Here is a 447,523-nt window from a genome sequence, read left to right on the forward strand (position 1 = left end):
GTTCGTGGTGTAGCCGCCGTACGAGTAGACCAGGGCGTGGTCGGCGGCCGACTCGACGTTCTCGAAGAGCACGTCCAGCGACACGCCTTGCCACTCGGTGTCCAGCTTCGACCACCGGGTGACGCAGTGGATGTCCACGGTGGGCGTCTCCTGGGGGAGCGCCATGAACTCGTCCCAGGTCCAGCGGTGGGTCTGCCCGTCTTCGGTGTCGATGGCGAACTCCCACCGGTCGAGCGGGATCCGCGGCGTCGGGCCCGCCGACAGCACCGGGAAATCGTGAACCAGGTACTGGCCCGGCGGCAGCCGATCGCTGTCGCTCCTGCGTTTGCCGGTGAAACCACGCGAAATGATGGCCACGTCGCCTCCTTCGGCCATTTCACCACGAACTACCCCGATGACCACAGGTGACTCGCCCGTCCACTGAGGGAGGGAGGCGGGGCGGGCCGATCGGGTGGCGGCCAGAGGTGCGGGATGTCGTCCGGGGCGGTCCGGAGTGCGGTCCGAAGGTGCGGGATGTCGTCTGGGGCGGTCCGGAGTGCGGTCCGAAGGTGCGGGATGTCGTCCTCGCCCGTCCGGTCAGGGAGGTGGGTCGGGGAGGCGGTCGGAGCGCGGCCAGACGTAGGGGAGGTCGTCCGGCTCGTCGTCGCCGAAGACCGGACGGTAGAAGCCGGGGTCCTTGCGCAGCAGCGCCGAGCGGTGGCTGAGGTGCAGCGCCTCGTCGCCGAGCCAGGGCGGCAGCTCCCCGGCCGCCGCGAGCTCGCTCTGGTCGCGTACGCCCGTCCTGCCCAGGTGCGCGGCCAGCTCGGCCGTCATCGTGCCCGCGCACGTGTCGGGGCGGTCCATGGCGCACCAGCGCAGGCACACCTCCAGGCCGTAGCGGACGAGGGCCTCCTCGTAGCCGGCCCACATCTTGACGACGGGGTGGTGCCGCCAGCCGTACCCGGGGACGGTGAGGGCGCGCAGCACCTGGAGCGCCTCGACGCGCTGCTTGCCGAGGCGGAGCGGGTCGAGGACCGCCGCGGATGCCGCGAAATCCGGATAAGGCAGAAATGTTTGCATCGATCCGTCCCCCCCCGCTGACGTGCCCCTCCTCGCGGATCGTATAGACCGGCCGCCGCCCGGCGCTCACAATCAGGCCATGGGAGACGCCTATGTCGGCGCTCGGACGCCGCGACGGGAAGACGCCAGGCTACTGACAGGAAAGGGACGATACGTCGGCGCGGTGCGCCTGCCCGGCACGCTCCACGCGTACGTGCTGCGCAGCCCCATCGCCCACGGCCGCTTCCTCGGCTGCGACGCCAAGGCGATCAGGGCCGTCGAGGGGGTGATCGACGTCATCACCCCGGAAGAGGCCGCCGGCCTGCGCCTGCCCTGCGTCAGCGTGTCGCCGGGGCAGCGGCTCACCTCCTATCCGGTGCTCGACGACACGATCAGGTACGCGGGCCAGCCGCTCGCCGTCGTCGTCGCCCGCACCCCCGAGGCCGCGAGGGACGCGGCCGACCTGCTTGATCCCCACCTCGACGAGCTGCCCGCCGTCGTCGGCGTCGAACGCGCCATCGCCGAGGACGCACCCGCGATCTATCCGGAGCTGGGCGGGAACGTGGCCGCCGACTTCACCGTGGGCGACGAGGACTGCGCGGCCGTCATCGACGGGGCCGAGCACGTGATCGAGATGACGTTCAGGATCGGCAGGGTCTCGCCGCACCCGATGGAGCCGCGCGGCGTGGTGGCCTCCTACGACGGCGAGGAGCTGAGCTGCCCTGCACCACGCGTGCCCTGCGCACGCTCAAGGACATGGTCCGCCCGATCAGCAAGGACGACGGGCGCAGGCGCGGCATCGGCTACTCCTGCCACGTCGAGTCCACCGGCATGGGGCCGTCGATGGACATGAAGGCGATCGGCATGCTGGCCGGCGGCTACGAGAGCGCCGTGCTGCGCATGGAGCAGGACGCCTCCGTGGTCGTCTCCTCGGGCGTCGTCTCGATCGGCCAGGGCATCGAGACGACGCTGGCCCAGCTCGCCGCCGACCGGATGGGCGTGCCCATCGAGTCCGTACGCGTGGTGCTCGGCGACACGGCGTCGACGCCGTACTCGTCGATCGGGTCGATCGCCAGCCGCTCGCTGACGGTCGGCGGCGGCGCGCTCACGCAGGCGGCGGACCGGTTGCGCGGCAAGCTGCTCGCCATCGCCGCGCACCGGCTGGAGGCGGCGGCGGAGGACCTGGAGATCGCGGACGGCTCGGTGCGGGTGAAGGGCGACCCGCGGGCGTCGGTGACGCTGAAGGAGCTCGCCACCTCGGCCTGGCGCGGCTGGGACCTGCCCGGCGGCATGCAGCCCGGCCTGGAGGAGCGGGTCGGCTACGACCCGCCCGGCTACACGTTCGCGTACGGGGCGCACGCGGCGGCCGTGGCCGTCGATCCGGAGACCGGGGCCGTCGAGGTCGAGGGCTACTGGGTGGTCAACGACTCCGGCGTGCTGGTCAACCCCACCGTCGTCGAAGGGCAGCTGCGCGGCGCCGTGGCGCAGGGCATCGGGCAGGCGCTCACCGAGGAGATCGTCTACACCGCCGAGGGCCAGCCGATCACCGAGTACCTGCTGCCGACCACGCGCGAGGTGCCCGACATCGAGATCGCGATGCTGCAGACGCCGTCACCGGTGACGCCGGGCGGCATGAAGGGCGCGGGCGAGGCGGGGACGATCGGGCCGCCCGCGGCCATCGCCAACGCGGTCGCCGACGCGCTCCCCGAGATCGCCGGGTCGATCGCGCAGGTGCCGCTCACCCCGCAGACCGTCTGGTCGCTGCTGCAGGACGCCCGGCGAACGTCCGGCTAGTGGGCGCGCGCCCGGGGAATGCGCTGCCGGCCCCGGGCGCGGCCTGGAATGTTAGCCGGGTCCTGGCGCGGATGTCAGATCGGGGCCCGCCTTTCGGACGTCAGGCCTGGTCTTGGAGCCGGATGCCGGGCCGGTCGGGGATCGTGTCCGGTCTCCGGCCGGGATCGTGTCCGGTCCGGCGGGGGCGGGCGTCAGGCCGGGGACGGGCCGCCGGTGAGGTCCTCCAGGGCCTTGCCCGACTCCGACAGCGCCCGCTCGAGCGCCTGCCGGCCGGCGGGCTTGTGCTCGGCCTCCGGCCGCCTGCGGCGCTTGGCGGCGTCGTTCTCGGGTGCGTTGCGATCTGCACTGCTCATGCGGGGGTCCGTACCCGGCCGGGTACGGCGGCGCGCGCCGACGGGCGAAACCCTGCCGATTTCTCCCCGAATCTTTGACCCGTTCGGGCCTTTCGTGCGTACAGGTTTCGACGGCCGTGTACGCCGACCCCTAGGCAGGTCCTCTTGTTGAGCGAACGCCGCCCTGCACCGGAAAGACCGGAACCGGAAAGAGACGCCATGACCAGGCTGCGATCGACTCGCCGGAGCCGTAAGCAGTACGCCTGGCCGCTGCCCGAGGACGCGCGGACGGCAGGCCACGCACGGGCTCTCATGCGAGAACGGCTGACGGAACTCGCCCTCCCACCCGACCTGGTCGACGACGCCGTGCTCATGGTGAGCGAGCTGGTCACCAACGCCCTCATGTACGGCGACGACCCGTACGAGCTGCTGCTGCACGTGGACGCCAAGGAGATCATGTGCGCGGTCGTGGACGGCAGCCCGGTGCTGCCCGCCCAGGCCCCGCACGACCTCGCCGCCGAGCACGGCCGCGGCCTGCGCATCGTGGCCCGCCTGTCCGACGGCTGCTACGGCTGCCACCCCCAGCGTTACGCCACCCGGCCCGACCTGGTCGGCAAGGCCACCTGGTTCGCGATTCCGCGCGAGGGCACGGCGGGCAACGTCGTGCCGCTCAGAGCGGGCCTTTGACGCGCTGCGTGGTCATCGGGGCGTGTCGCGGCCTTCGAGGCGTTCGCGACGGGCATCGCCCACTACCGCCGCCACGTCTACGCCGCGGGCGCCGACCCGGCCGGCAACTGGTGACACTGGCAGATCGGCGTGCCGAAGGCGCTGCCCGCCTGCCGGAGCGGTGGCCATGGTCAAGGGGTGGGCGGTGCGCGGGACGTACCGGCCGATGCTGCAGCACACCGAGCCCGCCCTGCACCTCCCGCAGGATGAGAACCGGCCGATCGGGAGTTGACCCTGGTAACGGGCGCAGGACGACGGAGGTGCGCGATGAGCGTGAACGGGCGTGCATTGGTACTGGGCGGCGGCGGGGTCGCCGGGATCGCGTGGGAGACCGGCGTGCTCGCCGGGCTGGCCGAGCAGGGCGTGGACGTCCTCGCCGCCGACCGCATCGTGGGCACCTCCGCGGGCTCCACGGTGGCCGCGCAGATCACCGCCGGGCTGCCGCTGACCGACCTGCTCGCCCGCCAGATCGACCCGGCACGGCACACCCCCGAGCTGGACCCCGGCGTGGCGGTCGAGGAGCTGCGGGCCCGCTTCGAGCAGATCTACGCGAACACCCCCGACCCTGCGGCCCGGCTGCGCGAGATCGGCGCGCTGGCGCTCGCGGCCCGCACCGTCTCCGAGGCGGAACGGCGGGCCGTCATCGAGGCCAGGCTGCCGGCGCACGACTGGCCCGAGCGCGACCTCGTCATCGTGGCCGTGGACGCGGAGACCGGCGAGACCCGCCTGTTCGGGCCCGACGACGGGGTGCCGCTGGTGGACGCGGTGGCGGCGAGCTGCGCGGTCCCCGGTGTGTGGCCGTGCGTGACCATCGGCGGGGCCCGCTACATGGACGGCGGCGCCCGTACGAGCACCAACGCCGACCTCGCGGACGGCTTCGAGCGCGTCCTCGTGCTGGCCCCGAGCCCCGACATGGGCGAACCCGCCTGGAGCGGGCTCAAGGGCGCGGTCGAGGTGATCGAACCCGACGAGGCGTCGCTGGCCGCCTTCGGCACGAACGTCCTCGCCCCCCGGTCGCGCACGCCGAGCGCCGAGGCCGGCCTCGCCCAGGGACGCACCGCCGCCGCCCGCGTGGCCGCGCTGTGGGGGTGACGGCCGGGGCACACAGGACCGCTGGGGCGCGGGTTCGTGACGCGAACCCGCATGATCCATGACCGGGACGCGCCTTACCATCGCGGGAGAGGCTGACGAGCGGAGCGTCCGATGGAGCCGTTGACCTTCGAGAGCCGTGATCTCGGCCAGACCGAGGAGTTCCTCAGCAGGGCGTACGCCAGGATGCGCATCGGTTCCGACGTGGCCAGCCCGCGCACCCGCGTCTCGCGCCGCGTCATGGGGGCGGTCATCGCCGACCGGCTGGAGTTCGACTACGACATGAGCTACGCGGTGAACCCGCTCGGCAGGGTCTGCCTGCTCCTCGTCGAGTCCGGCACCATCGCCAACCGGGTCGCGGGCGAGGACGAGGAGGTCTTCGTGCCGGGCGACGCGGTGCTGCTCAGCCCGCCCGACCGGCCCTACAGCGGGCGCCTGCGCCGCGCCGGCTACAGCATCCTCATGTTCGACACCGGCCTGCTCCAGCAGGTGGCGGCCACGCTGCCGGGCCGCCGTGCGGAGCCGGTCCGGCTGCTCGGGAACCGCCCCGTCTCGGCCGCGGCCGCGCGGCACCTGCGCCGCACGATCACGTACGTACGCGACGACGTCCTGTCGGACCCCGAGCTGGCCGCGGCGCCGCTCGTCGCCGCGGGCGCCGGGCAGTTACTCGCGGCCACCGTGCTCTCCGCCCTGCCCAGCAACGCCGCGCTGCCCGGCGACGAGGCCGCCGCCGACCGCCGCGACGCCCACACCCAGACGCTCCGCCGCGCCGTCGCGTTCATCGACGAGCACGCCGACGCGCCGCTCGGCATCGCGGAGATCGCCGCCGCCGCCCGCGTCACCCCGCGCGCGCTCCAGTACGCCTTCCGCCGCCACCTGAACACCACACCGCTCGGCTACCTGCGCCGGGTGCGCCTCGCCAGGGCCCACGACGAGCTGCGCGCCGGCGACCCCGCCACCCTCACCGTCGCCGCGGTGGCCGCCCGATGGGGGTTCTTCCACCCCGGCCGCTTCGCCTCCATGTACCGGGCCGCGTACGGCTGCGCCCCCAGCGAGACGCTTTTCGCTTCGTGTCCAGCTCCGCTTCGCTCCACGTGCTGACCGGCCCCGTGACCGGGGTGAGAGTGGATCGGAGATGCCCACCACGGAGCCACCGCCATGCCGTCGCCCCTGACCTACACCCGCCGCGACCTGCCCGGCGGCCTCCTCATCACCGTGCGAGGCGAGCTCGACACCACCAACGAGCGCGGCCTCGAGTCGTACGTCCGCGAGCACCTGCGCCCCGGCGACGACCTGATCCTGGACCTTGGCGGCGTCACCTTCATCGACAGCCATGGGCTCTACCTGCTGCTCCGGCTGGACGCCGCCGTCCGCGACCTGGGCGGCGCGCTGCGGGTCGCCTCCGTCCAGGCCGCGCCCGCGCGGGTGCTGCGCATCAGCGGCATCTGGCGGCTGCTCGACATCCGCCCCGACGTCGCGGCGGCCGTGGCGGCCATGCGCGGCGAGCACGCGAACGGCCCCTGTCGCCCGTGCTGACCGCCGCGCCAGGGATGCCCTCATAGCAGGTAATTTCTCGGGAAGGCCGCCCTGTCCCGGCAGGGGGTGCGGGCGGCGGGCGGCCTAGCGTCGGCGGCATGAAGATCGACGTGGTGCTGCCGTGCCTGAACGAGGCGGCGGCCCTCTCGTGGGTGCTCGGGCGCATGCCGGACGGCTTCCACCCGATCGTGGTGGACAACGGCTCGACCGACGGATCCGCGCGGATCGCGGCCGAGCTGGGCGCGACGGTGGTGACCGAGCCCAGGCGCGGGTTCGGGGCCGCCTGCCACGCCGGGCTCGAGGCGGCGGCGTCCGACGTCGTGTGCTTCATGGACGCCGACGCCTCGCTCGACCCGGCCCAGCTCCCCCGCGTCGCCGATCCGGTCACGGCGGGGGAGCGCGACCTGATGCTGGGCCGCCGCGTCCTGGCGTCCGGCGCCTCCTGGCCGCTGCACGCCCGGCTCGGCAACGCCGTGCTCGCCGGCGTGCTGCGCCGCCGCACGGGGGTTCCGCTGCGCGACCTGGGGCCGATGCGGGCGGCGCGGCGCGTGCCGCTGCTCGACCTCGGACTGATCGACCGGCGCTTCGGCTACCCGCTGGAGATGGTGCTGCGCGCCGGGGCGGCGGGCTGGCGCATCGGCGAGACCGGCGTCGACTACCTGCCGCGCCGGGGCAGGTCCAAGGTGACCGGCACGGTACGCGGCACGCTGCGCGCGGTCGGCGACATGCGCCGCGTCATGACCCGTCAGGGCCGGGCCGCGTGACCGCCCCGCCCGCTCCCGGCGCGCCCGCCGAGCCGGGCGGTCAGGTGGTCGCGCCGCCGCTCACCGCCGGACCGGCCGGACCGGGCGGTCAGGTGATCGTGATCGCCAAGGAGCCCGTTCCCGGCAGGGTGAAGACCCGCCTGGTGCCGCCGCTCACTCCCGAGGAGGCCGCGGCGCTGGCGGGCGCCGCGCTGGAGGACACGTTGCGGACCGTCGCCGAGGTGCCCGCCGCGGGCAGGGTGCTGGCGCTCGACGGCGCGCCGGGGCCGTGGCTGCCCGCCGGGTTCACCGTGCTGCCGCAGCGCGGGGACGGCCTGGACGAGCGGCTGGCGGCGGCGTTCGAGGACGCCCACCGGCTGCGCCCCGGCCCCATGGTGCTCATCGGCATGGACACCCCGCAGGTCGCCCCCGGCATGCTCGCCGACGCGCTGGCCCTGCTCGGCAGGTACGACGCGGTGTTCGGCCCCGCGACCGACGGTGGCTTCTGGCTGCTCGGGCTGCGCATCCCCGCGACCGCGCTGCTGCTCGGCGTGCCGATGTCGGAGCCCGTCACAGGCGAGATCCAGCTGCGCAGGCTGAGGGAGGCCGGGATGAGCGTCGCGCTGATGCCGCGCCTGACCGATGTGGACACCATGGCGGACGCGATCGAGGTGGCGAGGCTGGCCCCGGGCTCCCGGTACGCCGCCGCCCTCGCGGAAACGGGAGCACGGCGATGACGGCGATCCTGGTGACCGGCTCGGCCGGGTTCATCGGCGGTCACGTGGTGACGGCGCTGGAGGCGCGCGGCCACGAGGTGATCGGCTTCGACCTGCGTACGGGCGACGACGTGCGCGACGCCGCCCGGCTCGACCGGGTGCTGCCCGGCGTCGGCTCGGTCGTCCACCAGGCGGCCAAGGTGGGGCTCGGCGTGGACGTCGCCGACCTGCCCGACTACGCCTCGGCCAACGTGTACGGCACGGCGGTCCTGCTCGCCGCGATGGCCAGGCACGGCGTGGAGCGGCTGGTGCTGGCCTCGTCGATGGTGGTCTACGGGGAGGGCGCGTACGACTGCGCGCGGCACGGCCGCGTACGCCCCGGTCCGCGCGCGGCCGCCGACCTGGCGCGGGGGCTCTTCGAGCCGCGCTGCCCCGAGTGCGGCGAACAGGTGGTGCTCGCCGAGATCACCGAGGACGCCCCGCCGGACCCGCGCAACGCGTACGCGACGACCAAGCTCGCCCAGGAGCACCTGGCCGCCAACTGGGCCCGCGAGACCGGCGGCACGGCGGTGGCCCTGCGCTACCACAACGTCTACGGGCCCGGGATGCCGCGCGACACGCCGTACTCGGGGGTGGCGGCGATCTTCCGGTCGGCGCTCGAAGCCGGTCGCGCGCCGCGCGTCTTCGAGGACGGCGGGCAGACGCGCGACTTCGTCCACGTACGCGACGTCGCCGACGCCAACGCCCTCGCGCTGGCCGCGGGGACGCCTGGCGCGCTGACCGCGTACAACGTCGCGAGCGGCACCCCGCACACCGTCGGCGACCTGGCCGAGGCGCTCGCCGCCGAACGCGGCGGGCCCGCCCCGGTCGTCACCGGCGAGTACCGGCTGGGCGACGTCCGCCACATCGTGGCCAGCCCCCGCCGGGCGGCGGCCGAGCTGGGCTTTCAGGCGCGGGTCGGCTTCGCGGAAGGCATCAAGGAATTCGCCACCGCCCCCTTGGCCTGACCCGCCCACCGTGCCGACCCACCGAGCCGCCCGGCGGAACCCCCCGAAGTCCCGGCCTCACCGGCCGGGCCGGCCCGGGTTGCCCGGCACGCCCGGCTCGCCGGTCGGGGCGGCCTGTGCTGCCCGGCTCGCCGGTCGGGGGCGCCCGGCTCGCCGGTCGGGCTGCGGGGGCGGAGCGTCGTGAGCGGGGCCCGGCCGCATGCGTCACTGGGAGCGAGGTCCGTACGTGGAGGAGCAGGCGACCCGGCCCGGCGATCCGGTCGTGGAGCGGGGCGGGGCGGCGCGAAGGGGACATCTCGGCCGCATCGCCGGCGCGTGGGTGCTGCTGGCCGGGCTGGTCGGGGCGCTGGTGCCGGCGGTCACGGCGGGGTCGCTCACCGGGGACTTCTCGGCGCTGATCCGCTGGTACGCGCTGTCGTGGGTGCTGTTCGGCGCCGCCGTGCGGGCGCTGCGGCGGGTGCCGTACAGGCAGGCGGTGTTCCTGCTGCTCGCGGGGGCGGTCGCGGTGCCGGCGACCGGGCTGCTCGCGCCTCCGGCGACCAGCACCGACTCCTACCGGTACGTCTGGGACGGCCGGGTGCAGGCGGCGGGGATCTCCCCGTACGCTCACGCCCCCGGAGATCCCGCGCTGGCCGGGCTGCGCGACCCGTGGCTGTTCCCGACGGGCAGGGCCTGCCACCACCCGTACCGGTATCCCGTCCACGACCCCGACGGGTGCACGCGCATCAACCGCCCGGCGGTGCACACGATCTACCCGCCGCTGGCGGAGGCGTACTTCCTGGTCGTGCACCTGCTCTCGCCCGAGGGAAGCCGGCACAAGCCGCCCCAGGCGGGCGGCGCGCTGCTGGCGCTGGCGACGTCGCTGGCGCTGCTGTGGGCGCTGCGCCGCAGCGGGCGCGCCCCGGTCCTGGCGGCCTGCTGGGCGTGGTGTCCCGCGGTGCCGCTGGAAGCGGTCAACAACGCCCACGCCGACGTCCTCGCCGTGCTGCTCGCCGTCCTCGCGCTGGCGGTCGTCGCCCGGCACAGGGCGGGCGGCGGCGCACTGCTCGGCGCGGCGATCGCCGTCAAGTTCCTGCCCGCGCTCGCGGTACCGGGCGCCCTGTCCGGTCTGCTCGCCCGCCGAGCGCGGAGTGCGGCCCGCAGCTCCTCGCGCGGCCCGGCCTCCGGCCCCGCGCGGGAGGCGGCCTCGCGCGCCGGTGCGGTGCCCGTGCGGCGCCGGGTGCGGGATGCGGTGGCGGTGGTCGGGGCCGCCGCGCTGGTCGTCGGGCTGGCCTACCTGCCGTACGTGCTCGCGACCGGCGGCGGCTCCGTGCTCGGCTACCTGTCCGGCTATCTCGACGAGGAGGGGTACGCCGGGTCAGGCGGCGGCCGGTACGCGCTGCTGCGCCTGGTCGTGCCGGACGCGGCGGCCGGGCCGGCGGCGCTGGCGGTCGTCGCGATCATGGCGCTGCTCGTGCTCCGCCGCGGCGATCCCGGGCGGCCGTGGCGCGGGGCGCTGACGGTGACGGGGGTGGCGTTCCTCGCGTTCACGCCCGGCTACCCCTGGTACGCCCTGCTGCTGGTGGCGCTGGTCGCGCTCGACGGGCGGCGGGAGTGGCTGGGCGTCCCGGTCGCGAGCACGGCCGCGTACCTGGGGGTCGATGACGGTACGGCGGCGTACGCGGTGGCGGCGGCCGTGGTGCTGGCGGGAGCCGCCCTGCGGGCGGCGGGCGGCCGGTCGCAGATCAGAAGCCGGTCATGACAGCGCCGCGAACCAGCGGCCGGCCACGCTCCACTGCTCGACGTGCGGGAACCCGCACCGCGCGGCGAGCGGCTCGATGTCGCCGGCCGAGACGGTGGCCCAGGAGAACCACTCGCCGGTGCGGCCGTCGTGACGCAGCCGCACCCGGTCGATGGAGCTCTTGGTGCCGGGCGGGCACAGCTCGGTCAGCACGGTCCCGCCGGGCTTGACGAGCTGCCGCAGCCGGCGCAGCAGCGCGACGGGGTCGCCGCCGATGCCGATGTTGCCGTCGGTCAGCAGAGCCTCGGCCCAGCGTCCGGCGCCGGGGATCGGGCCGAAGACGCAGCGCTGCAGGGCCAGCCCGCCGGCGCGCAGGGTGAGCTCGACGGCGAGTGGTGTGACGTCGATGCCGAGCGCGAAGACGCCGCGCCGGGTGAGCGCCACGGTCAGCCGGCCGGGCCCCGAGCCGACGTCGAGCGTGGGGCCGCCGCAGCGGGCCAGGACGCACTCGTCGCCCTCGATGGGCCGCAGCCACCGCTGGGCGGCGAGCGGCGTGACACGGCCGTCGGCGTACTCGACCTCGACGTATGCGCCGCGCAGGCCGTGCTCGTAGAGGGCGCCGATCATGCCGGTACGCCGTTCCCACCCGTGGTCACGGCTCGCCCGGCGGCCGGTGGCAGCCGACCGCTCAACGATCCCGCCGTTTCGCGGCCCGCCGCCGCGCCGCGTACAGGAGCCCGGAGCCGGCGAAGAGCGCCAGGGTGACGAGCAGCCACCGCGTCAGGTAGGGGGCGGTGCTCAGCCCGGCGGCCGAGCGGTAGTTCGCCTCGGCGCTGCCCAGGATGAGCGGGAACCACACCAGCAGGAGCAGCAGCGACAGCGCGGCGGGCACCCGTACGTGGTTGGTCCAGCGGCGGCCGCGCAGCACGCCGTCGGCGGCCGTGTAGAGCGGCCACATCACGAGGTCGTGCGAGACGATGGCGCCGACGAACCAGACGGCGAACCCGAGCAGGATGCCGGCCCCCACCACCCGCGTCAGCGCGTAGCCGGCCACGGCGAAGCAGGCCGCGAGCCCCGCGAGGTGCCACGGGCTCGCGCCGTACGCGCGCCGCCACAGGCCCGGCCCGCTCACCGCGGCTCCTGGAAGAAGCCGAGCCTGTGCACCCACTTGGTGGTGTGCACGCCGGGCAGGTTCGGCGCCATGATCCGGGCGGGGTAGCCGTGGTCGAGCGACAGGTCGGCGCCGTTGACGCGCAGCGCGAGCAGCGAGCGCGGGTCGGCCACCTGCCGGGCGCTGAGCGAGGCCGCGCCGAAGTAGCCCACCCGCTGCACCGACACGGCGGTGACCCCGGCGGTGCCCGGCGCGCAGCCGGTCAGCGCGGCGAGGTCGGCCAGCCGTACGCCCGTCCACTCCTGCTCGGTGGACCAGCCCTCCACGCAGGCGATGGGCAGCGCGTACGTGTGCAGCGGCATGGCCAGCAGCTCGGCCCTGGTGAGCACCACCGTCCGCGGCCCTGCGAGGGTCAGCCGCCATGCCTCGCCGGTGTCGGCCGCGGTCACACCGAGACCGGCCGCCGTCTTGTTGATCTGGAAGTCGTTCGGCCCTGGCCCGTAGTCGCGGCCGTGCGGGGCGAGCAGCGCCGTGCGGCGCAGCGGGCCGTCCAGCGTCTGGCCCACCGACAGCCCGAACATCAGCGCCGAGCCGCCGCCGACGAAGGCGAGCAGGCCGCGCCGCGAGATCGTGGGTGCGGCCGGGCTCTGCGCGACCAGGCCGTCGGGGTCGGGCGGCTCGGGCCGCGTGCCGGCCAGGTCGGTGCGCAGCTCGCGCGGGAAGTCTCTGGAGCGCAGCGCCCGCACGGCCTTGGGCAGTTTCAGCGCGACGTGTACGGCGAGCGCCGCCAGGAGAATCCACGCGCCGTAGAAGTGCGCCGGATAGAACGAGAACGGGAAGACGTAGAAGAGCTGGATGTTCAGGATGCCGGTGACGAACTGGAAGACGGCCCCGCCCACCAGCAGCACCAGGCTGAGGCGCTCCACGGCCTGCGCGGCCGACCGGGCGGGCGGCCAGTCGAACAGCTTCGGGATCACCGACCAGAGCTTGGCGAGCAGCACCGGCACCAGCGTCAGGCCCAGGATGACATGGGCGCCCTGGGTGACCCGGTAGAGCCAGGCGGGCTCCGTCGGCCATGCGAAGAGGTAGAGGCCCAGCAGCCCCTTGCCCGGCGTGGTGTCGTTGCCCGGCAGGCGGGGCTCGTACGCGGCGTACGACAGCAACCCGGTGATCGCGACGATGGTCAGCCCGGCCAGCAGCACCATGCCGAAGACCGCGGTGAGCCACGGGCCGCGCAGCGGGCTGCGCCAGAAACCTGGACGGAACGGCCCGGGAGGCCCCGACCGCCGCCACCGCGCGAGCGTCCTTCTCCTGGCGGCTGGTCCAGGTGGCTTGTCAGGCACGGGCACTCTCCGGATAGCGTCGGCGCATCGTGCTGGTGTCCTTACCGCGAGTAGCGTCCGTGATGCGGGGCTCTGGTAAACATTGCGGCAGATCGTCCCCTTTGTGTCCTCCCTAGTGACGCGCTTGCTGACACAGCGCAAAGCTGCGATCGCGCATCGTAGACAGGCTAGGTAGAACGTTCGGTCTTGACGCCTCTGTGCCCGCGGATGCATGATGAGGGAGATAGAACGTTCGGTCTACCACTGGGGAAACGTCATGAGCGAGACTCTGTACACCGGCATCGCCACCTCCACCGGCGACGGCAGGGCGGGAGGGCAGGCGAGGACCAGCGACGGCCTGCTCGACGTCTCCCTGGCCATCCCGAAGGAGATGGGCGGCCCCGGCGGCGCCACCAACCCCGAGCAACTGTTCGCGGCCGGCTGGGCATCGTGCTTCCACTCGGCGCTCAAGGCCGTCGCCGCCCAGCGCAAGACGCCGGTCACCGACTCGGCCGTCATCGCCGAGGTGCAGGTGCACCCCATCCCGGAGGGCGGGTTCACCCTCAGCGCCGCCCTGCACGCCGAGCTGTCCGGCCTCACACAGGAGACGGCCGACGAGCTCGTCGAGGCCGCCCACGCCATCTGCCCCTACTCCAACGCCACGCGCGGCAACATCCCGGTCACGGTGGACGCGACCGTCGCATGAACCCGGCGGCCGGGCCGCCCATGGACCCGCGGCCCGGCCGCCTCCCGCGCTGAACCACCCTTGAAAGGACACGCCGTGACCACCGTTGACACCCTCACCACCCGGGGCATCGCGCAGGCGCTGCGCAGGCTCTACTTCGTGCGGTTCGCCTTCCAGCTCATCTGGGCGGGCCTGGTCTTCGCCACCGCGTCACAGCTCGGGCCGCTCGGCATCGCGCTCGTCGTCATCTACCCGCTGTTCGACGTCGCGGCGGCCATCGTGGACGCCCGCTCGTCGAAGGCCGGGGGCACCCCTTACGGCCTGTACGCCAACATCGCCATCAGCACCTTGGCCGCCATCGGCCTGGCCGTGGCGAGCGGGAACGGCGTGCCCGGCATCCTCGTCGTGTGGGGCGCCTGGGCCATCGTCGCCGGGCTCGTCCAGCTCGTCGTGGCCGTCGTGCGCCGCAGGATGGGCGGCCAGTGGGCCATGATCCTCAGCGGCGGCATCTCCGTCCTGGCCGGCGGCTCGTTCATCATGGGCGCATCCGCCCCGAACCCGATGCTCACCAACATCGCCGGCTACGCCGTGCTCGGCGGCATCTTCTTCCTCATCTCCGCCCTGCGGCTCGGCCGCGCCGCCAAGGGGGCCTGACGTGGACGCGTACGACGTCGTCGTCATCGGCGCGGGACCGGTCGGAGAGAACGTCGCCGACCGGGTCGTCCAGGGCGGCCTGACCGCCGCCGTCGTCGAGCGCGAGCTGGTCGGCGGCGAGTGCTCCTACTGGGCGTGCATGCCGACCAAGGCCCTGCTGCGCAGCGGCGCGGCGCTCCGGGCGGCCCGCCGGGTGCCGGGGGCGCGCGAGGCGGTGACCGGCGGCCTCGACGTGGCCGCCGTCCTGCGCCGCCGCGACGCCTTCGCCTCGAACTGGACCGACGGCGGGCAGGTCGCCTGGCTCGACCAGGCCGGCATCCGGCTCTATCGCGGGCAGGGCAGGATCGCCTCCGCCGAGACCGTCGAGGTGGTGAGGGACGGCTCCGTCACGACGTTGCGGGCGCGGCACGCCGTCGTCATCGCGGCCGGCAGCGGCGCGCTCGTTCCCGCCATCCCGGGGCTGCGCGAGGCCGAGCCGTGGACGAGCCGCGAGGCCGTCGCCGCGACCGCGGTGCCGGGCACGCTCGCCATCCTCGGCGGCGGCGTGGTGGCGGCGGAGATGGCGACCGCGTTCGCCGCGTTCGGCTCGTCGGTGACGCTGCTGGCCCGCGACGGCCTGCTGCCCCGAGCCGAGCCCTTCGCCGGCGAACGGGTCGCGCAGGCGCTCGGCGAGTCCGGCGTCTCCGTGCGGATCGGCGCGGCGGCGGCGTCGGTCAAGCGGGACGGCTCCGGCAGGGTGCACATCACGCTGGCGGACGGCGGCGCGGTCGAGGCGGACGAGCTGCTGGTCGCGACCGGGCGCGTCCCGAACACCCAGGACATCGGGCTGGAGAACGTCGGGCTGGCGCCGGGCTCCTGGCCGGAGGTGGACGGCGCGCTGCGCGTGCTCGGCGGCGGGGCGCCGGTGGCGGACGGCCGGCTGTACGCGGCGGGCGATGTGAACCGGCGCGTCCTGCTCACCCACCAGGGCAAGTACCAGGCCCGCGCTCTGGGCGAGGCCATCGTGGCCCGCGCGAAGGGCGAGCCGGTCGACGACGGCCCCTGGGGCAGGCACGCGGTCACCGCCGACGAGCGTGCGGTGCCGCAGGTCGTCTTCACCGAGCCGGAAGTGGCGTCCGTGGGTCTCACCGCGGCCGCCGCGGGCGCGGCCGGCATCAGGACCCGCGTCGTCGACTACGACCTCGGCGCCGTCGCGGGCGCCGCGCTGCAGGCCGACGGCTACCAGGGGCAGGCCCGCATGGTCGTGGACGAGGACAGGAAGGTGCTCGTCGGGTTCACGCTCGTCGGACCCGACGTCGCGGAGCTGCTGCACGCCGCCACGATCGCGATCGCCGGCGAGGTGCCGATCGACCGGCTGTGGCACGCGGTGCCGTCGTACCCCACGGTCAGCGAGGTGTGGCTGCGGCTGCTCGAAGCCTATGGCCGCTGAACGGCCTCGCCCCGGCTCGGTGGGAGGAGCCGGGGCGAGGGACGGACGGGACCGTGTTCCGGGGCCGGGACCGGCCCGGGGACGCGCGTCAGGAGGCGGGCTGGGGCGGGACGCCGACCTCCCAGAGCCGGGCGAAGTTCGCCGCGTACGCCGCGACCACGCCCTTCTCGGACAGCTCGACCATCGCCTCGTCGTTACGCCGCAGCGAGGTGGCGTTGAAGTTGTGGCTGCCGGTCATCACCCAGCCCTTGCCCGAGCCGGGCCCGGTCGAGTCGGTGACCACCATGTACTTCGAGTGGATCCGCCCGGCCGGCGTCGAGCCGTCCAGCGCCCGCCGCTCGATGCCGGCGGCGTCCAGCGCGGCCGTCACCTCGTCGTCGGCGAGCCCGTGCACCACGCGCACCTGGCAGCCCGCGGCCTTCAGCTTCGCCAGCTCGTCGACGATGGCCAGGCGGGTGCCGTCCCACTCGGACTGGCCGATCTCGACCCGGGTGCGTCCCTTGTTCTTGCAGCCGACCTCGGCGAGCCGCTGCGCGATCGGGTCGCGGTCGGCCACCGGGTAGAACTGCGCGGTGACCTTGCCCGCGGGCCCGCCGGCGACGACCGTGGTGTCGTAGTCGGGGTTCTGCACCTCGGCGGCGAGGTCGTCGAAGTACTTCGCGTAGCCCTGGAACAGCTCGCCGTTGCCGGGCAGCACGACCAGGTTGTTCCAGTAGCTGGTGGAGTTGACGTCGGTGATGTTGTTGGACGCCTGGACGACGACGTTGCGCTTGCCGCCGGTCTCCGAGAACAGCGTGAACTTGTTGTGCATGCCCTTGGTGCCCTGGCAGGAGGAGGTGTTGCCCTCCGGGCTCAGGTGGCTGCACACGTGCACCCACGACGTGGCCGACTTGTCGGTGCCGAGTTCGCCGATGAGCTGCTGGGCGGCGGGGTTGTCGATCTGGTAGCCGTCGATGACCATGCGCACCTCGACGCCGCGGCGGTAGGCGTCGAGCAGCACGGCCACGTAGTCGGCCCCGGCGTCGCCCGAGATGACGAACTCGGCGATCTCGATCGACGATCCGGCGGGGGCCTGCTTGATCAGCGAGCAGAGGCGCTCGACGACCGCGGTGGGGGTGCCCGCGACGGGGTCGTTGAAGGCGGCGCCGGTCTCGACCGGCACGGTCTCGGCGTTGCGGCAGGCGCTGCGGGCCGGCTCGGGCAGCGCGGCCTGCGCGGCCGGGCTGAGCAGCAACTGCCCGGACAGGGTCAGCGCGGCGGCGAGACCGGCGACCACGACGGGGCGCGGGGAACGGTTACGAGGCATGGAGTCTCTCCAAAGCGGGGGGTGGCTGGACAGGTGCGGGCGGGGTCGGCCCGCGAACCTGGGAGGATTCCGCCGGCAGTCGACCGGCGGACGTCTGGGAGAAGACCGGCCGGAGTCAGCCGGCGGACATCTAGGAGAAATCCGTGAGGTCAGCCCACGGACACCTTCGAAAAGTCCGGACGCCCGCTGGCCGGCATCTCCAGCCCCTTCACGTCGTCGCGGATCGCGTAGTTGTTCTTGAGGTCCACCGGGTAGAGGCCGACCGCGTCATCCCAAATGATCTTGGAGGCCTGGGCGTACAGGTCCTTGCGCTCGTTCTGGTCGAGCGACTCGCGGGCCTTGACGAGGATCTTGTCGAGGTCCTTGTTGCAGTAGCCCATGCGCTTGGCGTCGCAGTTGTAGAGGCGGTTGATCGTGAAGTCCGCGTCGCCGGTGCCGGTGGAGTTGGTCTGCAGGTTCAGGTCCCAGTTGAGGGCGTTGAGGTCCTTGACCCAGGTCGCGCGCTCCTTCTCCAGCGGCTCCACCTTGATGCCGACCTTCTCCCAGGCCGAGATGAACGCCTGCGCCATCGGCCGGATGTTCGGCCCGCCCTCCAGCGGCCACTGCATCGTGGCGGTCACGCCCTTGTCGTAGCCGGCCTCGGCCAGCAGCTTCTTGGCCAGCTCGGGGTCGTACGAGTACGGTTCAAGCTGCGCCGCCCCGAAGACCTCCTGCGTGACCGGCGCCTGGCCGACCGTGCCGAGGTCGCCGAACAGGTCGCCGACGATGCTCTTGACGTCGACGGCGTGCAGCATGGCCTGGCGCACCTTGACGTTGTCGAACGGCTTGTTGTTCTGGTTGAACCACAGGAAGTAGTAGTTGTAGCCGGGGGCGCTGCCGTAGACGATGCCCGGCACGTCCTTCACCTCGTCCACCTGGTCCGGCGGGATCGAGGCCAGCACGTCCACCTCGTCGTTGTTCAGCGCGGTGATGCGGGCGGAGATCTCCGGCATGTTGAGGATCTCCAGCTTGTCCACCTTGGCCTTGTCGCCCCAGTACTGGTCGTTGCGGGTCAGCACCACCTTGTCGTCGGGGCTGAACGACTCGAACATGAACGGCCCGGTGCCGATCGGCTTCTGCCAGTAGGCGTCGTCGGTGACCTTGTCGCCCTGGCCGATGAAGACCAGCGACAGCGTGCTCGGCAGCGTGCCGAGCGGCGAGGAGGTGTGGAAGGTCACCGTGTGGTCATCGGTGGCCTCGATCTTCTCGATGGCGCTGAGCAGCGGGGTGAGCGAGCCGTTCAGGCCGATCAGCCGCTCGACCGAGCCCTTGACGTCCTTGGCGGTGAACGGCGTCCCGTCGCTGAACGTCACCCCTTCGCGCAGGTGGAAGACCCACGTCTTGTCGTCGGGGTTCTCCCATGAGGTGGCCAGCTTCGGCTGCGGCTGGCCGTCCTGCATGACGGTGAGCGTCTCGAGGCTCTGCTGGACCGTGGTCTGCACGGCCTCTTCGGCCGGGTACAGCTGCACGTCCAGCGACACGGGGAAGAGCTGCGGCGCGTAACGCAGCACCTTCTCCCCGCCGCCGGAGTCACCGGATCCGCCGGAGCCGCCGCAGGCCGTGAGGCCCAGCACCAGAGCGGCTGTGACGAGACAGCCCATGGCCCGGGATCGTGAGATCATGCCTCTCTCCTTCATTCGTTCTTGCTGGTGCCGCGGCTGCTCACGCCGTCGCGGGGGGTGTCAAAGTGAAGGTGGCCGCCACGGGCCGGTGATCGGACGGCGCGTTCCCGGCCGAGAAGAAGTCGACGACCTCGCTGGCCCGGGTGGCGATGGGGCCCCGGGAGAAGATCCAGTCGATGGCCTTCGACGGCGACATGAGCGGGGAGAGCCGCGTTCCGCGTTCGGCGGTGAACGGCAGCGGCGACACCGGGTGGGTGACCGGCGAGGTCCGCCCGAGCGCGGTGAACGAGTCGAGGAAGCCGCCGTTGCCGAGCGCCCACAGCGGCTGCCCGATGTCGTTGATGTCCACCGTGAACAGGCAGGCCTGCTCGCCGGCGATCTCGTTCAGCGCCTCCACCACCCGCTCGGCCTGCCCGGCGCGCAGGTTGCGGCGGTCGGCCCGCTCCTGCGGGTGGCCCGGCCAGGTCAGGTGCGCGGTGGAGAACACCAGCGGCTGGGCGCCGTCGATCCTCGGGCGCAGCCGCACCCAGAACAGGCCGGCGTGCTCGGAGAGGATGCCGACGTCGCGGAAGCCGTACTCGACGAGCTCGAACAGCTCCTCGCGCCACCACAGGTTGCTCTGCACGCCCCAGCCGGGGAAGTCGTCGTGCACGCGCGCGTGTCCCGGCAGCGTCTCGTCCACCACGGCCCGCGAGCGGGGGCGCAGCTCCTGCGTGGCCAGCAGGTCGGGCGGCCGGGTGGCGAACAGGTCGCGGATCGCCGGCTCCCGCTGCTCCAGGTGCGCGTCGCCCCACAGGTTGTAGGTCATCGCGACAAAGGTGAACGATCCGGTCAGCATGCTGAGAGGTCCTTCCGATTCAGTCGGTACGCGTGGCGTCCGCCGCCCACGCGGTCGGCGCGTTGTACTCGACGACCGCGTTGCCCCGCTCGCGCCCGTAGTCGATCACCGTGACGGAGGTGTTCACCGGCGGGGCGAAGGCCAGGTGGCCCGGCTCGGGGATGCCGAGCGCGGCGGCCGCGGCCACCCGGATGGGACCGCCGTGGCAGAACACCATGACGCTCCTTCCGGGGCCCGCCTGCTCGGCGATGTCGACGAGCGCGGCCCACACGCGCTGGCGCAGCTCGGTGAACGTCTCGCCGCCGCCGCGCCGCGGGTCGCCGCCCCGCGCGGCCTCGGCGAGCACGTCGGGGTACTCGGCGGCGATCTCCGTGAACGTGCGTCCCGCCCAGTCGCCGACGTCGGACTCGCGCAGCCGGGGGTCGCGCTCGGCCGCGCCGCCGGCCAGGCGCAGGAACGCCTGCGCGGTGTCCCACGCGCGCGGCAGGTCGCTGGAGACGACCAGGTCGGGCCGGCCGAAGCGGGCCTTGAGCACCTTCGCCGCCGCCTCCGCCTGCTCGATGCCGACGGCGGTGAGCCCCGAGTCGGCGTGCCCCTGGTAGCGCTCCTCGACGTTCCACCGCGACTCGCCGTGCCGGACGAGGATCAGTCTGGTCGCGCCGCTCATCGGGCACCTGCCGGGGTCGCGGGCAGCTCGGGGAAGTGGCAGGCGGAGACGTGCTCGCCCAGCCGGTTCGTGAGCGCCGGCTCCTCCGTGGCGCACCGGTCCTGCGCCTTCCAGCAGCGGGTACGGAAGCGGCAGCCGGAGGGCGGCGACACCGGCGACGGGATGTCGCCCTTGAGGATGATCTGCTCGCGCGGCGGCCCCGCCCACGGCCGGGTCACCGGCACCGCCGACAGCAGCGCCTGCGTGTACGGGTGCTCGGGCGCCTCGAAGATCTGCTCCGTGGTGCCCCGCTCCACCACCTTGCCGAGGTACATCACCGCCACCTCGTCGCTGATGTGCCGCACCACCGACAGGTCGTGGGCGATGAACAGGTAGCTGAGCCCCATCTCCTCCTGCAGGTCGACGAGGAGGTTGAGCACCTGCGCCTGCACCGAGACGTCCAGCGCCGAGACCGCCTCGTCGCAGATCACCAGCCGGGGCCGCAGCGCGAGCGCCCGCGCGATGCCGACCCGCTGGCGCTGGCCGCCGGAGAACTGGTGCGGGTAGCGGTCGGCGTGGTCGGGGTTCAGCCCGACCCTGGCCAGCAGCTCGCGCGCCTGCGACGCCCACTTCTCGCGGGGCACCACGCCGGGGTTGACCTGCCACGCCTCGCTGATGATCTGCTCGACCGTGAGCCGCGGGTTCAGCGACGCGTACGGGTCCTGGAAGATCATCTGGATCTGCCTGCGTACCTGCCGCAGCTCCTCGCCCGGCAGCTTCAGCAGGTCCTGGCCGTCGAAGAGCACCTGGCCGGACTCCGCGGGCGCGAGCCCGATGATCGTGCGCGCCAGCGTCGTCTTGCCCGAGCCGGACTCGCCGACCAGGCCGAGCGTGCGGCCCTTGGGCAGGTCGAACGAGACCCCCGACACCGCGTGCACGGCGCCGATCTTGCGGCGCAGCAGCGCGGAGCGTACGGGGAAGCTGGTGTTCAGGTCTTTGACCGACAGCAGAGGCTCAGCCGGTGACGACATCGGTGACGACCTCCTTCGAGTGGTGGCAGGCGGCCCGATGCGAGGCGGGGCGGTCGGGCAGGGGCAGCAGCTCGGGACGCTCGGCGGCGCAGACGTCGGTGGCGTACCGGCAGCGGGGGCGGAACGGGCAGCCCGACGGCAGCCGGGTGAGGTCGGGCGGCGACCCCTTGATGGGCGTCAGGCGCTCGCGCGGGCCGTTCAGCTCGGGGATCGAGGCCATCAGGCCCTGCGTGTACGGGTGCCCGGTCCGCTCGTAGACCTCGCGCAGGTCGCCGGTCTCCATCACCCGGCCGGCGTACATGAGCTGCACCCGGTCGGCGACGCCGGCCACCACGCCGAGGTCGTGGCTGATGAGGATCATCGCCATCCCGTGCTCGGCCTTCAGCTCGGCGAGCAGTGCCATGACCTGCGCCTGGACGGTGACGTCGAGCGCGGTGGTGGGTTCGTCGGCGATGAGCACGCGCGGCTTCAGCGCGATCGCCATCGCGATCATCACGCGCTGGCGCATGCCGCCGGAGAACTGGTGCGGGTAGTCGTCCACCCTGCGGTCGGCGGCCGGGATTCCCACGCGGTCCATCAGCTCGATCGCCTTGCGCCGCGCCTCGGCGCGCGACAGGCCCTGGCGGCGCCGGAACAGCTCGCCGATCTGCGTGCCGACGCGGAAGACCGGGTTGAGCGAGCTCAGCGGGTCCTGGAAGACCATGGCCAGGTCGGTGCCGTTGAGCTTGCGGGTCTCCGAGCGCGGCAGCGCCAGCAGGTCGCGGCCCTTGTACAGGATGCGGCCTCCGGCGATCTGGCCGGCGGGGCGCGGCACGAGACCCATCAACGCCTGGGCGGTGACGCTCTTGCCGCTGCCGGTCTCGCCCAGGATGGCCAGCGTCTCGCCCTCGGCGAGGTCGAAGCTCACCTTGTCGACGGCGGTGATCGTGCCCGCCCGGGTGCGGAAGCGTACGGTCAGATCCTGTACCGACAGCAATGGGTCGGCCATCACATGCTCCTCAACCGCGGGTCGAACCGGTCGCGCAGGGCGTCGCCGAGTACACCGAAGCTGATCACCAGGGTGGCCAGGGCGATGCCGGGGATCGTGGAGATCCACCACGCGTTGGACAGGTAGTCCCGGCCGTTGGCGATGGTCATGCCCCAGCTCGGCGTGCTGGCCGGGGTGCCGAGGCCGAGGAAGCTCAGTGACGCCTCGGCCAGGATCACGTGGCCGAGCTCCACGGTCGCGACGACCAGGATCGGCGCGATCATGGACGGCAGGATGCTGCGCGTCAGCAGGTGCCAGGTGCGCGCGCCGAGCGTGCGGGTGGCGTCGACGAAGTCCCTGTTCTTCAGCCCGAGCACCTGGCTTCTGGTCACCCGGGCGAACGTCACCCAGTTGGAGATGGACAAGACGATGACGACGTTCACCACGCTCGGCCCGAGGATCGCCGCGATGAAGATGGCGAGCAGGATCGACGGGAACGTGAGCTGGATGTCGGCCAGCCGCATGAGCACCATGTCCAGCCAGCCGCCGAAGTAGCCCGCCGCGATGCCGGCGGCCACGCCGATGAGCCCGGCCAGCACCAGCGTCGCCACGCCGACCGTGATCGACACCCGGGCGCCCTGCATCATCTGGGCGAGGATGTCCTGGCCGACCTGGTCGGTGCCGAAGACGGCGACCTGGCCGTTCGCCAGCGTGGTGCCCGGCGGCTTCAGCCGGGAGCCGAGGTCGGTGGCCACCGCGTCGTACTTCAGCAGGATCGGCCCGAAGATGGCGGCGAGCACGTAGAGGCCGATCACCGACAGCGAGACGATGATGCGCAGCCGCCCGATCTTCACCCGGGTCTTGCTCTGTTTCTTGGTGTCGCCGGCCGGCTCGGCCGGTTCCGTCACGGTCGCCGCCTCGCCTTGCAGCACCTGGTCCATTGGCCTGTCCATGGTCACCGTCCCAGCCGGATGCGCGGGTCGAGGTAGCCGTACAGGACGTCCACGATCAGGTTGATCAGGACGAACCCGCCGGCGATCAGCATGATCGCGGCCTGCACGACGTTGTAGTCGCGGGCCGAGATGGAGTCGATGAGCAGCCGCCCGACGCCGGGCCAGGAGAACACGGTCTCGACGATGACCGCGCCGCCGAGCAGCTTGCCGAACTCCAGGCCGGCCACGGTCACGATCGGGATGATCGCGTTGCGGATGGCGTGCAGGAAGATGACCACCCGCTCCGGCAGGCCCTTGGCCCGCGCGGTCTGGATGTAGTTCTCGTGCACGACGTCGAGCAGGCCGCTACGGGTCAGCCTGATCTGGATCGCGATGAGCGGCAGCGCGAGCGTGACGCCCGGCATGATCAGCCGGTCGAACCCGCCGTGGCCGCCGCTTGCGAAGATGTGCAGCTGCCGCGCGAAGACCAGGATGAACATGATGCCGATCCAGAACGACGGCATCGACTGCGCGAGCAGCGCGAACACCGAGACGATGCGGTCGGCCAGGCGGTTGACCCGCAGTGCGCCGACCACGCCGAGCGCGATGCCCAGCACCAGGCCGATCACCAACGCGACGACGGCGAGCTGCAGCGTGAGCGGGAACCGGTCGAGCACCAGGCCCATCGCGTCGGCGTGGTAGCGGTAGGAGTCGCCGAAGTCGAACCGCACCACGTCGGCCAGATAGATCCCGTACTGCACGAGCAGCGGCTGGTTGAGACCCATCTGATCGCGCAGCCGCTCGACCTCGTCGGGGGTGGCGTCAGAGCCGAGGATGAGCAGCGCCGGGTCGCCGGGAACCATCCGCAGCACCAGGAACACGATGGTCACGGCGCCCCACAGCACGAACGCGGCGAACAGCGTGCGCCGGATGAGGTACGCGGTCATGGCCGACCCGCTCGCCGCCGGTGGGCTTGCCGTTTCAGCATCGACAGGCAACTCCAGATAGAGCCATGACGCCATCGGCGCATGGCGAGGATTTTCGAGGGGCTTGAGGGGATCGGCCGGCGGGTGACCGGCCGATCTTGAGAGGGGACGAATACGGGGGAGGGACGGCGGAGCCGCCGGCCGCCGATGTGGCGGCCGGGTTTCCTGCCGGGAACATTAACGTTAATGCGATTGGTGGCTGATGCTAGGGTGACCGGCCCTGAGCGTCAAGGGTGAGTCCGCCGTCGGCCGCCACCACAAGCCTTCCCCGGGGCCGTTCTCGGCGCTTCTGACCTGCGAAAACGTGCGCCGGTAACAGTTCGTCACCGCTCAGCTGTGAGGGTTCCCCGCCGGGTGGACGGGCCACCCCAGGGTTGACCGCCGCGCAACATTAACGTTAACGTCCGTCTGCGACCGCATGACTCACTCCGGTCGATCGGTCGGGCGTAGGCATTCGCGACTCTTTTGTGCCAAGACATTTTCAGGAGCATTCTGCGATGACCACGACGGAGCGGCCCGACCTGGCCGCAGAACTTCGTACTGCCATTTTGTCGGCAGACCCGAGACTGTCGAAGTTTTCCCCGCTTCGACGCATTCTCGCGTACGACGATTTCAATTCGGGGACCCACGGCTGGACGGAACTGCTGGGCAATTACAACGGCAATGGCGACCTGTCCACCGTGGACGACCACATGCGGGACTTCCGGCCCCCGCAGCTGTCCAACTGCACGTTCTTCGACATCGGCAGCCACGGCGCGATGACCGGCTCGTACGCGCTGAAGCTCGCCACCCGGCCGTACAAGGGGCACACCGCCACCGCCATCAGGCGGCTCACCATGAGCGGGCGCGGCCTGCTCCAGATCGAGGCGTACTTCACGTACAAGGCCGAGGCCACCATCGACGGCAGCGCGAGCGACGAGTTCGGCGACATCACCTGGGACGGCAACCTGCACCCCTCGGAGGCGCAGTTCGGCTGCTTCACCGTGGCCACCGACCTCTGCGGCGACGGCGGGCTGCGTTACCACACGGTGGCCCGCTACATGAACACCTCGCTCGACAACAAGCTCAAGCGGCAGTGGATGTATCCGATCGTGCCCGAGCCGACGCCGCGCGAGCACCTCGAAGGGAAAATCAAGCTGGAGTACGGCGCCGACTTCACCGCGCCCAATCCGGACGACTGGCACCCCTTCGGCGAACCGCAGGAACTCTGCTACAACGAGGTGCCGACGAAGGTCAACTGGCATTACCTGCGCTGGGTCATCGACACCGAGACCCGACGTAACGTCGAGTTGCAGGTCAACGATCGCGTCATGGACATGTCGCACGTTCCGGTGCCGCCGTACAAGGAGCGCTACGACTCCCTGGAGAACCTGCTGAATTTCTACTTCTCAGTACGGACCCACTCGACGGTCCGCAACTTCCTCTTCCTTGACTCGGTACTCATTTCCACGGAGTGGTGACGTAATGCGGCAGGTGCAGACGGCGGTCCTGGAACGGGACACGACGTTCGATTCCGACTTCGCCACGGAGCCGTACGAAGTGGCGTGGGCCGGCGAGGCCCGGTTCTTCATCCACACGCTCGCCACCTCGGGCCAGGACACCCAGGTGCGGCTGGTCACCCAGATCTCGCCGGACGGCCTGACCTGGTGCGACCTCGACGGCAAGGAACATGTCATCGACGGACCCGGTTTGGTGACATGGCCGGTAGATCATTTCGGACAATGGTTGCGGTTGCGCGGCACGGTGACGGGCACCGACCCGTCCGCCAAACTGCGCATCTATCTCACGGTCAAGAGCTGAGAGAGACCGCGGATCGACCAGAGGGGGCATGCGAATGGCCGGGGCTCGACGTCATACCTTGCGGGACATCGCCGCGACGTTGAACCTTTCCGTCAACACCGTCTCGCGTGCCCTCTCCGGTAAAGACGGGATAGGAGAGGAGACCAGGGCCCGCGTGCGGGCCGAGGCCGAGCGGGTCGGCTACGTCCCCAACTCCATGGCGCGCTCGCTCGTCCTGGGCTCGGCGATGACGTTCGGCCTGTCCATCACCAACCCGTCCAACCCCTTCTACGCGCAGCTCATCTCCACCATCGAGACCCGCGCGCGCTCCCATGGCTACTCGCTGCTCCTCACGGTCACCGAGGAGTCGGAAGAGCACGAGATGCGCGCCGCCGAGTCACTGCTGCGCTCGTCGGTGAGCGGCTCGATCGTCGTGCCCGTCCAGTCGGGGACCGAGGCGTGGCGGCGCCTCGGCTCCGTGGGCGTGCCGACCGTGCTGATCAACCGCGATTTACCCGACCTCGGTTACCGCTTCGTCGGCACCGACAACGAGCTCGGCGGCTACCGCGCCACCTGCCATGCGATCGAACGCGGCGCCCGCTCGATCGTGGTGCTCGAAGAAGACCTGCCGATCACCACGATCGACCACCGCATCGCCGGCTTCCGCCGCGCCATGGCCGAGGCCGGGCTGCCCGTGCCGCGCGGCAGCATCATGCGGGTCCCCACCCGCCGCCACGATCAGGCCGCGCTGCCCTGGCAGCCGCAGCAGGCGTACCAGGTGGCCCGCCGCATGCTGCGCAGGACCCGGCTGCCCGATGCGGTCGTGGCCGGCAACGACTACTTCGCGCTCGGTCTCTACCGGGCGCTGGAGGAGCACGGGCTGAAAGTGCCCGACGACATGATGGTGATCGGGTTCGGCGACCACCCGTTCTCCGCCTTCCTGTCGCCGCCGCTGACCTCGGTGCGGCTGCCCGCGGAGGAGATCGGCACCATCGCCGTGGATCTCCTCCTCGAGGAGATCTCGGGCGCGCGCAGCGCCCGCCCGCTCAAGCAGCTCATCGCCCCCACGCTGATCGAACGCGGCTCCACCCAGCGCGGCTGACCGCCGTTTCGGCCCTGCGCGCCGCCGGCCCACGTCGCCCGCGAGCTCACCCGAGTCCAAGACCTGTGCCCATAACCGACGGCTATGGCTCAGACCGCCACCTCGACGAGCGACCGCTTCTCGGTGGCGCTGATCCCCGTCCACGCTCGCCGGGACGACGCCAGGCCGGGCCACGTCATCCCGATCGCGTCCGGGCCGGGCCTGCCGCGGTCTGTGAGGCAAGGCGGTGGCCAAATCCTGTTGGGGCGGAGTGGGCGTTCGGAACGCAAGCCCCGATTCCCGCCCGGATGGATGACCAAGAACCGCTAAGTGAGCAGCGCACCTAGGGGAGTGGCTCACCTACTTGTCGCAGGTCGGCGTGGTTATACCGAGAAGAGTCACGTACGACCAGGGGCAGCAAGGGGGCCACTGCCGTGGAGGCGAACGACATCGACGCCGTGCCCGGTTTCCGGGCCGCGCTGGCGGTGGCGGACTCCGTCCTGTACGAGGGCTACCTGCTCTACCCCTATCGCCGATCGTCGCCGAAGAACCAGGTCAGATGGCAGTTCGGCGTGCTGCTGCCGCAGCCGTGGGCGCGGACGCACGGCCTGCAGGGCGGCGGTGTGGCGGGTTCTGCGGAGTCGTGGTGGCAGCAGACGGAGTGCCTGCTGGTGGCGCCCGCCGGCGCCTCACTGCGGGGCCGGCTCCGGTTCCTCCGGCTGCGCCGCCGCACGCCCGAGGAGCGGCTGCCGGACGGCGGCCACCGGGCGGCCGACCGGGTGGGCGACGTGCTGGGCTTCGACGAAGGGGTGCCGCAGGAGCTGGACGTCGCGGCGTCCGTGGCGGAGCTGCTGGCCGGGGAGAAGCTGCGCACCCTCAAGATTCCGGGCTCGGAGACGGTCAGCCCGCTGCCGGGGGGCGAGGGGCGTACGCGGTGGCGCGAGTGGCCGCTGAGCGCCAGGGTGACGCTCTCCCTGACGCCGTGCAAGGTGAGCGCGGACGCCCCGCTGCGGGCGGGGGAGGGCCTGTTCAAGCTCCGTGTGCGCACCGAGAACGCCACTCAGGGGCCGCCGCCGGACGCGCCCAGGGACGAGGCGCTGCAGCACGCCCTGATCGCCTGCCACACGCTGCTGACCGTGCCGGGCGGCCGGTTCGTCTCGCTGCTCGACCCGCCGGACTGGGCGCGGGAGGCGGCCGCGGGCTGCGTCAACGCGCAGACGTACCCGGTGCTGAGCGGCGAGCAGGTGGTGCTGTCGTCGCCGATCCTGCTCTACGACAACCCGCGCGTCGCCCCGGAGAGCCCCGGCGACCTGCACGACGCGACGGAGATCGACGAGATCCTGTCGCTGCGCACGCTGACGCTCACCGACGCCGAGAAGCGGGAGGCGCGCGCCACCGACCCGCGCGCCGCCGCGATCATCGACCGGGTCGAGGCGATGACCCCGGAGGACCTGGCCCGCCTGCACGGCACCATCAGGGACCCGGGCGGCCCCGCGCCCTCGTGGCACCCGGAGGTGACCACCGACACCGTCGAGGTGGCGGGCAGGATCGTGCGCAGGGGCAGCAGGGTGCGGCTGCGGCCCAGGCTGCGCGGCTCGGACCCGCAGGACATGTTCCTCGACGGCAGGACCGCGCTGGTGGAGGCGGTGCTGCAGGACGTCGACGGTGCCCGCCACCTCGCGGTGACGCTGGAGGACGACCCGGCGGCCGAGCTGAACCAGTGGTACGGCCGCTACCGCTACTTCTCGCCCGACGAGACCGAGCCGCTGGACGGTGATCCCGCATGAACCGGGTGCTGGTGGCCGGGATCGGCAACGTCTTCCTGGGCGACGACGGGTTCGGTGTCGAGGTGGTCAGGCGCATGGATCCCATGGCCGTGCCGGCGTCGGTACGGGTGGCCGATTACGGCATCCGCGGCGTCCACCTGGCCTACGAGCTGCTCGGCGGCGCGTACGACACGCTGATCATGGTGGACGCGGTCGAGATCGACGGGCCGCCGGGCACGGTGGCCGTGCTGGAGATCGACGACGAGCCCATCCCCGAGGCGTCGCCGCCCGTGAACGGGCACGGCATGCATCCCCAGGCGGTGCTCGACCTGCTGGCCAGGCTGGGCGGGCGGGTGCCCAGGGTGCTGCTGGTGGGCTGCCGCCCGCAGACGATCGACGAGGTCATGGGGCTGTCGGAGCCCGTCGCCGCCGCCGTCGACGGCGCGGTCGCGGCGGTGACGGCGCTGGCGCGTGACGAGGCGTACAGACGAGCCGACCCGCAAGCCGACGATCCGCAAGCCGACGATCCGCAAGCCGACGATCCGCAAGCCGACGATCCGCAAGCCGACGATCCGCAAGCCGACGATCCGCAAGCCGACAGGGAGCGCGCCGATGCATGAGACGGGAATGTGCGACGAGATCGTCCAGGCGCTGCTGCGCCGGGCGGAGGGACGGCGGGTGGCCGCGGCGCGGGTGCGCGTCTCGTTCGCCGGGCACCGCGCCGATCCCGAGGTGGTCGAGCAGGGCTTCCGGGTGGCCGCGGCGGGCACGCCGGCCGAGGACGCGCGGATCGAGCTGATCACCGAGCCGCCCGCGGTGAGCTGCGGCGGCTGCGGCGCGCGCACGCCCGCGACCGACGCGCTCGCGCTCGTCGCCTGCCCGCGCTGCGGCGGCGTGGACGTCGAGCTCGCGGCCGATACCGGGGTCGTCGTCGAGTCGATCACCTATCAGCAGGACGCCAGCGAGGTGCGCGCATGACACAGACGCAGCAGCGGGACGGTACGGCCGCCGGCTACGACGAGATGCACATCCTGTGGATATCCGAGGGCATGAGCTGCGACGGCGACACCGTCTCGATCACCGCGGCGACGCAGCCCGCGATCGAGGACGTCGTCAACGGCACGATTCCCGGCCTGCCCAAGGTCCACCTGCACAACAAGGTGCTGTCGCCGAGCCTCGGCGGCGAGGACTACCTGGCGCCGTTCAGGGCCGCCGCGCGCGGCGAGCTGGAGCCGTTCATCCTCGTCATCGAGGGCTCGGTGCCCAACGAGAAGATCAACGGCGACGGCTACTGGACGTCGTTCGGCAACGACCCGGAGACCGGCCAGCCGCTCACCCTGAACACGTGGATCGACCGGCTCGCCCCGCGCGCGTGGGCGGTGGTCGCCATCGGCACCTGCGCCACGTACGGCGGCATCCACGCGATGGCCGGCAACCCGACGGGCTGCATGGGCCTGGCCGACTACCTCGGCTGGGACTTCCGCTCGACCGGCGGCCTGCCGATCGTGAACGTCCCCGGCTGCCCGGTCCAGCCGGACAACTTCATGGAGACCCTGACCTGGGTGCTCTACCACGCCGCGGGCAGCGCGCCGCCGCCTCCGCTCGACGAGATGCTGCGGCCCCAGTGGCTGTTCGGCAAGACCGTCCACGAGGGCTGCGACCGGGCCGCCTACTACGAGCAGGCCGACTTCGCCCGCGACTACAACTCGCCGAAGTGCCAGGTGAAGATCGGCTGCTGGGGCCCGGTGGTGAACTGCAACGTGCCCAAGCGCGGGTGGATGCGGGGGATCGGCGGCTGCCCGAACGTGGGCGGCGTCTGCATCGCCTGCACGATGCCCGGCTTCCCGGACAAGTTCATGCCGTTCATGGACGAGCCGCCCGGCGGCCACCTGTCGTCGGTCCTGATCAAGCCGTACGGGGCGTTCGTCCGCAGGATGCGCGGCCTCACCAACCACACCGTCAACAGAGAGCCCCGGTGGCGGCACAACCGTGAGGCGCTGACCAGCGGATACAACCCGCGCTGGCGCCCGTAGAGCCGCCGGCGAGCACGAGGAAGGAAAGCACGGCCGATGGCCATCGAGCAGCAGGAGAAAGTGGCCCACAAGCCGGGGACGCTCGTCGACATGTCCTGGGACCCGATCACCAGGATCATCGGCAATCTCGGCATCTACACCAAGATCGACTTCGAGAACCAGCGCGTGGTGGAGTGCCACAGCACGTCCTCGCTGTTCCGCGGCTACTCGGTGTTCATGAAGGGCAAGGACCCGCGGGACGCCGGGTTCATCACCAGCCGCATCTGCGGCATCTGCGGCGACAACCACACGACGTGCTCGGTCTACGCGCAGAACATGGCGTACGGCATCAAGACTCCGAAGCTCGCCGAGTGGATCATCAACCTCGGCGAGGCCGCCGAGTACATGTTCGACCACACGCTCTTCCAGGACAACCTGGTGTTCGTCGACTTCTGCGAGGCGATGGTCAAGGGCACCAACCCGAGCGTCCTGCAGCGGGCCGCCACCACCGACGCCCCGAACGCGAACATCCACGGCAAGCGCACGATCGCCGACATCATGCAGGCGTTCAACCCGTTCGAGGGCGAGGCGTACAAGGAGGCGCTGACCGTCAGCCGCGTCACGCGCGAGATGTTCTGCCTGATGGAGGGCAGGCACGTGCACCCGTCGACGGTCTATCCGGGCGGCGTCGGCACGATGCCGTCGCCGTCGGTCTTCACCGACTACCTGTCGCGGCTGATGAACATCATCGACTTCATCAAGAAGGCCGTCGCGCTCAACGACGACGTCTTCGACTTCTTCTACCAGGCGCTGCCCGGCTACGAGGAGGTCGGCCGGCGCCGGGTGCTGCTCGGCTGCTGGGGCGCGTTCCAGGACCCCGACGTCGTCGACTACCGCTACGAGACGATGAACGAGTGGGGCAAGGCGATGTACGTCACCCCCGGCATCGTCGTGGACGGCGAGCTCGTCACGACCAACCTCGTCGACATCAACCTCGGCATCCGCATCCTGCTCGGCAGCTCCTACTACGAGGACTGGGTGAACGAGGAACCGTTCGTCACCCACGACCCGCTCGGCAACCCGGTGGACATGCGCCACCCGTGGAACCAGACCACGCTGCCCGCCCCGCAGAAGCGGGACTTCGACGGCAAGTACAGCTGGGTGATGAGCCCGCGCTGGTTCGACCAGCGCACCGGCGATCACCTGGCGCTGGACACCGGCGGCGGGCCGTTCGCGCGGCTCTACACCACCGCGCTGGCCGGCCTCGTGGACACGCCGTACGTGAAGTCCACCGGCTCCAGCGTGCAGATCAACCTGCCCAAGGGGCCCGAGCTGCCCGAGGTCACGCTGGAATGGCGGATCCCGCAGTGGTCCAACGCCATCGAGCGCAACCGCGCCCGCGTCTACTTCGTCGCCTACGCCGCCGCCATGGCCGTCTACTTCATCGAACGCGCGATGCAGCGGGTGCGCAGCGGCGACACCAAGGTGTTCCAGGACTTCGACGTGCCGGACCAGGCCATCGGGGTGGGCTTCCACGAGGCGGTGCGCGGCGTGCTCTCCCACCACCTGGTGATCGAGAAGGGCAAGATCGCCAACTATCACCCGTACCCGCCGACCCCGTGGAACGGCAGCCCGCGCGACCACTACGGCACCCCCGGGCCGTACGAGGACGCCGTCCAGGACATGCCGATCTTCGAGGAGAACGGGCCCGAGAACTTCAAGGGCGTCGACATCATGCGGGCGGTGCGCAGCTTCGACCCGTGCCTGCCCTGCGGTGTCCACATGTACCTCGGCAAGGGGCGTACGGTGCGCAAGCTGCACTCGCCGATGTTCGGCGGCGGGCATGACTGAGTCCCGGCCGTCCAGGCTGGACGAGCGGGACGTCGCCGGGCGGCTGGAACTGCTCGACGAGCTGCTGAGCGAGCTGGAGTCCGCCTCGGGGCCCACCGCCGAGCTGGCGCTCGACGCGATCGCCACGCTCGCCGCGGTGTACGGCGAGGCGCTCGCCCGTGTCGCCGACCGGGTCACCGCGGCCGCGCCCGAGCTGGGCGCCTCGCTGGCCGACGACATGCTGCTCGCGCACCTGTTCGTGCTGCACGGGGTGACCGCCGGCCCGGCGCCGTCCGGTGCGCGGGAGACGGCGTTCATCCCGCTCGACGCGCTCGCCCGCCGCCCCGCCGCGGCTTCCGGAACGGGCCCGCTCGGCCCCGCGGCTTCCGGGACGGGTCCGCTCGCCGGCCGCCCCGCCGCCTCTCCCGGGACGGCCTCATGAGCGGTCCCGCTCCCGGCCTCACCCCCGGTCCGGCGCCCGGCCTCAGGTCCGGCTGCACGTCCGGTCCCGCTCCCGGCCTCGGGTCCGGTCGCGCGCCGGACTCCGCGTCCGGCCCGCCGGCCGGCGGCGCTTCCACCTCCGAGCCCGCCTCCGCGCTGGGGCGGGTGCTGGGGCGGCCGGTCGCTCAGCGGAGGGCCGCCGAGCCGTGCGAGCTGTGCGGCGAGCCGCTGCCGGGCGCGCACGCCCACCTGCTGGAGGAGCGCAAGGACCTGCTGCTGTGCGCCTGCCGCGCCTGCGCGCTGCTGTTCGAGCACGGGGAGGGCGCGCCGGGCAGGTTCCTGCTCGTGCCCGACCGGCGGCTGCGCCTGTCCGGGCCGTCGCCGTCCGAGCTGGGCGTGCCCGTGGGCCTGGCGTTCTTCGTCCGCGGGTCCGACGGGGCGGTGGTCGCGCACTACCCGAGCCCGGCCGGGGCAACCCGCTGGGAGGTGGACGCCGCCGCCTGGGACCGGCTGGCGAGCCGCCACGAGGAGCTGGCGTCGATGCGTCCCGCGGTGGAGGCGTTCCTGGTCGCGATGGTGCGCGGCATGGACGAGCGCTGGCTGGTGCCGATCGACGACTGCCACCGGCTCGTCGCGCTGGTCCGCCGCGAGTGGACGGGCATGTCCGGCGGGCAGCGCCTCTGGGACCGCATCGCAACCTTCTTCGCCGACCTCGGTGGCGCCGCACCCGACCGCACCAACCGCGGTGGCGCCGCACCCGACCGCACCGGCTTCGAGGGGGCCGTACCCGACCGATGAGGAGGACGACATGGCACGCATTCGCGTAGGCGAGCCCGACGTGCAGCCCGACACGCCGTCGCACGTCAAAGGCGTGCGGCAGGGCAACGCGAGGGGCAACTACCGCCGCCAGCGCGGCCACCGCAGGGACGGCACCGCCGACGCGCGGCGCTCGACGGGCATTCGCCCCCGCAAGGAGAACCCGATCGTGCCCGGCATGCCGAACCTCTCACCCAGCTAGCGCGAGAGGAGGTGAAAGGCCGACATGCGGCACGTAGGCAAGTGGCTGGCGCTGTTCGCCGGGGCCACGATCATCACGATGGTCTGGCGGGAACTGCCCGCCATCAAGCGCTACATCACCATGCGACGGATGTGAAAGGAAACGAGGCGGCCGATGTGCCTGGGCATTCCCGGCGAAATCGTCGAACTCATCCCCGGACAGCCCGAACTCGCCAAGGTCGAGGTCGCGGGCGTCCGCCGGGTCATCAACGTCGGGCTGGTCGACCAGGACGGCATACGTCCCGGCGAATGGGTGCTCGTGCACGTCGGCTTCGCCATGTCCAAGATCGACGAACGGGAGGCGGCGGCGACGCTGGAGCTCCTGCGCGGTCTCGGGCAGGCGTACACCGATGAGCTCGAAGCGCTCGCGGAATCCGACATCACCTGAGAGGCGGGACAGTGCGGTTCGTCGATGAGTACCGCGACGCCGGCGAGGCCAGGAGGCTGGCCGCGCGCATCCGGGACCTGTGCGAGCCCGGACGGCGCTACACCTTCATGGAGGTGTGCGGCGGTCACACGCACACGATCTACAAGCACGGGCTCGAGGACTACCTGCCGGAGTCGGTGTCGCTGGTGCACGGCCCCGGCTGCCCGGTCTGCGTCATCCCGATGGGGCGGGTGGACGACGCGATCGCGATCGCCCGGGAACCCGGCGTGATCATGACGTCGTTCGGCGACATGATGCGGGTGCCCGGCGGGCAGGGCTCGTTCTTCGACGCCAAGGCCCAGGGCGCGGACATCCGCATGGTGTACTCGCCGCTGGACGCCCTCAAGATCGCCCGGCAGAACCCGGACCGCACGGTCGTCTTCATGGCCATCGGGTTCGAGACGACCGCACCGTCCACGGCGATGACCGTGCTGCGCGCCGAGGCCGAGGGCATCGGCAACTTCGCGGTCTTCTGCAACCACGTGACCATCATTCCGGCGATCAAGGCCATCCTGGACTCGCCCGACCTGCGGCTGGACGGCTTCATCGGCCCCGGCCACGTCTCCACGGTCATCGGCTGCCGGCCGTACGAGTTCATCGCCCGCGACTACGGCAGGCCGCTGGTGTGCGCGGGGTTCGAGCCGCTGGACGTGCTGCAGTCGGTGTACATGCTGCTGCGGCAGCTCGCCGAGGGCCGGTCGGAGGTGGAGAACCAGTACACGCGGGTGGTGCCGTGGGACGGCAACCGCCGGGCGCTCGCGGCCATCTCCCGCGTGATGGAGCTGCGGCCGCATTTCGAGTGGCGGGGCCTGGGCTTCATCGCCAACTCCGCGCTGCGGATGCGGGAGGCGTACGCGCACTACGACGCCGAGAGGCGTTTCCCGGTGCCGGGCGTACGGGTGGCCGACCCCAAGGCGTGCCAGTGCGGCGAGGTGCTGAAGGGCGTGCTGAAGCCGTGGGAGTGCAAGGTGTTCGGCACCGCCTGCACGCCGGAGACGCCCATCGGCACCTGCATGGTGTCGTCGGAGGGCGCCTGCGCCGCGTACTACAACTTCGGCCGCTTCACCCGCAGGCGCGAGCCCGTGCCGGTGACCCTGGGGGGCCGGTCATGAGCGACGGGGCCGCGCGGACGGCGGAGTGGGCCGAGCGGGCGCTCGCGGAGGCGGCCCATCACGGACCTGCCTCCCGCGAGGAGCAGGTGCTCGAACGGATCGAACGCGCGCGCAACCGCAGGCCGAAGATCACCGATGAGCGGGTGACGCTGGCGCACGGCGCGGGCGGCAAGGCGTCGCGGACGCTGATCGAGGCCGTGTTCGTCGACGCGTTCGGCAACCCGGCGCTGGCGCCGCTCGACGACGGCGCGACGCTCGACCTCGGCACCGGCCGGGTGGTGTTCACGACCGACGCGTACGTGGTCTCGCCGCTGTTCTTCCCCGGCGGCGACATCGGCGACCTCGCGGTCAACGGCACCGTCAACGACCTCGCGGTCTGCGGGGCCAGGCCGGTGGCGCTGTCGGCGGCGTTCGTCCTGGAAGAGGGCTTTCCGATCGCCGACCTGCGCAGGATCGCCGCATCGATGGCCGCCGCGGCCGAGCGGGCCGGGGTGCGGGTGGTCACCGGCGACACCAAGGTGGTGCAGCGCGGCAAGGCCGACGGCTGCTACGTCACCACGGCCGGCGTCGGCGTGCTCGACCGGCCGGTCACGCTGGGCGAGTCGCAGGTCAGGCCGGGCGACGCGGTGATCGTGTCGGGGCCGATCGGCGAGCACGGCATCACCGTCATGATCGCCAGGGGCGACCTGGACATCGAGGCGGACCTGACCTCCGACACCGCGCCCGTCCACGAGGCCGTGGCCGCGCTGCTCGACGCGGTGCCGGTGCGGATGGTGCGCGACGCCACCAGGGGCGGGGTCGCGACCGTGCTGAACGAGGTGGCGCGCGGCGCGGGCGTGGCCGTGACGGTGGACGAGCGCGCCGTTCCCGTCCGGCCGATCGTGAGCGGCGCCTGCGAGCTGCTCGGCCTTGACCCGCTGTACGTGGCGTGCGAGGGCAGGTTCGTGGCCGTGGTGGACGGCGAGCACGCCGAGGCCGCCGTGGCGGCGCTGCGGGCCCACCCGGTGTGCGCGGGCGCGGCGGTCGTGGGCTCGATCGAGCCGGGACCGGCCGGGATGGTGCTGCTCAACACCGCGTTCGGCGGCACGAGGATCGTCGACATGCTGGTCGGCGACCCGCTGCCGCGCATCTGCTGACGCCGTACGGGAAGGGTCACCGGCGGTCGGCCGCCGCGGCGACGACCGCCTGGCCGAGCGCGATGCCGCCGTCGCCCGGCGGCACCCGCGAGTGCGTCAGCACCCGGAACCGCGCGCGTTCCAGGCCCGACACCACGGCCTCGAGCAGCACCATGTTCTGGAAGACGCCGCCGGACAGCGCCACCGTGCGCAGCCCGGTCCGCTCGCCCAGCACCTCGGCCGCGCGCACCACCGCATCGGCGAGCCCGCGGTGGAAGCGCGCGGCGATCCGCCCCGCCTCCACCCCCGCCGCGGCGTCCTCGGCCGCCGCCGCGACCAGGTCGCCCGCCGCGATGACCAGGGGGTCGCCCGCCCGCAGCCGGACGGGGTAGGCGCCCCGCTCCCCGGCGTCCACGCCGGCCTCCAGCTCGGCCGCCGCCTGCCCCTCGTACCCGATCACGTCGCAGACGCCGGCGATCGCCGCGACCGCGTCGAACAGCCGCCCGGCGCTGGAGGTGAGCGGCGCGTTCAGCCCGGTCCGCGCCATCCGGACGACCGCCGGCCACAGCTCCCGATGCCGCTCGGCAAGCACCGGGACCTCCACCTGCACGCGGTCCAGCCAGGCCGCCGCCATCCGCCACGGCTGCCGCACCGCCGCCGCCCCGCCCGGCATCGGCACCGGCTCCAGGTGCCCCGCCCGCCGGAAGGAGGCCAGGTCGGCGACCAGCAGCTCGCCGCCCCACAGCGTGCCGTCGGTCCCCATGCCGAGCCCGTCGAACGCCACCCCGATGACCGGCCCGGCGTGGCCGTGCTCGGCCAGGCAGGAGGCGATGTGCGCGTGATGGTGCTGCACGCCCACCAGGTCCACGCCCTCGAGGTCGCGGGCGTACGCGGTGGACAGGTACTCGGGGTGCAGGTCGTGGGCGACCACGGCGGGACGCACCCCGAAGAGCCGGCAGAAACGCTCGACGCCCTCGGTGAACGCGCGCAGCGTCTCGTAGCTCTCCAGGTCGCCGATGTGCTGCGACAGGAACGCCTGATCCCCCTTGGCCACGCAGAAGGTGTTCTTGAGCTGGGCGCCGCAGGCCAGCACGTGGCGGGGGAAGCGCCAGGGCACGGCGATGGGGGCGGGCGCGTACCCTCTCGACCTGCGCAGCATGAGCGGGCGTCCGCGAAAGGCGCGCACCAGGGAGTCGTCCGCGGGGGCCTCGATGCGCCGGTCGTGCACGAGGAAGCCGTCGGCGATCCCCGAAAGCCGCCGCAGCGCCTCCTCGTCGCGGTAGGCGATCGGCTCGTCGGTGAGGTTTCCGCTGGTCAGCACGTACGGCGCGGCCAGCCGGTCGCAGAGCAGGTGGTGCAGCGGCGTGTACGGCAGCATCACCCCGAGATCGCGCGCCCCCGGCGCCACCGCGTCCGCCACCGGCGCGTCCCGGCGGCGCGGTGCCAGCACGATCGGGCGGCTGGTACCGGTGAGCAGCCGTTCGGCCGCCTCGTCCAGGTGGACCAGCCTCCCCGCCGCCGCGACGTCCGCCGCCATCACCGCGAACGGCCGGCGCTCGCGGCGCTTGCGCGCCCGCAGCACGGCCACGGCGGCTGCGTCGGCGGCGAGCACGGCGAGGTGGTGGCCGCCCAGCCCCTTGACCGCCACCACCCGCCCCGACTCCAGCCACCGGGCCGCCACCTCGACCGGGTCGCCGTCCACCGGCCGTCCGTCTCCGTCGAGGGCGCGCAGTGCGGGGCCGCACGCGGGGCAGCACACCGGCTGGGCGTGAAAGCGCCGGTCGGCGGGGTCGGCGTACTCGCGCGCGCAGGCGGCGCACATCGCGAAGTCCGCCATCGTCGTCGCGCACCGGTCGTACGGCACCCCGGTGACGATGGTGAAGCGCGGCCCGCAGTCGGTGCAGTTCGCGAACGCGTACCGGTGGCGGCGGTCTGCCGGGTCGCGCAGCTCGCGCAGGCAGGCGGCGCACGTCCCCGCGTCCGGCGGCACCAGCGCCACCCCCGCTGCCGGCTCGGCGTGCCGGCTGGGCACGATGCGGAACCCCGGCTCGCCGACCGGCTCGGCGGGCTCCACCCGTACGCGCTCGACCCGGGCGAGCGGCGGCGCCTTGGCGGCCAGCCCCGCCGTGAACGCCTCCAGCGCGCCCGGCTCGCCCTCGGCCTCGATGAACACCCCGCCCGGGTCGTTGCCGACGAACCCCGACACCCCGTACGCACCGGCCAGGCCGCACACGAACGGCCGGAACCCCACGCCCTGCACCAGCCCCTCGACCCGCACCCGGATGCGGCGCGCCGCCCTCGCCTCGGACATCGGCCGTCACGTCTCGCCGGTCAGCACCCGCTGGGTCAGCTCCCACAGCACGTGGCAGAGGGTGATCTGCGCCTCCTGGATGCGGTGCACGGACGCCGACGGCACCACGAACAGGTACGACAGGCGGCCGTCCTGCGCCATCGGCCCGCCGTCGTACCCGGCCAGGCCGACGGTGAGCATGCCGAGCCTGGACGCCTGCGCCATCGCGTTGAGCACGTTGGCCGAGCCGCCGCTGGTTGACAGCCCCATGGCCACGTCGCCGCGGCGGCCGAGCGCGGCGAGCTGCCTGGCGAAGACCAGCTCGTAGCCGACGTCGTTCGACAGCGCCGTGAGCAGTGCGACGTCCTGAGCGAGCGGGATCGCGGCCACCGCGCGCCTCCGCTCCGGCGGCGCGGCGGTCGCCTGCGGTGGTGCGGCGGAGTGCTGTCCGGCCGCCTGGGGTGGTGCGGCGGAGTGCTGTCCGGCCGCCTGCGGTGGTGCGGCGAAGAGCTGCGCGATCGCCTGGGCGTCGGTGCTGCTGCCGCCGTTGCCGAACGCGAACAGCCGGCCGCCCGCCTCGAACGCCGCCGCCATCGCCCGCGCGCACGCCACCAGCCGCTCGCCGTGCAGATCGACGAGCGACCTGCGCAGCTCGACGATCTCGGCCGCCTTCCTCCGCGTGGACGCGCACAGATCCGCGACGACGGCCTCCCGATCGGCGGGCGCGGGCGCGAGGAACGGATACAGCGCCTCGATCCCGCCGGGGTCCGCCCCGATCTCGCCGGGCCCGCCGACCGCGCTCACGGCTCCCTCCTCGCGATGGCCTCCTTGGCGTGCACGAGCACGACGTCGCCGGGCCGCGCGTCCACCAGCGCCACGCTGACCTCCTCCTCGGTCCCCGCCTCCGTCTCGACCAGGGCCAGATCGTCGCCGAGCAGCCGCAGCACCCGCACCGGCACGGCCACGTCGGAGCAGGTGACGCAGACGTCCTCGCCGCAGTGCTCCGTCATCGGGCCGCCTCCAGCTCGTAGAACACGTGCACCAGCTCCCACAGCACGTGGTAGAGCGTCATGTGCACCTCTTTGACGATCAGCGGGTCGCCGGAGCGTACGGCGAGCACGTGGTCCGCCTCCGCCACCGCCCGCCCGCCGGTGAGCGCCACCGTGAGCAGCCCCAGCTCGCGCGCCGCCGCCAGCCCTTCGCGTACCGCCGCGCAGTCGCCGCCCGCCGAGAGCCCGAGCGCGATGTCGCGCGGCCCGGCCAGCAGCCGGAGCTGGGCGGCGAAGATCTCCTCCAGACCCCGGGAGCGGGCGATCTCCGTGGTGACGGCCGTGTCGGTGGCCAGCGAGACGGCGGGCAGCGCGGGCTTGCCCACGACGACCGGATGCGCGAACTCCACGGCGACGTGCTGCGCGTCCGCCACCGAGCCGCCGGTGCCGAACACCAGCAGCGTGCCGCCGTCGCGGAACCGCTCCGCCATCTCCCGGCAGGCGCGGACGATCAGCTCGGCGTCCTCGCCGGCGGCGGCGGCCGGTGCGCTCCGCCGCTCGATCGCGGCTGCGACGGCGGTCAGCTCAGGGGCCGTGCCCACGACGCCTCCTCCCGCTCCCCGGGCTCGGCGGGCTCGTGACCGCCCGCTTCGCCGCTGATCCGCGTCCACCGGTCCAGGCAGGTCTCCAGCAGCCCGCGTACCTCGGTCAGCCGCCGCATCCACGCCTGCAGCTCGGCCATGCCGCCGGTGGTCAGCTCGTAGCGCCTGCGCGCGGGGCCGGCCTCGGACGCGACCCAGGCGGAGGCCAGATGGCCGGCGCGTTCGAGCGAGCGCAGCGCGCGATAGACCTGGCCGGGCTCGGCGTCGGACGCCCCCAGCCGGGCCAGCCGTTCGATCAGGTCGTACCCGTGACCCGGCCGCTCGCAGATGAGCAGCAGCAGGAACGGGGCGAGCAGACCGCGGACGTCACTGCCCGACATCGTCCCCCTCCTTCGCCACGGCCGTCAGCACAGGACGCTAGGCCGCCGCGCGCCACGGGCAGGGGCGGCGCGTCCGGCGTTTGCCCGGATCTTCGCCGTACGCAGGACGAGAATTGCCCGGCGGCTCACGAACCGGCGCAGCCCGAGGGGCAGAACCGCACCTCGGGGAAGCGCGGCGCGTCAGGTCAGCCTTCGGAGGCCGTGCGCTCGTAGGCGGCCTCGCGGGTCTGCGCGGCGCGCACGCGCGAGACGTCGAGCTTCGTCGACCGGTCGAACCGGTAGATGCCGTTCTCCTCTTGGAACACGTCGGTGAGCTGCGTGTAGCAGTAGCCGAACATGTCCGGGTCGTCGAGCAGCACCCCGGTCAGCCCGGCGAAGCGCTCGTGGAACTCCTCTTCGGTCCGCACCCGCTGGCCATAGCCCCAGGAGGTCGAGCGGTCGGCGTCCTGCTCGGTGCCGGCGAGCTCGGGGTTCCACCAGATGCCGCCGTACTCGCTGACGAAGTACGGCTGCCCCCGGTACGGCACCGAGATCGGCAGGCCCTCCCGGTCGTTGACGTACGGCCGGTCCTTGCTCAGGCCGCTGAGCTGCCCGGCGAACGCCTCGGGCTCCTGCTCGTAGTTGTGGGAGTCGTACACGTCGGTCTCGGGCACCCGGTGGCTGTAGCCGGAGGCGTCGATGACCGGGCGGGTGGGGTCGGCGAGCTTGGTCGCGAGGAACATGCCGCGGGTGACGTCGTCGAGCTGGGTGAGGTGGTCGTGGATCACCTGGCCGGTCTCGTTGAGCGGGCACCAGCCGACGATCGACGGGTGCGACACGTCGCGCTCCAGCACTTCGAGCCACTGGGTGATGAACGAGGCGGTGGGCTTCTGCTCGCCGTCGGCGTGGGCGCCCCAGTCGCCGAACTCGCCCCACACCAGGTAGCCGAGCCGGTCGGCGTGGTAGAGGAAGCGCTCTTCGAACACCTTCTGGTGCAGCCGCGCGCCGTTGAACCCGGCGGCCAGGCTCAGCTCGATGTCGCGCAGCAGGGCCTCGTCGCTGGGCGCGGTCATGAGGCCGTCGGGGTAGTAACCCTGGTCGAGCACGAGCCGCTGGAAGACGGGCTTGCCGTTGATGAGCAGCCGCTTGCCGTCGATCGACACCGAGCGCAGGCCCGCGTAGCTGTCCACGGCGTCGACGACCGCGCCGGCGGCGTCCAGCAGCTCGATCTTCACGTCGTAGAGGAACCCGTCGCCCGGCTCCCACAGCCGCACCCGGCCGGCGGGCAGCTCCAGCCGCACGGCGGGGGAGAGGTCGACGTCGGCGCGCACGCTGCCGGTGGCGACCACGCCGTCGGCGTCGGAGACGGTGACGCGCACGCAGTGGCCAGGCCGGTTGGCCGACAGCGGGGTCACGACGGTGAACGCCGAGCCGGCGACGTCCGGCGTGATGCGGGGGCGGCGCAGGTGCACGTCGGGCACCGGCTCCAGCCACACGGTCTGCCAGATCCCGGTCGTGCGGGTGTAGAGGCACTCGTAGTTGCGGTAGCGGGTGGACTGCTTGCCGCGCGCCTGCGGGCCGTGGCGGGGGTCGCGGGCCCGCACGACGATCGTGGCCTCCTCGCCCGGCCGCGTCACGTCCGACAGGTCGGCGGTGAAGGGGGAGAAGCCGCCGCGGTGGCGCACCACCTCCGCGCCGTTCACCCACACCGTGGCGTCGTGGTCGACCGCGCCGAAGTGCAGCAGCGTGCGGCGTCCCGCCCATTCGGCGGGGATCGTCACCGTCCGGCGGTACCACACGGCGGGCATGAAGTCGGTGTTGCCGATGCCGGACAGCACCGACTCGGGCGCGAACGGCACGGTGATCGTCCCGGCGAGGTCGCGCTCGCGCAGTCCGCGCTCCAGCCCGCTGTCGCCGGCGTCGATCTCGAACTGCCAGGGACCGTTCAGGTTGAGCCAGTCCGGGCGGACCATCTGGGGGCGCGGGTACTCCGCGCGGGGGACGTCGGGGGCAACGGAAATCGGCATGCGGCAACCTCGGCAATCCCGGCGCGCGGGCGGCGGATCAGGGCTTTTGCTACGTAGCAAAGTGTGCCACACTCCCTCCAACCGGAGTCAACATCCGGTCACCCCCCGCTGTGAGGGCGGCCGGATTTCTGCGAGGAACCACGTATGAACGAGTGGACCCATTCCCGCCTCTCCCGGCGCAGATTTCTGCAAGCCGCGGGGCTGACCGCACTTCTGACCGGCTGTGGGACGGGGATCGCCGGCCGGGATCCCCGGGAGATCGTCTTCTGGCACCTGCTCGGCGGCGGCGACGGCGAGCGCATGGCCGAGATCCTGTCCGGCATCGACGACAGCTGGGACGCCGCCCGCATCAAACCGGTCGTCCTCGCCTGGGGGCCTCCGTACTACACCAAACTCTCCATGTCCGCGGCCGGCGGGCGCGCCCCCGACCTCGCGATCATGCACATGTCGCGGCTCGCCGGCTTCGCACCGGGCGGCCTGCTCGACCCGTGGGACCCCGCCCGGCTGGCCCGCTACGGGATCACCGAGCAGTCGTTCACCGCCTCGGCCTGGCAGAGCTCCATCGTCAACGGCAAGGTCTACGCGATCGCGCTGGACTCGCACGCGTTCGTCTCGTTCTACAACGCCACCCTGGCGAAGAAGGCCGGCGTGCTGGACTCGCAGGGCAAGCTGCCCGAGATCAAGAGCCTGGACGACCTGAAGCAGCTCGGCAGGGAGTTCAAGCGGGTCACCGGCAAGCCGTACGGCATCGCCTACGGATATCTCGGCGACGGCGCCCAGCTCTGGCGGCTCTTCTGGACTTTCTACACGATGCACGGCGCCACGTTCGACCTCCAGGGCGACCGCTTCCAGTACGACGCCGACGCGTTCGGCGACTCCATCGAGACCATGCGCAAGCTCGTGGACGGCGAGGTCGCCTCCAGGAGCGCCGACGGCGGGACCGCCAACTCCTCCTTCATCAACGGCGAGTCCGGTTTCATCTTCTCCGGCGTGTGGGACTCGCCGCAGTTCCAGAAGGCGGACTTCGAGCTCGGCGCGATGCCGATCCCGAACCTGTTCGGCACCGGGATCAAGGCGGCCTGGGGCGACTCGCACACGTTCGTGCTGCCGCACCAGTCGCAGCCCGACGAGGCCAAGCGCGAGCTGGCCTACGAGGCGGTGTCCAGAATCCTCAAGGCCTCGCTGCCATGGGGCGGCGCCGGGCACACGCCCGCCTACCTGCCCGTCGTCAACAGCCCCGAGTTCAAGGCGCTGCGGCCCAACAGCGACTACGCCGAGACCGCGGCGTACCTGAAGTACGACCCGCCGTCGTCGTTCACCGGAGGCGGCTCCAACTTCCAGAACCAGTTCGGCAGCTCGTTCCAGAACGTGATGCTCGGCCAGACCTCCGTCAAGGACGCCATCGCCGACTTCGCCGAGCGCGTCAATGTCCTCATGTCCAAGGCGGTGCAGCGATGACGTCGATCACTTTGCCCAAGGGTGCCGTCGCCGACACCCCCAAAACCGCCACGAAGGTCGCGCAGAGCAAGGCCGGGCTGCTCTGGGTGGCTCCGTTCTTCGTGTTCTTCGTGCTCTTCCTGGTCTGGCCCACCATCTACGGCTTCTGGATGAGCTTCACGAACCGGGACCTCGCCGCGGGCGGGCAGCCGGACATGGTCGGGCTCTCCAACTACGCCGAAGCGCTCACCGACCCGATGGTGTGGAAGACGTTCGGCAACACGGTGCTGTTCACCGTGCTCACCACGATCCCGCTGGTCGTGCTGGCGCTCGGCGCCGCGCTGCTGGTCAACATGGGGCTGCCGGGGCAGTGGGTGTGGCGGATGTCGTTCTTCCTGCCGTACCTGCTGGCCTCGACCGTGGTCAGCAAGTTCTGGGGCTGGCTCTACAACCCCGAGCTCGGGCTGATCAACACCGTGCTCGGCTGGCTGGGCTTCGAGAGCCAGGCGTGGCTTCAGAATCCGGACACCGCCATGCTGGCGATCGCGGCCACCACGACCTGGTGGACGCTGGGCTTCAACTTCCTGCTCTACCTGGCCGCGCTGCAGAACATCCCCGCCACCGTCTACGAGGCCGCCGCGATCGACGGGGCGGGCAAGTGGCGGCAGCTGTTCTCCATCACGCTGCCGCTGCTGCGCAACACCACCGGGCTGATCCTGGTGCTGCAGGTGCTGGCCTCGCTCAAGGTCTTCGACCAGATCTTCCAGATGACCGGCGGCGGGCCCGACGACTCGACCCGCTCGATCCTGATGTACATCTTCGACTCCGGCTTCACCGGCTACCGGCTCGGCTACGCCTCGGCGATCTCGTACGTCTTCTTCGCCATCATCCTCGTCCTGTCGCTGCTCCAGCTGCGGTTCGCCCGGAGGTCCGACTCATGAAAAGCATCAACGCCGGGCGCATCGTGGCCTTCGCGACCCTCGCCCTGTTCAGCCTCCTGATGCTGACGCCGTTCCTGTGGGCGGTGAACACCTCGTTCAAGTCGGAGGCCGACGCGAGCGCCGCGCCCGTGACGATCCTGCCCGAGCACGGCTACACCTTCGAGATCTACTCCTACATCTTCCGGCTCGGCGAGATCCCCACCTGGATGATCAACAGCCTCATCGTGGCGACCGGCGTCACGCTCATCACGCTGGTGATCTCCACGATGGCCGGCTACGCCTTCTCCCGGCTGGACTTCACCGGGCGGAGGTTCCTGCTCGGCGTCACCGTCGCGTCGATCATGATCCCGGGCACGATCTTCATCGTGCCGCTGTTCGACGAGATGCTGGCCTTCAACATGGTGGACACGTTCTGGGGGATCATCCTGCCGCAGGTGGTCGCGCCGGTCATGGTGTTCGTGCTCAAGCGCTTCTTCGACGGCATCCCGCGGGAGCTGGAGGACGCCGCCCGGGTGGACGGGGCCGGGTCGGTCCGCATCTTCGTCAGCATCGTGCTGCCGCTGTCGCGGCCGATCATCGCGGCGGTGTCGATCTTCACGTTCGTCGGCGCGTGGAACAACTTCCTCTGGCCGTACATGGTCGCGAACGACCCCGACCTCATGACTCTGCCGGTCGGCCTGCAGACCGTCACCACCGGCTACGGCGTCGTCTTCGCGCAGAACATGGCCGGCGCGGTCATGGCCGCGCTGCCGCTCATCGTGGTGTTCCTGTTCTTCCAGCGGCAGATCATCAGGGGCATCGCCACCACCGGCCTCGGCGGCCAGTAGACCGGCTCACCGGCTGGACTCGCGCACCTGGAGGCTGAAGCCGACCATGGCATGCGAGTCCAGCCCGCTGGGCTTGCCGGTGATCTGCTCGTGCAGCATGGCCACCGCGGTGGAGGCCAGCGCCTCCACGTCGGGGGCCACGGACGTCAGCGACGGCGTCGAGTAGCGGGCCTCCTCGACGTCGTCGAAGCCGACCACCGCGACATCCTCCGGCACCCGCACGCCGCGCTCGGCGAGCGCGCGGAGCGCGCCGAGCGCCAGCGAGTCGTTCATCGCGAAGATCGCATCCGGCATGGGACGGCCCGCGCTCAGGTGCTCCTCCACCGCCTGCCGGCCCACCTTGCGGCTCCAGTCGCCGCCCACCAGCAGCTCGTCCGGCACTTTCAGGCCCGCCTCGGCGAGCCCGTCGAGGAAGCCCTCGGCGCGCATCCGGGCCGTGATGTGCACATGGGGCCGGTAGCCGAGCACCATCGGCCGCCGCCGCCCGCCGGCCACCAGATGCCGGGCCACCGCGAGCGCGGCCTCCCGGTTGGGGATCCCGACGTGGTGGATCGGGCCCTCCAGCACCTCGTCGCCCACCAGCACGATCGGGTAGCCGGGGCGGCGCCGGCGGCCGTCGCCCGGCCGCAGCGCCACGGCCGACATGATCGCGCCGTCGGTGAGCTGGTTGAGCTCGCCGCTCAGCACCTTCAGCTCGCGCTCGCGGTCGGACTCGGTCAGCTCGATCAGCACCGTGTAGCCGAGCGGCTCGGCCGCGCGCACGACCTGCTCGGCCAGCTCGGCGAAATAGCGCGCGCGGAACTCGGGCACGACGAGCGCGATCAGCCCTGTGCGGGCCGCGCGGAGGCTGCGCGCCGCCGCGTTGGGCACGTAGCCCAGCGCCTCCATGGCGGCCAGGACGCGCTGGCGCGTCTCCGGGCGGACGTAAGGGTAATCGTTGACCACGTTGGAGACCGTGCGCTGGGAGACCCCCGCGGCGCGAGCCACGTCGTGCATGCTTACGGCCATCTGCGCCGTGCTCTGCCCGAAGTGGTAATCACGCCACTCATCGTAGTGTCGGCGAAGGCGCGTTCCCATCGGTTATCGACCGGCCGCTTTACCGATACACCTTCAGCTCGGCCGCTGAGATCCCCGATCCCGCGCCGGCGCTCGCCCGCCCGCCGACGGCGCCCCGGCCAGGGACGCCAGGATCTGCAGCTTCTCCGCTGTCTCGCTGCCCTCTTCCGCGTAGTAGAGGACGAGGAGCAGCTCATCGGCCACCGGCAGCTTCTCGCGATGCAGATGAAGCGTGCCGACCATCGGATGGTGCACCACGGCCGTGCCGCCTTCGAGACGCCGCACGTCGTGGCGGGCCCACAGCGTACGGAACCGGGCGCTGGCCAGCGAGAGCTCGCCGACCAGCTCCACCACGCGCGCGTCGCCGGTGTCGTCCCCGATCGACTGGCGGAACGCCCCCACGAACTCCTCGGTGGCCCGCTCCCAGTCGGCGTGGAACTCGCGTTCCTCGGGATCGAGCAGCAGGGACCGCAGCCGGTTCTCGCCCGGCCGCAGCCGCGGCGACAGGGCGCGCGCGAGCTCGTTGGATGCGAGGACGTCGTACGCCCGGCCCTCGACGAACGCCGGGACCCCGATGGTGGCGAGCAGGTGATGCAGCCGGGCCGGAACCCGCTCGGCCCGCCGGCGCCGCGGCGCCGCCTGCCGCGGCGGCGCGGCCAGGTCGAGCAGGTACTGCTGCTCCACCTCGTCGAGATGAAGGACGCGCGCCAGCGCCGTGAGCACCTGAACGGACGGATGCCTGTCACGCCCGCGCTCCAGCCGCATGTAGTAGTCGGAGCTGATCCCGGCCAGCATCGCGACCTCCTCGCGCCGCAGCCCGGGAACCCGGCGGTTGGGCCCGGCCGGAATGCCGGCCTGCTCCGGCGTCACCAGGGCCCGCCGGGCGCGCAGGTACTCGCCGAGCCGGTTGGCTTTGTCCCCGTCCATGACCTTCAGGCTAGCGAGCCGGGCGACGCCGAGAGGGGGTCCTGTCAGGCCCCAGGAACGACAGGGTCTCCCGCGCCCGCGCACCCGCGTACGACCGTGGAAAGCAGAACGGACACGCTCAACGAGGAAGTGAGTGCCATGGACATCAGCGGCCGTACCGTTTTCATCGCAGGAGGCACGTCCGGGATCGGGCGCGGGCTGGCCCAGCGGTTCGTCGACGCCGGCAGCACCGTCGTCGTCGGCGGGCGCGACATCGACCGGGTCGAGGGCGTCGAGGCCGTACGGATCGACGTCACCGACCCCGCCTCCATCGCCGCCGCCCGCGACGAGGTGCTCGCCAAGCACCCCGACCTCGACGTGCTCGTCACCATGGCGGGCGTCATGCTCGCCGAGGACCTTCGCGACCCGGCCCACATCGCTCAGGCCGAGACCACGATCGCGGTCAACCTCCTCGGCACCATCCGGGTGATCGACGCCTTCACCCCGCACCTCCTCGCCCGCGGCGCCGGCGACATCATCACGGTCAGCTCCGGCATCGGGTTCATGCCGTTCCCGCTGATGCCGACGTACGGCGCCACCAAGGCCGGCGTGCACTCCTACACCGAGTCCCTGCGCGCCCAGCTCGCCGGGACCGGCGTCAACGTCACCGAGCTCATCCCGCCCGCCGTCGCCACCTCCGACCAGCAGGCCAAGCTCAACCCCGCCGCCCTGCCCCTCGACGGCTACCTCGCCGAGGCGCTCAGCCTGCTCGCCCAGGACCCGACCCCGAACGAGATCATCGTCGAGCGCGCCCTGCCCCTGCGCTGGGCCGAACGAGACGGCACCTACGCCCAGCTCCTCGCCCGCCGCTCGGAGTCCCTCAAGACCCTCCCCGGCCGCTGACCCGCGCCCGGGGCGCGCCGGTCACGGCGGACTGCCGTGCCGTCCAGCCCGCCGATCAAGGCCGCAACGTCTCCGACGTCACCTCCGATGCCGGAGCCGGGACCGGGACCGTCGGGACGCGGTCATACGATGGTCGGACCAAGCCGATCATCCGGCATCTCTCCGGCGGCATGCGCGGCGCGGTCGCCATCGCCACGCCGTGCCCGCCGCGAGCCCGGCCACGCCTCGGCATGAGGTCACGCGGAGGTGAGTGCGTCATGACGTGGTGGACGGTGGTGCGGTTTCTGCATGTGCTCGGGGCCGCTCTGTGGGTCGGCGGCCAGCTCGCGGTGTCGCTGGTCGTGCTGCCGCTGGCGCGCCGCATGCTGGACGGTGAGCGGCGCGGGCAGGTGCTGACCGCGATCGGGCGGCGGTTCGGGCTGCTCACCGCCGCGGTGTTCCTGCCCGTTCAGCTTGCCACCGGTGTGGCGATCGCCTGGCATCACGGCGTCACCTGGGCTTCGCTGGCCGAGCCCGGTTACGGGCGGATTCTCGCGGCCAAGCTGCTGCTGTTCTGCGCCGTCATGGCGGCGGCGGGGGCGCACGGGTGGGCGTCCGGGGCGGGGCGGCCCAAGCTGGCGCGGGTCATGGCGGTGGGTTCGCTGGTGGGGTCGCTCGGCGTCGTGCTGCTGGCCACCGCGCTGCCCGGCACATGATCTCGCTGTAGGGACTGCTGTCCGGCCCGCTTGATCCCGCTTTAGGGACTTTCGTCCCTGCGACGACCGACGTTCGGCCTGGTGAGCGCGCCCGGCCTCGTCCGTAGCTTGGACTCCGGCCCGCCGGGCCCTCTGAGTCCATCTGCGTTGGGGGTTTCATGCTGTCCGCGGAATCAGCGGCGATCGTCCGTGCCACGCTGCCCGTCGTCGGAGCCTCGCTCGACGCCATCACCGCGCGTTTCTACGAGACGATGTTCGCCGAACGGCCGGAGCTGCTCGACGGCCTGTTCAACCGGGGCAACCAGGCGAACGGTGAGCAGCGCAGGGCCCTGGCGGGGTCCATCGCCGCGTTCGCGACACACCTGCTCGAGCATCCGGACGAGCGCCCCGACGTGCTGCTGTCGCGCATCGCCCACAAGCACGCCGCCGTGGGCGTCACTGACGACCAGTACGTGATCGTGCACAAGTACCTGTTCGCCGCGATCGCCCACGTCCTGGGAGATGCCGTCACCCCGGAGGTCGCGGCGGCGTGGGACGAGGTGTACTGGCTGATGGCCGGAGCGCTGATCGCGCAGGAGGCCAGGATCTACGCGGCGGCGGGCGCGCGTCACGGCGACACGTGGCGGCAGTGGCGGGTCGTCGCCCGCCGGGAGGAGACGCCGCACGTGGTCTCCTTCCTGCTGCGCCCGGTCGGCGACGCGCCCGTTCCGCCCGCGCGGCCCGGCCAGTACGTCAGCGTCCGGGTACGCATGCCCGACGGCGTCCACCAGCTCCGCCAGTACACCCTGTCCAGTGTGGGCGAGCTGCGCAGGATCACCGTCAAGCGGGTGACCGGCGACCCCGCGGGCGAGGTGTCGACGCTGCTGCACGAGACCGTACGCCCGGGCGATGAGCTGACCCTGTCCGCGCCGTTCGGCGACGTCACCCTGGACGACGGCGACCGGCCGCTCGTGCTGGTCTCGGCGGGCATCGGCGCCACGCCGATCGTGGCGATGCTCCAGCACCTGGCCGCCACCGGCTCGGACCGCCGCGTCCTGCTGCTGCACGCCGACCGCTCACCGGAGGAGCACGCGCTCCGCGAGGACATGGCGAACCTCGCCGGCGACCGGATCTTCTGGTACGAACGAGGCGCCACCGCCCCCGACCGCGACGGCCTGATGGACCTGTCGGACGTCGAGATCCCCGCCGGCGCGATCGTGTACCTGTGCGGGCCGCTGCCGTTCATGCGCGACGTGCGCGGCCGGCTGCTGAAGGCGGGGGTGGCCGCTCGCGACATCAAGTACGAGGTCTTCGGCCCCGATCTCTGGCTGCCGGCCGCCTGACACCCGACCTGTGCGGCCGGTCGCGCTCGAGGAGCGCGGCATCCTCGGCGATCGCCGATGTGGCGGCGGTGAAGTCGCCGGCGTGCACCGCGCTCGCCGCCTCCATGCCGGGACCGAGGCGGAGCATGAGCGGCGAACCGGTCTCGCGGGCGGTGGCCGGCACCCAGGCGGTGATCACGCCGTGGGCGTCGATGTTCCAGAGCTCGACGGCGAGCATGCCGGCCGGCGCGGGACGCTCGGTCCACAGCGGGCTCGCCGCGACGGTCTCGCGCGCCGGGCGGGCGGCCGTCCTGTGCCCCTCCGTCGCGAGGCGTACCAGCACGGTCGAGGAGGTCGGGCGGCCCGGGGACGGGCGGTGCCGAGCACGCCGCCTCGACCACCATGTCCATGACGCCGCTCGCCCTGCCGACGACCAGGGCCATCTCCACGGCGTCGAGGTAGCAATCCCAGCAGTCCCGCGACCGCCGCGCGCGAGCGCGCGGGCGGCCGAGCGGTCCAGCTCGGCGGCGACGTCCTCGTCCGGGCCCGAGTACGACCAGGCCGGACGCCTCCGCGTGCGCGCCGGCCTGCGGTTCGACCCCAAGGCGTTCCGCGGCGGCCCACAGCAGGCCGGGGATCCCCGGTCGGGTCGGCGCTCGCCACCGTGAGCAGCAGCCGTACGTCCTGCGGCAGCCCGGCCAGCCGGTCGGCGAAGCTGCGTTCGATGCGGCTCGTCTCCGACCTCCCCTCCTGCACGGGCAGCAGCGCCCCGGCCCCCGCGGCAACTGACCCTCCCGAGGAGGTCCTGGTCGCACCCCCTCGTGACCAGGACTTTCTCGGTGCCGGCCAGGCCGGCGCGCACCGCGGGTGCGACCGGGCAGGCGCGGCCGCACGGAGCCGCGATGTGATCAGGCGGCCGGCTTGACCGCCTGCATCTTGCTCAACCGCCGTACGTAGAGAGCGGCGACGACCGCCGTCGCCACTCCCAGCAGGCGTAGGGCGACGCTCACCCAGCCGAGCGGTTCCACGGTGTAGTGGTAGTACGTCAGCCGCTCATCGAGGAACTCCGACCACGGCACCCAGAACAGCGGCCACGTCACGAAAGTGGTCAGCCACAAAGCCCACCACGCGTTCAGCAGACCGGCCGGCGCCATCGGCCCCGCGGCCTGCTCGGGCGGACTCGACGCATGCCAGACGTCATCGGCGATCTGCTTGGGCAGGAAGAGGTTGGCCAGCGGGATGAACCAGCCGAACACGGCCATCGAGCGGCTGTAACGCAACCTGCCAGGTGCGAACGTCTCCGCCTTGGCCCGCGCCCGCGAGAACCACAGCACCCAGCACACCACCAGCGCCGCCCCTACGACGGCCTGGACCACCATCATCACGGCGTCCATGTCCTTGATCTCGTACCTGAGACCGCTGTAGACCTCCCGAAGCGGGGTCTTTCCCGTGAGGACGATGAGCTGCTGCACCAGCGTGTTCACCGACAGCAAGGTGAAGAAGGCCAGGAGCACATAGACCGCGATCTCGCGCCCGGAGGCGGGGTACACCGGCTTGTTCCCGCGCCGGCGACGACGTTCATTGACCAACAGGGACTGCGACCCGCCCGGTCGTTCCACGTGACCGGCGGACGGCATCGCAGCCGTCGCCCCGTGCACGCGACCGGGCGGCACCGGCTCCACCCGCGGCGTACTCTCCGGACCGTCGAGAACGGTCAGCGCCTTGGTCCGTTGCCGCGTGACCACCTCGGTGAGCGCCTCCGGCAACCACCCGGGGCGCACTCCATCCACCATGGGCGAGGCAAGCTGCGTCAGTCGGTCCAGCACCTGCCGCACACTCGGCCGTGCGGCCGGATCCTTGGCCAGGTATTCCGCCACCAGGCCGGCCAGCGGACCGGGCACGCCTGCCAGGTCCGGCTGGGCGTGAACGACCCGGAACAAGATCGCATTGGCCGGCCCTTCCCCGAAGGGGCTGCGGCCGGTCGCCGCGAAAGCCAGTACGCACCCGAGGGAGAACACATCCGACGCCGGCCCCACCGACCGGCCCAACGCCTGCTCAGGCGACATGAACGCGGCGGTCCCCATCACCGTCGACGTCTGCGTATGGCTGGTCGCATCCAGCGCACGTGCGATTCCGAAGTCGATCAAACGGGGACCGTCCTCGGCCAGGATCACGTTCGCGGGCTTGAGGTCACGATGGACCACCTCACAGGCGTGCACCGCCGTCAGCCCTTCGGCCAGCCCCGCACCCAGCACCGCGACCGACTCCAGCGGCAACGGCCCGTGCTCGTCTACCGCCTGCTGCAAGGAGGGGCCGGGGATGTAAGCCGTGGCCAGCCACGGCGGATCGCCGTCCGTGTCGGCGTCCACCACCTGAGCCGTGTAGAACCCGCCGACCTTGCGAGCCGCCTCGACCTCGGAAGCGAAGCGCCGCCGGAAATGCGCATTATCGGCCAGCTCCGGGCGTACCACCTTCACCGCCACCAACCGGCCCCCAGGGGAACGACCGAGATAGACCTGGCCCATCCCGCCTCCGCCAAGCCGCGCTCGCAGCCGGTAGGGGCCAAGGGTGGTGGGATCGCCTTCGCGCAGGGGGCCGGCCATGACACGCTGCTTTCCGTGAGAGATCTTTTTGCAAGCCGTGAGGATCGTCTCAAAACTCGCGCCTCCACGGGCAGGAAGCCGGCAACGGCAACTCGTGTTGCTCACAGGCGCAAGCAACCGACGGGGCTGGAGAGGGAACGCCGAGCAGCGCGACCGGCAGAACGCACCGGGCGAGCGATCCAGTGGTTACCTGGTGTTTCAGTTGCATGGGGACAGGGCGGTCGTCAGGTCGTGGCCGCAACAGCGTGCCAGGCGTACTCACCTGTGCCGGCCTGATCCGCAAGGCTCTGGCAGCGGCTCTTTCGGGCCTGGACGGCATCGTGGGCGTGCTGAACGCAGCCGGCACGACCCGTAAGCCCAAGGCCTGCCATCCCGGAAAACACGAAGTCCTGGCCACCACCACCGGTGACCAGGACCCTACGGGTATCGATCTGTGTCCGAGGTCGGTCTTGAACCGATCGACTATCTTTTGGGCAGTTGTGACAGCCCGTGGCTGGACATCTCGTGACTGGGGCGGATGTCCAGTCCGGTGCGCAAGCTTTGCGGCCGAGCCGAGCCGTTAACCGCACAGCGCCCGTGGGAGGCGCACGCGGTCAGGCCGTCGCAGTATCGCCACGAAGGTCGTGCCCACGCCGGACAAGATCCAGTGCCACGCGGCTGGCCCGTGTTGAGATCCGCCCCGACGCCTGAGCGATCGTCCGGACGCGTCTCCAGTACCACGTCGTTGGCCCCAAACCCATGCCAGTAAGGCGGCCGGGAGCCGGTGACTGTAACACCGACCCCGGCCTGCGACCCAGCAACCTGACTGAACCAGGAGCCAGGCCATGAGGCCCAACCTTTCCACACCCACCGTCACGACGGAAACGCAACCCATCGACGAGGTTCCGCCGCCCCTCCTTCGACGCTTCGTCTCCAACCTCTTGCTCTCACGCCGTACGCGCCTCGCGCCGGACACTGAAATGCCCATCGACCCTGGCACAGGCCGGCTCGGAGATCGGGTCATCCTCGGCTTCGCGGTGGCCGTCCTGCTGGCGGTCGCCGGCGCGGCGGCGTACGTCTCGTACCACCACTTCTACGCCCTGGCCATCGCCCTGGGGGAGCGGCACGACATGGCCGTCCTCTACCCGGCGATGTCCGACGGCGTGATCGTCATGGCCTCGATCGTGATGGTCTACTGCTCGCGTCGCCGGATGCGTGTGCCAGTCCTGGCGTGGGTCACTCTCGCCCTGGGAGGCGCGGTGACGCTGGCGGCGAACGTGGCGCACGGCTGGTCGGGCGGGCTGGGGTCGCGCCTGGTCAGCGCCCTGGCGCCGCTCGCGTTCGGGGCCGCGTACGAACTGCTGATGTGGATCGTCCGCAACAACCGCCGCCCCTCTCAGGAGACCTCCCCGGACACGCACGTGTGCCAGCCCACCGAGACTGTGATCGAGGTGGAACGTCAGGTGCCAGTGGTGCCTGCCGACCGGTTCGAGGCGGCGCGGCTGGCCTACCTCGACAGCCTCGGTGAAGGCAGGCAGCGCCTCGGCCGTCGCCCGCTGATGAACCGGTGGGGGCTGGAGCAGCGCGAAGCGGAGGAGATCATCGCGGAGGTGGAGCGGGAACGAGCACAGGCCGCCGAAGCGAAAGGGCCGCAGAGGTCGGACGCTCAGGGTGCGGTGCCACCGAGCGACACGTATGAGGAGGACGCGGCGTGAAGGGCATCCTCATCTTCCAGGACCTGTGCCGTCTCGCTGCGTACAGGACCCAGGCCGTAGAGATCGTCACCGAACCGCGCGCCATGTATGCCGAGATTCCTGGATCGCTGGTCACCGGACCGGAGGTGAAGGCGTTCCCGTGATGGAGGACATGCACGACGGCATCACCACCGCCCTCCAGGACGAGACCTCGCCACTCACCTCCATCACCGAACCGAAGCAGACCCCGGACGAGAACGACGTTCTTGAGGGCACCGTCGTCCTGGTCGATCAGCCACATCGGTCTGGCCCTGCCGATCTGCTCGCCGAGCTGGCTGCGCGCCGGCAGGAGCGGTCGGCGCTGGTGCCGGTGTGGCTGAGGTCGCGGGCGGACGCCTTGCAGGTGCTGAGGTGGCAGGCCGAGGACACCGGCTACGTGTTCACCTATCACCTGCTGCGCACACCGAAGTACGCGGCCAAGCTCCTGGCCCGGTCCCCGGCAGGCGTCTGGCGGGCGCTCGCCGGGCTGGTGCGCTGGTTGTTCGATCTGGAAGGCCACCCGGTCCGCCGGGCGGCCGTGGCGAAGGAGCAGGCCGCGGAATACCTGGCGCTCTCCAAGCAGCGCGACAGCCGGGTCAAGGCGCGGCTGCGGACGCTCCTCACCGGCGCCATCGCGCTGCTGCTCGTGGGCACCGTGGTGACGTTGGTAGCACCGGCCTGGGTCCACTGGGCCACCGTCGGTCTCCTCATCGCAGTCCTCGGCGCGGTCGGGTCTCCCGCCGACAAGCCGCTCTTGGACCGGGCAATCGTGCCCACTCACGTGCGCAAGCTCACCAGTGACCAGGTGCTGGACGCGCTCGGCTCACTCGGCATCTCGGCCATCAACCAGGCGCTGGGCAAGAAGGGACGCGGGATCACCTTCCCGGCCCCGATCATGCGTGACGGGCCGGGCTGGCGGGCCGAGGTCGATCTCCCGCTCGGCGTGACGGTGGCGGAGGTACTGGAGAAGCGCGACAAGCTCGCCTCTGGCCTGCGCCGCGCCCTCGGGTGCGTGTGGCCCGAACCGGTGTCCGAGGAGCACCCTGGTCGGCTGGTGCTGTGGGTGGGAGACGTCGAGATGCGCAAGGCCAGGCAGCCGGCCTGGCCGCTGTTGAAGTCTGGGCAGGTCAGCCTGTTCGAGCCGGTCCCGTACGGCAACGACCAGCGCGGCCGGCCGATCTCGATCCTGCTCATGTTCGCCAACGTGCTCATCGGCTCCATGCCGCGCTACGGCAAGACGTTCGCGCTGCGGGTGCTGCTGCTGGCCTGCGCCCTGGACCCGCTGGCCGAGCTGCGGCTGTTCGAGTTGAAGGGCACCGGCGACCTATCGGCGCTGGAGAAGGTGGCCCACCACTACGCCAAGGGCGCCACCGACTCCGCCAAGGCCGCCTGCGTCGCCTCGCTCGCCGAGGTGTACGCCGAGCTGGACCGGCGCGCCGAGGTCATCGACGGCCTGCCCCGCCACCAAGCACCCGAGTTCAAGGTCACACCCGAACTGGCGGCCCGGCGCGATCTCGGCCTGCATCCGATGGTGGTGGCGATCGACGAGTGCCAGGAGCTGTTCACCGACGACGAGTACGGCGAGGAGGCCGCCAAGTACGCCACCGCGATCATCAAGCGCGGCCCGGCCCTCGGCATCATCTTCGATCCTGACCACCCAACGGCCGGACAAGGACAGCCTGCCCAAGGCCATCTCGGCGAACGCGGGCATCCGGATCTGCCTGCGGGTGATGGGCTGGCAGGAGAACGACATGATCCTTGGCACCGGCATGCACCAGGCCGGGGTCAAGGCCACCATGTTCACCCTCAACGACAAGGGCATCTCCTGGGCCGTCGGCATCGCCGAGGACCCGCTCATCGTCCGCTCCGCCTACCTGGACGGCCCCACCTCCGAGCTGATCGCCGAGCGAGCCCTTCACCTCCGCCAGGCGGCCGGAACACTGTCCGGGCAGGCGATCGGCCAGGAAGGGCCGCAGCGGGTCTCCTACGACCTGCTTCCCGACATCCTGACCGTGACTACAGCCAAGGAAGAAAAGATCTGGAACAGCATCGTCGTGGACCGGCTGGCCGACTTCCGGCCGGACGCCTACGGCCAGTGGGCTGACCTGGAGGACGACGCCAAGACCGCCACACTGACCGCCCGCTTGAAGGAGTACGGGGTTCGCACGGAGGACACGTGGGGCCGCGACTCCGCCGGTAAGGGCCGCAACCGCAAGGGTTTTATTCGCACCGACGTGGTCGGGGCACTAGGCAGGCGAAAATCTAGCCAAGCTTGAGCCTCATCATGATGAACGCCCTTGGAGTCGCTTCCGAGGGCGTTCGCAGGAGGCCGCTAGAACGCTAGGTACCAGGTCACTGTGGGCGTGATCCGCGAGCGGACCCGCTAGGCCTAGTACTCCAGCCGCATTTAGTGATCGATGATTCGTCGCTGTCGCTGGTAATGGCAGCGGCGGGCGCGGGCTTGATGCCGACGTCGCCACTGTGACCAGCGGATTCGATGACTGGCAGGGTGCCGGGGCTGGGCAAGATGAGCATGCAGACGCCGGATCTCGTTGACGGTAAGCGGGATCAGCTCGCCGGAATCGTCACCGTTCGCACCCTCAAGCTGTGATCGTCCCTGTCGGCAGGGCCCCCTGTGTGGCCAGGCCCGAGAAAGCCTCGCCCTGCTGAGCGCCCGTTGCGCCGGGTGGGCCGGCGGCGAGGAAAGCCAGGTGAGCGTGAGCGACCATGGCCAACGTGACGTGCCGATACCAGGCCAGGTGCTTGCGGACCTGGTAATGGTCCAGGCCGACCTCGTTCTTGGTGGCCTGGAAGCATTCCTCCACGCTCCACCGCGATCCCGCCACTCGCACCAGCTCCGGCAGCGCGACCGGGCCGGTGGCCCAGCAGGTGTAGAACGCCAGCTCGCCGGAATCAGTGATGGAGCGGCGGGCCAGCAGCCACTCGGCCGGGCCGAGCGGGATCCACGCCCAGTCGTAGTAGCGGTGGCCCTTGGCACCCTGGCCGCAGGAGTAACGCTGCCACGCCTGCTCCTCCAGCGCGGCGAAGACCTCATCGGCACGCATCTTCCGGCCGGCCAGCACGATCGGGTGGTCACAGGAGACAGCGAACACGTAGCTCAAACCCCGGCTGCGGCACCGCTCACGCAACACGGGGTTGTCGCCGTAGCCCTCATCCGCGGTGAGCCAGGCGAAGGTGAGCAGCGGATCGTCGGCGGCCCGCTCGATCATCCTCCAGGCCAGCTCCGGTTTGGTCGCGAACTCCACCTGCTCCGGGATGCCGGCGTCGGTGCGCCGCTCGGGTGCGGTGAACCAGGAAGCGGGCAGATACAGTTCCCGGTCGATCAGCACCCGTTGCCGGCCGGGGTGCAGGTAGGAGGCGAACACTCCGACCTGACAGTTGGTGATCTTTCCGGCCGTGCCGGTGTACTGGCGCTGCACCCCGGCCGAGCGGCGGCCCTTCTTCTCGAACCCGGTGTCGTCGACCACCAGCACCCCGTCCAGGCACCCGAGCCGCTCGGCGACCTGGGCCCGCAGTGCATCCCGGACCGCATCGACGTCCCAGCGGGCGTGGTTGAGCAGTCGTTGCATCCCGTCGGGTGTCGCGTCTCCGGCGAACTCGGCCAGGGACCAGCCGTTCTTGCGTTCCAGCGAACTCAGCAGGCCCAGCAGGTAACCACGCGCTCTGATCCGCGGCTCACGCCGGCCGAAGAACGGTGCCACTACCTGCGCGAACAGGTCATCGAACGCATCGGCCCATACACGCGGGTCGATTTCGGCTACCGTGGCTGCCACGGCCACCGCCGATCATCTGGATTCCACACACCCACATGATCACTGCGGTGGCCGTCTCACGTCTCAGCCTCGACCAGATCGAGATCTCGAAGTGCGGCTGGAGTACTAGCGGCATATCCGCTAGCAGACCATTCGCCGTCGAATCCTCATTCGGCAGAACGACATTCAGTGGTTTGCGTTCCGGCGCTCTGGAACGTGCGCCTCCATGCATCTGACAAGAACGGGTGTGGCGATCGTCACGACTGCAAACTCGCCACTTCATCACAGGTTCAGTGAAACAGCATGGTCACTGCTAGATACAAGCCAAGCCGCATTTCAAGCGGGTGGCCTGTTGCCGATACTCCAAGCAACTATTGAACTCAGCTTAACTTTCCAGGGCATGGGCCCCTGTTCGCCAGCGCCAGCGGTGAAATATCCATCTTTTATATACAAATAATGTTCGGTATGATCAATCATTTCTCCTTCTGATGTGAGGTGGCCTGTGGTGCCGAACAGTCCCTTAAGAATTGCGTGCGCGGACGCGCCTGCCTCGCCAGCCTCTGCAATGCTGGCAAACCACTCACTGTGCCACTGGGCGGAGCTGACGAGGAGGCCGCGAAGCAGACCTCCCGGCATCACCAACAGAACACCTATCGACCCCTGCGTGACATTAACTACCGCTTCCAGGCTTATTAGGGTAGAATCGCCCCCGCTCCTGCCTCGCGGCATCGGGAAGTCCTGGCTTTCGTTGCTCCACAGGTCCTTTTCTGGCTGGTCTGTCATGGAATCTCCTCTTCCCTAGAGGCGTAGCATACGGCAAAGGATGATTGAGATGAAACCGTCAATAGTCGGCTTGGTGGATGCCGGCTTCCTCGTCAAATCGGCATCCATGGCTCAAGGTTTCCGTGGGTGAAGTGCACATCGAGGGCGAGGAATTGGTGTCATGGTTTTCGATGTCCGCCGCCCGTATGGGCTGTGGCCTCTTGCGCTGCTATTGGTACGACGGCGTGTACCCAGAGGGCGCGCCGCTTCGACACCGTCAGCGTGCCGAGCTAGATAAGCTTGAGGAGTGCCCGGGAATACAGCTCAGGCTCGGCCACTTGCAGGCCGTGCCCTTTGAACATAAAGAGCAACTGAGATCCGCCGCGCGCGCGGCCGAGGTCGACTATAGCCATCTCATGAGCCATTTCAAGCTTGAGACTCGGTACGCTCAAAAAGGCGTAGATACGCTAATGGTCCTCGACATGCTTCGTTTCGTTCAGCAAGGAATGACCAAAAGAATTATCCTTGTCGCTGGAGATCGAGACCTTGCGGAGGTGGTGCGAGAAGTGCAAAACATGGGTGCAACTGTACTTCTTGCCTACCCAAAAGGCGCGCCAGTGGCCGGGGAGCTCGCTAGCTTGGCGGATGAGAGGATTGTCTGGAGCGCAGATGTTTTAGGCCGCCTTACTACGCGTCGCAACGATCGACTGGCAGAGCTAATTGCTAAGGTCCACAATGAAACTAAATTGCTTGCCGATGGAGCTCAAACTCCCGAGCTCTAGGATGATCCCCGGTTGGCCAGTCTACGTACGGTAGTGGCATCTGGACGCCGCCTCGGCTCACACGATGTGTGCATGGCGTCAGATGGGTCGGTGAGCGCCGCCATCCCAGTAGAGCCGCACCAGTGGGATCGATCATGCATGGAGGGTTGACGGACGCACCCCAGCAGTGTCTTCTCATGGAGAAACTTCCCGAAAGCTTCTCGAAGGAGTGGCACGATGAGGGTCAAGTATCTGGGATCAGGGTCTGGAGAGGGCGGCTCCCCGACGCTCTTCGCCACCGATCGGGGCACCATCCTCGTCCAGGGCTACATCGTCACCGACCCTCAGGCCCTCTCCGACATCGGTGAGATCCCGGACGGCGAGACGGTGGTGGAGATCACGCGGGACATCCTCCGGTTCGCGGATGAGCCGCTGACCACCGACCCTCGGAACAACCGTCAGCGCGCCACCTCCACAGAAGGCCAGGAGGCGCTTTGACCCTGATCAGCGGGCCGGCGTTCGTGGATCTCTTCCGTACGTTTGCTCACACCGCCCGCAGGCTGGAGACCCGAGAGCGGTACGACTCGCCCAGTGAACGCGAACCGTTGCGCCGCTTCCTGGAGGGTGAGCCGGAAGACCTGGCCTGGTTCCAGAACTGGCTGGGCATCGTCGGCAAGGCAACCGAGGAAGGCAAGATCTTCCAGCGCGTCCGGGTCGTCTCGCTCCCGCTCAGCGACTACAGCAGGTTCGGGCTCGACCTCTCACGCCACACCGTGGCGGCCGGCGAGGACATCCGGTACCTCGACCGCAGTCAGGCCGCCGGCCTTCCTGAGCGGGACTTCTGGGTGTTCGACTCGTCCCGGGTCGCGCTGCTGCACTTCACGGACGACGACCAGCTGCTCGGCGCGGAGATCATCACCGATCCCGCAGTGGTCGTGGAGTGCGCCGCCGCGCTGGACGACGCCGTTCACCGTTCCCTCTCACGCGAAGAGTTCGTGGCACGACTGCCGGATGACTACAAGATCAGGTAAGAATCGGGGCGTGACCAGCGTCCATCAGGCCCGGCAAGCACTTGGGGCCAGGCTCCGCGAGCTGCGGAACGCCGCCGGCTTGACCGGCCGTCAGCTCGCGGAGCTACTCGCATGGCCGCACTCGAAGGTGTCGAAGCTGGAGACCGGCAGGCAGACGCCCAGCGACGCCGACATCGGTTCGTGGGCCGAGGCGACCGGCGCTACCGAGGAAGAGCGGCTCGCCTTACTGGCCTCGCTCCATACCCTCGAATCGCGTCACGCCGAGTGGCAGCGTGTCCTGCGGGGAGGCATGAGCCACCACCAGAACGAGTGGGGCGATGCCGAACGGCGTGCCGGCCTGCTGCGTGTCTTCGAGCCGGTCTACGTCCCCGGGCTGCTGCAGACGGCGGAGTATGCCCGTGCGCGCATGGCCGAAGCGATCGCCATGCACAATCTGCCGAACGACATCGAGGAAGCCATGCAGGCGCGCATGACGCGCCAGCAGATCCTTTACGACCCGGGCAAACGCTTCCAGTTCGTGGTCACGGAGGCCGCTCTGAGGTATCGGCTGTGCGCGCCCGAAGTGATGGTGCCGCAGCTCGACCGGCTGGTGGCCGCTTCGACCCTGCCGAACGTCCGGCTCGGCGTCATCGGCTTCGGCACCACCTATGTGACGGCCCCCAAGCATGGGTTCTGGATCTTCGACAACGACCTCGTCATGGTCGAGACGTTCACCGCCGAGCTCCATCTCGCCCAGCCGCCGGAGATCGAGCAGTACGCCCGGGTGTTCCGCTCTCTGGCCGGGATGGCGTCCTACGGACAAGCCGCCAGGGCCCTGATCACGAACGTCATGGAGGACCTGTCGCGGTTGTTGCTGGCCGACGAAACCGAGCCCGAGGAGTAGCGCCAAGTTTCTCGGCTTCTTGGATTCGGAGGGAGTTGCTGAAACTCCGAGAAACTTGCTAGGCCCTCTCGTCAGCCTCATGCCACGCTCACGGCGACACCTCAGCCCGTACCCGTGGGAGGCAGCTCATGAGCGCACGTTACGTCCCTCTGCTGCCTGCCGAGGCCGTGGCGGCGCTGCCCGAGCGCGCCCGTGACGTCGTCGAATACCGCAAGTCCGGGTTGTCCCTCAACCACATCCAGGGCTGCCCGCTCGGCTGCGCGTACTGCATCCGCCACACCTACGGGCTCTGGGACGCCCGTCTGCCGCAGGCCCTCATGAGCGACGCCGAGGCGGTCGAACAGCTCGTCAGCCATCGGTACTTCCGGCCGCACGACACCCCGCTGCAGGTCTTCAACCGGGCCACCGACCCGTTCCTGCCGGGCGTCCGCGAGCATCTGTTCGCCGTCCTGGAGGACCTCGACAGCCGCGAACTCACCAACCACGTGCTCGTGATCACCCGTGCTCGCATGAACGTCGGCGATTGCGAGCGGCTGAACGCGCTACGGCACCTGAAGGTGACGCTGCTGTTCACGTACTCGGGGATCGGCGACAAGAGGATCGAGCCGCACCCCGCGCAGACCGTCGTGAACTCCATGCGGCTCGCCACGACCCACGCCGCGCGCCGGTACCGGACGATCTTCTACTGGCGGCCCTTGGTGCCCGGACTGAACGACACCACCGCTCATCTGGCGCGGGCCGCGGTTCTGTCCGGATGGGCCGATGCCACGGTGTTCACCGGCCTGTTCTACCGGGACGAGATCGCGGACTACTACCGCGCCAACGGCCTGCCCGAGCCCTACCAGGAGACCGCCCGCCGCAAGATCGTCCCTGAGACGCTGGAAAGACGCATCCTCGCGCGCTTCGAGCGCCGGCCGTCCGGCGCGCCGCCGTTGTTCAGGAAGACCTCGTGCGCTGTCTCGTACGTCCACGGCCTGCCGGACTACAACGGCCACTACGGCATCAACGAGCTCTGCGACATCTGTCCGGCCGCGCAACTGGACAAGTGTGCCCGAGCGCACCAGGTCCCCACCGCGCCCCAGCTCCACGAGGCCGCCGCCTGCCTGCCCGAAGCGGCCCACATGCACGTCACCGAAGTCACAGAACGGGCGGCCCACGTGGAGGGCCTCCCGTCCGAGCAGCCGCGGTACTACCTCCAGCACCGGCTCGCCTTCCAGATCCATGACGCCGCCCACCCGCATCACCAGCGGCGACACGGCCGAGCCGACCTCGGATGGGAGAGCGCGAATGGCTGACCAGAACGCCCCATGGACAGCGTTCCGCTACGCCGTCGCGGACATCGAGGGTAACGGGCAGCGCCCTCCCGACCTGGTGGAGCTGGCCATCGTGCTGATCGACGACGGCGTCATCGGAGCTCCACTGACCTGGCTGGTCAAGCCACCCAGCCCCATCACTCCGCTGGCCCGCCGCATTCACGGCATCTCCAACGAGCAGGTGGCCTCCGCTCCGCCGGCCGCCGAATATGCCGCGGAGATCGGCGCCATCCTGGAGGACACCATCTTCGTGGCGCACAACGCCCACGTGGACCTCGGCGTGCTGACGCGGGAACTGCGCGGCTTCCAGCCCGCCATCGTCATCGACACGCTGAAGCTGGCCCGGCACAGGTTGCCCGGCCGGTCCTCGTACAAGCTGAGCTTGCTCGCCGAGGAGCTCAAGCTCGCCACGGACATGCCCGCCGGCTCGAAGCCGCACCGCGCGGCCTACGACGCTCTCGCCTGTGCCCGCCTGCTCGCTCATCTCGCTGACGGTGCGGAGCTGACCGACCTCCTGAACGACGCGAAGACGACCTCTTGCGAAGGACCGACCGATGACGCAGCTCCGACCCTTTTCTGACCATCGACGCGGCTTGTTCGTGAGCATCGACGGGCCCTCGGGCGCCGGTAAGTCGACCATCGTCGCCCACCTCTCCCAGCTTCTGGTGGCCGACGGCGAGCACGTTCACACCACCGCCGAACCGTCCAACGGCGTGCTCGGGAAGATCGCCCGCGAGATGACCGAGACCATCACCGGCCCCGCGCTGGCCTGTCTCTACGCCGCCGACCGCTACCACCACCTCGAAACCGAGATCCAGCCCCACCTGGACGCCGGCGAGGTCGTCCTCTGCGACAGGTACGTGCCTTCGGCCCTGGTCATGCAGCGGTTCGACGGAGTGGACCCGGTCTTCCTGTGGAGCCTGAACTCCCTTGCCGAACGCCCGGACTTAGCGGTGGTCCTGGAAGGCCCGCCCGAGCTGATCGCCGCACGGCTGGCGGAGCGAGGAGCGCACAACCGGTTCCAACTGACTCCCCGATCCAGCCATGCTGAGGCGCACTTCTACCGGCAGGCGTGTGACCGGCTCATCCAGGCCGGATACGACGTCCTACGCGTCGATGTCGGCACGGATGCCCACCAGATCGCCGTCACGATCAGGAACAGGCTCAGGGCGTTCTTCGCCGTATCGGACGATCAACCGCCGAAGACGGCCGCATGGTGACCATCTCCCCCTCTTCCCCGGAAACAGGCGAGATCCTCATGACCGACACCCCTCTCACGCCGCCACCCGGTGACAGCTTCAACCCGGCCGAGGCCGTGCCCGCCCGTACCTACGCCGCGCTGCGCGGAGCGGGCAAGGAGGCGTTCGCCCGTGACCGCGAAGCCGTGGACGAGCTCCGAAGGACGATCCACGAGAAGGTCGACGAGGTGGCCCAGGAGAACGCCGCCGCGTTGGTCCGGGTTGTCCGCCATCTCGCGGGCCGGGGCTACACCCAGTTCGCCGACTTGGGATGCGGCAAGCCCGTTCAAGGCATGGACGCTCTCGGCTTGCCGGACCTGTACGACGTCGCCGCCGGCGTGAATCCTGACGTGCGCTGGCTCGCCCTGGACTCCGACCAACTGGTTGTCACCACCTGCCGGGCACTACTGCGCGGACCCGGTATCAGCGTGGTGCAGCAGGACCTGCGTCAGAGCGCCAAGGTGCTCGACGCCATGGGCTCGCATCTCTGGCTGAGCAAGCCCGTCGTGGTCATCCTGGGCGCGGTGCTGCACTTCCTGACCGACGAAGAGTGCACCGACCTCAGGTTCGCCTTGCGCGCCCGTCTCGCGCCCCGGAGCCTGGTCGTCCTGACGCACGTGACCGGGGACGGCTTGGATCCGGCCAACGTCGAGCGAGGCCGAGCGGCCTACGAGAAGCTGCACGGCGGCGTCCCGATCTACGTTCGCAGCGAGTCCCAGGTCATGGGTCTCGTGCGGGACTTCTCCGTTCGGGACCCAGGCGTGGTCCGGACGATCGACTTCATGCCGGAGGAGGGCGGACGTGCTCCTCTGCGCGATGCCCCGCACTTCCTCATGGTGATGGCGGAACGCAAGGACAAATGACGGCAATATCCGGCACCACCCTGTACGGCAGGAGGATTCCATGTTGACCGGCAAGGCCGAACCCGCCGCGGAAGCAGCGAGGAGGCAGGTGGCGGAACTGCAGCGCCGTGCCCGGGGCTGGTTCTACCTCATGTACTCCCCTTACTGGCGCCGCCACATCGCCATTTACATGGGCGAATGCGATCACGGCATCATCCTCCAAGCGAACAGTCCGGACGAGCTCTGGCACCTCATGAACGGCGTGGCGCCGCCTGGCTGGCAGACAGAAGGGCTACCACACCTTTCTAGGAGAAGCGTGCTTCCCAGCCCTCAGAGGGGGCGCGGGTGATGAAACGAGACGTGGCCGAGCAGGCCGTCGGGGGTGTTAGGCCGCGTCTTGGCGCGGCCGGTCCAGGGCTACTCACGCCTGACCGACCGCGCACTCCGGCGCGGGTTTCGATAGAGCACGGTTGGAACCCGCGCCGCCTACAACTCGCAGTCCCACGGTGGAGCCCCTGGCCGCCGGGGGCTGCGAGCCCCAACTCTCAACCGCCATCGTTACTGCCCCTCCACGGTCCAAGACAGTCAGGCCAGGGCGGAGAGAGCAGACGATGGCGAATGCCGACCGACGGGAGTTGGTTGAAGACGACCCCGCGTTCACGTGGGAGCCGTACAGGCCGAGCGGGGTGCTCCGGGTCACGCACACCTCGTGTTGCGGCATGTACGAGTTCGCCTCCGGGGGCGGCACCTTCTTCGTCCTGCGCCACGTCGGTGGTGCCCGCTACGAGGAGACCGGCAGAGGCCGCTACCCCATCGCCCTCGCCGCCTACATCGCCCTGGTCAAACAGCATCATGCCGACCATCGCGGCCGAGGGGAACGCCCGGAGCCGGACACCTACCTCGCGCGAGAGGGACGGCGCGGCTAATCCCGCGGCGATCCCACAACCACCACGATCGACCAGTTGCCCATCACGACCACGAAGAGGGGATTAACCCGTGACCACCGACAACGACGCCCAGAAGGCCGCCACGCTGCGCAACGACATGGCGACCGCCGTGGCCGCCACCTGCGCCGAATGGGGCTTCCCGCTCCCGGTGCGGGTCGAGGCCGCGCTCCGTACGGCTCCCCGCCACCTCTTCGCCCCCGAAGTGTCGCTGGAGGCCGCCTACGCGGTGGAGCCCGTGGAGGTGAAGCGCGACGAGCACGGCGTGCTCATCTCCACCATGTCTTCGCCCGACATCCAGGCCATGCAGCTCGTCCAGGCCGACATCCAGCCGGGGATGCGCGTGCTGGAGGTCGGATCAGGGGGATACTTCGCGTCGCTGCTGGCGGAACTGGTGGGACCCACCGGCCACGTCACGACCATGGACATCGATCCCGTGGTGACCAGCCGGGCCGCCACCTGCCTGATCGCCGCCAGGTACCCAGGCGTGCAGGTCGTGACCGGCGACGCCGAGTACGGCTGGAAGGCCAATGCCCCGTACGACCGCATCATGATCACGGTGGGGGCGTGGGACGTGCCACCGGCGTGGCGCGACCAACTCGCCGACGGCGGCAGGATCGTGCTCCCGTTGCGGATGAAGGGCGTCAGCCGCTCGCTGGCCCTCCAGCGCACGAACGACCACCTCGCCGCCCTCTCGGCGGGAATCTGCGGCTTCGTCCCCATGCAGGGCGCCAGCCGGCACGACGAGCACCTGTGGCTGCTCAACGGCGAGAAGGTCGGCCTGAGGTTCGACGACGGCAACCTGTCCGACCCGAGCAGGCTCGACGGCGTGCTGGCCGGCGAACCAACTGCGGACTGGTCCGGGGTGACCGTGGCCCGGTCCGAGCCACTCGGCGACCTGCCCCTTTGGCTGGCCACAACGCTGCCCGGCTTCTGCAACCTCACCGTGGCGGCATCCGGCGACGAGGAGCCCGGCATCGCGGTCGAGCGGGGCGGGCGATGGTTCCCCTACGCGACGGTCGAGGACGACTCCTTCGCCTACCTGTCCGTGCGGCCGGCGGGCAAGAGCCACGTCGAGCTGGGCGCGCACGGCTACGGACCCCACGGCGGTGAAGTCGCCCAGGCCATCGTCGAGCAGGTCCGCGTCTGGAACCGCGACCACCGCGGCCATCCCGGCCCGGAGTTCTCGGTCTGGCCGAACGGCCGCCCCGCCGGGATGCCGCCCACGACCTTGGTCATCCCCAAGCAGCACACGCACGTCGCGATCTCCTGGCCGGAGGCGTAACACCGCACCTCTGCCCAGGTGGGTAACCGAACCCGACACAGATGAAGGAGGAGGCTCATGCCCCCCATCGCCACAGCGACCGCTCCGACGCCCGTCGTCGAGGACCCCTGGGACCTCGACATGCGAGTGGTCGAGGCCAGCATCCCCATCCCCAAGATGTTGTGCTCCACCGGCGACGGCTGCGGCTCCAGCTGCTCGACGAGCGCCTGCACCACCAACGTCGCCGACCCTTCCTGACCGCGTGAACTGCTGCCGGCGCCACACCCGAGGGCGCCGGCGGCACCCACCATCCCCCTCTCGATCTGACGGCGGAGAGCCCGATGGGATCATCCCTGCTGTTCCGGCCCACTGGCCTGGCGCTGGCCCGGGTGACCACCTACCCCGGCGACCTGGAACTGCCCGAACTGCTCGACTCAGGAGAACCGGCCGATTCCACGTGGCTGACCCGCATCTGGGCCCGGCCCGACGTGCGCGCCGCCATCACGGTGGCCACCCCTCAGCTGGCCGAGCAGACCAGCCAGGCACTCACCAGCGGCGACCCAGCGCGCCAGACGCGCATCAGCATGGCGGTCGCGTCCTACCTGCTGCGCTGGCAGCGGCGTGCCGTCCCCTTCGGCCTGTTCGCCGGCGTCGCACCGGTGGAAGTCGGCCGCACGGTCACCGCGGCGATCGGGACACAGCATCAGGTCGTGCTGCGTGCCGACGCGCAGTGGCTGAACGCCCTCGTCGATCACCTGGAGGCGCACCCCGCTGCGCTGCCGCGCCTGCGGGTGACCACCAACAGCATGATCATGGTTCGCGGGGGTCGGGCCGTCATCCCCGCCCGCCCCGGTGACGGCACAGATCCAGGCCCCTCCCGGGAGGTGTCCATCCGGCACCTGCCACCCATCCGGAAGGCACTGGCCGCGGCCACTACGCCCATCGCGTTCCGCGAGCTGGCCGATCAGCTCACGGCCGAGTTCCCAGGCACACCACCCGGCACCGTCGCCGCCACCCTGACCGCCTTGGTCCACCAAGGCTTCCTGCTGACCAGCCTGCGCCCGCCCTCAACCATCCAGGACGGCCTGCTCTTCGTCCTCGACCAGCTCCGCGCCGCCGCCGGCGACGCGCCCGATCTGGCACCCACGCTGACGGCTCTCGTCGACCTCCACCGCGACCTGTCCGCCCGCCGTGCCATCGTGGACCTGGCCGACATCGCGCCCCTCACCACTCGCATGCGCGCTCTGTGCACCGGCGGCGATCGCATGCTCGCCGCCGACACGGCAGCCGATGCCACGATCGCCCTGCCCCGGGCCGTGCTCGACGAGGCCGCCAAGGCCGCCTCAGTGCTGTTGCGGCTGACCAGCCGCCCGTTCGGTGCGGAGGTGTGGCGCGACTACCACCTGCGCTTCCGCCGCCACTACGGCCCAGGGGCGGCGGTCCCAGTACGGGAGCTGCTCGCCGACTCCGGGCTCGGCATGCCGGCGGGATTCCTCGGCTCCTCCTACGGGCGGCCAGCTCGTGCCATGCCCGACCGTGACGCCAAGCTCCTGGCTCTGGTGCAGGAGGCCACCGTGGACGGCCGCGACGAGATCGTGCTGAGCGAGCAGGACATCTCGTCGCTGACGGTCGCCGACGACCCGGCTGAGATGGTCATCCCGCGCCGCGTCGAGCTGGGATTCGAGCTGCACGCCGAGACCGCCCATCTGCTGGAGCGCGGCCGGTTCCGGCTGTGGGTGTACGCCACGCCCCGGCCGCAGAGCAGCATGGCCGGCCGGTTCGCTCACCTGCTTCCGCAACCGGCTGTGGAGCAGCTCATCGCCTCCTACGAACCCCCGGACGAAGAGGTCGCGACCGCGCAGCTGTCATTCTCGCCGCGACTGCGCAGCACCGAGAACGTCGTCCGCGTACCGCAACTCCTGCCCGCCGTGATCCCCCTGACCGAACATCCCGCGCCCGGCACGCCGGTGATCGGCCTCGACGACCTGGCCGTGACCGCCGACTCCACCCAGATGTACCTGGTGCGGCTCTCCACCGGCCAGCGCGTCGTACCCCAGGCGCTGCACGCCTTGGAGGCATCCGCCCACACCCCCGCACTGGCGCGGTTCCTGACCGGGGTGGCGACGGCTCGCCACGCGATCTACGGGCCCATCGACTTCGGCGTGGCGAGGCTGCTGCCGTACCTGCCCAGGATCCGCTACGGCCGCACCGTGCTGGCAGCGGCCCGCTGGATCCTGCCCGCCTCCGCGCTGGCCGGACCGCGCGAGCCGCTGCCGTTGTGGGAGAAGGCCCTGAGCGACTGGCGGGATCGCTGGCGGGTGCCGTCCGCGGTCGTCCTGCACCAGAACGGGCAGCGGCTTCCCCTCGACCTGGACAGCCGCCTCGACTGCGTGCTGCTGCGCCGCAGCCTCAACCGAGCGGACCGGGTGGAGCTGCACGAGGCGTCCCGCGCGCCAGAGGCGTGGGTCGGCCGCCCCTGCGAGTTCCTGGTCGTCCTGACCGCCAATGAGTCAGCCGGTCGGCTGCCGCGGGCCCCCGCAGTCGTGCAGCGTCCCACCGCGACGGTGATGCCGGGTGCCGGCGACCTCATCCACGCCCGGTTGCTCGGCCACCCCGACCGCTACAACGAGATCCTCACCCATCACGTGGGCTATCTCCTGGAGTCCCTCGGCCCGCTGCGATGGTGGTTCCGCCGCTACCGCGACACCCCCCGGCCCGACAGCATCCAGGAACTCTGGCTCTACCTTCAGCTCACCGACGCCGGCCAGTACAGCACGGCGGCCTCGCATCTGGCCGACTTCGCGTCCGACCTGCAATCGCAGGACCTGCTCGCCACCTTGTCTCTGCACGCCTATCAGCCGCAGACCGGCCGATACGGCCCCGGCAAGGCGATGGCCGCCGCGCACCGAGTAGCCGCCGCGGACTCCGTCGTGGCGCTGGCTCAGATCACGATGGCAGGCTTCGCCAAGCTTCCCGGCCAGGCCATCGCTGCGGCGTCGATGGCCGACCTCGCCGCCAGCCTGGCCACGTCGAATGAGGGGTACGGGTGGTTGGTCAACCAGTTGCCCCGGCAGTACGGCGAGCTCGACCGGACGCTGCAGGACACGACGCTGCGCCTGGCCGACGCCCTCAACGACGACCAAGCCCTACGCGCCCACCCGGGCGGCACCGCCGTAGCCGACGCGTGGGCTCTGCGGCGGGCTGCGCTGCACGACTACCACGTCCAACTCGGCCGCCACGACTACCTGCCGATCACCGTGCTGCGATCCCTGCTGCACGACCACCACGTCCGCGCCCTCGGCGTCGATCCCACCACCGAGGCCGTCACCAACCGGCTGGCCCGCGCCGCCGCCCTACGCCTCCTGACCATGAACAAGGAGGCAATGTCGTGACCGGGCCCGGGGCGCAATCCCTGGCGAACGGCACGGCCGGGATGGCGTTGCTGCACATCGAGCGAGCCCATGTCGGCACGGAGAGCTGGCACTCCGCACACGCCTGGATCAAGCAGGCCACCAGCGGAGAGATCACTTCCGCCGATCACGCCGGCCTCTACTACGGGGCCCCCGCCGTCAGCTTCCTTCTACACGCCGCCCAGGCCGACGGCAGTGAGCGTTACCACCGTCCGATCAAGACAATCGACAGCTACGTGACCCGGCTCGCCGAACGGCGCCTCGCTCAGGCGACCGCCCGAGCCGACCGGGGCGATCCGGCGACGTTCCATGAGTACGACCTGTTCTACGGGCTGACCGGGATCGCCGCACTGCTGCTGCGCCATTCACCCGACGCCGACATCTTGCCGCCGATCCTGCGCCACCTGATCAGGCTTACCCATCCCACCAGCGACGGGCTGCCCGGCTGGTGGGTCGCCCATGACCCCGACCGCATCAAGCCCACCCCTGGCGGTCACGCCAATCTCGGCATGGCCCATGGTGCTGCCGGCCTGCTCGCCCTGCTGTCCATCACGACGCGCCAAGGGGTGGCCGTTGACGGGCAGTCCGAGGCGATCGACCGCCTCTGCGCGTGGTTCGACCGATGGCGCCAAGACGGCCGGACCGGACCGTGGTGGCCCCAATGGATCACACTCCCCGAGCTGGCCGACGGCCGCCTCCGCCAGCCCGGCCCGCCACGCCCGTCCTGGTGTTACGGCACGCCGGGAATCGCCCGCGCCCTCCAACTGGCCGGCCTCGCCCTTGACGACGTCGCCCGCCAGCAGCAGGCGGAGCACGCCCTGGCCGCTTGCCTCAACGACCCCGCCCAGCTTCGGCACCTCACCGGTCCCGGGCTCTGCCACGGCGTCGCCGGCGTCTACCAAACCGCGTGGCGAGCCGCCCGCGACGCCCGCACCCCTTCGATCAACGCACGCCTGCCCTTCCTGGCCGGCCTGCTCAACCAGCACGCCGTCACCACGAAGAACGACGGCAGCCTGCTCAACGGCGCCGCCGGACTCGCCTTGGCCCTGCACACCTCCGCCCACCAAACGCCCCCGCACTCCGGATGGGACTCATGCCTGCTCCTCACGTGACACCCACGCGCCCGTTCTCACCACGCAGGATGGCCGAGGCCGTGCAAGCGGTCCTGTCCGGCACCGCTGTCGAGGTCGCCGCAGCCGCCATCAGCGCCAGGCCCGAAACCATCAACGACGCCGTCGAGACTTACAAGATTGCCGGATACCAGGCGTTGGAGGCCGGCGTCGCCGACCACGGCTGGTATAGCGTCCGCACCGAGTGGTCCGACTGGGAAAGTGCCGAGCAGGCCGCCGTGACGGAGCTCGGCCCGCGCTTGGACCGCTTCCAGGACCGCAAACTGATCAGCGGATGGTGGTTCATCCGCAAGCACCCGTGCTGGCGAATCCGGCTACGCCCGCTCGACGGGGTCGCCGACGACGCGAAGAGCGCCATCAACACCGCGCTCAACGAGCTGACCAGATTCAGCGTGCTCTCCCGATGGTGGCCGGTCGTCTACGAGCCCGAAGACGCCTCGTTCGGCGGACCAGTCGGCACCGAGATCGCCCACGCTCTGTTCTGTGCTGACAGCCGCCACACCCTCGCCTACCTCAGGCAACCGCCGCCAGGTGTCGGCCGCAAGGAAGTGACGATGCTGCTGTCCACCACACTGCTGAGCGCGGCCGGCCTGGACCAGTTCGAGCGCGGCAACCTGTGGAACAGCGTCGCCGAACTACGCCCCCTCCCCACCGACACACCCCCGGGTCGGCTGAAGGCCATGGCCGACCGCATCCGCCCGCTGATCGCCTCCGACATCGCCTCCACCACCCCCGCCGGGGCATGCGCGTTCGCTACGCCCTGGGCGGCCGTCTACCGTGAAGCCGGCAAGCAGCTCGGCGAGGCCTCGGGGGCCGGTCACCTGGACCGGGGCATCCGCCACGTCCTCACCCATATGGTCATCTTCAACTGGAACCGTCTCGGCCTGCCCGCCTCCGCGCAAGCCGTCCTCAGCCGCGCCGCACGTGAGGCCGTCCTGCCCACCCAGGACTCGGCATGACGGCGAACGAGATCGCCCAGCTCGTCCGCTGGTTCCCGCTGGTCGATCGCCCCCGCCCCACGTACCCGCCCCTCGCCGCGCGGGCGGCTGAAGTACGTACTCTCGCTGGCAACATCGAGCACACCACCGACCCGCTCCTCGGCGCCGCCCGAACACTCAACCGAGCCGCCCTGATCGCCAGCGACTGCGGCCTACCGGAACTGGCGCGAGAGCTGTGCTGGCGGCAGATCAACCCCTACCGAAATGCCGGCCGCCTCACCGTCCCGCAGGCCATGCACATGCTCGAACCCGTCGTGAACCTGGCTCGACTACGCCTACGAGCGCGCGACGCAGAGGCGGCATGGGCCTCGCTCAGCACCCTCCATCACGCCCTCAAGACCAACACTCATGCCGTCATCGAAGGCTGGCCGCTGCCCACCCGAGATCTGATCGGCAGCTCGGAGGAGTACCAAGAGCTACGCATCTGGACGTGGCGCATCTACCTCTCCGAAGGCACCCGCGCCCTCGTACGTCTCGGCCGCTGGCGCGCAGCGCTCACCCACATCGAACAGAACAAGGGCATCGGCCTGCATCTGATGGACGGCCGCCAGGTACAAATCGTCAACGCCTGCCTCGCCGGAAACTCGAACGCCGCCCAAACCGTGCTGGACCACAGCACCATCACCCAGGCTTGGGAAGCCCAGGTCTCCGCGTGCCTGGCGGTGCTGTGCCGCCTCGCCGGAGACCAGAACACAGACTGGGAGACCGGCCGGATGATCGAACGGTACCTCGCCGGCGTGCCAGAGCCAGGACACGGCGTCTACCGCACCCGCCTGGGCCTGGCCGTCATCGATCTCGCTGCCTGCGCCGCTCCCGCTCGAGTGCGTCCGGCGTACGCTCGCCTCGTCAATGAAGCCCTGGGCTCCGCAGATGGCTACGTGGCTCGGGAGGTGGTCGCCCACCACTGGTGCAGAACGCACCTCAGCCACACCGAAGAGAAGTCGCTCACCTCCATGGTGGAGACCACCGGGCTCGGACTCGGCACCATCCCGGTCCCACTCATGGCCGACCTTCACAAGGCTGCACAAACGAGCGAGATAGCGATAGAGCGCGCCTTGAACAACACGTCGGCTTTGGCCGACCAGCGCGTGTCTGGGTCGTAGGGTGAGGCCAGCCGGTGTCTGCCGGGCGGCAGCCCCACGCCGCCGTCGCGCAGGGGCCGCCGCCGTTCGACCACCTCCCGTCCGCGGGCGTCAACAGTCCGGACGAAGTTTTGGATCAACATCACGCGCAACGCCTACACCGCAGGCAGTTCCCGCAGCCAGGCGGGGGAGAACGGCGCGTAGAGAGCCGTGCAGAGCGCGTACCCGTCAGCGCCGTAGGCCCGTGCGAGCTGCTCCTGCGCGGTCTTGGAGACCGGCAGCCGCCAGGAGTCGACTCGTGACTGATACCGACCCGCCTAGTCCGGCACCTCCAGCACCTGTTCCACCCAGCCGGGCGCGGCTGCGGCGAGGGCTTCCAGAGCGGCCCGCACGCATTCGCCGGCCAGCTCCACCCGGTTCAGGTCCCGCACCGCCGAGATCACGTGTGTGGTATCAGGGCGCTGTTTCCCGCCCGCTTTCACCAATACCCTGGCCTGCAGCGTCCCCAGCAACAGGTCCAGGACTTGCTCCTCAAGCCCATGGGCGATCACCCGGGACCGGAACTCACTCAGCACACTCGCATCGAACCCCGGATCGTCCAGCTTCAGCCCCAGCGCGTACTTCCACGACAGATCTGTCCGGACCGCTTCAGCAGCCCGCTGATCGGTCAGGTTCTCCACCCCGTTGCAGCACCGTGATCAACGCCAGGCGGCCCGGAGACCAGCCCGGCCTCCTCCGTCCCGAACGCGGCTACGAACTGCTCGGCGAACAACTCACCCAGCTCATCTCGCACCCGAACCGGTAACGGCATCTCCCGCCGGCTTATACATCGCTCGGATGGCCTCAGTCACCAATGGCGACTTGAGTCACAAAAAGCAGGCCAACCGCTCCCACGTCAGGATTTGCGGCCCCGGCGAACGCCGAATGCCCAGCCGAAGAGCTGGAGGAAGTTACGCTGCAGCCCGTCCTAGACTAGGCCAGCCACCTCTGCAAGGCCAACGCTGTCCTTCAGAACCACCGCGTCGCGCAGGCCGCATAGAGATGAGAAGAGTTCACTGCGCACCTGGGTCCGCCAGGCCCAGATCGACGAGGAGAGCCAGGCCCATGGCAAGCAGGGGTTCCTCCCTTACTTGCGCCAGAATCTTCTTAGGAAGAGTCGCACAATAATCACGATGGCCAAAACCGCCATGGCTAGAACCAGAAGCTCGTTCCATCCCATTCCTAGCATTGGCACCTCCAGTGGCATACGCGACAAGAGTGGGAAGAGAATCTCTTCCCACTCTCAATCCACGCTAGATTCTATTGCCTAGATCGGGAATGACATGCATACGCGCCCGATCCGGACGCCTTCCTCGTACCAGCCTAGGCAGACCGTGCGAGCGCTGTTCGGGTACTGCTTCCTGACGGTGAAGTTGAACTCCATCACTGGCCCTGCGTGGCAGTTGATGGAGTGTTGCTCCTGATAGTCGATCAGCGAGCCGCTGGTGTCGTAGACATAATACCTGCCGCTCGGCTGGCACATTGCGCCCAGCGCCGTGCGTCGAACATACGCGCCCTGTACATAGCGAGCGGTGCCGATAGCTGCGCCGCACACGGTACCGCCGGATGCGCCCGTGCAGCCGCTGGCGTCGAGCGTTCCGTTGAGGGGTGGTGGCTCTGTCTCGCAGGGATCCCCGATTCGGCAGATGGGCTCTGAGGCCGACGACGGGGAGCTCAGCACGCTTGCCCCAGCGGGGCTTACGCTCATAATGAGCATGAGGCCGGCGCCGAGGAAGGCGGTAAGTAAGTTGAGCCATGTGCGGCGTGCGCCTGAATTCTTTCTTTCCATAGAGCTGATCCTCCTTGAAACTAAGGCGATCTCCAGTGTGGGCAGCTCTAAGGAGCGCTCGGGGTGTCGTAGGTCAAGTAGAAGCACACACGAGCCAGGCGCGTGCCGCTCTCGAACCATGACACACAGGCGGTGTCACCAGTCGGGAAGTTGCGCTGGGTCCACACAGGGTCGAACCACGCTCTGAGGGAACAGCCTGAATGGCGCGAAGTGTATTGGCCGTAGATGGACGACCCGCTGGAATTGTAAACCGCGAGATGTCCTTGGTAGTCACAGACTTGGATGGCCGGTGCCGGCTGACGCGTTGCGAAGAAGTAGTCGATGTACTTGTCGTACCCGAAAATTCCACCGCAGAAGTAGCCGTTGCCGGTGGAGACGACCACACATGCCTGAGCATCCTGGGTCGTTATGCTCGGCGCGGGCGGTGGTGTGGTGACACACGACTCGCCGACTTTGCAGCCATCGCCGGGCTCCATACTGCGAAGGCGGAGTAGGTGAGAATCAGGCCGGGAACCGACTGCTGGTGTAGTGGGGGATGAGGCTGGGGCGTCCGCCGCGGCTGCTGGGCTAACCAGCAACCCGCCGATTCCGGCCACCAGCGCTAGCAGGATGGCCACCTGCACTGCTAAGCGATTGCGGGACATGCGGAGTACACTCTCCTTACGCGGTTGCGTGCCGCACGGACGGTGATTACCCCGCCAAGGATTCCCCGTTCGTGCGGCTTATCCTGTCTTACGGATGGTCGAAGACCGAACCTGGGGATTCAAGTCTTGACTTGCCTGAATGTCTCTTGTAAACGGCAACTGGCATTTCCTGTTGTGGTGGAGCCATGTAGAAGGAATCTAGTTTGAGCCACTCATGTGCGGCAATCTCGGGTAGCTACATGATGTTGTGATCCTTCAACGAAGAGTCATGCATGGCCGTCTGATGTGAGCGTTGTGTGGAAGGCGGGTTGTGTGGCCTGGACTATTCAGCCGGTATTTACTGGCTCTTCGAAGTTGAGCGGGGTTGAGGTGTCCGCGGCCCGCGGTCGATGAACGAATGAGTGACCACCCGCCCATGGGATCTGCCCATGGGCGGGCCGGTGGTGTGTGTTGCGGTGGTATAGGCGGCGCTGGTGCTGCGACCAGGCGTCCTGTCCGCGTCAGACGTTCACCGAGCAGGTGCCGCAGATCCCCGCACGGTCCCGGCTGACGCGGCGATTACGCCAGGCCGCCGGTGACGGTGGGCGGACGGTGATGCAAGCGGCGCGAGACCATAGGCTGTCGTGGTCTCTCGTGGCCTGTCGTGTCGGCGACGTTCACCGAGCACGCTCTGCGGGTGCTGCCCGCCCAGCCCGGATCGATCGTCGTGCTGGGCATTGACGAGGTGCGCCGCGGTCGGCCCCGCTGGGTACCGGAGGAGGCCGCCGGCACCTGGACGACCGCAGGCGACCGGTGACTTGTCGGCTTCGTGGACCTGCCCGGGGATCAAGGGCTGCTCGGCCAGGTCGAAGGCCGTACCATCGCCGCCGTCACCGGCCGGCTCGCCCAGCGTGAGGCACCCTGACGGCGACAGGTGCTCTTCGTCGCGATCAACATGTGCACCATCTTCAAGGCCGCCGTGGGACAGGCACTGCTCCATGCCACGCTGGTAATCGACCACTTTTACGTCGTGCAGTTGGCCAACCAGGCCCTGACCGAGGTCCGCGCCGCGTCACCGTCCAGGTCCGCGGGCGGCGCGGTCGATAGGGCAACCGCGAATGGGAGCTGCGCAACCGGCTGACCCGCTCCGCGGCCCGGATGCACGGCCGCCAACTCGATCCGATGGTCGATGACCTGCAAGCCCTGCCCGCTCGACCCGGCCGGTTGATCCTGGCCGCCCGGAACGCCAAGGAAGACCTACTGGACCTGCTCTCCCTGGCCCGCACCCACCCCGATCGCCATGTGATCGCCGACCGGCTGTTCCGCTTCTACGACCGCTGCGCCGCCTCCGGCCTGCCCGAACTCCACCGCCTGGCCACCACCATCGAGACCTGGTGGCCCGAGATCCTGGCCTTTCTCCGCACCGCCATCACCAACGCCGGAGCCGAAGGCACCAACCGCGTCATCAAACCACCGCCCGCGATGCCTACGGCTTCCGCAACCCCGGAAACCAACGGCTACGCACCGATGCGGGCCGCACCACACCGGGGGCAGCACCGGGCGCGTTCATCGGTGGTGGCCAGGTGCACCACCGGCCCATCCTGCGCCCCGTTTACCTGCGGCGACGACCCCCGTGACGGCCACCCCGCCCAGGCCGAGCAGTAGCGTCGTATCGTTGACCATGCTCGTGGCTTGTCTGACGTGATCTTCTTGCCTCGACAACAAGAAGAACCACCGACAGCCACGAGCTCTCTCCCAAGCCCCCCCTCGCCCGCCCAGAGCTCAAACCCTGATCAAGTTCGAAGAGTCCTGATGCCGCACGCTGCAATATGCCCTGTGTGTAGGAAGATTCTTCTTCCTACACACAGGGCCCTTTTATAGGCGTCTGAGGCCGCAGCGCACGCCACCGCGGCCACGCCCAACACGATCTGGAGCCACGTCGTTGGAACCGCAACGTAGAGCCGACGCTGAACAGCACCGCCGTGCCCGCGAGGAGCACCAACAAACGACGGTCGCAACCCGGATCGGTTTTCTCGCCGTCGCCGAGCCCTACCTCCCATGCGACGAAGCGTACGCCGCGTCCTTGGCAGTCCGGAGGCGTGTTCTCCGCTACCACTCGTATGAGCCGCCGGCCCTACTCGCCGAAGCCCAGCCCCCGACAACCCCGGCGGATACTGCCGAGAATGATGACCGTGGATGCGCTGCCGCACAGCGCCGCGGTGAGCCCACGGGGGCGATACGAGACCCTGAGCGCGATCCCATGGCCCTCAATGAGGCTGCCACGCTGGCGGCGATCGGTGGTTATGCGACCGCAACCGCAGCCCCACTCAGCAGCCGTCTTGAACACCATAGTTCCTGATGAGAGCGCAACCAGCTCAACATGGCTCCTACTTTAAATCCTGCAAACTCTCTATTAGTATCTGACAGGCTGCATTTACTATGAAATATCTATCCAGTCAGGAAGTGGACCGAAGGTATCTGCGATACTTCTGGGACTCACCTGCGCCACGGATCCCAGATCGTTGTCCCGTCCGGATGAACCTTGCACCGTCCGGACTTACCTTGCCATCGGCCATGCGACGTCCGGAGTAACCCTGCACACGAAGGGATGATGAGGCCACATCATGGGACGAACCGCCACCCGGCCAAAGGGCTCGCAACTTCGTGTGCACGCTGCTGCCGTTCGAGAACGCGGGACGGGTCTGACCAAGGGATATGTCTCCGACAGCCGAAGGAGCGGGCATGCGAACAAGACGCAGGATGAGCACAACCGCGCAGATCGCAGCAGGGGGCAGCCTCCTGATGTTCTGGCTCAACGGCATACTGGCCGCTCTACTCGCCCTGATCGGGCTAGTTCTCGCGCTCATCGAGATGAGAAGGAACGCCGACCACTCCACCCACCTGCGGTGGGTGGTAGCGATCTGCCTGATCACCCTCGCAGTCGTGGCGATTCGATGGCACCTCTCCACTCCAATGGAATTCGTCATCGACCCGACGCCACGACCAGGCGATCCCATTCCCGAGCCTGCGGACTAGGCGAACCTCCAGGGCCCCATGGCCCGCAGAGGGAGGAGGGCGCACCGAGAATGCAGAGTTACTCCGGACCGAGGTGGCGACCATCGTTTGGAATCACCTGACATCTCGCAAGTCGGAAGCTAGCCAGGACGACAAGTAGGCCGGGACGAGACAATCGTCGCCGCTGCCTCCCATGTTCAGACGGGGGATCAGATGGCTTGGGTCAGCGCGTTGGGCCCCTGCATGGAGCAGGTGGAATACCGATTACAGGAAGGTGCTGGCTGCGGCTTACCCCATACCGGTGAGCGCGGCGGGGAAGCCCAGGAGGAGCCGGATGGACAGCTGGGCTACCGGCTGGACGGCGAGTGCAATTTGGTGTGGATCGGTGAGGGCCTGCGAGAGTTCGGCATCGTCCCGGGTACGCCGCTGACGGCTGATCAGCACGACAAGGCGCGGGCGTTGATGGACGGCAGGGATCCGAACACCGGCAAGCAGCTGATGGCGGCCAAGCACGTGGTGGACCGGCGCGGCAAGCTGCCCGCGGCGCCACTCCGGGTGGCGTTGGAAGAAGCTGCAACCGAACGAGGCACCACTGTCGAAGGTCTACTTGCAGCTCGCCCGGCGATGGTCAAGCGTGCGGCACAGATGGCATGCGGTATCGCCCGGGAAGGGGAGGCACACCTCGTACGCATGGACGATCTCGACCGGCTGGCCTTCGCCGCAGGCATCGATCTGGCCGACGTGTATGAGCCGGAGGAGTTGGCGTACGCGCGCAAGTGGCGTGATGCACGGGTCCGTATCGGCAACCGCGGCTATGACCTGACCCTGGACCTGCCCAAGAGCGTCTCGGTGCTGCACGGGCTGGCCGGCCCGCGTTTCGCGGCGGAGCTGGAGGCCGTCTTCGCCAAGGTGGTCTTCGAGACCGCAGCCGCGGTTGAGCAGTGGGCCGGGTACGGCCAGCGGGGCCATCAAGGCGACGGCCGTCTGGCCGAACAGATGGCCACGTCAGGGCTGATCGGCTGGGTGATGGTGCACCGTACCGCGCGCCCGGTCGGCTCGGCGTCGCCCGACCCGCATCTGCACGTGCACTTCGTCATCGCCAACCTGGTGCGCGGGCTGGATGGGAAATGGTCAGCGGTCGCAGCCGGTGGACGGGACCTGTACCGCCATGCGCATGCCGCGGACGCTTATCTCAAGGCCCGCATGCGCCGGACGCTGATCGAAGACTACGGAATCTCCTGCACTCGAAACCCGGAGACGAGCGCGTGGGAGATCGCGGCTCTCCCGGCCGAGGTGCGGACGCTGTTCTCCAAACGTGACGGTCAGATCAAGCAGGTGCTGGCTAAGCTCGGCATCTCCGTCGGCGACGCCTCCCGCGCGACGCGCAAGGTGGCCTCGACGCAAAGCCGCCAGCGCAAGACCGACGCCACCGAGGCCGAGCTGCGCGCCGACTGGCGCACCCAGGCCGCGGCAGCCGGATACGACGCTCCCACGCTCGTCTCCGCCTGCCGTAGTGGTGCGCGGTTACCCGTGCGCCCTTCTCCGGAGGAGATCGCGGCGTGGATCTGGCGGCCGGAAGGCGGACTGACCGCGCGTCGCAAGGAGGTCACCCGGGCCGATGTGCTAGCCGCGGTCCTCGATGCACTTCCCGATGGCGTGGCGGACCTGGCCGAAGTCGAGGCCCTCACCGATCACGTGCTGGGACTGAGTCCGGCAGTACGCCTGTCCGATGCCGGCGCCCGGCACATGTCCAACGCCGCCCGCTACACGTCCACCGACATCCTGCAGGCCGAGCAGGCGCTGCTGTCCACAGTGCGCCGCCGCTACGACCGGGGCGTGGCCGCGCTCGACGCCGACACCGTCCGCCTGTCGCTGGACACCTTCCAAGTGGGTCACCACCTGACCTTCACCGACGAGCAGCGCGCCGTGCTGGAACGCATCCTGCGTGCCGGACACGGGGTTGAGGCGGTCATCGGTGTTCCCGGGGCGGGCAAGACGACGCTGATGGCCGCGGCACGCGTGGCGTACGAGAGTCGCGGCCTGGTCGTGCGGGGCGCGGCCACCGCGGCGGTGGCAGCCGCCACGTTGCGTGCGGAAGCGGGCATCGACACCGACACGGTCGCCACCTGGTTGCTGCGCATCCGCACCGGGGCGGGGCTGGCCGGGGTGGACGTGCTGGTGGTCGACGAGGCGGCCATGGTCGATGACCGCCAGCTCGCCACGCTGCTCGCCGACGCCGAACGGCACGGCACCAAGGTGGTGCTCCTCGGGGATCCCAAGCAGCTGCGCGCGATCGGCGTGGGCGGTGGCTTCGCCGCCATCCACCGCCAGGTGGACGGGCTGGTGCTGCGGCACAACCGCCGCCAGCGCGATCCCCTGGAACGTCGGGCGCTGGAGCTGTTCCGCGCCGGTCAACACCGACAGGCCCTGCACACCTGGGCGGCCGGCGGACGCGTATGCGCCGAGGCCGGCGCCGATGACACGATGGCGCGTCTGATCGCCGACTGGGCGACTGCCCGGCAGCCGTACCGGAGCGCCGAAGGACCGGCCGTACATGACGAGCTGGCCGACCTGCTGGTGCTCGCAGGAACCAACGACGCCGTCAACCGGCTCAACCTGGCCGCCCGAGCGATCCGCCGCGAACTGGGCGAGTTGTCCGGCCCCGAGCGCATCTACCACCTGGCCGGTGGAGCCACCATCGCCTTGGCGGTCGGGGACCACGTACGGGTGCGCAAGAACGACTACCGCGCACGGCGCGGCGAAGGCCCCGTGGATGTACTCAACGGCTACCGCGGCTGCGTCACCGCCATCGACCCGCGCCGCGGCGTACAGGTCGAATGGCGCCGGACCGGTGCGGACGGACCGACCCTGTCACGGGAATGGGTGAGCCCTGCCTACATCGCGGCCGGCGGCCTGTCGTACGGCACCGCGATGACCGTGGCCTCCGCCCAGGGCCTGACCAGCCAGTACAGCCTCGTCTACGGGCTGGGCGCGGACGTGCACACCCTCTATACGGGCATGAGCCGAGACCGGCACAACGCCCGCCTGTACCTACCTCGCGAACTCCTGGAAAGCGAAGCCGACCAGCTCCGCCATGGCCCTGTACGCGGCCCGGCCGACGAACTACAGCGGGCCCTGGCCGCCTACGCCCTCACCCTCTACGGCGACCGCGCCGACCGCCTCCTGACCCCCGAGCCCGATCCCATCGCGCACACGGTCCGGCCCCAAGATGCCGAGCTTGCTCGCGCCCGCGCCGAGCTCCGGGCCGCCGAGCGCGAGGCTGATCTCGCCGTACAGCGTGCCCGTACCCAGCAGTTGCTTCTCGGCTCCCCGTCCGGCCTCGAGCTGGTCAGTGATGCCGAGCTGCAGCAGCGCATGAGCCGGCTCGGTGAACGGTTCACCACTCTGGCAGCTGATGCCGAAGGGATCGAACAGAACGTTCACCGCCTGGCTGCCGAGGGCGGAGGGCGCTGCGAAAGCCGCCTGCTCTCCCAGCGAGACACCTTGGAGAAGCAAGTCCGTCAGATCGAGACGGCGGAAACCGCGGCCCTGAGGCTCCGGCAGGCCCGCCAGGCCGTCACCGAGGCCCGCCAGCGCCAGGCTGAGCTACGCCGACGACAGCGCGCCGCCGAGCGCGAGCTGGACAGCCTGCGCCCGTGGCACCGAACTCGCCGCCACGACCTGAAAGCCACCCTCGCCGATCTCCACGCCGCCCACGAGCGCATCACCCATGAGTTGACGTCACTCCGCGCCCAAGGCCCGGCGCTGGACGAGGCAGCCCGCCAGACCGCCGCACAGGCCCCACCCGCCGGCACCTGGCAACAGGTACGACGCCGCCACGCTGAGCTGACACGCACCCTTGACAGAGAACTACACGCCGCGAGACAACGCGACGTCTCTCTTGCCGAGATGCGCGCCCGTGAACACCGGCAAGCCCGAGCCGCCGCCCAGCGCGAACTCACCGCCATCCAAAACGAGATCATGCGCCGATTCGATCTCCCTCCCGACCAGCGCGACCTCGAACAGCTGATCCGAGCCGAACACACGGACGTCCGGGAAAGAACAGACCAGCGCATCCCGAACGGCCCGGACCGGCGACCTCCTGGGCAGGCATACCAGCCGCCCCGCCACCACTCCAGCAACGAATCCACTCACAGACGTGGCCTGAGCAGGTAGAGAGAAGAAGCTGACTCGGCCCGGTGACACCTCGGCCCTCCTCGCAGCCCGATTATGACCGTCGCTCGCCGCGCCTCCAGGTAGTCGGCCCTCGCTGCGCTCGGTCCGCTCCACCTGGACCCGCGGCTTCTCGACGGCTGCGGGCAACTGCCGAGGAGGACCGCAGGTGAGGTACGAGAGCGGCACCCAAGTTGGCCTTCAGCACCGTTGAGCAGAGGGCGTGAAGGTAGTCAGCGGCCTTCAAGGTCCTTCACCCGGGCCTCCAGCGTTTTCATGCGCTCGGTCAGCTGTCGCACATCGCTGATGAGCTGCTGCAGATCGGGAGAGGGCTCAGGCTCGCCGGGAGTCTTGACCACATATGTGCCGCGGGTCGATTGGGTGCTGATCACGCCTTCGCGCGCAAGTTCGTCCAACGCCCGGCGGATGGTCTCCACGGCGACGCTGTAGCGCTGGGCGAGTTGCCGCCGCGCGGGCAGCCGCTCGCCCACTTTGAGGCGGCCTGCTGCTACCTCTTGTCGCAGGTCATCCGCGATCTGGAGGTAGGCAGGTCGAGGATTGCTGAAGTCAGGCACCGGCACGACACCAAGGCTAGGTGTTCTGCGTGTACCAGGAAAGAGGTGTTGAGCTAGATCTAGACTGAACTAGTACAGTGATGGTTAGCTAGCTTTCGTCCGCTCAGATCCGGGAGGTGGTGTCGTCTTACGCCTGCTGCATGCCGCGAGGTGCCGCCCAGATTTTGGCGAGACGGATCCATTGCCGTCCAAGGCGGTCTGAATCCGGAAAAGAATGCGCTGACGTGCGGAAAGTCGCGGCCGAGGCAAGCTTTGTCACGGTCCCGCGAAGGTCTTGCAGAGCGTCGGAGTAGTAGCCTCAAATCCTTGACAGGCCAGTCAACATTCCGTAAAGCGCTGTTGTTTCCTATAGTTGGTACACCTGGTCTTGATGTGACCCAAATAACACGCGGGGGGACGTTGGAAGCGATCGAGGCCGGAGACGCGGGGAGACGCGATCTCGGGCACGCACCTGGTCGACGGACGCGAGGTCCATGATGTCGACCTTGTTCTGATCCACTGACAGGGGAGAGCCCGGCGCCGCAAAGCTTGCAGGCGCTGAGGCACCGGGCCTCCCGCCAGACCCACTCGAAAGGAGTCGGTCGTGTTCAGCATGCCATCGAACGCAAGCGCAGACACCTTGGGGGTGCCTTGGTCGCTTGTGCATCGGCTGCTGACTCTGATCACCACTCTGACGGCCAGAGCGCAACTTGACAAGTTCTTCGCGACTGGAGTCAGGGAGTGAAAGAGACGGTTCGGCTGTCAGCAGACGGCCCTCACGACGACGAATACACGTGCGAGGTCGCCGCGGCCTTGTCCGAGGCGGTCCGCGTACTCAACCATGCCACGCTCTCTCACGCGGGCGTCTCCTATCCGGCCACGGTCAACGACGTGCTCGGCAAGGTCAGCGTTGCCGCTGCTCGGCTGGATCAACTGCTGAGGCAGCTCGGTGAGGCGTTGCAGCGCATGCAGGCATCAGGACAACTGGGCGACGACTGTGGAGACCCTGCTGGGCGTCTTGACAAGGCTTTGTCAGAACTGACTCTGGCTCAGGAGATGGCACGCGATCTTGCGATGCACATCGACTGCGCTTTCAACACCACCGCCACCCTGCACCTCACAGGGGCCGGTGAGAGTTAGCGGTCGCTTCCGGGCTTTCCGGAACCGGCTGGACGCTTCGTCTGCAGCGACAGGTCAACGACGGCCTCCCGAGCCTGCAGCAGCAATCCGACGTTCGGATCTTGCTCCGAACCCTACAGATGAACACAAGAGACGAGAGATGAGTCACGAAGCAGTTAAGTGGGCGCACAACCTTGCGCCCATTCCGATGGATTCCAACGGTAAGCCCAACGCCTCGTGCGCCGCTGTCTTGGTCGGGCTGGCCATTCATGCCGGCCCCGACGGGAAGGGCGCATTCCCCAGCACCAGGACGCTTGTGCGCTACACCCGCCGGTGCGAGCGCACCGTACGTACGGCACTCGACCGCCTGGAGGCCGACCAGATCATCCGAAAAGGTGACCCGGCCATCGTGGCCGCCCACATCAAGCGGGGTGATCGACGCCCGCAAGTCTGGGACCTTGCGATGGAGCGCGTGCGTACCGATCTGGATGCTGAAGACCTCAAGGCCCTGGAGACCATGTTCCCCGGCGTCACCGCTCGCGTTGAGGCGGCGAAGGCCGCCGCCGCCGAAGCACCTGTGGACAACGCCGACGCACAGGCTGTGGACAACCAGGAAGGCGGGGCGCAGCTCTCGCACCCCGTCGCCTCCACGGGGTGCAACCGACGTGGCGACGAGGTGCAACCGGTGCAGCTACGGGGTGCAGCCGCTGCACCGGAACTCTCCACTGAACCAAGCGATGAACCACCACCGCCCGCACGGGCCAGCATCGACGCCGGCACACCTGTGGACAACCGAGGGGCGGGCGGTGCGGATCTCGGCAGCCATCAGCAAGCCACCGCCACGCCGGTCGAGTTGTTCTTGGCCAAGCTCGGCCCCGACTGGCCGCTGTCCAAGGGGCAGCTTCGCCGCCTCCTCCCCGTCGTCACCAGGGCAATCGCAGCCGGCTGGGATCCCACCGTTCTCGCCGAGTACGTAGGAGCCAACACCACTGGAGTGCGCAGCCCGTACGCCGTTCTGACATCTCGCCTGGGCGACCTCCCTGATCCGCCCAGTAGGTCCCGCCGGACATATCCGAATGAGCGAACTGTGGCCGAGGCGACGACGAGTGCGGTGTGCATCCACGGCGACCCACGGCCCCGTGCGTGCGCTCTGTGCCGCCATGGCATCGCGCTGGAGGAAACCGCATGAGGATGCACAGAGCTGCTCTTCCAGAGCGCCCAGTGGTTTCAAGCGACCCCGACGCCAGTACCGCCAAGCACGTCGCCGGGGCCGCACTCCTGCCGTCAGCAACGAACGTATAGGAGCACCCCCATCATGAAGGCATCCACCCGTCGTACCCAACCGACTCCCCACGTTGTCTTGCCGAGCGGACCTCCCCGCCTCACGCCTGGCGCCGCTTCGGAACTGCTCGCCATCCTGTTAGAGGCCCATCATCACCTCCAGACCAGCCACCCGGACGCGGCCTGAGGAACCCATGAACACGATCCCCTTCGCCTTCTACGGCCGGGTCTCCACTGAGGACAACCAGGACCCCCAGTCCTCACGGGCCTGGCAGATCACCCGCTCCCGCGCGCTCATCGAGCCGCGCGGGGGCGTGATCGTCGCCGAGTTCTTCGACATCGACAAGTCCCGTTCGATTCCTTGGCAGCGCCGCCCGCACGCGGCGGCGCTGCTCGCCGAGCTGCGTAACCCCGATCGAGGCTTCGGCGCGGTGGTGATCGGCGAGCCACACCGAGCCTTCTACGGCAACCAGTACAGCCTCACCTACCCAGTCTTCGAGCACTTCGGAGTCCAGCTCTGGGTGCCCGAGGTGGGCGGCCCCATCGACCCGGCCAACGAGGCCCATGACCTGGTCATGAGCGTGTTCGGCGGCATGAGCAAGGGCGAGCGCAATCGCATCAAGATCCGCGTGCGCAGTGCCATGTCCGCCCAAGCTCAGATGGAAGGCCGCTTCCTCGGTGGCCGGCCACCCTACGGCTACCGGCTGGCCGATGCCGGGCCCCACCCCAACCCCGCCAAGGCCGCCGACGGCAAGCGTGCTCACCGACTGGAACTCGATCCCGCCGCCGCGCCCGTGGTGGAAGAGATCTTCGCCGCCTTCCTCGACGGCTACGGCCTGTTCGCCATAGCCGAGAGGCTTACCCGCAACGGGGTCCCGAGCCCGTCGGCGCACGACCCGGCCCGGAACCGTCACCGCTCCGGCATCGCCTGGTCCAAGAGCGCGGTGCGTGCCATCTTGACCAATCCTCGTTACGTGGGCCATCAGGTGTGGAACCGGCAGGGTAAGCACGAGGTCCTCATGAACGTGGATGACGTGAGCCTGGGCCACACCACGAGACTCAGGTGGAACGACAAGGAGGACTGGGTCTGGTCGGAACAGGTCGTTCATCCGCCGATCGTGTCCAAGGAGGACTTCGACGCCGTTCAGACGACGCTGGCCGGGCGGGGCAACCGCCACACGGACAAGACCCGCAAGCGCACCCCGAAGCCGTACCAGCTTCGAGGGCTGCTGTACTGCGGCATCTGCGACCGCAGGATGCAGGGCCAATGGGTCAACGACGCGCCCTACTACCGCTGCGCCTTCCCGGAGGAGTACGCCCTGGCCAACCGCGTCATGCATCCCCGCAACGTCTATCTACGGGAAGACCGTGTGGTCCCGCGACTCGACCGCTGGCTCGGCCGGCTGTTCGCGCCGCACCGAGTCGATCAGACTCTCGACCTTCTGGTTGCCGCGCAGGATCTGGCCCCGCCCGAGGCCCAAGCCCTCGTCGTGGCACGCCGTCAGATCGCCGAGTGCGATCGCAAGCTCGCCCAGCATCGCGCGGCCCTTGAGTCGGGCGCAGACCCGGCTCTGGTCACCGGCTGGATTCAGGAGGAGCTCGCTCGTAAGAAAGCGGCCCAGCAACGGCTGAGCAACGCGCACGTGCGGCCTCAGAAGCGGCTGGGACGCGATGAGCTGGCGGAGATCACACACAGACTCGGAGACATGGTGCGAGTGCTCTCGAACGCCGACCCGCTCCGCAAGGCGAAAATCTACGCGGAGATCGGCCTGCGGCTGACCTACCATCCCTCAAAACAGAAAGTCCTGGTCACGTCTGCTCGTGACCAGGACCCCATAGTGCACCGGTACGTGTCCGAGGGGGGACTTGAACCCCCATGCCCATCACTGGGCACTAGCACCTCAAGCTAGCGCGTCTGCCTATTCCGCCACCCGGACTTGGTGCCTGCACGCGGGACCGTCATCTCGCGTCGGCTCCGTAAGGTTAGCAAACTCTGAGCACTGCGTCATACCGAGAACCCGCGGACGCGTCGTCCTTGGGCGGGCGGGGGCTCCGGAGGGGGTTCCGCACGGAGTGCACGGAGCGCACGGAGCGCAGGAACGGCAGTTCATTTCCCCAGGGTTCCGGAATGCGTCGGCGGACCTATGAGCCGCCGGTAGCTCGTTCTGCCCAACGTCGGCCATCCGGTCTTCCTCTGCGGTGTGGACAGCCGCGCCGGGCAGGAGGGGGCAGCCGGGCATCTGAGCGGGACTTCGCGGGGGCGTGCGGATTCAGGCGAGCCGGGTGGGTCTGGGGGCTCGGCGGGATGGGGTGGGGGAGGGCTTGGGATGGGGGGTTCGTGGGGTGTGGGGGAGGAGGTTGTGGGGGTTCGGGCGGGTCTGCGTGCGGGGGCGTTGGGGATTTTCTGGCTGTCGGCTGAAAAGCGCTTGCGGCAACCTTGGGTACTGCTACGGTTACGGACCGTTGAGGGGTGAGTCCACGGACCGGCCTCACGATGTGGGGCCGGTTCTGGAGCTTGGAGGGCACTATGACGCGCGTGGCGGAAAGGCCGGCGGGGGCTGCGGCCCCGGCTGCCCGCCGCCCGCGTGTCGCCGCACCGACGCAGGGCGTGACCATCGACCGGGCGGACCGGATGGCGCGGTTCGCGGCCGGCGCCCGGCGTATCGCCCTTCGGGCGGCCGCCACCGGGGCCCTTGTGGCCGCCGGCTGGCTGTTCGCCGTTCTGTTCGGCATGCTCACCGCCGCTCCGGCGGCCGCGGACTCCACCGCGGTGACAGGAGCGGCAGCTCAAGCTTCGGAGACCGGCTCAGTCGATGAGACCGCGTCCCACGCTCATCACTCGCTCATCAGCCCCGATGGCGTGGCGGCGTCCGACAACGCCGAGGCCATGGCGGGGCGCACGGTCGACGGGCTCAACAGCCAGCGGGATCCTGGCCTGCCGTCACCGTCCGACGCCAACAAGATCCTGGACACCGATGGTCTGGTGCCCAACGGCGGTGGTAACGGGCCGTTCGGCCCGGTTGCAGGGGACGTCGCGAGGTCCGTTTTCGACCCGCGGCTCGAGGGCGGTCGCGCACCTTCGGCGCGCCTGCTTCCCCCCGTCGTCCGCACAGCGGCGGACGACCCTTCCTTCTCACCTGACTGATCCCGCGTAGGTCCGGGGCGCGGACCGGCATCGAGCCCGGCCGCCCCGGACGGCGAAGCGCGCGGTCTCCCGGATCCGGAGCCGGTGCCGCTTCCAGTACGGAGAACGCGGCGGACAAGCGTGGCGCCTCGATCGACAAGCGCCATGACGCACGGCCACGACGTGGGTCCATCACGTCCCGACATGCCGAGCGCCGCACGCGGGTGACAGCAACGTCAGTTCACACCGGTTCGCGAAGCCCTGGGGCTCTCCCGCTGCACGCGGTCACAACGCGTGAAACGTACGGCACAGAGACAAACCAGAACGCTGTGCCAGGTCCCGGGCGAGGCCGCGAGACCGATCAAGTACATCCCCCCAAAATCACTAGGAGCATTCTCATGCGTACGTGGGCGAAGGCATCGAGCCCTGCGGCTCTGCTGGCCGTGGCCGTCATGTCGTTCGGCGGCGGCACCGCGCTCGCCGACACCTCCGGCAACGGGTCCGTCGGCGGCGGCAACCAGGTCGATCTGCCGATCTCGCTGCCGATCGACATCAGCGGCAACTCGATCGCGGCCATCGGTAAGTCGGAGGCCGCCTCGCGGGGCGGCGCCGAGGTCATCGACACCCGCGGCGGCGGCATCCCCAACAAGACGTCGGGCAACGGCAGCGTGCTGGGCGGCAACCAGGTCAACGCGCCGATCAGCGTCCCGATCAACGCCTGCGGCAACGCCGTCTCGCTGATCGGCAAGTCCGACGCCGGCTGCCAGGGCGGCGCCACGGTCCGCACCTCCGGCAAGGGCGGGGCCGGCGGCAACCGTACGTCCGGTGACGGCAGCGTGCTGGGCGGCAACCAGATCACCGCGCCCATCTCGGCCCCGATCAACGCCTGTGGCAACGCGGTGGCGATCTTCGGTGACGCGACCGCCGGCTGCAAGGGCGGCGCGACCGTGCGCAACACCGGCAAGGGGGTGGGCGGCAACCGCACGTCCGGCAACGGCAGCGTCCTCGGCGGCAACCAGGTGGTGGCGCCCATCAGCGTGCCGATCACGATCTGCGGCAACTCGGTCGCGGCGGTGGGCCGGGCGTTCGCCGGCTGCCAGGGCGGCTCGTCCGTCACCACCGGCGGGCCCGGCAAGCGCTACCAGGCGGGGCACCGCAAGCCCGGCTCGACGGGCAACGACACCGACGGGCGTTTCGGGGTCGGCAGCGGCAACCAGGTCATCGCGCCGATCACGCTGCCGGTCGACGTCTGCGGCAACGCCGTGGGCAACGCGGCGGCCGGGTGCCGCGGCGGTGCCACGGTCCACCAGTCGGGCTCCGGCGGCAACCGTACGTCCGGCAGGGGCGGCGTGCTGAGCGGCAACCAGGTCGTGGCGCCGGTCACCGCGCCCATCAACGTCTGCGGCAACGCGGTGGCGGTGCTCGGGCACGCGTTCGCCGGGTGCAAGGGCGGCGCGACGGCGAAGACCCCGGCGAAGGGCGCGGGCGGCAACCGTACGTCCGGCGCGGGCGGCGTGCTGTCCGGCAACCAGGTCGTGGCGCCGATCACGGCCCCGATCAACGCCTGCGGCAACGCGGCCGCCGTGCTCGGCCTGTCGCGTGCGGGCTGCCAGGGCGGCGCGTCGGTGCACCAGTCCGGCAAGGGGGCGGGCGGCAACCGTACTTCGGGCAGGGGCGGCGTGCTGAGCGGCAACCAGGTGGTCGCGCCGATCACCGCGCCGGTCAACGTCTGCGGCAACGCCGCCGCGGTCCTCGGTGACGCGGCCGCCGGGTGCCTCGGCGGCTCCCGGGTCGGCAAGCCCGTCCAGCACGGGCCCAGCAAGTACGACCACTTCGCGCGCACCACCACGAAGGTCGCGGCCACCAAGGGCGGCGGGATGCTGCCGGTCGCTCCCGCCCTGCCGGTGCTGGGCGACGCCCAGAACGTCGGCGCCGCGGCGGCCGGGCTGACCAGGCACCTGCCCGCCACCGAAGTCACCAAGCACCTTCCCGGCGGGGGCGACCTGAGCGGGTTCACGCGGCACGTCCAGGGCGTCGGCAACGTCAAGGAGGCGACCGGGCCCGCCAAGGGCGTCGCCACGCAGCTCCCCGTCGTCGACGACATCTCCAAGACCCTCGGCCTGCCCGCGCTCCCCGAGCTGCCCGGCCTGACCCAGGCCCCGGCCACCCCGGCGAAGCGGGTCGCCACGCCGCCGAAGCGCAGGGCACACCACGCCGCCGTCGCCGGCGGCAAGCGTTCCGCTTCGACCGCCGACCGCAAGCGCGGCACCGCTTCGTCGAGCCCGGTCTCGGCGCTCGCCCCGGCGACGGACCTCGTCGCCTCCACCCCGGCAGGCAGCGCCGTCGCGTCGGCCACCCGCAGCCTGCCGATCGGTGACATCGGCCTCATGAGCGCCGAGCAGCCGGCCGGCGTCACCGGAATGAACAGCGGCTCCCTGCTCGCCCTCGCGTTCGGCGGCATGCTGGCCGCCGCCGCGACGCTGTTCGCTTCGGCCCGCCGGTTCCGGTTCGGCCGTAAGTAACAGAAAGGCGGCTGTCATCGGAGGTAGTTCGAGGTTCACCGGCTACCTGGCGTGAAGCACTTTGCCCGTTCCGGGGGCGCGGCCCGGGACGGGCAAAGTCATGCCCGCGGGGTGGCCGGCCAGAGCGGGCGAAGTCGCACCCGCGGCGGGCAATGGCGGGTCCGCGGTTGTGGCCTGGAGGTAGGCCGGTGGCGGGTCTGTGGTTGTGGCCTGGAGGTGGGCAATGGCAGGCCCGCGGTGGGCACCCGCGGGCGAAGGCGGGCCCGCGGCGTGCCGCCTGAGGCCGTCCGTAAAGGGGCCGGCCGGACGGGCGAAAACGTCCGTGCGAGCAGTGACGCCCGTCACGTGTCAGCCGCCTGCGGCGGCCGGGTCAGGCGCGCAGCGTGCTCCGGACGCGCATGACCTTCCTGCGCAGGCGTACGTGCCGGCTGCCGTCGGGGTGCACTCGGACGCGGGCGAGCTCCCACTGCCCGTACTCGGCGTGTTCGGTCAGCAGCTGACGTGCTGCTTCGCGAGTGAGATCGCGCGGAATGAAGATATCCATGTAGGAGTAGTCGAGCACAACGATTAGTCTCCATGTGAGTCAGGGCGCCATGCCGCTCGATGGGCCTTATTCTGCGTGCTTGTGGGTGGACCCGGAAGGTAGTGGGTAGCCCCGGGGGAAGGAAAATTCCGCGAGTCGGGTTACCTTTCAGTCTGTGCCGACTCCCGGCAGGGGGATTTTGCAAGCGAACAGCGAGGTAGGAAGCAGCGTGCCAGCCAAGAACGGCAGCGCCGGCGGAACACGCCTGGTGATCGTCGAGTCGCCCGCCAAGGCGAAGACGATCGCCGGGTACCTGGGGCGCGGCTACATCGTCGAATCGAGCATCGGTCACATCCGCGACCTGCCGGAGAAGGCCGATGACATCCCCGACAAGTACAAGGGGGCGCCCTGGGCACGCCTCGGCGTGAACGTCGAGCAGGGGTTCGAGCCGCTGTACGTCGTCAACCCCGACAAGCGTTCTCAGGTGGCCAAGCTGCGTCAGCTGCTCAAGGACGCCGACGAGCTCTACCTCGCCACTGACGAGGACCGCGAGGGCGAGGCCATCGCCTGGCACCTGCGCGAGGTGCTCAAGCCGAAGGTCCCCGTCCACCGCATGGTCTTCCACGAGATCACCCCCCAGGCCATCCGCGAGGCCGTGGCCAACCCGCGCGATCTCAACCTCCGCCTGGTCGACGCCCAGGAGACGCGCCGCATCCTCGACCGGCTGTACGGCTACGAGGTCAGCCCCGTGCTGTGGAAGAAGGTCAAGCCGAAGCTGTCGGCGGGCCGGGTGCAGTCGGTGGCGACGCGGCTCGTGGTCGAGCGCGAGCGCGAGCGCATCGCGTTCACCCCTGCCCACTATTGGGACCTGCAGGCGCTGTTCGACACCGGCAAGGCCGAGGAGCGGCCGCGCGACTTCACCGCCACGCTGACCACGGTCGACGGCAAGCGGGTGGCCCAGGGCCGCGACTTCGCGAGCACCGGGCAGCTCAAGGGCGGCGCCGACGTGCTGCACCTGTCGGAGCAGGCCGCGGGCGAGCTGGCCGGGCGGCTGTCGGGCGCCTCGTTCACGGTGAGGACGGTCGAGCGCAAGCCGTACACGCGCAAGCCGTACGCACCTTTCCGCACGACCACGCTGCAGCAGGAGGCCAGCAGGAAGCTGGGCTTCTCGGCGAAGTACACGATGCAGGTGGCGCAGCGGCTGTACGAGAACGGCTTCATCACCTACATGCGTACCGACAGCATCACGCTGTCGGAGACGGCGGTGGCCGCCGCACGGTCGCAGGCGATCAAGCTGTACGGCCCCGACTACGTGCCCGCCAAGCCGCGCGTCTACTCCAGCAAGGTCAAGAGCGCCCAGGAGGCGCACGAGGCGATCAGACCGGCGGGTGAGGAGTTCCGCACGCCGGGCGAGACCGGTCTTTCCGGCGACATGTTCCGGCTGTACGAGCTGATCTGGCAGCGTACGGTCTCGTCGCAGATGAAGGACGCGGTCGGCGAGTCGATCAGCGTGAAGGTGGGCGGCAGGTCGTCGTCCGGTGAGGACGTCGAGTTCAGCGCGTCCGGCAGGACCATCACGTTCTACGGGTTCCTCAAGGCGTACGTCGAGGGCGCCGACGACCCGTCGACCGACCGCGACGACTCCGAGAAGCGGCTGCCCAACCTGGAGGAGGGCGACCCGCTCAGCGTGAGCCGCCTCGACGTGGCCGGCCACTCCACCAAGCCGCCCGCGCGCTACACCGAGGCGTCGCTGGTCAAGGAGCTGGAGGACCGCGAGATCGGGCGGCCGTCCACGTACGCCTCGATCATCGGCACCATCCTCGACCGGGGCTATGTGTTCAAGAAGGGCACGGCGCTGGTGCCGTCGTTCCTGGCGTTCGCCGTGGTCAATCTGCTGGAGCGGCATTTCGGCAACCTCGTCGACTACGACTTCACCGCCGAAATGGAGAAGGTGCTCGACGACATCGCCAACGACCGGGCCGAGCGGGTGCCGGAGCTGCGGCGTTTCTATTACGGCTCCGACGGCGACGAGGGCCTGAAGGAGATGGTGACCGATCTCGGCGAGATCGACGCCAAGGAGATCAGCTCGTTCCCGATCAAGGGCACCGACATCGTGCTGCGGGTCGGCCGGTACGGCCCCTATCTCGAACGCGACGGCGCCAGGGTCAACGTCCCGGAGGACATGACGCCCGACGAGCTGACGGCGGAGAAGGCCGAGGAGCTGTTCTCGCGGCCGACCGGCGACCGGGAGCTGGGGCATGACCCGGTGACCGGTCACCTGATCGTGGCCAAGGACGGGCGTTACGGGCCTTACGTGACGGAGGTGCTGCCGGAGCCGGCGGCCGACGAGGACGCGCCCAAGAAGCGGACGAAGAAGGCCGATGCGCCCAAGCCCCGTACGGCGTCGCTGTTCAAGTCGATGTCCCTGGACACGATCACTCTGGAGGACGCGCTCAAGCTGCTGTCGATCCCGCGGGTCGTCGGCGAGCTGGAGGGCGAGGAGGTCGTGGCGCACAACGGGAAGTTCGGCCCGTACCTGAAGAAGGGCAGCGACTCCCGCTCGCTCGCCTCCGAGGAAGAGCTGCTGACGGTCACGATCGAGCAGGCCAAGGAGCTGTTCGCGCAGCCGAAGCAGCGCGGCAGGGGGCGGGCGGCGGCCGCGGCGCCGCTGCGCGAGCTGGGCGACGACCCCAACTCGAAGAAGCCCGTGGTGGTCAAGGAGGGGCGTTTCGGTCCGTACGTGACCGACGGCGAGACCAACGCGTCCCTCCGCAAGGGCGACACGGTCGAGGACATCACGATCGAGCGTGCCGCCGAGCTGCTGGCCGAGCGGCGTGAAAAGGCGCCCGCGCCGAAGAAGACCACGCGCAAGACGGCCGCGAAGAAGACGACGGCGAAGAGCGCGACGGCGAAGAAGACGGCGACCAAGTCATAACGTCGCATTCCCGGCGGTCATCGCGCGGTGGCCGCCGGACGTAGCATCGTCAGTGTGTTCGTCCTGATCTTCGTGGGCGGCGTGCTGCTCGCGCACTTCTACCTCTGGCACCGGCTGGTCCGCGGCACCACCGGGCCGGGCCGGCTGCGCAAGGCGCTGACCTTGGTCTTGGCGCTGCTGCTCGCCGTCCTCGTGGCGACGTTCCTGGGCTCCCGCGTGGGGCTTGACGGCTGGTTCGCCTGGGGCGGCTATGTCTGGCTCGCGGTGATGTTCTACCTGGTGATCATCCTGGCGGTGCTGGAGATCCCGCGGGCCGTCGTGGGGGCGGTGCTGCGCAGGCGGGCGCGCTCTGAGGCGAGGCCGCGCGCGGCCGTCGCCGAGACGGTTCCCGCCGCCGCGCCGGTGACGGTGCCCGAGCAGGCCGGCGGCGGGCTGTCCGAGAACGGCGCGCGTTCGGATGAGGGCGGGCTGTCCGAGAACGGCGCGCGGCCGGATGGCGGCGGGTCGCCCGGGAACGGCGCGCGTTCGGATGACGGCGGGCCGCCCGAGGGCGGCGCGCGGCCGGCGGCGGGCGAGATGAGCAGGCGGCTCTTCCTCGGGCGGGCCACCGCCGCGATCGCCGGGGTCAGCGCGGTCGGCACGGTCGCGTACGGCATGACGAGCGCGCTCGGCGACCCCGTGATCGAACCGGTCGAGATCACTCTGCCGAAGCTCGACCCGCGGCTGAACGGCCTGCGCTTCGCCGTCGTCAGCGACATCCATCTCGGGCCGCTGACCGGGATCGGGCACACCGAGCGCATCGTCCGCATGATCAACGGACTTGAGGCCGACGTGGTGGCGATCGTGGGCGACCTGGTGGACGGCTCGGTCGCCAGGCTCGGCCGGCTGGCGCGGCCCCTGAAGGACCTGGAGTCCCGGTACGGGGCCTTCTTCGTGACCGGCAACCACGAGTACTTCACGCCCGAGGGCCCGCAGGAGTGGATCGAGGAGCTGGACGAGCTGGGCGTCCGCTCGCTGCGTAACGAGCGGGTGGAGATCAGGCACCAGGGGGCCGTGCTCGACCTGGCCGGGGTCAACGACATCGGCGGCGCCTCCATCGGCGACGGCCCCGACTTCGACAAGGCGCTCGGCGGGCGCGAGGAGGGGCGCTCCACGGTGCTGCTCGCGCACCAGCCGATCCAGGTGGCCGAGGCCGCCCGGCACGGCGTCGACCTGCAGCTCTCAGGCCACACCCACGGCGGGCAGATCGCGCCGTTCAACCTGGTCGTGGGGCTGCAGCAGCCGATCGTCTCGGGCCTTGCCACGGTGGACGGCGTGCAGGTGTACGTCACGCGCGGCGCCGGGTTCTGGGGGCCGCCGGTACGCGTGGGAGCGCCGCCGGAGATCACTTTGCTGGAGTTGCGGAGCTGACTTCGGGTAATGAAGTGGTCACGTGACGCTCTGATGGCGTAGAGTATCCGCGCGGATACTCACGGAGGGCGGTCATGGCATCTTCCCCGGTGGAGCGGGCGTTCCGGCAGGAGGTCGCCTCCTGGGCGCGGCGCGGCGGGCAGCTGTTCAAGCAGGCCAGGCGGGCCGCGAGCCTCAATCAGGCGGCGCTGGCCAGCGTGAGCGGCACCTCGCGCACCACGCTGTCGGCCTATGAGCACGGCAGGAAGTCGCCGACGCTGGAGACCGCGGGGCGCATACTCGACGCCGCCGGGTTCGAGCTGGTGCTGCAGGCGAAGGTCGAGTGCACGGCCCGCACGACGAGCGACGGGCGCACGTTCCACGTGCCCAGCCGGTTGCGCCGGCTGCCCGTCGCGGCGGCGCTGGGCGTGGTGCGCGTCGGCGGGCGGTCCTACGATCTGGCCGACCGCGGCGAGCGGCGGGCCGCCTACACCGCGCTGCTGTGCGAGGGCGGGCCCGACGAGCTGCTCGGCCACATCGACGCGGTGCTGCTGATCGACCTGTGGGACGAGCTGGTCCTGCCCGAGGAGATCGCCGCGGCGTGGCGGCCGGTGGTGGCGGCGGCGCGGCAAGAGGCCGGAGTGTCACACCAATGACGCTTTCTGGCACCTATTCGAGGTGGGTCACCTGCGCCCGGCCATGCCGACGTATTACCCTCAGCCACGGACGACCGGGAAGATCCGGGCCGTTCCTTGACCACACCCTTCCGGTCGACACCTGGATACGCTGAAATCATGATTGCCCCTGGCCGGAGCCGCCCGGCCCACGTGCTGGCCAACGCGCCGTTTCGACGGCTCTGGACGGCCATGTCGGTGTGCAGCCTGGGCGACTGGCTCAACCTGCTGGCGCTGACCGCCCTCGCGGGCAACCTCACCCAGGGTGACTACCGTGTGCAGTCGTTGGCCGTCGGCGGCGTCTTCGTCGCCAAGATGCTGCCCGCGGTGCTGCTCGGGCCGCTCGCCGGGGTTTTCGCCGACCGGTTCGACCGGCGGCTGACGATGTTCACGGCCGACCTGCTGAGGTTCGCGGTCGTGCTGTCGATCCCGTTCGTCAACGCCTACCAGTGGGTCATCGTCGCGACCATCCTGGTCGAGTGCGTCAACCTGTTCTGGGTCCCGGCCAAGGACGCGACGGTGCCCAACCTCGTGCCCAAGGCGCAGCTCGAGTCGGCCAACCGGCTCAACCTGCTGGTCACGTACGGCACCGCGCCGGTCGCCGCCATGCTCTTCGCGGCGCTGTCGGTGGCGGGCGACCTCATCGGCGGCCTGCTGCCGTTCCTGCCCGGCCACGGCGCGACCAGCATGGCGCTCATCGTCAACGCCTGCGCCTACCTCGTCTCGGCCGTCCTCATCTTCACCCTGCGCGACATCCCCAAGCGTGACGGGGCGATCTCCACGCCGTCCGTGCTCAAGCAGATCGTCGAGGGCTGGCGGTTCGTGGGCGGCAACCGCGTGGTGCGCGGGCTGATCATCGGCATGCTGGGCGCGTTCGCGGCGGGCGGGGCCGTGGTCGGCGTGGCCAAGATCTACGTCGAGACGCTGGGCGGCGGCGACGCCGCCTACGGCGTGGTGTTCGGCGCCGTCTTCACCGGCATGGCGCTGGGCATGTTCTTCGGGCTCAGGCTGCTGCGCGAGCTGTCGCGGCGGCGGCTGTTCGGGCTGGCCATCACGGTCGCGGGCCTGGTGCTGGTGGCGATCGCGCTGGTGCACAACCTCGCCATCGTGGTCATGCTGACCGTGCTGCTCGGGGCGTGCGCGGGCATCGCCTGGATCATCGGCTACACGCTGATCGGCCTCGAGGTCGAAGACGCGCTGCGCGGGCGCACGTTCGCGTTCCTGCAGTCCACGGCCAGGGTGACGCTGCTGTTCGTGGTGGCCGTGGCCAACCCGCTGGCGGCGCTGTTCGGGGTCCACGTCCTCGGCCTGGGGCAGTTCAGCTACCGCTTCGACGGCACCAACCTCGTGCTGGTGATCGCCGGCGCGCTGGCGATGGTGGTCGGCGTGCTGGCGCTGCGCCACATGGACGACAGGAAGGGCGTCCCGCTCGCCGCCGACCTGATCGCGGCGCTGCGCGGCCAGCGCTACCCCACCCAGGCGGCCGAGCAGGTGCCGGGGCTGTTCATCGCCTTCGAGGGCGGCGAGGGATCGGGCAAGACCACCCAGGCGCGGGTGATCGCCATCTGGCTGCGCGACCAGGGCTACGACGTCGTGCAGACGCGCGAGCCCGGCGCCACCAAGATCGGCATGCGGCTGCGCGCCATCCTGCTCGACGCCGCAGAGCGCGGCCTGTCGGCGCGGGCCGAGGCGCTGCTGTACGCCGCCGACCGGGCCGAGCACGTCGAGAAGGTGATCAGGCCGGCGCTGTACCGGGGCTCGCTCGTGGTGACCGACCGCTACGTCGACTCCTCGCTGGCCTACCAGGGGGCCGGGCGGACCCTCGACCCCGAGGACGTCTCCAAGATCAACGCCTGGGCGACCGGCGGGCTGGTGCCCCACCTGACCGTGCTCATCGACACCCCGCCCGAGGTGGGCCTGGCCCGGCTGGGCGGCGCCGCCGACCGCATCGAGTCCGAGCCGCTCGAGTTCCACGAGCGCGTACGCAAGGAGTTCCGCGCGCTGGCGGCGGCGTCCCCCGACCGCTATCTCGTGGTCGACGGCACGCTGCCGCAGGAGACGATCACCCGGCAGATCCAGGACCGGATCAGGGAGATCCTGCCCGACCCGGTTCCTCGCGAGGCCGAGGACGCCACGGGCACCATGCCCGCCATCCGCGACTGGTGAGCCAGGCCCTGACCCGCCGCCCGTGGGCGCGCCACCAGGTGCGCAGCCACAGCAGTTCGGGCGCTACGACGAGGACCAGCACGACGAGCGCCTCGGCCATGGCCAGGGGATCGTCCGCGTGCAGCAGGTGTTGCGCCGCCTGCGCGATCAGCGTGCCCAGCAAGGGCAGCATCACCAGCGCGGCCAGCGCCAGGCAGGCGAGGGTGCCGGCGGCCTGGAGCAGCGCGTAGCAGCGCACGGCGGCCCGTTCGCGGGGCGGCAGGCCGTTCAGCGTGCCGCGCCTGCCGCGCGCCAGGGCGAGCACGTACGCGCGGCCGTCGCCGTAGAGGTTGCGGCACCGGGTGAGGTCCTGCAGCAGGAAGTACAGGTCGGTACGCGTGAAAACCAGCAGCTGGTAGGCCACGCGGGCGAGCTGGATGAGGATGATCCACGCGGCGAGCGGATGCGGCCCGGCGACGTACGACCAGGTCAGAGCCGCGCCGCAGACGGCGAGGTCGAGGGCGATGCCGGAGAGGTAGACGGTGACGCGGACCCGGGCGGGAGCCGCCCACACGCCCGAGACGTCGGTCTGGGCGACCAGGAACTGCAGGCGCGTCCCGAGGCTCATCCGCGCGGGCACGCCGGCGGCGCGCGCGGTGACCAGGTGCGCCAGCTCGTGCAGCCCGGTCGTCAGCCAGGCGAGGGCCGTCCACGACAGCAGCACCACGGCGCCGTGCTCGGTCCACAGCGCCGTCCGCAGGTCGGGGAAGACGGCAGGACGGGCGATGAGGCAGGCGATGCCCGCGCAGATCGGCACGAGCAGGGCCAGGTGGAGCGCGGGGTGCAGAGCCCAGCGCAGGTACCGGGGCTCCAGCCGGGGGAAGGTCGGCTGGAGCGGCGGCGGGCTCGCGACCGGGCGTCCGTCGATCTCCGCGACCAGGCCCGCATCCGACAGGTCGGCGACGAACTCCGCCACATCGAGATCGGCGCCGGACTCCGCGAGCAGGCGGGCCCGTACCTCATCGACGTCAAGCCCGTCCTGCAGCAGCCGGATCGCCCGCATGCCCTCATCGGGCACGACGACGAAGTCACCGGAGTCGACGCGCCCGACGATCCACTCCTCGCCGTCCCGGCGGACGCCGAGGGGGTGGAAGGCGACGATCAAGCGCGCCTCGTGCGGGCGCAATAGGCGCGCAGGTCCTCGCCCGCGTCGAACAGGGAGGCGAGGACCGGAACGCAGGGCTCGATGACCTCAGGGTCGGTGATCTTGCGGGCGCCGGTGTGCCGCCCGGCCTCGTCGTACAGCACCTCGTACAGCACGGTCGGGCCGAACAGCACGAGCTCGGGCACCGGGCCGGCGGCCTCGTACGGGCGCACCGCGGAAACCGGCACCACCCGGTTGTTCTCGCCCTCCTCGGCGCGTATCGCCAGCACCTCCAGCTCCCAGCGGAGGTACTGGCTGAGCGGCTCCTCCACCACGCGGATCCGCCGGAAGTCCATCCGGTCGGGATTGTCGGCGCGAAAACCGGGGCGCATCTGGGCCGCCAGTTTCATCGAGCGTTCCCAGTCGCCCTCCAGCATCGCCTGATAGCTGGGGAGATCGCCTTCGTCGAAATGCTGGGCGCGTTCGAGCTTCCACACGATTCCGGCGGCGGCTTCGAACTCCTTGCCGAAGTCGGTTCCGTACTCGGCCGCGTCCATGACGGTCGCGGGTGCGGTTCGCACGCGGCTCAGCACATCACTCATCAAAGCCTCCGAAAGTGCGGGCAGGTCGCCCTGCCCGCAGGTGGATCTAGTTGGAGTTGCCGTGGCTCGGCGTCCACGTGGTCGGCTCGATCTTCTCCAGCCGGCGGACGACGATCTTCTTCTTGCGCGGCTTCTGCTCGTGCTGCGGTTCCTGTGCGGATGTGTTGCTCATGACACTCCTTGTCGAATCGCAGTGAAGAAGGGCAGTTATGAGATTCCCCTCTTTTTCGCTTTAGATCAAGAACAGATTTCGCAGTCGGGTAATGACGGATTGTGCGCGTACACATGTCCGTTCGGATCCAGGAGCGCCACACCGTGGAAATAGCCGGGCGGCGCGGGCATGGTTTCGGTGATGAGCGACAGCACGTCATGGGCGACCAGTTGCCCGGAAAGCCCGGCCGACGCGCCCGTCACACCGGGCCAGGCGTAGTCGGCGCCAGGCTGCGGCGGGATGCCGGCGCGGACGCACTCGAAACAGGGGCCGCCGGGACCGAAGACCCCCACGCTGACGAGGGGGCCGTTGTATCCGCCGGTGACCCAGGGGATGCCCCTGCGGGCGCAGACCCGGTTCGCCCACGTCCGGATGCCGCCCGGCTCGCGCGGATGATCCGCGCACAGCACGAGGACGCCGAACCCGTCGAGGAGCCGGTCCAGATCATCGGGGCCGGTCACCGCGGCCCGCTCCCCGGTGATCTCGATGTCGGAGTTGACCCGGCGCAGCCTGTCCAGCGCCACCTCGACCTTGGGCCGCCCGATGTCCGCCTCGGTGTAGAGCAGCTGCCGGTTGAGGTTGGACAGCTCCACCACGTCCGGATCGACCAGGTGCAGCCGGCCCACCCCCGAGGCGGCCAGCGACCAGGCCGCGTGGCCGCCCGTACCGCCGAGGCCGATGACCAGCACCCGCGCGGCCCTGATCCGCAACTGCGGCTCCCAGCCGTGGTCGCGCGGGGTCAGGTCGATCCAGCGGTAGAAGTCCCTGCTGCGGCTGTAGCGTTCCTTCTCCCGTTCGCTCAGCTCCGGGCAGGGGCCCGGGTCGGCCTCCTCCACATGGCCGGAGGACAGCAGCGTGGCGACGATGTCGCCGGCCTCGTCGACAGTCAGCTCGGGGAAACGCGCGGCGAGCTCGGCGGTGATCTCCTCGGTACGGCGCGTGCCGTCCATGAGCGTCAGCGCGGCCCAGGCCCAGCCGTCGGGGTCCTCGATCTCCGAGGCGATGCCGTACATGACGCCGCCGAGGCGGATGGTGCCGCCGGATGAGCGGCTCGGCGCGTGCTCGGGTTTGACGCGGGGGAAGCGCACTGTTCCGATGGTCGGCAACCGGCCGCCTGAGGTCAAGATCCGGCCGGGCGTACGCACGTGGCGGGCGGCGGCGACTAGCCTTGGGCCGTGACGGTTTTCGATGACCTCGTGGGGCAGGACCAGGCGATCGCCGTGCTGTCGCGGGCCGCGGCCGCGGCCGGAGAGGTCGTCGCGGGCGGGCGCGGCGCGGGCATGACGCACGCCTGGCTGTTCACCGGCCCGCCGGGCGCCGGGCGCGAGGACGCCGCGCGCGCCTTCGCCGCCGCCCTGCTCTGCCCCGACGGCGGCTGCGGCCACTGCGAGCAGTGCCACCAGGTGCTCATCGGCTCGCACCCCGACCTGGAGTCCGTACGCCCCGAGGGGCTGTCGTACAGCGTCAAGCAGACCCGCGAGCTGATCCTGCGCGCGGCCGGCGCGCCCACGCAGGGGCGGTGGCGGGTCATCCTGTTCGAGGACGCCGACCGGGCCACGGAGTCGGCCGCGAACGCCCTGCTCAAGGCCATCGAGGAGCCGCCGCCGCGTACGGTGTGGCTGCTCTGCGCGCCCGCCCCCGACGACCTGATGATCACCATCAGGTCCCGCTGCCGGCTGGTGAACCTCGTCACGCCCACCACCGAGGCCGTCGCCCACGTGCTGGCCACCCGCGACAACGTGCCCTGGGAGACCGCCAGATTCGCCGCCAGGGCCGCGCAGGGCCACATCAGCCGCGCCCGTGCGCTGGCGCTGGACGAGGGCGTCAGGAAGCGGCGTGAGGCCGTACTCGGGATCCCGCGCACGCTCACCGGCGTCGGCGAGTGCATCGCCGCGGCCGAGCGCCTGGTGAAGACCGCCGAGGAGGAGGCCGCCGCCGCCACGGCCGCGCTCAACGAGAGCGAGACGGCCGAGCTGCGCAAGCTGTACGGCGAGGGATCATCAGGCAAGGGGCTCAACCGCGGGCTGGTCCGCGGCGGGGCCGGGGCGCTGAAGGAGCTGGAGGACCGGCAGAAGTCGCGCGCCACCCGCATCAAGCGCGACTCGCTCGACGCCGCCCTGCTGGAGCTCGTGTCGTTCTACCGGGACGTGCTGGCCATGCAGCTCGGGGCGACCCAGGTCGAGCTGGCCAACGACGACCTGCGCTTCGACCTCGACCAGCTCGCCAAGTCGTCCACGCCGGAGGAGACGCTGCGGCGGATCGACGCGATCATGCAGTGCCGCGAACGGCTGGCGGCCAGCGTCAACCCGCAGATGGCCGTCGAGGCGATGATGCTCGCCCTGCGCTGAAAACGCTCGCCCAAGGACGCCTCGGGTCGGCCGAGGGACGGGGGCTTGGGCGGGGGCGGGGTCGCCTTGCCGGGATGCGCACGTAGTGTGGCGGGGAAGGCCATAAGTGATGACCGACCCCGAGGCCGTCAGGAGGCGAGCTCTAGCCCATGGGAATAATCATGGCCGTGAGCTTCACCCGCTACGGGAGGCTCTACTACCTCGACCCCGGCGATCGCACGTACAAGGTGGGCGACAAAGTCCTCGTACCGACCAACGCGGGCCCCGAGGTGGCGGAGTGCGTCTGGGCGCCGCAGTACACGAGCGAGGACATCGAGGGCCTGCCGGTGTGCGCCGGACCGGCCGGCGAAGAGCACCTGTCACGCGACGAGTCGAACAAGCGGCGCCGAGCCGAGGCCCGCAGCGTGTCCAAGCGGCTCATCAAACGGCACTCGCTGCCGATGAAGGTCGTCGGCGTCGACTACCTCGACAAGGACAACGTCTACACCGTCTACTTCTCGGCGCCGCACCGGGTCGACTTCCGCGCCCTCGTACGCGACCTGGCCCGCAACCTCAGGGCCCGGGTCGAGCTGCGCCAGATCGGCCCCCGCGACGAGGCCCGCCTCCAGGGCGGCATCGGCCCCTGCGGCCGCGACCTGTGCTGCGCGACCTTCCTCAAGGACTTCGAGCCGGTCTCCGTACGCATGGCCAAAGACCAGGACCTTCCGGTCAACCCGCTGCGCATCGCCGGCGCCTGCGGCCGCCTCATGTGCTGCCTCAAGTACGAACACCCCCTCTACCAGGAGTTCCGCGCCACGGCCCCCCGCACGGGCACGACGGTCGAGACCCCGGAGGGCCCCGGCACGGTGGTGGGCCACAACGTGCCGTCGGACTCGGTCGTGGTCCGCCTCAACGACGGCGGGCGACGGTGCTCGTGCTCGCGGGCGAGCGTGTGCGGGCCGCGGAAGGCGTACGACTCGACGTACGGGAATGGCGGGGAGCCGGGCTGAAGGCCCGCGGGGCGGGTCCTGGGGCGCGGACGGGCCTTGAGGGCGGCCGCGCGAACTACGGTGCTTTGCGGGGATCGAGCCCGATGGGAGCGAGAACCCCTCAGCCTCCTGTAGACTCTTTCACGCTGCACGGCAGATGCCGCCTTAGCTCAGTCGGCCAGAGCACTTCACTCGTAATGAAGGGGTCTGGGGTTCGAATCCCCAAGGCGGCTCCCAGGTCAGGGGCCCTCCGCGAGGATCGCGGAGGGCCCCTGAGTGTCTAAGTGAGTGACTATCGCTGCCGGATGCCTGTGATCAGTCCACCTGACGCTCCGCCACTGCGTCGTCCAGGACCAGGTGTGTGTGCTGGTTCTTCGCCGTAGCAGCTCCTCACGCGGGTACCGCAGAAGTTCGCCATCCAGCTTTTGATGGCTGGTCTTGCGGAGGCGGCCCCTACCACCCCCGCAAGACCTAGTGGTCAGAGGCTCCAGGAGAACCTCAGTTCCCGGCGTCGCGGCGGGCGAGCATGGCGACGCCGGGAACTGCATCGCCATGCGATTCGAATGTATCCACTCACGTGCACTACCTCCCTCTACGGGGGAACCGTAGCAGTGCATGAACGCATTCGGTGGCGATTTCGCGCATTTCCCGGATGTCATTGAGTGGCGCCCTAGCAGCGACGTGTTGACCTGCGAAAACGTATTAATAGATTGGTAGTTCTACTGAAGCAGGTTGGTAGTTCTGCTGAAGTGTGTTGGCAGTTCTGTGGCCTCGTTTCGCATTCCATGATTGCGATCCGCATTTGCGGTCCGCGTCACGCTTTTTGGCTCCAGGTCTGTCAGGAGATTATGGTGTCGAATGACTGTCTGAATGGCTCGTTCTCGACTTGTATGCATGGTGTGCATAGTGGACTACCGACTAGCGGCTGTCTGATGTTCCGAAGAGTCGATCCATCAACACCGCACCCCCCTGCAGGACGGGGCGGATCTGCTTGCGATAGACCAGCTCGGTGACGCTTGTACTGCTGTGCCCGACCAGCCGAGAGATCTCCTCCAAAAGAGTGCCCTGGTCAGAGAGCAGAGATACGAAGCTGTGCCGCAGCTCTCGGGGCGTCCACTGCTCCGGGTCGAGGTCGGTCTTAGCGACGACCGCGCGGAAGGCACGGCGGACATTATGAGAATCCAGTGGAGTGCCAACGGTCGAGGCGAACACGAGCCCGTGTTCCATCCATCGATCGCCTGCCGCTTTCTTGTCCGCCTCCTGCTGAGCCCTCTGAGCTTTGAGCGCCTCCACGCAGCGCTGTGGAAGCGCCAAAGTGCGCCGGGACTTACGCGTCTTGGTGTCTCCGCTTGCACGGACGGAACGCCACACAGCTACGTATGGCGGCACGGGCGGGTCAGCATCGGGAGCGCCTTCCAAGTCCACGTGATCCCACGTCAGTGCTCGGAGTTCCTCGGTACGTGCGCCGGTCAGCAGGGCCATGACGAGGTATCCATGCATCCGGGTCCCTTCGGCGGCCTTGAGCAGGGCTTCTGCCTGCGCCAAAGTGAGAGCCTTGGATGGTCGGCCCTTCTGACCGCTCGGAACCGAGCAGAGGTCAACGACGTTGCGCTTGACCAGATCTCGGGCCATCGCGCGCTTGACGGACCGGTTCAGGTAGGACCTGATCAGGCGGAGTGTGCTCGTGCTCAGCGTTTGAGCCTTATTGGCCAACCACTCGTCCACATCTTGTGCGCTCAGTTCGCGAAGCTTCCGCTTGCCCAGGGCAGGGATGACGTGGATGCGGCACATGATCTGCCCCGCTTCGTAGGTGGCTTTATCGCGGCGGCTCAGCTCGTACTTGAGCCAATCCTTGACGGCTTGCTCCACCGTGACGTCTTCCTTGGCGAGGGTCAGGCCGTCTTCGTAGTCTCTGAGGACTTGCTTCAGCTTCTCCTTGGCCTCCGTCTTGGTCCGGCCGCTTCCCTTCTTGACGATGCGCTTCCCAGCGGGCGTGTAGCCCACCGTCACGGTGGCGATCCAGCGTTGGCGTTTGGCGTCCCAGTGGAGGCCGCCGTCTCCTCTGCTGCGTCGCTTGGGCATCAGGCTGCCTCCTCTGCTTCCTTCTCCAGGAGTGCGATGTAGTCGCGGATGGCTTGGGCGGTGATGAGGCGGGCGCGGCCTTGCTTGACGGAGCGGAGCCGGCCGGTGCGGATCTGCTCGTAGATGACAGTGCGGCTCATGCGGAGCAGGGACATGACGTCGGTGACGCGGTAGAGCTGGGTGTCGGCGAGCCGGACACTGTCCGGCGCTGAGGTGGTCAAAGGTGGTGCTCCTCGTCGGCGGGGACAGTGGTGACGGGCAGGAGGGTCGGTTGTCCCTCCTGGGTGTGGGCGTTGGTGCTGGTCGTGGGCTGTGCTGGGACGTTCGGGACGGCCGGGACGTCCCCACGCGTGCCGGGTAGGCGGTAGTGGCCGGTGGCGTTCACGCAGAGCTGGCCGTCGGCGTTCATGCGCTGGCAGGTCTTGCGGACGTTCTCGTACGACAGGCCGGTGGCCTCGGCGATGGCCTTGGGCGTGCTTCCGGGGTGCCGGCGGACGTGGCGGATGATGGTGGCCCTGGTGTCGGACAGGGCGTGGTCTTCCGGTGGGCCGTCCAGCAGGTGCCAGGTGCCGGTGGCGGGCTGGAAGGCCATGGCGTACTCGGCCTCTTCGACGTCGCGTCCGGTGACGTGCAGGACGCCGTCAGCGGTGCCTCTGGCGCGTTTGAGGACGAGGGTGGCGTCCGCTGCCCCGGCCAGGCCGTTGGTGCCGGAGACTTCGCTCAGGAAGTCTTCTGAGGCCATCTTGCGGACGTGGTGGATCAGGACGACGGCCACGCCGTAGGTGTCGGCCAGGCGCTTGGTGCGGCCCATGGCGGCGTAGTCGGCGTCGTACGCGGACAGGCCGGGCGGTGCGGTGCCCCGGATCTTGGCGAAGACGTCGATGACGACCAGGCGGGCGTTGTCGTTGCGCTCCAGCCAGCGGGCGATGGCCTCCTCCCCGCCCGCGGGCATGGTCGGGCATGTGGTGGCCAGGGTCAGGTCCTTCGGCGCGGGACGGCCGCTCAGGATCTTGCCCATGCGGTTCTGGAGACGGCGGGCGGTGTCCTCCAGGGCGAGGTAGAGGACCGGGCCGGGCTCCACCTCGATGGACTCCAGGGCCTTGGCGCCGCTGGCGACGGCGATGCCCAGGCCGAGGCTGAGCCAGGACTTGCCGACCTTCGGCGGGCCTGCCAGGAGGCTGAGCCCTTCGGCGATGATGCCGGGGACGGCCCAGCGGGGCTCCGGGAAGGTCATGGCCATGAGTTCGTCGGCGGTCCAGGACGTGCGGAACGGCACAGGTCGGCCCGGCGCGTTGACGGCATCACCGTGGACCAGGCGCAGGTGGGTGCTGCGGTCGTTGGTCATGCGGCCACCGTCCGGGGCCGGCGGGCTCCGGCGCGCAGGCCGGAGGCGATGGTGCGCTGGGCCTCGCGCCAGGGCTGGCCGACCTGCGTGGCTGCCTCCGTAAGCCACGAAGTGACGGCGGCGGCGTCCAGCTCGCCTCCGGCGACGAGACGTCTGGCGCACCAACCATGGCCTACAGCGCTACTACCGGGAGCGCGGGTTCGAGCACGTACGGACCGTCGTGGTCGACGGGCGGGACTCGGGGGCGTGCTTCCAGCGGCGGGCGGTGCCCGTGTCGGTGCCGAACATCGTGCAGGAGCAGCGCTCCGTGACCTGAGGGGACGGTGTCATGGCACTCGTTCGTGCTGGTGAGCCTTCACCAGGGTGTTCCACACCTGGCGGGCTTGGAGGTAGCGGCCTCGGCCGGTCTCCTCGTAGCCGTTGTCGTCGGTATGGCGGAGGACGAAGAACTGGCCGGCCTCGCAGCACCATTCGTACTCGCCGCAGCACGAGGTCTCGGTCACACGGACCGGCCGGTTGCTGCACGGGATGTGCGGTTCCCAGTGGTACATGCGGCGTGCTTCCGGTGGCTCAGACGGCGAGGGCGACGCATGTGCGCGCCGCCCCCGGTGGTGCGTGCTGGTGTGGCGTGGCCGGCGTCAGTCGCACGCGGAGGTCTTCTCCGAGCGGAGGCGCAGCAGGGTCGCGCCGTAGATGTAGGCGGGGTCGGATGCGTAGCGGTCGAGGCGTACGTGCTGGACCACGCCGGTGGCGCCGGGCGCCAGCGACTCCAGGGCCTCGCGCAGGAGCGTCGCGGCACGCTCCAGTTCACCGGTGATGCCGCACGATCCCCGGCCTTGGCCGTCAGCAGCCGTCCACGAGTAGAAGCCATCGCTGTCGAAACGCACGACTACATGACAGCCACCAGCGGTACCACCCCTGTAGAGGACACCCAGAGGCGACCGTGTTGTCCGCCCCTCGCGTCCTCCCGTCCCCGCAGGAGCACCAGATGACCGGCACCACTGAGACCCCCGCCTGGGCCGCCCGTCTGCTCGCCGCCCGCAACGCCCGCGGCTGGTCCCAGCGCGACCTGGCCCGCGAGCTGATCAAAGCCTCCGACAAGCCGCTGACCGAGCTGCCCAACCTCATCCGCCGCATCCGGGGCCACGAGACCGGCGAACACCGCCCCGACGCCTTCTACACCCAGCTCTACTGCAAGGCGTTCGGCCTCACCGAAGACCAGCTTTTCGGCACCGTCACCAAGCCCGTCCCCGCCATCGCCCTGCCCACCCTGGCCCCCGACGCCGACCTGTACGAGCGCATCACCCGCGCCATCGATCAACCCTCCCGCGTGGACGCGGCCACCGTGCAATGGCTGGAACACTGCCTGGCCGAACACCGCCGCGTCGAAGACACCATCGGCAGCCGCCCCCTCCTCCCGCTCATCCACGCCCAGCTGTCCACCGTGGCCGACCTCGCCCGGGGAGCCCGAGGGCCGCTCGCCGACCGGGCCGTGGCCGTGCTGGCGCAGTACGCCCAGTTCATCGCCTGGATGTGCCACGACTCCCACCGCCACGCCGCCGCTTTGGCCTGGTACGACCGCTCCCACGCCTGGGCTCTGGAGGCCGGCGACGCCGCCCTGGCCGCCACCACGCTCAACATGCGCGCCCATCAAGCCTGGAGCCTCGGCGACGCACCCCGCTGCGTCCGCCTGGCCGAAGCCTCCCGCTGGCACGACGGCCGCACCACCCCCGGCGTCCAGGGCATGGCCGCTCAGATGGCCGGCCGAGGCCACGCCCAGATGGGTGAGGCGAACCTTGCCCGCACCCGCCTCGCCGAAGCCGAAGAACTCATCCGCACCGCCGCCGAACACCCCGAAGACGAACCACCCTGGATGTACTTCTACGACGAGGGCTGGTTCCTCATGCAACGCGGCATGGCCGAACTCGAACTGGGCGACGGCCGCCGCGCCGCCGACTACCTCGAACGCGGCCTGTCCACCCTCCCGGAGGCATACCGCCGCGACCGCGCCTGGTACGGAGCCTGCCTCGCCCGCGCCCACCTCATGCAAGGCGACGCCGAAGCCGCCATCGCCACCGCCCTGGCCGTCGCCCCGGACGCCAAGGAAGTCAACGCCTACGCCGTGACCGAACTTCACCGCACCGCTCGTGACCTGGCAGCGGCGGGTGCACCAGGTGCTCAGGTGCTCGAGAGTCACCTGACAGCTCCCGAGCCGTAATCAGTGTCCCTGCTGTCCCGACAGTCCCTGATCCCCTTCTGTAGTGCGAGAGCGGCCTATGTGACCGAAGAGGATTGGGGACAGTGATATTTATGCTGTCCCAAAGCACTGTCGAAACACGGCTCCCAGCCCCCGGTGTTTCAGCCACTTTCGGATGAGGTGTTCGCGCTATAGGACCAGTGGACATCGTGAGCGCTGACTATGAGATTCAGACGCTCATTGGCTCGCATAGAGGGCGCGCTCTAACACCTTCTCAGGGAACTGAAAAGTGAGATATATATCTCTTCATCGAGATATCTAGCTTACCCTCGTCAGATTCTTGAAGAGAGTGTCGAGGACGCCGTTTAGCCTCGCTTCATGGTGCTGGTCAAGGGCTACTGGCGGCGTCACAAGAGCGGCCAGAGAGTGTGGGTCAGGTCTCATAGGCGGCGTGCGCCCAGTACGAACGCCGCTGATAGATCAGAAGCCGACTTCGGCATAGGAAGCTGGCTTCTGACCGTGGTCGCAATGATCATTGTTATCGGACTGGTGTTGAGCTGGGTGATGGAGTTGAACACCACACCGGTTGCTTCCGAGACGCATCGAGTCTCGCGGTCGGCTCCGGCTAAGCCAGTGAAGCTGCCGGAGAGCCCGGAGGGGGAGTTCGCCGCTCAGCTTCGCGACGCACGGAAAAGCATCGGCCTGTCACAAAAGGAGGTGAGTGAGCGAACGGGTATCGCGCAATCCACGATCAATGACTTTGAGAACGCGAAAGCCATCCCTAGCGCTGAGACTCTCAAAGTGCTCTCAGGCGTCTATCGGCTTTCGCTCGATGAGTGGTCCCGACTTGAGATCGCTCGCTCCGGAACGCGTTGAGCGGATCACTAGCTGCTGGGTCGACGGATCGCCCTAAGGGGCCATGGCGAACCTGACTCCGGGCTGGTCGGCTGTCCTCCTTGTCGAGGGTGCATGCCTCCTCTTGGGATGATCCCGCGTCGCCCAAGGTAAGTCCAACAGTGTGGGATGGAGCGGTGGCTCGATGGGGCTAGCTTCAGGAGGCCAGGCTGATCGCCGCAGGGGCTCTGGGTGACAAACTGGGTGACAACCGCTACGCACACCTTCGAACGTCAGCGGATCTTCGCGGATGTGTAGCCCCCGGTCGGAGGACGTGTCGAGCTACAGGAACGCACATTCGGTTTTCCTCGTAATGAAGGGGTCTGGGGTTCGAATCCCCAAGGCGGCTCTCAGGTCAAAGGCCCTCCCGGAGGATCCGGGAGGGCCTTTTGCGTGGGCGTACGGCAGCCGGAGTACAGCTACGGGGTCTCACCGTCGAGGCTGGCGTTGAGCTGATCGGGTGCCTTACGGGCCAGTGGGTTGGCGATCTCGATGCGGACGCTCGTGGTCACGGATCCGCGTGTGCCGCGGGATGCGCATGGCGGCGCGCGGGTGGATGCTGCGGGCCGGCGCGCCGGCTGAAGTCGGAGGTGCCCGTCGCGGCGCGCGGCACGTGTACCTCCACTGGGGCAAGGCCGGTCACCACAGTGTCGGGTTATTCGCCGCGTGTTTCGCCCGAATGTGGCCGTTGTTAACAACGCTTACCGCGATAACAGAGTGAATGTCAATAGATTATGGGGTTTTTGTTACAAATGTTGTTTTGTGGGCGCTGCGGTCCTACGGTCGAAAAAGATCTTGCTGAGAGCGGGAGGAGGTGTACAGGTGATCAGGACGATCAAGGCGTACGCGCGCTACGCGACCAGCGCCCTTTCCATGGTGATGTTCGGCGGTGCGAACGGTACCTGATTCTCGACCAGTCGAGGAGCTGACGTAACGTCCCGCTCCTGGAGACGGCGGCGGCGCCGTCTCCAGGAGCACCACTGGCGGCCAAGGAGAGGCGTGGGCGAGTGTTCGCGACCGGTCTGAACCAGCTCGGATTCGCCGCGTCGATGTTGTCTGGCCGGCGGTTCCGCATCAAGGATGTGTACGCGCTGGTCCACGAGACCCGGGCGACCATCGAAGAGTTCGGCGAGCCCGGTGAGGCGGCCACCGACATGCTGAACGAGCAGGACCCGGAGCTGCAACGCGATCTGACCGAGCGGCGGCTGCGGCGCACCGTCCGCGCAGCGGCGCGCGAGACGCCGTACTACCGCCGGTGGTTCGAGACGAATCGCGTCGACCTCGACACGCTGACGCCCGAGACGCTGCGCGCGATCGCGCCGACGCCGAAGGAGGCGCTGCGCGCGGCACCCACCGCCTTCGTCGCCGACAACGCGCAGCCGGCGATGGCCATGCACACGACCGGAACGACCGGTGTGCCGACCCAGGTGTGGTTCTCCCACTATGAGCTGGAGCTGCTCTCGGGGATCGGCGCGCTCGCCCTCATGCTCAGGGACCGGGTGCGGTCGAACCACGTCATCGCCAACTGCGTCACCTCCCGGTCGCTCGCCCCCTACCTTCAGGCACGCTCGGTCCCGCTGACCGGCGCCGCGTACCTGCCGATGGGCATCATCGAGCCCGCGATCTCGCTCGACCGCCTCGCCGCCCCTGTGCACCTGCCGGGCAAGGAGCCCCGCATCACGCACCTCACCACCCCGCCTTCGTTCCTCGCGGCCCTCCTGCAAGAGGCCGAACGCGGCGGGTGGAAGGCAACGGATTTCGGCCTGCGGCAGATCCTGTGCGGCGGTGAGATCCTGACCGAAGCCCTGCGGCAGCGTGCCGAGGAGGTCTTCGGCGCGCCGGTCGCCGACGGCTACGCGATGACGGAGACCGTTCCGGTGATGGGCAGCGTCTGCGGTCACAGGCACCTGCACATCCCGCACGATCAGGGCGTCGTGGAGATCCTGGATCCTGACACGTACGAACCCGCCCTGCCCGGCTCGGTCGGCGTCCTGACGGTGACGCCGTTCAGCCTCTTCCGGGACACGACGCTCCTTCTCCGGTACGTCACGGGTGACCTGGTCCGTGTCCTGCCCGCGGAGGAGAAGCTGGAGTGCGAGATGGCCGGCGTTCCCGCCATGTCGCAGATCCTGGGCCGGATGGCGGGGCCGGCGCTGGCGACGCGGGACGTGCTGGAGCTGCTGCAGGCGGAGCGGGCGCTGCCGCTGCCGACTCGCTACGCGTTGGAGGAGACGCCCGCCGGGCCGCGTTTGCACGTGCTGGCCGACCGGATCTCCCGGCCGCTGCTCGCCCGGCTGGAGGAGCGGGCCGCGGACCTTGAGCTGCCCATCGCCGGGATCGTGCTGGTCGACGATCCGGCGGATCTGCCCGCACCGTGCCTCGTCCGTGCCGATCTGAGGGAGCACAGCTTCGAGCGGGTCGCCTCCCCGGCTGTGGGGGTGTCATGAGCAACGTGCCGGTCCTGGTGCTCTACGCGATGGTGCTCGCCATTGTGGCGCTGGCCGTCGGCTATCTGGGGCGGTTCGAGGTTCCGCGTCCGCCGGTGGGCAGGTTCGTCGGATCGGACATCCTCATCATGGCGGTCGTCTTGGTGGTGATGCCGTTCGCGTATCTCGCCCTCCCGAACGGTGTTCTGATCGCGGTGTTCGGCATCGTCGTGTTCAGCGCGACGCAGCTCACCCTGTCGCCGCTCCTCGGCGGCCGATACGCCGCCCTGGCGGGCCTGGTCCTGTGCGGGCTGCCCCTCGCGGCGCACGCCGCCGGCTGGGACGTCACGATGCTCGTCGCCAACGACCTGGCGGTGGCCGTCTTGACGGTCGGGTTCTCGAACATGTGGGTGCAGGCGGCGATGAAGGCCGGCCACGTGGCGTGGCTCGCCGCCGCGCTCACCGTCTACGACACGCTGGCCACCGGTGTCTTCCCGGTCACGAGCGACTTCGTGAACCGCGTCGTCGGGATCCCCTTTGCTCCGTTGCTGGCCACCCGGTACGGCGACGCCCCGGTCTTCATCGGACTCGGCGACTGCCTCATGCTCGCACTGTGGCCGTTGGTCGCGGCGAAGACGTACGGGCGCGCCGCACGATGGGGGGCCATCGCCGTCGACGTTCTGGTGCTCGCGGCGATGTTCGCCGGCGGCGTCACCGGTGTCATCGACGGGGTGTTCCCCGTGCTCACCCTGCTGGGCCCGTTGATCGTGGCGCAGTACCTGTTCTGGCGTCGGCGCCGCACCGCCGTCAGGCCCGGTCGCGCGTCGCTCACGGCGAACCTGCGGACCGTCCAGGAGAGCCTGTCCGACCGGTACGCACCGGGAACCTGGGTGGCGCTCCATGAGGGAGAGGTCGTCGGCACCGGGCCGACCGCCGGCACGGCGTGCCGTGCCGCGCTGCGCGCCGGGGTCACCGAGACTCCCGTCACCATCTTGATCACCGGGTGAGAGCCGCACCGGGACGGGATCCCGCGGCATTCCCGGGAGAGCCCGGACGGGCGGAGGTCGCGCCCCGGCTCAGGCGCTGATCGACAGCCCTTCACTGAGTGATCTGTGACGAATTGATATCCCTCATAGACGCAGCACCCGACAAGTGATTAGATCACTTGATATGTCCGAGGTTACGCGGCCCTCGCTTTCCGACGCTCTCACCGAGCGCATGCTGGAGCTCATCCGTACGGGCGGGCACCGGCCCGGCGACAGGCTGCCCTCGACCAGGGAGCTCTCCCAGCGCTTCGCCGTCACGACCCCGACGTTGCGCGAGGCGCTGCGCAGGCTCGAGGCCACCGGGGCCATCGAGATGCGGCACGGCTCCGGCATCTACGTCGGAGCCGCCATAGAGCGACTGGTGCTGCCCAATCCGAACATGCGTGAGATCCACGCCCCCCAGCTCCTCGACCTGCTCGGCGCGCGGATCGTCATCGAGCCGCCGCTGGCGGCGATGGCCGCCGAGCAGGCCGGCGAGGAGGAGATCGCGGCGCTCAGGCAGGTGCTCGACGAGGCGGGCAGGCATCTGCGCGGCGAGGACGCCGAGTTGCACGAGGCGAACATGACCTTCCACCGGGCGACCGCTCGGATGGCGGGCAACAGCGTCCTGCACGAGGTGGTCGACTCGCTGCTGACCGTGCACGGCCCGGAGCAGCGGGAGATCCTGCATCTCTTCGACGACCGGCGCCGCGACTACGAGGAGCACCTGGCGATCCTGGGGGCCATCGAAGCGCGTGATGCGGCGCAGGCCGAGGAGCGGATGCGGGCCCACCTGCTCGATGTGAAGACCGTTATCGAGCACAGGTTGCAATCCCCCCGATAAGAACCAAGGAGGCCGGCCCATGTTCCGGTCACGTGTGGCCACGCTCGGCGTGGCGGCGCTCGTCCTGGCCGCCTGCGGTGGCAACGGCGCCGGCGAGCAGCAGAAGAAGACGGAGCTGACCCTCTACAACGACAAGGGCGCGTGGTCGAAGTACTTCGACGAGATGGGCGCGCTGTCCAAGCAGAAGATCGGCCTGGGCATGAAGCCGACGGGCTACACGGACTCGGCGCAGTACCAGGCCTTCATCAAGGCGTCGTTCCGCACGAACGTCAAGCCCGACCTGTTCACCTGGCAGACCGGGGGGATGCTGGAGGAGATCGTCAAGCAGAAGCAGGTGGCCGAGACCTCGGCCATCTGGCAGGAGGCGATCAAGGCGGGTGACCTGTCGGAGGACCTGCTGCCGTACTACACGGTCGGCGGCAAGCAGTACTGCGTGCCGATGAACGTGGCCTACTGGGGGATGTTCTACAACAAGAAGATCTTCGACACGTACGACCTGAAGCCGCCGCAGACGTGGGACGAGCTGGTCCAGATCGCCGAGACCTTGAAGAAGAACGGGGTCACGGCGTTCTACCACACCAGCGTGCTGTTCTCGTTCGTCTGGTTCGAGCAGTTGCTGGCCGGCACGGACCCCGACCTGTACGACCGGCTCTCCACCGGCAAGGCGAAGTACACCGATCCCGGCGTGGTGCAGGTGATGGAGCGGTGGAAGCAGCTCATCGACGCCGGATATTTCATTAATCCGGGGGATAAGACGGACCCGGGGGACGTGCTGAAGAACGGCAAGGCCGCCATGGTCACGTTCGGCACCTGGTTCAACACCAGCATGACCAGCCGCGACATGAAGGCCGGCACGGACTACGACTTCTTCGTCATCCCGAACGTCGACCCGTCGCTGCCGAAGACCTCGATGATCTTTGAGAGCGGCCCGCTCTGCTCGCTCGCCAAGGCGGCCGACCCCGAGGCCAGCATGAGGTACCTCGCGTGGTGGACCACCGCGGAGGCGCAGGAGAAGTGGGCCACGAGCCGCGGTGACGTCAGCGCCAACCCGAAGGTGACGATCGACGACAAGGCGCTCGGCGCGGTCACCAAGGACGCGGGCAGCGGTAAGTACCGCCTGGTCAACCGCTACTTCGAGGCCACGCCGCCGCCCATACTGAACGCCGCGCTCGACGGGTTCGGCAAGTTCGTCACCGAGCCGGACTCGTACATGGAGGTCCTGCAGACCATCCAGAAGGCCGCCGACGAGTACTGGAGCACGCACCAGTGAGTGCGGCCCCGACCCAGGTGAAGGCCCCGCTGCTCGGCCGATTCCGGCACGGGTACGTGGCGCCCGCCGCCCTCCTGGTCGCGGTCCTGCTGTACGCGCCGTTCCTGTGGACCGCGTACCTGAGCCTGACCCGCTATGACGGCCTCGAGCCGCCCGCCTGGATCGGCCTGGCCAACTTCGGCAAGCTCTTCGGGGACGCCGCGCTGCTGACCTCGACCCGCAACACGCTGATCTGGGTGATCGGCACGATGGTGCTGCCGGTCGGGCTGGGGCTGCTGGTCGCGGTGCTGTCGTACGACATCAGGGGCGGCGCCTGGTTCCGGGTGCCGTTCATGCTGCCGTACGCCCTCAGCGGCGCCGGCCTGGCCATGGTGTGGAGCCCGATCCTGTCCCATGGCGGCATCGCGAACATGCTGCTCGGCGTGGACACGGCGTTCCTGCAGGACGCGCCGGTGAACACGCTGGCGATGCTCGCGGTCTGGACCTGGCAGCAGCTCGGCGTGAACACGCTGCTGTTCGTCGTGGGCCTGCAGTCGATCCCGAAGGAGCCGATCGAGGCGGCGCGGCTGGACGGCGCGTCCGGCTGGCGGCTGTTCCGCCACGTGATCTGGCCGCTGATGCGGCCGCTGACGGCGGTCGTGGTGGGCCTCGCGCTGGTGGCGAGCCTGAAGACGTTCGACATCGTCTGGGTGCTGACGCAGGGCGGTCCCGGACGGAACTCCGAGACGCTCGCGGTGACCATGTACAAGGAGACGTTCGTGGCCGGCGACTACGGCTACGGCTCGGCGGTGGCGGTGATGCTGACCGTCGTGACGGGACTGGCCTCCTACCTGTATCTGCGCAGGCAGGTGACGGCCACGTGATCCGCCGCGCCGTGCTCGTCGTGCTCGGGCTGATCTGGCTCGGGCCGACGTACCTGCTGCTCGTCAACGCCGCGCGCCCCTCCGACTCCTACGATCCGGCCGGCGCGTGGCTGCCCTCGGGCGACTTCGCCCTGTTCGACAACGTCGCCACCGCGCTGGAGAGCGCGAACCTGACGCCGAGCCTGGCCAGCACCGCGCTGTACAGCATCGTCTCGCCGCTGCTCGGCGTGCTGATCGGCGCGCTGGCCGGCTACACGATCGTGGTGCTGCGGCTGCGGCACGGGTTCTGGTGGTTCCTGCTGATCTTCGGCGGCACCGTGTTCCCCTCGCAGATGCTACTGGTGCCGCTCTTCGTCGGCTTCAGCGACGCCGGCCTGTACGACAGCCGCCTCGGCATGATCTGCATCTACACCGCGATCAACGTGCCGCTGGCCGCGTTCGTGCTGCGCAACTTCTACAGCGGGGTGGCGTTCTCGATCTTCGAGGCGGCCCGGATGGACGGCGCCTCGACGTGGCGCATCTTCTGGCGCATCTACCTGCCGATCTCGTTCACGGCGCTGACGGCGGTGTTCATCCTCGAGTTCACCTTCATCTGGAACGACCTCATCTTCGGCCTGACCCTCACCCAGACCGAGGAGGTCCGTCCGGTCATGACCGCGGTCGCGGGCCTCATGACCGACGTGTACGCCGGCACCCCGGTCCCGGTCGGCCTGGCCGCCGGGCTGGTGGTCTCGCTGCCGACCGTGGTGTTGTTCCTGGCAACCCAGCGCCTCTTCGCCAGGGGCCTGTCTCTAGGGAGTGTGCAATGACCAGCCGGTTGCTCCAGCGCAGCCTGGGGAGTCCCGACTACGACGGGATCAGGCAGGCGCTGCGAGACGACACCTCGACGCCCGTGATCAGCGTGCGCGGGCTGGAGGTCAGGGTCGCGGTGCTGCCGCTGTTCACCCACGACGGACGCCAGGCGGTCCGGGTCTCCAGCACCGCGCCGCTGACCCACGTGCTGGTGGGCGCGGACAGCGCGACGGGCCGCGACGTGACGCTGCTGGTGCCGGAGGTGGACGCGCCGCGCGAGTTCACGCTGGAGTGCCGCGACGGCGCGGGTGTGGTGGGCAGCGCGCGGATCACGGTGACGCCGCAGCGCAAGTGGAACGTGTTCGTGGTGCATCACTCGCACCTCGACATCGGCTACACCGATCCGCAGGGCACGGTGCTGCGCCACCACCTGGACTACCTGGACGCGGCCGTGCGGCTGGCGCAGGAGACCGCGTCCTGGCCGGACGACGCGCGCTTTCGCTGGACGGTCGAGTCGTCGATGCCGGCGCTGCGCTGGCTGGAGGCAAGGCCGAAGGAGATGGTGGACGCCTTCGCCGAGCTGGCCAGGTCGGGGCGGATCGAGGTGACGGCGCTGCCGTTCCAGCTGCACACCGAGGCGTGCTCGACCGAGGAGCTGCACCGGCAGCTCCGCTTCACCGCCCAGTTGGAGCGCCGCTACGGCTTCGCCACGAAGTCGGCGATGCACACCGACGTGCCGGGCGCGGTCGTGGGCCTGGTGGACGCGCTGAGCCAGGCCGGGGTTCGCTACCTCGCCGCCGCGCACAACTGGGCCGGGCGCTCGGTGCCGTACCTGCACGGCGGCGACAAGCTGACCAGGCCGTTCCGCTGGCGGGCGCCGAGCGGCAACGAGATCCTCGTGTGGTTCACCGACACGCCGCACGGCATGGCGTACATGGAGGGCAACACGGTCGGGCTGACCGACTCCTACGAGCTGGCCGACGACCTGCTGCCGCGTTACCTGTCGGCGCTGGCGACGCGCGGCTACCCGTACGGGCCCGGCACGTTCGGCTGGCAGGGGCCGGACGCGCCGAAGGAGCCGTACGAGCTGGACGTGCTGCACCTGCGGGTGCAGGGCGCGCACGCCGACAACGCGGGCCCGTCGATCGTGCCGGCGACGATCGCGCGGCGGTGGAACGAGCAGTGGGCCTATCCGCGGCTGCGCAGCGCGGTCAACAGCGACTTCTTCGAGTTCGTCGAGGAGCGCTACCGCGACCGGCTGGCGGTGCACGAGGGCGACTGGACCGACTGGTGGGCCGACGGCCTGGGCTCGGGGGCGCGGCCGCTGGGGTACGTGCGCAGGGCGCAGTCGGCGCTGCGCACGGCCGAGACGCTGCACACGCTGGCCGGGGTGGACGCGACGGAGCAGGTCGACGCGGCCTACGACAAGGTCGCGCTGTTCAACGAGCACACCTGGGGCGCGGCGAACCCCTGGGAGGACGCCGAGGAGGGCGGCGACTCGGGCGGCCTGCAGTGGACGCGCAAGTCGTCCGGCGCGTACGCCGCCCAGGACGACGCCTCCGATCTGCTGCACGCGGCGACCAGGCGGTTCGGCGCGGCGCTCTCGGACGCGGGCGCGGAGGATGACGCACGCGGCGCGCTGGCCTCGTTCGCCGTCTTCAACCCGGCGACGTGGACGCGGACCGACATGGTGCGGGCGTTCCTGCCCCGGGACGTGGTGGACCCGGAGGCGCCGATCTCGATCGTGGACGCCAGGACGGGCGAGCGGCTGCCGCACCACGAAGAGCTCGTGGACCCGGCGGAGTGGCCGACCCGGCCGATCGGGCGGCACGTGCACGCGGTGGTCAAGGACGTGCCCGGCCACGGCTACGTACGGCTCGACGTCGTCCCCGGCGAGACGCGGGCCCCCGAGCCGGTCGAGCCGGCCGAGAGCGGCGTGATCGAGAACGAGTTCTACCGCGTGACGTACGACGTGCGCGAGGGCTACATCGGCTCGATCGTCGACAAGCGGGCCGGCCGGGAGCTGGTCAACGGCGACGCGGCGGCCGGCTTCGGCCAGTACGTCTACGACCAGTACGCCACCGCACCGCACTTCAACCACCTGTCGGGCCACGTCGGCGCGCACGATCGCACGCTGCTCGGCAACAGGTCGATCGGCGAGCACGCGCGGATCACCGAGGCGAAGCGCACGGCGGTGGGCGAGCGGCTGGTGGTGGAGCTGCGCGGCAAGGGCGTGGACTGGATCCGCACCACGATCGAGCTGCACGACGGCGTGCCCAGGCTGGACCTGACCTACCGGCTCGCCAAGCAGGGCACCCCGGCCAAGGAGGCGGTGTTCCTCGCGTTCCCGTTCGCCGCGGGCAAGGCCACGGCCTGGGAGCTGACCGGTGGCGTCGGCGGCCCCGACGTGCCGAGGGTGCCGGGCTCGGCCGAGTACATGCTGCCGATCCGGCACTGGATCGCCTTCGAGGACCCCGGGCTGACCATCGCCTGGGCCACACTGGAGGCGCCGCTGGTGCAGCTCGGCACCATCCACATGCCGTACGCGCCGTTCCCGCCGACGCTGGAGCAGGAGGACGGCACGGTCTACTCGTGGGCGCTCAACAACATCTGGGACACCAACTTCCCCGCGCAGCAGCAGGGCGAGACGACGTTCCGGTACGCGGTCATGTCCGAGGGCGGCGCGAACGGGCGTCGGCTCGGCGCGGCGGCGGCCGCGGGCCTGTGCGAGCCGTTCGTGGCCGCGCTCATCACCGGCAGCCTGCGGGCGTCGGAGACGTACGTGACGGTCGATCATCCCGACGTGCTGGTCACGTCGGTGGGCTGGGACGGCGTGCGGCTGCAGTCGCTGGCCGCCGAGCCGGTCGAGACGAAGGTGACGATGCCGGGACAGGACCCGGTCGAGGTGCGGCTGCCCGCCTGCGGGGTGGCCGTGGTCAGGGGGACGCGTCAGTGAAGATCGTCGACATCCGGGCCACGACGGTGGCCGTGCCTCTGGAGGCGCCGCTGCGGCACAGCAACGGCGCGCACTGGGGGCGCTTCGTCCGGACGATCGTCGAGGTCGAGGCCGACAACGGGCTGGTCGGGCTGGGCGAGATGGGCGGCGGCGGGGAGAGCGCGGAGTCGGCCTTCCGCGCGCTGGTGCCGTACCTGAAGGGGCACGACCCGTTCCAGCTCGAAGCGCTGCGCTTCAAGATCGCCAACCCGACGGCCTCGCTCTACAACAACCGCACGCAGCTCCTCGCCGCGCTCGAGTTCGCCTGCCTCGACCTGGTCGGGCAGCGCCTCGGGGTGCCGGTCTGCGACCTGCTCGGCGGGCGCATCAGAGACCGGGTGCCGTTCGCGTCGTACCTGTTCTTCCGGTACGCATCCGACGCGCACGGCGAGATCCGCACGCCCGGCCAGCTCGTGGAGCACACCAGGCGGCTGAAGGAGCGGCACGGGTTCACCGTGCACAAGCTCAAGGGCGGCGTGTTCCCGCCGGACTACGAGCTGGAGTGCTACCGCGCGCTGGCCGAGGCCTTCCCCGGCGACCGGCTCAGGTACGACCCCAACGCGGTGCTGTCGGTGGCCGAGGGCCTGCGCTTCGGCAAGGCCATCGAGGGCTTGAACAACGACTACCTGGAGGACCCGGTCTGGGGGCTGGAAGGGCTGCGGGCGGTGCGCGAGCGGGTGAGCGTGCCGCTGGCGACGAACACGGTCGTGGTGAACTTCGAGCAGCTCGCCTCCAACGTGCTGCGCAGGAGCGCCGACGTGGTGCTGCTGGACACGACGTTCTGGGGCGGCATCAGGCCGTGCGTCAAGGCGGCGGGGGTGTGCGAGACGTTCCAGATCGGGGTGGCCGTGCACTCCTCGGGCGAGCTGGGCATCCAGCTCGCGACGATGCTGCACCTGGGCGCGGTGCTGCCGAACCTGACGTACGCCGCCGACGCGCACTACCACCAGCTCAGGGACGACGTGATCGAGGGCGGCAGGATGGCGTACTCGGAGGGCGCCATCGCCGTGCCGGACGGCCCCGGCCTGGGGGTGAGGCTCGACAGGGACAAGGTGGAGCGCTACGCCGAGCTCTACCGCGAGCTGGGCGGCTACCCCTACGACCGCGACCCGGGGCGTCCCGGCTGGTACGCGACGGTGCCCAACGAGAGGTTCGCGGACCCGACGGTGGAAATCGCACCATAATGGGGCGATATGTCTGAAGAGTCGAAGCCCGCCGCCCCTGCCGACAACCTCGTCACCTCCTCCCACACGCTGCCGACCGGCGAGTCGTACACCGCCACCGCCGGAACCCTGGTGCTGCGCGAGGAGGTGACCACCGACGGCACGTTCGAGGGCCTGCGCCCCAAGGCCGAGGTGTTCGTCACCGCCTACACCCTCGACGGCGCCGACCCCGGCAGCAGGCCGGTGACCTTCGCCTTCAACGGCGGGCCCGGCTCGTCCAGCGTGTGGCTGCACCTGGGCGTGCTCGGGCCGCGCAGGGTCGTCATGGGCGACGCCGGTGCGCTGCTGCCGCCCCCGTACGGGCTCGTGGACAACGAGGAGAGCCTGCTACGGGTGAGCGACCTGGTCTTCATCGACCCCGTCTCCACCGGCTACTCGCGGGCCGCCCAGGGGGAGAAGGCCGAGCCGTACCACGGCTTCACCGGCGACCTGGAGTCGGTCGGCGAGGTGATCAGGCTCTGGACCACCAGGAACGCGCGATGGATGTCGCCGAAGTTCCTGGCCGGCGAGTCGTACGGCACCGTGCGGGCCGCAGGCCTCGCCGAGCACCTGCAGTCGCGCTACGGCATGTACCTCAACGGCGTCATCCTGATCTCCTCGGTGCTCGACTTCATCACCGGCGAGTTCAACGACGGCAACGACCTGGCCTACGCGCTCTACCTGCCGACGTACGCGGCCATCGCCCACTACCACGGCCTGCACGGCGACCGGCCGCTCGCCGACGTGCTGCGCGAGGCCGAGGAGTACGCCGACCGCGACTACCTGTGGGTGCTGGCCCGCGGCAACCGGCTCACCCCGGAGGAGCGCGCCGCCGCGGTCGCCAAGATCGCCCGGCTGACCGGGCTCAGCGAGGACTACGTCGACCGGGTCAACCTGCGCATCGAGCACATCAGGTTCTTCACCGAGGTGCTGCGCCACCGGCGGCAGGTCGTCGGCAGGCTCGACGGCCGCTTCACCGGCTGGGACCCCGACGCGGGACGCGAGCACTTCGCCGCCGACCCCAGCATGGACGCGATCATGGGTCCGTACAGCGCGGCGCTCAACCACTACCTGCGCACCGAGCTCGGCTACGCCAGCGACCTGCCGTATGAGGTGCTCACCTCGCGGGTGCGGCCGTGGTCGTACAAGGAGTTCGAGAACGCGCACGTGCAGGTGGTCTCCCGGCTCGGGGCGGCCATGCGGGCCAACCCGCACCTGCGCGTCCACGTGGCCTGCGGCTACCACGACGGCGCCACCCCGTACTACGCCGCCGAGCACACCTTCGCCCACCTGCCCGTGCCGCCCGAGCTGACCGGCAACATCGAGTTCAAGTACTACGAGGCCGGCCACATGATGTACGTGCACGAGCCCAGCAGGCTCGCCCAGTCAGCCGACCTCGCGGCGTTCGTCCTCGGCGAGCAGGCGTGAGGCCTTCACCAGGCGCTGCTCCAGGTTCTGGCGGAGCGCGGCGAACCTGTCGGGATTGTCGCGGATGATGGCCCGCTGCAGCTCGGCGTCGGCCGCGTACCAGGCCGCGACCAGGCCCGATGCCCACTTGCACCGGGTGTCGGCGGTCGCGGTGCGCCGCTCCTCGTCCGTCACCGCCGTGGGCTCGTCGAGGTTCCAGCGGCTGTCGCCGATGGCCGCCTCGGGCGACGGATAGGAGTGGCCGGCCTGCTTCATGCACGACTGCCAGCGCTTGATCGCCGCCGTCACCGACGGGTGCTTGGCGGCCTGTTCCAGCGTCAGCGAGTCCTGTAGCGCGAGCCACGGCCAGTCCGCCTTGCGCGCGCCCTCCTCCAGGGCGAGCGTGGCGCGGTCGAGGCAGCCGCGGTCGGCCGCGGTGCCGTACAGGCGGTGCCGGGCGCGTTTGGGCAGCTTGCCGGCCCAGGCGCCGGTCGTGTCGGGAGACGGCGGCCTGGCCAGGTGATAGCCGTGCGTCTTGGCCGCGTCCGGGTCGGCGACGCCGTAGCGGCGGGAGTTGCCGGGATCGATCGCGGCGATCTGCGCCGCGCTCTCGGCGGGTGGGTCGATGGTGATGCCCTGCTTGCGCATGCACCTGACGACGAGACGGTTGTGGGCGTTGCCCAGCGTGGCCCGCTGCTCGGGAGTGGTCTTGTACGCGTCGAACGGGAGCACCAGGTGCGACACCGAGGTGACGCCCCTGGTGGGCGCGGGCGGTGCCGCCGGCTTCTCGACGCCGCAGGCCGCGGCGGCCGTCGCCAGCACCAGCGTGCTCGCGAGGAGTCCGCGGCAGCCGGTTTCCGAGGGCCAAGCCCGGAAACCGGCACTCCCTGTCTTACTCAGCGGCACCAGATGTCGATCGCGCTGGCGCGGTCGTTGCCGATGGCGTTGTTCGCCAGGTAACCGTCGTTCGAGTTGTGGGTGAACGTGCTGTGCGCGCCGGTGTAGCCGGGGTGCTGCCACAGCGTGGCGCTGCAGCCGATGCGGTTGCGAATCGAGCTGGTGTCGTTGTCCATGCTCTTCCAGGAGTTGCTGAAGTCCCAGTTGAGCCAGTTGTTGTCGGCGAAGTTGGAGTCGTCGGAGACGAAGTCCCGCCAGAGGTCGACCTGGCCGCGGTTGTAGTCGTAGCCCGCGTACAGGCAGACGCGACCGCCGTAGCAGGTACCGCGGGGGCTGGCCGCCGCCGCGGCGGCCGGGGCGACCACGGTGAACAGCGTGGCCGCGGCGATGAGGCCGGCGGCCTTCTTGGTGAGCCTCACAGGTTTCTCTCCGATCAGTGAGTCGTTTTCGGCCTGAACCCGACAGGCGGCGAATCGCCCGCGGGCCGCGTTGACCCCGCGCGATCGCTTTGAAGGCTCCGCGCCCGTGCAAGGGTCGCGGGCCTGGCCCGCCGCACTCACTGCTATCAAGGGCCCGTACGGCGCTTTCGCGGCGTTGGCAGAAGACTTGGCCCTCGTGGAGGAACCCGTGGCCTGCGCTCGACCTATTCGGGAAGCGCCGCCGGGTTCTGCGCGAGCAGCCCGCCGTCCACCCGGTACTCGGCGCCGGTCACGAACGACGAGCGCGGCCCCGCCAGGAACGCCACCACCTCGGCCACCTCCTCAGGACGGCCCACCCGCCCCAGCGGGTGGCTCTTGCCCCACTGCGCGACCTGCTCCTCCTGCGACAGCTCGCCCCGCCACAGGTCGGCCGCCCAGCGCAGCATCGGCGTGTCCACCGAGCCGGGGCAGACCGCGTTGACCCGGACGCCGTCGCGTGCGTGGTCCAGCGCCATGGCCTTGACCAGCCCGTTCAGCGCGGCCTTGCTCGCCGTGTACGCCGCCACCTGCGCCTGCGAGGCGAACGCCTGCACCGACGACACCACCACGATCGACCCGCCGCCCCTGGCCCGCAGCCGCGGCATCGCGGCCTTACAGGTCAGGTAGACGCCCTTGAGGTTGATGTCGAGCACCTCGTCCCAGACCTCCTCGGGGGTGTCCTCGACCGTGCCGTAGCGCTGCACGCCCGCACAGGTGACCACGATGTCGAGGCCGCCGTACCGGGAGACCGCGAGGTCCACCAGGGCGCGCATGTCATCGGCGCTGCGCACGTCGGCGACCCGGCCGGTGACGCGCTCGCCGTCGCGCTCGGCCTCCTTGTCCACGCCGCAGTACACCACCGAGGCGCCGCCGGCCGCGAGCCGCTCGACCACCGCCCGCCCGATGCCCAGCGAACCACCGGTGACCAGGGCCACCTTGCCGTCGAACTCGCTCATGCCACGACCTCCGCGCGCAACCTCAGCACCTTCGTCTCGTACGGCTCAAGCACCAGGGCCGTGCCGTTCTCCACGGCGGTGGCCAGGCCGTTGGTCGGCATGCCGGCGAACGGCTCGAGCCCGACCGTGTACGCCTCACCCCACCAGGGGTACCCCGTGGTGGCCCCGAACTCCTGCCACATCCACAGGTACGGCAGGAGCGCGGCGTCCCACTCCACCCGGAAACCGATCGCGCTCGTGATCTCGTACCAGCCTTCGGAGAAGCCGGTCAGGTAGACGATGTCGCTCGGTGTGCCGGGCTCGGGCACCACGCTCAGGTCCAGCTCGCCGCCGTCCGCGGCGGGCACGACCGGCCACTGCCAGGGACCGCCCGGCTCGACCCGGCGCCCGCCGGGCGCGATCGGGACGTCGTGCGGGATCACGGTGACGCCGTCGGGCAGCCGGATCCGCGCGCCCGGGTGCAGGAACGGCCGGCCGAACACGATGTGCTGGCCCCACATGGCGTGCAGCCGCCGCCCCGACTCGTTGGTGGCGGACGCCTCGATCTCCAGCGCGGCCGCGCCGTACCGCAGCCGCAGCACCTTCTCCATCCGGTACGGCAGCCGCCGCGTCCGCACGCTGAGCCGTACCGCGACCTCCTCGGGCGTGTCGGCCACCACCTCGCACGCCCACGGCAGCGCGGCCACCTCGCCGTGCTGGGCCAGCCGCGCGCCGCGGTACTCGCTGGGCGCGCCGCCGTTGGGGAAGATGTCCTGCCAGCCGCCCTCGTAGTAGTCGGCGAACGGCGCGACGTCGTCGGGTGCGCCCTGGAAGTGCTCGCGCGGGTCGCGCAGGCCGCGCGGGGTGAGCCAGACGAGGTCGGTGTCGGTGGGTTTGTGCAGGAACTCGATGACGTCGCCGCCCTTGCCGGGCAGCACGGTCACGCGCAGCCGCTCGTTCTCCAGCGTGACCGCGCGCATTCCCTCGATCGTGCCCTGTCGCAGGCGGGCCGCCCAGTTGCGCCTCACGTGAACGTCACATCCAGGAATCGGGGCCGGTAGATGGAGACGTCGTCGTAGTGGTCGGTGTTGACGAAGCTGTTGACGTTGTACGACATCACGAGCCCCGGCCCGTCGATCTCCGGGTGGGCGTGGGCGTTGTAGGTGAAGATGTTCCCGCCGGTCTCGGGGGTCGTGTAGACGTGCTGCTTGCCGGTGAAGGGGCCGGCGGGGGAGCAGGCGGAGTACGCGACGATGGTCGGGTTGAGCGGCTCGGTCGTGTCATGTGTGATCAGGACATATCCGGATCCGACCTTGCTGACGCTGTACTCGTTCGCTACGCCCTCCATGATCCGCGCGGAGTCGGCCTCGTTCGTCGACCAGCCGCCGCCCGCCGTGCGGTACTCCCACGTCCCGAGGAGGCTGTCGCCCTTGACCCTGGCGATGTGCATGTACTTCGGCGAGCCGTGGTCCTCGACCCCGTAGACGTAGGTGTAGCCGCCGTCCCTGAGGATGCCCGACGCCCAGGAGACGCCGTTGCCGCTGGGCAGCTCGTGCACGCTCAGCGGGCGCTCGAGCCGGCCCGGGGAGAAGCGCGCGACCACGTTGCGGTGCCAGCGCCAGTCCCACGCGCCGGGGCCGAAGCGCTCGTACTCCTGGTAGGTGACCTCCACGATGCCGCCGGCCGGCGTCGCGTCGCCGGCCCAGTACCAGTGATCCTCATCGCGCGGCGGCATCACGGCCTCGGGCGCGTCGGGGGTGCCGCCGTGGATGGTGGACAGGCGGCCGTCGCGCTCGACGGCGAAGGTGTTGTTGAGGAACACGGTCGTGCCGCCCTCCTCGACCACCGGCGGCCGGCCGCCGTCCGGTTCGACCTTGCCGAGGAACGTGTCGGAGAAGATCCACAGCTCGCGGCCGCCCGGCAGCTTCAGCGAGTAGGTGCCGTCGGCGCCCGTCCAGTCGTCGAGGCGGTTGTTGTCGTTGCCGTAGTCGGTGAACAGGCCGGTCAACCGGGCGTTGGGGGTGGCGCCCGCGACCGTGGGCGCACAGCCCGGGCTCGTCCGCGCCGTCCGCGCGGGCGACTGGCTCTGTGCGGTGGGTACGGGTTTCGGCGGGGCGGCCCGGGCGGGCTGGGGTACGGCGGTGAAGCCGAGCAACGCGATGGCGAGGGGTGCGAGGGCTGAGCGGAATCGCGCCATGACCGGTCCTAGGGGGAGGGGAGTTCCCTACAGTTCTAGTCATCAGATCACTTTGTGTCCAGGGGCGACGTGAGGTCTTCGCCCTGGGTGTTCCGGGCGGTTTCGGGGCCGGAAATCCGAATGACCGCCCGGCCGCCCGGCCGCTACCCTGCCGAGGTGGGCCACGTGGAAGCAGGACATCTGACGTACGTGCTGCCGGACGGGCGGCCGCTGCTCAACGACGTCTCCTTCCGGGTCGGCGAGGGCGTCAAGGCGGCGCTGGTCGGCCCCAACGGGGCCGGCAAGACCACGCTCTTGCGCCTCATCGCCGGTGACCTGCAGCCGGTCGAGGGCAGCGTCACGAGCTCCGGCGGGCTGGGCGTGATGCGGCAGTTCATCGGCAGTGTGCGCGACGGCAGCACCGTACGTGACCTGCTGCTCGGCGTCGCGCCGCCGGCCGTTCGCAAGGCCGCCGAGCGGCTCGACGAGGCCGAGCTCGCCATGATGGAGCGCGACGACGAGAAGACCCAGCTCCGCTACGCCCAGGCCATCAGCGACTACACCGACGCGGGCGGCTACGACATCGAGGTGCTCTGGGACACCTGCACGGTCGCCGCGCTCGGCCTGCCGTACGAGCGGGTCAAACACCGCGATGTGGCCACGCTGTCGGGCGGCGAGCAAAAGCGCCTGGTCCTGGAGGCGCTGCTGCGCGGCCCCGACCAGACCCTGCTGCTCGACGAGCCCGACAACTACCTCGACGTGCCCGGCAAGGAGTGGCTGGAGCGGCAGCTCCAGGAGACGCCCAAGACCGTGCTGCTGGTCAGCCACGACCGGCAGCTCCTGGCCCATGCGGCCGAGCGCATCATCACCGTCGAGTCGGGCAACGTCTGGATCCACGGCGGCGGCTTCGCCACGTACGCCGAGGCGCGCAGGGCCCGCAACGAGCGCCTCGACGAGCTGCGCAGGCGCTGGGACGAAGAGCACGCGAAGCTCAAGTCCCTGGTCAACATGCTCAAGAACAAGGCCCGCTACAACGACGGCATGGCGCCCGCGTACCACGCCGCCCAGACCAGGCTGCGCAAGTTCGAGGAGGCGGGGCCGCCCGAGGTCGCGCCGAGCGAGCAGCACATCTCGATGCGGCTGCGCGGCGGGCGCACCGGCAAGCGCGCGGTGATCTGCGAGCGGCTGGAGCTGACCGGCCTGATGCGCCCGTTCGACCTGGAGGTCTGGTACGGCGAGCGGGTCGCCGTGCTCGGCTCCAACGGCTCGGGCAAGTCCCACTTCCTGCGCCTGCTGGCCGGCGAGCCGGTCGCGCACGAGGGCGTGGCCAGGCTGGGCGCGCGCGTGGTGCCCGGCCACTTCGCCCAGACTCACACCCGCCCTGACCTGCTCGGCCGTACGCCGGTCGAGATCGTCATGACCGAGCACGGCAAGCTCAAGAACGAGGCGATGAGGGCGCTGGCCCGCTACGAGCTGGCGGGCCGCGTCGCCGAACAGCGCTTCGAGACGCTCTCCGGCGGCCAGCAGGCCCGGCTGCAGATCCTGCTGCTGGAGCTGTCCGGCGCCACGCTGCTGCTGCTCGACGAGCCGACCGACAACCTCGACCTGGCCAGCGCCGAGGCGCTGCAGGCGGGACTCGACGCGTTCGAGGGCACGGTGCTCGCGGTCACCCACGACCGGTGGTTCGCCGCCGACTTCGACCGCTACCTCGTCTTCGGCTCCGACGGCACGGTCTACGACTCGCCCGAGCCGGTCTGGGACGAGACCAGGGTGGTGCGCCCGCGCTGACCGCGCCGGACCAGAGGGCGGCAAAGAGTTGGTACGCCTGGCGCGTGTCCGGTGACGGGCGTGCCCATGGCCGGGTTATCACGGCAAAGTGATCCCGCGTAGCCGAACCGTCAGCCTCCTCGCACTCGGGGCGATCTGCCTCGCCGGGTGCGCGAGCGAGGAACGTCCCGTCAAGCCGCAGCTCAAGCCGCTCGCGCTCAAAGAGCAGGTCTCGAACATCGTCAAGTCCGCCGACGGCTACGCCGTCAACTGGGCGGGCGTGCTGACCAACGCCAACCCGTGGCACTTCGGCGAGCACGTGGTGGCCACCATCGTCGGCCAGGATGCCAAGGGCGCCGAGGTGCTGAAGCTGGACCAGCCGCTCGACGCGGTGCCGCCGGGCGGATCGCTGGCGTTCACCGGGCAGGCGCCCACTTCGGTGAAGCCGGCGAAGGTGACGATCCAGTACCGTCCGGCGCAGTGGCGGCAGGCGGCGCGAATTCCGTCGGCGTTCCGGCCGTTTCCGATCAGCCGGGTGCAGACATTGCCGCAAAAAGACGGAACTTACCTGATTACCGGATATGTCGATAATCCGTATCAAATGCCGGTGAGCAGCCTGGTCGTGACCGCGATGCTGCGCGACAAATCCGGCAAGCTGCTTGGTGGCGGCGACACGTTCGTGGACGACGTGAAGCCTGGCAGCCCGCCGCGTTTCGTGCTGTCGGTGCTCGGGCTGCCCAAGAACGCCAAGGTCGCCAAGACCGAGGTCACCGCCAGGACCTGGGGGTCCACCGGGCGCCCGTACGAGGAGCTGGCGCTGGCCGGGACGGTGCCGATGCACACCGTCAAGCCGACGACCGAGCCGTTCGCGGTGGACAGGAGCACTGCGGTCGTATCCGAACTCAAGCAGTGATTTCCGCAAATTTCGGGCGTAAATGGTTTGCGGTGGGATATTTCCGTACGGGATTCCGCCCGCTCTCCGACAAGAACCCGCGATAAGCCCGGAAGTGGTGGAACTACTAGTTACGGATCCATTACCTTCGGTCACATGACTGACCGCGTCCTGGTGGAAGCACTCCGCGCCCGCGATCCAGGGGCGATCGCCGCGCTCTACGACGCGTACGCGGAGAGCGTCTACCGCTACTGCTGGTCCCTGCTGCTGAGCGCCGAGAGCGCCCAAGTGGCGCTCCGCGACACGCTGATCGCCGCCGAGGCGCACGCCGGCGCCCTCGCCGAGCCCGACAGGCTGCGCACCTGGCTGTTCGCGCTGGCCAGGGCCGAGTGCCTGCGCCGCAGGGCCGCCGAATCACCCGGCACCGACCAGGGCCTCGCCGAGGCGCCGCAGCCCGACGACCCCGCCGACGCCGACCTGCGCGTCATGGCGTGGCACGCCGTACACGGCCTGCCCGCGCCCGAACGCGAGGTGCTCGAGCTCGTCCACCGCCACCGGCTGCCCGCGCCCGAGCTCGCGCAGGTGCTCTCGCTGCCCGTACGCCAGGTCGAGCTGCTGCACGAGCAGGCGCGCGAGAGCCTGGGCGACGCGATCACCGCCGAGGTGCTGGCCAGGAAGGGGCCCTACGACTGCCCCCGCCGCGCCCGCATCCTGTCCGGCTTCACCGGCGAGCTCACCGCCGAGATGCGCGAGCACCTCGTCCGCCACCTGCCGCGCTGCGAGGTCTGCTCGCCCCACCGGGGCCGCCAGGTCTCCGTCGCCAAGGTCTACGAGCTGCTGCCCGAGCCCGCACTGCCCGAGACGCTGCGCGTACGCGTGCTGAGCTGCTTCGCCGACCCCGAACTCCTGCCCTACCGCCGCTACGTCGCCCGCCGCACCGCCGCGCTCGGCGCCGCCGGGTTTCCCCTTCCCGCCGCGCACCACGTTCGGCGGTGGCCTCAGGCGGTGGCGGGCGCGCTGGCGGCGGTCGCGACCGTGGTGGCGATAGCGGTCATCTTCCAGCACATCGGACGCGAGAACGGCGGCGTGACCGGCGTCGCCACGGCCGCCTTCCCCGCCACCGGCGAGCCGCCCGGCATCCGCCTGCCCTGGCAGGCCGATCCCGAGGACGTACCGCTCACCGTCATGCCCATCCTCGACGCCACCGCCACCCGCCCCCTGGGCGTCACCGGTTCCCCCGCCCAGCCCCCACCGGCGGACCCGATGACCACGACCCCGGCCACGTCGTTCCCGAGCACCATCTCGGCCCCGCCGACGGAACACCCGGCCCCGCCGACGGAACACCCGGCCCCGCTGGCGACGACCCACCCCGCCTCGCCGCCGCCCCCGCCTCAGTCCCCGCCCCCGAGCAACCTCACCCCACCCGCAAGCTCCCCGTCTCCACCCCCCTCGCAGACCGCCCCCACAAGACCACCCCACACGAAGCACCCCCACCACACCAAACACCCGCACCCGCAGCACCCGCCCCGCCCCCACCCATGGCCACCCCACACCCGCACCCCCACCCCCACGACACCCCCCACAGAACACACACCCACCCAAACCCCCACACCCCCTCCGACCACCGCCACCCCACCCCCGACAACCCCGATCCCAGACAACCGCAGCTGACCGAGTACCTCCCCTCGCCCCTCCACACCCCCCAAAGCCTTTAGCCTCCCGCGCCCCACGCCTCGCGCCGCACGCTGTGCGCCCGCGCCGCAGGCTGTGCGTCCGCGCCGCAGGCTGTGTGTCCGCGCCGCAGGCTGTGTGTCCGCGCCGCATGCCGCGCGCCCCGCGCCGGGCGTCCGTCTTGTGTGACGCGTTCGCGTAGCTGCCCCTGCCGCGTGTCCGCCGTGCTTCCGGGCGTTGCGCCTTGACCGTGTGCTCGCTCCACGTCCTACGCTCGCGGCTTCGCCCCGCGTCTCGCGTTCACGTGCTTGCCCGCGCCGCGCCCCCGCCGCACGCCGCGCGGTCGCGCTTCGGGTTGCCGCCTTCGCGGGTGGTCTGAGCACGTTCCCTGCCTCTCTTCAGCCGGTCCTGAACTCTGGCGAAAAGCCGCGGGCGAGGGGCGTCGCCCTCGCCGGCGTCGGTTCCAAGGGCCTCGGCCGGGCGTGGCCTGGTCCCTGGGCGGCCCGGACCGTGGAGAAAGATCACCGTTTGGCCAGTGGTTCGGAAAGGGGCAGGTGAGGCTCGGTACAGTCACGTTACGTGTGTTATCTCACGGGAATCGTGCGCATAGAGTAACCAACGGTTTCAGGGGGACCTATGCGCGCATTCCGGGCCGGGCTCCTCGCTGTCTGCCTGCTCGCCACCTGTTCGCCGTGCCCGCCGGCCGAGGCCAAGCCCCGGGGGCCGTCCGCCCGGGACGTCAAGAAGGCCCGCCAGCTCGTACGCCACCGCTCCCACCAGCTCAGCAAGACCACGGCGGCCCTGGTCACCGCCCAGTCGCGGCTGGACCGGCTGGCGGCCGAGGTGGAGCGCCTGGTGGAGGCGTACAACGGGGAGATGGTCCGGCTGCGCCGGGCCGAGCAGGCGCACGAGCAGGCCACGGCCCGGCTGGCGGCCGCCGACGCGGAGGTGGAGCGGGCCCGCCAGGACGTCGCGCTGCTCGCCGCCGAGAGCTACGGCGGCCTGGGAACGGTCAAGCCGTACATGGCCATGCTGGCGGACCGGGGCGGTACGGAGGGGTTCCTGCACCGGGCGAGCGTGCTCGGCTACCTGGAGGAGGAGCAGGCGGCGGTCATGCGGCGGCTGCGCGACGCCCAGGAGGTGGCCGCGATTCTCCGGACGCAGGCCGCCCGCGCCCACGCCGAGCGGCTGAGGGCGGCGGAGAGCGTACGCAAGGCGAAGGTCGCCGCCGAGGCGGCGGTGGCGCGGCAGCGGCGCGAGACGAAAGAGCTGATGGCCCGCAAGACGACCCTGCAGCGCAAGGTGAACGCCGCCCGCGCCCGCGCCCGGCTGCTGGCCAGGCGGCGGAACGCGGCGCTGTCAGGGCTCGTGAGGGGTGGTTCGAGGCTGGGGGACGTGGCCGCGAACTGGGCGCTCACCCAGCTCGGCAAGCCGTACGTGTGGGCGGCGGCCGGCCCCGACACCTATGACTGCTCGGGGCTGACGATGCGGGCCTGGGAGAAGGCCGGCGTGCGGCTGGACCACTGGACGGGCACCCAGTGGACGTCGGGCCCGCACGTGCCGCTCAACCGGCTTCGCCGGGGCGACCTGGTGTTCTTCGCCCACGTCAGCGGCGACCCCTCGACGATCCACCACGTCGGCATCTACGTCGGGCGCGGCCAGATGGTGCACGCGCCGCAGACCGGAGACGTCGTACGGGTGGCCTCGATCTACCGCGGGGACCTGGTGGGCGCCACCAGGCCCCGCTGACGAGGGTCAGTGGTGGCCGTGCTCCTTGGCCCGGCGGAACGAGCGCTCGATCTCGGCCTCGGCCTCGATGCGGCCCACCCAGTTGGCGCCTTCGACGGACTTGCCCGGCTCGAGGTCCTTGTAGACCTCGAAGAAGTGCTGGATCTCCAGCCGGTCGAACTCCGAGACGTGGTGAATGTCCTGGATGTGGTGCATGCGGGGGTCGGTGGACGGCACGCACAGCACCTTGTCGTCACCGCCCTTCTCGTCGGTCATCCGGAACATCCCCACCGCCCGGCACGTGATGTAGCACCCCGGGAACGTCGGCTCCTGAAGCAGCACCAGCGCGTCGAGCGGGTCGCCGTCCTCGCCGAGGGTGTTCTCGATGAAGCCGTAGTCGGCGGGGTACTGCGTGGAGGTGAACAGCAGCCGGTCAAGCCTGATCTTGCCGGTCTCGTGGTCCACTTCGTACTTGTTCCGTTGTCCCTTGGGAATCTCAACGACAACGTCGAACTCCACCGCGGTTCCTCCGCTCAGGCCCCCGGGCACCCCCGGCTGGGCATTAATGTCTCGTAAGCGAACACAGGAGAGAGGGCAGGCGACGTGGCGCGGCGTGACCGGTTGGTGATGCTGACCACCCTCGCCGTGCTCCAGGTCCTGACGATCGTCATCGGCGTCTACGCGATAGCGACCGACTTCAACCTGAGCGCGCTGACGAGCGGGTCCGCTTCGACCGATCCGACGGCGTCGCCGGCGGAAGGCTCTCCACCCGTCCCCGTGGTCACCGCGGGGCCTGTGCTGGCCCAGCTTTCGGCGAAGTCAGGAGACGGACCTCTCCCGACTAAGGGTACTTTGACGAAGCAGTTGGCCAGTGCGCTGGGTGACGGTGCGCTCGGCGAACGTGTGGGCGCGGCCGTCATCGACACCGCCACGGGCGAGCAGCTCTTCGCCTCCGGCGCCGACACTCCCATCACCCCCGCGTCCACCACCAAGGTCATCACCACGACGGCGGCCCTGGCCTCGCTCGGCCCCGACGCCCGGCTGTCCACCCGCGTCGTCCAGGGGCCGAAGCCCGCGACCATCGTCCTGGTCGGCGGCGGCGACCCCATGCTCGCCGGTCCCCGCGCCAAGCAATCCGGCTACCCCAAGCAGGCGAGCCTGAACACCCTCGCCGCCCGTACCGCCGCCGCGCTCAAGGCGCAGGGTGTGCGCAAGGTCACGCTCTTCTACGACGACACCCTGTTCACCGGCAGCCCTGAGGCGCCCGGCTGGAAGCCCAACTACATCCCCGACGGCGAGGTCGCCCCCGTGCACGCCCTCATGATCGACGAGGGCCGGCAGAACCCGGGCATGCGCGCTCCCCGGGTGCAGAACCCGCCCCAGCACGCCGCCGACGCCTTCCGCGGGCTCCTCGCCAAGCAGGGCATCTCGGTCGCCAAGTCCGTACGTCCGGCGAAGGCCCCCGCCGGCGCCGCCGAGCTGGGCCGGGTCGACTCCGCGCCCCTCTACGCGCTCGTCGAGCACACCCTCACCCGCAGCGACAACGACCTCGCCGAAGCCCTCATGCGGCACGTCGCGATCAAGGAGGGGCAGGAGGCGTCGTTCGCCGGCGGCGCCAAGGCCGTGCTCGCCGTGCTCCAGCGCCTCGGGATCGCCCAGAACGTCGCGCTCTCCGACGGCAGCGGCCTGTCCATCCGCAACCGCATCAGCCCCAACGCCCTCGCCAAGGCCATCGCCCTGGCCGGCTCGCCCCAGCACCCCGAGCTGCGCGCCGTCGCCACCGGCATGCCCATCGCCGGCTTCTCCGGCACGCTCGGCAACGGACGGCGCTTCGTCGACAGCCGCAGCAAGGACCAGGTCGGGCTCGTACGCGCCAAGACCGGCACGCTCAACCACGTCAACACCCTGGCCGGGTTCGCCACCACCAAGGACGGGCGGCTGGTCACGTACGCGTTCATGGCCGACCGGGTGCCGGTCAACGCCGAGCCCGTGCTCGACCGGCTGGCGGCCATCGTCGCGCGCTCCTGAGCCCGGTCCCTCGCGGGTTCCCGAGCCCGGCCTGTCGCAGGTTCCTGGGCCGGTCCTTCGCGGGGCGGACGAGAAACACGTACCGTGGACGTTATGCAGGTGATCGACTGGGATCTGGCCGTCACGACCGGCACGCGCCTCGTGCGCCCCGGCCCTCAAGTGAGCCGGGAGGAGGCCAGGCAGGCCGTCACCGAGCTCCGCACCCTGTCGCGCGAGGCCGAAGGGCACGTCCGGCAGTTCACCAAAATCCACACGGAGGCCGCGCCGCGACCGGCGACCATCGTCGACCGGCCCGGCTGGATCAGGGCCAACGTCGAAGGCTTCCGCGTGGTGCTCGAGCCACTGACCCAGCGCATGGGCAACTCCGAGAACCAGCCGCCGGCCATCGTCAGCGCCGTCGGCTCCCGCATCACGGGCGTCGAGGTCGGGGCGGTCCTCGCCTTCCTCGCCTCCCGCGTGCTCGGGCAGTACGAGCTGTTCCTGCCGCCCGATCCCACCGGGCAGGAGCCCGCCGGTCGGCTCACCCTCGTCGCCCCCAACATCGTCCACGCCGAGCGCGAGATGGGCGTCAACCCCCACGACTTCCGCCTCTGGGTGTGCCTGCACGAAGAGACCCACCGCGTGCAGTTCACCGGCGTTCCCTGGCTGCGCGAGTACGTGCGCTCGCAGATGACGGAGTTCCTGCTCGCCTCCGACCTCGACCTGCCCACGCTGCTCGAACGCCTGCGCAGCGCCGCCGACACCGTGGCCGACGTCGTACGCGGCGGCGAGGGCAACCTCATCGACGCCATCCAGTCGCCGGGGCAGAAGGAGATCCTCGACCGGCTCACGGCCGTGATGACCCTCGTGGAGGGGCACGGCGACTACGTCATGGACGCGGTCGGGCCGTCCGTGGTCCCGTCGGTGGCCGAGATCCGCTCGAAGTTCGCCCAGCGCCGCGAGGGCGGCTCCCGTCTCGACCGCACGGTCCGGCGGCTGCTGGGGATCGAGGTCAAGATGAAGCAGTACGCGGAGGGCTCCGCCTTCGTCCGTACCGTCGTGGACCGGGTGGGGATGGACGGCTTCAACAAGGTCTGGACCTCCCCTGAAACCCTCCCCACCACCCCGGAGATCGCCGACCCCACGGCCTGGATCAGCCGCGTCATCGGCACCCCCGCCCTCCCCGCCTGACGCGGTCGTGGGCGCCGGACGCGGTTGCGAGGGGATGCCGGGTGGGCGCGCGGGCGCCGGACGACGACGTTGCACGTTGCGGCCGGATGCCGCGCCGGAGGCACGCTGAGTGGCGACCGCAGCCGGCGCGGCGGGTGACGCTCTCGCGCTCCGGCCGGCCGCCCTCACCCTGAGCCCCCGGTCTCGACGCTCACCCCGCGAGATCTCCCGACCGCCGGGCCACGCCCCCACCGGGTTCCGAGCGCCAGGCCGCGTTCGAGCTTCTCGCAAGTACCGGGCCGCATCCCGAGGGCTTCTTGCGGGTGCCGGGCCGCATCCCGAGGGCTTCTTGCGGGTGCCGGGCCGCGTCCCCGAGGGCTTCTCCCGAGCGCCGGGCGGCGCGTCCGCGGGCTTCTCCCGAGCGCCGGGTCGGCGGGGTGTGGTGCGGCGGAGTCCGGCGCTCGTGGTCGGCGGGGAGGCGGCTGCCGGCGTCGACGGTGACTGGCGCGCCCCGGGGACTGTCTTCGGGCTCGTCGAGTGCCGCGCGCGGTGGCGGGAGAATGGGGGCGTGGGTCCGCATCCGGCTGTTGCCGACGTTCGCCGGGCCGTGCGGGAGGCGCTGGCCGATCTGCCGCACGGCGCGCTCGTTCTCGTGGCATGCAGCGGCGGGGCCGATTCGGTGGCGCTGGCGGCGGCGGCGGGGTTCGTGGCGCCGCGCGTGAAGCTGCGTGCCGGGCTGGTGACGGTCGATCACCGGCTGCAGGAGGGGTCGGGGGAGCGGGCCGCAGAGGTGGTGTCGCTCGGCGCGAAGCTGGGGCTGGAGCCGGCGGAGGCGATCGCCGTGACGGTCGGTACGAACGGCGGCCCGGAGGCGGCGGCCAGGGAGGCGAGGTACGCCGCGCTGGCGGAGGCGGCCGACCGGCTGGGCGCGGAGGCGGTGCTGCTCGGTCACACCCGCGACGATCAGGCGGAGACGGTGCTGCTGGGCCTGGCCAGGGGCAGCGGTACGCGCAGCCTGTCGGGGATGGCGGCCGTGGCGGGACGGTATCGCCGCCCGTTCCTGGGCATCCCGAGGAGGACGACGAGGGCGGCCTGCGAGGCGCTGGGCCTGACCCCGTGGGACGACCCGCACAACGAGGATCCCAGGTTCACGAGGGTCAGGGTCCGCAGGAGGGTGCTGCCGGTCCTGGAGGAGGAGCTGGGCCCGGGGGTGGCGGAGGCGCTGGCGCGGACGGCCGCGCTGGCCCGTGAGGACGCGGACGCGCTCGACGAGTGGGCGGACGCTGCGTACGAAAATTGCGCTCTTAGCGATATCGGCGGGTCGGTACGGCTGGCGGTGGCGGAGCTGGAGAAGCTGCCGGACGCCGTCAGGCGGCGGGTGCTGCGCAGGGCGGCGATCACGGCGGGAGCGCCGTCCGGCGCGCTTTCGGCCACGCACGTGCTGGCCGTGGACCGGCTGGTCACGCACTGGCGGGGGCAGAAAGCGGTGGACCTGCCCGGGGGTCTGTCGGCCGTCCGGCGGTATGGCACCCTGATATTCGCCATCAGTCCCATCCCGTAAGGAACCACAGGTGGACGCTGCCGACATGGGCAATGACCTGGAAAAGGTGCTCATTCCCGAGGACGAGCTCCAGGCGAAGATCAAAGAACTCGCGGCCCGCATAGACGAGGATTACGCGGGCAAGGAAGTGCTTCTGGTTGGGGTGCTCAAGGGCGCGGTCATGGTGATGGCCGACCTGGCCAGAGCGCTGCACGTGCCGGTGCAGATGGACTGGATGGCGGTGTCGTCGTACGGGGCGGGCACCAAGTCGTCCGGCGTCGTACGCGTGCTGAAAGACCTCGACACCGACATCATGAACCGCCATGTGCTGATCGTCGAGGACATCATCGACTCGGGCCTGACCCTGCACTGGCTGCTGGAAAACCTGAAGTCGCGCAATCCGGCGTCGCTGGAGATCTGCGCCGCGCTGCGGAAACCCGACGCGGTCAAGGTGCCGATCGACGTCAAATACGTGGGCTTCGACATTCCCAGCGAGTTCGTCATCGGTTATGGGCTCGACTACGCGGAGCGATACCGCAACCTGCCGTTCATCGGCACCCTCGCTCCGCACGTATATCGATAACGGATAGGGCCCTCCGTTTCGGCAATGGCCGGGAACATGGCGCAACCTGACGTACGTTGATAGGGCAAGGCCGGTGCAGCGGGCGGGTCCCTCCGTGCGCTTCGCCGGTGTACCTTCAGACTCCGGGAGGGTGACCCCGTGTCCCCTTCGGGTAGTCAGAAGTCGCGGTGTCGGATGCCGCGGCCCCGGGCGTGCCCGGGGTTCCAGGCCATGGTCAGGAAGGGACGGGCCCGCAAGGGGTTCCGCATCGGATGGATCTCAAGCGATTTACACGTGGGCCACTGCTGTGGATCCTGGGCATCGTCGTGCTGCTCCTCCTCGTCACTCAGCTCTGGAGTGGCGGTGGCAATTACAAGACGGCCGACACGTCCTTGGTTCTTCAGCAGATTCGCGCCGGAAACGTCAGCAACGCCAAGATCGTCGACAAGGACAACCGGATCGAGGTGAAGCTCATCAACCCGGTCGCGGTTGAGCCGGGCGGCACTCCGACCAACCTCATCCAGTCCGACTGGGTCACCGGCTACGGCAGCAAGCTGACCGACGAGCTGCAGGCCCAGGTCGACGCCGGCAAGACCAAGAGCTTCACGACCGAGGTGCCGCAGGAGAACGTCCTGCTGAGCCTGCTGGTCAGCTTCCTGCCGATCGTCATCATCGTGCTGATCTTCCTGTTCATCATGAACCAGATGCAGGGCGGCGGCTCGCGGGTGATGAACTTCGGCAAGTCGAAGGCGAAGCTCATCACGAAAGACACCCCCAAGACCACGTTCGCCGATGTCGCGGGTGCGGATGAGGCCATCGAGGAGCTGCAGGAGATCAAGGAGTTCCTGCAGGCCCCGGCGAAGTTCCAGGCGATCGGCGCCAAGATCCCCAAGGGCGTGCTGCTCTACGGCCCGCCCGGCACCGGTAAGACCCTGCTGGCCCGCGCGGTCGCCGGCGAGGCCGGGGTGCCGTTCTACTCGATCTCGGGTTCCGACTTCGTCGAGATGTTCGTCGGTGTCGGAGCCTCCCGCGTGCGCGATCTGTTCGAGCAGGCGAAGGCGAACGCCCCCGCGATCATCTTCATCGACGAGATCGACGCCGTCGGCCGCCATCGCGGCGCCGGCCTGGGCGGCGGTCACGACGAGCGCGAGCAGACGCTCAACCAGCTCCTCGTCGAGATGGACGGCTTCGACGTCAAGGGCGGCGTGATCCTCATCGCCGCGACCAACAGGCCCGACATCCTCGACCCGGCGCTGCTGCGTCCCGGCCGTTTCGACCGGCAGGTCACGGTCGACCGTCCCGACCTGGAGGGCCGCAAGGGCATCCTCAAGGTCCACGGCCGCGGCAAGCCGTTCGCGCCCGACGTCGACCTCGACGTCATCGCGCGCCGCACCCCAGGGTTCACCGGCGCCGACCTGGCCAACGTGATCAACGAGGCGGCCCTGCTCACCGCGCGGGCCGACAAGAAGCTGATCACGATGGACGTCCTCGAGGAGTCGATCGACCGCGTCATGGCAGGGCCCGAGCGCAAGAGCCGGGTCATGTCCGACAAGGAAAAGAAGATGATCGCCTACCACGAGGGCGGTCACGCGCTGGTGGCGCACGCGCTGCCCAACTCCGACCCGGTCCACAAGATCACGATCCTGTCCCGCGGCCGCGCCCTCGGTTACACGATGACGCTGCCGATGGAGGACAAGTTCCTGGCCACCAGGTCGGAGATGATGGATCAGCTCGCGATGCTGCTGGGCGGCCGCGCGGCGGAGGAGCTCGTCTTCCACGAGCCCACCACCGGCGCCTCCAACGACATCGAGAAGGCCACGGCCGTCGCCCGCCGCATGGTGACCGAGTACGGCATGAGCGAGCAGCTCGGCGCCCGTAAGTTCGGCACCGGCCAGGCGGAGGTGTTCCTGGGCCGCGAGATGGGCCACGAGCGCGACTACTCCGAGAAGATCGCCTCCACGATCGACGAGGAGGTCCGCCGGATGATCGAGACGGCGCACGACCAGGCGTGGGACATCCTGGTCGAGTACCGCGACGTGCTCGACAACCTGGTGCTGGAGCTCATGGAGAAGGAGACCCTCTCCCGCGAGCAGGTGCTGGAGATCTTCGCTCCCGTGGTGGTCAAGGAGCACCGCCCGTCCTACGCCGGTTACGGCAAGCGGCTGCCCTCCGACCGCCCGCCCATCCTGACCCCGAAGGAGCAGTCGGCCAACGGCGCGCTCACCAACGGCGGTCAGAAGGACGCGCTGCCCTCTGGGGACAGCACGTCGTGACCCAGCACGACGTCGACCTCGGGCGGATCGAAAAGGCCGTTCGCGAGATCCTCTACGCCATCGGCGAGGATCCCGACCGCGACGGCCTGATCGAGACGCCCGCCAGGGTCGCCCGCGCCATGGCCGAGCAGTTCTCCGGGCTCGGCCAGACGCCGGAGGACGTGCTCAACAAGGTGTTCGACGTCGATCACGACGAGATGGTGCTCGTACGCGACATCGAGGTCTACTCGACCTGCGAGCACCACCTCGTCCCGTTCCACGGCCTGGCCCACGTCGGCTACATCCCCAACGAGAAGGGCCAGGTCACGGGGCTGTCCAAGCTGGCCAGGCTGGTCGACGTGTTCGCCCGCAGGCCGCAGGTGCAGGAGCGGATGACCTCGCAGATCGCCGACGCGCTCATGCGGGTGCTGGAGCCGCGCGGGGTCATCGTCGTGGTGGAGTGCGAGCACCTGTGCATGACGATGCGCGGCGTGCGCAAGCCGGGCGCGAAGACCGTCACGTCGGCGGTGCGCGGCGACTTCCGTACGAGTGACAAGACCCGGTCCGAGGCCATGGCGCTCATCCTCGGGCGCTGATCTGCTCGCACGCGGCGAACGGGGTACCCACGATGTCAGCAGGTGCGAAGAAGCGCCTAGGCTTGGCCCATGACTAGCGTGCCCATCAGCGTGCCGGGAGGTGCGGAGCGGTGCCTCGTCATGGGTGTGGTCAACGTGACGCCCGACTCCTTCTCCGACGGCGGTAAGTGGTTCGACCCCGAGGCCGCCGTCCGGCATGGCTTCGACCTGGTGCGCGAGGGCGCCGACATCGTCGACGTGGGCGGCGAGTCCACCCGTCCGGGCGCGGCCAGGGTCTCGCAGGAGGAGGAGCTGGCCCGGGTGGTCCCGGTGATCCGGGAGCTGGCCGCCGGCGGGGTGGTGGTCAGCGTCGACACGATGCGCGCCGAGGTCGCGCAGGCGGCCGTGGAGGCGGGGGCGCGGCTGGTCAACGACGTGAGCGGCGGTCTCGCCGACCCGGAGATGCCGCGCGTGGTGGCCGCGACCGGCGTCGCCTACGTGGTCATGCACTGGCGTGGCCACAGCCATGACATGGACAGCCGCGCCATCTACACCGACGTGGTGACGGAGGTGCGCGAAGAGCTGAGCAAGCGGGTCGATCTGGTGCTGGCCGAGGGCGTCACGGAGGAGCAGATCGTGCTCGATCCGGGCCTCGGTTTCGCCAAGAACGCCGAGCACAACTGGGCGCTGCTGGCCGGCATCCCCCGCCTGGCCGAGCTGGGCTTCCCGCTGCTGATCGGGGCTTCACGCAAACGGTTCCTGGGGCGCCTGCTGGCCGATCCCGACGGCACGCCCAGGCCGTTCAGCCGCTGCGACGACGCCACGCTGGCGGTGACCGCGCTGGCCGCCCAGGCCGGAGCCTGGTGCGTGCGCGTGCACGAGGTACGTCCCAACGCCGATGCCGTGCGCGTGGCCGCCGCATGGAAGAGAGCCGGAGCAGGCACATGAGCAGCGTCGACACCGCCGCCGTCGAGACGGTGAACCAGGAGTTCTACGCCGCCATCGAAAGCGGCGACCTGGACAAGATGACCGAGATCTGGGCCGAGGACACCGCCGACGACCAGGTGAGCTGCGTCCACCCGGGCTGGACCCTGCTGACGGGCCGCTCCGAGGTGCTGCGGTCGTGGGCCCTGATCATGGCCAACACCACCTACATCCAGTTCGTGCTGACCGACGTCAACACCACCGTGCTGGGTGACGTGGCCGTCCTGACCTGCGTGGAGAACATCCTGACCGCGGGGGAGGAGGGCGAGGCGAGCTTCGCCGCGGGCAAGGTGGTGGCGAGCAACGTCTACATCCGCACCCCGCAGGGCTGGCGGCTGTGGATGCATCACGGGTCGCCGGTGCTGCAGGCCGACGACGACGATGAGGAGGAAGGCGAGCTTGAGCGCTGACCGCATCACCCTGAAGGGCCTGCGCGTCAGGGGGAGGCACGGCGTGCTCGCTGCGGAGCGCGATTTGGGGCAGGAGTTCGTCGTGGACGCCACTCTGTACCTCGACACCGCGCCCGCGGCGGCCGGCGACGACCTCACCAAGACCGTGCACTACGGGGAGCTCGCGCAGGACCTGGCCGCGGTGGTGGAGGGTGAGCCGGTCGCGCTGATCGAGACGCTCGCCCAGCGGCTGGCCGACGTGTGCCTGGCGCGCGAGCCGGTGCGCAAGGTCGAGGTGAGCGTGCACAAACCGGCGGCGCCGATTCCGCTGCCGTTCGACGACGTGATCGTGACCATCGAGCGGAGCCGCGCATGAAGGTGGTGCTCTCACTCGGCAGCAACCTGGGGCGCAGGTTCACGACCCTCCAGGGGGCGGTGGACACCCTGTTCGACGCCCCCGGGCTGGAGTTCGTCAAGGCGTCCCCGGTCTACGAGACCGACCCCGTGGGCGGCCCCGGCGGGCAGCGGCCGTACCTCAACGCGATCGTCATCGCGGAGACCACGCTGGAGCCGCGCACGCTCCTGGAGCGGGCGCTGAGCGTGGAGAACGCGTTCGGCCGCGAGCGCCTTGAGCGCTGGGGCCCGCGTACCCTCGACATCGACCTGATCGTGGTGGGCGACGTCGTCTCCGACGACCCCGAGCTGACGCTGCCGCACCCGCGGGCGCACGAACGCGCGTTCGTGCTGGTGCCGTGGGCGGCCGCCGACCCCGAGGGGGAGCTGCCCGGCAAGGGCGCGGTGGCCGGGTTGCTCGAAGGGCTCGATCGGCGGGGCGTGCGCCTGCGTGAGGATCTCAAGCTGCAGAGGCCCGATTGAAGCCAACGTCTCCTGGTCCCCTCGTCGGCATCCTGATCATCGTCTCCCTGGCGACCTGGGCGGCGATCATGATGGGCGACTACGGCGGCTGGCCGGTGCTGCCGTGGACCGCGATCCCCACGCTGCTGCTGCTGGCGCTGGGCGAGGGCTACAGCGGCTGGGCCACCAAGGCGAGGATCGCGCGCAAGCCCGGCACCAAGCCGGTCGAGCCGCTCGCGGTGGCCCGCCTCGCCGCGCTGGCCAAGGCGTCGGCGTACGCGGGCGCGGTCTTCGGCGGCATCTTCGCCGGCTTCGCGCTGCACACCTCGCAACTGCTCGACCGCGAGACGCCGCGCGGCGAGTTCTTCATCGCGACGGGCTCGTTCGTGTCGTGCGTGCTGCTCGTCTGCGCCGCGCTCTACCTGGAGCACTGCTGCAAGGTGCCGAAGAAGCCCGAGGACGAGCAGCCGCGCGACTAGCGCTCGTCCGGCTGGCCCTCCTCGACGGCCCGCCGCGCGGCGGCGAGGCGGTCGTGCCACATCTCGCGCTGCAGCAGGCGCAGCGCGCGGCGCAGCACGTCGCTCGGCCGCTCACCTTCCCGCAACGCGGTACGGATGATCCGCTCGTCCTCGGCGTTGGCCCGGAAGGCGATCTCAGCCATGTCTTGAGCTTATGGACCCGCCGACGGCCTTGTCCTGCGTTTGGCCGACCGGGGCGCGGCGGCGGCCGAACAGGTAGATGACGGGGGCGGTGCAGATCAGCGGCCCGACGATCGCGAGCGGGCGTTCGAGCCACCACACGAGGTCGGGCGGGATCGTGTCGCCGAGCGTGCCGAACAGCCACCACGACAGGCCGAGCGAGATGGCCATGCCGGTGGTGTGGAAGAGGAACAGCGGCAGCGAGTAGCGGTTGATGAACGCGTTGAGCCGCCGCCACCGCGGCCGTTCGAGCACCTGCTCCATGGCCGGGCGCAGCACCTCGACCAGCCCGATCTGGAACAGCAGCAGCGCGACGATGACGAACGTGGGCGGCGCCATGTTCGACCACTTGTCGCCCGGCACGCCCACCATCGAGCCCGGGTAGATGCCGGAGTACACGAGGCCGAAGAGGGCGAAGAACCCGGTCCACAGCAGCGCGGCATCGTACCGCCTGGGCAGCTCCACGACCCGGTCGTAGAAGAAGCCCGCCTGGTGCGCGAGACCCCACACGACGATCATGTTGAGCCAGCCGACCCAGTCGAGGCCGTAGCGGAAGCGCAGCACGTCCACCACGAGGGCGGCGCCGCCGAGCCAGATCAGCGCGAGCACGTCGTAGCGGCGGTGCAGCCACAGCGCGACCGGCAGCAGCGCGATGAGCACGAGATAGACGGCGAGGAACCACAGCGGGCTGAGCACCAGCAGCACCACCCGCCACATCCAGTCCACGCCGAAGGCGTACGTCACCATCGCCCCGATGACGACCCACACCCCGGACAGGAACAGCGCGGGTAAGGCGAGCGCGCGGATGCGCCGCAGCACGAACGCGCCGATGCCGACGCCCCGATCCTTGGCCCGGTGCCAGGACAGCAGGTGCACGTGGCCGCCGACGTAGAAGAACAGCGGCAGCACCTGCAGCAGCCAGGTGAGGATCCACAGGCCGGAGGTGAAGCCGAGCGGGCTGGTGGGTTCGGGGCCCTGCGGCTTCCATTCCAGGATGGTGAACGCCCAGTGCCACACCACCACGACGATCAGGCTGATCGCGCGGAGCCAGTCGATGTACTTGTCGCGTTGTTGTGCGGTCACTTGTCGATGTCACCCACGACGAAGAACATCGAGCCGAGGATGGCGACCATGTCGGCGACCACGTGTCCCGGCAGCATCTCCCGCAGCACCTGGATGTTGTTGTAGGAGGCCGAGCGCAGCTTGAGCCGCCACGGCGTCTTGTCGCCCCTGGAGACCAGGTAGTAGCCGTTGATGCCGAGCGGGTTCTCCGTCCACGCGTACGTGTGGCCCTCCGGCACCTTCAGCACCTTCGGCAGCCGCTGGTTGATCGGGCCCGGCGGCAGCTCGCGCAGCCGTTCGACGCACGCGTCGGCCAGGTCGAGCGAGACCTTGAGCTGGTCGAGCAGCACCTCGAAGCGCGCGTGGCAGTCGCCCGCGCCGCGCGTGACGACCTTCACCGGCAGCTCGCCATAGGCCAGGTACGGATCGTCGCGCCGCAGGTCGAAGTCCACCCCGGAGGCGCGGGCGATGGGGCCGCTGACGCCGTACTGCATGATCTGCTCGCGGGTCAGCACCCCCACGCCCTTGGTGCGGGCGATGAAGATCTCGTTGTGCAGGATGAGGTTCTCGATGTCCGGCACCCGGCGGCGGGTCTCCGCGACGGCCGCCGACACCCGGTCGAGCCAGCCCAGCGGCAGGTCCTCCTTCAGGCCGCCGACGCGGTTGAACATGTAGTGCATGCGCCCGCCGGAGATCTCCTCCATGACGGCCTGGATGCGCTCGCGCTCGTTGAACGCGTAGAACAGCGGCGTCATCGCGCCCAGCTCCAGCGGGTAGGAGCCGAGGAACATCAGGTGGTTGAGCACGCGGTTGAGCTCGGCCAGCAGCGTACGGGCCCAGACGGCGCGCACGGGCGGCTCCATGCCGAGCATGCGTTCCGCGGCGATGACCACGCCCAGCTCGTTGGCGAATCCCGACAGCCAGTCGTGCCGGTTGGCGAGCATGATGATCTGACGGTAGTCGCGCACCTCGAACAGCTTCTCCGCGCCGCGGTGCATGTAGCCGACGATCGGCTCGGCGGCGGTGATGCGCTCGCCGTCGAGCGTCAGCCGCAGCCGCAGCACGCCATGGGTGGACGGGTGCTGCGGGCCGATGTTGAGGATCATGTCCTCGGTGGCCAGCTCTTTGGCTCCCGCGCCGATTCCGACCACGCGTTCCGTCATACGGCCATGCTCCCACCGTCGTCACCGGTGATCCAGCAGGGGGTTTGGTCAAGAGATGGTATGCGATGGCATCCCATAGCGGCACACGGGGAGGAGTAGCTGGAACGGGGGGAGAAGGAGCATGAAGAGAGTTCTCTTCGACATCGCGGCCCTGATCGCGCGCATCGTGCTCGGCGTCATCTTCGTCGCGCACGGATGGCAGAAGTGGCAGGGCGGGCACGCCGCGACCGCGGGGATGTTCAGCGAGATGGGCATCCCGATGCCCGAGCTGGCCGCGGGCTACGCCATGGTCGTCGAGCTCATCGGCGGGGTGCTGCTCATCCTCGGGGCGCTGGTCCGGCCGGTGGCGCTGCTGCTGCTGATCAACATGATCGGCGCGGTCGTCTTCGCACACTGGGACAAGGGCGTCTTCGTGGACCAGGGCGGCTGGGAGCTCGCGGCGGCGCTCGGCGCGCTCTGCCTGCTGTTCGTGGCGCTGGGCGGCGGGCGCTTCGGCATCGACGGCATCTTCCGCCGCAAGTGGCGCAAGCGGCACGAACGCGCAAACGAGGGCATGGTGTCCGAGCGGCCGGGCCGTACCGGCACGGGTGCCACGACGGGTGCCACGACGGGAGCCGGCGCGGGCGGGCCGAACACGCCCGCCAGGTCCGCCACCACCGAGCAGCCGGAGGTGCCGCGGCAGCAGACCGCGCCCCGGCACGAGCCCGGGGGCTCCCGGCAGGAGCGGGCGAGCCGGCTCAGCGACGACGACATGCGGGAGATCGACTCCCTGGTCGCCGACGAGCCGCCCCAGCACCGCAAGCCGCCGAACCGCTGACCTTCCGGGGCGCGGACCGGGACGACCCGCGCTCGCGCTGACGCGCTGCGGCTCAGGGCTCAGCGGGAGACCAGGTCGCGCAGGGCCGACACCAGCCGGTCCACGTGCTCCTGCGTGGTGCCGATGCCGATCGAGGCCCGCACGGCGGAGGCGGTGCCGTCCTCGCAGCCCCCGTCGGCGGTCCCCAGCAGGTGCCGGACGAACGGGTGCGCGCAGAACTTCCCGTCGCGCACCCCGATGCCGTACTCGCTGGACAGCACCTCGGCCACCTCCCGTGCCGAGTAGCCGTCCACGGTGAACGACACGATGCCCACCCGGGGGTGGTCGGGGCCCCACAGCGACAGCTCGCGCACCCCGTCGATCGAGGCCAGCCCGGCGCGCAGCCGGGCGAGCAGCCGCTCCTCCTCGCGCACCAGCTCGGTCCAGCCGGTCGCGGTCAGCGCGTCGCAGGCCGCGGCCAGGGCGATGGCGCCCAGCACGTTGGGGGTGCCGGCCTCGTGGCGCGGCTCGGGGTCGTCGTGCCACTCGACGCTCTCGCCGACCGAGCGCACCGCGCCGCCGCCCTTGAGGTACGGCTCGCCCTCGGCCAGCCAGTCCCGCCGCCCGACCAGCGCGCCCGCGCCGAACGGCGCGTACAGCTTGTGGCCGGAGAAGGCGATGTAGTCGAGGTCGAGCGCGGTGAGGTTGAGCTTCCTGTGCGGTACGTACTGCGCCGCGTCCACGAAGATCCGCGCGCCGTGCCGGTGCGCGATGTGGGCCAGGGCCGCGATGGGCCACAGCTCGCCGGTGACGTTGGACGCGGCGGTGACGACGAGCAGCTTGGGGCCGTCGATGGCGGCCAGCGTCTCGTCGGCGGCGCGTACGGCCTCGCCGGGGAAGGCGGGCGGCGCCAGCCGGATCGCGTTGGGCCAGGGCAGGAGCGAGGCGTGGTGCTCGGTGTCGAAGACGACCGTGGTGCAGCCCTCGGGCAGGCAGCTGGCCAGCAGGTTCGTGGCGTCGGTGGTGTTGCGGGTGAAGATCACCGCGTCGTCGGGGCGGGCGCCGACGAAGGCGCGTACGGTGTGGCGCGCCTGCTCGTAGCGGGCGGTGGTGAGCTGCGAGGCGTAGCCCGCGCCGCGGTGGACGCTGGAGTAGGCCGGAAGCGCGGCGGTGACGGCGGCGCTGACCGGCTCGAGACAGGGGGCGCTGGCGGCGTAGTCGAGGTTGGCGTATCCGATCAGGCGGCCGCCCTTGACCGGCACCTCCAGGTCGGAGCCCAACACGGCGGGGATCGGCCGGCGCTGCTGCGCGGTGGGGGTGGTGCTCTCGCCGGCGGTGTTCTCGCCGGCGGTGTTCTCGGTGGCGGCGCGGCCGGAGCTGAAGATCGTCAGAGTGGACACGGCAAACCTCCTTCGGGACCATCGGGCCCCTGGAAGCAGCCACGGAGCCCGCGCTTGCCCGCCACACCTCGTGACGGACCAGGTCTTCACCCGGGGCACCCCGCCGCGGACGCGAGGGTTGCCGGCCAGCTAGCCGGGGCTTGACGCTGGCGCTCATGACCTACGGGCTGAACTATAACCGACGGCCCGGCGGAAAACGCAACAGCGAACTTATGTGACCTCCGACTCGTTGCTACCCGGGTAGCCGTAAGCACCCGAAGTCACGGAGGTTCCCGATGCTCGACTGGGTGGCCGATCCGCAGATCTGGATCGGCTTCTTAACCCTGGTCGCCCTGGAGATCGTGCTGGGGATCGACAACATCATCTTCATCTCCATCCTCGCCGGGAAGCTGCCGCCCGAGCGGCGCGACCGCGCCCGGGTGCTCGGCCTCGGCGCCGCCCTGGTGAGCCGGCTGCTCCTCCTGCTCGGCCTGTCATGGGTGGTGCGGCTGACCGATCCGCTGTTCGCCGTCTTCGGCCACGAGATCTCTGGACGCGACCTGATCCTGCTGCTCGGCGGCCTGTTCCTGCTGGGCAAGAGCGTCACCGAGATCCACCACAACATGGAGGCGCCGTACGATGAGGAGGAGAGCGGCGAGAGGGCCGCGGCCACCTCCTTCGTCTCCGTGATCCTGCAGATCATGGTGCTGGACATCGTCTTCTCGCTCGACTCGGTGATCACCGCGGTCGGCATGGTGGACGAGCTGGGCGTGATGATCGCGGCCGTCATCGTCGCGGTGGGCGTGATGCTCTTCGCGTCCGGGCCGATCAGCCGGTTCGTCGACGGTCACCCCACGATCAAGATGCTGGCGCTGGCGTTCCTCGTGCTCATCGGCGTGATGCTCGTCGCCGAGGGCTTCGACCAGCACATCCCGAAGGGCTACATCTACTTCGCGATGGCGTTCTCCGTCGTGGTGGAGCTGCTCAACATCCGGGTACGCAGCAGGCACGCGAAGAAGCAGCAGGTCACTCCTAAGATGAAATAGTGGGCTTTGATCCTTGGAATCCGGATTTCGTAGCGCACCCGTACGGGGTCTACGACGAGTTGCGGCGCGAGTCGCCCGTGACCTACTTCGAGCCGACCGACCAGTGGCTCATCGCGCGGCACGCCGACGTGAACGCGCTGCTCAGAGACCGCCGGCTGGGCCGCTCGTACCTGCACGTGGCGACCCACGAGGAGTTCGGCAGGCCGCCGGAGCCGGAGTTCCAGGAGCCCTTCTGGCGCGTGATCAGGGCGGGCATGCTCGACGTGGAACCGCCGGTGCACACGAGGCTGCGCCGGCTGGTCTCCAAGGCGTTCACGCCGCGCATGGTCGAGTCGCTGCGGCCCCGCGTCAGGTCCATCGCCGGCGAGCTGGTGGACGCGTACGTGGAGAAGGGCGGCGGCGACCTCATCGCCGAGGTCGCCGAGCCGCTGCCGGTCACCGTCATCGCAGAGATGCTCGGCATCCCCGAAAGCGACCGGCACCTGCTGCGGCCCTGGTCGGCCGACATCTGCGGCATGTACGAGCTGAACCCCACCCTGGAGGCCCAGCACACCGCCGTACGCGCGGCGTCGGAGTTCGCCGACTACCTCAAGGCCCTGGCCGCCGAGCGGCGCGCCGCGCCCGGCGACGACCTCATCAGCGCGCTCACCCGGATCGATGAGCTGACCGAGGACGAGCTGGTCGGCACCTGCGTGCTGCTGCTCAACGCCGGCCACGAGGCCACCGTGAACGTCACGGGCAACGGCTGGTGGTCGCTGTTCCGCAACCCCGGCGAGCTGGCCAGGCTGCGGGCCGACCGCTCGCTGCTGCCCACCGCCGTCGAGGAGCTGCTGCGCTTCGACACGCCGCTGCAGATGTTCGAGCGGTGGGTGCTCGAGGACATCGAGGTGCACGGCGTGCGGATCCCGCGCGGCTCCGAGGTGGCCCTGCTGTTCGGTTCGGCCAACAGGGACCCCGAGGTGTTCGACGACCCCGACCGGCTCGACATCGGGCGCGCCGACAACCCGCACATCTCGTTCGGGGCCGGCATCCACTTCTGCCTCGGTGCGCCGCTGGCGAGGATCGAGCTGGCCGAGTCGTTCGGGGCGCTGCTCGACCGTACGGCCGAGCTGGAGCTGCGTGAAGAGCCCGAGTGGAAGCCCGGCTACGTCATCCGCGGCCTGCGCGCCCTCGACCTCACCGCCACCCCCGCCTGAGCACTCCGCCGGCCGCCGCCCGCCGTCGGGCCGGCGCCGGTGGCCGCCTGGGGCGCTCCGCGTCGCGGGCCGGTGGGCCTACTTGGTCTGGCTGAGCCAGCCGAAGCCGCCGAGACCGGTCGGCTCCAGCAGCTCGCCCTCCTCGGAGGCGCGCGCCAGGGCGCGCAGGTAGCCGCGCGGATCGGTGCGGGCCAGCTCAAGGGGCGGGCGCGCGCCGGTCAGCCCCAGCTCGCGCAGCGCCTCGCGCTGTGTGGACAAGGTTGTGGATATCGCGCCGGCCCGCCGCCCGGCCTCGGCGCACGCGTCGAGCGCGACGTGTGCGGTGATGTCGCAGCTCCCGTCGGGTACGGGGGTCACGACCGACCCGTCCCGGTATCCGGTCAGCGTTCCACAGGGCGGACGGTTATCCACAGGATGTGCATAATCGACGGCGATCGCCCGGCCCCTGGTGAGGCGTACGAGAACGGACGCCCACGCCTCGTCGCGCGGTCTGCCGATCTCCGCGCGGGCGCCCACCCGGGTCAGCGGCCACCACCGGTCGAGCCATTCGCGGTCGGCGGGGTGCGGCGGGCCGCCCAGGCGCTCCTCGCCCGTGTGGACGTTCACCATCACCACCCGCGGCCCTTCCGAGGTCTGCTCGATCACGTCGAGCGGCACGTTGTCGAGCCATTCGTTGGCGATGGCCAGCCCGGTGATGGTGTCGGGCAGGCTCCTGGACCAGGTGATCTCGTCGGGCAGGTCGCCGGGCCGCGGCGACAGGTCCACGGCCGTGACCCGCAGCCGGTCGCGCAGCCCCGGCTCGGCGCGTTCGAGCACGCGGGCCACCAGCGCGCCCTCGCCCGCCCCGATGTCGACCAGGTCGAGCACGTCAGGCTTGCCCAGCTCGGCGTCCACCTCCGCCAGCAGGGTGAGCACCGCCTCCGCGAAGGCCGCGGACGCGCTGACGGAGGTGCGGAAATGGCCTGATGGGCGTTCGCGGAGGTAGAAGCCCTCCTCGCCGTACAGCGCGCGTTCGGTCGCGGCGCGCCAGGTCAGCCACATGTCTGGACTATCTCATGACTTTCCGCGGCGACGCACTGTCATGGAATGACTACTGCACGTCCTGGAGTTGCGGTAGCGTTTACCCGTTGTCACCGAGTGATTGCGCTTTGCCAACCCCCAAGTGGCATGGCCTTTCACTCCCCGAACCAGCCCCCGCGGTGTGATGCCGCGAAGAGAGGAGCCCTCGTGCTGAAGAAGATCTTGGTCGCGACCGGTGCCGTCGCCATGCTCTCGCTGGCCGCCCCGGCACACGCCGACATCACCAGCGGCAACGGCGGCGTTATCTCCGGCAACCAGGTCCACGTCCCGATCGTCGCCCCGATCAACGTCTGCGGCAACGCGATCGCCGTCATCGGCTTCGCGAGCGCGGGCTGCCAGGGTGGCGCCAAGGCCTACGCCCCCAGCCACCACTGAGCGACGAAAGAGATGATCCCGGGCCGGCGCGGGCCGGCCCGGGATCGTATCCCGGCGGATCAGTCGGCGGTCGATCCGCCGGTGCACTCCCAAGGGGTCATGCACAGATCGCGGGCGTCGGGTCCTCAGGGACTCGGCGCCCGCTGCCATTGCGATGGCCCCTCTCCTCATCTCTTCCGACAGGGGGTGCACCAATTTGTCTGCCCTTGCCCTTTTTGTCGGTAACTCAACGCGCGGCAAAACACCGGTCACACTCGCCACTCCGCGAGACGGTTACGCTGGTCGGCAGTGCCATCGCGTTGGTCAGGGGTGAGACGTCATGGACGCAGGGGACCGCCCGGCACGGCTGACCGTCGGTGTGCTGGGCGCCGGCAAGGTGGGCTCCGCCCTCGGCGCGGCGCTCGCGCAGGCGGGCCACCGGGTGGTGGCCGCCAGCGGCGTGTCCGACCGCTCCCAGCGGTGGGCCGCCGAGCGGCTCGGCGTCTCGCCGTCCAGGCCCGACGAAGTGGTGGCCGCCGCCCAGCTCGTCCTGCTGACGGTGCCCGACGACGCGCTGCCTGACCTGGTCTGCGGGCTCGCCGGCACGGGCGCCGACCTGCGGGGCAAGATGCTCGTCCACACCAGCGGCGCGTACGGGCTGTCGGTGCTCGACCCGGCCGCCGAGGCCGGCGCGCTGCCGCTCGCGCTGCACCCGGTGATGACGTTCACCGGCCGCGACGACGACCTCAACAAGCTCACCGGCATCTCCTACGGTGTCACCGCGCCCGACGTGCTGCGGCCCGTCGCCGAGGCGCTGGTGATCGAGATGGGCGGCGAGCCGGTCTGGATCGCCGACAGTGACCGCCCGCTCTACCACGCGGCCCTGGCCGGGGCCGCCAACCACATGGTCACGCTCATCGCCGAGTCGTCCGACCTGCTGCGCCGCATCGGGGTCGAGCATCCCGGCAGGATGCTGGGGCCGCTGCTCGGCGCCGCACTCGACAACGTGCTGCGGCTCGGTATCGCGGGGCTGACGGGTCCGGTCGTCCGCGGCGACGCCGGCACCGTGCGCAAACACGTCGACGCGCTCATCCTGGCCGCGCCCGAGGCGGCGGACGCCTACATCGCGCTGGCCAGGCTCACCGCGGACAGGGCGCTGGCCGCGGGGCTGCTCAAGCCGGAGGAGGCGGAGCGGCTGCTCGACGCGCTCGGGGGCAATATATGGACCTGACCGTAGCGTTCGGAGGGCACTTATGGAGCTGATCGTCGCCAGGAACCGGGAAGACCTGGTCAAGGCACGGCGTAGTGGCACGGTGGCGCTGGTGCCCACGATGGGCGCGCTCCACGAGGGGCACAGGTCGCTGATCAGGCTGGCCCGGGTGCGCGCCGATCAGGTTGTGGTCAGCATTTTCGTCAATCCCCTGCAATTCGGCCCTAACGAGGATTTTTCGCGTTATCCCCGTACATTTGATGCCGATCTGGACGTCTGCCGGGCCGAGGGCGTCGACGTCGTCTTCCATCCCTCCGCCGAGGAGATGTACGCCCCCGACCGCCAGGTCAGCGTCTCCGCCGGCGAGATGGGCCGCATCGTCGAGGGCGCCGCGCGTCCAGGACACTTCGACGGCGTGCTCACGGTCGTGCTCAAGCTGTTCAACCTCGTCCAGCCCGACCTCGCGGTCTTCGGGCAGAAGGACGCCCAGCAGCTCGCGCTCATCCGGCGCATGGTCGCCGACCTCGACCTGCCGATCGAGATCCTCGGCGCCCCCACCGTACGCGAGCCCGACGGCCTGGCGATGTCCAGCCGCAACCGCTACCTGTCCGAGGAGGACCGGCGGGTGGCGCTGACGCTGTCGCGGGCGCTGCGGGCCGGCGCCGCCCGGCTCACCCCCGCCGAGATCCGGGCCGAGGCGCGCAAGGTGCTCGACGAGGCCGGGCCCGCGCTCGACGTCGACTACCTCGTGCTGGTCGATCCGGCCACGTTCGTCGAGGTCGGCGACGACTACGAGGGCCTGGCCGTGCTCGCGGTCGCCGCCAGGGTCGGCACCACCCGGCTCATCGACAACGTCACGATCACCCTCAACCCCGCGGACCGGCACCCCGCCTGACGCGCCGCACACCCCGGGGCGGGGGCACGCCGGCGCAGGCGTTATCGTCATAGTGACGAAATCGCCTCAGTGAGGAGACCCCCATGAGTGCACCGGCGATTCCCCTGCGCCTGACCGCGCCCAGTCCCGGCTGGACCGTGGACGCGGACGTGGTCGTCGTGGGCTCCGGCATCGCGGGCCTGACCGTGGCCCTGCACTATGCCGAGCTGGAGCCGGAGGCCAAGGTGCTGGTCGTCACCAAGGACCAGCTGTCGTCCGGCTCGACCCGCTGGGCGCAGGGCGGCATCGCGGCCGTGCTCGACCCGCGCGACACCCCCGACGAGCACCTGAACGACACGCTGCTCGCCGGTGTGGGGCTGTGCGACGTACGGGCGGTGCGCACGCTCGTCACCGAGGGCCCGGGAGCGCTGCGGCGGCTGATGGAGCGCGGCGCCCGCTTCGACCGCACACCGGACGGCGAGCTGCAGCTCACCAGGGAGGGCGGGCACCGCAGGCGCAGGATCGTGCACGCGGGCGGCGACGCCACGGGCGCCGAGGTGCAGCGGGCGCTGGTCGAGGCGGTGCGCGCGGCCTCGATCGAGGTGATCGAGCACGCCCTGGTGCTCGACCTGCTCAAGGACGCCCAGGGCCGGGCCAGGGGAGTGACCCTGCACGTCATGGGCGAGGGCGCGCGCGACGGCGTCGGCGCGGTGCACGCCAGGGCGGTGGTGCTGGCCACCGGCGGCATGGGCCAGGTCTACGCGGTCACCACGAACCCGGTCGTCTCCACCGGCGACGGCGTGGCGCTCGCGCTGCGGGCGGGGGCGGTGGTGCGCGACATCGAGTTCGTGCAGTTCCACCCGACGGTGCTGTGGCTGGGGGAGGGCTCGACCGGGCAGCAGCCGCTGATCTCGGAGGCGGTCAGGGGCGAGGGCGCGTTCCTCATCGACCACGAGGGCCAACGGTTCATGACGGGCGTCCACGAGCTGGCCGACCTCGCGCCGCGCGACGTCGTGGCCAAGGCCATCATGCGCAGGATGCGCGAGAGCGGGCGCGAGCACGTCTACCTCGACGGCCGCCACCTGGGCCGCGAGACGTGGGAGTCGCGCTTCCCGACCATCTACGCGGTCTGCCGCGAGCACGGCATCGACCCGGCGAGCGAGCCCATCCCGGTCGCGCCCGCCGCGCACTACGCGAGCGGCGGCGTCCGTACGGACCTGCGCGGCCGTACCTCCATCGAGGGCCTGTACGCCTGCGGCGAGGTCGCCTGCACGGGCGTGCACGGCGCGAACCGGCTGGCCTCCAACTCGCTGCTCGAAGGGCTGGTCTTCGCCGAGCGCATCGCGGAGGACATCCACGCGTCGAGGCCGTCGCCCGGCGACCCGGTGCCGGGCACGGCCCATGAGGGCCTGGTGGACCCGCGGGTCAGGCCCAGGATCCAGGCCCACATGAGCAACGGCGCGGGCGTGCTGCGCAGCCGCGACTCGCTGCTGCAGACCGCGCGGGCGCTGCGCGACGCCCGCTGGACGCCGGTCGCGGTGCCGCCGTGCACCGAGTCGTGGGAGGCCACGAACCTGCTCACGGTGGCCACCGTGCTCACCGGAGCGGCGGCGGCCAGGCTGGAGACGCGCGGCTCGCACTGGCGCGAGGACCACGAGGCGCGCGATGACAACGAGTGGCTGGGCCACCTGGATGTGACCCTGACCGAGGAGGGGCTTCGCATGACGTACACGCCGCATGGGGACGCGATGCCGGCGCGCCTGGCGCAGGAGCTGGCTGCGGCCGGGCTGGATCCGGCGGAGGTGGACGCCCTGATCGGCCGCGCGCTGGAGGAGGACCTGCAGGAGGCGGGCGACGTGACGAGCCTGGCCACGATCCCGGCGGAGCAGCGGGCGGTGGCCGACGTGGTGGCGCGCAAGGACGGCGTGGTGGCGGGGCTCGCGGTGGCGGAGGCGGTGTTCGCCCGGCTGGGCGCGGTGCGGGCCGAGCGGGCGGCCAAGGACGGCGAGCGGGTCAGGGCCGGCGACGTGCTGATGACGCTGGAGGGTCCGGTACGCGGGCTGCTGACGGCCGAGCGCACCGCGCTCAATCTGCTCACCCACCTGTCCGGCGTGGCCACGCTGACCGCCCGCTGGGTCGAGGCGATCCGCGGTACGGGCGCGCGGGTGCGCGACAGCCGCAAGACGCTGCCGGGGCTGCGGGCGCTGGAGAAGTACGCGGTGCGCTGCGGCGGCGGTGTCAACCACCGCATGTCGCTGTCGGACGCGGCGCTCATCAAGGACAACCACGTGGTGGCGGCGGGCGGCGTGGCCGAGGCGTTCAGGGCGGTCAGGGAGCGGTACCCGGACCTGCCGATCGAGGTGGAGATCGACCGGCTCGACCAGCTCGAACCGGTGCTCGACGAGGGGGCGGAGCTGATCCTGCTCGACAACTTCACGGTCGAGGACACGGCGCGTGCCGTACAAGTCGTGAAAAATCGGGCGGAAAATAGGGTTGCTCTTGAAGCGAGCGGGGGATTGACCTTGGAATCGGCCCGTGATGTGGCGGACACTGGCGTCGACTACCTTGCGGTGGGAGCGCTAACGCACTCAGCGCCGGCCCTGGACATCGCACTTGATCTGCGGGGGTAATTGATGCTGCTCACGATCGACGTCGGCAACACGCACACGGTGTTGGGGCTGTTCGAGGGCGAGGACGTCATCGAGCATTGGCGGCTCGCCACCGACGCCCGGCGCACCGCCGACGAGATCGCGGTCGTACTCCAAGGCTTGCTGGCACAGTCGCCGCTGCTGAAAGGGGCCGACGTCGACGGCATCGCCATCTGTTCCACCGTGCCGAGCGTGCTGAACGAGATGCGCGAGATGTGCCGCCGCTACTACGGCGACGTGACCGCGGTGATCGTGGAGCCGGGCATCCGCACCGGGGTGCCCGTACGCATGGACAACCCCAAAGAGGTCGGCAGCGACCGCATCGTGAACGCGCTGGCCGCCATCGACCAGTACGGCGGCCCCTGCATCATCGTCGACTTCGGCACCGCCACCTCGTTCGACGCGGTCTCCGCCAAGGGCGAGTACGTCGGCGCGGTCACCGCGCCCGGCATCGAGATCTCCGTCGACGCCCTGGCGGCCGCCGGAGCGCAGCTCCACAAGGTCGAGCTGGTCAGGCCGCGCTCGGTCATCGCCAAGAACACGGTGGAGGCGCTGCAGGCCGGCATCATCTACGGTTTCGCCGGCCAGGTGGACGGCATCGTCGAGCGCATGGCCGCCGAGCTCGCCGACGACCCCGACGACGTCACCGTGGTGGCCACCGGCGGCCACGCGGCGCTCGTGGTGGGCGAGGCGCGCTCGATCGACGTGCACGAGCCGTGGCTCACCCTCATCGGGCTGCGGCTGATCTACCACAGGAACGCCGGCTGACCGCGTACGCAAGGAAAGCGGCCCTCCGCCGGGTGCGGAGGGCCGCTCGCCTGCCGGGGGATGTCAGCCCCTGGCGCTGAAGATGTAGTCCCAGTTGCCGCACCGCGTCGGCCACGCGCGGCGCTCGGGCCCCGCCTGGCAGACCTTCACCCGCACGCCCGAGACGTCGGAGACGCGGAAGCGGATGAGCTTGGAGTTCGGGAAGCCGCAGAACTTGTCGGTGTAGACCGTGTCCCAGCCGCCGCGGAACTTGCGGGCCTGGAAGCTCACCCACGCGCACTTGCCGCCCTGGCGGTAGCTGCGGGCGTCGCGGTCGTACAGGCGGCCGCGGACGACGGCCGTGTTGTCGCGCCGGCCGTCCCAGTTGACGCGGATCGTGCCCTCGGCCTTGGCCAGCCTGTTGCTCGAGTAGGTGCTGAACGACTCGACGCTGTCGCGAGGGCCGAACGAGGACGCCTGGGCGGCGGTGGGAAGTGACAGGGCCAGCGTGGTCGTCGCAGCCGCGGCGAGAAGCCCTGTGGCGATCTTCTTGAACATCTTCTCTCCTTGAGCTCCCCTTGGGCCGGCTCCCTGCCGGCTCCCCCCTGAGCTCGTAAGAAAGATGTAAAGCAGGACTCTTGCAGAGGATCTACAGCGCGCTGACCAGCGCTTGCACTGGATCTACATGAGGCCGACGAGCCTTTCAGTTCGCCATATCCCCTACCCTTTGATGGTGTGAGCGACGAACTTCCCGAGCAGATGCGCATCCGGAGGGAGAAGCTCGACCGCCTTCGCAGCGAGGGCGTCGACCCTTACCCGGTGAACTTCCCACGTACGGCGACCAACGCCGAGGTCAGGGAGAAATACCAGGGCCTGGAGCCCGACACCTCGACCGGTGACAAGGTCGCGGTCGCGGGGCGCGTCATGCTCAGCCGCGTGGGCGGCAAGCTCTGCTTCGCCACCCTGCGCGACGGAAGCGGTGACCTGCAGGTGATGATCTCGCTCGACAAGGTGGGCGAGGAGTCGCTGGCCAGGTGGAAGCGCGACGTCGACCTCGGCGACCATGTCGGCGTGATCGGTGAGGTCATCACCTCGCGCAGGGGCGAGCTGTCCATCCTCGCCGACAGCTGGCAGATCACCGCCAAGTGCCTGCGCCCGCTGCCGGAGAAGCACATCGGTCTCACCGACCCCGAGGCGCGGGTCCGCCAGCGTTACGTCGATCTCATCGTCAACGACGAGGCCAGGAAGATGGCCCGCATCCGCAGCGCCACCGTGCGCGCGGTGCGCGACTTCTGGCACGAGGAGGGCTACCTCGAGGTCGAGACGCCGATGCTGCAGCCGATCCACGGCGGCGCCGCGGCCCGGCCGTTCAAGACCCACATCAACGCCTACAACATGGAGCTCTACCTTCGCATCGCGATAGAGCTCTACCTCAAGCGTCTTGTGGTGGGCGGCATCGAGAAGGTCTTCGAGATCAACCGCAACTTCCGCAACGAGGGCGCCGACTCGACGCACAACCCCGAGTTCACGATGCTCGAGGCGTACGGCACCTACCTCGACTACAACGACATGGCGGACCTGACCCAGCGCATGTACCAGAAGGCCGTCGTGGCCGCGCTGGGCACCACGGTGGTCGTGCACGACGGCGTCGAGATCGACCTCGGCCTCAAGGAGTGGCCGCGCATCACCCTGTACGGCGCGGTGTCGGAGGCCGTGGGCGAGGAGATCACCACCTCGACCTCCCTCGAGGAGCTGCGCAAGATCGCCGACCGCCGCGAGGTCCACTGGGACCCGAAGTGGGGGCCGGGCAAGCTCGTGCAGGAGCTGTTCGAGGCGCTCGTCGAGCACACGCTGGTGCAGCCGACGTTCGTCATGGACTACCCGCTGGAGACCTCGCCGCTGACCCGCCAGCACCGCGACAACCCGCTGCTGACGGAGAAGTGGGACCTCATCGGCTTCGGCACCGAGCTCGGCACGGCCTACTCCGAGCTGATCGACCCCATCGAGCAGCGCCGCCGCCTGGTCGAGCAGTCGCTGCTGGCCGCCGGCGGCGACCCCGAGGCCATGCAGCTCGACGAGGACTTCCTCCAGGCGCTCGAGTACGCGATGCCGCCGACGGGTGGCATGGGCGCGGGCATCGACCGGATGATCATGGCGTTCACCGGCAAGAACATTCGCGAGACCATCCTGTTCCCGCTGGTCAAGCCCACCCACTGAGCATGGTGCGGGACGGCGGCCCGCCCGATGCGGCCGCCCCGCGCGCTTTCTACGGGACCTGTGCTTTTGCGCGGGTCCCGTGCTTTTTGCGGCGGGTGCCCTTGCTCCTTGCGGCGGGGTGCCGCTGCCGCCCGCGCGTCGTGCGCAGTCGCCGGAGCGCTTGTGCCCGTGCGGCGCTGCTTGTGCCGCGCGTTCCGGGCAGAGGCGCTGTGCGTTTCGTGCGGGGACGCCGCGTGTTTTGGGCGGGGACGCTGCGCGTTTCGTGCGGGGACGCCGCGTGTCTTGGGACGGGGGCGCTGCGCGTTTTGGGCGGGGCACCGCGCGCCTCATGCGGGGGGCGCTGCGCGTCTCGTGCCGGGGGCGCGTCTTGGGCGGCATCTTTCCGGATTTTCTCCGGCCTTCCGGATCTTCTCCGGCCGAAGCCCCCTGCCTGGGGCACTCTCAAACAGGCGTCAGAGCGCTCGGGAGCGCGTGTCCGGGGCGCGCGGCACAGCGCCCCCGCCAGTGGCCCGCCGAGCGCCATTCTGGTCCGTCCGGTTTCCGACGACCGATCGTCTGTAAGCACCGGGTCAAGTCGGCGGGCCGGTGCCGCACTCCACGAGGCGGCCCCGTGCGGGTACGCCGGGCGGCCGGCCGATCACCTTGACGGGCGGCGAGCGGGCCGGCTCCGCCAGGCGGTCACGCTCCTCGGCGGCGTCCCGATCGGCGTCCCGATCGGCGTCTCGCCGAGCGGCCGGAGGCGTGCCGGCGTTGCGCCGGCTCGCCGGCACGGGCGACTCGTGACGGCGGGGAGGGTTTGGCCGGAGAGCCGGTCCTGGGCGCTGACCTGGTGGGCCTTCGCTTCGGCGGTGCACGGCGTCAGAGCGGCCGGCGCTCGACGGGCCGTACCGGACGCGTACGGAAGATCGGAGCGCACGCTCCCGGCTCGCGGTAACGCGCGTACGGATCCCGCTGATATTCACCATCGAACGGATCGCGTCCCGAAAGATCGACGGCCCTTGAGCCGCCGGATTCCGAGGGAGGTGAGGCGCGCGGGAGATCGTGAATGAGACGCCGATCCGTAGCGCTTCATCGTCAGGGCGTCACATATTTCGGATCATGTCAATAGTGCTGGTCAAGTATGGAAGACGTAATTGCTTGACGACCTTTCCAGGATCCGTTTACGGTCTGCGAGGAGCAACCTGGGTCCGGTCGAGAGGCCCACGTTCTGCGCTGTTGGGGGGGAGGGCTCCCGATGGAAGTGCTCACTGAGGATGTTCAACTCAGCCACGCCGATCTCGCTTTACTGGCGGAGCTGGCCAAAGGGGTCACGGTCGATCGGGTCGGCAGGCGGCTGGACATCAGCGGCCGCACCGTACGGCGGCGGCTGCGGGTCATCTGCGACCGCATCGGCGTCGCCACGGCGATCGAGGCCGTGGCCTGGGCGGCCCGCCGCCAGCTGATCTAGCGGCCCGGTCAAGCCCGGCGGTCAGGGCCGGGCGACGGGCGTTCACACGGGGCGGCCGGCACGGGCCGGCGGCGGGCCGGCGTGAGAGAAGGACGAAGCGCCCTCCGGGGTACACGTGAGGCGCCCCGCAATTCGCGTGAGGCCTTCGCAGGGGTGAGGCCTTCGCAGGGTTTGCGTGAGACCCCGCAGGGTTTGGCGTGAGGCCCCGGCAGCGTTCGGGTGAGGCCCCCCGGGGAGTTTGCGTGAGGCCCCGGCAGCGTTCGGGTGAGGCCCCCGCGGAGTTAGCGTGAGGCGCCCCGCAGGGTTTGTGTGAGGCCTCCGCACGGTTTTGACGTGAGGCGCCCCGGTCGGGTTCGCGTGAGAGCCCCGTCGGGAGGGCGGGGCGAAGGGGCCGCCCGGGGCCCGCGCGAGGCGGGACCCGCGGGCCGCTCCGGGAGGCTCAGTCGGCGATGCGGACCGCGCCCGCGTAGGGCCTGTTCGCGATGGAGGCGATGCGGACGACGTCGCCGGTGCGCGGGGCGTGGATCATCATCCCGCCGCCGAGGTAGATGCCCACGTGGTGCAGGTCGCTGTAGAAGAACACGAGGTCGCCGGCGCGCAGCTCGGAGCGGTCGATGTGCCGCCCGGCCGTCCACTGGCTGCCGGTGTAGTGCGGCAGCGAGATGCCGACCTGCTGGTAGGCCGCCATGACCAGGCCGCTGCAGTCGTAGGAGTTGGGGCCGTCGGCGCCCCAGACGTACGGCTTGAGCTGCTGCGTCAGCGCCCACCTCGCGGCCTGGGCGGCCTTGCCGCTGCCCGGGATGGGCAGGTCGACGCGCTGGGCGCGGGTGCCGGGCCGGCCCGCCTCGCCGAGGGCGCGGCGGAACAGGTTGCTCTCGACCTTGGCCACCAGCTTGGTGATCTTGTCGCGCTTGGCGCCGAGGTCGGCGATCAGCTTCTCGACCTCGGCGATGCGGGTCTTGGCGCTCGCCCTGGCGCGCTCCGCGGCCTGCCTGGCCTTGGTGACCTGGTTGACGGCCTCGCCCTGCTGCTGCTCCAGCACGTACGTGGTGGCGGCGCGGTCGAGGAACGTGTCGGGGTCGTCGGAGGTGGTGAAGGCCAGGATGCGGCTGAGCCCGCCGGTGATGTAGGCGTTCTCGGCCAGGGCGGCCGCCTTGGCGCGCTTGGCGGCGAGATCGGCCTCGCTGGCGGCCAGGGTCTTCTTCGCGGCCTCAGCGGCCCTCTTGGCGCTCTTGAGCTTCTCCCGCTGGCCGTTGTACTGCTCGGACAGCTGCTCGATCTCGGTGTGCATCTTCTCGACCTGCTTGGCCAGGTCTTGAAGCGAGGGCTTGGGGTCGGCGGATGCCGAGCCGACGGGAGTCGCGACCATCAACGCCGCGAGTGTGACACTTATTACACCGAGCAGGCGGGATCGCCGTGCGGCGCGTTTCGGAGGGCGGGCGTGCTTGCCCGCCGTCGTCCTCTCACGCTCGCGCGTACGCTTCACCAACCAGCTCCTTCCATCGGCGCCTGCCGGGTTAGCTGACGGGTTCGGGCCGGAGCAGCCCTACCGGACGGTGCGGATTCACCCCGGGCGGCGTTGGGGGCGCCGCCGGCGGTTCCCCGGCTCCTCCTTGTGGAGGATTAGGCGTGTCGCCCGCGCGCGACACGCGGGGAACATCGTCGCTGGACACTAATGCACTCCGGGTTCGTGCTCAACCAGAACTACAGACTCTGTTGAGGTTTCACAACCGAAGGGTCACAAGGTGATCTCGTGGCGGGCCGTACAGAAGTGGTTTTATGCCGGATTTGGCGTGACTTCAGATGGGCTGCACGCCTGCTCGGAGCGCGTGCTCGGATGAGCACGAGTTGTTACAGCATGGGGCGAGACGTGGGAGTTAGGGCCGAGCCGTAATGACATCTGTACCCTGGAGGGCCATGGAGCAGGTGGCCGAACTGACAGCAGCCGAGACCGCGGTCGTGGTCCGGCGCGCCCGCACACCCGACGTGCGGGCCATCAGGAGGCTTGTGGACACCTACGCGGGAGCGGGCCCGCGGCTCCTGAAGAAGGCCACCGTCACCCTGTACGAGGACGTGCAGGAGTTCTGGGTGGCCGAACGGGGCGGGCAGGTCGTCGGCTGCGGCGCGCTCCACGTGCTCTGGGAGGATCTCGCCGAGGTCCGGACCGTGGCCGTGGATCCGGAGTGTCAGGGCATGGGCGTCGGCCGCCGGATCGTCTCGGCGCTCATACAGCAGGCGAAAGATCTGGGTCTGCAGCGTGTATTCTGTCTGACTTTTGAGGTCGACTTCTTCGCACGGCTCGGCTTTCGCCGGATTCAGGGCACGCCGGTCTCACCCGAGGTGTACGCCGAACTGCTGGCCTCGTACGACGAGGGTGTGGCGGAGTTTCTCGATCTCGAACACGTCAAACCGAACACCCTGGGCAACACCCGCATGCTGCTCCATCTGACATCGGGTGACGCGGACCCTGACCAGACGGAAAGGTGATTGTTGATACCTATGTCGATACGTTGGGCAGCACAGGCATGTGTCCTGACACGTGCCACATGCGCACTTGAAGCGAGGTGACACGGTGAGCACCGGACAGCCGCCGTATCCACAGGACGAATCCGGCGAGAATTCTGCACCCGGCACCCCTTACGGGCCGCAGAACGCGGGCCGCCACCCCGGCGCGCCCGACCCGGACGCGACTGTGGTCGGCTACCGGGCGGACGACGCCTACGGGCAGCAGCCCCAGTACGGACAGCAACAGCAGTACGGCTATGGGCAGCAGCAGCCGTCCCAGCCGGGATACGGCCAGCAGCAGCCCCCCTATGGCCAGCAGCAACTCCCTTACGGGCAGCAGGGCTACGGGCAGCAGCCGCAGCAGGGCTACGGACAGCAGGGCTACCCCCAGCAGGGCTACGACCCCCAGCAGCAGGCTTACGGCCAGCAGCCGCAGTCCCAGCCCGGCTACGGGCAGCAGCCTCCCTCCGGCCAGCAGGGCTACGACCAGCAGGCGCCGTACGGGCAGCAGCCCCAGTCACAGCCGGGCTACGGTCAGGGCTACGACGCCCAGCAGCAGTACGGCCAGCAGCAGGGCTACGGCCAGCAGCCGCAGTCCCAGCCCGGCTATGGACAGCAGCCCCCGTCTCAGCCCGGGTACGGTCAGCAGCCGCAGTCCCAGCCGGGTTACGGTCAGGGCTACGACGCCCAGCAGCAGTACGGCCAGCAGCAGGGCTACGGGCAGCAGGGCTATGACGCCCAGCAGCAGTACGGCCAGCCCGGCTACGGCCAGCAGCAGCCGCAGTCCCAGCCCGGCTACGCCCAGCCCGGGTACGGCCAGCAGGGCTACGACGCCCAGCAGCAGTACGGCCAGCCCGGCTACGGCCAGCCGCAGCCCTACGGTCAGCAGGGCTACGGGCAGCCCGGCTACGGCCAGCCCTACGGCCAGCCGATCGGGGTGCAGCCTCCGGGCGCGCCGGCGCCGCTCGCGGAGTGGTGGCAGCGGCTGCTCGCCAGGATGCTCGACGGTGTGATCTTCGGCGTCGTGATGTTCGTGGTGTCGCTGGTGCTGACGCCGCTGCTGTACCCGACGTACGACTCGCTCACGGGCGCCACGAGCGGGCTCACGTCCGCGCTGCTGTACTACGTGGTGTTCGCCATCGTCTTCAGTGCGATCATCGTCGTCTACGACTTCGTTCTGACGAAGTCGAAGGGCCAGACGGTCGGCAAGATGGCGTTGGGCATCAAGATCGTCCAGGTCGGCGGGCAGATGCAGCCCGGCGGCCTGCCGACCGACGCCGCGCTCAAGCGCTCCCTGCTGACGTTGGGCGTCTTCATCCTCTACGCAGTGCCCATCGTCGGGCCGCTGCTCGCGGTGCTCGCGTACGTGCTCAACGGCACGTCGCAGCTCTGGGACAAGCCCCTGCACCAGACCTTCGCCGACAAGTTCGGCAAGACCGTGGTCGTCAAGGTCAGGTAGTCCCCCTCAGAAGTCCTTCACGGGCGTCACAAGGGCCGGCTTCGCGCCGGCCCTTGTGTTATGTCCGCGGGTCCCCGGAGAAAATGATGAGGGCCCCCGTGCTCCGCGAAGACGTGAGGTGGGAGATATGGCCGGGACACCGCAGGTACCGGACGCACCTCCCGCTGAATGGTGGGAACGCCTGGCCGCCCGGCTCATTGAAGCGCTCGTCTTCGGGGTCTTCTATTACATTCTGTTCATTGCGCTGTGGGCCATCTTGCGGACTGTCGGGATGTCGGAGATGTTCGGCGGCCGGCTGCCCGGAGTGGCAGGCTGGGCGGTGGCCGGGCTGGGTTATGCGGCTTACGACTGGCGGGCTCATTCACGGCGCGGGCGTACGTTCGGCAAGGCGATCATGCGCATTCGCCTGGAGCCGGCCCACCGGCCGGCCCGTAAGCTGCTGAAACGGTCGCTGATCTATCCCGCCCCGCTGATGCTCATGGGCATTCCCGTGGTCAATCTGGTGGTCGGAATGCTGCTCTTCGGCGTGGGGCTGCTCATCCTCATGGACAAGCCGCTGGAGCGGGGTCCGCACGACAGAGCTGCGGGAACGCGGGTAGTAAAAGATCTTCGCTGAGCCTTGTGCACCAGGGGCGATGTCTTTTCGTAAAATTTTCGCTTGATCCGGTAAGGAGCCTGGAGAGACTGGCATTAGGCTATGGGGCGTCCGGGTTGCCGGATGTTGGCGCCCCTGCGACGCGCAGGGCATCTGTGTGCCGCTATGGTCGGGTGCGGGTGGCAACGCACCGTTGCGTCATGAGGAGCCGGGCTCTCGAGGTGACGCTCCGGACGCTTTAAGCGCCCCCGAAACCCCGCTAGCCGTGGAGGCGAAGGACGAATGGAAGCCGTAACAGAGGTATTGTCAGCGCTCATCCCCCCGGCGGTGGTGGCGGGCGCCTTCATCTTTGGCGTAGTGAAGTTGGTCCGGTCCGAGGCTCTGGGGGGCCGCCGAAACCGCGAGGATCAGCCCGAGGGGCAGAACTGATCGGCCAGTCAGCCGAATCCCCGTAGCGCTGAATTGTCTCCACGCCTTTCCGGGTATATGTTTGGGCAGGCGAATGAAACAATGCTCCGCGAAAGGATTGCGTACATGGCCAAGCAGATCCAGGAGATTCTCATCGATGACCTCGATGGGGGCGAGGCCAATGAGACGGTCAGCTTCGCTATTGACGGCTCGTCCTATGAGATTGACCTCAGCGACCTTAACGCGAAGAAGCTGAGGGACGCTCTGTCGCCTTTCGTGCAGCACGCGCGCAGGGCGGGCTCGGCCACCACGCGTCGTCGCGGGCGCAGCGGCAGCCGGGCCATGAGCCGGGAGAAGAGCTCGGAGATCCGTCAGTGGGCCAAGGCCCACGGCCTGCCCGTCAGCGAGCGCGGCCGCATCGCCTCCACCGTCGTGGAGAAGTACGAGGCCGCGCACTGACGCCGCTCTCTAAGAGAGCGACAGCCGACCATGCGCTTATGATGTTCGCCTTGGACCCCGGCGGCCGCCATAAGCGCATGATCGTATCCCCGAAGTCCGCGAATCCGGACTCCGGCGGATGATGATCGCGTAAGGCGCCCATATCCGGGCGTAATGGGCACGCGTTCCTGGCCATCCCCGGCGGCGTTTCCACGCCGGGGCCGCGATATGCGGGCGAGCGCGCGCCGAAAGCCGTGCAGGGCGGCCGTGCCGCATTCAGCGTACGCTCCGTGTACGCCGCGGGACGGCCGCCCACATTGCCGTTCGCCGGCCGTCCCAGGCCCGGTGCAGCGGAAATCCCGCGCCGCCCGTTAACGCCGGTCGGCGAACTCTTCACGCGCTGTAGTGTAAAAGCGTGATCCACGGTTACCGTACGCGGCCGTAAACACCGGGCGTACGGATGCGCGGGCATCCCGATATCCCGCTCCCGCGCCTCTCCCGGGCATATGACGCGACTATGAGCAAGGCTCGCGCAATGCCGGTTCCCCTGCATCCTCCCGCAATGCGGCCATCTCGCGAGCAGTTCGTTTCCGATTGCCGTGCACGTGTGAGTGCAAGGATCACCAGAGAATGCATCGCATCAACCGCTCGGTGCGTCTCATCATGCGGGATGGCTTCGGTAACCGTCCTGACCGGATGGCGGAATACCGATTACCGGCGGTGCGGGCCTTCCGGGAACGCGGTGCGCGTACCGTGGCCGATCGTGTTCGATGCGTGACGGGCTCGCTTGGCCAAGCCTCCCATCACGACATACGATTGATTCCGTAACAGATACGGACGTTGCATCAGTGCTGATGCGCGGGCGGAGCGGCGTCCCCAACGCCGCGTCGTACGAGGCGTCCGGCGGCCAGATGCGTGTGTGGTCCGCATGCGCCGCGAGTGGCAATTCCAGTCGTTCCTGAGAGACGGCTTAAACATCGTTCGCTTGCGGCGTAGCGGGAACACGTCACCCCCGATCAGTAGTTGGATGGAGGGTGAACGCCCTGCTCTCGGGGAACGTGTCTGCTATAGAGCGTGTCAGCGGCAGAGGGCACGGTTCGCCGAGCCAGGGCTAGCATGCGGGAGGACGGGACCGGATTTACCGGCCTGACTGACCGCTCTGTGAGGAGCGACGAGATGTTCGAGAGGTTCACCGACCGAGCGAGGCGTGTTGTCGTCTTGGCCCAGGAAGAGGCCAGGATGCTCAACCACAACTACATCGGCACTGAGCACATTCTTCTTGGTTTGATCCATGAAGGTGAGGGCGTGGCCGCCAAGGCTCTCGAGAGCCTGGGCATCAGCCTTGAGGGTGTGCGCCAGCAGGTCGAGGAGATCATCGGCCAGGGCCAGTCGGCTCCGTCGGGGCACATTCCGTTCACCCCGCGGGCCAAGAAGGTCCTCGAGCTGTCGCTCCGTGAGGCTTTGCAGCTGGGTCACAACTACATCGGCACCGAGCACATCCTGCTCGGGCTCATCCGCGAGGGTGAGGGTGTGGCCGCCCAGGTGCTGGTCAAGCTTGGAGCTGATCTCAACCGTGTCCGGCAGCAGGTCATCCAGTTGCTCCACGGTTACCAGGGCAAGGAGCCGGCCGCGGCGGGCGGCCCCCAGGAGTCGGCCCCGTCCACGTCCCTGGTGCTCGACCAGTTCGGCCGTAACCTGACCCAGGCCGCCCGCGAGGGCAAGCTGGATCCGGTCATCGGCCGTGAGAAGGAGATCGAGCGGGTCATGCAGGTCCTCTCCCGGAGGACCAAGAACAACCCCGTTCTCATCGGCGAGCCCGGCGTCGGCAAGACCGCCGTCGTCGAGGGCCTGTCGCAGAAGATCGTCAGGGGCGAGGTGCCCGAGACGCTGAAGGACAAGCAGCTCTACACGCTTGACCTCGGTGCCCTGGTCGCCGGCTCCCGCTACCGCGGTGACTTCGAAGAGCGCCTGAAGAAGGTGCTCAAGGAGATCCGCACCCGCGGCGACATCATCCTGTTCATCGACGAGCTGCACACGCTCGTGGGTGCGGGCGCCGCCGAGGGCGCGATCGACGCCGCCAGCATCCTCAAGCCGATGCTGGCCCGCGGCGAGCTGCAGACGATCGGCGCGACCACGCTCGATGAGTACCGCAAGTACTTGGAGAAGGACGCGGCACTCGAGCGGCGCTTCCAGCCGATCCAGGTGGCCGAGCCGTCGCTCAGCCACACGATCGAGATCCTCAAGGGTCTGCGCGACCGCTACGAGGCACACCACCGCGTGTCCATCACCGACGACGCGCTGGTGGCCGCCGCCCAGCTGGCCGACCGCTACATCAGCGACCGCTACCTGCCCGACAAGGCGATCGACCTCATCGACGAGGCCGGCTCCCGCATGCGCATCCGCAGGATGACCGCGCCGCCGGACCTGCGCGAGTACGACGAGAAGATCGCCAACGTCCGCCGCGACAAGGAGTCCGCGATCGACGCGCAGGACTTCGAGAAGGCCGCTGCGCTCCGCGACCAGGAAAAGCAGCTCCAGCTCAAGCGCGAGCGGCGGGAGAAGGAGTGGAAGGCCGGCGACATGGACGTCGTCGCCGAGGTCACCCAGGAGCTCATCGCCGAGGTCCTGGCGACCGCCACCGGCATCCCGGTCTTCAAGCTGACCGAGGAGGAGTCGCAGCGCCTGCTCCGCATGGAGGACGAGCTCCACAAGCGGATCATCGGCCAGGACGACGCCATCAAGGGCCTGTCGCGCTCCATCCGGCGCACCCGCGCCGGGCTGAAGGACCCGCGCCGTCCCGGCGGTTCGTTCATCTTCGCCGGCCCGTCCGGCGTCGGTAAGACCGAGCTGTCCAAGGCGCTCGCGGAGTTCCTCTTCGGCGACGAGGACGCGCTGATCAGCCTGGACATGTCGGAGTTCATGGAGAAGCACACCGTCTCCCGGCTGTTCGGCTCGCCTCCCGGCTACGTCGGCTACGAGGAGGGCGGTCAGCTCACCGAGAAGGTGCGGCGCAAGCCGTTCTCCGTGGTCCTGTTCGACGAGATCGAAAAGGCCCACCCCGACATCTTCAACTCGCTGCTGCAGATCCTGGAAGACGGTCGCCTGACCGACGCCCAGGGCCGGGTGGTCGACTTCAAGAACACGGTCATCATCATGACCACCAACCTCGGTACCCGCGACATCTCCAAGGGCATCGGGGTCGGGTTCGCGAAGTCCAACGACACCGAGTCCAATTACGAGCGGATGAAGGCGAAGGTCCAGGAAGAGCTCAAGCAGCACTTCCGGCCCGAGTTCCTCAACCGTGTCGACGACATCGTGGTCTTCCACCAGCTCACGCCGGTCGAGATCATCCAGATCGTGGATCTGATGCTCGCCCAGGTCGACGCCAGGCTGAAGGACCGCGACATGGGGCTCGAGGTCTCGCCCGAGGCCAAGCAGCTGCTCGCCGACCGCGGTTACGACCCGGTCATGGGCGCCCGGCCGCTGCGCCGGACGATCCAGCGCGAGCTGGAGGACGCGCTGTCGGAGAAGATCCTGTACGGCGAGCTCCGGCCCGGCCAGGTCGTGAAGGTGACGGTGGAGGGCGAGGGCGACGACGCCAAGTTCGTCTTCAAGGGCGAGACCGCCTCGAAGATCCCGGACTCGGCCGCCGCGATCGCCGCTCCGATCCAGAACTGACGTCCCGCCTTCAGAGGCTGAACCGGAAGCCCCCGTGTGAGTCGCTCGCACGGGGGCTTCCGCGTGCCTGGGGTCTTTTCGCGGGTGGCCGTGCGGGGGCGTCCGGTTCTTCGACAGGGACGGCGTCGGCCCGCCGCTGGGGCGCTTCTTGAGGGCGCCCTGCGGGCCGCCGCCGCCCGGGGGCTCGCCGCTGGGCACGAGCGTGCTTGAGCAGCCTTGTGGCGTGCACGGGACCGGGACTGCGGGACGCTCCGCGGGGCCAGCCTTCCGGGGACGAGCTCGCCAGACGCGCTTTCCAGGGGAGCGCTGGCCCGCCTGCTGGGCGGCCGGGTGTCACGGGTGGTGTGGGGGCGCGGGTCCGCCTGCCCGCGCCCTTGTGGCGTCCCTGCCGGGTGCCCGCGTCACGTCACGGGCGGATCAGTGTGCCGTAGGCGGCGCGGATGTCCGACTTCGAGGACTTGACGTACATCTCGCTGGGCGGGCCGTAGTCGGTGATGTAGTAGGTGTAGTGGATGCGGCGCGGGCAGGCGGAGCCGCCGATCTGCACGCTGTGAGGGCCGACGCGCTTGCCGGTCCGCAGCTCGTACACGCGCACGGGGATCTTGCGCTTCTTGAACGTCACGTTCACGGTGTAGGGGTAGCTGCCGGTGAGGGACCGGTACGGGCAGGTTCTGACGGGGGTGCCGTGCTTGCTCTTGCCGGCGCAGATCACCAGCACGGCCTTGGCGGGGTCCTTGGTCAGCCACGAGGAGGGCAGCTTCGTCCTGTGGCCGCCCTGGCCGATGAGGATCGCGCGGTGCGGCCCCTTGCCCCGGTAGGGCTTGGCACCGTGGTAGGGCGCGGGGTCCTTGCAGTACTTGGGCTCGCCGCCCTTGAGGAGCTTGCGGACGTTCGCCAGCTCGATCTGCAGGACTGCCTTCTCCTTGCCCTCCTTCGCCCTGCCGGCCAGATCGTTCTTGGGGTACTGGTCGAGGAACTGCTCGTACTGGGCCTTGGCCTTCTTCCACTCCTTGTCCTTGGCGAGGGCGTCGCCGCAGCCGACGATCGCGGCGGGCGCGACCTTCGGGACGATCTCGGCGGCGCGGTCCAGCACGGGGTCGCCGGACGGCCGCTTGGCGAGCCAGTCGGTGATCGTCCTGGTCTCGCAGGCGTCCTTGGTCGGCAGGGCGTTCAAGAAGTCGTCCAGGACCTTGCCCGCCTTCGCCTCTTGGCCGGCGGCCTCGTTGAGCGCCTGCGCCAGGTGGCCGAAGCCCGACTCCAGGGCCTTGGTGTCGCCGGGTCAGGCCGGCGGTGAGGTCGCTGGTCGCCTGTGCGAGGAAGAGGTCGGCCCGGCGCCCGTCCACGCCCTGCCACAGCGCGCCGGGGTGCGCGTGGTAGGTCTCGAGCGTACGGGCGGCCAGCAGCCGGTCGGCCGCAGCCTGCCGCTCGGCCGTCACCAGCAGCCGGCAGGCCGCGCTCTCGTCCTCGGCTCTGGCGGTCAGCGGGGAGTCGGCCACCCGGTGCCCGGCCCAGAGCCCGTCCAGGGTGGCCAAGGCGCGCGTGCAGTCGCCGGCGCGGTGGGCCGCCGCGGCCTCCTGGTGGATGCGGTAGGCGTCCAGCCGCAGGTAGCCGACGGCCGACAGGACGACGAGGGCCGCGGCCAGCCCGGTGAGCCGCTGCCGCCGCTTCTGCGCGGAGTTCTCGTGTCTTAAGCCCCTGCCCGCCAGCCACCAGCCGTGGACGACGACGAGGGCCCACCACAGGAGCACCACGTACTCGAACCAGGTGAACCGCGCGACCAGCGCCAGCGCGACGGCGAGCGCGATCGTGACCGCCAGGGCGCCGAACGCGAGCCCGCGCCGCCGCATCATCAGGTAGCCGATGCCCAGCAGCGAGGCGTTGCCGAGCGCCACGGCCAAGGGGTCGGCGGCCGGTCCAGGTGGAAGGTTGCGGGTACTCGCCGGTCTCGGATCCATCGTGGCGCCTTCCTCGTGCGAAACGGCTCACGGCCCTGCTCGGATCACCGCCATTGTCGGCGCGGAGGTCGGGGAGGGGTCCCGGACCGTGCGCCCTTGATCACACGATGCGACGTTCATGTGCCGGAGCGCAATACCTTGAGGATCTCCGCCCGGGGGACGGCGAAGTTGGGGGCTTGTGAGGCGCTGAGGGGGCGTTTGGGGGCTTTTAGAAGTTTGTCCGGATGTCGGGGCTACTGGGAGGTTTCCAGGCGCTCCGAGGCGGCCACAGGCGATCCTTGCGGTGCCTGAATTCGGTTTGTGAGGACCGTTGCGTAATTGTTGGGTGGCCGGGTATGCCACCACCGCAAGTAGTACTACACTGCGTAGAGCATCGCCAAGTCTCACCAAGTGAGCCGCAAGAGCGTCATCCCGAGCTGAGGCTGCTCCCGTGGGAGTAGCGGACGATCAACTCAGGGTGGACGCGCATACGACCCGCCGACAGGCAACATGCTCACCTGGCTCGCACGCAACGAGGCGGGCGACGGGACACAACAAGCAAGCCGTGGAGGAAACCGATGCGCCTGCGTCACGATGACGGAACGCTCGTTCACCTCGCCTACAACGCAGGCGTCCACCCTGCTGAGGACCTGGAGAACCTCATCGCGCACCTCACCCGATACGCGGTCCCGGTGCGCAAGCGGCTGGGCGTTGAGCGCATGGGCATCGGGTTGTGGCTGTCCCCGAGCGTCGCCGACCACCTCATCGCCGACCGGATCGAGCTCGTACGGCTGCGCCGCTCCCTGGAGGAGCGCGGCCTCGAGGTGGTGAGCCTCAACGGCACCGGCGGCCGCAACCAGGAGGTGCCCGGCCCCGACTGGGCCAAGCCCGAGCGCTACCGCTACACGATGGCGCTGGCCAGGATTCTCGCGTTCCTGCTGCCGGAGGACGTGCAGTTCGGCAGCATCTCCACTATCCCCATCGGATGGCGCCGCGACTGGCCCGCCGACCTGCACGCCATCGCCACCCGCCGTCTTGAGCGGCTGGCCCGCGAGCTGCGCGGCATCTACAGCACCACCGGCAAGACGATCAGGGTCGGCTTCGAGCCCTGGCCGGGGTGCGTGCTGGAGACCACCGAGCAGGCGCTCGAACGGGTCGGCGGCATCGACTCCGAGCACCTGGGCGTCTGCCTGGACGCCTGCCACCTCGCCTGCGGGGCCGAGGAGCCGGGCCAGGCGCTCAAGGGGCTGGCCGAGGCGGGCGCGCCCGTGGTGAAGCTCGGCCACGTCCACAACCACACGGGCGAGACGCCCAGCACCGGGGCCGTGCTGCACGACACGCTGACCGCCATGCTGTCGGGGGCGGTGAGCGGCAGCGCTCACATCGAGGTGGAGACCCACAACCTCACCGTGCCGGGCCGCGCCAAGGGGCCTGGTGCGCTGGTGTCGCTGCTGGCCGAGGAGCTGGACTGGGCGCGGACGAACCTGACCGCCCTGGGGCTGCAGCTCGCCGCCTGAGCGGCCCTATTCACTCGGAGACGTACACCGTCGCCGCTGGGGACACGGTCGCCATGCCGCCGCATGCCGTGCGGCGGGTGCCGGCCGACCCCGAGACGGGCTAGAGCGCCGTCGTGACGGCGCCCCCAGAGGCGCGGGCGCTCGCGGGCGACGGCGGCGACGAGTACGGCGTTCCGCCGTGGATCGCGTGAGAGGAGGAGCGCGGTCGCCGACGCCGAGCGCGGGTTCGTGCCGATCGTGGCCGTGAAGGTCTACACCCCAGGTGGTACGTCGGACCCGCACGCCTGCGACCTCGCACCGGAGGACGACGAACGCATCGTTTCCCCGCGGGTCAGGTGAGGGCCTTTCACGTGGGGAGCCGGTAGGTGCCGTCGTCCAGCACCTCGGCCAGGCCGTCGGCGACGAGGCCGTCGAGCGCGCGCTCGCGCTGGACGGCGTCGTCCCAGACCGCGTCGAGCGCCGCCTTGGGCACCGGGCCGTGGGCCTCGCGCAGCACCGCGAGGAGGCGGCCACGGCACTGGCGGTCGGTGCCGGCGTAGGTCTGGCCCTTGCGCGCCGGGCCCTCGTGCGGCGGCTTGCCCGCAAGGCGCCAGGCGCACAGCGCGGTGATCGGGCAGTCGGCGCAGCGAGGGGAGCGGGCCGTGCACACCAGCGCGCCCAGCTCCATCACGGCCACACCCCACCGGGGCGCGCCCAGCTCGGGCAGCAGGCTCTCGGCGAGGCGGCGCTCGGCGGCGGAGGTGGCGGCCGGCGGGTACTCCTCGCCGCGGATCGCCCGCGCGAACACCCGCCGCACGTTCGTGTCGAGCACCGCGTGGCGGCCGCCGAAGGCGAAGCTGGCGACGGCCGCGGCGGTGTACTCGCCGATGCCGGGCAGCGACAGCAGCGTGTCGTGGTCCGAGGGCACCTCGCCGCCGTGCTCCTCGGTGATGGCGCGGGCGCAGGCGTGCAGGCGCAGCGCCCTGCGCGGGTAGCCGAGCCGGCCCCAGTGCCGCACGGCCTCGCCCGGCTGCTCGGCGGCCAGCGCCTTGGGGGTGGGCCAGCGTTCCATCCACTCGTGCCAGACCGGCAGGACGCGGACGACCGGAGTCTGCTGAAGCATGATCTCGCTGACCAGCACGCCCCACGGGGTCGCATCGGGGGCGCGCCACGGGAGGTCCCGGGCGTTGTCCTCGTACCAGTCCAGAACGGGGGCGTGCAGGAGGTTCGGCTCAACCACGCGGTCAAGCGTATTCGGAGATTAAGGCCTTCGGCGTGTCGTCACCGAACGTGGTCACTCTCTCACCATCCTTGGCGTATGGACCCGGATACTCTGCGTGGCGACGGCGGTGACATCTACTGGCGGCGCCGGATGAGCGTGCTGATCGCGGTGCTCGTCGTGGTGGCCGTGGTGGCGTGGGCGTGCTCAAGCGGCGGCAGCGGGCCGGAACGCGAGTCCAGCGCCCAGTCGTCACCGAGCGTCAGTGCCACGCCCAGCATCGACCCGCTGCTCGCGGGCCTGCGCACGCTCGCCATGGGCACCGCCGGCCCGACGCCCACGCCGACCCCCAAGCCGTCGCCGTCCGAACGGCGGCGACCGGGCGAGCCGTGCTCGGACAAGGACCTGGTGCTCAGCCTCCAGGGCAGCGGCAAGGAGCCGATCTACTCCGGTGACGCCCGCCCGTCCTTCCTGGTCACGCTGGTGAACACGGGGCCGGTCATGTGCACGGCCGACGTCGGCCCGCGCTCCATGGAGATCCGGATCACCTCCGGGACGGACCGCATCTGGTCGACGGCCGACTGCGTGAGCGGCGAGGGTACGGAGATCAAGCAGCTGCGGCGCGGGGTGCCGTACGTGCGCATGCTGGAGTGGAACCGGCGGCGGTCCAGCTCCGACTGCCGGGCCGAGCCGCCCGCCGCGCTGCCCGGCACGTACGTGGCCATCGCGCGGCTGGGCAAGCTGCGCAGCCACAAGGGCGTCTTCCACCTGCGCTGAGCCCGCCGGGGCGGCGGCGTTTCACGGGCGGTCGTAGCGGGTCACCACCACGCCCTCGTCGCAGACCCGCGACTCCACCAGCCGCAGGCCCAGCCGGTCAGTGCCGTTCTGGAACAGCGGGCGGCCGCCGCCCAGCACCACGGGGTGCACGGCGATGTGGTACTCGTCGATGAGCCCGTGCCGGGTCAGCGTGCCCGCGAGGCCCGAGCCGCCCGTCAGCAGGATGTCGGCGCCGGCCTGCCGCTTGAGCTCGGCGATGCGCTCGGCGGGGTCGGTGCGGATCACTTCGGCGGCCCATGCGTCGCTCTCCAGGGTCGTCGAGACGACGATCTTGGGGGTTCGGCGCCAGACGGGGGCGAACTTCAGGTCGTGCGGGTGGTCGGAGATCGTCTCCGCCGCCGGCCAGTAGGAGACCATCATGTCCCAGACGTTCCGGCCGTACAGGAAGGCACCGGCCCGCGCGCAGAGCGCCTCGGAGTAGGCCGACAGCTCCTCGCCCATCACCGGCCAGTCGAACTCGCCCTTCGGGCCCTCGATGTGGCCGTCGATGGAAGTGTGCACCCAGTAGATGAGCTTGTGCATGGTCGTCCGTCCCTTTCGCGGTCGTTGTTTCGCCAAGGGGTCGGAGCGGGCCGGGCGACTTCGACATGAAGCGCGGAAAATCCGCCATGTGAGCCATGTCACCAGGCGCGGAGAGGCGGCGGACCGTGACGCGAGAGACGACGGAAGGGCGAGCCGGGAGGGCGGGCGGTGGGGAGACGCCGCCAGGAGGGCGGGAGCCGACGGGGGTCAGACGTAGCGTTCGAGGATGGAGGATTCGGCGAGGCGGGACAGGCCCTCGCGGACGCTGCGGGCGCGGGATTCGCCGACGCCGCCGACCTCCTGGAGGTCGTCGATGCTGGCCGCCAGCAGCTTCTGCAGGCTGCCGAAATGGTTGACCAGGCGGTCGACGACGGTGGCGGGCAGCCGGGGGACCTTGGCGAGCAGGCGGAAACCGCGCGGGCTGACCGGGCTTTCGAGCTGGTCGCTGCCGCTGTGGCCGAGCACGCGCGCCACCGCCGACAGGTCGAGCAGCTCCGAGCCCGACAGGTGGTCGAGGTCGTGCATGGCCTCCTGGAGGCGGCGCTGGCGGCGGCCGGCCGGGGCGGGCAGGTAGTCGCGGATGACCAGCTCGCGCTCGGAGTCGACGCCGGCCACCAGCTCGTCGAGCTGGAGCGAGAGGAGGCGGCCGTCGGTGCCGAGCTCGACGACGTAGCCCTTGATCTCGTCGGAGATGCGGCGGACCATCTCCAGCCGCTGCGCCACGGCGGCGACGTCGCGCACCGTCACCAGGTCTTCGATCTCCAGGGCCGACAGCGTGCCGGAGACCTCGTCGAGCCGGTGCTTGTAGCGCTCGAGCGTGGCCAGCGCCTGGTTGGCCTTGGACAGGATCGCGGCCGACTCTTCGAGGACGTAGCGGATGCCGTCGAGGTAGAGGGCGATGATCCGCATCGACTTGCTGATCGCGATGATCGGCAGGCCGGTCTGCCTGGCGACGCGCTGGGCGGTGCGGTGGCGGGTGCCGGACTCGTCGGTGGGGATGGACGGATCGGGAACGAGGTGGACGGCGGCGCGGACGATCTTCTGGTCGTCGCTCACCACGATGGCGCCGTCCATCTTGGCGAGCTCGCGCAGCCGGGTGGCCGAGAATTCGACGTCGAGCTCGAAACCGCCGCTGCAGAGCTGTTCGACGGTGCGGTTGTAGCCGAGGACGATCAGCCCGCCGGTCTGCCCGCGCAGGATGCGTTCGAGGCCGTCGCGCAGAGGAGTGCCCGGCGCTACAGCGGCCAGCGCTTCGCGACGGCGGTCGTCAAGACTCCTATCCACCTGACCCCCGTGTCGATCGGTCACCTCAGCTTAGCCGTGCTCAGGTGACGTGTGTGAGTGCGTCCCAAACGTTCTCCGCCTGCACCACCTCGAACCCGGGAGCGAACGCGACCGGCCCGACCGGCACCAATGCGCGCTGGCCGCCGCGCTTTCGCCCGCCCTCGTCGAGCGACCCGGCGGGAACGAGAGCCCTCTTGAATCCCAGTCTGGCCGCTTCGCTCAGCCGCCTGCGAACGTCTTTCACCGGACGCAGCTCGCCCGCGAGCCCGACCTCGCCGAGCGCCACCAGGCCGGAGGGCAGCGGCTTGTCGCCTGCCGCGCTGGCGACGGCCAGCATGACCGCCAGATCGACGGCGGGGTCGGCCAGCTTGATGCCGCCGACGGTGGCGGTGAAGACGTCGCAGCCGCCGAGCCGGGCGTTGAGCCGGCGCTCCAGCACCGCCAGGATCATCTGCACGCGGTAGGGGTCGAGGCCGGAGGAGGTGCGGCGGGGCTGCTGGGCCTCGGTGCGCGCGACCAGCGCCTGCACCTCGGCGGGCAGCGGGCGGGTGCCCTCGACGGTGACGGTGACGCAGGTGCCGGGCACCGGCTCGCTGCGCCGGGAGACGAACAGCCCGCTCGGGTCGGTGATGCCCTCGATGCCGCGCTCGTGGAGGTCGAAGCAGCCGACCTCGTCGGTGGGGCCGAAGCGGTTTTTGATCGCACGGACCATGCGCAGCCGGGAGTAGCGATCGCCCTCGAAGTTGAGCACGACGTCGACGAGGTGCTCGAGGGTGCGCGGACCGGCGATGGAGCCCTCTTTGGTGACGTGGCCGACGATGAGCGTCGCCATGTTGCGCTCCTTGGCCAGGCGTACGAGGTTGGCCGCCACCTCGCGCACCTGCGTGACCCCGCCGGGCACGCCCGTGGCCTGGCTGGTGCCGATGGTCTGGACGGAGTCGACGACCAGCAGCCGCGGCTGCACCTTCTCCACATGGGTGACCAGGGCCGACAGCTCGGTCTCCGCCGCGAGGTAGAGGTTTTCCTGGATCGCGCCGATGCGGTCGGCCCGCAGCCGCACCTGGGCCGCGGACTCCTCGCCCGTGACGTAGAGGACGGTGGTGCGCTCGGCGATGCGGGCGGCGGCCTCCAGCAGCAGCGTGGACTTGCCGATGCCGGGCTCGCCGGCCAGCAGCACGACGGCGCCGGGCACCAGGCCGCCGCCGAGCACCCGGTCGAGCTCGCCCACGCCGGTGGTGCGGGCCGTGGCCACCTCGGCCTTGACCTGGCCGATGGGCAGGGCGGGGGCGGTGGTGGCACCGGCCTGCACGACGGTGGCGCCGGCGCGGGCGCCCTCCTCGTCGACCGTGCCCCACGCCTGGCACTCGCCGCACCTGCCCACCCACTTGGGGGTGCGCCAGCCGCACTCCGTGCAGCGGTATCCGGGCTTCTGGGCAGTCTTGGCCATGAGGAGCAGGCTAGCGTCAGGCGCCGACAATCCCACCCGTCCCACGCGTAACCGCGACCGGCGGCGCGGCGTCGCGGATCAGCCCAGGCCGGGCCCCCTGGCGACCGCTTCGGTTCCCGGGGCGGTCAGCCCGTGCTCGGCCTCGATCTGCTCCGGCACGGGACCCACCATCCGGCACGGCCCGCACCACTCGGCCCAGAACTCGACCGGCCCCGGCTCCTCGTAGCTGCCGGTGGTCAGCGTGATCATCTTCATCCCCTTACGAAGCAACCCGGACAGGACCGGGCGAGCTGGGCGGCCACCTCGGCGCGCCGCGCGAGCAGCACGCGGATCTCCTGGTCGATCTCGTGGAGCCTGCGCTCGTAGACCGCGACGGACTCGGCGCACGAGCCGCCGGTGCTGTGACCACGGCGCAGGCAGTCGACGAACGGCCGCGTCTCTTCCAGGGTGCAGCCGATCTGGAGCAGGGCGCGGATCTCCGAGACGAGCCTGACGTTGACACCCGCGTCAAGGTCAAGCCTCAGAAATAGCGCCAGCGCAGCACGTTGGGGTAGTCGAGCTCCAGTCCGGGCGTCTCGGCGATGGCCTGCTCGGCCACCTCGGGGGCGAACTCGATGCGCAGCACCGCCTCAAGGTCGGCCCTGCGCTGGAAGACCATCCTGAGGTCGAGCTCCCTGCGCTGCCAGCCGTGCCGGTCCCAGAACGCCTCGACCTCGCGCGCCGAGTAGGTGGGCACCGTACGCGAGAACCACCGCCCGAACGCGCCCCGCGTCGCGTCGAGGTCCACCACGAACGCGGCGCCGCCCCTGCGCATGACCCGCGACAGCTCGCGCAGCCCGGGCTCGCATCCGGGGCCGAAGAAGTACGCCCACCGCGCGATGGCGACGTCCACCCCGGCGTCCGGCAGCGGCAGGTCCTGGGCGGCGGCGGTGTGGACGGTCACGTTGGGCAGCGCGGCGCAGCGGCGGCGGGCCAGTGCGGCGAGGTCGCCGTGCGGCTCGACGCCGATCACCCGCGCCGCCTCTGCGGCCAGGATCGGCAGGTGGTAGCCGGTGCCGCAGCCGATGTCCAGCACCGTGGCGCCGGACCAGGGGCGCAGCGCGCGCATGGCCGCGTCGGCGGCGCCGTCGGGATCGACGGCGCGGTTCTCCAGCTCGTAGATCTGCGGGGTGTTCCAGATGTTCGGGCTGGGGATGGCGCCTTTCACGATCCGTGGCATGCATCCCACGCTAGGGCCTTTCACGCACCCGGCGTACGGGCACGTCTGTACAGGGCAGAAGGCACATACGGACAGGGCAGATGGGCGTGACGCGCCAGATCGGCTTCTCCGGCTTAGGCTGGCTACGTGGCTGATGTCATCCGCGTGCCCAATGCGAAGATCGCATTGTCCACCGCCTCGGTATATCCGGAACGCACTCCCGACGCGTTCGAGCTGGCCGCCCGCCTGGGCTACGACGGCGTCGAGATCATGGTCGGCGCCGACCCCGTGAGCCAGGACATCGACGTGATCGAGCGGCTCTCCGATCACTACGAGGTCCCCGTCCTGGCCATCCACGCGCCCTGCCTGCTGGTGACGCAGCGGGTGTGGGGGCGCGACCCGTGGGCCAAGCTGCTGCGGGCCCAGAAGGCGGCAGAGCGGCTCGGCGCGTCCACGGTCGTGGTCCACCCGCCCTTCCGCTGGCAGCGCGAGTACGCGCGCGAGTTCGAGACCGGCCTGGCCAGGATGCGCGACGAGACGGACGTCACGTTCGCGGTGGAGAACATGTTCCCGCTGCGCGCGAGGGGCAACGACGTGGTGCCGTACGCACCCGACTGGAACCCGATCGACCACGACTTCCCCCAGGTCACGCTCGACCTGTCGCACACGGCGGTGTCGGGCTCCGACGCCATGGAGATGGCGACCAAGCTCGGCGACCGGCTGGCGCACCTCCACCTGGCCGACGGCATCGGCGTGACCAACAAGGACGAGCACCTCGTGCCCGGCAGGGGCAACCAGCCGTGCGCGCAGATCCTGGAGCGGCTGGCCGGCAACGGCTACTCCGGGCTCGTGGTCCTCGAGATCAACACGAGGAAGGCGGCCAGCCGCACCCAGCGCATCGACGACCTCGCCGAGGGGCTGGCCTTCGCCCGGCTGCACCTGGCGGCCTCCGCATGAGCGGGCCGCTCAAGGACCTGGCGCGGACGTTCGACCGGGTGGCCGACGCCTACGACGAGGGGCGGCCCGGCTACCCCGACGAGGTCTACCGCGCGATGACGGAGGTGTCGGGGGTCGAGCTCGACGGCGCGACGGCGGTCGACGTGGGAGCGGGCACCGGCATCATGACGCGGGCGCTGCGGGCGCGCGGCTCGCGGGTGATCGCGGTGGACCCCGGCGAGCCGATGCTGGCGCATCTGGTCGCCAAGTCGGGCGCACGAGGACAGAAGCCTGCGGGCGGGGAGGAACGTGCCGCGCCGGTGGCGGCCGTGATGGGCGACGGCAACGCGCTGCCGCTGACCGACGGCGTGGCCGACCTGGTGATGTACGCCCAGTCGTGGCACTGGCTCGACCCCGCCGCCTCCATCGCCGAGGCGCGCCGGGTGCTGCGGCCGGGCGGCGCGATCGTGGGCTGCTGGAACTTCAACCACGCCGCCCAGGCCGACTGGCTGGCCGCGTACGAGACGAGGCTGGCCGAGGAGGTGCCGACCTACTACGGCCCCGCCGTGGAGGAGTGGTCGGTGCCGCCGATCGCGTCGGCCTTCGAGGTGGTGGGTGAGCGCTGGATCCCGTGGACCCGGCTGGTCGGCATCGAGCACTTCCTGCTCGACCTGCGCTCTCACTCGTACATGGCGGCGCTGTCGCCGGAGCGGGCCGACGAGGTGGTGGCGCGGCGGCGGGCGGAGCTGCGCGCGGCCTTCCCCGAGGGCGTGCTGTCGGTGCCGATGCGGGTCTACCTGGCGGTGGGCCGGTGATGCGCTGCCTGGAAACGGGCGGGCACCCCTCGGCGGCGGGCGCGAGAGGAGGGGCGGTGCGCCGTCCGGCGGGCGCGATGAGCGGGGCGCGGCGCCTTCTGGCGGCGGGCGCGGGAAGCGGGGCGGGGCGATGACCGCGCAGCAGCGGCGCCGGCCGGGGCGCCGGCCGGGCGCGGTGGACACGCGCGGCGAGATCCTGGCGGCGGCGCGCAAGGTGTTCGCGGAGAAGGGCTTCGACAAGGCGACCGTACGCGGCATCGCGCGCGAGGCCGGTGTCGATCCCGCGCTCGTGCACCACTACTTCGCCACGAAAGAGGGCATGTTCGTCGCGGCGATGCAGCTGCCGATCACGCCGGAGCAGGTCATCCCGCTGCTGATCGACGGGCCGCGCGAGGAGATCGGCGAGCGGCTGGTCCGCATGCTGCTCCAGGTGACGGCCGAGCCGGAGACGCGCGAGCCGATGGTGGCGCTGCTGCGCTCGGCGATGACCAACGAGCAGGCCGCCACGATGTTCCGCGAGTTCATCCTGCACGCGCTGCTCTACCAGGTGGCCGACCGCCTGGGGGTGCCGCACCTGCGGGTGGAGGCGGCCTTCGCGCAGATGTTCGGCACGATCATGGGTAGGTACGTGCTGAAGCTGGAGCCCCTGGCGAGCGCGAGCGTGGAAGAGCTGGTCGAGCTGCTCGCGCCGACCATTCAGCGCTACTTCTGCGGATAGAGCATTGTTCTAGAATGGGCGGCGACCTTAGGGTATGTCGCGTGAGCCAGTAAAGTTACTCGTGGGTAGGATCGGCCTATGCCTGCGCAGCGGGTGACCGTACGCTGACAGCCAACGTCGTCTGTGGGAGGACCCGTGCTCTGGGTTGCCATCATCGGGCTCGTCATGACCGTCCTGGCGGTGGCCGTGGCCGGTCGGAGGGTGCTGTTCCTGTACAAGCTCGCCACCGTGGGCCCGCCCGCGCCCGAGCGGATCGAGTACGCCAAGACTCATGTGGGCGACGAGATCAAGGCGCAGCTCGTCGAGGTGTTCGGCCAGAAGAAGCTGCTGAAGTGGACGCCCTCGGGCGTCGCGCACTTCTTCGTCATGTGGGCGTTCTTCATCCTGCTGACCGTCTACATCGAGGCGTACGGCGCGATCATCCAGGGTGCGATCACCGGGCGGCCGAACTTCCACATTCCGCTCATCGGCACCTGGGGTGTGCTCGGCTTCCTGCAGGACTTCATCGCGGTCGCCTGCCTGCTCGGCCTCGTCGCGTTCGCGGTCATCCGGGTCAAGAACTCGCCCAAGCAGCTCGGCCGGCGCTCCCGCTTCTCCGGCTCGCACCTGGGCGGCGCCTGGCTGGTCCTGTTCATGATCTTCAACATCATCTGGACCCTCTTCCTGGCCAGGGGCGCCGCGGCGGCCAACGGCAACTTCCCCTACTCCTCGGGCGCGTTCGTCTCGCTGGCGCTCGGCGACGTGCTTCCGCAGAGCGCGCTGCTGGAAGAGATCGGGCTGCTGCTGCACATCGGCTTCATGCTGGTGTTCCTCATCATCGTGGTGAACTCCAAGCACCTGCACATCTTCACCGCGCCGCTCAACGTGCTCTTCTCCCGCCGTCCCGACGGGCTCGGCGGCGCGCCGGAGCTGCGGGTGGACGGCAAGCCCGTCGACTTCGAAGACGAGGACCTCGACCCCGAGCGGCTCGGCCGGGGCAAGATCTCCGACACCACGTGGAAGGGCTTCCTCGACTTCTACTCCTGCACCGAGTGCGGCCGCTGCCAGTCGCAGTGCCCGGCGTGGAACACCGACAAGCCGCTGTCGCCGAAGATGCTCATCCTCGACCAGCGCGACCACGCCTTCGCCGTGGCGCCGTACCTCATGGCCGCGCAGAACGGCGTCGAGCATAAGGACACCGACGTGCTCGCGCTGCTGGAGAAGCCGCTGGTCGGCGAGGACGGCGTGATACACCCCGACGTGCTGTGGTCGTGCACCAACTGCGGCGCCTGCGTCGAGCAGTGCCCGGTGGACATCGAGCACATCGACCACATCCTCGACATGCGCCGCTACCAGGTCATGGTGGAGTCGTCGTTCCCGTCCGAGGCGGGAGTGATGGTCAAGAACCTGGAGAACAAGGGCAACCCGTGGGGCATGTCCGAGATGAAGCGCGCCGACTGGATCGAGGAGCTCGACTTCGAGGTCGAGGTCGTCGAGGACAAGATGCCCGAGGACGCCGAATACCTGTTCTGGGTGGGCTGCGCGGGCGCGCTCGAAGACCGGGCGAAGAAGACCACCAAGGCCGTGGCGGAGCTGCTGCACATCGCGGGCGTCAAGTTCGCGGTGCTCGGCCCGATGGAGGCGTGCACCGGCGACCCGGCGCGGCGGCTGGGCATGGAGTACCTGTTCAACATGCTCGCCCAGCAGAACATCGAGACGCTCAACGAGGCCGGCGTAAAGAAGATCGTGGCCACCTGCCCCCACTGCTTCAACACGCTCGCCAACGAGTACCCGCAGCTCGGCGGCACGTACGAGGTCGTGCACCACACGCAGCTGCTGGCCAAGCTGGTCGATGAGGGCAAGCTCACCCCGATCACCCCGATCGAGGAGAAGATCACCTACCACGACCCGTGCTTCCTCGGCCGCCACAACAAGGTCTACTCCCAGCCGCGCGACATCATGGCGAAGGTGCCCGGCGTGCAGACCCAGGAGATGCACCGCCACAAGGACCGCGGCTTCTGCTGCGGCGCCGGCGGCGCGCGCATGTGGATGGAGGAGCGCATCGGCAAGCGCATCAACACCGAGCGCGTGGACGAGGCGCTGACCACGAATCCTGACACGGTCTCGACCGCCTGCCCCTTCTGCATGGTCATGCTCGGCGACGCGATCAACGAAAAGAAGAACAACGGCGAGGCCAAGGAATCGCTGGAGGTCGTGGACGTCGCGCAGCTTCTGATCAAGTCCGTCAAGAGCCCGTCCTGACAGTGACATGTCCGACTCCTCCATAGCTGATGTGGAGGAGTCGCATGTCAACGGACGTGACAGGTAGAAATCCGGCATCCACATAACGGGAAAATCACGGTAACCTCAACGTCGCATGGCTCTATTCGTACGGGGAGGGGGCTCGTGATGGGCGTCGTCGTCACAGACGCCGAAGTCACCCTTGCCGACGTGCTCTCCCTGCGCCTCGCCATCGACGAACCCCTGGAGGAAGGCACCGAGCTCGTCCTGCGCAACCGCGCCACCGGCGTGGAGCGCAACGTGCGGCTCGGCACGCCGGGCGCCCGCGCGCGCGAGGCCTCGCTCGCGGTGTCGCTGGAGCCGCTCGGCCTCACCACCGGCCGGTGGGACGCCTACCTGCGCCGCCGCGGCAAGCGCACCAGGCTGCGCAGCATCGACCCGGGCTTCTCGCTCGACCACCTCGACGCGTACGCGCTGTGCCGCCGCACCCTCGCCTACCGCTCCTACCGCACCCGCAACGGCTACCTCGCGCTGAAGATCTCCGAGGCCGAGCCGGTGGCCGAGGTGCGCTCGGTCTGGTTCAGGGAGGGCCGCTTCGAGGTGATGGGCCTGCTCGCCTACACCGGCCTGGAGGACGACGACTCGCGCCACGAGGCCGTGCTGACGCTCAGCCGCAGGCAGACCGGCGCCCGGCTGAAGGGCAACGCCACCGTGCAGGGGGTGCGCTTCCACGCGGCCGTGTCGCTGGTGGACGTGCTGGCCGCCGACCCCGAGGGCGCCGCGGGCTCCGGCACGTGGGAACCGGTCCTCGAAGTGGAGGACGTGCCCACGGCGCTGCGGCTCGGCTCGCGCCTCGACGACGTCGACGGCAAGCGGCGCCGCCTGCACTACCCCTCGGCCCGGGTGGACGGCGTGCTGATCAAGCCCTGCTACACCGCCGACGACGAGCTGCGAATCGAGGTCGGCGGATGAGGATCAGCCTGGTGCTCGCCTCCGCGTACGGGATGCGCGGTGACGTGCGCGCCATGCTGAACCTGGCCACGGCCCTGGCCGAACGCCACGACGTCGAGGTGATCAGCGTCAGGCGGCAGAAGGAGAAGCCGTTCTTCCCCGTCAGCTCCAAGGTCTCGCTGCGCAGCGTGGTGGACGCCAGGCCCGGCGTGCGCCACCTGCTGCCGCGCGGCCAGGTGCGTACGGAGGTCGCGCTCTGGCGGGTGCTGCGCAACCTCAAATCCGACGTGGTGATCACCACCAGGCCGGGCATCGGCGTGCAGGTGGCCAGGCACGCGCCGCGCGAGACGCTCAAGATCGCGCGTGAGTGGGGCAGGCCGGCCGTGCCCGGCCCGGTCAAGCGCCACTACCCGCGCCTGCACGCCGTCGTGACGGCCACGGAGTCGGCGCAGGAGGAGTGGACCAGGCTGCTCGACGACGGCGGGCCGCCCGTCCACTGCGTGCTCGACGCGCTGCCCGGCGGGCTGTGGCCGCGCTCGCGCATGGACAACAGGATCGTGGCCGCCGGAGGCCGGTGGGTGCCGGTCAAGGCGTACGACCGGCTGATCCGGGCGTTCGCGATCGTGGCCGACAAGCGGCCCGACTGGCGGTTGCGGCTGTACGGCGGCGGCCCCGAGGAGCGGCTGCTGCGCTCGCTGGTGCGGGAGCTGAACCTGCACAACCACGTCTACTTCATGGGCACCACGCCCGACCTCGCGGGCGAGTTCGCCAAGGCGTCCATCGTGGCCAGCACCTCGCGCAGCGAGGACCTCGGCATGGCGGTGCTGGAGGCGATGGGCTGCGGGGTGCCGGTGGTGGCGTACGAGGGGGCGAGAGGGCCCAGGGAGTTCGTCGCGACCGGCTATAACGGTGTGCTGGTGCCCGAGGACGACCCGGAGGTGTTCGCGGCGGCGCTGCTCGCGCTGATCGACGACGAGCGCCGCCGGCGGTCGCTGGCGGCCGGGGCGCGTGACACGGCGCTGCGGCACTCGGCCGACGAGATCGCCGAGCAGTGGGAGAAGCTCATCTGCGGCCTTCGCTAGATCGCCGGGACCATACCTCTTACGGGTACCGTAGAGGCATGCATGGGTACAGCGGAGACAAGCAGGCGTATCTCACGCGCCTGCGGCGAATCGAGGGGCAGATTCGGGGCCTGCAGCGCATGGTCGACGACGACGCCTACTGCATCGACGTGCTGACCCAGGTCTCCGCGGCGACGAGGGCCCTGCAGGCGGTGGCGCTGGGGCTGCTCGAAGAGCACATCTCCCACTGCGTGGCCGACGCCATCGCCTCCGGCGGGCCCGAGGCCGACGCGAAGGTCAAGGAGGCCTCCGCGGCCATCGCCCGTCTCGTCCGCTCCTGACGCCCTCGTTCCCCCGGCTCTGCGCGCGCTCGTGGCACGAACGCGCCCGCATCCGGTTCCGCCTTCGAGGGGAGGGTTCGAGTGGTGGTCTCCGTCTCCGTGTCCGTCTCCGCGGCCTGCGGGAGGATCGCCGCCGGGGAGAGGGGCTCATCCCTGAGGGGGATAGTCCGAGTGGTGGAATGACTAGTTATGGGAAACCCCGGAAACCGGTGTCCCCGGCCCCTTTGGGCCAGGAACTAGGTCCCCGGGGCTAGTAATCGTGTCGGTTCTTCAGCGACTCGCCGAAGTCCGCAATCCGAGCGCGTCGTCGAGTTCGTCCAAGGTCAGCCGTCGCTCGCTGCCTGCCACGGCCGTGAGCACCTCGGCGTAGAGTGCAATCTCGTCCAACGCGACACGGTCGTGGACCCGAGAGTCCAGGTCATCGTGCCCCACCGCGTCGTCCTTCCTTCCGCAGCCCACACCCTCTACGAGGTTACGGCGCGGGCCCTTCCGGCGACATGGCCCATCGGAGTCATTCCTTTCGTCGCCTCGGGGGCCCCAGGGGGATCATTTCCCGTTTCCGAGATCACAATTCAGCTAATCGGGTGTTATCGGAAGTGTTGAAACGATAGTGGGGAGGTAAGCTGGAAATAGCGGTATTAGTGGTTTACATGTGGCCTGTGTGGTGATCGTCACGTTCGTGGGCGATCTTGCGCACCAGGGCCGTCTGGCCCGCCAGCCCGCGCTCGGGCATCTTGGCCCCCGTCAGCCGCTCCCACGCCAGCCCCGTCGCGTACGCGGCTCCCAGCACCGCCGCCGCGCTCGCCCGGTCGGGCGGCGCCACCTCGACGACGGGAGCGGGCGCCACGGATACGCCGCCCCCGCGTACGGGAAAACCCTCGGGCTCGGTCCGCTCGGCCGCCGAGGTGCTCGTCAGGCCCGCGCGGCGCAGCTCCTCGTACGCCATCCGCAGCCGGTGGTCCAGCCGCCCCGGCAGCGCGCCGCGCGAGTCCGACAGGTCGGCGAGGAACGTGGCCGCCGCCTCGCGCGGGTCGGGCATGAAGGACAGGGCGTCCACGAGGTCGTACACGGCGTGGGAGAAGTGCGCCTCGGGGTCGTTCTCGACGAGCAGTGCCCGGCACAGCCGGGGCGGGCAGCGCTCGAGCCACGTCCGCCGCAGCGCCGCGTCGTCCTCGTACGGGTCGTCGATCTCGGCCTTGCGCAGCATCGGCTCGACCATCGTGAGCAGCGCCAGCGCGCGCGGCCGGAAACGGGTGTCGAGCAGCAGGATCTGCGCGGTGTCCGCCATGACGGCGGCCAGCCTGAGCGCCGCGCGCGGCCGCCCGGCCCGCAGCCGCTCGGCGACGAGCGCGGCGAGGTCGAGCAGCGGTGGCGCGTGCAGCCAGCGCACCCATTCGTCGCCGGGCAGCGAGCGGCGCAGGTACTCGCCGAAGATGGTGATCAGCCGCTCGTTGCCGTCGAAGGCGGGCGCGTACGCGCACCACATGACCGTGCCCCACACGGCGGCGACCGTGCTGGGCACGTCGGAGGCGAAGATCTCGCCGAAGGCCGTCAGCGGGTAGTCCAGCTCCGACTTGCGGCCGCAGGCGCGGACGAGCTGCCTGACCTGCTCGGTGAGGCTCTCGGGCACGTCGGGGCCGATGAACGACTGCGTCGAGCCGGGCTCGGCGTGGAAGTCGTAGCCCTGGGGGACCACCTCGTCGGGCAGCGCCGCGGCGGGGTGCGCGTCGCGCCGGGCGCGCAGCCTGCGGGGCGGCGGCGCGAGGTGCCAGCGGCCGTCGGCGGGGTCGTACAGGTGCCAGCGCGCGTGCGCGCCGAACAGCCATCGGTCGCCGTCGGGGGTCACCAGGATGCGGGCCGCCAGGACGTGGGCGCGGTCGGGCACGGACAGCCCCTGCCAGCGCGGGTCGGCGACCATCGTGCGGACCTCGGCCTCGGTGGCGGTGAAGGCATCCCAGGGTCGCACGGCGGTCATCGTACTGGGCGGGGGTGGATCATCCATCGGCATTTCACGGCAGAATGGCCGCTATGAGGGCGAAGGTTGCAGGAATTGTGGCGGTCGTCAGCGTGCTCTCCAGCTGCGGTGCGGATGCGCCGGCACAACCGACGCTCTCAGGGCCCGGGATCCTCACGCTACAGAACGCCACCGCTCCGGCGCCTGGCGGGGAGGTGGGCGAGGCGTCCACGGAGTTCGACGACGAGGCCGACCTGGCCATGTGGACCAAGCTCAGCGACACCGAGAAGGACATCGACAGGATCGCCAAGCTCGATGTGAACAAGACCGTGAAGGGGTCGATGTACCTGGAGCCGAAGACCTCGGCCTGGTTCGACGCCTTCCGCGGGCCCTTCGTCTACCAGGAGCTGGCCGGCGACATCGTCATGTACGCCAAGGTCAAGGTCACCGGCAAGAAGGGCGGCCAGCCCAAGCGGCTGTTCTCGCTCGGCGGCCTGATGGCCCGCGAGCCCGGCTCGTACGCCAACCCCAACTGGGTCTCGATCACCACCGGCACCGCCGAGAAGAGCGGCCAGGTCGAGGTGAAGTACACCCAGGACGGCAGCTCCAAGCCGGAGGAGCTGGCGGTCAAGGACGGCTGGGTGGAGCTGGTGCTCGGCCGGGTCGGCCGGGTGTTCGTCGCCCTCTACAAGGAGGAGGGCGGCACGTGGAAGGTCGGCAGGCGCTGGCCCTCGACGCTGCCCGACGTGCTGCAGTGGGGGGTGACGGCCTACACCGACTGGGACAGCTACAGCACGCTGAAGAAGGACCCTGCCAAGGGCAACGCCAAGCAGGTCAAGGGCACGCCCGACCTCAAGCTCACGGTCGACTTCGTCCGGTTCCTGCGGCCGGAGCTGCCCGACTACGCCGATCCGCTGAACGAGGCCTCGGTCTCGGACGAGGTGCTGATCAAAGTGATGACGCCTGCCGGTGCCTGATCGCCTTGGCCTGATAATTGTCCGGCGTGCGGGCGAAGGAGGCGCGGTCGTCGTCGGTCAGCTCGCGCACGATCTTCCCCGGCACGCCCGCGACGAGCACTCCGGACGGGATCTTCTTGCCCGGCCCGACCAGCGCGCCGGCCGCCACGAGCGTGCCCGCGCCGATCCTGGCGCCGCCCAGCACGATGGCGCCGATGCCGATCAGCGCGCCGCGCTCCACGTACGCGCCGTGCACCATGGCCTTATGACCCAGGCTCACGCGGTCTTCGAGTATCGCGGGCTCTCCGGGATCGGCGTGCAGGCACGACAGGTCCTGGACGTTGCACTCCTCACCGATCTCGATCCGCTCGTCGTCCCCCCGGAGAACGGAGCCGTACCAGATGCTGGACGCCCGTCCGATGCGGACGCGGCCGACCACCACGGCGCCGGGCGCGATGTACGCATCGGGGTGTATGTCCGGGGTTGCTCCGCCATCCAACGCTGCTATGTACATTCGAGGCATCTTATTTCCAGGTCGGGGTATGGCGTTCGGGTTGCGGCTGTGGGCCGATGGCAGGAAAGTCGTTTCCTGACGTCTCGTCGCCAGACCCTCACAACCCGCAGTTTTCCCCCGCCTCACGCGAACCCTTAGGTAACCCCCATGATGAACCAGCACGAGAACTTTCCCGATCTGATGCAAGAGGAGACCTTCGAGGTCGTCATGCGCGGCTACAACCGCCGCCAGGTCCACGACTACATGATGCGCACCCGTAACCAGATACGGGATCTCGAGGAACGGCTGGCGCGTGCCATAGAGCAGGCGGAGCAAGGCCGCATCGAGCTGGCCGAGGCCAGGCGGCGGATGGTCGAGACGCCCCAGAGCTACGAGGACCTGAGCCCGCGGCTCGCGCAGATCCTCCGGCTCGGGGAGGAGGAGGCCCAGGCCAAGCGGGAGGACGCCGAGGCCGAGGCCGCCAGGGTGCGCGAGGAGGCCCAGGCCGAGGCCGACCGGCTCGTCACGTCGGCGCGCGAGACCTCCGACAAGATCCTCACCTCCGCCCAGGCCGAGGCCGAGCGCCGGGTGAGCGAGGCGACCCAGGCCGCCGAGCGCATGCTGGCCCAGGCGGGCAGCGACGCAGAGGAGCAGCTCACCGCCGCCCGTACGGAGTCGGAGGAGACGCTGGCCAACGCGCGGGCCGAGGCCGAGCGGCTGGTCACCACCGCGCGCGAGGAGTCCGAGCAGCTCCTGGCCTCCGCCCAGGCGCAGGCCGAGCAGATCGTCTCGGGTGCGCGGGCCGAGGCCGACGCGCTGCTGACCGGCGCCCAGCAGCGGGCGGCGGCGATCGACGAGCAGGCGGGCCGCCGGGTCGACTACCTCACCAACACGCACACGGAGGTGGTGCGGCGGCTGACGGAGATCAGCACGGTGCTCGGCGACCTCATGGTGGCCGAGTCGAACGCCGGGCCGCTGGTGCCCGAGTCGGCGCTGCCCACCTCCCCGGCGCTCCCGCGGCCGCAGGCGTCGCAGGACGACGTGCGGGTCATCATCGAGGACGGCGAGAGCTCCGCAGAGCCGGCCCGGACGTCGGACGCCGCACCGGACGCTTCATCGGAGGCCGCATCGGACGCCGCGTCGGACGTCGCTTCGGACGCCGCGCCGGACGCCGCTCCGAACGCTGTGTCGGACCCCGTGCCGGCCCCCGATCCGGCCGGCACGGAGATCTCTGACGACACGGACGTGCACATCGTGCGTCTGCCGGAGACTCCCGCTCACAAGTGACCGCGATGCGAGCGGAAGCCTCCGCCCCCGATAGGGTCGGAGGCTTCCGCGTTCGTGGCCCCTCCTGAGTTGGGGGCCCGGTACCGGGGCCGCCGAGACGCTGGACCCGGCACCGGGCTGCTCGCGTGCGGGTGGCGTGACGCTCCGCCGCCCGCGTCATGGAGGTGCGGGGCCGGCCGTCTCCTGCTCGCCGGCGGCCCGCCTCTCCTGGTCCCGGAGCCGGTCGCGCAATCCCTCCGGGTCGTCCGCGTCGATGGTCATCGCGCACCCCGCCTCGCGCTGCGCCGCGCTCAGCGGATGGTGTCTCGTGGCCCACCAGCGGCCCGCGTCGCTCCGCCAGATGGTCCACTGGGGATGCTCCCGGGCGATCTCGGCGAGGTGCCGATCAAAGGACATCGCTGTCCACCTTCCCGGGACCCGAGCGAGGTTCCATCTCCTTTGAGGATGAGCCACCTCTCTAGAGAATTCAATGATCGCCAGGGTCAGGTCAACCTTGCCTTGACAAATGGTGTTGAATCATGCGTCGAAGTCGTATTGAAGTACATACGCGGCCGAGTCCAGGATCATCTCGTTCAGCTCGACCGGTTGCCCGCCCGAGGCGTACGCGGTCCGCGCGATGACGATCACCGGCGTGCCGCCCGGCAGGTCGAGCAGGTTGCTCTCGCGGGGGTTCGGCATGCGGGCGCGCACCTCCTCGGTGAAGTGGGCGGGGGCCGCGCCCACCTCGGCGAGCCTGGCGTACACGCCGCCCGGCCCGGTCTCGGTGAGGGTGATCGCGGTGCCCTCGACCAGGTGGGCGGGGAAGTAGGAGGTGGCGAGCTGCACGGGCCGCGCGTCCACCAGATAGCGCCGCCTGCGCACCCACACCTGCTCGCTCTCCAGCACCCGCGCCACGTCCTCGGCGGCTCGCTCCAACGCCACCTCCACCCGGTCGACGGTGAACGGGCGCCCGCGCGCGTCGGCGTCCCAGATGGCCCTGCCCTGCCCCCACTGCTCCCGCGACAGGCGTCGTGAGCCGTGCCTGCGGATCGGTTTGAACTGCCGCACGTAAACCCCCGAACCTCGTTTGGGCACCGCCAGCCCTTCGTTGATCAGTACGGCAAGCGCCTGCCTGGCGGTGGCTCGAGCGATTGCGTATTCGGCCATCAGCGCGTTCTCGCCCGGTAGTCGGTCCCCGTCGCGCAACTCGCCGGCATGAATCCGGGCGCGGAGACCGTCGGCGATGCGTCGATAGATAGGGGGCTCGTGGGGTACCGGGGATTCAGACAACTTTGATCACCCTCTGTCACCAACCAGGTTGTGGCGTCTCCAGAGAACTTGCCCCGTCTTGTCCACGATCGCACAGATGCAGGCGATGGTCGCGGGCAGATTTTGGACGGATCGTGCCTGAGTGGTGAATTTCGCGAGGTTTTAGCGGACCGTTACCGTGGAACGGTCCCGCCCGGTATTCGATCGGCCCACCAGCGGCGAGTAACCAAAGAGAAGATCGCGGCGCCCGCCGCATTGAGGATCACATCGTCGACGGACGAGAAACGGCCCAGGCGCAGGACGTACTGAAGCGTCTCGACGATGACCGAAAACCCCGCGGCGAGTGCCGCGACCTTCGCCGTCGAGCACATCGCGCGGCTGCGCACCGGCAGCAGCGCGCCCAGTGCGGCGAAGACCAGCAGATTGCCTCCGACCTGCACCAACACCTGGTCCCACGGAGCTGCGATCAGGTCGGCGAGGTCGCTGAACGGCACCAGCGAGACTCCGTCGGCGCCGCCCGCGGGGGTGAGGATCATCCAGATCCATGGAGCGGTCCCGACCACGATGCCCACATCCGCGATGGAGGTGCGCAGCGGCATGGGATGGCCGGAACGGGTGCGATGGCGGGCGAGAAGCGCGATTGCGAGCAAGGCGAGGGGGAGTGCAATCGTCCCAGCAATTATGACGTTTCCCCACAATTCCCACGTCCGTGCCATCCGACCATGATGGCGATGATCTAGGGATACCGGAAGATGTCCATTCGGACAGGTCTTGCGGAACGGCCGCGCCGGGAGAGCGGCGTCAAGGAGCGGAGCCTGGCGATGCGGGCCTCAAGCGGCGCGCTTTGAGCGGCGGGCCTTTGAGCGGCGGGGCTTTGAGCGGCGGGGCTTTGAGCGGCGGTGCTTAAGCGGCGCGCCTCAAGCGGCGGGGGTTAAGCGGGGCGTCTCAGGCGGCGGGCCTTAAGAGACCGGCCGCAAGAACCTGCTTGAGCGGCGCGCCTCAAGCGCGGGCCTTAAGAGACGGGCTCAAGAGACGGGCAGGTGACGGGCGAGGAAATCCAGCGCCACGCGCCAGGCGCGCTCCGCCGCCTCCGGGTGGTGGAACATCGGCGCCTCGCTGTTGTGGAAGGCGTGCCCGGCCTCCTCCTCGACGTGCATCACCACGTTCGGACGGCTGCGCGCCGCCTCCTCCACCACCGCCACCCGATCGCGCGAGATGAACGGGTCGTTGCCGCCGAACACCAGCAGCAGCGGCGCGTCGATGCGTTCGAGCAGCCCGGTCGACTCGGGCACCGCCGAGCCGTAGAAGGACAGCACCGCGCCCAGCTCGATCTGCGTGGCCAGCATGTACGCGACCGTGCCGCCCAGGCAGAAGCCCAGCGCGCCCACCCCGCCGCGCACCTCCGGCATCCCGCGCAGGTGGGACACCGTCAGCGCGCAGTCGGCCACCCCCTGGGCCAGGTCGAAGTCGCGGGCCAGCTCGATGGCCGTCGCGGTGCCCTCCGACGTGTGCTCGCCCCGCCAGTGCGGCCTGAAGCGCCAGAACAGGTCGGGCGCGGCCACCACGTAGCCCCTGGAGGCCAGCTCGGCGGCGACCTTCTCGATGTACGGGCCGACGCCGTAGATCTCCTGGATCAACAGGATCCCGGGCCCGCGGCCCGACTCGGGCAGCCAGGTCCGTACGTCGAAGGTGCCGTCGTGGGCGCTTATCCGATCGGTGCGGGTCTGCATGTCCACCAGCATCGCGCATGGCGCCCGCCGCGTTCCGGCGAGACGATGCGAACGGCGGGTCCGTGTCGCCCGGCGCAGACGAGACGTCCGTCTTGTCCTCCGGGTCCCGCGAGGCGCGTCGCCGTCCGCGAACCGCTCGACACCGATCGACGCCGATCGACGCCGATCGACGCCGGGAAGTGGAGGAGAGATGAGGAGAACGCGGTGCTGACCCATTTCATCGGCGGCGGGCCGGTCGCCGCGGGGCCGGGCTTCCCCGTCCACGATCCCGTCACGGGCCTCGTGGTCAGGCACGTTCACGAGGCCGATCCCGAGGTGGCCGACCGGGCGGTGCGCGCGGCCAGGGAGGCGGCGCGCGACTGGGCGGCGCTGCCCGCCGGCGAGCGCGCGGGCTGGATGCGCCGCCTGGCCGAGGGCATCGAGGAGCGCTTCGACGACCTGGTGGCCGCCGAGATCGCCGACACGGGCAACCCGCTCGACCGAACCCGCGCGCTCGACGTGCCGCGCGGCATCGCCAACTTCCGCGCCTTCGCCGAGCTGGCCGCCCAGCGTCCCGATGACGCCTTCCACCTGCCGGGCACGCTCGGCTACACCGTGCGCAGGCCGCTCGGCGTGGTCGCGGTGATCGTCCCGTGGAACCTGCCGTTCCTGCTGATGACGTGGAAGCTCGCGCCCGCCCTCGTCTGCGGCAACACCGTGGTCGTCAAGCCATCGGAGCACACGCCGGGCTCGGCGGCGGTGTTCGCGGAGATCTGCGCCGACGCGGGCCTGCCGCCCGGCGTGGTGAACATCATCTTCGGGCACGGCTCCGCCGGCCAGCTCCTCGTCGAGCACCCCGACGTGGACGCGGTGACGTTCACCGGCACCACCAGGACCGCCGCGGCGATCATGCGGACGGCGGCCCAGCGGGTCAAGCCGATCTCGTTCGAGCTGGGCGGCAAGAACGCCGGGCTGGTCTTCGAGGACTGCGACCTCGACAAGGCCGTGGAGGGCACGGTCCGGTCGGCCTTCACCAACGGCGGCCAGGTCTGCCTGTGCACCGAGCGCATGTACGTGCAGCGCCCGATCTTCGAGGAGTTCTGTGCCCGCCTGGCCGCCCGCGCCCAGGAGGTGGAGCCGCAGCCCATGATCTCCGCCGCGCACCGCGACAAGGTGCTGTCCTACTACGCCCTGGCCCGCTCGGAGGGAGCCAAGGTGCTGACGGGCGGCGGCGTCCCGGTGTTCGGCGACCACCGTGACGGCGGTTATTACGTCGAACCGACGGTAGTGGCAGGCTTGTCGGAATGGTCGAGGTTCAACCGGGAGGAGATCTTCGGTCCCGTGTGCCATGTCGCGCCGTTCGACAGCGAGGCCGAAGCGCTCGACCTCGCCAACTCCAGCGAGTACGGTCTGGCCGCCACCGTCTGGACCACCAGCCTGGACCGCGCCCACCGGGTCGCCCAGCGCCTGGAGGCGGGGCTGGTCTGGGTCAACACCTGGGACGTGCGCGACCTGCGGGCGCCGTTCGGCGGCGTGAAGCTCTCGGGCATCGGCAGGGAAGGCGGCACCCGGTCGCTCGACTTCTACTCAGAACCCACCACGATCACCATCGAACTGGAGCAGCCCGATGCATGACGAATGGTCCCAGGCAGTGGACGTGCACGCCCAGGCGGCCGACAGACTGGCCGAGGCGGCGCGTACGGGCAAGCCCTGCGAACCGATCAGGGACCTGGTCAGCACGGCGGCCGACGGGTACGCCGTACAGGAGATCCACACCAGGCGGGCGCTCGGCGAGGGGCGGCGGCTGGTCGGCAGGAAGGTCGGCGTCACGAACGCGCTGCTCCAGCAGCGATTCGGCATCGACCAGCCCGACTACGGCATGCTGTTCGCCGACATGTCCTACTGCGACGGCCTGCCCATCCCGTACGGGCGGTTCCTGCAGCCGCGTGCCGAGGCCGAGGTGGCGCTGGTGCTCGGCTCCGACCTCGCCGGCGGTCCTTTCACGGTGGCCGACGTGATCAGGGCGGTGGACTTCGCGCTGCCCGCGATCGAGATCGCCGACTCGCGGATCGCCGACTGGGACATCACGCTGGCCGACACCATCGCCGACAACGCGTCGGCGGGGGCGTTCGTGCTCGGCAGCACCCCCGTGCCGCTGACCGGGCTCGACCTGCGGGCGGCGGGGATGACGATGACCCGCAACGGCGCGCAGGCCTCGACCGGCTCCGGCGAGGACTGCCTCGGTCACCCGCTCAACGCCGCCGTCTGGCTCGCCACCCGGCTCGGCCGCACGGACTACGCGCTGCGGGCCGGAGACGTGGTGCTGACCGGCGCGCTCGGCCCGATCGTCCCGGTCGAGCCCGGCGACGTGGTCGAGGCCCGCATCGAGGGCCTCGGCTCGGTACGGGCGGTGTTCGGCACGTGAGACCCCGCCCAGGGCCTCCCCATGCGGCCGCCCGGCCGGTGGTGGCCGACGACGCAAGCGACGCGGGCAGTACCGAGCCGGTGAGGAAGGAGGCCGGGCGGCTGACCGGCGAGGGCGCCGACGTGCTCACCGGGCTGGTCTCCGCGCCGGTCGCGGTGGCGGTGGCGGACGAGCCGGGCGGGCCGCACGTCTTCCGCGTCGCGTCCACCGACCTCGAGCACGGCCGGGCGAGCCGGTGCGGAACCGGTACGCGGGGCAGTACCACAATGGTGTGAAAAGCGTTGTAGCCCCATTCCGCCATGAACAGGAGCGAATCCCTTGGATCGGGACCAGTGCCTCGCCCTCGACGCCCAGGACCCGCTACGGGCGTTCAAGGACGAGTTCGTCCTCCCAGAAGGCGTGATCTACCTCGTCGGCAACTCGCTCGGCGCGCCGCCGAAGCGTACGGCGGAGCGCATGCGGCGCGCGGTCGAGGACGAATGGGGTGGCCTGCTCGTCGGCGGCTGGAACCACGCCGGATGGTACGACCTGCCGCTCACCCTCGGTGACCGCCTGGCCCCGCTCATCGGCGCCGGACCCGGCCAGGTCGTGGTGGGCAACACCACCTCGATCGCGATCTTCCAGGCGGTGGCGGCCGCGCTGCGGCTGCGGCCCGGCCGCAAGGTGATCGTCTCCGACGCCCAGAACTTCCCCACCGACCACTACATGGTGCAGGGCCTGGCCGGGCTCGTCGGCGGCTACGAGATCCGCGACCTCGCCGAGGGGAGCTTCGACGGCGCGGCCGTGGTGCTGCTGTCGGAGGTGGACTACCGGACCGGGGCCCGCAGGGACATGGCCGAGGTGACCACCGCCGCGCACGCCGCCGGCGCCCTCATCGTGTGGGACCTGTGCCACAGCGTGGGCGCCATGGAGGTGGACGTCTCCGACGCGGACTTCGCGGTCGGATGCACGTACAAGTATCTGAGTGCAGGGCCCGGCGCGCCCGCCTTCCTCTACGTCAACCCGCGCCACCACGGCACGGCCGAGAACGTGCTGACCGGCTGGCACGGGCACGCCGCGCCGTTCGCGTTCGAGACCGATTTCCGGCCCGCCGACGGCATGCGCAGGTTCGTGATCAGCACCCCGCACGTGCTGTCGCTCGCCGCCCTGGACGCGGCGCTCGACCTGTTCGAACGCGTGCCCATGGCGCAGGTCAGGGCCAAGAGCAAGGCGCTCACCTCGCTCTTCGCCGAGCTCGTCGGCGATCGGCTCGAGCTGCTGTCGCCCGCCGACCCGGACGCGCGGGGCAGCCAGATCAGCCTGCGCCACCCCGACGGCTACCCGGTCATGCGGGCGCTGATCGACCGCGGTGTGCACGGCGACTTCCGCGCGCCCGACACGCTCAGGTTCGGCTTCGCCCCGCTCTACCTCGGCTACACCGACGTCTACGACGCCGCCGCGACCCTGCTCGAGGTGCTGGACAAGGAGCTGTGGCGGGACGAGAAGTACACCGTCCGCCTCGCCGTCACCTGACACCCCGCCGCCTCCCGGCATCCCGGCCGCCTGGCCGGCTCCGGGCCTTCTGACCGCCTGGCCCGGCGGTTTGACCGTCCGCCTGGCCTTCCGCCTCCCGGCCGTCCGCCCCGCCTCCCGGTCGTCCGCCCCGCCTCCCGGCCGTCCGCCCCGTCGCCCGGTCGTCCGTCCGGCCGCCGACCGGCCGTGCGGCGGCGCGCGTACGGGGCGTGAAGGTGCGAAGGGCGGGTGGGAGGTGTGGCCGGATCAGCGCGTCGAGGGGTGGGCGGGCGTGTGGCCGGGGCAGAGCGTGTCGAAGGACGGGCAGAGGCGTCACCGGTCAGAGCGTGCCGACGTGCGGCGGGAGCGTGGCCGGGGCGGAGTGCGGCGGGTGTGGCCGGGGCAGGGCGCGTCGAAGGACGGGCGGGAGCGTGGCGGGTCAGAGTGCGTCGAGGGCTTTGATGGCGCGTTTGGGTGCGACCGCGCGGTAGCTCTCCTCCACCCAGTCGAGCAGCACCTCGGTCTCGGGCAGCTCCGCCATGAGCGGCACCGTCACCCAGCCGGCCTTGCCCAGCCCGTGGCTGCTCGGCTTCGCGCCGGGGACGGTCAGCGCGTGGCCGCGGGCCTCGGAGAGCAGCTTGACGGTGAACGCCGGCTGCCACTTGTCGGTGGGTTCGTCGATGCCGAGGAAGACGAAGACCTTCTTGTTGACCTTGACGACGGTCTCGCCCCAGGGGTGATCTTCGTGCGCCTCGGGCAGCCCGAGCGCGAACGCCAGCAGCTCTTCCCGCACATCATGCCAGTCGCTCATGCCTCACCCTAACCCGGCCGGCGGAATTCTTCGAGCTTGCGTTCGATAACGTCTCTGACTCGGTCGCGGGCCTCCATGCGCGGCACGCCCGCCATCAGCAGCCGGTCGTAGTCGGTGTCGAGATGCCGGATGGAGGCGATCACCGCGAGCGTGATCGCGTTCTCGTCGAGCGCCTTCGCGGCGGCCGACCTGCCCACCCTGCCGCTGCCGCGCTTGCCCGCGTGCTCGGCGATCTCGCGGGCGCGCGGCTCGGGGCAGCCGGGGAAGAGCCTGGCGATCTCGGCCGCCATCTTCGCCTGGAACTCGACGTCCTGCTCGGCCCTGCGGATGCGGTCGCGCTCGCGGCGGCGCAGGCGCACCTCCTCGTCGGCCAGGCAGCGCTCCTCGGCGGCGGCCAGCGCGGCCTCCTCCACCAGCAGGCCCTTGCGCTGGTAGACCTTGCGCCGCCGGTTGTACTGCACGACGACCGCCGACAGGCCGCTCTCCTGCTTGGCCCGGCGGCTGAGCGCCGCGTTGCCGGACGGCAGGAACACCAGGTGGTCGAGGTCCGCGCAGGTCAGGCAGTGGGGCTCGTCGTCCTCCATGATCAGGTAGGGGCCGGTGTCGCCGCAGGATGCGCAGGTGAACGGCTCGAGCGGGGCCACCACGATCAGGTCGGGCGCCTTGCTCTGCGCCTCGGTGAGCCGCCGCACCCGGGCCTCGCTCAGGTCGGGCGACAGCCAGTGCACCCGGAACGGCGCCTGGTCGCCGCCCTTGACGAAGCGCAGCTCGCGGCGGTCGCGGGTGCCCGCGACGTACGGGGTCTCCATCGGCCGCAGCCCCTTGGCCTGCGCCCACTCGCGCAGCAGCCCCGCCGTGACGAGCAGGCGGTCCTCGTCCACGGCGGCCAGCTCCGCGAGCGTGCCGGCGCGGCCCTGCCGCCAGAGGTCCACGTGCCGCGTGTGCAGCCAGCGCAGCCCTGTCACCACGTCGATGAACGTCACGTACTTGCGGGTGGCCAGCGCGATCTCGGCGGCCTGCGCGACCCTGCGGGAGAGGTTGGGCTTGGACACCCTCCAAGTTTGTCGTGAGATGGCGCGGCGCGAAGCTTTCCTTGCACCGCCCGCGGCAAGTAACTCCTTCGGACCTGGGCCATGGAGGAGAGAACGTTGCGTCTGTTCTGGCCTGCCCTGCTCCTGCTCGCCACCTCGTGCGGCCTGGCGGAGGAGGGCACGCAACCCGTCGTCACGGGACGTTTCGGCAGCAGGCCGGTCATCACCATCCCGAAAGGCAAGCCGGGGCGGACGCCGCGCATCACGGTGCTGTCCACGGGCAGCGGGCGGCGGACGGTGCCGGGCGACGTGGTGCTCGCCGATGTGGACATCCGGCGCTGGGCGGACAACCGGCCCTTCGTGAGCACGTACGACGGCGACCGGCCCACGACGGTCGTCTTCGACGGCCGGAAGGTGCCGGAGACCTGGCGGCGCTCGCTCATCGGGCATCCGGCGGGCAGCCGGGTCATGCTGATCAGCCCGGCCGGTCAGGCGCTCGGCCCGGACATGCCGTCGGCCGGCCTCGACCCCGACGACACACTGGTGCTCGTGTTCGACATCATCGGCGGCTACCCGCCGGACGCGCGCCTGGTCGGGCGGACGCTGCCGGTCGTGCCCGCCGACCTCGCACCCGCCGACCCGCCCCGCGTGCTCATCGACGGCTCGGGCGGCGAGGTCGCCGCGGGCTCGAAGGTGGTCGTCCAGTACGTGGCCGCGTCCTGGCCGTCGCGCCGGGTGGTGGACTCCTCCTACCGGCGCGGCGGGCCGAGCGCGTTCACGCTGGAGCCGGGCGCGGTGCCGGCCTCCTGGGTGGGCGCGCTGGCCGGGCGGCGGGTCGGCACGAGGATCGCGGTGCCGTCGCCGGGCGAGCGGCCCAGGCTGTACGTGATCGACATCCTCGACAGCGTCGCGCACGCGTAGGCCGGGCGGCCCTCGCGCCGCCCGGCCTGGTCGGTTGAGGATCTGGGATCAGCTCACGCGCAGTGCTCCCACGGGCTGTCGTACGTGGACGAGCCCGCCTTGCCGCCCCACTTGACGCAGGTGCTGGGCGCGGCCGCCTTGACCGGGCCGGCGTAGTAGCTGAAGTTGCCCGAGTCGGTCTTGCGCGACTTGCCCTGCACTTCGAGGTAGGCGCTGACGGCGGTGGCCTTACCGATGTTCTTCGCCTTCAGCGTCACCACGCAGTTGTTGGCGTTGCTGGAGTTGTAGAGCAGGTAGACCGTGCCGTCGCTGCCCAGCTTGGCCGAGTCGATGACCTTGAACCCGGAGCCGCACACCTGCTCGGGCGTGTACGGGTTCGTCGATCCGCCGCAGCTGTTCTGCGAGGTCAGGGTCTGCTGGGGGTAGCCGAAGGTGACTCCGTTGAAGACGGCCCGCTGGATGTTGGACGGATAGTTGTCGCCCAGCCGTACCTCGTAGTGGAGGTGCGGCGAGATGTTGTTGCCCGGCTTGCTGGTGTTGCCGACGGTGCCGATCTTCTGGCCCTGGGAGACGGACTGCCCGACGCTGACCGTACGGGTGTCCAGGTGCGCGTAGTACGTCGCCCAGCCGCCACCGTGGTCGATCTTGACCAGGTTGCCGAAGCCGTTGGTCGAGCCTTGGTGCGACGAGATCACCACCGTCCCGGCGGCAGCGGCGACCACGGTGTCGCCCTTGTCGGCGTCCGCGGTGCTGCCCCGGTTGAAGTCGATCTCGTACGAGCGGTGCGCGCTGCTCGCGCTGGAGTTGCCCGTCCACGTCTGGCCACAGGGGAAGGGGAGCTGGAAGTTCGTCGCGAGGATCTGGGCCTCTTCCGATTCCGGTACGGGATCGGCCGCCGCCGGGCTCGCCGCGCCGAGGCCTGCGGCGAGCAGCACCAGGGCCGCGGCCATTGCTCCGTAGAGCTTCATGGGGTGATCCTTTCCGTGGGATCTCTGAGACCCAGGGTCCGTACGAGCCGCACAGAAAACGTCCAAAAGCGATACAAACGGGCTGTCAGCCTCTGTAAGGGAGCTGATGCGGATGACGGTCACCTTCCACGTGCTCGGCCCGCTGGAGGTCCGCCGCGACGGGCAACCCGTCCGGATCTCCGGCAGGAAGCCCCGGCTGCTGCTCGCCACGCTGCTGCTCGACCCGGGCCGGGTGGTGGCCGCCGACCTGCTGGCCGAGGTGCTCTGGGCGCAGCGGCCGCCGCGCTCGGCGCAGGCCAACCTGCGCACGTACGCAAGCTCGCTCCGCGCCGACCTCGGCGACGTGCTGCGTTCCGACGGCGGCGGCTACGCCATCGACGTGACCGCGTCCGAGCTGGACCTGCTGGCCTTCGAGGAACTGGTCGACCAGGGCGAGTACGACGCCGCGCTCGCCTTATGGCGCGGCGCGCCGTTATGCGACCTGCCCGGCAGCCCCGTCTGGGACCGCCGCATCGAAGCGCTGCGCGACCTGCGCGCGCGTGCCGCCGAGGCGCTGATCGAGCGGCGCATCGTGGCGGGCGACCACGACGGCGCGGTCTCGGAGCTGCGCGGCCTGCTGGCCGAGCAGCCCTACCGGGAGGACCTGTGGGGGCGGCTGCTGCTCACCCTGCACCGCGGCGGCAGGAAGGCCGAGGCGCTGCGGGCCTACGCCGCCGTGCGCGCCCGGCTGGTGGACGAGCTGGGCGTCGAGCCGGGGATCGAGCTGCGCAGCGCGTACGAGCTGATTCTCGCCGACGAGAGCGCGTCCGTCGTGCCCCGGCAGCTCCCGCCCGACCTGCCCGACTTCACCGGCAGGGCCGAGGAGGTGGCGGCACTCAGCCGGCCGCATCCCGTCGCGGTCGTCTCGGGGCCGCCCGGCTGCGGCAAGTCGGCACTGGCCGTGCACGCAGGGCACAGATTGCGCGCGGCGTACCCGGCCGGGCAGCTCTACCTGGAGCTCGGCGACCGCGAGCCGGGCGACCTGCTGGCCGAGGCGCTGCGGGCGCTGGGCGTCGCCGCGCCGCCGCCGACGCCGGCCGAGCGGTCGGCGCTGCTGCGCTCGCTGCTGGCCGAGCGTCCCATGCTGGTGCTGCTCGACGACGCCCGCGACGCCGCCCAGGTGCGCCCGCTGCTGCCCGGCAACGGCAGCGCCGTCATCGTCACCAGCCGGCGCCGGATCACCGAGCTGCCGGGGACCGCGTTCGTCCAGCTCGGGCCGCTCGCGCCCGAGGAGGCGCTGGCGCTGCTCGCGAAGGTCGCCGGCGCGGACCGGGTCGCCAGGGAACGCGAGGCGGCGCTCGCCATCGTCGCCGCCTGCGGCCACCTGCCGCTCGCCGTCAGGAACGCGGGCGCCCGCCTGGCCGCCCGCCCCGGCTGGCCGCTGTCGGTGCTGCGGCAGCGCCTGGAGGACGACCGGCTGGCCGAGCTGCGCGACGTACGCGAAGACCTCGACCGCGGGTACGCGCGCCTGCCCGGCGAGGCCGCCCGCACGCTCGCCACCCTCGGTCTGCTCGGCCCCGCCGCACAGCCCGGCTGGGTGATCGACGCCGCGCTCGGCCGCCACGGCTCGGGCGAGGTCACCGACCTGCTGGTGGAGGTCAACCTGCTGGACCCGGTCGGCACCGACGAGACCGGCCAGCCGCGCTACCGGGTGCCCGACCTGATCGCCGAGCACGCCAGGCGGCAGCCCGCCGACCGGGCGGCCGTGGGACGGGTGCTCGCCGCGTGGACCGCGACCGCCGAGCACGCCATGGCCCGCCTGCCGACCACGGTGTTCAGCCTCACCGCCGCAGGGGCGCCGCGCTGGCGGCTGCCCGGCGCCGTGCTCGACCGGCTCACCGCCGACCCGGTGACGTGGTTCGAAGCCGAGCACGAGACGCTGGCCGCGGCCGTGGAGACGGCGGCGGGCAACGGGCCCGCCGAGTCGGCGTGGGGGCTGGCCGCCGCGATGGTGCCGTACCTGGATCTGCGCTGCCATCTCGGCACCTGGCGGCGCACGCACACCGTCGCGCTGGCCGCCGCCCGCGCCGCCGGCGACCGCTACGGCGAGGCCGCCATGCTCAGGGGCCTCGCCCAGGTGGCGCTCTACCAGGACCGTTACGACGAGGCCGCCGACGCCTTCACCCGCTCCCGCCAGATCTTCCGCGACATGGGGGACCGCAGGGCCGAGGCCACCTCGATCTGCGGCCTCGGCGCGGTCAGCCAGTTCCGCGGCCGGCACGCGCAGGCCCTCGGCCACTTCCGGCAGGCCCTCGCGATCTTCGAAGCGACGGGGGACAAGCCCGGCGAGGCGTACGCCCGCCAGGCCATCGGCCGGGTGTGCCTGAAGTCGGGGGACCTCGCGCAGGCGTCCGAGTCGCTGGGCCTGGCCATGCGGCTCGCCCAGGAGCTGGGCGACTCCCACAGGGAGGGCTGCGTGTGCGTGCAGATGGGCCACCTGCACCGGGCCATCTCGTTCCACCGGCACGCGCTGGAGATCTTCGAATCGCTGGGCGACCGGCACTGTGGGGCGTACGCGCTGCAGAGCCTGGCCGGGCTGCAGGCGGCCAACGGCGACCTGGCCCGCGCCTCCTCCGGGCTCGAACGCGCGCTGCAGATCTTCCAGGAGCTGGGCGACCGCAGCGGGGAGGCGTCGAGCACGCAGCTCCTCGGCGAGCTGCACCGCTCGGCGGGGCGTACCGGGCTGGCGCGCGACTACCTCAGGCAGGCCGACGCCCTGCGCGCCACCCTGTGAGCCCCGCGGCCGGGACGCCGCGCGGCGGCGACCCCGATGCGCCCTACGCGCCTTGCGCTCTACGCGCCCTGCGCTCTACGAGCCTTGCGCGCTTTACGGCCGGGAGACGATGCGGCGGACGAACCTGGTGAGCCGCGACTTGTGCCGCCGGCCGGGCGGCGGCGGGGCGTCGCGCAGCGCCTGGAGCGCCTGTGCCGCCGTGGGCCGCTTGGCCGGGGAGTGGTCGAGCATCATGCGCACCACCTCGGGCACGTCCGGCCCCTGCGCGTCGGAGCTGGTCGGGAGCTGGCCGGTGAGCAGCTGGTAGGCGATGGCGCCGGCCGCGTAGACGTCGGACGCGGTGGTCATGAGGTCGGGCCGCTCCTGGCACTCGGGCGCCACATAGTGGGCGTCGAGCACGTTGCCCAGCTCGTGGGCCACCGTGTAGTTGCGCGGGCCCGGCTTGGCGTAGTCGAAGCCGGTCAGCACCGCGTGGCCGTCGTCGGTCACCAGCACCGACGCGGGCGTGAGCGCCCGGTGCACCACGCCGTGGAGGTGGGCGTGCGCCAGGCCGCGCAGCAGGTCGGTGATGACGCCCATCGGGGCGGCCTTGCCCATCGCCAGGTGCAGCGCCTCGCCGTGCACGTCGTCGAGCACCAGCACGAACCGGCTCTCGTCGTCGATCGCGAAGAAGTCGCGCGAGCGCACCACGCACGGATGCGGCGGGATGCGCGCCAGCGTCTGGTACGCGTTCGCGATGCGCTGCCGCTCGGCCGCCCGCGACTCCTGGTCGGCCAGCGGGTCGGCCTGGTAGACGCGCAGCAGCACGGTCTCGCTGCCCGGCAGCGTGGCGTTGAACGCCCGGTATTCGGTCACCTTGGAGTCGCCGCCGAGCTGCTCCTCCACCTCCCAGTTGCCGAACCTGGGCGGCGCGGTGCTGCGGCGCACGGTCTGGTTGAGCGCGTCGAGGACGGCCGTCATGTACGGCCGGATGTCGGGACTGCAGCCGCGCCGCACCCGCGACACGTCGCTCAGCGTCGCCACCAGGTGGGGCAGGTCGGTGACGTTGACCGCGTCGCGCCCGGCGGGATCGACCAGCTGGGCGTCCGGTGAGGTGAGCACGACCAGGCTGTCGACGTAGACCCGCTCAAGCTGGGTGGCGCGGGAGACCAGCAGGCCCTTGAGCGCCTTGGCGGTGCCCCGCAGCTTCGTCACCGGCGAGCCGAACGCCTCCCTGCGCGGCGGGAACCAGCGCGTGCCCGACACCTCGATGCGGCCCCTGGTGCCCTTGACGTCGACCACCACCAGCGAGTGGCCGGTCAGGACGAGCAGGTCCACCTCGAACACGTCGTGACCGCGCGGGACCTCGATGTTGTGCAGCAGCAGCCAGTCGGCGGGCGCGTGGTCGCGCAGATACGCGATCACGCGCCGCTCGGCGTCGTTGACCGGACGTCCCCCGCCGACGATCTCTGCCATGAACACTATCCTCGCACGGGATCGGGCCCGGATCTTCGCCGGGCGGCGAACCGCTCCCTTCGGCAATCGTGCACGTCATGCCCGGTGCCCCAGATCCTCGTACGAGGTCGCGGCGGTCCTTTCAAAAGCGTTTTCCTGCTGCCGGATACCAGCGCCAAGCGGCGGTCGATCGTTGTCCAAAGACCGGTGATCCTCCACCCCATACGCGGCGCGGCCCGGCGGCGGCACCGGTTCAATAGCGGATCCCGCGGAGTGCCGATCGCGCACCGCCTCCGCAGCGCCGGAAAAGCGACTCAAAAAATCCAGGCGGCTCCTTGACCTTGCCGAGAGATTTTCCAGTTGCGCTTTTCGAGGGTTCCCGTGATGGTTATTCGCGGCACCTAGCAGCCCTGCAACGAACGACCACGGCGTTCGTAAATTCACGCCGTTCCATGGAGGAAACAAAACATGATCCGTCGCATTCTGGCCGGTGCCGCTGTCGCGGCCGCGGCCTTCGGCTTCGCCGCGTCCGCCGCATCCGCGGACGTCGGGCCCAACGCGCACAACCGGGGGGCGAGCCTCGCCAGCCAGTTCCAGGTCGTGGACGATCTGCTCAACAATGTCGGGAACCACTCGCTGAACAACCTCGAGCTCCGCGTCCTCAGCGCCCTCGACGAGGTCAACGTCTCGCTGCTGAACAACAACCAGCCGCAGGTGAATGACCGGAACTTCAACACCCGCATCGACAACGGCGGCTCGCGCGCCCAGTAGCCCCGCCGGGCGCGCGGGCGACGACCCATCGCCCCCGCCGACCGGTGCACAGTAAAAGGTGCAGGCCCGCGAGGGCAATGACGTCGTCGAGACATCGGGCGTGCCCGCCGATATGCGGGCGCGGGTTTCCACCATCGTGACCGGCGAAACCTGATGTCAAAGAATCGAGGCGTCTTCTTGACCTCCATAAGGTCTTTCCGGGTTGCGGGCCCAGCCACCTACCGCGATTGTTATTCGCGGCACCTCGAAGCCCTGCACGAACGACTATGGCGCCGGAAATTCCGGGCCGTTCCATGGAGGAAAGCAAACATGATCCGTCGCATTCTGGCCGGTGCCGCTGTCGCGGCCGCTGCTCTTGGTTTCTCCGCGGCCGGCGCGTCCGCGGACGTCGGGCCCAACCCGTACAACGGGGGCCAGGCCGTCCTCAGCCAGTTCCAGATCCTGGACGACGTCCTCAACAACGTCGCCAACCACTCGCTCAACGACCTCGAGGTCAACATCCTCACGCTGCTCGACGAGGTGAACGTGAGCGCGCTGAACAACAACCAGCCGCAGGTCGGCAGCCACAACAAGGACACGAAGATCAAGAACGGCCAGGCGCAGGCCAGGTAAGACCGGTCGCGAGGCAGGGCAGGCGCGCCGGTCGCGCGACCGCGCGGCCGGCCGCCCCTCCCGCCTCATCCCGGTACGTCAGAGAACCGAACCGATCGTGGAGACTCGTGAGGCCACGGAGCGGTTCCCGGAGCGCCGCGCCGCAGCGGCAGGCGAAGTGAATCGCCCAGGACCGTACGACCGGCGCCGATGCCCCCGCCATCCGGAAATCGGCCGGAAAATATGCCGAACTGGAAATAGGCGTTCTCGGCGGAGGGCCGGAATCAACGCGGCCGGCCGGGAAACAGCACCATAGAAATCGCGCGCTCCTTGACCTCCATAACGAGTCGCATCTCCCATGTCGCCACGATCACCGTCAGCGGCGCCGCACAGCCCTGAACGAAAAAATCCGGCGTGGTCCTGCCGCGCCGCTTCATGGAGGAAAGCAACAATGATCCGTCGCATTCTGGCCGGTGCCGCCGTCGCGGCCGCCGCCTTCGGCTTCGCCGCGTCCGCCGCTTCCGCCGACGTCGGCCCCAACCCGCACAACAAGGGTCAGGCCCTGCTGACGCAGTGGCAGATAGCCGACGACGTCCTGAACAACCTGCTGAACCACTCGGCCAACGACCTCGAGATCGGCATCGTCCAGATCGTGGACGAGCTCAACGTGTCGCTGCTGAACAACAACCAGCCGCAGGTCGGTGACGGCAACGTCAACACCGACATCGACAACGGCCGCTCGCAGGCCCGGTAAGACCCTGGGCGAGCAGGCGGGGAGGGCGCGGCGGCCCCGCACCGGACGGGCCGCACGGCCAACCGCCCTCTTCTGACCTGGGTGACCCGGCAAGGCCGGCCGTGGAGACTCGCGAGGCCACGGTCCGGCCCTGCCGGTGGACCGAACGTTCGGTGATCCGTACGCCTCCGGCGCGATCCCACCCAAGGATCGCCCGGAGGCGTTCTGCGTTCTCCTGCCGTCTTCTCCTGCCGCCTTCTCTGGCCGCCTTCTCTGGCCGCCCTTTCCGGTGCCGGCAGGGTCACCGCTTGGTAGCGGCCACCTTTGAACGGGGTGCTCCGCCATGCCGGGCCGGCCCCTGAGGGGCGCACGGCCGGCTCTCCAGGAGGCGGACCGCTCTCCGCAGGTTGCGGCGGGTCAAAGACCGCGGGACACGTGGTCGCCGGAGTATCGGTGGCCGGTGACAGGCCGGGTGGCCGCGACCGTTCAGAGGCCGAAGGGCGTGGCCGGTCAGAGGCCGGGGTCGCCGCGGCCGACCTCCACGCGGACGAAGCCGAGCAGATCGGCGCGATCCAGCGGGTCGATGCGCACGTACGCGCCGGTGTGCGGCGCGTGCACGATGCGCTGATCGTCCACCGCCAGCGCCACGTGCTCGGGTCCCGGCGTCTTCTTGTCGCTGTCGTAGAAGACCAGGTCGCCTGGTTCCAGCAGGTCACGTGTGATCCTGACGCCCGCGCGCCACTGCTCGTACGTGGTGGTGCCGATGAGGGCGCCCGCACGCGCGTAGGCGTACTCGGTCAGGCCCGAGCAGTCGAAACCCTTGGTGGTGGCGCCGTGCCCGATGCCGTAGCCGGGGCCGTTCACCCCGCCGCCGCCCCACGAGTACGGCGTCCCGATCATCTCCAGCGCCGCCCGCAACGCGATCCCGCCCGCCACCGACCGGGCACCGGCGCTTGCAGGAGCGAGCACGCAGGCCGCCAGCACCGCCGCCACCAGCATGAGCACCGCCCCAGCCCGCCCCCGCCGCTCCGCCCGCACGCGCATCCATCGGCCCGGCGGCTTCCGCTGCTGCGTTCGCGCCCATCGGCCCTGTAGCGTTCGCGTCCGTCGGCCCGCTGGCTTCGGCTGCTGCGTTCGCATCCATCGGCCCGGTAGCGTCCGCTGCTCCGCTCGCGCCGAGCGCCCCTGGTGTTGCCGCTGCTCAGGCGGTATCCACTCGTCCGGCCGTGTCCGTCGCTCCGGCCGTGGGCGTCGGTCTGGCCGGCCCTGCCGTTCTTGTTGTCTCCGTTCCTGGTCCATGGCACATCCGCGCTCCCGATCCGAGCCGCGCCAGGGGCCGAGGTGGCCGCCCTGCCCGCAGTTGTCTCCTCTGTGGCTTTTCTCGTCTTCTATGCCGACAAAACGCCATGAGGCTACGTCTCCAATAAGGTGAAATTTCGCCTGAAAAAGGGCAGATCGCCATGCCTCAGAACCGCTTCATAGATCCTCGGTAAAGCCCGGACGCCCCGCCGGCGCGGCACCTCACAACACCGGACAGCCCCCGCGAGACCGCCAACTTCAGGTTTATCCGATAAAACGGTCATAATCCGACGAAAAATCCGATGCCCGGCATGTTTGGTGTAGCCTGGTTGCGGATTAAACGCCGGAAAGCGCGTGCGGGGGATCCACAGGTGCATACCGGCGACAACCCCCAGGAGAGAGCGTGTTGGGGGGTGCGGGGGAGCGTGAGCGTCCAGGAACGGCTGCTGTACCAGGACCGGCAGCTGACCATCACCACGGCCGCGCCGACGGGGCTGCCGCCCGTACCGGCGGTCGCGCTGGTCGGCGAGATCGACGCGACCAACAGCCGCGCGGTGGCCGGTGCCCTGGAGAGCATCCGCCAGGGCACCTACATCGTGGTGGACACCGGAAAGCTGACCTTCGTCGACGTGTCGGGCCTGCGCATGCTGGCGATGCCGACGGTGCCGCCGTCGGAGCGCTGGATCCGCCTCTACAACGTGACGCCCTACCAGCGCCGCCTGCTGCGGATGATGGGCTGGTTCTACCAGCCCAGGATCCACGCCCCTACGCCACAGGGCGGACGGCACCCGGCGGTCTGATCACCGCGGCCGACGTGCCGAGCCCGGTGGGCCCGTGGAAGCGCGATCGCGGTGCCTGGTGGTGCCGCAGCAGCGCGGGCTCGTCGTAGCGGTGGCACTTGTGGTGCCAGTTGAGTATCGCGGCCAGCCAGTCGCGCAGCTCGCCGAGGAAGCCGTCGAGGTCGCGCCGTGCCTCCTCGTCCAGGCCGAAGTCGTCGCAGACGATGGGCAGCTCGTTGGCCACGATGTGCTCGAACTGCCGCACCCGCGCGGCCATCAGGTCGTCCACGATGTTCAGCGCGGTCGGGTAGTCGCAGTCGAAGAAGTTCTGCACGACGAGGATCGCGTTGTGCACCTCGCCCTCGAACTCGATCTCCTTCTGGTACGAGAACACGTCGTTGATCAGCGTGCCCGCGTCCATCATGGCGTCGACCAGCGCGACCATCGGCCCGCTCGCGTAGAACTCCTCGGGGATGACCTTGGAGTGCCGCAGCCGGCTGAGGCTCATCGTGAGCTGCGAGCCGAACGTCGAGCGCCGCATCTCGACGTAGTCGACCGGGTCGGGGATGTGGTGGGCGATCTCGCCGGCCAGCTCCCACAGCCAGCTCTCGCCCATCGCCTCCACGGCCTCCCGCAGCTTCCGCCTGTCCTCCTGCGGCATCGGCCCCGCCGTACGCGCCCAGATGTCGGCGAGCGACCGCTCGAGCGCGTTGGCCGGCGGCGGCGCGGGCGTGCCGTCGAGCGGCATGAACGCCCCGAACCGTGCGACCGCGACCTTGGCGGCGGCCAGGTTGCGGGTGCGGCCGAAGACGACGGGGAAGTAGTCGTCGCCGTACGTCCCCCACGCCAGCCAGGCCGAGGCCAGGTCGAGCTCCTCGGGCGTGGCGTCGGGGTGGATGCCGGCGGCGCACAGCGGCAGGTCGTAGTCGACGAGCTTGGCCTCGTCCCAGACGGCGGGCCCGGCGACCCCGTACGGCGGCTCCAGGATGCCCATCTCGTGGCACCAGGTCACGAGGTTGCGCCGCGCCCGGTCGAGGTGGGGCGACAGGCGCAGCGGGAACGGCACGTACAGGTCGGGGATGCGCGACGGCCCGACCCGGCGGTACGGCACGTGCGTGAAGGAGCGCACCCGCTTGGCGCCCAGCAGGTCGATCATCGACGACATGCCGAGCGGCTTGCCCGCCCCGGCCCGCTCGTTCATGTAGCGGCTCGAGCGCATGTGCCACTCGTGCCCGCCGGCCTGCCAGTCCTGCAGCCCCTTCACGTACGCCGCGACCCCGGCGGCGCTGAGCGGATCGATGCCGTGCTCGATGAACAGCGGCCCCAGCTCGAAGAGCGCGGTGTGCTCGAACTGCTGCAGGCGCGAGGTCAGCAGGTCGTTGACCGCGTTCGCGGCCTCCTGCGTGGAGCAGCCGAGGAACCGCTCCAGCACCAGCACCCCGTTGCTCAGCTCGCCTTCCTCGGTGACCTCGCGCTGGTAGGAGAACAGGTCGTTGCGCAGGTGCACGGCGTCGGAGAAGGCGTCCTTGAGCACCCGCAGCGGCCGGCTCTCCGCGATCCGCGCCGGGATCTCCGCGCCGACCGCGTGCTCCACGAGCCCGGCCGACCAGGGCGCGCCGCCGACCTTGCGCCGCATCTCGATGTACTCGACGGGGTTGGCGACCCGGCCCCTGTTGATGTTGGCCAGCTCCCACAGCGACTCGTTCAGCAGGTTGCGGGTGCTCTCGGCGAAGCGGGCCCGCCAGGCGAGCGACATGCTCGGCACCGTACGCGGCCACAGGTCGGCCAGGCCCGCCTCCACCGGGTTCTGCGGCTCGGGCACGCTCAGGTCCGCACCCATCGGCATGAATCGGGCCAGCCGCGCCAGGTACTCCTTGCCGCCCGCCAGGTCGCCGGTGCGCTTGAAGAACTCGAGGAAGTGGTCGTCGAAGAAGAACACCCACACGTACCAGTCGGTGATCAGGCTCAGCTCGGTGGCGTCGCAGTCGGGGTGGGTGTAGGCGCACATCAGCGGATAGTCGTGGGCGTCGAGGTCGGCCTGCTCCCAGACGCCCGAGCCTTCGAGCATGCCCATGTCGCGCGCCCACTGTTCGGAGTGCACGCGCGCCTCGTCCAGGTGCCGGTTGAGCCGGGCGGGATACGGCAGGTAGAAGTCCGGCAGTTCGAACGGCTGCGTCATGGTCGACTCCTTCGCGTCATCACGGGGTCCGGGCGGCAAGCGGCCCCGCCCGCCGGGGCGGCGGACGGGGCCGTGGAACGTTCTAACCGATGCGGCCGAGCTCGACGTCCTCCAGCACGCCCAGCGCGTCGGGCACCAGGACGGCGGCCGAGTAGTAGACGCTGACCAGGTACGAGATGACGGCCTTCTCGTTGATCCCCATGAAACGCACCGACAGGCTCGGCTGGTACTCGTCGGGGATGCCGGTCTGGTGCAGGCCGACGACGCCCTGGTTCTCCTGGCCGGTGCGCATCAGCAGGAACGACGTGGTCCGCGCGTTGCTGATCGGGATCTTGTTGCACGGGAAGATCGGGATGCCCCGCCAGGCCGGCACGCGGTGGCCGTTCACCTCGGTCGACTGCGGGTAGACGCCGCGCTTGCTGCACTCGCGGCCGAACGCGGCGATGGCCTGCGGGTGCGCGAGGAAGAACGAGGGCTCCTTCCACACCGTGGACAGCAGGTCGTCGAGGTCGTCCGGGGTGGGAGGGCCGGAGCGGGTGCGGATGCGCTGGCTGAAGTCGGCGTTGTGGAGCAGGCCGAAGTCGCGGTTGTTGATCAGCTCGTCCTCCTGGCGTTCGCGCAGGGCCTCGATGGTGAGGCGGAGCTGCTGATCGAGCTGGCTCATCGGCTGGTTGTACAGGTCGGAGACGCGGCTGTGCACGCGCAGGACGGTCTGGGCGACGCTCAGCTCGTACTCGCGGGGGCTTGTCTCGTAGTCCACGAACGTGCCGGGCAGCTCGGCCTCGCCGACGTGGCCCGCCGACAGCTTGATCGCGGCCTCGCCGTAGTCGTTCTGGGCGCGCGAGCCGCTGGTGCGCCAGCGTTCGACGTGCTCGCGCAGCGCGGGCGAGCGCTCGGCGATCTGCTCGTAGTCCTGCTTCGAGAGCGTCAGGATGGTGGTGGTGGTCTTGGCGCGGGCGCTGAAGTCGTACCTGCCGCCCTCGGCGAGCGTCTGCTCGCCGAGGTAGTCGCCGTCGGCCAGCACGCCGAGGCTCTGCTCGTCGCCGTACGCGCCGCGCCCGACCTTCGCCACCCGCCCGTGGGCGATGAGCACCAGCCGGTCCACCTCGCCGCCCTCGGCGACGATCTCCTCGTCGGGTGCGACCTCGTGCTGGGTGAAGCGGTCGGCCAGCGCCTGCAGCACCTCCATGTCGTCGAAGCCGCGCAACATCGGCAGCTCCGTCAGCTCGGCCGGGATCACCCGCACGTCGGCGCCGGTGGCGCTGAAGGTGATGCGGCCATCGCCCAGTGTGTACGTCAGCCGCCGGTTCACCCGGAACACGCCGCCGGAGCACTGGACCCACGGCAGCAGCCGCAGCAGCCAGCGCGTGGTGATCTCCTGCATCTGCGGCGGCGTCTTGGTCGTCGTCGCGAGCTGTTTCGCCGCGTCGGTACTGAGGCTGAGCTGCCCGTTGCCGTTGACGCCGTTGCCGTTGCTCGGCGCGGTGGAGTGGGTCGTTTCTGTCATCTCGTGCACCACCAATCTCTATGTGCGGACTAGCCGGGGTTGCGGGATGAACGGAGTTCGAGCGGCAGGGAGAACGTGAGCGTCTCCTCGGTCAGGGTCACCGGCTCGACGTCGGCGAACCCGCGGGCCGAGAGCCAGTCGAGTAATCCGGCGACCAGCGGCTCGGGCACGGACGCGCCGGAGCTGACGCCGACCGTGCGCACGCCGTCGAGCCAGCGCTCGTCGGCGTCGGCGGCCCGGTCGATCAGGTGGGCGGCGTCCGCGCCCGCGTTCAGCGCCACCTCGACCAGCCGCCGCGAGTTGGAGGAGTTGGCCGAGCCGACCACGATGACCAGCTCGCACTCGGGCGCGATCATGGCGACCGCCTCCTGGCGGTTCTGGCTGGCGTAGCAGATGTCGTCGCTGGGCGGATCGACCAGGCCGGGGAAGCGGTCGCGCAGCCCGGCGACCGCCCGCATCGTCTCGTCCACGGCCAGCGTGGTCTGCGATATCCAGCTCACCGGCGCGGAGCCGTCGAGCGTCAGCTCCTCCGGCCTGGCCGGGTCCATGACGTGGATGCGTTCCGGGGCCTCGCCGACCGTGCCCTCGACCTCTTCGTGCTCGGCGTGGCCGATGAGCACGATCTGGTGCCCGGCCTCGGCCATCCTGGCCGCCTCCTTGTGCACCTTGGTGACGAGCGGGCAGGTGGCGTCGACGGTGCGCAGGCCGCGCAGGCCCGCCGCCTCCTTGACCGCGGGGGAGACGCCGTGCGCGGAGAACACGACGAGCGCGCCGTCGGGCACCTCGTCCAGCTCCTCCACGAACACCACGCCCCGCCGGGTCAGGTCGTCCACCACGAACGTGTTGTGCACGATCTGCTTGCGCACGTAGACCGGCGGGCCGAAGCGCCGCAGCGCCTCCTCGACGGTGACGATCGCGCGTTCGACGCCCGCGCAGTAGCCGCGCGGGGCCGCGAGCAGCACCCGTCCCATGGGGGATCCCCTCACTTGCTGCGGTGTGCGAGCTGGTCGGCCATCTCGGCGAGCACGCCGGCCGCCTCGGGCTTGATCTGCGCCTCGTTCAGCGCCGCCACGGCCTGGCGGACGCGGTCTTCGATCATGCTCTCGACCCTGGCCAGCGCGCCGGTGTCGATGAGGATGCGGCGCACCTCCTCGGCGCGCTCCTCGGTCAGCTCGGGGTTGCCGTGCCAGGTCCGCAGGTGGGCGAGCTGGGCGGGGGAGGCGTGCTGCACGGCGTGGGCGTACATCACGGTCTGCTTGCCCTCGCGCAGGTCGTCGAGCGCCGACTTGCCGGTCTCGTCGGCCGAGCCGAACGTGCCGAGCACGTCGTCGCGAAGCTGGAACGCCTCGCCGAGCGGCACCCCGAACCTGGAGTAGGAGTCGAGCAGGTCGGGCGGGGCGCCGGCCAGCGCGCCGCCTATCTGCAGCGGCCGCTCGACGGTGTACTTCGCGCTCTTGTAGCGGATCACGGTCAGCGCCTGCGCCTCGGTCGCGCCCGCGCGGAGCTGGGCGAGCACGTCGAGGTACTGGCCGCTGATGACCTCGGTGCGCATGGCGTCGAACAGGTGGTGCGCGGCGCGCAGCCGGGCCGGCTCGATGCCGCAGGACGACAGCAGGGTGTCGGACCAGGCCAGGCTCAGCGTGCCGAGCAGGATCCCCCCGGCCCTGCCGAACGCCTCCGCACCCGGCCCTTTGTGCAGGGCCGACAGGCTGCGGTGCACGGTGGCCTGCCCGCGGCGCAGCTCGCTGCCGTCCATGATGTCGTCGTGGATCAGCAGGCCCGCGTGGCACAGCTCGAGAGCGGCGGCCGCGGTGATGATCTCCTCGCAGTCGTCGCCGCCCGCGCCGCGCCAGCCCCAGTAGCACAGCTGCGGCCGCACCCGCTTGCCGCCGCCGAGGATGAAGTCCGCGAGCAGCCCGTACGCCGCCTCGACGGAGGGATCGGAGACCGGGTCGCCCCAGGCGTCGAGGAACTCGCCGAGCCGTTTGTCGATGCGGGAACCGAGGGAGTGCTGCGGGAAGCTCACCGGCATGCGCGCGGCCCTTCTGTCGTCCGTCACTACCCCTAGTTACTCACCCGATACGCAGTGTGTAAAGTATCTTTTGTTGCCTGAGTTTTCTTTTGCCACCGCAGTCACACGGCCAGGGGGTGTCATGGCGACGCTGCTGCCCCAGGTGTCCACCCCCGATGACCTGCGGGCCATGCCCACAGGGCTGCTGCCGTCGCTGGCCCGCGAGATCCGTGACTTCCTCATCGAGAAGGTGAGCGCGAGGGGCGGCCACCTGGGCTCCAATCTCGGCGTCGTCGAGCTGACGATCGCGCTGCACCGGGTCTTCGACTCGCCTGACGACGTCATCCTCTTCGACACCGGCCATCAGGCGTACGTCCACAAGATCCTCACCGGGCGCCGCGACGCCTTCGACGAGCTGCGCGTGCGCGGCGGGCTGAGCGGCTACCCGAGCAGGGCCGAGTCGCCGCACGACCACGTCGACGGCTCTCACTCCTCCACCGCGCTCGCCTACGCCGACGGCATGGCCAAGGCGCGCAGGCTGGCCGGCGAGGGCGGCAGGTCGGTGGTCGCGGTGGTCGGCGACGGCGCGCTCACCGGTGGCGTGGCCTGGGAGGCGCTCAACAACCTCGGCGCCGACCCGGGCCTGCCGGTCGTCGTCGTGCTCAACGACAACGGCCGCTCCTACGCGCCCACCGTGGGCGGCTGCGCCGAGCACCTGACCCGGCTGCGTACCGAGCCGGGCGTCTCGGTGTTCGAAAGCCTCGGGCTGCGCTATCTCGGCCCCGTCGACGGCCACGACATCGCCGCACTGGAGCAGGCGCTGCGCACGGCCCGCGAGCTGCGCGGTCCCGTCGTCGTCCACTGCGTCACCCGCAAGGGGCGCGGCTACGGCCCCGCCGTGCAGGACCTCGACCAGCACCTGCACGCCATCCCCGTCTCCGACCCGGCGACGGGACGGCCGCTGTCACCGGTGGGCGGCACGTGGACGCACGCGTTCTCCGAATTTCTGTGCGCGCTGGGCGAGCGCCGCCGCGACCTGGTCGCGGTCACCGCGGCCATGCCGGGGCCGACCGGGCTCGCGGCGTTCGGGCGGCGCTTTCCCGGGCGCATGTTCGATGTCGGCGTCGCCGAGCAGCACGCCATGGCCTCGGCGGCCGGCATGGCGATGAGCGGGCTGCATCCGGTGGTCGCGATCCACGCGGCGTTCCTCGGCCGGGCGGTCGACCAGGTGCTGATGGACGTCGCGCGGCACCGGCTTCCGGTGACGATCGTGCTCGACAGGGCCGGGATCACCGGGCCCGACGGGCCGGGCCACCACGGCATGTGGGACCTCGCGACGCTCGCGGTCGTCCCCGGGCTGCGGGTGGCCGCGCCGCGCGACACCGTACGCCTGGGCGAGCTGCTGGAGGAGGCGGTCGCCTGCGAGGGGCCCACCGCGCTGCGCTTCCCCAAGGCGACCGCCGGTGTGGAGATCCCGCCGGTCGGCAGCGTCGGCGAGGTGGACGTGCTGGTCTCCGGCGGGAAAGACGTGCTGCTGGTGGCCGTGGGCCCGATGGCCGGGCCGTGCCTGAGCGCGGCGGCGCTGCTCGCGGAGTCGGGCGTCGGCGCGAGCGTGGTCGATCCGCGGTGGGTCATGCCGGTCTCCGATGGACTGCGCAGGGCGCTCGGCGGTAGCCGGCTGGTGGTGACCGTCGAGGACGGCGTCGCCTCCTCGGGGGTCGGCGCGCTGGTGCGCCAGGCGTGCGGGCCCGGCCAGGGCGTGCTCAACCTCGGGCTGCCGTGCGCGTTCATCGGCCAGGGCGGGCGCTCGGAGCTGCTGGCCGAGGCCGGGCTGACCGGTGAGGGCATCGCACGCGCCGCCGGCGACGCCCTGCGCGCCCTCGGCCGGGCCTGACGCGGGTCGGCGGCCGCCCGGCGCGCGCCGCTGTTTGGCGTTCTATGTGGGGGTATGCGGCCTTTGTGCCCCCGGCTTCGAGGAGACGAGCATGAAGGCAGTCACCTGGCACGGCAAGCGCGACGTACGGGTCGAGCAGGTGCCCGACCCGGCCATCAAGGAGCCCAACGACGCGATCATCAGGGTCACCAGCACCGGGATCTGCGGCTCCGACCTGCACCTGTACGAGGTGCTCGGCCCCTTCATGACCGAGGGCGACATCCTCGGGCACGAGCCCATGGGCGTGGTCGAAGAGGTCGGCTCCGCCATCACCACGCTCAAGCCCGGCGACCGCGTCGTCATCCCGTTCAACATCTCCTGCGGACACTGCCACATGTGCGGCCTCGAGCTGTACGCGCAGTGCGAGACGACCCAGGTGCGCGACCAGGGCATGGGCGCCGCGCTGTACGGCTACACCAGGCTGTACGGCCAGGTCCCCGGCGGGCAGGCCGAGTACCTGCGGGTGCCCGAGGCCCAGTTCGGCCCCATCAAGGTCCCGGAGGGGCCGCCCGACGAGCGCTTCGTCTACCTGTCGGACGTGCTGCCCACCGCCTGGCAGGCCGTCGCGTGGGCCGACATCCCCGAGGGCGGCAGCGTCACCGTGTACGGCCTCGGCCCGATCGGCCAGATGTGCGCCCGCATCGCCCGCCACCTCGGCCACCGCGTGATCGGGGTGGACGGCGTCATCGCCCGGCTGGAGATGGCCCGCCGCCACGGCATCGAGGTCATCGACGCGAGCGAGGTCGCCGACGTCCCCGGCGAGGTCAGGGAGCGCACGTCGGGGCGCGGCACCGACTCCGTCATCGACGCGGTCGGCATGGAGGCGCACGGCTCGCCCGGTGCCAAGCTCGCCCAGACCCTCACGGGGCTGCTGCCCGACGCGGTGGCCGCGCCGCTCATGGCCAACGCCGGCGTCGACCGGCTGCACGCGCTCCACCAGGCCATCGACACCGTCAGGCGCGGCGGCGTCATCTCCATCACCGGCGTCTACGGCGGCATGACCGACCCGCTGCCGATGCTGCGCATGTTCGACAAGGGCATCACGCTGCGCATGGGGCAGGCGCACGTCAAGCGCTGGATCAGCCCGCTGATGCCGCTGCTCACCGGCGACGGCGACCCGCTCGGCGTGATGGACCTCGCCACCCACCGGCTCTCGCTCGACCAGGCGCCGCAGGCGTACGAGATGTTCCAGAAGAAGGCGAACGGCGCGGTGAAGATCCTGCTACAGCCCTGAGCTCGGGTTTCGCCGCCCATGGCCAGGGCAGCGGTGCTGCCATGAGAGTCGTAGTGGTGGGAGCCACGGGAAACGTGGGCACCAGCGTGGTGCGTGCGCTGAGCACGGACGACGACGTGACCTCCATCGTCGGGGTCGCCCGCAGGCTGCCCGGCTGGCAGGCCGGGCGCACCGAATGGCGGCAGGCCGACGTGGCCACCGCCGACCTGACCAGGATCTTCGACGGCGCCGACGCGGTGGTCCACCTGGCCTGGCTGTTCCAGCCGACCAGGGACCCCGCCGTCACCTGGCGGGCGAACGTGCTGGGCAGCATGCGCGTCTTCCGCGCCGCCGCCGAGGCCGGGGTGCGGGCGCTGGTGCACGCCTCGTCGGTGGGCGCGTACTCGCCGGGGCCCAAGGACCGTCCCGTGGACGAGAGCTGGCCCACGCACGGCTGGCCGGGTGCGGCGTACGGGCGGGAGAAGGCGTACGTGGAGCGGGTGCTCGACGTCTTCGAGCACGACCACCCGAACATCCGCGTCGTGCGCATGCGGCCCGGCTTCATCTTCCAGCGGGCGGCCGCCACCGAGCAGCGCCGGCTGTTCGCGGGGCCTCTGGTGCCCCGGCGGCTCATCAGAGCGGGGCGGGTGCCGTTCGTGCCGGACATCCCCGGCCTGCGGCTGCAGGTGCTGCACGCCGAGGACGCGGCCCAGGCGTACCGGCTGGCCGTGACCAAGCCCGTGCGCGGGGCGTTCAACCTCGCCGCGGAGCCCGTGCTCGACCCGCAGGACCTGGCGGACATGCTGGGCACGCGCACGCTGAAGGTGCCGCCGCGGCTGGCCATGGCGGCGGTGAGCGCGGGCTGGACCCTGCGGCTCTTCCCGGCCTCGCCCGGCCTGCTCGAACTCGCGCTGCGCATCCCGCTGATGAAGACCGACCGGGCCCGCGACGTGCTCGGCTGGACGCCGCGGTACTCCTCGCACGAGGCGATGCGTGAGCTCTTCGAAGGGCTGCGCGAGGGCGCGGGCATGGACACCGCGCCGCTGGCCCCCGACAAGGGACCCGCGGGACGGGTACGCGAAATGGCGTCCGGCATGGGCAAACGCCCGTAGATCTCTAACTTTGTGTAAATCCCCGCGGTCCGGGAAATGAAGGACACGCGAGGTCCTGAAGCGCGGCCTGTGTCGGAATTGGCACGGAGGAGCGCATGCGCGTGTTGTTCAGCCAGACCTTCACCACCGACGACATCAGCGGGCTGCGCCACGAGGTCGCCGGACACGCCAGGAGCTGCGGGCTGCACGGCGTCCGGCTCGACGACTTCGTCCTCGCCGTCCACGAGAGCGTGGTCAACGCCGTCGAGCACGCGGGCGGCATCGGCCACCTGCGGCTGTGGACGGCCGACGGCGTGCTCAGGGCCGAGACGAGCGACCACGGCGCGGGCATCCCCCAGCCGTACGTGGACGGCGACAAGCAGGCATCCGACCAGGACAGCAGCGGACGCGGCCTGTACCTGATGCGCCGCCTGTGCGACGCGGCCGACCTGCGCACCGGGCCCGAAGGCACCAGCGTGCTGCTCACCATGCGGTTACCGCCCGCCGCCGGGCACCCCGTACGCAGGGGCATGCGGTGGATCAGGGTGGCCGCCCCCGGGGACGGGTACTCCGGCTGCTTCACCGCCTGATCGCGAAACCGTCCCGCGCGGCTCACCGGCACGGCCGCCGGGTAGGCTCGAAGGGACGGAGAGGATCACCACGTGAGCGCCGACATGCCAGCATCCGGCATCATCGCTCCCGTCCGGCGTCTCGGCCGGCGGGAGTTCGATTTCGAGCGCCAAGTCGCGATCATGGCCATCGTCAACAGGACGCCCAACTCCTTCCACGACCGGGGCCGCACCTTCGCGCTCGACCAGGCGGTCGCGGCGGCCACCAAGGCCGTCGACGAAGGGGCCGACTGGGTCGACATCGGCGGCTTCGCCTTCAGCGCCGCCCAGGCCCCGATCAGCGCGGCCGAGGAGATCGACCGGGTGGTGCCCGTCATCGCCGAGGTCAGAGCCGCCACCGACGCCGTGATCTCGGTCGACACCCACCGCCCCGAGGTCGCCGAGGCGGCCGTCGCGGCCGGCGCCGACGTCATCAACGACACCAACGGCCTGCGCGAACCGGGCATCGCCGAGGTCGCCGCGGCCACCGGCGCCGCCGTGGTCGTCACCCACAGCCTGGGCGGGCCCGGCCGGCGGGTGCTGCGGCCCAGCTACGGCGACGTCGTCACCGAGGTGGCCGGCTTCCTGCGCGAACGGGTCGAGTACGCGCTCAAGGCCGGCATCGCGCCCGAGAAGATCATCATCGACCCCGGCCACGACCTCAACAAGAACACCTTCCACTCGCTCGAGCTGACCCGCCGCCTGGAGGAGATCACCGCCATCGGCTACCCCACGCTGGTGGCGCTGTCCAACAAGGACTTCATCGGCGAGACGCTCGACCGGCCCCAGGGCGAGCGCAAGGAGGGCACCATCGCCGCCAATGTGATCGCCGTACTCAAGGGCGCGCGCATCCTGCGCGTGCACGACGTCGCCGCCACCGTCGCCTCCGTGCGCATGACCGAGGCCGTGCTCGGCTGGCGCGCCCCGCTGGCCCCCCGCCACAACCTTGCATGAGGAGGACCCGTACGTGACGCAGCGCAAGCCCATCGGGATGCCGTTCGAAAGCTGGATAGACCGGCAGATCCGCGAGGCTGAGGAGCGCGGCGAGTTCGACGATCTGCCCGGCAAGGGCAAACCGCTGTCCGACCAGGGCAAGCCGCTCGACGAGAACTGGTGGGTCAAGCAGAAGATCGCAAGCGAAGGGCTGGCGATGCCGCTGCCCCCGTCGCTGCAGCTGCGCAAGGACGCCGAGATCGCGCTCGCCGAGGCGCGTGGCGCCCGCAGCGAGGCCGAGGCGCGGCGCATCATCGAGGAGATCAACCAGCGGATCCGCGAGGCGATCAGGACCGGGCTCTCGGGGCCGCCGCTCAACATGATGCCGTTCGACGTGGACGCGGTCGCCGCCGAATGGCGCCGCACCCACTCCTGACCCGGCCCGCGCCTTTCCGCCGGAGCCGGCCCGTGTCGCCCGCTGTGTCGCCCGCCGTGTCGCCCGCTGTGTCGCCCGCTGGGGCAGAGCGGACCCGCCGCACTGGTGCGGGCGTGCGGAAGCGGGGCCCGGTGTGGGGACCGGACCCCGCTTCGGGAGTCGAGGGACCCGGGTCAGGCGAGTCCCTCAGGCCGGCCGTCGCCTCGGGTCAGGCGGGGTTCGGGCCGGCCGGGCCTGTCAGTCGATGGGCGGGTAGGCGTTGGCGAGCAGCTCGCGGAACTGAGCCGAGAACCACTGGCCGGAGATCGGCGCGTCGGGCAGCGCACCCGTGTAGTTGTAGCCGTTGAGCTCGTTGCCCTGGTACGTCGGGTCGCACATGCGGTCGAACCGCTTGCCCTCGTCGTTGTCGATCTCCTGGCTGGAGCCGTCGGACTCGCCCGGCGGCTTGATCCACACGTAGGCGTCGAAGCCGGGAGCGGGCGAGGCGGTCGGGCGCTCACCCATGCCGGCACCGCTCTGGTTGCACCAGTTGCCGGCGTGGATGCGGCGGTCGATGCGCGACTGGTCGACGAACTCGTCCACCTGGGTCGACGAGCTCGGGCCGGTGGGCCGGTCGGAGCCGCCCCAGCCGTTGCGCGAGGTGTCGATCAGCATGCCGAGCCCGGAGCGGAAGCCCTTGGCGATCAGGGCGCTGCGCAGGTCGGAGGCGAAGGACTGCTCGTCCACGTAGTAGTTCCAGTCCACCCACTTGGACTGGCGGACCGACTGGCCGTTCACCGTGGTGTTGATGGTGAAGTGCGGCTCGACCGTGGCCGAGTAGTTGGCGGTGTTGACGATGAAGCCGTCCACGCTGTCCACGCCGTCGGCGGTGCCGGCCACGGTCTCGTAGAACAGGTTCACGGCGGGCTGGAAGTTCGAGTCCCAGCCGAGCCAGGCGTGGTGGGCGGCGTCGAGGTAGGTGTAGACGTTGGGGATCGCGTGGAGCTGGTCGAGCGCGTACCGGATGCCGTCCCGGTAGCCGCCGGTGCCGTTGGCCTCGCGGCAGTCGGCGAACCTGTCGAGGTTGGTGACGAGGTTCGGCAGCGAGTCGGGCTCGATGATGGTGACGATGCGCAGGTTGGAGTAGGCGGAGTCGCTGAGGATCTCGGCGATCGGGTCGATGTACTCCGACTTGTAGCGGTTGAAGCCGTTCTCCGAGATGCGCAGCTCACCGTTGGAGGCCAGCGCCGAGCAGTCGCGGTTGGGCAGGTTGTAGACGACGATCTGGATGGTCAGCGGCGCGGAGCCGTTGGCGGCGTCCTGCCTGACGGCCTCGTCCAGGTGCGCGCGCAGGCCCATGGCGCCGCCCGCGCCCTCGATGGCGGCGATGCGGTCGAGCCACACGGCGGTGGAGATGTTCGCGACGGCGCTGCCGCCGGGCTCGTTCGCGGCCTTGCTGCTCCAGTCGGGGTTGACGTAGCCGGTGGCGCCCTCGTACGGGTTGTCGACGTGGGTGGGCGTGGAGACGCCGTCGTCGTCGGCCTCGGTGGCGGTGACCGTGCGCGGGGTCAGGCCGTCGGCGGCCACGGTGAAGGTGCGCGAGCCGTTCACCGAGTCATCGTCCTGCGCGGCCGCCAGGGTGACCGTCTGCGGGGTGTCCCAGTTGCTCGGCGTGAAGGTGAGCGAGTCGCCGTCGCTGACGGTGAGGTCGGAGTCGCCGCTGCCGGCCGTCGTGGTGACGGTCACGTCGGAGGACGGCTCGGCGGCGAGGCGCACGGTGAACGTGGCGGTCGAGCCCTCGGGGACGGTCACCGAGGTCGGCGTCACGATGATCGCCTGCTCCACCGTGGCGTCGTCGTCCACCTCGGTCGCGGTGAACGTGGCGCCGGTGACGCCGTTGCCCGTGACGCTGAAGGTGGCGGTGCCCGCTTCGTCGTCGTCGTCCTGGGCGGCGGCCAGCGTGATGGTCTGCGGGGTGTCCCAGTTGCTCGGCGTGAAGGTGAGCGTGGCGCCGGTCTCGACCGTCAGGTCCTCGTCGCCGCTGACGCGGGCGGTGGTGAGGGTGATGGTCGAGGTGGGCTCCTCCGACAGGCGGGCGGTGAGCGAGGCCGTGCCGCCCTCCTCGACGGCCACGGAGCTGGCCGAGAGGATCACCGCGGGCTCGGCGGGGGTCTGCGTGTCACCGCAGGGGGTGCCGTTGACGGTGAAGGACGTGGGCTCGGGGTTGCTGCCGGTCCAGGTGCCGTTGAAGCCGATCGAGACGGAGTCGCCGGTGGCCAGGTCGCCGTTGTACGGCATGCTGGTGGCGGTGACGTGGGCGCCCGACTGGCTCCAGTTCGCACCCCAGCCGCTCGGGGTGTACTGCTGGCCCGTGGTCGGGAAGTCGAACTCCAGCGACCACGACGACAGCGGATCACCGGTGTTCTTGAGCGTGATGTTCGCGGTGAAACCGCCCTGATCCTGGCCGCTCGTCCACGAGTTGGCTGTGTAGGTGACGTCGCAGGCGACGGCGGCGTTCGCCGCGGTACTCTGGCCGGCGACGAGTCCTAAGGCCGCGACGCTCGCGGCTGTCATGGTCACGGCCCATTTGCGGAGGCCGCGGTGGAGTCTCACTTGCGATCATCTCCAGTGGCTAGGTGGCTGGGAGCGCTCCCATGGTCTGCCGCACTCGCCACGGTGTACAGCGGCCGCTTCTCCGCGAGCCCTCAGCCGCGCCACATGCTCGTCTAATGCCCCGGAATGCAGATGAAACTTTCATCCCGGGCAACCAGGTGAGAGGAAACGCGGGGGTTACCGCGATGCCATTCCGTTGACATACGGGCAGCGTCACCCACAATCCCGTTTGGGAGCGCTCCCACAATTCCTACTCCCCTGGAGACCCCGTGAAGCACAGACCTCCGAACCTCCTGACACGCTTATCAAGACGGCTCGCCGTGGCCACCACCCTGATCCTCGCGGCGGGGTTGACCACGACCCTCGCGGCGACACCGGCCCAGGCGGCCGTGGCGTGCGACGTCACGTACGCGGCCAACGAGTGGACCAGCGGCCAGAACCAGGGCGGCTTCACCGCCAACATCACGCTCAAGAACACCGGCGACCCCATCAGCTCGTGGACCCTGGAATTCGACTTCCCGACCACGGGCCAGCAGTACACCCCGAGCGGCTGGGGTGCGAACTGGAGCCAGTCGGGCACCCACGTCACCGCCACCAGCATGCCGTACAACGGCGACCTGGCCACCGGCGACTCCGTCTCGATCGGCTTCAACGGCACCTGGACCGGCAGCAACCCGAGCCCGACCACGTTCAGCGTGAACGGCGTCACCTGCGGTGAGACCGGCTCCGCACCCACCGTCACGCTCACCTCGCCCACCGCGGGCCAGACGTTCACCGCCCCGGCCACCGTGCCGATCGCGGCCACCGCGTCCGACTCCGACGGCACCATCAGCAAGGTCGAGTTCTACCAGGGCACCACCCTGCTCGGCACCGACACCACCGCCCCCTACACCTACGACTGGACGAACGTCGAGGCCGGCAGTTACTCCATCACCGCCCGCGCCACCGACGACAGCGGCCTGGTCACCACCTCCGCGCCCGTCGGCATCACGGTCTCGCCGAACACCGGCCCGGCGCTCGTCGTCAGCCCGACGACGATCTCCGTGCCCGAGGGCGGCGAAGCCACCTTCAGCGTCCGCCTCTCGGAGGAGCCCTCATCGGACGTGACCGTCGGCGTCACCCGCGTCAGCGGTGACACCGACCTCACCGTCTCGCCCGAGTCCGCGACGTTCACCCCGAGCGACTACGACGAGGCGCAGACCTTCACGATCAGCGCGGCCGACGACGAGGACACGACCGCCGGCTCGGCCGTCTTCCGCGTCAGCGCGGACGGCTACACCGCCGTGGACGTGACCGCCAACGAGGCCGACGACGACGTCGGCGGCGACAACGAGTACGTACAGCGCTTCGTCGAGCTGTACAACGAGATCCACGACCCGGCCAACGGCTACTTCTCGCCCGAGGGCGTGCCGTACCACTCGATCGAGACGTTCATGGTCGAGGCGCCGGACCACGGCCACGAGACCACGTCCGAGGCCTACAGCTACTACCTGTGGCTGGAGGCCACCTACGGCCGGGTGACCGGCGACTGGTCGAAGTTCAACGCCGCGTGGGCGTCGATGGAGCAGTACATCATCCCGTCCACCGCCGACCAGCCGACGAACTCGTTCTACGACCCGTCGAAGCCGGCGACGTACGCCGCCGAGCACACCGACATCAGCGAGTACCCGACGCAGCTCGACAGCAGCGTGTCGGTCGGCTCCGACCCGATCGCGAACGAACTGGAGAGCGCGTACGGCACCCGCGACATCTACGGCATGCACTGGCTGCTGGACGTCGACAACACCTACGGCTTCGGCCGCTGCGGCGACGGCACCACCAAGCCCGCCTACATCAACACCTACCAGCGCGGGGCCGAGGAGTCGGTCTTCGAGACGATCCCGCAGCCGTCCTGCGACACGTTCGCGCACGGCGGCCCGAACGGCTACCTGGACCTGTTCACCAAGGACGACTCGTACGCCAAGCAGTGGAAGTACACCAACGCCCCCGACGCCGACGCCCGCGCGGTCCAGGTCGCTTACTGGGCGCTGACCTGGGCGAAGGAGCAGAACAAGGAGTCGGAGATCTCCGACACCGTGGCGAAGGCCGCCAAGATGGGCGACTACCTCCGCTACGCGATGTACGACAAGTACTTCAAGCAGCCCGGCTGCACGAGCCCCTCGTGCCCGGCCGGCACCGGCAAGAACGCCTCGCACTACCTGCTGAGCTGGTACTACGCGTGGGGCGGCGCGACCGACTCGAGCGCCGGCTGGGCCTGGCGCATCGGTTCGAGCCACAGCCACTCGGGCTACCAGAACCCGTTCGCCGCCTGGGCGCTGTCGAACGTGGACGAGCTCAAGCCGAAGAGCGCCACCGGCGCCAGCGACTGGAGCACCAGCCTCACCCGGCAGCTGCAGTTCTACACGTGGCTGCAGTCGGCCGAGGGCGGGATCGCCGGCGGCGCGACCAACAGCTGGGAGGGCCACTACGGCACGCCGCCGTCGGACCTGCCGAAGTTCCACGGCATGACCTACGACTGGCAGCCGGTCTACCACGACCCGCCGTCCAACCAGTGGTTCGGCTTCCAGGCGTGGACGATGGAGCGCGTGGCGGAGCTCTACTACGCCACCGGCAACTCCGACGCCAAGGCGCTGCTCGACAAGTGGGTGGAGTGGGCGCTCGACCACACCACGATCAACTCCGACGGCAGCTACGAGATCCCCTCCACGCTGGAGTGGACCGGCGCTCCCGCCGGTGACTTCGACTCCGACACCGGCATGCCGCCGGCCAACCCGGACCTGCACGTGACCGTCAAGGACTACACGCAGGACGTCGGCGTGGCCGGTGCGTACGCCAAGGCGCTGATGTACTACGCGGCCAAGGCGGACCACACCGAGGCCAGGGACACCGCCAAGGCGCTGCTCGACGGCGTCTGGGCCAACCGCGACGACAAGGGCGTCTCGGTGCCGGAGACCAAGTCCGACTACCAGCGCGTGGACGACCCGGTCTACGTGCCGGAGGGCTGGAGCGGCACGATGCCGAACGGCGACCCGATCAACTCGGACTCCACGTTCCTGTCGATCAGGTCGTTCTACGAGGACGACCCTGACTGGCCGAAGGTCAAGGACTTCCTCGACGGCAACGGGCCCGCCCCGGTCTTCAACTACCACCGGTTCTGGGCGCAGGTGGACGTCGCCGTCGCCCTCGCCGAGTACGGGCGGTTGTTCCCGTGAGAAAAGCGGTGATGATCGCCGCGGCGTCGCTGGTCCTGCCCCTTCTGGGGGCGGGGCCGGCGGCCCACGCCGCGAAGGACGCGCACGCCGCCGCAGCGCAGGCCGCGCCCGCCTTCGCCTACGGTGAGGCGCTGCAGAAGTCGCTGTGGTTCTACGAGGCCCAGCAGTCGGGCCGGCTGCCCGACTGGAACCGCGTCTCCTGGCGCGGCGACTCGGGCCTCGACGACGGCAAGGACGTCGGAGTCGACCTGACGGGCGGCTGGTACGACGCGGGCGACCACGTCAAGTTCGGCTTCCCGATGGCCTTCTCCGCCACCATGCTGGCCTGGGGCGCGGTCGAGTACCGCGACGCCTACGTCTCATCCGGCCAGCTCACCCACCTGCTCAACAACCTCAAGTGGGTCAACGACTACTTCATCAAGGCCCACCCGTCGCCGAACGTGCTCTACGGGCAGGTCGGCAACGGCGGCACCGACCACGCCTGGTGGGGCCCCGCCGAGGCGATGTCGATGGACCGGCCCGCGTACAAGATCGACGCCTCGTGCGGCGGGTCGGACCTGGCGGGCGAGACGGCGGCGGCCATGGCGGCCTCGTCGATCGTCTTCCGCCCGACGGACCCGTCCTACGCCGACACGCTGGTCACGCACGCCGAACAGCTCTACGACTTCGCCGACACCGTCCGGCAGAAGTACACCGACTGCATCACCGACGCCTCCAGCTACTACAACTCCTGGAGCGGCTACAACGACGAGCTGGTGTGGGGCGCGATCTGGCTCTATCGGGCCACGAACGACGAGTCCTACCTGGCCAAGGCCGAAGCCGAATACGCGAACCTCGGCACCGAGCCGCAGACCGACATCAAGTCGTACAAGTGGACGATCGCCTGGGACGACAAGTCGTACGGCGCGTACGTGCTGCTGTACAAGCTCACCGGCAAGCAGCAGTACCTGGACGACGCCAACCGCTGGCTCGACTGGTGGACGGTCGGCGTGGACGGCTCGAAGGTGGCGTACTCGCCGGGCGGGCAGGCCGTGCTCGACCGGTGGGGCTCGCTGCGCTACGCGGCCAACACCGCGTTCGCCGCGCTGGTGCACAGCGACACGATCACCGACGCCACGCGCAAGGCCCGCTACCACGACTTCGCGGTCCAGCAGATCAACTACGCGCTCGGCGACAACCCGCGCAACTCCTCGTACGTGATCGGCTTCGGCGACAACCCGCCGAAGAACCCGCACCACCGCACGGCGCACGGCTCGTGGACGGACCAGATCACCAACCCCGAGCAGACCCGTCACACGCTGTACGGCGCGCTCGTCGGCGGACCGCCCGACCCCAACGACGCCTACACCGACGAGCGCGACGACTACGTGATGAACGAGGTCGCCACCGACTACAACGCCGGCTTCACCAGCGCCGTCGCCCGGCTCTACCAGGAGTACGGCGGCGAGCCCGCGGCCGACTTTCCCGTCGAGGAGACCCCGGACGGTCCCGAGATCTTCGTCGAGGCGGGCGTGAACGCATCCGGCTCGACGTTCACCGAGATCAAGGCCATCGTGCGCAACCAGTCGGCCTGGCCGGCGCGGGTGCTGTCCGACGGCAAGTTCCGGTACTACTTCACGCTCGACGGCGACACCACCGCCTCGCAGATCAGCGTCTCCTCCGCCTACACCCAGTGCGAGGCGCCGACGCTGCACCAGGCGAGCGGCAGGACGTACTACGCGGAGATCGACTGCTCCGGCCAGGCCATCGCGCCCGCCGGCCAGTCGCAGCACCGCAGGGAGGTGCAGTTCCGGATCGCCAGCTCGGGGACGTGGGACCCGTCCAACGACTGGTCGTACCAGGACATCCCGACCACGCCGGGCGCCACCCCGGTGCGGACGGACCGCATCACCCTCTACAGCGGCGACACCAAGATCTGGGGTGAGCCGCCGGAGCAGGACGAAGAGGACACGACGCCGCCCAGCCGGCCGGGCACGCCCGAGATCTCCGCGATCACGGGCTCATCCGCCCGGCTCACCTGGACGGCCTCGACCGACGACGTGGGCGTGGTCGGCTACGACGTCTACCTGGGGTCCACCAAGGCAGGCACCGCCACCACCACGTCCTTCGACCTGACCGGGCTCACCCCTGCCACGTCCTACACCGTCCACGTGGTCGCAAGGGACGCGGCAGGCAACACCTCGGAGCCTTCCGAGACCGCGGAGTTCACCACCGAGGACTCCGCCGACGAGACGCCGCCCAGCCGGCCGGGCAAGCCGGAGGTGTCCGGGATCACCGCCACCGGCGCCCTCGTGAGCTGGGAGGCGTCAACGGACGACGTGGGCGTGGCCGGGTACGACGTCTACCTGGGGTCCACCAAGGCGGGCACGGCCACGACCACGTCGTTCGAGCTCACCGGGCTCAGCCCCGACACCGAGTACACGGTGAGCGTCGTGGCGCGGGACGCGGCCGGCAACAGCTCGCCCGCCTCCGAGAGCACGACCTTCACCACCTCGGGCTCGTCGCCGTCCGGCGGATGCTCCGCGACGTACACGCTGGTCAGCTCGTGGGACGGCGGCTACCAGGCCGACGTGACCGTCACCAACGAGGGCACCTCCGCGATCACCGGCTGGACCGTCTCCTGGAGCACCCAGAGCACGATCACCCAGCTCTGGGGCGGCAAGCACACCGCCTCCGGCGGCACGCTGACCGTCACCAACGAGGCGTGGAACGGCGGGCTCGCGCCCGGCGCGTCCGCCACGTTCGGCTTCATCGCCGACGGCACCTCCACGACCCCCGAGATCACCTGCACCACCGCGTGACAGACCCCGCCCCCGCCGCAGGAGCGGCGGGGGCGGTTCCACCGAACCCGTCGGCCCACAGGTGCGTATGAGGAGGTGAGGCGAACCCTAGAATCCCTGCCCGAACACCATCCCCGCCCGGATGGGACGGACGCGGCCGAACCTCCACTCGGCCGCGTCCGTGTTCTCCCGCCCTCTTCGTTCTCCCGCCCTCTTCACCCGCCTCTTCCTCGCTCCCCACCCGCTCTTCACGGCCCTTCGCCCACCTCCCCGCGCGCCTTCTCCCGGCCTCCCCATCGCGGAACTCGCCGCCTTCGCCCCCGGTCCTTCCCCACCGTTTCCAGCGCCCCTCTCCGTCGGCTTGCCCGTCGTCGCGAGCCGCACCCCCGAGCGACGAGGGGGACGGGAACGTCGCGCGAACCGGGGTCTCGCAGGAGCGTGACCGCCGCACCGATGCACCCGCTCAGGCGGTTAGGGCGGGGCGGTAGGTCGGCAGGACGGCGGGGGCGGGTGGGGTGGTCACGCGACGGGGCGTGTCGCTCACCGGCGAAGGTCCGCGCGGCGGGACGTGTTGCTCGTCGGTGAAGGTCTGTGCGGCGGGGCGTGTTGCTCGTCGGTGAAGGTCTGTGCGGCGGGCGTCGTCCGGGCGGGGCCGCCGCTCGCCGCCCTGCCCGCGCTGCCGTCCTGCCCGCACCGCCGTGCCTGCGCCGGCGCCGTGCCTGCGCCGGCGCCGCGCCTGCGCCGCCGCGTGTCCGCGCTGGCGCCCGTCCTGGGGCGGCGGTAGATCGCCTCGGGGGCGCCTGCCAGGGCGGGTTGGGGCGCCGGTCGGGGCGGTGGCGCGTGTGGCTCGTACGGCTTTTCCGCTCGGGCGCGCGTGGCCGGTGTCGGTGGTGGGCGGGGGTGTGACGTCCCCGCGCAGGCGGCTACTTGGCCGTCGACGTGGCCTGGGCGAAGCGTCGGCGGGCGGCTTCGATCGCGGTGTCGTCCTGGAAGTCCTCGAACGCCGCCTGATGGTAGCGCTCCGGGATGAGCCGCTTGACCCGCTCGGGGTAGCCGGGGCCGGGTTCGGGGATCTTGATCTGTGGCGGGATGCCGAGCTTCACGGCGATCGGCCCGGAGGCGCGGACGGACGCGGCCCACTCGGGGCTCTCGCCGGTGACGGCGCACATGTGGCGGGCGTAGACCCAGCGTACTTCGACCAGCGAGGTCGCGTTCGGCGGCTCGGTGCCGAAGGGTTCGACCGCGCAGACGACGCCGGATTCGAAGTTGTGCCCGTGGGCGTGGTGCTCGTCGGGCGACGCCTGTTCGAGTATCAGGGTCACCTGGGCGGCGAGCTCCTCGTTCAGCGCGGAGGAGGGCTGCCTGCTCGCGAAGAGCATCACCCCGGCCAGGGCGATCCCGGCCAGGGTGATGGTCGCCGCGATGAGCCCGCGACGCGAAGCGATCACGTGCTGCTGCAGGTCAGGCTCGGTGCGGGGTCCGGGATGGAGCCGGTTGCGTTGAACCCGAACGTGGTGGAGGCACCGGGCGCGAGCTGCCCGTTGTGCGTGGCGTTCGTGACCGACACGTTGGGCGCTTGGGCCGCGAGCACACCGTTCCACGGCGAGCCTTCGAAGTCCTGCCCGCCGGTGTAGGTCCACTTGACGGTCCAGCCGTTGATGGCGTTGGTGCCGGTGTTCGTGACCGTCACCTCACCCTGGAAGTGGCCGGCCCAGCCGGTGTCGGTGGCCTTCCAGGTGGCGGTGCAGTCGCCGTTGGGCTCCGGCTCCTCCGTCGGGTCGGGGTCGGGCGACGGGCCGGGGGAGCTGCCGTCGGGGCCGACGCCCGTGACCTCACCGTTGCCGCCGTCGAAGACGACGTCGGAGCAGCTGTAGAAGTTCTCGGCGCTGTCGGAACGGATCCAGTGCGTGAAGATGATGTGTCGGCCGCTCTTGCCGGACGGGAGCTGGGCGTCCCAGTAGTAGTAGTTCAGGCCGCCCGGTCCGCCGGATGCGGGCGGGTCGGTGACGCTGCCGAAGAGCTCCAGGTCGGACCACTTCAGCGGGCTGGTGGGGTCCCAGCCGTCCTTGGTGATGTAGTAGTCGAACCTGCCGGGGTGCTCGGCCCAGTTGCTGTGCCGCATCTGGATGGTGGCGCCCGAGGTCAGGTGGGTGGTCGGCCAGTCGGTACGCGCGGCGTTGTAGGCGGTGAAGTCGTACGGGCCGCCGGTGCCGCCGCTGCAGATCTGGCCGTCGGGGATGAAGCCGCTGGTCCGGCCGGCGCCGTCGGAGCGCAGGACGGCGAACCAGTTGTACAGGGGAGTGGTGCCGCTCTGGGCGACGGCATCGGCGCACGCGGGGTTGTACGGCTGGATCTGCCCGTTCTCCCGCAGGCCGTCCTGCCAGCACAGGAACGTGCGGCTGCCGGGGAACATGGCCACGCCGTGCGCCTGAGCCTGTGTGGGCACCATTAACACAGAGGTGATGAGGACCAGGACGGCGGTGATTCCCGCCGACTTGAACAACTTCATGTGGAGATTCCCTTGCGCTGACGACAGAGGAAACCTGCCCACGACCTGCCCGCCCGGCCAGCGCATTGAATCACGACTTTTCGGGATTCGACAATCTTCCGTGAAACTTTCATGCGATCTTGGTGCCGCTCGGCGCTGGTGACCGCCCGCCCCGGCCCTTGAAGTGCGCGAGGAAATGTTCGCCGGACGTTTCCCCGCCGGGATGCTGACGTTTGGGAGCGCTCCCACTACACTCCCCTCTCAGAGAGGCGGGAGCAGCACGCCATGAGGAACGCGCACATCCTTTCGTTCATCGGGGCGTTGTTCAGGCTCGGCAGGGTCGCGCCGCCGGCCCAGGGTGCACCGGTGATCTGGGAGAAGGGCGGTTCCACCGGCGCCGGGCCGATGATGTGGCTCGACCGGCAGGGCTCGATCCGGCCCAGCGGATCGCGGGCCGGCACCGCGAACCCGGCCGGCGCGACCTGGGAGGCGCGGTTCGGCGACACCGGCTGGAACGCCATCTCCTACGTGCGCACCTCGCCGGACGGGAGCTCGCAGGTGCCGAACGGTCACACCTGCGCCTGAGGCTCGCGCGGGCACGCTTTGCGAGGGGCCCGGCCCGCGCGAAACGAGGGGTACGGCTGGTGCTGCCGTACCCCTCACTCTTTACGGGACGAGGCGGTCGCGTCCTCGCACTCGGTTCAGGGACGGGACGGCCGCGCCCTCGTACTCGTTTGGCGGGACGGGATGGTCGCGTCCTCGTGCTCGGTTCACGGGGCGAGGCGGTCGCGTCCTCGCACTCGGTTCGCGGGGCGCGGCGGCCGCGCCCTCGTGCTGGAGTGGGGTGATCCTCCAGCACGGGGGCGCGGCCGTCAGTCGCGTTCCAGCGCGGCCTCGATGTCGTCCAGCCGGGCCTGCAGCTCGCTCAGGCAGGCGGGCCCCAGGCGGCCTTCGCGCAGCCGGTCGGAGAGCTTCTGCCGCAGCTCGCCCGTACGGGGTCCCTGCGCGGACGGCCCGTGCGCGGGGCCCTGGGCGGGGGCGACCACGGCGGCGAGCACCTGTTTGAGGTCGAGCACCACGTCGTCGTCCGTCGCGCCGCAGGGCGTCCTGGCCTCCAGCGTGGTCGTGAACTCGGCGGCGGCCTGCTCGAGCGTCCGCGCGGACGCGGGCGAGCGCTCCATCAGCCTGGCCGAGGGCGACGGCGGCACCGCCACCGGGTCGGGCGGCGCATCATGCTGCGGCGCCGACTGCTGGAACCACAGCAGCGCCGACAGCGCGAGCGCCGCCGAGCCGGCCACCGTGAGCCCACGCCGCACGTTGCGGCCGAGCGAGGCGGTGCCGAGCGCGCCGGTCAGCGCGGCGACGATCTGCGCGGCCGTCGGGCGGTCCTCGGGCCGGGGCGCCAGGCAGCGCTGGCAGAGCGTGGCGACGGCGTTCGGCACGCCGGTCACGCGGGGCGGCGGCTCGGTCCTGCGCGCCGCCTCGATCTCCTCCCACGTCGTCTCCGGGTACGGGGTGCGCCCGGTCAGCATGAGGTGCAGCAGCACGCCGAAGGCGTACACGTCCACGGCGGGATGCGTGGGCACGCCGAGCAGCCGCTCGGGGGCGACGTAAGGAGGCGTGCCGCGGTCGTCGTCGGGGTCGCCGGCCCAGGCCGCGATGCCGAAGTCGAGCAGCTTGGGCCCTGTGGGGGTGAGCAGCACGTTCTCGGCCGTGACGTCCCTGTGCACCAGGCCGCGGGCGTGCCCGGCCATCAGCACCCTGGCCAGGCGCAGCCCGATGGCGGCCGCCTCCTGCCAGGGCAGCGGGCCGTTCTGCTCGATGCGCTCGGCCAGCGGGGTGCCGTCGAGCAGCGGCATCACCACGTACGCGGCCACGCTGCCGCTGGTGGTGACGGTCTCGCCGTAGTCGTAGATCTCGATCGAGTCGGGGTGGATGAAGCGGGCGGCGGCGCGGGCCTCGCTGCGTACGCTGACCCGTTCGAGCGGGTCGTGCAGCGAGGCCGTGAGCACCTTGACCGCGACCATCCGGTGCAGAGATTGGTCGAAGGCGCGCCAGATGACCGACATGCCTCCGCGGGCCAGCGGATCCAGCAGCAGATACCGCCGGGCCAGGACGTCCCCAGGCTCAAGCCGACTCACGGATGACCAGTTCCGTGGGGAGTACCGGGTCGACGCCCGTCGCCCCGGTGAGGAGCAGCCGGGTGGCGACCGTGGCGAGCTCCTCGACGGGCTGGCGGATGGTGGTCAGGGCGGGGACGGTGTGCCGGGCCACCGGCGCGTCGTCGAACCCGATCACCGCGACGTCGGCGGGCACCTTGCGTCCGGCTCTGCGCAGTGCCTGGATGGCGCCTGCCGCCATGAGGTCGGAGGCCACGAACACGGCGTCGAGCCCGGGTGCGTGGCGCAGCAGCCACTGCATGGCGTGGGTGCCTGAGGCCGCGGTGAAGTCGCCGTACGCGACGGGGACGTCGGGCGCCCCGGCCGCCTGGAGGGTGCGGACGAGGCCCTCCAGCCGGTCGCGGGCGCCGGGTAAGGAGGGCGGGCCGCCGATGGCGGCGACGTTGCGGCGGCCGGTGAGCAGGAAGTGCTCGGCCGCCTGGCGGCCTCCGTCGAGGTTGTCGACGTCGGCGAACGGAAGCTTGAGGTCGTGGGGCGGCCGGCCGATGTTGCGTACCGGGATGCCCGACGTGGATAACTTGATGGCCAGGGGGTGGCGCTCTCGGGCGCCGATGATGAGCACCGAGCCGGATAAGGAGGGCAGCGTGGACGAGGTCGGGGTGACGGTGGTCACCATGAGGTGGGTGCCGTGTTCGCTGATCACGGCACCTGCGGCGGACAGGAGCCGGGCGTAGTAGGGCTCGGAGAAAAGCCGGGGCAGGTGGTCGCAGATCACTGCCGTCACGCCGTCGGTGCTGGTCTTGGCGGCGCTTCCCCGGGGTGCGCGTTGTCGGACATATCCCATTCGGGATACGGCGTCGTAGACTTGGCGGCGGGTCGAGGTACTGACCCGCACCGAGCCCGTGAGGACTCTTGATGCGGTCGCGGGGGAAACCCCTGCAGCGGCCGCCACTTGTGCCAGTGTGGGCTGCTCGGTCATGGAGCACCTCGCGGAAAGATCCTGGGAGCGCTCCCACGTTACCAATGTTTCGCCGTTGTTAATAGGGCCTTTGCTGAGAGTGCGTCCGCGTGTGCGGACGCACCGTGAATTTGCTCAGCTAGAGGCGGTGGTAACCCGGAGAGGTTTCCGCGAGGTCAACTGATCACAGCGGTATTTCCGTGCCCGATTTGTCTTATCCGACAATGAGGAAACCGCTCCTATCGATGATCGTCAGAAGTCGGTGTCGGCCTCCTCGAGACGGTCGACGCCGTCGTCGTTGGTGGCGTCGTCCGACGAGGTCTTGCGGGGTGCGCAGCCCGAGCCGCAGCCGCCGAAGCGGGCGGTGTTCACCGGGTGGAAGTCGGTGGGCGGCACGCCCTTCAGCGCGGCCATCATCGTGTCCTTCCAGATCGGCCCGGGGATCGAGGAGCCGAAGACGGAGGGGTAGTAGCGCCCGCCGATGGTGATGTTGTTCAGCTTGTGGTCCTGCGCGCCGCGCGGGTCGCCGATGCTGACCGCGCCCGCGAGGTCGGGCGTGAACCCGGCGAACCAGGCGGTGGCCTGGTTGTCCGTCGTGCCCGTCTTGCCGGCGGCGGGCCGGCCGATGCCGCCCACGCCCCGCATGGTGCCCTTGGTGAACACGCCCGACAGGATGTTCGCCGCCGCGTCGGCGACCTCGGGGTCGAGCACCTGCTTGCACTGCGGGCGGTAGGTGGTCACCTTGCCGTTGCGGTCGGTGATCTTGGTGATGGCCATCGGCTTGCAGTACTTGCCGCGCGCGCCCAGCGAGGCGTAGGCGTTGGCCACCGTCACCGGGTCCATCTCGTTGGTGCCGAGCGTGAACGTCTCATACTCGGTCAGCGGCAGTCCGTCGGAGCGGTGGATGCCCAGCGACTTGGCGGTCTTGATCGTCTCGCACAGGCCCACCTTCTGCTCCAGCATGACGAAGAAGGTGTTCACCGACTGCCAGGTGCCGGTGGCCAGCGTCTTGAAGCCGCCGCCGCCCTCGTCGTTGGTGACGGTGTGGGTGGGGTCGCCGATGTTCTCCTTCTTGCAGTTCTTGAACGACGAGTAGTACGGCGCGCGGTAACCGCTGCCCACGGAGAACCCGTCGTTGATCTTCCAGCCCTGCTTCAGCGCGGTGACCAGCGTGAACGTCTTGAACGTCGAGCCCGCCTGGAAGCCGGTGCCGCCGCCGTGCTGCGCGTCGGCGACGACGTTGTACGACATCTCCTTCTTGCGCTTGTTGTTGCCGTACTTGCGGCTGGCCGCCATCGCCTTGATCTGGCCGGTGCCCGGCTGGATCAGCGCCTCGGCGGCCACCGGGTCGTCAGAGGCGAAGACGTGCTTCTTGATCGCCCGCTCGGCGGCCGCCTGCATCTTCGGGTCGAGCGTGGTCTGGATGGTCAGGCCGCCCCGGTTGAGGAACTGCGCCCGCGCTCTGGCCGTCTTGCCGAAGGCCGGGTTGCTCAGCACCTCGTTGCGCACGTACATGCAGAAGTACGGGTACTTGCTGGCGGTGCAGCCACCGGGCAGCGGGGTGCCCTTGTAGCCGAGCGGCTTGGCCTTGGCCGCCGCGGCCTCCTCGGGGGTGATCTTCTTCAGCTCGGCCATCCGGTCGAGCACCACGTTGCGCCGGGCGAGCAGGCGCTTGCGCTGCGCCCTGCCGAGGTTGGGGTCGGTCGCGTTCGGGTCCTGCACGGCGCCGGCCAGGGTCGCGGCCTGCGCGAGGTTGAGCTCGGAGGCGTGGACGCCGAAGAAGCGCTTGGCGGCGGCCTCGATGCCGTTGGCGTGAGCGCCGAAGTAGGCGATGTTGAGGTACTTCTCCAGGATCTCGTCCTTGGTGTACTTCTCCTCGACCGCCATCGCGTAGCGCAGCTCCTTGAGCTTGCGCGCGTAGCTGGCCTCAAGGGCGGCGTTGCGCTCCTTTTCAGTGGTGGCCGAGTTGAGCAGCACCTGCTTGACGTACTGCTGGGTGATGGACGAGCCGCCCTGGGCGATGCCACCGGAGGAGAGGTTCTTGGCCAGGGCGCGCAGGGTGCCCTCGATGTCGATGGCGCCGTGCTCGTAGAAGCGGAAGTCCTCGATGGAGATGATGGCCGTCTTCATGATGGGCGCGACCTGGTCGAGGGTGACCGACTCGCGGTACTGCTCCCAGAACTGCGCGATCACGTTGCCCCTGGCGTCGACGACCGTGGTCTTCTCCGCGAGCGGGGGCTCTTTGAGCTCTTCGGGTTTGATCCCGAGTTCCTCGGATGCCGAGACGAATATCGCTCCTGTGCCGCCGACCGCGGGCAACGCGACGGCGGCGGCCAGCACGCCGGCCGCCGCAGCGGCCGCCGTCAGGCGCGCGACACTCGACAAACGGGAACCCATGGTGGTAAACCCCTCCCACTTGTGGCAATAGGGTGCATCCTAAACCCGGGCATCACATGCTCCGCGTAAAAGCTTGGACGTCACTCGGGCCCCGAAAGTTGTGCGGGATCGGCGTTTTTCGCGGGGATCCTGGGTATAACCGTTGTTTGCCCAGCTTGTGACTGCCATGGTCCGCGCGGTCTCCTGCGGCGGCTGAGATTCCCTCAAGCCGCGGGCAAGGATGCGTGTCGCCTGCCGTGTCCCCCGGCCCCAACTGGCAACGTCTACCAGGCCATTTCTTCCTGCGCCTTGGTGGAGGGGCTTATGCGTCACGTCGGGGAAGGTGAGCACGTCGACCGGCTGCTCGCCGCCGCCAGGACCTGCTGGGGAGACGGCCCGGGCGGCGACGGATACGTCGCGGTCGAGGCGTACGACGCGGACCTGCGGGCCGTGGCGAGGACGCTGCTGCTGGCGCGGGCGCTCTGCGCGCACCTCGGGACGCGGCTGGTCGCGCGCACCCGCCCGGAATGGGCCCGGCTCGCCGTGGCCTTCGGCGCCACCGACACCACACCAGACCAGCCGCCCGCCGCCGTGGTCACCACGGTGGCCGACCGCTCGGTGCCCAGGGAGATCCCCGTCCTCCACGTCCACGGCACGGGCTCGCTCCAGGCGTACGCGCTCTTCCCCGACCACGGGGCCTGCTCGATCGACGAGGAGCTGCCCGCCAGGGTCGGCGCGTTCTTCGAGCGGCACGTCTGGCCACGGCGCCACGAGATCAGGCCGGGCGCCGAACGGGCCACCCGGCGGGCGCGGCGCGGCTACCAGGTCCGTACGGATACCGAGCGCCGCCAGCTCCGCCACTACGGCTGCTCCAGGCTCGGCCTCGACCCCGACCGCCCCACCATCACCGTCCACGCCCACGCACCCGGGCGCGACGACCGGATGTTCGGCGCGCTCACCCGGTTCGCCTCCAGCGACGAGTCCGCCAACTGGCTCTTCCACGACCCCGTCACCGGCCACTCCCGCGTCCGCCGGGTGGACGGCCGGCTCTCCACGAATCTGCTGTGGAGCATGACCGACGCGGCGGTCACGTTCGGCGAGAGCGACCTGCCGGCGTTCGGCATCCCCGTCATCCAGGCCGGCTGGTCGGAGGGCCGCGCGTGCGGCGCCGTCCACGCCCCGGCCACCCCGTCGGAGCTGCGCGCCCTGCTCGGCGAGGCCATCGCCAAGCACGCCAAGGGCGAGAGCATCCTCGGCCCCGAGCAGCGCGAGCGCGCCAGGCTCTGGCTCTGGCTGCGCCGCTGCGGCGCGGACGTGCCGAGCCAGCTTCTGCCCCACTGGGAGCAGGGCGACGACTACGCGCGCGTGCTCGCCGTCAACCTGCGGCACGCCGAGCCCGACGGAGATCCCCTCTTCAGCGCCGTGGCCCGGCTGTGGGAGCGGCGCGACCCCATGCTCACCCGCTTCGACTTCCACGATCAGGACATCACGTGCACCCCCTGGAGGAACATCCGATGAGCAGCACAGGATCGGTCACCGACGTCGACCCGGTGATCCTTCCCGCCATCCCGCCCGTCCACCTGAACAGCGGCAAGGTCGCCGCGCTGCAGGTGACCGACCGGCTGCGCCGAGGCACGCAGATCGTGGGCAGGTTCGAGACCTCGGGGCTGGCCGGGTTCAAGGTCTCGGCGCAGGGAAGGCCGCTGCGGGTGCACGTCTCGCTGTCCACCGACGAGCGGTCGGTCAGCGGCTGGCACGAGGGACGCGCCGAGCCGGTCGGGCCCGTGCCGCGCTTCGTCCAGATCAGGTCCCAGGGGCGGATGCGGCAGTGCGTGCTGCTGCGCGGCCGCAGGGCGCACGCCAAGGTCGCCTTCGACCTCACGCCCGAGGAGATCCCCGACGACGGCCTCATCTGCATCGAGGTGCTGGACATCACCGAGGGCGACGGCGTGCACCCCGACGTGCGCGACGCCGTCTCCGGGCGGATCGCCGCCGACGGCGCGGCCGGGGTGCGGCTGGACAAGGTCGTCTTCGAGGAGCCGCCACCGGTGGACTACGACCCCGATACGCTCGACGGGGCGCGCTGCGAGCTGTACGGGCTGATCAGCGCGGGCGGCCTGGCGAACGCCCACCGGCAGGGCTCGCGGGCGCTGCGCTCCGGCATGCTCGTCATGAACCCCGTGCTCAAAGACCGGTTCGGCGCCAAGAAGAAGATCACCCTGCGGCTCGGCACCCGCGCGGAGGCGGTCAGCATGATCCCCGCGACCTGGCGGCGGTTCAACAGCGAGCTGCGCTGGCTGCGGCACGCCACCAGGAAACTGCTGCACTCGGCCGCGCCCAGGGTGGAGCGGGTGCTCAGCATCAGGGACGGCGATCTGGGGGAGCCGGACCAGAGCGAGCAGGGGAACGTGACCGAGCTGGTGCTGCCGGGCCTGACCGGGGCGCCGCTGCTGGTGCTGCTCGGGCCGACGCCCGACTGCGTGCCGACGCTGGAATCGGGCACGCAGTCCGACTGAGGCGCGCGCGTTTCGCAAAGCCGGAGCTTCGCGTCGTGTCGCCGGGAGCCTCGTGCCGATGACACCCGGAACTTCGCGTCGCCGGGAACTTCGCGTCGTGACGGCCGGATTTCGCGTGTGGCCTGGCGCCGGGACACGCGTCACCCGCGGCCCCTCGAATCAGCGATCACCTGTGAGAACGCCGCTGCGTGGGCAGTGTCTATCTGTGAACAGGAGCGGATTGCTGATCGAGACGACCCGGCACTTCCACTGCACGGTCGTCCGGGCCGCCGGCGTGCTCGATCACGCCGGCCGCGAGCGCTTCAGCTCCTGCGTCAACACCGTATGGAACTGGTCGGTCGGCCCCGTCCTCGTCTTCGACCTGGCCGACCTCGACTTCTACGACGCCTCGATCATCGGCGTGCTCGGCATGGTCATGCAGCGCATGGAGGAAGAGGGAGGCGGCGGCCGGATCATCCTGGTCCGGCCCAACGCCCACCTGCTCACCGTGCTGCGGCTGACCGGCCTGCTGCCGCACGTGGAGCTGCGCGACAGCGTGGCCGAGACGCTGGCCGAGCTGGCCCTTCATCCAGCAGAGCACCCGTCCGAGCCGCCGCCGGTCGCGGACGAGCGGCCCCGCGCCACCGGGTGAGCCGTCACAGCCCGTACGTCTCCAGCAGCCGCAGCCAGATCTCGCTCACCGTCGGGAACGACGGCACCGCGTGCCAGAGCCGGTCGAGCGGCACCTCGGCCGTCACCGCGATCGTCGCCGCGTGCAGCAGCTCGGCCGCGCCGGGACCGGCGAACGTGACGCCGAGCAGCACCTTCCTGTCCTCGTCCACCACGGCCTTGGCCTTGCCGCGGTAGCCGTCGCCCAGCAGGTACGCCCCGGTGACCGCGCCCATGTCGTACTCGACCGCCCGCACGCGGAAGCCGTCGGCGCGGGCCTGCTCCTCCGTGCGGCCCACCGCGCACACCTGCGGGTCAGTGAAGACGACCTGGGGCGAGCCGTAGCCGTAGGCGAGGTCGCGCATCGCGGGCAGCTCGTCGCCGCGCGCCCTCGCGGCGATCACGTCGCCGCAGATCCGCGCCTGGTACTTGCCCATGTGCGTGAGCAGCGCCCGGCCGTTGACGTCGCCCACGGCGTACAGCCAGCCATCGGGCACGCCGGTGGCCCGCATGCTGTCGTCCACCTCGACGGGGACGTCGTCCGGCAGGCCGACCGTGTCGAGGCCGAGCCCGCGCGTGGCGACATGGCGGCCCGTCGCGACCAGCAGCTCGTCGGCCTCGATCGGCGGGCCGTCGCTCAGGTGCACGGTGACCTTGCCGCCCGGCTCCGGCCGCTCGACGCGCTCCATGGTCGTGGTGAAGCGCACGTCGATGCCGGATTCGGCGAACGACTGCGCGACCAGCTCGCCGGCGAACGGCTCCATGCGGCCGAGCAGGCGGCTCCCGCGTACCAGGACGGTCGTCTGGCGGGCGCCAAGCCCGTGCATGGCCTGCGCCATCTCGCAGGCGACCACGCCGCCGCCCAGCACCACCAGCCGCTCCGGGATCGAGGTCGCCGCCGTCACCTCGTGGCTCGTCCACGGCTTCGCCTCCGCCAGACCCGGCACCGGCGGCACGGCGGCGGTGCTGCCGGTGGCGAGCACGACGGCCTGGCGGGCGGTCAGCACGCGCTCGCCGCCGTCCTCCGTGGTGACCCGCACCCGCTTGGGGCCGTCGAGCCTGCCGCGGCCCCGTACGAACTCGGCGGGGACGCTCTCGATCCAGCGCACCTGCCCGCCGTCGTCGTAGCCGGACACCGCCTCGTCCCGCCTGGCCAGCACCTTCCGCACGTCGATCTCGCCCAGCGTCATCCCGGGCACCCTGGACACCTCCGCCGCGAGATCGACCGGCCGCAGCAGCGTCTTGCTGGGAACGCACGCCCAGTAGGAGCACTCGCCACCGGCCAGGCGCTCCTCGACGATGGCGGCGGTCAGCCCGCCGCGCACGGCGCGGTCCACCACGTTCTCTCCTGCGGGCCCGGCGCCGATCACGATCACATCGAACTCATCCGCCACCGCTGCCTCCCCGAACACTCGTCCCGGTCTTTCAGCCGATGCTTTCACGCCCGGCCGCCTGACGCAGCGACCGGCCTGCGGTACGGGCTCGTCGGGGTGAGGTGAAGGAGGCCCGCGGCCAGGGGGTGGCAGGGCGTCTGCGGTGGTCGGAGCGCTCGGGACGGTGGCCGGCGAGGGCTGGGCGCTTGCCGACGGTGGCCGGTGAGGGGCGGGACGTTCGGGACGGTGGCCGGCGAGGGGCGGGGCGCTCAGGGCGGCGCTCAGCGGAGGCGGCGGGGGGACGGTTGCACGGTGCGGAGGCGGGGGAGATGGCGGCGGGCGGGGCCGGCCGGGCGGTACGCGGTCACGCCGGCCGCCGCCAGGGCCTCCGCCATGGAGGCGAACACCGGGATCGCCGCGTCCGCCTGCTCGCCCATCAGCGCGATGAGGCGGCGCAGCGGCGGGCGGGCCTCGGCGACGGCCAGGTGCCCGCCCTTGGCCCGCAGCGCGCGGTGGGTGAGCGCGAGCCGTTCGACGCCGTTGAGATCGCAGAACCACAGCTCCCCGGCCGCGATGAGCACGTGCGTGAGCGGCGATTTGGGCACGGGGTCGAGGAACGAGGCCAGCAGGGGCCGGGTGGTGTGGTCCAGCTCGCCGGTCAGGGTGATCACCAGGGTCGTGTGATCGATGGGAACGAGCCGGACGGACAGTTGCATCATCGCGAGCCCCCCTCTCAGAACATGGGGCGCGTGAGCCGGTGCCCATCTTCCTTCCCCGGCCGGCCCGGCGATAGGCGCGTCGCGTCAAAGAGTTCCGGCGAGCGGGTTCGGCAGCGTGATCCAGCGGTCGCCCGCGCCCTCCATGCGGGCGAGCAGGTGGGCCTTGGCCGGGAGCCGTTCACCGAACAGCGCGGCCCGGTCGGCGGCCGGCAGCGACCCGGCCGCGTCGCGGGCGGCTGCGGCCACGACCTGCCACAGCTTCGCCTCCGCGGCCCTGTCGCCCTGCCCGAAGGCGGAGATCAGGCTGCCGAACGTGGTGCCGATCAGCGAGCCGAACAGCTTCGCGTGCAGGACGGCGGGGTCGTCGTTGAGCAGCCGCGCGCTCACCGGCGGGGTCTTGATGCCGTGCCGGGCGAGCCTTTCGGGACTGATCCTGATGTCGGCGAGATCGCGGTAGATCAGCCGGTACGGCCGGCCGCCGCCGTCCAGCGCCACCAGCAGGTTCTGGCCGTGCGCCTCCATGGCGATCCCGCAGGCCAGCATGCCGAGGGCCGACTCCCAGGCCAGCCGCGCGAACGCGGCCAGCCACGCGACGGGCTCTCGCGCGACCGCACAGAGCGCGGGCGACAGGTCGCCGGATGATGCGGGGCCGGATGATGCGGGGCCGGTCGGTGCGGGGCCGGAGAACGCGGCGATCGGCGGGGTGGGGCCGGGCGATGCCGGTTCCCCGCGTTCGGCGAGAGACCGCGCGGCGAGGGAGCGGACGGCGAGCGCGAGTGCGGCGACCGGGAGGACGGCACCCGCGCCGGTCCCCGGTTCGGGCGCGGGCGTGGGGTCGCGGAGCATGATCGACACGTCGGCGCTGGGCCGCCCGCCGGCCGGGCCGGCCGCGCCCGCCAGGTAGCGCGCGATGCGCAGCCCGCCGCCGCAGCGCGCGGCCACCGTGGTGAGCAGGCCGGACAGGGGCACGCAGTCGCGCACGGAGCCGGGGGAGATGTCCCTGACATCCGAGGTCATGCGGGTCGAGAAGGCCGTCTTGAGGTGCGGGCCGCCGTCGAGCGGGGCGAGCGTGCGTACGGACATGAGAGGACGCGCGGGAATCACCCCGGTCGCCTGCGGCCGCAGCCCCAGCCCGGCGAGGACATGCTCGCTCTGCCACGGATGCACGGGCAGCAGCAGCCGGTCGCCGTCCCTGAGAAAGTCCGGCCACGGACCGGTGACGAGGCAGTCGCGGGCGGGCACCGCCAGCAGGTCGAGGCGGACGATGGGGCGGTGCTCGGGCATGTACGCGAGCTGCTCGGCCACCGACACCCCCGGCCGGTTGCGGCAGCCCGGATGGTAGGGATGCCCGTCGATCACGGCCTGCTCGTGCTCCTCGGGCGTCGCGGCGGGCCGGTCCGGGGCTCCGGCTCTGGAGAGCGCGAGCGAGGCGACGCTGTTGTCCAGGTCCGCGATCAGGGCGGCGGTGCCGGGCAGGGCGAGCGCTTCGAGCAGCGCCGCCGGGTGGGTGTGCGGGTGCCCGTCGAGGTGCAGTACGGGCTCGTCCCGCACGTCGTACGGCCGCCGCTCTGGCCCCGTGAGCTTGCGCCCGCCGGCGAGCACCACGCACCCGTGCCCGGCCGCCGACAGGCCCGGCAGCGGCTCGTACAGCAGGCTCCGCCACAGCCGCCCCATGACGGCGGCCCGCGCGCCGGGCAGCGCGGCGGCGTACCGGCCGGACAGCTCGGGCCGTACGCGGGCCAGCTCCCCGGCGAACTCCGCTTCCACCGCCCTCATCACGGCCCCCATGGTCTCCGCCCTTCCCCGTCCCCAACCCGCTGGCTACCCCGTGGGCTCCAACGGGACCAAAAGGGTAGGAGTACGGTCGCCATGGCGACTACCGACGACCTCCCTCCACCCGCCGGCCCGCCGAACGACCTCGCGGGCCCGGCCGACGTCCCCGCACGCCCCCGGGCCCACCCCACCACCCCACGACCCCAGCCTGAAGACCGGCGGGACGGGCGCGCCGGTCCGCCGCATGGGGGTGTGGGGGCGGGGGTCGCGTCTGCCGGTGGGGCGTTCGAGTCCGCGGGGGTGCGGGGCGAGCCTGAAGGGCGGCGGGACGGGCGCGCCGGTCCGCTGGACGGGGGCGCAGGGGTGCGGGCCGGGTCCGTTGGCATATCCGGTGAGCGTGCCGGTCCGCAGGGTGGGGACGTGGCTGAGCGGGCTGAGGGGATGGCGGTTACGGCGTTGCTGAGCTGCCTGATCCGGGAGGTGGCCGAGCCCGCGGGGCCGCAGGCGTACCGGTTGCCGGCCACCGGGCGGGTGCTGCGGGCCGGGGGCGGGCGGCGGCCGCGGGCGCCGATGCTGCGCGACGGCGGCGGATGGCGGGCGCTCGGGCTGGCCGAGCTGGTCGAGGTGGCCGCGGACGAGCTGCGGGCGAGCACGGGCGCGGGCAACGACGTGCTGCCCGCCGAGATCCTGCACAGCCGCGACGTCACGGCGGCCCTGCTGGCGGCCAGGCGGGACACGGCGCCGCCCGCCGACCTGTACCTGCGTTCGGAGCAGGCGCTGATGGCGGGCCACCCGTACCATCCCGCGCCCAAGGCGAGGGGCGGCGGAGGGGCGCAGGCGTGGCTGCCGTACTCGCCGGAGGCGCGGGCGAGCTTCCCGCTGACGCTGCTGGGCGTCCCGGAGGACGAGCTGATCGAGGTGGGGGAGGCGAGCGCGCTCGACCGGCTCGGTGGGACGCGGGAGGCCGGTCTGGTGCCGCTGCCCGCGCATCCCTGGCAGGTGGAGCTGCTGGGCGGCCTGCCGGAGCTGCCCGTGGTGGGCCGTACGACCGAGCATGCGGTGGCCACGGCCTCGATCCGCACCGTCTACCTGCCGGAGCCGGACCTGTTCTGCAAGTTCAGCCTGGACGTGCGGATCACGAACGACATCCGCCGTCTGTGGCTGCACGACCTGCGTCACCTCCCGGTGGTCGCGGCCCTGCTCGAGGCGGCCTTCGACGACATGCCCGCGCATCTGCCCAGGCCGGCGCTGCTGCGCGACCGCGGCTACCGCAGCGTGGAGCTGGGCGGCGACGGCGGCGAGGCGCTGGCGGTGATCGTCCGCGACGGGCTGCGCGAGCACGTACGCCCGGGGCTGACGCCGCTGCTCGCGGCCGGGATCGCGGAGGGTTTCCCCGGCAATCCGCTGGACGGTCTGGACGCCGGAGGGGCGCTGCTGTGGTGGCAGCGTTACCTGGAGCACGTCGTGCCGCCGGTGCTGCACGCCTACCTGCGGCACGGGGTGGTGCTCGAATGCCATCTGCAGAACGTGCTGGTCGCGGTGGACGCGGCCGGGCTGCCGGGGCAGGCGCTGTTCCGTGACTACGAGGGCGTCAAGCTGGTCGCGGGGCGGCACGCGGGCAGCGGAGGGCCGCTGCTGGGCGAGCGGCGGGCGTGGGAGCGGCTGGTCTACTGCCTGGTGACGAACAACCTGTGCGAGATCGCGGGTGCGCTGGCCGAGCGGCATCCGGGGCTGCGGGCGGAGCTGTGGTCGCGGGCGAGGGCGGTGTTCGCGGTGGCGGCGAAGGAGTACGGCGATCCGCCGGAGCTGCGCGAGCTGTCGGCCGCGGCGTACGTGCCGGCCAAGGCCAACCTGCTGCTGCGCTGGCTGGGCGACGACGGCGCGGCCATGCGCTGGGTGAACGTCCCCAATCCGTTGCGACTCTTTACAGCATAAGCTATTGTCGCCGGACAATCCTTTACGGCGTAACGAGTCAGGGGAGGGGCGCCATGGCGAGGGCGACGCTGCACGACGGCCGGACGATCGAGGTGGAGGTGCACGGATCGGGGCCTGCCGTGCTGCTGCCCGTCGATCCACATCCTGTGGAGGGCGAGCAGGCAGAGGAGATGCGCAAATGGGGCAACGACCCGGCACTCGGGCGCAACCTCATCGACGGGCTCGCCGGAGACTTCCAGGTGGTGGCCTTCGACTACCAGGGTCACGTGATGGAGCACCCCAAGCCGGACACCCTCACCCCCGAGAACGTCGCCCGCGACTTCCTGGCCGTGGCCGACGCGGCGGGGGCCGAGCGGTTCGCGTACTACGGGTACTCGTGGCTGGCGCTCAGCGGGCTCCAGCTCGCCGTGCGCACCGACCGGCTCTCCGCGCTGGCCATGGGCGGGTTCCCGCCGTACGGGGGGCCGTACGCGGAGATGCTGAAGGTGACGACGGCGACGTACGAGCTGGCCACCGCCCCCAAGGCCGAGCCGGCCGCGGCGGACGACGACGACCCCTGGTCCTCGGCCGCCGGTCTGCCGAGCGAGGAGCAGGCCCGGCAGTTCGTCACCCTCTACGAGAACCTGCAGGACTTCGACGACACGAAGGTCCGGCTCGCGTGCCCGCGCCTGTGCTTCGCAGGCTCGTCCGATCAGATTCGGTACGACCAGAAGTGGGGCGGCGTGACCGTGGACATCGGCGGCCCGCTGGTCCGGCACCGCGCCGAGCTGGCCGAGCGGGGCTGGGACGTCGAGGTGCTCGACGGGCACGATCACATGACCGCGATGCAGCCCGCCGCCGTGCTCCCGGTCCTGCGCCCCTGGCTGTCCAGGGTGCTCACCGGCTGAGACTCAGGGCAGCAGGCGCATGCGGCCGATGATGGCGGTCGTGGAGTGGTCGGGCAGGTAGCCGAGCACCCGCACCTCGCCGCCCAGCGCCCGCACGAGCGGCGCCTCCGGCAGCATCTCGGCGGTGTAGTCGCCGCCCTTCACATACAGCTCGGGGCGGATCATCCGCAGCAGCCGCTCCGGGGTGTCCTCGTCGAACTCGGTCACGTAGTCCACGAAGGTGAGCGCGGCCAGCACCGACATGCGGTCCTCGCACGGGTTGACCGGCCGCCCCGGCCCCTTGAGCCGGGCCACGCCGGCGTCGCTGTTCACCGCCACCACCAGCACGTCGCCGAGCCGGCTCGCCTGCTCCAGATACGACACGTGCCCCCGGTGCAGCACGTCGAAGCAGCCGTTGGTGAACACCACCCGCTCGCCCCTGCGCCGGTGCTCGTCCAGCAGCTCGGCAAGCCGCTCGGCGGGCTGCACGCTGCCCTCGTGGCCCTCCTGGCGGCGCAGGGCGCGCAGCAGCTCGTACCGGGTGCAGACGGCGGTGCCCTGGCGGCGCACGACGACACCGGCCGCGGCCTGCCCGGCCCGCGCGGCCTCCTCGGGCGGCGCGCCGCCGGCCAGCCAGAGCGCGAACGCCGCCGTGAACGTGTCGCCCGCGCCCGTCGCCATGTGCTGCGGCGCGGGCTGGGCGTAGGTCCGGTAGGGCGGCCGCCCGGCCCGGTGCAGCAGCGTGCCCTCGCCGTCCAGGGTGGTGACGACCATGCGCGCGCCGGTCAGCTCGAGGAGCTGCTGGGATCTGGCCGTCAGGTACGCGGGCCGGTCGCCGGTCTCGTCCTCGTCGTCGAGCAGCCTGACGACCTCGGCGAAGTTCGGCAGTACCGCGTACGGGCCGCACTCCCGCCACGGGGCCACCGCGTGCGCGTCCACCACGAGCAGCGGCAGCCCGGCCAGGGCCTTGCGCACGGCGGGGGTGCAGACGCCGCCCCCGTAGTCGCAGGCCACGACCACGTCGGCGGCCGGCAGGGCGTCGCCGAGCCGGCGCAGCAGCTCGCGCTCGGCCGCCTCGGGCAGCTCGGCGTGGTCCTCCTCGTCGTAGCGCGCGGTGAGCTGGCCGCTGGTGACCAGCCGCCGCTTGTGCGCGGTCCGCCGGCCGGGCACGGTCACCAGATCGACGCCGACGCGGTGCAGGCGCAGCGCCTCGACGAGCTTCGCGCCGCACTCGTCGTCGCCCACGACGCCGACGAGCCGGACGTCCGCCCCGAGCGCGGCCAGGTTGGCGGCGGTGTTGGCGGCGCCGCCGGGGGCGTCCTCGGTGGATTCCAGGCTCATGACGGGCACCGGCGCTTCCTGGGCGAGGCGCTTGGCAGAGCCGTGGAGCCACGAGTCGAGCATCGCGTCACCGACGACCACGGCGCTGACGATCTTGTCTGTGCCCATGAGTGGCGAGTACCAGCACAAGCGCCGTTCAAACCCGGCATAAGGGAAGTTAGGCGCGATAGGGGGCGGGTAGCCAGGCCGCTATGCAGGGCCCAGGAGACCTCGATGTGCTCGAGGACGCCGGTCGGGGTGCACCGTCCGGCTCCGCGGCCGGCGCGGGTCCGGGTGCGTCACCCGGTCTCGCGATGGACGCGGGGACGGTCGAGGGCGTGCGGCGGATCGCGGTGCTGCGGGCCAACGCGCTCGGCGACTACCTCATGGCGGTGCCGGCGCTGGAGGCGCTCAAACGCGCCTACCCGGACGCGGAGCTGACCCTGCTCGCCACGCCGTGGCACGCGACGTTTCTCAAGGGGCGTCCCGGGCCGGTGGACGACGTGGTGGCGCTGCCGCCGATCACCGGCGTGTCCACGTACGACAAGGGCCACACCGCCCCCGACGGGCTCTACGACGAGCTGCGCGACCGGCGCTTCGACCTGGCGGTGCAGATCCACGGCGGCGGCCGCTACTCCAACCCGTTCGTCAGGCGGCTGGGCGCCAGGGTGACCGCGGGGCTGCGCGCGCCGGGGGCCGAGAGCCTCGACCGGTGGCTGCCGTACATCCACTACCACCACGACACGTTGCGCTTCCTCCAGGTCGCGGCGCTGGTGGGCGGGGTGGGCGGCGGACTGGAGCCGCGCATCGAGGTCACCGCGGCCGACCGCGCCGAGCTGGCCCGCACGCTCGGCCTGCCGCCCGCCGGGCTGGTCGCCGTGCATCCCGGCGCGCGGGACCCGCGGCGGCGCTGGCCGGTCGAGCGGTTCGCCGAGGTCGCCGACCGTACCGGCAGGCCCGTCGTGGTGACCGGCACCCGCGCCGAGGAGGACCTGGTGGCGGGCGTCATCGCGGCCATGCGGCGGCCCGCGATCCCCGTCGTCGGCGTGCTCGGCATCGGCGGTCTGGCCGCCCTGTACGAGCGCTGCGACCTGCTGATCTCCAACGACACCGGCCCGCGCCACCTGGCGGCGGCCGTCGGCACCCCCACGGTGGGCGTCTACTGGTGCGGCAACCTCATCAACGCGGGCCCGCTCAGCCGGGCCGCGCACCGGCCGCTGATCTCGTGGACCACGGCCTGCCCGGCCTGCGGCGCCGGCGGCGTGGACCCCGCGGCCGAGCGCTGCCCGCACGAGGAGTCATGGGTGCGCGACGTGACGGTGGACATGGTGGCGGAGCAGGTCTACGACCTGCTCCACGGAACTCCGGGGGAGAGCGGATGACGGACCACGTGGTGCTCGACGAGCTGCGCAAGGCCATCGACGAGGCGTTCCAGGGGCGCGAGCGGGTCGCGCTGAGAGAGGTGTACGCGCAGGCGTCCCGGCACGTCGGCCTGCCCGCCGACCTGCTCGGGCACCTCAACGAAGTGCCGGAAGGCGCCTACGACAGGCGGGAGCTGACCGAGGCCATCAACGCGGTGATCAGGCGCAGGGGCGAGCAGGACACGCTCGGCCTGCTGGAGGTGCCGAGGCAGCGGGCCGCGGAGGACCAGCCCGTACGGGACCACCTCGGCTCCACGGACGATGACGATCCGGACATCATGCGATAACCGGACATCATGCGATAGGTCGCATAGCAGCGCGGCCGCACGGCGTCTGCAAGGGTGACTGTCGATTCCCTTGGAGGTGACCGTGGACGCCGCGGACGAGCCACTGTTCCGCGAGTTCGTCGCCGAGCGTTCGCCTGCCCTCATGCGGCTCGCGTTCCTGCTGACCGGCGGGGACCAGCATGCGGCCGAAGACCTGGTGCAGACGGCGCTGGCGAAGCTGGCGGGCAGGTGGCGTCAGGTGGCGGCACCGGAGGCGTACGTCAGGCAGACCATGTACCGCCAGCAGGTGAGCTGGTGGCGGGCGCGCGGGCGCAGGCCCGAGGTGGTCCAGCCGACCCTGCCCGAACGCGCGGCCCGTGACGCCCACCATCAGAGCGAGCTGCGCATGATGCTGCGCTCCGCCCTGGCCAGGCTCACCGCCCGGCAGCGGGCGGTGCTGGTGTTGCGCTACTTCGAAGACCTGCCGGAGCAGGAGGTGGCGCGGGTGCTGGGCTGCTCCGTCGGCAACGTCCGCAGCACCGCGCACCGGTCGCTGGCCCGGCTGCGCGAGATCGCCCCCGAGCTGGCCCAGGAGATGAAGGAGGTGGCCAGGTGAGCAGGTTGCTGAGCGACACGTTCGACGAGTGGGCCGACGAGGTCAGGGTGCCGCACGACCTCGCCGACCGGGCGCTGCGCGGCAGGCGTTCCCGCTGGCTGCCGCTGGGCGCCGCGCTGCTGGTCGGCGCGATGATCGCGGCCGTCGCCCTGTTCGTCGCCGTACGGCAGCAGCCCGACGTCCGTCCCGCCCAGGGCGTGGAGCTTCCCGTCCGGCCCTCGCCCGCGCCCACGGACGTGCGCACCGACACCGAGAACGTCCCGCCGGCCAGGCTCATCACCGCCGGGAACCTGGCCGTGTCGGCGTACTACGAGACCACCAGGGAGAACATCGAGGACGGCACGCAGGACGGCATGGTGCGCGAGCGGCGGACCTGGTCGGTGTACGACCCGGCGAGCGGCGGTTACGTGCGGACCCCGTACGCGTGGGTGGACGTCGCCCCCGGCCTCCAGGTCGCGGCCGTCATCGACGGCGACCTCATGGGCAACCGGGTGGGCGTGCTCGACCTGAACACCCGGAGCATCCTCGCCTGGTACGAGCTCGACCACGACGTGGCCGCGGTCGCCTGGTCGCCGGACGGCACCAAGATCCTCGCCACCGCGTACTCGGCCTATCCGGACGTCTTCGAGCCCGAGAAGGGGCAGCCCGGCCGGCTCAAGCCGCAGACGCGCAGCCCGCGCACCGGCTATTACGTCATCGACGTGCCGGCGGGCACGTACGAGTACCGCGAGCTGGCGCCGCTGCCGGCCTCCGGCCAGTCCACCATCACCCGGCCGCGGACCGCGGGCCGCACCTACCTTGCGCCGCCCGAGGCGAACGCCCGCCAGGACCTCTACTGGAGCCTCGACGGCGAGCTGATCTGGACCTCCACGATCAGCAGGGGCGACCGCGTCTGGTACACGATCGACGGCCGCGAGGCGGACGCGCCGGAAGGACAGCGCTACGTCAGCCGCTCGCGCCATTCGGCGCTCTCGCCGGACGGCCGCCTGCTGCTCGGCCCCGACGGGCTGCCCACGAAGATCACCGACGTCGAGACGGGCAAGGTGGCGGGACGGCAGCGGGTGCTGCGGCTGCTCGCCTGGGCCGACGACGACCACGTGATCGCGCTCGGCTGCGCGGGCAGGTGCGAGAACGAGTTCGACAACGGGTTGGTGCTGGTCAGCGTGGACGGCTCCGAGGTGACCCGGCTCGCCGCCTACACCGACAACCAGCAGAGCCGCCCTTGGGAGTGGGTCCTCACCCCCAGATAGCATTTTTGACCGGTCGGTCTCGATACTGCTAGCGTCACGTCCGTGGCAAGGACCAAGGAGTTCGACCCGGACGTGGCGCTGCAGCGCGCCCTGGAGCTGTTCTGGGAGCGCGGCTACGAGTCGACGTCGGTGAACGACCTCGTCGAACGGCTCGGCGTCGCCAAGGCGAGCATCTACGCCACGTTCGGCGGCAAGCGCGAGCTCTACATCAAGGCGCTCGACCGCTACCTGCGCCGGCGCGACGTGATCGGCCCGCTCGCCCAGCCGGGGCCCGCGGTGCCCGCCGTCCGCGCCTTCCTCGACTCGTACGTGGCCACCTGCCTGGCCGACGAGCTGCGGCGGGGCTGCATGGTGGTCAACTCGGCCGTCGAGTTCGCCTCCCGGGACCCCGGCGTGCTCGCGAAGGTGGCGGCGAGCTGGACGGAGCTGGAGACCGCGCTGGCCGGCGCGCTCACCAGGGCCCGCGCCCAGGGCGAGATCCCCGAGAGCAAGGACCCGCAGGCGCTGGCCAGGTTCCTGCTCGTGCTGCTGCAGGGGCTCCAGGTGCTCGCCAGGGCCGACCCCGACCCGCGCCGGCTGCGCGACGCGGTCGATCAGGCCATGGCGGCGGTGCAGATCTGAGAGGCCCCCGCCCTGTGGAGGCCGGCCCACGCGGTGGCGGTGCAAGCGAATTCGAGAAGACCGCGGCCCCCGGCCCGCGCGTCAGGGCGACGCGGTCGATCGGGCCATGGTGACAGTGCAAGCGATTTTAGAACGATTGGTATGGAATAGTGGTGCGACGGTTCGAGGGGAAGGTCGCGCTCGTCACGGGCGCGAGCGGAGTCGTGGGGCGGGCTTCGGCCCTCGCGTACGCCGGGGAGGGCGCGGCGGTCCTGGCCGCGGGCCGCGACGAGGCCGGTCTCGCCGAGCTGGTGAAGGAGATCGAGGGAAGCGGCGGCCGGGCGAGCGCGTACGCCGTGGACATCACCGACTCGGCCTCGGTCGCCGGTATGGTCGAGGCCGCCGCCACCCGTTACGGCCGCCTCGACGTCGCGCTCAACGCGGCCGGCGTCTTCGGCGCGGTCGCGCCGCTCGCCGACTACGACGAGGACACCTGGGACGACGTCATCGCGGTCAACCTCAAGGGCGTGTTCCTGTCGATGAAGCACGAGATCGCCTACATGCGGGCCCACGGCGGCGGCGCCATCGTGAACGTCGCCTCCAACCTCGGCGCGCACTACCGGCGGCCAGGCGCGGGCGCCTACGTCGCGTCCAAGGCCGCCGTCAGCCACCTGACCAGGACCGCCGCCCGCGACCACATCGCCGACGGCGTCCGTATCAACGCGCTCAGCCCCGGCCCGATCGACTCGCCCATGTCCCTGCGGCCCGGTGAGACGCCCGAGGAGCGCGCCGCCCGCATGAAGACGGCGCTGCCGATCGGCCGGGTCGCCACGCCCGAGGAGATCGCCGCCGCCGCGCTCTGGCTCTCGTCGGACGAGTCGAGCTTCGTGGTCGGCACCGACCACGTCATCGACGGCGGCGCCACCGCCTGACCCGCTCAGTCCGCTGACGGCGGGTTGCGCGGGATCGTGACGACCAGGCTGTAGCGGTTCTCGAGCACGCCCATCCAGGCGATCACCGGGCGCCGCTGCCCGTCCCAGGCCATGGCCAGGCCGTAGCCGAGTCCGTGCTCCATCCGGGCCACGGGTGTGCGCGTGCAGCGGGTGGCCCGGCAGACGGCGAGGACCAGGTGCTCGCGGTCGACGTCCTGGTAGGCGACGACGGCGCGGCCGGACTCGTCCAGGAGCAGGGCGGGAGGCAGGTTCCCCGGGTCGGGGCCGGACAGGATCGTCATGTCGGACTGCGAGCACCACGGGTTACGGCAGTCCAGCAGCCGGATCGAGCCGTCCGCCGGGTCGCGGTAGGCGATGACCGGGCGGCCGTCTTCCCGGACCGCCAAGGCCGCTCCGGCCCGGGACTCGATGGGGGCGGGCCGGTCGCCGTCGACGAGACGCTCGATGCGGGTCCGGTCGCATGAGTCGTCGGTGCAGGTGATGAGGGACATGGCTCCGCCGCGCTCGTCCAGGCGGAGCAGGACCGGGTTGCCGCCGCGGGTCATGGAGAGCAGAAGGCCCCGTCCGCGGTCGTCGAAGGGGCGGGTGGGGAAGCGGGCGAGTTCCTTCGTGGTGCGCTCGGTGCAGGCGAGGTCAGCGCAGCGGATCAGCCGGATGATCTCACCGTCGGCGGAGGCGGGTGCCGGGCTCACGTGGGCGACGGCGAGGCGGCCGTCGGGGTGGGCCGCGACGGCGGCGAGTGCCGTCCGCTCGACGTCCGCGATCGGTCCGCCGGTGGGAGCGCACCCGTACGCGTCGCAGAGCAGCAGCCTGAGCCGGTATCGCTCGATGCCGGTGCTGCTCCAGGAGGTCAGGACCAGCCGGCCGCCCACCAGGCGGGCGGCGGAGACCAGCGCCCGATCGTGCACGCCCCATGGCTCCGCCCGTGTGTGATCGGTGTGGGTGCAGTCCGCGTCCCGGCAGGTCAGCAGGGCGGCCCGGTGGTCGGAGTCCATGAGCATGACCATGTTCCCGTCCTGGCCCGCGTGGATGGAGCGCAGGTCGCCCATGTACACCTCCGATGCGTGGCCGCCGTCGCCATCCTGCTGATCGTCGGTGACGGCGGTCTGGGTGACTTCCAGCCAGCCGAGCGGGTTCGTCGCGTGGACGGCGCCGTAGACGAGGCCGGGGGCGAGCAGGGCCGCGAGCACCGCGACGGGACGGGCGCGGCCCGCGGGCGCGTCCGGGAGGGCGGCGGCGACCTGCGCGAACTCGGCGGGCGTGCTGCGGATCGCGAGGCGGTGCAGGTAAAGGCGGGCGATCACGGTCGCCTGGACGGCCGGAACGAGCAGTCCCAGGGCGGTGGCCAGCCCCGTTCGGAGCAGCGGCGTCCCGGACAGCGCCCACTGCGCGCCCTGCTGCACCGCGCCCGGCACGACCAGCACGCCGAACGCCAGCGTGAAGCCGCACCACCAGTAGCCGCCGTTGTACGGCCCGACCGTCCTGGCGAGCCCGGCGGAACGCCGGATCGCGGCGCCCGCGGAGCGACCCTCGAACAGCACGACCGGTAGGGCGAGCAGCAGCGGCAGCGACAGCAGCGCGAGCGGGACCATCACCGCGAAGGCCCCGAAAAGCTGCTCGGTCGCCACCAGCATGCCGAACCCGGCCGCCACGATCGCCGCGAAGACGAGCGCGCCGATCAGGGCGAGCGCCAGGAGCGCGGGCAGCCGCCGCAGCGCCGCGAGCATCGCGGCCTCGGCCGTGACGGGACGGCCGAGCAGCAGGCCCGTGGCGAGCACCGCCGTCGCGGGCACCACCACCAGCGCCTGACCGGCGGCCGAGAGCGTCAGCGTCACCGCCGACACCGCGAGCAGGCCCGTCGTGGGCGTGCCGAACAGCACGAACTCGCCGTTCACCAACGCCGCCGTATCGTGCACGACGAACGCGAGCGCCGCCGAGGTGAGCGCGAGGATCGGCAGGAACACCACCAGCGCGGGCAGCACCAGCCGGAACAGGTGCCGGGCCGCCGTCCGCAGGCTGTGCCAGAGCACCCAGTTGTCCCGCATCGCGGTCAAGGCGGTGGCGGCCGCGTCGTGTTCGGCGTCCGTGTGCGGTGTGGTCTGCGGCATGGCGGGCCTTCAGGGGTGGGGGATGTCGCCTGACGGCCGTGAGCGTAAGCCGGGGGAGATGTCTGGAACGAGGCGATCGTCCGGGTCGGTATCGGTTCGAACCGGCCCGGCGGGCAGGACCGTACACGGCAGACGGCCCGCACGCGGAAGGTACGGCCCGCACGCGAAAGGCCCCACCTGCGAAAAGGCCCCGCGCGCGAAAAGGTGCGGCCCGCACGCGAGAGACCCGCATGCGAAAAGGTACGGCCCGCGCCCGGGAGGTAGCGGGCGCGGGCCGTGGTCTGCGGGTGGTCTAGCGGGGGTCAGCGGCTGATGCGGACGGCGTCGGCGATGACGAGCCCGGTGCCGCCGGTCCAGCGGCTCACGGCGACCACGGGGTACGTGCCCGCGTTCAAGGAGAAGGTGCCGATGGAGCGCCAGGCTCCGCCGCCTGATCGCTGGTCGACGTACACGGTCTGGTTGCCGCTCGATGTCGCCACGATGTACGGCGCCGAGCTGTTGTATCCGGGATCGGCCGGATACCAGACCTCGATCTGGTAGGTGCCGGCGCTGGGGATGGTCGCGGAGTACCAGGCCGGGTCGCTGGCGAGGACCGGCTCGGCGAAGCGGTAGTCGGCCCCGTAGCGCTGGCTGGAGTAGGAGGAGGTGCCCCAGTTCTCGCTGGCGGTGAACTGGCCGGCGGTGGTGTTGTCGACCGTGGTCTGCCAGGTCGGGGTGCCGCCACCGGTCACGTAGTTCATGTACGTGGTCCAGTTCCAGTTCGAACCGGGGTCGGTGTGGGTCGCGCCGGGCACCTCGTTGTGGCCGATGATGCCGGTCCGGTTCTTCGGGATGCCGTACTTGTCGCAGAGGTAGCGGACGAGCGCGGCGGAGGACCGGTACATGGCGTCGGTGAACCACGAGGGGTCGTCGACCCAGCCCTCGTGCTCGATGCCGATCGAGCGGTTGTTGTAGCTGGAGTTGCCCGCATGCCAGGCGACGTCCTTGTCACGGACCATCTGGGTGATGGCGCCGTCGGAGGACCTGACCACGTAGTGGGCGGAGACCTGCGCGGCGGGGTTCTGGAACCAGGAGATGGTGCCCGCGTAGGAGCCCTGCGTCACGTGGATGACGACGCGGTCGATGTTGTAGCTGGTCTCGCGGTTGGAGACGCGGTAGTTGCTGGAGCTGGCGGGGACCCAGGCGGCGGGCGGGTAGTCGGTGCTGGCGATGCCGACGGGGCCGTCGGCGGCCTGGCCGGACTTGTCGCTCGCACGCGCGTTCAGGTCGCGGGCCTTGGCGTACTCGCCGCGGTCGGCGGTGACCTCCTGGGGCGCGACGCGCACGCCGCGGGCGTCGATGCCGAGGCCGAGCTGCTCGTAGACGGCGTCGGCGTACAGGCGGGCCAGCTCGGGGGAGCCGGCGTTGCCGTACTTGGCGACGGCCTTGTACCAGCGGCCCGGGTCCTTCCTCGCGGTCTCGTCGAGGCCGAGCGCGTCGGCGTGGGCGCGCAGGACGGCCGCGCCGCCGAGGATGTTGGCCGCGTCGTCGGTCTTGAGCTCGCCGGCGGGGATGCCGGTGAGCTTCTCCGCCTGTTCCAGCGAGTGGTTGGTGGGGTTGCTGACCAGGTGCATGACACCGTAGCCGTTGCTGGCGCTCGGCTCGCCGTTGTGCCCGTCGAGGTGGGTCTCGGCGTAGGCGAGCGCGACCAGCAGGTCACGCGGTACGTCGTGGGTCTGTGCCGCCTTGGTGAAGGCGGCGGCCAACGGGGACTCCGGGGCGCTCTGAGACCAGGCCGGGCGGCCTGCGCCGACGAGGATGAGGGTGAGGATCGCGGTGGCGAGGGCTGCTAATCGCGTGCGGGCGAGAGTCATGGGGGGCTCCTCGTTCACAGACGTGACGCCAGCACGCTACGGCAATATCCTGACTAATGTCGATAATTGACATTACTTCTGAGTTAAGTGAAAATTCTCGCCTTCTAGCCTGGCCCCGGTGCGGCGAACTTTCTGAAAACTATTGCGCTCGCCGTCAATTGCGCTGAAACTTCCCTTCGTGACCGCGCTTCCGCGTATCGTCCTGGCGGCGCTCACCGCCGCGCTCCTCAGCCTCGTGAACCCCGTCTCCGCCGCGGCAGCGGCCTGCACCCCCGACCCCGCGACCCCCAAGCGCCAGCTCCGCGCCATGTGGATCTCCTCCGTGGCCAACATCGACTGGCCGAGCCGCACCGGGCTCAGCGTCTCCGCACAGCAGGCGGAGTTCCGCGCCTGGCTCGACCTCGCCGTCTCCAAGCGCATGAACGCCGTGATCGTGCAGGTCAGGCCGACCGCCGACGCGTTCTGGCCGTCGCCGTACGAGCCGTGGTCCCAGTGGTTGACCGGCACCCAGGGCCGCGACCCCGGTTACGACCCGCTGGCCTTCATGGTCGCCGAGGCCCACGCCAGGAACCTGGAGTTCCACGCCTGGTTCAACCCGTACCGGATCGCCAACCACGCCGACCCGTCCAGGCTGGTCTCCACGCACCCGGCCCGGCAGCACCCGGACTGGCGCTTCGCCTACGGCGGCAAGCTTTACTACAACCCGGGCATCCCGGAGGTCCGCGACTTCATCGAGGACGCGATCATGGACGCCGTCAGCAGGTACGACGTGGACGGCGTGCACCTCGACGACTACTTCTACCCCTATCCGGTCAGCGGCGAGAGCATCCCCGACGCCGACACCTACGCCCGCTACGGCGGCTCGTTCAGCGACATCGGCGACTGGCGGCGCGACAACGTCAACCTCCTGGTCCGCGAGCTCGACCAGCGCATCCACGCCGCCAAGCCGCACGTCGCGTTCGGCATCAGCCCGTTCGGCATCTGGCGCAACGCCTCCACCGACCCGCTCGGCTCGCGCACCTCGGGCCTGCAGTCGTACGACGCGATCTACGCCGACAGCCGCACCTGGGTCAAGCAGGGCTGGGTCGACTACCTCGCGCCGCAGATCTACTGGCACATCGGCTTCGGCACCGCCGCCTACGAGGTGCTCACCGCCTGGTGGTCCGACGTGGTCAGCGGCACCGGCGTCCAGCTCGTCGTCGGCCAGGCCGCCTACCGCGCGGGCGCGTCCGGGCAGGACGCCGCCTGGCAGGACCCGGCCGAGCTGAGCGACCACCTCACCGACAACCGCGAGCACCCCGAGATCACCGGCGACGTCTTCTTCAGCGCCAAGGACGTCAAGGCCGACAGGATCGGCGCGTTCACCAGGGTCGTCCGCGACCACTACAGCAGGCCCGCGCTGGTGCCCGCGCGCGGCTCCGCCGCCGCGCCCGCCGCGCCGACGATCACCTCGGCCACCCGCACGGGCGGCACCGTGCAGCTCGCGTGGAACGGCTCCGGCACCGCGTACGCGGTCTACCGGGTGGACGGCACCGCGGACGAGTGCTCGTTCGCCGACGCCGGGAACCTCATCGGCACGACCAGACAGCAGACGTTCACCGACCCCGCGCCGACGTCCTCGCCCACCTACTACGTGACCGCGCTCGGCCGCACCCACCAGGAGAGCGCGCCCAGCCAGGGCCGCGCGCCCGAGGGCGACGGCGGCAGCGGGTTCAGCGTCGTGGTGGACAACGCCGACTCCGGGTTCACGGCGAGCTCGTCCTGGGGCACCTCCGCGTACTCGGGGCAGCGTCACGGGGCCGACTACCGCTTCGCCGAGCCGGTCGCGGCCAGCGACCCCGCGTGGTTCCGCGCCGCGATCCCGAGCGCGGGCAGCTACCGGGTCGAGGTGTGGTATCCGGCGGATGCGGGCTACAACAGCGCGACGCCGTACATCGTGGCCACCTCGGGCGGGAACCAGACGGTCACCGTGGACCAGCGCAGCGGCGGCGGCGCCTGGCGGTCCTTGGGGACCTTCACCCTCAACGCCGGCACCTACAACGTCGTCGGGGTGAGCCGCTGGACGTCCGCCACCGGTTACGTCATCGCCGACGCCGTCCGGATCACCCGGGTCTGACCGGCTACTGGAACGGGGGTGGGCAGGCACGGCGGGTGATCGTACGATGAAGCGGTGGACGGTGCCCGCCCGCGACCGATCGACGCCCTCGCGGTCCTGGTCGCGGCCGGCTTGACCCTCGCGACCGGCCACCGGGGCGCGGTCCTCGCGATCCTGCTCGCGGCGGCGGTGCCGGTGCTGTGGCTGCGCCGCGCGCCGCTCGTCGTGGCCTGGATCTGCGCGGGCACGGCGGTCGCGCTGCCCGTCCTGTCGGCGCTCTTCCCCTCGGCCGTGCCGCCCCCCGTTCCCGGCGCCCCGATCTGGCCGCCCGCTGGCCCGTTCGCCGCGTACGGCGTGATGGCCTTCGCGTCCGGCGCCCGCACGCCCGTCCGCTGGCTGCCGCTGGCCGTGCTGGCGCTCAGCGCGTTCGCGCTGCCCGACCGGCTCCCGCTGGCCGGCCGCACCGAGGCCGCGCTGGCCCTGTCCGTCATGTACGGCCGCTACGTCCGCGTCAGAGAGCGCCTGCGCGCCGAGCTGGCCGAGCGCGAGCAGCGCATCGAACGCGAACGGCTGGCCGGCGAGCTGCACGACGTCGTCACCCACCGGGTCAGCCGCATGGTGCTCCAGGCCGGCGTGCTCGCGATGAGCACCGGTGACGAGCGGGCCAGGGCGGCGGCCGAGGAGATCAGGGCGACCGGTACGGAGACGCTGGACGAGCTGCGCCACATGGTCGCGCTGTTACGGCGCGGCACCGGCGAGGGCTTCGACCTCGGGCTGCCGCTGCCCGACCTGCGGCCCCTGGTCATCGACGCGGCGAGGGACGGCCTGCCGGTCGAGCTGTCGGTGGACGGCGAGCCCGCGCCGGTGCCCGGCCAGGTGGGGCGGACGGCGTACGTGGTGGTGGAGACCGCGCTGGCGCACGCGCGCAAGCACGCGCCGGGGTCGGGCGCACGGGTGCTCGTCCGGTGGCTGCCCGGCACCGTACGCGTGTGCGTCCGCCACACCTGCGGCCGCCCCGGCGCGGGACCGCCGTACTTCACCGGCGCCTCCGCCATGGACCTGCTCGACCTGCGGCGCCAGGTGGAGCTGGCGGGCGGCACGCTGGAGTCCGGCCCGCTGCCCGACGGCGGCCGGTGCGTCGAGGCGAGCTTCCCCATCTGACGGCGGCCGCCCGCAGACACGCACGCCCTGACCTGCGACGCCTGCGGCTCAGGGCCGGTAACCAGGGTTGAGGATGTACTCGCCGAACTCGCCGGTCTCCGGGTCGTACGGCTTCGCGCCTTTGATGAAGCGGGCCTCGACGCCCCCAGGGAAGGCCACCTCGCGCTGGTGCCCGGTGCGCAGGGCGCTGCCCATCGTCTCGGGAATGTCGATGCCGCCGGGCGCGTCCACGTCGTAGAGATAGCGGGTGGGGAAGATGTCCATCGGGTTGTCCAGGCGCGTCGTGCTGACGAACGCCGACGGTTCGAAGCGCAGGTGCGACTCCAGGTCCGTGTTGGTGACGTCGCGCGGATGGAAGCCGTCCCTGAAGATCTCATCGGGGTGACGGTCGTCGGCCCGGCGGAGGATGAGCCGGTCGGTACGCCACACCGGCTTCGGGGTGATCGAGCGGACGTCGACGTTCCTGTCGGCCGCGGCGCGCAACGGGTCGGGACGCCCGTGCAGCCGCGCTCCGAGCCCCAGAGAGGTGTGACCGGGGGTGCCCGCCCTTCTGAACAGGTGCAGCGCCATCCTGGCGAAGAGTCCGCCGCCGTTCGCCTTGCTCAAAGGAGGATGCTCACCGCCATGTTGATGATCATGCCGATCAGCCGTGCGGTGATCTCCTTGAAGACCGGGATCTCCAGAAGGGAGCCCCCGAGGGTCACACCGGCGGTCGCCGCCGCCTGATAGATGGCGGTGGCCAGCGCCGCGAGCTGGATCAGCACGTTCACCTTGAGGAAGAGCACGAGCGCGGCCGAGACGAACAGCCCGCCGCCGACGGCGAGCATGCCGCTGGTGGCGTCCGACAGCACCGCCTGCGGCCCGTCACCGTGCTGCCATGACTCGCGGAACGCCTCGATGCTCTGGCCCGCGTTGTTCATCCAGACCGGGGTGGCGCCTTCGCCGGCCAGGTCGCGTACGGCGTCGAGCAGCGGCTCGGCGGCGGCCACGATGTCGCCGGCCCGGGCGAGCAGGTCCTCGTCCGCCTGCGTCCACCAGTAGCCGAGATCCTCAAGGAGCGAGGCGGCCCATCCGGGCAGTTCCACGCTCATGACAGCATCTCGCGGAGTGCCGCGGCGCGCTCCTCACCGGCCTTCTCCACGTCGGCGATGTTGCCGTCGATCCGGAGCGCGGCCGCCCCGTGGCCGGAGTAGCCGTCCAGCACCGTCTGGATGGTCTCCTGGGCGGCCTCTCTGATGCCCTGGAGCGAGCCGCCGATGAGCTGGCTGATGACGTCCTCACCGACCATCGGGCCCAGCCCGTCGATCGCCTTCGTCAGCGCCGTCCAGTGCTCGAACAGCTGCTCCGTGGCCTCCTGCAGCCGGGAGGCGGCGGACTGCAGACTGGGGGAGTGACGCTCCACCCCGTCGCCGAGCGTCATGTCCGCCTCTCGAAGCGCGCGACCACGTCGTTGAGCGATTGGGTGAAGCGCTCCATCTGGCGTACCGACTCCTGCTGCAGCCCCAGCAGTGTCGCCGAGATCTCCTCGCTGCCGGCGGTGACCGCCGCGGCGCGCTCCTCCGCCTTCGCGCGCAGCTCGTCCACGGCGGCGTTGACCGCGGTGATGATCTCAGCGCACATGGCCTCGGAGCCTTCGCGCATCACGCGCGGGTCGACGGACAGGGCCGTGAGCCGCCCGCCGGCCGAGACCGTGGCGCTCACCTTCCCCCCGGCGGCCCGTCCCTCGCCCTGGAGGGGCGGTCCGTCGGTGGTGACGCCCGTGGAGCGTACGGTGGCGAGCGTGCGCAGAGCCTGCGAGATCATCTGATCGAGGCTCTCCGCCCCCGCTGCCTCTGGCATGTCCTCACGCTCCCCCGTCTCTCGTGCAACTCTATATATCAGGAACTAACAGGACATATAGCGTTTATTCATGTAGAGCCCGGGGCGCGCGCAGAGTCAGCCGCCGTAGATGACCGACAGGAAGCGCACCAGCACCGCCTCCCTCGACGCGGGCGGCAGCGCGTCCAGCACGGCGTTCACCATGGCCATCTCCGGCTGCCCTGAGCCCGGCCGCAGGTCCACGCCGACGGAGGCGCTCAGCTCGGCGAACGCGGCGTCGTCGATGGCCTCCAGATCCAGCCCGGCGACCAGCTCCACCAGCCCGTCGGGCAGCACGACGGGTCCGCGCTCGCGGGCGGCCCGCGCCGACTCGGCGATCACCTTCAGCATGGCGTCCACCCCGGCCAGCGTCACGCCGGTGACCGTGACGTGCAGGTTCGCGGGGATGCCCGCGTACGACAGCTGCGGCTGCAGGAACCAGCCGCGCGAGCGCGCCTCGTCGGCGAGCACGAACACGTCCACGTCCTCGCCCGTGAAGGCCACCAGCGACGACTCCGGCTCGCCCAGCACCCGCAGCCCGGGGATCTCGGCCAGGCCGTCGCGCAGCCTGCGGGTCGCCTCCCACGTGGCCCGGCCCAGCTCCAGGTAGCCCTCGCGGCCCAGCGCCTGCAGCGTGGCCCACGCGCCGCCGAGCGGCCCGGCCGAGCGCGAGCTCTGCACGGTCGCGTTGATGATCGTGTATCCGGGCCAGTCCGCGGACGCGAAGTACGCCTTGCGGCGCATCGCCGGATCGGCGAACAGCAGCACCGACGCGCCCTTCGGTGCGTAGCCGAACTTGTGCAGGTCGCAGGAGAGCGACGTCACGCCCGGCACCGACAGGTCGAACGGCGGCACCGGCGCGCCCGCCTCGCGTAACCAGGGCAGCAGCCACCCGCCCACGCACGCGTCCACGTGGCACGGCACCCCGGCGCGCGCGGCCAGCGCCGCGACCTCCTCGACCGGGTCGATCACGCCCTGCGGGTAGGACGGGGCGGAGACGACGACCAGGATCGTGCGCTCGTCGATCGCGGCCGCCACGTCGCCGGGCCGCACCTTGTACGTCTCCAGGTCCACCGGCACCGGCTTCACCTCGACGCCCAGGTAGTGGGCGGCCTTGTGGAAAGCGGGGTGCGCGGTGACGGGCAGCACCAGGTTCGGCCGCTCGCCCGGGGCGAGGCGCCGCGCGGCCCCGTCCGCGGTGGCCCCGTCTGCGGTGGCCCTGTCCATGGCGGTGCTGTCCATGGTGGCCCTGTCCATGGCGGCCCTGTCCATGGCGGCCCTGTCCATGGTGGTGCTGTCCATGGTGGTGCTGTCCGCGGTGGCGCGGTCTTGGGCGGCGGCGAAGTCGCGGGCGGCTTTGACGGCCAGCATGATCGACTCGGTGCCGCCGCTGGTGAAGATCCCGTGACCGCCGCCGAGCAGGTCGGAGACCGCGCCGACGACCTGCCGCTCCATCGCGATCACGCTGGGGAACGCGGTCGGGTCGAGGCAGTTGACCTCCAGCATCTCCAGGTAGGCCCGGGTCGCGGCGTCGTGCACGGCGGCCCGCCCGGTGTCGTAGACGTAGGCGGTCACCTGGCCGCCGCGTACCGGCAGGTCGTGCTCCTTGAGCCGGGCGATCTCCGCCAGCAGGTCCTCGGTCGATCGTCCGGCCGGGGGCAGGTTCACGCGGCCTCCTTCCTCGTGAGTGCGAGCGTGCCGTATCGGAGGATGAACGGCAGGCTGATCAGCATGAGCAGGGCGGGCAGCGCGGTGAAGCCGAGCAGCAGCCCGGTCAGCGCGCCCGCCGGTTGCGCGACCGGCGACTCCGTCGCGGACGAGACGAACCCGGAGGCGGCCAGCACCAGCGCGTACAGGCCGGGGCCGAGCGCCAGGCCCGCCGTCTCGCCGGCCGTCCACAGCCCGGTGAACGCCCCCGCCTGCGCCTGCCCGGTGCGCGCCGCGTCGGCGTGCACGGTGTCGGGCAGCAGCGACAGCGGCAGGAGCTGCAGCGCCGCGTAGCAGGCGCCGGCCAGCGCGGTCAGCGCCAGCGTGGGGATCAGGCCGCCCGCCGCGATGGCCGGGATCAGCGCCACTGCGATCGCGCAGAAACCGGCGGACGCGGCGAGGTAGCAGCGCACCGGCCCGTGGTCGCGCGCCAGCCTGGCCCAGACGGGTACGGCGAGCATGCTCGGCCCGACGAGGCAGACGAACATCACCGAGGTCAGCCCGTCGTCGCCGAGCCGGTACGCCGCCACGTACGGCGCGCCCGCCAGCATCACCGCCACCGCCAGCGCCTGCGTCACGAAAGCGGCCAGCAGCACGAAGAACGGCCGGTTGCCCCTGGCCAGCCGGAAGGCGGCCACGGGTCCGAGCTGGTGCTGCCCCGGCAGGGACGGCACCCACCGGGTGGCGAGCGCCGCGGCGATCAGCGCAGCGGCCATGATCGCGCCGATCGTCACGCCCATCACCGCGTAGCCGGGCCTGCCGCCGCCCGCCGCGTCCACCAGGGCAGGGGCCAGGCCGCCCGCGACCAGGATGCCGACCGTCAGGCAGACCACCCGCCAGGACATGATCCTGGTCCGCTCGCCCTGGTCGGGCGACATCTCGGCGGGCAGGGCGACATACGGGACCTGGAAGCAGGCGAACGCGGTGGCCGCGAGCAGGAACGCCGCCCCCGACCAGGCCGCACCCGGCACGTCGCCGGGCACGCTGAACATCAGCGCGAACGCCACCGGCAGCGTCACCGCACCGGCCATCAGCAGCCGCGTCCTGCGGCCGGTCCGCACGGCCTCGCGGTCGCTCGCGGCGCCGACCAGCGGGTTCAGCAGCACGTCCCAGATCTTGGGCGCGACCAGCACGGCCCCGGCCACGGCCGCCGGGACGCCCAGCATGTCGGTCAGGTAGTAGAGCAGCAGCAGCCCGGGGACGGCGGAGAACACGCCGGTGCCGACCGAGCCGATGCCGTAGCCGAGCAACCGGCCGCGCCCGAGCGCGACCGCACCGCGGGCGGTCACCGGGGATCGCCGGGCAGGCCGAGCGTGCGGTGCACGACGCGGTGCAGGTGCGCGCGGAAGCGGCGCAACGCCGCCCGGTCGCCCGCCGCCCTGCGGCGGCCGTCCGCGTCGAGCACGCCGCCCTTGGCGAAGCCGTGCACGGCCCAGATGACGGTCCAGACGGTGTACTCCACGTCGGCCTCTGGGGAGATCAGCCCCGACTCGACGGCGGGCCGCAGCGCCGCGGTCACCGCTTCCATGAGCGGCTTGACGTATTGGCGTTCGAGCTGGGTGATGTCGCCCGCGTCGGAGAGCCAGCGGTGCATCCACAGGGCGGGCACCTCGGGGTGGTCGACGCAGAAGTCGAGGTAGTCGTCGGCGACCCGGTGCAGCGCGGCCACCGGGTCGTCGCCGGGCAGGCGGTCGAGCGCGCGTTCCAGCGCCGCCTTCTCCGCCTGGTGGGCCCGCTCCATGACCGCGAGATACAGCTCCCGTTTGCCGCCCACGTGGTAGTTGACGGTGGCGATGTTCAGCCCGGCGGCCTCGGCGATCTGGCGGGTTGAGGTGCCGTCGTAGCCGAGCGCCGCGAAGAGCTGGGTGGCGACCTTGAGTATGAGGTCGGCCTGGGTGCTCTCGGCGGGAGTCATAGGGCGACGCTAGTTGCGCCGCCACCTGCCGGTCAATCACTTGATGGAGAGCTTTACAGCGACTTTGGATGCTTTACCGGCTCTGGGAGATTCATCCGCGCGCGAAGCTCACCGGGCCGTCCGGCTCCCAGCGGGTGAGCACCGTGCGGTGGCCGATCTGCATGCCGGTGCCGGGGTCGAGGGCGAACGCCCCGTACAAGGTGGTGGTGCGCAGCCCGGCGGCGGCCTGCCAGAGCTCCTCGCGCCCGGTGCCGCCCGCCAGCTCGGCGCAGTGCACCGCGATGATCGCCGCCGCGGCGGCCTGGACGGCGGGGTAATCGGGCGGCGCGCCGTACGCGGCGATGAACTCCCGCTCGCCGCAGCCGATCGCCGGATCGGGCCCGTTGCCCGGGAACCACTGGGCGACGCCGTAGACGCCGCGCGGATCCGGCACGGCGCCGCCGAACGCCCGCACCCCCGCCGCCACCGCGCACACCGCGCCCGGCACCTCGATCCCCGTCACCGCGGCGACGTCCTCTTCGAACGAGCCTGCGCTGAACAGGTGCCACGACGGCTCGCGCGGCCGCCGCGCGGTCACCGCCAGCCCCGACACCTGCGCCTGCAACTGCGCGCCGAGCGCCACCTCCCGGGCGAAGCGGCCCTTGCCGTGGACGATCCACAGCGGCCGGAGGTCGCCGCTGCGCACCAGGTGCCGGACGAACGGCTCGGCGTACCGGTACGCCGGGGTGAGCACCGGCACCACGTGGCCGGGAAAGGCCGGGCCGCCGGAACCGCCGTGGTTCCACAGCAGCAGCCCCTCGTCCACGGCCACCCGCCCGGCCCGGCGTGCCAGGCCCGCCGAGTACGGCCCGAGCAGCAGGTCGCAGCGGCCCGCCAGGTCGCGCAGCACCCGCTCCAGCGTGTCCGGGTCGCTGCGGTCGTCCTCGACCACCAGCTCGGCGCCGTCCGCGAGCGAGCGCCAGGCGGCGAGCCCGCGCGCGGCCTGCTCGCCGAACCGGGCGTACCGGCCGGACAGCGAGAGCGGCGCCCCGATCCTCAGCACGCCGTCCCCCTGCCCGCGACCGCCCGCCTCAGACCCGCTCACCTGGGCTTCCCGTACTTCTCCAGCGCCCGCTCCAGGTCGGTCACGACCGGCCGCCACGTCGGCGTGAGCGTGTAGCGGCTGACCCGCCGGCCCTCGTACGCCAGCGTGTACGTGATGAAATCGAACCCCTGCGGCTTCGGCTCAGGCGCGCCGAGGCGCAGCGCGCGCAGGTGGGTCCGCAGCCGGCGCAGCTCACCGGCGGTCAGGCAGGCGCTCGCCGCCCGCCCCGAGCGCCGGTCGAAACGCGCGCACCCGTCGGCGTGCACGGTCACGCGATCCCGCAGGCCCGCGAAGCCCCCCTCCTTGCGCAGCTCCACCAGCACCCGCTTGCCCGGCGGTGTCGCCTGGGCGGGTGGCAGGGACGTGCTGGGGAGCAGGGAGAGCAGGGAAAGGAACACGATTCGCCACAACGTCATGCCCTCCTCCACGTATCCGGACCGGAAACGGCTCACGGCCTCTCGGCGAGAATGCGGCGGTCCAGGGGCGGTTTGCGGCGTTGGGGTGTGATGGTGTGGATCGGCTCGTGGCCGGTCGGGGAGGCGGCGCGGCGGTCGCGGGGTGGTCTGCGGGGCTGGTGGTGTGGGTCGGCTCGTGGCCGGTCGGGGAGGGGTGCGGCGGTTCGCGGGGGTTGTGGTGGCGTGGGCCGGCTCGTGGCCGGTCGGGGAGGCGGCGCGGGCCGCGTCCGGCCGGGAGAGGAGGAGAGGGCCCTGGCGATGGCCGTGCACCGGGGCCTCGCCCCCGGACGGCCGGTCGGGTGCCGGGGCACCCGTCCCGGTGACCGGGGCCGAGACGTTCCGGCGCCGCCAGGGCCCGTTCCCGTCTCCTCCGCGGCGCCACCGCCCGCTGGACGGCGGGCGCGGCGCCTCCGCGCCCTGCGCGGGCGCGGGTGGAAGGGCGGGACGACGAAGCCGGTCCGGTCGTGGGGCGGCCGGTTCCGGCTCCGTCCGGCAGCGTAGTGGTCTTCCTGCCGTTCCAGGACGTAACTACCAGAATCCGGGCGATTCGGCAGCGAGTTTCGGTCTCATCGGCAGCGGGCGCCGTTCAGGTGGAAGACTTCGGGCGCCGGGTTGGGCTCCGACGGGTTGGTGCCGTTGAAGCCGAACGTCGCCACGTCGCCCGGCTTGAGCCGGCCGTTCCAGTCCGTGCTCCTGGCCGTCACCACCGACCCGGACTGCGAGATCGCCGCGCCCCAGGCGTGCCCGACCCGCTGCCCCGCCAGGAACGACCAGCGCAGCTCCCAGCCGTCCACTGCCTTCTTGCCGGCGTTCTCGATCACGATCTGCGCGGTGAACCCGCCCGGCCAGGCGCCGTGCGCCGAGTAGCGCACCCGGCAGTCCGAGCGCTCGCCCCTGTCGGCCAGGAACGCCGAGACCCAGGCGAGCGGCGAGTTCCAGTTGATGGTCAGCTCGTTCGTCGACCACGACTCGATGTCGTCGATGTAGCAGAACTGCGGCTTGCAGCCCTTCAGCAGGCGCTGCGCGATCGGGTCCTGGATGGAGGAATTGGGCCCGCCCGCGAGCGTGCCGCGCGGCGGATGGGGCAGGTCGGGGTTGAGCTGGCGGGCGTACCAGCGGCTGTGCTGGTTCTTGGAGGCCACCTCGCCGTAGCCGGTCACGTACGACTGGTTGAGCGCGTTGCGGCCGAGGATGTAGTCCATGCCCTCGCGCACCGCGGCCCGGTACTTCTCCTCGCCCGTCAGGTCGTACGCGGTGGCCAGCACGACCAGGTTGTTCAGGATCAGGTTGTTGGAGCCCCAGTCGTAGTCGGGCACGTCGTACGGGATGCCGTACGGGTGCGCCCGCTGGATCGCCAGGTACTTCTCCGCGCCTTCGACCACCGACTGCCGCACCCGCTCGCGGTCGGGCAGCGCGTTCGGCACGGTCGCCAGCTCCAGGCGGCCGAGCTGGGCGGTGTTGCCCCAGTCGAAGCCCCGGTCGCGCCAGATGTCGCCGGTGTGGTGCGGCGAGGCGAGCACGAAGTCCTGGAACTCCTTCTCGCCGGTCGTGATGAACAGCTCCGCCGCCGCCCAGTAGAACTCGTCGGTCACGTCGTCGTCGTTGTACGCGCCGCCGCCGACGCCGTCGTCGGGGTCGGCGTACGTGTCCGGGTTCGCCTTGGCGGCCGCCCACGCCTTGCGCGCCGCCGTCAGGCTTTTCTCTGCGAACTCCGCGTCGTACGGCGCGAACAGCCGGGCCGCCTGCGCCGCCGTCGCGGCCAGGTTGAGCGTGGCCGCGGTGGACGGCGGGTGCAGCTCGCGCGGCTGCGGGTCGAGGTGCGGCAGCAGCGGCAGGCCCGTCCACTCCCGGTCGTGGATCTTGTGGTGCGCCATGCCCGCGAACGGCTTACCGTCCGGCACCTGCATGCTCAGCAGGAACTCCAGCTCCCAGCGGGCCTCGTCGAGGATGTCCGGGCGGCCGTTGCCGCTCTCCGGGATCTCGAGCTGGCCGTCGGTGAAGGCGGCCTTGTTCCGCTCGTACGCGGACATGAGCTGGTGCACCGAGATGCCGCCGTTGACGACGTACTTGCCGTGGTCGCCGGCGTCGTACCAGCCGCCCTTGACGTTCAGCGTGTAGTCGCAGACGCCGGGCTGGCACGGCACCTCCATGTCACCCTGGTTCGGGGCGACGCCCACGTGACCGGCCGGGCGGCCGTAGCCGGGCCTGAGGCTGTCGAGGATCTCGATGCCGCTGCGCTGCGGGTAGTAGAACTTCAGCGCGTCCGTCCGCAGCTCGTCGTACAGGTCCTTCTTGATGTCGAACGGGCGGCTGGTCTCGCCGTCCGCGCTCAGCGTGTAGCCGGTGCCCTCTTTGCGGTAGGCGCCGAAGTCGAGGGTGTGCACGTTCTGGCCCGAGCTTGCGTCCTCACCCCTGGGGACGGTCCTGCCGCGGGCCACGGTCCTGCCGTCGTCGTTCTTCAGCTCCCACTCCAGGGGCTGGGTCTCGGACGTGACCAGCGTCGCCTTCTTCGGGCCGTCGGGCAGATAGCCGACCATGTTGACGCGGACCCGTGGGCCGGTGTCCGGCACGTACTCCTCGGGCTCCGCGCCGCCGCGCAGCGACACGTCGTCCATGCAGAACCTCCAGGGCTCGGCGCTGCCGCCCAGCTGGAAGACGACCTGGGCGTCCGGCAGCGACACGGGGGCGGTGAACGTGTAGGAGTATTCGTTGCCCGAGACGCCGAACTCGGGGTTGGCCGCGAAGTACTGCGTCCAGGGGTCCACCGGGAGCTGGATGAGCGCCTTGCCGACCTTGGCGGGGGTGCCGGAGCCGGAGAAGCGGAAGGCGTAGGTCTCGCCGGCCACGAGCGGGATGTCGTTCTGGCCGATGATGACGTCCCAGGGGTTCGCGGTGCCGCCGGGGATGTCGGCGCACAGCCGGCCGTCGTCCACGGCGAGCGTGACGTTCTCGGTGCCCCACCAGGGGGCGGTGCCGTCGTCGAAGGTGCCGTTCACGATCTGCTCGGGCCCCTCGTCGGCCGCGTGGGCGGTGGCGGGGACGGCGGATAACGCGAAGGTGGTGAGGAGGGCCAGTAAGGCTGCTCGGCGTCGGGTCATGGAGGTCCTTCTGCTTGATTTGGGAGCGCTCCCAACGGAACGCCCCGATCCTCCTCAACCCCCGATGCGCCGTCAACGGCCCGGTGTCCGGCCGGGCGGCGCGCCACGGCCGGGCCCACGCTGCGCCGGTGGCAAGACGATGAAACTTTCATCGCCGCGCGTCCGGCCCAGCGGCCCCCGGCCTCACGCCGGTCCGGGTCCGCCGCCTTCCGCGTCACTCCCGGCGCCGTCCGTGTCGCCGGCCCGCCGGCCCCGCAGCCGAGACGGGTGCAGGGCCGGCGGGTGGCGTCACAGGTCCGAGGTGACGGCGTCGGTGACGATGGTGGCGAAGTTCCGCATGCCGCGTGCGTTCGGGTGGAAGGGCGCGGCGGGGGAGGCCGGCACGTACGGCTCGATCCACCGCCGGCTCGACGAGGCGCACGGCGAGTGGTCGGCGCTCGGGGTCTGCAGGTCGATGAAGCCGGCGCCGGCCGCGGCGGCCTGCTCGGCGAGCATCCGGTTGAAATACATCAGCGTGGCCCGGATGTAGTCGGCGTCGGCGGGGATGATGGGGACGCGCGGGTAGCAGCCGTTCGGCGGCGCGTACGTGGCGTACCCGACCACGAAAATCCGCGCCTGCGGAGCGCGGGAGCGGATGTCGGAGATGACGCTGAGCAGCCGCGGGCGTAACGCGTCGGTCTCCACACGCCACTTGTCCTGGCCGTTCACCTGGTAGTCGTCGTTGCAGGCGTCGCCGACGGGCGGGGGCAGCAGGTTGAGGCAGTCCTCGATGAAGTCGGTCAGTCCGAGGTCGTTGGCGCCGATCTGCAGCGTGACCAGCGTCGTGTCCTGGCCGAGCGCGTCGAACTGGGGCGGCACGTCACCGAGGTCGGTGCTCTGGGACTCGTACAGGTCGCCGGTCTTGGCGCCCGAGCAGGTCGCGTCGCGCAGCTCGCGCGCGCCGATGGCCTGGGCGGTCAGGTGGGCGTAGTTGTGGTCGGAGCGCCAGCAGCCGTAGTGAGGGCCGATCTGGTTCGGGATGAGCGGGCCTGCGGCGGCCGAGTCGCCGAGCGCGACGTACACCTCTCCCTGGGCGGCCTGCGCGGGCGGTGCGAGGCCGAGCACGAGTAAGGCCGCGCCTAACACGACGAGCATCCGTCGGACCATGAAGACTCCCTCCGGCAGGTGTTGGGGGGCGGGCGGCCACGACCGGCCGGGGTGTCGGCCGGTGGCGTGGGCGATCACCCACACGATGAGCCATGGCCGCCGGTCTGTGAACCGCGCGGAGGAAGCGATGCTGAGGCGGTATGGGTCAGTGCGTGCCGGGGCGCCACATCGGCCAGAACAGCGCGCCGTCCGGCAGCGCGAACGGCTCGCGCACCTGGTAGCCGTGGCGCGCGTACAGGTCGCGGTTGCGCGGGTCGGTGGCCGGTCAGCACCCGGCGCCGCTGCCTGCGTTCGGGCACCTGGACGCCCTGAGCATCACCGTCCGTGACCGGGCCGGCCGGGCAGAGCGTCGGACGCCGAGAGCTGACGTGCCCCTTACGTGCTTGGGAGATCCACTTGTTCTGGCCTGGGGTATCGGTGCCCGAGATCACGATCAGGAGGCAGCGAGATGGCGGATTTCCCCATTGTTGTCGGGATAAATCGCACCCAGGATGGTTCCATCGCCGTCGCCCTCGGCGAGTCGGGCATGTACAGCCTGCAAAAGGAACGGATCAGCCGCAGGAAGCACCACTGGGGCCGGCTCGGCGACCTGTCCGACCGCTACCTGCCCGCCATGCCCCTGCTCAAGGAGCCGGTGGACCTCGTGGTCGAGGGCTACTCGTCGGACACCGAGATCGAGCACGCGGTCGCGTACCAGCAGGAGGTGCGCGAGACGCTCGGACTCAAGGACGGCGGCCAGGTCGTGCTGGTCTCGCACCACCTGTCGCACATCTACAGCGCGTTCCACCCCTCGCCGTTCGAGGAGGCGGCCGGGCTGGTGATCAGCACGCAGGGCAGCCACGTCAAAGACCTCACCGAACAGGTCGAGCTGCCGCCCGGCACCGGCGGCGAGCCGATGGAGGTCGCCTCCTTCTACCGGTGCGCGCGCGGACGCGTGGAGTGCCTGGCCAAGCAGCTCTGGGACGGCGACTGGGAGCGACCGGCCGGGCTCGGGAGCTTCTACGCGCTGCTGACCGCGATGATCTGGCCTGAGAGATGGGGCGAGGAGGGCGATAGGGACAAGGTCGCCGGGCTTGCCGCGTTCGGCGACCCCGACGCGCTCGGCCTGCCCGACCTCGACGTACGCGGCCACGAGGTGCACATCCCGCCCGCCTGGATCGAGCTGTTCGCCCAGCGCGACGCCTACGTCTACGAGCCGGGCGGCGAGGAGTTCCGCCGCGCCGCGAACCTGGCCGCCGCCGGCCAGCGCGCCTTCGAGCGGGCGCTGCTCCGCCTGGCCGCCTGGCTGCACGACAGGACCGGCCTGGACGCCCTGGCCTACGCGGGCGGCACGGCGCTCAACTGCGCGGCCAACGCCAGAATCCTCCGCGAGTCGCCGTTCCGCGAGGTGTTCATCCCGCCGAGCCCGCACACCGGCGGCACCGCGATCGGCTGCGCCCTGTACGGGCTGATCGAGCACCTGGGCGTCGAGAGCGGGTTCCGCTGGGAAGACGACTTCCTCGGCCCCGACCAGGACGACAGCGCGATCGAGGCGGCCGTACGCGGCCTGCCCGCAGACCTGTACGCCGAGCGCCCCGCCGACCTGGCCGCCGAGGTGGCCGGGCTGCTCGCCAGCGGCCGGGTGGTCGGCCTGCACCAGGGACGCAGCGAGTCAGGACCGCGAGCGCTCGGCCACCGCAGCGTCCTCGCCGACCCGCGCAACCCGCTCATGCAGGACTACATCAACTTCGAGGTCAAGGGCCGCGAATGGTTCCGCCCGCTGGCCTCGCTGGTGCCGGCCGAGCACGCCGGGCGCGTCTTCGAGGTGGACCGCCCGTCGCCGTTCGGCCAGTACGTCGTCCCCGTACGCCCCGGCTACCGCGACCGGCTGCCCGGCATCACCCACGTGGACGGCACCGCGCGCCCGCAGACGGTGGAGCGGCGGACCACCCCTTTCCTGCACGCCCTGCTGACCGAGTGGAACGCGCTCACCGGCGTACCGGTGCTGATCAACACGTCGCTGCACGGCCGGGGAGAGCCGCTGACCGAGACGCCGGAGCACTCGATCGAGGCGCTGCGGACGACCGGGCTGCACGCGCTCGCGCTGCCGCCGTACGTCATCCGCAGGCACGACGAGCCGAAGCTGCCGGGCGGTGAGCGATGAACGCGCGCGTCGCGAAGTGCCCCGGTACGGTCCTCGGCATGCGCGCCCGCACCGCCCTGCTGGTCACGCTGGTGGCGCCGGCTGGCCTGGTCGCCGGATGCGGCGGCGACGAGGCGGCGCCCGCCGTACGCGAGGCCCCTGTGGCCGCCTCGCCCACCGCCACGGGAACGCCCGGCCCGCTGGCCGGCAAGGTCGTGGTGATCGACCCCGGACACAACGGCGGCAACGCCTCGCACCCCGAGGAGATCAACCGGCAGGTCGACATCATCACCGGGCGCAAGCCCTGCAACACCACCGGCACCCAGACCGCCGCCGGCTACCAGGAACACGCCTTCACCTGGGACGTCGCCACCCGGCTCCGGCCGATCCTGGAGCGCAAGGGCGCCAAGGTCGTGCTCACCCGGCCGAACGACAAGGGCGTCGGCCCCTGCGTCACCGAGCGGGCCGCCATCGGCAACAAGGCCAAGGCCGACGCGGTGCTGTCCATCCACGGCGACGGCGCCGCGCCGAGCGGCCACGGCTTCCACGTGATCATGCCGGGGCTCCTCAAGGGCCACAACGACGCCATCGTCAAGCCGTCCCGCAGGCTCGGCCGCGACGTCCGCGACGCCTACCGCGAGGGCACCGGCATGCCGTACGCCGACTACACCGCGCGCGACGGCCTGCAGACCCGCACCGACCTCGGCGGGCTCAACCTGTCGAAGCGGCCGGCGATCTTCATCGAATGCGGCAACATGCGCAACAAGGGCGACGCCGCCAAGATGTCCGATCCCGCGTTCCGCCAGCGCATGGCCACCGCGATGGCGGACGGCATCGAACGCTTCCTGAAGGGCTGACCGGGCCGGGCGGCGTCACCTGCGGGTGCTCAGCCGTCGCGGCACAGCGGGTCGCCGCCCAGCACGCAGGCGATGTCCTCCAGCCGGCAGCTCAGCAAGGTGCCGTCCATGGCGAGCACGAGCACGAGGTCGCGCTGCGACGGATGCGTCAGCACCACCCTGCCGACGACGCCGTTGTCCAAGATCACGGTCGGGCGGCCTGTCGCGTTGTCCATGCCCTCGCGACTCCTCTCAGGTCCGGAACGAGCCCTCGCACCGGACCCGTCCCCACCAGGATGCACAGGCTCATGCCCGCAGCGCATCGGCCATGAGGTGGTAATTGTGTACGCCGAGGACAGTACCTTCACGCCTGAGGTCGGCACACGCCGGGTATGAAAGCCGACTGCCGAGTAATATGACGGCCAAGCTGCCCGTGGCGAAGGAGACGGCCCCGTGACCGAGCTTGAGCGGGTACCCCCCGGCGTCGATCCCAACGTCCCCAGCTCCGCGCGCGTCTACGATTACCTGCTCGGCGGCAAGGACAACCTCGCGGTGGACCGCGCGATGGCCGAACGCCTCCTCAAGGTCGCACCCGACAGCCGCCTGGTCGCCAGGGCCAACAGGCAGTTCCAGGTCGAGGTGGTCAGGCACCTCGCCGAGCAGGGCATCCGCCAGTACATCGACCTCGGCACCGGCATCCCGACCTCGCCCAGCATCCACGAGACCGCACGCTCGGTGCACCCCGCCTGCCGGGTGATCTACGTCGACTACGACCCCGTCGTGCGCCTGCACGCGCAGGTGCTGCTCGCCGACTCGCCCGGCGTCGCCGGCATCCAGGCCGACCTGCGCCGCCCCGGCGACATCCTCGGCGACCCCCACGTCACCGGCCTCATCGACTTCGACCAGCCGGTGTGCGTGCTCATGGTCGGCGTGCTGCACTTCGTCATGGACGAGGAGGACCCGGCCGGCATCGTGGCCGCGTTCAGGAAGCGCATGGCGCCGGGCAGCCACCTGGTGATCTCCCACGCCATGGCCGAGAGCGACCCCGCGGCCATCGCCCAGCTTCAGGCCGGTGCGGCGGGATCGCCCGTGCAGTCCAGGTTCCGCAGCCGCGAGGAGGTGCTGGCGCTGTTCGAGGGGTTCGAGCTGATCGGTCCCGGGCTCGTGCCCGTGCAGGACTGGCACATCGGCCCCGACGACACCCGCATCCCGCTGCTCGACGCGCCGCCCCGCCTCCGCATCGACGGCGCGGTAGGCCGCGTCCCCGCCTGACCCGCGGGTCTCGCACCGGCTTCCCGCGGACGTCCGCCTACGGCCCCCGCCACCCGCCTCGCCGGTCTCCGCCTACGCCCCGTGCGCCCGCCTTCGCGTTTCGCCCGCGGCCGCTTCACCCCGCCCCGCAGGGCTCTCCGCCCGAAGAGCCCTCACACATCTCGCGGGTCTATCGCCCGGGGGTCTCCACCCGCCATCTGGGGTTTTCGCCCCTGAAACCCTCGCCCGTCTCCCGGGGTTCCTCTCCCGGAGGGACCCTCGCCCGCGCTCCGCCTTCCGGGGTTTCTCCCCAGGGGCCCTCGCCCCGCCTCTCGGGAGGTTCTCCCGAGAGGTCCTTACGCGGCGGTCGGGGGGTAGGTCTTCAGTTCGATGTCGGTGGCGAACTTGTCGGTCAGCTTCAGCATCAGGCCGAGCAGGAAGCCGTACTTGAAGGTCCAGTTGCGCATGCGCATCCTGGCCCGGCTGCCGGGCGCGAGGAACGCCCCGGCATTGCCGTTCTTCGCGATCTTGGCGTAGGGGCGGAACTGCCGCTCGTACTCCGCGAAGGCCACCCGGTGATCGCCGCCCGCCGCGGCCAGCTCGCCCGCCAGCACGTACGCCCCCACCACGGCCAGCCCGGTGCCGAAGCCGCCCAGGGTGTTGCCGTAGGCCGCGTCGCCCAGCAGCACCACCCGGCCCTGGCTGTAGCGGTCGATCCTGACCTGGCTGATCGAGTCGAAGTAGACCTCGCGCGCGCCGCGCACCGCGTCCATGATCTCGGGAACCCGCCAGCCCATCCCGGCGTACGCGCGGTCCAGCAGCTTCTTCTGCTGCTCCACGTCGTAACGGTCGTACTGCAGCGGCTCCGAGGCGAAGACGAAGAACGCCGGCGCCTTCGTCCCGCCCACCGCCACCATGCGGCCCGGCTCGTTGTACATCTTGCCCGGCTCGCCGAAGTCCAGGCCGGCCTCCACCAGCGCGTAGTAGTGACCGAGGAAGCGGACGAACCGCTCCTCCGGCCCGAACACCAGCCTGCGCACGTTCGAGTGGATGCCGTCCGCGCCCACCACCAGGTCGAAGGTGCGGGGCGCGGAGCGTTCGAAGGTGACGTGCACGCCTTCCTTGGTCTCGGTGAGCGAGGTGATCGAGTCGCCGAAGACGTACTCGCAGGCGGGGGCGGTGCGCTCGTACAGCAGGCGGGACAGCTCGCCACGGGCGATCTCGATGTCGCCGCCGCTGAACTCGCCGGGGATGACCGCGAGCGTGCGGCCCGCCGCGTCCACGATCTCCTGGTCGCTGCCGCCGGTCTGGTGGCGGCGCACGTCGTCCAGGATGCCCATGCGGCTCAGCACCGTACGGTGGGTCTCGCCCTTGAAGTCGACGGCCTGGCCGCCCAGGCGGAGCGACGGGGCGCGCTCGACGACGGTGACGGCGAAGCCGTAGCGGATGAGCCAGTGTGCGAGTGCGGGTCCGGCGATGCTCGCGCCGGAGATGAGGACGGTGGTGTTCTTCATGTCCGTCAGCGTCGGGGACGCCGCTGACAGCCGGGCGACGATCGCCTGACAGCCGCTTCCCGGGCTGTCAGCGCTCGTGCTCGTGCGTGGACGGCCGTTCTCCTGGCCGCGTCAGCGCCCGTCCCCGAGCACGGACGGCCTGAGTGCGGACAGGGCGTCGTCCTTGCTCATGGCGGCGCCTCTGGCGTACGCGGCGGCGAACCCCTCGGCGCCCAGGATCGCGGTGGCCGCCGCCGCGGTACGCGCCACGTCCCGATCGCCGGCCACCGCCGTGCCCCGCAGCGCCACCGCCATCCCGAGCAGCCACGCCGCCTCCTCAGCGCCGTCCTTGCCGCCGGAGCCGTCCCGCACCGAGCCGACGCCGGGTGAGCCGGTGATCCTGAGCCCGGCCAGGCCCTCGGCGGCGTCGGCCAGGTCGGCGGCCATGGGAGAGCCGAGCGCGGCGGCCAGGGCCTCGGCGTGCAGGCCGGCCGCTCGTTCGGCGTCGCCGCGCGCTTCGGCCAGCCGGCCGAGCGCCGTGAGCGCGTGCGAGCGCGTGCCCGCCGAGGTGAACGCCCCGCTCTCCGACCCGGCCAGCGCCTCCGCCAGCAGCCGCTCCGCCTCGTCCAGGTCGCCTTCGTGCCGGGCGATCTCCCCGAGCTGGAGCCGCGACGAGGCGGTCAGCTCGGGACGTCCGAGCCGGCGTTCCAGCTCGGCGACCCGCGCGCAGTCGGCGCGGGCGGCCGCGGCGTCACCGGCCCGCCACAGCGCGGCGGCCCGCCGGATCAGCACGTCGGCCAGCTCGTCGAGCGCGCCCAGCTCCTCCAGCAGCTCCAGCGCCTCCCGCCACAGCCGCCGGGCCCGCGCCCAGTCGCCGCGCCAGCTCGCGATCACGGCGAGCCAGTCGAGCGCCTGCGCCGTGCCCCAGCGCTCGCCGAGCCGGGCGAAGGCGGCGCGTACGCGGTCCAGCTCGGGTTCGGCCTCCGCGGGCGCGCCGTCGAGCACCTTCAGCAGCGCGGTGCCGAGGTCGCCGAGGGCCCGGCTCCACGGGTCCCGGCTGAGCGTCTCGCGCCGTCCGCGCTCATCCTCGGCCTCGCCGGGCGGTCCCGCGATCATGCTCCACAGCGCCACGCCGAACCGGTGGCGCATCGGCCGTCCCAGCGACGTGACGATCTCCCTGGCCTGCCGCCAGTGCGGCGAGCCCGGCTCGGGCACGGCGTGCAGCACGGTCATCACGTACTCCTCCGCCAGCCCGGCGGGCGGCTCGGTGCCGACGCGGTCGAGCAGGCGGGCGGCGTACGGTGCCGCCTGGCCCCGCCGCCCGCTCAGCCACCAGTACATGGCCAGCGCCGCCGTCAGCCGCAGTCCCGTCGCCGGGTCGTGTTCGGCGCTCCACCGCAGGGCCGCCCGCAGGTTGGCGTCGTCGGCCGACAGCCGGGCCAGCCAGTCGAGCTGCTCCTTCCGGTAGAGGTGGTCGTCGGCCCGCGCCGCGAACTCCAGGAACCAGGCCGCGTGCGCCCGCCGTGTCGCCGCCTCCTCTCCGGCCGCCGCCAGGCGTTCGAGGCAGAACAGGCGGATGGTGTCGAGCATCTGGTACCGCTCGCCGTCGGTCTCCACCAGCGACTTGTCCACCAGCCCCGCCAGCACTTCCGCCCCTTCGTCCGGCCGGTCGGGGGCGCAGACGCGCTCGACCGCCTCCAGCGTCGCGCCTCCGGTGAAGACGGCCAGGCGGCGGGCCAGGGCCTGCTCGTCCGGGTCGAGCAGGCTCCAGCTCCACTCCACGACCGCGCGCAACGTCCGGTGCCGGGCCGCCGCCGTACGGTCGCCGCGCGACAGCAGGCTGAACCTGCCGTGCTCGGCCAGCCGCTCGGCGATCTCCGCCACCCGGAACGTCCGCACCCGCGCCGCCGCCAGCTCGATCGCCAGCGGCAACCCGTCGAGGTCGGCGCAGATCCGCGAGATGTCGGCGAGGGTGCCGGCGTCCAGCTCCAGCGTGGCGGGGTTCCCGGGCGTGCGGGTGCGGGGCATCGAGGTGCCGGCGAAGCCGGGCCGCACCGCAGCTGCTCGCTCGGCGAACAGGCGGACGGCCGGGTACGCCAGCGGGTCCTGCGGCGGTTCCGCGCCGGGCGGCGGGACGGGGAGCGGGGTGAGCGGGACGAGGTGCTCGCCGGTGAGCCCGAGCGGTTCCCGGCTGGTGGCGAGGATCCGCAGGCCGGGGCAGGCGGAGAGCAGGCGGCGTACGAGGGTCGCGGTCTCGTCGATGACGTGTTCGCAGTTGTCCAGGATGAGCAGGAGTTCCTGCTCGGCCAGCGCGGAGACGAGCCGCCGCACGGGGTCGGTCGCGCCGGGGCCCGGCGGGCGGAGCGCCGGTTCCCGCAGGCCGAGCGCCTGCCACACCACCCGCGCCACCGCGCCCTCGCCGCTTCGGTCGGCGGGCGGGGTGGGGTCGACGAGGGTCAGGTCGGTGAAGGCGGTGGGGGTGTCGGTGTCGGTGCGGAGGGCGTGTTCGATGGCCAGGCGGGTCTTGCCGGTGCCGCCGGGGCCGACGATGGTGATCAGGCGGGCGTCGCGGAGTGACGCGAGGTGGGCGAGCTCGTCCTCGCGGCCGACGAAGCTGGTGAGCTGGGCCGGCGGGCCGGTCAGGGAGGTGCGTTCCTGGGGGCCGCGCAGGATCTCCAGGTGGAGGGCGGCGAGCTCGGGGGACGGGTCGGCGCCCAGCTCGTCGGCGAGCAGGCGGCGGCCCTCGTCGTACACGGCCAGTGCCTCCGCCTGCCGGCCGGCCGCGTGCAGGGCGCGCATGAGGAGGCCGCGCGTGCGCTCGCGGAACGGGTGGGCGGACAGCAGGTCGCGCAGCCCGGCCACGGGCGGGGCGGTGCCGGGGAGCGACAGCTCGGCCTCGTACAGGTCCTCGGTGGCGGCCAGGCGCAGCTCGTCGAGCCGGAGCGCCTGCGGGGCGGCGAAGGGCGCGTCGGCGACGTCGGCGAACGCCGGTCCGCGCCACAGGTCGAGCGCCTCGCGGAGCACGGTCGCGGCGGCGGCGTGCCGTCCGGCGGCGAGCAGGGCGCGGCCGTCGCGGGCGAGGCGTTCGAAGCGGTGGAGGTCCACGTCGTCCCGGTCGACGGCGAGGCGGTAGCCGGACCCGTGGGACTCGATCAGCCCGCTCGGCAGGTGCCGCCGCAGCCGGGACACCTGCGCCTGTACGGCGTTGGCCGCCTCGGACGGTGGCCGGTCGCCGTACTGGCCGTCGATGAGGCGGTCGAGGCTGACCAGGTGTCCGGCGTCGAGCAGCAGCATCGCGAGCAGCGCACGCGGGCGGGGGCCGCCGACGGAGACGGGCTCGCCGGCGTCGGTCCGCACGTCCAGCGGACCAAGAACGCGAAACTGCACTCTCCCGATTGTTCCTCAGCTTTTGCCGTCAAGGGCCCGCTCTTCGCTTCCCGCGCCTCGGATCTTGGAGGTCGCGGGAGCGGGGTCGTGTGTCCCGTACCTCTCGGTCCGGGTCCGTGTGGGCGGGGGCGGTGTGCGGTACAAGATCCTTTTGGGGCAGAATGATCTTGTGCGAGCCCTGTCCGCAGCCGGGGCTCGCACGCCCCCCGGTAGGCTGACCACACTATGGACGCCACGCCCGGGCTGCGCGAACGCAAGAAGGCCGAGACCCGCCAGGCCGTGCACGAGGCGGCGCTGCGGCTGGTGGTCGAGCATGGTCTCGACGCGGTCACCGTCGAGTCCATCGCCGACGCCGCCAACATCTCGCGGCGCACGTTCTCCAACTACTTCTCCAGCAAGGAGGACGCGCTGCTCTACGGCGAGGAGCAGCGGATCAGAGCGCTGGTCGAGCGGGTGCGCGCGCAGCCGCCCGAGCTGAGCGCCTGGGAGGCGTTGCGCGTCTCGGTCGATGAGCTGCAGGACGAGATGGGCGAGCCGCAGCGCGAGTGGGCGGTGCGCACCCGGCTCGCCAAGAGGCATCCGTCGCTGCTGGCCCGGCAGCTCGCCAACCACGCCGAGCTTGAACGGGACCTCGTCGAGGCCGTTTCGGACAGGAAGGCCGGCGTGCCGCCTCGGGTGCTGGCCGCGGCGTTCCTGGTGGCGCTGCGGCTTGCGTCCCACCAGTGGACGGAAGAGGACGAGACCCGCACGTTGCGCGAGATCATCGGCGAGACGCTCGACCAGATGGCCCGTCCCTTCGAGTGAGCCCCGCCCCTGTGAACAAGCGGGGCCCCGCCGGGAGAGGACGGGCCCGGCGAGGTCACGGGGTCAGTAGAGCACCTGGCCGGCCGGTGCCGCCGAGGCGGGGCCGCTGAGCAGGAACGGCTTGGCCTCGATCCACGGCCCGGCCGCGCCTGGATCGGCGGGCGTCGGCGTCGTCTCAGAAGCCGCCGTCGGGCACGTCGGTGCCGCTGACCGCCGGGGGCGGCGCAGGCGGCCGGCGAGCCGGCGGCGGCGAGGGCCCCGATGCCCAGGGCTCCTTTGAGAAGACCGCGGCGACCTATGGGGGATGGGCGCATCTTCGACTCCTAGCCGGACGGGGAAGGGGGGTGTGAGGGCTCTGCATCGTTGCAGACGTAATGCATATGCGTCTGCAACGATGCAAGGCCGGAGCTAGGATCTACCCAGAGCAGGAGCGCTGGAGGTATAGGAGACGCATGGCCGGGCCAACACTGCGCGACGTCGCCAAGCTGGCGAACGTCTCCATTCGCACCGTCTCCAACGTGGTGAACGGCTACGCGCCGGTCTCCGACGAGCTGCGGGCACGCGTACAAGCCGCACTCGACGAGCTCGGCTACCGGCCCAACCTCATCGCCCGCAACCTCAAACAGGGCCGCACCGGGATGATCGCGCTCGTCGTGCCCGAGCTCGACGCGCCGTACTTCGCGGAGCTGGCCCGCGAGGTCATCACCGCCGCCCGCGCCCGCGGCTACGTCGTCATGATCGACCAGACCGACGGCGACGCCGACAGGGAGCGCGAGCTGCTCGGCCGCGACTCGCGCGCCACGCTCTTCGACGGCCTGCTGCTCAGCCCCATCTCCATCACCGCCGAAGAGCTGCGCGGACGGCCCAACAAGGTGCCGATCGTGCTGCTCGGCGAGCACATCTTCAACGGCAGCCTGCCCCACGTCGCCATCGACAACGTCGCCGCCGCCCGCGAGGCCACCGCCCACCTCATCGACATCGGCCGCCGCCGCATCGCCGCCATCGGCGACCAGCCGTACGCGACCGGCGAGACCGCCCAGCTCCGCACCGCCGGCTACCGTCAGGCGCTCACCCGCGCCGGCATGGAGATCGACGAGAGCCTGATCATCTCGACGCCCCACTTCCACCGCCGGCTCGGCGCCGAGGCCATGGAGCGGCTGCTCGCCCTGCCCGAGCCGCCCGACGCCGTCTTCTGCTACAACGACCTGCTCGCCCTGGGCGCCATCCGCGCGCTGACCAGGGCGGGCCGCCGGGTGCCCGACGACGTGGCCGTGGCCGGCATCGACGACATCGAGGAGGGCCAGTACAGCACGCCCAGCCTCACCACCGTCGCCCCCGACAAGGCCGAGCTGGCCAGGAAGGCCGTGGACACGCTGCTCGACACCATCACCGCCACCGACACGACCGCCACCCCATCCGAGATCGTGGTCCCCCACCGCCTGATCGTCCGCGAGAGCACGGCCGGCGAGCAGCCCGCCTGAGCGAGGTTCCCCCCTTGCGGTGATCGGTTTTCACCGGGTGCTCGGCGTATGGTGAGGTGGTGCCCGTCGCTCGCCAAGGTCTGCTGCTCGGCGCCGCGGCGTACGTGCTCTGGGGACTGTCGGTGCTCTACTGGCCGCTGGCCGAGCCCACGGGCGCCATCGAGATCCTCGCCCTCCGGGTGCTCTTCTCGCCTGTCGCGATCGGAGTGCTGCTGCTGGCCATGGGCCGGGCCCACCGCGTGGCCGTGATCCTGCGCAACCCCCGCGAGCTGGGCCTGCTCACCCTCGCCGGGATCCTCACCGCGGTCAACTGGGCGCTGTTCATCTGGGCGAGCACCAACGGCCACGTGGTCGACGCCTCGCTCGGCTACTTCATCACCCCGCTGGTCAGCGTCGCGCTCGGCGTGGCCGTCCTGCGCGAACGCCTGCGCGCCGGTCAGTGGGCCGCCATCGGGCTCGGTGCGGCGGCGGTCGCCGTGCTCACCGCCGCCTACGGCGGCCTGCCCTGGATCGCGCTCGGCCTGGCCGCCACCTTCGGCCTGTACGGACTGATCAAGAAGCATGTCGACGTGGGCGCCGTCGAAGGGCTCATGGTCGAGACCGCGGTGCTGTTCCCGTTCGCCGCCGCCTACACGGTCGTGCTCCAGGTTTCCGGCGAGGCCACCTTCGGCCACGTCTCGCTCGCCAACGCGCTGCTCGGCGCCGGCTCCGGCTTCGTCATGACGGTGCCGATGCTGCTGTTCAACGCGGCGGCCACGCGCGTTCCGCTCAGCGTGGTCGGCATGCTGCAGTTCATCGAGCCGATCGTGCAGTTCCTCCTCGGTGTGCTGGTGTTCCGAGAGGTGATGCCGGCCGTCAGATGGGCGGCGTTCGCCCTGCTGTGGGCCGCGCTCGCGGTGCTGACCGCCGAGGGCGTCAGGAGACGGAGTCGGGCTGCCGATGGGGCTCGTCGAGCTCCACCGCGCTCCGCTCGATCATTTCGAACTGCGTCTTCAGCCGTTCGAGATCAGGGGGAGACACCGTGAATGTGTCCCACACCGCCTCGCCCGCCGCCGTGTAGCTCAGCTCGTGACCGCACGTGCCGTCCCACACCCCCGTGATCACCCGCATCGCCGGCGGGAGCCGGTCCACGTGCACCCTGCGCACCCGGACGCCGGCGGCCATCTGCTCGCGGGCCAGGGCGTCCAGCTCGTCGGTCCACTCGTGGTAGATGAACACCCGGCGGATCGTGACGCCCCGCGCCAGCGCGTCCAGCTGGGCCTGCCAGTACTGCCGCCCGACCGGCTCCCGCCACCACGTGAGGTCCACCGCGGGCACGCTGGTCGCGCAGATGGTGTGCTTGGTCTGGTCGATCAGCCGCTGGAAGACCGCGTTGTCGCCGTAGGGCGTGCGGAAGTGGCCGCGTTCGAGGTCGGCCAGCGTGCGCAGGCACTCCTCGAACGCCACCCGGCAGGCGTCGGCCGCCGGGGTGTCCGCGTACTCGCGCTCGACGTGCTTGGCCGCCCGCAGGATCGGCGCCATCAGGTCGGGCAGCCACGGGATCTTCTCGATGGTCGCCACCATCTGCCCGACCCGCGTCTCCTGGTCGACCCGGCGCTTCTCCCTGAGCAGCGTCTGCACCTGTAACGTGATCACGCCGCCGATGAGTCCGGCCACCATGCCGAGCCCCTGAGCGGTCTCCTCCCGGAGGTAGAAGATCACTCCGAGCAGCACCGACAGCGCGGTGCCGATGATCAGGACGGGGTCGAGGAGGAGCGACGGCTGCTTCTGGGGTCTCGACATGGGCAGCTCCCGGGAGGATGAGCGCGCTGGAATCGGTACGTACGTACCCCGTTTGCCGTCGGCGCTTGTGCCGCGCTCCTTGAGGGAACCGGTTAACCTCGCTATGCCAGCCGTTGACGGCCCTATGGCTCCCACGTAGAGTCGCGTGGGCTTACTCGGTTTAGTGAGACCGGTATGGGAGAGACACGTGTTCCGTGCGCTGCACGACGGCTGGACCCTCCGCGCGGCCGGCGACGACAGGCGTGACCTCGCGGGCATTCCGGCCGCCGTGCCGGGCAGCGTTCACACCGACCTGCTCGCCGCCGGCCTCATCGACGACCCCTACCGCGACGACAACGAGCGGCGGCTGACCTGGATCGGGCGTACGGACTGGATCTACGAGACCGCGTTCGACTGGCACGACGACGGCTCCGAGCGAACCGACCTCGTGTGCGAGGGGCTCGACACGGTGGCCACCGTGCTGCTCAACGGACACGAGCTGGGCGCCACCGCCAACATGCACCGCACCTACCGCTTCGCCGTGCGCGACCTGCTCCAGGAGGGCCGCAACACGCTCCAGGTGCGCTTCCGCGCCCCCTACGCCTACGCCGAGGAGCAGCGGGAACGGCTCGGCGACCGGCCCGCCGCCTACGACGAGCCGTACGCGTTCATCAGGAAGATGGCCTGCAACTTCGGCTGGGACTGGGGCCCCACGCTGGTGACCAGCGGCATCTGGCGGCCCATCGGGCTGCACTCCTGGTCGGGCGCCCGGCTGGCCGAGGTGCGGCCGCTGGTGCGCGGCGACGGCGTGGACGTCCACGTCCGCGTCGAGCGCACGGGCGATGCACCCGTCACCGTGACCGCCGAGGCGGCGGGCGTGAGCGTGGAGGCCAAGCTGGAGCAGGGCCGCAGCGAGGCCGTGCTGCGCCTGGACGTGCCGCACGCCGAGCGGTGGTGGCCGCGCGGCCACGGCGCGCAGCCGCTCTACCCGCTGACCGTGCGCGCGGGATCCGACCGGTGGCGGCGCGAGATCGGCTTCCGCACGGTCGAGCTGGACACCGACGCGTTCCGGCTGATCGTCAACGGCCGGCCGGTGTTCGTGCGCGGCTTCAACTGGATCCCCGACGACTGCTTTCCCGCCCGCGTCACCGAGGAGCGCCTGGCCGAGCGCTTCGCGCAGGCGATCGCCGCCGGGGCCAACACGCTGCGGGTGTGGGGCGGCGGCGTGTACGAGTCCGACGCCTTCTACGGCCTGGCCGACCGGCTCGGCCTGCTGGTGTGGCAGGACTTCCCGTTCGCCTGCTCGGCCTACCCGGAGGAGGAGCCGTTCCGCTCGGAGGTCGAGGCGGAGGCGCGCGAGAACGTGGCCAGGCTGTCGGCACACCCGAGCCTGGTGCTGTGGTGCGGCAACAACGAGAACATCGAGGGACACCAGCACTGGGACTGGCGCGGCCGGCTCGGCGACAGGAGCTGGGGCGCCGGGTTCTACTACGACGTGCTGCCGTCGGTGGTGTCGGAGCTGGACCCGACCAGGCCCTACTGGCCGGGCAGCCCGTACTCGGGCAGCCCGGACCGGGACGTGCGCGACCCCTCCACCGGCACCGTGCACATCTGGACGGTCTGGGGCGGCGGCCAGGATTACCTCCACTACGCCGGCTACACGCCGCGCTTCGTCGCCGAGTTCGGCTACCAGGGGCCGCCGACGTACGCCACGCTGCGCGCCGCCTCATCGGATGAGCCGCTGACCCCGGACTCCTCGCACCAGAAGGCACCGGGCGGGCAGGAGAAGCTGATCGCCGGGCTGGGCGGGCACCTGCCGCGCCCCGAGACGTTCGACGACTGGCACTACTACACGCAGCTCAACCAGGCCCGCGCGATGGCGTTCGGCGTCGAGCGGTTCCGCGCGCTGATGCCGTACTGCATGGGCACGATCGTCTGGCAGCTCAACGACTGCTGGCCCGTCACCTCCTGGGCGGCCGTGGACGGCGCGGGCCGCAGGAAGCCCCTGTGGTACGCGCTGCGCCGCGCCTTCGCCGACCGCCTGATCACCCGGCTCGGCGACGAGGTGGTCCTGGTCAACGACACCGGCGAGGCGTGGGCGGGCACGCTCACGCTGGCCTGGCGCGACCTGTCGGGCCGGGCGCTGGCCGCGCAGAGCGAGCAGGTCACGGTGCCGGCCCGCGCCACGCTGCGCGTCGCCCCGCCGCAGGGCCAGACGGCCGCGCTGCTGACCGCCGAGCTGGACGGGCACCGGGCGCTGTTCCCCACGGCCGAGGACCCGGCCATGGGCTACCCGCCTGCCGAGCTCACCGCCACCGTGGAGCGCGAGCCCGGCGGGTACGCGGTCACCGTCACGGCCGCGACGATCGTGCGCGAGCTGGCGCTCTTCCCCGACCGGCTCGACCCGGCGGCGAGCGTGGACGAGCAGCTCGTCACGCTGCTTCCCGGCGAGAGCGTCACCTTCCACGTGACCTCGGAGGCCGAGCTGGACCCGGCGGCGCTCACGTCGTACCCGGTACTGCGCTGCGTCAACGAGCTCAGGGCACCAGCGCGCGCTTGAGGATCTTGCCGGTGGGGGACATCGGCAGCTCGTCCACGAACGTCAGGCGGCGCGGATACTTGTAGGCCGCCACCCGCTCACGGACGAAGTCGCGCAGCTCGCCGTCGCTCACCGGGGCGCGCAGCGCCACCACGGCCGCGATCTCCTCGCCCAGCTCCGGGTGCGGCACCCCGACCACGGCGGCCTGGCGCACGGCCGGGTGCTCGTAGAGCACCTCCTCGATCTCGCGCGGATAGACCGTGTAGCCGCCGCGGATGATGACGTCGCGGCGGCGGTCCACCAGGAAGAAGTAGCCGTCGTCATCGACCTTGCCGAGGTCGCCGGTGTGGAACCAGCCGTCGCGGACGGCCTCGGCGGTGGCGGCGGGGTCGTTCCAGTAGCCCTTCATCACGTTGGGGCCGCGTACGACGATCTCGCCGATCTCGCCGCGCGGCACCTCGCGGCCCTCCTCGTCGACGACCTTCATCTCGACGTCCCTGATGGGCCAGCCGATCGAGCCGGGCCTGCGGTGCCGGCCGCCGCGGTTGGCGGCGGCGACGGGCGAGGTCTCGCTGAGCCCGTACCCCTCGATGATCTCGCAGCCGAAGCGGGTCTCGTAGGCGCGCAGCACGTCGAGCGGCAGCGCCGCCCCGCCGGATGCGCAGACCCGCAGCATCGACATGTCGGAGGCGCCGGGATGGTCGAGCAGCGCGATGAACATGGTCGGCACGCCCTGGAACACCGTCACCCCGTCGCGCCTGATCACCTCGAGGGCGCGGCCCGGGTCGAAGCGGGGGAGCAGCGTCAGCCGGGCCCCGGCGTGCACGGTGGCGTTGAGCGCGCAGGTCTGGCCGAAGGTGTGGTAGAGCGGCAGCGCGCCGAGCACCACGTCGTCCACGCCCAGCGCGTGCATGCGGGCCACGGTGGCGGCGTTGCCGCCCAGGTTGCCGTGGGTCAGCTCGATGCCCTTGGGCCGGCCGGTGGTGCCGGAGGTGTAGTGGATGACGGCGGTGTCCTCCGCGGCCGTGGGGGCGATCTCCCGTTCGGGGGCGACGCGGCGCAGCAGCCTGCGGAACTCGCCGGGCACCACGAAGAAGCAGTCGGCCTTGGTGCCGGCCGAGCCCGCCTCGGCCGTCTCGGCGAAGGCGTGCCAGGCGATGAGCAGCCGGGCGCCGCAGTCCCCCAGGTACGCGGCGATCTCCCGCCGCTTCAGCAGCGGATCGAGCGGCACCACCACCGCGCCGGTCCGCAGCACCCCGTAGTAGACGACGCCGAACTCCGGCACGTTCGGCAGCATGATCGCGACCCGGTCGCCGGGGCCGATCCCGCGGCACCGCAGCAGGCCCGCAAGGCGGGCGCTCAGCTCCTCCAGCGCCCCGTACGTCAGCTCCGCCTCGTCCAGCGTGAGAACCGCCCGCCCGCCGAGCCGGTCGGCGGCGGCGAGGAGCCGGTCAGCGAGGTTCATGGAACGACCGTACGTCCGCTCTCCCACGCCCCTCATTGGTCACGGCGCCCAGTCTTTCCCGCCCGGCATTGGTGGGCAGCGCATCGTGCAGTGCGATCGCGACCAGCAGCTCCAGGAGATCGTTGATCGAGCGCAGGCTCCGCCCGGTGCGCTCCTGGATGCGGCGCAGCCGGTACTGGGCGGTGTTGGGGTGGATCTGCAGGCGTTCCGCGGCGGCCCGCAGGTTGAGGTCGGCTCCGGCGAAGGCTCTGATCGTGGCCGTGAGCACGCCGCCGCGCGCCCGGTCCTCCGACAGCAGCGCGGTGATGCGGCGGTCGATGAGGTGGCGCGCGGTGTCGTCGGCCTTCAGCGCGAGGTACTGGAACGCGGTGATCCTGGGCAGCGCCGCCACGCCGCCCTCCTCGGGCACGAAGTCCAGGACCGCCCTGGCCTCCTGGTACGCCTGCGGGATCCGCTCGGTGCCGGTGACGACGGTGCTGATGCCCATGGCCAGCCTGATGCCCTCGGCGGCCAGGCTGTCGCGCACGCTCTGCAGCCGGTCGCACAGCTCCTCGGCGTCCGCTCCGGGGCCGAGTACGGGGATCGCGACGATCTCCGACTGGCGCACCACCGACAGCGTGCGGGTGCCGTTGCCGCCGGTGCGGGCGATCGCGGCGCAGGCGGCGTGGCGCGCGTCGGCCCCCTGGTCGGGGCCGGAGGTCACCGAGGAGGGACCGGCCAGTACGGCGATCACCACGAGCAGCGGCGTGCGCGCGTCGGGGGCCAGGCCGTGCGCCTGCGCGGCGGCCAGCTCCCTGCCGCGCGTCGGCACCGAGCCGGCGAGCAGCGTCTCCAGCAGGTCGCGGCTCTCGCGCACCGCCTCGGCCGCCGCGTACTGCTGGAACTCCATGTACGCGTTGGCCGCGTGCGTGCTCGCGAAGTCGCAGTAGCGCATCAAGGGCGCGGCCAGCGTCAGCGCCGCCTCGCGCCCGGCGAACGCGCTGCCCGCCCGCTCGACCACGGCCTCCCAGAAGACCTGCTGGCCCACTCTGAACGCGTTGATGTAGTCGGCCAGCGCCACCCCGGCCCTGGCCCGGCGCATGGCCGCCCGCCTGGTGAAGGAGATGTCGTCCAGCGTGACCGTGCGGTCCTCCAGCAGCACGCCCAGCTTGGCGCGGTAGTGCCTGACCACCTGGTCGCGTACGTCGGCGTGAAAGTCCGGTCCTTGAGCGTCGTAGGAGGGGATCTCCGCGCGCATCGTCGCCACGGCGACGTCGGCGAGGTGGGGCAGGTCGTCGAGCAGCTCGGAGAGTATGCGTGTGCGTTCCGCGCGTACGGCGGCTTCCACGGTGTGCGAACCGGTGGACATGCCGGGATGATCCATGGCCTGCGCCGGGCGGTCAACGGGTCGTAACCGTGATGAGACCCTCGCTGTGCTCAGAAGACAACTCGCCCGAAACATCTTGGGTCACCGTGCCCAATGCGGCTCGCGACGGGCGGCTCCTACGCTGAGGCCAACTTCAGAACATTGTTCTCCAGGAGGCCGGATGCTGGAGGTACACGATCTTACCGTCCGCTTCGGCGGGATCACCGCGCTGGACGGCGTGGGGTTCGGCGTCGCGGGCGGGGAGATGGTGGGGCTCATCGGGCCGAACGGCGCCGGCAAGACCACCCTGTTCAACTGCCTGACCCGGCGGTACGACCCGGACGCGGGCAGTGTCACGTACGAGGGGACCGACCTGACCAGGCTGCCCCCGCACGCCATCGCCGGGCTCGGCATCGCCCGCACGTTCCAGAACCTCGGCCTGTTCCCGCGCCTGTCGGTCCGCGACAACGTGCTGGTCGGCGCGCACCACCGGGGCCGCGCCGGCTTCCTGTCCGCCGGGCTCCGGCTGCCCGGCGTGCGGCGCGAGGAGCGGGAGCTGCGCGCCGACGCCGACGCGGTGCTGGAGCGGCTGGACCTCGCCGGCGTGGCCGGGCATCCGGCGACCGGGCTGCCGTTCGGCACCCTGAAGCGGGTCGAGCTGGCCCGCGCGCTCATCGGCAGGCCCCGGCTGCTGCTGCTCGACGAGCCGGTCAACGGCCTGAACGCGGCCGAGGTCGAGGAGTTCGCCGGCACGCTCGGGGCGATCCGCGACGAGTACGACCTCACGGTGATCGTGGTCGAGCACCACATGGGCTTCGTCATGGGCACCTGCGACCGCATCGTCTGCCTCGACTTCGGCCGCAAGATCGCCGAAGGGCCGCCGGAGCAGGTGCAGCGCGACCCCGCCGTCATCGAGGCCTATCTGGGGACCGCCGGTGAGGAGGCGGGCGCATGAGCGATCTCGTGGTGGACGGCCTGGACGCCGGTTACGGCGACGCCCAGGTGCTGCACGGCGTGCGCTTCACCGTACGGCAGGGCGAGGTCTGCGCGATTCTCGGGCCGAACGGCGCCGGCAAGACCACCCTGCTCAGAGCCCTGTCGGGGATGGTCAAGGCGCGCGGCACGATCACGCTCGGCGGCACCGACCTGACCGGGCGGCCGCCTGACGCGGTGGCCAGGCTCGGCGTCGCCCACGTGCCCGAGGGGCGCGGCACGTTCATGCCGCTGACCGTTGAGGAGAACCTGCGGCTCGGCGCGTTCGTCCGCCGCGACCGCGCCGCCGTGGCACGCGACCTCGACCGCATCTACACCTACTTCCCGGTGCTGAAGAAGCGGCTCAAGCAGGCCGCCGGCAGCCTGAGCGGCGGCGAGCAGCAGATGCTGGCCATCGGCAGGGCGCTCATGCTGCGCCCCAAGGTGCTGCTGCTCGACGAGCCGTCGCTGGGCCTGGCCCCGCTGGTCACCCGGGAGCTGTTCCGCATCGTGCAGGCCATCAACGCAGAGGAGCAGACCACCGTGGTCGTCGTCGAGCAGAACGCCCACCTCGCTCTCGGCATAGCCCAGCAGGCCCACGTCCTGGAGACCGGGCGGATCGTGCTGTCCGGCACGGCCGCGGAGATTCAGGCGGACGAGCAGGTCGCGCAGTCGTACCTCGGATACCGGGTGTAGGCGATGGCCGGATTCCTGCAGCAGATCGTCGAAGGGCTCGGCGCGGGCGCCATCTACGCCAGCCTGGCCCTCGCCCTGGTGCTGATCTACCAGTTCACCGGCATCGTGAACTTCGCCCAGGGCGAGCTGGCCATGTTCTCCACGTACGTCGCCTGGCAGTGCATGGCCGCCGGGCTGCCGTTCTGGGTCGCGCTGCCGCTGACGCTGGTGGTGTCGTTCGCCGGCGGCATGCTCATCGAACGGGTCATCATCAGGCCGGTCGAGGGCGCGCCCGAGCTGACCATCGTCATCGTCACCGTCGGGCTGTTCATCTTCGTCAACGCCGCGGCCGGGTGGATCTGGACGTTCCTCATCAAGGACTTCCCCAACCCGTTCCCCGGCGGCGCGCTGGAGGCGGCCGGGATCAGCGTCTCCTTCTCCACCCTCGGCGTGCTCGGCGTGGTGGCGCTGGTCATGGGCCTGCTCTACCTGCTCTTCCGGCACACCAAGATCGGGCTCGGCATGCGCGCGGTGGCGGCCAACCCGGCCTCGGCCCGGCTGGTCGGCATCAGGGTCGGCTGGACGCTCGCGCTCGGCTGGGGCCTGGCCGCCACCGTCGGCGCGGTGTCCGGGGTGCTGGTCGCGCCGCTGCTGTTCCTGGAGCCGAACATGATGGGCGGCGTCCTCATCTACGCGTTCGCCGCGGCCACGCTCGGCGGCTTCGACAGCCCGCTCGGCGCGGTGATCGGCGGGCTGATCGTGGGCGTCGCGGAGACCCTCGCCGGCGCGTACGTCGGCTTCATCGGATCCGACCTCAAGGTGGGGGTGCCGCTGGTGATCATCCTCGGCGTCCTGCTGCTGCGGCCCCAGGGCCTGCTCGGACGAGCGGCGGTGGAACGCGCATGATCCACGTGAAACATGCGGAAAAGGCCACGCGGGCGCCCTCGCGGGCGCGGCGCGCATCCGGCCCGCGCTGGCGGTGGGCCGCCCTGGCGCTGCTGCTGGCCGCCGCCGTCTACGCGCCCTTCCAGCTCGCGCCGTTCCACGTCTTCCAGCTCACGATGGTGCTGATCTACAGCGTGGTGCTGCTCGGGCTCGACCTGCTGGTCGGGCACGCCGGGCAGATCTCGCTCGGGCACGGCGCCTTCTTCGCCGTCGGCGCGTACACGGGGGCCATCCTGCTCGACCGGTACGACCTGCCGTACCCGCTGACGCTGCCCGCCGCCGCGGCCGTGGCGTTCGTGCTGGGTCTCGCGCTCGGCGTGCCGGCGATGCGGCTGCGCGGCCTGTACCTGGCGCTCGTCACGCTCGCCATCGCGATCTTCCTGGTTCCGCTGCTCAAGCGGTTCGAGGAGCTGACCGGCGGCTCCATGGGTCTCACCCTGGCCAAGCCCGCGCCACCCGCCTGGAGCGGCCTGGCCGAGGACCAGTGGCTGTACTTCATCACCCTCGCCTTCGCCGTCGTCGCCTTCCTCGTGGCCGCGGGGCTGCTGCGCTCGCGGGTCGGCCGGGCGCTGCACGCCGTCCGCGACAACGAGACGGCGGCCGAGGTCATGGGGGTGCGGCTGTCGTCGTACAAGACGCTCGCCTTCGCCTGGAGCGCCATGTACGCCGGGGCCGCCGGATGCGTCTACACCTGGGTGATCGGCTTCGTCTCGCCCGACTCGTTCACCGTGAACCTGTCGATCACCCTGCTGGCCGGCCTGGTCGTCGGGGGGCTCGGCGCGCTGCCAGGACCCGTGCTCGGCGCTTTGTTCGTGATGTTCGTGCCGAGCATCTCGCAGGACGTCAACGACGCCGCGCCCGGCGTCATCTTCGGCCTGCTGATCATCGCCGTCATGTACGTGGCCCCGACGGGGCTCGCGGGTCTGGCCGGGCGGCTGCTTCAGAAGATTCCCCGGAAGGAGTAAGAGGGATGCGACGAGTATGTGCGATCGGCGGTGCGGCGCTGCTCCTGCTCGCCGTCGCCGCCTGCGGGGGGCGTGACAGCGGCGGCGGCACCACCGGCACGGCGGCCTCCGGCCAGTGCCAGGGACAGCAGACCACCGGCATCACCGACAGCAGCATCAAGCTGGGCGGCATCTACCCGCTGTCCGGCCCCGCCTCCGCCTACGGCGACATCCCCAAGGGCATCAAGGCGTACTTCGACTACATCAACGCCGAGAAGAACGGCATCGGCGGGCGCAAGGTCGAGTTCATCGTCCGCGACGACGGCTACCAGCCGCCCAAGGCCGTGGAGGAGGCCCGCAGGCTGGTCGAGCAGGAGCAGGTGTTCGCCCTGTTCCAGACCCTCGGCACCCCCTCCACCGCGGCCACCTGGGACTACGCCAACCAGCGCAAGGTCCCGCAGGTCTTCGTCGCCACCGGCGCCTCCCAGTGGGGCACCGACACCGCGCACCCGTGGACGATCGGCTGGCAGCCCAACTACATCTCCGAGGCCCGCGTCTACGCCGCGTACCTGAAGAAGGAGAAGCCGCAGGCCAAGGTCGCCGTGCTCTACCAGAACGACGACTTCGGCAAGGACCTGCTCGATGGGTTCAAGCGGGCCATCGAGGGCACGCAGGTGCAGGTCGTCGCCGAGCAGAGCTACGAGGTTTCCGACCCCAGCGTCGACCCGCAGATGCGCAACCTGGCCGAGTCGAAGGCCGATGTGTTCCTCAACGTCACCACGCCCAAGTTCGGCTCGCAGGCGCTGGCCGCCGACGCCAAGAACACCAAGTGGAACCCGCTGCACATCGTCAACAACGTCGCCGCCTCGATCACCGTGCTCAAGCCGGTCGGCTTCGACAACGTGCAGGGCGTAGTGTCGTCCGCCTACTACAAGGACCCGAACGACCCCACCTGGGCCGACGACCCCGAGATGCGGCTCTACAAGGAGAAGATGGAGCAGTACGCGCCGGACGCCGACCCGAACGTGCCGTACCACACGTTCGGCTGGGCCGTGGCGGCCAGCTTCCACAAGGCGATGGAGGCCGCCGCCTGCCCCACCCGTGAAGGGCTGCGCGACTCCGTGCACAACCTCAAGGGCGTCACGATCGACATGCTGCTGCCCGGCATCACGCTCGACACCGGGCCCGACGACGCGTTCCCCATCGAGTCGATGCAGCTCATGCGGTTCAAGGGCGAGCGGTGGGAGCTGTTCGGCGACGTGATCGACACGCGTGCCGAGTTCGGCCCGCTGACCGGCTGAGCCCTCCGCACGGCCCGGCCGTCATCAGGGGCTTGATCGCCCCTACGGCTTGATCGTCCCCGCGCGCACCAGCCAGTCGACCGCCTCGGCGATCGCCTCCAGCGAGGTGTAGCGGGGACGGTGGCCGAGCAGCCGCTCGGCCTTGGCCATGCTGCAGTGGGGGCTGTGGGCGATGTGGTCGTACGTCAGCGCGGCGTCCTCCTCCGAGACCGTCTTGCGCCACTGCTCCCACGGCAGGAACGACAGCCGGGCCTCCTTGCCGAACCAGCCGGCCACCGCCTCGGCGTAGCCGCGCAGGGTCAGGGCGGTGGTCGCGACCGAGTGGAAGCTCTCGCCGATCGCCGCCGCCCGGTTGTTGATGGCGTCGACGAACAGGCGGGCCACGTCGTCGGCGTGCACGTGCTGGACGGTCTCCAGGCCGAGGTTCGGCAGCGTCAGCTCCGAGCCCTCGGCCAGCTTCTGGAACACCTCCGGGTTGACGTTGCCCGCCGGGTTGACCGGCACCCATCCCGGCCCGGTGATGTGGCCGGGATGGATGATCGTGGCCGGGAAACCGTCGCGCTGGGCCCGCTCCAGCAGCATCGCCTCGATGGCCGCCTTGCGCACGCCGTACTCGCCGAAGGGCGTGCGTCTGGCGTCCTCCGTCGTCGGCACCTGCGCGCTCGGCCCGTGCACCCAGATCGTGCCGCAGTGCAGGAAGTGCCGCACCTTGCCGGCCAGCGCGTCGGCCAGCAGGGCCGCGCTGCTCTCGGTGAAGCAGATCAGGTCGATGACGACGTCGGGCTCCAGCTTCGCGATGCGCCGCCCGAACGTGTGATCGGCCTCGTCCACCTTCCTGTCGGCGGTGACCGTGGTCACCTTCCGCCACGCACCGTGCGGGGTGTAGGGCTCGCGGGTGCCCCTGCTCACGTTGATCACCTCGTGTCCGGCGCTCACCAGACGCGGGATGAGGTACGTACCGATGTGCCCACTACCGCCGATCACCACAACGCGCATGCGAACAGCGTAGACCCGCCCGCTACCAGGCCACCTCCAGAGAGGCGAGGCCGTAGACGATGCTGAACGTGCGGAACTGCGGCTCGTTGTCCGTCAGGCGCAGCCCCGGGAAACGGTCGAGCAGGGCGGGGAAGGCGATGCGCAGCTCCATGCGGGCCAGCGGGGCGCCCAGGCAGTGGTGCACGCCGTGCCCGAACGCGAGGTGGCCGGGAGCGCCGCGGCGCAGGTCGAAGGTGTCGGCGTCGGGCAGGAACGACGGGTCCCTGTTGGCGGTGGGCAGCGAGCACAGCACCAGGTCGCCCTCCGCGATCCGCTGCCCGCCCACCTCGGTGTCCCTGGTGGCGACCTTCGTGGTGCCGGAGTTGACGATGCTGAGGTAGCGCAGCAGCTCCTCCACCGTCGCGTCGATGCGCTCGGGCTCGCGGCGCAGCAGGTCGAGCTGCTCGGGGTGGCGCAGCAGCGCGAGCGTGCCGAGCGAAAGCATGTTGGAGGTGGTCTCGTGCCCGGCGAACAGCAGCAGCCCGCCGATGCCGATCAGCTCGTCGGTGGTCAGGTCGTCGCCGTGCTCGCGGACGAGCATGCCGAGCAGCTCCTCGCCCGGGTCGGCCTGGATGCGCGCGACCAGGCTCTCCATGTAGGCGCGCTGCTCGAACTGCAGCCTCATGCGCTCCTCGCCCGGCACGGTCATGTCGAGCATCCGGTTCGTCCGCTGCTGGAACTCGTCGCGGTCCTCGTACGGGACGCCGAGCAGCTCGCAGATCACCAGCGACGGGATCGGTAACGCGAACGACGGCACCAGGTCGGCGGGGGAGCCGGCGGCCTCGATCGCGTCGAGATGCTCCTCGACGATGCGCTTGATCCGGGGTTCGAGCCGCTGCATGCGCCGGATGGTGAACTCGGGCGTCAGCATCCTGCGCAGCCGCGTGTGCTCGGGCGGGTCCACACCGAGCAGGTTGCCCGCGCGGACCTTGGCGAGCTGCTCCTCGGTCATCGGCGGCGCTCCGGGCAGGCGGGCGATCGTCTGCGGCGCCACCTTGAACGTCTCCGCGTCGCCCAGCACCTCGCGGACGTCCGCGTGCCTGGTCACGAGCCACGCCTCGGAACCGAACGCGGTCGTGATCTTCTTGATACCTTCCTTGTCCCTAAGCGCCGCCAGCTCCGGCGCGGGATCGAACGCCACCCGCCGCATGTGCAGCGGCATCGCCGAGGTCTCGCTCATGCAATCCCCTGAGATGGTTCCGTTACTTGCACAGCACCGTACTGATCCCGGTGATCGCTTCACTAGAAGCGATCATCAATCGTTGCGGGGTCGTACCAAAACCTCGGCCGCATCGCGGCCGCGGCCGGCCGGCGGGTTGACGCGCGCTCGGCGGCGCAGGAAACATACCCCCGCTCATCATGATGAAGAGGACGGCCCATGGATTTGGTACGGCAAGTTCCCGGCTCTGTGCCCGTGCTGGTGGCCGGAGGCGGGCCGGTCGGCCTGGCGACCGCGGTCGAGCTGGCCTACCACGGCATCGAATGCCTGGTGGTCGAGCCGCGCGAGACGGTGTCCTGGCTGCGCCCGCGGGCGAAGACCACCTCGGCCCGCTCGATGGAGATCCTGCGCAGATGGGGTCTGGCCGACACCTTACGCGCGCGTGCGCCGCTCGCGGTGTCCTGGTCGGACGAGGCGGTGTTCGTGAGCAGCCTGCTCGGCCGGGAGATCGCGCGTATCGACCGCTGTTTCGGCCTCGACCTCGTCGGCTCCGACCTGGCCGCCGAGCCGGGCCAGCAGGTGCCGCAGCCGCTGGTGGAGGAGGTGCTGCGCGAGGCCGTCGGCGACGCGCTGCTCACCGGCTGGAAGGTGACCGGCCTGGAGGAGGACGCGGACGGCGTGACCGTGCGCATCGCCGACGCCGGGGGCGCCGAGCGCGAGGTCCGCGCCCAGTACGTCGTGGGCTGTGACGGCTCCCGCAGCGTCACCAGGGACGCCATCGGCGCCCGCTACGAGGGCCGCCAGGACGCCCGGCCCAACTTCAACATCACCTTCCGTGCCCCCGACCTCGCCGACCGGGTGCCGCACGGCCCCGCCGTCCACTACTGGGTGCTCAACCCGGCCCAGCCCGGCATCGTCGGCCGCCTCGACCTCAAGGACACCTGGTGGTGCATCGCCCAGGGGGTGCGCGCCGAGGACGCCGACCCCGTACGGCTGGTGCGCAACCTCGCCGGCGCCGACATCGACGTGGAGATCCTCGCCACCGACCCGTGGACGGCGCGGATGCTGCTCGCCGACAAGTACGCGGGCGGGCGCGTCTTCCTGGCCGGCGACGCCGCGCACCAGAACCCGCCCTACGGCGGTCACGGCTTCAACACCGGGGTCGGCGACGCCGTCAACATCGGCTGGAAGCTCGCCGCCGTGCTGCGCGGGTGGGCGCCGCCGGCGCTGCTGCAGACGTACGAGAGCGAGCGCAGGCCCATCGCCGCCGACACCATCGAGGCCGCCGCGGCGAACATGGCGACGCTCGCACCCGAGCTCGCCGACCCGGCGCTGATGGGCGGCGACGAGGAGTTCGCGCGGGTCCGCCCGGCCGTGGCCGAGGCGATCTTCCGTACCAAGGACAGCGAGTTCCACAGCCTCGACCTGGTGCTCGGCTACACCTACACCGGCTCGCCGATCGTCGCGCCCGGCACCGGCGAGCGCCTGCCGCACCGCTGGCTCGCGCCCGGCGAGTCGCTCTACGACCGGCTCGGCCGCGGCTTCAGTCTCGTCGGCGACCTCGGCTCGCCGCAGGCCGCCTCGCTGATCGACCAGGCGCGCGAGATGGGCGTGCCCCTTGAGGAGGTGCACCTGCCCGGCGAGCCGCTGGCGCTGGTGCGCCCCGACCAGCACGTGGCCTGGCGCGGCGGCGACCCCGCGGGCGCGCTCCGCATGGCTTTGGGACACCTGAGGTAGCGGGTCGCCGGTTGTCCCCATGGGCGCCGATCCGTGGGGACAACGGGTTGAGCGCCCGGGGTTGCGGCGAGTTTACCGGGACCAAGGCAGTCATAGAGTAAGCAAAACGCTACTCCTGGTTACGATGGCGCAGTTCGCACCTATCACTCCAGGGGGCTGGATATGACTGACGAGACCCGGGCCGGCAAGGCGACGATCGACGCGGAAGACGGCGTGCTCGGCGGCGAGACCGCCCTGCTGCACGCCCAGGACGACCCCGCGGCCTCCGCCGCCGTGGACGCGGCCGTCGAGGCCGAGCTGCTGGAGGACGCGCCGGCCCGCGAGGCGGTCGAAGCCAGGCGCGAGAGCGAACGCCAGATCGCCGATCTCGCCGCCCAGGACCAGCAGCGCATGCGCGACATCCAGCGCGAGCTGCGCACGATGGGCGCCGACATCTGGCCGATCTCCCGCTGGTGGGGTTTCGAGATCCACCTCAACGAGTCGGCAGCGCTGCTCGCCGCCGACATCCCGCACCTCATCGGGCAGGCCACGGCGATCGTCGCCGGCTCCTCGCTCGCCCCGCTCATCGAGCGCGCCGTACGCGGCAAAGCCGGCTGGATCGCCTCCATCGCCCGCCCGTACGGGGTCAAGCTGGTCTCGCCGTGGACCGCGCCCGGCATGCTCGTCCCCGCCAGGCAGGACGGCAGGCCCGCCGGCGGCGCCGGGCTCTACTGGGCGGTCCACGAGCCCGGCGAGGGATGGAGCACGGACCAGCGCTTCATCGACCACTTCAGCGTGACCGGACCGGCGCTCGGCCAGTTCCAGGACCGGTTGTTCCTGGCGCACCGGGGCCGCGACGGCGACCAGAGCCTGTGGTGGGCGGTCTACGACGCCGAGGAGGGCTGGAGCGAGGACCAGCGCTTCCCGCAGCACCTCAGCCAGGCCGCGCCCGCGCTCGCGGCCTGGGACGGGCGGCTCTACTGCGTGCACAGGGGCGCGGGCGGTGACGCGGCCCTGTGGTGGACGCGCTGGGACGGCTCGGCCTGGAGCCCCGACGAGCGGCTGCCCCGGCACTTCAGCGAGACCGCGCCGGCACTGGCGGCGTACGACGGGCAGCTGTACTGCGTGCACAGGGGCGCGGGCGGTGACGCGGCCCTGTGGTGGACGCGCTGGGACGGCTCGGCCTGGAGCCCCGACGAGCGGCTGCCCGCCCACGCCACCGGCGCGAACCCGGCGCTCGCCGTCTACCGCGGCCACCTCTACTGCGTGCACCGCGGCGCGGGCGACGACACCGCCCTGTGGTGGACCCGCTGGGACGGCTCGGCCTGGAGCCCTGACCAGCGGCTGCCCGGCCACCACGCCGCCGAGGGCCCCGCGCTGGCCGTCTACAAGGACCGCCTCTTCTGCGTGCACCGCGGCGCCGCCGACCAGAGCCTGTGGTGGAGCAGCTTCAACGGCACCTCCTGGAGCCCCGCCGAGCGGCTGCCCGGCCACTTCAGCGACGAGGCTCCCGCCGCCATCGCCTACCGGGACAGGAACGCCACCCGCGACCAGCTCCTGTGCGTGCACAGGGGAGTCCGCTGATCCGCACACGGATGAGGACGGGCGCCGGGCTACCGCCCCGGCGCCCGTTCCCCCTGGTAAACGGGGCGGCCACGGGGCAGGGGGCGCGGAGGAGCGTTCTTCGCGACGCGACCGACCGCGCGAGGTGAGGCACGATGCCCGAACGACGTGAGGATGACGAGTTCTTCGCCCCCGTGCTGAGGCAGCCGCCGCCCGGCGAGGACGCCAGCGACACCGGCGTGCCGCACGTCCACGGAGCCGGGCACGGTGACTGGGCGCGCAGGCCCGCGCCGTCCAACGCGGTCAGCCTGCGCCTGCTCGCGGCCGCCCTGCTGGTGCTCGGCGGCGTGGTGCTGGCCGTACTCGCCGTGCTCGCGGGCAACCCGCCGCTCGCCGTGCCGCCCGCGCTGGCCGCCCTGGCCGCCGCCGTCTACCTGGTCCTGTTCGGGGTGCGCAGAGCCCGCCAGAACGGCGGCCCGCCCACCTTCGGCTGACCCCGCGCCGGGTTTCACCGCTTCTCACCGGGTACTCGGCCTGCTGGGAGGGCCTGACCGGAGGAGTGATGCGATGTCCATGACGTCACTGATCGACAGGGAGTGCGTGCGCAAGCTGCTGGACTCCCGGCACCCGGACGCCACGCTGGTGTTCATCCGCGGGGGCTGCGAGGTCCTGCCCGCCTCGGAGATCGACGACGCGCACAAAGGCCTGGTGATCGCCCGCCGCGACGAGCTCATGGCCAGGTTCCCCAGCGGCACGCCGTCGGACCGCGAGCTCGACGAGCTGGCGCACCGCCTGGACAACATCGCCCACGACCTGGGCTCCTAGAGCCCGTCACGCACGCCGGTGGCCGCTCTCCAGATACTGCAGGACGGCGGCCACCCGCCGGTCGGTCCGGTCGGTGGGTGCGAGGTCGAGCTTGGCGAAGATGTTGCGGATGTGCTTGTGCACCGCACCGTCGGTGACGACCAGCCGCTCGGCGATCGCCGCGTTCCCGAGCCCCTCCGCCATCAGCGCCAGCACATCGCGCTCGCGCGGGCTGAGCCGGTCGAGCCGGTTGTCCGGCCTGGTACGGGTGAGCAGCTGGGCGACCACCTCGGGGTCGATGGCGGTACCGCCCTCGGCCACCCGATGCAGCGCCGTCAGGAACTCCTGCACCCGGCCCACCCGCTCCTTGAGCAGGTAGCCCAGCCTGGCGCTGCCGTGCGACAGCAGCTCGGTGGCGAACGCCTGCTCCACGTACGCCGACAGCACCAGCACCGCCAGCCCCGGCAGCCGGTGCCTGGCCTCGACCGCGGCCCTGATGCCCTCGTCGGTGTGGGTGGGTGGCATGCGCACGTCCACGATGGCCACGTCCGGCTCGTACTCGTCGATCGCCTTCAGGAAGCCGTCCGGCTCCGAAGCGGTGGCGACCACGTCGAGCCCTTCGGCGCGCAGCAGCAGCGCGAGACCCTCGCGCAGCAACGGGTCGTCCTCGGCGATCACAATCCGCATGGAAGGCTCACAATCATGGTGGTCGGTCCGCCGACGGGGCTGGTCAGCTCGAACGTGCCGTCGTGCGCCTCGGTCCTGCGGCGGATGCCGCTCAGGCCGGACCCGCCGGACTCGGCCGCGCCGCCGCGCCCGTCGTCGGTTATCTCGATGCGCAGCCAGGAGTCGGTACGCCGGACCGTGACCCGGGCCCGCGTCGCCTGGCTGTGCTTGGCGATGTTCGTCAGCGCCTCGGCCACCACGAAGTAGGCGGTGGCCTCGACGGAGGCGGGGCACCGTCCCGGCACGTCGGCATCGATCTGGCACGGCACCGGGCTGCCCGCGGCCAGGCCGGTCAGCGCGTCCGGCAGGCTGCGGTCGGCCAGCACCGGCGGCAGGATGCTCCGTACGACGCCGCGCAGCTCGGCCAGCGCCTGCTCGGCCGCGTTCTGCGCGCTTTCGAGCACCGCGTCCGCGGTGGCCGGGTCGCGCTCCAGCGCCCGCCTGGCCGCGCCCAGCAGCATGGTCACGGCCACGATGCGGTTCTGCGTGCCGTCGTGCAGCGAACGCTCGATCCTGCGCAGCTCGGCGGCGTGCGCGTCGAGCGCGGCCGCACGCGTGGCGGTCAGCTGGGCGACGCGCAGCGCCAGGTCCGTGGTGGGGTCGGCGGACAGCAGCTTGCGCCCCGGCCACGCCTGGAACCTCGCCATCGGCGGTACCAGGAGCAAAGTGAGCGCCAGCCACAGCAGGCTCAGCGCGCTCACCGCGAGCGCGCTGCCGGCGGTGTCGCCGTCCCAGATGAACAGCCCGGCTCCGGCCCTCTCGCCCGGCGGCAGCAGCCGCCAGTAAAGCGGGTAGAGCAGGTCGCGTACCGCGCTGAACGGCAGCGTCAGCCCCACGAAGCCGGTGAGCAGGCCGATCGTCGCGTGCGGCACCACCCAGGCCAGCTCCCTGCGGCTCGCGGGCCGCGCGATCGCCTCCCGCCACCCGTCCGGCACCGGATCCGGGCTGATCAGCTCGTCCGGGCCCCAGCGGGACAGCCGCGCCCGCTCCCTGTCGGCCACCGCCCGCAGCGCGCGCAATGCCGCCGGCAGCAGCGGCAGGCCCACGCCCACAAGGCAGGCGACCCCCACGAGGATGAGGCCGACCAGCGCCAGCAGCGCCAGCGCGCCGGTCCCGATGCCGCCGACGAGATGCTCGATCCCGTCGAGCGTCGCCCTGGCCCGCGCGGACAGGTCCCGCGCACGGGCGCGCCTTCGCCCGTCCGCCATGTCCTGACCTGTCATCGCACCTCCTCGCCACCCGAATGTAGGTCACGGGCAGGTGCCGACGTCAGGGCCGGGCCGGAAGAGTACAGCAGGCTGTACCACCCGTCCGGCCTCCGAGCCGCGAGCGTGGCGGCGCGGTCACGGAGCGCGGGTGCGCGGCGCCTGATCTGCCAGCTCACGGGCGGTGCGGTGCCGCCAGGGGGCCGCCGGCGAGTACAGCAGCCTGTACGGCAGGTGTCGCGTTGGCGGGATCGATGGGGCGCCGGGGTGATCCGTAGCGTTCCGGGTGTCAGCGAGTCGAGCACCGCAACGGCAAAGGAGCTACGCCATGACCCAGCACACCACCGAGATCCGTCCCGCCGCCGCCCGCCACCGTGTCAGCCGTCCCGTGCTGTGGGCGCTGCTCGCGGTCTTCGCGGTCTGCAACGCCGTGACGTCGGCGTCCACCCTGCCGGTCTACGTCGGCATCGGCTTCGGACTGGCCACCCTCGCCTGTGCCGCCACCCTGATCCACCAGCACTACACCACCCGCCGCCGCTGACCCCACCGGCCGCAGCCGCCCAGGCTCGCCCATCACCGCCGACCCCGCCCGCACCCCCGCGAGCGGCCCCCGCCCGGGACCGGTACCCGGCCGCGCGTCACGCGCCTCCGCCTGGGACCGGTGTCCGCCTGCGTGTTGTGCGCTTCCGTCGGGGGCTGGTGTCCGGCTGCGTGTTGTGCGCTTCCGTCGGGGGCTGGTGTCCGGCTGCGTGTTGTGCGCTTCCGTCGGGGGTGGTGTCCGGCCGCGCGTCGCGTTCCTCCGCCTGGGACCGGTGTCCGGCCGCGCGTCACGCGCGTCCGTCCGGGACCGGTGGTCCGTCCGCAGCCGCGTCGCGAGCTCACACCCGCGCCTGCGCCGCTGCCAGGCCCCGCCGCCTGCCCTCCGTCCGCCACCACCGGCGGCGGCCGCCGCGCAGGCCGCCGCCGGCTGAGCGCGGGTGCGCTGACCTGCGATCCCCTGAGGCCGGCACCGCCGCTGCGGTGAGGGCGGGGGAGACAGGCGCAGCACCCGGGCGGGCGCGCTCGCGCGCGCCGGTCCCGTGGGGCGGAGTGGGTCGGATGCGCCGCCTTTGGAGGCGGTGGGCACGGCGAGATGCGCCGTCCTGCGGGCGCGGTGGCACGGCGAGATGCGCCGTCCTCGGAGGTGGTAACACGGTGAGGTGCACCGTCCTGGGAGGTGGTGGTACGGCGGGGTGCGCCGTCCTCCGGGCGTGGTGGCACGGTGAGGTGCGCGGCCCTGCGGGCGTGGTGGCACGGTGGGCGCGCGCTCGTTCGTGTCGCCGCTGGGCTTCCCCCGGGCGCTTGGTGGGTACGGTGGCCAGGCCCTTGTGCGGCCACGCTCGGAATGCCGGGGTGACGGGCGGGATGCCGGGGTGACGGGCGGGCTTTTCGCTTTCCCGGCCGGCAGCTGCGGAGGCGGGCGCGGCCGGCTGAGCGGAGGGGAATTGTCGCCGGTTAGCGATGTCGCTCGCGCGTCGGCGGTGGGTAGCATTTCGGCTGGCAGAAGTGTCGCCGGTGGCGGTCAGGCGACGGGTAGGATTTCCCCTTCCAGGGATGAAAGGGGATATTTGTGGAAAAAGCCTCGGAAAATCGTCCTGATCAGGAAGCGTACGTACGCAAGGAGCTGCAGCGGCTCCGCGACAGCATCGACAACCTCGACGCCGCCCTCGTCCACCTGCTGGCCGAGCGGTTCAAATGCACGCAGGAGGTCGGCCGCCTCAAGGCGGAGTACGAGCTCCCCCCGGCGGACCCCGAGCGGGAGGCCGCGCAGATCCGCCGCCTGCGCGCCCTGGCGGAGGAGTCGAAGCTGGACCCCGTTTTCGCCGAGCGTTTCCTGAATTTCATCATCGCCGAGGTCGTCAGGCACCACGAGCTCATCGCCAGCAACCGGGCGGCCGCCCGCGCTACGTGAGCCTGCCGAGGAACGCGAGCACCCGCTCGGTGAGCAGCCCGGCGGCGGCCCGGTCGTAGGAAGCCAGACCCGGGTCGGCGAAGTTGTGCCGGTCGCCGGGATAGAGGAACAGCTCCGCGTCCGCGGTCGACCCCACAAGGGCCCGCGCCGCGTCGAGGTCGCCCTCACCGGCGAAGATCTCGTCGGCCTCCATCCCGTGCACCTGCACCGGCACCCCCTGCGGCCACGCGTCGCCGAACTCCGTGACCGGCACGCACGCCTCGATCAGCACCGCCCCCTTCGCGCCCGCGCGCGTCTGCGCGAGGCTCTGGGCCGGCAGCACCCCCAGCGAGAACCCCACGTAGACCAGCTCGGCAGGCAGGTCGAGCGCGGCGGCCCTGCCACGCTCGACGATCGTGCCGAAGCCTGCCTTCTGCGCGTACGCCACGCCGTCTTCCAGTGCGCCGAAGACCTGCCCTTCGAACAGGTCGGGCGTGTGAACGGTGTGACCCGCCGCCCGCAGTGTGCCGGCGAACCCGCGTACGCCGTCCGTCAGCCCGTGTGCGTGGTGGAACAGCAGCACCTCGGCCACGCCAGACCCCCAATCATCGATAAGGTTTTCGAGTATCGCAGGTCTCGCGCGGCGATGCCACCCCGATCAGACCAGTGCCACCTTGACTTGACGGGGGTCGTCGACGCCCAGCGGGATGGCGAAGACGGCCGTGCGGTCGCGCGCCCCGTACACCACGAAGCGGATGCCGTCCTCGTCCCACGTCTCCTGGACGTCCGAGGTGAGCTGAGCGGACGCCGAGCAGAACGCGGGACTGCGGCGCAGCAGGTGCAGGGACGCCTCGAGCGGCACCCCGTCCGGCGGCGGCGCGGCCGCCAGGCGCACCAGGCGGCGGCGCAGCGGCGTGAGCCAGTAGCCGTCGAGCTCCGACGACAACGCCAGCAGCGCCAGCACCTCCACGGCGACGACCACGGCGACCACGGCGGTCGGGAGCGTGCCCGAAGGGGCGAGCGCCGCGAGCACGGCGGCGGCCAGCAGCAGCGCGGCGCGGGCGAAGGAGCGCACGTCCACCGGGCGCGAGTGCGTGCCGAGGCAGCCGCAGGACGCGGTGGGCGCGGCGGTGTGCGCGTATCCGAGGTAGGCCAGGAACCCGGCCGAGAGCAGCGCCGCCGCGCCCGCGTTCCACGGGTGCGCGGACGGCACCAGCAGCCCGGCCGCCACCGCCAGCTCGACCGTACCGACCAGCCGCAGCGCGGGGACCGCGCGCGCCGGGCCGGTGAGCCGGGCCAGGGCCGTGCGCCCGGCCTGTGCCCGCATCCGCCGGCTGAGCAGCTTCAGCAGACCTGCCCAGAGGAGGAAGGTAGCGATCACGTACGGCTGCGACGCGGCGATCCCGTTCACGAACTGCCTCCTAGTGCGGGGAGAAGACCGTGGCGATGTCCACTTCGTTGGTGTCCGGGCGCCATGCGCCCAGGATCTGCACGTGCTGGCTGACGCGCAGCAGTGACAGGTCCGTGGTCGGCGGCCCGTCGGAGCGGATGGCGACGGACGTGCCGGCCACGACGTGGCAGAGCACTTCCTGCCCGTTGTGATCGAGGTGGAGCGTCTGGTCCTTGATGTTCGTGATGTGGCCCTTGATGTTGACGATGTTCAGCCACACCGACTCGGCGGCCAGCACGCCGTCCGGCATGAGGACGCCTCTGGCGTACAGGCCGTCGCCCGGCTTGGCCGCGTCGAACCCGACCGGGCCGAGCTTCCACAGGCTGGTGCCGTTCACCACCCTGATCGTGTGCAGGACCATGTTCGAGCCCAGGACGAGCATGGTGTCGTCCTTGATCGAACGGATCCTGCCCTCGGCGAAGTCGGGGTCGGGCGCGCCCGGCTCGACCTTCTGCTTGGTGGGCGCGGTGGCGGCGAAGGCCGCCTCGGGGCCGAGCGAGCCCATCGCGGTCGCGGCGATGACGCTCGCGCCGCCACCGAGCACGGCCGACTTGAGCAGGTCTCTTCTGCTGCGCATGGACATCCCGCCCTTCAGGCCGTCGAGATCTCGACCGGCCGCAGGCCGGACGACAGGCTGGCGATCTGGCTGAAGGCGGCGGGCGTGAGGTCGATGAGCCGGTTGCTCGCGCAGGTCGAGCCGCAGCAGCTCCGCTCGCCGCAGAACAGGTCGGTCTGCGGGCCGCAGTCGGCGATCGCGGTGACGACGCTGCCGCCGCCGCACAGCGAGGTGATGCGGTGGCGGAAGCCGCACGTCCTGCGCGACAGGCTGACGCCGCAGCTGTCGGGACGGGTGATGGACCAGCACGCGTCGGAGGCGTTCGGCCAGGCGTGCTGCAGGTTTCCTGAGTTGCAGGTGCCGCAGGCCCCCTTGCCGGTGCTGCTGCACGGGCCCCAGGCGGTGCCGCAGCAGAACCAGGAGACCTCTCCTTGGACGGGTCCGAGTAAGTCGGCGGGCGGGTCGGTGGCCTTGCTTCGCGCCATGCGCGTCCTCCTTGGGTGCGCTCGTTGACGGTTTCTGCGAGGGGTTGAAGGTTTCCGACTCGATCTATGAGTACCATGTAAGGATTTTTCGTCAATGCCTTGTTTTTCGGTGATTTTCGAGGTTTGCGGGATTTAAGTGACTTAAGTGATTACGTACCGGTCCGGCGCAGCAACGCACCCCGGCGGAAGCCGGCCCGAGGGTGACGCACATCGGCTGGGTGCGGCCGCGGGGGTGGCGCGCTTGGGCGGGTGCGCTCTCGGGGCGACGCCTGGTGGAGGTCGACTCCGCGGGTGATGTGCTTCGGTGGGGTGCGGTCTCGGGGCGGCTGTGGTGGTCGGTTTCGCGGGTGGCGTGCTTTGGCTGGGAGCGGCTGTGGGGGCGGTGGGGCGCAGCAGGGGCGGCCCGGCGGCGTGTCGCGGCTGGGGCCGGTTCGGGCGCGTGCCGCAGGAGCGCGCAGGAGCGGGGTTTGGCTCTGGGGTGGCGAGTCGCGGCAGAGGAGCTGCGCTGTGACGCGGCCCGGGGCGGGGTCGGCCCGTCGGCGTGGCGCATCGGGGGCCCGGGGCGTGCTGCGCCGGGATGGCTTGGGGCGGTGGTGCGCCATCGCACCCCGGACGCAGGGCGCGACGGTGACGGCGGCGCCCGCCCCGAGCGCGCGCGTCGCCGTCACCGTCGCAGGAGCAGGACCGCCGTCCTCGTGGGCGGGCGCAGTCCCGGTCCGAGGGCGAGGTTCCCGTCCGAAGGCGTGGTCCCTGTCCGAGAGCCGCTGTCCCCGGTGCAAGGGGTGTCCTCGTCCGAGGGCCGTTGCCCCGGTGTGAGGGGTGTTCTCGTCCGACGGTGTCGTTCCTGTCCGAGGGTGTGTCGTTGCTGGCCGAGGGTCTCTGGCCCGGCCCAGGGGCATCGGCCGCATGTGAAGGTCGTTTGCCCCGGCTGAGGGGCGCAGGCTTTGTCCGCTTTCGGTCAGGGGTCAGGCCGCGTCGGCGCGTTCGGCGGCGCGGTAGACGGCCATCGCCTCGTCGCCGAAGAAGGGCCCGAACATGAAGCCCGGCGCGAAGTTATAGGTGAAGCTGTTCACGGAGTTCAGCGAGCCGAGCCCGGTGGCGGGGTCGAAGTTCACAAACCACGGCCCGCCGCTGGAGCCGCCGGTCATGTTGCAGCGCAAGCCTTGGTCCTGCGTCATGACCGTGTCGTCGAACGCCCGCCCGCTGCAGTAGATCAGCCGCGACCCGTCGAACGGTTCCGCCGCCGGGTAGCCGAAGGAGAACATCTGCTGCCTCCTGGCCTGGTTGAACGCCACGCCCTGCCCGCCGACGACGTCGGTCAGCGTCTGCCCGTTGAGCGGCGCCACCACGACGGCGGCCATGTCGAAGTTGATGTCCTCGCGGGCGTTCCACTGCTGGGTGGTGAACATCCTGGTGCCGACCCAGGTGCCGAACGGCCGCCGGCCGTTGTCGAAGGCGGGCACGAAGACCCAGTTGCGGTGGGCGGCGCCGTTGAGCTTGACGCAGTGGCCGGCGGTGATGACGACGCTCTCGTTCGCGCTGGTCACGGCGGTGCCGGAGCAGGAGGCGTTGCGTCCGTCGGCGGTGGTGAAGAAGACCCGGCCGGTGGTGCGCACGACGGCCCCGCCATCGGTCCACCGCAGGCCGGGGCTGTTGTTGACGGCGCTGCCTTGCCGGTTGCCGTTGCCCTGGCCGCCGTTCCCCTGGCCGCTGTTGCCCTGGTTGCCGCTGCCTGGGTTGCCGTTGCCCTGGCCGCTGTTGCCCTGGTTGCCGGTGCCGCGGTTGCCGTTGCCCTGGCCGCCGTTTCCGTAATGGCCCTGGCCGCCGTGGAACGACCAGGTCGTGCTGCGGCTCCCGGCGGAGCCGCTCGTGGGCCGCGCGGACCATGGGTTGCCCCGCGACGGCCCGCGCCACTGGTTGCGCCGGGGGGCGGGGGCGTTGAGCGGCTTGGCCGCGAGCATGCGGTCGGCGGTCCAGTACTGCGAGACGGTCCTGCGCTCCGACGAGGAATCCGTGGCGGTCCACGTGGCGGGCCGCCGGAAGTCCGGCCCGCCGGCGGCGTTCGCGGTGCCCATGGGGGCCAGGGCGCCCGCGAGGGCGAGCGCGGCGGCGGCGAGCAGGGCGACTCTGCGGTGCATTACGTACCTCCCGAAACCCGGTAACTGCCGTAGGGAGGTACGTACGGTGCGAACGATGTTCCTCAACGCCTGCCCAAATGGATATACCGACATAACGGGACGAAGGTGACGCTTCGCGCAGGGTGTCATATGGCACGCATAGGCCGAGCCACTAATTTCTTTTTACGGAAAAGCCATTCGCGCTTGGCGCTTTTCACCGATTCTTTCCTGGTACGGGATATTCGGCTGCGGCGTGGCGTTGTCATTCGGCTCGCGGCAACTGTAAGCATCGTACCGGTCTGGCGACCATGGGTCGTATTCCGAAAGGAACGGTAAATGCTCACCCCAATGAGAAAAATGGCGAGACCGGCGGTGCACGGGCTGCTCGCGATGGCGCTTGCGGTCACCATGGCACCTGCGGCGAGCGCGGATAACCGCGGCGACCGCCACCTGCGCAAGCTCAAGGGCATCCACAGCGACAAGGGCTTCCACACCGGCAGGACCGACGAGGACGGCGGCCGTAACTGCCGGCCGCGCACGTTCTGGCGGATCCACAAGCTCTCGCCGCGCAACTTCTTCGTGCCCCGCACCCGCTTCATCGACGGCCCCGGCGGCTCGATGACGGTGTCGGTCACCCGCGAGCACGAGGTCCTCGCCTTCCTCGAGGCCGAGAACGAGAAGACCAAGACGCTGGAGAAGACCTTTACGCACGACAACGACTCCACTCCCGACACCAAGTCGGTGGTGGAGAGCCTGCGCCGGCTCGGCCTGCCGCACCTGGAAGAGCGGCACATGGTCTTCACCGGGCACGAGTACACGCGGGAGATCACGCCGGGCAAGTACGGCAACATGTGGTACCGCGTCTTCGGTTACCGCATCGGCTGGTCGGCCTGGAACGTGCTCGGCTCCTGCGAGCGCCACAGGGTCGCCACCGGCATCGCGAACGTGCCGTCCCGCGTGGAGGGCTGGCGCTACTGGGAGACCAAGCACCCGACGTTCAAGGGCCGCAAGCTCTCCAACAAGTAGCCGGATTTCGCAGGTCAGGGTACTGGCCACGTCTGGCGGGTATGAGGGCTTCAGTCCGGCACCGCCGGACGCAGAGTCGTCCGGTGTGCCGAACCCCGCGGTTTCACAAGGGGGAACGATGGCCACACAGCCTTATCTCGGATTCAGAGCCTTCCTACTGCCGTTCGCGCCCAAGCCCATGCCCGACGGGGCGGACACGTACGAACGGGCCCGGCGACGCCGGCGGCGCCGCCGCTGAACCGCCGGAGGACCGTCAGGAGATGTGAGGGTGTGTGAAACCCTCACATCTCATCTTTTTTCCAGGCGCATTCGTCCGGGCCCGAGCCTCGCCACCAGCGGCGATAAGGCCCTTATCAGGGGCTGCGAACGGCCGCGATCTCCTGCTTAGCCGGTGTTTACGGAGGAACGCGCACGCTTGTGTCATCGGGACCTGAGGAGATGACATGAGCGCGAACGAGCCGAGCGAGCCCCGCACCGACGGCTGGAGCCAGTTCGGTGCGACCCCACCGTCGGCCGGAGGGTTCACCCGGCCGCTCCCCTCGATGCCGCCGCCGCCACCGCCCGCGCCCAAGCACGCGTTCACGTTGACCCGCAAGGCGATCGCCGGGCTGGCGCTGGCCGCCGTCGCGGCGCTGGGGGCCGCCGCGGTGGGCGGCGGGGCCGTGGGGGCGGCCCTGGCCGGAGGCGGCGCCCCGGCCTCGGCGGCGACCGCCACGCCGAGCTCGCCGAGCCCGGTCTTCCGCACCGCCTCGGACAAGTACACGGTGGCCGAGGTGGCGGCGAAGGTACAGCCGTCGGTGGTCATGATCCAGGGCCGTACGAGCGAGGGCTCCGGCGTGATCCTGTCGGCCGACGGGCTGATCCTCACCAACAACCACGTGGTGTCCGGGCAGGACAGCGGGCTGACGGTGAAGTTCAACGACGGCAAGACGGCCAAGGCCACGGTCGTCGGCACCGACCCGGCCACCGACCTCGCCGTGATCAGGGCGCAGGACGTCTCCGGCCTCGCCGCGATCGCCCTGGGCGACAGCGACCAGCTCAAGGTGGGCGACGACGTGCTGGCCATCGGCAGCCCGCTGGGCCTGGACGGCACCGTGACCTCGGGGATCGTCAGCGCGCTCGACCGCACGGTGACGGCCGGCAGCGGCCCGCGCGACCAGCAGCTCCCGCCGGGCTGGGGCGGGCGGGGGCAGGCCGAGGAGGTCACCACGCTCGGCGGCATGATCCAGACCGACGCCGCCATCAACCCCGGCAACTCCGGCGGCGCCCTGGTCAACGCGGCCGGCGAGCTGGTCGGCATCAACAGCGCGATCGCCCCTGACGGCGTCAACCTGGGCTTCGCGATCCCGGTGAACACCGCCAAGTACGTCTCCGAGCAGCTCGTCAAGAACGGCAAGGTGACCCACGTCTACCTGGGCGTGAGCGTTACCGATGCGACCGGCGACGTGCCGGGAGCGCTCATCCGCGACGTGACGGAGGGCAGCCCGGCCGACAAGGCGGGGCTGAAGGAGGGCGACCTCATCACCAAGATCGGCGACACTCCGGTGCAGGGCGGCGACACGGTGGTCGGTCAGGTGCGCGGGTTCAAGGTCGGCCAGCAGGTGCAGATCACCTACCAGCGCGACGGCAAGGAGTCCACGGTGACCGTCACCATGGAGGAGCAGAAGAACTGACGTTATAGAGAATTCCGATCGCCCTTTGCTTCGGCAGGGGGCGATCGCGTTTGGTGCGTCTTTCTCCACTTAGTGCGATCGGGGGCGGGAGATACGCGGGCGGGCGTGAATTAGGCCCTCCTCGATCGGCGTAACTCGGGTTACATTCACGTTAATTTGCCCTCTCTTATCCACCCGAGTAGACCGAAGGAGAGAGGCGTGAGAGCGAGAACCATGATCGCGGTGCTGTCCGCCGCGGCGATGATCGTGCCGTTCGGCGCGCACTCGGCGGCGCAGGCCGGCGCGGCGGCCCCACCGCCGGACGACCAGTTCCAGAAGGTGACGCTCAACGACCATCCGGGCGAGCCCATGGACCTCGCGGTCTTACCCGACAACCGGGTGCTGCACACGACCAGGCGGGGCGAGGTCTGGTTACACGACCCGAAGACCGGGCTCAACACCCTCGCCGCCAAGCTCGACGTGTACCAGCACGACGAGGAGGGGTTGCAGAGCATCGCACTCAGCCCGGGCTTCGGGAAAGGCTCCAAGAAGGACGACTGGGTCTATCTCTACTACTCGCCTCCGCTCGACACCCCCGTCGACGACCCCGCCACTCCCGACGTCAACGAGGGCGACGCGCCCATCACCGGCACCCCCGACGACTTCGCCCCGTTCAAGGGCCTGATCCGGCTGTCCCGCTTCCGCTTCACCGGATCCACCATCGACCTGCGCACCGAGCAGCGCATCCTGGACGTGCCGGTGGACCGCGGCATCTGCTGCCACGTCGGCGGCGACATCGTCTTCGACGCCGCGGGCAACCTCTACCTGTCCACCGGCGACGACACCAACCCGTTCTCCTCCGACGGCTTCACGCCCATCGACGAGCGGCCGGACCGCAACCCCGCGTTCGACGCCCAGCGCAGCGCGGGCAACACCAACGACCTGCGCGGCAAGATCCTGCGCATCAAGCCCAAGGAGAACGGCGGCGGCTACACCATCCCCAAGGGCAACCTGTTCCGGCCCGGCACGAAGGGCACCAGGCCCGAGATCTACGCGATGGGGCTGCGCAACCCGTTCAGAATCGAGCTGAACAAGCGGACCGGCGAGCTGTACGTCGGCGACTACTCGCCCGACCAGCAGCAGGCGGACCCGAAGCGCGGCCCGGCGGGCACCGGTAAGTGGACGATCGTCCGCAAGCCCGGCAACTACGGCTGGCCGTACTGCGCCACGGCCGAGCTGCCGTACGTGGACTACGACTTCGCCACCGGCGAGTCGGGCGAGCCGTTCGACTGCAAGGCGCCGATCAACGACTCGCCGAACAACACCGGCCTGCGCGAGCTGCCCCCGGTCGTCCAGCCCGACGTGTGGTACTCGTACGGGCTGTCGCCGGAGTTCCCCGAGCTGGGCACCGGCGGTATCGGGCCGATGGGCGGGCCGGCGTACGACATCCGCACCGCCGACACCAAGGGCCGCGACTCGGTGGCCTGGCCGAAGTATTACGACGGCGTGCCGCTGCTGTACGAGTGGACCCGCGACTACGTCAAGGCGATGCACCCGGACGGCCGCATCGAGGACGTGCTGCCGTCGTTCGTCTTCGACAACCCGATGGACATGGAGTTCGGCCCGGACGGCGCGCTGTACGTGCTGGAGTACGGCGACGGCTACTTCAACGAGAACCCGGAGGCGCAACTCGCCCGCATCGACTACATCGGCCGCACCGGCAACCACACGCCGATCCCCGTGGCCGCCGCGTCGGTGACGGACGGGCTCGCGCCGCTCACCGTCGACTTCACCAGCACGGGCACCAGCGACCCCGACGGCGACCGGCTCAGTTACGCCTGGGACTTCGACGCCGACGGCAAGGTGGACTCGCGCAGCCCGTCGGCGTCGTACACGTTCACGGAGAACGGCCTGTACAACGCCACGCTCAAGGTCACCGACGCCAAGGGACGGTCGGCCTCGACGTCCGTGCGGATCGTGGTGGGCAACGCGGCCCCGGTGGTCGAGCTGGTCAAGCCGGTGGACGGCGATGAGTTCAGCTTCGGCGACGTGGTCGAGTTCGAGGTGCGCGTCACCGACGACCAGCCGGTCGACTGCGCCAACGTCACCGTGGACTACATCCTCGGCCACGACGACCACGGCCACCCGCAGACCACGGCCCGCGGCTGCACGGGGTCGATCCAGACCACCGAGCCGAGCGGGCACGACCCGGAGAACGACAACCTCTCCGGCGTCTTCGTCGCCACCTACACCGACCCGGGCACCGGCGGGCTCCCGCCGCTGACCGGCAGCGACCAGGTCGTGCTCCAGCCCACGAAGTAGGCGGACTCAGGAGGACCACTATGTGTTACGGCTACAGCCCCAGCAGACGTGCGCTGCTGGCCGCCGGGTTGGGACTGGGCGCGGCGGCGGTGGCCGCCGGGTCGCCCGCCGCCGCGGCGGCCGTCCACCCGCCCCACCCGCCCGGGCAGCCGGTGCCGCCCGGCAAGATCAGCATCCAGCTCTACACGCTCCGCGACGACCTGAGCAAGGACTACGACGCCACCCTCCGCTACGTGGCCAAGGCCGGATATCCGAGGGTGGAGCTGGCGCTCGGCTACTTCGGCCGCACCGCGCGGGAGCTGCGCCGCTTCCTCGACGGGCTCGGCCTGCGCGCCACGTCCAGCCACGAGGACATCAGCCCCGACGACGCCGCGCTCCAGACGAAGATCGAGAACGCGCTGACGCTCGGCCACAAGTACATCGTCGTGCCCTACCTCGCCTCCGACAGCCTCGACCAGTGGAAGGCGTGGGCCGAGCGGATGAACGTCGAGGCCGAGGCCGCCCGCAAGGCCGGGCTGCGCTACGGCTACCACAACCACGCCCACGAGTTCACCACCGACCTCGGCAACGGGGTCACCCCGTGGGACGTGCTCACCTCCGAGCTGGACCCGCGCCTGGTGCACCTGGAGATCGACATCTACTGGGCGGTCACCGGCGGCGTCGGGCGCGGGGTGAGCGACCCGGTGCAGTTCGCGATCGACGTGATCCGCAGGGCGCCACAGCGCGTGCTGCAGTACCACGTCAAGGACCGGCATCTCGACGGCGACATGGCCGACCTGGGGACGGGGACGATCGACTTCCGCCGGGTGTTCCGCGCGCACCGGGTCGAGGAGTACATCGTGGAGAACGACACCCCGGACGTGACGCCGCAGCATACGGCGGAGGTCGGCTACCGGTACCTGCGCAAGCTGCGGTACTGACCTCGCGCGACCGCGGCGGGCGCCTGCGGCGTGCGGGGCGCCCGTCCGCGGGGGCGGTGCGCGGTCAAAAGTTCGTACGGATCTTTGCGACACGCGCGGATGAAACGGTCATTACCGTCTTAGTGGGCACTTCTCTGGCACAGCAGTACCAGGGGGGTGACCATGTATCGCATTCTCGCCGTGTCGGCTCTGGCGGGCCTGGCCGTCGTGCCCGGCCCCGCCGCCCTCGCCGCGCCCGCCGTGCCGCCCGCCGTGCCGCCCCACGTGGACACCATCGCCCACCGGGGCGGCATGGCGAAGGCTCCGGAGAACACGATCGCGGCCTGCGCCCTGGCCAGGAGGCAGGGCGCGGACGTGTGCGAGTTCGACGTCCAGCAGACCAAGGACGGCAAGCTCGTGCTGATGCACGACGAGACGCTCGACCGGACCACCAACGTCGAGAAGCTCTTCCCGGAGCGGGCGCCGTGGCGGGTGTCGGACTTCACGCTCGAGGAGATCCAGCGGCTCGACGCCGGCTCCTGGTTCTCCCCGCGCTTCAGGGGCGAGGGCGTGCCGACGCTCGCGCAGGCCCTGCGTGCGATGAGCGGCACCGGCACCCGGCTGCTGCTGGAGATCAAGCACCCACCGGACCGGCCGGACATCGACCGCAGGGTGGCCGCCGAACTGCTGGAGATGCGCGACCTGTGGGGCGGCCGGCTCGCCGTGCAGGCGTTCGGCTGGCAGTCGATGCGAGTGCTGCACGCCATGGTGCCGGGACTGCCGATCGCGCTGCTCGGCCGGCCGCACGAGGCCCGCCTGGGCGAGCTGGCCCGCTACGCCGACGCGCTCACGCTGGCGCACAAGCGGCTCACCCCTCGATACGTCGAGAAGGTCCACGAACGCGGCATGCGGGTCTACACCTGGACCGCCGACAAGCCCGCCGTGCTGCGCAAACTGATCTCGTACGGGGTGGACGGCATCATGACCAACCGCCCCAAACGGCTCACCACCGTCAAGCGCGCGCTGCACTGACCCCGCCATCGTCCGGCCGGCGGCACCCCCCGAAGCGGGCGCTACACCGTGCTCGCCGCCCCCGCCTCGCCCGCCGGCGCCGCGAGCGTCCACGGGTGGCCGGGCGCGGCGTGCGCAGGCTGGTGGCGCCGCCGGCACGCGACCTCGACGGCTTCCCCGGCTGTTTCCAGGGCATGGCCGCACTGGAACGCGCCGTGCGCGAGTCCGGGGTGGAGTGGACGATCCTGCGCCCGAACAACTTCAACCAGAACTTCTCCGACCCGCAGGTCTGGCTGGGCGCGCTGCTCAAGGGGCGGCTCGCGCTGGCGCTCGGGGACATGCCGGAGCCGTTCATCGACGCGGAGGACATCGCCGAGGTGTCGGGGCGGTCCATCGCGTACGAGACGGTGACGTCTGAGCGGTACCGCGAGGAGCTGCCGGCGGAGGGAGCGCCGGAAGAGGCGGCGGAAGAGCTGAATGCGCTGGCCGGGATGCGCGCGGGCCCGTACACCGAGCCGCGCGACGGGGTGCGGCGGGCGCTCGGCCGCGATCCGATCGATTTCGGCGACTACGTCGCGCGTACGGTATCAGCCTGGCGCTGAGAGGCCGGTCGACCCGGACGTCGTTGGCCGGGTCCAGCCGGAGGGAAGCGGCTCGTCAGATCAAGCCGAGGGCGAGCATGGCGTCGGCGACGCGGCGGAAGCCGTCGATGTTCGCGCCCGCGACGTAGTTGCCCGGCAGGCCGTACTCGTCGGCGGTGGCCAGGCAGCGGTCGTGGATGTCGCGCATGATCTCCTGCAGCCGCTGCTCGGAGAACTCGAACGTCCAGGAGTCGCGGCTGGCGTTCTGCTGCATCTCCAGGGCGCTGGTCGCGACGCCGCCCGCGTTGGCGGCCTTGCCGGGCCCGTACGCGATGCCCGCCTCCTGGAACACCTTGATGCCTTCGGGCGTGGTCGGCATGTTGGCGCCCTCGCCGACCGCGATGAGGCCGTTGGCGACCATCGTGGCGGCGTCCTGGCCGGTGATCTCGTTTTGGGTGGCGGACGGCATCGCCACCTGGCCGGGCACCTCCCAGACGGTGCGGCCGGGCACGAACGTGGCGTGGGGACGGCGCTGGGCGTACACGTCGAGCCTGGCCCGCTCCACCTGCTTGATCTGCTTGAGCAGGGCGAGGTCGATGCCCTTCTCGTCGAGCACGTAACCGGAGGAGTCGGAGCAGGCCACGACGACGCCGCCGAGCTGCTCGACCTTCTCGATGGTGTAGATGGCGACGTTGCCCGAGCCGGACACCACGACCCGCTTGCCGTCGAACGAGGTGCCGCGCGCCTTCAGCATCTCCTGGACGAAGAAGGCGCAGCCGTAGCCGGTGGCCTCGGTGCGGACCTGCGCGCCGCCGTACGCCAGGCCCTTGCCGGTGATGACGCCGGACTCGTAGCGGTTGGTGATGCGCTTGTACTGGCCGAACAGGTAGCCGATCTCCCGGCCGCCGACGCCGGTGTCGCCGGCGGGCACGTCGGTGTACTCGCCGATGTGCCGGTAGAGCTCGGTCATGAAGCTCTGGCAGAACCGCATGACCTCGCCGTCGGAGCGGCCCTTGGGGTCGAAGTCGGAGCCGCCCTTGCCGCCCCCGATGGGCAGGCCGGTGAGGCTGTTTTTGAAGATCTGCTCGAAGCCGAGGAACTTGACGATCCCGAGGTAGACCGACGGGTGGAAGCGCAGGCCGCCCTTGTACGGGCCGAGCGCGCTGTTGAACTCCACCCGGAAGCCCCGGTTGATGTGCACCTCGCCCTTGTCGTCCGTCCACGGGACGCGGAAGATGATCTGCCGCTCGGGCTCGCAGATACGCTCGATGATCTTCGATTCGGCGTACTCGGGGTGCTTGCCGAGCACCGGGCCGATGCTGTCGAGGACTTCGCGCACCGCCTGGTGGAACTCGATCTCGCCGGGGTTGCGGCGCAGCACGTTGTCATAGATCGACGACAACTTCTCGTGCAACACGTACTCCAAGCTCAGAGGGGTAGTGGCGGAACCTCACTGTACGTGGATCCGGGTTGTGAGGATTACGCGGGGCCTCCGGGCTCGGGCCGCGGCGGACGGGCAGGGCGAGCCGCCGGTCCGGTGCGTACGACGATCGAAGGGACGAGGTGCGACGCCCCCCAGCACCCCTCACCGCGCCCGCGGGAAGACGGGGTGCCGGGTGGGCTCACAGGCTGACCTGGTAGCGGTACATCCAGGCCAGCGACTCCTGGCCGGCGCTCTTCTTGATGAAGATCGGCATCAGCAGGTCGCGGAAGACCCTGGCGATCGGCCCGGCGGCCTTGCTGTTGCTGATCGTCCTGGAGTACGCCACCACGCGCTCCGCCCGCGGCCGGCGTTCCGACTCGAAGCGCGTGAACGCCTCCTCGTGGTCGCGGCTCTCGCGCAGGCAGCGGGCCAGCACGATCGCGTCCTCGATGGCCAGCGAGGCGCCCTGGCCGGAGCTGGGCGAGGTGGCGTGCGCGGCGTCGCCGGTCAGCAGCACCCGGCCGCGGTGCCAGGTCGGCAGCTCGGGCAGGTCGTAGATGGGCAGCCCCTGGCCGATGTCGCTGCGCCTGATGAGGTCGGCGGAGGCGTTCGCGTCGCGCTTGAAGGCGTCGACCAGCACCGGCTTCCAGTCGGCCGGCACGTCGCCGAGCTTGCGCGGCAGGTTCGCGAACCACCAGGTCTCGCCGGACGCCGCCACCGTGTAGCCGAAGAAGGCGCGCTTGCCGAACACCATGTGGTACGTGCCGGGCTCCCCGGTGAGGCCGGACTCGGCGACGATGCCGCCGAAGCCGTACAGGCCGCTGTAGCGCGGGGGCGGGGCCTGCGGGTCGAGCACCGTGCGGGTGCGCGAGTGCACGCCGTCGCAGGCGATGAGCAGGTCGCCGGTGGCGCTCGTGCCGTCCGCGAACACCGCCGTCACCGAGTCCGGCTTCTCGTCGTAGAACGTCAGGCGCTTGCCGTACGTGATGGGGATGCCGCGCCGCTCGGCCTCGTCGCGCACGATCCGGTAGAGGTCGGAGCGCAAGATCGTGTGACTGACGGTGCCGTCGTCCAGCTCGAGCCCGTTGGCCACCTCGCCGAGCCGCTTGCCGGTGCCGCTCCACATCACCATGCGCGGCGTGGGGATGCCGGCCTTGAGCACGTCCCCGTGGGCGTCGAGCACGCGCAGCGCGGCCAGGCCGTTGGAGGCCACGTTGAGGAAGGAGCCGACGTCGTCGGCGCCGCGCGCGTACGCCTCGTAGATCTCGGCCTCGATGCCCACCTCGCGCAGCGCCATCGCGGTCACGGGTCCTGCGATGCCACAACCTATGATCAAAGCCTTCATGGTGATAACCTTTCGTTCGACCGAACGAAATAATAGGCAAGGGCGGCGAACGGTGTCGAGAGATATTTCGGAGCGGCGAAAGAACCTGCTGGAGGCGCTCACCACGGCCGGACGCGAGCAGAGCAACGCGGCGGTGATGTACCACAGCGCGCTCGGCGAGCGGCTCGGGCTCGGCATGACCGAGGAGAAGACGCTCGACCTGCTGCAGCGCCTCGGACCGCTCACCGCGGGGGAGATCGGCCAGCACACCGGCCTCGCGCCCGCCACCGTCAGCGGGCTCATCGACCGGCTTGAGGCCAAGCAGCTCGCCCGGCGCGTACGCGACACCAAGGACCGCCGCCGGGTCATCGTGGAGATCGACCACGCCCGGCTGGCCGGCTTCGCCGAGCTGTTCGAACCGTTCGTGAGCCGGCTCGCCGAGGTCTACGACCGGTACACCGACGACGAGCTCGAGCTCATCCTCGACTGGGTCACCCGCGCCACCGCCGCCCAGCGCGCCGCCATCCAGGAGCTGACGGGGGAGTGACGCCCGCCGCGCCCTCTACGCCCCCGCCACGCCCGAATCGCCCTCCGCGCTCGCCTGCGCCCGCCGCCGATCGTGCAGCGGGCGATCCGCGTCTTGCCGGGTGCGAGCCGGCGGACGGCTCCGCCGCTTCCGCGAGATCGTCGCCCATCCGCTCAGGGGCGAGGCGCAGCAGGTCGAGCCCGTACAGGCAGGGATCGGAGTGGAGCACCCAGCGTCACCTCGCTCATCCGCTCGGGACCGGACAGGCGTGACGGGTCGTCCGCGCCGCTCTCGCCGACCGGCGCCCGCCAGGAGCCCTGCCAGCGCACCACGGGCAGCGCTTCGACGCTCCCGGCCAATTCCTTCGCCTTGGGCGGCCGCTCGGGTGGCGGCTCGGCCGCGCACGCGCCGGTGGCGGTCAGCACCCCCGGCAGCGCGGCGACCGCCGGCGCACGTACGAGCCTGTGCCGCGTCCCCGAGACCGCGGCAGTCAGCCTAGGCGGTCACGCCACGCGAACCCCACGGGCCGCGTACCGGCAGAAGGAGGCGCGTGCCCCGCCGCAAGCCCCTGAGAGCGGCGGGGCACGCGCCCCGGTCCGGCGGCGCGCCCGAATCGGTGGGCGCGCCCTGGTCTGTGGCCCGGCCTGCGCAGGCCGGGCGGATCGGCCGGCCGGAAGACGGCCGGTGGCTGGGCCGGCTGGTCAGTGCCGGTCGGTAGTCAGGGCCGGCCGGTAGTCAGGGCCGGCCGGTAGTCAGGGCCGGCCGGTAATCAGGACCGGCCGGTGGTCGGAACCGGCCGGCCAGGGCCGGCCGCCGGTCAGGACTGGCCGCCGGCGGCCTGACCGGCGACCCGCTTGATCGACTCGACGGCGAGCTCGGGCTGGTCGACGTAGATGTAGTGCTCGCTCTTGTCGGCCACGATCAGCTTGCTGTTGCTGGACAGGCCGAGCCACTTGCGCTGGCCGGCGGTCCAGGCCTGCTCCAGCTTCTGCCCGTACGTGGGGATCGCCGCGAGGTACTCCTTGCCGTGCTTGAGGACCTCGACCGGGATGTCACCGGCGGAGCCGACCGGGCCGTCGGGCATGCTCAGCAGCTCCGGGTTCTGCCCCTTGAAGATCGCGAGGTTCTGGGCGCGCAGCTCGCCGGCCGGGCCCTTGGCGTTCGCGGGGATCGACTTCTCCATGTCGCTGAGCATGGTGGACGGGGTGGCGTCCATGAGGACGACGCCCTTGACCCGGTCGGTGTGCTCGGGGGCGTAGCGGGCGGCGAGCAGGCCGCCGAGCGAGTGGCCGGCCAGCACCACCGGGTGGTCGCCCGCGGCCTTGTCGAGCACCGCGGTCAGCACCTCGCCCGCGCTGTCGAAGGTCTGCGGGCCCTTGGGTTTGTCGCTGGCGCCCTCGCCGGGGCGGTCGTACGAGCAGACCCGGTACTCGGCGCTCAGCGTCTTCTGCAGGGAGGCCAGCTTGTCCAGGCCGTCACCCGCGCCGGCCATCAGCATGATCACCGGCTGGTCCTTGCCTGCCTCGCCGGAGCAGGACACGTTCACCTTCACACCCGCCACGTCGATCTTCTGCGTCCCGGTGATCAGCTGCTCCTCGGGCTTCGGGGACGTGGTCACCAACGAGTCGAGCTTGTCCAGCTTGTCGAGTTCGTCAAGCTTGTCGAGCTCGTCGGGGTTGCAACCGGCGGCCGCCATGCCGAGCAGGGCCACGGCGACGGCGGTCACGGCGGTCTTCTTGAAGGTGCGGAACATGGTGTCCTCCAGGGGCTTAAAGGAACGTCCTCGGCGTTACGTCCGTTACGCTACGGAATCGAGCACCCCTGAAGCGTCACCACACAGTGGACAATCGCCAGTAGCTCGCTAGGGGGACAAGTCACCACGACTTCGCTCCGAGTTGGGCATGCCACCCCCCGCAACCGCTAGGCTCGCCGGGTGATGGATCTTCGACGCATCGGGGAGGTCTGGCGGCGGAGCGACGTCACAGTACGGGACCTCCCCCTCGCGCTCCTGCTGGTCGTCCTCTCGCTGGTGCCCGAGTTCCAGAACAGCGGTACCTCGCTCGGCCTGCTGCCCGACCGCCCCTTCGACGCCTTGGCGCTGCTGGTGATCGCGCTGGAGGCCCTGCCGCTCATCGTGCGGCGGCGCTACCCGGGCCTGTGCGTCACGCTGGTGGTGATCGGCTTCTCGCTCGACCAGGTCTTCGGTTACCACGCGGTGAGCAGCATGGCCCTGCCGCTCGCGCTCATCAACACCGGCGCCCACCTCGAACGCCGCAGGAAGCTCACCGCCGTCCTGCTCACGCTGGCGTACCTGGTGCTGATCTCCTGGCTCGAGGTGCTGGGCTCGAAGGAGACGCCGTCGGACCTGGTGGTGTTCTACGTGGCGCTCGTGGTCCTGTGGGGGGTCGGCTCCTGGGTGCGCTCCACCCGCGCCGCCGAGGCCGAACGCCGCCGCCGCATCGCCGAGGCCACCCGTACCGCCGAGCGCACCCGCATCGCCCGCGAGCTGCACGACGTCGTGACCCACCACGTCACCGCCATGGTCGTGCAGGCCGAGGCGGCGCGCTACCTCACCGCGGCCCCCGAGCGCCTCGACAGCGCGCTCGCCTCCGTCACCGAGACGGGCCGGCGCGCCATCTCCGACCTGCGCCACCTGCTCGACGTGCTCAACCCCGAGCACGAGGCGGACTTCACCGTGCCGTCGGCGAGCGACATCGGCGACCTGATCGAGCAGACCCGGCAGGCCGGGCAGCCGGTGGAGTTCGACGAAGAGGGCAAACCGTCCGAATCGGCGGGCAGTGCCGAGTTCGTCACCTATAGAGTCGTCCAGGAAGCTCTGACGAACGCCCTCAAGTACGCGCACGGCAGTAACACCGTTGTCCAGGTGCGCTATGGCGAGGAGGAGATCAGCGTGGCGGTCACCACCGACGGCTCCGGCTCCCGTGCCGCGGCCGTGGGAGGCAGCGGGCGCGGCCTGACCGGGCTCCGCGAACGCGTCGAAGCCCTCGGCGGCACGTTCACCGCCGAACCGCAGGCCGGCGGCGGCTTCGCCGTACGCGCCGTCATCCCCACAGGGAGCGGGTCGTGACCGCGCCGATCCGGGTCCTGGTCTGCGACGACCAGGCCCTCATCCGCACCGGGTTCGCCACCATCATCGACGCGCAGCCCGACATGGAGGTCGTCGGCGAGTGCGGCGACGGCCGCACCGCGGTCGAGATGGCCCGCAAGCTCCGCCCCGACCTCGTCGTCATGGACATCCGCATGCCGGTGCTCGACGGCATCGAGGCCACCCGCCTGCTCGCCGGAGCCGGCGTCGAAGACCCCATCAAGGTGCTCGTCGTCACCACCTTCAACCTCGACGAGTACGTCTACGAGGCGCTGCGCGCCGGCGCCAGCGGCTTCCTGCTCAAGGACGCCCCGCCGCCCCAGCTCCTGCACGGCATCCGTACGGTCGCCACCGGCGCCGCGCTGATCGACCCCGAGGTGACCCGGCAGCTCGTCGGCAAGTTCGCCGCCCGCATCCGGCCCGCCGGCGTCCAGCCCACCGAGCCCGCCCTGACGCCGCGCGAGCTGGAGGTGCTGCGCCTCATCGCCGACGGCCAGTCCAACAGCGAGATCGCCGCCACCCTGGTGATCAGCCAGGAGACCGTCAAGACCTACGTCTCCCGCATCCTCACCAAGCTCGACCTGCGCGACCGCGTCCAGGCCGTCGTCTACGCCTACCGCCACGGCCTCGCCACCTGACGCCCGCCCGCCCGCCGGTGACCGAGCCGGGTGATGAGCTAGGAAAGCGCATGTTTATAGTGCTTCCTGCCCTTTTTTCGACTCCTGCTGGGAGCGGCACTGGAAGGTCGTCACCGCATGCTCGTCTACCGGAACGCCGCGATCCGCACCGGTGTCGCCGGCGCGCCCGCCGCTCAGGCCATGGCCGTGGACGGCGAGCGGATCGTGGCCGTGGGCACCGAGGACGAGGTGCGCGCGGTGGCGGGCCCGGCGGCCGAGCCGGTGGACCTCGACGGTGCCGCCGTCCTGCCCGGGTTCTACGACGCCCACATCCACACCGCCCAGTACGCCAACAGCCGCACCGGCGTGGACCTGCGCGACGCGCGTTCCCTGGACGAGGCGCTGGCCAGGATCGCCGAGCACGCGGCCAGGCTGCGTCCCGGCGGGTGGCTGTTCGGCGGCCGGTGGGACAGCAACACGTGGGACCCGCCGGTCCAGCCCCACCGCCGCGCGCTCGACTCGATCTGCCCCGACCTGCCGGTGGCGCTGCCGAACGCGGACACCCACACCGTCTGGGCCAACACCGCCGCCCTGCGGCTGGCCGGCATCGACGCGAGCACCCCCGACCCGCCGGGCGGCGAAATCGTCAGGGACGCGGACGGCGAGCCCACCGGCATCCTGCGGGAGGCGGCGGCGGACCCGCTGCGCGCCCTGATGGTCTCCGGCGACCTGCGCGACCGCCTGCGCGCCGGCCAGGAGGAGCTGCTGGCGCTGGGCGTGACCAGCGTGCACGACATCGACGGCGAGGACTGCCGCGCCGCCTACCTGGAGCTGCGCGAGGCGGGTGAGCTGAAGATCCGGGTGCACAAGGCGATCCCGCTCGGCCACCTGGAGGCGGCCATCGCCGAGGGACGCAGGACCGGAGACGGCGACGACTGGATCCGTACGGGGCCGGTCAAGGTGTTCAGCGACGGCGCGCTCGGCTCGCACACCTGCCACATGCACCGGCCGTTCGCCGGCGACGAGGGCAACACCGGCATCGCGGTCACCCCGTACGAGGAGCTCGTCCGCATCTTCCGCACCGCGGCGGCGGCCGGGATCGCGGTGGCCACACACGCCATCGGCGACCGGGCGAACCGGCTGGTGCTGGACGCGTACGAGGAGATCGGACCGACCCCGGGCCTGCGGCATCGCATCGAGCACGCCCAGCATCTGCGCCCGCAGGACCTGGCGCGCATGGCCCGGCTGGGTGTCGTCGCCTCGATGCAGCCGGTGCACTGCACCAGCGACATCTCCCTGGTGGACGCGCTGCTCGGCGGGCACGACCTCGCCTCGTACGCCTGGCGCGGCATGCTGGACGCCGGCGTCGCGCTCGCGTTCGGCTCCGACGCGCCCGTGGAGAGCCCCGACCCGTTCGCCGCCCTGTACGCCGCGGTCACCCGCACCAGGCGGGACGGCACCCCCGAGGGCGGCTGGCAGCCCGAGCAGCGCCTCACGATGGCCGAGGCGATCACCGCCCACACGCTGGGCGCCGCGTACGCGGCCGGCGAGCAGGACCGCAAGGGCGTGCTCGCGCCCGGCATGCTGGCCGACTTCATCGCGGTCGACACCGACCCCTACCTGGAGGCGCCGGATGCGGTGCTGCGCGCCCAGGTGCTCACCACCGTCGTCGGCGGCGAGATCCGCTGGCGGCGTTCCTAAGGAGTGCTCTCAACCGTTGTCGCGTATCCCCCAAGGCGGAGCCTGGCTGCTCGCCTACTTCCTGCTCAGCAGCGTCGCCGAGGCGCTGCAGGCGGTCGCCGTCCTCTGGGCGTCGTACGAGCTGACCCACAACGCCACCGTCACCGGCGTGGTCAACGCCGCCGCGTACGTGCCGGGCATCGTGCTCGGGCTCGTGCTGCGCAAACGGGTGGACGGCGGGCACGCCTCCCGGCAGCTCGCCCTCACCAACTGGGCGCTGGCCGGCGGCTCGGCCGCCCTCGCGCTGGTGTACGCCGCCGGGTCGTCGCATGACGTGGTGCTGGGCGCGTTCATCGTCGCCCAGTGCGTGCTGAGCGTGGTCAAGGCGCTGAACAAGGCGTACGTCGGACGGGTGATCAGGCAGCGGTTCCCGTCGCCCGCGGGCATCAGGCTGCGCGAGCAGGTGACCTCGCTGGGGCTCGTCGGCGGGCTGGTCGGCGGTGGCGCGGCCGGTCTGGTGCTGGAGACGGGCGCCGCCGGGTGGTGCTTCGGCGGTGCGGCGCTGCTGTACGTGCTGAGCCTGGCCTCGGCCTGGCGGGTCGGTTCCCGGCCTGCCGCCGAGGAGCGCCCATCCGGCGAGGAGAGCCCCGCCGAGGGGCGATCCGCCGTTGAGGCCACCGCCGGCGCCGACGTGAAGGCCGATCCCGCGCCGGAGCCGGAGCAGGCGCGCGGATCGGGTCCCGAGGCGGAGCCGGGGCGCGGATCCGATCCCGCGCCGGACGCGGGCGCGGCGGGGCGGCTGCGGCTGATCCTGCTGTACTCGGTGCCGAGCAGCGGCTCGCTGCCGTTCATCTCGACGCTCACCGTCCCGCTGGCGCAGGCCGTCGCGCCCGGTTCGAGCACGCTGTACTCGATCCTCACCGTGGCGAGCACCTGCGGCGGCTTCCTGGCCGGGGCCGCGCTGTCCAGCGGCCGCATGTCCTCGCGCACGTTCCTGAACGCCGCGCTCGTCGCGGGCGGCGTGCTGTCGGCGGCGGTGGCCGCGACGCTGTGGCCGCCCGCCGTCGTGCTGGTCATGCTGGTGCTGAACATGGTGATGACCGGCCACGTCATGGCGATGCAGGTGCTGACCAACCAGGCGCCGCCCGAGGACCAGGTGGGCAGGTTCGCGGTGGTGCGCAACGCGGTCGCGGGCACGGCCAAGGCGGGCTTCTCGCTGCTCGCGGGCTGGCTGGTCGAGGCGGCGGGACTCACCGTGGCCTGGCTCTTCCTCGCGGTGGTGCTCGGCGTGTTCGGCGCGGCCTGGTGGACCGTACGGCAGCGCGCGGCGATCCTCCGCCTGGTCACCGTCACCTAGCCGGCCCAACCGGCGGGCTCGGTAGCATGCCCGCATGGGGGGAGGCACCGCGTCGGAGCGCGTCACGCTCGACGACGAGTCGGCCGGATGGGTGCGCGCGCTGCGCGGCCCCGCGCCGGAGCGGCGGCAGGCCGTCGACCGGCTCCACGCGCTGCTGCTGCGCATCGCCAGGAAAGAGGTGGGCAGGCGCGCGGCCCGGCTCGGCGTGACCGGGCCCGAGCTCGACGACCTCGCCCAGCAGGCCACCTCCGACGCGCTGCTCGCCATCACCCGCAAGATCGGCGACTTCCGCGGCGAGAGCCGGTTCACGACCTGGGCGTACAAGTTCGTCGTGCTGGAGGTGGCGGGGAAGGTCGCGCGGCACTTCTGGCGCGACCCGGGCGTGCCGATGGAGGGCGAGCAGTGGGAACGCCTGCCCGACCGGTTCGGCCTCGACCCGGCCAGGGAGTCGGAGTGGCGCGACCTGCTCGCCGCGCTGCGCCAGGCCGTACAGGACACGCTGACCGAGCATCAGCGCCGCGTCTTCGTCGCGCTGGTGCTCACCGGTGTGCCACTGGACGTCCTGGCCGCCGAGCTGTGCACCAACCGCAACGCCATCTACAAGACGATGTTCGACGCCAGGCGTAAGCTCAGGGCCGCGCTCGCCGCTCAGGGTTACGTGGACGACACGATGGTGAGGCGCCCGTGAACGACCCCGTGAACGACCCCGTGAGCGGCTGGGCCGAGCTCGACCGCTTCCTGCGGACCGACCCGCGCGACGTGGGCTGCGAGGAGGCGATCGCCATGCTGCACGTGTACGCGGAGCTGGCGGCCGAGGACCCCGCGGAGGCGGAGCGGCGCCATCCGGGCATCGCCGCGCACCTGCGCGCCTGCGGCCCGTGCGAGGACGACTTCGAGGGCCTGCTCGCCGCCATCACCGAGTGACCTGCGTCACATCGAGGTAAGGGCTCGGCCCCGGCCGTTGCGAACGGGGCATGACCGATTCGTTCACAGGCAGGACCGCCCCGGTCACCGGGGCGGCCGGGGGATCGGCCGCGCCATCGCCGCCGGACCGGCCGCGGGAGGCGCGAAGGCCGCGCTCGAGATGCACACCGTCGGCCCCGCGCTCGAGCTGGACGGCACCGGCGTCACCGCCGACGTTCACCGCCCCGGAGTGGTCGAACGCGGCGATGCCGGCGTACATCCGCGCCCGGGACCCCGCCGAGATCGGCGAGGCGCCGCACGAGCGGTTCGTCCGCACGCACGCGGAAGGACGCCTGATCACGCCGGGGCAGCCGGCGAAGGTCCTGCTCGGTCACCTGGCCTTCGACGGCGGCACCGCCCAGATCCGGGACGCCGCCGCCTGACCACGCACCGCACACCAGAGAGATGAGAGATGAGCCTGCTCAACCTCGGAGACACCTTCCCCGCCCTCACCCTGACCCTGCCCGGCGGGCGGACCCTCGACCTGCCGGACGCGCTCGCCGGCCACTACGGCGTGGTGCTCTTCTACCGAGGCGCCTGGTGCCCGTACTGCAACGCCCAGCTCCGCGCGTTCCAGCGGTCGCTGGACAAGCCTGCCGACCTGGACGTCAAGGTGGTCGCGGCCTCCGTGGACGACGAGGCCACCACCAAGGAGACGATCGCCAAGCACGGCCTCGACTTCCCGGTCGGGTACGGCGCGGACGCCCGCGCGGTCGCCGCCGCCACGGGCGCGTTCGTCAACGAGGACCCGCTCTACCTGCAGTCCACCGGCTTCGTGCTGGACCCGGACGGCCGGGTCCTCGTCAGCGTCTACTCCAGCGGCGCCATCGGCCGCCTCGTGCCCGAGGACGTCGCCGGTCTCGTCCGCTACATCCGCGAGCACGGGTGACCGGGGCGAGACGATGAGCAGCCGACTGAGACGAGCCGAGGACCTGGCGAAGTCGCTGGCCGGCCGGTTCACCAGCACGCTGCACTCGGAGCAGGTGGCGGCCAAGCTGGGCGTGTGGCTGGGCGCAAGCTTCACCGTCGCGTTCGCGACCGGGCTGTTCAGCCACTTCGTCCAGCACCCGCCCGCCTGGCTGCTGTGGCCGTCGCGGCCGGTCAACCTCTACCGGGTGACGCAGGGGTTGCACGTCATCGGCGGCATCGCCACCGTCCCGCTGCTGCTCGCCAAGCTGTGGACGGTCTATCCCAAGCTGTGGCAGTGGCCGCCGCTGCGCTCGGCCGGGCACGCGGCCGAGCGGCTGTCGGTGCTGCTGCTCGTCGCGGGCGCGCTGTTCCAGCTCGTCACGGGGCTGATGAACATCGCCTACACGTACCTGTGGCCGTTCGGGTTCGTGCAGGCGCACTACTGGACCGCGTTCATCGTCTACGGCGCGCTCGTCATCCACGTCGCCAACGAGTGGGCCAAGGTCAGGCGGCACGCCTGGACGCGCGTCGAGAACCCCGACCGCCGCCGCTTCCTCGCCACGGTGGCCGCCGCGTGCGGCGTGGCTGCGCTGGTCACCGCGGGCGAGACCGTCACGCCGCTCAAGCGGCTCGCGGTCCTCGCGCCGCGCGACCCGGACACCGGGCCGCAGGGCGTGCCGGTCAACAGGTCCGCCGCGGCGGCCGGAGTCACGGGGCTCGCGGGGGACCCGTCGTACCGGCTGGTCGTGACCGGCGCGGTCCGTACGGAGCTGTCGATCGGCTACGCCGAGCTGGCCCGCATGCCGCAGCACACGGTGCGGCTGCCGATCGCCTGCGTGGAAGGGTGGAGCGTGGAGTGCGAGTGGACGGGCGTGCGCCTGCGCGACCTGATCGCCGCGGCCGGCGGCGCGCCCGACGCGGTCCTGACCGTCGAGTCGCTGGAGCGCAACGGCTACTACCGCAGCAGCGAGGTGCGCCCGCCGCACTGGCAGGACCCGCTGACCCTGCTCGCGCTCAAGCTCAACGGCGAAACGCTCGACCCCGACCACGGCTATCCGGTGCGCCTCATCGCCCCGAACCGGCCGGGCGTCATGCAGACCAAGTGGGTGGGGACGGTGCGGGTCTCATGAGATGGATCCTGTACGCGGCCGGCGCCGGCTTGGTGCTGCTCGGCGTCACCGGGCTCATCAAGGAGAGCGATCCGATCGGCTGGGCCGTGTGGTTCGGCGGCGCGGCGGTGGCGCACGACGCGATCCTCGTGCCGCTGGTGCTGCTGGCCGGGCCGGCGCTGCGCCGTACGCGCCGGGCGGTGCGCGCCGCCGCGATCGTGGCCGGCACGGTGACGCTCGCGACCCTGCCGACCGTGCTCGCCCTGGGCCGCCGCGCCGACAACCCGTCCATCCTGCCGCTCGACTACGGCCGCAACCTCCTCCTCGTCCTCGCCGCCTGCGCCGTCGCCGCCCTGCTGCCCAGGCTGTGGACGGCGGTGGTCCGCCTGCGCGCCCGCCGGCGACGGCGCAAGCCGCCCCGGCAGGGCGTCTCAGCCGGTGGCTCCGAGCCGTTCTGAGCTGCGGCTCGGGTTCGGAGCGGGCCGCCCACGGACGGGAGACCCGCGCCGCGCGTCCCGGTCAGCCGGCCGGAGCCGGTTCTTGTAGCGCTCCAATCGACTGCCGCCATTCAAGGGCCTCTGCTGTGTCGCGGTACTCCAGGAGGTGCTGTCCCGCGATTTTCTGCAGCAGGTCGCGTACCTCGGCGGGCGTCGCTCGGAAGAACTCTCGGCGCAAGTTCACCTTGTTGAGCCGCCGATCGCTCAGTTCCGCGTGCAGCCGCGCTTCGAGCCCGACCGCGTCCTCACTGAAGATCAATGCGTGCGTGTCGAACTTGAAGGGCACAGAGGCGTCGCCCAGCTCGCGCACGCGTTCTTCCGGCTCCAGCCGACGCGTCATACCGATCTTCACAACGTTCTCACCGAACGCCCCGATGTTCGAGATGACGTACACATAGCCCGCGCGGATGTTGGCCTCCCTGGCTTCGACGTCGGCGACCGCGGCTCCGATCTCCTCCAGCTTGGCCTTCAGTTCGTTCACGCTCTCGGCGGATGCGGCGCCGTTCTGCAACAGCTTGGCCAGCGCCGACCGGTAATGGGCCTCCTCCTTGCGCAGGCGGGCCCGCTCGCGCTCGAACTCGCGGCGCGCCGCCTCCTCCTCACGCCGCCGCTCACGCTGAGCCCGAATTAGCTCCTTCTCCTCCTCCTGCTTCGCCAGATAGTCGGCGGTCAGCTCCAGCTCGTGGATGCGGGCGCGGTGATAGTCGGGGTGCACATGGATGTGCATCGTCCGTCCCAGCTTGACGATCATGTCCACGGCCTTCTCCAGGCGGTCGATCGCCGATTGCAGCTTGTACGGCCGCATTGTCCGCACGCAGTTGTCTGCCTCGGCGTTGTAGGCCCGCAGCATCAGCTTGGAGAAGTCACGCACCATCTTGCGTCCCTCCGCGGCTGATCCGTTGACCTGCCAGTTGGTGGCGCCGACGACCGCCCGCCCCTCTCTGGCCATCGTCTTGATGCTCGCCTTGACCTCCGAAAGCCGATCCTTGTACGCGACGGCGTCGCTCAACGGGTGCCGGTACTCGTAAACCCCCACCTCCTGAAGCAGGGCCGTCTCCTCCGTCTGGACGATCCGCGCCTCCACATTCCGCAGGCGGCGGTCGGCATCGTCGACGGCGGCCTGCAGCCTCGCATGTTCCTGATGCAGGGCCTCGGTCATCGCGGCTATGTGCATCGCGTCCATCCCGCCCAGGCGCTCCACCCACTGACGAAGCCGTGCGTTCTCCTCCTCCAGCCGCTTCTTGCCGCCGAACAGGCCGCCGGTCCTGCGCTGCGGGGGCTGCGCGGCGACCGGTGACGGTGCTTCCTCGAGCGTCCAGAACTCCCATCCAGGCGGTGCCGGTGGCCATGACGGGTCCGGCCGCCATCCCTCCGGCGGCTTCCACCCGTGTGGGGGGACGGGCCAGCCGGGAGGCGGGTTGAACCGGTATTCGGGCATGAGCGCTCCTCACCTGCAGGAATGGCCGTACACAGGTGAGATAGCGGTGAGTGCGACGAGAGTTACATCCGCCGGAGGAGCGGTCTCAACACGATCTCAACAAATCCTCAACACGCGCCTGCCGATACTCCTGGTCGAGAAAGTCACTTCGAGGGATGGGAGAGACAGATGCGGTTAGTGAGCAAGGCTGCGGTGGCGCTGGTGGTCGCCGGGGCGGCCCTGACCGGGGTGCCGGCCGCTCAGGCGTCGGCGGCGGCCATGCCGGGCTGCTCGGCGAAGCCCGGGCCGAACCTGGACAACGGCTACGGCATCCTCAAGGGCTCGTACAACCTCAAGGGGACGTACTACCGGGACAGCTGCAACGTCGCCCGGATGCGCAAGGGGACCAAGCTCTACTTCCACTGCTGGAAGCGGAACCGCCACGGCAACCTCTGGGTCTACGGCAGGATCGCGGGCACCAGGACCTACGGCTGGACGTCTGGGGCCAACTTCCGCTCGGTGAGGGGCGCCAACTACTTCAGGTGCGACTCGAACAAGGACAGGGACCACACGTAAGAGCGCATCCACCGATCGGTTGATTCGCGGCTCAGCCGTATCGGCGCCGGTTCGTGGCCGGGCGGGCGATTCGGGCGCGGGGCCTTCACCGCCACAGTAGGGGCATGGCGGTTATCGAGGTGGACGCGCTCGTCAAACGGTACGGCGGGCTGCCGGTGGTGAACGAGGTCTCGTTCTCCGTGGCGGAGGGTGAGATCTTCGGCATCCTCGGCCCGAACGGGGCGGGCAAGACGACGACGGTGGAGTGCATCGAGGGGCTGCGCCGGCCGGACGGCGGCTCGGTCAGGGTGCTCGGGCTCGATCCGGTCAAGGATCGGCGGGAGCTGAGCCACCAGGTCGGCGTGCAGCTCCAGCAGTCGCTGCTGCCGGAGAACATCAAGGTGGAGGAGGCGCTGCGGCTCTTCGCCTCCTTCTACCGCTCCCCTAGGGACTGGCGGGGGCTCCTGGAGGAGTGGGGACTGGCCGATCGGCGCAAGGCCAGGTTCGGTGCGCTGTCGGGCGGGCAGAAGCAGCGGCTGTTCATCGCGCTGGCGCTGGTGGGCGACCCGAAGGTGGCCTTTCTCGACGAGCTGACGACGGGCCTGGACCCGGGCGCGCGCCGCGCCACCTGGGAGCTGATCAAGCGGGTACGCGCGGCGGGCGTCACGGTCGTGCTGGTGAGCCACTTCATGGACGAGGTGGAGGAGCTGTGCGACCGGGTCGCGGTGTTCGACCGGGGCAGGATCGTCGCGCTCGACACCCCGGCGAACCTCATCTCCGCCGTGGACGCCGATCAGCATCTGCGGTTCACGCCGCTCGCGCCGTTCGACGACGCGCTGCTGACGGGGCTGCCCGGGGTGGTGTCGGTGACCCGCCGGGGTGAGCAGGTGATCGTGGCGGGGCGGGGGGAGTTCGCGGTCGCGGTGACGTCCGCGCTGGCGCGCGAGCGCGTGCCGGTGGCCGGGCTGCGCGTCGATCAGCACACGCTGGACGACGCGTTCACCGCCCTGACGGGGCGTCCGTTCGACGGCGGGGAAGGGCACGTGACCGGCTCGGAGATCGGGGGCGGGGAGCGGCACGTGACCGGCTCTGAAAGCGACGGCGAAGAGCGGCGCGTGACCGGTTCGGGAATCGGCGGCGGTGAGGGCGCGTGACCGGCTTCGGAAGTCTCGCCCGCGTCGAGTCCAAGCTGCTGCTGCGCGACCCCGGCGCGATCTTCAGCATGGTGATCCCGCTGTTCATCCTGGCGGTCTTCGGCAGCGGAGCCGCTCCCGGCGACGTCGCGCTGCCCACGATGTCGATGACCGTCGCGGTGGGCCTGGTGGGTCTCTACATGGTGCCGACGACGCTGGCCACGTACCGGGAGCGGGGCATCCTGCGCCGGCTGTCCACGACGCCGGTCAGCCCGGTCGCGCTGCTCGGCGTGCAGCTGGCGCTGCAGCTCGTCTTCGCGGTGCTCGCCTCGGCGCTGCTCGTCGGGGTCTCGGTGGCGGCCTTCTCGGCGGCCGTGCCTGCGCGGGTCGCGGCCATGGCGGTGGCGTTCCTGCTCGGCACCTCGGCGGTCTTCGCGGTCGGCCTGCTCATCGCCGCGACCGCGCCCAGCGGGCGGGCCGCGAACGGCATCGGCGTGCTGCTCTACTTCCCGCTCGCCTTCCTCGGCGGTCTGATGCAGCCGAAGGAGGCCATGCCGGAGGCGCTGGCCGCGATCGGGGAGTGGACCCCGCTGGGGCTGTTCCGCCAGGCCGTGTTCGACGCCTGGAGCGGGGCGGCGACACAGCCCCTCGTTCTTGCCATAATGGCGGCATATGCGCTGGTAATCGGTGGGATCGCGGCGCGCATCTTCCGCTGGGAGTGAGGACCGGGTGAGCGAGCAGCCCGAGACCGCGCACACGCGGGTGACCGCCGGCCTCGCCGCCGCGCCGTACGTGCTGCTCGCCGTCTCCGCCGGGCTCGCGCTGCTCACCGAGGACCTGACGGCGGGACAGCGCGGCGCCGTGCTCGTGCTGAGCGCGCTCGCCGCCGCCTGGACGGCGTGGCTGGTCACGCTGCGCCCGGCCCGTACGGCGAGCGCCAGGGGCGCGGCCGTCTACATCGCCGGCCTGGTCGCGTTCATCGCCGCGCTCGGCCTGCTCAGCCCGTGGTTCGCCGGCTTCTACGCCTTCATCGGCTACCTGCACGCCTGGCAGCTGCTGCGCGGCCGCTGGCGGATCGCGGGCGTCGCGGCCACGGCGGCGGCCGCCGTCACCGGCTTCTTCGGCGGGCTGCCCGGACCCGACCCGGCCGTCATCTCCTCGTACGTGCTGGTCATCGCCGCCATCGTGGTCATGGTGGTGCTGTTCAGCCTCTTCGGCGACATGATCAACGATCAGAGCGTGCGCAGGCAGCGGATGGTCGAGCAGCTGGCCGCCGCCAACGCCAGGCTCGAGGAGGCCATGCGGGAGAACGCCGGGCTGCAGGCCCAGCTCCTGCTGCAGGCCCGCGAGGCCGGCGTCAACGACGAGCGGCAGCGCATGGCCAGGGAGATCCACGACACGCTGGCCCAGGGACTGACCGGGATCATCACGCAGATCCAGGCCGCGGTGAAGGCAGGGGACGACCGCGACGCCTGGCACCGCCACCTCGACAACGCCGCCCGCCTGGCCAGGGAGAGCCTGGCCGAGGCGCGCAGGTCCGTGCACGCCATGGGCCCGGCCGAGCTGGAGTCCGCCCGGCTGCCCGAGGCGCTGGCCGACGTGGTGCGGCGGTGGGAGTCCGTGCACGGCGTCCCGGCCGCGTACACGACGACGGGGACGGCCAGGCCGCTGCACCCCGAGGTGGAGGTGACCTTGCTGCGGGTCTGCCAGGAGGCGCTGGCGAACGTGGCCAAGCACGCCCGCGCCTCCCGCGTCGGCGTCACCGTGTCGTACATGGACGACGTGGTCACCTTGGACGTGCGGGACGACGGGCGCGGGTTCGTCCCCGGCAGCGGCGGCGGCTTCGGCATGACGTCCATGCGGCAGCGGGTCTCCGCGCTCGACGGCACGCTGGAGATCGAGTCCGAGCCCGGTACGGGCACCGCCGTCTCCGCCACCGTCCCCGCCAGGGAGCCCCGATGAGCGATGCCACCATCCGGCTGATCGTCGCCGACGATCACCCCATCGTCCGCGACGGGCTGTGCGGCATGTTCGCCGGGGAGCCCGGCATCGAGGTGGTCGGTGTCGCGGGCGACGGCGCGCAGGCGGTCGCGCTCGCCGAGGAGCTGCGGCCCGACGTGATCCTCATGGACCTGCGCATGCCGGGCACCGACGGCGTCACCGCGATCAGGCGGCTGGCCGAGCGGGGGAGCACGGCCAGGGTGCTCGTGCTCACCACGTACGACACCGACCGGGACGTGCTGCCCGCCATCGAGGCCGGCGCCACCGGCTACCTGCTCAAGGACGCGATGCCCGACGAGCTGGTCCGCGCCGTCCGCGCCGCCGCCCGCGGCGAGTCGGTGCTCTCGCCGTCGGTGGCCACCCGCCTGCTCGGCCGGGTACGCGCGCCGTCCGACCCGCTCAGCGCCCGCGAGCTGGAGGTGCTCGGCCTCATCGCCCGGGGCTGCACCAACAGGGAGGCCGCCGCGCGCCTGTTCATCAGCGAGGCCACGGTCAAGAGCCACCTGCTGCACATCTACGCCAAGCTCGGCGTCAACGACCGCGCCGCCGCCGTCGCCGCCGCCTTCGAGCGCGGCCTTTTCGACCGCCCCTGACGGCGCCCGGCGGCGCGTGAAAGCCTCTCGTACGGCGGGAAGGCGCTTGCGAGGGGGAGGGTCGTCGTACGGCTGAGTGGCGCTCGCGTGGCGGAAGGGTCGTCGTACGGCGGAAAGGCGCTCGCGCGGCGAAAGGATTGTCGTACGAGTCAATGGCGCTTGTGTCGCGGAAAAGCGCTTGCGCGGCCCTTCATGATCCATTTAGCATGACCGCGCATTCAGGCGTGGAAAATCAGGTCATGTAACGGCGCCCGGCGGTTTCCGGCGCCGGCCGATGCCGCTGGGGATCCGATGCCGAATTCACCGGAACCGCCATCGCGGGCGTGGCACGCGCGGCTGCTCGAATCCGTTGAGATGCAGACGGGGCCGCGCCGGGTCCTCGCCGTCTCGACGTTGGTCAACACCGCGGGCAACGGGCTGTTCGTCACCGCGGGAGCGCTGTACTTCACCCGGGTCGCCGGCCTGTCCGCCGTGGAGGTCGGCGCGGGGCTCACCATCGCCGGGTTCGTCGCGCTCACCGCGGGCATCCCGGTGGGCCGCATGGCCGACCGGTGGGGGCCGCGCCGCCTGTGGGCCTGGTCCCTGGTGGTCGAGGCCCTGGCCATGGCCGCTTTCCTGCTGGTCGACTCGCTCCCGCTCTTCGTGCTCGTCGCGTGCGTCAGTCAGTTCGCCGCGGCGGCCAGCCAGACCGCGCGCATGCCGGTCTTCCGCCGTATCGGCGGCGCCGGCGCGACCCGGCTGCGCGCCGTGCTGCGCTCGCTCGTCAACATCGGATCCAGCGCCGGCGCGCTCGCGGCCGGAGCCGTCATCACCGTCGACACCCGCGCGGCATATACGGTGCTGATTCTCGCGAACGCCGCCACGTTCGCGGTGAACGTGCTGCTGGTGATGATGTTGCCGAAACTCGAACCGCTGCGCGCGAAATCCGCGGCGAAAAGCGGGGTGGCGCTGCGGGACTGGCCATTTCTGGCGGTCACCGTATTGTGCGGCGTGCTTTCCCTGCAGGGGCCGGTGCTGACATTCGCGATACCGCTCTGGATCGTGCAGCACACCGAGGCGCCGCGTACGCTCGTCGCCGTTCTCGTCACGATCAACACGGTCATGGTCGCGCTGCTGCAGCTGCCCGCGACGAAAGGCATCGACGGTGTGCTGCTCGCCGGGCGCGCGGCCCGCGTCGCGAGCTTCGGGCTGCTGGCCGCGTTCGTGCTCTACGGCCTGACGTCCGGGCTCGGCGCCGTGCCCGCGACGGCGCTCCTCGTCGCGGGCACGATCGTGATGACGCTGGCCGAGCTGCGCTATGCCGCCGCCGAGTTCGAGCTGAGCTTCGGGCTCGCGCCGGAGCGGCTCCAGGGCGAGTACAGCGGCGTCTTCGGGCTCGGTCAGGGCCTGGCCGCGGCGGCGGGGCCGTACCTGCTGGCGGTGCTCGTGCTCGGCGCCGGCATCCCCGGCTGGATCGCGCTCGGCGCCCTGATGGTCGCCGCCGGTCTCCTGCTGCCTCCGGCCGTGGCCTGGGCCGGGCGCGTGTCCCGTACGGCCGGACACGAGAGCGCCGAGCAGGAGCTCCAAGGCTGAGGCACGGCCGTTTCGCCGCCGTTCCGACGCGGGTCCCCCGCCGGACGCAGGTCCGCCGCCGGCAGCCGGACGGAGGGTCACCCGCCCCCCTCCACAGCGAAGCGGAATTTGACCGGTTTGCGCATCTTGTGAAAGATCGCATAGGTGATTCAGGAGGCGGGATGACATCACCGACGGATCCGTTCACCACCACAGGCGACGAGGAACTGGGCCGGCTGCTCCGCGACTACCAGCGGGAACTCGCCGAGATCGAGGGCCTGCGCGACCGGATCGCCTCGGTCGAGGGCCGCGGCGAGGCGGCCGACGGCCGGGTCGTGGTGAACGTGACGCAGTCCGGGGCGCTCGCCGGAGTCACCATCGATCCGCGCGCCATGCGGCTCGGGTCGGAACGGCTCGCCGAGGCCATCATGGAGGCCGCCTCCGCCGCGACGCGCGACGCGGAACGGGAGGCGCGCGACGTGGTGGCCCCGTTCATCTCCGGCACCATGCTGGACGACCGCAGGGACGGGACGCGAGGCCGTTGACGACGCCAGGCACCGGCCGCATCGCCACCTACGGGCTGGGCTCGCTCGGCCTGGTCGCGTTCGTCTACGAGATGCTGGCGGTCGACTACCCCGAAGGCGACCCGTACAAGGCACGCCAGGCCGCCGCCGTCTGGGCCCGCCTGGCCGACCGCATCGATGGCAGCCCCGGCAACACCTACCCGGACGCCTCCTCGGTGTGGCGGGCCAACCAGGGCGCCGGAGTCGAGCAGTTCAAGACCGCCATGACGGCCGGGCTGTACCCCGAGCCCGAGGAGAACGGCTACGCCGCCAGGCTCGCCCGCCGCTGCCGCGACGCCGCCGCCGCCTGCGAAGAGTTCGCCCAGGCGGTCGAGGAGGCCAGGAACGCCTACTACACCCTCGCCCTGGCCAACCTCGCCAGCTTCATCTTCCTCACCACCTTCCCCTGGCAGGCCGGGGCGGCGTACCAGATCACCCAGATCCTCATCCGCCGCGCGCAGGCCGGCCTGCTGGCCAAGCTGCTCCAGCACGGCATGGCGAAGCTGGTGCTGAGCAAGCTCACCGAGTACACGATCGGCAGCGTCTTCTTCGCCGCCGGCGACGTGGCGGTGGTGGCGGGGGTCAAGGCGGGGCGCGGCGAGGACCCCGGCACCCTCGGGGAGAACGCCACGCAGGCGCTGAAGGAGTTCGCAGCCTCGGTCGCCTTCTACGGCGTGTACGACGCCGCCGCGCCGCTGACCAGGAAGGTGACGAAGAACCTGGACGTGCAGGCGTTCCTCAACCGCCTGGCCGGCGGGTCCGCCGCGTACGGGCCGACGTACGACGCGCTCAACGGGCAGTCCGGCGAGGAGCTGATCCCCACCTGGAAGGAGACGCTCGGCCGCATGCTCCTGTACTTCACCATGGCGCACAAACCCGCTGGAGGCTGAGCCCCGATGGACATCGGCAAGTCGCACATCAGGTCGGCCGCGCACGCGTTCGACCACGAAGGCGAGGAGCTGGCGGCGTTCGTGGCCGCGGCCGCCGCGGAGCTGGACGCCATCGGCGACTTCTGGGGCGGCACCGCCGAGGGCGTCACGTTCTTCAAAGGCCAGGGCGGCGGCACCGGGTACGAGGCGGTCGCCGGCCAGCTCGCCGCGGGCGTCCAGACGCTCATCGACGCCCACCACGAGATCGCCGAACGGCTCCGCCTCATGGTGGACAACGTCGAGGTGGCCGACTGGGACAACGTGGCCGCCATCCTGTCGCGCCTCCCGCCCGCGGACCCCGACCAGCCGATCTGGGGCGAGCGCTGACCGCCCGCTTCAGCCGCCGCTCAGCGAGAAGGGGTGGAAGGCCGGTCCTGCGGCGCGCTCGACGGCGCCGTGGGCCTGATCGGCTCCTGAGCCGGGCGCGCCGATCAGCGGTCGTCCGGCGGTCTGGGGCGTGTGCGTCGGTGGCCGGTCAGCCGGCGGCCCGGGTGAACCTGGCCAGCAGGGCCTTGAGCCGTTCCTCGTGGCCCTCGCGGGGGATGCGGCCGCCGCGCACCAGCGTGACCAGGCCGTGCAGGGCGGCCCAGAGGATCTCAGCGAGCAGGTCGGGCGCGGTGTCCCCGGCGTACGGGCGTACGGCCTCGACGAGCTCGCCGAAGGCGGCCTTCAGCGCGGGCGGCGCCTCGGGGGTGGCGAAGGGCAGATCGACCCGGCGGCTGAACATCGCCTCGTAGAGCGCGGGCCGCCGTTCGGCGAAGGCGACGTACGCGGAGGCGAGCCCGGTCAGGGCGTCCTGGGGCGAGTGCGCGGCGGTGCGGGCGGCGCGGAGCTCGTCGGCCATGTCGGCGATGCCTTCGTGCGCGACGGCCGTGACGATCGCGTCCTTGCTCTTGAAGTGGCTGTAGAGCACGGGCTGGCTGTATTCGACCTCGTCGGCCAGCCGACGCGTGGTGACCGCCTCCCAGCCTTCCGACTCGGCCAGCTCGCGCGCGGCGGCGATGATCAGTTTCTCCCGCTGGGCGCGTTCGCGTTCCTTACGGCTCTGGATCGACATGGATTGAATCTAGCACTGCTAGAACTATTGCCAATGCTCTGCTAGCGTCAGCAGCGTCCCTAGCACTGCTAGCACTTCTTGGAGCCCCCGCCATGCTGACCGCTGTCGCCTACGGCCTCGCCATCGCCATCAACCTGCTGTGCCTGCTCATCGGCATACGCTTCCTCTTCACGCCGTACGCCGCCGCCACGGCTTACGGCGTGTCCGCCACGACCGACCGCGCGTACCTGACGATCAAGGGGGTGCGCGACGGCACGTACGGGGTGATCGGCCTGGCCCTGCTGGCCTTCGCGGGAGCGCAGGCGGAGGCGTGGTTCCTGCTGGGCGCCACCCTGGCACCGCTGAGCGACACGTTCATCGTGCTGCGCAACGGCGGCACCAAGGCCACCGCGTACGGCATCCACTTCGCCACCGCGATCGTGCTCCTGATCGACTCCGCGCTGCTCTTCGCCGTCTGACTCTCGCGGCCGGACGGAGGAGCGTGCGGCGGGCCCGGGGCTCCGGGTGAGCAACGCCGCCGCGACGAGCGCGCCGACCAGCCCCGAGCAGGTGATCAGGGTGTCACTCGCAACGTAGCCGGGCAGCAGCGACGGCATCACGTTCAGCATCGCGTGCAGGACGACGGCCGGCGGCACGCCCCCGCCGCTGCCGGCGTACAGCCAGACCATGATCGCTCGCGCGGCCACCGTGCCCAGGAACCACCAGGCGATCCAGGAGGGGGAGCGGCCCGCCTGGAGCAGCGGCACGACGTGCCAGGCTCCCCACACCACGCCGATGATCAGGCTCGCGCCGAGCACGCCCCGCCGGTCCAGCAGCGGGCCCGTGGCGTACCCCGTCCAGCCCGCCTCCTCGCAGGCCGCCGCGACGAAGAACACGGCGAGCAGCAGCGGCGCGGCCAGGAGCGGGGAGTGCTCGCCGCCGAGCGGACCGCCCACCAGCACCGCGAGCGCGTACGCCGCCAGGTCGATGACCGGCGCCATCAGGAACGCGGTGACGAGCCAGGGTCCTCGGCGCATGCCTGCCGCGGCGAACGTCGTGCGCAGCAGGCGGCGTACCGCGCCCGCCCCCTCGCTCCGGCGCAGCAGGATCGCCGCGGCGATGAGGGGGCACGGGAACTGCAGCGCCCCCACCGGCAGGTCCATGGGGCTGCCGGGGAGGTCGCCGAGTAACGCCCCCGCCACCCAGAACGGGACCGAGAGCACGAACACCAGGAAGAAGAACGGGATCACACCGCTCGTCCTCAACATGAGATATGAAATACAGTGTCTCAAACGAGAGGATAGCCATGCCGACCCCCACTTCGCGCACCCCCTCCGGCCTCACCGGCCGCCGGCCACGACTGTCGGACGAGGAGACCGCGCGGCGCATGCTGCGGGCCGCGATCACCGCGGTCAACCGCACCGGCCTGACCGTGAGCCTGGAGCACATCAGCTTCGAGGAGGTGATCCGCGAGGCCGGGGTCTCGCGCAGCGCCGCCTACCGCCGCTGGCCGTACAAGGACCTGTTCTTCAGCGACCTCTTGAAAGAGATCGCGGCGGCGGCGACACCCGCCGCGATCTCGCGTGAGGGCACCGACGAGATGATCCGCCGCATCGTCCGCGGCCGCCTCGACCGGCTGCGGACGCCGGAGCAGCGCCACGGCCTGATCATGGAGCTGGTCCGCGAGGGGGCGCGGCACGACTTCCAGCGCATCCACGGCTCCACGGAGTGGCGGACGTACCTGGCGCTGCACGCCACGTTCCAGAGCCTGCCGGACGGTGAGCTGCGGGAGGAGATCAGGAGCGTGCTCGCCCGCTCGGAGCACGGGTTCATCAGCGCCATCGCGGCCACGTACGAGCACATGGCGACACTGCTCGGCTACCGGATCAGGCCCGAGACGGGAGCCACGTACGAGACGGTCGCGCTGCTGGCGAGCGCCACCCTGCGCGGGCTGGTCACCACGGCGCTCAGCACCCCCGACGTGGCCGACCGCCGCGTGACGGCCGCGCCTTTCGGCGACCCCGGCCCGGCCGACTGGTCACTGCCCGCCCTCGGCGTCGCCGCCACCGTCACCGCTTTCCTCGAACCCGACCCCGGCGTCGAGTGGACCGAGGAGCGCATCGCCGAGGTGACCCGCGCCCTGAGCTGACGGCCACGCTCCTTCCGCCCCCGGTGAAGGAGACCGCCGTCAGGCCCGCGCGTGCGCGTCGAGGAGGCGCGCCACCGCCTCGGTGACCTGCTTGGCGAACGGAATGTGCAGCCACTCGTCCGGTACGTGGGCGTTCGAGTCGTTGCCGAGCGCCCCCGTGACGACGAACTGCGCCCGCGGATACCGCCTGCCGAGCATCTCCATGAACGGGATCCCGCCGCCGATCCCCATGCTCTGGCACGGCCTGCCGAACACGTCGTCGCCGACCTGCCGCAGCGCCGCCTCCAGCCAGGGAGCCGCCGCGGGCGCGTGCCAGCCGTTCAGGACCATGAACTCGCCGACCTCGACGTGCGCCCCGTACGGCACGTCGGTCGTGAGCACCCGCTCCAGCGCCGCCCGCGCCGCCTCGGCGTCGGCGGTGGGAGGCAGGCGGAAGCTCAGCCGTACGGAGGTCCACGGCCGCAGCACCGCGCCCGCCACCGCCGGGTCGGGAAGGCCGCCTGCGCCGGTGATGGACAGGGTCGTCCGCCAGGTGTTGTTGAGCACCAGCTCGACCTCGTCCTCGGTGACCCGCCGCACGCCCGGCAGCGCGGGGAGCTTCGGCACGGCCACATCGGGATGGTTCGCGACCAGCTCAGCCGCCTCCGCGCGCCGCTCCTCGGGGATCGGCACCACCATCTCGGGCACCTTGATCTCGCCGGTCTCCGGGTCCTCCAGGCGGTCGAGCAGCTGCCGCACGACACGGAACGAGCTCGGCACGATGCCGCTGCCGAGCCCGGAGTGCACGCCCGTCTCCAGCAGGCGCACCGTCAGCGTCGCCTGCACCGCGCCGCGCAGGCTGGAGGTCAGCCACAGCCGCTCGTAGTCGCCGCCGCCACCGTCCAGACAGACCACCAGCGACACCTCGCCGAGCCGGTCGCCGAGGTGTTCCAGGTACGCGGGCAGGTCGGGGCTGCCCGACTCCTCGCCGGTCTCCAGCAGCAGCACCGCACGGGCGTGCTCGCCCCCGGCCTCCTGTACGGCCTCCAGCGCCGTCGTGGCCGCGTAACCCGCGTACCCGTCGTCGGCCGCGCCCCGGCCGTAGAGCCGGTCGCCGCGGATCACCGGCTGCCACGGCCCGAGGCCCTCCGACCAGTCGCCGAGCGGCGGCTGCTTGTCGAGGTGCCCGTACAGCAGCACGGTCCCGGCGGTCGCCGCCGCGCCCGGCGTCGCGGGCACGTCCACGAACAGCAGCGGCGCCCGCCCGTCCAGCCGCACGACCTCGCACCGCGCCCCGGGCAGCCCTCGCGCGGCGATCCACTCGCGTACGTGCTCGACGGCGGCTCGCAGGTGCCCGTTCTCCTCCCAGGCGGCGTCGTACGCTGCCGACACGGCGGGGATCTCGACCAGTCCGGAGAGGCTGGGCAGCACGTCCGCCGCCCACACGTTGCCGATGGATTCGCGAAGTTTCTGGTGGTCCATTCCGCAATCCTCTCGCAGCCGTGCCGTTCCCGGGGCTCGGGAATGATGCCTGCCGTGCCTGATCTGCTGGGGGAGGACCGTGCAGCCCTTCCTCGGCCCCGCGCTCAACGGAACCTGCCGGATGTGGTCGTCGGCGCGTCGTCACAAGGAGCGGCCCCGGTGGACTGGCGCCACCGGGGAGGCTCCGCGCGGGCGGTCAGGAGCGGCAGTACAGGTCGCGGGCCGGGAGCTCGCCCTTGGCCAGGAAGGCGACGGTGGCGCGGTCGGCGCAGGACGAGCCGGTGCCGTACACGTAGTGGCCGCCCTGGTCGGCGCCGACGAGGACGGCGCGGTGGCCGAACGCCTTGCGCATGCCCTTCCCCGCCGCCCAGGGGGTGGCGTTGTCGCGGCGGTTCTGCAGGACCAGGACGTTACGCGGGCCCTGCGAGGTGACCTTGACCGTCGGCTCGATCGGCTTCTCCGGCCAGAACGCGCACGCCCGGATGTTGCCCGGCATCCCCGCGCTCAGGGGGTACTTCGCGCGGGCGGCCTTGACGGCCTTGGCGTACGAGCCGACGTCCCGCGACCACGAGGTGTCCCCGCACAGCATGGCCAGAGCCATCGTGACCTGGTTGTCCTCCGGGACGCCCGGCGTGGCCGGCGTCCCGGCGAGCGCCTGCTGGAGCGCGGCGGCGCCCTCCTTCGACGGCGCCTTGCCCGCCGACAGGTCGGACACCGCCTTCCAGATCCTGGTGAGCGGCGCGAGCGTCTCGTCGTGCAGCAGCATCTGGTACGTCACCGCGCGCAGCAGCCCCCCGTTGATGGCCACCTGCGTGCCCGGCACCGTGACCGGCTTGGCGTCGAGGCGGTCGGCGAGCGCGATGAAGGTCTTGGTGACCTTGCCGGCGGTGCGGCCCAGGCCCAGCGTGGCGTGGTCGGCGGCGGCGATGCGGGCGGCGTCGGGGAAGCGGTCGTTCATGCCCTGGTTCCAGGTGTCGAGCATGCCCGACCAGATCTTGCGCGGGTCGACGTTGCCCTCAAGCACGATCCGGTCGGTGTGGCCGGGGTACAGCGAGGCGTAGACCGCGCCGAGGTAGGTGCCGAAGGACTGCCCCCAGTACGAGATCTTCCGCACGCCGAGCGCCTGGCGGATGCGCTCGATGTCGCGGGCGGTGTTGGCGCTGGTGAAGTACCGGAGCTTGGGGGCGTTCGCGGCGCACTGCTCGGCCACCTTGCGGGCGGCGGCCACGCTCGGCTCGATCGCGCCGCCGGGGCCGGGATAGGGGAACAGGGTGGACAGGCTCTCGGCGCCGCTCAGCCCGCAGCTCATCGGGTTGCTGTGGCCGATCCCGCGCGGGTCGAACCCGATCAGGTCGTACGCGTCGAGCACCGACTTCGGCAGCGTGCGAGCCATCTGGCCCGGCATGTCCAGGCCGGGCAGTCCGGGGCCGCCCGGGTTGAGCAGCAGGACGCCGCGCTTCCTGCCCGGCTTGGCGGTGGCGATCCTGGAGACCGCGATCTTGATCGTCTCACCGCCGGGGCGCCGGTAGTCCAGCGGCACCTCGACCGTGCCGCAGGTCTGCCTCGGGTCGCGTTCCGCGCCCTGCGCGAGCGGCGGGCACTTCCCCCAGGTGATCGGCGTCGCGGCCTTGGTCGGCTGCGCGCCGACCAGCGCGCCCGCCGTGGCGATCGCGGCCAGGGCGCCGGCGATGGCGGTCCGTACGCGGATGGTGTCTCCCATGATCGTGCCTCCTGTGCTGCTCTGCGTTGTGCGGCTGACAGGAAAGTACGAGGTCAAAGGCCTGCGCCGAATCACTGCGCTGCGGACAATCCGTGTAGCTCACATGAGGGACGAACGCGGACGATCAGGATCGATAGGCTCTGAGCCATGTCGTGGGCCGGGGTCGCCGACCGCATACGAAGATCGCGTGACGCGTGGCGCTTATCCGGCGCCGGGTTCTGGGACCGGGTGCTGGCCGCCGTGTTCACCGGCCTGGCGTTCGTGCCGCTGCTGGCGAACATGAGCGTCGACTTCGGCGATCTGCCGGAGCGCCCCGAGGACGCGTTCGCGATCGTCCTGGCGCTGGCGCAGACGCTGCCGCTCGCCGTGCGCACCCGGTGGCCCGCCGCCTGCCTGGCGATCATCGGCACGTCCTTCGCCCTGCACGAGGCGCTCGGCTACCCCATGCGGTTCAGCACCGTGACGGTGTATCTCGCGCTGTACTCGGCGGGCGCGCACCTGGAGCGGTTCCGGGGCGCCGTCGCCGTCGCGGCGTCGGCCGCGTACGTCCTGCTGGTCGTGACGATGCTGCTGCTCGGCTCGCCCGCCGGGCCGAGCCAGTTCGTGGTGTTCTACGTTCTCTTCGCCGCCTGCTGGCTGGTCGGCGCCTTCGTCCGCGGGCAGCGCCGCCAGGAGGCCGAACGCCGCAGGCACGCCGCCGAGGCCGCGACCGCCGCGGAACGCGCGCGCATCGCCCGCGAGCTGCACGACGTGGTGACCCACCACGTCACCGGCATCGTCATCCAGGCCGACGCCACCCAGTTCGTGGCCGGCGAGCCGGACCGCGTGCGCGCGGCGCTGACGACCATCGGCGGCACCGGCCGCCGCGCCCTGGCCGAGCTGCGCTACCTGCTCGACGTGCTGGAGGCCACCGGGGAGTCGGCGAGGCCCGTCGCGGGCAGCCTGCGCGACCTGGTCGAGCAGGTGCGCGGCGGCGGCCAGCCCGTCGCGCTCGTGGAGGACGGCGAGCTGCCGCCGCTCCCGGTCGCGGTGGGCCTGGCCGTGTACCGGGTGGTCCAGGAGGGCCTGACGAACGCCGTCAAATACGCAGAAGGCCGGCCGACCACCGTACGGGTCGGCCGCCGGGACGATCGTGTGGAGGTCGAGGTGACGAACGCCCCCGCCGCGCAGCCCGCCGGCGCGAGGAGCGACCTGTCCGGCGGGCGCGGCCTGTCCGGGCTGCGCGCCAGAGTGAGCGCGCTGGGCGGCGAGCTGGCCGCGGGAAAGCAGCCGGACGGCGGGTTCCGCCTGCACGCCTCGATCCCCATGGACGGTGCCGCATGACCATCCGCGTCATGATCTGCGAGGACCAGGAGATCGTCCGCGCCGGCTACCAGATGGCCTTCGACGCCCAGCCGGACATGACGGTGGTCGGCGTGGCCGCCGACGGCCCGGCCGCGCTCGAGGCGATCCCCGAGCTGAAGCCCGACGTGGTCGTCATGGACATCCAGATGCCGCTGATGGACGGCATCGAGGTGACGCGGCGCATCGCCGGACCCGGCGCGGAGTCGCCGCCGAAGGTGCTGGTCGTGACCACGTTCAACGTCGACAAGTACGTCTACGACGCCCTGCGCGCCGGCGCCAGCGGCTTCCTGCTCAAGGACGCGCCCCTGACGGAGCTGGTGAACGGCGTCCGCACCGTCGCCCGCGGCGAGGCCCTGCTCTCGCCCGCCGTCACCCGCAACCTCATCGGCCGCTACGCCGACCGCCTCCGCCCCGCCTCCCCGCGGCCCGCCGACGACCCGCTCGCCGTCCTCACGCCCCGGGAACGCGAGGTGCTGCGCCTGATCGCCCGCGGCCTGTCCAACCAGGAGATCGCCGAGGAGCTGGTCATCAGCTTCGAGACCGTCCGCACGTACGTCTCCCGCATCCTCACCAAACTGAACCTCCGCGACCGCGTCCAGGCCGTCGTCCTCGCCTACCGCACCGGCTTCGCCGACGACCGCTGAGAACCGTCGGCGACCGGAACCGGACACATGCGCCCTGACCTGCGGATGTAACCCTTTCCGCCGGTTCTCACCAAGCAGGGACGAACCGATGAAGGGAGCATGACCGGTGCGTCGTAAACAGGCGAAGATCGCCACAGATCCTGTGGCCTTCGAGGCCTTCTACCGGCGGCACGTCGATGCGGTCACCAGTTTCCTCGCGCGCCGCGTCGACGATCCGCACGACGTCGCCGACCTGGTCGCCGAGGTGTTCATGGCGGTGCTCGACTCGGCGCATACCTACCGGCCCGAGCTCGGCTCGGAGATCGCCTGGCTGTACGGAGTGGCCCGCAAGACGATCTCCGCCGAACGGCGCCGGCGGTACAAGCAGTACCAGCTGGCGGATCGGGAGGGCGGGCGGCGCCCGCTGGCCTGCGACGACGTCGCCAGGCTGGTCGAGCGCATCGACGCCGAACGGGAGGCCCGGCAGGCGATCGAGGCGATGTCCGAGCTGCCGGAGGGGGAGCGCGCGGTACTGGAGCTGGTCGTCATGGACCAGCTCACGGTCACGGAGGCCGCGCTCGCCCTCGGCATCAGGCAGAGCGCCGCCAAGGTACGTCTGCATCGCGCCCGCCGGACACTGCGGAACCTGCCTTTGGTCATGAACGGAGTCCCAGGATGAGATTCGAGGAGCGCGTACTGATGGACCTCAAGGCCGAGATCGAAAGGCGCGCCGCCCGGCGGCGCCGCCACCGCCGGCTGTACACGGGCGGAGCGGTGGCCGCCGTCGCCGCGGCCGTGACGCTCGCGGTCCCCTCGCTGACCGTGGCGCCTGCGTACGCGGTGAGCACGAACGCCGACGGCACCGTCAGGGTGGAGATCAACGAATTCAAGGACGCGGACAAGCTCGAACGCGACCTGATGGCGAACAACGTCAGGGCCGACATCACGTACCTGCCGCCGGGGAAGCTGTGCCAGAGCGACAGGGGGAAGAAGAGGCCGGACGGCGGCCCGCCCCCCATGAGCGTTGCATCCAATGCGGTGGCCCGCATTCGCCGCGGCGGCGGGCTGGACATCAATCCCCGGCTCCTCGGCAAGGACGAGACGTTGCTGCTGGTGTTCTCCGGGCAATCCGAGTACCCCGCCGACTGGCCGAAGGACAAGCCGCGGTGGGTCATGAAAGCGGACATCGTCGTCGGCCCGGTGGCGCCGTGCGTCCCGGTCGACAACCCGAGCTACTACCGCGTGCATGTCCCCCCGACGGACCTCCCCACGCATTAACCGGCGCCATTCGAGAGATCCAACGTGTCGATACTCAGAAAATCGTGTGTCATCACCCTGGCCGTGCTCCTGGGGGCGGTCCCCGCATACGCTGAACCCCGGTCCACCCCCGAGCCCACCCCCGGCCACCAGCCCAAGAGCGTCACCCTGATCACCGGCGACCGTGTCGTGGTCACCGGTGCCGCCCAGCACATCGAGCCCGGCCAAGACAGACAGGTGAGCTTCACCCGGCAGGTGATCGGCGGGCACGTGTTCGTGATCCCGTCCGACGCCCAGCCCCTGCTCGACCAGGGTCTGCTGGACAGGCGGCTGTTCGACGTCACGCAACTTCTCGCCTGGCGGTACGACGACGCCGCCACGCCGGACATCCCCTTGATCATCCAGTCGGAGCAGGAGCCCGCCGGCGCCCGCGTCACCAAAGGCCTGCCCGGTCTCGGCATGAACGCGCTCAGCGTGCCGAAGGCGAGCGCCACTCGTACCTGGAAGGACCTGACCGGCGGCCCCCGCGCGCTCCGCGCCACGAAGACCAGGTTGTGGCTGGACGGCCACCGCACGTTCGACCTCGATCGCAGCGTCAAGCAGATCCGTGCGACGCAGGCGTGGGAAGGCGGGCTGACGGGCAAGGGCGTCACGGTTGCCGTGCTCGACAGCGGCTACGACGCCGGCCACCCGGACCTGAAGGACGTCGTCGTCCAGGAGCGCAACTTCAGCGACGAGCCGGACATGCGCGACAACGTCGGCCACGGCACCCACGTCTCCTCCATCATCGCCGGGCGCGGCGAGAAGTACCGGGGCGTGGCTCCCGGAGTGAAGCTCGCGGTCGGCAAGGTCGGCGGCAGCTTCATCCGCGAGTCCGCCCTCCTCGCCGGCGCCGAGTGGGCCGCCACGGAGGTCAAGGCGAAAATCATCAACATGAGCCTGGGCAGCCCCGACGCCCCTGAGCTCGACCCGATCGAACAGGCGGTGAACACGCTGTCGGAGCAGACGGGGGCCTTGTTCGTGGTGTCCGCGGGCAACCGCAATGACATGCCCGTCTCCAGCCCGGGCAGCGCCGACGCGGCGCTCACCGTCGGCGCCGTCGATCGGGACGACCAGCTGGCCGGCTTCTCCAGCAGGGGGCCGCGCGAGGGAGACCACGCCATCAAGCCCGACATCACCGCGCCCGGTGTGGGCATCATGGCCGCCGCCGCCGAGGGCACCGCCGACGGGCAGTACGTCGCCTACAACGGCACCTCGATGGCTGCCCCGCACGTCGCGGGAGCCGCGGCCATCCTCGCCGAGCAGCACCCCGACTGGACCGGCGAGCGCCTCAAGTCCGCGCTGATCGGCAGCGCGCATCCCCTGGAGGGCACGACCCCGCACGAGGTGGGCGCCGGGCGCGTGGACGTGGCACAGGCGATCGACCAGCAGGTCGTGGCCGATCAGCCGAACGTGTGGGCCGCCTTCCCCTGGACGGAATCCGAACGTACCCGCACCACGACCCTCACCTACGCCAACACCGGCGACACCGCCGTCACCCTCGACCTCGCCGCCGACGGCGACGTCCTGAAGCTGTCCACGCGCCGGCTGGACGTCCCGGCCAAGGGGACGGCGTCGGTCACGCTGACCATCGACGCCGCCGGTAAGGCGCCAGGCGACTACCCGGGGACCATCACCGCCACCTACGGCGACAAGGCGGTCCGCACGCTGGCGGGCGCGTACGTCGAGCCCGAGTCGTACGACGTCCGGTTCAGCGCGCACGGCAGGGAGGGCGACGTCAAGAACTTCCTCGTCGAGATCTACAACCCCGATACCGGAGAGATCCGGCAGCGGACCTTCGACAGCGCCACCGGCACGATCCGGGTGCCGAAGGGCCACTGGAAGCTGTACGCCGACATCTCCGACTCCACCGGCAAACTCACCCTCGCGCACCGCGATCTCCAGGTGGAGGCCGACCAGCAGGTGACCCTGGACGGCCGCCAGGCCGTGCAGGTCCGCTTCTCCATCGACGACCCGGCCGCCGCGCCCACCGACATGGTCGCCATCAACCTCAGTGACGGTAAGTGGTGGAGGCTCTACAGGGTCAGGCTGGACGCCCGTACCGACCTCTTCGCCATCCCCGCCGAGGGGACCGGCCTGCACTACATGATCAGGAGTGTCTGGTACGGCACGGACTCCTCAGGGCAGCCGCACGTGTACGACCTGGTCGACCACCGTACGGGCGGGATCCCCGACGACCCCGGCCTCCAGGCGAGCCGCGACGACCTCGCCGAGGTGACCGCCGTCTACCGGGCTCCCGGCGTCGCGGCCAAGGGCCTGCCGTCCTTCGCGTCACGGGCCGATGACGGGACCCAGACCATACAACAGCCGCTCCCGGCCGAGCTGAGCCTGCCGGGCAAGGCCACCTACCATCTCACGCCTGGCCTCGTCTGGGACGGCAGGCTGCAGATCGGCGGCACGGTGGTGTCCGACGGCGGCAGGCTCATCGAGCGCGGGCACACCACGGAGACGTGGAACCCGGCGGTCACCGGGCCGTCCCTCGTCACCGCGACCCGTACCGGTGACGACCTCCACCTCAACGCCGCCTCGTTCTTCGCCGACGGCGTCGCCGGCCACACCGGCGCGGACCGTGCGGCCACCGGCACCGCCACGCTGAGCAGCGGGGGACAGGTGCTCGGCAAGGCCGAGCTGTCCGGCTGCGAGATCGATGAACGCCCGACCTGCGTCCTCGACACCGTCCTGCCGCAGGACGCGGCCCGGTACACGCTGGCCGTGTCGATGGCCCGGCCGGACGCGGCGCTGTCCACGGCGGTGGAGGCCGTATGGGAGTTCGACTCGGCCCGCACCTCGGAGCGGCAGCCCCTGCCCCTGCCCGTGGTCCGGTACGCCCCGACCGGCCTCGACGACTTCAACCACGCCAAGACCGGCACCGCGACCGAGGTGCCCCTGTGGGTGGAGCGCGCCACCGGGCCGGAGGTCAAGAGCGTGCGGCTGGAGGTGTCCTTCGACGACGGGAAGACCTGGCAGCAGACTCCGGTGACGGCTTCCGGCACCGGCTGGACGGCCACCGTCCAGAACCCGTCCGCCCAGGGCTTCGCCTCCCTCCGCGCCACGGTCACCGACGCGGACGGCGTTTCCCTCACCCAGACCATCACCCGCGCCTACGGCATCTCGTGACGCCGTCCGGGGCCTCCGGCTCGGGCCGTCCCGAGCCGGAGGCCCCGCGGCGCTCCCCGCCCGCGATGGGGCCGGCTCATGTGACCCCCCGGACATGACCTGCGCGTTCGTGGGCACATGAGTACGTCAGGAGATCGGCGTTGCCTGCAAGGGGGGGACAGCGGACATGGCTTCGTCGCAGGCAGGTGCGTTCCATCGGGGGCGGGCGGGCGCGGCGCCGCTCATCGGCGGCCGTAAACCGGTCGCGGCGGTGGTCGCGCTGTGGGTGTTCGTGGTGGTGCCGTTCGCGGCGCTGGTCGCCGCCGTGCCGGTGGCCTGGGGCTGGGGCCTGAGCTGGACCGACGTGGTGATCGCCGGCGCGGCGTACGTCCTGACCGGGCTCGGCGTCACGGTGGGCTTCCACCGTTACCTCACCCACGGCGCGTTCAAAGCACGGGAGTGGCTGCGGATCGCCCTGGCCGTGATCGGGTCGCTCGCGGTGCAGGGCTCGGTCATCCAGTGGGTGGCCGACCACCGGCGCCATCACGCCTTCTCCGACCGTGACGGCGACCCGCACTCGCCCTGGCGCTACGGCCACAGCGTGCGCGGCCTGGCCAAGGGGCTGGTGTTCGCGCACGTCGGCTGGATGTTCGGGCGCGACCTCACCAACCGGGAGCGGTTCGCCAAGGACCTGCTGAACGACCCCGGCATCGTCCGGATCGACCGGCTGTTCGGTCCGCTCGTGGCGGTCTCGGTGCTGCTGCCGCCCGCCGTCGGCCTGCTGGCCACCGGCACCTGGGCGGGGGCGCTGACCGCGTTCTTCTGGGGCTCGCTCGTACGGATCGGACTGCTGCACCACGTGACCTGGTCGATCAACTCCGTCTGCCACGTCTTCGGCGAGCGGCCGCTGAAGACCCGCGACGGGGACCGCGCGGCGAACTTCTGGCCGCTCGCGATCCTTTCGTTCGGCGAGAGCTGGCACAACGGCCACCACTCCGACCCCACCTGCGCCCGTCACGGCATGCTGCCCGGCCAGATCGACATCTCCGCCCGGCTGATCAGGTGGCTGGAGCGGCTGGGCTGGGTGCGCGACGTCCGCTGGCCGACCCCGTCCCGCCTGGCCGCCCGCCGCCGCGACCCCTCCCCGTGACGTCGCACGGCGTCCCCGTCGAGAAAGGCCCGGTCGAACGCACCGGCGCGACCGGCCCCATCCGCGGCGTCGCCGGCGGGCGTGATCATACGATGCGCGTGCAGAGCGTGCGGTCGCGCACATGCCATTCGATCCTCCGGCCGCCCCGCGGGCAGGAGCCTTTGGTGAACGCGGTGATACGGAGGACGACATTCCGGCCCTTGGGAGCGGAGCCGGTGCAGGGGATCACCATCAGGAGGTCGCTGTTGGTGATGGTGAACAGGTTCCGCTTCTTGTCCTTCTTGGCCGGGAGACACTGACCCGGGCGGAACTGCCTCTGCACGCAGAGGGAGATCTCGTCGCCGGTGTTCGATCTATAGGACCACCACGTTCTCCCATCCGGTGCGAGATAGTTCACCGCGCACTTGACCAGGTGGTCGTCGACCACCCGGACAACTTTCATGTAGGCGTCGGAGCGGCTGCAGCGGACCGCGCGCGGCATGCTTCTGCTCCAGGTGAGCGGCGGACGCTCGAAGGCGTCCAGGCAGTCGCCCGCCGAGATCATCTCGAACGCCTTGCGGGTGGGATCGGGCTCGGGGGTGGGGGTGGGGCTGTAGGTCGCATCATCGACCTCGAACGACAGAGGCGCCTCGGGAGCCGGAGTCCGGGGAGAAGCGTCGGTGGCGGTCTTGGAGGTGACCGCTGTGCCGAGCCCGTTTCCGATGGCCACGGCGGCGACGGAGGCCAGCACGGCGAGCACGATCGTGGCCACCACGACCGCCATCCGCGCGGGCGGCGCAAGCCGCCGACGGTTCCCCGGCACGTCCTGCGCAGGGGAGGCCAGCAGCTCGCTCTCGGCCACCCGTTCGCCGATCATCGTGGTGACGGGCTCCGGCAGCGCGGCCTTCCCATCCTCGGCGAGCGCGGAGCAGCGTTCGAGGAACACCTCCAGGCCGGGACGGTCGTCCGGATTCTTCGCGAGCCCCGCCGCGATCAGCGGGAGCAGCGGCTCGGGCACGCCGGTCAGGTCGGGCTGCTCGTTGACGATGCGGTAACCGAGGACCTCGACCGGGCCCTGGCCGAAGGGCCCCCGTCCGGTGGCGGCGAAGGCCAGGACGGCGGCAAGGCAGAACACGTCTCCGGCCGGCCCGGCATCGCGGCCCTGAAGCTGCTCGGGTGCCATGAACCCGGGCGTGCCGACCACGCTGCGGGTGGTCTGCGAGGTGGCATCGAGCGCGCGGGCGATGCCGAAGTCGATGATGCGGGGCCCGTCCTGCCCCAGCAGCACATTGCCGGGTTTGAGGTCCCGGTGGATGATGCCTCGCGCGTGAATCGCCATGAGCCCTTCGGCCAGGCCCGCGCCGAGCCCCGCGACCGCCGCCGCCGTGGAGAACGCGCCGTGCTCGCTCACGGCCTCGCGCAGCGACGGTCCCGCGACGTACTCGGTGACCAGCCAGGGCGGGTCGGCGTCGGGACTGGCGTCCACCACCTGCACGGTGTGGATGCCTCCGACCCGCCGCACCGCGGCGACCTCCGCCTCGAACCGCCGCCGGAACTGCGTGTCCTCCGCCAGGTACGGATGGATCACTTTGACCGCGACCGGCCGGCCCCCCTTGGAGCGACCCAAGTAAACGCGCCCCATTCCGCCCGTCCCCAGCCGCGCCAGGAGCCGGTATCCCCCGACCTCCCGCGGGTCGCTGGCCTCAAGCGGTTTCAGCTTCTCGTCGGACACTCGCGGGGCCTCTCACACACTGGTGGTCGGGACGTATCCACCTCTCACGCCGGCTCGACGATCACCGCGCCGGGCGCACGGACACGGCGCGCGCCTGCCCCGACCTGGTACAGGCGGACGTTGCCGGGCTCGGCCATCACCTTCGGCTCGCAACGCCACACCTCGGCCCTTCTCCCGCCCGCGCACTTCAGCCGCGCTCTCCGCAAGGCGTTCGGTACCTCACCCCAGGATCGTCGGCCCGGCGCGCTCCTCACCGCGCACGTGTGAACGTGGTGTCAAGAGGTGGTGGACTCCCTGCCGACCAGGAATTCCTGCCGTACGACGCTTGAAGATCTCGCGAGGGTCACAACATGCAGGCGTCGTTGGTGCGTGAGACGTGGCCGGCCGTGATCCAGAAGGTGGCGCCGCCCCCGCCGGGGATGGAAATCGTGGTCTTCAGGCGGCCGTTCGACTGGGAGCCGGAGTAGGCGCCGATGATCGACCCCTTTGCGTAGGTTCCGTCACTGGCGGTGCCGGTCGCGTTCTTCCAGCGGGGAGAGCCTGAGGCGTTCACCTTGTAGCGGCAGATCAGCACGGCGGACGTGGCTTGCGAGGTGGGTGCCGCCGAGGCCGGCGGGGCCACGAAGGCGGTGCCGGTGGCCGTGATGAGCGCGGCCGCGGAGATGGACATCGCGCAACTGCTGAGCTTGTTCATTCATGTCTCCCGATGGGTGGTCTCATCTTCGGCGACCGGTGGGGCGCCTGGGGAAGGTCCGTGCACATTTGTCGATACTTGCGGTTCCGGTTACATGCTTGCCGGAACTGTCGGTATCGTCAAGGGCGGGAGGATCTCCCGCCATCCGAACACGGCCGCCACCTGCCGCGACCGCCCGTTCGTGGTGTGCGCCATCGCGCCTGCGGTGCCAGGCGTGCCTCCTCCCGAAGAAGCGGTGACGGCTGACGGAGGCGACGCTGCGGCCGGGCCGTCGTTCCGGTCCCCTCATGGCCGGGTGGCCGCTCCTTCGCGCAGCTTGGCCATGGCCCGCCGGCGGGCGACGTGATCACGCCGATTCGGAGCCCATGACGTCTCTCGCGGCCGACGAGCCGGATTTCATTTTCCCGACACCATGTTGGTATCTTGTCGACGGCGCGTCGGTAACTAAGGCGTCGGTTCCGTGAAATCCCCTTCCCGTCAAGGAGTGCCATGTTCCTGGCCTGGCGCGAGCTGATCTTCGCCCGCGCACGTTTCGGCCTGATGGGCGGAGTCGTCGCCCTCATCGCAGTCCTCGTCGTCCTGCTGTCCGGCCTCTCCTCCGGGCTCGTCAACGACGGCGTCTCCGGGCTCCAACGGCTGCCCGTCACCGCGTTCGCCTTCGCCGAGGGCACCAAGACCGACTCCGCCTTCTCCCGCAGCACCGTCAGCGTGAGCCAGGCCGAGACATGGAAGGGCCGCGACGACGTCGGCGACGCCGCGCCGTTCGGCGTCGCGCTGGTCAACGCCAAGGCCACGACGCAGGCCGGCACCGAGGTGCCGATCGACCTGGCCCTGTTCGGCGTCGAGCCCGGTTCGTTCCTCAAGCCCTCCGTCTCGGACGGCGCCGGGCTGGGCGACCCCGACGGGATCGTGGTCAGTAAGACCGTCCTGGACGAGGGCCTGGCGATCGGCGACACCGTCGTCATCGACCGCCTGGGCACACAGCTGAAGATCGTCGGCACCACCGGCGACCAGCGCACCTTCGGGCACGTCGACGTGGCGTACCTGCCGTTGCGCTCCTGGCAGCAGGTGCACGCCGGCGCCGGCCCGGATGACGAGGTGCGCGCGGAAGCGTACGAAGAGGCCACGGCCATCGCCCTGCGCGCGCGGGACGGCGACCAGATCGACCTGGCCGGCGGCGACGCCGCGGCGGGCACCGCGAGCATGACGCTCGAAGAGTCCTTCGGAGCCTCGCCCGGCTACACCGCGGAGACCTCCACGCTCACGCTCATCCAGGTCTTCCTGTACGCCATCTCCGCGCTCGTCGTCGGGACGTTCTTCACCGTGTGGACGATCCAGCGCAAGCACGAACTCGCCGTCATACGGGCCATGGGCGCCTCCACCGGCTACCTCATGCGGGACACGATGATCCAGGCGACCGTCATCCTGACCGTGTCCACCGCTGTGGGCTTCCTGATCGGGGTCGGCGGCGGCGCGATGCTCACCACCACGCCCATGCCGTTCGACCTGGAGGCGGGCCCGCTCGTCCTCGCCGCCCTGCTCCTCGTCGGCCTCGGCCTCGCCGGTGCCGCGGCGGCCGTGGGCCGCATCGTCCGCGTCGACCCGCTCGTAGCCCTGGGAGGGCAGCGATGACCACTCGTTCCAGGTCCCAGCGTCCGGACTCCCGCCTGGCCGGCGCGCAAGAGCGCGGCGGCCTGCTGATGGAGGGCGTCACCCTGACACTCGGCGACGGCGACGCCACGGTCACCGCGCTCGATGACGTCGACCTCGACGTGGCGGCCGGCGAGTTCGTCGCCATCGTGGGGCCGTCAGGGGCCGGCAAGTCGAGCCTGCTCGCCGTCGCCGGCGCGCTCACCACCCCCGACACCGGCCGGGTGCTGATCGGCGGCGTGGACGTCACCAAGGCGAGCTCGCGTGAGAAGGCGCGCCACCGGCGCGAACGGATCGGGTTCGTCTTCCAGTCGGGCAACCTCATTCCGGCGCTCACCGCGCTCGACCAGCTCCGCTTCGCGCTCGACATAGCGGGCAAGCGCGCGGGCGGCGGTCACGATCCGCGAGAGCTGCTCGACCGGGTCGGGATGGGGCACCGCGCCGGGCACCGCCCTCACCAGCTGTCCGGTGGCGAGCGGCAGCGCGTGGGAATCGCCCGCGCGCTGGTCACCCGCCCGGCCGTGCTGCTGGTGGACGAGCCGACCGCCGCGCTCGACCGCGCCCGCAGCGACGATATCGTGAAGCTGCTGGCGCATGAGGCGCACGAGTTCGCCGTCGCGACGATCATGGTCACCCACGACCACGAGGTGCTGGGCCACTGCGATCGCGTCCTGTCGATGGTGGATGGGAGACTGTCGGAATAGGCCGACCATGGGGGAGGGCAGGTGCCGCGCATTCAAGCCCCTACTGTCGCCGAGCATCGGGCGGCCCAGCGCAGGGCGCTGCTCGACGCGGCCAGGAAGATCCTCGCCGAGACCGGCCGGCCACCGACGCTGGCCAGGGTCGCCGAGCGCGCCGGGCTTGCCAGGTCCAGCCTCTACCAGTACTTCCGGTCGTCGGAAGACCTGCTCAACGCGGTCGTGGAGGACGTCTTCCCCCGCTGGTCGGCCAGGGTGGCCGAGGCGATGGACGCCGCGGCCACGCCTGCCGGCCGCGTCCTCGCCTACGTGCTGACCAACTTCGAGCTCATCGCCGAGGGCGAGCACGCGCTGGCCACCGTCCTCGCCGAGGTCGTGCCGGGCGAGACCATCGCCGAGCGGACCCGTGCCATGCACGCGCAGCTCTTGGAGCCCCTCGTGGAAACGCTGCGCCTCCTCGGGGTTCCCGCGGTGCCGGAGACGGCGGAGATGATCAACGCCATCGTGTTCGCCGGGTCGCGGCTGATCGAGTCCGGCACCGACCTGCAGACCGTCTGGGAGTCCGCGCGGGGCCTGCTGGAGCCGTTCGCCCGCGCCTCGGAGCAGGCGACGTCCTGAACGCCGGAGAGTTTTACCGACGCCATGTCGGTAAACTGGCGGCACTGGCACGCTCATCCTCCGGAGGAACACCATGTACGTCGTTCACAACCGCATCGAAGTCGCTCCAGAACAGGCCGCCGCCTTCGAGGAGACCTTCAGCGCCAGCATGCGCGCGACCCTCGCCGGGGTGCCCGGCCTGCGGCGCAGCCTGCTGATGCGCCCGGCCAAGCCCGGAGACCCGTACGTGTCGACCATGGAGTTCGACTCGGCCGACGATTTCCGCGCCTGGATGAAGTCCGACTCCTTCAAGGCCGCCCACGCCAACGCCGACGCACCCGGCATGCAGGCCCCCTCGGCGATCGAGCTCTTCGACGTCCTGGAAGACTTCTCCGCCTGACCAGGCGCGTCTCAGCCTGCCGGCGCAGGCGAGGGCTCGGGGTGCACCCGGAAAGGGGCACCCGCGCGTCTCACAGCGGGAAGTGGCAGGCCACGCGGTGTCCCGTGCGGCGCTCCTCGTGCGCGGGCGGCTCGGTCTCGCACCGCCGCCTGTCCGTGGCGGGCAGCTCCGCGTAGACCGGGCAGCGGCCGCGGAACGGGCAGCCCTCGTGGCGCTGGAAGGGGCTCGGCGGGTCGCCCGGGAGGAGCAGGTGCTCGCGGGCGCGCTCGACGGCCGGGTCGGGGATCGGCACGGCGGAGATGAGCGCCTTGGTGTAGGGGTGGAGGGGGTCGCCCAGCACGGTCGCGGTGTCGCCGGTCTCGACGGTCCTGCCGAGGTACATCACGCTCACCCGGTCGGCGATCTGCCGGACGACGGCCAGGTCGTGCGAGACGAACAGGTAGGCCAGGTTCAGCTCGTCGCGGAGCCGGACGAGCAGGTCGAGGATGTCCGCCTGCACGGTCACGTCAAGCGCGGAGACCGGCTCGTCGAGCACCACCAGCTTGGGCCGCACCGACAGCGCGCGGGCGATGCCGATGCGCTGGCGCTGCCCGCCGGAGAACTCGTGCGGGAACCGGCTCGCGTGCTCGGGCTTGAGCCCGACCTGTTCGAGCAGGTGCGGCACGTCGTCGGCGGGCAGCCCCTTGGCGCGCAGCGGCTCGGCGATGATCTCGCCCACGGTCATCCGCGGATCGAGGCTCGACATCGGGTCCTGAAAGACGATCTGCGCGTTCTCTCTGACCTCGGGCATCCGCAGCAGCTCGAACAACGTGGTGGTCTTGCCGGATCCCGACTCGCCCACGAGCCCGAGCGTCTCACCCGGCCTGATGGTGAGGTCCACGCCGTCCACCGCGTACACGGTGCCGATCCTGCGCTTGAACGCCGACCCGCGCGTCAGCGGGAACGTCTTGCGCAGGCCGCTCACCTCGACCAGCGGCGCCCCGTGCGCGGGCCCGCGCGGCTCGATGGCCGCGTCCAGCCGGGGCACCGCCGCCAGCAGATCCTTGGTGTACGACTCCCGCGGCCGGGCGAACACCTGCTCGGCCGGGCCCTCCTCCACCACCTTCCCCCCGTTCATCACCGCGACTCTGTCGGCGATGCCGGCGATCACACCGAGGTCGTGGCTGATCAGCACCAGGGCGGCGCCCGTCTCCCGCTGTGCCTTGCGGAGCAGGTCGAGCACCTGGGCCTGGACCGTGACGTCCAGCGCGGTGGTGGGTTCGTCGGCGAGGATCACGTCGGGGTCGTTGGCGATGGCCATGGCGATCATGGCGCGCTGGCGCATGCCGCCGGAGAACTCGTGCGGGTAGGACTCGGCCCGCCGTTCCGGCTCGGGGATGCCGACGGATCTGAGCAGTTCGACGGCTCTGGCGTGGGCCTCCTCCTTGCTCAGCCGCGTGTGGGCGCGCAGCGCCTCGGCGATCTGGACGCCGATGCGGTAGACGGGGGTGAAGGCGGACAGCGGGTCCTGGAAGACCATGGCGACCCTGGCACCGCGAACCTGCATGAGGGTGCGGACGTCGGCGCCGATCAGCTCGGTGCCGCCGAGCCGTACCGAACCCGTGACCGTGGCCGTGGCGGGCAGCAGGCCCATGGCGGCCAGGGCGGTCACGGACTTGCCCGAGCCCGACTCGCCGACGATGCCCAGCACCTCGCCACGGCGCAGGTCCCAGCTCACCGAGTCGGCGGCGACGGTATCGCCGAAGCGGACCGTGAGGTCGCGGACGCTGAGCACCACGTCGTCGGGCGGCTCGGCCGCGCGTGGCAGCGCTGTCACCGTGCCCCGCTTGGGGCGGGCGGCCTCGCTGGTGGGGTCGAGCGCGTCCCGCAGGCCGTCGCCGACGAGGCTGACCGCCAGTACGAAGACGATGAGCAGGCCGGCGGCGAACCAGAACATCCACGGATAGCCGATGGCGGCCTCGGTGCCGTCGGCGATCAGCGTGCCCAGGGAGACGTCGGGGGGCTGGATGCCGAAGCCGAAGTAGGACAGCGCGGTCTCGCTCATCACCGCGCCGCCGACCGCGATCGTGGTGTCGATGATGAGAAAGGACGCGACGTTGGGCAGGATATGCCGGGCGATGATGCGAAATTTCGGGACGCCCATCAGCTCGGCGGCCCGGACGAAGTCGCGTTCCTTCAGCGAGAGCGTCATCGACCTGACGATCCTGGCGCTGATCATCCACCCCAGGAACCCGAGGAGCAGGGCGAAGACCAGCCAGCCCGCTCCCTTCAGCCGCGGCGCCACCATGGAGATGATCAGGAAGCCGGGAAAGATCAGCAGGAGATCGAGGCAGAAACGCAGCACCCGGTCCGTCCAGCCGCCGAGATACCCGGCCGCGGCTCCGGCCAGCGAGGCGAGCACGGTCGAGAACAGCGCCACGATCAGGCCGATGACGAGCGACTTGCGCAGCCCGTACGTGGTCTGGGCGAAGATGTCCTGGCCGATCCTGTTGGTCCCCCACCAGTGCGCCGCCGAGGGAGCCGAGCGGATCGACAGGTAGTCGACCTGGGTGGGCGTCCACGGGCTGAGCACCGGCCCGAGGAACCCCAGCAGGAACAGCACCACGATGACCAGGGCGCCCGCCACGACCCCCTTCGAGCCGACGAAGCGGCGAAGCGTGATCATGCGTGCCGCACCCGGGGGTCGAGGACGGCGAGCAGGATGTCGGCAAGGAAGCCCGACAGCAGGACGACGACGGCGGCGAAGAGGTTGACGGCGACCACGGAGTTCAGGTCGTTGCGGCCGACGGCGTTCATGAACCAGTCGCCCATGCCGTGCCAGCCGAAGATGCGCTCGGTGAAGGCCGCTCCGGTGAAGATGCCGAGGAAACCGAAGGCGAAGAAGGTGGTCATCGGTACCAGCGCGGTGCGCAGCCCGTGTTTCAGCATGGCCACCCGCGGATGGATGCCCTTGGCCAGAGCGGTGCGCAGGTAATCGGATGCCAGCACGTCGAGCATGGTCGCGCGCTGGTAGCGGCTGTAGGCGGCGATGGTGCCCAGCGCGATCGACAGCGTGGGCAGCAGCAGGTGCCCGGCCCGGTCGCCGAGCTGGACGAGGAACCCGCCCTGCAGGCCGGGTGTCTTCTCGCCGGTGAAGTCGATCAGGTGGCCGACGTTGTCGTTCAACCAGGTGGTGCCGATCTTCAGCAGTGTCGCCAGGAGGAACACCGGGGTCGACAGCAGGATGAACGAGATCACCGTGACCGCCCGGTCGGAGAAGCGGTACTGCCTGATCGCGCCCCACGCGCCGGCCAGCACGCCCACCACGGTCCCGACCAGCGTGCCGATGAGCAGCAGCCGCAGGCTCACCCCGATGCGGCGGCCGAACTCGTCGTTGACCGAGGTGCCGTCGATGGTCCGGCCCAGGTCGCCCGTGACGGCATGGCCGGCCCAGGTGCCGAAGCGCTGGAGAAAGGGGACCTTGTCGTTGATGCCGAGCTCGGTGAGCTGGGCGTCGATCATCTCCGCGGGCGGCTGGGGACGCCTGCCCTCGAAGTAGGCCCTGGGGTTCATGCTGGCCGACGCCAGGGCGTAGGAGATGAACAGTGCCGCCAGGAGTAAGACGACGTAATACCCGGCTCGCCTGCCAAGGTAGCCCAGCACAAAGATCCCTCCAGGTGCACCGCTAAGGTTCTTTATCCTACGATCTCAGTAGGTTAAGAATGGAAATGGGGTCACCGTTGAGAGTAAAGCTGCCCGTCGTGGTCGCCGCACTTGCCCTGGCGGTCTCCGCCTGCTCGGGCGGCCAGAGCTCGCCCGCGCCGGCGTCATCCGCCGCGCCGATCGCCGCCGACGCCACCGACATCAATCCGCAGCCGCTGGACAAGCTGAAGGACGGCGGTTCCCTGCGCATGTCGATCGAGCAGTGGATCACGCAGTACAACAGCAACCAGGTGGACGGCATGCAGGGGGACGCGCAGGCGATCACGGCGCTGGTGGAGCCCACGCTCTTCGTCAGCGACGCCAAGGGCGTGCCGCACCCCAACCCCGACTACCTCGTCTCGGCCGAGGTGACCTCGACCTCCCCGCAGGTCGTCACGTACAAGCTCAACCCGAAGGCCAAGTGGTCCGACGGGAAGCCGCTGTCGTACAAGGACTTCGAGGCGCAGTGGAAGGCGCTCAACGGTGAGGACGAGCACTACCTGGTCGCCAGCACGGCCGGCTACGAGCTGATCGGCAAGGTGGAACAGGGGGCCGACGCCACCGAGGTGAAGGTGACCTTCGACGAGCCGTTCGCGGACTGGCAGTCGCTGTTCAGGGTGCTCTTCCCCGCGGCCGAGTACGACACCCCCGAGAAGTTCAACAAGCACTGGATCGAGAAGGTGCCGATCACCGGTGGTGCCTGGAAGATCGGCGACTACGACAAGACCGCGCAGACGATCACCGCGGTGCCCGACCCCAACTGGTGGGGCACCCCGCCCAAGCTCGACTCGATCGTCTTCCGGGTCCTCGACCCGGCCGCGCAGGTGGACGCGTACCTCAACAAGGAGATCGACTTCGTCAGCGCCCTGCGCACCACCGACGCCTATGAGCGGCTCAAGAAGGACCCCACCACCGACATCCGCGTCGGCGCCCGCTGGGACGAGGTGATCATCCTGCTGAACGGCGGCCGCGGCCCGCTGGCCGACCAGAAGGTCCGCAACGCCGTCGAGAAGGCCATCGACCGGCAGGCCATCGCCACGGTCACGCTGAAGGGCCTGCCCGTCGATCCCAAGCCCGTCGGCAACCACTTCTTCATGCCGAACCAGGAGGGCTACCAGGACAACTCCGGCGAGTGGGGCAAGTACGACGTCGAAGGCGCCAAGAAGCTCCTCACGGAGGCCGGATGGGCCGAGGGCAACCCGCGCACCAAGGACGGCGAGCCGCTCAAGCTGTCGTACGTCATGTCCGCCGACTCCACCCAGCAGCAGGTCGACCAGGCCACGCTGGTGCAGCAGATGCTCGGCCAGGTGGGCATCCAGCTCACCATCGACAAGGTGCCGGGCAACGACTTCTTCGAGAAGTACGTCAACCGCGGCAACTTCGACCTGGTCTCCTTCCGCAACGTGGACCTGATCTACCTGTCAGAGGCCTACTCCCAGTACCAGCAGCCGGAGGGCGACAACGTCTTCCAGAACTTCGGCCGGGTCAGCTCCCCCGAGCTGGTGGACCTGCTGAAGAAGGCCCAGGTCACCACCGACAGGGCGGAGGCCATCAAGCTGTACAACCAGGCTGACGCGCTCGTCTGGTCGCTCGGCCACACGATCGCCCTCTACCAGCGCCCGCAGATCATCGCGGTGCGCCATGGCCTGGCCAATTTCGGCGCCGGCGGCCTGGCCTCCGACGACTTCAACAAGGTCGGCTGGATGAAGTAGTCTCCCGGGCCCGTAGCCCGGCGGGGCGGCGCTGGGCTACAAGGTCGCCACATGGACATGGCCGCGACCGATACTCTCCCTGCATGGCACGTCATGAACATGGTGTGACTCCGCAAAGTGAGGACTTTTCGGCGTGGTACAACGAGCTGGTCGTCAAGGCGCAGCTCGTGGACAGGGGACCCGCGAAGGGCACCATGGTCATTCGACCGTACGGGTACCGCCTGTGGGAGCTCATTCAGGGAGAGCTCGATCGCCGGATCAAGGACACCGGTCACGACAACGCGTACTTCCCCCTGCTGATCCCGGAAAGTTACCTCCAGCGGGAGGCGGAGCACGTCGAGGGGTTCTCGCCCGAACTCGCCGTCGTCACCCACGCCGGCGGCAAGAAACTGGACGAGCCTCTGGTCGTCCGGCCCACCTCAGAGACGATCATCGGCGAGATGATGGCGAAGTGGGTCTCCTCCCACCGCGACCTGCCGCTCTTGCTGAATCAGTGGGCCAACGTCGTGCGGTGGGAAATGCGCCCCCGCATGTTCCTCCGCACGACCGAGTTCCTGTGGCAGGAAGGTCACACTGCACACGCCGACGAGGCGGACGCCATGCGGGAAACGATGCTGGCGCTCAACCTCTACGCGGAGGTGGCACGGGACATCGCGGCGATCCCCGTGATACCCGGTGAGAAAACACCCGGAGAGCGGTTCGCCGGCGCGGTGCGCACCTTCACCATCGAGGGCATGATGAGGGACGGCAAGGCGCTCCAGGCCGGAACGTCCCACTACATGGGCACCAACTTCGCCGAAGCCTTCGACATTCACTACACCTCCGAAGCCGGCAAGCTCGAACTGTGCCACACGACCTCGTGGGGAATGTCCACGAGAATGATCGGCGGCGTCATCATGACGCATGGTGACGACAAGGGCTTGGTCCTACCGCCCAAGCTGGCCCCGTATCAGGTCGTGATCGTGCCGATAGGACGCGGTGATCAGGGCGAACAGGTCTCGGCGGCCGCACGGGAACTCGCGCGCCGCCTCAAGGAGAATGGTGTTCGCAGCCATGTCGATGACCGCGCACAGCTTTCACCCGGCTTCCGGTTCAACGACTGGGAATTGCGCGGCGTCCCCGTCCGCCTCGAACTCGGCCCGCGCGACCTTGAGTCCGGCACCGTCGTCATGGCGAAACGACTCGGCGACGAGGGCAAGCAGAGCATCCCCCTGTCTTCGGCGCCGGAACTCATCCCTGACGTGCTGGAGGACTTCCAAGCCTTCCTTTTTCGGAGGGCCACCGAATTCCGCGACGGTCACATCGCGGCTGCCGACACCTGGGACTCGTTCATCGAGGCCGTCTCCGCAGGCTGGGCGCTCGCGCTGCACTGCGGCAGGCCCACGTGCGAGGACGACATCAAGGCAGAGACCGCAGCCACTCCGCGCTGCATTCCGCTCGACGGAGCTTCGGAGACCGGCCGATGTGTGCATTGCGGCGAAGCATCCGCCTACGGCAAGCGGGTGATTTTCGGACGGGCCTACTGACTCCTAGTGCTTCATGGCGGGCGGAGCGGCCTTCGCCGGCAGCTTGATGTTCATCATCGAGGTGTTCGACGCGCTCAAGCTGCTGTAGCGACTGGGGAACAGGTTTCCTGGCCCGAGTTCCCGGCTGCTGCGGAACCTGTCCCGAGCGGAGTCGTGGAGAGGCGGCATCGAGGCACGCCTGTCAGCAGATCCGTTGGCGAACACCCTCGGACGAAGATCGTTCCGAGGGTGTTCGAACTGGTAGGGCGCCCGGGGCTCGAACCCGGAACCTACGGATTAAAAGTCGCAGTTCTCAATACCGCCCACTATCGAATCGTGTTTCGTTGTGTCGCGGTGTCGCGTGATGTCCGCTTCCATAATGTCCAAGAATGCCGTCCGGTGTTATGCCGTATCAGGTGCCGACGAGCATCCAACGAGCAACCATGGGCCGGATGGCATCCCTTGACCATGCGCATTCTCCCATCCATTGGGTCGGCCAGGACGCTTGATCCATCTGCGGCGCAGGAAGTCGGCCAGGGCCCGTTGTGGCGCGCTGAGCGCACTCAGCCCCGGCGGGACTGGGCGGCTCCAGCTCGTCCTCATCCTCGTAGTCGAAGGCGTCCTCGTCGCGCTCCCATACCCCGTACGCCGACAGCCAGGCCAGATAGAGCGGACGCAGGTCGCCGGCGGCCAACTCGGCGCGGATGCCGATGATCGCTGACAGGGAGCGTTCGACGTCGTCTTCCCAGTACTCCTCTTCGGCTTCGCTGGTGAAGTCGAGGATGAGGTGTTCGCCGCTGGTCCAGGCGCTGACCTGCTCACCTACGCAGTAGCGTTCGGCCTGCTCGGGCTTCAGCACGGCCTTGGGCAGGCGCAGCATGACCCGGTGGGTGCCCCAGTTGGCCAGGTACAGGTGGGCGTCGTAGTAGCGCTCCATCATGCGGTGCGGGTCGCCGCGGAAGTCGCCCCAGTGGTATTCGTTGGTGAAGCCGGTGGCGGTGATGTGCGCCCGGGTGGACAGGGCGCGGACCTCGGCCTGCTGCTGGTCGGTGAGCGGCCGGTCGATGGCCAGGAACTCGTAGTACTGGTATTCGCTCACGCTCTCACCCGGCCCAGCGCCGGTACGCGTGAATCCATTCGGCGCCGTCCGGTGGCGGATCGGGCAGGGGCAGGTCGAGGATGCCGATCGCCTGCTGGTGCTCACCGTGGCGGCAGATCGCCACGATGCCGCTCCCGGCCAGGAACTCGATCGCGGTGACGGTGACCTGCTGGCCGAGCACGGTCGTCTCGAACGGCACCGCCAAGTTGTCGCCGATCATCACATGGAAGCCGGAGAGCTGCTCATCATCGGTGTAGGCGTCCACGACTGCATGCTCGATCAGCTCATCCAGATGATCGTCAGGGGGCGGCGAGTCACAACAGCCCACGATACTCCCGCAGGGAGCCCCTAGGATCACCTCGGGCACGGGGATTCGTCAACCGTATGGCTGTGCGGGGGTGATGTCGGTGTGCGGGAAGTCCTCGCCTTTGAAGAGCAGGGGCTGGTCGAGGTCCTTGGCGAGGGCGTAGGCGAAGCAATCACCCATGTTGAGTTTGGCCTTGGAGTGGTTGCCTTTGCCGTATGTCTGGTACGCCCGGCGCGCAATTCTGGCCTGATTGGGTGTTACGGGCTCGATGATGAGCCCCATTTCGTTGATGAGCGTGTCGAAGGCGTTGCGCATGGCCTCGCCACGGTTGTCTGCCACGATGGCCGCTTCGACGTAGTTGACAGCTGAGATACGACACACCGCCGCCGCGATGGCCTGGGCGAAGTGGGCGGCCTCGGGCTCGCCGTTGATGACGGCGATGATGGCGCTGGAATCGATGATCATGCAGGAAGGCCGGTGTCCGGGTCGTACAGGTCTTCAATGGACAGCCGGTCCTGCCCGAGGTGGGTTCGCATGTCGGCGGCAATGCTCAGGATGCGTTCGGCTCTGCCAGCGGCTACTGTGCGGCGTTCCAGCGCATCCAGACGGCGTTCGAGCACTTGAGCGGCGTGCTGAGTTTCCTCGGCCAACCGGATGACCCGGCGGGCGAGGTCGTGAATGGGCTCGTGTTCGAGGTCTACGCTCACCGTCGCTCGACTCCTTCGGTCGCGTTACCTTCGTGGCACTATCAGCGTAGCTGGTGGCCGTGCCTTACTCGCGGCGATGGGCAGCATCCGTCCGCGTCACAAGGTTCTTGTCGAGTCAGGGGTTCTCCTCGGGCATGATGCTGGCGGCGGCATGCCTGGCTTCCTAGATCTCGGGGCGGAGTCTGCCGCGGTCGGCGACCGGAATCCCTGCGCACGAGCCACCGTTTTTGTCGGTGGCGAGGTCTATGCTGCCCCGCATGGCGCAATGTACGTCATCGACTGAGGGAACGACAGAGCTGGCGCAGCCGTGGCCTTCAGAGTGGAACACGGTGGCGATCAGTCTTGTGGCCAGCGGGTTCGTCGAACTGTCGCAGAAACTTGACCGGCAGGGGGCCTTCCCGGTGCCGTATCCGCCAGCCTTGCAACGCGGTCTCGACCGGTTGACGGCGATGGGTGTCGTGGCCGAGGCGGAAGTACCACGTAGCGTCATGGATTTGGCCGCGTGGGCGCACCGTCCGTTCTCGGAGTGGCCTCTCCGTCCCGACGTGGAGGGTCTGAACGACGACGAGTCGCTTCTGGTGGACGGTAAGAAGTCCTAACAGAATGATCAACGGGTGAGGCGTCGCCAGCAAATGATGGCGACGGCGAGGGTCATGAAGGCTTCGTGGATGTCGTCGCGGATCTCCCAGCGGATGCGCAGGCGACAGAACCAGTGCAGCAGGGCGATCGTCTGTTCGATCACCCAACGATGTACGCCCAGGCCGGAGCCGTGCGGGGTGCCACGGCGGGCAATGACCGGCTTGACGCCTGTGGCCCAGACCACCCGGCGGTACTTGTCATGGTCGTAGCCCGATCGGCGTACAACGCCTTCGGTCGTTGGCGTGGCCGGCCGCGTCGGCCACGCACCGGAGGGATCGACCGGAGCAGAGGCATGACCTGGGTGACGTCGTTGCGGTTGCCGCCGGTCAGGCTGAGTGCGAGGGGGATGCCGTTTCCGTCGGAGATGACGTGGTGCTTGGAGCCCGGCTTGGCGCGGTCGACCGGGCTCGGACCCGTTTTGGGCCGCCCTTCAGCGCCCGGATGTGGGAGCTGACGATCACCGCCTTGGACCAGTCCAGCCTTGGGTCTGCCGATAATTGCGTCCGCCCAGTTCACGGCCATGTGGGCCGTGCACGGGCGCGTGCGAGCTCCGGGCCTCAGATGAGGGAGACGCATGCGGAATGATGATCGGCTGTGCTCCTTCGCCTGGCCTACCTCGCCGCCACGAACGCCTTTGCAGCATTGCGGTTGCTGCCGATGGGCGATCGGGACAAGGATGTCGAGATACTCGTCCTGCGCCATCAGATCACCGTGCTTGAACGGCAGCTCGGCGCCGATGCCAGGGTTCGGTTCGCGCCTGAGGATCGAGCCCTCTTGGCTGCGCTGCTGACCTCCTTGCCGCGTGAGGTCCTGCGCAGGGTCCGGCTGCTGGTCCGGCCGGATACCGTCTTGCGCTGGCACCGTGATCTGATGAAACGGCGTCACGCGCGCACTTGCCGGCCGAAGCGGCGAGGGCGACCGCCCACGGTCCGCTCCATCCGAGTCCTCATCCTGCGCCTGGTTCGCGAGAACCCTGGTTGGGGATATCGGCGTGTGCATGGTGAGCTCACCACACTTGGCATCAAGGTCGCGCCATCCACGGTCTGGGAGATCCTCAAGCGGGAAGGTCTTGATCCGGCGCCCGAGCGGGCTTCCACCACGTGGGCCGACTTCCTGCGCTCGCAAGCAAACGCCCTACTGGCCTGCGACTTCATCGAGACCGTCACTCTCAGCGGGCAGCGCCTGTACGTCCTGGCGGTCATCGAGCACGTCACCAAACGTGTCCGCGTGCTCGGCGCCACCGCGCACCCGAGCGCGAGCTGGGTCATCCAAGCGATCAGGAACCTGGTGATGGATCTGGACGATGCAGGTTGCCGAGCACGGTTTCTGCTCCGAGATCGGGATGGGAAATTCCCTGCCCTCATGGACGGGGTCCTTGCCGAGGCCGGCATCACGACGGTGCTCACCGGCATTCGGATGCCGCGGATGAACTCCATCATGGAGCGGTGGGTGCAGTCCTGCCGCCACGAGCTTCTCGATCGCTGCCTCATATGGAACGAACGCCATCTTCGGCACGCCTTGCGCGAGTACGAACAGTTCTACAACCAGCACCGAGCCCACCAGGCCCTGAACCAAGCAGCCCCGCTGCGCGCTGTCCCCGATCCGATCGCGGATCCAGAGCGAATCATCGACCTGAATGTACGCCGACGAGACCGGCTCGGCGGCGTCCTCCACGAGTACTCACATGCCGCTTGATCAGCATGGATGGGATTATCGGCAGGCGCAACGTCGCAGGCCCGGGCTGCATCTTCGCTGGTCAGCCCTTCGGCGATCTTTCTCCAGAATGCTCGCTCCACGTCCCGGCGAATGAGGGCCGTCCCGGTGACCGCATCTCTGGCCGCGCGATGCGCGTCGTCATCCACCCTGCTGGTCTGCCCATACAACAGCTCCGGATCAAGGTGTTGCGACGACCGGTTGAATCCGCCCAAATCGCCCCGATGGCTTTGGCGGAGACCTTGGTGTGCGAAATGGGCCGGAGGCGGCGTGACCGGTGCTTGGACGGGTCTGCTGTCAATCCGGGTGTGTTCCCCTCGCCACCCTTCCACCATGATCTTCCGTTGGGTGTCGCTCGGTCGTGGCTTGACTATCCGGTCTCAGGCGCCCAACGCCCGGCGGCGTAAACCGGCTCATTTCGATCACGCCACCGGCCCGCCGATGTGCCGGACCCGTGCCGAAGAGTATCGGGCGAGCATGAACTCGGCCAGCTTCGCCTCGCAGGAGACGGCTCAGAATCAAGAAAGTGCAGGTCGGGCGGGATGTGGAGTGGTAGGGCGCCCGGGGCTCGAACCCGGAACCTACGGATTAAAAGTCCGCAGCTCTGCCAATTGAGCTAACGCCCCTAGCAACAGCAAGGGTACAGAGATTACCGCGCTGTCCGCGACGCCACCATCATCGGTAAGCCGACAGCCCGGTCAGCGCCTCGCCGAGCACCAGGGTGTGGACTTCCTGGGTGCCTTCGTAGGTGAGCACGCTTTCGAGGTTGTTCATGTGTCTGATCACAGGGTACTCCAGCGTGATCCCGTTGCCGCCCAGGATGGAGCGGGCCTGGCGGGCGATGTCGAGCGCGGCCCGTACGTTCGCCAGCTTGCCGAAGCTGATCTGCCGGGGCTCCAGGGTGCCGGCGTCCTTGAGCCGGCCGAGGTGGAGGGCGGTGAGGCCGGCCTGGGCGAGGCCGACGTACATCCAGGCCAGCTTCTCCTGGGTGAGCTGGAACGCGCCGATCGGCTTGTCGAACTGGACGCGGGTCTTGGAGTAGTCGACGGCGGCCTCGACGCAGGCGCGGGCGGCGCCGGTGACGCCCCAGACGATGCCGTACCGGGCCTCGGACAGGCAGGACAGCGGCCCGCGCAGGCCCGTGACGCCGGGCAGGACGGCGGAGGCGGGCAGGCGTACGTCGTCGAAGTAGAGGGACGAGGTGACCGAGGCCCTCAGGGACATCTTCTTGCGGATCTCAGGGGCGCTGAAGCCCGGGGTGTCGGTGGGGACGACGAAGCCGCGGATGCCGTCGTCGGTCTGCGCCCACACGACCGCGACGTCGGCGACGGATCCGTTGGTGATCCACATCTTGGAGCCGTTCAGGATCCAGTCGGAGCCGTCCTTCTTGGCGTACGTGCGCATGCCGGCCGGGTCGGAGCCGTGGTCGGGCTCGGTCAGGCCGAAGCAGCCGATGGCCTCGCCGGCGGCCATGCGGGGCAGCCATTCCTCTTTCTGCTCGTCGGAGCCGTACTTCCAGATGGGGAACATGGCGAGCGAGCCCTGCACGGAGACGAAGGAACGCAGCCCGGAGTCGCCCGCTTCGAGCTCGCGGCAGGCCACGCCGTAGGAGACGGCGTCGGTGCCGGCGCAGCCGTACCCCTGAAGGTGCATGCCGAGCAGGCCGAGCGAGCCGAGCTCGGGCGCGAGCTCGCGCGCGGGGAAGACCGCCTCCTCGAACCAGTCCCCGACGTGCGGCAGGATGCGGTCGGCGACGAAGGACCTGACGGTGTCGCGGATCAGGCGCTGGTCGGCGTCGAGCTGATCGTCCAGGCGCAGCAGGTCGTCCATCGCGGGGTCCTCTCCTCACATAGGGGACTACCAGGGTTCTACCAGGGGTAATCCTGATGTGCGAACATCGGGCCGCCGGGCAGTCTTGAGCCATGAGCGAATACAAGAAACTCCGCAGGACTCAGAAGGGCCGGATCATCGCGGGCGTCTGCTCGGGCGTCGGCGAGTACGTCGGCATCGACGCGAACCTCGTGCGGATCGCGCTGGCGATCTCCACGCTGTTCGGCGGGCTCGGCGTCGCGATCTACGCGATCGGCTGGCTCCTCATGCCGGACGAGGAGCACGACACCTCGATCGTTCAGGACATCATCGGCAAGCAGCAGAGCAAGTCCGCGGCGACGGACTGGAGCGGCGAGCACAAGCCGCAGCCGTGATCAGACGGGCGCCTGGGCGCGTACCCGGCCGCGTTCGCCGCGGGAACCGGTCCAGATCATGGCGAGCATGGCGGCGCTGACCAGTCCGGCGAGCCCGGCGATCGCGATCACCGGCTCGGGGCCGAATCTCTCGGCGGCGAACCCGCCCACGAGGATCCCCACCCCCTGGACGGCCATCAGCCCCGACTGCACGAGGCCGAACGCCTGGCCGCGACGTTCGGCGGGCACGTGCTGGACGAACGCCGCGTTGGCGGCGAGCTGGTACGCGCCGCCGATACCGGACAGGACCCACGCGGCGAGCACGACGGCGAGCGGCGGCCTGATCGCGGTGATGATGAGCGGCGCGCAGCTCAGCATCGCCATCCACCCCATGAGCCGCAGCCGGCGCGCCGGCGAGACGAATCTGCTGAACAGGAACGCCCCCACCATCGTGCCGGTCGGCATGGCGGCCATGAGCAGCCCGGTGATCACCGCGGCGGGCAGCTCGTCGGTGGCGAGGCGGGCCGCGTAGGGGGCGGCGATGCCCTCGGGCAGGATGTAGAAGCCGCACAGCCAGGCGAACAGGACGAGCGTCCGCAGCTTCCGCGTGCCGAACACCAGCCGTGCGCCGCTCGCGGTCATGTGCCACATCGACGGCTTGGCGCCCTCGCCCTGGGGCGCGGGACGGCGGCGCACACCGGAGACGAGGATCAGCGCCGAGCCGAGGAAGGTGGCGGCGTCGATGGCCAGCGCGCGGTACGGCCCCATGCCGGCGATGAGCGCCCCGCCGGCCGCGAAGCCGAGCATCTGCACGGCCTGGTTCGTCATGTTCTGCAGCGCGGAGCCGATGACGTACGCGTCGCCTTCGAGCACTTCGGGCAGCAGCGCCGCGCGCGCCGCCGAGAAGGGGGCGCTGAGCAGCACGACCAGGAACACCAGCGCGCACAGCGCCCAGAACGGCACGCCGGGCACCGCCATCACGGCCACCAGCGCCGCCCTGATGAGGTCGCAGGTCAGCATGACGCCGCGGCGCGCGAACCGGTCGGCGAGCCCCGCGAGCAGCGGCCCGCCGACGATGGACGGCAGGTAGGTCAGCGCGTAGACGGCGGCGGTGGCGAGCGGGGACTGCGTGCGGTCGAAGACGAGGACGGCGAGCGCCACCTGGGCCAGCTGGTCGCCGAGGAGCGAGAGGCCCTGGCCGTACCAGAGGGCTCTGAACTCCCGGATGGCGATGACTTCCCGGTATGTGGCTTGTGCGGCTTCCCCGGCACGGCGATGCCGTCCCGGGTGCCGTCGCGCCCGCATGGCCCCCATTGGACTCCGCTGTGCCTGACTCTGGGTGTTCGCTATGTCACCTAAGGTGCCCGATGGCGCCCGCCGTCCGCAACCGGAAGCAGCCAACCGAACGCAAAGGGTTACCAGCCCAATTCGTGAAGCCGGGCGTCATCGATGCCGAAGTGATGGCCGACTTCATGGATGACCGTGATGCGCACCTCTTCGATCACGGCCTCTTCTGTATCGCAAATCTCACATATCGGGTTGCGGTAGATCTCTATGCGGTCGGGCAGAACCGCGGAGTACCAGTCGCCGCGCTCCGTGAGGGGGACCCCGGTGTACAGGCCGAGCAGATCGGGCTCAGGCGGGTCATCGACGACGGTGACGACCACGTTGTTCATGTGGCGCGTGAGGTCGGGCGGAATCGTGTCCAATGCCTCGGCCACGAGTTCCTCGAATCTCTGCCGCGATACCTCGATCACACTTGCCATTCTGCCCCGCCGGTCAGGTAAGCAAGAATCTGTATGAAGTTCGTGCACTGGTCAAAGGCCATTCTCCGGTCACGTGCCGCGAAGGCCGTGGCCGTGCTTTTCGTGGCCGCCGTCGGCGCGTGGCTCGGCATCTTTCTCAGCGGTACGGAGACCGCGCGCGTCGGCCCGGTGGAGGCCGGGATGTCCCTGCGCCCCGCCTGGACCGGCGAGACCGTCGTCGATGCGAGCCCCCTCGGCACCTTGACCTTCCGCACGCACAACGCCCCGCTCAGGCTCCGCATCACGCTGGAGAACATCGACCAGGAACGCGCCAAAGCCCTCATCGAGGACCCGCGCCTCGCCGACCGGCTGCCCGAGATGATCGAGAGCGATCTCCTGGACGGCGTGCGCGCGCTCCTCATCCGCTCGCTGCTGTGCGCGGGCGCCGGGGCCATGGTCGCCGTCATCCTCGTCCACCGGCGCCCCAGAACGGCCCTGATAGGTCTTCTGGCGGCCTCTGTGGCCCTTTCCGCCACCGGGGCCCTGGCGGCCCTCACGTTCCGTCCCAACTCGCTTGTGGAGCCGCGCTACTCGGGGCTGGTGGCCGCCGCGCCGTCGCTCGTCGGCAGCGCGGAGTCGATCGTGACGCGTTTCGAGTCGTACCGGGCGCAGCTCACCAAGCTCGTGACGAACGTCTCAAAGCTCTACGAGACGGTCTCCACCCTGCCCCTGTACGAGGCAGACACGAAGACCATCAGAGTCCTGCACGTCTCCGACATCCACATCAACCCCATCGCCTGGAACGTCATCCACTCGCTGCAGGACCAGTTCAGCGTCGACTTCATCATCGACACCGGCGACATCTCCGACCACGGCACCAAGGCGGAGAACAAGTTCGTCGAGGAGATCGGCAAGCTCAAGGTCCCGTACGTGTACGTACGCGGCAACCACGACTCGATGACCACGCAGAAGGCCGTGGCCAAGCAGAAGAACGCGATCGTCCTCGACGACACCTCGAAAAAGGTCGCGGGCCTCACCATCTACGGCCTCGGCGACCCCCGCTTCACCCCCGACAAGACCACCGACGCCTACTCGAATCCCGAATCGCTCGGCGAGTTCGCCCGCGCCCACCTCGGCAAGGTGGGCGAACCCGACCTGATCGCCGTACATGACCCGGACGTCGGACGCGGCTTCTCCGGCCTCGCCCCCATGATCCTCTCCGGGCACACCCACGAGCGGCGCACGAACATGCTCCCGACCGGCACCCGCCTGCTCATCCAGGGCTCCACCGGCGGCGCCGGCCTGCGCGCGCTCGAACACGCCCAGCCCACCCCCGTCCAGGCGTCCGTCCTGTACTTCGACAAAGAGACCAGACGCCTGCGGGCCTGGGACGACATCACGCTCGGCGGGCTCGGCGAGCAATCGGTGTACATCCAGCGTCACGTGGAGCCCGACCCGCAACGTATGATTTCCCCGGAGCCGACGAACGCCCCGTCGCCAACGGGAACGATCAAAGGCACCGGGTCATCGACCGCCGGTACGCCACTTTGGCATCAGGGGCAATCGTCCCCTATGCTTCAGGGGTCTCCGACGGAAGGCGACAGGGAATCCTGAGCCCCCATCGTCTAGCGGCCTAGGACACCGCCCTTTCAAGGCGGCGGCACGGGTTCGAATCCCGTTGGGGGCACTGCGAGCGCCTAGCGCACCCGCAAAACGGCTGGTCCAAGACCTCCGGAAAGCTGGTAAGCTAAGCGAGCGCAAACAGCAAGAAACAGCAAGGTCCTGTGGAGCAGTTTGGAGTGCTCGCCACCCTGTCAAGGTGGAGGCCGCGGGTTCAAATCCCGTCAGGACCGCTCTGGGTCAGGTAGCTCAGTTGGTACGAGCGTCCGCCTGAAAAGCGGAAGGTCGGCAGTTCGACCCTGCCCCTGACCACAAGAACAAGCAGCGAAAAGCCTCGGACGAATCATCGTTCGAGGCTTTTTGGTGTCTGAAGCAAGGTGCAGTCAAAGCCCGTCTTCACACCATGCCCCCTGGTAAGGGCACACTTCCGGGGACGGCCGGCCGCATCGCCGTACTCGTCGCCGGCCCTCAACCGCACCGCCACGGGCCTGCACCGCCTCAACGTGTCGCAGGACTGGTAGGGCAGCACGAACCGGGCCTGACGTCAGGCAGGAGTGCGCCTGACTCGGATCGTCGAGTGGAGGCGGTGCTCGTTCAGCACTTCCTGGCTCGGGGACACCCGGATGGTAAGACGCTGACGGTGTGCGAAAGGACCCAGGTCGAGGCGGTGTCCGGTGTTGTGGAGGCGTACGTCCTCAAGAGCCGGCATGCTCGCTAATGGGCTCACGTCGGTGACGTTGGGGCAGCCGGCCACGGTGAGGATCTTCACGTTCGGCAGTCCGGCAAGAGGCGTGAGATCCGACATCGGAAGGTTGTCGAGATGCAGGAAGCGCAGCGTCTGCTGGCGAGCAAGAGCATCGAAGCCGGTGATATCTGTCAGATCTTTCAGTTGAAGCGTGTGAAGGCTCAGTCGGGAGAGTTCGGTCAGGTCGAATCTGCCCGGCACATCGATGACCCACAAGCGTGACAGATCTGGGGAGCGGTCCGCGATGGCTTCAAGTCCGCCTGTGACGCCGCCTACGGTGATCAGCCCCAGGGAGCGGATCTTGGGAGGCAGCATCTTGGGGTCGATCGGCTGACCCACCCCAGCGAGCGTCAGCTTTTCCAAGCTGTGCTGCCTGCTTATGGGACCGAGATCCACAGGGTCATCAGGCCACTCGGAAAAGCCCAGTGACAGCTCAGCCAGTCTGGTGATCTCATCGAGATAGTGCAGCCCATCCGCTGACAGCACGTCATCCAGCCAGAGACTTTCCAGTCCGCGCAGACGCTGTAATGGGGTGAGATCGAGGAGTCTGGGTGATGGAGCACCGATCCCCAGGGCCTCCAAGTTCGTGAGCTCCCCTACCTCCGTCAGTCGCGGGAACTCGGCTTCCAGGATTTCCAGCTCGCGAAGGGCGGACTTGCCGCGGAGGAAGGAGAGGTCATGCACCGGGCATCGCGTGATCGACAGGCTACGTACCTTCCGCACGTGTGGCAGTCCGCGCAGGAGGCGTGGGCTGTCGAGGTGAACCCGGTCAAGCAGTGGCGCCTGGGCCAGGACCTGGTCGGCGTACCGCACCGCGTCGAAGTACTTCCAGCCTGCCAGGAGCTGCCGTTCAACAAGCGGGCGTCCGTCCTTGGCATGGCGGGCGAGCTTGGCCAAGGCTCTGGACCCGTTGATGAGCCACGTCGTGCGGACCACCATCGAGGCTTGGTGCTCTGTCAAGTGCGACAGATCGTCGGGCAGCCGGTTCAGCACCTCGTCGCCCACGGCTGCCAGCAGCCGAGCCTCCTCCTCGTCCCTAGGCGGGATGACCGACTCCAGGCATGCCTCCACCCGATCCCGCAAGTCGAGCGGGATCTCGCTCCTCCTGAGAAGATGTTCCAGCACGGCCTCGGCCGTGTACGGCATCCGGGTCATCACCCGCAGCTTCTGCTCGATCCGCTTACGGGCGGTGGCCTTGGACAGCTCCGAACGCCCCAGCGACACCAGCCGCCAGGCCAGATCTCGCAGAATCCAGATCTTCTGCTCAGGGTCGAGCGTCACCTCGTCCTCGACGCCGCGCTCGGCGTCCCGCCGCTCCAGCAGCATCGACAGCACGGCCTCGTACAGCCCCATCCTGCTGCGGGGCAGATGCCTGCGCCGGTCGAGGTTGAGCGCGCACAGCATCGCGGCCAGCAGAGGGGTGGACGCCAGTATCCGCAGATGCGGGCTGCTCTCCAGACGGGCCAGCAGCACGCCTTCGTACTCCTCCAGCTCGTCAGGCCGGCACGGCAGGCTCGGACAGTCGCGCATGGCGATGTGCCACTGCCGTATCAGCTCGCGGAGATCCTCGGGCGCCATGGGCTCCAGCAGCACGGAGGTGAATCCCTCATCCGCCAGCCACGTGGCCTCCGCCGCCGGAGGCCGGGACGTGACCACGACACGCAGCGCCGGATAGATGCCTAGCAGGCGGGTCAGCCATTGCCGTACGGCGGAACGATGCCTCACCAGAAGCTCGTCCACGCCGTCCACGAGAAGCAGGCCGCGGCCGGACGCCAGCACCCGTTCCACCCAGCCGCGCGGCATCTGGCCCGCGACCTCCCGCGCCATGTCGTTCAAGAAGGACTCCGGCGGCGGGAACCTGCCCTCAGAATGGCTGCGCAGCTTGATCACAAAGGGCACGCAGCCGTTCCAATCGGCCAGATCGCCCGTGAAGCCACCCCGCGCGGCCGTCACCGCGAGCCAGCGCAGGAGGGTGCTCTTCCCGGAGCCTGCCTCCCCTCGCACGAGAGTCAGACGTGAGCGGCTGAGTGCCGCTTCGATACGGAGCGTATTGTCGTCGGGCTCGACGCGGTCTGTGAGCGAGGCGAACTCCAGCGGCCCCGGCCGCCGCCGCGTCCTTTCCTCTTCGGTGGAGACGCTGAGGCTGATGTAAGCGACGCTGAGCGACGTACGCGGCCGGAAGCTCTCCACGCGCACGCCGAAAAGCTCCACCTCATCCAGCGTCCTGCTGACGAACGCGAGATAGCGGTGCTCGAAGAGGGCGTCGTCCTGGCTGCCTTCCGGCGCTTCCAGCGAACGCACCGGCATCCGGGCCAGTAACCGCTCCATCGACTCGGCCAGCCCGCTCAACCGGGTGAGGCTTTCGGCCGCGGCCCGCGGCAGGAACTGCGGCAACTCCCGTACCAAGCCGACCAGGCACTCCACGCACTCGGCCAGCAGGATCGCGAACAGCCGGTCCTCGGCCTCACCGAGCTTCGGAGCGGGCATCGCCGCCATGATGCGCTCGGCGAGGACGGTGGGGTCGGCATCGGCGGCCATCAGCGCCGTGTCGCTCAGGTCCGCCGCCTGCAAGGCATCGACCACCTCTGCCAGAACCGCCGAGCGGGCGTTGGCGTCGAGCCCGCGGAACTCCTGTTCCAGCAGATCGCAGAGCCGATCCTCGACGGCGAGCGCGACTCCGTTGATCTGGTGTTCCAGTTTGCGCCTGACAATGCGGTCCCGGAAGCTGACCCGGATCAGCTCGGTGAGGTCGGCTTTACGGTCCCGATCGCCCGCCCGCACGGCAAGCCACTCGCGTAACGCTCGTTCGGCGATCGCCTTTCCCGCGCTCGCAACTGCGGCCTCGATGCCTGCCATACCACCCCCATCATTCCGCTACCCGGGGACATCCTGCCTCGGCGAGGCTTGCCGGTGCGGGCCGCGCGGTCAGGTGTTGTTGCGGTAGGTGCCCGCGTCATCGACGGGCGAGGCGATCCAACGTTGGTGTCGTGAAGATGGACGTGGACATCTCTGCGCTTCGGAACTCGTACAGCCCTCCCCTGACAGTGACGCCACGACGCTTGTCCTTGCTCACGCCGGTGAACTCGGTCACTGCCACGAGGACGGGTTCCCACTGAACGGCGTCAGGCGCCTGGTTCGCCGAGGTCGTGGGTGAGCCAGCCGGGGGTGTCGAAGCGGACGGGCTGCCGGCCCACCAGTGCCCGCAGGTGCGCCTCGAGGGCTTCGAGTTCGGCGGTGCCGATCTGGCGGGCCCACCGCCGGCGCAGCTCGTCGAAGATCGCTTCGCCCTCCCGCAGCACCTCGAAGCCCAGCGGGGTGACCTGGAGGCGTTTGCGGCGGGCGTCGTCGGGGTCGGGCTCGCGGGCGACGTACCCGCGCTGTTCCAGGACCGCGATGGTGCGCGCCGCCGACTGCTTGGAGATGGACAGGCGGCGGCCGAGCTCTGAGGCGCTGTCGGCGCCGGCGGCGATGGCGCGCATGGCGAAGTCGTGGACGGGGCGTACGTCCTCGTGCCCGCGCCTGGCCAGTTCGGCGATCGCGGAGTCCACCAGCGTACGGAAGCCTCCGAGCAGCAGCAGCGCGAGATCGGCGCCAGAGCGGGACATGGGGAGAAGCCTACGGCACCCGCCTGGACAAAAGACAGTCTGGGTGTCTATTGTTCGACACCTTGACTGTCTATTCAGGGAGAGCCGTGACCATCACGCCACCCGGCGCCACGCTGCCGGGGATCACCCACCATCGCGCCGAGGTCAACGGGACCGCGCTGCACTACGTCGCCGCGGGGACCGGCGGCTCGCCGATCCTGCTGATCCACGGGTTCCCCGAGACCTGGTGGACGTTCCACAAGCTGATCCCGCTGCTCGCGGCCGGCCATCGCGTCTTCGCGGCCGATCTGCGCGGGTTCGGCGACTCGGGCAACGGGCCGGGGACGTACGACAGCGCGACCTCCGCCGAAGACCTGCACCGGCTGATCGCGCACCTCGGGGTCGGCCCGGTCCACGTCACGGGACAGGACATCAGCGGTGCGACCGTCTTCCGCCTGGCCACCACGCATCCCGAGGACGTGCTCAGCCTCACCGCCATCGAGATGGGCCTGGCCGGGTTCGGCCTGGAGGCGCTGGCCGACGTCACCCGCGGCGGCGCCTGGCACATCGGGGTGCTCGCCGCACCCGGCGTTCCCGAGCTGCTGCTGGCCGGACGGGAACGCGAGTTCCTCGGCGGGTACGCGTTCCCGAGCATGACGGCGGTCGGTCCCAGGGGCGTTCACGGACGCCGATCTCGACGAGTTCGCCCGCGCCTACTCCCGGCCGGACGGCTGGCGCGGCGCGATCGGCCTCTACCGGTCGATGCTGCGCGAGGGTCCGGAGATCCGGGACCTCGCCGAGTCTCCCGGGCTGCGGGCGCCCGTGCTGGCGGTCGGCGCCGGCGGCGGCTCGTTCACGGCGGACACCCTGTCGCGGGCCGCGGCGGGCGAGGTCACGTCCGTGCAGCTCGACGGGGTGGGGCACTACGCCGCGATGGAGGCCCCCGAGGCGCTGGCGGACGCGATCCTCGGCTTCATCGACGGCGTCGACGCCGCTGGATGCCCGGTGTGACGGTCAGCCGACGGTGGTGCAGGTGGCGCCGTTCAGGGTGAAGACGGTGGGCAGGACGTTCGGCCCGGAGTAGTTGCCGACGAACCCGATCGTGGTCGTCGCCCCGGTGTCCAGCGTCGGGCCGGCGGCCTCGTTCACGGCGCGGACCTCGCGTCCGTCCTGCGTCCACACCGCGCTCCAGCCGCTGTCCAGGCTCTGCCAGGCGCGGGGCCAGGTGAACGACAGGGTCCAGCCGTCGAGCGGGGCGCCGTGATTGGTGATGTCGAGCGAGCCGACGTAGCCGCTGGACCAGTCGGACTGGACGGTCAGCCGCACGCTGCACGAGCCGTCCGCGGGAGTGCCGGTGGTGAAGGTGAGCGGGGCGGACGGCCAGGACTGCGCGCCGCCGGTGTCGCGGGCCAGCACGTTCACGGTGTAGCGGGTGCCTGGTTCGAGGTTGCGCACGGTGATGGTGGTGCCGGTGGTCTCGCCGAGCTGCTCGGTGACGGCGCCGTGCTGGCGGACCACCTCGTACTTGGCGATCTTGCCGGGGCCGGGCTTCGCGGCGGGCCAGGTGATGGTGGCGGTCGTGTCGGTCACGGCGGTGAGCTCCGGCCGTCCCGGGCTGCCGGGGCGGGCGGCCTGCGGATCGGCGGGGCGCAGGATGACGGTGGTCATGGACAGCGGCGGCAGCGTCTGCGCGGTCGGGGTGCCGGTGGAGGCGGTGGTGATGGAGGTGGCGCCGTTGGTGTGGGTCAGCACGGTGGGCGCGCCGGCGGCGGGGGCGAAGCCGGTGTAATCGAGCTCGACCGGGTACGACGTGTCCTCCGAGGTGTTGATCAGCAGCACGGCCAGGTCGCCGTTGGGGCGGCGTACGGCGTGCGCGGACACCTCGGGCCGGTCGGCGGCCGCGCGGATGAAGCGGTCACCGGGTCTGGCGAACTCGCTCACCATCTGCAGCGCGTAGTACGGCGCGAAGGGAGTGTTGAGCGGCGGCTCGCAGACGCTGCCGTCGGAGGTGCAGGAGGCGCTCGACAGCAGGCCGAAGTCGCCGTAGTCGGTGTGCCCCGCGACCTCGGTGACCTCGCCGATGCCGTTGTGCACGTTCCACCAGTCCACGGTGAAGACGCCGTTCGCGAGCAGGGTCGCGTACGAGTCGGCGGCGGCCAGCGCGCCCGGCTGGGTGTTGGTGCCGTTGCTGCTCGACCCGGTGTTGAACTCGGTCATCGCGATGCCGATCCGGTCGGAGCCGGGCCCTGCGTACCTGGCGATCTGCTCGCGGGTGAGCTGGATCATGTCGGCGATGTGCCCGGTCTTGTCGAGTGAACCGGGGTACCAGTGCAGGATCACGAAGTCGATCGTCGATCCGGCTTCGGACAGCACGACCTGGTTCCACGAGCCGTCGTCGCCCTCGGCCGCGATGGCGTCGGGCCAGTTGGCGGAGGTGGTGAGCACCGCGCCGATCTTGATGGTGGGGTCGACGGCCTTCATGGCGCCGGCGTAGGCGACGACCTGGCGGGCGTACTCGTGGGGGCTCTTGTCGGGGTGGTCGTCGGCCTCCCACTCGGCGCCGTAGTGGCCGTTGCCGTAGATCTCGTTGCCGATCTCCCAGTACGTGACGCCGTACCGCTTGGTGATGTTGGCGTAGCGGACCCAGCCGGCGGCCTCTTCGGCGCTGCCGGTGCCGTAGTTGGCGGTCACCATGGCCTGGGCGCCGGTCCTGCGCACGCCGTTCATGAACGTGTCGAAGTCGGTGTCCGGCGCCACGTAGCCGCCGGGGGCGGTGTGGGTCTCCCAGTGGTAGATGTCGGAGTAGGAGCCGCCGGGGTAGCGCAGCAGCTTCACGCCGGCGTCCTTGAGCAGGCCGGCGGTCTCGTCCGTGCCGAGGTTCGCGTCCCAGATGGCGTGGTTGGTCCCGATGCCGGTCTCGGGGACGGTGGCCAGGCCCGCTCGGGCGTTGACGGTGACGTGGACGGGGTCGTCGTCTGATGCGTACGCGGGAGTGCTGAACGGGGCCAGCGCCAGTAGGACGGCCAGCGCGGCTCGTAACGGGATTTTCGGCATCGGCGCACCTCGTGCTGGACGGCGGGGACTCACTCGGCGCCTCCTCCTGACCAGGAAGCAAGTCGATCATCAGGGGTCGCTTCACGCCCGTCAATCACGCCGGAAACTTTCATGAAATACCCCAAATGCCATGATGGAGCGCATGTTGGAGGCTGCGGGGCTGGACGAAAGGGAGGAACGCGCCTACCGGGCACTCGTACGAGCGGGGGAGGGCGACGCCGCCGGGCTGGCCGCCGAGCTGGGCATCAGCGACGAGGAGGCGGCCGAGGCGCTGGCCGGGATGCGCGAGCAGGGGCTGGTCAGGGAGGTGGCGGCGGGCAGGTTCGCGCCGGTGGCACCGGACGTGGCGCTCGGACCCCGGCTCGTACGCGGCCAGGAGGCCATCGACTGGGCCCGCCAGGCGGTCGAGCAGCTCTCGGAGGAGTACCGGGCGAGCGTGCGCAGGCGGGACGCGCACCGCCTGATCGAGGTGCTGCCGAGCCGGGCCGCGCTGCGCGAGCAGGTGCGTCACCTGCAGGACCGCGCGCGTGACGAGGTGCTGTACTTCTGCCGCGCCGGTCACGTGGTGATGCCGTCGCAGGACAACGACGAGGAGCTGGAGGCGCTCGGCCGGGGCGTGCGCTACCGCGTCATCTACGAGCGGGCCCTGCTGGAGGAGCCCGGCATGGTGGAGAACGTCGCGTACGGCATCAAGCTCGGCGAGCAGGCGCGCGCCGTGCGGACGCTGCCGGTGCGCATGATGATCGTGGACCGGGAGACGGCGGTGCTGCCGCTGGTGCAGAACGTCGGCGGCATCGCCGAGCCGACGGGCGCGCTGGTCAGGGAGAGCAGCCTGCTGGAGGCGCTGATCGCGCTGTTCGAGGCGCAGTGGGAGCGGGCGACGCCCATCAGGTTCTCCGAGGACGGCCAGGTGGCCGGCACCGGGCCGGGCCCGCTGGACGCCGACGAGCTCTACCTGCTGTCCCTGCTGGTGGCGGGCGTGCCGGAGAAGACGATCGCCAGCCAGCTCGGGCTCAGCCTCCGCACGGTGCAGCGCCGCGTCTACCACCTGATGCGGCTCGCGGGCGCGCAGACCAGGATGCAGCTTGCCTGGCATGCGGCCCGCGAGCACTGGTTGTGACCGGTCAGCGCACGCCGTACGCCCTGGTCACCGTCTGCTCGAACCGGCCGCCCTTGTCACCCGTCACGGTGACCCGCAGGGACACGCCGGTCTCGGTCTTCTTGTGCCCGACGAGGGCGGTGTAGCGGCCCTGGCCGAGCGGCAGCACCGGGATGGGCTTCCAGGTCTTGCCGTCGTCGTACGACAGCTCGGCCTTGAAGCTCTTCGCCCCCTTGGCGGTGAAGCCGAGCGGCACGGGGAGCCCCCTCGGTACCTTGCCGTCGAGGTCGGCGGGGATGTCGTAGTCCACGCCGAGCAGCGGCAGCGCCTGGGCGCCCTCGGCGCGGGCGGACCGGAACGTCCACGCCGACTCGGTGGCGGTGGCGTAGCGCCAGGTCTCCGAGGTGCGGGCGGTGGACAGCTCCATGCGGTACTCGGCGTCCCGCTCGGCCGCGGGGAACGTGCCGCGCAGCGAGTCGCGCTCCTCCACCAGCTCGCCGTCGCGATAGAAGCGGGCCGTGACGGTGTCCTTGACGTCGCTGCCGCCGGCGTAGCCGGTGTGGCCGTCGGCGTCCACGAACTCGGGCACCTCGATCGCGAGCACGTCACCGGTACGGGTGGCGCTCGTCACGGCCGGCCGGACGACGGGGGCGAACCACCGCTCCTTGACCGTCTCGCCCGCCCGGTACGACCGCGGCCCGTCGGTGAGGCCGCCGCGCAGCCGCTGGCTGGACTCCCAGGTGTGCATGTGCTGCACGATGTGCTGCCACTGGGTGTCGCCCGAGCTGACGTACTCGGCCCTGCGGTTGGCGGTCGGCAGGACGCGCTGCGTCTCCATCTGGGCGTCCAGGCTGTACGTCTGCCACGGCCGCCAGCCGAAGCGCTGGTCCTTGGCGTAGCGATCGCCGCCGGTCGCCGGGTAGTGAGAGTCGACCAGGGCGGTGTTGCTCCAGTTCACGTCGTGCACGATCTTCTCGGGCACCCGGCCGGAGGAGACCTGCATGACGTCGTACAGGTACGGCGTCCGGAACCCGCCGGTCAACTCGGCCGTGCCGCCGCCGCCCTTGCGCAGGTGGTCGAGCAGCACCTGACCGCGGTCGTGCGTGGTCAGCATTGCGGGCAGCGGGTCACGGTCGCCGGTCGGCTGCCACGGCTGCCACATCGGCGAGCCGTCGGGGCCGACCACGATCACCGCGGCCGCGCCGCGCTCCTTGAGGCCGGCGAACTTGCTGTTCCAGTCGCCCGGCTCCTTGCTGGTGATGACGGCGATCTTGTTCTTGAGCTTGCCGTCCGCGTCGCCGTCGGCGAGCTTCCAGCGCTTGGTGCCGGAGATCTCGGGCGACCTGATCGTCGGGCGGACCACCACGGTGTCGCGGCCGACCTTGACGGTCACCCGGGGCGCGGCGAGCTGCCAGCGCGAGGAGAACTCGAACGTGCCCTCCTGGACCTGGGCGGTCGGGGTGACGGCCAGGGCCTCGACGGACGGGAAGTTCATCACGCCGAAGGCGAGCTTCCTGTTGCCGAGCGTGCGGTAGGTGAAGTAGGTGGCGATGCCGTCCTGCATCACCGGCTGTGAGGTCCTGATCTCGATCGGTACGGCCTTCCTGGCGTCGAGCACGACCTCCAGGTCCCGGTCCACCTTGAGCTCGGGGAAGAGGACGAAGGAGTCGATGGGCAGCTCGTCGTGCGACTCGCCCATGACGGCCTGCGTGTGGTAGGTGGCCTCGGGGACCTCGACGGTCCAGCCCTCCTGCTCGTCCAGGATGTAGCCGAGCGCGTCGTCCCTGCTGGACGCGCTCTGCATCATGATCACGGGGACGCGGGCGGGCGAGCCGTCGCGCTCGATCCCGGTGAAGTGCACCTTGTGCATCTTGCCGCGGGTGGTCAGCGCGAGCGTGGTGTGCGCGAGCGCGGAGCCGTCGGCGGTGGCCGCGGTGACGTACCCGGCGTGCCGGCCGTGCACCAGCTTGGTCAGGTCCACCCGGACGTCCACGGTGGCGCTCTGGCCCGGCTCGATGGTGACGGAGGCGGCCGACAGGGTCAGCGCTCCCTCGCCGGGAGCGTCGCCGTCCAGGTTGGCCAGCGTCGGGGTCAGCGCCAGCGTGACGGGGGAGTCGCCGGAGTTGGTGTACGTGATCGTGCCGGCGGGCGTGCCGGTGCCGCCGTCCTCGAACACGCCGAGGCTGAGCGAGGAGGTGGCGGTGACGGTCTGGCGCAGCGCGCGGGCCACGTCGAGGCGGCCACCGCCCTGCTCGTACGGGGTCTGCCCGTCGATCGTCTCGGCCGTCGAGACCAGCGCGTCCTTGAGCTGTCCCGCCTTCCAGTCGGGGTGCCGCTGGGCGAGGATCGCCGCCGCGCCCGCCACATGCGGGGTCGCCATGGAGGTGCCGCTCGCGCGGGTGTAGCGGTCGTCCAGCGGGCTGCCCATCATCGTGCCCTCGGCCCTGGCGGCGGTGATGTTCACGCCGGGCGCGGTGATGTCCGGCTTGATGGCCTCGTCCAGGCGCGGACCCCGGCTGGAGAACGGCGCGAGCCGGTCATCGCCGTCCACGGCGCCGACGGTCAGCGCCGAGGTGGCCGCGCCGGGGGAGCCGACGGTGTACTCGTCGCCCTCGTTGCCCGCCGCGATGACGAACAGGGTGCCGGTCTGCTCGGTCAGCGTGTCCACGGCGACGCTGAGCGGGTCGGTGCCGTCGGTCGGTGCGCCGCCGAGGCTCATGCTGACGATGTCGGCGCCGCTCTCCCGCGCCGCCCACTCCATGCCGGCCAGCACCTCGGACTCGGAGCCGCTGCCCTGGCCGTCCAGCACTTTGCCGATGACGAGCTGCGCGCCCGGGGCCACGCCCTTGCGCTGCCCGCCGGAGGCGGCGCCGGTGCCCGCCACGGTCGCGGCGACGTGGGTGCCGTGGCCGTGCTCGTCCTTCACCGAAGGATCGGAGGTGAAGTTCCTGGCCTCGACGATCTTGCCGGCGACGTCGGGGTGGGTCTCGTCGATGCCGGTGTCCAGTACGGCGACCTTCACGCCGGTGCCGTCGTAGCCGTCCTGCCACGCCTGCGGCGCGCCCACCTGCGGCACGCTGTTCTCCAGCGTGGCGTGCACCTTGCCGTCGAGCCACACCTTGGCCAGGCCGTCGCGCAGCCTGGGCTCGCTCGACGACGCGCTGAACAGCGCGGGCAGGTCGTCCTTCTCCGCGCGCATCGTGGTCGCGTTGACGCTGCGCAGCGTGACGGCCTTCGCGCTGTCGTCCTGGTACGACAGGATGAGCGGCAGCACGTCGCTGTGCTCGTCGTCATAGCCCTGCTCGATGAGGTCGCTGACGGAGAACAGCCGCTCGTCCACCAGCCCGCGCGACAGGTACGGCACCATGTCGGCGGGCGTGACGACTAAGTCGCCGTCCTCCTCGCGGGTGAAGAACCTGACGTCCTCACGGCCCTCGGCGGGGTGCACGGTCGCGGAGCGCTTTCCGCCCGCGAACTCCTGTACGGTGACCACGTCGCCGGTGATCAACGTGACCCGGTGCTGCTCCCCGCCGGCCTCAGGACCGGGCCCGGCGGCCTGGGCCGGAGCCGCAAGCAGCGCCAGGCCCACGCCGGTGGCGGCGAAGAGTGGGATCCATCTCATGAAAAAACCGATCTTTCGTGCGGCTTTACCCGCACATGAGAATGGAGGATTCCGGCGGCCCGGAGAGCGCAAACCACCTGGTCAAATGACGACATGTCGTGAAAATGACAGTCGTGCGGGGGCCGGGCGCGGCGGGCAGGATGGGACGTATGCCGCGCACCCACATCCTGTTCGACTTCTTCGGCACCCTCGTCGAGTACTCGCCGAGCCGCACCGAGCAGGGCTACGGCTCCTCGTACGCGCTGCTGCGCGAGCTCGGCGCGGCCCTGTCGTACGAGGAGTTCCTGGACGGCTGGTCGCGCACGTCGGCGGCCTTCGACAAGCGCAGCGACATCGACGACAGCGAATTCTCGATGACCGAGTGCGGCGCGGCGTTCCTGGCCGAGGCGCTGGGGCGCGCGCCGCGCGACGGCGAGGTGGCGGAGTTCGTCGCCCGCTACCTGGCCGAGTGGAACACCGGCGTGCGCTACCTGCCCGGCCTGGCCGAGCTGCTGGACGAGCTGGCGGCCCGGCACCGGCTCGCCGTCGTGACCAACACCCACCAGCCGTCGCTCGTGCCCGGCCACCTGGCCCAGATGGGGTTGCTGGAGGCGTTCGACGCGGTCGTCACCTCGGTGGAGGTCGGCTGGCGCAAGCCGCACCCCCGCATCTACGCCGCCGCGCTCGACACGCTGGGCATCGAGGCGTCATCGGCGGTCTTCGTCGGCGACACCTACGAGCCCGACTTCGCCGGGCCCGAGCGGCACGGGATCCCGGCCTACCTCATCGACCCCGACCGGCAGGCGGCGGTGCCGGACGAGCGGCGCCTCGCGTCCCTCTTCGACCTGCCGGAACGGCTCCGCTCGGGCGTGTACGGGGGCTGAGCAGGCGCTTCGGGGGCGCGGGCCGTGACATGGGGCCATGGGGCGGCGGTGACCGGCCCGCACCCGTCGGGCCGGTCACCGCCTCGCCCCCTGGGTCAGGCCGGCGGCTCCTTGCGCTTCGGCGTCGCGCTGGCCAGCAGCAGGAGCAGCGCGGCCTGGGCGAGCATGCCGGGCGCCAGCGGCGGCGCTCCGCCGACCGACTTGGTCAGCGCCGACCACCACTGGGCGAGCGGCGACATCGAGTCCCAATCGGGATCCATCGCGCCCATGCCGTGGTTGGCCACCACGTGCATGAGGACGCCGTACGCCGAGGCCAGCAGCACGATCACGGCGAGCACGCGCACCACCGTGAGCACCGGCCCCGCATCGCGCACGGCGAGCATGAGCAACCCGGCCGCGAGCAGCGCGATGGCCACCCACGGGATCAGCTGGACGGGGCTCTGCCAGTGCCGCTCGAAGGCCAGCTCGAGAGCGGCGCCCACGATGCCGATCGCGACGAGGGCGAGCAGCCCCAGCCGCAGCGCCGCGGCGCCGACGGGCCCGCGGCGGTGGCTGGACCGTGCGGTCGTTCGAGAAGTGGTTGAGGTCATGTGCGGGGACCACCGTCCGGTACGAGGGGTCTTCGTCGGTACCACGGTCCCGGGGGAAGCTCAGAGATTTCTCAGTGAAATGTGAAGACTTGGTGAGAAGTGCTGTCAGGAGTGTCGCTGCGGCTTGTCAGGAGGTTGGGCCGGTTGCGCCGCACGGTGCGGATCCGCCGTCATCCCGGGGTGCCGCTGCGGCTTGTCAGGGGCTTGGGCGGCCGGTCGGAGCGGGGGTGGAAAGTGAAGGCCTGGTGAGAAACGCGGCAAGGCCGCTCAGGGACGCGTCGCGCGTTCGAAAAGCCGCACCAGCTCGTCCGCGCTGCCCTCCGGGTCGTCCGACAGGGCCAGGGCCTCGATGGAGGCGCGGAGGGCGATGCTCATCACGCCGGCGTCGAACGTGCAGAAGGCCCGCTCGCGCTGCCCCTCCGCGAACAGCCCGGCGGGAAACCCGTCGGAGGCCGCCTCACGGGTGTTGCAGACGATCTGCCACAGCGCCCGTACGTGCTCGGGCCGGGCGGCGGCGAAGTCGAGCCGCGCCCGGATGTACGCCGCCAGCCGCCCGCCGAAGTCCCGCTCGTCGAGGCAGCCGACGGCCCGCCGTACGAAGGCCGCCTCCTCCTCCCGCACCACCCGCGCCACGGTCGCCATCAGCTCCTCCTTGTCGGCGAAGTGGTACGAGATGAGCCGCTTGCTGCTGAGCCCGGCCTGCCGGCAGATGGCCTCGAAGCTGGTGCCCGCGTACCCCCGACGCGCCAGCACCGTGATCGTGGCGGACGTGATCTGCGCCCGGCGCGCCTCGGACACCGGCAGGCGCCTCGCGGGGACCCTCATGGATGCACACTTCCACGCCCCGGCTCGGGACATCCCCACCGGTGCTTAAAGTCTGCCGCCGGTCACACCCCCGTAAGCCACCCACGAGAGCACGCCCCTCGCGGGTGACCCGGCCGCACCAGCCGGCCCGGGGACGCGAGGCCGGGCCGGTCGCGGCTGTGACGTGACGTCGTCCAGGCTGCTGCGACATCCGGCAGACGGCTGGGAACGCCGAAACAGACGGCTGTGGCGCAGGGGAGGACGCCTGCGCGTCAGGGAGACCGGGTGCTCACATGTTGATCATGTGACCGGCGAGCCCGTGGACGGCCTCCTTGACGGCCTCGCCGAGCGTCGGGTGCGCGTGGACGTTGCGCGCCACCTCGTGCACGGTCAGGTCCCACTGCTGCGCCAGCGTGAGCTCGGGCAGCAGCTCGGTGACCTCGGGCCCGATCATGTGGGCGCCGAGCAGCTCGCCGTGGGTGTTGTCACTGATGATCTTCACGAAGCCGGTGGTGTCGCCGAGGCCGTGGGACTTGCCGTTGGCGGTGAACGGGAACTTCGCCACCTTGACGTCGAAGCCCTTCTCGCGGGCCTGCTTCTCGGTGTAGCCGAAGCTCGCCACCTGCGGCTGGCAGTAGGTCGCGCGCGGGATCATCACGAAGTCGAGCTCCATGGTCTCGGCGCCCGCGATGGTCTCGGCGGCGATGATGCCCATCGACTCGGCGGCGTGGGCCAGCATCAGCTTGGCGGTGACGTCGCCGATGGCGAAGATGTGCGGCACGTTGGTGCGGCCGCGGCCGTCGACGGCGATCGCGCCGCGCTCGGTCAGCTGGACGCCGGTCTTCTCCAGGCCGTAGCCGTCGACGCGCGGCTGGAACCCGATGGCCTGCATCACCTTGTCGGCCTCGAGGACCTGCGTCTGGTCGCCGCGGGTGACGGTGACCTTGACGGAGGAGCCGGTGTCCTCGATGGAGTCGACGCGGGTGGAGGTCAGCACCTCGATGCCGAGCCGCTTGTAGCGCTTGGCCAGCTCGGCGGAGACCTCTTCGTCCTCCAGCGGCACGATCCGGTCGAGGAACTCGACGATCGTCACCTTGACGCCGTAGTTGTGCAGCACGTACGCGAACTCGACGCCGATCGCACCGGCGCCCGCGATGATGATGCTGCCCGGCAGCTCCTCGGAGAGGATCTGCTCCTCGTACGTCACCACGCGCTCGGAGAGCTGCGTGCCCGGGATCAGCCGGGTGGTGGCGCCGGCGGCGATGATGCAGTGGGAGAACGTGATGGTCTCGCCGTTGACCTGGAGCGTGTTGGCGTCCAGGAACGTGCCGCGGCCGTTGTACTCGGTGATGGCGTTCTTCTTCATCAGGTAGTGAACGCCCTTGACCCGCCCGTCGGCCACCTTGCGGCTGCGCTGGAAGGCGGCGCCGTAGTCGAAGGTGACCTCGCCGCTGATGCCGAAGGTCTTGGCCTCGTTCTTGAAGATGTGGGCAAGCTCGGCGTTGCGCAGCAGCGCCTTCGACGGGATGCAGCCCACGTTCAGGCAGACGCCACCCCAGTACTTCTCCTCGACGACCGCGGTGCGCAGTCCGAGCTGGGCGGCGCGGACGGCGGCCGTATATCCTCCTGGACCCGCGCCGAGTACGACGACGTCATAGTGAGTGCTCATGAGTCGGACCATACCGCCCGGGCGTACCTGCCCCTGACCTCAGACCTCCACCTTGTACGGCAGCGCGAGCTCATCGGCGGGAACGCCGCGGATGCCCCAGTTCTGCGGAGGCATCTCGATGATCGTGATCTCGACGTCCTGGGGATCGTACCCCGACCTGTCGTAGATCTCGCGAATCAGCTTCTTCTTGGCGGCGTCGCTGCGCCCGGAGAAGCAGATGATCTCGATGATGAGATAGCGCTCGCTGCGCTGCGGGCAGATGAGATCGTCGGGGTCGAGCAGCAGGAAGCGGTGGAACCGCTTGTCCTCGGGCAGGCCCCACGCGCTCACCAGGCTCGCCTGGATGAGGTCGGAGACCTCGCGCCGCCGGTCGGCCCAGACGTCTCTGCGGCCGTACACCTTCACCTGCGCCATGCGGCCACTATAGAGGGCGTGATCCGCATACTCCTGGCCGACGACGAGGCCATGATCAGAGCGGGGGTCAGGGCGATCCTCGAGTCGGACCCCGAGCTGACCGTCGTGGCCGAGGCGGGCGACGGCAGGCAGGCGGTCGATCTGGCCATCAGCCACCATCCCGACGTCGCGCTCCTCGACATCCGCATGCCGCGCCTCGACGGCCTGGCCGCCGCCGCGGAGATCCGCAGGGCGGCGCCGGGCACGGCGGTGGTGATGCTCACCACGTTCGGCGAGGACGACTACATCGCCAAGGCGCTCGACGTGGGGGCCGGCGGGTTCCTGCTGAAGTCGGGCGACCCGCGCGAGCTGCTGGCGGGCATCCACGCGGTGGCCGAGGGGGCGGCGTACCTGTCGCCGAAGGTCGCCCGGCGGGTGATCGCGCAGTTGTCCGGCGGGCGCATGGCGCGGGGTGCGGCGGCGCGCGACCGCATCGAGCAGCTCACCGAGCGGGAGCGCGAGGTTCTGGCGCTGCTCGGCGCCGGGCTGTCCAACGCGGAGATCGCGCGGGAGCTGCACATCGTGGAGGGCACGGTCAAGGCGTACGTGAGCGCGATACTCACCCGGCTCGACGTGCGCAACCGCGTACAGGCCGCGATCATCGCCCACGAGGCCGGCTTGGTAGCCTGACGCGTGATGTATCGCCTCGTGTTCACGCAGGTCTTGCGGCGTTTCGACGCCGAGGCCGTGCACCGACTCACCGTGAGCGCACTCGCGCTCCTCGCCCGCCTGCCGCTTTTCAAGCGGCTGCTGCACCGGGCGTACGCGCCGCACGACCCGGCCCTGCGCGTGAGCGCGTTCGGCGTGCACTTCCCCGGGCCGCTGGGTCTCGCCGCCGGTTTCGACAAGGACGCCGTGTGCGCCGAGGCCATCGCCGCGCTCGGCTTCAGCCACGTCGAGGTGGGCACCGTCACCGCGCACGGCCAGCCGGGCAATCCGCGGCCCCGCCTGTTCCGCCGCCCCCGCGAGCGGGCGCTGATCAACCGGATGGGCTTCAACAACGCGGGCGCCCACGCCGCGGCCCGCAGGCTGCGCCGCCCGCGCGGCGTCCCCGTCGTGGTCGGGGTCAACATCGGCAAGACCAAGGTGGTCCCGGAGTCCGGCGCCGCCGCCGACTACGTCGCGAGCGCCAAGGAGCTGGCCCCGCTCGCCGACTACCTGGTGGTCAACGTCAGCTCGCCCAACACGCCCGGGCTGCGCGACCTTCAGGCCGTCTCCCTGCTGCGGCCGCTGCTCACCGCGGTCAAGGAGGTCTGCGACTCGACCCCGCGCCGCACGCCGCTGCTCGTCAAGATCGCGCCCGACCTGGCGGACGAGGACGTCGACGCGGTCGCCGAGCTGGCCATGGAGCTCGGGCTCGACGGCATCATCGCCACCAACACCACGATCAAGCACGACGGCGAGCGCGGCGGGCTGTCCGGCCGCCCGCTCAAGGAGCGCTCACTGGAGGTGCTGCGGCGGCTGCGCGCCAAGGTCGGCGACCGGATCACGCTGGTCTCGGTCGGCGGCGTCGAGGACGTCGACGACGTGTGGGAGCGCATCCTCGCGGGCGCGACGCTCGTCCAGGCGTACACGGGGTGGATCTACGGCGGGCCGCTGTGGGCCTCGCACATCCACCGGCAGCTGCTGCGCCGGGTCCGCCGCCACGGGCTCGGCTCGATCACGGAGGCGATCGGCCGTACGGCGTGACCGGCGTCCGTGCCCGGTCCTCTAGGGTGGGGCGAGTGATCCGACCCGTGACCCTCCCCGGAGGCGTGGTCATGCGCCTGGCGACCGAGCGGGACGCCGAGGCGCTGCTCGACGCCTACACCCGCAACCGCGACCACCTCAAGCGCTGGGAGCCGCGCCGCTCCGAGGCGTTCTACACCGTCAAAGCGCAGGCCGAGGGGCTCAGGGGCCAGCTTCAGGCGTGCGAGAGGGGCCAGGCGGTGCCCTGGCTGCTGCTCGACGGCGAGCGCGTGGTCGGCCGCATGACGCTCAGCAACATCGTGCGCGGCCCCTGGCTCAGCGCCGACCTCGGCTATTGGGTGGACGCCGGCTACAACGGCCGCGGCATCGCCACGGCCGCCGTAGGCGAGGTGTGCCGGCTGGCCGACGAGGAGATCGGCCTGCACCGCGTCGCGGCGGGCACGCTGCTCGACAACGCCGCCTCGCAGAGCGTGCTGCGCAAGAACGGCTTCGAGCCGTACGGCACCGCGCCCGACTACCTGGAGATCGACGGCCGCTGGCAGGACCACCTGCTGTGGCAGCGCATACTCAACGACCGCCCCGCCTTCTCCTTCTGACCCGCAGATGCGCCGCTCAGATGCTGGGCCGGGTGGACTCGGCGTCATGCGTCATGGCGTCGATGCGGGCCATCACCTCGGTGACCCGCACGGCGCTGGGCCGGTGCGGGCGGCGGCGCTGCCACGGGTGCGGCCCGGCCGCCGGGCGGTACTCCACGCCGAGCGCGTCCAGCCGCGCCAGGTGCCCGGCCAGCCGGTCGTCGAAGCCGTCGCGTGACCGCCCCGCCCAGGCCACCTCGGCGAGCGCGCAGGCGCGCGGCCACATGCGGTAGTCGGCCGTCCTCGGGTCGGGCACCCGCTCGGTCCAGAGCTGGGCCTGCACGCCGATGACCCGCGCCCGCTCCTCCTCGCTCCAGTCCGCAGGCGCGGGCTCGAACGCCGCCACGTCCGCCACGGTGATCGCGTCGCCGATCGCCATCGGCTCGTCGGGCGAGCCGACCTCGGCGTAGTCGAAGTAGAGCGGGAACACCGGCGTTGCCACCACGTCGTGACCGGCCGCGGCGGCCCTGCGGCCCACGTTCATGCCCCGCCACGGCATGACGATCGTGTCCTTGCGCAGCTCGCCGCTGACGAACGCCTCGTCCCACACCACGGCCCGCGCGCCCCGCTCGGCCAGCACGTCGGCCAGCCGGCGTAGGAAGTGCGCCTGCAGCTCCGCCACGGAGCCGAGCCCGAGCGACTCCCGGTACGCGGTGATCTCCGGCGACGCCGCCCACCGGTCCAGCACCACTTCGTCGCCGCCGATGTGCACGTAGGGGGTCTCGCCCAGCGCGCCGATCAGCTCGTCGAAGATCGCGGTCAGGAACTCCACGGTCTTCGGCAGCGGCGACAGGATCGCGGGGGAGATGCCCCACCGGTCCAGCACGTCGTGGCGCTCGCCGGTGGCCCCGAACTCCGGATACGCCGCGAGTATCGCCGACGCGTGCCCCGGCACGTCGATCTCCGGCACGATCGTCACGTGCCGCGAGCGGGCGTAGGCGGCCATCTCGGCCAGGTCGTCGAGGGTGTAGTAGCCGCCGTGCGGCACCTCGTCGTACGCCTCCGGCTCGCGGTGGTGATTGACGGCCGTGCGCGGCCGGTGCGAGGCGACCTCGTGCAGCAGCGGGTAGGCCCGGCTCTCCACCCGCCAGCCCTGGTCGTCGGCCAGGTGCAGGTGCAGCCGGTTGAGCTTGTGCACCGCCATGAGGTCGATCAGCCGCAGCACCTCGCGCTTGGGGAAGAAGTGGCGGGCCACGTCGAAGTGCAGGCCCCGCCAGGCGAAGCGGGGCGCGTCCTCGATCCGCACCCCGCGCACCGGCCAGGCGGCGCCGGACGAGAACCGGTAGGAGGCCGGCGGCAGGAGCTGGCGCAGCGACTGCGCCGCGTAGAACGCGCCCGCCGGGCCGCCCGCGACGATCTCCACGCCTCTTGAGCCGACCGTCAGCCGGTAGGCCTCTTCGCCCAGCGACGGGTCGCGGCGCACGTCGATCTCGCCGTTGTCGCCGGGCAGCGGGTCCAGCCCGGCCAGCGCCGTGCGTACGGAGGCGATGAAGTCGCCGGAGACCGTGGGCGACGGCGTCAGCTCGAAGGAGGAGGAAAGGTCACGAAGCAGCTCTGGGCGAGGGATCATGACTGCAGATAGTGCTGCAATCCGTTGGCCAGCGCCACAGCGATCTTCTGCCGGAACTTCGGGTCGCGGAACTTCGCCGCCTCGGTGGCGTTGCGCATGTTCCCGCACTCCACGAAGATCTTCGGCACCGTCGACAGGTTGAGCCCGCCGAGGTCGCTGCGGTAGTCGAGGGCCTTGCGCCCGATGTAGGTCGAGTACGGCAGGCCCGTGCCCTTGCGGAAGGCGTCCCGCACGGCCACGCCCAGCTTGCCGGAGGCGCCGACGACCTTGTCGACCGGCCCGTTGATCTTCTTGGGCATGATGACGTGGAAGCCGCGGTTGCCCGGTGCCGAGCCGTCGGCGTGCACGGAGATCGCGGCGTCGGCCTTGGCCTTGTTGCCGATCGCGGCCCGCTCGGTGATGCACGGGCCGACGCCGTTGTTGCTCGTCCTGGTCAGCTTCACCGCCGCGCCGCGGTTCTCCAGGATCTTGGTCAGGCGCTTGGAGACGTCCCAGGTGAAGGCGGCCTCGCTGTAGCCGTCGTTGGTGGACGTGCCGGTGGTGTCGCAGGCCTTCATCTGGGTCAGCACGTTGACCTTGCGGTTGATGGCCTTGGGTGCGCGGTAGTTGCCGCCGTTGTGGCCGGGGTCGATGACGACGACCTTGCCCTCGAGCGGCTTGGCCTTGGGCGGCGCGTCCTTCGCGGGCGCCTCTTTCGCGGCCGCTTCCTTGGTCGGCGCCGTGGCCGCGGCCTGCCCCGCCTCGGTCGCTGGGGCGGCCTGACCTGCCGCGGCGCCACCGGTGCCGGTGCCGCCACACGCGGAGGCGATCAGGCCGCAGACGGCGAGGACTGTGGCTGGTAGAGCACGCATGCCGTCCAACTTACGGCAATTTACGCACTCGATCTCGACATATGCCGAGCGTGGCGTGCCGCTTGCGGGCGCCACACGCCGTACGTCCTCACCAGACGCGTTCCCCGGCTTCTTGACGTTCGAGCAGAGCGGCCAGCTCCCGCGCGTCCTCGGCGTCGAGCCCGAGGACGACGCGGGGACGGCCCCACGGATGGTCGAGCGAGTGGGCGACGTAGCTGGCGACCGACTCGGCGGCGCCGTCGGTGCCCCGCCCCCTGCCCGCGCGCCACTGCCCCCAGGCGCGTTCGAGCTCGGCCGCGGCGCGCTGGGCGCAGGACACCAGTTCCGGATCACGCATGGCTGTTCCCCCGGATCAGACCGTGGCCGGACCGGATCCGGCCACTCCTAGCATGACCCTGCCGAGTAAACCGCCGTGTGGCGGCGACGCCACACGGCTTGACCCGGTTTTGAGGCTCTCAGGCGGGTCCCGTGGTCCGCCGGACGATCAGCTCGGGGTGCACCTCCCGCAGGCGTGAGCCCTTGCCGGGGTCGCCGATCCTGTCGCTCAGCAGCGCGGCGGCCGACCTGCCCATGGTGCGGCGAGGCTGGTCGACCGAGGTGAGCGAGATGTGCCGGGACGCCGACAGGTGGGTGTTGTCGTAGCCGACGACGGAGAGGTCCTCGGGGACGCGCAGGCCCAGCTCGCGCGCGGCGGACAGCACGCCGAGCGCGACCGTGTCGTTGGCGGCGAAGATGGCCGTGGGCCGGGGGTCGCGGGTGAGCAGCGCCATGGCCGCGTCCCTGCCGCCGTCCTCCGTGGAGTCCGCGGCCTCGACCATGATGTACGGCGCCAGCGAGTGCCTGCGCATCGCCACGAGGTAGCCCTCGCAGCGCGAGGCCCGCCGGCCCTCGATGTGGGCGATGCGCTTGTGGCCCAGCTCGACCAGGTGGTCGATGGCCAGCCGTGCGCCGTGCCGGTCGTCGTCGACCACGATGTCGACGCCGTCGAGCTCGATGTCGCGCTCTCCCACGACCACGGTGGGGGTGTAGGAGGTGGCTTCGATCAGTGTCTCGCTGGTCGGGGCGATGCCGAGCAGGACCAGCCCGTCGACCCGGAGCTCCAGGAAGGCTTCGACGGCCTCGTCCTCGAACGCGGGATCCCATTGGCTGTTTCCGATCAGCATGCGCAGCCCGTCGCCGTGCAGGCTCTCCTGCAGGCCGTCGAGGAACTCCGCGTAGAACGGGTTGTGCAGGTCGGCGACGAGCGCGCCCACCAGATGTGTACGTCCTTCGACCAGGCTCCGCGCGACCGCGTTGGGCCGGTAGCCGAGCTCGCGGGCCGCCTGCAGCACGGCCTGGCGGCGGTGCTCGCTCACGTGCGGGGAGCCGCGCAGCACGAGTGAGACCAGCGATTTGGACACGCCGGCTCGTTCAGCGACATTACGGATGGTCGGTCTGGGCCGAGGCAGCGCGTCTACCTCTCTCAGCTCAGTGACGGAAGTGTTGACGGGCGGTCCTGACATGTGTCTCCCCCGCGATGCGGATATGGGCACCTGTCTGACCAAACGATCGAGTTGACCGCAGGGTACGGCTTGCGTCACGGATTGCCGCAATCGAGTCGGCCGGCGGCCTCGTGTCCTGGCGCCCACCACGGCGGAAGACGGCCCTGATGGGTCGGATACTGTGCTGGTGTGACACCCGGGAAGTCAGCCGAGACGGCGCGGCCGGCTCGGCGCAGGCTCAGTGTGGACCGCCGCAGAGAAGAGCTGATGGCGGCGGCGCTGGAGTTGTTCTCCACCCGTGACGCGGAAGACGTGTCGATCGACGACGTCGCCTCGAAGGCGGGGGCTTCGCGGGCCCTGGTCTACCACTACTTCGGGGGCAAGCAGGAGCTCTACGTGGCCGCGCTGAGAAGCGCGGCGGAGCAGCTGGAGTCCCGGCTGCAGCCGCAAGAGAGCGGCAATCCGCTCGACGAGCTGGCCTCCGGGCTCAAGCGCTATTTCGACTTCGTCGAGGAGCACGCGGCGGGGTTCGCGGCGCTGCTGCGCGGCGGCCCGGCCAACAGGACGGGCGAGGTGGGCGAGATCGTCGACGGCGTGCGCCGGCGGCTCTTCCTGCTCATCCAGAAGCAGATGGGCGTGGAGGAGCCCGGCCCGGTGCTGCGCACGACCCTGAGGTCGTGGATCGCCTCCGTCGAGACCGCCGGGCTCGACTGGCTCGAGCATCGCGACATCGACCGGCCGACCCTGGAGAAGCTGCTGGTCGACCAGATGGTCGCGCTGCTTCGCGCCGCCGCCTCCCATGACGGCGACATCGCCGGTCTACTCGAACGGCCGGCGTGACGGCACAGGGGCGCTGACGGCACGCCGGATGAGATCGCCGGCGGCTCGGAAGAGTGGCGCCGGGCGGGCGGCGCCAACTTCCATCCGACGTCTCGTCGTCACAGTGGTGGACCCGGCCAGAAAGGCGACCCGGTCCACCTTTTCAAACCCCCCTGAGGTCCGTGACGACCTTCCCGCTACTCGGAACGCTGCTGCGGGATGCCCGCGAGCAGCGCCCGAACCTCGGTCTCCCGGTAACGCCGATGACCGCCGAGGGTACGAATCGACGTCAACTTGCCCGCCTTGGCCCACCGCGTAACGGTCTTGGGGTCGACCCTGAACATGGTCGCGACCTCAGCGGGCGTGAGCAGTGGCTCGGCCTCGGGTGTACGAGCTGACATTTGTGCGGCCTCTCCTCCGTGTGGACCGGCTTGCGATCCTGTGACTGCCTTTGCGCGTGTCACGGATGTCCCCCTATGGCACAGAGCGTGCGGCTTTTCTGAGCCATATGCGGCATCACCCGATGTGACCATACCGCCACTCAGAGCGATTGGCGAGCCCTTCTTTGACCCAGCTGCCCGCCCCCCGTGGCCATGTCACGCTCGGTGATTCTAGCGACACGGTTCGTGGTATCGCAGTGAAAACGGCAAACTACTCAGTTCGCAGAAGCGAGCAGCCGCGAGACGTGACCTACTCATGCAGGTCAGACGGCCGTATTGGGGCTCAGTTGGCAGATTCCAGCAGTTGCATTGACTTCCACCGCAGGATGACCCTCTGGTACATGGCATAGGCAAGTTCTTCTTGACCCGTGTCCAGGCCCGTCAAAGCGGCAGAAAGCTCCGCAACCGACTGGTCGGCCTGGAGGGCGTCGTCGTCCATCAGATGGACCAGACCGCCGTAATCGAGCTCTACCAGCGAATGCGGGTGGAACTCCTCCAGCCACCTGGCGATGTCCTCGACCTCCAGATTGGCCGCCGCGTCACCCAGATGGCGGCGCAGCACGTTGAGCGCGCGGGCGGTCCGCCTCCGGGCCTGGGCCATGGACGTGACGTAAATGAGGTTACGGCCGGTCGTGGTCGTCACGTCCTGTCCCGGGTTCGCGGAGCCGAGCACCAGCCAGCGCTCGTTCCCATCAAACGGCACGAACCACGACGGCGGCACGTGCCACGCCGTGGTGCGGATGTGGGTCCGCAGCGCGGCCGAGCCGGCCTGCCTCTTGTACCGGTCGAAGTCGTCGGCCACCTGGTCGGCGATCGCCTTGGGCACCAGATGGTCCATGATCTTCGTGGGGGTGGTGCCGCGAAGCCGTGAGAAGGCCAGCCACGACCGCAGGCGCGTCTGCCAGGGGCAGACATAGAGACGGTCCTCAACGCGCCGGAGATAGGCGTTGGGGCTCTCCTGGGCGGGAACTGGTTGAGGGGGCGTGCCGAGCAGGCGCATGAGCGACTCGCCGTGTTCCGCGTTGAGCGCGTTCGCGCGTCGCGGGCGGTCACGTGACTCGGCATATTCGGCCCACACCTTGCGCTCGGACTCGGCGAACGCGGTCAGTGGCTCATAGACACGGAGGTAGGCGGCATAGGGCAGCACGGAGGCATCGTGTCACGAAGCGAACTCGCGTGCATCGTCGTGTGTCTTACTACGCTGTGGTGTGACCTCCGCCGCAAAGGAGCGGCGGACCGGACAGGGAGTCACCACCGTGACCGACGTCTTCGGAACGTCCCACAAGGACGTACATGAGCAGGTCGTCTTCTGCGCCGACGAGCAGAGCGGCCTTCGAGCCATCATCGCCATCTACAACACGGCACTCGGCCCGGCGCTCGGCGGCACGCGGTTCTACCCGTACGCCGGTGAGCAGGAGGCCCTGGCCGACGTGCTCAACCTCGCCAAGGGCATGGCCTACAAGAACGCGCTGGCCGGCCTCGACCTGGGCGGCGGCAAGGCCGTCATCATCGGCGACCCGTCCCGCGACAAGAGCGAGGCGCTGCTGCGCGCCTACGGCAGGTTCGTCCAGTCGCTCGGCGGGCGCTACATCACCGCCTGCGACGTGGGCACCTACAGCGAGGACATGGACATCGTGGCCCGCGAGTGCCGGTACGTCACCGGCCGCACGGTCGCCAACGGCGGCGCGGGCGACTCGTCGATCCTCACCGCCTTCGGCGTGTTCCAGGGCATGCGCGCCTCCGCCGAACGGGTCTTCGGCACGCCGTCGCTGCACGGCAAGCGGGTCGGCGTCGAGGGCGTCGGCAAGGTCGGCCACCGCCTGGTCGATCTGCTGCGCGAGGACGGCGCCGAGGTCGTGATCTGCGACGTCTCGCCCAAGGCGATCGAGCGGGTGCGCCAGCGCCACCCCGAGGTCGACGTGGTCGAGGACGCGGCCGCGCTCATGACCTCCGACATCGACGTGTTCGCGCCCTGCGCGCTGGGCGGCGTGCTCGACGACGACTCGGTGGCCAAGCTGCGCGCCAAGATCGTCTGCGGTGCGGCCAACAACCAGCTCGCCCACCCCGGCGTCGAGAAGCAGCTCGCCGAGCGCGGCATCCTCTACGCGCCCGACTACGTCGTCAACTCCGGCGGCGTGATCCAGGTGGCCGACGAGATCGGCGGCTTCGACATGGAGCGCGCCAGGTCGAAGGCCGCCCAGATCTACGACACGACTCTGAAGATCTTCTCGATCGCGGCCGACGAGGGCGTTCCTCCCGCCGTCGCAGCGGATAGGCTGGCCGAGCGCAGAATGTCGGAAGTCGGGCGTATTCGGTCCATTTGGCTGGGCCGCTGACGCCCCGCGCCCATACGGCGTACCGAGCTGGGCACAAAACAGGTACGGTAATAGGCGAACGATAGGCTGACGCCCTAAGTCAGGCGGCGTCAGCGTGTGGTGCGTTAGCGACGAGGGGTCGGGGACGACCCCACACGAGGGGGTCGAGCCAATGGGGCGCGGCCGAGCAAAGGCCAAGCAGGTCAAGGTTGCTCGCCAGCTGAAGTACAACAGCGGTGGCACGGATCTTGACCGTCTTCGCGACGAACTCGGGGTCGGAGACTCCAGCCGCAACAACGACGCCGACGACCTCACCGATGAGCTGGCGGATCGCTATGCCGATTACGCCGATGACTATGCCGCCGGTGACGACGACGACGGCCGCAGGTCCGGCCGCCGATAGCCGTTCTTCTGGTCGATGTGACCGGTTGATGTGATGAGGGCCCGGCGCGGGCCCCTGCGGGCGCGCCGGATTCTCGGTCACGCTCTGAGCCCCACGGTCTGCCGTGGGGCTCTCGTCACGTTCTCCAGCAGAGCCGGGACGACCCCTGGCCCGGCCGTTTCCACGGCCGGGCCATCCGTGCGTGGTGCGCTTTCCGCGTCAAGAGGGCGGCTCCGGGCGGTCAGAGCAACAGCGGGCCGGCCCTCGCTTTGAGCAGCCGCCGGCATTCGGGGACCCGGCGGCGGGAGGACCGGTGCTCGCCTTCGCGACGGTCAGCGGTAGCGGGCCCGCCCCTCGCCCGGCACGACCTCGCCCAGCACCCAGGCGTGCAGCCCGCGCTCGGCCAGCAGCCTGATCGCGGCGTCCGCCGCGCCGGCCGGCAGCACGGCGGCCATGCCGACGCCGAGGTTGAACGTCTTGTCCATGTCCGGCTGCGCGATGCGCCCGTGGCCGGCCAGCACGCCGAAGATCGCCGGAGGCGTCCACGACGAGCGGTCGAGCACCGCGTCGAGGTGCGCGGGCAGCGAGCGCGACAGGTTAGCCTCGATGCCGCCGCCGGTGATGTGGGCGTATGCGTGCACCTCCACCCGCCTGGCCAGCTCCAGGCAGTCGAGCGCGTAGATGCGCGTGGGCTCGAGCAGCTCCTCGCCCAGCGGCCGGCCCAGCTCGGGCAGCACGGCGTCGAGCGACAGGCCCGCCTCGCGCAGCACGTGGCGTACGAGGGAGTAGCCGTTGGAGTGGATGCCGGACGAGGCGAGGCCCAGCACCACGTCGCCCGCCGCGACCCGGTCGGGGCCGAGCATCGCATCCGCCTCGACGACGCCGGTGCCGGCGCCCGCCAGGTCGTACTCGTCCGGGCCCATCGCGCCGGGGTGCTCGGCCGTCTCGCCGCCGACCAGCGCCGCCCCGGCCAGCCGGCAGCCCTCCGCGACGCCGCCCACGATCTCGGCGACGCGCTCGGGCACCACCTTGCCGCAGGCGATGTAGTCGGTCATGAACAGCGGCTCGGCCCCGCACACCACCAGGTCGTCGAGGACCATGCCGACCAGGTCGATGCCGATCGTGTCGTGCTTGCCGTACCGCTGGGCGATCATCACCTTGGTGCCGACACCGTCGGTGGACGTGGCGAGCAGCGGGCGCTTGTAGCGCAGCAGGGCGGAGGCGTCGAAGAGACCGGCGAAGCCGCTCGCGTCGTCCACGACCTCCGGCCGCCGCGAGCGCGCCACCTTGTCCTTCATCAGCTCGACGGCGCGCTCGCCGGCCTCGATGTCGACGCCGGCCGCCTCGTACGTGCTCACGCCTTGCTCTCCAACACGAACTTGCCCACGTTGTCCTGGTCGATCGGAATCGGGTACTCGCCCGTGAAGCAGGCCCGGCACAGCCGGTCGGCGGGCAGCGTCGTGGCCTTCGTCAGCCCCTCGAGCGAGATGTAGCCGAGCGAGTCGGCGCCCAGAGAGGCCCTGATCTCCTCCACCGTCAGCGAACCCGCGATCAGCTCCGCCCTGGTGGCGAAGTCGATGCCGTAGAAGCACGGCCAGGCCACCGGCGGCGAGGAGATGCGGACGTGCACCTCGCGCGCCCCCGCCTCGCGCAGCATCTTCACGATGGCGCGCTGCGTGTTGCCGCGCACGATCGAGTCGTCCACGACGATCAGCCGCTTGCCCTCCACGACCTCGCGCAGCGGGTTGAGCTTGAGCCTGATGCCGAGCTGGCGGATGGTCTGCGACGGCTGGATGAAGGTGCGGCCCACGTACGAGTTCTTCACCAGGCCCTGGCCGTACGGGATGCCGCTCTCCTGGGCGTAGCCGACCGCGGCCGGCGTGCCCGACTCCGGCGTGGGGATGACCAGGTCGGCCTCCACCGGGTGCTCCCTGGCCAGGATGCGGCCCACCTCGACGCGGGTGGTCTGCACGCCGCGACCGGCGATCGTGGTGTCGGGGCGCGCCAGGTAGACGTACTCGAACAGGCAGCCCTTCGGGTCGGCGAGCGCGAAGCGGCGGGACCTGACGCCGCGCTCGTCGATCGTCAGCAGCTCGCCCGGCTCGATCTCGCGGATGAACGTGGCGCCCACGATGTCGAGCGCCGCCGTCTCGGAGGCCACCACCCAGCCGCGCTCGAGGCGGCCGAGCACCATCGGGCGGATGCCCTGCGGGTCGCGGGCCGCATACAGGGTGCGCTCGTCCATGAAGACCAGCGAGTACGCGCCCTTGACCTGCGGAAGCAGCTCGGCGGCGGCGTCCTCGACGGACCTGCTGCGGTCCTGCGCGAGCAGCGACGTCAGGACCTCGGTGTCGGTGGTGGCGCGGATGGAGCCGGGCGCCAGGCGCTGCGCCAGCTCGGGGGTGTTGATGAGGTTGCCGTTGTGGGCCAGCGCGAGCCCGCCCACTTCGGTGGAGCTCAGCGTGGGCTGTGCGTTCTCCCACACGCTGGAGCCGGTCGTGGAGTAGCGGCAGTGTCCGATGGCCAGGTGGCCGCGCAGGGTGCTGAGCACCGATTCGTCGAAGACCTGGGCGACCAGGCCCATGTCCTTGTAGACGAGAATGCGGCTGCCCTCGCTGACCGCGATGCCCGCGGACTCCTGCCCGCGGTGCTGCAACGCGTACAGCCCGTAGTAGGTGAGTTTGGAAACTTCCTCGCCCGGAGCCCAGACGCCGAAGACGCCACAGGCGTCTTTAGGTGCGCGGTCGTTAGGGTCCAGGTCATGGCCGAGCCGGCCGTCGCCCTTCAGCACATGCCTCAGTCTAGGTTGGCCTCGTACGTGCTTGCACACCTGGGGGTGACTCAGCGGGTCTGTGGCGACCTGCCCGCTTTCGTCCTCAGTGTCGGTGTGGCGTCCCCCTGCCGATCGCCCGTTCCCTTACTCGCGTCCTGACCTTTTGTCACACGCTGACCCAAGGATGAGGGCTCTCTTACCGTGTCGCGCGGTTTAGCGGTCGCTCTCCGCGAAAGGGTGAAGTATCCGGCATGCAGACCCGTCGGGAGACGCAGACGTGACCACACCTGGGGACCCCAACGAGCCCCGCCCGGGGCAGGACCAGCCTCGAGAGCAGCAGGACACGCCCGAACCCGAGTGGTGGAACGAGGGCGCCCTGCCCGGCGACGACCACCCACCCGGCCGCCCGCCCGGCGAGGACGACGAACGCCCGGACGAGGCGCCCGGTGAGCCTGGGGGGCCGGACGAGCCGGTGCGGCCGGGTCAGGCGCCGCAGGGGCCGGGTGAGTCCGTGCGGCCGGGAGAGTCCGTGCGGCCGGGTGAGTCCGTGCGGCCGGGAGAGTCCGTGCGGCCAGGTCGGGCGCCGCAGGGGCCGGGTGAGCCCAGGCGGCCGGGCGAGGAGCCGATCGCGCCCGCGCCGCCCGTGGTGCCGCCGCCCGACGTGCCGCCGACGCACGAGCCCCGACCGGCCGGGCGGCCCGCACACCCCGACCTGCCGACCTCACCCGAGACCTCGCAGCCCGTCGGCGGCGGGACCTCGCCCGAGCGGCCGTCTCACCCCGACCTGCCGACCGCGCCCGAGGTTCCCGGCCCGATCGGCGGCGGGGGCCCGTCCGCCACGGCCGGCGGGACCTCGCCCGAGCGGCCCGCTCATCCCGATCTGCCGGCAGCGCCCGAGGTTCCCGGGCCGATCGGCGGCTCCGGCTCGGCCGGGTCGTCACGGCCGGCCGAGGGCCGGGAAGGCCCGTCCGGAGCCGGGACGGAAGCCGGGGGCGAAGACGCGGGCGGGCGGTTGCGTCCCGTCGGCGGCGAGGACGCGGGGGAGGAGCCGCGAGCACCCGAGGGCCCGCAGGAGCGGCCTTCGGGCGGTGACGCCGAGGAGACGCAGGTGTTCCCCATCCCCGGCGGCAGGCCGGCCTACCCGGGGTGGGGCGAGGCGCCGCAGGAGGACGAGCCACCGGCCAAGCCGCAGCCCTCGCGCTACGAGCAGCCGGACCAGCCGCACTTCGCGCCACCGGGCGGCTCGCGCTGGGAAGGCGGCCAGGCGGGCACGCCACCCGCAGGAGCCGGTCCGGCCGGCACGCCGCCGCACGCGGGCGGGCCGGGCGGCGACCAGGCCCACCCGGCCGAGCAGCAGGAGCAGCGCGACCAGGCGTACCGGGAGGGCCGCCAGTACGAGCAGGGCCGTGGCCACGGGCCCGCCGAGGGCGAGGAGCCGGGCGGCGTCTGCATGCCGGGCGAGGGCGACCAGCCGGGCGGCATCTGCCTCCCGGGCGAGGGACAGCAGGGCCAGAGCTACCAGCCAGGCCAGGGCTATCGGCCGGGTGAGGGCTATCGGCCGGGTGAGGCGCAGGCGGGCCAGGGCCGGCAGCCGGGCGAAGGGCAAGAGGGCCAGGGCCGGCAGCCGGGCGAAGGGCAAGAGGGCCAGGGCTGGCAGTCAGGCGAAGGGCAAGAGGGCCAGGGCTGGCAGTCAGGCGAAGGGCCAGGGGGCCAGGGGCAGCAGCCGGGCGAAGGGGAGCAGCCGGGCCAGGGTCACCAGCCCGGGCAGTACCCGTCCGGGCAGTACCCGTCCGGGCAGTACCCGTCCGGGCAGGGGCAGCCGTACCAGGGCGGGCGCGACGAGGACCAGACGATCCCGGGCACGATGCCGTCAAGCCCGTACGGCGGCCCGCCCGGCTACCCGCCGCCTCCGCCTCCAGGCGCGCCCTACGGCCCGGGAGGCGGCCAGTACGGCTACGGCCAGTACCAGCCGCCCCGCCCGGGCAATGGCCTGGCGACGGCCTCGCTCGTGCTCGGCGTGGCCAGCCCGTTCCTGGTCTTCGTCTGCTTCACGGGCCTGATCACCGCGATCCTGTCGATCATCTTCGGCTGGGTCGCGCTGGCCAAGGGCGCGGGCCGGGGCCGCGCGATCGCCGGCATCGTGATCAGCGTCCTGTCGCTGATCCTGTTCGCGATCGTGGCGATCTGGTTCTGGAACGTGGTGCAGGAATGCGCCCAGCTGCCGAGCCCGGCCGCCGATCGCTGCTTCGAGTCGAAGTTCCCGTGGATGACCGGCACCGAGTGACCAGGCCGGCCCGCTGCGGAGGCCTTATCCGCTCAGAGCCGGGCCGCGACCGGGGGCCGCGACCGGGGGCCGCGACCGGAGGGCCGCCACGGCCGCAGGGCGGCACCGATGCCGGAGTCGCTGAGGGCGCGTAAGTGCCAGGGGGAGCGGCTGCGGCTGCGTCAGGCCGCGAGCGGCGGGCCGGACGGCAGGTCGTCAGTGGCCGGGCCGAGACGGCGGGGTCGCGGAAGGCCGGGCGGGATGCGGCGTGGCCGAGTGGGATGCGGCGGGGCCGTGTGGGGGGCCGGGCCGAGTGGGATGCGGCGGGGCCGAGTGGGGGGCCGGGCCGAGTGGGACGCGGCGGGGCCGAGTGGCGGGGCGGGTCAGAGGGGCAGGTACGGGGAGAGGTCGGCGCGAGAGCCGCTGGCGGAGACGGCGCCTTTGGCGACGGCCTCGTCCCAGGTGAGCCGCCCCAGCGCGAGCTCGATCCACGTGCGCCCGTCCATCTCGACGACGTTGGGCGGCGTGCCGCGCGTGTGGCGGGGCCCTTCGATGGCCTGGACGGCGGCGTACGGCGGCACGCGGACCTCGACGGTGCGGCCGGGCGCGGCGGCGGCGAGCTTGTCGAGGAGGTATCGCACGGCGAGCCTGGCGGCGTCGCGCTCGGGCCGCAGCCCGCGGTCGTAGGCGGCGAGCACGGCGGCGACGAGCGCGTCGGGCAGGGCGGAGGCGGGCCCGTCGAAAGGGGGCGAGTCGAGGGCGACGAGCTGGCCGTCGAGCGCGGCTCTGAGCTTTTCCGGGTCGAGCTTGCGTGGTGGCACCCCTCCATTGTCTCGCGGCGACCGTCCATCGAGAGGCGTTCATCGAGAGGCGTTCATCGAGAGGGTGAGTTTCGTTCACCTCCGGTTTCGACGCCGCCCGTAGCCTCCCCGCCGTACAACTGCGTACTTCTTGGAGGACCTGTGGCGAACCCCAACGCGGGAGGCCGTCGGCTGCTGCCGCTGCTGCCGGCCCCGCACAAAGGTGGCCGATCCGCGCTGACCTGTCGGTTCCGGTGCGGCAACGCGTGCGCGCACGACGTCGCCAACACCACGGACAACGCCTATTTCGGCGACGTGGTGAAGGAGGCGCTGTCGCGCCGCGGCGTGCTGCGGGCCGGCGCGCTCGGCGCCCTGGTCGCGGGAGCGGGCATCGCGGGGGCGGCGCCGGCGCTCGCGGACGGGCAGGCGGCGACGGCGGGGGCGGCGGAGACGGCGAGCCGTCCCGGCGGCGGCTCCGGACTGCGCTTTACCCCGGTGCCGCCGAACAAGGAGGACGCGTTGCGCGTCCCCGACGGCTACAAGTCCTCGGTGGTGGTGCGCTGGGGCGACCCGGTGCTGCCGGACGCGCCGGAGTTCGACTTCGAGAACCAGACGGCGGAGGCCCAGAGCAAGCAGTTCGGCTACAACTGCGACTACGTGACGGTGTTCCCGCTGGGCCGGGACCGGGCGCTGATGTGGGTGAACCACGAGTACACCGACGAGAGCCTGATGTTCCGCGGCTACACGGGCGGGGCCGAGGCCACGGAGGAGGAGATCAGGATCGCGCTGGCCGCGCACGGCGGCTCGGTGGTGGAGATCGAGCGGGTCGGCGGCAGCGGCGAGTGGCGGCTGGTCACCAAGGGCCGCCGGCGCTACAACCGGCGCATCACGGCCCAGACGAAGATGCGTTTCAGCGGCCCCGCCGCCGGTCATGAGCTGCTGAGGACGGCCGCCGACCCGAAGGGCCGCACGCCGATCGGCATGCTCAACAACTGCTCGGGCGGCACCACGCCGTGGAAGACGGTGCTGACCGCCGAGGAGAACATCGACCAGTACTTCGTCAACGGCGACAAGGTCCCCGCGAAGCAGAAGCCGTACATCGAGCGCTACACGATCACCACGGGCACGCCGGAGGACAACCGCCGCTTCGACCGGGTGGAGGAGCGCTTCGACCTGGCCAAGCACCCGAACGAGGCCAACAGGTTCGGGTGGATCGTGGAGATCGACCCGTTCGACCCCGACTCGACGCCGATCAAGCGCACCGCGCTCGGCCGGTTCAAGCACGAGGCGGCCACCACCACGCTGGCCCGCGACGGCCGCCTGGTGGTCTACATGGGCGACGACTCGCGCTTCGAGTACATCTACAAGTACGTCTCCAAGGACCGCTACATCCCGGGCAACGACCGGCACAACCGCTCGCTGCTCGACGAGGGCACCCTGTACGTCGCCAAGTTCACCGGCGACAGCCCGAAGAAGGAGATCGACGGGTCGGGAAAGCTGCCGAAGGACAAGGAGTTCGACGGCTCGGGCGAGTGGATCCCGCTGGTGTCGGGCGACCGCTCGCATGTTAAGGGCATGTCGGCGGCCGAGGTGCTGGTCTACACGCGGGTCGCGGCCGACAAGGTGGGCGCGACGAAGATGGACCGCCCCGAGGACATCGAGCGCAACCCGGTGACCGGCGGCGTGTTCGTGGCGCTGACCAACAACACCAACCGCACCCCGGCCCAGGTGGACGAGGCGAACCCGCGCGCGAAGAACAAGCACGGCCACGTGCTGGAGATCACCGAGCGGGGCGGCGACGCGGGCGAGCGGCGCTTCGCCTGGTCGCTGGTGCTGGTGTGCGGCGACCCGAAGGACCCGGACACCTACTTCGCCGGTTACGACAAGCGCAAGGTCTCGCCGATCTCCTGCCCGGACAACGTGACGTTCGACAAGGACGGCAATCTGTGGATCTCCACGGACGGCAACGAGCTGGGCTCCAACGACGGCCTGTTCGTGATGCCGGTCAAGGGTAAGGAGCGCGGGCACCTGCGCCAGTTCCTGACCGTCCCGGTGGGCGCGGAGACGTGCGGCCCGCTGGTCTCCTCCGACCAGCGCAGCGTGTTCGTGGCGGTGCAGCACCCGGGCGAGATCGACGGCGCATCGCCGGAGAACCCGGCCAGCCGCTGGCCGGACGGCGACCAGCCGCGCCCGGCGGTGGCGGTGGTCTGGCACGGCAAGGGCAAGAAGATCGGGGCTTGACCTCAAGTTAAGTCCAGGTCCTACCGTCCATGCCATGAGCATGGAGATGACGGCCTGGCACCAGCTGTACTCGATGAACAACCGGCCGGAGCGTCGCAAGCCGTCGCGGGCGACGCTCCGGCGCATCGCGGCCTTCGCCCGGCCGCATCGGGCGAAGATCACGTGGTTCGTGCTGCTCAGCATCGTGCTCGCGGGCCTCGCCGTGGGCTCTCCGCTGCTCGCGGGCCGGGTGGTGGACGCCATCTTCCAGGGCGAGCCGCTCGGCGTGGTGGTCACGGTGTCGCTGGCGATCGCCGGGATCGCGATCGCGGAGGCCGGGCTCGGGCTGCTGAACCGGTGGCTGTCGGCGGGGCTCGGCGAGGATCTCATCCTCGACCTGCGTACGGCGGTCTTCGACCACGTCCAGAAGATGCCGATCGCGTTTTTCACGAGGACCCGTACGGGCGCCCTGGTGAGCCGGCTGAACAACGACGTGATCGGCGCGCAGCGCGCCTTCACCGACACGCTCTCCAGCGTGGTGGGCAACCTCGTCACGCTCGCGCTGACGCTGGTCGCCATGATCGGTATCTCGTGGCAGATCACGCTGCTGGCGCTGCTGCTCCTGCCGGTGTTCATCCTGCCGGCGCGGCGGATGGGCGGCAGGATCGCCCGGCTGCGGCGCGAGGCGGCCGACCACAACGCGGCCATGGGCAACCAGATGACCGAGCGCTTCTCCGCGCCGGGCGCGACGCTGGTCAAGCTGTTCGGCCGGCCCGCGCACGAGTCGGCCGAGTTCGCCCGCAGGGCCCGCAGGGTCCGCGACATCGGCGTGCGCACCGCGATGACGCAGACGACGTTCGTCACCGCGCTCACCCTGGTCTCGGCTCTCGCCCTGGCCCTGGTGTACGGCCTGGGCGGCTTCTACGCCCTGCGCGGCCAGCTCCAACCGGGCGCGCTCGTGTCGATGGCCATGCTCCTCACCCGCCTGTACGCCCCGCTGACCGCGCTGGCCAACGCCCGCGTGGACGTCATGAGCGCGGTCGTCAGCTTCGAGCGGGTCTTCGAGGTGCTCGACCTCAAGCCGCTCATCCAGGAGCGGCCGGGCGCCCGCGAGGTGCCGGACGGCCCGGTCTCGGTGGAGTTCGAGGACGTGCGCTTCTCCTACCCGTCGGCCGACAAGGTCTCGCTGGCCTCGCTCGAGGAGGTGGCCGTGCTCGACACGCGCGGGGGCGAGGGGGTGCTGCACGGGGTGTCGTTCCGCGCCGAGCCCGGGCAGATGGTGGCGCTGGTCGGCTCGTCGGGTGCGGGCAAATCCACGATCGCCCAGCTCCTCCCGCGCCTGTACGACGTGGACTCGGGCGCGGTGCGGATCGGCGGCGTGGACGTACGCGACCTGACCGCCGACTCCATCCGCGACACGCTCGGCATGGTCACCCAGGACGGCCACCTCTTCCACGACACCATCCGCAACAACCTGCTGCTGGCCAGGCCGGAGGCGAGCGAGGAGGAGTTGTGGGACGCGCTCACCCGCGCCCGCCTCGCCCAGCTCATCAGGTCGCTGCCGGACGGGCTGGACACGGTGGTGGGCGAGCGCGGCTACCGGCTGTCGGGTGGCGAGCGGCAGCGGCTCACGATCGCCCGGCTGCTGCTGGCCAGGCCCCGCGTGGTGATCCTGGACGAGGCGACGGCCGCGCTGGACTCGACGTCGGAGGCGGCGGTGCAGGCGGCGCTCGGCGAGGCGCTCGAGGGCAGGACCGCCGTGGTGATCGCGCATCGGCTGTCCACGGTGCGGGCGGCCGACCTGATCCTGGTGATCGAGGACGGGCGGGTGGTCGAGCGCGGCACGCACGCCGAGCTGCTGGCGGCGGGCGGCCGCTACGAGGAGCTGTACCGCACTCAGTTCGAGGACCCGACGGCCACGGGGGCCGCCGCCTGAGCGTCGCCGGCGGCGGACCGGCCGCGCCGCAGCGCGTAGAGCGCGATCGGTACACCGGTCAGCACCACCACGGCCGCGATGACCAGCGTGAACCGGTAGCCGTCGAGGAAGGCGGCGACCGGCGGCAGTCCGCTCGCGCCCTGCCTGGCGTGCAGGATCGCGCCGAGCACGGTGATGCCGAGCAGCCCGAAGACCTGGCGGAAGACGTTGAGCGCGCCGGAGGCGATGCCGGTGCGCTCGCCGGGCATGCCGTCGAGGATGGCGGCCGTCAGGGGGACGAGCAGGCCGCCGCCGAGGCCGTACAGGATGAACCAGGGGGCCACGTCGGCGTAGCCGGCGCCCGCGCCGACGCGGGAGAGCATGAAGATCGCGACCGCCATGAACGTCATGCCGAGCGCGACCGTGCGCGCGACGCCGAAGCGCGCCGCGATCCGCTGTGACAGCACCGACAGCACGCCCATCACCACCGCCATCGGCACGAACGACGCGCCCGCGGCGGTGGGGGAGAAGCCGAGCACGTTCTGCAGCCACAGGGCGCTGAAGAAGTAGACGCCGAACACGCCGAACGTCCAGACGCCGGTGATGAGCAGGCCGCCGGAGAACACCCGCGAGCGGAACAGCGACATCACGATCATCGGCTCGGCTGCCCGCCGCTCGGCCAGGAGGAACGCCGCCGACGCGAGCACGGCCAGGCCGAGGCAGGCCAGGATCGGGGCCGAAGTCCAGCCGGCGCTTTCGCCCTCGATGAGCGCGTACGTCAAAGCGAACAGCGCGAGTGCGGAGGTGACCAGGCCGGGCAGGTCGAGGCTGTGCCGCACCCGGTCACCGGCCGGCGCGATCGCCCACAGCGCGAGCGCGGCCGTCACCACGCCGATGGGCACGTTGATCAGGTAGATCCAGCTCCAGTGCAGGTGCTCGCTGATGAATCCGCCCGCGGCGGGCCCGATCGCCATGGACAGCGGCATCGCCGCGCCCCAGATGCCCACCGCCTTGGCGCGCTCGCCGGGGTCGGTGAAGGTCTGCCGGATCAGCGTGAGCGTGGCCGGCGCGAGCAGGGCCGCGCCGGCGCCCTGCGCGGCGCGGGCGGCGATGAGCATCCCGCCGGAGACGGCGAGCCCGGCTGCCAGCGAGGCCAGCGTGAAGATCGCCAGCCCGGTGAGGAAGACCCGGCGGGCGCCGAGCACGTCCGCGAGCCGCCCGCCGGCCAGCATGAGCCCGGCGAACACCAGGACGTACGAGCTCACGATCCATTCGAGCCCCGAGATCGTCAGCTCTAAGTCCCGCTGGATGGTGGGCAACGCGACGTTGCCCACGTTGTTGTCCAGGAAGGTCATGAAGCCGCCCAGCGTCACGGCGGCCAGCGCCCACCACTTCACGATGAAGCCTCCTATACACCGTACTTGTACGGCGTATAGGTAACTTGTACGCCGTATAGTTGTCAACCGTGATGGGAAAGCTGACCGCGCAGGCGATCGCGGAGCGCGCGCTGCAGATCGGCGACGCCGAGGGCATCGAGGCCGTGACCATCCGGCGCCTCGCCGCCGACCTGGGCGTCACCCCGATGGCCCTCTACTGGCACTACAAGAACAAAGAGCAGCTGCTCATCGGCATGGCCGACCACCTGATCAGCGGCTTCGCCCCCAAGGAGGCCGACGAGCGGCCCTGGCAGGAGCAGCTCCGCGAGCTCACCCTCGGCCTGATCAGGACCCTGCGCTCCTACCCGTGCGCGAAGACCATCCTGGAGCAGATCGACCCCATCACGGTGCCGAGCTTCCTGACCGTCTGGGAGGCGGCGCTGCGGCTGACCCGGCTGGCCGGCTTCGGCGTCGAGGAGAGCTGCCTCATCACCAAATACCTGCTGGACTCGGCCATCTCCTTCGCCGGCGCGCCCGTGCGCCACCGCGCGGGCCGCACGCCAGAAGAGGTGGAGGAGATCGGCAGGACCAAGCGGGCCGGGCTGCAGGCGCTGAACGCCGACGCCTACCCCCACCTGGTCGAGATGGCCCACCTCCTGGTGACCCCGCTCGACGCCCGCCTGTACGACACCTTCGGCGTCGACCTCGTCATCAGCGGCATAGAGGCGCTGGCGGCCAGACGTTAGAGTCCCGATCATGGCCTTCGAGCTGATCTGTGAGATCGAACCGCCGACCCGCCCCGATCTGAAGCACGTCAGGCATCAGATCGGCACGCTGAGCACGATCGCCCACGCCTTCCTCATCCCCGACAACCACATCGGCCGCGCCACCGTCTCCAGCGTGGCCGTGGCGCACGAGGTCGAGGCGATGGGCGGGCGCGGCATCGCCTGCCTCAACTCGCGCGACCGCAACCTCCTCGGGTTCCGCCGCGACCTGCTGACGGCCGCCGCGTACGGCGTCGAGCGCTTCCTGTTCGTCTACGGCGACAAGCCCGCGAGCGGCAACCGTACGAGCGATCTCACCGTGCGCTCGATGATCGAGGAGGCGCGGGAGTTCTCGCCCGGCTTCCAGGTGGGCGCGGCGGCGGCGCTGCGCCCGCTGCCGGCCTGGAAGCGCACAGCCGACTTCCTGTTCTCGCAGGTCAGCTTCTCGGTGGAGGCCCAGCTCCGCTGGCGCGATGAGCACCCCGTCGATCTGCCGGTCTACGCGGGCGTGATGGTGCTGGCCAGCGAGCGGCACGCCCGCACCCTGGCCGCCGCCATCCCCGAGATCGCCATCCCCGACGAGCTTGTGAGCGCGGTGGCGGCCGACCGGATGGCGGGGGTCGAGGCCGCGTGCGAGCAGGTGCTGGCGCTGCGCGAGAGCGGGGCGTTCGCCGGGGTGCACCTTATCCCGGTCGCCCGCTACCGCGAGGTGGAGGCGCGGCTGGCCGCCGCGCTCTGAGGCCGTGCCAGGACAGCGAGCACGGCCCCCGCCAGGGCCACGGCGGCCAGCACCGCGTACGCCCGCTGGAAGCCGTCCATGAGCTGCCCCACGGCCACCGGCGAGAGCGCCGACAGCGTGCCCGCGTACACCTGGGCGCGCAGCTCGGGCCCCACCGACGAGGTCAGCACGCTGAGCGACAGGCCGACGCTGAGCACGATGCCGACGTTCATCACCATCACCCGCAGCCCGTTCACCACGCCCAGGCTGCCGGCCGGCAGCTCGCTCATCACCTGGGTGGTGTTGCCGGTCAGGAACGTTCCGCTGCCGCAGCCGGCCACGAACAGCCCGATCCCGATCACCCAGTACGGCGTGCGCGCGCCGGCCGTCAGCGCCAGCGTGCCCAGCCCGGCCGCGCTCAGCAGTGCGCCGCCGACGGACAGCGCGTACGGCGACACCTTCCGCCCCAGCATGCCCACGATCGGCGAGGCCAGCCCGATCCCCACCGGCACGGGCAGCACGCTCAGCCCCGCCTCGAACGCGTCCACGCCCCGCGCCGCCTGGAAGTACAGCGCGACGACCAGGATCAGCGCCGAGCGGGCCAGCGCGTTGCAGAACGAGGCCAGGTTCGCGCACGCCAGCAGCCGCCCGCCGAACAGCCGCAGGTCGAGCACCGGGTTCTCCGACCGCCGCGCGGCCCACACGATCAGCGGCACCAGCACGGCGAACGCCGCCGCCCCCGCGAGCACGACCGGGCTGGAGACACCCCGCGAGCCCGCCTCCGACAGCGCCAGCAGCAGTGCCGACAACGCGGCGAACACCAGCACGTTGCCCAGCGCGTCCACCGGCTGCCTGGGCCGCCGGGGCATCCTGCGCAGGACCGCCGCGCCGACGCCGAGCGCGAGCAGCCCGGCGGGCACGTTCACCCAGAAGATCCACTGCCAGCCGGCCGCCTGCGCGATGAGGCCGCCCAGCGTCGGCCCGGCGAGCTGGGCCACCGACAGCGTGCCGATGTAGACGCCCATGCCCTGGCTGAGCCGCTCGGGCGGGAACGCGTCGGTGATGATCACCGTGCCGTTCGCCAGGATCATGGCCGCGCCGATCGCCTGGAACACCCGCATCGCGATGAGCAGGCCCACGGACGGCGCCAGCCCGGCGAGCAGCGAGGCCAGCGTGAACAGCGCGAACCCGGTCAGGTAGACCTCGCGCCTGCCCAGCAGGTCGGCCACCCGGCCGAAGAACACCAGGCTCGCGGTGTTGACCAGCAGGAACGACAGCAGGATCCAGCCGGACTCCAGCGGCCCCGCCTGGAAGTGCCGCACGACGGCGGGCAGCGCCACGTTCAGCGTGCTGCCCGCGATGCCGATGAGGACCAGGCCCAGGCTGGTGACCGCGCAGACCCGCCAGGCGTAGCGCATGCGGGTGGCGTCGGGTGAGGTGACCGCGACCATGACTTCCACTATGACGTACGTCGTACGTCGTGGAATGTCGTCATCTGGCGTGCTTGCGCAGACCCTCCACGTCGTGGATGACCACCCGCCGCCTGCCGGTCTCGATCAGCCCCCGGTCGCGCAGCGCGCGCAGCGCCTTGCTGACGGCCTCGCGGGAGGCGCCGGTCCAGCCGGCCAGCTCGTCCTGTGAGAGCGGCAGCGCCACCCGCACGCCCTCGGCGGTCTTCTCGCCGTAGCGCTCGGCCAGCTCGATCAGCCGGGTGGCGACCCTGCCGGTGGTGTCGAAGGCGCCGTACTCGATGCGCTTTCTGTCGGAGTCGCGAAGCTTGGCGCTGATCTGCCGCATGAGCAGCACCGCGACGCGTCCGTGGGACTCCAGGAACGAGACGAAGTCGCGGACGACGATCCCGGAGATCGGTTCGAGCGCGGTGACCGTGGTCGAGCGGGGCGAGCCGTCGATGGCCGACAGCTCGCCGATGAGCGCGCCGGGGCCGCGCACGGCCAGCACCACCTCCGTGCCCGCGCTCGTGTGCGACGAGCACTTCACCCGGCCGTCCAGCAGCACGAGGACCCAGTCGGACGTGTCGCCCTCGGTCATGATGGTCGTGCCGCGGTCCCACCGCCGCAGGCGGCCGGCCGCTTTGAGCGAGGCGACCTCCTCGTCGGTCAGCAGCGTGAGGAACTCGCCAGGTTCGGGGGCCATGCGCTGATTATGGCGGCAACCGGACCCCGCTTCTATGCCGATCTTCTAGCCGAAACCCTTCAGCACGTACGCGCTCACCGGCTCTTCCTTGCCCTTCAGGCTGAGCGCGCCCAGGGAGCTCACCGAGGCGTCATCTCCGAGCCGCAGGTACGTCGCCTCGCCGATCACCACCGTGCCGGGCTCGGCGATCGCCTGCAGCCGGGCGGCCACGTTCACGCAGTCGCCCATCGCGTTGAAGCCGCGCAGCTCGGGGCTGCCGATGTTGCCCACCAGCGCGGGCCCGGTGTTGACGCCCACCCGGAACGTCGGCCACTCCACGCCGTCCGAGCGCTGCCCGGCCATCTCCTCGGCCACCTCGGCGGCGGCCCGCTGCATCTCCAGTGCCGCCTTGCAGGCCGCCCGCGCATGGCCGGGCTGCGTGGCCGGCGCGTTGAACAGCGCGAGCAGTGCGTCTCCCACGAACTGCACGATCGTGCCGCCGTTGCGGAGAATGCAGGGCACGGCGGCCGTGTGGTAGCGGTTGAGCATGTCGACGATCTCGCCGGGCGTCACCTTCTCCGAGAACGTCGTGAAGCCCTTGAGGTCGGCGAAGAGCGCGGTCAGCTCCCTCACCTCGCCGCCCAGCTCCGCCTGCGCCGGGTCGGCGAGCAGCGCATGCGCCACGTCCGGCGACATGTACTGGTGGAACAGCGTGTGCAGCTCCCGGTAGAGCCGGGCGTTCTCCAGCGCGATCGACAGCTGCCCGGCGAGCGTCGCGGCCAGCGCCTCGTCCTGGCTGGTACGCCCGGTCGGCACCTCCAGCACGCCCGCCAGGTGGCCCTTGACGGTCAGCGGGAAGGCCAGCAGCCCGTCGCGCCTGATCGGGTCGTCGCCCACGAAGGCGTACGCGCGCGAGCCGATCTGCGTCTTGCCGTCGGCCACCAGCGCGATCTTCACATCACCGTACGCCTGCCGCACCCGCTCCAGCGAGGCCGTCAGCAGCTCGTCCTCCGGCAGGCCCACCCGCGTCTTGACGCTCACGTCCACCAGCGCCGACAGCCGCTGCGACACCTCGCGCTCCTCCGCAAGCGCCCGCCCGGCCCGGTCGAGCACCGCCACCTGGCCCTCGTTGAGCCGGAACTTGCCCGACAGCCGGGCCGCGGCCAGCGGCTCGCCCTTGCGCACGTGCTCGACCAGCTCCTCCAGCGCCTGGTCGTAGTCGCGCCTGATGCGGGCCACGGTCTCCGACAGCGCCACCGAGTCGAACAGCCCCGCGCTCGATCCCTCGCGCCGGAACTGCAGGTAGGCGCTGTAGGCCACGAACCCGAACGCCAGTGTCAGCAGCAGGTGCCACTCCCACCACGACAGGTGCCAGTTGAGCTGCGACATCCCGGCCACCATCGACTCGGCGAGCAGCGCGTACGCGGTGATCAAACTGATCAGCATGGCCGAGGGGCGCCGCCGGTGCAGCAGGAACATCATCACCGCCGCGGCCGAGTACAGCAGCAGGCCCGGCACCGAGCCCCACATCAGCCAGCCGATCGGCGAGACCTCGGGCGGCTCGCTCACCGCGGTCAGGCCGGGCACCAGCGACACCACGCCCCACAGCGCCATGACGCCGAGCAGCGCGCCGCGGACGAAGTGCTGCCACGACAGCACCGCCGTCGCGACCCGCTCGCCGAGCGGCAGCGCGGAGACGAACGCGAACACCGCCGCGATCGACAGCCCGAGCTGCTGCCCCGCGTCGAAGCCGACCGAGCCGGCCGGCAGGATCACCTTCGGGGTGGCCAGGCCGTGCAGGAAGAAGAAGCCGGCGTTGGTGATGAACACCATGGACACCAGGAACAGCCGGGCGTCGCCGCGCCGCCGCGAGGCCTCGCTGATGAGCACCCCGAGCACGAGGTTCACACCGGCGACCAGCAGGATCAGCCAGAAGTGGCTCGGGTTGTGCTGCCACGGGATGTTGAGGTGGTCGTTGGCCAGCAGCAGCCACAGACCGAGCATCGGCAGCGCCAGGTGGACGCCCCAGACCACGCCGCGTACGGGCTGGGTGGCCGGTGGGAGATAGGACGCCGGATCGGGGGTCGACACAGACCGATTATCCACGCGCACCCGCTGCCGCTACTGCGTCGTTTTACTCACCCGGAAAAGCACCGGCAGAGGAAAAGGGCCGGTACGGATATCCGTACCGGCCCTCAGAAAAGTCGTCGCGTCAGCCGAACAGCGCGGGAAGCGTCGCGGTGTGCGTCTCCCGGAGCTCCTCGACCGGCACCTCGAACACGTCCTTGACGACCAGCGACGAGCCGCCGGTCTCGCCGAGCCCGTAGCACGGCACGTCGTGCCGGCCGCACAGGGAGGCCAGCTCGTCGTACGCCTCGGGCCGCACCACGACCAGCGCCCGCGCCGCCGACTCGCTGAACAGGTCGGTGAACGGGTCGCCGGTCAGCTCGACGGTCGCGCCGATGCCCTTGGCCAGGCACGACTCGGCGAGCGCGATGGCCAGACCGCCGTCGGACAGGTCGTGGGAGCCGGCGAGCAGCCCGCGCCGCGCCGCCTCGACCAGCACGGTGCCGAGCGCCTCCTCGGCCTCCAGGTCGGCCTGCGGCGGCAGCCCGCCCAGGTGGCCGTGGACGACGTGGGCCCACTCCGAGCCGCCGAACTCCTCGCGGGTGTCGCCCAGCAGCACGACCTTCAGCCCCTCGGCGACGAACCCGGTGGGCACCCGCTTGGCGACGTCCTCGATGACGCCGAGCACGCCCACCACCGGCGTCGGGTGGATGGCGGTCGAGCCGGTCTGGTTGTAGAAGGAGACGTTGCCGCCGGTCACCGGCACGCCGAGGGCCTTGCAGGCGTCGGCGAGCCCCCGCACGGCCTCGGCGAACTGCCACATCACCTCGGGGTCCTCGGGGGAGCCGAAGTTGAGGCAGTTGGTGACGGCGAGCGGCTTCGCGCCGGTGACGGCGACGTTGCGGTACGCCTCGGCCAGCGCGAGCTGCGCCCCCGCGTACGGGTCGAGCTTGGCGTAGCGGCCGTTGCCGTCGGTGGACAGCGCGATGCCCCGGGTGGTCGGCTCGGCGCCCGCGATGGCCTCGGAGATGCGCAGCATGCCCGCGTCGGCCGGCTGGGCCAGCACGGTGTTGGAGCGCACGTAGCGGTCGTACTGGTCGGTCACCCACGCCTTGGAGGCGAGGTTCGGCGAGCCGAGGAGCTGCAGCAGCGTGTGCCGCAGGTCGGTCGGGCGGGGCAGCCGGTCGGGGGTGTCGGCGTTGAGCGCCGCCTGCCCGGCGGGCTCGTGGAACGGCCGCTCGTAGACCGGCCCGTCGTCGGCCGCCGTGCCCGGCGGGATGTCGACGATGACCTCGCCGTCCCAGGTCATGACGAGCCTGCCGGTGTCGGTGACCTCGCCGATGACGGTGGCCGGGACGTCCCACTTGGCGCAGATCGCCATAAACGCCGGGATGTCGTCGGGCCGGACCACGGCCATCATGCGCTCCTGCGACTCGCTCATGAGGATCTCCTCGGGCCGGAGCGAGGGGTCGCGGAGCGGGACGAGGTTGAGGTCGACGGTCATGCCGCCGGTGCCCTTGGCGGCCAGCTCGGTGGTGGCGCAGGAGACGCCGGCCGCGCCGAGGTCCTGGATGCCGACCACGACGTCGGCGGCGTACAGCTCCAGGCAGCACTCGATGAGCAGCTTCTCCATGAACGGGTCGCCGACCTGCACGGCGGGCCGCTTGGCCTGCGACTCGTCCTCGAACGTGGCGCTGGCCAGCACCGACGCGCCGCCGATGCCGTCGGGGCCGGTGGCCGCGCCGAACAGCACGACCTTGTTGCCCGGCCCCGGGGCGGTGGCGAGCTTGATCTGGTCCTTGCGGAGCAGGCCCACGCACAGCGCGTTGACCAGCGGGTTGCCGATGTAACAGGGGTCGAAGGCGACCTCGCCGCCGATGTTGGGCAGCCCGAGGCAGTTGCCGTAGCTGCTGATGCCCTCGACCACGCCGGGCAGCACGCGCCGGGTGTCGGGGGCATCGGCGCCGCCGAAGCGCAGCGCGTCCATGACGGCGATCGGGCGCGCGCCCATCGACATGATGTCGCGCACGATGCCGCCGACGCCGGTGGCCGCGCCCTGGTGCGGCTCGACGTAGGAGGGGTGGTTGTGCGACTCGATCTTGAACGTGGCCGCCCAGCCGTCGCCGATGTCGACCACGCCGGCGTTCTCGCCCATGCCCACCAGCAGCGCCTCGGACTTGGGCGCCTTGGTGGCGAACTGCTTGAGATGGACCTTGGACGACTTGTACGAGCAGTGCTCGGACCACATGACGCTGTAGATGGCCAGCTCCGCGCCGGTGGGACGGCGGCCCAGGATCTCTTTGACCCGGTCGTACTCGTCCTGCTTCATGCCCAGCTCGGCGAAGGGCATCGGCTCGTCGGGGGTCTGCGCCGCGCGCTGCACGGTGTCAGTCATGCGTTCACCAGGTTCTTCAGGATGGAGGTGAAGATGCCGAGGCCGTCGGTGCTCGGGGCGCCGACCAGCTCCTCGACGGCGTGCTCGGGGTGCGGCATGAGCCCGACGATGTTGCCGGCCTCGTTGCGGATGCCGGCGATGTCGTTGAGCGAGCCGTTGGGGTTGCCGATGTAGCGGAAGACCACGTGGCCGCCCGCCTCCAGCGCGGCCAGCGTGTCGTCGGATGCGACGTAGCGGCCCTCGCCGTGCTTGATCGGCAGCACGATCTCCTGGCCCTGCGTGAAGCTGTTGGTCCACGCCGTCGCGGTCTGCTCGACCTTGAGCCGCTGGTCACGGCAGACGTAGTGGAGCGAGGCGTTGCGGGTGAGCGCGCCGGGCAGCAGGTGCGCCTCGCAGAGGATCTGGAAGCCGTTGCAGGTGCCGATGACCGGCAGGCCCGCCTTGGCGGCGGGCACCAGCTCCTCCATGATCGGCGCGAACCGGGAGATGGCGCCGCAGCGCAGGTAGTCGCCGTAGGAGAAGCCACCGGGCAGGAAGACCGCGTCGACTCCCTTCAGGTCGTGGTCGGCGTGCCACAGCGGGACGGCCTCCGCGCCCACGAGGCGCACGGCTCTGGCTGCGTCCTGATCGTCGAGTGTGCCGGGAAACGTGACAACGCCCACACGGGCAGCGCTCATGACAGTCGTCCCCTCCGGAGGAATGCGCGCGCCACCGTCCCATCGGGGCGGTTCGGCGGTATCACCAGGTTATCGGGTGCGCTCCGGTGGTCGGCATCGGCTCGGACGCGGGACGTACGCGCAGGTGGGGCGGGTCACACGGCGGCGAGCTCCCGGGGGCGCGCCTCGGCGTCGTCGTCGTCCCAGGAGAGGTTCTTGCGCAAGTGGACCGTGGTGCCACGGCCCGGCGTGACGCCGAACGAGATCTCATCGACGACCGAACGCATGATCAGCAGGCCGCGGCCGTTCTCGGTGTCGGGAGGAGGAAAGTGCGGAGGCATCTGCGGCACCCCGTCACCGTTGTCGGCCACGCGCACGTCGCAGTGGCCGGCACCGATCGCCGCCGTCACCTCGTAGCGGTTGGCCGGCCCTCCGTGCCGGACCGCGTTGGAGCACGCCTCGGACACGGCGAGCAGCATGTCGGCGATGCAGGTCTCGCTCACGTTGAGTGAACGCATGGCGTCGCCTAGCACTCGCCTGACCATCGGTATGCCGATCGCATCCCGAGGCAGTGCCAACGAGAACTCAATATCCACCGGACTCCTCCGGGCTCCGGAATGTCACCTGGAGTAGGTTTCCCTGAGAAAACGGGGCTAACCGCAAAATCACGTTGTTGTTATTTACTGTTGGCAAGCCCGTGGGATTGTGGCACGCCCGAACCCGGCTTTAACCACCCCAGGGGAAATCCAGCCCCCAAATGTGCCTTCTACCCCTCAACCCGGACGACGTAGTCCTCGATCACGGTGTTGGCGAGCAACGTCTCGGCCATCTTGCGCACTTCGGCGAGCGCCGCCTCGTCGGCCGGGCCTTCGATCTCCAGCTCGAAGCGCTTGCCCTGGCGGACGGCGGAGACGCCGGAGAAGCCGAGCCTGGGCAGCGCCCTGGCGATCGCCTGGCCCTGCGGATCGAGGATCTCGGGCTTCAGCATGACGTCCACGATGACGCGGGCCACTGCGTTCCTCCTGGGAGCGGTGGGTGGATGGGAAGCACAGCCTACCGGCGCGTGTGCCTGCCGACACAACGGGAACGGGGAGGACAAGGGGCTTGCGCGGAGGGCTGTGATGTCTGCCACGATGGCCCCAAAAGCGCACGAACCTCCACCTCCCGGTTCGGCGCTACGAAGGCTGGCCTAAGGTGGCAACCCCACCCCCGGACCGGCCCCGACCACAGGAGTGGCACGTGACACAAGACGCCTCTCGTGGTGCTGACGCACCTCCTGAGCTCGTCCAGCTGCTCACCCCCGAGGGAGAGCGGGTCGAGCATCCCGACTACGACATCGATCTGACCTCCGAGGAGATCCGGTCGCTCTACCGCGACCTGGTCCTCGTCCGGCGCATCGACCTGGAGGCCGTCGCCCTGCAACGCCAGGGCGAGCTCGGCATCTGGGCCTCGCTGCTCGGCCAGGAGGCCGCGCAGATCGGTTCGGGGCGCGCGCTGACCGACTCCGACATGGCCTTCCCCACCTACCGCGAGCACGGCGTGGCCTGGTGCCGCGGCGTCGATCCGGTGAAGCTCCTCGGCCTGTTCAGAGGGGTCAACCACGGCGGGTGGGACCCCAAGGAGCACAACTTCCACCTGTACACGATCGTCATCGGCAGCCAGACCCTCCACGCGGTCGGCTACGCCATGGGCATCCAGCGCGACGACGCCAGCGCCGCCACCATGGTCTACTTCGGCGACGGCGCCACCTCCCAGGGCGACGTCAACGAGTCGTTCATCTGGGCCAGCGTGTTCAACGCGCCGATCGTGTTCTTCTGCCAGAACAACCAGTGGGCCATCTCCGAGCCGCTGGAGAAGCAGACCCGCATCCCCCTCTACCGGCGGGCCTCCGGCTTCGGCTTCCCCGGCGTCCGGGTGGACGGCAACGACGTCTTCGCCTGCCTCGCCGTGACGCGCAAGGCGCTGGAGGCGGCGCGCACCGGCCAGGGGCCGACGCTGATCGAGGCGTTCACGTACCGGATGGGCGCCCACACCACCACCGACGACCCCACCCGCTACCGGGTCGCCAGCGAGCTGGAGGCGTGGAAGCTCAAGGACCCGATCGAGCGGGTCAAGTCGTACCTGTTCAAGACCGAGCAGGCCGACCAGGCGTTCTTCGACTCCGTCGAGGCCGAGGCCGACCAGCTCGGCGCCGACCTGCGCAGGCGGTGCCTGGCCATGCCCGACCCCGAGCCCCTCGCCATCTTCGACCACGTCTACAGCGAGCCCCACGCCCTGATCGACCAGGAGCGCTCCCAGTTCGCCGCGTACCTGGAGGGGTTCCGTGACTGAGCGAGGCGAATTCACCGGCCGCTTCGGGGCGAAGGAGGCGTCGTGACCGTACTCAGCCTGTCCAAGGCGCTCAACGAGGGCATGCGCAAGGCCATGGAGGACGATCCCAAGGTCCTCATCATGGGCGAGGACGTCGGCAAGCTGGGCGGCGTGTTCCGGGTCACCGACGGGCTGCAGAAGGACTTCGGCGAGGACCGCGTCATCGACACCCCGCTCGCCGAGTCCGGCATCATCGGCACCGCGATCGGCCTGGCGCTGCGCGGCTACCGCCCGGTGTGCGAGATCCAGTTCGACGGGTTCGTCTTCCCCGCCGCCGACCAGATCATCACCCAGCTCGCCAAGATGCCGATGCGCTCGCTCGGCGCGATCAAGCTGCCCGTCGTCGTCCGCATCCCCTGCGGCGGCGGCATCGGCGCGGTCGAGCACCACAGCGAGTCGCCGGAGTCGTACTTCACCCACACCGCCGGCCTGCGCGTGGTGGCCTGCTCCAACCCCGCAGACGCGTACACGATGATCCAGCAGGCCATCCGCAGCGACGACCCGGTGATCTTCTTCGAGCCCAAGCGGCGCTACTGGGAGAAGGCCGACATCGACACCTCCTCCACCGACTGGTGGACGCCGCTGCACGCCGCCAAGGTCGTACGCCCCGGCTCCGACGCCACGCTGCTGGCCTACGGCCCCATGGTGAAGACCTGCCTGGAGGCCGCCGCGGCGGCCGAGGACGACGGGCGCTCGCTGGAGGTCATCGACCTGCGCTCGCTCAATCCGCTGGACGAGCCGGTGATCATGGAGTCGGCGCGGCGCACCGGCCGGGTCGTGGTCGTGCACGAGGCGCCCGTCTACAGCGGCTTCGGGGGCGAGCTCGCGGCCAGGATCACCGAGCAGTGCTTCTATCACCTGGAGTCGCCCGTGCTGCGCGTCGGCGGCTTCTCCACCCCCTACCCGCCGTCGAAGCTGGAGGAGCACTACCTGCCCGACCTGGACCGCGTGCTCGACGCCGTCGACCGGACCTTCGGGTACTGAGGGGGTTGCATGCGACGCGAGTTCAAGCTGCCCGACGTCGGCGAGGGCCTGACGGAGGCGGAGATCGTCCGCTGGCACGTCAAGCCCGGCGACGAGGTCAAGGTCAATCAGATCGTGGTGGAGATCGAGACGGCGAAGTCCATCGTCGAACTGCCGATCCCCTGGGACGGCGTGGTGGCCGGGCTCATGGCGGCCGAGGGCGAGACGGTCGACGTGGGCAACCCGATCATCGCGGTGGACACCGCGGGCGATGACGGCGCTCCCGCAGCGGACACCGACGCGGCGCCCGCCGACGACATGGTGCCGCAGCCGCCCGCCGAGGGCGCGGTCGAGCCGGGCGTGCACGGCAGCCCCGCGCCCAAGGAGGAGCGGCAGGCGGTCCTGGTCGGCTACGGCGTCAAGACCGGCGCGACCAAGCGCCGCCCGCGCAAGCAGGCCGCGCCGGGCCGGCCCACGAACCCGGTGGCCAACCCCGACCGCGTGGGCCTGGACGCCCCGCCCTCCAGCCCGCCGCCGCCCATCGCGGCCAGGCCGCCGGCTCCGCCCGCCGCGGCCAGGCCGCCCGCCCCCGCGCCCGCCGCGGGTCCCGCCGCGCCTTCAGGTCAGGGGCGGCCGCTGGCCAAGCCCCCCGTGCGCAAGCTCGCCAAGGACCTCGGCGTCGATCTCACCACGGTGACCGGCACGGGCCCGCAGGGCTCGATCACCCGCGAGGACGTCCATGCCGCGGCGGCGGCGCGTACGCAGCGGCAGCCGGCGGCGGCGAAGGCCGCCCAGCAGCGGGAGGAGCGCATCCCGATCAAGGGCGTGCGCAAGATGACCGCGCAGGCCATGGTTGCCAGCGCCTTCACCGCCCCGCACGCCACCGAGTTCCTCCAGGTGGACATGACGGCCACCATGGACGCCGTGCGCCGCCTGCGCGAGCTGCCGGAGTTCGCGCAGGTCAAGGTGTCGCCGCTGCTGCTGGTCGCCAGGGCGGTGCTGACGGCGATCGGCCGGCACCCGATGATCAACTCCTCGTGGGACGAGGACGCTCAGGAGATCGTGGTCAAGCACTACGTGAACCTGGGGATCGCCGCCGCCACCCCGCGCGGCCTGGTGGTGCCGAACGTCAAGGACGCGCACGAGCTGTCGCTGCCCGAGCTGGCCGCGCGGCTGGCCGAGCTGACGGAGACGGCCAGGGCGGGCCGCACGCAGCCGGCGGAGATGGCGGGCGGCACGTTCACGATCACGAACGTCGGCGTCTTCGGCGTGGACGGCGGCACCCCGATCATCAACCCCGGCGAGGCCGCGATCCTCGCCTTCGGCCAGGTCAGGGACATGCCGTGGGTGGTGGACGGCGCGCTCGCCGTGCGCAAGGTGGCGACGCTGTCGCTGTCGTTCGACCACCGCATCGTGGACGGCGAGCTGGGCTCGCTCTTCCTGCGCGACGTGGGCGCGATGCTCGAGGACCCGATCAGGATGCTCGCCTGGAGCTGACGCCGGTACGACGGCCGCCGGGAGGACCCCTCTCCCGGCGACCGCCGTACGGCGGGGACACCCGCACCCACCGCGTCAGAGTCTCCGAAGGCCCCTCCAGATACAGTGGCTTTCATGATTCGCCACATCGTGCTGTTCACCTGGAGCGACGACGCGACCGACGAGCAGAAGGCCGCGGTGTCCGAGGCGCTGAAGACGCTGCCGGGCCTGATCCCGCAGATCAAGTCGTACACGTACGGCGAGGACGCCGGCATCAACCAGGGCAACTACGACTTCGCGATAGTGGCGGACTTCGACAGCGTCGACGACTACCTCGTCTACCGCGACCACCCGGAGCACCAGGCGGTCATCGCCGAGCGCATCAAGCCGATCGTGGCCTCGCGCGCCGCCGTCCAGCTCGGTCTCTGAACGGCCTCCTGGGGTCTCAGACCTCCGGCGGGTGGTTCTCGCGGTGCATCAGCCGGCCTTCGGACGTGCTGCCCCGGCGAGGGGCCAGCACGATGCTCAGCACGATCCCGGCGCCGCCGACGATCATGAAGATGAGGCCGATGACGTCCATGTGCACGCTCTGGCCGAAGACGTCGGGTTCGATGGCGAACCTCAGGATGGCGCCAAGCGTGAGGAAGAAGATGCTTACCCCGACACCCATGACGACCTCCAGGCAAAAGACGCGTACAGCCACCGTCATACCCGGGTAAGGCTCACCACACCCGTCGCAATCAAGCTTGATCGGGCCGCCCTCACCCGGCCCGTCCCGCCCCTGCTCGGCGCCCGTTTTCGAGCGGCCGTCCTCGAAGGCGCGATGACCGGGAGAGAGGGGTGGCCGGTGGCGCGTGGGGCGCCCGTTTTCGAGTGGCCTCCTCGAAGGCGTGGTGGCTTCGAGAGGAAGATGGCCGGTGGCAGGCGCGGCGCGCCCGCTATTGAGCGGCTTGACGGCGGGGCGGCCGGATCGGGGGGATGACGTCGAAGGTGCGTGGGGTGCTCGGTCGCGCGGCGCAGGCCGCCGGAACGGCGGGTGCCGCCGCTCCTGGCCGTGCCCCACGCGGGGACACGGCCAGGAGGTGGGGCGGAGGGGGCTTCAGAAGGCCGCCTCGGGCAGCTCCATCAGCTCCTGGCCGGTGGAGTCGAGGCTGCGGCGCTCGGCGGCCAGGCGGGGCAGCACGGTCTTGGCGAAGAACGACGCCGCGGCGACCTTGCCGAGGTAGAACGGGTCCTCGCCGCCGGACAGCTTCTGCAGCGCGACCTCGGCCTGGCGCTGCAGCAGCCAGCCGATGATCAGGTCGCCGAGCGCGAGCAGGAACCTGGTCGTGTTCAGGCCGACCTTGTAGACCTCCTCGGGCTTCTCCAGCGAGGCGAGCGCCCAGCCGGCCATCGTGTCGCCCATGGCCTTGACCTCGGCGGCGGCCTCGGCGAGCAGCTTGCGCTCCTCCTTCAGCCGGCCGTTGCCCGCCTCGGAGGCGGCGAACGCGTTGATCTCGGCGAGCAGCTTGCCGATGGCCGAGCCCTGGTTGCGCAGGATCTTCCGGAAGAACAGGTCCTGGCCCTGGATCGCGGTGGTGCCCTCGTACAGGGTGTCGATCTTGGCGTCGCGGATGTACTGCTCGATCGGGTAGTCCTGCAGGTAGCCCGAGCCGCCCAGGGTCTGCAGCGAGCGGGCGAGCAGCTCGTACGACCGCTCGGAGCCCACGCCCTTGACCACCGGCAGCAGCAGGTCGTTCATCTCGCGGGCGTGCCGGTCGTCCGGGTCGATGAGCAGGGCGTCCTGGAAGGTCGCGGTGTAGAGCACGAGCGCGCGCATGCCCTCCACGTAAGCCTTCTGCAGCATCAGCTCGCGCCGTACGTCGGGGTGGTGGGTGATGGTGACCCGGGGCGCGCTCTTGTCGGCGCTCTTGGTCAGGTCGGCGCCCTGCACGCGGGCCTTGGCGTACTCCAGGGCGTTGAGGTAGCCGGTGGACAGCGTCGCGATGGCCTTGGTGCCGACCATCATGCGGGCGTGCTCGATGACCATGAACATCTGCTTGATGCCCTCGTGCACCTCGCCGACCAGCCAGCCGACCGCGGGGTGCTTGTCGCCGAAGGTGAGCTCGCAGGTCGTGGAGACCTTCAGGCCCATCTTCTTCTCGACGTTGGTGACGTAGACGCCGTTGCGCTCGCCCAGCTCCCCGGTCTCGAGGTTCACGTGGTACTTCGGCACGAGGAACATCGACAGGCCCTTGGTGCCGGGGCCGTGGCCCTCCGGGCGGGCCAGCACGAGGTGGAAGATGTTCTCCGCCATGTCGTGCTCGGCGCTGGTGATGAAGCGCTTGACGCCCTCGATGTGCCAGCTGCCGTCGGGCTGCCTGATCGCCTTCGTCCGGCCGGCGCCCACGTCGGAGCCGGCGTCGGGCTCGGTCAGCACCATCGTGGCGCCCCAGTTGCGCTCGATGGCCAGCTCGGCGAAGCGCTTCTGCTCGGGGGTGCCGAGCCGCCACAGCGTGTAGGCGAAGTTCGGCCCGGCCGCGTACATGTAGAGCGCGGGGTTGGCGCCGAGCACCATCTCGGCGGTGGCCCAGGCGACGCTGCGCGGCAGGCCGGGGCCGCCCAGGTCGGCGGGCAGGTCGAGGTTCGCCCAGCCGCCGTCGACCAGCGCCTTGTACGACTTCTTGAAACCCTCGGGGAGCTTCACGGAGCCGGTGGCCGCGTCGAACACGGGCGGGTTCCTGTCGCCCTCTTCAAAGGAGTCGGCGAGCACGCCGGTCGCAAGGCGGTTCATCTCGTCGAGTACGGAGCGTACGACGTCCTCGTCGATCTCCGCGAAGCGCCCGGTGCCGAGGATCTCGCCTCTCCCGAAGACCTCGAAGAGGTTGAACTCCAAGTCGCGCACGTTGCTCTTGTAGTGGCCCATGGGCGTCGATCTCCTTGAACCGAGGCTGCTGTACTGGTCAGTAACCTTACTCTGAAATGCTACCCGCGGGTAACCCACGGCATGCATGGCATGCTCGTCTCCATGGACGCCGAAGAACTCGCCGCGCGCTGGCGAGAGCGACTCGAATCCTGGGCGATTCCGGATGAGATCCTGGCCAAGGCCGTCGCGGACCCATGGAGTCATTCGCCGGAGAGGTTCGGCACCCGTACGGACCGTGCGCTGGCCGAGCCCGACGACGGCCCCACCATGACCCGGCTGTCGGAGGCGCTGCCCGACAACGGCACGCTGCTCGACGTGGGCTCGGGGCCCGGCGCGTCGTCGCTGCCGCTGCACGAGCGCATCGGCCACCTCTACGCCGTCGACACCTCCGCCGCCATGCTCGAGGGCCTGACGGTCAGGGCGGAGAAGCTGGGCGTGCCGGTCACCACGGTCGAGGGCCGCTGGCCAGACGTCGCGGAGCGGGTGCCGGTCGCCGACGCCACCATCTGCGCGCACGTCGTCTACAACGTCCCCGACCTGGCGCCCTTCCTGCGCGCGCTCGACGAGCACACCAAGGGACGGGTGGTGATCGAGCTGCCGCACCGCCACCCCATGAGCTGGATGGCCCCGCTGTGGCAGCATTTCCACGGCGTCGACCGGCCGGTGCGCCCCATCGCGGAGGACTGCGTGGCGCTGGCGGCGGCCATGGGCTTTCCCGTCCAGGTGGAGGAGCGGGAGTCCCCCCTGGAACGATTCACCTCCCTGGAGGAGCTGGCCCAGAGCGTCTGCCGACGGGTGTGCCTCGACCCGTCGCGGGCGGAGGAGGTCGCAGAGACGGTCCTCGAGCTGGGCATGTGGCCCCTGCCGCGGGACCGGTGGGTCACCATCTGGTGGGAATGATCGCACGCGGGGCCACGTTGCCCTGAGTGAGCCGACGAGGCTCCCGGACGAGACGCGCCGTACCCGGTACGCCAAGACGACGCACCCGAGTCAGTCATCGTCATCGAGGGAGCAGCCATCATGGCGTGGATCGTCCTGGTGCTGGCCGGCCTGTTCGAGGTCGCCATGGCCCTGTCGCTCAAGCTCAGCAACGGTTTCAGCAACCTGTGGTGGACGCTGTCGTTCGCCGTCACCGCCGTGCTGAGCTTCGGGCTGCTGTCGTACGCGCTGAAGAGCCTGGAAGTGGGCACCGCGTACGCCGTGTGGACCGGCGTCGGCGCGGCCGGCACGGCCATCCTCGGCATGATCGCCATGGGCGATCAGGTGTCACCGGCCCGGCTGATCTGCATCGCCCTGATCCTGGCGGGCGTCATCGGGCTGCGAACACTTGCTTGACGGCTTTGCTGGTGTCGGTATTGGGTGTCTCCATGATCGAGATTCATGCTGTCACCATCGACGCGGCCGAGCCGTACGAGATCGCGAGCTGGTGGAGCAAGGCCACCGGGCTGCCTCTGGGCGAGGGCGACAAGCCGGGTGACGACGAGGTGATGCTGCGCACGAAGCAAGGCCCGTACCTGCTGTTCATCAGGGTGCCCGAGGGCAAGACGGTGAAGAACCGGCTGCACCTCGACGTCAACGCCACCGAGGGCAGGACTCGTGACCAGGAGGTCGAGCGGCTGATCGAGCTGGGAGCGACCGTCTACCAGGATCTGCGCAATCCCGACGGCACCGGGTGGGTCACCATGCTCGACCCCGAGGGCAACGAGTTCTGCGTGTGCAGGTCACCGCAGGAGCAGGGAGTTCCGGGCTACTAGGGCGGGTCACCCACCCGATCGCGCGCGTCCCCGCAGGCAGAGCGTCGCGACGCCGGCGATGAGGTAGACGAGCAGGCCGTTCCACAGCGCGTCCCAGCCGGCGCCGAAGACCCCCTCGCCGTCCAGCACGAGCTGCACGGGGTAGTCGAGCACGGCCATGATGCCGGCGGGCAGGAGCGCGAACTTCCACGGGTGCCGCAGCGACCAGTGCCTGGCCTGCCGGGTGACCCGGTCGCCCTCCTCGGGCTTGGACACCGCGCCGATGGCGGCGACCAGCGAGAACAGGGCGATGCCGAGACCCAGCGCCCACGACAGGTCGCCGCCGTCGCCGATGACCGCGTCCCAGAGCAGGCCGACGGCGGCCACCGCGCCGCCGGTGATGGCGGCGGTCTTCCATGGCGCGCCGCGCAGCGCGGCGGCCGAGAGCGAGACCTCGTCTCGTCGAGTTATTTCGTTCATGTCAGCCATGCTGCCGTCCGTCCCCGCCGAAAGGCATCGGGGGCGGACCCTGAGCTGTCCCTGACATGATGGCGCCATGACGGACATTCGGCTTGTTCCCCTCGGGCCCGGCGACGAAGATCGGCTGCGCGACGTGCGGCTGCGCGCGCTGCGGGACGCGCCCGACGCGTTCGGTTCCTCGTACGCCAGGGAGGTCGAGTTCTCCCCGGAGAAGTGGACCGAGCGGCTGGCCGCCCCCGACGCCCGCTACTGGGTGGCCACATCCGGCGGCCAGGACGTCGGCCTGGTCTGCGTGCGGCTCGAAGACGAGGGCAGGCACGGCCACCTGCTGTCCATGTGGGTCGCCCCCGAGGCCAGGAGGCAGGGCGTGGCCTCCCGGCTGGTCGACACGGCCGTGGAGTGGGCCAGGAGCACCGGGGCCGAGGAGATGGGCCTGTGGGTCGTGGACACCAACCACGCCGCCCGCGCCCTGTACACCCGTAAGGGCTTCACCCCGAGCGGCAAGACCATGGCGCTGCCGTCCAACCCCTCGCTCATGGAGTCCCACCTGGTGATGTCGCTCATCTTCCGCCGGGCGCGCAAGGAGGACGTGCCCGCCATCGTGGCCATGCTGGCCGACGACCCGCTCGGCGCGCAGCGCGAGGGCGACCCCGGCGACGAGCGCTACCTCGCCGCCTTCGAGCGCATCGACGCCAACCCCTACGACGAGCTGATCGTGGCCGAGCGCGAGGGCAAGGTCGTGGGCACCATGCAGCTCACCTACCTCGCCGGGCTGTCCCGCCTGGGCGCCGAGCGCTGCCAGATCGAGGCCGTCAGGGTCGCCGCCGCGGAGCGCGGGCAGGGACTCGGCCGCAAGATGATCACCTGGGCCATCGACCGGGCCAGGGCACGCGGCTGCGCCCTCGTGCAGCTCACCTCCGACAAGACACGTACGGACGCGCACCGCTTCTACGCCTCGCTCGGCTTCACCGACTCCCATGTCGGCTACAAGCTCACGCTGGACTGATCTCCACCAGGTTGTCGTGGAAGGCCGCGCCGCGCCCCATGTCGGCGTCCCGCTCGGCCACGACGGCGTTGGGGTTGGCGCCGCCGGGGCTGAGCTTGGGCCAGCGGCCCTTCGCCGAGGCGACAACGCCGGCCGTCACCCGGTCGCTGATCTCCACGTCGGCCAGGAACTCGCCGCCGTCGTTGTACACGCGCACCCGCTGGCCGTCCTTCAGCCCCCGCGCCTCGGCGTCGGCCCGGTTGACCAGCACCACCGGGTCCTTGGCCCGCCGCCGCAGCTCCGGGTTGTTACCGAAGGTCGTGTTGAGGAACGTGTGCGAGGCCGGCGTCACCAGCCGCAGCCGGTACGGCGAGCCGTCCGCCGCGGCGGCCGTGTGCGGCGGCACGTACGCCTCGCCCTTCTTCGGGAAGCGCATCCGGCCCGACCGCGTCGGGAAGCCGTCGGCGAACGGCGTGAAGGGCTTGGGGTAGTTCATCCGCACCCAGCCCTCCTTGCGGAGCCTGTCGAGCGTGATGCCCTCAAGTGAGGGATGCCCGCTGTTCAGCAGCTGCTCGGCCAGCTCCAGGTCGGAGTCGTACAGCGACGGCTCGGTCATCCCCATGTGCGCCGCCAGCCGCCGGAACGTCTCCGTCGTCGACAGGCACTCGCCCGGCGGCTCCACCGCCTTCTCGTTCCACATCAGGTACATGTGCCCGTAGCCGGCGTGCAGGTCGTGGTGCTCGGTCTGCATCGTCGCGGGCAGCACGATGTCGGCGTAATCGACCGTGTCCGTGGGGAAGTGCTCCATGACGACCGTGAACAGGTCCTCGCGCATGAGGCGCCGCCTGATCGCGTTCGAGTCGGGGGAGGAGCCCACCGGATTGGCCGCGTACACCCACAGGCACTTCACCGACTCGTCGAGCTGCGAGGCCAGCTTCGTCATCACCAGCGTGCGCACCGGGCCCGGCAGCAGGTCCTCGCGGGTGTCGATGTTGAGGTGCACGTGATCGCTGGTCGAGAAGGCCATGCCGCCGCCCTGGTAGCGCCAGTCGCCGGTCACCGAGGGGATCGCCGAGATCGTCCGCAGCGCCGTGCCGCCGCCCTTGTGCCGCTGCAGCCCGTGCGTGGCGCGCAGCCCGGTCGGACGCGTGTGCGCCAGCCTCATCCCCAGCCTGTGGACGTCCCCGGCCGGGATGCCGGTGATCTCCGCCACCTTCTCGACCGGGTGGGCCAGGATCTCCTCGCGGAACTCCGCCCAGCCCTCGGTGTGGGCCTCCAGGTACGCGTCGTCCTGGGCGTTCTCGGCCAGCACGACGTTGAGCAGGCCGAGCGCCAGCGCCGCGTCCGTGCCCGGCCTGATCGGCAGCCACTCGTCCGCCTGGTCGGCCGTCCTGGTGCGGATGGGGTCGATGGCCACCACGTACGCGCCGTCCGCGCGCGCCTGCTGGATGAACTTCCACAGGTGGTGGCCGCTGGTCAGCGTGTTCGTGCCCCACAGCAGGATGAGCTTCGACTTCGCGAAGTCCTCGGGGTCCATGCCGGCCGCGGTGCCGTTCGTACGGCGCAGGCCGCTGTTACCCGCGCCCGAGCAGATGTTCAGCCAGTGCTTGGACGCGCCCAGCACGTTCCAGAACCGCCGGCCCGCCACGCCCTCGCAGCCCTGGAGGTAGCCGAGGGTGCCGGTGCCGAGATAAGGCCAGATGGCCTCGCCGCCGTGCTCGTCCACGATGGCGCGCAGCCGCGTGGCGATCTCGTCGAGCGCCTCGTCCCACGTGATCCGCTCGAACCGCCCGGAGCCCTTCGGCCCGACGCGCCGCAGCGGATGGAGGATGCGGTCGGCGGCGCGGGTCTGCTCGAGGTAACGGTTGACCTTCACGCACAGCGCGCCCCTGGTGTACGGCTGATCCGGGTTGCCGCGCAACGTGACGGCCTTGCCGTCCTCCACCCCGACCACCCACGAACAGGTATCCGGGCAGTCAAGCGGGCAGGCCCCCAATACTCTCAATGCACCCGACATGCGACACAGCCTATGTCGCCACGTGCACAGGAATCTAAAGGTGAACCGGGGGAAGGGCAGCGTGTAGCCTGCCCCCTGCGACGACTGCGGGGGGACGGTCGGGCACAGTGAAGGCCTCGAGATCGTACGGTCCGCCACGGGAAGGTGCAGAATCGCTGTCGGTGGCCGATATCAGGGAACGACATGACACGGAGGACCTCACGGAGGGGGATCCCGCCGTGGCCGAGTCACGCGCGGAAACCGACGTCTACGTCGTAGAACCGCTGCTGCCTCAGCGCCTGCGCCGCCCCTCCGACCTGCTGCGCTTCTTCGCCACGCTCATCGTGCTCGGCGCGGTCATCCTGCTCGCCCTCGTCGCCAAGCAGACGCTCATCGGCCTGGAGGCCGACGTCAAGGAGGGCGCCGAGCTGGTGCCGCTGCTCAGCAGGATCGCCGCCTTCCTCGGCGGCGCGGCCGTGCTCATCGTGCCCGTCGCCTTCGCGGTCGAACGCGTCTTCCACCGCGACGGCCTGCGCGTCGCCGAAGGGCTCATCGCCGCCATCGTCGGCATGGCCGGCTCGTTCCTGCTCGGCCAGTGGCTCGTCAGCGGCACCATGGAGGACCTGCGCGTGCTGCTCACCGGCGACCGGACGATCGAGCCGCTCAACACGCTGCTCACCTCCGTCGTCGCGTACGCCACCGCCGTCCGCATCTCCCGCCGCCCCACCTGGCGGATGCTGATGTGGACCACCGTCGCGCTCTACATCCTGGCCTTCTTCTCCGGCCGCCAGATCACCCTCCCGAGCGCCATCGTCACCGTGCTGGTCGGCATGGCCATCGGCTACGCCACCCTCTACGGCGTCGGCAGCCCCAACACCCGCCCGCCGGGCAGCGCCGTCGTGGCCGCCCTGCGCAAGCTGTCGTTCTCCCCGGTCTCCGCCCGCCGCGTCGAGGACGACCACCAGGGCAGCCGCCGCTACGCCGTCGGGCTCAAAGACGGCACCAGCCTCGACGTCACCGTCCTCGACCGCGACCGGCAGGTGGCCGGGCTGCCGTACCGGCTGTGGCGGCGCATCAGGCTCAACTCCGAGACCCGCCGCCGCGCCATCCGGTCGCTGCGCGCCGAGCTGGAACGCGAGGCCCTCATGGCGTACGCCGCCCAGGCCGCAGGTGCCAGCACCCCGCGCCTGCTCGGCACCAGCGAGATCGGCACCGAGGCCGCGCTGCTCGCCTACGAGCACATCGAGACCCGCCCGCTCGACGAGGTGCCCGACGAGGAGATCGACGACCAGCTACTCCACCAGATCTGGGAGCAGGTCGCGCTGCTGCAGATCCAGCGCCTCGCCCACCGCAGGCTCACCGGCGACAGCATCCACCTCGACACCGCCGGCCGCGTCGTGCTGACCGACGCCCGCAGCGGCGAGGTCGCCGCGGGGGACCTGCTGCTCAGGCTCGACATCGCCCAGCTGCTCACCTACCTCGCGCTGCGCGTCGGCCCCGAGCGCTCCGTGCGCGCCGCGGCCGACGTCATGGGCCCCGACGCCCTCGCCGCCGCCATGCCGCTGCTGCAGCAGATCGCGCTCACCAGGGAGACGCGCGCCGCGCTGGCCAAGGCCAAACACGTGCTGCCCGGCATCCGCGACCAGATCGTCGCGCTCAAGCCGCAGAGCAAGGTCGAGGAGATCCGCCTCGAACGCTTCCGCCCCCGCACGCTCATCACGATCATCGCCAGCACGATCGCCGCCTACATCGTGCTCTCCCAGCTCAGCCAGGTCGACGTCTACCACGTCGTCACCACGGCCAACTGGGCGTGGTCGGGCCTTGCGCTGGTGGCCTCGTTCATGAGCTTCGTGGCCGCCGCGCTCATGCTGCGCGGCTTCGTGCCCGAGCACCTGCCGCTGTGGCGCACGGTGCTCGTGCAGTTCGCGTCGTCGTTCGTCAAGCTCGTCGCGCCGGCCGCGGTGGGCGGCGTCGCGATCAACACCCGCTACCTGCAAAAGCGCGGCATCCACCCGGCCAGCGCGGTCGCCAGCGTGGGGGCATCGCAGCTCATCATGCTGGTCTTCCACATCGGGCTGCTCGCGCTGTTCGCCTACATCACCGGCTCCAGCACCGCCACCTCGTTCACGCCGTCGCGGGGGCTCGTGCTCGCGCTGCTCGGCGTCGCGGTGCTCGTCGTCGTCGTGCTCGGCGTGCCGCCGCTGCGCCGCCTGATCACCGGGCGGCTGAGCAAGCTGTTCTCGAACGTGCTGCCGCGCCTGCTCGACGTGCTCCAGTCGCCGCGCAAGATGATCGAGGCGGCCACCGGCACGCTCATGATCACCCTGATGTTCGTGCTCTGCCTCGACGCGTGCATCGCCGCGTTCGGCCACGACATCAGCTTCACCGCCGTGGCCGTCGTCTACCTCACCGCCAACGCCATCGGCTCGGCCGCGCCCACGCCGGGCGGTCTGGGCGCGGTCGAGCTGGCGCTGGTCGGCGGTCTCGTGCTGGCCGGGGTGCCGAAGGAGCTGGCCACCTCGGCGGTGCTGCTCTACCGGCTGCTCACGTTCTGGCTGCCGGTGCTGCCCGGCTGGGCCTCGTTCACCTACCTGCAGCGTCACGAGGCCCTCTGACCGCGCGCGCTCAGCTGCGGCGGCGGGACTCGGTGATCTTGTCGATCGCCGCCAGCTCGTCCTGCGTGAACGCGGGCCCGTCCACGCACGCCACGTTGTCCTCCAGCTGCTTGACGCTGCTCGCCCCGATCAGCACGCTCGTCACCCGCGAGTCGCGCAGCGTCCACGACAGCGCCATCTGCGCCAGCGTCTGGCCCCGCGTCTTCGCGATCTCGTTGAGGTCACGGGCCAGGTCGCGGTCGATCTGGTCCTCGCTCAGGAACCGGCTGGTCGCCGCCCGCGAGTCGGCCGGCACGCCGTCGAGGTAGCGGTCGGTCAGCAGGCCCTGCGCCAGCGGGGAGTAGACGATGCAGCCCATGCCCGCCTCCTCCAGCGTGTCCAGCAGCCCGTCCTCGATCCACCGGTTGATCATCGAGTACGACGGCTGGTGGATGAGCAGCGGCGTGCCCAGCTCGCGCATGATCCGCGCGGCCTGCGCCGTCTGCTCGGCCGAGTAGTTGGAGATGCCCGCGTACAGCGCCTTGCCCGAGCGCACCGCGTGGTCGAGCGCGCCCATGGTCTCCTCCAGGGGCGTCTCCGGGTCGGGACGGTGACTGTAGAAGATGTCCACGTAGTCCAGGCCCATGCGCTTGAGCGACTGGTCCAGACTGGCCAGCACGTACTTGCGCGAGCCCCACTCGCCGTACGGTCCGGGCCACATGTCGAAGCCCGCCTTGGTCGAGATGATCAGCTCGTCCCGGTACGGCAGGAAGTCCTCGCGCAGGATCCGCCCGAAGTTGCTCTCCGCCGACCCGTACGGGACCCCGTAGTTGTTGGCCAGGTCGAAGTGCGTCACCCCGAGGTCGAACGCCCGCCGCAGGATCGCCCGCGAGTTCTCGATCGGCCGGTTGTCGCCGAAGTTGTGCCACAGACCCAGCGACACCGCCGGCAGCTTCAGCCCGCTGCGCCCGCTGCGGTTGTACGGCTGCCGGTCATAGCGCCGCTCGTCGGCCTGATACGTCATGACGTGCCTTTCTCAATGATCCAGGACAGCGCGAACGCCTCTTCACGCCAGGCGTCGTACCGTCCGCTGCGCCCGCCGTGCCCCGCGCCCATCTCCGTCTTCAGCAGGAACGGCCCGCCCTTCGCCGTGGCGCGCAGCTTCGCGATCCACTTCGCCGGCTCGTGGTAGAGCACGCGGGTGTCGTTCAGGCTGGTGATCGCCAGAATCGGCGGGTACGGCCTGCCGTCCACGTTCTCGTACGGCGAGTAGCTCTTCATGTACCGGTAGACCTCGGGGTCGTGGAGCGGGTCGCCCCACTCGTCCCATTCGATCACAGTCAGCGGGAGCGACGGATCGAGGATGGTGTTGAGCGCGTCCACGAACGGCACCTCGGCCACCACGCCCGCGAACTCCTCGGGGGCCAGGTTCGTCGCCGCGCCCATCAGCAGGCCGCCCGCCGAGCCGCCACGCGCCACGATCTTGCTGCTCAGGCCGGCCGCCTTCATGTGCCTGGCCACCGCCACGAAGTCGGTGAACGTGTTGCGCTTGCGGGTCAGCTTGCCCTGCTCGTACCAGCTCCTGCCCATCTCGCCGCCGCCGCGCACGTGGGCGATCGCGAAGATGAACCCCCGGTCGAGCAGCGACAGCCGGGGCACGGAGAAGCTCGGGTCGATCGAGGTCTCGTAGCTGCCGTAGCCGTACAGGACGGTGGGGGCGGGCGTGGCCGCGTCCTTGCGCTTGACGAGCGAGATGGGGATCTTGGTGCCGTCCTCGGCCGTGGCCCACTCGCGGGCCTGCTCGTAGTCGGCCGGGTCGTAGCCGCCGAGCACCGGGCGCTGCTTGAGCAGGATCAGCTCGTGAGAGTCGAGGTCGTAGTCGTAGACGCTCGGCGGCGTCACCATGCTCGTGTACGCAAGGCGCAGCCGCCGCGTCGTGAACTGCGGGTTGCCGGCCGGGCCGACGTCGTACAGCGGCTCGGGGAAGTCGATCTCGTACGCGTTGCGCACGGCCGCCTCCACCCGCTCGCGCCAGCTCGCGTCGTCCGCCGCGTTGTCAGCCGCGTCGTCCGTCGGGTAGGGCAGGATCCGCAGCCCCGTCAGTCCCTCGCGGCGGAAGTGCACCACCGCGTGGTCGGAGAACGCGTCGATCTCCAGCAGCCTGGTGTCGGACCGGTGGGGGATGAGCGGCGTCCACACGCCCGGGTCGTCGAGGGGCGCGGTGGCCAGCTCGAAGTTCTCGGCGTTCTCGTTGTGCAGGATGTAGAAGAAGTCGCCGGCGTGCTCGACGCCGTACTCCACGCCGGTCTGCCGGGGCCTGACGACCGTGAACTCGCCGCCCGGGTCGCTCGCGTCGAGGATCCGCACCTCGCTGGTGATCTTGCTGCCCGCGCCGAGCACGAGGTACTTCTCGCTGCGGGTCAGTCCGATGCCCACCCAGAAGCGCTCGTCGTCCTCCTGGTAGACGAGCACGTCGTCCTGGGTGCCCAGGGTGTGGCGGTAGACCTGGTACGGGCGCCAGGCGTCGTCGACCCGGGTGTAGAAGAACGCCGACGCGTCGGCCGCCCAGGCGCCGCCGTAGAAGATGTCGGTGATCTCGTCGGGCAGGATCTCGCCCGTCTCAAGGTTCTTGAACCTGAGCGTGAAGCGCTCGTCGCCCTTGTAGTCGGTCGAGAACGCGAGCATCTTGCCGTCGGGGGAGACCGAGCTGGTGCCGATCGAGAAGAACTCGCTGTCGCCGGCCAGCTCGTTGCCGTCGAGGATCACCTGCTCCTGGTCGAGCCGCTCGCCGGGGGTGATCTGCGGCGGCGTCTCGCCGTCGGCGGGGACTCGGCAGGAGATCGCGTACTGCTTGCCCTCCTCCGTACGTGTGAAGTACCACCACGCGCCCTTGCGGCTGGGCACCGACAGGTCGGTCTCCTGGGTGCGGCTCTTGATCTCCTGGAACACCTGCTCCTGAAGATCCGACAGGTGAGCGGTCTCCTGCTTGAGGAATTCGTTCTCCGCCTCCAGATAGGCGGTGGTGTCGGGATCGTCCTTGTTGCTCAGCCAGGCGTACTCGTCGATGACGGTGTCGCCGTGATGGGTGCGCTCCGTAGGGATCTTCTTCGCCACTGGCGGCGTGTTGCTGCTCACGTGGGGAGTCTATGTTCGGTTGTGATCGTTCTGTTGCCGGAGATGCCGGAGAACGGGCTCGAGCGGTGGAGAGCCGCTGCTAATCTTTAAGAGCCGACGCGGTTCGGCACAACCCACTTCCTTCACTTCGGTGACGTAGGTGTGGTGTGCCCGGTATCGCCGGTAATCCCCTGTGACGCGCTGGTTCGGAGATCGATTCGCGGATCGGTCGAAGGGCTGGTAAGTTAGAGGGGTTGTCTCCGAAAGGGGATGCGGCTTAATTCTTGGCAAGTCGTTCGGGTCGGGTCAATTTGACAGGGCTCGGGGCGGCTGAAAAGATTAAGTCACAACAAAACGAACGGAGTGAACGCCTCCGCCGCCGGGATCGCGGAAGTGGTTTCGGTCGGGGATGTACGCGTCCGTTTCTTGAGAACTCAACAGTGTGCTAAAAGCCAGTGCATGATGCATTACCCCGTCATGTTTCCATGACGTGGATTCCTTTTAGTTGACACCCTTGATCGGGTGTCGGCTGGGATTGTTTTCCAGACATTGTTTGGAGAGTTTGATCCTGGCTCAGGACGAACGCTGGCGGCGTGCTTAACACATGCAAGTCGAGCGGAAAGG

402 protein-coding genes, 6 tRNA genes, 1 rRNA gene, 5 pseudogenes and 3 riboswitches (1 of these 417 running past the window's edge) are annotated in these 447,523 nt (G+C 70.8%); of the genes and pseudogenes, 245 read left to right on the forward strand and 169 right to left on the reverse strand.

What is annotated here, in order from left to right; all coding sequences use genetic code 11:
• Both ACGFIM_RS18765 and ACGFIM_RS18770 read right to left on the reverse strand, forming a co-directional pair.
• Window positions 1–357 carry the 5' portion of a sulfite oxidase-like oxidoreductase gene (locus tag ACGFIM_RS18765; RefSeq protein ID WP_393201816.1) on the reverse strand. Its footprint begins 243 nt before the window's first position, so only the first 357 of its 600 coding nucleotides appear in the window; the start codon lies at window positions 355–357; its stop codon lies off the left edge, out of view.
• Between the two features lie 219 nt (window positions 358–576).
• Complete coding sequence (locus ACGFIM_RS18770; RefSeq protein ID WP_393201818.1) at window positions 577–1,059, reverse strand: MSMEG_6728 family protein; 483 nt, start codon at window positions 1,057–1,059, stop codon at window positions 577–579.
• A 79-nt stretch (window positions 1,060–1,138) separates the two neighbouring features.
• Between ACGFIM_RS18770 and ACGFIM_RS18775 the strand changes: the two genes are divergently transcribed.
• Window positions 1,139–1,891 carry a xanthine dehydrogenase family protein molybdopterin-binding subunit gene (locus ACGFIM_RS18775; protein WP_393201820.1) on the forward strand — a complete coding sequence of 251 codons (753 nt, stop codon included), beginning with the start codon at window positions 1,139–1,141 and terminating at the stop codon, window positions 1,889–1,891.
• Window positions 1,795–2,832, forward strand: coding sequence for a xanthine dehydrogenase family protein molybdopterin-binding subunit (locus ACGFIM_RS18780; protein ID WP_393201822.1), 1,038 nt, complete (start codon window positions 1,795–1,797; stop codon window positions 2,830–2,832). The genes ACGFIM_RS18775 and ACGFIM_RS18780 overlap by 97 nt, the downstream gene beginning before the upstream one ends.
• Before the next feature lie 191 nt (window positions 2,833–3,023).
• On the opposite strand, the gene ACGFIM_RS18785 is transcribed toward ACGFIM_RS18780, so the two are convergent.
• Window positions 3,024–3,185, reverse strand: coding sequence for a hypothetical protein (locus ACGFIM_RS18785; protein ID WP_393201824.1), 162 nt, complete (start codon window positions 3,183–3,185; stop codon window positions 3,024–3,026).
• 198 nt (window positions 3,186–3,383) lie between these two features.
• Here ACGFIM_RS18785 and ACGFIM_RS18790 point away from each other — a divergent pair, with 198 nt between their 5' ends.
• The 8 genes from ACGFIM_RS18790 (at window position 3,384) to ACGFIM_RS18825 (ending at window position 10,722) form a co-directional block, all read left to right on the forward strand.
• A complete protein-coding gene (locus tag ACGFIM_RS18790; RefSeq protein WP_393201826.1) occupies window positions 3,384–3,851 on the forward strand; it encodes an ATP-binding protein in 468 nt (155 codons plus the stop codon).
• Between the two features lie 306 nt (window positions 3,852–4,157).
• Window positions 4,158–4,982, forward strand: a complete 825-nt coding sequence (locus ACGFIM_RS18795; RefSeq protein ID WP_393201828.1) for a patatin-like phospholipase family protein — start codon at window positions 4,158–4,160, stop codon at window positions 4,980–4,982.
• Window positions 4,983–5,093: 111 nt separating this feature from the next.
• Window positions 5,094–6,080: a helix-turn-helix transcriptional regulator gene (locus ACGFIM_RS18800; protein WP_393201830.1), complete on the forward strand. Its 987-nt coding sequence runs from the start codon at window positions 5,094–5,096 to the stop codon at window positions 6,078–6,080.
• A gap of 57 nt (window positions 6,081–6,137) precedes the next feature.
• On the forward strand, window positions 6,138–6,515 hold the full coding sequence (locus ACGFIM_RS18805; protein WP_393201832.1) for an STAS domain-containing protein: 378 nt from the start codon (window positions 6,138–6,140) through the stop codon (window positions 6,513–6,515).
• Between the two features lie 98 nt (window positions 6,516–6,613).
• Window positions 6,614–7,279 (forward strand): glycosyltransferase family 2 protein, encoded by a 666-nt coding sequence (locus ACGFIM_RS18810; protein ID WP_393201834.1) that lies wholly within the window; start codon window positions 6,614–6,616, stop codon window positions 7,277–7,279.
• Entirely contained in the window at window positions 7,276–7,995 is a 720-nt protein-coding gene (locus ACGFIM_RS18815; RefSeq protein ID WP_393201836.1) for a TIGR04282 family arsenosugar biosynthesis glycosyltransferase, read from the forward strand. Before ACGFIM_RS18810 ends, ACGFIM_RS18815 begins: the two co-directional genes overlap by 4 nt.
• The gene (locus ACGFIM_RS18820) at window positions 7,992–8,981 is read left to right on the forward strand and encodes an NAD-dependent epimerase/dehydratase family protein (RefSeq protein ID WP_393201838.1); all 990 of its coding nucleotides are present in this window, start codon (window positions 7,992–7,994) and stop codon (window positions 8,979–8,981) included. Before ACGFIM_RS18815 ends, ACGFIM_RS18820 begins: the two co-directional genes overlap by 4 nt.
• A 226-nt stretch (window positions 8,982–9,207) precedes the next feature.
• Window positions 9,208–10,722, forward strand: coding sequence for a glycosyltransferase 87 family protein (locus ACGFIM_RS18825; RefSeq protein WP_393201840.1), 1,515 nt, complete (start codon window positions 9,208–9,210; stop codon window positions 10,720–10,722).
• On the opposite strand, the gene ACGFIM_RS18830 is transcribed toward ACGFIM_RS18825, so the two are convergent.
• The 3 genes from ACGFIM_RS18830 to ACGFIM_RS18840 form a co-directional block, all read right to left on the reverse strand.
• Complete coding sequence (locus ACGFIM_RS18830) at window positions 10,717–11,328, reverse strand: class I SAM-dependent methyltransferase (RefSeq protein WP_393201842.1); 612 nt, start codon at window positions 11,326–11,328, stop codon at window positions 10,717–10,719. The genes ACGFIM_RS18825 and ACGFIM_RS18830 overlap by 6 nt on opposite strands.
• A 61-nt stretch (window positions 11,329–11,389) precedes the next feature.
• Window positions 11,390–11,833, reverse strand: coding sequence for a hypothetical protein (locus ACGFIM_RS18835; protein WP_393201844.1), 444 nt, complete (start codon window positions 11,831–11,833; stop codon window positions 11,390–11,392).
• Window positions 11,830–13,155: a molybdopterin-dependent oxidoreductase gene (locus ACGFIM_RS18840; RefSeq protein ID WP_393201846.1), complete on the reverse strand. Its 1,326-nt coding sequence runs from the start codon at window positions 13,153–13,155 to the stop codon at window positions 11,830–11,832. The genes ACGFIM_RS18835 and ACGFIM_RS18840 overlap by 4 nt, the downstream gene beginning before the upstream one ends.
• A gap of 256 nt (window positions 13,156–13,411) precedes the next feature.
• On the opposite strand from ACGFIM_RS18840, the gene ACGFIM_RS18845 reads away from it, so the two are divergent.
• From ACGFIM_RS18845 to ACGFIM_RS18855, 3 genes are all read left to right on the forward strand, one after another.
• Window positions 13,412–13,840 carry an organic hydroperoxide resistance protein gene (locus tag ACGFIM_RS18845; RefSeq protein WP_393201848.1) on the forward strand — a complete coding sequence of 143 codons (429 nt, stop codon included), beginning with the start codon at window positions 13,412–13,414 and terminating at the stop codon, window positions 13,838–13,840.
• 75 nt (window positions 13,841–13,915) lie between these two features.
• Window positions 13,916–14,473 carry a hypothetical protein gene (locus ACGFIM_RS18850; protein ID WP_393201850.1) on the forward strand — a complete coding sequence of 186 codons (558 nt, stop codon included), beginning with the start codon at window positions 13,916–13,918 and terminating at the stop codon, window positions 14,471–14,473.
• 1 nt (window position 14,474) lies between these two features.
• Window positions 14,475–15,902: a dihydrolipoyl dehydrogenase family protein gene (locus ACGFIM_RS18855; protein ID WP_393201852.1), complete on the forward strand. Its 1,428-nt coding sequence runs from the start codon at window positions 14,475–14,477 to the stop codon at window positions 15,900–15,902.
• Between the two features lie 88 nt (window positions 15,903–15,990).
• Here the strand turns inward: ACGFIM_RS18855 and ACGFIM_RS18860 are convergent, their stop codons facing one another.
• The 8 genes from ACGFIM_RS18860 to nikB form a co-directional block, all read right to left on the reverse strand.
• Window positions 15,991–17,208, reverse strand: a complete 1,218-nt coding sequence (locus ACGFIM_RS18860; protein ID WP_393201854.1) for a phosphatidylserine/phosphatidylglycerophosphate/cardiolipin synthase family protein — start codon at window positions 17,206–17,208, stop codon at window positions 15,991–15,993.
• A gap of 149 nt (window positions 17,209–17,357) precedes the next feature.
• Complete coding sequence (locus tag ACGFIM_RS18865; protein ID WP_393201856.1) at window positions 17,358–18,869, reverse strand: ABC transporter substrate-binding protein; 1,512 nt, start codon at window positions 18,867–18,869, stop codon at window positions 17,358–17,360.
• A 40-nt stretch (window positions 18,870–18,909) separates the two neighbouring features.
• Window positions 18,910–19,707, reverse strand: coding sequence for a hypothetical protein (locus tag ACGFIM_RS18870; protein ID WP_393201858.1), 798 nt, complete (start codon window positions 19,705–19,707; stop codon window positions 18,910–18,912).
• 19 nt (window positions 19,708–19,726) lie between these two features.
• Entirely contained in the window at window positions 19,727–20,374 is a 648-nt protein-coding gene (locus ACGFIM_RS18875) for a histidine phosphatase family protein (protein WP_393201860.1), read from the reverse strand.
• Window positions 20,371–21,384: an ABC transporter ATP-binding protein gene (locus ACGFIM_RS18880; RefSeq protein ID WP_393201862.1), complete on the reverse strand. Its 1,014-nt coding sequence runs from the start codon at window positions 21,382–21,384 to the stop codon at window positions 20,371–20,373. Before ACGFIM_RS18880 ends, ACGFIM_RS18875 begins: the two co-directional genes overlap by 4 nt.
• Window positions 21,368–22,372, reverse strand: coding sequence for an ABC transporter ATP-binding protein (locus ACGFIM_RS18885; RefSeq protein WP_393201864.1), 1,005 nt, complete (start codon window positions 22,370–22,372; stop codon window positions 21,368–21,370). The genes ACGFIM_RS18880 and ACGFIM_RS18885 overlap by 17 nt, the downstream gene beginning before the upstream one ends.
• The gene (locus tag ACGFIM_RS18890) at window positions 22,372–23,304 is read right to left on the reverse strand and encodes an ABC transporter permease (RefSeq protein WP_393201866.1); all 933 of its coding nucleotides are present in this window, start codon (window positions 23,302–23,304) and stop codon (window positions 22,372–22,374) included. The genes ACGFIM_RS18885 and ACGFIM_RS18890 overlap by 1 nt, the downstream gene beginning before the upstream one ends.
• Window positions 23,305–23,306: 2 nt before the next feature.
• The gene (nikB, locus tag ACGFIM_RS18895; protein ID WP_393201868.1) at window positions 23,307–24,230 is read right to left on the reverse strand and encodes a nickel ABC transporter permease; all 924 of its coding nucleotides are present in this window, start codon (window positions 24,228–24,230) and stop codon (window positions 23,307–23,309) included.
• Window positions 24,231–24,766: 536 nt separating this feature from the next.
• On the opposite strand from nikB, the gene ACGFIM_RS18900 reads away from it, so the two are divergent.
• The 15 genes from ACGFIM_RS18900 (at window position 24,767) to hypE (ending at window position 36,909) form a co-directional block, all read left to right on the forward strand.
• Entirely contained in the window at window positions 24,767–25,729 is a 963-nt protein-coding gene (locus tag ACGFIM_RS18900) for a DUF6772 family protein (protein ID WP_393201870.1), read from the forward strand.
• Window positions 25,730–25,733: 4 nt separating this feature from the next.
• The gene (locus tag ACGFIM_RS18905; protein WP_393201872.1) at window positions 25,734–26,069 is read left to right on the forward strand and encodes a hypothetical protein; all 336 of its coding nucleotides are present in this window, start codon (window positions 25,734–25,736) and stop codon (window positions 26,067–26,069) included.
• Between the two features lie 34 nt (window positions 26,070–26,103).
• Window positions 26,104–27,150 carry a LacI family DNA-binding transcriptional regulator gene (locus ACGFIM_RS18910; RefSeq protein WP_393201874.1) on the forward strand — a complete coding sequence of 349 codons (1,047 nt, stop codon included), beginning with the start codon at window positions 26,104–26,106 and terminating at the stop codon, window positions 27,148–27,150.
• Between the two features lie 413 nt (window positions 27,151–27,563).
• Window positions 27,564–28,916, forward strand: coding sequence for a hypothetical protein (locus ACGFIM_RS18915; protein ID WP_393201876.1), 1,353 nt, complete (start codon window positions 27,564–27,566; stop codon window positions 28,914–28,916).
• On the forward strand, window positions 28,913–29,515 hold the full coding sequence (locus tag ACGFIM_RS18920) for a hydrogenase maturation protease (RefSeq protein WP_393201878.1): 603 nt from the start codon (window positions 28,913–28,915) through the stop codon (window positions 29,513–29,515). Before ACGFIM_RS18915 ends, ACGFIM_RS18920 begins: the two co-directional genes overlap by 4 nt.
• Entirely contained in the window at window positions 29,508–29,873 is a 366-nt protein-coding gene (locus tag ACGFIM_RS18925; RefSeq protein WP_393201880.1) for a hydrogenase/urease maturation nickel metallochaperone HypA, read from the forward strand. Before ACGFIM_RS18920 ends, ACGFIM_RS18925 begins: the two co-directional genes overlap by 8 nt.
• The gene (locus ACGFIM_RS18930) at window positions 29,870–30,928 is read left to right on the forward strand and encodes a hydrogenase expression protein HypE (protein ID WP_393201882.1); all 1,059 of its coding nucleotides are present in this window, start codon (window positions 29,870–29,872) and stop codon (window positions 30,926–30,928) included. Before ACGFIM_RS18925 ends, ACGFIM_RS18930 begins: the two co-directional genes overlap by 4 nt.
• A gap of 36 nt (window positions 30,929–30,964) precedes the next feature.
• On the forward strand, window positions 30,965–32,758 hold the full coding sequence (locus tag ACGFIM_RS18935) for a nickel-dependent hydrogenase large subunit (protein WP_393201884.1): 1,794 nt from the start codon (window positions 30,965–30,967) through the stop codon (window positions 32,756–32,758).
• Window positions 32,751–33,179 carry a hypothetical protein gene (locus ACGFIM_RS18940; protein WP_393201886.1) on the forward strand — a complete coding sequence of 143 codons (429 nt, stop codon included), beginning with the start codon at window positions 32,751–32,753 and terminating at the stop codon, window positions 33,177–33,179. The genes ACGFIM_RS18935 and ACGFIM_RS18940 overlap by 8 nt, the downstream gene beginning before the upstream one ends.
• The gene (locus tag ACGFIM_RS18945; RefSeq protein WP_393201888.1) at window positions 33,176–33,976 is read left to right on the forward strand and encodes a DUF5947 family protein; all 801 of its coding nucleotides are present in this window, start codon (window positions 33,176–33,178) and stop codon (window positions 33,974–33,976) included. Before ACGFIM_RS18940 ends, ACGFIM_RS18945 begins: the two co-directional genes overlap by 4 nt.
• Before the next feature lie 10 nt (window positions 33,977–33,986).
• Window positions 33,987–34,196 carry a hypothetical protein gene (locus ACGFIM_RS18950; protein WP_393201890.1) on the forward strand — a complete coding sequence of 70 codons (210 nt, stop codon included), beginning with the start codon at window positions 33,987–33,989 and terminating at the stop codon, window positions 34,194–34,196.
• A gap of 24 nt (window positions 34,197–34,220) precedes the next feature.
• Window positions 34,221–34,331, forward strand: a complete 111-nt coding sequence (locus ACGFIM_RS18955; protein ID WP_393201892.1) for a DUF6893 family small protein — start codon at window positions 34,221–34,223, stop codon at window positions 34,329–34,331.
• An 18-nt stretch (window positions 34,332–34,349) separates the two neighbouring features.
• The gene (locus ACGFIM_RS18960; protein ID WP_364064228.1) at window positions 34,350–34,622 is read left to right on the forward strand and encodes a HypC/HybG/HupF family hydrogenase formation chaperone; all 273 of its coding nucleotides are present in this window, start codon (window positions 34,350–34,352) and stop codon (window positions 34,620–34,622) included.
• Between the two features lie 11 nt (window positions 34,623–34,633).
• The gene (gene hypD / locus ACGFIM_RS18965; RefSeq protein ID WP_393201895.1) at window positions 34,634–35,773 is read left to right on the forward strand and encodes a hydrogenase formation protein HypD; all 1,140 of its coding nucleotides are present in this window, start codon (window positions 34,634–34,636) and stop codon (window positions 35,771–35,773) included.
• Window positions 35,770–36,909, forward strand: a complete 1,140-nt coding sequence (gene hypE, locus ACGFIM_RS18970) for a hydrogenase expression/formation protein HypE (RefSeq protein ID WP_393201897.1) — start codon at window positions 35,770–35,772, stop codon at window positions 36,907–36,909. The genes hypD and hypE overlap by 4 nt, the downstream gene beginning before the upstream one ends.
• Window positions 36,910–36,925: 16 nt before the next feature.
• Here the strand turns inward: hypE and hypF are convergent, their stop codons facing one another.
• The 6 genes from hypF to ACGFIM_RS19000 all read right to left on the reverse strand — a co-directional run bounded on the left by hypF (window position 36,926) and on the right by ACGFIM_RS19000 (window position 43,155).
• Window positions 36,926–39,199: a carbamoyltransferase HypF gene (gene hypF / locus ACGFIM_RS18975; protein ID WP_393201899.1), complete on the reverse strand. Its 2,274-nt coding sequence runs from the start codon at window positions 39,197–39,199 to the stop codon at window positions 36,926–36,928.
• 6 nt (window positions 39,200–39,205) lie between these two features.
• The gene (locus ACGFIM_RS18980) at window positions 39,206–39,982 is read right to left on the reverse strand and encodes an SIS domain-containing protein (protein WP_393201901.1); all 777 of its coding nucleotides are present in this window, start codon (window positions 39,980–39,982) and stop codon (window positions 39,206–39,208) included.
• Window positions 39,979–40,188 (reverse strand): HypC/HybG/HupF family hydrogenase formation chaperone, encoded by a 210-nt coding sequence (locus ACGFIM_RS18985; protein ID WP_393201903.1) that lies wholly within the window; start codon window positions 40,186–40,188, stop codon window positions 39,979–39,981. The genes ACGFIM_RS18980 and ACGFIM_RS18985 overlap by 4 nt, the downstream gene beginning before the upstream one ends.
• A complete protein-coding gene (locus ACGFIM_RS18990; RefSeq protein WP_393201905.1) occupies window positions 40,185–40,769 on the reverse strand; it encodes an SIS domain-containing protein in 585 nt (194 codons plus the stop codon). Before ACGFIM_RS18990 ends, ACGFIM_RS18985 begins: the two co-directional genes overlap by 4 nt.
• The gene (locus tag ACGFIM_RS18995; RefSeq protein WP_393201907.1) at window positions 40,748–41,149 is read right to left on the reverse strand and encodes a PadR family transcriptional regulator; all 402 of its coding nucleotides are present in this window, start codon (window positions 41,147–41,149) and stop codon (window positions 40,748–40,750) included. Before ACGFIM_RS18995 ends, ACGFIM_RS18990 begins: the two co-directional genes overlap by 22 nt.
• Window positions 41,150–41,334: 185 nt before the next feature.
• Entirely contained in the window at window positions 41,335–43,155 is a 1,821-nt protein-coding gene (locus tag ACGFIM_RS19000) for a glycoside hydrolase family 2 protein (protein WP_393201909.1), read from the reverse strand.
• 144 nt (window positions 43,156–43,299) lie between these two features.
• Between ACGFIM_RS19000 and ACGFIM_RS19005 the strand changes: the two genes are divergently transcribed.
• Genes ACGFIM_RS19005 through ACGFIM_RS19015 form a run of 3 tightly spaced genes read left to right on the forward strand, consistent with a single transcriptional unit; the run spans window position 43,300 to window position 46,360 of the window.
• Window positions 43,300–44,613 carry an extracellular solute-binding protein gene (locus tag ACGFIM_RS19005; RefSeq protein WP_393201911.1) on the forward strand — a complete coding sequence of 438 codons (1,314 nt, stop codon included), beginning with the start codon at window positions 43,300–43,302 and terminating at the stop codon, window positions 44,611–44,613.
• Window positions 44,610–45,533 carry a carbohydrate ABC transporter permease gene (locus ACGFIM_RS19010; RefSeq protein WP_393201913.1) on the forward strand — a complete coding sequence of 308 codons (924 nt, stop codon included), beginning with the start codon at window positions 44,610–44,612 and terminating at the stop codon, window positions 45,531–45,533. The genes ACGFIM_RS19005 and ACGFIM_RS19010 overlap by 4 nt, the downstream gene beginning before the upstream one ends.
• Entirely contained in the window at window positions 45,530–46,360 is an 831-nt protein-coding gene (locus ACGFIM_RS19015) for a carbohydrate ABC transporter permease (protein WP_393201915.1), read from the forward strand. The genes ACGFIM_RS19010 and ACGFIM_RS19015 overlap by 4 nt, the downstream gene beginning before the upstream one ends.
• A gap of 6 nt (window positions 46,361–46,366) precedes the next feature.
• Here ACGFIM_RS19015 and ACGFIM_RS19020 read toward each other — a convergent pair whose 3' ends face one another.
• Window positions 46,367–47,356, reverse strand: a complete 990-nt coding sequence (locus ACGFIM_RS19020; RefSeq protein WP_393201917.1) for a LacI family DNA-binding transcriptional regulator — start codon at window positions 47,354–47,356, stop codon at window positions 46,367–46,369.
• Window positions 47,357–47,470: 114 nt separating this feature from the next.
• Window positions 47,471–48,343, reverse strand: a complete 873-nt coding sequence (locus tag ACGFIM_RS19025) for a helix-turn-helix domain-containing protein (RefSeq protein WP_393201919.1) — start codon at window positions 48,341–48,343, stop codon at window positions 47,471–47,473.
• 96 nt (window positions 48,344–48,439) lie between these two features.
• On the opposite strand from ACGFIM_RS19025, the gene ACGFIM_RS19030 reads away from it, so the two are divergent.
• From ACGFIM_RS19030 to ACGFIM_RS19040, 3 genes are all read left to right on the forward strand, one after another.
• Window positions 48,440–49,225, forward strand: a complete 786-nt coding sequence (locus ACGFIM_RS19030) for an SDR family oxidoreductase (RefSeq protein WP_393201921.1) — start codon at window positions 48,440–48,442, stop codon at window positions 49,223–49,225.
• 257 nt (window positions 49,226–49,482) lie between these two features.
• Window positions 49,483–49,920: a hypothetical protein gene (locus tag ACGFIM_RS19035; protein WP_393201923.1), complete on the forward strand. Its 438-nt coding sequence runs from the start codon at window positions 49,483–49,485 to the stop codon at window positions 49,918–49,920.
• A gap of 158 nt (window positions 49,921–50,078) precedes the next feature.
• On the forward strand, window positions 50,079–51,242 hold the full coding sequence (locus tag ACGFIM_RS19040; protein WP_393201925.1) for a globin domain-containing protein: 1,164 nt from the start codon (window positions 50,079–50,081) through the stop codon (window positions 51,240–51,242).
• Here ACGFIM_RS19040 and ACGFIM_RS19045 read toward each other — a convergent pair.
• Together ACGFIM_RS19045 and ACGFIM_RS19050 are read right to left on the reverse strand one after the other, a co-directional pair.
• Complete coding sequence (locus ACGFIM_RS19045) at window positions 51,196–51,564, reverse strand: hypothetical protein (protein WP_393201927.1); 369 nt, start codon at window positions 51,562–51,564, stop codon at window positions 51,196–51,198. The genes ACGFIM_RS19040 and ACGFIM_RS19045 overlap by 47 nt on opposite strands.
• A 565-nt stretch (window positions 51,565–52,129) precedes the next feature.
• Window positions 52,130–53,824, reverse strand: a complete 1,695-nt coding sequence (locus ACGFIM_RS19050; protein WP_393201929.1) for a DUF4328 domain-containing protein — start codon at window positions 53,822–53,824, stop codon at window positions 52,130–52,132.
• A gap of 824 nt (window positions 53,825–54,648) precedes the next feature.
• Between ACGFIM_RS19050 and ACGFIM_RS19055 the strand changes: the two genes are divergently transcribed.
• The 3 genes from ACGFIM_RS19055 to ACGFIM_RS19065 are packed head-to-tail and all read left to right on the forward strand — an operon-like array spanning window position 54,649 to window position 57,640.
• A complete protein-coding gene (locus tag ACGFIM_RS19055) occupies window positions 54,649–55,518 on the forward strand; it encodes a DUF2637 domain-containing protein (protein ID WP_393201931.1) in 870 nt (289 codons plus the stop codon).
• On the forward strand, window positions 55,515–55,661 hold the full coding sequence (locus ACGFIM_RS19060; RefSeq protein ID WP_378785778.1) for a hypothetical protein: 147 nt from the start codon (window positions 55,515–55,517) through the stop codon (window positions 55,659–55,661). The genes ACGFIM_RS19055 and ACGFIM_RS19060 overlap by 4 nt, the downstream gene beginning before the upstream one ends.
• Entirely contained in the window at window positions 55,661–57,640 is a 1,980-nt protein-coding gene (locus ACGFIM_RS19065; protein WP_378785777.1) for a hypothetical protein, read from the forward strand. Before ACGFIM_RS19060 ends, ACGFIM_RS19065 begins: the two co-directional genes overlap by 1 nt.
• Window positions 57,641–58,136: 496 nt before the next feature.
• Here the strand turns inward: ACGFIM_RS19065 and ACGFIM_RS19070 are convergent, their stop codons facing one another.
• Window positions 58,137–59,273 (reverse strand): IS701 family transposase, encoded by a 1,137-nt coding sequence (locus ACGFIM_RS19070; RefSeq protein WP_364070935.1) that lies wholly within the window; start codon window positions 59,271–59,273, stop codon window positions 58,137–58,139.
• A 372-nt stretch (window positions 59,274–59,645) separates the two neighbouring features.
• On the reverse strand, window positions 59,646–60,092 hold the full coding sequence (locus ACGFIM_RS19075) for a hypothetical protein (RefSeq protein ID WP_378785776.1): 447 nt from the start codon (window positions 60,090–60,092) through the stop codon (window positions 59,646–59,648).
• A gap of 122 nt (window positions 60,093–60,214) precedes the next feature.
• Here ACGFIM_RS19075 and ACGFIM_RS19080 point away from each other — a divergent pair, with 122 nt between their 5' ends.
• From ACGFIM_RS19080 to ACGFIM_RS19155, 16 genes are all read left to right on the forward strand, one after another.
• On the forward strand, window positions 60,215–60,853 hold the full coding sequence (locus tag ACGFIM_RS19080; protein ID WP_378785775.1) for an NYN domain-containing protein: 639 nt from the start codon (window positions 60,215–60,217) through the stop codon (window positions 60,851–60,853).
• 216 nt (window positions 60,854–61,069) lie between these two features.
• Window positions 61,070–61,330, forward strand: a complete 261-nt coding sequence (locus tag ACGFIM_RS19085) for a hypothetical protein (RefSeq protein WP_378785774.1) — start codon at window positions 61,070–61,072, stop codon at window positions 61,328–61,330.
• Window positions 61,327–61,863, forward strand: a complete 537-nt coding sequence (locus ACGFIM_RS19090) for a DUF6879 family protein (protein ID WP_378785773.1) — start codon at window positions 61,327–61,329, stop codon at window positions 61,861–61,863. The genes ACGFIM_RS19085 and ACGFIM_RS19090 overlap by 4 nt, the downstream gene beginning before the upstream one ends.
• Window positions 61,864–61,873: 10 nt before the next feature.
• Window positions 61,874–62,746 (forward strand): helix-turn-helix domain-containing protein, encoded by an 873-nt coding sequence (locus tag ACGFIM_RS19095; protein WP_393201935.1) that lies wholly within the window; start codon window positions 61,874–61,876, stop codon window positions 62,744–62,746.
• Between the two features lie 128 nt (window positions 62,747–62,874).
• A complete protein-coding gene (locus ACGFIM_RS19100; RefSeq protein WP_378785771.1) occupies window positions 62,875–64,041 on the forward strand; it encodes a hypothetical protein in 1,167 nt (388 codons plus the stop codon).
• Entirely contained in the window at window positions 64,034–64,639 is a 606-nt protein-coding gene (locus ACGFIM_RS19105) for an exonuclease domain-containing protein (RefSeq protein WP_378785770.1), read from the forward strand. Before ACGFIM_RS19100 ends, ACGFIM_RS19105 begins: the two co-directional genes overlap by 8 nt.
• 19 nt (window positions 64,640–64,658) lie before the next feature.
• Entirely contained in the window at window positions 64,659–65,279 is a 621-nt protein-coding gene (gene tmk, locus ACGFIM_RS19110; protein ID WP_378785769.1) for a dTMP kinase, read from the forward strand.
• Window positions 65,273–66,160, forward strand: a complete 888-nt coding sequence (locus ACGFIM_RS19115) for an SAM-dependent methyltransferase (RefSeq protein ID WP_378785768.1) — start codon at window positions 65,273–65,275, stop codon at window positions 66,158–66,160. The genes tmk (ACGFIM_RS19110) and ACGFIM_RS19115 overlap by 7 nt, the downstream gene beginning before the upstream one ends.
• Before the next feature lie 40 nt (window positions 66,161–66,200).
• Window positions 66,201–66,488, forward strand: a complete 288-nt coding sequence (locus tag ACGFIM_RS19120) for a hypothetical protein (protein ID WP_080039348.1) — start codon at window positions 66,201–66,203, stop codon at window positions 66,486–66,488.
• A 262-nt stretch (window positions 66,489–66,750) separates the two neighbouring features.
• Window positions 66,751–67,065 (forward strand): hypothetical protein, encoded by a 315-nt coding sequence (locus ACGFIM_RS19125; protein WP_080039347.1) that lies wholly within the window; start codon window positions 66,751–66,753, stop codon window positions 67,063–67,065.
• Between the two features lie 70 nt (window positions 67,066–67,135).
• Window positions 67,136–68,368, forward strand: coding sequence for a methyltransferase, FxLD system (fxlM, locus tag ACGFIM_RS19130; protein ID WP_378785766.1), 1,233 nt, complete (start codon window positions 67,136–67,138; stop codon window positions 68,366–68,368).
• A gap of 57 nt (window positions 68,369–68,425) precedes the next feature.
• The gene (locus tag ACGFIM_RS19135) at window positions 68,426–68,605 is read left to right on the forward strand and encodes an FxLD family lanthipeptide (protein WP_378785765.1); all 180 of its coding nucleotides are present in this window, start codon (window positions 68,426–68,428) and stop codon (window positions 68,603–68,605) included.
• 83 nt (window positions 68,606–68,688) lie between these two features.
• Window positions 68,689–71,739, forward strand: coding sequence for a lantibiotic dehydratase (locus ACGFIM_RS19140; RefSeq protein WP_393201940.1), 3,051 nt, complete (start codon window positions 68,689–68,691; stop codon window positions 71,737–71,739).
• Window positions 71,736–72,869, forward strand: a complete 1,134-nt coding sequence (locus tag ACGFIM_RS19145) for a lanthionine synthetase C family protein (protein ID WP_378785763.1) — start codon at window positions 71,736–71,738, stop codon at window positions 72,867–72,869. The genes ACGFIM_RS19140 and ACGFIM_RS19145 overlap by 4 nt, the downstream gene beginning before the upstream one ends.
• Window positions 72,870–72,898: 29 nt before the next feature.
• Window positions 72,899–73,846, forward strand: coding sequence for a thiopeptide-type bacteriocin biosynthesis protein (locus ACGFIM_RS19150; RefSeq protein ID WP_378785762.1), 948 nt, complete (start codon window positions 72,899–72,901; stop codon window positions 73,844–73,846).
• The gene (locus ACGFIM_RS19155; protein WP_378785761.1) at window positions 73,843–74,988 is read left to right on the forward strand and encodes a hypothetical protein; all 1,146 of its coding nucleotides are present in this window, start codon (window positions 73,843–73,845) and stop codon (window positions 74,986–74,988) included. The genes ACGFIM_RS19150 and ACGFIM_RS19155 overlap by 4 nt, the downstream gene beginning before the upstream one ends.
• Window positions 74,989–75,284: 296 nt before the next feature.
• Here the strand turns inward: ACGFIM_RS19155 and ACGFIM_RS19160 are convergent, their stop codons facing one another.
• Window positions 75,285–75,647 (reverse strand): transposase, encoded by a 363-nt coding sequence (locus tag ACGFIM_RS19160; protein WP_378785760.1) that lies wholly within the window; start codon window positions 75,645–75,647, stop codon window positions 75,285–75,287.
• A gap of 626 nt (window positions 75,648–76,273) precedes the next feature.
• Window positions 76,274–76,795, reverse strand: coding sequence for a hypothetical protein (locus ACGFIM_RS19165; RefSeq protein WP_393201943.1), 522 nt, complete (start codon window positions 76,793–76,795; stop codon window positions 76,274–76,276).
• 1,163 nt (window positions 76,796–77,958) lie between these two features.
• On the opposite strand from ACGFIM_RS19165, the pseudogene ACGFIM_RS19170 reads away from it, so the two are divergent.
• The 6 genes and pseudogenes from ACGFIM_RS19170 to mobF form a co-directional block, all read left to right on the forward strand.
• Window positions 77,959–78,063: pseudogene (locus ACGFIM_RS19170) on the forward strand (hypothetical protein); the annotation flags it as partial.
• A 19-nt stretch (window positions 78,064–78,082) separates the two neighbouring features.
• The gene (locus ACGFIM_RS19175; protein ID WP_393202607.1) at window positions 78,083–78,235 is read left to right on the forward strand and encodes a hypothetical protein; all 153 of its coding nucleotides are present in this window, start codon (window positions 78,083–78,085) and stop codon (window positions 78,233–78,235) included.
• A gap of 117 nt (window positions 78,236–78,352) precedes the next feature.
• Window positions 78,353–78,559 (forward strand): transposase, encoded by a 207-nt coding sequence (locus tag ACGFIM_RS19180; protein ID WP_378785758.1) that lies wholly within the window; start codon window positions 78,353–78,355, stop codon window positions 78,557–78,559.
• Between the two features lie 41 nt (window positions 78,560–78,600).
• A complete protein-coding gene (locus ACGFIM_RS19185; protein WP_378785757.1) occupies window positions 78,601–79,083 on the forward strand; it encodes a transposase in 483 nt (160 codons plus the stop codon).
• 1,077 nt (window positions 79,084–80,160) lie between these two features.
• Window positions 80,161–80,454 carry a hypothetical protein gene (locus ACGFIM_RS19190; protein ID WP_378785756.1) on the forward strand — a complete coding sequence of 98 codons (294 nt, stop codon included), beginning with the start codon at window positions 80,161–80,163 and terminating at the stop codon, window positions 80,452–80,454.
• A gap of 222 nt (window positions 80,455–80,676) precedes the next feature.
• Window positions 80,677–84,609, forward strand: coding sequence for a MobF family relaxase (gene mobF, locus ACGFIM_RS19195; protein ID WP_378785755.1), 3,933 nt, complete (start codon window positions 80,677–80,679; stop codon window positions 84,607–84,609).
• A 230-nt stretch (window positions 84,610–84,839) separates the two neighbouring features.
• Here mobF and ACGFIM_RS19200 read toward each other — a convergent pair whose 3' ends face one another.
• The gene (locus ACGFIM_RS19200; RefSeq protein ID WP_378785754.1) at window positions 84,840–85,187 is read right to left on the reverse strand and encodes a GntR family transcriptional regulator; all 348 of its coding nucleotides are present in this window, start codon (window positions 85,185–85,187) and stop codon (window positions 84,840–84,842) included.
• A gap of 714 nt (window positions 85,188–85,901) precedes the next feature.
• Between ACGFIM_RS19200 and ACGFIM_RS19205 the strand changes: the two genes are divergently transcribed.
• The 3 genes and pseudogenes from ACGFIM_RS19205 to ACGFIM_RS19215 form a co-directional block, all read left to right on the forward strand.
• The gene (locus ACGFIM_RS19205; RefSeq protein WP_378785753.1) at window positions 85,902–86,300 is read left to right on the forward strand and encodes a hypothetical protein; all 399 of its coding nucleotides are present in this window, start codon (window positions 85,902–85,904) and stop codon (window positions 86,298–86,300) included.
• Between the two features lie 187 nt (window positions 86,301–86,487).
• Complete coding sequence (locus tag ACGFIM_RS19210) at window positions 86,488–87,468, forward strand: helix-turn-helix domain-containing protein (protein ID WP_378785752.1); 981 nt, start codon at window positions 86,488–86,490, stop codon at window positions 87,466–87,468.
• A gap of 286 nt (window positions 87,469–87,754) precedes the next feature.
• Window positions 87,755–88,867, forward strand: a pseudogene (locus tag ACGFIM_RS19215) (recombinase family protein); the annotation flags it as partial.
• Window positions 88,868–88,915: 48 nt separating this feature from the next.
• Here ACGFIM_RS19215 and ACGFIM_RS19220 read toward each other — a convergent pair.
• Together ACGFIM_RS19220 and ACGFIM_RS19225 are read right to left on the reverse strand one after the other, a co-directional pair.
• Window positions 88,916–89,203 (reverse strand): hypothetical protein, encoded by a 288-nt coding sequence (locus ACGFIM_RS19220; RefSeq protein WP_393201947.1) that lies wholly within the window; start codon window positions 89,201–89,203, stop codon window positions 88,916–88,918.
• 208 nt (window positions 89,204–89,411) lie between these two features.
• Window positions 89,412–89,497: transfer RNA gene (locus tag ACGFIM_RS19225), tRNA-Leu, on the reverse strand.
• A gap of 671 nt (window positions 89,498–90,168) precedes the next feature.
• Here ACGFIM_RS19225 and ACGFIM_RS19230 point away from each other — a divergent pair.
• Both ACGFIM_RS19230 and ACGFIM_RS19235 read left to right on the forward strand, forming a co-directional pair.
• Window positions 90,169–90,705, forward strand: a complete 537-nt coding sequence (locus tag ACGFIM_RS19230; protein ID WP_393201949.1) for a hypothetical protein — start codon at window positions 90,169–90,171, stop codon at window positions 90,703–90,705.
• A 377-nt stretch (window positions 90,706–91,082) separates the two neighbouring features.
• A complete protein-coding gene (locus ACGFIM_RS19235; protein ID WP_393201951.1) occupies window positions 91,083–93,206 on the forward strand; it encodes a chaplin family protein in 2,124 nt (707 codons plus the stop codon).
• 370 nt (window positions 93,207–93,576) lie between these two features.
• On the opposite strand, the gene ACGFIM_RS19240 is transcribed toward ACGFIM_RS19235, so the two are convergent.
• A complete protein-coding gene (locus ACGFIM_RS19240) occupies window positions 93,577–93,750 on the reverse strand; it encodes a DUF5703 family protein (RefSeq protein ID WP_393201953.1) in 174 nt (57 codons plus the stop codon).
• A 208-nt stretch (window positions 93,751–93,958) separates the two neighbouring features.
• Between ACGFIM_RS19240 and topA the strand changes: the two genes are divergently transcribed.
• The 4 genes from topA (at window position 93,959) to tmk (ACGFIM_RS19260) (ending at window position 100,893) form a co-directional block, all read left to right on the forward strand.
• On the forward strand, window positions 93,959–96,664 hold the full coding sequence (topA, locus tag ACGFIM_RS19245) for a type I DNA topoisomerase (RefSeq protein ID WP_393201955.1): 2,706 nt from the start codon (window positions 93,959–93,961) through the stop codon (window positions 96,662–96,664).
• A gap of 54 nt (window positions 96,665–96,718) precedes the next feature.
• Window positions 96,719–98,074, forward strand: a complete 1,356-nt coding sequence (locus tag ACGFIM_RS19250; RefSeq protein ID WP_393201957.1) for a metallophosphoesterase — start codon at window positions 96,719–96,721, stop codon at window positions 98,072–98,074.
• Between the two features lie 74 nt (window positions 98,075–98,148).
• A complete protein-coding gene (locus tag ACGFIM_RS19255; protein WP_393201959.1) occupies window positions 98,149–98,709 on the forward strand; it encodes a helix-turn-helix transcriptional regulator in 561 nt (186 codons plus the stop codon).
• Window positions 98,710–98,847: 138 nt separating this feature from the next.
• The gene (gene tmk, locus ACGFIM_RS19260) at window positions 98,848–100,893 is read left to right on the forward strand and encodes a dTMP kinase (protein WP_393201961.1); all 2,046 of its coding nucleotides are present in this window, start codon (window positions 98,848–98,850) and stop codon (window positions 100,891–100,893) included.
• Here the strand turns inward: tmk (ACGFIM_RS19260) and ACGFIM_RS19265 are convergent.
• From ACGFIM_RS19265 to ACGFIM_RS19280, 4 genes are all read right to left on the reverse strand, one after another.
• Entirely contained in the window at window positions 100,814–102,037 is a 1,224-nt protein-coding gene (locus tag ACGFIM_RS19265) for a hypothetical protein (protein ID WP_393201963.1), read from the reverse strand. The two genes, tmk (ACGFIM_RS19260) and ACGFIM_RS19265, sit on opposite strands and share 80 nt — an antisense overlap.
• Complete coding sequence (locus ACGFIM_RS19270; RefSeq protein ID WP_393201965.1) at window positions 102,034–102,573, reverse strand: DUF6879 family protein; 540 nt, start codon at window positions 102,571–102,573, stop codon at window positions 102,034–102,036. Before ACGFIM_RS19270 ends, ACGFIM_RS19265 begins: the two co-directional genes overlap by 4 nt.
• A 91-nt stretch (window positions 102,574–102,664) precedes the next feature.
• Complete coding sequence (locus ACGFIM_RS19275) at window positions 102,665–102,790, reverse strand: hypothetical protein (RefSeq protein ID WP_364064120.1); 126 nt, start codon at window positions 102,788–102,790, stop codon at window positions 102,665–102,667.
• A gap of 65 nt (window positions 102,791–102,855) precedes the next feature.
• Window positions 102,856–103,917, reverse strand: coding sequence for a HesA/MoeB/ThiF family protein (locus ACGFIM_RS19280; protein WP_393201968.1), 1,062 nt, complete (start codon window positions 103,915–103,917; stop codon window positions 102,856–102,858).
• An 87-nt stretch (window positions 103,918–104,004) separates the two neighbouring features.
• Between ACGFIM_RS19280 and ACGFIM_RS19285 the strand changes: the two genes are divergently transcribed.
• The 3 genes from ACGFIM_RS19285 (at window position 104,005) to ACGFIM_RS19295 (ending at window position 106,378) form a co-directional block, all read left to right on the forward strand.
• The gene (locus ACGFIM_RS19285; RefSeq protein ID WP_393201970.1) at window positions 104,005–105,177 is read left to right on the forward strand and encodes a DNA polymerase III subunit delta'; all 1,173 of its coding nucleotides are present in this window, start codon (window positions 104,005–104,007) and stop codon (window positions 105,175–105,177) included.
• 161 nt (window positions 105,178–105,338) lie between these two features.
• Window positions 105,339–106,166 carry a stage 0 sporulation family protein gene (locus tag ACGFIM_RS19290; RefSeq protein ID WP_393201972.1) on the forward strand — a complete coding sequence of 276 codons (828 nt, stop codon included), beginning with the start codon at window positions 105,339–105,341 and terminating at the stop codon, window positions 106,164–106,166.
• A gap of 138 nt (window positions 106,167–106,304) precedes the next feature.
• Window positions 106,305–106,378, forward strand: a tRNA-Thr gene (locus tag ACGFIM_RS19295).
• Window positions 106,379–107,063: 685 nt separating this feature from the next.
• Here the strand turns inward: ACGFIM_RS19295 and xerC are convergent.
• The 6 genes from xerC to ACGFIM_RS19325 all read right to left on the reverse strand — a co-directional run bounded on the left by xerC (window position 107,064) and on the right by ACGFIM_RS19325 (window position 110,459).
• The gene (xerC, locus tag ACGFIM_RS19300; RefSeq protein WP_393201974.1) at window positions 107,064–108,227 is read right to left on the reverse strand and encodes a tyrosine recombinase XerC; all 1,164 of its coding nucleotides are present in this window, start codon (window positions 108,225–108,227) and stop codon (window positions 107,064–107,066) included.
• On the reverse strand, window positions 108,227–108,448 hold the full coding sequence (locus ACGFIM_RS19305; RefSeq protein WP_393201976.1) for a helix-turn-helix domain-containing protein: 222 nt from the start codon (window positions 108,446–108,448) through the stop codon (window positions 108,227–108,229). Before ACGFIM_RS19305 ends, xerC begins: the two co-directional genes overlap by 1 nt.
• On the reverse strand, window positions 108,445–109,572 hold the full coding sequence (locus ACGFIM_RS19310; protein ID WP_393201978.1) for an AAA family ATPase: 1,128 nt from the start codon (window positions 109,570–109,572) through the stop codon (window positions 108,445–108,447). Before ACGFIM_RS19310 ends, ACGFIM_RS19305 begins: the two co-directional genes overlap by 4 nt.
• Before the next feature lie 183 nt (window positions 109,573–109,755).
• Complete coding sequence (locus tag ACGFIM_RS19315; RefSeq protein ID WP_393201980.1) at window positions 109,756–109,902, reverse strand: hypothetical protein; 147 nt, start codon at window positions 109,900–109,902, stop codon at window positions 109,756–109,758.
• The gene (locus ACGFIM_RS19320; protein WP_393201982.1) at window positions 109,899–110,123 is read right to left on the reverse strand and encodes a hypothetical protein; all 225 of its coding nucleotides are present in this window, start codon (window positions 110,121–110,123) and stop codon (window positions 109,899–109,901) included. Before ACGFIM_RS19320 ends, ACGFIM_RS19315 begins: the two co-directional genes overlap by 4 nt.
• Before the next feature lie 87 nt (window positions 110,124–110,210).
• Window positions 110,211–110,459: a hypothetical protein gene (locus ACGFIM_RS19325; protein ID WP_393201984.1), complete on the reverse strand. Its 249-nt coding sequence runs from the start codon at window positions 110,457–110,459 to the stop codon at window positions 110,211–110,213.
• Between the two features lie 101 nt (window positions 110,460–110,560).
• Here ACGFIM_RS19325 and ACGFIM_RS19330 point away from each other — a divergent pair, with 101 nt between their 5' ends.
• From ACGFIM_RS19330 to ACGFIM_RS19380, 11 genes are all read left to right on the forward strand, one after another.
• A complete protein-coding gene (locus tag ACGFIM_RS19330) occupies window positions 110,561–111,790 on the forward strand; it encodes an XRE family transcriptional regulator (RefSeq protein ID WP_393201986.1) in 1,230 nt (409 codons plus the stop codon).
• Between the two features lie 357 nt (window positions 111,791–112,147).
• Window positions 112,148–112,645, forward strand: coding sequence for a helix-turn-helix domain-containing protein (locus ACGFIM_RS19335; protein ID WP_393201988.1), 498 nt, complete (start codon window positions 112,148–112,150; stop codon window positions 112,643–112,645).
• Between the two features lie 1,025 nt (window positions 112,646–113,670).
• Window positions 113,671–115,110, forward strand: a complete 1,440-nt coding sequence (locus ACGFIM_RS19340) for a phenylacetate--CoA ligase family protein (protein ID WP_393201990.1) — start codon at window positions 113,671–113,673, stop codon at window positions 115,108–115,110.
• A complete protein-coding gene (locus ACGFIM_RS19345) occupies window positions 115,107–116,096 on the forward strand; it encodes a hypothetical protein (protein WP_393201992.1) in 990 nt (329 codons plus the stop codon). Before ACGFIM_RS19340 ends, ACGFIM_RS19345 begins: the two co-directional genes overlap by 4 nt.
• Window positions 116,097–116,259: 163 nt before the next feature.
• Window positions 116,260–116,958: a FadR/GntR family transcriptional regulator gene (locus ACGFIM_RS19350; protein WP_393201994.1), complete on the forward strand. Its 699-nt coding sequence runs from the start codon at window positions 116,260–116,262 to the stop codon at window positions 116,956–116,958.
• Between the two features lie 19 nt (window positions 116,959–116,977).
• Window positions 116,978–118,228 (forward strand): ABC transporter substrate-binding protein, encoded by a 1,251-nt coding sequence (locus ACGFIM_RS19355; protein ID WP_393201996.1) that lies wholly within the window; start codon window positions 116,978–116,980, stop codon window positions 118,226–118,228.
• Window positions 118,225–119,091: a carbohydrate ABC transporter permease gene (locus tag ACGFIM_RS19360; RefSeq protein ID WP_393201998.1), complete on the forward strand. Its 867-nt coding sequence runs from the start codon at window positions 118,225–118,227 to the stop codon at window positions 119,089–119,091. The genes ACGFIM_RS19355 and ACGFIM_RS19360 overlap by 4 nt, the downstream gene beginning before the upstream one ends.
• Window positions 119,088–119,900 carry a carbohydrate ABC transporter permease gene (locus ACGFIM_RS19365; RefSeq protein WP_393202000.1) on the forward strand — a complete coding sequence of 271 codons (813 nt, stop codon included), beginning with the start codon at window positions 119,088–119,090 and terminating at the stop codon, window positions 119,898–119,900. Before ACGFIM_RS19360 ends, ACGFIM_RS19365 begins: the two co-directional genes overlap by 4 nt.
• Complete coding sequence (locus tag ACGFIM_RS19370; protein ID WP_393202002.1) at window positions 119,897–122,839, forward strand: hypothetical protein; 2,943 nt, start codon at window positions 119,897–119,899, stop codon at window positions 122,837–122,839. Before ACGFIM_RS19365 ends, ACGFIM_RS19370 begins: the two co-directional genes overlap by 4 nt.
• On the forward strand, window positions 122,836–124,062 hold the full coding sequence (locus tag ACGFIM_RS19375) for an enolase C-terminal domain-like protein (RefSeq protein ID WP_393202004.1): 1,227 nt from the start codon (window positions 122,836–122,838) through the stop codon (window positions 124,060–124,062). The genes ACGFIM_RS19370 and ACGFIM_RS19375 overlap by 4 nt, the downstream gene beginning before the upstream one ends.
• A gap of 9 nt (window positions 124,063–124,071) precedes the next feature.
• The gene (locus ACGFIM_RS19380; RefSeq protein WP_364064084.1) at window positions 124,072–125,508 is read left to right on the forward strand and encodes a peptidase S10; all 1,437 of its coding nucleotides are present in this window, start codon (window positions 124,072–124,074) and stop codon (window positions 125,506–125,508) included.
• Here the strand turns inward: ACGFIM_RS19380 and ACGFIM_RS19385 are convergent.
• From ACGFIM_RS19385 to ACGFIM_RS19405, 5 genes are all read right to left on the reverse strand, one after another.
• A complete protein-coding gene (locus tag ACGFIM_RS19385) occupies window positions 125,467–126,309 on the reverse strand; it encodes a hypothetical protein (protein WP_393202007.1) in 843 nt (280 codons plus the stop codon). The genes ACGFIM_RS19380 and ACGFIM_RS19385 overlap by 42 nt on opposite strands.
• A 74-nt stretch (window positions 126,310–126,383) precedes the next feature.
• Complete coding sequence (locus ACGFIM_RS19390) at window positions 126,384–126,803, reverse strand: peptidase inhibitor family I36 protein (RefSeq protein WP_393202009.1); 420 nt, start codon at window positions 126,801–126,803, stop codon at window positions 126,384–126,386.
• 224 nt (window positions 126,804–127,027) lie between these two features.
• Window positions 127,028–127,798, reverse strand: a complete 771-nt coding sequence (locus tag ACGFIM_RS19395) for an SDR family NAD(P)-dependent oxidoreductase (protein WP_393202011.1) — start codon at window positions 127,796–127,798, stop codon at window positions 127,028–127,030.
• Window positions 127,795–128,805: a DUF4432 family protein gene (locus tag ACGFIM_RS19400; protein ID WP_393202013.1), complete on the reverse strand. Its 1,011-nt coding sequence runs from the start codon at window positions 128,803–128,805 to the stop codon at window positions 127,795–127,797. Before ACGFIM_RS19400 ends, ACGFIM_RS19395 begins: the two co-directional genes overlap by 4 nt.
• A complete protein-coding gene (locus ACGFIM_RS19405) occupies window positions 128,802–129,974 on the reverse strand; it encodes a DUF4185 domain-containing protein (RefSeq protein ID WP_393202015.1) in 1,173 nt (390 codons plus the stop codon). The genes ACGFIM_RS19400 and ACGFIM_RS19405 overlap by 4 nt, the downstream gene beginning before the upstream one ends.
• A gap of 156 nt (window positions 129,975–130,130) precedes the next feature.
• Between ACGFIM_RS19405 and ACGFIM_RS19410 the strand changes: the two genes are divergently transcribed.
• The 4 genes from ACGFIM_RS19410 (at window position 130,131) to ACGFIM_RS19425 (ending at window position 136,032) form a co-directional block, all read left to right on the forward strand.
• Entirely contained in the window at window positions 130,131–131,741 is a 1,611-nt protein-coding gene (locus ACGFIM_RS19410; RefSeq protein WP_393202017.1) for an ABC-F family ATP-binding cassette domain-containing protein, read from the forward strand.
• Window positions 131,742–131,829: 88 nt separating this feature from the next.
• Window positions 131,830–132,633, forward strand: a complete 804-nt coding sequence (locus ACGFIM_RS19415; protein WP_393202019.1) for a hypothetical protein — start codon at window positions 131,830–131,832, stop codon at window positions 132,631–132,633.
• Between the two features lie 135 nt (window positions 132,634–132,768).
• Entirely contained in the window at window positions 132,769–134,283 is a 1,515-nt protein-coding gene (locus ACGFIM_RS19420) for an RNA polymerase sigma factor (protein WP_393202023.1), read from the forward strand.
• Between the two features lie 636 nt (window positions 134,284–134,919).
• Complete coding sequence (locus ACGFIM_RS19425; RefSeq protein WP_393202025.1) at window positions 134,920–136,032, forward strand: NlpC/P60 family protein; 1,113 nt, start codon at window positions 134,920–134,922, stop codon at window positions 136,030–136,032.
• 6 nt (window positions 136,033–136,038) lie between these two features.
• Here ACGFIM_RS19425 and ACGFIM_RS19430 read toward each other — a convergent pair whose 3' ends face one another.
• Complete coding sequence (locus ACGFIM_RS19430) at window positions 136,039–136,530, reverse strand: inorganic diphosphatase (protein ID WP_355412661.1); 492 nt, start codon at window positions 136,528–136,530, stop codon at window positions 136,039–136,041.
• 108 nt (window positions 136,531–136,638) lie between these two features.
• On the opposite strand from ACGFIM_RS19430, the gene dacB reads away from it, so the two are divergent.
• The 11 genes from dacB (at window position 136,639) to ACGFIM_RS19485 (ending at window position 146,824) form a co-directional block, all read left to right on the forward strand.
• Window positions 136,639–138,039, forward strand: coding sequence for a D-alanyl-D-alanine carboxypeptidase/D-alanyl-D-alanine-endopeptidase (gene dacB, locus ACGFIM_RS19435; RefSeq protein ID WP_393202028.1), 1,401 nt, complete (start codon window positions 136,639–136,641; stop codon window positions 138,037–138,039).
• Between the two features lie 93 nt (window positions 138,040–138,132).
• Window positions 138,133–139,209: a zinc-dependent metalloprotease gene (locus ACGFIM_RS19440; protein WP_393202030.1), complete on the forward strand. Its 1,077-nt coding sequence runs from the start codon at window positions 138,133–138,135 to the stop codon at window positions 139,207–139,209.
• A gap of 547 nt (window positions 139,210–139,756) precedes the next feature.
• Window positions 139,757–140,749 (forward strand): tRNA lysidine(34) synthetase TilS, encoded by a 993-nt coding sequence (gene tilS, locus ACGFIM_RS19445; RefSeq protein WP_393202032.1) that lies wholly within the window; start codon window positions 139,757–139,759, stop codon window positions 140,747–140,749.
• 10 nt (window positions 140,750–140,759) lie between these two features.
• Window positions 140,760–141,311 (forward strand): hypoxanthine phosphoribosyltransferase, encoded by a 552-nt coding sequence (hpt, locus tag ACGFIM_RS19450; protein ID WP_364064046.1) that lies wholly within the window; start codon window positions 140,760–140,762, stop codon window positions 141,309–141,311.
• Window positions 141,312–141,562: 251 nt separating this feature from the next.
• Entirely contained in the window at window positions 141,563–143,563 is a 2,001-nt protein-coding gene (gene ftsH / locus ACGFIM_RS19455; protein ID WP_393202035.1) for an ATP-dependent zinc metalloprotease FtsH, read from the forward strand.
• Window positions 143,560–144,138: a GTP cyclohydrolase I FolE gene (gene folE / locus ACGFIM_RS19460; RefSeq protein ID WP_393202037.1), complete on the forward strand. Its 579-nt coding sequence runs from the start codon at window positions 143,560–143,562 to the stop codon at window positions 144,136–144,138. The genes ftsH and folE overlap by 4 nt, the downstream gene beginning before the upstream one ends.
• A gap of 69 nt (window positions 144,139–144,207) precedes the next feature.
• A complete protein-coding gene (gene folP, locus ACGFIM_RS19465; protein ID WP_393202039.1) occupies window positions 144,208–145,065 on the forward strand; it encodes a dihydropteroate synthase in 858 nt (285 codons plus the stop codon).
• A complete protein-coding gene (locus tag ACGFIM_RS19470; RefSeq protein ID WP_364064036.1) occupies window positions 145,062–145,511 on the forward strand; it encodes a nuclear transport factor 2 family protein in 450 nt (149 codons plus the stop codon). Before folP (ACGFIM_RS19465) ends, ACGFIM_RS19470 begins: the two co-directional genes overlap by 4 nt.
• Window positions 145,501–145,866 carry a dihydroneopterin aldolase gene (gene folB, locus ACGFIM_RS19475; protein ID WP_393202042.1) on the forward strand — a complete coding sequence of 122 codons (366 nt, stop codon included), beginning with the start codon at window positions 145,501–145,503 and terminating at the stop codon, window positions 145,864–145,866. Before ACGFIM_RS19470 ends, folB begins: the two co-directional genes overlap by 11 nt.
• Window positions 145,863–146,366, forward strand: a complete 504-nt coding sequence (gene folK / locus ACGFIM_RS19480; protein WP_393202044.1) for a 2-amino-4-hydroxy-6-hydroxymethyldihydropteridine diphosphokinase — start codon at window positions 145,863–145,865, stop codon at window positions 146,364–146,366. The genes folB and folK overlap by 4 nt, the downstream gene beginning before the upstream one ends.
• Window positions 146,363–146,824, forward strand: coding sequence for a DUF3180 domain-containing protein (locus ACGFIM_RS19485; protein ID WP_393202046.1), 462 nt, complete (start codon window positions 146,363–146,365; stop codon window positions 146,822–146,824). Before folK ends, ACGFIM_RS19485 begins: the two co-directional genes overlap by 4 nt.
• Here the strand turns inward: ACGFIM_RS19485 and ACGFIM_RS19490 are convergent.
• Genes ACGFIM_RS19490 through ACGFIM_RS19500 form a run of 3 tightly spaced genes read right to left on the reverse strand, consistent with a single transcriptional unit; the run spans window position 146,821 to window position 149,268 of the window.
• Complete coding sequence (locus tag ACGFIM_RS19490; protein ID WP_393202048.1) at window positions 146,821–147,006, reverse strand: hypothetical protein; 186 nt, start codon at window positions 147,004–147,006, stop codon at window positions 146,821–146,823. The two genes, ACGFIM_RS19485 and ACGFIM_RS19490, sit on opposite strands and share 4 nt — an antisense overlap.
• Window positions 146,999–148,126 carry an acyltransferase gene (locus ACGFIM_RS19495; RefSeq protein ID WP_393202050.1) on the reverse strand — a complete coding sequence of 376 codons (1,128 nt, stop codon included), beginning with the start codon at window positions 148,124–148,126 and terminating at the stop codon, window positions 146,999–147,001. The genes ACGFIM_RS19490 and ACGFIM_RS19495 overlap by 8 nt, the downstream gene beginning before the upstream one ends.
• On the reverse strand, window positions 148,123–149,268 hold the full coding sequence (locus ACGFIM_RS19500) for an NADH-quinone oxidoreductase subunit D (RefSeq protein WP_393202052.1): 1,146 nt from the start codon (window positions 149,266–149,268) through the stop codon (window positions 148,123–148,125). Before ACGFIM_RS19500 ends, ACGFIM_RS19495 begins: the two co-directional genes overlap by 4 nt.
• Before the next feature lie 121 nt (window positions 149,269–149,389).
• On the opposite strand from ACGFIM_RS19500, the gene ACGFIM_RS19505 reads away from it, so the two are divergent.
• Window positions 149,390–150,085 carry a DoxX family protein gene (locus tag ACGFIM_RS19505; protein WP_393202054.1) on the forward strand — a complete coding sequence of 232 codons (696 nt, stop codon included), beginning with the start codon at window positions 149,390–149,392 and terminating at the stop codon, window positions 150,083–150,085.
• A 59-nt stretch (window positions 150,086–150,144) separates the two neighbouring features.
• Here ACGFIM_RS19505 and ACGFIM_RS19510 read toward each other — a convergent pair whose 3' ends face one another.
• Window positions 150,145–151,464, reverse strand: a complete 1,320-nt coding sequence (locus tag ACGFIM_RS19510; RefSeq protein WP_393202056.1) for an aminotransferase class V-fold PLP-dependent enzyme — start codon at window positions 151,462–151,464, stop codon at window positions 150,145–150,147.
• A 45-nt stretch (window positions 151,465–151,509) separates the two neighbouring features.
• A riboswitch (SAM riboswitch) is annotated at window positions 151,510–151,625 on the reverse strand.
• A gap of 114 nt (window positions 151,626–151,739) precedes the next feature.
• Here ACGFIM_RS19510 and ACGFIM_RS19515 point away from each other — a divergent pair.
• Together ACGFIM_RS19515 and ACGFIM_RS19520 are read left to right on the forward strand one after the other, a co-directional pair.
• Window positions 151,740–152,489, forward strand: coding sequence for a TerC family protein (locus tag ACGFIM_RS19515; protein ID WP_393202058.1), 750 nt, complete (start codon window positions 151,740–151,742; stop codon window positions 152,487–152,489).
• A complete protein-coding gene (locus ACGFIM_RS19520; protein WP_393202060.1) occupies window positions 152,489–153,685 on the forward strand; it encodes a cytochrome P450 in 1,197 nt (398 codons plus the stop codon). Before ACGFIM_RS19515 ends, ACGFIM_RS19520 begins: the two co-directional genes overlap by 1 nt.
• 78 nt (window positions 153,686–153,763) lie before the next feature.
• On the opposite strand, the gene ACGFIM_RS19525 is transcribed toward ACGFIM_RS19520, so the two are convergent.
• On the reverse strand, window positions 153,764–154,726 hold the full coding sequence (locus ACGFIM_RS19525; protein WP_393202062.1) for an SAM-dependent methyltransferase: 963 nt from the start codon (window positions 154,724–154,726) through the stop codon (window positions 153,764–153,766).
• A 186-nt stretch (window positions 154,727–154,912) separates the two neighbouring features.
• Between ACGFIM_RS19525 and ACGFIM_RS19530 the strand changes: the two genes are divergently transcribed.
• From ACGFIM_RS19530 to ACGFIM_RS19550, 5 genes are all read left to right on the forward strand, one after another.
• Window positions 154,913–155,140 (forward strand): chaplin family protein, encoded by a 228-nt coding sequence (locus tag ACGFIM_RS19530; RefSeq protein ID WP_393202064.1) that lies wholly within the window; start codon window positions 154,913–154,915, stop codon window positions 155,138–155,140.
• 319 nt (window positions 155,141–155,459) lie between these two features.
• Entirely contained in the window at window positions 155,460–156,350 is an 891-nt protein-coding gene (locus ACGFIM_RS19535; protein ID WP_393202066.1) for a Rossmann-like and DUF2520 domain-containing protein, read from the forward strand.
• Window positions 156,351–156,372: 22 nt separating this feature from the next.
• A complete protein-coding gene (panC, locus tag ACGFIM_RS19540; protein ID WP_393202069.1) occupies window positions 156,373–157,224 on the forward strand; it encodes a pantoate--beta-alanine ligase in 852 nt (283 codons plus the stop codon).
• 83 nt (window positions 157,225–157,307) lie between these two features.
• Window positions 157,308–159,833 carry an L-aspartate oxidase gene (locus ACGFIM_RS19545; protein ID WP_393202071.1) on the forward strand — a complete coding sequence of 842 codons (2,526 nt, stop codon included), beginning with the start codon at window positions 157,308–157,310 and terminating at the stop codon, window positions 159,831–159,833.
• A gap of 3 nt (window positions 159,834–159,836) precedes the next feature.
• Window positions 159,837–160,619, forward strand: coding sequence for a type III pantothenate kinase (locus tag ACGFIM_RS19550; RefSeq protein WP_393202073.1), 783 nt, complete (start codon window positions 159,837–159,839; stop codon window positions 160,617–160,619).
• Window positions 160,620–160,682: 63 nt separating this feature from the next.
• On the opposite strand, the gene ACGFIM_RS19555 is transcribed toward ACGFIM_RS19550, so the two are convergent.
• Window positions 160,683–161,156 (reverse strand): hypothetical protein, encoded by a 474-nt coding sequence (locus ACGFIM_RS19555; RefSeq protein WP_393202075.1) that lies wholly within the window; start codon window positions 161,154–161,156, stop codon window positions 160,683–160,685.
• A 177-nt stretch (window positions 161,157–161,333) separates the two neighbouring features.
• Between ACGFIM_RS19555 and lysX the strand changes: the two genes are divergently transcribed.
• Entirely contained in the window at window positions 161,334–162,815 is a 1,482-nt protein-coding gene (lysX, locus tag ACGFIM_RS19560; protein ID WP_393202077.1) for a bifunctional lysylphosphatidylglycerol synthetase/lysine--tRNA ligase LysX, read from the forward strand.
• A gap of 1,234 nt (window positions 162,816–164,049) precedes the next feature.
• On the forward strand, window positions 164,050–164,262 hold the full coding sequence (locus tag ACGFIM_RS19565; RefSeq protein ID WP_364063986.1) for a LuxR C-terminal-related transcriptional regulator: 213 nt from the start codon (window positions 164,050–164,052) through the stop codon (window positions 164,260–164,262).
• A 439-nt stretch (window positions 164,263–164,701) separates the two neighbouring features.
• Here ACGFIM_RS19565 and ACGFIM_RS19570 read toward each other — a convergent pair whose 3' ends face one another.
• Window positions 164,702–165,631: a C40 family peptidase gene (locus ACGFIM_RS19570; RefSeq protein WP_393202593.1), complete on the reverse strand. Its 930-nt coding sequence runs from the start codon at window positions 165,629–165,631 to the stop codon at window positions 164,702–164,704.
• 122 nt (window positions 165,632–165,753) lie between these two features.
• Window positions 165,754–165,902: riboswitch (cyclic di-AMP (ydaO/yuaA leader) on the reverse strand.
• A 277-nt stretch (window positions 165,903–166,179) separates the two neighbouring features.
• Between ACGFIM_RS19570 and ACGFIM_RS19575 the strand changes: the two genes are divergently transcribed.
• From ACGFIM_RS19575 to ACGFIM_RS19595, 5 genes are all read left to right on the forward strand, one after another.
• Window positions 166,180–166,749 (forward strand): amino-acid N-acetyltransferase, encoded by a 570-nt coding sequence (locus tag ACGFIM_RS19575; protein ID WP_393202079.1) that lies wholly within the window; start codon window positions 166,180–166,182, stop codon window positions 166,747–166,749.
• A gap of 85 nt (window positions 166,750–166,834) precedes the next feature.
• Window positions 166,835–168,226, forward strand: coding sequence for an RDD family protein (locus ACGFIM_RS19580; RefSeq protein WP_393202081.1), 1,392 nt, complete (start codon window positions 166,835–166,837; stop codon window positions 168,224–168,226).
• A 127-nt stretch (window positions 168,227–168,353) separates the two neighbouring features.
• Window positions 168,354–168,842, forward strand: a complete 489-nt coding sequence (locus tag ACGFIM_RS19585; RefSeq protein ID WP_393202083.1) for an RDD family protein — start codon at window positions 168,354–168,356, stop codon at window positions 168,840–168,842.
• Between the two features lie 513 nt (window positions 168,843–169,355).
• Entirely contained in the window at window positions 169,356–169,688 is a 333-nt protein-coding gene (locus ACGFIM_RS19590) for an Lsr2 family protein (protein WP_364063975.1), read from the forward strand.
• A gap of 1,155 nt (window positions 169,689–170,843) precedes the next feature.
• Window positions 170,844–173,345 carry an ATP-dependent Clp protease ATP-binding subunit gene (locus ACGFIM_RS19595; protein ID WP_393202085.1) on the forward strand — a complete coding sequence of 834 codons (2,502 nt, stop codon included), beginning with the start codon at window positions 170,844–170,846 and terminating at the stop codon, window positions 173,343–173,345.
• Between the two features lie 406 nt (window positions 173,346–173,751).
• Here ACGFIM_RS19595 and ACGFIM_RS19600 read toward each other — a convergent pair whose 3' ends face one another.
• On the reverse strand, window positions 173,752–174,519 hold the full coding sequence (locus ACGFIM_RS19600; protein WP_393202087.1) for a tol-pal system YbgF family protein: 768 nt from the start codon (window positions 174,517–174,519) through the stop codon (window positions 173,752–173,754).
• A 1,338-nt stretch (window positions 174,520–175,857) separates the two neighbouring features.
• Between ACGFIM_RS19600 and ACGFIM_RS19605 the strand changes: the two genes are divergently transcribed.
• Complete coding sequence (locus ACGFIM_RS19605; RefSeq protein ID WP_364063966.1) at window positions 175,858–176,796, forward strand: TIM barrel protein; 939 nt, start codon at window positions 175,858–175,860, stop codon at window positions 176,794–176,796.
• A 346-nt stretch (window positions 176,797–177,142) separates the two neighbouring features.
• Here ACGFIM_RS19605 and ACGFIM_RS19610 read toward each other — a convergent pair whose 3' ends face one another.
• Window positions 177,143–178,015: an A/G-specific adenine glycosylase gene (locus tag ACGFIM_RS19610; RefSeq protein WP_393202089.1), complete on the reverse strand. Its 873-nt coding sequence runs from the start codon at window positions 178,013–178,015 to the stop codon at window positions 177,143–177,145.
• Between the two features lie 78 nt (window positions 178,016–178,093).
• Between ACGFIM_RS19610 and ACGFIM_RS19615 the strand changes: the two genes are divergently transcribed.
• Complete coding sequence (locus ACGFIM_RS19615; RefSeq protein WP_393202091.1) at window positions 178,094–178,771, forward strand: hypothetical protein; 678 nt, start codon at window positions 178,094–178,096, stop codon at window positions 178,769–178,771.
• Between the two features lie 21 nt (window positions 178,772–178,792).
• On the opposite strand, the gene ACGFIM_RS19620 is transcribed toward ACGFIM_RS19615, so the two are convergent.
• The 5 genes from ACGFIM_RS19620 to ACGFIM_RS19640 form a co-directional block, all read right to left on the reverse strand.
• Window positions 178,793–179,353: a dihydrofolate reductase family protein gene (locus ACGFIM_RS19620; RefSeq protein WP_393202093.1), complete on the reverse strand. Its 561-nt coding sequence runs from the start codon at window positions 179,351–179,353 to the stop codon at window positions 178,793–178,795.
• 207 nt (window positions 179,354–179,560) lie between these two features.
• Window positions 179,561–180,637: a DNA integrity scanning diadenylate cyclase DisA gene (gene disA, locus ACGFIM_RS19625; RefSeq protein ID WP_393202095.1), complete on the reverse strand. Its 1,077-nt coding sequence runs from the start codon at window positions 180,635–180,637 to the stop codon at window positions 179,561–179,563.
• A gap of 40 nt (window positions 180,638–180,677) precedes the next feature.
• Entirely contained in the window at window positions 180,678–182,084 is a 1,407-nt protein-coding gene (gene radA, locus ACGFIM_RS19630; RefSeq protein WP_393202097.1) for a DNA repair protein RadA, read from the reverse strand.
• A 78-nt stretch (window positions 182,085–182,162) separates the two neighbouring features.
• On the reverse strand, window positions 182,163–182,333 hold the full coding sequence (locus ACGFIM_RS19635; protein WP_393202099.1) for a thioredoxin family protein: 171 nt from the start codon (window positions 182,331–182,333) through the stop codon (window positions 182,163–182,165).
• 271 nt (window positions 182,334–182,604) lie between these two features.
• Window positions 182,605–183,303, reverse strand: a complete 699-nt coding sequence (locus tag ACGFIM_RS19640; RefSeq protein ID WP_393202101.1) for a class I SAM-dependent methyltransferase — start codon at window positions 183,301–183,303, stop codon at window positions 182,605–182,607.
• Window positions 183,304–183,429: 126 nt separating this feature from the next.
• Between ACGFIM_RS19640 and ACGFIM_RS19645 the strand changes: the two genes are divergently transcribed.
• From ACGFIM_RS19645 to ACGFIM_RS19675, 7 genes are all read left to right on the forward strand, one after another.
• Entirely contained in the window at window positions 183,430–184,239 is an 810-nt protein-coding gene (locus tag ACGFIM_RS19645) for a sugar phosphate isomerase/epimerase family protein (RefSeq protein ID WP_393202104.1), read from the forward strand.
• Window positions 184,236–185,033, forward strand: coding sequence for a class I SAM-dependent methyltransferase (locus ACGFIM_RS19650; RefSeq protein ID WP_393202106.1), 798 nt, complete (start codon window positions 184,236–184,238; stop codon window positions 185,031–185,033). Before ACGFIM_RS19645 ends, ACGFIM_RS19650 begins: the two co-directional genes overlap by 4 nt.
• Before the next feature lie 130 nt (window positions 185,034–185,163).
• Window positions 185,164–185,751 (forward strand): TetR family transcriptional regulator, encoded by a 588-nt coding sequence (locus ACGFIM_RS19655; protein WP_393202108.1) that lies wholly within the window; start codon window positions 185,164–185,166, stop codon window positions 185,749–185,751.
• 135 nt (window positions 185,752–185,886) lie between these two features.
• A complete protein-coding gene (locus ACGFIM_RS19660) occupies window positions 185,887–187,992 on the forward strand; it encodes a (Fe-S)-binding protein (protein WP_393202110.1) in 2,106 nt (701 codons plus the stop codon).
• Window positions 187,993–188,139: 147 nt separating this feature from the next.
• Window positions 188,140–188,943: a hypothetical protein gene (locus ACGFIM_RS19665; RefSeq protein ID WP_393202112.1), complete on the forward strand. Its 804-nt coding sequence runs from the start codon at window positions 188,140–188,142 to the stop codon at window positions 188,941–188,943.
• Window positions 188,940–190,004, forward strand: a complete 1,065-nt coding sequence (locus ACGFIM_RS19670) for a glycosyltransferase (protein ID WP_393202114.1) — start codon at window positions 188,940–188,942, stop codon at window positions 190,002–190,004. Before ACGFIM_RS19665 ends, ACGFIM_RS19670 begins: the two co-directional genes overlap by 4 nt.
• A gap of 38 nt (window positions 190,005–190,042) precedes the next feature.
• A complete protein-coding gene (locus ACGFIM_RS19675) occupies window positions 190,043–190,324 on the forward strand; it encodes a metal-sensitive transcriptional regulator (protein ID WP_393202116.1) in 282 nt (93 codons plus the stop codon).
• A gap of 646 nt (window positions 190,325–190,970) precedes the next feature.
• Here the strand turns inward: ACGFIM_RS19675 and ACGFIM_RS19680 are convergent.
• The gene (locus ACGFIM_RS19680; RefSeq protein WP_393202118.1) at window positions 190,971–192,299 is read right to left on the reverse strand and encodes a hypothetical protein; all 1,329 of its coding nucleotides are present in this window, start codon (window positions 192,297–192,299) and stop codon (window positions 190,971–190,973) included.
• Window positions 192,300–192,352: 53 nt separating this feature from the next.
• Here ACGFIM_RS19680 and ACGFIM_RS19685 point away from each other — a divergent pair, with 53 nt between their 5' ends.
• The gene (locus ACGFIM_RS19685) at window positions 192,353–193,255 is read left to right on the forward strand and encodes a hypothetical protein (protein ID WP_393202120.1); all 903 of its coding nucleotides are present in this window, start codon (window positions 192,353–192,355) and stop codon (window positions 193,253–193,255) included.
• On the opposite strand, the gene ACGFIM_RS19690 is transcribed toward ACGFIM_RS19685, so the two are convergent.
• Window positions 193,227–193,748 carry a gamma carbonic anhydrase family protein gene (locus ACGFIM_RS19690; RefSeq protein WP_378785722.1) on the reverse strand — a complete coding sequence of 174 codons (522 nt, stop codon included), beginning with the start codon at window positions 193,746–193,748 and terminating at the stop codon, window positions 193,227–193,229. The two genes, ACGFIM_RS19685 and ACGFIM_RS19690, sit on opposite strands and share 29 nt — an antisense overlap.
• Window positions 193,749–193,895: 147 nt before the next feature.
• Here ACGFIM_RS19690 and ACGFIM_RS19695 point away from each other — a divergent pair, with 147 nt between their 5' ends.
• Window positions 193,896–195,014, forward strand: a complete 1,119-nt coding sequence (locus ACGFIM_RS19695; protein WP_393202122.1) for a hypothetical protein — start codon at window positions 193,896–193,898, stop codon at window positions 195,012–195,014.
• Between the two features lie 156 nt (window positions 195,015–195,170).
• On the opposite strand, the gene ACGFIM_RS19700 is transcribed toward ACGFIM_RS19695, so the two are convergent.
• From ACGFIM_RS19700 to ACGFIM_RS19715, 4 genes are all read right to left on the reverse strand, one after another.
• Window positions 195,171–195,410, reverse strand: a complete 240-nt coding sequence (locus ACGFIM_RS19700; RefSeq protein ID WP_393202124.1) for a hypothetical protein — start codon at window positions 195,408–195,410, stop codon at window positions 195,171–195,173.
• A gap of 120 nt (window positions 195,411–195,530) precedes the next feature.
• Window positions 195,531–196,283, reverse strand: a complete 753-nt coding sequence (locus tag ACGFIM_RS19705) for a GntR family transcriptional regulator (RefSeq protein WP_393202126.1) — start codon at window positions 196,281–196,283, stop codon at window positions 195,531–195,533.
• A 152-nt stretch (window positions 196,284–196,435) separates the two neighbouring features.
• Window positions 196,436–196,978, reverse strand: coding sequence for a VanZ family protein (locus ACGFIM_RS19710; protein ID WP_393202128.1), 543 nt, complete (start codon window positions 196,976–196,978; stop codon window positions 196,436–196,438).
• 309 nt (window positions 196,979–197,287) lie between these two features.
• Window positions 197,288–197,992 carry a dienelactone hydrolase family protein gene (locus ACGFIM_RS19715; protein ID WP_393202130.1) on the reverse strand — a complete coding sequence of 235 codons (705 nt, stop codon included), beginning with the start codon at window positions 197,990–197,992 and terminating at the stop codon, window positions 197,288–197,290.
• 204 nt (window positions 197,993–198,196) lie between these two features.
• Here ACGFIM_RS19715 and ACGFIM_RS19720 point away from each other — a divergent pair, with 204 nt between their 5' ends.
• From ACGFIM_RS19720 to kynU, 4 genes are read left to right on the forward strand one after another with little or no spacing between them, the layout of a single operon-like run.
• Entirely contained in the window at window positions 198,197–199,606 is a 1,410-nt protein-coding gene (locus tag ACGFIM_RS19720) for an aldehyde dehydrogenase family protein (protein ID WP_393202132.1), read from the forward strand.
• A complete protein-coding gene (locus tag ACGFIM_RS19725; RefSeq protein WP_393202134.1) occupies window positions 199,599–200,396 on the forward strand; it encodes a 2-keto-4-pentenoate hydratase in 798 nt (265 codons plus the stop codon). Before ACGFIM_RS19720 ends, ACGFIM_RS19725 begins: the two co-directional genes overlap by 8 nt.
• On the forward strand, window positions 200,393–200,671 hold the full coding sequence (locus ACGFIM_RS19730; RefSeq protein WP_393202136.1) for a hypothetical protein: 279 nt from the start codon (window positions 200,393–200,395) through the stop codon (window positions 200,669–200,671). The genes ACGFIM_RS19725 and ACGFIM_RS19730 overlap by 4 nt, the downstream gene beginning before the upstream one ends.
• A 43-nt stretch (window positions 200,672–200,714) precedes the next feature.
• Entirely contained in the window at window positions 200,715–201,908 is a 1,194-nt protein-coding gene (gene kynU / locus ACGFIM_RS19735; RefSeq protein ID WP_393202138.1) for a kynureninase, read from the forward strand.
• Between the two features lie 418 nt (window positions 201,909–202,326).
• On the opposite strand, the gene ACGFIM_RS19740 is transcribed toward kynU, so the two are convergent.
• Window positions 202,327–202,698, reverse strand: a complete 372-nt coding sequence (locus ACGFIM_RS19740) for an MmcQ/YjbR family DNA-binding protein (protein WP_393202140.1) — start codon at window positions 202,696–202,698, stop codon at window positions 202,327–202,329.
• A gap of 8 nt (window positions 202,699–202,706) precedes the next feature.
• A complete protein-coding gene (locus tag ACGFIM_RS19745) occupies window positions 202,707–203,750 on the reverse strand; it encodes a DUF2293 domain-containing protein (protein WP_393202142.1) in 1,044 nt (347 codons plus the stop codon).
• 96 nt (window positions 203,751–203,846) lie between these two features.
• Between ACGFIM_RS19745 and ACGFIM_RS19750 the strand changes: the two genes are divergently transcribed.
• The gene (locus ACGFIM_RS19750; protein ID WP_393202144.1) at window positions 203,847–204,650 is read left to right on the forward strand and encodes an FKBP-type peptidyl-prolyl cis-trans isomerase; all 804 of its coding nucleotides are present in this window, start codon (window positions 203,847–203,849) and stop codon (window positions 204,648–204,650) included.
• Between the two features lie 53 nt (window positions 204,651–204,703).
• Here the strand turns inward: ACGFIM_RS19750 and ACGFIM_RS19755 are convergent, their stop codons facing one another.
• Window positions 204,704–205,618: a M23 family metallopeptidase gene (locus tag ACGFIM_RS19755; RefSeq protein ID WP_393202146.1), complete on the reverse strand. Its 915-nt coding sequence runs from the start codon at window positions 205,616–205,618 to the stop codon at window positions 204,704–204,706.
• Window positions 205,619–205,730: 112 nt separating this feature from the next.
• Here ACGFIM_RS19755 and ACGFIM_RS19760 point away from each other — a divergent pair, with 112 nt between their 5' ends.
• Window positions 205,731–208,391: a BTAD domain-containing putative transcriptional regulator gene (locus tag ACGFIM_RS19760; RefSeq protein WP_393202148.1), complete on the forward strand. Its 2,661-nt coding sequence runs from the start codon at window positions 205,731–205,733 to the stop codon at window positions 208,389–208,391.
• A gap of 93 nt (window positions 208,392–208,484) precedes the next feature.
• Here ACGFIM_RS19760 and ACGFIM_RS19765 read toward each other — a convergent pair whose 3' ends face one another.
• On the reverse strand, window positions 208,485–209,846 hold the full coding sequence (locus ACGFIM_RS19765; protein ID WP_393202150.1) for an NERD domain-containing protein: 1,362 nt from the start codon (window positions 209,844–209,846) through the stop codon (window positions 208,485–208,487).
• Window positions 209,847–210,293: 447 nt separating this feature from the next.
• Here ACGFIM_RS19765 and ACGFIM_RS19770 point away from each other — a divergent pair, with 447 nt between their 5' ends.
• Both ACGFIM_RS19770 and ACGFIM_RS19775 read left to right on the forward strand, forming a co-directional pair.
• On the forward strand, window positions 210,294–210,596 hold the full coding sequence (locus ACGFIM_RS19770; protein WP_393202152.1) for a hypothetical protein: 303 nt from the start codon (window positions 210,294–210,296) through the stop codon (window positions 210,594–210,596).
• A 309-nt stretch (window positions 210,597–210,905) separates the two neighbouring features.
• The gene (locus tag ACGFIM_RS19775; protein ID WP_393202154.1) at window positions 210,906–211,208 is read left to right on the forward strand and encodes a hypothetical protein; all 303 of its coding nucleotides are present in this window, start codon (window positions 210,906–210,908) and stop codon (window positions 211,206–211,208) included.
• A gap of 263 nt (window positions 211,209–211,471) precedes the next feature.
• Here ACGFIM_RS19775 and ACGFIM_RS19780 read toward each other — a convergent pair whose 3' ends face one another.
• On the reverse strand, window positions 211,472–211,624 hold the full coding sequence (locus ACGFIM_RS19780; RefSeq protein WP_393202156.1) for a hypothetical protein: 153 nt from the start codon (window positions 211,622–211,624) through the stop codon (window positions 211,472–211,474).
• 14 nt (window positions 211,625–211,638) lie between these two features.
• On the opposite strand from ACGFIM_RS19780, the gene ACGFIM_RS19785 reads away from it, so the two are divergent.
• Entirely contained in the window at window positions 211,639–211,941 is a 303-nt protein-coding gene (locus ACGFIM_RS19785; protein WP_393202158.1) for a hypothetical protein, read from the forward strand.
• A gap of 489 nt (window positions 211,942–212,430) precedes the next feature.
• Here ACGFIM_RS19785 and ACGFIM_RS19790 read toward each other — a convergent pair whose 3' ends face one another.
• A complete protein-coding gene (locus ACGFIM_RS19790; protein WP_393202160.1) occupies window positions 212,431–212,958 on the reverse strand; it encodes a C40 family peptidase in 528 nt (175 codons plus the stop codon).
• Between the two features lie 686 nt (window positions 212,959–213,644).
• Between ACGFIM_RS19790 and ACGFIM_RS19795 the strand changes: the two genes are divergently transcribed.
• Window positions 213,645–214,019 carry an STAS domain-containing protein gene (locus tag ACGFIM_RS19795; RefSeq protein WP_393202162.1) on the forward strand — a complete coding sequence of 125 codons (375 nt, stop codon included), beginning with the start codon at window positions 213,645–213,647 and terminating at the stop codon, window positions 214,017–214,019.
• Here ACGFIM_RS19795 and ACGFIM_RS19800 read toward each other — a convergent pair.
• From ACGFIM_RS19800 to ACGFIM_RS19815, 4 genes are all read right to left on the reverse strand, one after another.
• Window positions 213,985–216,177 carry a germacradienol/geosmin synthase gene (locus ACGFIM_RS19800; RefSeq protein ID WP_393202164.1) on the reverse strand — a complete coding sequence of 731 codons (2,193 nt, stop codon included), beginning with the start codon at window positions 216,175–216,177 and terminating at the stop codon, window positions 213,985–213,987. The genes ACGFIM_RS19795 and ACGFIM_RS19800 overlap by 35 nt on opposite strands.
• A gap of 82 nt (window positions 216,178–216,259) precedes the next feature.
• Window positions 216,260–217,684, reverse strand: a complete 1,425-nt coding sequence (locus ACGFIM_RS19805; protein ID WP_393202166.1) for a family 2B encapsulin nanocompartment shell protein — start codon at window positions 217,682–217,684, stop codon at window positions 216,260–216,262.
• Window positions 217,685–217,713: 29 nt separating this feature from the next.
• Window positions 217,714–218,655 (reverse strand): 4-hydroxy-3-methylbut-2-enyl diphosphate reductase, encoded by a 942-nt coding sequence (locus ACGFIM_RS19810; RefSeq protein ID WP_393202168.1) that lies wholly within the window; start codon window positions 218,653–218,655, stop codon window positions 217,714–217,716.
• 11 nt (window positions 218,656–218,666) lie between these two features.
• Complete coding sequence (locus tag ACGFIM_RS19815) at window positions 218,667–219,743, reverse strand: polyprenyl synthetase family protein (RefSeq protein ID WP_393202170.1); 1,077 nt, start codon at window positions 219,741–219,743, stop codon at window positions 218,667–218,669.
• A 94-nt stretch (window positions 219,744–219,837) separates the two neighbouring features.
• Here ACGFIM_RS19815 and ACGFIM_RS19820 point away from each other — a divergent pair, with 94 nt between their 5' ends.
• From ACGFIM_RS19820 to ACGFIM_RS19845, 6 genes are all read left to right on the forward strand, one after another.
• Window positions 219,838–221,589 carry a 1-deoxy-D-xylulose-5-phosphate synthase gene (locus ACGFIM_RS19820; RefSeq protein WP_393202172.1) on the forward strand — a complete coding sequence of 584 codons (1,752 nt, stop codon included), beginning with the start codon at window positions 219,838–219,840 and terminating at the stop codon, window positions 221,587–221,589.
• Window positions 221,590–221,680: 91 nt separating this feature from the next.
• Window positions 221,681–222,862: a zinc-dependent alcohol dehydrogenase gene (locus tag ACGFIM_RS19825; RefSeq protein WP_393202174.1), complete on the forward strand. Its 1,182-nt coding sequence runs from the start codon at window positions 221,681–221,683 to the stop codon at window positions 222,860–222,862.
• A 41-nt stretch (window positions 222,863–222,903) separates the two neighbouring features.
• Window positions 222,904–223,953, forward strand: a complete 1,050-nt coding sequence (locus ACGFIM_RS19830) for an NAD-dependent epimerase/dehydratase family protein (RefSeq protein WP_393202176.1) — start codon at window positions 222,904–222,906, stop codon at window positions 223,951–223,953.
• A 95-nt stretch (window positions 223,954–224,048) separates the two neighbouring features.
• Window positions 224,049–224,522 carry an ATP-binding protein gene (locus ACGFIM_RS19835; protein ID WP_393202178.1) on the forward strand — a complete coding sequence of 158 codons (474 nt, stop codon included), beginning with the start codon at window positions 224,049–224,051 and terminating at the stop codon, window positions 224,520–224,522.
• A 72-nt stretch (window positions 224,523–224,594) separates the two neighbouring features.
• Window positions 224,595–225,494 carry a dihydropteroate synthase gene (gene folP, locus ACGFIM_RS19840; protein WP_393202180.1) on the forward strand — a complete coding sequence of 300 codons (900 nt, stop codon included), beginning with the start codon at window positions 224,595–224,597 and terminating at the stop codon, window positions 225,492–225,494.
• Window positions 225,495–225,507: 13 nt separating this feature from the next.
• Window positions 225,508–225,909 (forward strand): DUF1992 domain-containing protein, encoded by a 402-nt coding sequence (locus tag ACGFIM_RS19845; protein WP_393202182.1) that lies wholly within the window; start codon window positions 225,508–225,510, stop codon window positions 225,907–225,909.
• Window positions 225,910–226,146: 237 nt separating this feature from the next.
• Here the strand turns inward: ACGFIM_RS19845 and ACGFIM_RS19850 are convergent, their stop codons facing one another.
• Window positions 226,147–228,462: a glycoside hydrolase family 6 protein gene (locus ACGFIM_RS19850; RefSeq protein WP_393202184.1), complete on the reverse strand. Its 2,316-nt coding sequence runs from the start codon at window positions 228,460–228,462 to the stop codon at window positions 226,147–226,149.
• Between the two features lie 359 nt (window positions 228,463–228,821).
• Between ACGFIM_RS19850 and ACGFIM_RS19855 the strand changes: the two genes are divergently transcribed.
• Both ACGFIM_RS19855 and ACGFIM_RS19860 read left to right on the forward strand, forming a co-directional pair.
• Window positions 228,822–231,713 carry a glycoside hydrolase family 48 protein gene (locus tag ACGFIM_RS19855; protein ID WP_393202186.1) on the forward strand — a complete coding sequence of 964 codons (2,892 nt, stop codon included), beginning with the start codon at window positions 228,822–228,824 and terminating at the stop codon, window positions 231,711–231,713.
• Between the two features lie 11 nt (window positions 231,714–231,724).
• Entirely contained in the window at window positions 231,725–234,514 is a 2,790-nt protein-coding gene (locus ACGFIM_RS19860) for a glycoside hydrolase family 9 protein (protein ID WP_393202595.1), read from the forward strand.
• A 902-nt stretch (window positions 234,515–235,416) separates the two neighbouring features.
• On the opposite strand, the gene ACGFIM_RS19865 is transcribed toward ACGFIM_RS19860, so the two are convergent.
• A complete protein-coding gene (locus ACGFIM_RS19865; RefSeq protein ID WP_393202188.1) occupies window positions 235,417–235,941 on the reverse strand; it encodes a hypothetical protein in 525 nt (174 codons plus the stop codon).
• On the reverse strand, window positions 235,938–237,002 hold the full coding sequence (locus ACGFIM_RS19870) for a lytic polysaccharide monooxygenase (protein WP_393202190.1): 1,065 nt from the start codon (window positions 237,000–237,002) through the stop codon (window positions 235,938–235,940). Before ACGFIM_RS19870 ends, ACGFIM_RS19865 begins: the two co-directional genes overlap by 4 nt.
• A gap of 264 nt (window positions 237,003–237,266) precedes the next feature.
• On the opposite strand from ACGFIM_RS19870, the gene ACGFIM_RS19875 reads away from it, so the two are divergent.
• Window positions 237,267–237,566: a hypothetical protein gene (locus ACGFIM_RS19875; RefSeq protein ID WP_393202192.1), complete on the forward strand. Its 300-nt coding sequence runs from the start codon at window positions 237,267–237,269 to the stop codon at window positions 237,564–237,566.
• Between the two features lie 287 nt (window positions 237,567–237,853).
• Here the strand turns inward: ACGFIM_RS19875 and ACGFIM_RS19880 are convergent, their stop codons facing one another.
• From ACGFIM_RS19880 to ACGFIM_RS19890, 3 genes are all read right to left on the reverse strand, one after another.
• On the reverse strand, window positions 237,854–239,122 hold the full coding sequence (locus ACGFIM_RS19880; protein WP_393202194.1) for a serine/threonine-protein kinase: 1,269 nt from the start codon (window positions 239,120–239,122) through the stop codon (window positions 237,854–237,856).
• Window positions 239,109–240,080, reverse strand: coding sequence for a LacI family DNA-binding transcriptional regulator (locus ACGFIM_RS19885; protein WP_393202196.1), 972 nt, complete (start codon window positions 240,078–240,080; stop codon window positions 239,109–239,111). Before ACGFIM_RS19885 ends, ACGFIM_RS19880 begins: the two co-directional genes overlap by 14 nt.
• 231 nt (window positions 240,081–240,311) lie before the next feature.
• Window positions 240,312–242,444, reverse strand: coding sequence for a transglycosylase domain-containing protein (locus ACGFIM_RS19890; RefSeq protein WP_393202198.1), 2,133 nt, complete (start codon window positions 242,442–242,444; stop codon window positions 240,312–240,314).
• A 315-nt stretch (window positions 242,445–242,759) separates the two neighbouring features.
• Between ACGFIM_RS19890 and ACGFIM_RS19895 the strand changes: the two genes are divergently transcribed.
• The 3 genes from ACGFIM_RS19895 (at window position 242,760) to ACGFIM_RS19905 (ending at window position 245,582) form a co-directional block, all read left to right on the forward strand.
• On the forward strand, window positions 242,760–243,953 hold the full coding sequence (locus ACGFIM_RS19895; RefSeq protein WP_393202200.1) for a hypothetical protein: 1,194 nt from the start codon (window positions 242,760–242,762) through the stop codon (window positions 243,951–243,953).
• Window positions 243,950–244,951, forward strand: a complete 1,002-nt coding sequence (locus tag ACGFIM_RS19900; RefSeq protein ID WP_393202202.1) for a hypothetical protein — start codon at window positions 243,950–243,952, stop codon at window positions 244,949–244,951. The genes ACGFIM_RS19895 and ACGFIM_RS19900 overlap by 4 nt, the downstream gene beginning before the upstream one ends.
• 205 nt (window positions 244,952–245,156) lie before the next feature.
• On the forward strand, window positions 245,157–245,582 hold the full coding sequence (locus ACGFIM_RS19905) for an STAS domain-containing protein (protein WP_393202204.1): 426 nt from the start codon (window positions 245,157–245,159) through the stop codon (window positions 245,580–245,582).
• A 4-nt stretch (window positions 245,583–245,586) separates the two neighbouring features.
• On the opposite strand, the gene ACGFIM_RS19910 is transcribed toward ACGFIM_RS19905, so the two are convergent.
• The 3 genes from ACGFIM_RS19910 to ACGFIM_RS19920 form a co-directional block, all read right to left on the reverse strand.
• Window positions 245,587–246,993 (reverse strand): dihydrolipoyl dehydrogenase family protein, encoded by a 1,407-nt coding sequence (locus tag ACGFIM_RS19910; protein WP_393202206.1) that lies wholly within the window; start codon window positions 246,991–246,993, stop codon window positions 245,587–245,589.
• Between the two features lie 260 nt (window positions 246,994–247,253).
• Window positions 247,254–247,691: an STAS domain-containing protein gene (locus tag ACGFIM_RS19915; protein WP_393202208.1), complete on the reverse strand. Its 438-nt coding sequence runs from the start codon at window positions 247,689–247,691 to the stop codon at window positions 247,254–247,256.
• A gap of 84 nt (window positions 247,692–247,775) precedes the next feature.
• Complete coding sequence (locus ACGFIM_RS19920) at window positions 247,776–249,467, reverse strand: IucA/IucC family C-terminal-domain containing protein (RefSeq protein ID WP_393202210.1); 1,692 nt, start codon at window positions 249,465–249,467, stop codon at window positions 247,776–247,778.
• 417 nt (window positions 249,468–249,884) lie between these two features.
• Here ACGFIM_RS19920 and ACGFIM_RS19925 point away from each other — a divergent pair, with 417 nt between their 5' ends.
• Window positions 249,885–251,399 (forward strand): IucA/IucC family protein, encoded by a 1,515-nt coding sequence (locus ACGFIM_RS19925; protein ID WP_393202212.1) that lies wholly within the window; start codon window positions 249,885–249,887, stop codon window positions 251,397–251,399.
• Between the two features lie 53 nt (window positions 251,400–251,452).
• Window positions 251,453–252,286 (forward strand): alpha/beta fold hydrolase, encoded by an 834-nt coding sequence (locus ACGFIM_RS19930; RefSeq protein WP_393202214.1) that lies wholly within the window; start codon window positions 251,453–251,455, stop codon window positions 252,284–252,286.
• 3 nt (window positions 252,287–252,289) lie between these two features.
• On the opposite strand, the gene rfaE2 is transcribed toward ACGFIM_RS19930, so the two are convergent.
• Window positions 252,290–253,714: a D-glycero-beta-D-manno-heptose 1-phosphate adenylyltransferase gene (gene rfaE2 / locus ACGFIM_RS19935; RefSeq protein WP_393202216.1), complete on the reverse strand. Its 1,425-nt coding sequence runs from the start codon at window positions 253,712–253,714 to the stop codon at window positions 252,290–252,292.
• A gap of 185 nt (window positions 253,715–253,899) precedes the next feature.
• Between rfaE2 and ACGFIM_RS19940 the strand changes: the two genes are divergently transcribed.
• The 6 genes from ACGFIM_RS19940 (at window position 253,900) to ACGFIM_RS19965 (ending at window position 258,670) form a co-directional block, all read left to right on the forward strand.
• Window positions 253,900–254,967: a glycosyltransferase family 9 protein gene (locus tag ACGFIM_RS19940; protein WP_393202218.1), complete on the forward strand. Its 1,068-nt coding sequence runs from the start codon at window positions 253,900–253,902 to the stop codon at window positions 254,965–254,967.
• Window positions 254,964–255,293: a hypothetical protein gene (locus ACGFIM_RS19945; RefSeq protein WP_393202220.1), complete on the forward strand. Its 330-nt coding sequence runs from the start codon at window positions 254,964–254,966 to the stop codon at window positions 255,291–255,293. Before ACGFIM_RS19940 ends, ACGFIM_RS19945 begins: the two co-directional genes overlap by 4 nt.
• An 82-nt stretch (window positions 255,294–255,375) precedes the next feature.
• Window positions 255,376–255,888: a SigE family RNA polymerase sigma factor gene (locus ACGFIM_RS19950; protein WP_393202222.1), complete on the forward strand. Its 513-nt coding sequence runs from the start codon at window positions 255,376–255,378 to the stop codon at window positions 255,886–255,888.
• On the forward strand, window positions 255,885–257,138 hold the full coding sequence (locus tag ACGFIM_RS19955) for a hypothetical protein (RefSeq protein ID WP_393202224.1): 1,254 nt from the start codon (window positions 255,885–255,887) through the stop codon (window positions 257,136–257,138). The genes ACGFIM_RS19950 and ACGFIM_RS19955 overlap by 4 nt, the downstream gene beginning before the upstream one ends.
• A 42-nt stretch (window positions 257,139–257,180) precedes the next feature.
• Entirely contained in the window at window positions 257,181–257,759 is a 579-nt protein-coding gene (locus ACGFIM_RS19960; RefSeq protein WP_393202226.1) for a TetR/AcrR family transcriptional regulator, read from the forward strand.
• 152 nt (window positions 257,760–257,911) lie between these two features.
• Window positions 257,912–258,670, forward strand: coding sequence for an SDR family NAD(P)-dependent oxidoreductase (locus ACGFIM_RS19965; RefSeq protein ID WP_393202228.1), 759 nt, complete (start codon window positions 257,912–257,914; stop codon window positions 258,668–258,670).
• 5 nt (window positions 258,671–258,675) lie between these two features.
• On the opposite strand, the gene ACGFIM_RS19970 is transcribed toward ACGFIM_RS19965, so the two are convergent.
• The gene (locus ACGFIM_RS19970; RefSeq protein ID WP_393202230.1) at window positions 258,676–260,799 is read right to left on the reverse strand and encodes a hypothetical protein; all 2,124 of its coding nucleotides are present in this window, start codon (window positions 260,797–260,799) and stop codon (window positions 258,676–258,678) included.
• Between the two features lie 302 nt (window positions 260,800–261,101).
• Window positions 261,102–262,652 (reverse strand): N-acetylmuramoyl-L-alanine amidase, encoded by a 1,551-nt coding sequence (locus ACGFIM_RS19975; protein WP_393202232.1) that lies wholly within the window; start codon window positions 262,650–262,652, stop codon window positions 261,102–261,104.
• A gap of 178 nt (window positions 262,653–262,830) precedes the next feature.
• Between ACGFIM_RS19975 and ACGFIM_RS19980 the strand changes: the two genes are divergently transcribed.
• Window positions 262,831–264,768: a family 10 glycosylhydrolase gene (locus tag ACGFIM_RS19980; RefSeq protein WP_393202234.1), complete on the forward strand. Its 1,938-nt coding sequence runs from the start codon at window positions 262,831–262,833 to the stop codon at window positions 264,766–264,768.
• A gap of 54 nt (window positions 264,769–264,822) precedes the next feature.
• Window positions 264,823–265,908 carry a sensor histidine kinase gene (locus tag ACGFIM_RS19985; protein WP_393202236.1) on the forward strand — a complete coding sequence of 362 codons (1,086 nt, stop codon included), beginning with the start codon at window positions 264,823–264,825 and terminating at the stop codon, window positions 265,906–265,908.
• A 48-nt stretch (window positions 265,909–265,956) separates the two neighbouring features.
• On the opposite strand, the gene ACGFIM_RS19990 is transcribed toward ACGFIM_RS19985, so the two are convergent.
• From ACGFIM_RS19990 to ACGFIM_RS20040, 11 genes are all read right to left on the reverse strand, one after another.
• Entirely contained in the window at window positions 265,957–266,514 is a 558-nt protein-coding gene (locus ACGFIM_RS19990) for a hypothetical protein (protein WP_393202238.1), read from the reverse strand.
• Window positions 266,511–266,999, reverse strand: a complete 489-nt coding sequence (locus tag ACGFIM_RS19995) for a hypothetical protein (RefSeq protein WP_393202240.1) — start codon at window positions 266,997–266,999, stop codon at window positions 266,511–266,513. The genes ACGFIM_RS19990 and ACGFIM_RS19995 overlap by 4 nt, the downstream gene beginning before the upstream one ends.
• Complete coding sequence (locus tag ACGFIM_RS20000) at window positions 266,996–267,328, reverse strand: hypothetical protein (protein WP_393202242.1); 333 nt, start codon at window positions 267,326–267,328, stop codon at window positions 266,996–266,998. The genes ACGFIM_RS19995 and ACGFIM_RS20000 overlap by 4 nt, the downstream gene beginning before the upstream one ends.
• Entirely contained in the window at window positions 267,325–267,711 is a 387-nt protein-coding gene (locus ACGFIM_RS20005; protein WP_393202244.1) for a YbaB/EbfC family nucleoid-associated protein, read from the reverse strand. The genes ACGFIM_RS20000 and ACGFIM_RS20005 overlap by 4 nt, the downstream gene beginning before the upstream one ends.
• 132 nt (window positions 267,712–267,843) lie before the next feature.
• Window positions 267,844–269,433, reverse strand: a complete 1,590-nt coding sequence (locus ACGFIM_RS20010; protein ID WP_393202246.1) for a pyridoxal phosphate-dependent decarboxylase family protein — start codon at window positions 269,431–269,433, stop codon at window positions 267,844–267,846.
• Window positions 269,430–270,761 (reverse strand): MFS transporter, encoded by a 1,332-nt coding sequence (locus ACGFIM_RS20015; RefSeq protein WP_393202248.1) that lies wholly within the window; start codon window positions 270,759–270,761, stop codon window positions 269,430–269,432. The genes ACGFIM_RS20010 and ACGFIM_RS20015 overlap by 4 nt, the downstream gene beginning before the upstream one ends.
• On the reverse strand, window positions 270,758–271,387 hold the full coding sequence (locus tag ACGFIM_RS20020; protein WP_393202250.1) for a TetR/AcrR family transcriptional regulator: 630 nt from the start codon (window positions 271,385–271,387) through the stop codon (window positions 270,758–270,760). Before ACGFIM_RS20020 ends, ACGFIM_RS20015 begins: the two co-directional genes overlap by 4 nt.
• 91 nt (window positions 271,388–271,478) lie before the next feature.
• A complete protein-coding gene (locus ACGFIM_RS20025; RefSeq protein WP_393202252.1) occupies window positions 271,479–272,429 on the reverse strand; it encodes an ABC transporter substrate-binding protein in 951 nt (316 codons plus the stop codon).
• A gap of 38 nt (window positions 272,430–272,467) precedes the next feature.
• Window positions 272,468–272,887 (reverse strand): hypothetical protein, encoded by a 420-nt coding sequence (locus ACGFIM_RS20030; protein ID WP_393202253.1) that lies wholly within the window; start codon window positions 272,885–272,887, stop codon window positions 272,468–272,470.
• A gap of 605 nt (window positions 272,888–273,492) precedes the next feature.
• Window positions 273,493–276,024: a glycoside hydrolase family 9 protein gene (locus ACGFIM_RS20035; RefSeq protein WP_393202255.1), complete on the reverse strand. Its 2,532-nt coding sequence runs from the start codon at window positions 276,022–276,024 to the stop codon at window positions 273,493–273,495.
• Between the two features lie 288 nt (window positions 276,025–276,312).
• Window positions 276,313–277,158: an SGNH/GDSL hydrolase family protein gene (locus ACGFIM_RS20040; protein WP_393202257.1), complete on the reverse strand. Its 846-nt coding sequence runs from the start codon at window positions 277,156–277,158 to the stop codon at window positions 276,313–276,315.
• Window positions 277,159–277,618: 460 nt separating this feature from the next.
• Here ACGFIM_RS20040 and ACGFIM_RS20045 point away from each other — a divergent pair, with 460 nt between their 5' ends.
• Together ACGFIM_RS20045 and ACGFIM_RS20050 are read left to right on the forward strand one after the other, a co-directional pair.
• On the forward strand, window positions 277,619–279,313 hold the full coding sequence (locus ACGFIM_RS20045) for a carbamoyltransferase C-terminal domain-containing protein (protein ID WP_393202259.1): 1,695 nt from the start codon (window positions 277,619–277,621) through the stop codon (window positions 279,311–279,313).
• A 38-nt stretch (window positions 279,314–279,351) separates the two neighbouring features.
• Complete coding sequence (locus ACGFIM_RS20050; protein ID WP_393202261.1) at window positions 279,352–280,149, forward strand: N-acetylmuramoyl-L-alanine amidase; 798 nt, start codon at window positions 279,352–279,354, stop codon at window positions 280,147–280,149.
• Between the two features lie 29 nt (window positions 280,150–280,178).
• Here ACGFIM_RS20050 and ACGFIM_RS20055 read toward each other — a convergent pair whose 3' ends face one another.
• Window positions 280,179–280,364 carry a hypothetical protein gene (locus tag ACGFIM_RS20055; RefSeq protein WP_393202263.1) on the reverse strand — a complete coding sequence of 62 codons (186 nt, stop codon included), beginning with the start codon at window positions 280,362–280,364 and terminating at the stop codon, window positions 280,179–280,181.
• A 217-nt stretch (window positions 280,365–280,581) separates the two neighbouring features.
• On the opposite strand from ACGFIM_RS20055, the gene ACGFIM_RS20060 reads away from it, so the two are divergent.
• Window positions 280,582–281,400, forward strand: a complete 819-nt coding sequence (locus ACGFIM_RS20060) for an SAM-dependent methyltransferase (protein WP_393202265.1) — start codon at window positions 280,582–280,584, stop codon at window positions 281,398–281,400.
• Window positions 281,401–281,735: 335 nt separating this feature from the next.
• Here ACGFIM_RS20060 and ACGFIM_RS20065 read toward each other — a convergent pair whose 3' ends face one another.
• Window positions 281,736–282,893, reverse strand: coding sequence for an FAD-dependent monooxygenase (locus tag ACGFIM_RS20065; protein ID WP_393202267.1), 1,158 nt, complete (start codon window positions 282,891–282,893; stop codon window positions 281,736–281,738).
• Window positions 282,894–283,004: 111 nt separating this feature from the next.
• Complete coding sequence (locus ACGFIM_RS20070) at window positions 283,005–286,229, reverse strand: BTAD domain-containing putative transcriptional regulator (protein ID WP_393202269.1); 3,225 nt, start codon at window positions 286,227–286,229, stop codon at window positions 283,005–283,007.
• A 255-nt stretch (window positions 286,230–286,484) separates the two neighbouring features.
• Here ACGFIM_RS20070 and ACGFIM_RS20075 point away from each other — a divergent pair, with 255 nt between their 5' ends.
• The 3 genes from ACGFIM_RS20075 to rarD all read left to right on the forward strand — a co-directional run bounded on the left by ACGFIM_RS20075 (window position 286,485) and on the right by rarD (window position 289,569).
• Complete coding sequence (locus ACGFIM_RS20075; protein ID WP_393202271.1) at window positions 286,485–287,063, forward strand: TetR/AcrR family transcriptional regulator; 579 nt, start codon at window positions 286,485–286,487, stop codon at window positions 287,061–287,063.
• A gap of 452 nt (window positions 287,064–287,515) precedes the next feature.
• Window positions 287,516–288,544, forward strand: coding sequence for a LacI family DNA-binding transcriptional regulator (locus tag ACGFIM_RS20080; protein ID WP_393202273.1), 1,029 nt, complete (start codon window positions 287,516–287,518; stop codon window positions 288,542–288,544).
• A 59-nt stretch (window positions 288,545–288,603) separates the two neighbouring features.
• Entirely contained in the window at window positions 288,604–289,569 is a 966-nt protein-coding gene (gene rarD, locus ACGFIM_RS20085) for an EamA family transporter RarD (protein WP_393202275.1), read from the forward strand.
• On the opposite strand, the gene ACGFIM_RS20090 is transcribed toward rarD, so the two are convergent.
• Window positions 289,460–290,326: a hypothetical protein gene (locus ACGFIM_RS20090; protein WP_393202277.1), complete on the reverse strand. Its 867-nt coding sequence runs from the start codon at window positions 290,324–290,326 to the stop codon at window positions 289,460–289,462. The two genes, rarD and ACGFIM_RS20090, sit on opposite strands and share 110 nt — an antisense overlap.
• Window positions 290,327–290,513: 187 nt before the next feature.
• On the opposite strand from ACGFIM_RS20090, the gene ACGFIM_RS20095 reads away from it, so the two are divergent.
• Window positions 290,514–292,865 (forward strand): glycoside hydrolase family 2 TIM barrel-domain containing protein, encoded by a 2,352-nt coding sequence (locus ACGFIM_RS20095; protein WP_393202279.1) that lies wholly within the window; start codon window positions 290,514–290,516, stop codon window positions 292,863–292,865.
• Here ACGFIM_RS20095 and ACGFIM_RS20100 read toward each other — a convergent pair.
• Together ACGFIM_RS20100 and ACGFIM_RS20105 are read right to left on the reverse strand one after the other, a co-directional pair.
• The gene (locus ACGFIM_RS20100) at window positions 292,843–294,309 is read right to left on the reverse strand and encodes a long-chain fatty acid--CoA ligase (protein ID WP_393202281.1); all 1,467 of its coding nucleotides are present in this window, start codon (window positions 294,307–294,309) and stop codon (window positions 292,843–292,845) included. The genes ACGFIM_RS20095 and ACGFIM_RS20100 overlap by 23 nt on opposite strands.
• Entirely contained in the window at window positions 294,296–295,657 is a 1,362-nt protein-coding gene (locus ACGFIM_RS20105) for a PucR family transcriptional regulator (RefSeq protein WP_393202283.1), read from the reverse strand. The genes ACGFIM_RS20100 and ACGFIM_RS20105 overlap by 14 nt, the downstream gene beginning before the upstream one ends.
• A gap of 178 nt (window positions 295,658–295,835) precedes the next feature.
• Between ACGFIM_RS20105 and ACGFIM_RS20110 the strand changes: the two genes are divergently transcribed.
• Genes ACGFIM_RS20110 through ACGFIM_RS20130 form a run of 5 tightly spaced genes read left to right on the forward strand, consistent with a single transcriptional unit; the run spans window position 295,836 to window position 300,491 of the window.
• Complete coding sequence (locus ACGFIM_RS20110) at window positions 295,836–296,609, forward strand: ABC transporter ATP-binding protein (protein WP_393202285.1); 774 nt, start codon at window positions 295,836–295,838, stop codon at window positions 296,607–296,609.
• Window positions 296,606–297,322 carry an ABC transporter ATP-binding protein gene (locus ACGFIM_RS20115; RefSeq protein ID WP_393202287.1) on the forward strand — a complete coding sequence of 239 codons (717 nt, stop codon included), beginning with the start codon at window positions 296,606–296,608 and terminating at the stop codon, window positions 297,320–297,322. Before ACGFIM_RS20110 ends, ACGFIM_RS20115 begins: the two co-directional genes overlap by 4 nt.
• A gap of 3 nt (window positions 297,323–297,325) precedes the next feature.
• A complete protein-coding gene (locus ACGFIM_RS20120) occupies window positions 297,326–298,207 on the forward strand; it encodes a branched-chain amino acid ABC transporter permease (RefSeq protein WP_393202289.1) in 882 nt (293 codons plus the stop codon).
• The gene (locus ACGFIM_RS20125) at window positions 298,204–299,211 is read left to right on the forward strand and encodes a branched-chain amino acid ABC transporter permease (RefSeq protein ID WP_393202291.1); all 1,008 of its coding nucleotides are present in this window, start codon (window positions 298,204–298,206) and stop codon (window positions 299,209–299,211) included. The genes ACGFIM_RS20120 and ACGFIM_RS20125 overlap by 4 nt, the downstream gene beginning before the upstream one ends.
• Window positions 299,212–299,216: 5 nt before the next feature.
• Window positions 299,217–300,491 (forward strand): ABC transporter substrate-binding protein, encoded by a 1,275-nt coding sequence (locus ACGFIM_RS20130; protein ID WP_393202293.1) that lies wholly within the window; start codon window positions 299,217–299,219, stop codon window positions 300,489–300,491.
• A gap of 42 nt (window positions 300,492–300,533) precedes the next feature.
• Here ACGFIM_RS20130 and ACGFIM_RS20135 read toward each other — a convergent pair whose 3' ends face one another.
• Window positions 300,534–301,487, reverse strand: coding sequence for an NAD-dependent epimerase/dehydratase family protein (locus ACGFIM_RS20135; RefSeq protein ID WP_393202295.1), 954 nt, complete (start codon window positions 301,485–301,487; stop codon window positions 300,534–300,536).
• Between the two features lie 22 nt (window positions 301,488–301,509).
• Window positions 301,510–302,706 carry a cytochrome P450 gene (locus ACGFIM_RS20140; RefSeq protein ID WP_393202297.1) on the reverse strand — a complete coding sequence of 399 codons (1,197 nt, stop codon included), beginning with the start codon at window positions 302,704–302,706 and terminating at the stop codon, window positions 301,510–301,512.
• A 198-nt stretch (window positions 302,707–302,904) separates the two neighbouring features.
• Here ACGFIM_RS20140 and ACGFIM_RS20145 point away from each other — a divergent pair, with 198 nt between their 5' ends.
• The 4 genes from ACGFIM_RS20145 (at window position 302,905) to ACGFIM_RS20160 (ending at window position 306,789) form a co-directional block, all read left to right on the forward strand.
• Window positions 302,905–304,422 (forward strand): FAD-dependent monooxygenase, encoded by a 1,518-nt coding sequence (locus tag ACGFIM_RS20145; protein WP_393202299.1) that lies wholly within the window; start codon window positions 302,905–302,907, stop codon window positions 304,420–304,422.
• Window positions 304,423–304,584: 162 nt separating this feature from the next.
• Window positions 304,585–305,985 carry a hypothetical protein gene (locus tag ACGFIM_RS20150; protein WP_393202301.1) on the forward strand — a complete coding sequence of 467 codons (1,401 nt, stop codon included), beginning with the start codon at window positions 304,585–304,587 and terminating at the stop codon, window positions 305,983–305,985.
• Between the two features lie 134 nt (window positions 305,986–306,119).
• Window positions 306,120–306,458 carry a hypothetical protein gene (locus tag ACGFIM_RS20155; protein ID WP_393202303.1) on the forward strand — a complete coding sequence of 113 codons (339 nt, stop codon included), beginning with the start codon at window positions 306,120–306,122 and terminating at the stop codon, window positions 306,456–306,458.
• A 73-nt stretch (window positions 306,459–306,531) separates the two neighbouring features.
• Entirely contained in the window at window positions 306,532–306,789 is a 258-nt protein-coding gene (locus ACGFIM_RS20160; protein WP_393202305.1) for a hypothetical protein, read from the forward strand.
• A gap of 6 nt (window positions 306,790–306,795) precedes the next feature.
• Here the strand turns inward: ACGFIM_RS20160 and ACGFIM_RS20165 are convergent, their stop codons facing one another.
• Together ACGFIM_RS20165 and ACGFIM_RS20170 are read right to left on the reverse strand one after the other, a co-directional pair.
• Entirely contained in the window at window positions 306,796–307,455 is a 660-nt protein-coding gene (locus ACGFIM_RS20165) for a response regulator (RefSeq protein ID WP_378785653.1), read from the reverse strand.
• Complete coding sequence (locus tag ACGFIM_RS20170) at window positions 307,443–308,717, reverse strand: sensor histidine kinase (RefSeq protein WP_393202307.1); 1,275 nt, start codon at window positions 308,715–308,717, stop codon at window positions 307,443–307,445. The genes ACGFIM_RS20165 and ACGFIM_RS20170 overlap by 13 nt, the downstream gene beginning before the upstream one ends.
• A gap of 310 nt (window positions 308,718–309,027) precedes the next feature.
• On the opposite strand from ACGFIM_RS20170, the gene ACGFIM_RS20175 reads away from it, so the two are divergent.
• Together ACGFIM_RS20175 and ACGFIM_RS20180 are read left to right on the forward strand one after the other, a co-directional pair.
• Complete coding sequence (locus ACGFIM_RS20175; protein WP_393202309.1) at window positions 309,028–309,240, forward strand: hypothetical protein; 213 nt, start codon at window positions 309,028–309,030, stop codon at window positions 309,238–309,240.
• 1,068 nt (window positions 309,241–310,308) lie between these two features.
• Complete coding sequence (locus tag ACGFIM_RS20180) at window positions 310,309–310,650, forward strand: chorismate mutase (RefSeq protein ID WP_393202311.1); 342 nt, start codon at window positions 310,309–310,311, stop codon at window positions 310,648–310,650.
• Here ACGFIM_RS20180 and ACGFIM_RS20185 read toward each other — a convergent pair.
• The 5 genes from ACGFIM_RS20185 to ACGFIM_RS20205 form a co-directional block, all read right to left on the reverse strand.
• Complete coding sequence (locus ACGFIM_RS20185; protein WP_393202313.1) at window positions 310,643–311,221, reverse strand: dienelactone hydrolase family protein; 579 nt, start codon at window positions 311,219–311,221, stop codon at window positions 310,643–310,645. The genes ACGFIM_RS20180 and ACGFIM_RS20185 overlap by 8 nt on opposite strands.
• Before the next feature lie 66 nt (window positions 311,222–311,287).
• A complete protein-coding gene (locus tag ACGFIM_RS20190; RefSeq protein ID WP_393202315.1) occupies window positions 311,288–312,040 on the reverse strand; it encodes a MauE/DoxX family redox-associated membrane protein in 753 nt (250 codons plus the stop codon).
• A gap of 10 nt (window positions 312,041–312,050) precedes the next feature.
• The gene (locus ACGFIM_RS20195) at window positions 312,051–312,656 is read right to left on the reverse strand and encodes a cell wall protein (RefSeq protein WP_393202317.1); all 606 of its coding nucleotides are present in this window, start codon (window positions 312,654–312,656) and stop codon (window positions 312,051–312,053) included.
• Window positions 312,657–312,670: 14 nt separating this feature from the next.
• Window positions 312,671–313,120, reverse strand: a complete 450-nt coding sequence (locus tag ACGFIM_RS20200; RefSeq protein ID WP_393202319.1) for a hypothetical protein — start codon at window positions 313,118–313,120, stop codon at window positions 312,671–312,673.
• Between the two features lie 965 nt (window positions 313,121–314,085).
• Window positions 314,086–315,258 (reverse strand): trypsin-like serine peptidase, encoded by a 1,173-nt coding sequence (locus ACGFIM_RS20205; protein WP_393202321.1) that lies wholly within the window; start codon window positions 315,256–315,258, stop codon window positions 314,086–314,088.
• Between the two features lie 336 nt (window positions 315,259–315,594).
• Here ACGFIM_RS20205 and ACGFIM_RS20210 point away from each other — a divergent pair, with 336 nt between their 5' ends.
• From ACGFIM_RS20210 to ACGFIM_RS20235, 6 genes are all read left to right on the forward strand, one after another.
• A complete protein-coding gene (locus ACGFIM_RS20210) occupies window positions 315,595–316,263 on the forward strand; it encodes a hypothetical protein (RefSeq protein WP_393202323.1) in 669 nt (222 codons plus the stop codon).
• A 443-nt stretch (window positions 316,264–316,706) separates the two neighbouring features.
• The gene (locus ACGFIM_RS20215) at window positions 316,707–317,936 is read left to right on the forward strand and encodes a S1C family serine protease (RefSeq protein ID WP_393202325.1); all 1,230 of its coding nucleotides are present in this window, start codon (window positions 316,707–316,709) and stop codon (window positions 317,934–317,936) included.
• 198 nt (window positions 317,937–318,134) lie between these two features.
• Window positions 318,135–320,237, forward strand: coding sequence for a PQQ-dependent sugar dehydrogenase (locus ACGFIM_RS20220; protein WP_393202327.1), 2,103 nt, complete (start codon window positions 318,135–318,137; stop codon window positions 320,235–320,237).
• A gap of 20 nt (window positions 320,238–320,257) precedes the next feature.
• Entirely contained in the window at window positions 320,258–321,157 is a 900-nt protein-coding gene (locus tag ACGFIM_RS20225; RefSeq protein WP_393202329.1) for a sugar phosphate isomerase/epimerase family protein, read from the forward strand.
• A gap of 162 nt (window positions 321,158–321,319) precedes the next feature.
• Entirely contained in the window at window positions 321,320–322,168 is an 849-nt protein-coding gene (locus ACGFIM_RS20230) for a glycerophosphodiester phosphodiesterase (protein ID WP_393202331.1), read from the forward strand.
• Between the two features lie 95 nt (window positions 322,169–322,263).
• The gene (locus ACGFIM_RS20235) at window positions 322,264–322,749 is read left to right on the forward strand and encodes an SDR family oxidoreductase (RefSeq protein ID WP_393202333.1); all 486 of its coding nucleotides are present in this window, start codon (window positions 322,264–322,266) and stop codon (window positions 322,747–322,749) included.
• A 55-nt stretch (window positions 322,750–322,804) separates the two neighbouring features.
• Here ACGFIM_RS20235 and gdhA read toward each other — a convergent pair whose 3' ends face one another.
• Together gdhA and ACGFIM_RS20245 are read right to left on the reverse strand one after the other, a co-directional pair.
• Window positions 322,805–324,145: an NADP-specific glutamate dehydrogenase gene (gene gdhA, locus ACGFIM_RS20240; protein ID WP_393202597.1), complete on the reverse strand. Its 1,341-nt coding sequence runs from the start codon at window positions 324,143–324,145 to the stop codon at window positions 322,805–322,807.
• Window positions 324,146–324,350: 205 nt separating this feature from the next.
• Window positions 324,351–325,496, reverse strand: a complete 1,146-nt coding sequence (locus ACGFIM_RS20245) for an FAD-dependent oxidoreductase (RefSeq protein ID WP_393202335.1) — start codon at window positions 325,494–325,496, stop codon at window positions 324,351–324,353.
• A gap of 52 nt (window positions 325,497–325,548) precedes the next feature.
• Between ACGFIM_RS20245 and ACGFIM_RS20250 the strand changes: the two genes are divergently transcribed.
• A complete protein-coding gene (locus ACGFIM_RS20250) occupies window positions 325,549–326,022 on the forward strand; it encodes a MarR family winged helix-turn-helix transcriptional regulator (protein WP_393202337.1) in 474 nt (157 codons plus the stop codon).
• Between the two features lie 796 nt (window positions 326,023–326,818).
• On the opposite strand, the gene ACGFIM_RS20255 is transcribed toward ACGFIM_RS20250, so the two are convergent.
• Window positions 326,819–327,754, reverse strand: a complete 936-nt coding sequence (locus tag ACGFIM_RS20255) for an alpha/beta fold hydrolase (protein WP_393202339.1) — start codon at window positions 327,752–327,754, stop codon at window positions 326,819–326,821.
• A gap of 180 nt (window positions 327,755–327,934) precedes the next feature.
• Between ACGFIM_RS20255 and ACGFIM_RS20260 the strand changes: the two genes are divergently transcribed.
• The 6 genes from ACGFIM_RS20260 to ACGFIM_RS20285 all read left to right on the forward strand — a co-directional run bounded on the left by ACGFIM_RS20260 (window position 327,935) and on the right by ACGFIM_RS20285 (window position 333,685).
• Window positions 327,935–329,089: a sensor histidine kinase gene (locus ACGFIM_RS20260; RefSeq protein WP_393202341.1), complete on the forward strand. Its 1,155-nt coding sequence runs from the start codon at window positions 327,935–327,937 to the stop codon at window positions 329,087–329,089.
• On the forward strand, window positions 329,086–329,745 hold the full coding sequence (locus ACGFIM_RS20265; protein ID WP_393202343.1) for a response regulator: 660 nt from the start codon (window positions 329,086–329,088) through the stop codon (window positions 329,743–329,745). Before ACGFIM_RS20260 ends, ACGFIM_RS20265 begins: the two co-directional genes overlap by 4 nt.
• 117 nt (window positions 329,746–329,862) lie before the next feature.
• Entirely contained in the window at window positions 329,863–331,425 is a 1,563-nt protein-coding gene (locus ACGFIM_RS20270) for an amidohydrolase (protein ID WP_393202345.1), read from the forward strand.
• A 16-nt stretch (window positions 331,426–331,441) separates the two neighbouring features.
• Window positions 331,442–332,761 (forward strand): MFS transporter, encoded by a 1,320-nt coding sequence (locus tag ACGFIM_RS20275; RefSeq protein WP_393202347.1) that lies wholly within the window; start codon window positions 331,442–331,444, stop codon window positions 332,759–332,761.
• 34 nt (window positions 332,762–332,795) lie between these two features.
• On the forward strand, window positions 332,796–333,449 hold the full coding sequence (locus ACGFIM_RS20280) for a sigma-70 family RNA polymerase sigma factor (protein WP_393202349.1): 654 nt from the start codon (window positions 332,796–332,798) through the stop codon (window positions 333,447–333,449).
• Window positions 333,446–333,685 carry a hypothetical protein gene (locus ACGFIM_RS20285; protein ID WP_393202351.1) on the forward strand — a complete coding sequence of 80 codons (240 nt, stop codon included), beginning with the start codon at window positions 333,446–333,448 and terminating at the stop codon, window positions 333,683–333,685. Before ACGFIM_RS20280 ends, ACGFIM_RS20285 begins: the two co-directional genes overlap by 4 nt.
• Here the strand turns inward: ACGFIM_RS20285 and ACGFIM_RS20290 are convergent.
• On the reverse strand, window positions 333,675–333,944 hold the full coding sequence (locus ACGFIM_RS20290; RefSeq protein WP_393202353.1) for a hypothetical protein: 270 nt from the start codon (window positions 333,942–333,944) through the stop codon (window positions 333,675–333,677). The genes ACGFIM_RS20285 and ACGFIM_RS20290 overlap by 11 nt on opposite strands.
• On the opposite strand from ACGFIM_RS20290, the gene ACGFIM_RS20295 reads away from it, so the two are divergent.
• Genes ACGFIM_RS20295 through ACGFIM_RS20310 form a run of 4 tightly spaced genes read left to right on the forward strand, consistent with a single transcriptional unit; the run spans window position 333,931 to window position 336,200 of the window.
• Window positions 333,931–334,107 (forward strand): hypothetical protein, encoded by a 177-nt coding sequence (locus ACGFIM_RS20295; protein ID WP_393202355.1) that lies wholly within the window; start codon window positions 333,931–333,933, stop codon window positions 334,105–334,107. The two genes, ACGFIM_RS20290 and ACGFIM_RS20295, sit on opposite strands and share 14 nt — an antisense overlap.
• 29 nt (window positions 334,108–334,136) lie before the next feature.
• The gene (locus ACGFIM_RS20300) at window positions 334,137–334,613 is read left to right on the forward strand and encodes a peroxiredoxin family protein (RefSeq protein WP_393202357.1); all 477 of its coding nucleotides are present in this window, start codon (window positions 334,137–334,139) and stop codon (window positions 334,611–334,613) included.
• Window positions 334,614–334,626: 13 nt separating this feature from the next.
• Window positions 334,627–335,763 carry a molybdopterin-dependent oxidoreductase gene (locus tag ACGFIM_RS20305; RefSeq protein WP_393202359.1) on the forward strand — a complete coding sequence of 379 codons (1,137 nt, stop codon included), beginning with the start codon at window positions 334,627–334,629 and terminating at the stop codon, window positions 335,761–335,763.
• Complete coding sequence (locus ACGFIM_RS20310) at window positions 335,760–336,200, forward strand: hypothetical protein (RefSeq protein ID WP_393202361.1); 441 nt, start codon at window positions 335,760–335,762, stop codon at window positions 336,198–336,200. Before ACGFIM_RS20305 ends, ACGFIM_RS20310 begins: the two co-directional genes overlap by 4 nt.
• Before the next feature lie 61 nt (window positions 336,201–336,261).
• Here ACGFIM_RS20310 and ACGFIM_RS20315 read toward each other — a convergent pair whose 3' ends face one another.
• The gene (locus ACGFIM_RS20315) at window positions 336,262–337,677 is read right to left on the reverse strand and encodes a DUF4041 domain-containing protein (RefSeq protein ID WP_393202363.1); all 1,416 of its coding nucleotides are present in this window, start codon (window positions 337,675–337,677) and stop codon (window positions 336,262–336,264) included.
• A gap of 168 nt (window positions 337,678–337,845) precedes the next feature.
• Here ACGFIM_RS20315 and ACGFIM_RS20320 point away from each other — a divergent pair, with 168 nt between their 5' ends.
• The 9 genes from ACGFIM_RS20320 (at window position 337,846) to ACGFIM_RS20360 (ending at window position 345,308) form a co-directional block, all read left to right on the forward strand.
• A complete protein-coding gene (locus ACGFIM_RS20320) occupies window positions 337,846–338,232 on the forward strand; it encodes a hypothetical protein (protein ID WP_393202365.1) in 387 nt (128 codons plus the stop codon).
• Between the two features lie 104 nt (window positions 338,233–338,336).
• The gene (locus ACGFIM_RS20325; protein ID WP_393202367.1) at window positions 338,337–339,365 is read left to right on the forward strand and encodes an ABC transporter ATP-binding protein; all 1,029 of its coding nucleotides are present in this window, start codon (window positions 338,337–338,339) and stop codon (window positions 339,363–339,365) included.
• A complete protein-coding gene (locus ACGFIM_RS20330; RefSeq protein WP_393202369.1) occupies window positions 339,362–340,066 on the forward strand; it encodes an ABC transporter permease in 705 nt (234 codons plus the stop codon). Before ACGFIM_RS20325 ends, ACGFIM_RS20330 begins: the two co-directional genes overlap by 4 nt.
• A gap of 7 nt (window positions 340,067–340,073) precedes the next feature.
• Complete coding sequence (locus ACGFIM_RS20335) at window positions 340,074–341,306, forward strand: sensor histidine kinase (protein ID WP_393202371.1); 1,233 nt, start codon at window positions 340,074–340,076, stop codon at window positions 341,304–341,306.
• The gene (locus ACGFIM_RS20340) at window positions 341,303–341,938 is read left to right on the forward strand and encodes a response regulator (protein WP_393202373.1); all 636 of its coding nucleotides are present in this window, start codon (window positions 341,303–341,305) and stop codon (window positions 341,936–341,938) included. Before ACGFIM_RS20335 ends, ACGFIM_RS20340 begins: the two co-directional genes overlap by 4 nt.
• 354 nt (window positions 341,939–342,292) lie before the next feature.
• Window positions 342,293–343,510 (forward strand): MFS transporter, encoded by a 1,218-nt coding sequence (locus ACGFIM_RS20345; protein WP_393202375.1) that lies wholly within the window; start codon window positions 342,293–342,295, stop codon window positions 343,508–343,510.
• Window positions 343,511–343,671: 161 nt separating this feature from the next.
• Window positions 343,672–344,034 carry a YbaB/EbfC family nucleoid-associated protein gene (locus tag ACGFIM_RS20350; protein ID WP_393202377.1) on the forward strand — a complete coding sequence of 121 codons (363 nt, stop codon included), beginning with the start codon at window positions 343,672–343,674 and terminating at the stop codon, window positions 344,032–344,034.
• Window positions 344,031–344,942, forward strand: a complete 912-nt coding sequence (locus ACGFIM_RS20355) for a hypothetical protein (RefSeq protein ID WP_393202379.1) — start codon at window positions 344,031–344,033, stop codon at window positions 344,940–344,942. Before ACGFIM_RS20350 ends, ACGFIM_RS20355 begins: the two co-directional genes overlap by 4 nt.
• 6 nt (window positions 344,943–344,948) lie before the next feature.
• Entirely contained in the window at window positions 344,949–345,308 is a 360-nt protein-coding gene (locus ACGFIM_RS20360) for a hypothetical protein (RefSeq protein ID WP_393202381.1), read from the forward strand.
• A gap of 148 nt (window positions 345,309–345,456) precedes the next feature.
• Here the strand turns inward: ACGFIM_RS20360 and ACGFIM_RS20365 are convergent, their stop codons facing one another.
• Window positions 345,457–346,038 carry a TetR/AcrR family transcriptional regulator gene (locus ACGFIM_RS20365; protein ID WP_393202383.1) on the reverse strand — a complete coding sequence of 194 codons (582 nt, stop codon included), beginning with the start codon at window positions 346,036–346,038 and terminating at the stop codon, window positions 345,457–345,459.
• A gap of 92 nt (window positions 346,039–346,130) precedes the next feature.
• Between ACGFIM_RS20365 and ACGFIM_RS20370 the strand changes: the two genes are divergently transcribed.
• Window positions 346,131–346,496 (forward strand): DUF4267 domain-containing protein, encoded by a 366-nt coding sequence (locus ACGFIM_RS20370; protein ID WP_393202385.1) that lies wholly within the window; start codon window positions 346,131–346,133, stop codon window positions 346,494–346,496.
• A 147-nt stretch (window positions 346,497–346,643) separates the two neighbouring features.
• Here the strand turns inward: ACGFIM_RS20370 and ACGFIM_RS20375 are convergent.
• Window positions 346,644–347,285: pseudogene (locus tag ACGFIM_RS20375) on the reverse strand (CPBP family intramembrane glutamic endopeptidase); the annotation flags it as partial.
• 38 nt (window positions 347,286–347,323) lie between these two features.
• Here ACGFIM_RS20375 and ACGFIM_RS20380 point away from each other — a divergent pair.
• Entirely contained in the window at window positions 347,324–348,166 is an 843-nt protein-coding gene (locus tag ACGFIM_RS20380) for a TetR/AcrR family transcriptional regulator (protein WP_393202387.1), read from the forward strand.
• A gap of 39 nt (window positions 348,167–348,205) precedes the next feature.
• On the opposite strand, the gene ACGFIM_RS20385 is transcribed toward ACGFIM_RS20380, so the two are convergent.
• Both ACGFIM_RS20385 and ACGFIM_RS20390 read right to left on the reverse strand, forming a co-directional pair.
• On the reverse strand, window positions 348,206–349,627 hold the full coding sequence (locus ACGFIM_RS20385) for a M20/M25/M40 family metallo-hydrolase (RefSeq protein WP_393202389.1): 1,422 nt from the start codon (window positions 349,625–349,627) through the stop codon (window positions 348,206–348,208).
• A gap of 196 nt (window positions 349,628–349,823) precedes the next feature.
• On the reverse strand, window positions 349,824–351,347 hold the full coding sequence (locus ACGFIM_RS20390) for an alpha/beta hydrolase (RefSeq protein WP_393202391.1): 1,524 nt from the start codon (window positions 351,345–351,347) through the stop codon (window positions 349,824–349,826).
• 147 nt (window positions 351,348–351,494) lie between these two features.
• Between ACGFIM_RS20390 and ACGFIM_RS20395 the strand changes: the two genes are divergently transcribed.
• The 6 genes from ACGFIM_RS20395 to ACGFIM_RS20420 all read left to right on the forward strand — a co-directional run bounded on the left by ACGFIM_RS20395 (window position 351,495) and on the right by ACGFIM_RS20420 (window position 358,877).
• The gene (locus ACGFIM_RS20395) at window positions 351,495–352,670 is read left to right on the forward strand and encodes a sensor histidine kinase (protein ID WP_393202393.1); all 1,176 of its coding nucleotides are present in this window, start codon (window positions 351,495–351,497) and stop codon (window positions 352,668–352,670) included.
• Window positions 352,667–353,335, forward strand: coding sequence for a response regulator (locus ACGFIM_RS20400; protein WP_393202395.1), 669 nt, complete (start codon window positions 352,667–352,669; stop codon window positions 353,333–353,335). Before ACGFIM_RS20395 ends, ACGFIM_RS20400 begins: the two co-directional genes overlap by 4 nt.
• Window positions 353,336–353,441: 106 nt before the next feature.
• Window positions 353,442–353,993, forward strand: a complete 552-nt coding sequence (locus ACGFIM_RS20405) for an RNA polymerase sigma factor (protein WP_393202397.1) — start codon at window positions 353,442–353,444, stop codon at window positions 353,991–353,993.
• Window positions 353,990–354,592 (forward strand): hypothetical protein, encoded by a 603-nt coding sequence (locus ACGFIM_RS20410; RefSeq protein ID WP_393202399.1) that lies wholly within the window; start codon window positions 353,990–353,992, stop codon window positions 354,590–354,592. The genes ACGFIM_RS20405 and ACGFIM_RS20410 overlap by 4 nt, the downstream gene beginning before the upstream one ends.
• Window positions 354,593–354,655: 63 nt before the next feature.
• Entirely contained in the window at window positions 354,656–357,748 is a 3,093-nt protein-coding gene (locus ACGFIM_RS20415) for a S8 family serine peptidase (protein ID WP_393202401.1), read from the forward strand.
• 166 nt (window positions 357,749–357,914) lie between these two features.
• Window positions 357,915–358,877: an acyl-CoA desaturase gene (locus tag ACGFIM_RS20420; protein ID WP_393202403.1), complete on the forward strand. Its 963-nt coding sequence runs from the start codon at window positions 357,915–357,917 to the stop codon at window positions 358,875–358,877.
• An 85-nt stretch (window positions 358,878–358,962) separates the two neighbouring features.
• On the opposite strand, the gene ACGFIM_RS20425 is transcribed toward ACGFIM_RS20420, so the two are convergent.
• Both ACGFIM_RS20425 and ACGFIM_RS20430 read right to left on the reverse strand, forming a co-directional pair.
• Window positions 358,963–360,588, reverse strand: a complete 1,626-nt coding sequence (locus ACGFIM_RS20425; RefSeq protein ID WP_393202405.1) for a serine/threonine-protein kinase — start codon at window positions 360,586–360,588, stop codon at window positions 358,963–358,965.
• A gap of 343 nt (window positions 360,589–360,931) precedes the next feature.
• Complete coding sequence (locus ACGFIM_RS20430) at window positions 360,932–361,282, reverse strand: hypothetical protein (protein ID WP_393202407.1); 351 nt, start codon at window positions 361,280–361,282, stop codon at window positions 360,932–360,934.
• A gap of 489 nt (window positions 361,283–361,771) precedes the next feature.
• On the opposite strand from ACGFIM_RS20430, the gene ACGFIM_RS20435 reads away from it, so the two are divergent.
• From ACGFIM_RS20435 to ACGFIM_RS20450, 4 genes are all read left to right on the forward strand, one after another.
• Window positions 361,772–362,914, forward strand: a complete 1,143-nt coding sequence (locus ACGFIM_RS20435; RefSeq protein WP_393202409.1) for an ABC transporter permease — start codon at window positions 361,772–361,774, stop codon at window positions 362,912–362,914.
• Window positions 362,911–363,636, forward strand: a complete 726-nt coding sequence (locus ACGFIM_RS20440) for an ABC transporter ATP-binding protein (RefSeq protein ID WP_393202411.1) — start codon at window positions 362,911–362,913, stop codon at window positions 363,634–363,636. The genes ACGFIM_RS20435 and ACGFIM_RS20440 overlap by 4 nt, the downstream gene beginning before the upstream one ends.
• Before the next feature lie 21 nt (window positions 363,637–363,657).
• Entirely contained in the window at window positions 363,658–364,248 is a 591-nt protein-coding gene (locus tag ACGFIM_RS20445; protein WP_393202413.1) for a TetR/AcrR family transcriptional regulator, read from the forward strand.
• Between the two features lie 73 nt (window positions 364,249–364,321).
• The gene (locus tag ACGFIM_RS20450; RefSeq protein ID WP_393202415.1) at window positions 364,322–364,627 is read left to right on the forward strand and encodes an antibiotic biosynthesis monooxygenase family protein; all 306 of its coding nucleotides are present in this window, start codon (window positions 364,322–364,324) and stop codon (window positions 364,625–364,627) included.
• A gap of 70 nt (window positions 364,628–364,697) precedes the next feature.
• Here ACGFIM_RS20450 and ACGFIM_RS20455 read toward each other — a convergent pair whose 3' ends face one another.
• The gene (locus ACGFIM_RS20455; RefSeq protein ID WP_393202417.1) at window positions 364,698–367,292 is read right to left on the reverse strand and encodes a dipeptide ABC transporter ATP-binding protein; all 2,595 of its coding nucleotides are present in this window, start codon (window positions 367,290–367,292) and stop codon (window positions 364,698–364,700) included.
• The gene (locus ACGFIM_RS20460; RefSeq protein WP_393202419.1) at window positions 367,289–368,269 is read right to left on the reverse strand and encodes an ABC transporter permease; all 981 of its coding nucleotides are present in this window, start codon (window positions 368,267–368,269) and stop codon (window positions 367,289–367,291) included. Before ACGFIM_RS20460 ends, ACGFIM_RS20455 begins: the two co-directional genes overlap by 4 nt.
• Before the next feature lie 77 nt (window positions 368,270–368,346).
• Between ACGFIM_RS20460 and ACGFIM_RS20465 the strand changes: the two genes are divergently transcribed.
• Together ACGFIM_RS20465 and proS are read left to right on the forward strand one after the other, a co-directional pair.
• Window positions 368,347–370,020 carry an ABC transporter family substrate-binding protein gene (locus ACGFIM_RS20465; RefSeq protein ID WP_393202421.1) on the forward strand — a complete coding sequence of 558 codons (1,674 nt, stop codon included), beginning with the start codon at window positions 368,347–368,349 and terminating at the stop codon, window positions 370,018–370,020.
• An 83-nt stretch (window positions 370,021–370,103) separates the two neighbouring features.
• A complete protein-coding gene (gene proS / locus ACGFIM_RS20470) occupies window positions 370,104–371,546 on the forward strand; it encodes a proline--tRNA ligase (protein WP_393202423.1) in 1,443 nt (480 codons plus the stop codon).
• Window positions 371,547–371,937: 391 nt separating this feature from the next.
• Here proS and ACGFIM_RS20475 read toward each other — a convergent pair whose 3' ends face one another.
• From ACGFIM_RS20475 to ACGFIM_RS20490, 4 genes are all read right to left on the reverse strand, one after another.
• Complete coding sequence (locus ACGFIM_RS20475; protein WP_393202425.1) at window positions 371,938–372,624, reverse strand: hypothetical protein; 687 nt, start codon at window positions 372,622–372,624, stop codon at window positions 371,938–371,940.
• A gap of 4 nt (window positions 372,625–372,628) precedes the next feature.
• Entirely contained in the window at window positions 372,629–372,889 is a 261-nt protein-coding gene (locus tag ACGFIM_RS20480) for a hypothetical protein (protein ID WP_393202427.1), read from the reverse strand.
• A gap of 111 nt (window positions 372,890–373,000) precedes the next feature.
• Entirely contained in the window at window positions 373,001–373,396 is a 396-nt protein-coding gene (locus ACGFIM_RS20485) for a type II toxin-antitoxin system VapC family toxin (protein ID WP_393202429.1), read from the reverse strand.
• Complete coding sequence (locus ACGFIM_RS20490) at window positions 373,393–373,638, reverse strand: hypothetical protein (RefSeq protein ID WP_393202431.1); 246 nt, start codon at window positions 373,636–373,638, stop codon at window positions 373,393–373,395. The genes ACGFIM_RS20485 and ACGFIM_RS20490 overlap by 4 nt, the downstream gene beginning before the upstream one ends.
• Before the next feature lie 257 nt (window positions 373,639–373,895).
• Here ACGFIM_RS20490 and ACGFIM_RS20495 point away from each other — a divergent pair, with 257 nt between their 5' ends.
• A complete protein-coding gene (locus tag ACGFIM_RS20495) occupies window positions 373,896–374,237 on the forward strand; it encodes a hypothetical protein (RefSeq protein ID WP_393202433.1) in 342 nt (113 codons plus the stop codon).
• Between the two features lie 8 nt (window positions 374,238–374,245).
• Here the strand turns inward: ACGFIM_RS20495 and ACGFIM_RS20500 are convergent.
• Window positions 374,246–374,777, reverse strand: a pseudogene (locus tag ACGFIM_RS20500) (IS5 family transposase); the annotation flags it as partial.
• Window positions 374,778–374,871: 94 nt separating this feature from the next.
• Between ACGFIM_RS20500 and ACGFIM_RS20505 the strand changes: the two are divergent.
• Window positions 374,872–375,972 (forward strand): integrase core domain-containing protein, encoded by a 1,101-nt coding sequence (locus ACGFIM_RS20505; protein ID WP_393202435.1) that lies wholly within the window; start codon window positions 374,872–374,874, stop codon window positions 375,970–375,972.
• A gap of 568 nt (window positions 375,973–376,540) precedes the next feature.
• Here the strand turns inward: ACGFIM_RS20505 and ACGFIM_RS20510 are convergent.
• Window positions 376,541–376,616, reverse strand: a tRNA-Lys gene (locus tag ACGFIM_RS20510).
• Window positions 376,617–376,665: 49 nt separating this feature from the next.
• Window positions 376,666–377,820 carry an acyl-CoA dehydrogenase family protein gene (locus ACGFIM_RS20515; RefSeq protein ID WP_364063457.1) on the reverse strand — a complete coding sequence of 385 codons (1,155 nt, stop codon included), beginning with the start codon at window positions 377,818–377,820 and terminating at the stop codon, window positions 376,666–376,668.
• A 92-nt stretch (window positions 377,821–377,912) separates the two neighbouring features.
• On the opposite strand from ACGFIM_RS20515, the gene ACGFIM_RS20520 reads away from it, so the two are divergent.
• Window positions 377,913–378,194, forward strand: a complete 282-nt coding sequence (locus ACGFIM_RS20520; protein ID WP_393202437.1) for a PspC domain-containing protein — start codon at window positions 377,913–377,915, stop codon at window positions 378,192–378,194.
• On the opposite strand, the gene ACGFIM_RS20525 is transcribed toward ACGFIM_RS20520, so the two are convergent.
• A complete protein-coding gene (locus ACGFIM_RS20525) occupies window positions 378,195–379,478 on the reverse strand; it encodes an MFS transporter (RefSeq protein ID WP_393202439.1) in 1,284 nt (427 codons plus the stop codon).
• A gap of 110 nt (window positions 379,479–379,588) precedes the next feature.
• Window positions 379,589–379,939, reverse strand: coding sequence for a metallopeptidase family protein (locus tag ACGFIM_RS20530; RefSeq protein WP_393202441.1), 351 nt, complete (start codon window positions 379,937–379,939; stop codon window positions 379,589–379,591).
• Window positions 379,940–380,026: 87 nt separating this feature from the next.
• Between ACGFIM_RS20530 and ACGFIM_RS20535 the strand changes: the two genes are divergently transcribed.
• From ACGFIM_RS20535 to ACGFIM_RS20550, 4 genes are all read left to right on the forward strand, one after another.
• Entirely contained in the window at window positions 380,027–381,532 is a 1,506-nt protein-coding gene (locus ACGFIM_RS20535) for a metallophosphoesterase (RefSeq protein ID WP_393202443.1), read from the forward strand.
• Window positions 381,533–381,605 (forward strand) — tRNA-Glu (locus ACGFIM_RS20540). It abuts the gene before it with no gap.
• A 91-nt stretch (window positions 381,606–381,696) separates the two neighbouring features.
• Window positions 381,697–381,771, forward strand: a tRNA-Asp gene (locus ACGFIM_RS20545).
• Between the two features lie 5 nt (window positions 381,772–381,776).
• Window positions 381,777–381,850: transfer RNA gene (locus ACGFIM_RS20550), tRNA-Phe, on the forward strand.
• 232 nt (window positions 381,851–382,082) lie between these two features.
• On the opposite strand, the gene ACGFIM_RS20555 is transcribed toward ACGFIM_RS20550, so the two are convergent.
• Together ACGFIM_RS20555 and ACGFIM_RS20560 are read right to left on the reverse strand one after the other, a co-directional pair.
• On the reverse strand, window positions 382,083–385,139 hold the full coding sequence (locus tag ACGFIM_RS20555) for an NACHT domain-containing protein (RefSeq protein ID WP_393202445.1): 3,057 nt from the start codon (window positions 385,137–385,139) through the stop codon (window positions 382,083–382,085).
• 266 nt (window positions 385,140–385,405) lie between these two features.
• Window positions 385,406–385,888, reverse strand: a complete 483-nt coding sequence (locus tag ACGFIM_RS20560) for a MarR family winged helix-turn-helix transcriptional regulator (RefSeq protein ID WP_393202447.1) — start codon at window positions 385,886–385,888, stop codon at window positions 385,406–385,408.
• An 86-nt stretch (window positions 385,889–385,974) separates the two neighbouring features.
• Between ACGFIM_RS20560 and ACGFIM_RS20565 the strand changes: the two genes are divergently transcribed.
• Window positions 385,975–386,919 (forward strand): alpha/beta fold hydrolase, encoded by a 945-nt coding sequence (locus tag ACGFIM_RS20565; RefSeq protein ID WP_393202449.1) that lies wholly within the window; start codon window positions 385,975–385,977, stop codon window positions 386,917–386,919.
• On the opposite strand, the gene ACGFIM_RS20570 is transcribed toward ACGFIM_RS20565, so the two are convergent.
• On the reverse strand, window positions 386,882–388,921 hold the full coding sequence (locus ACGFIM_RS20570; RefSeq protein ID WP_393202451.1) for a cellulose binding domain-containing protein: 2,040 nt from the start codon (window positions 388,919–388,921) through the stop codon (window positions 386,882–386,884). The two genes, ACGFIM_RS20565 and ACGFIM_RS20570, sit on opposite strands and share 38 nt — an antisense overlap.
• 142 nt (window positions 388,922–389,063) lie before the next feature.
• On the opposite strand from ACGFIM_RS20570, the gene ACGFIM_RS20575 reads away from it, so the two are divergent.
• Window positions 389,064–390,041 (forward strand): helix-turn-helix domain-containing protein, encoded by a 978-nt coding sequence (locus ACGFIM_RS20575; protein WP_393202453.1) that lies wholly within the window; start codon window positions 389,064–389,066, stop codon window positions 390,039–390,041.
• Between the two features lie 4 nt (window positions 390,042–390,045).
• On the opposite strand, the gene ACGFIM_RS20580 is transcribed toward ACGFIM_RS20575, so the two are convergent.
• Window positions 390,046–393,642: a S8 family serine peptidase gene (locus ACGFIM_RS20580; protein ID WP_393202455.1), complete on the reverse strand. Its 3,597-nt coding sequence runs from the start codon at window positions 393,640–393,642 to the stop codon at window positions 390,046–390,048.
• A gap of 149 nt (window positions 393,643–393,791) precedes the next feature.
• Between ACGFIM_RS20580 and ACGFIM_RS20585 the strand changes: the two genes are divergently transcribed.
• The gene (locus tag ACGFIM_RS20585; RefSeq protein WP_393202457.1) at window positions 393,792–394,505 is read left to right on the forward strand and encodes an HAD family hydrolase; all 714 of its coding nucleotides are present in this window, start codon (window positions 393,792–393,794) and stop codon (window positions 394,503–394,505) included.
• A 95-nt stretch (window positions 394,506–394,600) separates the two neighbouring features.
• On the opposite strand, the gene ACGFIM_RS20590 is transcribed toward ACGFIM_RS20585, so the two are convergent.
• From ACGFIM_RS20590 to ACGFIM_RS20605, 4 genes are all read right to left on the reverse strand, one after another.
• Complete coding sequence (locus ACGFIM_RS20590; protein ID WP_393202459.1) at window positions 394,601–395,095, reverse strand: hypothetical protein; 495 nt, start codon at window positions 395,093–395,095, stop codon at window positions 394,601–394,603.
• A gap of 267 nt (window positions 395,096–395,362) precedes the next feature.
• Window positions 395,363–395,920 carry a TetR/AcrR family transcriptional regulator gene (locus tag ACGFIM_RS20595; protein ID WP_393202461.1) on the reverse strand — a complete coding sequence of 186 codons (558 nt, stop codon included), beginning with the start codon at window positions 395,918–395,920 and terminating at the stop codon, window positions 395,363–395,365.
• A gap of 268 nt (window positions 395,921–396,188) precedes the next feature.
• The gene (gene lpdA, locus ACGFIM_RS20600) at window positions 396,189–397,568 is read right to left on the reverse strand and encodes a dihydrolipoyl dehydrogenase (protein WP_393202463.1); all 1,380 of its coding nucleotides are present in this window, start codon (window positions 397,566–397,568) and stop codon (window positions 396,189–396,191) included.
• Between the two features lie 39 nt (window positions 397,569–397,607).
• Window positions 397,608–397,982 carry a tautomerase family protein gene (locus ACGFIM_RS20605; protein WP_393202465.1) on the reverse strand — a complete coding sequence of 125 codons (375 nt, stop codon included), beginning with the start codon at window positions 397,980–397,982 and terminating at the stop codon, window positions 397,608–397,610.
• A gap of 18 nt (window positions 397,983–398,000) precedes the next feature.
• Between ACGFIM_RS20605 and ACGFIM_RS20610 the strand changes: the two genes are divergently transcribed.
• From ACGFIM_RS20610 to ACGFIM_RS20620, 3 genes are read left to right on the forward strand one after another with little or no spacing between them, the layout of a single operon-like run.
• Window positions 398,001–398,651 carry a response regulator gene (locus tag ACGFIM_RS20610; protein ID WP_393202467.1) on the forward strand — a complete coding sequence of 217 codons (651 nt, stop codon included), beginning with the start codon at window positions 398,001–398,003 and terminating at the stop codon, window positions 398,649–398,651.
• A gap of 6 nt (window positions 398,652–398,657) precedes the next feature.
• On the forward strand, window positions 398,658–399,710 hold the full coding sequence (locus ACGFIM_RS20615; protein WP_393202469.1) for a quinone-dependent dihydroorotate dehydrogenase: 1,053 nt from the start codon (window positions 398,658–398,660) through the stop codon (window positions 399,708–399,710).
• 35 nt (window positions 399,711–399,745) lie between these two features.
• Window positions 399,746–400,306, forward strand: coding sequence for a GNAT family N-acetyltransferase (locus tag ACGFIM_RS20620; protein WP_393202471.1), 561 nt, complete (start codon window positions 399,746–399,748; stop codon window positions 400,304–400,306).
• Between the two features lie 16 nt (window positions 400,307–400,322).
• On the opposite strand, the gene ACGFIM_RS20625 is transcribed toward ACGFIM_RS20620, so the two are convergent.
• The 4 genes from ACGFIM_RS20625 to ACGFIM_RS20640 all read right to left on the reverse strand — a co-directional run bounded on the left by ACGFIM_RS20625 (window position 400,323) and on the right by ACGFIM_RS20640 (window position 404,268).
• Window positions 400,323–401,915 (reverse strand): beta-N-acetylhexosaminidase, encoded by a 1,593-nt coding sequence (locus ACGFIM_RS20625; protein WP_393202473.1) that lies wholly within the window; start codon window positions 401,913–401,915, stop codon window positions 400,323–400,325.
• The gene (locus ACGFIM_RS20630) at window positions 401,912–402,766 is read right to left on the reverse strand and encodes an N-acetylmuramoyl-L-alanine amidase (RefSeq protein WP_393202475.1); all 855 of its coding nucleotides are present in this window, start codon (window positions 402,764–402,766) and stop codon (window positions 401,912–401,914) included. Before ACGFIM_RS20630 ends, ACGFIM_RS20625 begins: the two co-directional genes overlap by 4 nt.
• 88 nt (window positions 402,767–402,854) lie before the next feature.
• Window positions 402,855–403,103 carry a hypothetical protein gene (locus ACGFIM_RS20635; RefSeq protein WP_364063388.1) on the reverse strand — a complete coding sequence of 83 codons (249 nt, stop codon included), beginning with the start codon at window positions 403,101–403,103 and terminating at the stop codon, window positions 402,855–402,857.
• A 118-nt stretch (window positions 403,104–403,221) separates the two neighbouring features.
• Window positions 403,222–404,268 (reverse strand): LacI family DNA-binding transcriptional regulator, encoded by a 1,047-nt coding sequence (locus tag ACGFIM_RS20640; RefSeq protein WP_393202477.1) that lies wholly within the window; start codon window positions 404,266–404,268, stop codon window positions 403,222–403,224.
• Window positions 404,269–404,490: 222 nt separating this feature from the next.
• Here ACGFIM_RS20640 and ACGFIM_RS20645 point away from each other — a divergent pair, with 222 nt between their 5' ends.
• Window positions 404,491–405,087: a TetR/AcrR family transcriptional regulator gene (locus tag ACGFIM_RS20645; protein ID WP_393202479.1), complete on the forward strand. Its 597-nt coding sequence runs from the start codon at window positions 404,491–404,493 to the stop codon at window positions 405,085–405,087.
• A gap of 176 nt (window positions 405,088–405,263) precedes the next feature.
• Here ACGFIM_RS20645 and bldC read toward each other — a convergent pair whose 3' ends face one another.
• Together bldC and ACGFIM_RS20655 are read right to left on the reverse strand one after the other, a co-directional pair.
• Window positions 405,264–405,467 (reverse strand): developmental transcriptional regulator BldC, encoded by a 204-nt coding sequence (gene bldC / locus ACGFIM_RS20650; protein ID WP_013133571.1) that lies wholly within the window; start codon window positions 405,465–405,467, stop codon window positions 405,264–405,266.
• 322 nt (window positions 405,468–405,789) lie between these two features.
• On the reverse strand, window positions 405,790–406,653 hold the full coding sequence (locus tag ACGFIM_RS20655; RefSeq protein WP_393202481.1) for a hypothetical protein: 864 nt from the start codon (window positions 406,651–406,653) through the stop codon (window positions 405,790–405,792).
• A 109-nt stretch (window positions 406,654–406,762) separates the two neighbouring features.
• Between ACGFIM_RS20655 and ACGFIM_RS20660 the strand changes: the two genes are divergently transcribed.
• On the forward strand, window positions 406,763–407,842 hold the full coding sequence (locus ACGFIM_RS20660) for a Glu/Leu/Phe/Val dehydrogenase (protein WP_393202483.1): 1,080 nt from the start codon (window positions 406,763–406,765) through the stop codon (window positions 407,840–407,842).
• 151 nt (window positions 407,843–407,993) lie between these two features.
• A complete protein-coding gene (locus ACGFIM_RS20665) occupies window positions 407,994–408,224 on the forward strand; it encodes a DUF3073 domain-containing protein (protein ID WP_364063374.1) in 231 nt (76 codons plus the stop codon).
• Window positions 408,225–408,535: 311 nt separating this feature from the next.
• Here the strand turns inward: ACGFIM_RS20665 and purM are convergent, their stop codons facing one another.
• A complete protein-coding gene (gene purM / locus ACGFIM_RS20670) occupies window positions 408,536–409,561 on the reverse strand; it encodes a phosphoribosylformylglycinamidine cyclo-ligase (RefSeq protein ID WP_393202486.1) in 1,026 nt (341 codons plus the stop codon).
• On the reverse strand, window positions 409,558–410,994 hold the full coding sequence (gene purF / locus ACGFIM_RS20675) for an amidophosphoribosyltransferase (protein WP_393202488.1): 1,437 nt from the start codon (window positions 410,992–410,994) through the stop codon (window positions 409,558–409,560). Before purF ends, purM begins: the two co-directional genes overlap by 4 nt.
• A gap of 259 nt (window positions 410,995–411,253) precedes the next feature.
• Between purF and ACGFIM_RS20680 the strand changes: the two genes are divergently transcribed.
• Window positions 411,254–413,260, forward strand: a complete 2,007-nt coding sequence (locus ACGFIM_RS20680; RefSeq protein WP_393202490.1) for a hypothetical protein — start codon at window positions 411,254–411,256, stop codon at window positions 413,258–413,260.
• 362 nt (window positions 413,261–413,622) lie between these two features.
• Here the strand turns inward: ACGFIM_RS20680 and ACGFIM_RS20685 are convergent, their stop codons facing one another.
• The gene (locus ACGFIM_RS20685; RefSeq protein WP_393202492.1) at window positions 413,623–414,060 is read right to left on the reverse strand and encodes a sterol carrier family protein; all 438 of its coding nucleotides are present in this window, start codon (window positions 414,058–414,060) and stop codon (window positions 413,623–413,625) included.
• 141 nt (window positions 414,061–414,201) lie between these two features.
• On the opposite strand from ACGFIM_RS20685, the gene ACGFIM_RS20690 reads away from it, so the two are divergent.
• Together ACGFIM_RS20690 and ACGFIM_RS20695 are read left to right on the forward strand one after the other, a co-directional pair.
• Complete coding sequence (locus ACGFIM_RS20690) at window positions 414,202–416,280, forward strand: PhoX family protein (protein WP_393202494.1); 2,079 nt, start codon at window positions 414,202–414,204, stop codon at window positions 416,278–416,280.
• Between the two features lie 34 nt (window positions 416,281–416,314).
• Complete coding sequence (locus ACGFIM_RS20695; protein WP_393202496.1) at window positions 416,315–418,195, forward strand: ABC transporter ATP-binding protein; 1,881 nt, start codon at window positions 416,315–416,317, stop codon at window positions 418,193–418,195.
• Here the strand turns inward: ACGFIM_RS20695 and ACGFIM_RS20700 are convergent.
• Complete coding sequence (locus ACGFIM_RS20700) at window positions 418,156–419,571, reverse strand: DHA2 family efflux MFS transporter permease subunit (RefSeq protein ID WP_393202498.1); 1,416 nt, start codon at window positions 419,569–419,571, stop codon at window positions 418,156–418,158. The two genes, ACGFIM_RS20695 and ACGFIM_RS20700, sit on opposite strands and share 40 nt — an antisense overlap.
• A gap of 71 nt (window positions 419,572–419,642) precedes the next feature.
• Between ACGFIM_RS20700 and ACGFIM_RS20705 the strand changes: the two genes are divergently transcribed.
• Both ACGFIM_RS20705 and ACGFIM_RS20710 read left to right on the forward strand, forming a co-directional pair.
• A complete protein-coding gene (locus tag ACGFIM_RS20705; RefSeq protein WP_393202599.1) occupies window positions 419,643–420,296 on the forward strand; it encodes a TetR/AcrR family transcriptional regulator in 654 nt (217 codons plus the stop codon).
• A 10-nt stretch (window positions 420,297–420,306) separates the two neighbouring features.
• A complete protein-coding gene (locus tag ACGFIM_RS20710) occupies window positions 420,307–421,053 on the forward strand; it encodes a methylenetetrahydrofolate reductase (RefSeq protein ID WP_378785529.1) in 747 nt (248 codons plus the stop codon).
• On the opposite strand, the gene ACGFIM_RS20715 is transcribed toward ACGFIM_RS20710, so the two are convergent.
• From ACGFIM_RS20715 to purS, 7 genes are all read right to left on the reverse strand, one after another.
• A complete protein-coding gene (locus ACGFIM_RS20715) occupies window positions 421,014–422,483 on the reverse strand; it encodes an MFS transporter (RefSeq protein ID WP_393202501.1) in 1,470 nt (489 codons plus the stop codon). The genes ACGFIM_RS20710 and ACGFIM_RS20715 overlap by 40 nt on opposite strands.
• Before the next feature lie 40 nt (window positions 422,484–422,523).
• The gene (locus ACGFIM_RS20720) at window positions 422,524–423,186 is read right to left on the reverse strand and encodes a Crp/Fnr family transcriptional regulator (RefSeq protein WP_393202503.1); all 663 of its coding nucleotides are present in this window, start codon (window positions 423,184–423,186) and stop codon (window positions 422,524–422,526) included.
• 45 nt (window positions 423,187–423,231) lie between these two features.
• A complete protein-coding gene (locus tag ACGFIM_RS20725; protein ID WP_393202505.1) occupies window positions 423,232–425,256 on the reverse strand; it encodes an adenylate/guanylate cyclase domain-containing protein in 2,025 nt (674 codons plus the stop codon).
• A 121-nt stretch (window positions 425,257–425,377) separates the two neighbouring features.
• Window positions 425,378–427,627 (reverse strand): phosphoribosylformylglycinamidine synthase subunit PurL, encoded by a 2,250-nt coding sequence (gene purL, locus ACGFIM_RS20730; RefSeq protein WP_393202507.1) that lies wholly within the window; start codon window positions 427,625–427,627, stop codon window positions 425,378–425,380.
• A complete protein-coding gene (gene purQ, locus ACGFIM_RS20735; RefSeq protein WP_393202509.1) occupies window positions 427,624–428,304 on the reverse strand; it encodes a phosphoribosylformylglycinamidine synthase subunit PurQ in 681 nt (226 codons plus the stop codon). Before purQ ends, purL begins: the two co-directional genes overlap by 4 nt.
• Window positions 428,305–428,438: 134 nt before the next feature.
• Complete coding sequence (locus tag ACGFIM_RS20740) at window positions 428,439–428,828, reverse strand: ATP-binding protein (RefSeq protein WP_393202511.1); 390 nt, start codon at window positions 428,826–428,828, stop codon at window positions 428,439–428,441.
• A gap of 221 nt (window positions 428,829–429,049) precedes the next feature.
• Window positions 429,050–429,295, reverse strand: a complete 246-nt coding sequence (purS, locus tag ACGFIM_RS20745; protein ID WP_364063329.1) for a phosphoribosylformylglycinamidine synthase subunit PurS — start codon at window positions 429,293–429,295, stop codon at window positions 429,050–429,052.
• 227 nt (window positions 429,296–429,522) lie between these two features.
• Between purS and pdhA the strand changes: the two genes are divergently transcribed.
• From pdhA to ACGFIM_RS20765, 4 genes are all read left to right on the forward strand, one after another.
• Window positions 429,523–430,614 carry a pyruvate dehydrogenase (acetyl-transferring) E1 component subunit alpha gene (gene pdhA, locus ACGFIM_RS20750; RefSeq protein WP_393202514.1) on the forward strand — a complete coding sequence of 364 codons (1,092 nt, stop codon included), beginning with the start codon at window positions 429,523–429,525 and terminating at the stop codon, window positions 430,612–430,614.
• A gap of 42 nt (window positions 430,615–430,656) precedes the next feature.
• On the forward strand, window positions 430,657–431,637 hold the full coding sequence (locus ACGFIM_RS20755) for an alpha-ketoacid dehydrogenase subunit beta (protein WP_393202516.1): 981 nt from the start codon (window positions 430,657–430,659) through the stop codon (window positions 431,635–431,637).
• 9 nt (window positions 431,638–431,646) lie between these two features.
• On the forward strand, window positions 431,647–433,113 hold the full coding sequence (locus tag ACGFIM_RS20760; RefSeq protein ID WP_393202518.1) for a dihydrolipoamide acetyltransferase family protein: 1,467 nt from the start codon (window positions 431,647–431,649) through the stop codon (window positions 433,111–433,113).
• Window positions 433,114–433,227: 114 nt separating this feature from the next.
• Window positions 433,228–433,521, forward strand: a complete 294-nt coding sequence (locus tag ACGFIM_RS20765; RefSeq protein ID WP_393202520.1) for a Dabb family protein — start codon at window positions 433,228–433,230, stop codon at window positions 433,519–433,521.
• Window positions 433,522–433,537: 16 nt separating this feature from the next.
• Here the strand turns inward: ACGFIM_RS20765 and ACGFIM_RS20770 are convergent, their stop codons facing one another.
• Both ACGFIM_RS20770 and ACGFIM_RS20775 read right to left on the reverse strand, forming a co-directional pair.
• Window positions 433,538–433,762 (reverse strand): hypothetical protein, encoded by a 225-nt coding sequence (locus ACGFIM_RS20770; RefSeq protein WP_393202522.1) that lies wholly within the window; start codon window positions 433,760–433,762, stop codon window positions 433,538–433,540.
• Between the two features lie 429 nt (window positions 433,763–434,191).
• Window positions 434,192–435,997, reverse strand: coding sequence for an acyl-CoA dehydrogenase (locus tag ACGFIM_RS20775; protein WP_393202524.1), 1,806 nt, complete (start codon window positions 435,995–435,997; stop codon window positions 434,192–434,194).
• Window positions 435,998–436,099: 102 nt separating this feature from the next.
• Here ACGFIM_RS20775 and ACGFIM_RS20780 point away from each other — a divergent pair, with 102 nt between their 5' ends.
• The 3 genes from ACGFIM_RS20780 to ACGFIM_RS20790 all read left to right on the forward strand — a co-directional run bounded on the left by ACGFIM_RS20780 (window position 436,100) and on the right by ACGFIM_RS20790 (window position 437,751).
• Window positions 436,100–436,897 (forward strand): class I SAM-dependent methyltransferase, encoded by a 798-nt coding sequence (locus ACGFIM_RS20780; protein ID WP_393202526.1) that lies wholly within the window; start codon window positions 436,100–436,102, stop codon window positions 436,895–436,897.
• 23 nt (window positions 436,898–436,920) lie between these two features.
• Window positions 436,921–436,983, forward strand: a riboswitch (guanidine-III (ykkC-III) riboswitch).
• A gap of 34 nt (window positions 436,984–437,017) precedes the next feature.
• On the forward strand, window positions 437,018–437,332 hold the full coding sequence (locus ACGFIM_RS20785) for a multidrug efflux SMR transporter (RefSeq protein ID WP_364063305.1): 315 nt from the start codon (window positions 437,018–437,020) through the stop codon (window positions 437,330–437,332).
• Window positions 437,333–437,364: 32 nt separating this feature from the next.
• A complete protein-coding gene (locus tag ACGFIM_RS20790) occupies window positions 437,365–437,751 on the forward strand; it encodes a VOC family protein (protein WP_393202528.1) in 387 nt (128 codons plus the stop codon).
• 6 nt (window positions 437,752–437,757) lie between these two features.
• Here the strand turns inward: ACGFIM_RS20790 and ACGFIM_RS20795 are convergent, their stop codons facing one another.
• Window positions 437,758–438,219, reverse strand: a complete 462-nt coding sequence (locus tag ACGFIM_RS20795) for a hypothetical protein (protein ID WP_393202530.1) — start codon at window positions 438,217–438,219, stop codon at window positions 437,758–437,760.
• A 67-nt stretch (window positions 438,220–438,286) separates the two neighbouring features.
• Here ACGFIM_RS20795 and ACGFIM_RS20800 point away from each other — a divergent pair.
• Together ACGFIM_RS20800 and ACGFIM_RS20805 are read left to right on the forward strand one after the other, a co-directional pair.
• Window positions 438,287–438,703, forward strand: a pseudogene (locus tag ACGFIM_RS20800) (GNAT family N-acetyltransferase); the annotation flags it as partial.
• A gap of 60 nt (window positions 438,704–438,763) precedes the next feature.
• Complete coding sequence (locus ACGFIM_RS20805; protein WP_393202601.1) at window positions 438,764–439,216, forward strand: GNAT family N-acetyltransferase; 453 nt, start codon at window positions 438,764–438,766, stop codon at window positions 439,214–439,216.
• Here ACGFIM_RS20805 and ACGFIM_RS20810 read toward each other — a convergent pair.
• Entirely contained in the window at window positions 439,203–441,212 is a 2,010-nt protein-coding gene (locus ACGFIM_RS20810; protein ID WP_393202532.1) for a molybdopterin-dependent oxidoreductase, read from the reverse strand. The genes ACGFIM_RS20805 and ACGFIM_RS20810 overlap by 14 nt on opposite strands.
• A gap of 218 nt (window positions 441,213–441,430) precedes the next feature.
• On the opposite strand from ACGFIM_RS20810, the gene ACGFIM_RS20815 reads away from it, so the two are divergent.
• On the forward strand, window positions 441,431–443,806 hold the full coding sequence (locus tag ACGFIM_RS20815; RefSeq protein WP_393202534.1) for a YbhN family protein: 2,376 nt from the start codon (window positions 441,431–441,433) through the stop codon (window positions 443,804–443,806).
• A 10-nt stretch (window positions 443,807–443,816) separates the two neighbouring features.
• On the opposite strand, the gene mgrA is transcribed toward ACGFIM_RS20815, so the two are convergent.
• Together mgrA and ACGFIM_RS20825 are read right to left on the reverse strand one after the other, a co-directional pair.
• Window positions 443,817–444,809, reverse strand: a complete 993-nt coding sequence (gene mgrA / locus ACGFIM_RS20820) for an L-glyceraldehyde 3-phosphate reductase (RefSeq protein ID WP_393202536.1) — start codon at window positions 444,807–444,809, stop codon at window positions 443,817–443,819.
• Window positions 444,806–446,920 carry a S9 family peptidase gene (locus tag ACGFIM_RS20825; protein ID WP_393202538.1) on the reverse strand — a complete coding sequence of 705 codons (2,115 nt, stop codon included), beginning with the start codon at window positions 446,918–446,920 and terminating at the stop codon, window positions 444,806–444,808. Before ACGFIM_RS20825 ends, mgrA begins: the two co-directional genes overlap by 4 nt.
• A 529-nt stretch (window positions 446,921–447,449) precedes the next feature.
• Between ACGFIM_RS20825 and ACGFIM_RS20830 the strand changes: the two genes are divergently transcribed.
• Window positions 447,450–447,523, forward strand: a 16S ribosomal RNA gene (locus ACGFIM_RS20830); the annotation flags it as partial.

It is taken from the genome of Nonomuraea sp. NPDC049309, from assembly GCF_043196965.1.
In the GTDB taxonomy this organism is placed as follows: Bacteria; Actinomycetota; Actinomycetes; order Streptosporangiales; family Streptosporangiaceae; genus Nonomuraea; species Nonomuraea fastidiosa.

Bases quoted from the DNA above. Each gene is read 5' to 3' on its own strand.
- ACGFIM_RS20345 (WP_393202375.1), top strand. From the start codon at position 342,293: ATGCAGACGGGGCCGCGCCGGGTCCTCGCCGTCTCGACGTTGGTCAAC.
- ACGFIM_RS19165 (WP_393201943.1), bottom strand. From the start codon at position 76,795: ATGGAAAGAAAGAATTCAGGCGCACGCCGCACATGGCTCAACTTACTT.
- folK (WP_393202044.1), top strand. From the start codon at position 145,863: ATGAAGGTGGTGCTCTCACTCGGCAGCAACCTGGGGCGCAGGTTCACG.
- ACGFIM_RS18890 (WP_393201866.1), bottom strand. From the start codon at position 23,304: ATGGACAGGCCAATGGACCAGGTGCTGCAAGGCGAGGCGGCGACCGTG.
- ACGFIM_RS19710 (WP_393202128.1), bottom strand. From the start codon at position 196,978: ATGGCACGGACGTGGGAATTGTGGGGAAACGTCATAATTGCTGGGACG.
- ACGFIM_RS19525 (WP_393202062.1), bottom strand. From the start codon at position 154,726: ATGTGGCTGACCTGGCGCGCCGCGACCGAACGCGCGCTGTACGGCGAG.
- ACGFIM_RS19650 (WP_393202106.1), top strand. From the start codon at position 184,236: ATGAGCGGGCCGCTCAAGGACCTGGCGCGGACGTTCGACCGGGTGGCC.
- ACGFIM_RS20580 (WP_393202455.1), bottom strand. From the start codon at position 393,642: ATGAGATGGATCCCACTCTTCGCCGCCACCGGCGTGGGCCTGGCGCTG.
- proS (WP_393202423.1), top strand. From the start codon at position 370,104: ATGGCACGTCATGAACATGGTGTGACTCCGCAAAGTGAGGACTTTTCG.
- ACGFIM_RS19635 (WP_393202099.1), bottom strand. From the start codon at position 182,333: ATGATCACGCTGACCACCGGCAGCTACGAGGAGCCGGGGCCGGTCGAG.
- ACGFIM_RS19595 (WP_393202085.1), top strand. From the start codon at position 170,844: ATGTTCGAGAGGTTCACCGACCGAGCGAGGCGTGTTGTCGTCTTGGCC.
- ACGFIM_RS19995 (WP_393202240.1), bottom strand. From the start codon at position 266,999: ATGAGCGTGGAACTGCCCGGATGGGCCGCCTCGCTCCTTGAGGATCTC.
- ACGFIM_RS19010 (WP_393201913.1), top strand. From the start codon at position 44,610: ATGACGTCGATCACTTTGCCCAAGGGTGCCGTCGCCGACACCCCCAAA.
- ACGFIM_RS19655 (WP_393202108.1), top strand. From the start codon at position 185,164: ATGACCGCGCAGCAGCGGCGCCGGCCGGGGCGCCGGCCGGGCGCGGTG.
- ACGFIM_RS19155 (WP_378785761.1), top strand. From the start codon at position 73,843: ATGACGGCGAACGAGATCGCCCAGCTCGTCCGCTGGTTCCCGCTGGTC.
- ACGFIM_RS20520 (WP_393202437.1), top strand. From the start codon at position 377,913: ATGAGCGAATACAAGAAACTCCGCAGGACTCAGAAGGGCCGGATCATC.
- ACGFIM_RS19320 (WP_393201982.1), bottom strand. From the start codon at position 110,123: ATGTACCACTGGGAACCGCACATCCCGTGCAGCAACCGGCCGGTCCGT.
- ACGFIM_RS19810 (WP_393202168.1), bottom strand. From the start codon at position 218,655: ATGGGACGGGTGCTGCTCGCGGCCCCGCGCGGCTACTGCGCGGGCGTC.
- ACGFIM_RS20705 (WP_393202599.1), top strand. From the start codon at position 419,643: ATGGGAAAGCTGACCGCGCAGGCGATCGCGGAGCGCGCGCTGCAGATC.
- ACGFIM_RS18845 (WP_393201848.1), top strand. From the start codon at position 13,412: ATGAGCGAGACTCTGTACACCGGCATCGCCACCTCCACCGGCGACGGC.
- ACGFIM_RS20590 (WP_393202459.1), bottom strand. From the start codon at position 395,095: ATGACCTCAACCACTTCTCGAACGACCGCACGGTCCAGCCACCGCCGC.
- ACGFIM_RS19725 (WP_393202134.1), top strand. From the start codon at position 199,599: ATGCATGACGAATGGTCCCAGGCAGTGGACGTGCACGCCCAGGCGGCC.
- ACGFIM_RS18940 (WP_393201886.1), top strand. From the start codon at position 32,751: ATGACTGAGTCCCGGCCGTCCAGGCTGGACGAGCGGGACGTCGCCGGG.
- ACGFIM_RS20365 (WP_393202383.1), bottom strand. From the start codon at position 346,038: ATGTCGATCCAGAGCCGTAAGGAACGCGAACGCGCCCAGCGGGAGAAA.
- ACGFIM_RS19870 (WP_393202190.1), bottom strand. From the start codon at position 237,002: ATGAAGTTGTTCAAGTCGGCGGGAATCACCGCCGTCCTGGTCCTCATC.
- ACGFIM_RS20065 (WP_393202267.1), bottom strand. From the start codon at position 282,893: ATGAAGAACACCACCGTCCTCATCTCCGGCGCGAGCATCGCCGGACCC.
- ACGFIM_RS20160 (WP_393202305.1), top strand. From the start codon at position 306,532: ATGTCCATGACGTCACTGATCGACAGGGAGTGCGTGCGCAAGCTGCTG.
- ACGFIM_RS19860 (WP_393202595.1), top strand. From the start codon at position 231,725: ATGATCGCCGCGGCGTCGCTGGTCCTGCCCCTTCTGGGGGCGGGGCCG.
- ACGFIM_RS18780 (WP_393201822.1), top strand. From the start codon at position 1,795: ATGGTCCGCCCGATCAGCAAGGACGACGGGCGCAGGCGCGGCATCGGC.
- ACGFIM_RS19065 (WP_378785777.1), top strand. From the start codon at position 55,661: ATGGAGGACATGCACGACGGCATCACCACCGCCCTCCAGGACGAGACC.
- ACGFIM_RS18880 (WP_393201862.1), bottom strand. From the start codon at position 21,384: ATGTCGTCACCGGCTGAGCCTCTGCTGTCGGTCAAAGACCTGAACACC.
- ACGFIM_RS19255 (WP_393201959.1), top strand. From the start codon at position 98,149: ATGGCATCTTCCCCGGTGGAGCGGGCGTTCCGGCAGGAGGTCGCCTCC.
- ACGFIM_RS20280 (WP_393202349.1), top strand. From the start codon at position 332,796: ATGGGGGGAGGCACCGCGTCGGAGCGCGTCACGCTCGACGACGAGTCG.
- ACGFIM_RS20150 (WP_393202301.1), top strand. From the start codon at position 304,585: ATGACTGACGAGACCCGGGCCGGCAAGGCGACGATCGACGCGGAAGAC.
- ACGFIM_RS18935 (WP_393201884.1), top strand. From the start codon at position 30,965: ATGGCCATCGAGCAGCAGGAGAAAGTGGCCCACAAGCCGGGGACGCTC.
- ACGFIM_RS20300 (WP_393202357.1), top strand. From the start codon at position 334,137: ATGAGCCTGCTCAACCTCGGAGACACCTTCCCCGCCCTCACCCTGACC.
- ACGFIM_RS18930 (WP_393201882.1), top strand. From the start codon at position 29,870: ATGACACAGACGCAGCAGCGGGACGGTACGGCCGCCGGCTACGACGAG.
- ACGFIM_RS18830 (WP_393201842.1), bottom strand. From the start codon at position 11,328: ATGATCGGCGCCCTCTACGAGCACGGCCTGCGCGGCGCATACGTCGAG.
- ACGFIM_RS20605 (WP_393202465.1), bottom strand. From the start codon at position 397,982: ATGGCGCAGGTGAAGGTGTACGGCCGCAGAGACGTCTGGGCCGACCGG.
- ACGFIM_RS20615 (WP_393202469.1), top strand. From the start codon at position 398,658: ATGTATCGCCTCGTGTTCACGCAGGTCTTGCGGCGTTTCGACGCCGAG.
- ACGFIM_RS20050 (WP_393202261.1), top strand. From the start codon at position 279,352: ATGCGCGCCCGCACCGCCCTGCTGGTCACGCTGGTGGCGCCGGCTGGC.
- ACGFIM_RS20760 (WP_393202518.1), top strand. From the start codon at position 431,647: ATGCGACGCGAGTTCAAGCTGCCCGACGTCGGCGAGGGCCTGACGGAG.
- xerC (WP_393201974.1), bottom strand. From the start codon at position 108,227: ATGCCCAAGCGACGCAGCAGAGGAGACGGCGGCCTCCACTGGGACGCC.
- ACGFIM_RS20125 (WP_393202291.1), top strand. From the start codon at position 298,204: ATGATCCACGTGAAACATGCGGAAAAGGCCACGCGGGCGCCCTCGCGG.
- ACGFIM_RS20555 (WP_393202445.1), bottom strand. From the start codon at position 385,139: ATGGCAGGCATCGAGGCCGCAGTTGCGAGCGCGGGAAAGGCGATCGCC.
- ACGFIM_RS20715 (WP_393202501.1), bottom strand. From the start codon at position 422,483: ATGGTCGCGGTCACCTCACCCGACGCCACCCGCATGCGCTACGCCTGG.
- ACGFIM_RS20530 (WP_393202441.1), bottom strand. From the start codon at position 379,939: ATGGCAAGTGTGATCGAGGTATCGCGGCAGAGATTCGAGGAACTCGTG.
- ACGFIM_RS19050 (WP_393201929.1), bottom strand. From the start codon at position 53,824: ATGGCCGGCCCCCTGCGCGAAGGCGATCCCACCACCCTTGGCCCCTAC.
- ACGFIM_RS19005 (WP_393201911.1), top strand. From the start codon at position 43,300: ATGAACGAGTGGACCCATTCCCGCCTCTCCCGGCGCAGATTTCTGCAA.
- ACGFIM_RS20360 (WP_393202381.1), top strand. From the start codon at position 344,949: ATGGACATCGGCAAGTCGCACATCAGGTCGGCCGCGCACGCGTTCGAC.
- purQ (WP_393202509.1), bottom strand. From the start codon at position 428,304: ATGAGCGCTGCCCGTGTGGGCGTTGTCACGTTTCCCGGCACACTCGAC.
- ACGFIM_RS20420 (WP_393202403.1), top strand. From the start codon at position 357,915: ATGGCTTCGTCGCAGGCAGGTGCGTTCCATCGGGGGCGGGCGGGCGCG.
- ACGFIM_RS19565 (WP_364063986.1), top strand. From the start codon at position 164,050: ATGGAAGTGCTCACTGAGGATGTTCAACTCAGCCACGCCGATCTCGCT.
- ACGFIM_RS19945 (WP_393202220.1), top strand. From the start codon at position 254,964: ATGACGGACCACGTGGTGCTCGACGAGCTGCGCAAGGCCATCGACGAG.
- ACGFIM_RS20200 (WP_393202319.1), bottom strand. From the start codon at position 313,120: ATGGCGCGAAGCAAGGCCACCGACCCGCCCGCCGACTTACTCGGACCC.
- ACGFIM_RS20395 (WP_393202393.1), top strand. From the start codon at position 351,495: ATGTCGTGGGCCGGGGTCGCCGACCGCATACGAAGATCGCGTGACGCG.
- ACGFIM_RS18800 (WP_393201830.1), top strand. From the start codon at position 5,094: ATGGAGCCGTTGACCTTCGAGAGCCGTGATCTCGGCCAGACCGAGGAG.
- ACGFIM_RS20310 (WP_393202361.1), top strand. From the start codon at position 335,760: ATGAGATGGATCCTGTACGCGGCCGGCGCCGGCTTGGTGCTGCTCGGC.
- ACGFIM_RS19740 (WP_393202140.1), bottom strand. From the start codon at position 202,698: ATGAGCGACTGGCATGATGTGCGGGAAGAGCTGCTGGCGTTCGCGCTC.
- ACGFIM_RS18875 (WP_393201860.1), bottom strand. From the start codon at position 20,374: ATGAGCGGCGCGACCAGACTGATCCTCGTCCGGCACGGCGAGTCGCGG.
- ACGFIM_RS18810 (WP_393201834.1), top strand. From the start codon at position 6,614: ATGAAGATCGACGTGGTGCTGCCGTGCCTGAACGAGGCGGCGGCCCTC.
- ftsH (WP_393202035.1), top strand. From the start codon at position 141,563: ATGGATCTCAAGCGATTTACACGTGGGCCACTGCTGTGGATCCTGGGC.
- ACGFIM_RS19380 (WP_364064084.1), top strand. From the start codon at position 124,072: ATGTCTGAAGAGTCGAAGCCCGCCGCCCCTGCCGACAACCTCGTCACC.
- ACGFIM_RS18775 (WP_393201820.1), top strand. From the start codon at position 1,139: ATGGGAGACGCCTATGTCGGCGCTCGGACGCCGCGACGGGAAGACGCC.
- ACGFIM_RS19425 (WP_393202025.1), top strand. From the start codon at position 134,920: ATGCGCGCATTCCGGGCCGGGCTCCTCGCTGTCTGCCTGCTCGCCACC.
- ACGFIM_RS19240 (WP_393201953.1), bottom strand. From the start codon at position 93,750: ATGGATATCTTCATTCCGCGCGATCTCACTCGCGAAGCAGCACGTCAG.
- ACGFIM_RS20770 (WP_393202522.1), bottom strand. From the start codon at position 433,762: ATGGGTGTCGGGGTAAGCATCTTCTTCCTCACGCTTGGCGCCATCCTG.
- ACGFIM_RS20635 (WP_364063388.1), bottom strand. From the start codon at position 403,103: ATGCGTGATCCGGAACTGGTGTCCTGCGCCCAGCGCGCCGCGGCCGAG.
- ACGFIM_RS18790 (WP_393201826.1), top strand. From the start codon at position 3,384: ATGACCAGGCTGCGATCGACTCGCCGGAGCCGTAAGCAGTACGCCTGG.
- ACGFIM_RS19805 (WP_393202166.1), bottom strand. From the start codon at position 217,684: ATGACAGAAACGACCCACTCCACCGCGCCGAGCAACGGCAACGGCGTC.
- ACGFIM_RS20630 (WP_393202475.1), bottom strand. From the start codon at position 402,766: ATGCGTGCTCTACCAGCCACAGTCCTCGCCGTCTGCGGCCTGATCGCC.
- ACGFIM_RS19780 (WP_393202156.1), bottom strand. From the start codon at position 211,624: ATGAAGCGGCGCGGCAGGACCACGCCGGATTTTTTCGTTCAGGGCTGT.
- ACGFIM_RS19185 (WP_378785757.1), top strand. From the start codon at position 78,601: ATGGTCGATGACCTGCAAGCCCTGCCCGCTCGACCCGGCCGGTTGATC.
- ACGFIM_RS20110 (WP_393202285.1), top strand. From the start codon at position 295,836: ATGCTGGAGGTACACGATCTTACCGTCCGCTTCGGCGGGATCACCGCG.
- ACGFIM_RS19675 (WP_393202116.1), top strand. From the start codon at position 190,043: ATGCATGGGTACAGCGGAGACAAGCAGGCGTATCTCACGCGCCTGCGG.
- ACGFIM_RS20410 (WP_393202399.1), top strand. From the start codon at position 353,990: ATGAGATTCGAGGAGCGCGTACTGATGGACCTCAAGGCCGAGATCGAA.
- ACGFIM_RS19830 (WP_393202176.1), top strand. From the start codon at position 222,904: ATGAGAGTCGTAGTGGTGGGAGCCACGGGAAACGTGGGCACCAGCGTG.
- ACGFIM_RS20035 (WP_393202255.1), bottom strand. From the start codon at position 276,024: ATGACCCGACGCCGAGCAGCCTTACTGGCCCTCCTCACCACCTTCGCG.
- ACGFIM_RS20810 (WP_393202532.1), bottom strand. From the start codon at position 441,212: ATGTCGGGTGCATTGAGAGTATTGGGGGCCTGCCCGCTTGACTGCCCG.
- ACGFIM_RS20045 (WP_393202259.1), top strand. From the start codon at position 277,619: ATGGCGGATTTCCCCATTGTTGTCGGGATAAATCGCACCCAGGATGGT.
- ACGFIM_RS19275 (WP_364064120.1), bottom strand. From the start codon at position 102,790: ATGAGCAACACATCCGCACAGGAACCGCAGCACGAGCAGAAGCCGCGC.
- ACGFIM_RS19590 (WP_364063975.1), top strand. From the start codon at position 169,356: ATGGCCAAGCAGATCCAGGAGATTCTCATCGATGACCTCGATGGGGGC.
- ACGFIM_RS19695 (WP_393202122.1), top strand. From the start codon at position 193,896: ATGATGAACCAGCACGAGAACTTTCCCGATCTGATGCAAGAGGAGACC.
- ACGFIM_RS20515 (WP_364063457.1), bottom strand. From the start codon at position 377,820: ATGGACGACCTGCTGCGCCTGGACGATCAGCTCGACGCCGACCAGCGC.
- ACGFIM_RS19895 (WP_393202200.1), top strand. From the start codon at position 242,760: ATGCGTCACGTCGGGGAAGGTGAGCACGTCGACCGGCTGCTCGCCGCC.
- ACGFIM_RS19575 (WP_393202079.1), top strand. From the start codon at position 166,180: ATGGAGCAGGTGGCCGAACTGACAGCAGCCGAGACCGCGGTCGTGGTC.
- ACGFIM_RS19775 (WP_393202154.1), top strand. From the start codon at position 210,906: ATGATCCGTCGCATTCTGGCCGGTGCCGCTGTCGCGGCCGCTGCTCTT.
- panC (WP_393202069.1), top strand. From the start codon at position 156,373: ATGGAGCTGATCGTCGCCAGGAACCGGGAAGACCTGGTCAAGGCACGG.
- ACGFIM_RS19315 (WP_393201980.1), bottom strand. From the start codon at position 109,902: ATGACACCGTCCCCTCAGGTCACGGAGCGCTGCTCCTGCACGATGTTC.
- ACGFIM_RS19350 (WP_393201994.1), top strand. From the start codon at position 116,260: ATGTCCGAGGTTACGCGGCCCTCGCTTTCCGACGCTCTCACCGAGCGC.
- ACGFIM_RS20400 (WP_393202395.1), top strand. From the start codon at position 352,667: ATGACCATCCGCGTCATGATCTGCGAGGACCAGGAGATCGTCCGCGCC.
- purL (WP_393202507.1), bottom strand. From the start codon at position 427,627: ATGACTGACACCGTGCAGCGCGCGGCGCAGACCCCCGACGAGCCGATG.
- ACGFIM_RS19975 (WP_393202232.1), bottom strand. From the start codon at position 262,652: ATGACTCTCGCCCGCACGCGATTAGCAGCCCTCGCCACCGCGATCCTC.
- ACGFIM_RS18985 (WP_393201903.1), bottom strand. From the start codon at position 40,188: ATGACGGAGCACTGCGGCGAGGACGTCTGCGTCACCTGCTCCGACGTG.
- ACGFIM_RS20385 (WP_393202389.1), bottom strand. From the start codon at position 349,627: ATGGACCACCAGAAACTTCGCGAATCCATCGGCAACGTGTGGGCGGCG.
- lpdA (WP_393202463.1), bottom strand. From the start codon at position 397,568: ATGAGCACTCACTATGACGTCGTCGTACTCGGCGCGGGTCCAGGAGGA.
- ACGFIM_RS19665 (WP_393202112.1), top strand. From the start codon at position 188,140: ATGGGCGTCGTCGTCACAGACGCCGAAGTCACCCTTGCCGACGTGCTC.
- ACGFIM_RS20440 (WP_393202411.1), top strand. From the start codon at position 362,911: ATGACCACTCGTTCCAGGTCCCAGCGTCCGGACTCCCGCCTGGCCGGC.
- ACGFIM_RS18910 (WP_393201874.1), top strand. From the start codon at position 26,104: ATGGCCGGGGCTCGACGTCATACCTTGCGGGACATCGCCGCGACGTTG.
- ACGFIM_RS20785 (WP_364063305.1), top strand. From the start codon at position 437,018: ATGGCGTGGATCGTCCTGGTGCTGGCCGGCCTGTTCGAGGTCGCCATG.
- bldC (WP_013133571.1), bottom strand. From the start codon at position 405,467: ATGTCAGCTCGTACACCCGAGGCCGAGCCACTGCTCACGCCCGCTGAG.
- ACGFIM_RS20105 (WP_393202283.1), bottom strand. From the start codon at position 295,657: ATGTCCACCGGTTCGCACACCGTGGAAGCCGCCGTACGCGCGGAACGC.
- ACGFIM_RS20290 (WP_393202353.1), bottom strand. From the start codon at position 333,944: ATGTACGCCGGCATCGCCGCGTTCGACCACTCCGGGGCGGTGAACGTC.
- ACGFIM_RS19690 (WP_378785722.1), bottom strand. From the start codon at position 193,748: ATGTACATAGCAGCGTTGGATGGCGGAGCAACCCCGGACATACACCCC.
- ACGFIM_RS18945 (WP_393201888.1), top strand. From the start codon at position 33,176: ATGAGCGGTCCCGCTCCCGGCCTCACCCCCGGTCCGGCGCCCGGCCTC.
- ACGFIM_RS18795 (WP_393201828.1), top strand. From the start codon at position 4,158: ATGAGCGTGAACGGGCGTGCATTGGTACTGGGCGGCGGCGGGGTCGCC.
- ACGFIM_RS20295 (WP_393202355.1), top strand. From the start codon at position 333,931: ATGCCGGCGTACATCCGCGCCCGGGACCCCGCCGAGATCGGCGAGGCG.
- ACGFIM_RS20255 (WP_393202339.1), bottom strand. From the start codon at position 327,754: ATGTTCCGCACCTTCAAGAAGACCGCCGTGACCGCCGTCGCCGTGGCC.
- ACGFIM_RS18770 (WP_393201818.1), bottom strand. From the start codon at position 1,059: ATGCAAACATTTCTGCCTTATCCGGATTTCGCGGCATCCGCGGCGGTC.
- ACGFIM_RS18960 (WP_364064228.1), top strand. From the start codon at position 34,350: ATGTGCCTGGGCATTCCCGGCGAAATCGTCGAACTCATCCCCGGACAG.
- ACGFIM_RS19290 (WP_393201972.1), top strand. From the start codon at position 105,339: ATGGCCGTGAGCTTCACCCGCTACGGGAGGCTCTACTACCTCGACCCC.
- ACGFIM_RS19020 (WP_393201917.1), bottom strand. From the start codon at position 47,356: ATGCACGACGTGGCTCGCGCCGCGGGGGTCTCCCAGCGCACGGTCTCC.
- tmk (WP_393201961.1), top strand. From the start codon at position 98,848: ATGATTGCCCCTGGCCGGAGCCGCCCGGCCCACGTGCTGGCCAACGCG.
- ACGFIM_RS20135 (WP_393202295.1), bottom strand. From the start codon at position 301,487: ATGCGCGTTGTGGTGATCGGCGGTAGTGGGCACATCGGTACGTACCTC.
- ACGFIM_RS20575 (WP_393202453.1), top strand. From the start codon at position 389,064: ATGTTGGAGGCTGCGGGGCTGGACGAAAGGGAGGAACGCGCCTACCGG.
- ACGFIM_RS19000 (WP_393201909.1), bottom strand. From the start codon at position 43,155: ATGCCGATTTCCGTTGCCCCCGACGTCCCCCGCGCGGAGTACCCGCGC.
- ACGFIM_RS19515 (WP_393202058.1), top strand. From the start codon at position 151,740: ATGCTCGACTGGGTGGCCGATCCGCAGATCTGGATCGGCTTCTTAACC.
- ACGFIM_RS19915 (WP_393202208.1), bottom strand. From the start codon at position 247,691: ATGATGCAACTGTCCGTCCGGCTCGTTCCCATCGATCACACGACCCTG.
- ACGFIM_RS19470 (WP_364064036.1), top strand. From the start codon at position 145,062: ATGAGCAGCGTCGACACCGCCGCCGTCGAGACGGTGAACCAGGAGTTC.
- ACGFIM_RS19555 (WP_393202075.1), bottom strand. From the start codon at position 161,156: ATGTTCAAGAAGATCGCCACAGGGCTTCTCGCCGCGGCTGCGACGACC.
- ACGFIM_RS19605 (WP_364063966.1), top strand. From the start codon at position 175,858: ATGCGCCTGCGTCACGATGACGGAACGCTCGTTCACCTCGCCTACAAC.
- ACGFIM_RS20560 (WP_393202447.1), bottom strand. From the start codon at position 385,888: ATGTCCCGCTCTGGCGCCGATCTCGCGCTGCTGCTGCTCGGAGGCTTC.
- ACGFIM_RS19025 (WP_393201919.1), bottom strand. From the start codon at position 48,343: ATGGACGGGGACAAAGCCAACCGGCTCGGCGAGTACCTGCGCGCCCGG.
- ACGFIM_RS19355 (WP_393201996.1), top strand. From the start codon at position 116,978: ATGTTCCGGTCACGTGTGGCCACGCTCGGCGTGGCGGCGCTCGTCCTG.
- ACGFIM_RS19085 (WP_378785774.1), top strand. From the start codon at position 61,070: ATGAGGGTCAAGTATCTGGGATCAGGGTCTGGAGAGGGCGGCTCCCCG.
- ACGFIM_RS19820 (WP_393202172.1), top strand. From the start codon at position 219,838: ATGGCGACGCTGCTGCCCCAGGTGTCCACCCCCGATGACCTGCGGGCC.
- ACGFIM_RS19545 (WP_393202071.1), top strand. From the start codon at position 157,308: ATGAGTGCACCGGCGATTCCCCTGCGCCTGACCGCGCCCAGTCCCGGC.
- ACGFIM_RS20270 (WP_393202345.1), top strand. From the start codon at position 329,863: ATGCTCGTCTACCGGAACGCCGCGATCCGCACCGGTGTCGCCGGCGCG.
- ACGFIM_RS20115 (WP_393202287.1), top strand. From the start codon at position 296,606: ATGAGCGATCTCGTGGTGGACGGCCTGGACGCCGGTTACGGCGACGCC.
- ACGFIM_RS19920 (WP_393202210.1), bottom strand. From the start codon at position 249,467: ATGAGGGCGGTGGAAGCGGAGTTCGCCGGGGAGCTGGCCCGCGTACGG.
- ACGFIM_RS19140 (WP_393201940.1), top strand. From the start codon at position 68,689: ATGGGATCATCCCTGCTGTTCCGGCCCACTGGCCTGGCGCTGGCCCGG.
- ACGFIM_RS20805 (WP_393202601.1), top strand. From the start codon at position 438,764: ATGTCGCTCATCTTCCGCCGGGCGCGCAAGGAGGACGTGCCCGCCATC.
- ACGFIM_RS18905 (WP_393201872.1), top strand. From the start codon at position 25,734: ATGCGGCAGGTGCAGACGGCGGTCCTGGAACGGGACACGACGTTCGAT.
- ACGFIM_RS18860 (WP_393201854.1), bottom strand. From the start codon at position 17,208: ATGCCTCGTAACCGTTCCCCGCGCCCCGTCGTGGTCGCCGGTCTCGCC.
- dacB (WP_393202028.1), top strand. From the start codon at position 136,639: ATGCTGACCACCCTCGCCGTGCTCCAGGTCCTGACGATCGTCATCGGC.
- mobF (WP_378785755.1), top strand. From the start codon at position 80,677: ATGGAGCAGGTGGAATACCGATTACAGGAAGGTGCTGGCTGCGGCTTA.
- ACGFIM_RS19210 (WP_378785752.1), top strand. From the start codon at position 86,488: ATGGATTCCAACGGTAAGCCCAACGCCTCGTGCGCCGCTGTCTTGGTC.
- ACGFIM_RS19585 (WP_393202083.1), top strand. From the start codon at position 168,354: ATGGCCGGGACACCGCAGGTACCGGACGCACCTCCCGCTGAATGGTGG.
- ACGFIM_RS20055 (WP_393202263.1), bottom strand. From the start codon at position 280,364: ATGGACAACGCGACAGGCCGCCCGACCGTGATCTTGGACAACGGCGTC.
- mgrA (WP_393202536.1), bottom strand. From the start codon at position 444,809: ATGACGTATCAGGCCGACGAGCGGCGCTATGACCGGCAGCCGTACAAC.
- ACGFIM_RS20710 (WP_378785529.1), top strand. From the start codon at position 420,307: ATGGCCTTCGAGCTGATCTGTGAGATCGAACCGCCGACCCGCCCCGAT.
- ACGFIM_RS19825 (WP_393202174.1), top strand. From the start codon at position 221,681: ATGAAGGCAGTCACCTGGCACGGCAAGCGCGACGTACGGGTCGAGCAG.
- ACGFIM_RS19835 (WP_393202178.1), top strand. From the start codon at position 224,049: ATGCGCGTGTTGTTCAGCCAGACCTTCACCACCGACGACATCAGCGGG.
- ACGFIM_RS19075 (WP_378785776.1), bottom strand. From the start codon at position 60,092: ATGACAGACCAGCCAGAAAAGGACCTGTGGAGCAACGAAAGCCAGGAC.
- ACGFIM_RS20765 (WP_393202520.1), top strand. From the start codon at position 433,228: ATGATTCGCCACATCGTGCTGTTCACCTGGAGCGACGACGCGACCGAC.
- ACGFIM_RS19395 (WP_393202011.1), bottom strand. From the start codon at position 127,798: ATGAGCGAGTTCGACGGCAAGGTGGCCCTGGTCACCGGTGGTTCGCTG.
- ACGFIM_RS19335 (WP_393201988.1), top strand. From the start codon at position 112,148: ATGGTGCTGGTCAAGGGCTACTGGCGGCGTCACAAGAGCGGCCAGAGA.
- ACGFIM_RS20100 (WP_393202281.1), bottom strand. From the start codon at position 294,309: ATGAACCTCGCTGACCGGCTCCTCGCCGCCGCCGACCGGCTCGGCGGG.
- ACGFIM_RS20225 (WP_393202329.1), top strand. From the start codon at position 320,258: ATGTGTTACGGCTACAGCCCCAGCAGACGTGCGCTGCTGGCCGCCGGG.
- ACGFIM_RS18900 (WP_393201870.1), top strand. From the start codon at position 24,767: ATGACCACGACGGAGCGGCCCGACCTGGCCGCAGAACTTCGTACTGCC.
- ACGFIM_RS20695 (WP_393202496.1), top strand. From the start codon at position 416,315: ATGAGCATGGAGATGACGGCCTGGCACCAGCTGTACTCGATGAACAAC.
- ACGFIM_RS19900 (WP_393202202.1), top strand. From the start codon at position 243,950: ATGAGCAGCACAGGATCGGTCACCGACGTCGACCCGGTGATCCTTCCC.
- ACGFIM_RS19345 (WP_393201992.1), top strand. From the start codon at position 115,107: ATGAGCAACGTGCCGGTCCTGGTGCTCTACGCGATGGTGCTCGCCATT.
- ACGFIM_RS19930 (WP_393202214.1), top strand. From the start codon at position 251,453: ATGGCGAGGGCGACGCTGCACGACGGCCGGACGATCGAGGTGGAGGTG.
- ACGFIM_RS19615 (WP_393202091.1), top strand. From the start codon at position 178,094: ATGGACCCGGATACTCTGCGTGGCGACGGCGGTGACATCTACTGGCGG.
- ACGFIM_RS19115 (WP_378785768.1), top strand. From the start codon at position 65,273: ATGGTGACCATCTCCCCCTCTTCCCCGGAAACAGGCGAGATCCTCATG.
- ACGFIM_RS20595 (WP_393202461.1), bottom strand. From the start codon at position 395,920: ATGAGGGTCCCCGCGAGGCGCCTGCCGGTGTCCGAGGCGCGCCGGGCG.
- ACGFIM_RS18805 (WP_393201832.1), top strand. From the start codon at position 6,138: ATGCCGTCGCCCCTGACCTACACCCGCCGCGACCTGCCCGGCGGCCTC.
- ACGFIM_RS18920 (WP_393201878.1), top strand. From the start codon at position 28,913: ATGAACCGGGTGCTGGTGGCCGGGATCGGCAACGTCTTCCTGGGCGAC.
- ACGFIM_RS19405 (WP_393202015.1), bottom strand. From the start codon at position 129,974: ATGGCGCGATTCCGCTCAGCCCTCGCACCCCTCGCCATCGCGTTGCTC.
- ACGFIM_RS20585 (WP_393202457.1), top strand. From the start codon at position 393,792: ATGCCGCGCACCCACATCCTGTTCGACTTCTTCGGCACCCTCGTCGAG.
- ACGFIM_RS19670 (WP_393202114.1), top strand. From the start codon at position 188,940: ATGAGGATCAGCCTGGTGCTCGCCTCCGCGTACGGGATGCGCGGTGAC.
- folP (WP_393202039.1), top strand. From the start codon at position 144,208: ATGACTAGCGTGCCCATCAGCGTGCCGGGAGGTGCGGAGCGGTGCCTC.
- hypF (WP_393201899.1), bottom strand. From the start codon at position 39,199: ATGTCCGAGGCGAGGGCGGCGCGCCGCATCCGGGTGCGGGTCGAGGGG.
- ACGFIM_RS20430 (WP_393202407.1), bottom strand. From the start codon at position 361,282: ATGAACAAGCTCAGCAGTTGCGCGATGTCCATCTCCGCGGCCGCGCTC.
- ACGFIM_RS19420 (WP_393202023.1), top strand. From the start codon at position 132,769: ATGACTGACCGCGTCCTGGTGGAAGCACTCCGCGCCCGCGATCCAGGG.
- ACGFIM_RS20305 (WP_393202359.1), top strand. From the start codon at position 334,627: ATGAGCAGCCGACTGAGACGAGCCGAGGACCTGGCGAAGTCGCTGGCC.
- ACGFIM_RS18820 (WP_393201838.1), top strand. From the start codon at position 7,992: ATGACGGCGATCCTGGTGACCGGCTCGGCCGGGTTCATCGGCGGTCAC.
- ACGFIM_RS19760 (WP_393202148.1), top strand. From the start codon at position 205,731: ATGACGGTCACCTTCCACGTGCTCGGCCCGCTGGAGGTCCGCCGCGAC.
- ACGFIM_RS20450 (WP_393202415.1), top strand. From the start codon at position 364,322: ATGTACGTCGTTCACAACCGCATCGAAGTCGCTCCAGAACAGGCCGCC.
- ACGFIM_RS19035 (WP_393201923.1), top strand. From the start codon at position 49,483: ATGACGTGGTGGACGGTGGTGCGGTTTCTGCATGTGCTCGGGGCCGCT.
- ACGFIM_RS19715 (WP_393202130.1), bottom strand. From the start codon at position 197,992: ATGCAGACCCGCACCGATCGGATAAGCGCCCACGACGGCACCTTCGAC.
- ACGFIM_RS20455 (WP_393202417.1), bottom strand. From the start codon at position 367,292: ATGATCACGCTTCGCCGCTTCGTCGGCTCGAAGGGGGTCGTGGCGGGC.
- ACGFIM_RS19015 (WP_393201915.1), top strand. From the start codon at position 45,530: ATGAAAAGCATCAACGCCGGGCGCATCGTGGCCTTCGCGACCCTCGCC.
- ACGFIM_RS20075 (WP_393202271.1), top strand. From the start codon at position 286,485: ATGGACGCCACGCCCGGGCTGCGCGAACGCAAGAAGGCCGAGACCCGC.
- ACGFIM_RS18785 (WP_393201824.1), bottom strand. From the start codon at position 3,185: ATGAGCAGTGCAGATCGCAACGCACCCGAGAACGACGCCGCCAAGCGC.
- ACGFIM_RS19535 (WP_393202066.1), top strand. From the start codon at position 155,460: ATGGACGCAGGGGACCGCCCGGCACGGCTGACCGTCGGTGTGCTGGGC.
- ACGFIM_RS20140 (WP_393202297.1), bottom strand. From the start codon at position 302,706: ATGAGCGAGACCTCGGCGATGCCGCTGCACATGCGGCGGGTGGCGTTC.
- ACGFIM_RS20165 (WP_378785653.1), bottom strand. From the start codon at position 307,455: ATGCGGATTGTGATCGCCGAGGACGACCCGTTGCTGCGCGAGGGTCTC.
- ACGFIM_RS19125 (WP_080039347.1), top strand. From the start codon at position 66,751: ATGGCGAATGCCGACCGACGGGAGTTGGTTGAAGACGACCCCGCGTTC.
- ACGFIM_RS19970 (WP_393202230.1), bottom strand. From the start codon at position 260,799: ATGCCGCAGACCACACCGCACACGGACGCCGAACACGACGCGGCCGCC.
- ACGFIM_RS19330 (WP_393201986.1), top strand. From the start codon at position 110,561: ATGACCGGCACCACTGAGACCCCCGCCTGGGCCGCCCGTCTGCTCGCC.
- radA (WP_393202097.1), bottom strand. From the start codon at position 182,084: ATGGCCAAGACTGCCCAGAAGCCCGGATACCGCTGCACGGAGTGCGGC.
- ACGFIM_RS19785 (WP_393202158.1), top strand. From the start codon at position 211,639: ATGATCCGTCGCATTCTGGCCGGTGCCGCCGTCGCGGCCGCCGCCTTC.
- ACGFIM_RS19885 (WP_393202196.1), bottom strand. From the start codon at position 240,080: ATGACCGAGCAGCCCACACTGGCACAAGTGGCGGCCGCTGCAGGGGTT.
- ACGFIM_RS20205 (WP_393202321.1), bottom strand. From the start codon at position 315,258: ATGCACCGCAGAGTCGCCCTGCTCGCCGCCGCCGCGCTCGCCCTCGCG.
- ACGFIM_RS20080 (WP_393202273.1), top strand. From the start codon at position 287,516: ATGGCCGGGCCAACACTGCGCGACGTCGCCAAGCTGGCGAACGTCTCC.
- ACGFIM_RS20665 (WP_364063374.1), top strand. From the start codon at position 407,994: ATGGGGCGCGGCCGAGCAAAGGCCAAGCAGGTCAAGGTTGCTCGCCAG.
- ACGFIM_RS20210 (WP_393202323.1), top strand. From the start codon at position 315,595: ATGGCGAGACCGGCGGTGCACGGGCTGCTCGCGATGGCGCTTGCGGTC.
- ACGFIM_RS19490 (WP_393202048.1), bottom strand. From the start codon at position 147,006: ATGGCTGAGATCGCCTTCCGGGCCAACGCCGAGGACGAGCGGATCATC.
- ACGFIM_RS18865 (WP_393201856.1), bottom strand. From the start codon at position 18,869: ATGATCTCACGATCCCGGGCCATGGGCTGTCTCGTCACAGCCGCTCTG.
- ACGFIM_RS20625 (WP_393202473.1), bottom strand. From the start codon at position 401,915: ATGATCCCTCGCCCAGAGCTGCTTCGTGACCTTTCCTCCTCCTTCGAG.
- ACGFIM_RS20320 (WP_393202365.1), top strand. From the start codon at position 337,846: ATGCGGTTAGTGAGCAAGGCTGCGGTGGCGCTGGTGGTCGCCGGGGCG.
- hypE (WP_393201897.1), top strand. From the start codon at position 35,770: ATGAGCGACGGGGCCGCGCGGACGGCGGAGTGGGCCGAGCGGGCGCTC.
- ACGFIM_RS19620 (WP_393202093.1), bottom strand. From the start codon at position 179,353: ATGCACAAGCTCATCTACTGGGTGCACACTTCCATCGACGGCCACATC.
- ACGFIM_RS20525 (WP_393202439.1), bottom strand. From the start codon at position 379,478: ATGCGGGCGCGACGGCACCCGGGACGGCATCGCCGTGCCGGGGAAGCC.
- ACGFIM_RS19685 (WP_393202120.1), top strand. From the start codon at position 192,353: ATGAGGGCGAAGGTTGCAGGAATTGTGGCGGTCGTCAGCGTGCTCTCC.
- ACGFIM_RS19800 (WP_393202164.1), bottom strand. From the start codon at position 216,177: ATGACGCAGCCGTTCGAACTGCCGGACTTCTACCTGCCGTATCCCGCC.
- nikB (WP_393201868.1), bottom strand. From the start codon at position 24,230: ATGACCGCGTACCTCATCCGGCGCACGCTGTTCGCCGCGTTCGTGCTG.
- ACGFIM_RS20215 (WP_393202325.1), top strand. From the start codon at position 316,707: ATGAGCGCGAACGAGCCGAGCGAGCCCCGCACCGACGGCTGGAGCCAG.
- ACGFIM_RS20005 (WP_393202244.1), bottom strand. From the start codon at position 267,711: ATGATCTCGCAGGCTCTGCGCACGCTCGCCACCGTACGCTCCACGGGC.
- ACGFIM_RS19770 (WP_393202152.1), top strand. From the start codon at position 210,294: ATGATCCGTCGCATTCTGGCCGGTGCCGCTGTCGCGGCCGCGGCCTTC.
- ACGFIM_RS18995 (WP_393201907.1), bottom strand. From the start codon at position 41,149: ATGTCGGGCAGTGACGTCCGCGGTCTGCTCGCCCCGTTCCTGCTGCTG.
- ACGFIM_RS19500 (WP_393202052.1), bottom strand. From the start codon at position 149,268: ATGACGGAACGCGTGGTCGGAATCGGCGCGGGAGCCAAAGAGCTGGCC.
- ACGFIM_RS20370 (WP_393202385.1), top strand. From the start codon at position 346,131: ATGCTGACCGCTGTCGCCTACGGCCTCGCCATCGCCATCAACCTGCTG.
- ACGFIM_RS18950 (WP_393201890.1), top strand. From the start codon at position 33,987: ATGGCACGCATTCGCGTAGGCGAGCCCGACGTGCAGCCCGACACGCCG.
- ACGFIM_RS20570 (WP_393202451.1), bottom strand. From the start codon at position 388,921: ATGCCGAAAATCCCGTTACGAGCCGCGCTGGCCGTCCTACTGGCGCTG.
- ACGFIM_RS20090 (WP_393202277.1), bottom strand. From the start codon at position 290,326: ATGTCGAGACCCCAGAAGCAGCCGTCGCTCCTCCTCGACCCCGTCCTG.
- ACGFIM_RS19270 (WP_393201965.1), bottom strand. From the start codon at position 102,573: ATGGACGCGGCCGAGTACGGAACCGACTTCGGCAAGGAGTTCGAAGCC.
- ACGFIM_RS20640 (WP_393202477.1), bottom strand. From the start codon at position 404,268: ATGTCAGGACCGCCCGTCAACACTTCCGTCACTGAGCTGAGAGAGGTA.
- ACGFIM_RS18870 (WP_393201858.1), bottom strand. From the start codon at position 19,707: ATGCTGACCGGATCGTTCACCTTTGTCGCGATGACCTACAACCTGTGG.
- ACGFIM_RS20340 (WP_393202373.1), top strand. From the start codon at position 341,303: ATGAGCGATGCCACCATCCGGCTGATCGTCGCCGACGATCACCCCATC.
- ACGFIM_RS18925 (WP_393201880.1), top strand. From the start codon at position 29,508: ATGCATGAGACGGGAATGTGCGACGAGATCGTCCAGGCGCTGCTGCGC.
- ACGFIM_RS19550 (WP_393202073.1), top strand. From the start codon at position 159,837: ATGCTGCTCACGATCGACGTCGGCAACACGCACACGGTGTTGGGGCTG.
- ACGFIM_RS19680 (WP_393202118.1), bottom strand. From the start codon at position 192,299: ATGACCGCCGTGCGACCCTGGGATGCCTTCACCGCCACCGAGGCCGAG.
- ACGFIM_RS20120 (WP_393202289.1), top strand. From the start codon at position 297,326: ATGGCCGGATTCCTGCAGCAGATCGTCGAAGGGCTCGGCGCGGGCGCC.
- ACGFIM_RS20435 (WP_393202409.1), top strand. From the start codon at position 361,772: ATGTTCCTGGCCTGGCGCGAGCTGATCTTCGCCCGCGCACGTTTCGGC.
- ACGFIM_RS18955 (WP_393201892.1), top strand. From the start codon at position 34,221: ATGCGGCACGTAGGCAAGTGGCTGGCGCTGTTCGCCGGGGCCACGATC.
- ACGFIM_RS19700 (WP_393202124.1), bottom strand. From the start codon at position 195,410: ATGTCCTTTGATCGGCACCTCGCCGAGATCGCCCGGGAGCATCCCCAG.
- ACGFIM_RS20325 (WP_393202367.1), top strand. From the start codon at position 338,337: ATGGCGGTTATCGAGGTGGACGCGCTCGTCAAACGGTACGGCGGGCTG.
- ACGFIM_RS20495 (WP_393202433.1), top strand. From the start codon at position 373,896: ATGGCGCAATGTACGTCATCGACTGAGGGAACGACAGAGCTGGCGCAG.
- ACGFIM_RS19505 (WP_393202054.1), top strand. From the start codon at position 149,390: ATGAAGAGAGTTCTCTTCGACATCGCGGCCCTGATCGCGCGCATCGTG.
- ACGFIM_RS20740 (WP_393202511.1), bottom strand. From the start codon at position 428,828: ATGGTCAGGCGAGTGCTAGGCGACGCCATGCGTTCACTCAACGTGAGC.
- ACGFIM_RS19190 (WP_378785756.1), top strand. From the start codon at position 80,161: ATGCGAACAAGACGCAGGATGAGCACAACCGCGCAGATCGCAGCAGGG.
- ACGFIM_RS19765 (WP_393202150.1), bottom strand. From the start codon at position 209,846: ATGGCAGAGATCGTCGGCGGGGGACGTCCGGTCAACGACGCCGAGCGG.
- ACGFIM_RS20790 (WP_393202528.1), top strand. From the start codon at position 437,365: ATGATCGAGATTCATGCTGTCACCATCGACGCGGCCGAGCCGTACGAG.
- ACGFIM_RS19120 (WP_080039348.1), top strand. From the start codon at position 66,201: ATGTTGACCGGCAAGGCCGAACCCGCCGCGGAAGCAGCGAGGAGGCAG.
- ACGFIM_RS19150 (WP_378785762.1), top strand. From the start codon at position 72,899: ATGGCCGAGGCCGTGCAAGCGGTCCTGTCCGGCACCGCTGTCGAGGTC.
- ACGFIM_RS19570 (WP_393202593.1), bottom strand. From the start codon at position 165,631: ATGGTCGCGACTCCCGTCGGCTCGGCATCCGCCGACCCCAAGCCCTCG.
- ACGFIM_RS19940 (WP_393202218.1), top strand. From the start codon at position 253,900: ATGGACGCGGGGACGGTCGAGGGCGTGCGGCGGATCGCGGTGCTGCGG.
- ACGFIM_RS20145 (WP_393202299.1), top strand. From the start codon at position 302,905: ATGGATTTGGTACGGCAAGTTCCCGGCTCTGTGCCCGTGCTGGTGGCC.
- ACGFIM_RS20170 (WP_393202307.1), bottom strand. From the start codon at position 308,717: ATGACAGGTCAGGACATGGCGGACGGGCGAAGGCGCGCCCGTGCGCGG.
- ACGFIM_RS20155 (WP_393202303.1), top strand. From the start codon at position 306,120: ATGCCCGAACGACGTGAGGATGACGAGTTCTTCGCCCCCGTGCTGAGG.
- ACGFIM_RS19310 (WP_393201978.1), bottom strand. From the start codon at position 109,572: ATGACCAACGACCGCAGCACCCACCTGCGCCTGGTCCACGGTGATGCC.
- ACGFIM_RS20795 (WP_393202530.1), bottom strand. From the start codon at position 438,219: ATGGCTGACATGAACGAAATAACTCGACGAGACGAGGTCTCGCTCTCG.
- ACGFIM_RS20175 (WP_393202309.1), top strand. From the start codon at position 309,028: ATGACCCAGCACACCACCGAGATCCGTCCCGCCGCCGCCCGCCACCGT.
- ACGFIM_RS19100 (WP_378785771.1), top strand. From the start codon at position 62,875: ATGAGCGCACGTTACGTCCCTCTGCTGCCTGCCGAGGCCGTGGCGGCG.
- ACGFIM_RS18885 (WP_393201864.1), bottom strand. From the start codon at position 22,372: ATGGCCGACCCATTGCTGTCGGTACAGGATCTGACCGTACGCTTCCGC.
- ACGFIM_RS19370 (WP_393202002.1), top strand. From the start codon at position 119,897: ATGACCAGCCGGTTGCTCCAGCGCAGCCTGGGGAGTCCCGACTACGAC.
- ACGFIM_RS19235 (WP_393201951.1), top strand. From the start codon at position 91,083: ATGCGTACGTGGGCGAAGGCATCGAGCCCTGCGGCTCTGCTGGCCGTG.
- ACGFIM_RS19440 (WP_393202030.1), top strand. From the start codon at position 138,133: ATGCAGGTGATCGACTGGGATCTGGCCGTCACGACCGGCACGCGCCTC.
- ACGFIM_RS19055 (WP_393201931.1), top strand. From the start codon at position 54,649: ATGAGGCCCAACCTTTCCACACCCACCGTCACGACGGAAACGCAACCC.
- ACGFIM_RS19105 (WP_378785770.1), top strand. From the start codon at position 64,034: ATGGCTGACCAGAACGCCCCATGGACAGCGTTCCGCTACGCCGTCGCG.
- ACGFIM_RS19640 (WP_393202101.1), bottom strand. From the start codon at position 183,303: ATGCCACGGATCGTGAAAGGCGCCATCCCCAGCCCGAACATCTGGAAC.
- ACGFIM_RS20775 (WP_393202524.1), bottom strand. From the start codon at position 435,997: ATGGGCCACTACAAGAGCAACGTGCGCGACTTGGAGTTCAACCTCTTC.
- ACGFIM_RS19040 (WP_393201925.1), top strand. From the start codon at position 50,079: ATGCTGTCCGCGGAATCAGCGGCGATCGTCCGTGCCACGCTGCCCGTC.
- ACGFIM_RS20130 (WP_393202293.1), top strand. From the start codon at position 299,217: ATGCGACGAGTATGTGCGATCGGCGGTGCGGCGCTGCTCCTGCTCGCC.
- ACGFIM_RS19875 (WP_393202192.1), top strand. From the start codon at position 237,267: ATGAGGAACGCGCACATCCTTTCGTTCATCGGGGCGTTGTTCAGGCTC.
- ACGFIM_RS20230 (WP_393202331.1), top strand. From the start codon at position 321,320: ATGTATCGCATTCTCGCCGTGTCGGCTCTGGCGGGCCTGGCCGTCGTG.
- ACGFIM_RS20720 (WP_393202503.1), bottom strand. From the start codon at position 423,186: ATGGCCCCCGAACCTGGCGAGTTCCTCACGCTGCTGACCGACGAGGAG.
- rfaE2 (WP_393202216.1), bottom strand. From the start codon at position 253,714: ATGGGCACAGACAAGATCGTCAGCGCCGTGGTCGTCGGTGACGCGATG.
- ACGFIM_RS20195 (WP_393202317.1), bottom strand. From the start codon at position 312,656: ATGCGCAGCAGAAGAGACCTGCTCAAGTCGGCCGTGCTCGGTGGCGGC.
- ACGFIM_RS20245 (WP_393202335.1), bottom strand. From the start codon at position 325,496: ATGAAGGCTTTGATCATAGGTTGTGGCATCGCAGGACCCGTGACCGCG.
- ACGFIM_RS19850 (WP_393202184.1), bottom strand. From the start codon at position 228,462: ATGACAGCCGCGAGCGTCGCGGCCTTAGGACTCGTCGCCGGCCAGAGT.
- ACGFIM_RS20390 (WP_393202391.1), bottom strand. From the start codon at position 351,347: ATGGGAGACACCATCCGCGTACGGACCGCCATCGCCGGCGCCCTGGCC.
- ACGFIM_RS20000 (WP_393202242.1), bottom strand. From the start codon at position 267,328: ATGACGCTCGGCGACGGGGTGGAGCGTCACTCCCCCAGTCTGCAGTCC.
- ACGFIM_RS19135 (WP_378785765.1), top strand. From the start codon at position 68,426: ATGCCCCCCATCGCCACAGCGACCGCTCCGACGCCCGTCGTCGAGGAC.
- ACGFIM_RS20780 (WP_393202526.1), top strand. From the start codon at position 436,100: ATGGACGCCGAAGAACTCGCCGCGCGCTGGCGAGAGCGACTCGAATCC.
- ACGFIM_RS20350 (WP_393202377.1), top strand. From the start codon at position 343,672: ATGACATCACCGACGGATCCGTTCACCACCACAGGCGACGAGGAACTG.
- ACGFIM_RS20040 (WP_393202257.1), bottom strand. From the start codon at position 277,158: ATGCTCGTCGTGTTAGGCGCGGCCTTACTCGTGCTCGGCCTCGCACCG.
- ACGFIM_RS20315 (WP_393202363.1), bottom strand. From the start codon at position 337,677: ATGCCCGAATACCGGTTCAACCCGCCTCCCGGCTGGCCCGTCCCCCCA.
- ACGFIM_RS19755 (WP_393202146.1), bottom strand. From the start codon at position 205,618: ATGAAGCTCTACGGAGCAATGGCCGCGGCCCTGGTGCTGCTCGCCGCA.
- ACGFIM_RS20030 (WP_393202253.1), bottom strand. From the start codon at position 272,887: ATGACGTTGTGGCGAATCGTGTTCCTTTCCCTGCTCTCCCTGCTCCCC.
- ACGFIM_RS20485 (WP_393202429.1), bottom strand. From the start codon at position 373,396: ATGATCATCGATTCCAGCGCCATCATCGCCGTCATCAACGGCGAGCCC.
- ACGFIM_RS20020 (WP_393202250.1), bottom strand. From the start codon at position 271,387: ATGACTCCCGCCGAGAGCACCCAGGCCGACCTCATACTCAAGGTCGCC.
- ACGFIM_RS20380 (WP_393202387.1), top strand. From the start codon at position 347,324: ATGCCGACCCCCACTTCGCGCACCCCCTCCGGCCTCACCGGCCGCCGG.